Source organism: Yersinia proxima (genome assembly GCF_902170785.1).
Lineage (GTDB): Bacteria > Pseudomonadota > Gammaproteobacteria > Enterobacterales > Enterobacteriaceae > Yersinia > Yersinia proxima.
This window is the reverse complement of the sequence record NZ_CABHYG010000009.1, coordinates 57,672-490,559: the sequence shown is the minus strand read 5'-3', so window position 1 is coordinate 490,559 and position 432,888 is coordinate 57,672. Positions and strand designations below refer to the sequence as shown.

The following is a 432,888-nucleotide window of genomic DNA, read 5'->3' as shown; positions in this document are numbered from 1 at the left end:
GGTCGTTAGCTCAGTTGGTAGAGCAGTTGACTTTTAATCAATTGGTCGCAGGTTCGAATCCCGCACGACCCACCATTCTTTCAAGTATCGAAATATCCCATAGACTCAGAAGCCGCATACTACGCAATAATCGTGTGGGTAAGACCTGCGTTCAGGTTCGAGCCGAGCGAAGCGAGACAGCAACGCGCAGCGTTGACCCGAAGGGCGAGTCCGGAGGACGAGTCATCCCGCACGACCCACCATTCTTTCAAGTATCGAAATATCCCCATAGACTCAGAAGCCGCATACTACACAATAATCGTGTGGGTGAGACCTGCGTTCAGGTTCGAGCCGAGCGAAGCGAGACAGCAACGCGGTAGCGTTGACCCGAAGGGCGAGGCCAGAGGCCGAGTAATCCCGCACGACCCACCATTCTTTCAAGTATCGAAATATCCCCATAGACTCAGAAGCCGCATACTACACAATAATCGTGTGGGTGAGACCTGCGTTCAGGTTCGAGCCGAGCGAAGCGAGACAGCAACGCGGTAGCGTTGACCCGAAGGGCGAGGCCAGAGGCCGAGTAATCCCGCACGACCCACCATTCTTTCAAGTATCGAAATATCCCCATAGACTCAGAAGCCGCATACTACACAATAATCGTGTGGGTGAGACCTGCGTTCAGGTTCGAGCCGAGCGAAGCGAGACAACAACGCGCAGCGTTGACCCGAAGGGCGCGGCCAGAGGCCGAGTCATCCCGCACGACCCACTATTTTCTTATCCTTCTCTCTGTTATATCTTCCAAGCAATATCATTTATACTTCTCATTCCAGAACCTCAAACAGATCTCTATAATCCTCTACTGTCCTTTCTACCACTCAACCCCCCCCCCCCAGATTTAACTCTATTAAACATTTTTGCCATTTTGAGACAATATCTGGCGACTTTTCGCAAAATATTGAGTATTTTGTTTAGGATAAAAAACAAACTAATCTGACTGGCAGCCTGAGAGATATCGTGGCTCCGGAATCACTGGCAATAGAGATGTGAGCGATGAGCGAAACTTTTGATGTAAATGCAGCGATTTATCCTTTCCCTGCGCGGCCTGTCCCGCTGGATGTGGACCAAAAAGCCTTTTATCGTGAGAAAATTAAAACACTGCTGAAGCAACGCGATGCCGTGTTAGTCGCTCACTATTATACTGACCCCGAAATTCAGGCCTTGGCCGAAGAGACTGGCGGTTGTGTTGCTGACTCACTGGAAATGGCGAGATTCGGTAACAACCACCCCGCGTCAACTCTGTTGGTCGCTGGCGTTCGTTTTATGGGGGAAACGGCTAAAATACTCAATCCCGAAAAGCAAGTATTGATGCCAACCCTCAATGCTGAATGTTCGCTGGATTTAGGCTGTCCGGCTGATGAATTTGCCGCATTCTGCGACAGCCATCCTGACCGCACTGTCGTGGTGTATGCCAATACCTCAGCGGCGGTCAAAGCCCGGGCTGATTGGGTGGTAACTTCCAGTATCGCGGTTGAGTTAATCGAACATCTCGATAGCCTGGGCGAGAAAATAATCTGGGCACCGGATAGGCATCTTGGAAACTACGTACAAAAAAGGAGTGGTGCCGATGTGCTGTGCTGGCAGGGGGCTTGTATCGTTCATGACGAGTTTAAAACCCAGGCACTGGCTCAAATGAAAGCATTACATCCCGATGCCGCGGTGTTGGTTCACCCGGAGTCGCCACAAGCTGTTGTCGATATGGCGGATGCGGTAGGTTCAACCAGTCAGTTGATCATGGCGGCAAAAACATTGCCCCAGAAAAAACTGATCGTCGCAACGGATCGTGGCATTTTCTATAAAATGCAGCAGGCTTGTCCGGATAAAGAGTTATTCGAAGCTCCCACTGCTGGCGAAGGTGCAACATGCAGAAGCTGTGCACATTGTCCGTGGATGGCGATGAATGGCCTTAAAGCGATTGCTGAGGGGCTGGAGCAGGGTGGTGTGATGCATGAGATACATGTTGATGAACAATTGCGTCAGCAGGCGCTGATACCGCTAAATCGCATGTTGGAATTTGCTAATCAGTTGAAGTTACAGATCAAAGGCAATGCGTAAACACTTCATACTGACGACAAAGCCAAATGAAGGGGAATCGTGCCGTTCGGGTCGTAGCGACGTTAGTCGCCGGAGTGCCCGTAGGTGCGGTAACCCCTTCACTCCACAAGCTAGAAAACAGATGTATTAACAGCAAAAGGATAGCCAGATGGATTTCTTTAGTACCAGTAACATATTGGTTCATATTCCGCTGGGTACAGGCGGGTATGATCTTTCATGGATTGAAGCAATAGGTACGCTGTTTGGATTGCTGTGTATCTGGTTTGCCAGCAAAGAGAAAATCATCAACTACTTGTTTGGGTTGATAAACGTGACATTGTTCGCGGTGATTTTCTTCCAGATCCAACTCTATGCCAGCTTATTGCTACAGCTGTTCTTCTTTGTAGCCAATATTTATGGTTGGTATGCCTGGAGCAAACAAACGCCTGATAATCAAGCGGAATTAAAAATTCGTTGGTTATCTTTGCCGAAAGCATTGGCTTGGGGCGTGGTTTGTGTCGCGGGTATCGCTTTGATGACGTTGCATATTGATACGGTATTTGCCTGGCTAACCCGTGCGGCAGTTACCGTTATGCAAGGTTTGGGGGCGAATGTCCAAATGCCGGAGTTGCAGCCAGACGCTTTCCCATTCTGGGACTCCACTATGATGGTCTTATCCATCGTGGCGATGATCTTGATGACCCGAAAGTATGTTGAAAACTGGCTGATTTGGGTGGTTATTGATGTCATCAGTGTGGCAATTTTCGCCTACCAGGGTGTTTACGCCATGGCGCTGGAATACGTGATACTGACGCTGATTGCACTCAATGGCTCTTGGCTGTGGATTAAGAGTGCGGCACGAAACCATTCACGGCCACTGTCTACCCAGAATAATTAATATTTCGGTCCAATAGCTGTTGCTGGAAATGTCAGTCAGGCGAGGTGCGCTAAAGCATTCGCCTGACTGATGACATCAATGATGGTGATAATGGTGCTCTCCGGCACTGGCGGTTTGATTAATGCCGCAATCTGGTGCTTTGCAGTGCTGGTACTCCATCTGAATGGTGGCATGACCAATATGGTAATGATGCAGCAGATGGTGCTGAATTCGTTGCAGTAATTCATCATTGTCTTGCGGTGGGATTACCTGCACATGCAGTGTCATCAGCCGTTGGTCACCGACTTGCCATAAGTGGACGTGATGGACGTCCCGCACTTCATAGATGCTAGTGCAGAGATCTTTGCGTAACTTATTGATATCAATCTCCTGCGGTGCGCCCTCCAATAGCTCGTGAAAACTTTCTTTCAGCAGACGCCAGGCACTGCGTAACACCAGTACCGAGACCAATACTGACAAAATTGGATCTATGGGGGTCCAGCCGGTGGTCAGGATCACTACGGCTGCCACGATAGCCCCGACGGAGCCTAATAAGTCACCCATAACATGCAAGGCTGCGGCCCGCACATTGATATTCTTTTCTTCCTCGCCATGATGAAGTATCCAGAAGCAGAAAATATTCGCACATAATCCTGCTGTGGCGATGATTAACATCGGTACACCCATCACCTCATGCGGGGTAAAGAAACGCCGAACCGCCTCCCAAAAAATCAGCACCACAATCAATAATAAAGCTGCGGCGTTAACAAAAGCGGCCAGCGTGGTGAGCCGCAAATAACCAAAGGTATGGCGAGAATCCGGCTTCCTCCGTGAGAAATGTACTGCCATTAGTGCAATAAATAATGCGGCAGAATCGGTCAGCATATGCCCGGCATCAGCCAGCAGTGCCAGCGAGCCAGATAACCAGCCGCCAATCGCCTCTGCCACCATAAACAGAGTCGTCACAGCGAAAGCTATCAGCAGGCGCTTGCTGTTGCCGTCTTGTGGGAAAAACGATGATGCAGACATATTTATCCTTCAATAGTAAAAGCTGAACGTAAAACGAGAATTATCTATCTATGTTAGCCCTGATAGGATTTCATTCAATGATTGATGCATATTATAGATAACAGCGATGTTGTTGTTTATCTGTGCGGCTCTCCTAATGCGATAAAGTAGATTTACAGCATTCAATTCACCAGTTAGATTGGTTCAACTAGATTAATACAGACAGACGTTGTGCGATGATCGTCACAAGACTTAATGGAAGAGCTATGAATTACCTGAATGATGACCTACGGATTAAAGAAATTAAGGAACTCCTGCCCCCAGTCGCCCTGCTAGAGAAGTTTCCGGCCAGCAATAATGCAGCAGAAATCGTCGCCAAGACCCGCGCTGCGATTCACAGCATTTTGCGCTCTCAGGATGATCGCTTGTTGGTGGTGATTGGCCCATGCTCTATTCACGATACTCAGGCGGCCAAAGAGTATGCGGCTCGTTTGCTGACATTGCGTGAAGAGTTGCAAGGCGAGCTTGAAGTGGTGATGCGGGTGTATTTTGAAAAACCGCGTACCACAGTAGGTTGGAAAGGTCTGATTAACGATCCGCATATTGATGGTAGCTACGATATTAATGATGGTCTGCGTATCGCACGTAAGTTGCTATTGGACATTAATGAGAGCGGTTTACCGGCAGCCGGTGAGTTTTTGGATATGATCACCCCGCAGTACCTGGCTGACCTGATGAGCTGGGGAGCGATCGGTGCCCGCACCACGGAATCTCAGGTTCACCGTGAGCTGGCTTCTGGCCTGTCTTGCCCGGTTGGTTTCAAAAATGGTACTGATGGCACTATCAAAGTCGCTATTGATGCTATCAACGCTGCCAGTGCGCCACATTGTTTCCTGTCGGTGACTAAATGGGGACACTCAGCGATTGTCAATACCGCAGGAAACGATGATTGTCATATCATCCTGCGTGGTGGCAAAGAGCCTAATTACAGCAGTTCCCATGTTGCAGCGGTGAAAGAGGGGCTTAGCAAAGCTGGCCTGGAACCACAAATCATGATTGATTTCAGCCATGCTAACAGCTGTAAGCAATTCAAAAAACAAATGGAAGTAGGGACGGATGTTTGTCGTCAGATTGCTCAGGGCGAAAAATCCATTATGGGCGTGATGATTGAAAGTCATCTGGTCGAAGGTAGTCAGAATCTGGAAAGTGGCGAACCCTTAACTTACGGCCAAAGTGTCACCGATGCTTGTATTGGTTGGGAAGATACAGAAGTGTTGCTGCGCCAGTTATCAAATGCAGTCAAAGCTCGCCGCCAGTAGGCTATCGTACTTGTCATTTTGAATTCGGGCGATGCACCTCCTAATCGCTGGTCAACAAAAACCCCCGCCATCTGAGATGTACGGGGGTTTTTTAATGCGACTAATCAGGAATGATTACTTGGCTTTACCCTGATTGGCAACCGCAGCAGCTTTAGCCGCGATTTCATCAGCGTTGCCCAGATAGTAGTGTTTGATTGGTTTGAAGTTTTCGTCAAACTCATACACCAATGGCACACCAGTTGGGATATTCAGCTCAAGAATTTCTTCTTCGTTCAGATTATCCAGATATTTAACCAGTGCACGCAGAGAGTTACCGTGAGCGGCGATGATAACGCGCTCACCACTGGCGATGCGTGGTTTGATCACTTCTTCCCAGTAAGGGATAACGCGATCGATAGTCAGAGCCAGGCTTTCAGTAGTTGGCAGCTCTGCATCAGTTAATTTTGCATAGCGGGGGTCATGGCCAGGGAAGCGCTCATCACTTTTATCCAGTGCTGGAGGGGTGATGGCAAAGCCGCGACGCCACAGTTTAACTTGTTCGTCACCGTATTTAGCCGCAGTTTCAGATTTATCCAGACCTTGCAATGCGCCATAATGACGCTCATTCAGTTTCCAGGTTTTTTCCGTTGGAAGCCAAGCCTGATCCAGTTCGTCCAGGATACTCCACAAGGTATGGATAGCGCGTTTTAATACTGAGGTGTAGGCGAAATCAAAAGTAAAACCTTCATCTTTCAACAGCTTGCCAGCTGCTTTTGCTTCGGTACGGCCTTTTTCAGACAAATCAACGTCATACCAACCCGTAAAGCGGTTTTCGTTGTTCCATTGACTTTCGCCGTGACGTACCAGAACCAGCTTTGTTACTGCCATAGTTCGAACTCCTCAGATGACTAATTTATACCGATTACAACTTCAAGCTGCATACGTATTGACTGTCTTGCTGCAACTCGAATTATTCAGGGTATATTCAATGATAACTATTATCATTATATTGCGTGATGACCGCAGACAGCAATCGATAGTGTTTAACCATAGCCAATTTTTTATCATAAGGTAAGGCCAAGGGTCGAATCGATTTAATCGCACCCAATCGTCTTAGCCAGCGTCCCTTTCTGTGATTTAATTATTTGGGCAACATCAGCGGGCAAGTTTGACCAGATAGTCAATTGGGGATTTGTTTTTGCTTCTATAGTATCAACGGTGACTTGATAATCGCAAAAATTAGCTGATTTGGCCGTATCTTGATCCATTAGGAATGCGGCATACTGGCCTTTATCCGGTGATGTGCCAATAAAAATGATCTTCCAATAGCCACTCGGGATTGCAACAGACGGCTTTGCTGGCAGTGTTCCGATATTGCGTTCAAATAGCGGCCCGGTAACAGAGTAAACAGCAGTAACATCCTGACGGTTAGCCAATGCGCGTTCCTTATCTTCGAGTCTCACCCATGCACCTTGGTTTAAGGCTGCTTTTTGTGGCGTGATATTTGACAAATAATTAAGCGCCTTCGAATCATTATTACCAGCGAGTAAGCTCAACGGAGCCTGATGGCCACGATCAACGGCCAGCTTTTTATTAGCATCAGTATAATCTGCCGGTGCCAATGTATCTGAGGCCGGCAAGTCGGGATCTTGTGCCCATTTACGCGGGTGGTTGCTAGCCTGACTGCTTTTTGTGACTTTATATGCCACCCAATTTGCAAATTTAGTATTACTGTTATTGTTCAGCGTATACACGTCACGGATAACTGTTTGATCACTACCACCGGTCGGGCAGCCGACAAGACAGCTATCAATAGCTGCAGCTGGCAAATTTTGTTCAGTAACGGTAGGCGCCGAGAGTGTGGTTTTGGGGGCGGTGGAGTGATCTGTTGTGGTACATGCAGCCAATAAAAGAACAGGCAAAAGTTTAATCAGATTAAATTTCATTATTTATTCCTCTTGCTAATTTGATTTCAGAGATAACATTAAATGAATCATATATTTAAAATATGAAAATAGTTATAAAAACAATTACGAAACCTATAACTATTTTATGATTATATAAAGGCCAGTAGTGGCGATATTTAAATCTCAATACTCAGCGCTTACTTAAAGAACGCTGTGATATATTTTTTATAAAAACTTACGTGCATTAATTTTACTTTATTCCGGAAAAAACTTTATTTACGGCTTCGTCACTATTTAGCTTAATTAATGATGCGTGGAGTTCACTGCAAATATAAGTAATGTACTCATATTCAATTGTATCTGTTAATGTAGATAAAAGACTCCAATTGATCACGATGGGTTGCAATGTTGGTTGGAAGTCAGTGACAAACTCGCCATTTTTCTCCGTGTTGACTGAAGTTAAAACAGCAGCCTCTACCCCAAAAAACTTGGTCAACTTGTAAAGCGTTTGCCTGGATATCGGTTTTCCACATTCAGCTCTTTTTAGCGTTGCTATTGATACATAGCACTTTAAGCTCAAACTTTGCTCAGAAAGCCGCTCTTGGCTCAATTTTTTTTTAATCTAAGGCGTCTCAGTTCTGAAGCGTTTATTTGTAGACCACGGTTTGACATATCGCTAACCTCAACCAATAAATTTTAATAAAAATAATCTATTCACGTCCCCAGGTAGAGTAGTTTAAATATAATGTTTTAATAAAAACTATAATACTAAAGGGTGCATGAATAGATTAATGTAATAACTTCAGTATGACAATAAAGCTACCAGATAAAATAGCTAACTGTATTGGGTGAAATTCCGTTTTCTTTTACTTTAACCAGAGGTAGTAAAAGTATAAGGTGCACAATTTAATAATTGTGCACCTTAATTATTAACCTAATACACCGGCAAGTGCACCCTGACCGGCTTTTTTCAGAACACTCAGCACTGAGTCCCAAAATGCTGGATTAACACCTGCCATTTTTGCTTCAGCAATACGGTTAGAACGATTAACACTTTGAGCTTGGATTGGAAGTTTCATGTTTATTTCCTTCATATTTTATGTAGTGGTGAATTTAATCACCGGGTTATCGCCGTCGGATGACGACAAATATTTAAATCGAGAGAGCTTTAGACTTAATAGACATACCAACTGCGCAATGTTCCAATTGTTACTGGCATAATATCGCTTACATCGATTGTGTAGCGATATAACTTACGGGCCGTGGTTAATCTTTCTTTAGGATTGAAGAATTCTAATACCACATCCCAACAGTCTGAATCAGGGCGACTTACCGGGCTTACCGCAGCACTTATTGTATTAAGGAATAAAGACTCCTTATAAGCATCGTCAAAAACTTCACGCATTTGGTAGGCATTGGTTGCCGCATAATTAATAGCACGTTCATGGGAGTCATAACCGCGATTACGTAATTCGTAGTAAATGCGATTAATAAAGTTCATCAGTTCATCAGTTTTTGGTGTGCTTAAGGCATCTTTGCCCATGACTAATTCAGCTAAGTCACGAGATTTCCAATTGAACATTCCGCGTAATACCGGGCTAACGGTTGGAATGACTTGCCCATTAAACAGGCGTGTTTCCCCAGTGACGACTCCAGATACTGAAACACGTTCTACTCCCTCTTCCTCTTGATCATTCAAGAAGTTGACTATTCGCGCATATTCCAATACTGCAAACTGTGAATCGGGTTTTATGGCATAGACAGGAATGCCATCAACTTTTAATACCCAAATTAATGCGTCGGATTGTTCAATATTGTCTCCGGCGACCAGATGCTTTGCCATCTGTTGCGGATCAAAAGGATGGCCTTGTCCATTCCCCATAACCTGAGTGAAATAATCTAATCGCGCTTCTGTGCCAAAGTCATAACCGATGGTTCCAATCAGAAAAACTTTCTCCTGATGACGAACATGGCGTGCATCAAAGTCAGCCTGTGGTTTGACTCTATTTATGGGCGCATGAACATAGTTATTGGCTGCCGAATCATTAATTTTGGGTAAAGTTAAACTTGAATTTTGTGGCTGAGAAGATAAGTTTGATGCTTCAAAAATATAATTCTCATTTGCTTCAGTTGCGGGCGTTATTACATTTTCAGGTGCAAGATATAAATCAGTTGATGATGGGGTAATAATGCTATCTTCAGTTGACATAATGGTATTCCTATTTTGTTGGTAGAGTGCTAACTCTTGTTGTACGCGCTGGAGTAACGATGAAATATTAAGACGATGTAACGTAAATATTTGGCGTTCCAAAGCCGGCGACTGTAATTTTGTGGCGGTTTCAAATAACAATCTATTGACCACCTCGGCTGCTTGATTATTTCCATTTAATGATAATGCCCGTATAATTAATGCTGAAAATCCGGTGATAATAGGTGCGGCAAAACTACTACCAGATACCCGAGAGATATTGTTTCCTGTTATGGCTACGGGTATTGATATCCCTGGTGCTAACAACATTTTTCTTCTTAGTTTATGACCAAAGTTATTAAATTTGGCTGGATATCCATTTTTATCACAAGCACCAACTGCTAATACTGAATCTAAAGAGGCTGGTAATGACTCCTGATTAATACCTTCATTTCCTACTGCTGCAATAATGAGTATTCCAGCTTGTTGGCAATGATTTACTGCCTTACGCAAATTATCAGATCCGCGACCATTTACCGACAGCGATGCACCACTGATATTAATAATGTGGCATCCTTGCTTACGAGCCTCATTAATTGCTTTAGCAAGTGTTAACTCAGAGCATCCTTGTAATTCCCCCTGCGAGTCCTCATGGAATACTGGAATATTGTAAATTTCAACATTCTCAGCAATACCTACACCTTTACCTCCTACAATGCTGCATACCGCAGTACCATGTGTGGTTTGTTTTTCTTCATTCACTAATGAACAATGAATATTCATATGGTTTAGAAGAGGATGGTTTCTTTCTATTAAACCATCGATAATTCCTATTTTAATATCCTTTCCTGACTGACCTAAATTCTTAAGAATATTAAGATTAGATTCGTCTGAGGAAATTTCATAATTTGTATTATTTACCCCCATCATTTAAATCCTCGAATGTTTTTCTTTGCGTTGATAATAATCCTAACTTAATATTTAATTTATGTAGTATCAGTTTGGCATCAGTTTAATAATATATAGTTCATTGATATTTAATGATTTTATAATTTGTGGCTGTGTTTTATACATTAGCATTGTTTACTTTTCATAGGTTGATCAGGGGTGGTATCGAGGTTGCAGCCTGTCGTCACTAAAAAACAAGCTACGAAAACGGGGACACTAAAGTGATATATGGAGCACTAAAGGCTCCATATCGATAAATGTATGATTATTACAAGAGTAGATTAAGCGGCTTTTTTCAGGCAGGTACTCATAAAGGTTTTACGCGCGTCACCTTTTAACTCTTTGGTTGCTGCCTCGGCATTACAGCTTTTCATTTTCTGCTGTTGCGGAGTCAGGGCTTTTTCATCAGGATGAACTTGTGCTTTTAGGCACTGACTCATAAATTTCTTCCGATCATCACCTTTCAGGGATTGGGTTGTCGCTTGCTGGTTACAATCGGTCATTTTTTTCTGTTGCGCGGCTTGAGCCGGTGAGGGGGTTTTTGCTGTATCCGCCGCCATCACATTCACACTGAGCAGCAATCCGGCTGAGAGTAATAGGGTAGTTAGACGCATAGAAATTCCTTAGATAATGTTTGGGGGTCTGAAACGGCGAACTACAGATGAACTAACGCCAGACAGATGGAGTTAAGCGTAGATGGTAGTGCTGAATATGGATAGTTATCTTAGATGAATAGAGACTGCCGCCGCAGCGGCAATCCGTTATAACGCGATAAAGTGATAAACGGTGGTTGCGCGGTAGGTTTTCCCCGGTTTTAGCCAGCAATCAGGTTGTGGCCATTCCGGGTGGTTAGGGCTATCAGGTAAGAATTCACTTTCCAGCGCGACGCCAGTGTAGCTGGCATAGGTTCCGCCATTACGCGCAGGTGTTCCGCCGAGGAAATTACCGCTATAGAGCTGTAATGCGGGTGCTGTGGTGTAAACGCTCATTTGCACCTGATTATCAGAGGACCACAGGTGCGCCGCCGGGCTTTCGGTAGCACCACAAGTGCGATGCAGCAGATAAGCATGGTCATAACCCTTAACCCGCTGTTGGCAACGGTCTTGCAGGAAGTCGCGCGCCAGTGTTTTCGCTTGACGGAAATCCATGCCAGTTTTTTCAACACTTTCGAGTCCACCGGTGGGTATCCCATCACTGCCGACCGGCAAATAACGGTCAGCAAACAGCTGTAATCGATGCTCCCGCACATCTCGCCCTTCGCCATCGAGATTAAAGTACGCATGATTGGTCAGGTTTACCGGGCAGGTTTTATCAACCTGAGCCTGATAGTGAATCTCCAGCCGATTATCCTCGGTCAGCAGATACTGCACTTCGGCGGTGAGATTGCCGGGGAACCCCTGATCACCGTCAGGAGAGTGCAATTGATAAGTGACCTGCTTCTCGTCCTGCTTAACCTTTTTCCAGCGCCTGGCATGGAAACCTTCCGGGCCACCATGCAGTTGGTGATTACCTTGATTGGGGATCAGATGAAGTGTTTCGCCCTCCACCGTGATCTGTGCATTAGCAATACGATTGGCATAACGGCCAACCGTCGCGCCGAGATAAGCCGCTTGATGCAGATAGTCTGCCGGAGTTTGACAGCCCAGCAGCAACTCACGGTTTTCGCCCCCTTTTAGCGGCAATATTGCTGATAACCAGGTAGCACCCCAATCCATCAGCGTCACGCTCATACCGGTTTTATTATGTAACTCGGTCAATTCAAAGGGGTGACCATCCGGTGCTAACTGGTCAACACTGCTTGATGATGCAGCGTCGTTTTTCAGCATAAACCCGCTCCTTGTGAAGCCTGACAAACGTAAAAGGTTTCAGTTCTGCCGCCACTGTATGCCGGATATTGCTGCGCTACAGCCGCACGAACTTGCTCGACGAGCGAGTTTGGCATTAGCGCGACAATACAGCCGCCAAAACCACCGCCAGTCATACGAACACCACCTTGCTCCCCTATAACCGATTTCACAATATCCACCAGGCTGTCAATCGGTGGAACTGTGATCTCGAAATCGTCGCGCATTGAAATATGAGACTCGTGCATCAATTGTCCCATCAATTTCAAATTGCCAGCCGCCAATGCATCAGCCGCCGCCAGAGTACGTTCATTTTCGGTAATCACATGGCGAGCACGTTTAGCGACCACAGGATCTAACTCATCCTGAATAGAGAAGAACAGATTAGGGTCAACATCGCGCAGGGCTTTAACCCCAAAGAAACGCGCAGCAGTTTCACATTGCTGGCGACGGGTATTGTATTCGCTATCAACCAGGCCCCGTTTCACATTGGAATTGATTATCACTACCGCCACATTTTCTGGCATGGGGACGGCGCGAGTTTCAAGCGTGCGGCAGTCGATCAGTAGCGCGTGGTCTTGCTGACCGAGTGCTGAAATCAGCTGATCCATGATGCCGCAGTTGCAACCGACAAACTGGTTTTCAGCTTCCTGGCCATTGAGTGCCAGTTCCACACCACTCAGAGGTAACTGATAGAGTGATTGTAGCGCCTGGCCGACGGCGACTTCTAAAGAAGCCGAAGAGCTCAGGCCTGCACCTTGCGGGACATTGCCGCTGATAACCAGCGAGGCACCGCCAAAATCGGCATGACGCAGTTGCAAGTGTTTTACCACACCGCGCACATAGTCAGCCCAACGGTATTGCGCATGAGGGACAATCGGTTCATCCAGAGAGAAGATGTCTTGCTGATTATCATAATCAGCTGCAATAACATGTATCTGGCGATCATTGCGTTTACTGCAACTGATGACGGTTTCATAATCAATGGCGCAGGGCAGCACAAAGCCATCGTTATAATCGGTATGCTCGCCGATAAGATTGACGCGGCCCGGAGCTTTGATCGTGATGTCAGGTTCATGGCTAAATTGTTGGCGGAAAATGGCCTGGGTATGCTGTTTTAAACTCATTATTTGACTCCGGCTTCTCGATAATGGACATCACTTACTGCCCGCAGGTGTTCAGCCGCCTGTTCCGCTGTAAGGTCTCGCTGGGTTTCGGCCAGCATTTCATAACCCACCATAAATTTACGTACCGATGCAGAGCGCAGTAATGGCGGATAGAAATGTGCATGTAACTGCCAGTGTGTATTGTCAGCGGTTTTATCAGCACCATGATCGTTTTTATCAGTGCCATAAATGTTATAAGGCGCGCCGTGCCAACCCATTGAATAAGGGAAAGAACATGAGAACAAATTGTCGTAGCGGCTGGTCAGTTTTTTCAGTGCAATAGCCAGGTCGTGGCGCTGTTCATCCGATAAATCCTCTAAGTGCAGAACATGAGCTTTTGGCAGCAACAAGGTTTCAAACGGCCACGCCGCCCAGTAGGGCACTACAGCCAGCCAGTGCTCAGTTTCAACCACTGTTCTGCTGCCATCACGTTGCTCACGTTTCGCATAATCAAGCAGCATTGGTGATTTATGCTGCTGATAATATTGCTGTTGCAGGCGGTCTTCCCGTGCAGCTTCATTGGGCAGGAAGCTATTCGCCCAAATTTGCCCATGTGGATGGGGGTTCGAGCAGCCCATAGCTGCGCCTTTATTCTCAAACACTTGTACCCAAGGGTATGTTTTACCCAACTCGGCACTTTGTTGTTGCCAGGTCTGGATGACATCTTCCAGTGCTGGCAGTGTTAGCTGTGGCAATGTCTTACTGTGATCCGGTGAGAAGCAAATAACCCTGCTGGTGCCGCGTGCACTTTGGCTGCGCATCAAGGGATCATCACTTTGCGGCGCATCAGGGGTATCCGGCATCAGCGCGGCAAAGTCATTGGTAAACACGTAGGTTGACCGGTAGTCAGGGTTGACGTCACCCGTTACCCGTGTATTGCCCGGGCATAAGAAGCAATCTGGATCGTGCGCCGGTAAACTCTCCGTCGAAGGCGACTCCTGCTGGCCTTGCCATGGGCGCTTGGCCCGATGAGGCGATACCAATACCCATTGATCACTTAATGGGTTATATCTACGGTGTGGATGGTCCACAGGGTTAAAATCAGTCATAAAAATACCTTAATCGGGATAGCCCTGAGGATTTTGTGATTGCCAGCGCCAGGTATCAGCCGCCATTTCTTCCAACGAACGGCTAACTCGCCAGCCCAGCTGTTCCGCTGCTTTGGTGGGGTCCGCCCAATAAGCAGGAAGATCGCCTTCACGACGCGGCGCAAAATGGTAGGCCAGTGGTTTGCCGCAAGCCTTGCTGAATGCTTCGACCACCTGTAAAACACTGTGACCGACACCGGCACCCAGATTAAAAATATGCACGCCAGGCTGATTATGTAATTTTCCCATTGCTGCAACATGGCCATCAGCTAAATCGACCACGTGAATATAGTCTCGAACCCCAGTGCCATCAGGGGTCGGATAGTCATTGCCGAATATCGCCAATGATTCACGGCGGCCTACTGCAACCTGTGCAATAAACGGCATCAAGTTGTTAGGGATACCCTGTGGATCTTCTCCCATCAGCCCAGATGAATGGGCTCCAACCGGATTGAAATAGCGCAGGATAGTCATGTTCCATTGTGGGTCGGCCAGTTGCACATCTTGCAGGATTTGTTCAACCATTAATTTACTGCGGCCATACGGGCTGGAGGGGGAACCGGTCGGGAATTTTTCAACATAAGGAATTTGTGGCTGATCACCATACACGGTGGCAGAAGAGCTGAAGATAAAGTTTTTGACCTGGGCAGTGCGCATCGCTTCCAGTAAGACCAAAGTGCCATAGACATTATTATTATAATATTCCAATGGCTTACTGACTGATTCGCCGACAGCTTTCAAGCCAGCAAAATGAATGACTGCATCAATAGCATGAGCGGCGAATATCTTATCGAGCAGGGCACGGTCACGAATATCCCCCTGATAAAATTTAGGGGTGTAACCCGTTAATTGGTGTATCCGGGCTAGTACACTGGATTTGCTATTACAAAGATTGTCGAGGATCACCGGTGTGTGGCCAGCTTTAATCAATTGCACACAGGTATGACTACCAATGTAACCGCTACCACCTGTTACCAGTACGTACATAAAAGACTCCTCGAATGACTTTTGTCTAAGAAAGATAGCATGCCATTATGTGAGAAAAGGTGATCTGCGCTCAATAATGGAATCGTTTACATTTAATTTTATGCTAGCTTAATCCCTGTGAGGGTATAAATACAGGGGAATGAACAAGGATAGGCCAAAAAACAGAGAAAACTCGGGGATAACAGAGATAACCACAGTGGTAGCGTTCTCATCCATTCATTTAGCAGGAATGTCCTGCTAAATGACGCCATGACCCGATACCGGCGGATAAAATGGCAGGTATCGGGGCTTGTCAGTAAAATCAGTGGGCGGAATAAAGTGGGTAAGTAAAGAACAACAAATGCATTAAATTCAGCCCGAAATGGAATGTCACTGCAACCCATAAACGGCCACTCCATAACCATGCTAAACCATAAATGACTCCCGCCAGAGCAGCGAACACCATTAACAGCGTACCACCTGCAAAATGTGCAGCACCGAATAACAGCGCGGTAAGCAGCAGCGCAGGATAGTTCCCGATACACTGACTTAGGCGTTGCTGCAAATAACCACGGAATAGCGCTTCTTCAGCCAGGCAAACAAAAAATATATTGGCCATAACAAAGGAGCCAAGCCATATCGGAGTGTGCATTTCAATTTTCAAACCGCCTAAAGCGACCGCCAGCAGTAACAATGCAGGGATACTGACAACCAAACCTAACCAGCTGATCCTGCTAACTGATAGATGTTTTTTGGCGACAAACAAGGTGGGTAGGCAAGCGAGCAAAATAAAGGGAACCAGTGCCTTATCGAGGTTGTAATACATGGTGAAGGCGGCGCTCAGTGGCCCTATTTTTACGCGGTCTAACACTTTCAAGTTGTTAAAGCCGGGTATCAGATGCAGGAATAGGGCAATGGCGGCAAGCACCAAAAGCAATTCTAATCCGGCTGCCAACCATTTCTGCTGACGGTATTTTTTTAGTAGCAGCGCAACCGCCAGTATCAGCAACAGAAATGCCGCCGAGGGTAATGTCAAAACACCGTGATAAAGGGCAATTGATAAGGATGAAGCTAACAGAAACAGGGAAAGTACCCGGTTAATTGATAAGAAAAGCAGCGATGCAGCAAGTACGCCCCACATAGGAAGTCCCTTTATTTATCCTGAGATATTCGAGGTTGGATAACTCAAACCAGTATCCACCGCCAGCCTTAATGCGGGCTGACGGTTGGAATAGTAACATAGGCGGTTGGGTATAAACCTCAGGTAAATGAGGTAAATATTTCATTATTTTTAAACAAATAAAGTAATGAAATAGATAATTTTGATGCATTCAATCAGGTAATTTTTCCTGTTGATATTGATAAATATCACCATCCGGAATAAAGGTTAATCGATGGGTAATGCATTGCGGTGCATCTTCTGCGTGGTGAGACACGAACAACAATTGTGTCTCACCTTCGTTGATCATCACGTCAATAAACCGGCGCACTAACAATCGGTTAAGTGGATCTAGTCCTTGCAATGGTTCATCGAGAATCAGTAACGCGGGGTGTTTTACCAGTGCTCTGGCGATCAGAGCCAAGCGCTGTTGCCCCCAGGATAAGCTATGGAAAGGTTGAGCGGCAGTCGTCGCAGAAAAGCCCAGTAATGCCAGCCATTGATCGGCAAGTTGTTGTTGTCTGTCTGATACCGCTTGATAAATACCAATTGAATCGAAAAAACCCGATAAAATCACCGTGCGCAGATTGGTGCTGACACGATAGTCTAAATGCAAGCTACTGCTGACATAACCGATATGGCGCTTAATATCCCAGATGGTTTCCCCACTGCCACGACGGCGGCCAAACAGTGTTAAATCATTACTGTAGCCTTGTGGATGGTCACCTGTGATTAAGCTGAGTAAAGTTGATTTTCCAGCACCATTCTGACCAATAATTTGCCAATGCTCACCAGGGTTTACCTGCCAACTCAGATTATGCAGGATAGGGCGGTCATTGTACTTTACTACTCCATTTTTCAATACAATCAGTGGATTATCTTGCGGTAAGTGGATTTTCTGCTGTGGGCTTTCTGTTTCTGGCAGTAACAATCCCTCCATATTTTCGCTATGTGCCAGTTGAGCGATCAGCGCTTGGGAAAGGATCTGCTGGCGTGGGCCGGTATGAGTCAATTGGCAATCCGCGAGTACGCCGACGTATTGCACAAAATCGGGAATATCATCAAAGCGGTTAAGCACCAAAACCAGTGTGACACCCTGGGCCGCAAGTGTGGACAACATGCTGGCTAACTGCCCACGGGCGGCCACATCCAAACCATCAAACGGCTCATCCAGAATCAGTAGATCGGGTTGTGGCATCAGTGCCCGACATAACAATGTCTTACGGGTTTCACCAGTCGAAAGATACTTAAAGCGGCGGGAGAGCAAGTGACTAATGCCAAATTGTTCCGCCAGCTGCTGGCAGCGCTGCGAATCGCTGAATTCTTCCTGGATGATTTCGGCTGTGGTGCGCCCGGTGTCATCTTCATCGGCGCTGAGTAAATCGGTGTTATTGCGCTGCCACTCTTCGCTGACCAGTTGTTGGAGTTGCTCGAAAGACAAACGCACAATATGGTTGAAATTGCTCTGGCGACTGCCACTAAGCAGGACAAGCTCTCCCGCTAAGGCTTTGGCCAGCGACGATTTGCCACTGCCATTGGCACCAACAAATGCCCAGCTATCGCTTCTGTGCAGCTTATCACCAGAAGAGATACATAACTCTGGCAAGATGAGTGTCCGGGTGTCGCTCAGACGAAAACAACCTTGCGTTATTTGCAATTCAGACATCATCTTTCCCATATTACGCAACACAATAATAGTGTAGGAATAGGTGGGAAGAGGCAAAATGTCAACAGGTAAATGATTACCTACAGTTGATAATTAACGTGAATTCCTCAGCACAACGTGGCGATGATGACCCGATCAGCATTGAACTGAGCAATAACATTACTTCCTACGCGCAAATTCAATTTGTGCAACTCGCTGTTATTCTGTGTCGAGCAGAGACTGGCGCCTCCCGCCAACGTCACGATAACCTCACTGTGTTCATTACCAGGCTCGATACTGCTGACGATGCCTGGCAGAGAGTTATCCGCCGCCCCCGCGAGCGCTTGATCAGTGATCAGTTTTATCCAGGGCGCTTTGATCAGCGCCAACACTTCTTTACCCGCCACAAGTTGTAGCCGATCAGCACTTTGCTGGGTGATTGCCGCAGATAAGCGAGTTTTCCCATCAGATAACAAGATATTGATGTGTTGCTGAACCTGCTGGTGGTCACGCTCTATCACCGTACCGAAGAACTGGTTACGGGCGCTGGTTTGCAGAGAGAAACGAGAAATTGCGGCCAGCAAGCTATCCAGTGGCATCGAGTCGTCTTTTAAAGTATCAAATGCTTTTTGTTGAATCTGCGCCAGCAAATCATAGAGCTGAATTAAACGCTCACCATAGCGAGTCAGAAAAGCGCCGCCGCCACCTTTGCCGCCTGTTGCCCGCTCGACCAAGGTTTCCTCAGCTAAGGTATTCATTTCATTGATGGCATCCCAGGCACTTTTATAGCTAATGCCCGCGAGTTTCGCGCCCTGACTAATTGAACCGGTATTTTGTATTTGTTTCAGTAATGAGATACGTCGTGGATCGGCAAACAGTCGCTGCTGAAGTTTTAAAGTGAGTAGGATTTCGGCCTGCATGATTTTTAGCTCCAGCGGGAAACGCGTATTGTGACTCAACAATCGGTGTATATCCAATGAACATCAAGTGCGTAGCGCTAAAGCCCCAATCGCACGTTTGGCAGGTTACATTCTTTTTGTGTGGGTTAGAATAACTGCATTCATTCATTGCTTATATAATTTACACAGAATGATATCTATTGGTTATTGTGATAACGTGGGTTATCGCTCTATAAAGTAGTTATGAGAGGTTAGTATGTTAGATCTTTTGAAAAGCCTGCTTTTTGCTGTGGTCATGGTGCCCGTAGTGATGGCAGTGATTTTGGGTATGATCTATGGGCTGGGTGAGGTGTTTAACATCATCTCTAAAACGGGTCACACGAAAGAACGCTCTTAAGTAAGATAGCTGCTGTTTCTGACGCGGTTGTATCTATTTCATAAATGCCTGGTGTATTAACGCCGGGCATTTTCGTTTTTATCTTTTGCTCCATTATCTTCACCAACTCAAGATACCTCACATCTAGCCGATAAATTACATGACCTGCCCATGATGTTACGTTATATTTCAGCGTATATAGCGGTATCACTCATGCGGAGAACAAGATGAAGAATCAATACGGTAAAGTGAATAAATGGGTTGCGAGTGCAGTGTTGCTGGCAGCATTTTCCAGTTCTGCTATGGCGGCAGATATTACAGTTTTTGCGGCGGCCTCTTTGACCAATGCGCTGCAAGATATCGCGGCACAGTATAAGAAAGAGAAGCAAGTTGAAGTAGTGGCCTCTTACGCGTCATCCTCTACTCTGGCTCGTCAGATTGAACAGGGTGCCCCGGCGGACTTATTTATCTCTGCTGATCAACAATGGATGGATTATGCCATTGATAAGCAACAAATGGTCGCTAATACCCGCTTTACCCTGTTAGGTAATGAGTTAGTATTGATTGCGCCAAAAGACAGCAAAATTACCAAAGTCGAGATTGATAAAAAAACAGACTGGAAGAAATTGTTAGAGGGTGGCCGTCTGGCGGTTGGCGATCCTGATCATGTTCCTGCAGGGATTTATGCCAAAGAGTCACTGGAGAATTTAGGTGCCTGGACAACTTTAGCCCCAGAAATGGCACGAGCCAATAACGTGCGCAGTGCTATGGCACTGGTCGAACGGGCAGAAGCGCCGCTGGGTATCGTCTATGGCTCAGATGCTGTAGCCAGCGATAAAGTGAAAGTTGTGGGGGTATTCCCGGAAGCGAGTCATAAGCCGGTTGAATACCCAATGGCGATTGTTAAGGGTCATGAAAATCCTACCGTTACTGCTTTTTATGATTACCTGAAAAGCCCGGCAGCGGCTGTTATTTTCGAAAAATATGGATTTACCACACGCTAATGATATTGAGTGAGTATGAGTGGCAGGCCATTATTCTGAGCCTGAAGGTTTCCGGTGTAGCGGTGGTGTGCAGTTTGCCGTTAGGTATTTTGATGGCATGGATTTTAGTACGCTGCCGTTTCCCCGGTAAGTCGTTGTTAGATAGTGTTATTCACTTGCCACTGGTGCTACCACCAGTGGTTATTGGTTATTTGTTGCTAATAAGCATGGGTCGCCGCGGTTTTATTGGCGAGTGGCTTTATAGCTGGTTTGGCATTAATTTCAGTTTCAGTTGGCGCGGTGCGGCATTGGCCTCGGCGGTGGTGGCTTTCCCGTTGATGGTCAGGGCAATTCGTTTGGCGTTAGAAGCCGTCGATACTCGTCTGGAACTGGCTGCGCGTACCCTCGGAGCAAATCCGTGGCGGGTGTTTTTCACTATCACGCTGCCACTTTCTTTACCGGGTGTGATTGCCGGTACGGTGCTTTCTTTTGCCCGTTCTCTGGGAGAGTTTGGTGCCACCATCACTTTTGTTTCCAATATTCCCGGCGAAACTCGCACCATTCCATTGGCCATGTACACCCTAATTGAAACGCCCGGCGCTGAAGCGGCGGCGGCGCGGCTGTGTGTCATTGCCATTATTCTGTCGCTGGTTTCTCTGTTGTTGTCTGAATGGCTGGCCCGTTGGGGTAAAAAGCGCATGGGGGTATCATGCTAGAACTGGATTTCAGCCAACAACTGGGTGATTTGCATTTACAAGTGAGCACTAATTTACCCGCCCAAGGCATTACCGCTATTTTTGGTTTGTCGGGAGCCGGTAAGACGTCGCTGATCAATGTGATTGGTGGTTTGACTCGCCCGCAGCAAGGTAAAGTTGTGCTTAATGGCCGGGTGCTGGTGGATGCAGAACAGAATATTTATCTGCCACCGGAAAAACGGCGTGTAGGTTATGTCTTTCAGGATGCGCGTTTGTTCCCTCATTATCGCGTAATGGGTAACTTGCAATATGGTATGAACCCGTCAATGCGCGGGCAGTTTGATACCATTGTAGGATTACTGGGGATTGAGGCGCTATTAGGGCGCTTCCCGTTAACCCTTTCTGGTGGTGAAAAACAGCGGGTAGCGATTGGCCGTGCCTTGCTGACCGCTCCTGAGCTGTTGTTGATGGATGAGCCTTTAGCCTCACTGGATTTGCCGCGCAAACGGGAGCTGTTGCCGTATCTGGAGCGGTTAGCGCAAGACGTCAATACACCAATATTGTATGTCAGCCACAGTATGGACGAGATTTTGCGTTTGGCGGATCAAGTGGTGGTGATGGATGCGGGTAAAGTGCGTGCTGTTGGTGGCCTGGAAGAGGTGTGGGCCAGTAGTGCATTGCGTCCGTGGCTACAACGGGAGGAGCCGAGCAGCATATTGCGAGTGAGTGTCATTGGTCATCATGACCGTTACGCGATGACAGCACTGGCATTAGGCGACCAGCGGTTATGGGTCGGAAAGCTGGAGGCGCAAGAGGGTGAATCAATGCGCATCCGGATAAATGCGGCCGATGTCTCATTGGTATTACAGCCACCGCAAAACAGCAGTATTCGCAATATTTTGCCGGTCAAAATAGCCGAATGTATTGAAGTTGATGGGCAGGTTGATGTCAAACTGGCTGTTGGCGACCAATGGTTATGGGCAAGAATTACACCATGGGCGCGGGATGAACTGGGGCTGAAATCCGGTCAGTGGGTGTATGCACAGATAAAAAGTGTGTCGTTTAATCGTAAGAATTGAGTGTGTGAAACTCTCTGCGACTAACTTCTGCTAGTCAAGGAGCGACCACTCCAGGGGGCGCTCCGACGGCTTACGCCGTTACGACCCCAACGGAGTGTTTCCCCTTGATTCAGCTTTATGAGTTGTCTGCAGCTGATCTAACAGAGTAATTTTACTCTTTTGGCTAAGCTATCAAGCCAGCACATGCTGGCGGATAACCGCAGCAATACCCGGTTGTTCATTATCGGCAATCACCAGATCAGCCCGTTGTTTGATGGCATCAGCGCTGTTGCCCATCGCCACACCTAAACCGGCACTCTCAAGCATGCTCAGGTCGTTAAAATTGTCACCAAAAGCGACCACGTCTTTCATGCTCAAACCTTGAGATTCAACCCATTGTTGCAGGCGCATCCCTTTGCTATTTCCCGCTTGGGCAATATCCACCTGATCATGCCACGACCATTCACACGCCAGCCCCATTTCATCTTCTACTTTGCTCGCAAATGTTTTTAGCTGGCCGATATCTGCATGGGAAGTGGCGAATTTCCAAATTGCATTGGCGCTGTGGGCGGCATCTAATAAGCTATCGACATGAAGCAGAGTCGGGCGTTGGGCTGCGGGTAGTGATTCGGCCCAATTGAGGGAGCGCACGACATGCCCGCTACTCTGTTGATATAGCATCGCATCGTCGACATACATCAGCCCGTGGATATCATTTTGCTCCAGCAACTGTAATACCTGAACCGCCTGCTGAGGTTTTAATGGATTGGAATCTAAAACTTTTTTGGCTTGGTAATCATATATGTAAGTGCCATTGCAGCAAATCGCTGGAGTGTCGAGCTCAAGCGCCTGATAAAACGGATGAATCGCCACATGATGGCGGCCCGTGACGACCACAACCTTGACTCCTTCAGCGCGGGCTTGCGCTAGTGCAGACAAAGATTCAGGCAAAATACGTTTCTTGCTGTCGAGCAGCGTTCCATCCAAATCCAATGCAATAATACGGTATGTCATAGTGATGCTAATCCCAAGGCGAGAAATAATATGTTTGAATAGTATTTTCTGATGGTACACCGGATAAGCCGTTGATTAAACCTGACTTGGGATGGTCAGCATCATTAGTTTTAAAACGCGCGACGGTAGACCTGCTCAGTCAGGTAAGCTAGGGTATCAATCATGCGTTAATAAAAAATAGTGTTGCCCAACAAGTTCGACTAAGGAGTAAAGATGAAGCAAGTGGTTTACGTGGCAAGCCCAGACAGTCAGCAAATCCATGTCTGGCAATTAGGTTCCACCGGTGAATTAACCTTACTGCAAACGGTGGAAGTACCGGGCCAGGTGCAGCCGATGACAATCAATCCGAACCAGCGTCATCTGTATGTTGGCGTTCGCCCTGATTTTGCCATCATCAGCTATAACATTGCCGATGATGGCACTTTGACTGCCGCTGGTATGGCACCATTGCCAGGTAGCCCGACTCATATTGGTACGGATCTGCAAGGCCGTTTTCTGTTCTCTGCTTCTTACAGTTTCAACTGTGTCAGCATCAGCCCTATTGATGAGCATGGTGTGGTACAAGCGCCTATTCAGCAACTTGATGATCTACCCGCGCCACACTCGGCAAATATTGACCCAACCAATCAAATCCTGCTGGTGCCTTGCCTGAAAGAAGACAAAGTGCGCTTATTTGATTTGAGTGCTGAGGGCAAATTGACGCCACACGCGCAGGCGGCTGTGACTGTTGCCGCCGGTGCAGGCCCGCGTCATATGGCTTTCCACCCTAATCAGCAGGTCGCTTATTGTGTCAATGAGCTGAATAGCTCGGTTGATGTCTACCAAATCAGCGATAACGGCCAAGAATATAAAATCATTCAAACATTAGATGCCATGCCTGCTGACTTTACTGACACCCGTTGGGCAGCTGATATTCACATCACGCCAAATGGTCGCCATTTGTACATTAGCGACCGTACTGCCAGTCTGTTGGGTATTTTTAGTGTTTCTGAAGACGGGCGTGAGATTGCATTGGTTGGGCATCATCAGACTGAAGCCCAGCCGCGCGGTTTTAATATCGATCACAGCGGTCAGTTCCTGATCTCTTCCGGCCAGAAATCTGATCATATCGCAGTGTATCGTATCGATCATGATAGCGGCGAGTTGACAACCCTCAAGCGCTATCCGGTTGGGAAGGGCCCAATGTGGGTCAGCATAGGTACACCCAAAGTATAAATGATTAACTTAACGGCCTGAAAGGGCCGTTTTTATATTAAGTAGTTATGAAAAGCCATGTCCATTTAGCAATCAGGATGATTGCGGTCATACCCCTTAAGGGTATAGGATGATGAAAGGAATTTATGACGGACATTTTTCTCAGTCAAGGTTTTACCTCTTTTATCCGAAAAGAAGGGATTGCGGATCAGGATATAAAAGATGCCGTTTCTGAGATGGATAAAGGTCTGATAGATGTCACTCTGGGAAATGGCCTATACAAGAAACGTATCGCCAGAAAGGGGCAAGGTAAGCGCGGGAGTTATCGGGTTATTGTCGCATTTCGAAGTGGTAAAAACGTATTTCTGCTGTATGGATTTACCAAAAATGAACGGGATAACATAACCATAAAAGAGTTATTGGCGTTCAGAGCATTAGCAAAGGTTTATTTTAATTTTACTGAGGGTGACCTGCAAACACTGGTTGCCAGTAACAAACTACGTAAGGTGTACCGATGAGTAAAATTTTATCTTCAATCCATCAGGAGATACAAAGCCTGCATGAAGCCGGTTTTATCGATACGGTAACAATGCAAGACTTTGATGCCCAATGTATTGATCCAGTAAAAAATTATTCACCTAATGATATTAAAGCCATAAGAGAGCGAGAAAAGGTTAGCCAACCTATTTTCGCGCTCTATCTTAATGTCAGTAAGAAGGCTGTCCAAAAATGGGAGCGGGGTGAAACCATTCCCAGTTCTTCAGCCCTAAAATTATTATCTATCGTTGATAAACGCGGCTTGCAAATATTGGCTTAAAGTACAAGGTTAACTGTGATTTTCTACCGCACCTGCCACCGCATTTGTCAGTCGGGTTAATGCTTCTGATGAGATAATATAAGGTGGCATCAGGTAAATCAGCTTGCCAAAAGGCCTGACCCACACCCCTTGTTCAACAAAACGGCGTTGCAGGCGAGCGACGTTAACCGGTTCTTTCATTTCCACCACACCGATGGCCCCTAATACCCGCACATCAGCTACTGCCTGATGTTTTATCAAGGGTAGCAGTGCTTGTTTCAGTTGAATTTCGATGGCGGCCACTTGCTGCTGCCAGCGATTCTCTGCCAATAAATTTAAACTAGCCGAGGCCACTGCGCAAGCCAGCGGGTTTGCCATAAATGTCGGCCCATGCATAAAGCACCCAGCATCACCGTTACTGATAGTTTCTGCTACTTTGCGGGTAGTCAGTGTGGCGGATAAGGTCAAATAGCCGCCAGTTAGTGCCTTACCCAAACAGAGAATATCCGGCACGATTTGCGCATGTTCACAGGCAAAAAGTTTGCCGGTGCGGCCAAAACCTGTGGCGATTTCATCAGCGATCAACAAAATATCATGTTGATCGCACAAGGCCCTTACCTCTCGCAGATAGGCGGGGTGATAGATACGCATCCCGCCAGCACCTTGCACTATTGGCTCCAAAATTACCGCCGCAATCTCATTGGCGTGTTTTGCTATCATCGCAGCAAAATCGGTGATGTCTTCTGGGTTCCATGCCTCATCAAAGCGGCTTTGTGGCGCGGTGGCGAACAGATTTTCAGCTAAATAACCTTGATACAAACTGTGCATAGAATTCTGCGGATCACACACTGACATCGCGCCGAAGGTATCGCCATGATAGCCGTGGCGCAGGGTCAAAATCCGCTGCCGCCGTTCCCCTTTTGCCTGCCAGTATTGTAATGCCATTTTCAGCGCAACCTCGACCGCCACCGAGCCAGAATCGGCCAGAAACACGCATTCCAGCGTAGGTGGGGTCATGGCGACCAGTTGTTGGCAAAGTTTCACCGCTGGCGGATGGGTAATTCCGCCAAACATCACATGCGACATTTTATCCAACTGTTGATGTGCCGCCTGATTCAGTGCCGGGTGGTTGTATCCGTGAATGGCCGCCCACCATGAAGACATGCCATCAATCAAACGTCGGCCATCGGCCAGTTGCAGCTCAACACCTTCGGCTGCAATTACCGGATAGCAGGGCAGCGGGTCAGTCATTGAAGTGTAGGGATGCCAGATGTGGCGTTGATCAAAAGCCAGGTCAGAAGGTGTCATGAGAATGAGTTGTAAACCAAAATGATTCAAGAATGGTTGACAGTATATCGAGTTTATTTACACTGACGACACTTTTTTCTCTTCTTTGGAGAAGCCGTAATGGCAAATTCTATTCGCTGGACAGTCGGGCAAGCCCAGGCCCTGTTTGAAAAACCTTTGCTGGATTTATTATTTGAAGCTCAGCAGATTCATCGTCAGCATTTTGATCCACGCCAGGTTCAAGTCAGTACTTTATTGTCGATTAAAACCGGTGCTTGCCCGGAGGATTGCAAATATTGTCCACAGAGTTCGCGTTACAAAACCGGGCTGGAAAGTGAGCGGTTAATGCAGGTCGAGCAAGTGCTGGAATCCGCGAAAAAAGCCAAAGCTGCGGGTTCCACCCGTTTTTGTATGGGGGCGGCCTGGAAAAACCCGCATGAGCGCGATATGCCTTATCTGGAAAAAATGGTCGAAGGCGTCAAGGCGATGGGCATGGAAACCTGCATGACCTTGGGGACTTTGGACAAGCAGCAAGCCCACCGTTTGGCAGACGCCGGATTAGATTATTACAATCACAATCTGGATACCTCGCCGGAATTCTACGGCAGCATCATTACCACCCGCAGTTATCAGGAGCGACTTGATACCCTAAGCGAAGTGCGCGATGCCGGGATCAAAGTCTGTTCCGGCGGCATTGTTGGGTTGGGCGAAACTGTTCGTGACCGTGCCGGATTGCTGGTGCAACTGGCGAATTTGCCGAAACCACCGGAAAGCGTGCCGATCAACATGCTGGTCAAAGTGAAAGGCACACCGCTGGAAAATAACGATGATGTGGATGCTTTCGAGTTTATTCGCACCATCGCGGTTGCCCGCATTATGATGCCAACCTCCTATGTGCGACTCTCTGCTGGCCGTGAGCAGATGAATGAACAAACGCAAGCCATGTGCTTTATGGCTGGGGCTAATTCTATTTTCTACGGCTGTAAATTACTTACCACGCCGAATCCGGAAGAAGATAAAGATTTACAGCTATTCCGTAAATTGGGGCTGAACCCGCAGCAAACCGCAACACAGCACGGTGATCGCGAACAGCAACAGGCTTTGACCGAGCAATTATTGCATGGTGATTCCTCACCCGAAGACTCGGTTCAATTTTATAACGCGGCCCACTGATGAGCTGGCAGAACAAAATAGATCTCGGCCTGCAACAGCGGCGTGAGGCGGCGGCGTATCGTCGTCGTCAGGTGAATGACGGCGCGAATGGGCGCTGGTTACAAACTGGTGTACAGCAATATCTCAATTTTTCCAGCAATGACTATTTGGGATTGAGTCAGGATCCTGCGGTGATTGCGGCCTGGCAGCAAGGGGCGCAGCGCTATGGCGTGGGGAGCGGCGGTTCCGGTCATGTTACGGGCTATAGCTTGCCTCATGCCCAATTGGAGCAACAATTAGCTGACTGGTTGGGTTATCCACGTGCCCTGTTGTTTATCTCCGGCTTTGCCGCCAATCAGGCCGTATTAACGGCGTTAACCGCCGCTGATGACCGAATTTTGGCCGATAAACTCAGCCATGCCTCTTTGCTGGAAGCTGCTGCGCACTCTCCGGCGCAACTTCGGCGTTTTGCTCACAATCAACCTGATTCACTGCAAAAACTGCTTAATAAGCCGTGTTCAGGCCAAACTTTGGTGGTGACAGAAGGTGTTTTTAGCATGGATGGCGACAGCGCACCGTTGGCGGCTATACAGCAACATACGGCGGCTGCGGGGGGCTGGTTATTGGTGGACGACGCTCATGGTATCGGCGTGCGAGGGGCTGCGGGGCGGGGAAGTTGTGAGTTGCAAGGAGTGAAACCTGAACTGCTGGTGGTGACTTTTGGTAAGGCGTTTGGCTTGAGTGGTGCGGCGGTGTTGTGTCAGGAACCGGTAGCTGAATACTTGCTGCAATATGCTCGCCACCTGATTTACAGCACCGCAATGCCACCGGCGCAGGCCTGTGCTCTACAAGCCGCGCTACTACGTATTCAGCAAGGTGATGATTTGCGCCAACTCCTCCAGCAACGCATTACACAATTTCGCTGTGGTGCGGCAGATTTGCCGCTGCAATTAGGGGCATCTGAAACGGCCATTCAGCCACTCTTGGTCGGCGACAATCAACAGACAGTGGCATTGGCAGAGCAGCTACGCACTGCGGGATTATGGGTCACCGCCATTCGCCCGCCGACAGTTCCTCCCGGTGGCGCAAGATTGCGTATTACCCTGAGTGCCGCCCATCAGAGTGAAGATATTGATCGTCTGCTGGAGGTGCTATATGGCGTTAGCCGCTGAAAATGTACAGTCAGCAGGGATAAGTAAACCCACGGTAAATCAACCAGTAGTGAATAAACTGGCAATTGCCGCGGCTTTTAGTCGAGCAGCTGGCAGTTACGATACCGCCGCCGATTTGCAACGGAAAACCGGTGAGGTTCTGTTGGCTCTTGGGGGGCAACATCCGGGGATGTCTGTGTTGGATGCAGGCTGTGGTACTGGGCATTTCAGCCGTCTTTGGCGTGAGCGTGGTAAGCAGGTTTTGGCATTGGATCTGGCTGCTGGCATGTTGGAGCACGCCCGTCAGCACAAAGCTGCCGATGACTACCTTCTTGGGGATATTGAGAATATTCCGCTGCCAGATCAATCCGTTGATATCTGTTTTAGCAATTTAGCGGTGCAGTGGTGCACCGATTTATCTGTGGCGCTGGCTGAACTGTATCGAGTCACTCGTCCAGGGGGGATCATCCTGTTTTCCACTCTGGCCGACGGCTCTCTGGATGAATTGGGGCAGGCGTGGCAACAAGTTGATGGTAAGCGGCATGTGAATGATTTCCTCTCATTTCAGCATATCAGCGCAGCTTGTCAGAGATATCGCCATACCCTGACACCGCAGATATATCAGCAACAGTTTCCGAATGTCATCGCCCTTATGCGCTCACTACAGGGCATTGGTGCCACGCATTTACATCAAGGGCGTGAGGCTGGGTTGAATGGTCGTAAGCGCCTCATGGCCTTGCAGCAGGTGTATAGCATGCAATCTGGTTACTACCCGCTGAGTTACCATTTAGTTTATGGGGTTATTTATCGTGATTAAACGTTGGTTTATCACCGGCACAGATACCGATGTCGGTAAGACTGTTGCCAGTTGTGCATTGTTGCAAGCCGCAGCCCTCCAGGGCTTCCGTACCGCCGGTTATAAGCCGGTAGCATCTGGCAGCCAGATGACAGCCGATGGTTTGCGTAACAGTGACGCGCTGGCATTACAGGCGAACAGCACTCAAACATTGTCTTATGCACAGGTGAATCCGCTGACACTGCAGGAGGCGACTTCGCCACATATTGCTAGTGTCAGTGAAGGGCAGGAGATTCATTTGCCGGTCTTATCACAAGGCTTACGCCAACTTGAGCAATCAGCTGACTGGATATTGGTCGAAGGGGCGGGGGGCTGGTTTACGCCACTTTCGTCACAGGTGATGTTTGCCGATTGGGTGCAGCAGGAACAATTGCCAGTGATAATGGTTGTTGGGGTAAAACTGGGCTGTATCAATCATGCTCTGTTGACGGCTTTGGCGATTAAGCAAGCGGGGTTATCTTTAGCAGGCTGGGTGGCAAATGAGGTGATACCGGCAGGACGGCGGCAAACGGAATACCTGGCAACACTGAAACGGATGATAAACGCACCGTTACTAGGGATTGTTCCCCATCTTACGGATTTGGCCACTTCTCCTGTAACAGAGCGACGTGATCTTGGTCGCTATCTGGATCTGAGTTTATTGGCAGTGCACCGCCGCCCAGATTAAAGGTAAATACGGATTTTTAGCCATTTGGTGCCTAAAAGGGCTAATACCTGTTATTAGCCCACTATTTCGTCTGACACAAATCGGGTGCCACCCACAGTAGTATTGAGCCATCTCAACTGGCCAAATGCTCAATAATCATATTTTCATCCAATTGATCTAATGTACCTTGCGCCACATTTCGCCCACCTGCCATCAAGCAAAATCTATCTGCAACATGTTGAATAAACGGTAATCGATGCTCGACTAACAATACCGTCATGCCAAGACTACGGCTAAGTTTTTGCAGGATATTACCGATGTCCTCACTCAGCGGCGGCAACGTACCGTTACCTGGCTCATCAAGAATAAGCAATTCAGGTTCGGCGACCAGCGCGCGGGCAATCGCCAACTGTTGCTGCTGGTAACGGGTAAGTTCTCCACCCCGTTGATGACGTTTGTCATATAACAGGGGAAACAACTCAAAAATCCAGCCTGGAATATGGCGTGATTTATGTCCAGCGAGCACGGCTATCAACATATTCTCCTCAACACTCATTTGGGAGAATATCTGTTGCCCTTGCGGAACATAGCCGATACCCAACGCAGTACGCCCCTCAACAGGTTGCTGTAACAAGTTCTGCGGTGGTTCATGGTTCGGCTGCCAGGTCATAGTGCCACTCATAATAGGCAGATGGCCCATGATGCAATTAATTAATGTGGTTTTCCCTACACCATTTCGCCCAATCAGGCAGGTACATTGGCCGCGGGGAATCTCCAGATTGATATCCCACAGAATATGGTTTTGACCATAGTATTGATTTACAGCGGTTAAACTCAGCATCAGTGCTTCTCCTCAGTCGATCTCAGTTGTTCACAGGTATCCCGGTGTTCTGTAACGGCTAGTGAAGGATTAACCAGCAAATCTGCATACCTGGTAGCGGCAGCACTGCATAAAACACCACATTTCTAGCGAGTGGTTGCAAGTATCAGTATATGAAGCAATTCTTGAGCCAGATTGCGATGAGTGGAGATAAAATTTGTATGTTAACGGGCTGTAAATGTTTTTAGCGCGCGCGAGGAAACTAAAACAATGAAAGCGGCAGGAGGGGCAGTGGTGGTGGGGCATTTATTGCACTCAAGCAGTGCTATAGAGAAAATAATGGTGCAATAAAAGTACCGTACTTACGGCGCAGCTGAGTAGCCTAATAGAAAGAATTAAAAATATAGAATTAGCAAATAGATTTGTTAGCACTAATTGAAATATGCGGTGAAATAAAAATGTAAAAAAAACACTAAAAAAGCCAGTTTGTCACTATTACACCGCGAAGTCCTGCTTTTCGCCAACGCACGGCTCTCGTGGGGTTGAATGAGTTATCCACCATTCCTGTGGATAACCTTGTGCATTAGCCATAGAAAACTGATGGCAGACGAGAGAGGACGCGGCTTTGGCTCCTGTTGTCCGGATTCTCGACTTTTTAATAAAAATGTATTTTTTCAACGAGTTATTTAAAATCAAGTACTCAAAAAACATAGCCAGCATAGATGGATGATCTTTAATCAATTAACTCTCAATAATGTGTTGATGTTAACTGCTGGGGATAAAAATACTTTTAGGGTGCAAATGCTATCCACATCTCACTGTAACCATGCATACCATGTTGTTGTGAAAAAAATTCCGGTAATTGGGTGTTTTAAGCTGGTTTTATATCCAGTATCATAACAGTGGCAAAAATCTATGGGGCTTTCATAATTAGCCTCCTGACAGTTTGTATTTCTCCGGCGGGTAGCAAATTCATGAGTAAATCATTCAAACTACATTCTGAGTTTAAGCCAGCAGGTGATCAGCCTGAGGCGATCCGGAAACTGGAGGAGGGGCTGGAAAATGGTCTGGCTCATCAAACACTGTTGGGGGTAACCGGCTCGGGCAAAACTTTTACAGTAGCCAATGTTATTGCTGACCTGAATCGTCCCACAATGGTATTAGCACCCAACAAAACCCTGGCCGCACAGCTTTATGGCGAGATGAAAGAGTTCTTTCCCGAGAATGCAGTGGAGTATTTCGTCTCGTATTATGACTACTATCAGCCAGAGGCTTATGTACCAAGCTCTGATACTTTTATCGAGAAAGACGCCTCGGTAAACGAGCATATCGAGCAAATGAGGCTATCGGCTACCAAGGCTCTGCTGGAGCGGCGCGATGTGGTGGTGGTGGCCTCGGTCTCTGCCATTTATGGCCTGGGTGATCCGGATTTATACCTGAAAATGATGCTGCATCTGACCAAGGGCATGATCATCGATCAGCGTTCTATTCTGCGGCGATTGTCAGAATTGCAATATAGCCGCAACGACCAGGTGTTTCAGCGTGGCACTTTCCGGGTGCGTGGCGAAGTTATCGACATCTTCCCGGCAGAGTCAGATGAATGGGCACTGCGGGTAGAGTTATTTGATGAGGAAGTGGAACGGTTATCTATATTTGATCCGCTAACCGGCCAGCTACAACATGAAGTTCCACGTTTTACTGTTTACCCTAAAACGCACTACGTTACCCCGAGGGAGCGTATTTTACAGGCGATGGAAGAGATCAAAGTCGAGCTGGCAGAGCGGCGTAAAGTGCTACTAGCTAACAACAAATTGATCGAAGAACAGCGCATTACCCAGCGAACTCAGTTTGATCTCGAAATGATGAATGAGCTGGGTTACTGCTCCGGTATCGAAAACTATTCCCGTTATCTCTCGGGGCGTGGGCCGGGAGAGCCGCCGCCAACACTATTTGATTATCTGCCAGCAGATGGCCTGCTGATTGTGGATGAATCCCACGTCACCATCCCGCAAATTGGCGGCATGTACAAAGGTGACCGCTCACGTAAAGAAACATTGGTGGAATATGGCTTCCGGCTACCCTCGGCGCTGGATAACCGCCCAATGCGTTTTGAAGAGTTTGAAGCGCTGGCACCACAAACTATCTATGTTTCAGCCACGCCGGGCAAATATGAGCTGGAAAAATCCGGTGGCGAAGTTATCGACCAGGTCGTGCGTCCAACCGGCTTGCTCGATCCATTAATTGAGGTACGCCCTGTAGCCACACAGGTGGATGATTTGCTGTCAGAGATCCGTATCCGTGCTGCAATAAACGAGCGGGTACTGGTGACTACGCTGACCAAACGAATGGCAGAGGACTTAACCGAGTATCTGGAAGAGCATGGTGCGCGGGTACGTTATCTGCATTCGGATATTGATACCGTAGAGCGCGTAGAGATTATCCGTGATTTGCGTTTGGGTGAGTTTGATGTGCTGGTGGGGATCAACCTACTGCGAGAAGGGCTGGATATGCCGGAGGTCTCTCTCGTCGCCATCCTTGATGCTGATAAAGAAGGTTTCCTGCGTTCTGAGCGTTCGTTGATCCAGACCATTGGCCGGGCAGCTCGTAACCTGAATGGTAAAGCCATACTTTATGGCGACAGAATTACCGCCTCAATGGAAAAAGCTATTGGTGAAACGGAACGGCGTCGGGCCAAACAACAGGCATACAATGAAGAGCGCGGCATTATTCCACAAGGGCTAAACAAGAAGATTGGCGATATTCTGCAACTGGGCCAACCTTCTAGCCGTGGCAAAGGCAAAGGTCGGGGTGGCAAAGTGGCCGACACCAACAACTACCAATCTCTGCCACCGAAAGCGCTTGATCAGAAAATCCGTGAGTTGGAAGCGAAGATGTACACCCACGCGCAAAATCTTGAGTTTGAGCAGGCGGCAGAATTACGCGATCAAGTGCATCAACTGCGCCAACAGTTCATCGCTATATCTTAATATCTTGCGGCATACCTCGATTCCTCGTAAGGTGTGCCGCTAAAATTAGGGTTACCCGATATAAAAAGGAAAATGATGAGCGACCATGTATCAAAAGATCCGTTACACGGTATTACTCTTGAACAACTGTTGACCAAACTGGTCGCATATTATGGCTGGGAAGAGTTGGCATATCGTATTCGGATCAACTGCTTCATCAGCTCACCGAGTATTAAATCCAGCCTGAAGTTTTTGCGCCGTACACCGTGGGCACGGGCTAAAGTGGAAGAGCTTTACATCCACATGAATGAGACCGCGGCTTTGGAAGAAAAATCGCGCAAGTAACCTTGTTCAGCCACTTATACCGAGCCTGTGCCACCTAATTGTTGCAAGGTGGTTTCCAGTGCCTGGCGCAGTAATTCGCGGTCATGACGATAGGGGATATCTTTGGCTTCCAGGGGCTGTTGGACAATGATTCTGTCCGTAACGCCGCTGATATCAATGCGTGGGCTTACAATTGCCGCATCAATAATTTTTCGGCCTATTTTGCTTTCCATTATTTCCAGCTTTTCGTGCAATGACAGTTCAGCAGCCGCCACACTGAGTTCACGCCCCAGATTACCAATATAAATCATGCTGGCAGAGCTGCGTCGAAGGGCTTGAGTGAGATCATCGAGTAATAACAGCGGCATCAGACTGGTTAAGAAACTACCCGGCCCGATTAAAATGACATCGGCCTGGCCAATAGCCTCAACCGCTTCTTTGGTCGCGTGGACATGGGGGGACAGCAGCAAATCTTTCGGCATATGCGAAAGTTGGTCAATATTCACTTCGCCATAAACCGGGTGCCCTTCATTATCGATAGCCAGTAAATCGACGGGGTGTTCCGACATAGGGATCAACCAGGCATCGACTTTCAGCAAGCTCCGTACCAGGTTAATCGCTTCAATTGGGCGAATGCTGAGATGGTCCAGAGCCTTGAGCATTAAATTACCCAGATTATGACCCGCCAGTTCGCCATTACCGGTAAAGCGGTATTCGAACATCGCAGAAGCGACACTGGGTTCTGTTATCAGTTGATTCAGACAGTTACGCGTATCACCCCAGGCAATCCCCCCCTCTGAACGGCGGATGCGACCAGTCGAACCGCCATTATCGGTGGTGGTAACAATACCGGTCAGGCGTGAGCCTAAAGGGGAAAGGGCTGACATCACTCGTCCCAGCCCATGGCCGCCACCTAAAGCAACCACCCGATCGAGGTCCGCTAATGTGCGATTTCGCATATTTTTCCTGCCTAAATATTGTTGCCTGACTCTAAGAGTAGAGCTAATAGTGAAATTGCTGCATAAGTTAACGGATTTGCCACTAAAACGCGATAAAAGCCATGGTTTTCGTGATTTTAAACAAAGTATCAGCCCCGCAATAAAATAAGCTCAATAACGATAAGTTTTGTTGCATAAGTCGTTGTATATAAAAATATATAACGAAAACAGCAATTGGCTATCTTGCAGTTTTAGCGTTAGAATCTGTAGGAAAAGTGGGGGTTTTAGCGATTAGCCGCTATACCCAAAATGACTTTTTTAACCATGGTTCAGTTAGCTGTCAGCACAGTGACTGAGCACAAACTCCTAGCCTTGGTGTCTACGTTGTCGCGTTTATGGACAATATGATGCTCTGGCCGTGGCTTTAAGCCACCAGGGTGCGAGGTAGAAATGCCTGCATCTCCCGTATTTGGAAAGGTGTTATGGTACAACTTACAGACGCATTTGCGCGCAAGTTCTATTACTTGCGCCTATCGATTACTGATGTGTGTAATTTTCGCTGCACATATTGCCTGCCTGATGGCTACCGCCCGGACGGAGTTAAAAGTTTTCTCAGCCTCGACGAAATAAGCCGCGTCAGCCGGGCATTTTCCCTATTGGGGACAGAAAAAATCCGCTTAACCGGTGGCGAGCCCTCCATGCGTCGCGATTTTACCGACATCATCGCAACAATTCGTCAAAATCCCGCGATCCGCACCTTGGCGGTGACCACCAATGGCTACCGTTTAGCGCGTGATGCTGTCCAGTGGCGTGATGCTGGATTGACGGCAATTAATGTCAGTGTTGATAGCCTCGACCCACGGCAGTTTCATGCCATCACCGGGCAAGATAAATTTCATCAAGTGATGCAAGGCATTGATGCTGCTTTTGATGCAGGTTTCGAGAAAGTCAAAATCAATGCCGTGCTGATGCGGGATGTTAATGACAAGAATCTCGGTGCTTTCCTTAACTGGATAAAATCGCGTCCGATTCAACTGCGATTTATCGAACTGATGGAGACCGGTGAGGGCGGTAATTTGTTTCGCAAACACCATGTTTCCGGCGGCGTCATTCGCCAGCAATTGCTCCAGCAAGGCTGGCAACAGCAGGAGCGTGCGCGCAGCGATGGCCCGGCTCAGGTGTTTCATCATCCGGACTCTCTGGGCGAAGTCGGGCTTATCATGCCGTATGAGAAAGACTTCTGTGCCAGTTGTAACCGCCTGCGTGTTTCAGCGCTGGGAAACCTGCATTTATGCTTATTTGGCGAGCAGGGCATTACGCTGCGTGACCTGTTAGGCAGTGACGACCAGCAAGATGAGTTAATGGCGCGGATTCAAAGTGCATTACAAACCAAGAAACAAACTCATTTCTTGCATCAAGGCAACAGTGGTATCACACAGAATTTATCGTTTATTGGTGGCTGATCGGCTGCGATATCAAGAATAAAGGTTATCTATGACCCAACTGACTCACATTAATGCTGCCGGCGAAGCTCATATGGTGGATGTGTCCGCCAAAATAGAAACCGTACGAGAAGCCCGTGCGGAGGCTTTCGTCGAAATGCACGCCGCGACTTTGGCCATGATTATCAAGGGTAGCCATCATAAAGGCGATGTGTTTGCCACAGCGCGAATTGCTGGCATTCAAGCGGCCAAAAAAACCTGGGAATTAATTCCCCTGTGCCACCCGCTACTGCTGACCAAAGTGGAAGTCCAACTGGAGGCACAACCAGAGCACAATCGCGTTCGCATCGAATCTTGTTGCCGCTTAACCGGTAAAACCGGGGTGGAAATGGAAGCCCTCACCGCGGCGTCGGTTGCTGCGTTGACCATTTATGACATGTGTAAAGCCGTACAAAAAGACATGATAATTGGTCCGGTTCGTCTGCTGGCAAAAAGTGGCGGAAAATCTGGTGATTTTAAGGTGAACTCATGATTCAGATTCTGTTCTTTGCTCAGGTTCGTGAGCTGGTGGGAACTGACAGCTTGCAAGTGGAGGCGGTTTTTCCAACGGTTGAAACTTTGCGTCAATTCCTATGCCAACGGGGTGAACGCTGGCAGTTAGCACTTGAAGAAGGCAAATTGCTTACGGCGGTGAATCAATCGCTGGTCAATATGCAGCACCCTTTGGTCGCGGGAGATGAAGTGGCTTTCTTCCCACCAGTGACGGGAGGTTGATGATGGACAACACCCGTATTCGTGTCGGGCCGGAGGCATTTAATGTCGGCGAGGAGTACACCTGGTTGTCACAGTGTGATGAAGATGGCGCGGTGGTGACCTTTACCGGCAAAGTCCGAAATCATAATTTAGGGGCTAATGTCAGTGCTTTGACGCTCGAGCATTATCCAGGGATGACAGAAAAAGCGCTGGAAGAAATTATTATTCAAGCGCGCAGCCGCTGGCCCTTGCAGCGCGTGTCAGTCATTCACCGAGTGGGGCCGCTGTTTCCCGGCGATGAAATCGTTTTTGTCGGTGTGACCAGTGCTCATCGCAGTATGGCGTTTGAGTCGGCTGAGTTTATTATGGATTATCTGAAAACACGGGCACCATTCTGGAAACGCGAAGCGACCACTGACGGCGAACGTTGGGTCGAATCACGCGACAGCGATCATGCTGCCGCCAGGCGTTGGTAAACTGTACGTAAACCCGTGTAAAGATCGACCCTAAACATCTATTTTTACTCCCTTGTTTGCCCTGTTTCTGTGGTAACCTTAAAGAGTCGGTGGGCTATCAGTTGATAGCCTGTATCATTATTTATATGCATAAGGTAACTACCATGGATCGCTATCCACGCTCTAATGGTTCAATTGTCGAACGTGCCAACTCTGGCATTCAGGCATATATGGCGCAGGTATACGGCTGGATGACCTGTGGTCTGTTATTAACAGCAGTAGTCGCTTGGTACGCAGCGAATACGCCTGCGGTAATGAATTTTATCTTCTCCAGCCAGATCACCTTTTTCGGGCTGATTATTGCTCAGTTGGGTCTGGTATTTGTTATTTCTGGCATGGTTAATCGCTTAAGCGGTTCAATGGCAACCAGCCTGTTTATGCTGTATTCGGCGCTGACGGGGCTGACTCTTTCCAGCATCCTTATCATGTATACCGGCGCTTCTATCGCCAGCACGTTTATTATTTGTGCCGGGATGTTTGGCGCGATGAGTGTGTACGGCTATACCACCAAACGTGATTTAAGTGGTATGGGTAGCATGCTGTTTATGGGTTTGATCGGTATCGTGTTGGCTTCTATCGTTAATATCTGGCTGAAAAGCCCGGCATTGATGTGGGCTGTCACTTATATCGGTGTGTTAGTGTTTGTTGGCTTGACTGCTTACGATACCCAGAAATTGAAAAATATGGGCGCGCAGTTGGATTCTAATGATAGAGATAATTTCCGTAAATATTCTATCGTCGGCGCATTGACTCTGTATCTTGATTTCATCAACTTGTTCCTGATGTTACTGCGGATCTTCGGCAACCGCCGCTAAGCGAGTTGATTAAGGGCTGTGATGCGGCAGATTTACCCGGCGCACACTGCTCAAAATTTGAAAGGACACCAGATTGGTGTCCTTTTTGCTTTTTAGTGAGCGGATATACAGTGCTAACGATTAAATCCGTTACGCAATTTTCCGTCTAAACATTCCATACGCCACACTACCTGTCGTGGCAGTTATCACCAACAGCGGCCACAAGCTGTGCCAGATAATATCGAAACTGGCATCCTTGAGATAAATCTGTTTGGTGATGTCAGTAAAGTGGCGGATAGGATTGATCCACGTGATGTTTTGCAGCCAGATGGGCATGTTCTCCACTGGGGAGACATAACCAGAAAGCAGGATCGCCGGCATCATAAAGACAAATACGCCAATAAATGCTTGCTGCTGAGTGGAACATAGCGATGAAATCAATAAGCCAAAACCGACCAGCGACAGGCCGTAGAGCAACATAGTGCCGTAGAATAGTGCCAGTGACCCTGCAAAAGGAATTTGGTAGAAAAATATCCCGATAAACAACACGATGGTGGCCTGGAATGTGGCCACTATCAGTGCCGGAACCGCTTTGCCGATAAAAATCTGCCAGGTTGTCAGTGGCGAAACCAAAAGTTGCTCCAACGTGCCTTGTTCTCGCTCTCGCGCCACTGACAGCGACGTCACAATCAGTACGCCGATAGTTGTAATCATTGCAATCAATGAAGGCACTACAAACCATTTGTAATCCAAGTTCGGGTTATACCAGTTTCGAATCACTAACTCGCTGTTATTGGGCTTAACTTGCCCCTTAGTCAATTCTAATTGGTACTCTTGCACGATTTGCTGAATGTAATTTGCCGCTATCTGAGCACTGTTGGAATTGCGCCCATCTAGTACGAGTTGTAGCTGAGTCATTTTACCATTGGCCAAATCCGCACTGAACTGCTCAGGAAAGCGAATCAACAGCAGCGCTTTCTGATTATCAATGACGGGCTGAATCTCTTGCGGACTGTGCAGTAGCAAGACGTGAGAAAAGGCTTCGGCTTTAGCAAAGCGCTGAGTGAGTTCGACCGAGGCCTTACCGCTATCCTCGCTGTAAATGGCGATAGTGGCATTGGTCACTTCTAATGTGGCGGCAAATGGGAATAAGATCACCTGCAATATCACTGGCATGATTAATATTGCACGGGTTTGCGGTTCACGTAGCAGCGACTGCAGCTCTTTAATAATCAATGTGTAGAGGCGATGAAACATTGCCAACTCCCTTCTGCTAATCGAGTCGACGACTTAATCTAATCGACGATGAGTTTTCCAAGCTGTCAGGCCAATAAAGACCACGGCTGATGCGATCAGGAACAATAGGTTAATCACCAAAACGGTACCGATATTCCCCGCCAAAAACAGAGTTTGCAGGCTACTGACAAAATAGCGGGCAGGAATGATATAGGTCACGGCGCGGACAACGGCTGGCATACTGTCGATTTGGAAAATAAATCCAGACAGCATAACCGCGGGCAGGAATGCGGCGTTCAATGCCACCATAGCAGCATTAAACTGGTTGCGGGTGATAGTCGAAATCAATAACCCCATGCCCAGTGTGCTGGCTAAGAACAAGCTGGTCATGACAAACAATATCCACAATGAGCCACGATAAGGTACACCGAGGATAAACACCGCGACCACCATACATAGCGTCATAGCGACCATGCCGAGCACGTAATAGGGGATAAGTTTCGACAACAACAATTCACTGCGCGTGACCTGAGTCGACAGTAACGCCTCCATGGTGCCGCGCTCCCATTCGCGGGCGATCACCAAGGATGTCAGGATCGCGCCAATCACTGTCATGATAATAGTGATGGCACCTGGAATGATAAAATGTCGGCTGATGGCAGCAGGGTTAAACCAATAACGCACTTGAATCTCTATTAACGGATCATTCTTTTGCCCCAGATTTTGCGCCTGTTGCTGTTGCCATATTTGCCACACACCTTGAGCATAGCCTTGCACAAAGTTGGCTGTATTTGGCTCACTCCCATCAGTAATCACCTGAATTGGGGCTTTACTCTCAGGCCGTGCAAGTTGCTCGGCAAAGTCATTGGGAATCACAATAAGCCCACGAATTTTACCGGCCTGCATCGCCTGAATCAGTGCCTGACGGTTATCACTAATTTGTGGCGAGATATAGGGCGAACTGGCGAAGGCGTTAGCCAAATCTTGCGCGGGTTGGCTCTGCTGTTCCATCAAAATGCCAATATGCAGCTTGCTCGAATCCAGATTGATGCCGTAGCCAAATATAAACAGCAACAAGAGGGGGATGACAAAAGCAATCAGCCCGCTGCTTGGGTCACGTAGAATTTGCCGGGTTTCTTTATTGCACAGCGCCCGTAAGCGACGCCAGGAGAATCCGGTGTCTTGATAAGTTTCACTCTCATTTACCGGCGATTTATTTACATGGAAATCATGTGGCTCGGTCATGATTGCTGCTCCTTATCGTTTTGCCGGTCATAGCGCAGGACCAGTTCGATAAATGCTTCTTCCATTGATGGATTCGGATTTTCATCAGTAGCGACTTGCTGCTTTAGCTCATCTGGTGTGCCTGCGGCGATGATTTTGCCGCGGTAAACCAGGCCGATGCGATCACAATACTCCGCTTCATCCATAAAATGAGTGGTGACCATGACCGTCACACCCTTGTCGACCATCCCATTGATATGCAACCAAAACTCACGGCGAGTGAGAGGGTCAACACCGGAGGTTGGCTCGTCCAGAAACAGGATGTCTGGTTCATGCATCAGGGCGCATGCCAGCGCCAGACGCTGTTTGAACCCAAGCGGCAGTGAATCGGGTGTTTGTTTGAGAATCGGCGTGAAATTAAATGCTGACGTCATATCGGCAATTTTATCGCGCTGGGTTTTACCCTGTAGGCCATAAACACCTGAGAAAAACTTCAGGTTTTGCTCCACTGTCAGGTTGCCATACAGTGAAAATTTCTGCGCCATATAACCCAAATGTTGGCGTGCTTTACCTGAACTGGTTTTCAGATCCATACCCAGTACCAATGCCTTGCCACTGCTGGGAACCAGCAAACCACACATCATCTTAAATGTGGTCGATTTACCGGCGCCATTCGGCCCGAGTAAGCCAAAGATCTCGCCGCGTTTTACCTGAAAATTCACATGATCGGTGGCGGCGAAATCACCAAATTTCTTGGTTAACTCTTGGGCTTCAATTACTGTTTCGTCATGACTGCCTTCGACTTTGGGCATGATTTTTGCCAAAGCAGACTCACTGGCCGGGCCGCCGCCCAGCAAGTCAATAAAGGCATCTTCAAAGCGCGGTTCGGCCTCCATGATTTTGCCATTAGGTTGATTTAACAGGGATAATACCTGGCCGTGATCCACTTCTGGTTTGAGGATCAATCGCACATATTTTCCCTGAATAACCCCATCACTGACCTGCGGTAACGTCAAGGCGTACTGTAATAATTTGCGGTTAGTTCCAGTTTGGGCGGCGACCAAAATAGTTCGGCCACTCATCCGCTGAGTGAGTTCCTGCGGCGCACCGCTATAAAGCAACTTCCCTTCATTGAGCAGCAAAACTTCGCGGCATTGCTCGGCTTCATCCAGATAGGAGGTACTCCACAGGATAAGCATGCCGTCACTCGCCAACTCATGAACCATACGCCATAACTCGCGGCGTGAGATGGGATCGACTCCCACGCCTGGCTCATCAAGTAACAAGACTTTCGGTTGGCCAACCAAGGTACAAGCCAGCCCCAGTTTTTGCTTCATACCGCCAGAAAGTTTGCCCGCCAGCCGTTCAGTAAAGCGGGTCAAATCGGTAAAAGTCAGCAGACGCTCGAATGTTTGGCGGCGTTGCTCACCGGTAACACCGCGTAAATCGGCATACAGCGTCAGGTTCTCCATCACCGTTAAATCTTCATATAATCCAAATTTTTGTGGCATATAACCGAGGATTGAATGCAACTGGCGATCATTTTCCACCGGGTCGAGACCCACAACTGTCAGTTTGCCATGACTGGGTTTGAGCAACCCTGCTAACATCCGTAGCAGCGTGGTCTTACCGGCACCGTCAGGCCCGACCAAACCGGTGACTGCTCCACTGCGAATTTCAGTGGTCAGGCTGGCAACGGCAGGACTCTCCAGTCCGGGGAAGGATTTTTCGACACCTTCCAAAGTAATAAGATGCTGGATGCCATTCATAGCTCATACCACCTTAAGGTTGTACAAAGCGGACAGTGACCGGCATACCCTGGCGCAGCGACTCATCGGCATCGGTGATGATGATACGTAAGCGATAAACCAGGTCGGTGCGTAAATCCGGCGTTTCCACACTCTTAGGGGTAAATTCGGCGGTCGGTGAAACAAAACCGATTTTGCCGTGATAAGGCTTATTTGGGCGGCCATCGGTAAAGACTTCGACCTCAGTCCCAGGGATCGCTTGGCCCAAATGACGCTCACTGACATAGGCCCGCACCCAAACAGGATCAGTCAGAGAGAGCGTAAAGACGGTGTTGCTGGCAGATAGAATGGTGCCAGGCTCAACTGCACGTGTCAGTACTGTCCCGCCAGAAGGAGAGAGTAGGGTAGTATCTTGCAAGTTGAGCTGGGCTTGTGCCAATTCAGCTTCACTTTGCGCCAGATTTGCTTCGGCTTGCGCAATTTCTTGCGGGCGATTACCGCTTAAATATTGAGCCAGTTTATCTTTCGATGCTTGCAGATTGGCTTGCGCCTGATTACGTGCGGTACGGGCATTTTCCAATTCATTAGCTGAAGTGGCTTTATTGGCCCACAACCCTTGTTGGCGTTTGAGGAAGCTGTCAGCGTAACTGAATGCAGCCTCGCGCTGGGAAACCTCAGACCTGACTTGGGCAATTTCTTCCTCCCGATAGCCCGCTTTGAGTAACGCTAACTGAGCTTGTGCACTTTGTACATTCGCCTGCGCTTGTTTGAGGGCGTTGACATAAGGGCCATCATCCAGTTTTCCTAACACTTCACCCGGCTGAATTTTATCGCCTTCATCCACCGCGAGAGAGGCCAGCCGACCACCGACCCGGAAGCCCAGATTGACGGTACGAATATCGACATTGCCGTATAAGGTCAATGTGGCGTCTTGTTGTTGGCGATAATAACTCCATCCGTAACTTATAGCCGCCAACAGAGCGACAATAACGACGGCCACTATAATCTTCTTGCGATTCATAATGCTCCCTATCTGTTACCGATTTTTATGACAACAAGGTCAGTGATTTCACCCTAATGTTTTAGCCCGCAGCCCATAAAGCAATAGGTCAATATGTTCGATAAGTACTTGATTAATCATCTCACTTTCAGATTCACCGATTTCCAGCCACCCGGCTTGTCTGCGGATAGTTTCTCGCCCCATACGGAAAGCCAGAACTTCACCAATTAATGCATGTGTATGAATAATGGTTTTTGTGGCATTTGCATCGGCATCAATGAATGCCGCCAGCAATAGGTTCAGTTTTTGGTGTAAAGGCGCAATGGCCTGAGCATGAATCAACAGATATGCATCAGTGGGGGAGAGTTGCTCCCGCGCCATGATTTTGCTGAGATTCAGCGTTTCTGGCTGTGTCATTAAGTGACTGAATTCTAATAATCCGCGTCGGATATAATGCAATTGCTGTTCCGGGCTTTGCTCCTGGCTCGGCAGTAGCAGAAACTGGTCAATTTCCTGCGCCAGTGGCGCAAAAGCCTGCTGAATAAAATCTGCAATTTGTTGCGCCACCGCCAGATACAGACCTTCCTTGGAATTGAAGTAGTAAGTAATCGCGGCAATATTCTGGCCGGCCCGCTGAGCAATCTCACGGGTAGTAGCCCCTTTCAAACCCTGTTCACCGAACAACTCGGTCGCCGCTTGTATCAGTTGCTGACGGGCTTGTTCACCCCGAGAGGTGACAGGTATTGCTGGTGTCAGATTGTGAGGTGTGGAATGGGACATAGGCTCCAAACTCAGTACAATTCCCCTGCTGGGGAGAGATGAATAAAATTTGTGCTAATAATAGTAATAGCTAAATAATAAATCAATCATATGATTAACTTTAGGCTGCTGCTGGGAATATGTAAAGTTATGGCCGGAATTAGCTCTGTTTTTGTGAGCATAAGTGAGTTAATCGCCAGAAATTAATCAATTTTCTTGATGTTTGAGTTAATAAAAATCTTAAGAAACGTGTAAATATCCCTTTTCCTGCTAAACATCTGTTATAATCAGCCGCAATGGTGCACTGCAGTTTGTGCCAATCCTCGTGGTAATGCCTCAATTCATGCCTCGTCTGATAATCTTCCCTTGAAACTGCACCTGACGATATCGCCGGGATTGGGAAGATCTGGAGCTTCTCGTAATATGTCATTTGATTCTCTCGGTTTAAACGCCGACATCCTGCGTGCTGTTGAAGAGCAGGGCTACCTTGTGCCGACACCAATTCAACGTCAGGCAATCCCTGTGGTACTGGAAGGCCGTGATTTAATGGCCAGCGCACAAACCGGTACGGGTAAAACCGCTGGTTTCACCTTGCCACTGTTGCAACTGCTAAGTCAGAACCAACAGCCAATTAAAGGCCGTCGCCCGGTGCGCGCGTTGATTTTGACGCCGACTCGCGAATTGGCTGCGCAGATTGACGAAAACGTCCAGAGTTACAGCAAATACCTGAAGCTGCGTTCGCTGGTGGTATTTGGTGGCGTTAGCATTAACCCACAGATGATGAAATTGCGTGGTGGTGTTGATATTTTGGTCGCCACCCCAGGCCGTTTGCTGGATCTGGAACATCAGAACGCTGTTGATTTGTCCAAGATTGAGATTTTGGTGCTGGACGAAGCCGACCGTATGCTGGATATGGGCTTTATTCACGATATCCGCCGTGTTTTGGCAAAACTGCCAGCCAAGCGTCAGAACTTGCTGTTCTCCGCCACCTTCTCTGATGAGATTAAAGGTTTGGCTAGCAAGCTGTTGCATAACCCTGCTTCTGTTGAAGTGGCGCGTCGCAACACCGCTTCTGAACAAATTGCACAAAGCGTTCATTTTGTGGATAAAAACCGCAAGCGCGAGCTGTTATCTCAGATGATTGGCGAAGGTAACTGGCAGCAAGTATTGGTGTTCAACCGCACCAAACATGGCGCTAACCATTTGGCTGAACAATTGAATAAAGACGGCATTACTGCCGCCGCTATTCACGGTAACAAAAGTCAGGGCGCGCGTACTCGTGCATTGGCTGATTTTAAAGACGGCAAAATCCGTGTACTGGTCGCTACTGATATCGCCGCCCGCGGTTTGGATATTGATCAGTTACCTCATGTGGTTAACTATGAACTGCCAAACGTACCGGAAGATTACGTGCACCGCATTGGCCGTACTGGCCGCGCAGAACGTACTGGTGAAGCGATTTCTTTAGTTTGTGTTGATGAACATAAACTGTTGCGTGATATCGAGCGCTTACTGAAACGTGAAATCCCGCGCATTGCGCTGGATGGCTATGAGCCGGACCCAAGCATTAAAGCTGATCCGATTCAAAATGGTCGTCAAGGTCGCGGAGCACAACGTCCTGGTATGGGCCGTGGTAGCAGTACAGGCCGCCCACAAAATGGTGGCGCAGCAGCAGGCCGTGGCGATAGCCGCACCAGCCGCCCACGTAGCCAGGCTGATGGTCAACGTCGCCCGGCAGGCCCATCTTCTCGTGGCCGTAGTCGTAATCCAGGCGAATAAGTTAAACTGTATTCGTTGATAAAACCGCTTCTTTGGAGGCGGTTTTTTTTCATCTGTATCCATGCCATTACAGGGTTATTCCTTGTCTTAACCCCGGCTTGCCCCGTATCATTGCCGGTCTTTTTTACCGTTATACTGTGGTTGAAATAAGGAAGTAGGATAAATGATATGCGGGTAATACTGGCACCAATGGAAGGGGTATTGGACTCACTGGTGCGCGAGCTTCTTAGTGAAGTCAATGATTACGACCTTTGTATCACCGAGTTCTTACGGGTGGTCGATCAGCTATTGCCTACAAAATCATTCTACCGCCTCTGCCCTGAACTTCATCAACAGAGCCGAACCTCGTCTGGCACTCAGGTGCGTATCCAATTGTTAGGCCAATATCCGCAGTGGTTAGCGGAAAATGCAGCTCGAGCAGTTGAACTGGGATCTTACGGTGTGGATCTAAACTGCGGCTGTCCCTCTAAATTGGTTAACGGCAGTGGTGGTGGGGCCACATTGTTAAAAGATCCCGAGCTGATTTATCGAGGCGCGAAAGCGATGCGTGAAGCTGTTCCGGCCCATCTGCCCGTAACGGTAAAGATTCGTTTAGGTTGGGATTCGGGTGATCGCCAGTTTGAAATTGCTGATGCGGTGCAACAAGCAGGTGCAACGGAATTAGCGGTGCATGGCCGCACCAAAGAAGATGGCTACCAGGCAGAACGTATTAACTGGCAGGCAATAGGTGAAATTCGCCAACGCCTGGCCATACCGGTGATTGCTAATGGAGAAATTTGGGATTATCAGAGTGCACAAGAGTGCATGAAAGTCACGGGTTGTGATGCTGTGATGTTAGGCCGTGGTGCACTGAATGTGCCGAATTTGAGCCGTGTAGTGAAGTATAACGAGCCGCGTATGCCGTGGCCGGAAGTGGTCAAACTGCTGCAAAAGTATGTGCAATTAGAGAAGCAGGGCGATACGGGTTTGTATCATGTTGCCCGCATCAAACAGTGGTTAGGTTATTTACGCAAAGAATATGCGGAAGCCACGGATCTATTCAGCGAAATCCGCGCATTAAAAACCTCAAAAGATATTGCATTAGCGATTACTCGTATTCGAGTATAAGTCTGACTAAATACCGTTGCCTATAAACCAGCTAAAGATATTGGCAACGGCGTATTTTCCTGTGAATTTATTGTTTTTTGTCCTGCATCTGTTTAAGGACTTTGCCGAAGCTGATCGTTTTCTTGCCCACTTTTTTCATCCCTTCTTCCGGGAGATAACTGAATTTTACGTAAAGTAGCTTACCATCAGCTTTTTCCTGATGTTTTAGCTTTTTAATAACGTCATACATTTCTTTTATATCTACAGGAATACCTGCGGTATCAGTTACCACCGAGCCAGGTAGAAATATTGATATTTGCTCGACCGATTTACTCAATAAATCATGTAGTGGAAATAAGCCGGTAAATCGCTGCCGTGGCACATAATCGGTAATACCCATATAAATATCAGGCAGTTCTTTAATATGATTTTCAATGCCACGAGTTTGGTTTTTAATCAGAAATTCTGAAACTTCAATAGGGGTGCCAATTAATACTAATGGCTTGGTAGAATTACCTTTTTCGGCAAAGAGATACTCATTATTGCTATCTTTAACAGCCTTCTGTAGTTCACCACGGTCAACAATCAGGCTGTAATATCTTCCCTCTTTTACAATAGGGGCTGGCTCGCGCCATAGGGTAATTTCATTGGCGGATACAGCACTCACTCCTACAGTCGAACATATAAACAATATAGATGTATTAACTAAAGTTTTCATCAATAAGATCCTTCTCATTATGACCATTTTATGCAAATGATTAGTTACGAAATAATAATTACATTCTACCTTTCCCCGTTCACTTTTTCTTTCGGCCGATAAACTTCGCAATGCCCAATAGGAATACTGCGCCAACAAAAATCAGCAAGGCATCCACCCAAAATGTCAGAGATGCCAGATTTTCATCATGAATGTCCGCTAAACCAGCCGCGATTAAAAATACACCGAAAAGAATACCAAAAATTGTCGTTCCCATATAAACACCTGTTAATTAGGTTTATCTGAATATTTCTGTTGGCATTATAGACTAATATTGAAGTTGGCTGTATTTACTTACGTAAATGTTTACCGCTGAGTAGCGATTAGGCAGTTTTAATCTTTGTAACAATCATTTTAAGAATGTGTGGTGCGCAGTGCATTGCTGTAATTTATAATGCGCCAGATCAACCACAATGGCTCCAGATAACCTATTTAAGCTGATGAACATGCATGTGAAAATCCGTTTTGCACTATTAAGTTTCTTGCTTTTAGCTACCAGTATCAGTGTTGTTCCTGCCGCGATAGCGAGTGGTGGAGCCAGTGAAGTTAAAGGTAAAGCCCCTCTTGAGCTGGCCTCGGGGAGCGCTATGGTGGTTGATTTACAAACGAATAAAGTGATTTATGCCAACAATGCAGATGAGGTCGTGCCGATCGCATCCATCACTAAGCTGATGACAGCAATGGTGGTATTAGATGCAAAATTACCGCTTGATGAGATTATTTCAGTCGATATCCATCAAACCAAAGAAATGAAAGGCGTATTTTCACGAGTTAGAGTGAACAGTGAGATTAGCCGCAAAGATATGTTGTTGCTGGCTCTCATGTCGTCAGAAAACCGTGCCGCAGCAAGTCTGGCTCATCATTATCCCGGCGGTTATAACGCATTTATTAAGGCGATGAATGCAAAAGCTAAATCACTAGGAATGACCAAAACGCGCTATGTCGAACCCACTGGTCTTTCGATTAATAATGTTTCGACAGCACGCGACCTCACTAAATTGTTGATAGCGACCAAGCAATATCCACTCATTGGCCAGCTAAGTACCACAACCGAGAAAATGGCAACATTCCGTGAACCAAATTATACGTTGCCTTTCCGTAATACTAACCACTTGGTTTATAACGATAAATGGAATATTCAGTTAACTAAAACTGGTTTTACCAATCAGGCAGGGCACTGTTTGGCAATGCGCACCGTGATTGGCAATCGCCCTGTTGCATTGGTTGTTTTGGACGCTTTTGGTAAATATACCCATTTCGCTGATGCAAACCGCCTGCGCAGTTGGATGGAAACAGGTAAGGCTGCACCTATCCCTGGCGCTGCAAAAAGCTATCGTCAGCAAAAAGATGCTCAAAGCCGATTAGCTCAGGTATCTGAATAAATACAGCGTTGGCAATTGAAAGGCAGAATTTGTAAGCGACTGGCAAATTCTGCCTATATTTTTTGATAAATAGTGCTCATATTACTGATAAAATCAGAAAATTAGTTTAAATACGCCAGTAATGGTCAGTAATCCTACAATAAAAATGATTGCAATAATCCACAGTATTATTTTCATATCTTCTCCCAGCCTCAAGATGAAAAATAGCATTCGCTAGCCATACCAACCTTAGTTGGCATTAGACTATGACTATAGTTTGTCTGGCAGATTTCATGCGGTATGTTGTAGCAATTCGGATAATGCTTAATTCATTTTGATGCATACAAGATCCGTTTCCAGGAAAGTTATTTTGTTTGCCAATATTTAAGTTTCGACGTTTTGCCAATCCCTGGGTTCAAACTGTTGGTTGGGTCTATCTGCTGATAAAAGGCTTTCAATGCAGGTTTAGCGATATAGAGGTGACCGACATTATGCTCGGCTGGATATTCCGCACCCTTGTCATTCAGGATAGCCAACATTTTTTGTTTTAAGGCGTGCGTATCTATTCCTTTCTTCACAATATAATCTTGATGAAAAACATGGCACAAAAAGTGGCCATAATAGAGTTTAGCGACCAGGCATTGATCTATTTCAGGCGGTAGAATTTCAAACCACTGCTCTTCATTACGCGGCAGAGCAATATCCAGCGCTAGAATATCTTCAACTTTATCGGCATGAACTGCATGATAACGAACGGCAGCTCCGGCCGCAGCAAAACGATGCAAGAAGGCTTTTTTACCTTCATCGGCAGTACAGGTAATAAAGTTACCTTCTGCCGTAGCAAAAAATTCCTTTAAAAATTGTTGAGCCTCAGTAATTCCTTCTCCTGACATTTTCAACATCAAGTGATGTTCATATCTATTACGATAACTCTTAATCCGCTTTGGCAAATGGTTGGGAAGTACCTGGCTAAAACCTTGCATGACCCGGTCAGTTAAATGGTCGACCAGGAAAGGAACTTTGCTCAAGCGCGCATCAATTTTGCCTTTTAAGGTGAAGAAACGCGGCATATTGTTAGTACCCATGCTGTTGATCATGATAAAGGTATCTTTGCCATACACCTCTGCAATATCAAAAATGTCACGATGCATGTATTCACCAGCAATAGGTAAATGTTTGAAGTCACGTAAAATAGCACGCCGCAGTGCTGTTAATACTTGAGTCTGGTTGGTGCCGATATAAAAAACTTGCTGCTGTTTTTCATTGGGGAATGTATCCAGACGAACAGCAAACACCGCCAATTTACCCGCGCATCCAGACGCTTCAAATAGGCGTCTTGGGTCAGCATTAAAACGGGATGGAGTGGACGCATCAATATCTCTCACACGCGTAGCGTATTCGTGATCAGATGCTTGCTGTGTCCCTTGATCAATATCACTGGCCTGATATTCTCCCCGTTCTAAACGCTGTAATATCTCCTCAGGTGTATTGCCTAAATTAATTCCTAGATGATTAATTAATTGCAACTTACCTTGTGCATCTATTTGCGCAAATAGTGCCATTTCCGTGTAGGCAGGGCCTCTTTGAACCAATGAGCCGCCTGAGTTATTACAGATGCCGCCGATAACAGAAGCACCGATGCAGGAAGAACCAATGACTGAATGGGGTTCTCGGTCATAAGGTTTCAAGCGTTTTTCCAGTTGATTCAAGGTGCTACCGGGAAAGCCAATAACCTGTTTGCCATTATTGAGTAACTGAATTTGATTGAGACGTAATGTATTCAATATAACAATAGGGCGGTCGTAATCATCTCCGCTGGGCGTCGATCCCTCGGTCAGCCCGGTATTCGCTGCTTGCATGATAACGATAGTGTCTGCAGCTATGCAGACCTGCAATAATTGCCATTGCTGTAACAATGTAGAAGGAAATACGACAGCGAGGGCAGAACCCGCTCCTGATCGAAAACCGGTACGATAACGTTCAGTCTGTCGTTCGCCAGTCAATAAATAGCGCGCGCCAACAATATGCTGTAACTGAGTTAGCAAGGTTTGAGTCTTTTTATCATTAGATTGATTCATACCAGCATATCCCTATCATTGTATTAATTTTGTGAGACTTTCCACGTCATATAGCGATTATATTGTTGTTTGTGCAGCTCGTGGCTTAGCATGGCTAATGTGGGCGCTAATTTGATGAGTATCGCAACAATAATTTTTAACCATCAGACTATGAAGTATAGGATCGAATTTGATTATGACACGGATTAATAAGGCATTTTATGAGTGAGCATTTTGTTGGTAAATATGAAGTTGAGTTGAAGTTCCAGGTATCGGATATCTCTCAATTGCATAAACAGTTAGCTATGCATGAAGCAATAGCATTTACCGTCGATAACCATGAAAAAGATATCTATCTGGAAGTGAATAATGGCGAGTTAGCCGCTAAGAAAATAAGTATGGTTTTACGAGAAATGAATCCATCGGGTATTCGTTTATGGATAGTTAAAGGGCCAGGCACTGAACGTTGCGAAGCAACCAATATTGAAGATATCAATAAAATGCAGAGTATGTTGTCAACGTTAGGGTATCAGCCTGCATTTACCTTGGAAAAACGACGTAGCATCTATTTTGTTGGAAAATTTCATGTCACGGTTGATAACCTGGCGGGATTGGGTGATTTTGCCGAAATAGCTATTATGACTGATGATGCCTCGGTGCTTGATAATCTCAAGGCTGAATGCCGAGATTTAGCTGATGGATTAGGATTATTGGTAGAACAACAAGAAAACCGGTCATACCGACAGCTACTGGGTTTCTAGCGTGTATACGAAGAACCCTCATAATGTCATATTTGGCCGTTCCGGGTGTCACGGCCAAATAACTCTATTTTTTCATCAAAGACTTCAAGTTAGCGAATGGATTGTGGGTGGCAACCCCCTGATCATTCTGTGCATCATCGCCAGCAATTACTGTCGAACCATAGAGATCTGCTTCGGTATATTTGGAGTGTTCATGGTCATGGCAAAAAAGGCATAACATCTCCCAATTGCTACCATCTTCTGGGTTATTACTGTGATCATGGTCGATATGGTGAACTGTCAGTTCGCGCAGGTTGGAATAAACGAATTCACGTGAACATTTGCCGCAAACCCACGGATAAATCTTCAACGCTTTTTCCCTATATCCACTTTCCAGACGCGCGTAGTTCTTCGGTATATATGCCATATCAGCCTTCAATTTTGCGAAAAATAATAGTTCTATTTTAGCGTGAAAGCAGGCGGCAGACTATCTACTATTGGCTATTAATCTTTAGATCATACTCGCTCATTAGAGCCAGTCTCTACAGGAAGATATTGAATCAATTATAAAAATATGTGTCTAGACATTCATGTTGATACTGAAATTTTTTGAGACTTTTGCTGATGATTTAAAGGGATAAGCTGTTTTACACTATCACTATGTTTTTATGTTTACATTATTCAGTATAGAGTTATTAGCATAAGATTATATGTATCTCGCTAATAGACTTATTTTATGGCAGGCAATGCAGCGTGTTTAGCCTGAAATCCTTTGCCGATACAGTTGAGGCGATATGAAAGAATCTGAGGTACTGGCTGAAGTCAGTAATGAAAACCAGACATTAGTAGCCGTAGTACAACAAGACCAGCGGGTAGTGTATTTCTATATTTATCCGCAAGAGGCATTTGAAGAGCGTTTCCCTGTTCGCGCTTGTTGGGTAAGAAATTTGGTTGCAGCGCCAATATCGGCTGATAATGTTGCCCTTGAACAAGGATTAGCGCCTCGATTAGCTGCCGAATTTTGCCGCAATGTCGCTGGTGAGGCTGAACTTGATGCGCAGTTTATTTCAATTATCTGGTCAGAAAGTGATGATGGCGCAGCATTATGGTATCAGGGGCAATTACTGGCGATTATTCCCGGTTGGAGTTTATATATTGATCACTCTGTTTGTTATTCTGCCAGTTGCATTAAAGACAATCCGCTAACATTGCCGCTGGGTTCAGCTTCCACCAATACGCAATATGCTCGTGCTCAAGATACACGCCAATTTTGGCGCACCTGGCAACAGGAAGAAGGGAACCCTTGGCCTGCGTTACAGGCTGAATATATTCAGTGCTATGAACAACATTTCGGCCCCGCGGTGAAATATTATGCTATCGATCAAGGCAAGTGGCCGCCGATGGCTATTTCACAGCATGAAAAAGAGGGAATATATTATTTTCTGACGTTAGGAGTCAGCATTCGGCCCCAACCATGGGTTGAAATATTATTCAATGATGATGCGACTAAATATCGACGTTTCGAAATGGCTATCGCGATTGATAGCCAATTTGTTAATGAGGATAATGCTATTCATATGGCTAGCGCGCTGGCTGGTTTTGCTCATGTACCCTGGGAAAAAATAATCTGGCTGGGGGAAGGGCATACCTTGGAGTCAGAAGTCGCTCCTCAGGGGTATGAAGGTTATATATTATCTTCGTTACTTTATGCTGGAGTGGATAGCCCTATATTATTGCCGCTACAACAGGGTGATCCAGTCAATATATATTGGGCCAGTCCAGTTTTTTCCAGTGAAAGAGAATTTGCCCATAGCGTCTCGAATGGTGGACATGATTTACTGAAAAAACTGCAACAACAGGGAGTTAATCATATTTTTTCACCGCGTGAACCTGTTATTTAATTTCATCTGAATATGGCGGATTTGATTTGCAGATTTTGTTATTCGGGTCTTAACTTAACAATGACGATGGCAGTTTGAGGCTGTAATGTTAAGTTTGCAATGAGTGATATAGGCAAATCTGCTATCAGTGATTTTTAATTTTATGGAGGTGCTTATGGGCATACTATCTTGGATTATTTTTGGCCTTATCGCCGGTATTTTGGCTAAGTGGATTATGCCAGGAGAGGATGGCGGTGGCTTTATTATGACTATAATCCTCGGCGTAGTGGGTGCGTTGGTTGGTGGCTATATCAGCACTTTCTTTGGGATGGGTAAGGTTGATGGTTTTAACATTGGTAGTTTTGTGGTAGCAGTTATCGGCTCTTTGGTTGTGCTATTTGTCTACCGAAAGTTGAGAAGCTAGAAGCTATTTAAATGTTTTTACAGTAATTTTAAATATTATTAGTTGCTGAAATTAGTATATATCAAAAAATATAGACTCTTCAAAATATAGGAAAGGTGGCTAAGTTTTGTCACCTTTCTCTCATAAAACTATCATCAATATGCAATAGAAATATTCGTTAATGGTTCATGACTACAGGTAATCTGAGAGACATAACATGGGCCAGGCGTTACGTAAATTCACTGTGGCTGATTATCCAGTTGCGGTGTCAGAATCGCGTAAAAAGGTACTTACTGTTAAAGGTTTAGTTAAGGCGTATAAGTCACAGCATCGCGTTCTGGATGATATTAATTTTGAGCTTTACGCGGGTGAGTTTGTTGCAATAATTGGCCGTTCTGGTGCCGGTAAATCGACATTGTTGCATGTTTTAAATGGCACTATTCCCAGCAGTGCTGGTGAAATTATTAATTACCATGACAATGGTGAGACACAGAATATTGCAGCCCTAACAACCAAGCAGATGCGAAAATGGCGAGCCAAATGTGGCATGATTTTTCAAGATTTCTGTTTGGTGCCGCGTCTCGATGTTATGACTAATGTTTTATTAGGTCGCCTCAGTTACACCTCCACACTAAAATCATTTTTTAAAATTTTTGCAGACCAAGATCGCGCCAGGGCAATCGAGTTGTTGCAATGGCTTAATATGCTGCCACATGCCTTGCAACGTGCAGAAAACCTCTCGGGTGGACAAATGCAGCGTGTGGCTATTTGTCGTGCCATGATGCAAAACCCCAAAATATTATTGGCTGACGAACCCGTCGCTTCTTTGGACCCAAAAAACACCACTCGCATTATGAATACCTTGCAGAAAATAAGTGAAGACGATATTGCAGTCGTCGTTAACTTACACTCTGTCGATTTAGTAAAAGAGTATTGTACAAGAGTCATTGGCATTGCTCATGGACGAATTATTTTTGACGGGCATCCCTCTGTACTGAATGACTCTATTATTCAGGATATATATAGCGACGAATCAACTGAGCTTTTGCATTAATTCCCACTTATCCCTTTATCAGAATAGGTTATTTTAATGAAAAAAGTACTTTGTCTTACCTCATTATTGGCAAGTATGATGGTATTTAATGCCACGGCAGCGGATGCGCCAAAAGAAATTAATCTGGGTATTTTGGGCGGACAGAATGCGACACAGCAAATTGGCGATAATATGTGTGTCAAAGAATTCTTAGATAAAGAATTAAATGTTAAAACCAATCTACATAATGCTTCTGACTACTCAGGGGTGATTCAAGGTTTACTAGGTGGGAAGATTGACCTGGTATTAAGTATGTCTCCGTCCTCTTTTGCTTCTGTTTATATTAAAGATCCTAAAGCCGTCGATATCGTGGGTATTGCTATTGATGACACTGACAAATCGCGCGGTTATCACTCAGTTGTGGTCGTCAAAGCCGATAGCCCTTATCAGAAAATTGAAGATTTAAAGGGCAAAGCATTTGGTTTCGCTGATCCAGACTCAACTTCAGGTTTCTTGATCCCTAATCAAGTCTTTAAACAGAAATTAGGCGGGACAGCTGATAACAAATATAACAATTTCTTCTCTAGCGTGACATTCTCTGGCGGCCATGAGCAGGATATTCTGGGTGTTATTAACGGTCAATTTGACGGAGCAGTAACATGGGCATCAATGATCGGTGACTACAATACCGGTTATACCAGCGGCGCATTCACCCGCATGATTAGGATGGATCACCCGGATTTAATGAAGCAGATCCGTATCATCTGGGAATCTCCACTTATTCCTAATGGCCCGATTTTAGTCCGTGGTGCATTGCCGCCTGAATTTAAGGCGCAATTAGTAGCTGCGGTTAAAAAATTAGATAAAGAAGATCACGCCTGCTTTATCAAAGCGATGGGCGGTAAACAGCATATTGGTGAGACATCACTTAGCGAGTATCAAACAATTATTGATATGAAGCGTGAGTTAACCAAAGGCGACCGTTAAGTTGACTCTACGGAAATAAATTTATTAGCTCCGGCAAAGCCGGAGCTAATGCTTTTAGGTGGTAGCTAATTTTGAATACAGACTTTAACCATTACTATCAGCGGGTTCGCACTAAACAGAAACGTGAAACATTGCTTTGGTCATTGACGCTGATCATTATCTATCTTGGTGCGGGAAGTATTGCTGAGTTTAATTTGCATACTGTTTTTATTTCTATTCCGCACTTTTTTGATTATCTGGTTGAAACTGTCCCCGTACTCCATTGGCATAAACTATTCGCGGATGGTCATACGGAAGGTTCGTTGGCTTATTGGGGCTATCGTCTGCCGATTCAGTTACCGCTAATCTGGGAAACTCTGCAACTGGCAGTGGCATCGACAATTTTATCGGTAATGGTTGCTATCCTTCTGGCTTTTTTGGCGGCGAATAATACTCAAAGCCCATCATGGTTGAGATTATCTATCCGAACCTTTGTCGCCTTTTTACGCACTATGCCAGAATTGGCATGGGCAGTTATGTTTGTTATGGCTTTTGGAATTGGGGCGATTCCCGGTTTTTTGGCGCTGGCTTTACACACTATTGGCAGCTTAACTAAGTTGTTTTACGAATCATTGGAAACCGCATCGGATAAACCTGTCCGCGGACTCGCTGCTTGTGGCGCCGGTAAATTACAGCGAATGCGTTTTGCACTTTGGCCGCAAGTCAAACCCATATTTCTTTCCTATAGCTTTATGCGGCTGGAAATTAATTTTCGTCAATCGACTATTTTGGGTTTGGTGGGGGCGGGGGGGATTGGCCAGGAGTTAATGACCTCAATCAAACTGGATCGTTATGATCAGGTGAGTATGACACTACTGCTGATTATTATTGTAGTTTCACTATTGGATTACACATCTGGCAAATTACGCAAACGAGTTGTGGAAGGAGTTTCATAATGCTGACAGGCCATTTTAGCGCAGGGCAACTAGCAACACTGAAACAGCAGCATCCGCAGATTTTCTTACAGCAAAAACGGTATATAAAGTGGGTCTCGATAATTGTTGTAGGTATCTTTTTATATTACCTTTTTTTCTTTAAAACTTTTGGCATCCCCTGGCAGACATTTGTTAATGGCAGTCAGCAAATAAGCCGATATTTTTTGCGCATGTTTGTTTGGCATGATTTTGTTAATTGGCCATTTAGATATTACTTTGGTCAGATTTTTATTACCTTAGCTATTGTTTTTGCCGGGACAATTACTGCCACATTGATTGCTTTACCCCTATCATTCCTGGCGGCGCGAAATGTGATGTCGACACCGAGTTTACGCCTTATTTCATTTGTCGTGCGACGTTTCCTGGATATTTTCCGTGGTATTGATATGGCGATCTGGGGGCTGATTTTTGTGCGCGCAGTGGGTATGGGGCCACTTGCTGGGGTGTTGGCGATTATTATGCAAGATATGGGGTTGCTCGGTAAACTTTATGCGGAAGGGCATGAAGCGGTAGATAAATCGCCTAATCGCGGCTTAACTGCAATGGGAGCCAATGCTTTGCAAAAACAGCGTTTTGGTATTTTCACTCAGTCTTTCCCCACTTTTTTAGCTTTAAGTCTTTACCAAATTGAATCGAATACCCGTTCGGCTGCAGTATTAGGTTTTGTCGGGGCTGGAGGGATCGGCTTAGTTTATGCAGAGAACATGCGCTTGTGGAATTGGGATGTCGTGATGTTTATTACTTTAATTATGGTGGTTATTGTCATGATTATGGACAAGATCTCTGCCACTTTGCGGAAGAAGTATATTGTTGGCGAGGAAATTGCACTTTATCAGCCAACCAATAATATTAAATCTAAAGTTTGATCTCTATTCTACGAATTAAGGTAAGTATTTATTTATCTCTTGCCTTAATTTGTTTTTTATTGGAAATAGTTAATTAATAATTGTATATCATGATTATTTTATTTCCTGCTATATGTGTGCTTTTATCATCAACCAGATTTACATTGAGAAAATCGGCGTGGATCTATACAATACTGCCCGCTAGACGTTAAAGAAGATTTTTGTTTTTCTTGCGATATTCGCGCACGTCTAATCTAAATAATAGGAATAGGGCAGTAATATGATCAACAACGATGTGCTCCGTAGTGTTCGCTATATGCTTAACGTAAACGATACCAAGATAACTGAAATCATTAAGCTGGCTGACTTTGAAGTGGACAATGCGGATGTCGTTAATTTTCTTAAAAAAGAAGATGAAGCCGGTTATCAGGATTGCCCTGATCTGGTGATGGCACATTTCCTTAATGGCCTGATTTTCTTTAGACGCGGTAAGGATGACAAGTTCCCGGCACCTGCGGTAGAGCCAGTCATTACTAACAATATCGTGCTAAAAAAACTGCGTGTAGCATTTGAATTGAAAGACACCGATATGCATGACGTTTTCAACGCGGTCGAATTCCCAGTATCCAAACCTGAGTTAAATGCATTGTTCCGTAAAGAAGGCAGCAAAAACTTCCGTCCATGTGGCGATCAGGTGTTGCGTTATTTCCTTAAGGGTTTGACATTACGTATACGTGGCCCTAAAAAATAGAAATAATCATGTTGATATAAAATCGGATGTCGATTATCGGTAAAAGAACAGGAGTAGCAATTTGCTATTCCTGTTTTTCGTTAATTAACGAGATAACCTCACTCTATTTTTAAATTAGCCTATCTCAGTTAGTCTTTTCTTTATATCTCACCCCCTTTCTGTGTTGCACTATATGTGCTCGTTTGTTGCGCAATAATGGTGCAGATAATTAGGCTGTATATCAGGCTATTTGGTCGAAATATTTATAATGTTAAATTAAATCATCAAGATATAAAACTGGCACGGCGATTGCGCAGAGTTATTCAATCTTGTGTGTTTTTACTCAACGACCAGAGGTTAACGCTATGCAACATCGTAACTTAATTAAGGTTTTTGCGCTTTCAGCTTCGGTTATCAGTCTGGGTGTGGCTTTTGGCACACTGGCCGCTGATACTATTAAAGTGGGTATTTTGCACTCGTTGTCCGGCACGATGGCTATTTCTGAAACACCCCTGAAAGATATGGCGTTAATGAGTATTGATGATATCAATGCGCACGGCGGAGTATTAGGTAAACAACTTGAGCCGGTTATTGTTGACCCGGCATCTAACTGGCCGTTATTTGCCGAAAAAGCACGGCAATTATTAACACAAGATAAAGTCGCGGTTGTTTTCGGTGCCTGGACTTCGGTCTCTCGTAAATCAGTTTTACCCGTATTTGAAGAGCTTAATGGTTTACTGTTTTACCCGGTACAGTATGAAGGTGAGGAGATGTCACCGAATGTTTTCTACACCGGCGCGGCACCAAATCAGCAAGCTATCCCCGCAGTGGAATATTTATTGAGTGAAGATGGTGGTGCGGCGAAGCGCTTTATTCTGTTAGGTACTGATTATGTTTATCCGCGAACAACCAATAAAATTTTACGCGCTTTCCTGCACAGTAAAGGTATTCAGGATAAAGATATCGAGGAGGTTTATACACCGTTCGGCTATAGCGATTATCAAACGATCGTGAGTAATATTAAAAAGTTCTCAGCTGATGGCAAAACTGCAGTTATCTCCACCATCAATGGTGATTCGAATGTTCCTTTCTACAAAGAATTAGCCAATCAGGGCATTAAAGCCACTGATGTGCCAGTCATTGCTTTCTCCGTGGGCGAAGAAGAACTGCGCGGTATTGATACTAAACCATTAGTGGGCAATCTCGCGGCGTGGAACTACTTCCAATCGGTAGATAATCCAACTAATAAAAAGTTTGTTGAGCAATGGAAAGCCTATGCCAAAGCTCACAAGTTGCCGAATGCTGATACCGCTGTGACCAATGACCCGATGGAAGCAACCTGGGTTGGCATGCATATGTGGGCGCAGGCGGTGGAGAAAGCCAAATCAACCGATGTGGATAAAGTGCGCGCCGCAATGGCTGGGCAAACCTATCCAGCACCCTCCGGTTTTACCTTAACCATGGATGAGACTAATCACCATCTACATAAACCCGTGATGATTGGCGAAATTGAAGCCGATGGGCAGTTCAATGTGGTGTGGCAGACGGATGCCCCTATCCGCGCTCAGCCGTGGAGCCCATTTATCGCCGGAAATGACAAAAAACCAGACCATCCAGTGAAAAGTACCCAGTAGCGCTGACACCCGGAGTCAGTCAAATGTTGCTGCCTCCGGCTCTTTTTTGCCACATATCCGTGATGAGTGGGCCTATGAAATCGTTAATTCCTGTTTGGAGTAGAACGGCTAATGATTTGCTTAAGGTGATGCTGTTCCTGTTACTCAGCATGTCGACATTTGCGATGGCAGGGACAGTTCATGATTTTGCTGCAGCTAATCGTTCGCAACAGGCCACGATGTTGCAGCAATGGGCGACAGAACCGGATGCGAGCCGTTTAGCATTATTACAAGCGCTGAAACAAGAAACGTTAGTGATAGACAGTGCTGGGCAGGTTTTTGTCCAGAATCATCAGGTTTTCACCCCGCTGGAGGGGCAGTTACAACCGACCGGCGTACCTAAGAAGATTTGGCTCAACAACCGGTTACGTATTTTGATTGCCAATGCTTTGGCGGCTCAACGGCTGGTCAGTGACGACAAATCAGTGCGTTTACAAGCAGCATTAGAATTACAGCAGCAGGCGCAAAGTGATCAACTGCCGCTACTTAATCAGCGTTTGAAATTAGAAACTGACAGCGAAGTCAAAGAAGCACTGAACATTGCGCTGGCAAATTTGCAACTGACCAACAGCAACCCGCAAATACGGTTAAAAGCCGTTCAACTGTTAGGGCAATCGGGCTCACCGCAAACTCAATCACGGCTGCAAAACTTAACTGATAACAAGGCCGAGCCTGATGCACAGGTGCGTGCAGCGGCGGCCAGTAGTTTAAAACAGGTGCAAAACCGATTGATGGTGGGAGATGTGATCGGGCAGGTATTTAGCGGGCTGTCGCTGGGATCTATCTTACTGTTGGCCGCGCTGGGATTAGCAATCACTTACGGCTTATTGGGCGTCATCAATATGGCTCATGGCGAGATGCTGATGCTGGGAGCCTACTCCGCCTATTTAGTGCAATCACTGTTTCAACAATTTGCACCACATTGGCTGGCGCTCTATCCATTAGTCGCTTTACCGGTTGCTTTCTTTATTACCGCCGGAATTGGTATGACTTTAGAGCGAGCCGTGATTCGACATCTGTACGGCCGCCCACTAGAAACCCTGCTGGCAACCTGGGGCATCAGTTTGATGCTTATTCAAGGAGTACGAATGATTTTTGGCGCGCAAAATTTGGAAGTGGCCAATCCAGCCTGGTTATCGGGTGGAGTGCAACTTTTACCTAATCTGGTTCTACCGTGGAATCGGATTGCCGTTATTGCCTTCGTTGTGATTGTTTTGCTGCTCACATGGTTATTGCTGAATAAAACTCGCCTTGGATTGCAGGTACGAGCAGTGACACAAAACCGTGCAATGGCCGCATGTTGCGGGGTAGCAACTGGGAAAGTCGATATGTTGGCTTTTGGATTAGGTTCTGGTATTGCCGGCTTGGGTGGCGTTGCGCTATCGCAGCTTGGGAACGTCGGCCCGGAATTAGGTCAGGGTTATATTATCGACTCTTTCCTGGTGGTGGTGCTTGGCGGGGTCGGGCAATTAGCTGGCAGTGTTGTGGCCGCCTTTGGGCTGGGCATGCTAAATAAAATTCTGGAACCGCAGATCGGTGCAGTGCTGGGCAAGATATTGATTTTAGTGCTGATCATTTTGTTTATTCAAAAACGACCGCAAGGTCTGTTTGCCCTCAAGGGCAGGGTGAGTGACTAATGAATCAACCTTTGGCTATAACCTTGGCGAAGAAAGCCCCAACCCTTAGTCTGTCATTAGCAGGGATAGTCACTATTTTACTGATTATTCTTCCTTTTTTGGCATTACTACCTGCGGATAACCCACTGGCAATCTCGACATATACCTTAACAGTTGTAGGTAAGATTCTGTGTTATGCGGTGGTTGCTATTGCATTGGATCTGGTATGGGGATATGCCGGATTATTATCTCTCGGCCATGGTTTATTCTTTGCCCTAGGGGGGTATGCCATGGGGATGTACCTGATGCGGCAAGCGGCCGGTGATGGTTTGCCCGCATTTATGTCTTTTCTCTCTTGGTCTGAATTGCCGTGGTTTTGGAGTGGTAGCCAATATTTTATTTGGGCGTTGTGCTTGATTGTGGTAGTGCCCGGTTTATTGGCTTTTATTTTTGGTTACTTTGCCTTTCGCTCCAAAATAAAAGGTGTCTACTTTTCCATTATGACTCAGGCATTAACCTATGCCGGTATGCTACTGTTTTTCCGCAATGAAACCGGTTTTGGTGGCAATAACGGTTTCACCGGTTTTACAACTATGTTGGGTTTTTCGGTATCAGCAACCTCCACACGCATAGCCTTATTTCTGGCAACACTCGCACTGCTTATTGCCAGTTTGGCTCTCGGGTTTGCCGTGGCGAGAACCAAATTTGGCCGGATACTGACCGCGGTGCGCGATGCTGAAAACCGCCTGACATTCTGTGGCTATGATCCTAAAGGTTTCAAGCTGTTTATCTGGACGTTATCAGCCGTGCTGTGTGCTCTGGCAGGTGCGCTATATGTGCCGCAGGTGGGTATTATCAATCCCAGTGAAATGTCACCCACTAACTCTATTGAAGCTGCAATTTGGGTTGCGTTAGGTGGGCGTGGCACTTTGATTGGCCCGGTGCTGGGGGCTGGTATTGTCAATGGAGCAAAAAGTTGGTTCACCATGGCTATGCCCGAATATTGGCAATTTTTCCTCGGTTTGATCTTTATTTTGGTGACGTTGTTCTTACCTAAAGGGGTTATTGGCTTGCTGAAACGGGGAAAAGACAAATGAGTCGGTTTCAAATTACAGAACAACTTATTTACCCTGAAATTATTGCTCAGGAGCCCGGTGTAGTACAGCATGCTGCGGATAAGTATCGCCAGCAGCGGGATCCGGTACTGACTTTGGAAGATATCAATGTCAGTTTTGATGGTTTCCATGTGTTGAGAAACCTCTCACTGCAAATCGGCGTCGGTGAACTGCGTTGTATTATCGGCCCAAACGGTGCAGGTAAAACCACGTTGATGGATGTCATTACCGGTAAAACTCGCCCACAGAGCGGCAAGATGATGTACGACCAACACCATGATCTCTCTGTTATGAATACGATTGAAATTGCTCAAGCGGGTATTGGGCGAAAATTCCAAAAACCGACAGTATTTGAAGCGTTGAGCGTGTTTGAAAACCTTGAATTGGCCCAAAAAAATACCAAAACTGTTTGGGCCAGTTTACGCGCTAAGTTAAACAGTGAACAGCGGGATCAAATTGATGAAACGTTAACTATGCTGCGCTTAAATGAGATGCGCCAGCGACCCGCAGGTTTGTTATCTCACGGGCAAAAACAGTTTCTTGAAATCGGCATGTTATTAGTACAAGACCCACATTTACTGCTGTTGGATGAGCCAGCTGCTGGGATGACGGATGCGGAAACGGCCTATACTGCCGAGCTGTTTAATCAATTGGCGGGGAAGCATTCATTGATGGTGGTGGAACACGATATGGGGTTTGTGGAGACCATTGCCGACCATGTCACCGTATTACATCAGGGGCAAGTGTTAGCTGAGGGAACACTGGCCGAGGTGCAGGAAAATGAGCAGGTGATAGAGGTGTATTTAGGGCGCTGAACCGCTCTGACTCTGTGTTTCCTCCTCCTCATTTGGGGTGACCAAACCTCGGGGGTCGCACGTTGATTCACAGTGGTTGCGCCGCTTTCTTCTCATATCTCGTTATTTGGATATTTAAGGGCAAAATATGCTGCAAGTGAATGAACTTGATCAATATTATGGTGGAAGCCATATCTTGCGTGGCCTGTCATTCGAGGCCGCCATAGGTGAGGTAACCTGCTTATTGGGGCGTAATGGTGTGGGTAAAACAACATTACTGAAATGCCTGATGGGGTTAGTGCCTGCCAAGAACGGTACCATTACTTGGGAGGGGAAAGATATTAGCCATCAATCACCCCATCAGCGAGTTAAAGGGGGGATAGCCTATGTGCCACAAGGGCGGGAAATTTTCCCCCGATTAACAGTAGAAGAGAACATCCTGTTAGGTCTTTCCCGCTTCTCCGGTTCACAAAGCCAGGTTGTGCCAGAACATATTTATCAACTCTTTCCCGTTTTACAGGATATGAAGCATCGCCGTGGTGGTGATTTATCGGGTGGGCAGCAGCAGCAATTGGCCATTGGGCGGGCGCTGGCTTGTCAACCTCGTTTACTTATTCTTGATGAACCCACAGAAGGTATTCAGCCCTCGGTGATTAAGGAAATCGGGTTGGTTATCAAGCAGCTGGCCGCCCGTGGGGATATGGCTATTTTGTTGGTTGAGCAATTTTATGATTTTGCCGCAGAACTGGCGGATAGCTATCTGGTGATGTCGCGCGGCAAAATTGTCCAGAGAGGTCACGGCACTGATATGGAGCTTGACGGTGTCCGGAGCCTGGTCGCTATTTAAGTCATTTTATGGCAATTGAGTGCTATCGATTGGGAGCGAATCAGAAGCACCCCATTCAGCCCAAGAACCGTCATACAGTGCTACCGACGGTGCATTGACAGCGGCTAATCCCAGAGCAACCACTGCAGCTGTAACACCTGAGCCGCAGCTGGTAATAATGGGCTTGGTTAAATCCACCCCTTGGGCGGCAAAAATAGCTTCCAGTTCTTGTGGTGATTTCAGGTTGCCATTCTCAACCATACTCCCCCAAGGCACATTAATACTGCCGGGGATGCGACCAAGACGCAATCCAGGACGAGGTTCTGGTTCCAGGGCTTTAAATCTGCCTGCAGGACGAGCATCTAAAATCTGTATTTCATTGTTTCCTAGTACGGCTAAAACCTCATGAATATTTTTGACGGCAGCATCATTGAATGTTGCGTTGAAGGTTTGAGCTGTTGGAAATGTTGGGCCACTTTCTAATGCAAAACCTGCCTGTTGCCACCCGCTGATACCACCGGCCAGTATGTATACATTTTGGGCACCGAAGATACGGAATGTCCACCAAACCCGCGGCGCTGAAAATAGGTTTCCATCATCATAAATGACTAAGGTATGCTGCTCACTGACCCCTAATTGGCCGACCATCTCACTGAATACTTGTGGAGATGGCAACATATGAGGTAAATCGGTGCTGCTATCGGCAATTGCATCAATATCAAAGTAAACAGCTCCGGGAATATGTCCTTGCTCAAACTCGGCCTGAATATCTCTTTTAGGGATTAATCCTGGCGGTGACATTCTGGCATCCAGAATAACGGTGTTGGCATCATCAATATGTTCTGTCAGCCATTGTGGTGTAACCAAAAAAGATGAGTTCATAGCAAGTTACCTGTCGAAATTATAAAGAAGCCGCTTAGTTGAGTGCTTCATCGTGGTGTTCACTATATAACTAAATCATCGTATTGAAACCCAGAGTTGTCAGCAATGCATATTGCTCCGCAAATTTTAAATTTATAATTTCATTCGTTTCATAAAAAGAATAAATAATTCATTTGCTGGTTTTTATGATTTCTTTTTGTGAGCTAAGTGGCTTGGTTTACTACTTGTTAATGCAAAATTTCATCGGACTGAGAAGATTAAATGAGTTGCTTCGCAAAAAAGGTTTTTCATTCCAATTTGATCTTGAGTGTGAAATTTTAATTTCGTATAACCGTTGACAAGTAGAGGTTCCTCGCGGGGCCTTAATCCTAAACAAGCGAGGGGAATAGAATGCAAAAGGTTCGAATTGGCCTTATTGGTACTGGTTATATTGGTCGCTGTCATGCTATTGCTTATGCGCAGGTTGCGACGGTTTTTCCTTTAAAGGGTTTGCCTGTATTAGAAATGCTGGCAGAGGTCACACCTGAATTGGCTCAACAACGAGCTGAAGAATTTGGTTTTTCCCGGTCGACTGCAAACTGGCAAGAATTGGTTTCTGACCCAGCTATTGATGTCGTAGATATTTGTGCACCAAATTTCTTGCACAAAGAAATGGCTCTTGCGGCTATAAGGCATGGTAAGCATGTTTATTCCGAAAAACCGCTGGCTCTTAATGCCGCAGATGCCAAAGAAATGGCCGAGGCAGCACGCGCTAAAGGGGTGAAAACGTTGGTGGGATTCAACTATATGAAGAACCCAACTAGCCAGTTAGCCCGCGAGATCATTGCCAATGGCGAGATTGGCGATATCGTGCATTTTTATGGCACTCATAATGAAGATTATCTGGCAGACCCGCAAACACCGTTGGATTGGCACTGCACTAAGGCGCAGGCGGGGCTAGGAGCATTAGGTGATTTAGCCGCACACATTGTCAATATGGCCCATTATCTGGTGGGTGATATCACTAATGTATGTGGTGATATGCAGACGGTGATTAAGCAGCGGCCTGATCCAAAAAATCCCTCATTGTTACGTGAAGTAGAAAATGAAGATCAGGCCAGTGCGCTAGTTCGTTTTGCCAATGGAGCAATGGGGACTATTGAGACTTCACGTATTGCTTGTGGCCGCAAAATGGGTTTGACCTATGTGGTCACAGGAACCAAAGGTACAATCAGTTATTCACAAGAACGAATGGCTGAATTGCAGCTCTATCGCCACGATGAACCCCAGTCCAGACAAGGGTTTAAAACACTGCTTACAGGGCCATTGCACCCCGACTATGCAGCATTTTGTGTAAGTGCTGGGCATGGTATTGGATTTAACGACCAAAAAACGGTCGAGATCCGTGATTTGATTAACGGAATTGCTGCCGGTGATCGTATGTGGCCGGATTTCGAAGAAGGATGGAAAGTGTCCAGAGTACTCGATGCTATTGCTACTTCAGCAGAGGAACAGTGCTGGGTTAATGTAGTTGAAAATTGATGTGGTTCGTCATCGCTCAACGCTTTTTGAGTTTAGTCAGATCAAAACAGAAGGCGATTATCACATTCTCATATTTACATAGTATTTTAAGTTAGTTAGCAGCAGGGATCATTAAGCTGATACTGGTGAGAATTATGCCAAGTATGAGTCCTCAATATGCCTGCTGCTGATACCAAATCTAATCACCGTGGAGCCGGGGCTGCTTATTATCTTAGCGAGCAACAACGGGCTAGAATAAAACTATTGTCTCGCTCTTGGGTATGGCGGCTGGAATTGCCTACCTGGGTATTGATAGGGGTTATTTATACTGGCTGGTTTGCCTGTGTTATTTATTGGCAGCAATTAGGCACAGTACTGGGAAGCATACTGCTAATATTATTTACCGCGTGGTATACGTCATTACAACATGAGCTGATTCATGGCCATCCAACGCGCTGGCGACGGGTAAATCAGCTGTTAGGTACTTTGCCACTGGCAGTATGGTACCCCTATGGCCTTTATCGTGACTCCCATATTCAACACCATAAAGATGAGGATCTGACTCATCCTGAAAAAGATCCAGAGAGCTATTATTACACTGCAAAGCAATGGCAAAATTTTCCGCAATTATTCAAAGGTATTGTCCGTATTAGCAATACCTTTTCTGGCCGATTAATTTTGGGACCCGCGTTAGATATCATCGCCACCAATCGTAGTGCAATCCGTGCTTTTATTACTGGCGATCGTCCGGCGATTGCAATGTGGTTGGTTCATTTTGGTTTACTTGGCTTATTGTTTTACTGGATGGCTGGTTATGGTATTTCGGCTATTTTTTATATTTTGGTAATTAGCTATCCCGCCCTTAGTTTGACCAAAGTAAGATCCTTTTTTGAGCATCGCGCGGCTGAAAACAGCGCAGCACGTTCAACCCTGAATGAGGCCGCATGGCCATGGCGTCTACTCTTTTTAAACCTCAATTATCATTTGGTTCACCACGATTTACCGGCTTTGCCCTGGTATGGATTGCGCCGGATTTATCTGGAAAGTTGGGTTCAATATCAGCATCGCAGCGAGCAATTTGTGGTGAATGGCTATACTGAATGGTTCGAAGCATTTGTTTTTACAGCTTTGGCGATAGAAATTCATCCTTTTTACGATAGTGAAAATAAAGCTCGGGCTGAGGAAAGGCTGCACACTGTAATTGACAGGGGAGATGGGCATACCGAGTCAGTCTGAAGTGACTTATCAAAGTGAAAATGAAGGCATCAGACCTTCTACAAGATCGGAGGTATTGTTTTCACTTATCTGTATTTTACTGTTGTTATATACAGCTAATTATGTAATCTTAACAGTCATCCTTGTCAGTAACACGTGTTTAAATACTTAGCTATCATACTGTTATCTATAGAAGTGGCAGACCAGTTAACCTAGTCTGACTTGAATAATATATTTAATATCAATTGGTTATTTGGTTTATTTTCGACTAAATCTAATATAGTTGCTGATTTGTTAATGGTTTTTTTTCAGCCTTGCTGAAATTGGCATTTCACCGATATTAATGAATGAACTTTCAATAACCCTTGAGCACATAGAGGTAAAGCATGGCAAAGACCTTAACCCGTAGCCGGATTTTTGCGTTAGCTACAGTAATGTTGGCTGTTTCAGGTGGTGCGTCACAGGCTGCTGATACTGTCCGTGTTGGCTCAAAAATTGATACTGAAGGCTCATTGCTGGGCAATATTATTGTGCAGGTTCTTGATGCTAACGGGATTAAAACCACCAATAAATCCCAGTTGGGCACCACCAAAGTGGTGCGTGGGGCTATCACTGCTGGCGAGATTGATATTTACCCTGAATACACGGGTAATGGTGCCTTTTTCTTCTCTGATGAAAAAGATCCTGCCTGGAAAGATGCGAAAGCAGGTTATGAAAAAGTAAAAGCGCTGGATTATGAGAAAAATAAACTGGTGTGGCTTTCACCTGCGCCAGCGAACAATACCTGGACTATTGCTGTTCGCCAGGATTTAGCTAGCGCTAATAATTTGAAAACACTGGATGATTTAGGTAAATGGATTAATACGGGTGGCAAATTCAAATTGGCGGCTTCAGCTGAGTTTATTGAAAGACCTGATGCCCTGCCTGCTTTCCAACAAGCATATGGTTTCAAATTGAACCAAGACCAACTCTTGTCATTGGCTGGTGGTGACACCGCGGTAACAATTAAAGCAGCCGCTGAGCAGACCTCGGGAGTGAACGCCGCCATGGCGTATGGCACCGATGGCCCGGTAGCGGCACTAGGTCTGCAAACGTTGGAAGATACCAAAGGTGTACAACCTATCTATGCGCCAGCACCAATAATCCGTGAAGCCACACTGAAAGCGCATCCTAATATCCCTGCTTTGCTCGATCCCGTATTTGCCACCCTTGATAGTGCAACCTTACAAAAACTGAATGCTCGTATTTCGGTTGAAGGCCAGGATGCCAAGAAAGTTGCAGCCAATTATCTGAAAGAAAAAGGGTTTGTGAAAGGATAGTCATGTGTATCAGGGAGGGTGCTATAGCTATCAATAGGTAAAGCACTTTCCAATAAACAGATAATTCATTGTTCCAATAAGGATTATTTGTCAGGGAGATGGATTTTTATGGCTGTAAAAAACCGAGTCCTGTTGGCGCTGGTTATTTTGATGATTTTATCAGGGGCCGGGCTTTCTTTTGTCAGTCATGCACCCAATCGTTTGATATCAGGGCAGGGAATTTCATTAATATCGTTAGTAACAGGGCCAGTTTGGTGGTTGTTAGTGCCAATATTGATGCTGGCTAGCTTCGCTTTCTTTAAACCAAGTATTGTGCTGTATTGGGCTACAGTTTTGATAGCCGAACTGCTGTTGTTCGGTTTGCTGCTACTGGCTGGTACAACCGCTACACAACTTGCTGGCGGCGAAGAAAGTCTGGTTCGCACATCCCTTGGCGGTGGGTTCTGGCTGATGAGCGGGATGAGCATTTTGATTGCTATCGATAGCTTGTCTCGTGCGGTTATAAACCCTATCTGGCGTAGTATCGCTAATATTTTACTGATTCTGCCCGTCGTAATATTGTTGGCTACCGGGCAACTCGATCAACTGTCATTGCTGAAAGAATATGTTAATAGGCAAGATGTGTTTAATGATGCATTATGGCAACACCTTCAAATCCTGTTTGCAACGTTAGTGCCCGCTGTACTTCTGGGTATTCCTCTTGGCCTGATCTGCTTCCGCTCTCCTCGCTTTCAAGGTGCTATTTTTTCAACATTAAACATCATTCAAACTATTCCATCTATTGCTTTGTTTGGTCTACTGATTGCACCTTTGGCGGGATTGGCTGCGGCTATTCCCTGGCTGGCAGAGCATGGAGTGAGTGGGATCGGATTAGCGCCAGCGATTGTTGCACTGGTGCTTTATGCCTTATTGCCGCTAGTACGTAATGTAGTTGCCGGGTTAGAAGCTGTGCCTGACAGTGTTGTTGAATCGGCACAAGGAATGGGAATGACCCGCAGTCAGTTGTTTTTTCGAGTGCAGATACCCATTGCTATGCCACTTATTTTATCCGGAGTTCGGATTATTGCAGTGCAAACAGTCGGGCTGGCTGTTGTCGCCGCATTAATTGGTGCGGGTGGCCTGGGCGCGATTGTATTTCAAGGTTTACTCAGTAGTGCATTGGATTTGGTACTGTTGGGTGTAATTCCCGTGATAGTGATGGCGGTAGTAGTTGATTCGCTGTTTAAATTCATCGTTATTTTTATGGATACTTCGCATCGATGATTCATTTCCATCAGGTAAGTAAATATTTTGCCGGTAAACGGGCAGTAGATAACCTAACGTTACAGATAGCGAAGGGGGAATTTACGGTACTGATAGGTACTTCGGGTTCCGGTAAGTCGACCACACTAAAAATGATTAACCGACTTATTGAGCATGATGAAGGGGAAATTCATTTTGCCGGAGAGGAAATTCGTAATTATAAGCCCGAAGATATACGCCGTCGCATGGGTTATGCCATCCAATCAATAGGGCTATTCCCCCATTGGACTGTGGAACGCAATATTGGCACCGTACCACAATTGCTCAAATGGCCTCAGGAGCGTATTCGACAGCGTGTGATTGAATTGCTTGAGTTATTGCATCTGGACCCAGAACAATTTCTTCATCGTTATCCTCATCAATTATCAGGTGGCCAGCAACAAAGGGTAGGTGTAGCTCGAGCTTTGGCTGCAGATCCGGAAGTATTGCTGATGGATGAACCCTTTGGGGCATTAGACCCAGTGACACGTTCGGCATTACAGTTCGAAATTACTCGTATTCATCAATTATCGGGTCGGACTATTGTGCTGGTTACCCATGATATTGATGAAGCATTGGCTTTGGCTGACCGTATCGTGTTGATGGATGGTGGGCGAGTTATCCAACAAGGCACACCTCTGGAAATGTTGACTCAGCCCGCGAATGACTTTGTTCGTGATTTCTTTGGTCGCAGTGATTTAGGTATTAAGTTGTTGTCACTCGGGAGGGCAGAACAACGTGTCAGGCAGGGTGAAGCCATAATAGGGCAACCGATACTGGGTACAACGAGCTTGCGTGAAGCTCTTTCCCTATTTGTATCACGCCAGACTGATAAGTTGTTGGTAGTCGATGAACAGGGGCAACCATTGGGTGTACTTTACTTCGCTGATTTAATTGCGGATGCGGATATGGGAGGAATATGAAACCGACCGCCATAAAGATGGGTAAGGAAAAAAAACACCTGATTAAGAGGGTTAAATCAGGGCTCCGGTGTGGGCTAACTGATCCTCTTTGTTGGGCATTGCTCTTATTGGTCAGCCTGGTTTTTGGTATGACCTCCCTGGGGGGGCTTTTCTCGGCGTTATTCCCTGATCTCGACAGGCCGATATATGCGCAAGATACATTTTGGTCATTGGTCGTCGCTCATGTTTTCCTGGTGCTCATTTCCAGCATTATCGCTGTTTTTATTGGGGTTAGTGCTGGTATTGCCGTGACGCGTCCTGGGGGAAAAGAATTTCGTTCGGTGGTAGAAACTATTGTCGCGATGGGGCAAACATTTCCTCCTGTGGCGGTGCTTGCTATTGCTGTACCAGTGATGGGCTTTAGCGAAAAACCCGCCATTATTGCTTTAGTGTTGTATGGCTTATTGCCTATTTTACAAGGGACTATCACAGGTATTGAGTCTGTTTCCAGAGATATCCGTGAGGTTGCTGAAGGAGTCGGCATGAGCGCCAGGCAGATCTTGTGGCGTGTGGAGTTACCGTTGGCTGCACCGGTTATTGTCGCGGGGATCCGAACGTCAGTCATTATCAATATTGGTACTGCTGCTATTGCTTCCACGGTAGGGACGAAAACCTTGGGATCACCCATTATTATCGGGCTCAGTGGTTTTAATACTGCTTATGTTATCCAGGGCGCGATTGTAGTCGCACTATTAGCGATTATTACCGATATGATGTTTACCCGTTGGAATCGACGTTTATCTCGCTGGCGAGAATTACAATCTCTTTCTGTCGCAAAAGATCACTGATACTTCGGTTTTTACTGTTCTTAAGTAGGTGACAATGCTGATTTCACTGCCGATGTACGGGGTTAGACCACAACAAGACGTACAACCTTTTGGGCAATTATTGTTGCAGCAATTGCACAATCATGACGTCACCACAGTTCCTGAACAGTTATGTTGGCCCTCAGATTTACTGCAACATTGGCGTGATCCTACGCTGCTTTTGAGTCAGGCCTGTGGTTTTCCTCTCGTGACTTTATTACAACAGCAAGTTCAATTGGTTGGCGCATTCAGCTATCAATCACCTTATTGCTCAGGGGAGTATTACCGCAGTTTAGTGGTGGTCCGTGCAAATGAAGAAGGGCAGCAGCTTTCTGACTTTCGCTATCGTGTCGTTGTATTCAACAGCACAGACTCCCAGTCAGGATATAATGCTTTGCGTGCTTTGATTGCGCCACTGGCGATCAATGGGACGTTCTTTTCTCGTGCAGTAGCTTCAGGTGGGCACTATCGTTCTATCGAAATGATTCAACAGCGGCAAGCAGATATTGCCGCGATAGATTGCGTAAGTTTTGCATTATTACAGCGTGATAACCCATCAGCGGTTACCGGATTAAAAGTTATCGCGCAAACCGATATTGCTCCAGGCTTGCCATTGATTACCTCGTTAGCGACATCCCAAAAGCAACTAACCCTGATACGTCAGGCCATAACAGCCACTGTCAACTCTCCCGAGGCAAGCTCTGCTAAGGATAAATTATTGATCAAAGGATTTAGCACGTTGCCGTGGTCGGCCTATGACGTGATTAAGCAGATGGAAAAAAAGGCTGCGGCATTAGGCGTAATAACGCTTTAAAGCAAGGAATATTGAAGCCCTGATTCTTGATGTAGTATGTTGAGGTTCAGGTATAAGACGGCAGTAAAATACCGTCTTAGGCCTGAGATTATGAATAGCTACAGCAGGCCGCCACCTTCAACATCAATCACGCTACCAGTCATGAAGCTATTTTCCAGTAATAAGATATAGGCGCTAGCAATATCAACCGGTTGACCCACTCTGCCCACTGGCAGTGAAGCACTAACTTTGGTAAACATAGCCTGACGTTGTTCACTGTTCATTCCGCTATAGGCTTCTGTTGCTGTTACACCTGGGCTGACAATATTGACCCGGCGCGGTGCCAGTTCTTTGGCTAATTGCTTACCGACTGCTTCTAATGCCGCATTGATGGCTGTTTTAATAAACTGGCCACTGATAAATTTACGTGATAACAAGCCTGATGTCAGTGTTATTGAACCCTGCTCATTGAGATAAGGCAAAGCTGCCTGAATCGCCCGTAGAGCCCCCCACAATTTCACATCAAAATTTTCCTGAGCTTCGGTGAGAGAGGTTTCCGCTAGAGGTTTGGCTTTCACTGCAGGCCCGGCGGTGATGACCAAATGATCAAATGCCCCAGCTTGGTTAAACACCTTTTTCAATGAATCTTCATTGGTCATATCTGCGGACATACGCAGTATGGCGCTATTATCACAGGAAGATATTGCCCCAACTGAACGTCGCGAAACCAATACCACTTTGGCTCCCCGGGCCACTGCAGCATAAGCCACCGCTGCCCCGATCCCGCTGTTTCCACCCAGAATAACTACTTTTTGCTGGTTTAATGAAGAGCTGAATTGATGCTGCGCTAATGTAGTGATGTTCATAATGAGTCCCATACTGGAGTAATGATTTTTAATATTTATCTATACTCAATCATTGAAAGTCATTGAACAACCGACTAAAAAGACAATCACTTATAAAGGAATTTTAATAATGATCTCATTTAGTGATTTGGATATCTTTGTTCGTACGGTTGACTGCGGGAGTCTATCTGAAGCGGCTCGGCGGTTGAATATAACGCCAGCAGCGGCCAGCATTGCAGTAAAACGTCTGGAATCACAATTGGGTGTTCGCTTATTGGTACGCTCAACCCGCAGTTTACGGCTAACAGAGGAAGGTATTAGTTATCTGGATAGTGCGCGTATTGCACTAGGGGCATTAATTGAGGGGGAGCAGGCCATTCAGCGGAAAATGACCGGATTATCTGGGGTTTTGCAACTTTCAGCGCCTTCAGATTTTGGTCGCAATTTATTAGTTAACTGGCTCAATGATTTCAAGCAACAACATCCGCATATTCAATTGCACTTGTTACTTAACGATCGCCATGCCGACCTTTTTAGGGAGCCGGTTGATGTTGCCTTACGTTTTGGCGTGCCGACTGACTCCAGTTTGGTGGCTCTACCCGTTTTGTCTCACCATCGGCGGATGCTCTGCGCCAGCCCAGCCTATCTTGCCCGGAATGGTGTGCCGCAAACGCCAGCACAATTGGTGAATCATCAATCGGTGTTATATCAGCGTAATGGCCGCCTTTATAATCAATGGCGATTAATGCGACAAGACGATATTCAGGAAGTCACTATGTCTGGTGAATACATCAGTGATGATGGTGAAATTGCCCGGCGTTGGGCACTGGCGGGGCTGGGGATCGCCAATAAAGCCGCTATTGATGTGATAGAGGATATTCGTGCAGGGCGTTTGGTTCAGGTACTACCGGACTGGCAGGGTGAAGTTTTACCCTTAAATCTATTATGCCCCCACCGCTCACAGGTGTCAGAACGGGTTAGGGGCTTGCAGACTTTTTTGCAGCAGCGATGCCGCGAATGGATGGGAACTTACGGTGATTCCTGACCGTTATTGGATAAGCCCTCAGGGCCAATATCAGACAATGGACTGGACTGTGTGGTTTCAGTTTCATGTGGGGTGGTTGAACGGGTATAAATGTTCAGCCCAGCCAGAAAAACGCCACCTAATGAACTCAGAGCCATTACCGCGATCAGGATAATGAGTGCTTTTCTCAGCATAATTATTTTCACTTTTTATCTAAACAGCGTGAATTATAGCCCGTTGGCTAAATGAAACAACCATGTTGCATTCTCAGGCAATTAGCGTGGTTTGAACAAAAATTTCCCCAGTGTCACCAAAACCACTGCGGAAACGATGACGGCTAACGCGCACCATTCTGTGGTGGATAGGCTTTCACCGGCAAAACCAATGCCCAACAATACCGCAACGACCGGATTGACATAGGCATAGCTGGTGGCAACAGCGGGACGGACATTTTTCAGCAAGAACATGTAAGCACTGATAGCCAGCATGGAACCAAAAACAATCAAATAGAGTAGTGAGAGAATTCCTCCCATCGAGGGCATTTGATTGAGTTCTTCGCCGCTTAATGCACTGGCAAGCAACAGAACAACGCCAGCAACCAGCATTTGCGCCGCACCAGACATCGCTCCACTGGGCAATGCCAGCCGTGAGCTCCAGACCGAACCGAATGCCCAACTGGCAGACGCCAGTAATATCAGCATCGCACCCAGCGGGTTACCTAATAAGTTGCTGCCGGTATTGAGTAATATAATGCCCACTAGCCCAAGAGCAATACCCGACCATTCCAGCTTAGTATTACGCATTCCCCATAACATACTGAAACACAGAGTGAATAATGGAACGGTCGCGACCATAACGGCAGCAATACCGGAGGGGACATGTTGGTGTTCTGCAATGGTGACCAAGCCATTACCGATAGCCAATAGTAAAATACCAATTGCGCTGGCACCCATCCATTGGCGCAAAGTCGGCAGAGCATGACCGCGAATAGCCAGGAAGCTGAACAGTAAGACCCCGGCAATCAGGTAGCGTAATCCCGCCATCATCAACGGTGGCCAGCTTTCGACCCCGATTCGAATGACCAGATAGGTAGAACCCCAGACGAAGTATAAGGTGAACAGTGAACCGACCAGCAACCACAGATTACGACTATTTTGCTTCAGCATAGTTATTCAATAGGAAAGGAGCAGTAAAACAGAGATGTATCAGTAAACATGAGAATAGTGATGGTTACCAAAGGTTTTTATTATTTTTTTACGTTTTAATTTTTCGTCTAAAATTTTCGTTAAAACAGAGGGTTATTCTTATGGTTAACAACTGCCGGGTTAATAGACAGTGACAAAAGCTACTCTTCTCAAGAAAGCAAAAATTGCTTCAGGCATGATGCATAAAATCAGGTAGCTTAACTGAGCTTATATGACAATTATCAGACAAGGTGAGTGATTTATGGGGCCGATGGGGAGTCAGATTAGAATACGGATTACTAATGTTATACGTGCTTATTCTGGCCTGGCGGTACTGTTGTCACTGTTTATGATGCCAGTAGCCGAGGCGGCACAGAGTGAATATGCTTTTTTATCTCTCAGCGCGTTACAGCATAACCAACGGGCTGTCGCGCAAAATAACGAGAAAGGGCAAGAGCAGAGCCCCGTGGCAACACAGCAGGCTTATCGCCAGTTATTGCAGCAAGCGGACAAAATACTGAAACAACCCAACCCCAGTGTCATGGATAAAACCAGAGTTCCGCCCAGTGGCTCTAAGCATGATTATCTGAGTCTCAGTGCGTATTGGTGGCCAGATAGTCAGAAAAGTGATGGTTTACCTTGGATACGCAAAGACGGGCAGATTAATCCCGCCAGTAAAAATGAAGACAGTGATGCTGTACGTTTGGCTGATTTTACTGCAAAAGTACAGGCATTGACGTTAGCTTGGTATTTTTCCGGTGAACAGAAATATGCGGATAAAGCCATTAGCCTGATTCGAACCTGGTTTATTGACCCGGATACCCGCATGAATCCTAACCTGGATTTCGCTCAGGGAGTGCCGGGAATTGCTGCAGGGCGCGGAACTGGAGTTTTGGATGGGCGTTATTTTGCCACTCGCATTGTCGATTCGTTGATTATGCTACAGCAGAATACAAACTGGACGGTGCAAGATGAAAAGCAGATTCAGCACTGGATGACAGAGTATCTACAGTGGTTACGCTACAGTGCAGCAGGTAAAAAAGAAGCTGCGGCGCAGAATAATCACGGTAATTGGTATGTGGTACAAGTGGCGGGTATCGCCTGGTATTTGCAACAACCAGCGGTCGTGGTTGAGATGGCTGAGTTGCTGAAGACCAAACTGAATACCCAATTAGCAGCAGATGGTTCACAGCCGCTGGAGTTGGCACGAACGCGCTCATTCCATTACAGCTACTTCAGTTTGCAAGCGGCTATACTGATGGCCCAATTGGCGGATAAAGTTCATGTCGATCTGTGGCATTACCGCACTCCGAATGGCAGTGGTTTAATTAAAGCGCTTGATTTTATGGCTCCTTATTCTAACGAGCAAAACAAATGGCCCTACCCTAGTCTTGATCATATTGGTGTACGACTCGTGCCTCTGATGGTTCAGGCAGACAAAGCGTTGGGTGAAAATCGCTATCAACAATGGATACAGCAAGCTGACTTTTCTGCTACAAATAACCAGCGAAAAGGTGCGGCAACTGAAGCCTTGCGTGACCTTGGACTATTATCTGTATCGGTTAACAAATAGTGGATAATAAAAAGCCGGGAGGGATCTCCCGGCAAAATGTGATGACTGCTAATAAAATAAATTCACAAAACACGATGAAGCATTCAAACAATAACGCAATGAGGGTAATGCAAATCAATAACGACTAGAACTGATAGACCAGGCCAACAGCCAGAACGTTATCAGTGTTCAGTTTCAACTTATTATCGTCGTTAAGTTGGTTGATTTTATAATCAACATAGGTAGACATGTTTTTATTGAAGTAATAGTAAGCACCGATATCAACATATTTAACTAAATCGGCATCACCAATCCCTTCGATATCTTTTCCTTTAGACTGAATATAAGCCAAAGAAGGTTTTAATCCGAAATCAAACAGGTATTGCGCAACTAATTCAACGTTTTGTGTTTTATTAGCAAAACCACTGACGCTGGTTGAGACATTATTAATAACGGCAGTGCCGGAAATAGGCGTCATATTACGTGTTTCGGCGTAAGTTGCACCTAAGTAAACACCGTTATCGTCATATTTCAGGCCGGTAGTCCAGGCATCTGCTTTATCGCCTTTACCAAATCGACCTTCTTTCTGTGCGGTGGTGCGGTTAGATGAGGCATAGGCCGCACCGACACTAACACCTGCACCAATTTCATAGCTGGAAGACAAACCGAAGCCGTCGCCATTCTGTTTAGTAGCATCGGCACGGCCATTGGCGCTGTCAGACTCACTGCCATTCTTGCCTTGATATTGCAGTGAGAATTTCAGGCCATCAACCAGACCGAAGAAGTCAGTGTTACGATAAGTGGCAACACCTGTTGTACGGCCAGTCATAAAGTTGTCGGTTCTGGTGTAGCTGTCATTACCGAATTCTGGCAACATATCGGTCCAGGCAGCGATATCATATAATACGCCGTAGTTACGACCATAGTCGATCGAGCCTAATTTCCCATAACGTAAACCGGCAAAGGCTAAACGCGTTTTATTATCTTTTGTTTCCTGACTTTCAGCATAGTTAGCTGCAACGTTATATTCCCACTGACCATAACCTGTCAGTTGGTCGGTAATTTGAGTCGCACCTTTAAAACCAAAGCGGACATAAGACTTGTCGCCATCACTTTTATTATTATCAGAGAAGTAGTGCAGTGCTTTTACTTTTCCGTATAAATCGAGTTTATTGCCGTCTTTATTATAGATTTCTGCTGCATGTGAAGTTGTGGCAACTAATAAGGCTGGTACAAGGATTGCCAGAATATTACGTTTCATATTTTTGCCCTGTTTCTCTTATTTAAAAAGACGCGAGTAGTAGAATTTTTTTGCTGTATTCAATATCTGTCTGAATTCATCCAGCGCAGAATTTTTACCGCATCTGTGTGATATATTTATGACAAAACATAAATAACTGCGACATTGCGTAAATATTGTTCATTTTTATTGGCGCTAAACTGACACTTCATCTGTAGCCTAAATAATTCTAGTTCCAGGAAGACGGCAAGCGAGATAATCCCGATGAGCTTACATAAGTAAGTGATTCGGGTTATTGAGTGTAGCCAACACACCTGCAGCTTGAAGTATGACGGGTATGGTGCTTTCGGGCTGACGTGAGCGTTGCGGTGTGGGACAATAGGGCAACATTCAGTTTAGATAAGATATGCATGGCGTTGTCCCCGGCAGTAAAAGAACAAATAAGTCAGTGGTATAAGGCTCTTTCGCAGCAGATTCCGGATTTTATTTCCCGTACGCCGCAGCGCCAGATGATCGCTGAAGTGGCGAAAACGCTGGCCGGTGATGCTGGCCGACATTTGGCTATCGAGGCACCGACGGGGGTCGGTAAAACCCTGTCTTATCTGATCCCTGGTATTGCTGTCGGCCGGGCAGAAAGCAAACCGCTGGTGGTCAGTACCGCAAATGTGGCGTTACAGGATCAGATTTACAGTAAAGATTTGCCGCTGTTGAAGAAGATTATTCCCGACCTTAAGTTCACCGGTGCCTTTGGGCGTGGGCGCTATGTCTGTCCGCGTAATTTGGCGGCGATGTGCACCGATGTCTCCGGGCAAGGGGATTTATCACTCTTTCTCGGCGATGAGTTGGCACCTGCCAATGGTGAGGAGCAGGCAACCTGTTTAGCGCTGTCCAAATCATTGAACAGCCATGTCTGGGACGGGCTGCGTGACCATCATCAGTTATCACTCAGTGACAGTTTGTGGGCTAAATTAAGTACCGATAAAGTCAATTGCCTGGGGCGTAATTGCCATTATTTTCGTGAATGTCCATTCTTTATTGCCCGCAAGGAAATCGAGAGTGCGGATGTGGTGGTTGCCAATCATGCATTAGTCATGGCGGCACTGGAAACTGAATCCGTATTACCTAATCCTAAAGAGCTGCTGCTGGTGTTGGATGAGGGGCATCATCTGCCCGATGTCGCCCGTGATGCACTCGAGATTGAAGGTGAAATCACCGCTGTTTTTGCCAATATGCAATTGGATATGATTGTTCGGTTGGTAGATCAATGCATGGTGCAATATCGGCCTAAAAACCCCCCCGGTTTAGCTAATCCCGAACGTTTAAAAGACCATTGCGAACAACTGCGTGAGCTGATGCTGAGTGTCGAGCAGCAAGTAAGCCAATTGCTGCCTGCCGATGGCAGTCCGGCAGTATATCGTTTTGAAATGGGCGAACTACCCGGCAGCTTGACGGAAGATTGTGCCAAATTATTCAAGTTAACCGACGCTTTGCGTGGCCTGGCTGAGTTTGTTCTCAATGATTTAAGTGAACAAACCGGCAAGCACGATATCGTGCGGTTACATCGTGCCATTTTGCAAATGAGCCGGACATTGGGTTATCTGGAGGCCATGAGCAAACTTTGGCGCTTGGCGGCGATGGCAAAAGCGTCGAATGCGCCGATTTCCAAGTGGGTTACTCGCGATTATCGCGAGAACCAGACGCACCTCTATTTCCATTGTGTGGGAATCCGCGTCAGCGATCAGTTGGATAAAATGCTGTGGCGTAAAGTGCCACATGTCATTGTCACATCGGCCACTTTACGTTCGCTTAATAGTTTTGCGCGTTTGCAGGAACTTAGCGGATTGAGCGAGAAAGCCGGAGACCGGTTTGAAACCTTGTCATCGCCGTTTAATCATATCGAGCAAGGGAAGTTGATTATTCCCAAAATGCGCTTTGAACCGACAATGGCCCATGAAGCTGAGCATCTGGCAGAAATGGCGCAATTCTTCCGTGCGCAACAAGCCAGTGGGCGACACAAGGGCATGTTGATCCTATTTAGCAGCCATCGGGCGATGCAAACTTTCCTCAGTCATGTCACTGATCTGCGCTTAATGTTGTTAGTTCAGGGCGATCAACCGCGTTATCGGCTGGTTGAAGAGCACCGCAAGCGGGTGAAAAAGGGCACAGCCAGTGTATTGATAGGTTTGCAATCCTTTGCTGAAGGATTGGATTTGAAAGGTGAATTATTAACTCAGGTTCATATCCACAAGATCTCATTTCCTCCTATTGATAGCCCGGTAATTCTGACTGAAGGGGAATGGCTTAAATCGTTGAATCGCTACCCGTTTGAAGTTCAAAGTTTGCCTAGTGCGTCATTTAATTTGATTCAACAAGTTGGACGTTTGATTCGTAGTAACCAATGCCACGGTGAAATTGTTATTTATGACCGGCGTTTATTAACCAAAGGCTATGGCTCACGGTTGCTGGCAGCATTACCTGTTTTTCCCATCGAACAACCGGAGATGCCGGAGGGCAAAGTTGTTACTACTCCCATGGTGAAGACGGCTGCTAAGGCCGCAGGGAAGAAAGCACGAAGAAAACGAACCGCCTTATAGTAGCCGCTTGATAAGCTGGTTTGATTATTGAAACGGAGCGAGTGATTATTCCGATTGATAATCTGCCAGCCTATATTGCGATTTACTGCAATTTCATGGCAAATATCATCCCTCAAATTAATAATTTCTGAAAAAAACCATTTGATCTGAAATCTTTTCTGATAGGCATAAATCCAGTGACTAATATTATATCAACCGCTGGTGAGCTGACTCTGACAAGTTAAGCCTGGCAGTACCTCCGGTGAAAATTGCTGGTTATTGGTTAGCGGCAATGCTAACTGCTATCGACATATTTGGCGGGCAGAGGTAGATCAGAATGAAACAGCTAATGGCAGAGTTTATTGGCACTTTCTGGCTGGTGTTAGGCGGGTGTGGCAGTGCAGTATTGGCGGCAATGTTCCCGGTGGCGGGTATTGGATTTCTCGGTGTGGCGTTGGCATTCGGGCTGACTGTTGTCACGATGGCTTATGCATTAGGGCACGTCTCTGGTGCGCATTTTAATCCTGCGGTATCGCTTGGTTTATGGGTCGGAGGTCGTTTTTCGGGTACGCAATTGATCCCCTATATCATCGCACAAGTGCTGGGGGGGCTAGCGGGAGCGGCGGTTTTGTATTTAATCGCCAGTGGCAAGGCCGGTTTTGATGTCAGCGCTGGTTTTGCCAGTAATGGCTTTGGCGTACGCTCACCGGGGGGTTATAGCTTACAAGCGGTATTGGTCGCCGAAGTGATTCTAACTATGGGGTTCGTGATGGTGATTATGGGGGCGACGGATATACGTTCTCCGGCAGTCGCCGCTCCGCTGGCGATCGGTCTGTGCCTGACACTGATTCACTTAATCAGCATTCCAGTAGATAACACTTCAGTTAATCCAGCCCGTAGCACCGGGGTAGCCATTTTTGCTGGTGGAATTGCATTACAGCAGTTATGGGTATTTTGGTTAGCACCTTTAGTCGGCGGAGCCTTAGGAGGAGCTATCTACCGTGTGTTGTTTAGCCCACCGGAAGAGTTAAATAATAGATAGAGAATATACAGGCCACTGATTCACTCTCCGCAGTGGTCTGTTTCCCCCCGCTAACTTATTGCCATTAGCCCGCCAGAGATATTGCTATCTTCAGTTTTTATCCCCCACTTAACCTGATAACTATTTCGGGCATATCCATCCCTATCGATGATAAAGTTTAAGTAATATATATTTTCGGAACATTGATAGGGGAAATGCCGCACCATGGATTACAGCAAAATTATCAAAGAGATTGGGCGTGGTAAAAATCATGCCCGTGACCTGGATAAGAACACCGCCTACGAATTGTATAAAGCTATGTTGGCAGGGCAAGTACCGGCGCTGGAACTGGGAGGGATTCTGATTGCATTTCGTATCAAAGGTGAGTCAGAGCAGGAAATTCTGGGATTTTATCAGGCGATGCAGGAACAGATGATGGTATTGCGTGCCCCTGCTGGCCACCCATTACCCGTCGTCATTCCGAGCTACAACGGAGCGCGTAAACAAGCCAATCTCACCCCGTTATTAGCATTATTGCTTTCACGCCTTGGATTGCCGGTAGTGGTTCACGGTGTGATAGAAGATAGCAGTCGGGTGACCAGCGCCGAGATTTTCCAACAATTAAACATCCCCTGGTCACACAACTCAGCAGAGGCTCAACAGCGTTTGGATAACGGGCTGCCGGTGTTTATTCCCGTTTCAGCGCTATCCGCTCAATTGGACGAACAATTACAGCAACGCTGGCGTATGGGGGTCAGAAACAGCAGTCACACTTTGGCAAAGTTGGCTACACCCTTTATTCACGATCAAGCACTGCGCCTTGCCAGTGTATCTCATCCAGAATATATGCAAAAAGTTGGCGGCTTTTTCCAGGCGATCAGTGCTCCAGCACTGCTACAACAAGGGACTGAAGGGGAAGTTTATGCAAACCCGTTACGTTGCCCGCCAATTCACTATATCAATAACGGTGAGCAGCAAATTTTACTGGATCGCCAACCAGAACCGGGTGAGCTTGAATTACCTTCGTCGAAAGATGCAGCTATAACCGCACGCTGGATTGAGGATTGTTTGGCTGGTGTTTTACCTATTCCAGATTCTATCCAAAAACAGCTGGCATGCTGTTTAGTTGCCGCGGGGCAGGTGAACACAGTCGAACTTGCACAGCAACAGATTAATGACTTATACGGAATCACCATCACTCGGTAGATGTCATGATGTTATTGTATATTTTATTAAGTTTGGGTTATATGAATAGTTGTAATGGATATTTTTCTATTTAAATGAATCTTACTTTATAAAATATAAAGTTTTTTATTTAAATATAATCGTGGCTTGTTGTCATTTTTGATAGTGATAGACTGAATAAGTCGTTTTGTTTTCCTGCCTTAATAAGGTTTTAACGAATAATTGCTGAAAAGGAACGCTATGCAACAAGCATTGAACTACTTTACTGCTTTGAACAAGGATTATCTGGCTGTTCATCAGGCCAAAGAAGATCTTTTCTGGCAGAACTACATGGGGCTGGGTGGAGATGATATTGCACAGCAGTTTTCCGCGGCTGAGACTGTTTATAAGCGTTTTATTTCACAGAGCCATCGTTTAAAGGAATTACGTGATCTGATTACTCAGTTAGAAAGTGAACCCGCTACCGCGGAGCGTGATGAGTTACTGCACGGCTTGCAGGGGTGGTATCGCTTTTTTGATTGTAATGCCATTGAAGATCCGAGCACACAAGCCTTACTTGATAAGATTATTGCTGCCGAATCATCGTTTTACCAGCGGCGCAAAGCCTTCACCTTGACACATTTAAATACTGCCGGTGAGCGGGTTCCGGCTTCCTTGGGGGAGTTACTGACTAACCAAGGCACCAATGAGAATGCGGAATGTCGATACAGTTCGCATTTGGCATTACGTGAGCTGGAACAATGGCTACTACGCAATGGCTTGCCTGAACTAATTAGTTTACGTAATCGTTTTGCGCGAAAATTAGGTTATCGCAATTATTTTGATTACAAAGTAAATAAAACCGAACAGATGACGCCGGAACAGCTATTTGCCATTTTGGATCGTTTCGAAGAACAGACGCGCGAGGCAAATTTACGTAGTTTGCAGCAATTAGCTGAAGAGAAAGGCCCAGAAACGCTGGAACCATGGAATATCCGCTTCGCCAGTGGGGGTGATGTTACCCGCCAATTAGACCCTTATTTCCCCTTTGCTGAGTCACTCGACCGCTGGATCAAGAGCTTTAAGCGGCTGCATATTGGTTTTCGTGGCGCACAGATGAATTTAGACCTGCTGGTGCGCAAAGGGAAATATGAAAATGGGTTTATGCATGGGCCAGTACCGCCTTTTGTTGATCAGGGGAAATGGATACCGGCGCGGATCAACTTCACGAGTTTGGCTAAACCGGATCAGGTTGGAAGTGGTGCTTCGGGCCTAAATACCTTATTCCACGAAGGTGGTCATGCGGCTCATTTTTCTAATATTGTGCAAAACTCGCCATGTTTCTCACAGGAATTCCCACCAACTTCGATGGCTTATGCCGAAACGCAATCCATGTTCTGTGATAGCCTGCTTGATGATGCTGATTGGTTAAAACGTTATGCTAAAAATAGTGCGGGTGAATCCGTTCCTGATGCATTAATTCAGGACAGTATTCAGGCGCGACAACCTATGCGAGCTTTTAATGATCGCCATATTTTATTGGTGCCCTATTTTGAATGGCAGCTCTATCAGTGGGATGAATCACAATGCACGCCAGAGGCGATGACTCAGCTTGCTCGAGATATTGAGCTAAAAATTCTGGGTGTCAGCGGCAGTCCACGTCCGACATTGGCTATCCCGCATTTGTTATCAATGGAATCCGCTTGCTCCTATCAAGGTTATTTATTGGCATTGATGGCCGTAGAGCAGACCAGGGCATTCTTCCTCAAGCGTGACGGTTATCTGACGGACAACCCGGCTATTGGCCCTGATCTCGCCGAACATTATTGGCGTCCTGGTAATAGTGTCAGTCACGATGAGACATTGCGCAGCTTGACCGGAGAAGGTTTCAATCCAGATTATCTGGCCAAGGTGTGTAATCAAACCGTTGAAGAAGCCTGGTGCGAGGCACAGAAGACAATTGAACTGGCGGCAATACGCCCACAATCGGCAGCAGATTTTGACTTAAATGTCACTTTGCGAGTAGTTGATGGGGATGAACAGCTGGCTGACAATCTGCAAGGTGATGAGGCAATGTGTCGCACATTCGCGAGCGCAATAAATGCACGGCTCAAGTCAGTATAGTGTATTGTTTTTTTTATATAAAAAAAGCCCATCAGGTTTGCTGATGGGCTTTTTCTCTTACGGCAATGACAGGGCTGATAAACTCCAACTACATTGCTGTAATGTATCTAAGGGTAAATTAATTATAAATAACCGCAGTACCGTGCATCAAGTTATTGCCTGTCGCTGAAGTGATAGTGAAGGCTTTAGCACCAGCAGCATCTGCTTTTTCTGCCAGTTGTGCTTTCAAGCTGCTCAGGTCAGTGACGCCACTGACGGAGATTACACCAACTTGCTCTAATTTAGCTGCATCCTGGCTGCTAACGTATTCAGCAGCAAAACTACCGAAAGATAAAGTAGACAGGGCGATAACTGCAACGAAATTTTTGATGCTTTTCATGATGTATTCCTATTCGATTTTAAGATTGAAAGGGCGTTTCCTTTCGATGGAAGCTATATTACGCCCTTGTTGAAATTTTAAAACCGGATAGAATTGAGTTATTCATTCAAAATATTTGACTTATAATTACCGAGGTTTCATCCCCTCTGGCCGTAACAGATCAAACCGCAAATCATCGGTAATCTGGTAATAAGCACTGGGGCCACCGCCACGTAAAATAGGTTGAGCAGCGGCCGTTTGGTAAATCCCCTCGGCATTGAGCAGTCCAGCATGAATGTGCACAGCGATAACTTCACCTAATACCAGCCAGTTATCAATTACTGCACCTTCAGCATTTTTTAACTGAATGCATTGCGTCAATTTACATTCAAAATTAACCGGACTTTCTACCACGCAATCGACATTGACTCGGCGTCCACGTCTGGCTGTCAATCCGGCAAACTGAAACTCATCTTGATCCCGTGGCAGAGAGGCTGAGCTATTATTCATGGCCTCGGCCAGTGGGCGGGTCGCCAGATTCCAGACAAATTCCCCGGTTTCGGTGATATTCGCTACGCTATCTTTCCAACCACTACTGGAAAAACCAATAATTGGTGGGCGGTCACTAAAGCAATTAAAGAAACTATAAGGTGCAAGATTACGTTGCCCAGACCCGCTTACCGAGGAGATCCAACCAATTGGACGCGGGCTAATAATGGATTTCAGTGGATCATGCGGCAGACCGTGGCCTGCTGCTGGTTCGTAGTAATAATAGTTTTCTGCGCTCATACATTCCTACATTGCACCATGGTCAGATAAGGCCAGAAAAGATTAATTCATCCGGTATTCTGGTTTGAGATAAATCGACGGATAGCGAGTAGCCTCTTTTGCTGCTGACCCGTTTCACATGAATTTATGCTATCTTACGCGCCAGAAAATGCCTATCAGAGAGTCAGTACGATGGAAAACAAAAAAGTATTCCCGAAAGAAAAAAGTGGATTGCACCCGCGCAACCGTCATCGCTCACGTTATGACTTTGATGCTCTTTCAGCGAGTTGCCCCGAGCTAATCCCTTTTTTGGCACCGACTGCTTACGGGGATATTTCTATCGACTTCGCCTCCCCACTGGCAGTAAAAATGCTGAATAAAGCATTATTAAAACATTTTTATGGTATTGAATATTGGGATATTCCGGCTGACTTTTTATGTCCACCGATTCCAGGTCGTGCCGATTATGTGCATCATCTCGCTGATTTATTAGCCAGCTGCAATGACGGAGTTATCCCGCAAGGTAAGAATATTACGATACTGGATATTGGTGTGGGAGCGAACTGTATTTATCCTATTATTGGTCAACGGGAATACGGCTGGCGCTTCACCGGGACTGACATTGACCCGCAAGCCTTGAGTGCGGCCAAAATGGTGGTATCCATGAATCCGACACTGAAAAATACCCTGCGACTTAAGCAACAAAAAAATCCGCAAGCGATTTTCGACGGTATCTTGGCGGTGAATGAACGCTACGATGCCACATTGTGTAATCCACCGTTCCACGGCTCAGCAGAAGAAGCAGCAGCAACCACGCGGCGCAAACTGCATAAACTGGGTAAAAGTGAAGTTGCAGCCAAGCCGGTGCAAAACTTTGGTGGCAAAAATAGTGAGCTGTGGTGTGAGGGCGGGGAAGAAGGTTTTGTCAGCCGCATGGTGGCAGAGAGCGCGACCAAGGCACAAAACTGCTTCTGGTTTACTTCACTGATCTCTAAAAAGACAACATTACCTGCTATCTATCATGCTCTGCGTTACGCCAATGCGGTTGAAGTTCGTACCATTGATATGGCCCAAGGGCAGAAAGTCAGCCGCTTTGTTGCATGGACGTTCCTGACGCCGGAGCAACAGGCGGCCTGGAAAGCTGAACGCTGGTCATCCCCTACGTCCTTGACGCTACAGCAGGATTAGCGGGGTGCATTTACCCGAATCACTGACTTGTATCAGTTTAACGTAATAGGTTTACTGGCCGTCTGGTGGCAATATCCACTTATCTGGATATTGCCCTATTTCTTAATATTTTATTTCAATATTGCTTAGTTGGCTGTCAATCTAAATACTTTCGGCTATGCTAATTAAGATAATTCTTAGTTAGGCAATATAGCCGACAAGTGTAGGTTTTATTTTGATTTTTTCTCTATATTTAATTTTATTTACTCAACTATCTCATCGTCCAGGGTGAAGAATAAAACTTAAAGAAAATTCTATTAAGGGTTTTCTGGGTTTTGTTGTGCAAACACGTTAATGGTCACATGACTTATTTGCAGCACGATCTTTCACCATAAGGACTCAACTTATGTTGTTCAATTTCAGCTCATCTCATGTATCAAAGCGCGCCGAACTGACCTCGATTGATAGTGCCGTCCCTATGATTATTTTCAAACCTGATGGCACAGTAAAACACGCTAATACCTTATTTCTACAGGCTATGGGATACCAACGAGAAGAGGTCGTCGGGAAGCATCATAAACTGTTTTGTGACCCGAAATATGTACAAAGTGATGCTTACCGTCGTCACTGGCAATCGCTCAATGAAGGGCGGGCCATTACCGATAATATTAAACGCATTCGCAAAGACGGTACTATTATTTGGCTACAAGGGACATATACGCCGGTGCTCGATAGCCAAGGCCGGGTGGTGGAAATTATTAAACTTGCCAGTGATGTCACTGAGCGAATGTTGCAGTCTCAGGAACATCAGAGTTTATTGGCTGCGCTAAATCGCTCAATGGGAATGATCACCTTCACACCCCAAGGTATTATTTTAGATGCCAATGATAATTTGCTAAATGTTATTGGTTATTCACTGGCTGATATTCGGCATAAGTCTCATCAGATTTTGTGTACTCCAGAGTTCGCTCACTCCGATGAATATCGTCTGCATTGGCAGCGGCTAGCCCGTGGTGAGTTCATTGTTGGGCGCTTTGAGCGCATGAACAGTCGTGGTCAGCGTGTTTGGCTGGAAGCGAGCTATAACCCGATTATGGACAAGGAGGGGCAGGTACTGAAAGTGGTGAAAATCGCGCAGGATATTACGCAATTGATGTTGCAGCAGGAGCAGGAAGAGAATCTGATTCGTGATGTGCACCATTTATCATTAACCACCGACCGGTCAGCGTCGCAAGGGGCTGAGATTGTCCAGCAGGCAGTTCGCGGAATGCAGGAAGTGGAGTCGGTTGCTCGCGAAACTTCAGATGTTATCAGCGAGTTAGGCCGTTGCTCGAACGAGATTGGCACTATTGTTGAAGCCATTCGCAAAATTTCCTCGCAAACTAACTTATTGGCAATCAATGCTTCAATAGAAGCGGCTCATGCCGGTGAACACGGTAAGGGTTTTTCGGTGGTGGCGAGTGAAGTGCGCATATTGGCAGAAAGTTCACGTAAAGCAGCCACTGAAATCGAGCATATGACCAAGACGATTCAGAACGGTGTGATGGCGGCGATTAAGGGCATGGGAGTATGTGTCGAGCAGGCTGGCGGCGGAGTCACGCTGACCCAAGATGCCGGTGAAGTTATCCATCAGGTGAATATTGGGATGCAAGATGTGGTGAAGTTGATGACGGCGTTTTCTCAGGTCAAGAATCAGCAACCCCATGTATGACTGAGTATTAGCACAAAAAAGGCGGTTATCAGTAAAGATGCCCGCCACAGGTCAAATGAAGGGGAATCGTGCCGTTGGGGTCGTAGTCGCGTAAGCGACCGGAGTGCCCCGAGGTGCGGTAAACCCTTCACTTACTAAGTTATCAACAACTTCGCCATTAAGCTCAGGCGGGTATCAGTAAAGATGCCCGCCTTTTCAATTTTAATGTCGTGATTTTATGGCTGTGCTAAATCACATATCAGGACACGTGTTGCAGGAATTCCTGTAAACGTTCACTGGGAGGATTTGAGATTAAACTATCTGGGTCACCATCCTGCGCCACCCGGCCTTTATCGATAAAGATCAGGCGTGATGCCACTTTTTGCGCAAAGCCCACTTCGTGGGTGACGATGACCATAGTCATACCTTCTTCAGCCAAATCTTTCATGACCGTCAAGACTTCATGACGCAATTCCGGATCCAGTGCTGAGGTTGGTTCATCAAACAGCATTAACTTAGGTTTGACCGCCAGAGCACGGGCAATAGCTACGCGCTGCTGTTGCCCACCGGACAGTTCTGCCGGGTAATGATGAGCGCGCTCTTCCAATCCCACCTTGGTCAATAGCTCCATAGCGAGTTTGTTGGCTGCTTCCTTAGAAGCGCCACGCACACGGATGGGGCCAAATGCCACGTTTTCCAACGCAGTCAAATGCGGGAACAGATAAAACTGTTGGAATACCATGCCTGCTTCCTGGCGAATCAGGCGTTCATCAACTTTGGGATCATTGACATCCAGGCCATCGACAATCAACTGACCACTGGTAATGACTTCCAGCTTATTGATACAACGCAGCAGGGTAGATTTACCCGAGCCGGAAGGACCAATAATAACCACCACTTCTCCCTTGGTGATATTCAGATTGATGTCGTGGAGCACCTGGGTTTTACCAAAGTGTTTGGAGACGTTTTTGAATTCAATCATATTATTTTCAGTTTTCTTTCTAACCGGCGCAGAACGAAGCTCAGAGCCAAGGTGATTATCAGGTAGATAACCGCAACCGCACTCCAAATTTCCATGGCGCGGAAGTTACCGGCAATAATTTCCTGACCCTGGCGAGTCAGTTCAGCTACGCCAATCACGATAAACAGTGAGGTGTCTTTGATGCTGACGATCCATTGGTTACCTAATGGTGGCAGCATACGACGCAGAGCTAAAGGTGCAATCACGTAGCGCAAGGTGTCGCGTTTGGACAAGCCCAACGCCAGACCGGCTTCACGGAACCCATTATGAATTGACAGCACCGCACCACGGGTGATTTCCGCGATGTATGCGCCTGAGTTAATCATGATCGTCACCACGGCTGCGGTGAAAGGATCGATGCGCACTGGCATCATCATCGGCAACGCGAAGTAGATGAACATCACCTGCACCACAATTGGCGTGCCACGGATTAGCTCAATAAACACTAATGCGATATTACTGCTCAGCCAACCGCCATAGGCGCGGGCAAAACCTGCTATAACCCCAATAATCAGGCCGCCAAGCAACCCCAGGACCGAAATCCATAGGGTTAACTTGGCGCCTTCAAGCAGGATTGGGATGGCGGGCCAAATAGCGCTCCATTCGAACTGCATGGATATTCTCCTGGTCTACACTCGTCATTCTTCAAGCTGCAGGTGCGTTGGCTACGCTCAATCACCCGAATCACTTACAACACAGTAAGTTCATCGGGATTTTCTCGCTTGCCGCCTTCCTGCAACTCGAATTATTTAGAGTATAAAAAATTTAAAAATGAATTACTTAGGTTCTACGCCAAACCATTTTTTATAAATTGCTGCGTAAGTGCCGTCTTCTTTCAGGGATTTCAGCGCTGCGTTAACTTTTTCACGCAGGTCACTGCCTTGTGGGAATGCGACGCCATACTGTTGGGCTTTAATGGAATCACCCACCGCTTTGAACTGGCCATTACCGGCAGTTTTGATGAAGTAAAGGATGTTGGGGGTGTCATGCAAAACAGCATCAGCATTGCCTGTACCTAGCTCCAAATACGCATTGTCGATATTCGGGAATTGGCGCAGGTCTTTGGTTTTGATGTTGGCTTTAGCATAATCGACAGAGCCGGTGCCGCTTTTCACTGCCAGCACTTTGCCTGCCAGATCAGCTTCGCCTTTGATGTCGTTGTTATTCGCTTTAACCATCACCAGCAAGCCGCTGTTGTAATAGCCATCAGAGAAATCGACTGCTTTTTTACGTTCATCGGTAATGGTGATGCCAGCCAGGGCCAGATCCACATTTTTGGTTTGCAACGCCGGAATGATGCCACTGAAATCCATTGGCTTCAGGGTGTATTTCAGATCCAGTTTCTTCGCGATGGCATCCCATAAGTCGATATCGAAACCGACATATTTATCCCCTTGTTTGAACTCAAAAGGAACGAACGCGGTGTCTGTGGCAACAATCAGTTCTTTTTCTGCGGCGTGGGAGCTAACGGCAAAGGCCAGCGCGAGAGCGGCCAATGAAACTTTGACAAGTGACTTCATAAGTGGGAGTTCCTTTGTGCTTTTGTGGATTACCCGTTGTTGTTGATATTGCGGTCAAACTACAACGCCAACCGCGCGGGGCATGGGGATCCATTTTTATATTTCAGGGTGCAATATGAAAAGATCGTGCCAGAAATGCAAGTTATTTAAAAATAAAGAATTTTCTCAAACTAATTAGCATGCCACTACTTAGCTTGCTTTGATTGCACCAAACTGGATCACCAAAATGGTGCGTTACTATCATTATGGTGCAAACATCCAATTATTTACTTATTATTAACTCTAGAGCCAATGATAATCAATCCATAACTAACATTGATGTAACAATATTGTTAACTGTATCGGATTTTTGTTCGAAAAGGGGGCAACAAGGGGGAGAGGGGGAACTATCTGAGTTGGCTATCTTTACTGCCACGGCGGTTATACCCGGAATGGGTTGTTTGACGCTTATCTAATTCATTTTGGCAGGTCAGGCAATGTTTAACACCGGCCAGCGCTTTGCGCCGCGCTTCTGGAATGATTTGACCACATTCCAGGCAATATATTTCGCTATCGCCTTTGCCCAGCGCAAGGCGGGCACGCTCAATAGCATCTTCAAGAGTGGAGTCAATTTGCTCTTGTACTGCACCGTCACCAGCCCATCCACTTGCCATATGACCTCCGTGAACAGAGCCGGATAGCCGGCCCTGTATTGTCGCAAAGAGTTACCTGTGCTGATTGGTTATTCTATGTTGGCTTCGAGGAACCACAGGAATTTATCAAGGTCGCGCGATGCGGCAGTAAACATGTCTGCGCTATCCTCATCCTTGACTTCTGTTATGGCCTTACGCACGAAGTTTGCGACCACACCATATCTGTCAGCCAGCTCTTTTAGGTGATCTTGCACGGTATGAATGTGGGTTGGATAGCTCTTCAACGGTGTTTTATCAGTGACAAGTTGTGCAGTACCAAGAGCAACGCCGCCGAGTTGTACTGCGCGCTCTGCAAAGGTATCCAGATGATCATTGATGGCAGTGCGGAAGCCATCGAGCATTTCATGGACGGCGATAAAATTGGCACCGCGCATATTCCAGTGCGCCTGTTTGGTGATAAGCGACAGATCAATAAACTGAATAACCATCTCGTTTAATAGTTTAATCGTCAGCGTTTTAGTATGTTCATCAACATCATTACGTGTATAAATGAGTTCGGAAGATTTTGCTTTTACCAGTTTTGCTGTACTCATAATAGGTATCCCTTTATTGAGTTGATTACCAATTTCTTCACCGCAATAAGTATAACAAAGATATTTAATTTTGCAGGACAGATAGTGCCTATCAATTAAATAGCTCATTGCTAAATCTGTTTGAAAATGTAATTTTGTGTTTCATGGCTAAAATATTATCATCCTTATTATTACGTCCAATTGATAATGGCTATTACTATGATTCATATATATTTTTACATTTAAAAATATAAGTGGTTTTATATGTAAACTATTTTAGTGTGTTATATCAGTATCGTATGCCGGTAAATTAATTTAACCGGCATACTCAACAGATTATTTCCGCGCACGAGCAACAATAAATAAGCGAGGAAATGCAAGTAAGCGCCGTCCATCCACTTGTTGTGGATATGCAGCATCAATAATAGTCAGGTAATCTTGCAGAAAATCCAATCGCATAGACTCAGAGAGCGGTTCAAGGAAAGGCCGTAAACCGGTCGCGCGTAGCCAATCGACGATCGCCTGCGCTGACGGCATCGGGTGGTAATAGGTGGTGCGCCAGATATCAACGTGCTCAGCATGGGGGGCCAGTAAGTCATAATATTGATTGGCGGTGAGCACTTTGGCGCGCGCCACTCCTGCCTCTTGCAGTGTCTGCTGCCACGGGCCATTTTCAGCGACTTCTCGCATGGCTCTATGGCTAGGTTCATCCAGATTGTCCGGCATCTGCACGGCAAGTATTCCGTTGGCGGCCAGTTGAGAAAAAAGATAAGGGAAGAGTTGCTGGTGGTCAGTTAGCCACTGTAGCGATGCATTGGCATAAATCAGGTCTTGTGGCTCGGTAGGTTGCCATTGGCTGATATCGGCTTCGAGAAAGGTGCAATCGGGCAAGCGCTGTTGTGCACTGAGCAGCATGGCCCGCGAAGTATCAATACCGACCAGTTGGGCGTCGGGGAAACGCTGACGCAACAGTTGAGTCGAGTTGCCTGGCCCGCAGCCTAAGTCGCTGATACGTTGCGGGATTACTGTCGCTGGAATATGGGCCAGCAGGTCGTGAGCGGGGCGGGTGCGCTCTGCTTCAAATTGGCGGTATAAATCGGGATCCCAGTCTTGCATGTGTGGCCTCCGGTAGAAAAACGTCTTATAGATTTTGTAATGGTCCGCTAAACAAGACTGCCCCGGTAGGTTGGCCAGTAGGCGAGCCACCATGAGGTTCCAAACTGATTGCCAGTATTGAATGACCTGTTAACTGGTTCTCAGCCAATGTCAGTTGTGTCGGCCCTTGTGTATTCAGTAACCCCAATGAATGTGGTTTTTCTCCAGTTGGAATACTCCATAATTCAAGGCTATTCGTATCACTGACAGTCACCGGATTCAGTGGTGTTAACGTCAAACTACGAGTCGATTTCTCCAGACTGACAACCCATTGGCCGTTCTGTTGGCTATTGGACAACACGGCCACCGGTATGGCTGTCGGCGGCTCGACCCATAAACGCGGGATGAGCAATATTGCTGCCAGGCCCGCAGCAACGGCCCAACCAGCATAAGACCATGGGTTACGTTTCATGTGGCGGGCATTGATCGGTGGTAACTGCAACTCCAGCCGTTTCCAAACGCGCTCAGGTGGCGCAAGTGGGTCGAGCTGACTATCTAATTGAGTAAATAGGCTTTGCCAACTGGCAACATCAGCGGCCAGCCGTGGATCGCGGCGGACTTTGCGTTCAAAACGCATCCGTGCCAGCCCGCGTAGGGTGCCCAGCGCATACTCTGCGGCGAGTGCTGAGTCATATTCGCGTCTGTTTTTCATAAGCCTACACAGTCCTTTAGGTGCTCCAGTGCACGACGTATCCAGCTTTTTATCGTACCGAGGGGTTGCTGCAAATGAACAGATATTTCCCCATGAGAAAGCCCTTGATAATAAGCCAGCATAATACTTTGGCGCTGCTCAACGGGCAGATGTGTCAGACAGTCGGCTAGTTGTTTAGCCTCACTGTCTTGTTGCAATTGCGCCAGCGGCGTTAGAGTGTTGTCGGTTAGCGAGTCGGTCTCGTCATCGTCTAATGATTGCAGGTGATTATCACGGCCCCGCATCAGGTCGATAGCCCGGTTGCGAACAATATGAGTTAACCAAGTGAGTGGCGCACTGAGTTGCGCATTGTAATGACCGGCCCGGCTCCAGACCGTGAGAAAACTGTCGTGTAAAACTTCTTCTGCCCTGGCGGGATTACGCAGCATGCGTTGGGCGACTGCGAATAATCGAGGAGATGTGAGACGGTAAAGTTTTTCAAAAGCAGACTGATCGCCTTGAGCAATGGCATCTATCAGCCCGACCTGCTGTTCCACAGAACATTCATTCATGCGCCAATCCCTAAAAAACCGTCAGGTGCAGTGAGACACTGCACCCAGTATAGACGGGTTTTATTTAGGCATCAGGACAGTATCAATAACATCGATCACACCATTTTTCTGTTGTACATCATAGGTACTGATATTCGCGATGTTACCTTTGCCATCTTTAATCTGAATATTATGCGAACCATTATTCATAATCCATAGTGGTTGGCCGTTGACCGTTTTCAGCTCAGCAGTCCCGCCTCCGGCCTTGATTTTATTTTGCAGTTGTTTCATATCGTACTTCCCGGCCACTACGTGATAGGTCAGGATTTGCGTGAGCAAGGCTTTATTTTCTGGTTTGACCAAATTTTCAACCGTACCTGCTGGCAATTTTGCAAAGGCGGCATTGGTGGGTGCAAACACGGTGAAGGGGCCAGCCCCTTGTAGGGTATCCACCAATCCGGCAGCTTTAATCGCGGCAACCAGGGTAGTGTGATCTTTTGAGTTGACTGCATTCTCGATAATATTTTTGCTTGGGAGCATCGACGCGCCCCCCACCATGACAGTGTCAGACATCATGGCGGCCATAGAAACACTGCTGAATACTAAAGAAGCACAGATAGCGGTACGAATGAGCGTTTTCATAATGTTTTCCTGTAGGTTGAGGTGAAGCCTTGCCTCACATCTACCTATACGAATCAGCAGGGTGTTTTGGATGCAAAAAAAGTGAAAAATAATGAATAAAAAAAGCCAACCCGCTTAATGACTGGGCTGGCGTGCTATTAATGAATCTGTCTTTGGCGGGAAACTGCGTGTTCAGCGCTAATTAGGGAGCAGCGCTCGATGCATCACATAGGCATCCACATAACCCAATTGGTTGTGATTAAACGCGCCAGGCAGTGTGGCGATAATCTCAAAGCCGAGTTTTTGCCATAGGGCAACCGCCAGAGTATTGGTGCTGACCACAAAGTTGAATTGTATGGCCCGATAACCAAGAGCGGTTGCCTGCTCGATACAATGCAATCCCAGAGCTTTGCCGATACCCAGCCCACGAGCTTCTCCATCCACCATAAAAGATGCATTGGCGACATGGTTACCGAGGCCGCGCTGGTTATCGATTAATTTGTACATGCCGACAACTCGCCCCTCGTGCAGGGCTACCCAGCAGCGCACACCAGCCCCAAACCAGTAGTCATAGGCGTCTTGTTCGGGAGTGTCTGGTGTGAATACATAGGTGTCGCCACTACTGATCACCGCCCGAAACAGTGGCCAAATTTCAGTAAAATCGTCTGTTGTTGCTATTCTGATTTCCATATTTGGCTCCTGTTTAAGCAATTTCGTCTATCTGTGGTTTAGATTTTATGGTCAGAGTCGCGCCAATGGAGGCGCTGATAATGGATGCCAGAGCCAGCCACTGAATCAGCGTCAGATGTTCATTTAAGAATATCAGCCCCGAAATTGCCGCCAATGCCGGTTCTAAGCTCATTAATGTGCCAAATGTGCGAGTAGGCAGGCGGGTCAATGCGACCATTTCCAGTGAGTAGGGCAAGGCGGTAGACAGAATAGCGACGGCTAAAGCAACCGGTAAAATTGCGGGATCGAACAGCGCCAGACCGTTATAAGCTACCCCAATTGGGCAGAAAACCAACGCAGCAATTAAAGAGCCAATTGCCACCGTCCCTGGCCCATGGTCACCGCCAGCTTTTTGCCCAGAAATAATATAAAGCGCCCAGCAGGCACCCGCACCCAGAGCACAAGCTGCGCCAAATGGATCAATGGTTCCGATGCTGCTTCCCAGAGGTAACAGGAACCAGAGACCCAGAATCGCCAACCCCACCCAGATAAAATCAACCGGACGACGTGAAGATAACATGGCGACTGCCAGCGGGCCGGTGAATTCCAAGGCGACGGCAATACCTAATGGCACCGTTTTTAATGACAGGTAAAAAAGGAAATTCATTCCCCCCAAGGTCACCCCATAAATCAGCAAGGGTAACCGGCTGCCCGCTTCAAACCGCATCCGCCAGGGTTTAAAGATAATAAACAGAATCAGCGTGCCGATGCCAAGTCGTAACGACGTAATCCCTTGTGCGCCGACCAGTGGGAACAGACTTTTCGCCAACGATGCGCCACTTTGTATTGAGATCATGGCGATCACAAGTAAGAAAATAGGGAGTAACGGAAGTGAATGTTTGGATGGAGGAGACAAAGACATCCTTTTGAGCCTCAAAGAAAAATAGTCGGTATCAATCCTTGCCAGTGTAAATGAAATGTCGATTGAGTGTTTAAAAATTACTGATGGACATAACAAAGGGGAAAAAATAAAAAAATAAATAATTTGTTTCTGATCTTGCTGTTTTTTAACGCTGCTTCTGTTGTTTTATTGAGCGATAAAATTAAGAATAGTCTGGAATAGGTTTTGGTGATGAATGTCACAAAAAGGAGTAACATAGCCAAAATTCATAAGTGTATTAGTAGGATAGATGATGCTTGAAACTCTTTGTTACACCAAATAAATGATTAGACAATCATTAGTAAGCAGAGTTTCACGCTACTTTTTGTTATAATTTCATGGTGTTTTAGTTTCATCTAAAAATTTGCGTCTTTCGAGGTGGTTATGAATAAAATTGCATGTCTTTCAGCTGTAGCAGCTTGTGTATTAGCAGTGACCGCAGGTTCAGCCTTTGCAGGTCAAAGCACCGTTTCTGGTGGTTATGCCCAGAGCGATTACTCAGGTGTTGCTAACAAATCTTCAGGTTTCAACCTGAAATACCGTTATGAGTGGAGTGATTCTCAACTGGGTTATATCACCTCTTTCACTCACACTGAAAAAAGCAGCTTCGGCGACAGCGCGTCTGTTTACAACAAAGCACAATACAACGCCATCACAGCTGGCCCAGCTTACCGTATCAACGATTGGGCTAGCGTTTATGGCCTGGTTGGTGTGGGTTATGGCCGTTTCAGCCAGAACTACCCAACATCTCTTAGCGACAAGAACAGCACCAGCGATTACGGTTTCACCTACGGCGCAGGTTTGCAGTTTAACCCAATGCAAAATGTTGCCCTGGACGTTTCTTACGAACAGAGCCGCATCCGTAACGTTGACGTTGGTACTTGGGTTGCTGGCGTTGGTTACACTTTCTAAGCAACAGCTTAGGATGATCAGCATTCATCTTTAAAGGTGAATCCTGTATTTGATAAAAATCCGCTTTCGGGCGGATTTTTTTCGTCTGTTATCGTGGTAGTTTTGGTAAGAAATTAGAGATTATCTGACGGCATTCGCTGCATCAGTAATTAGATCAATAACTTGTTGCGGGTGAGATAGATGAGCTGAGTGGCCAGAAGGCAGTTCAATCACTTTTTGTGCCTTAATTCGTGCGGTAAAGTCGCGTTGTGTTTCAACGGGCAGCATTCTGTCTTCTGTTGAAATCTGATACCAACAGGGTTTGACGCGCCAGGCTGGCTGAGCAGACTTATCCGTAAGAATACGGGCTGCTAAAGGTTTTTGTGCCAAAGCCATCACTAGCGCTTCACTTTCATCAATATCTTGGCACATATTCTCATGGAATTGGTCTGTGTCTATCCATAAAAAACCGTTATCGTCAGGGCGAATGTAAGCCGCACCAACAGGTGGTTTACGTAATGCATAAGTACTGGATAGGCTTTCTCCTGCATCCGGTGCAAAAGCGGCGAGATAAACCATCCCCACGACATTTTGCAAATGTCCGACTTGAGTAATCACCATTCCACCGTAAGAGTGACCGACTAATAATGTTGGGCCATACAACGCAGTTGTTAGCTTGATGGTGCGCTCGACATCATCTGCCAACGATGTTAACGGATTTTGTATTGCAATAACCCTGTGTCCCAAAGCGTGCAGGGCTGGAATAATATGCCGCCATTGCGAACCATCAGCCCACGCGCCATGTACTAATAAAATATTAAGTTTTGTTTCCATATTTCCCCCAGGACGGGTATTAAGCGGTGCATAATATCTTTATGCGGAAACGCTATTCTTGATGAATAACAACTTCTACTCATTTAATATGGCTATTGTTAATTGAATATCTGTTGTTAATTGAAACGTTAGCTTGTCGTTATATGTTATTAAAATTAACAAAATCTGTTGCTGGTTATAAGTATAAAGTGATGATGGTTAATATCTTTAAGATAAAGACGAAAATGGAACGGTAAATAAATCTATTTAAATGTTAATCAGCGCTATAAAATCTCTTCTGATCAAAAACATCTTATTTTATATAAGTAAAAACAAGATATTAACAAGGTTTTTTATTTGGACGTTACAACCTAATTTACTGGTAAAAATGGAATAATATGACACACTATTATTAGCTTTGATTTGCCTTCATTGTCTCTGTCGTGATTTGCACATAAAGCTGAGTGAATAATAATAGGGTTTATAAAACAATAGGTTGGTCTAAAATAGGTTGTAATCATGACAACACTGAGTGAACAGGCAGCACCTATACTGCATGATACTAAACTTGAGCAGCAAATTTTGCGGCGCTCGATTTTTTGTACTTTATTCATTGCCATTATGGGGATTGTTTTCGGCATTATATGTGGATCGATGTCGATAATTTTTGATGGCATGTTCTCTGCTCTGGATGCGGGGATGTGCAGTTTATCTCTCTTAGTATCTCGATTGCTGGGGCAACCCAATAGTCGCCGTTTTCAATATGGTTTCTGGCATGTAGAGCCTCTGGTATTAGCTTTCAATGGCAGTCTACTGGCCTTTCTCTGTCTGTATGCTTTTGTTAATGCGATAAAAGGCATTATTGATGGCGGGCGTGAATTAGAGCTGGGTTGGGCGATTGTGTATGCATTAGTAGTCAGTGTTTTCTGTTTTACTATCTTTTTAAAGCAACGTCGTTTAAATAAACGTGTTAAGTCCGAGTTAATCGCATTGGATACCAAAAGTTGGTTAATGTCGGCGTGTATCAGTTCTGCTTTATTAGTGGCTTTTTTACTTTCCTGGAGTATGGAAGGCACGCGTTATGAACATTTGATTGTTTATACTGACCCTGCAGTACTGGCGCTGTTAACGCTGATATTGATATCTGTTCCAATAAAGACTGTTATCGCTGCTGTCCGTGAAGTATTACAAATGACACCGGATACGCTAGACGCCTCTATGGAAAGTTTGATGGATAAACTGATGGCGAAATATCAATTTATCGATTATTCGCATTACGCTACCCGCATTGGCCGTGGCTTATTTGTTGAGATTCATGTGGTTATTCCACCAGAAATGGAAAACAGCGGCGTGTCTTATTTTGACAAGATACGCGATGAAATTTCTCACGCGATTGGTGAATCAGGGCCACATCGCTGGTTAACCATCTCATTTACGCGCAATCCTAAATGGTTGTAGTGTAAGCAGCTATGGGGCAGTGGTTTATATTAACTAATCGAGGTAATAAAAATGAGCGCTCAACGTCATATTAAACTTAGCCCTATCGATGCACCCCCGAGATTCAATGCTGTCACTAAGGTAGCGATTAGCGATGAAACAATCATTGTTCGAAAAGCTAAAGTTATCGCCAATATGGCTCAGGCTAATATTGATTATTTGCTGGTTTATGCCGATAAGGAACATGGTGGTAACTTTGAGTATCTGACTGGCTTTATCCCCCGATTTGAAGAGGCCGCTTTGGTATTACATGCATCAGGGGAAGTCTTTTTATTGCTAGGCAACGAGAATTTAAAACTGTCTCAATATGCGCGGGTTAGCAATACAGCTATTCATGTTCCCTATTTTTCGCTACCGAATCAACCCATGGAGAACAGCAAAACGTTAGCTGAATTATTGGCGGACACTGGCGTGCAGCAGGCTAAAAAAATCGGCATTGTTGGATGGAAGTTATTTACCAGCAAGTTGGATGATAATAATCAATTATTTGATATTCCACATTTTATTTTATCTGCAATAAAGCAAACAGTTTCATCGTCAACTTTAGTTGTTAACGCAACAAACCTATTTATTGGTAGTGATGCAGCAGCCAGAGTCACTAATAATGCCAATGAGTTAGCTCATTACGAATATGGGGCTAATCTGGCCTCTAATTGTATTCTTAATGCATTAACTGCGGTAGATATCGGCGTAACTGAGAAGCAACTTGGCTCTTATCTGGCAGATGAAGGGCAGCCGAATACTGTTGTGATGATTGCTGCAACCGGCGATCGCTTTGAAAAGGCTAATTTGTATCCTGGTGATAAAATTGTGCAACCTGGTGATAAAATATCATTAACCACCGGGTATAAAGGTGGCCTAAGCAGTAGAACGGGTTATGCTGTACATCACAGCGATGAGCTGCCTTTGGCACAAAGGGATTATCTCGAGAGAGTTGCTATTCCTTATTACGCCGCGGTCGTAACCTGGCTGGAAAATATCCGTATTGGTATGTCCGGCAAAGAGATGTATACAGCAATTGACGCTGTTTTACCGAAGTCGCAATACCATTGGTCATTAAACCCTGGGCATTTGGTCGCGGATGAAGAATGGTTGTGTTCGCCTATTTATAATGGCTCGGAAGAAAGAATTCGCAGTGGAATGTTATTCCAAATCGATATCATTCCTTCGGTACAAGGTTACGCGGGTGCGAGTGCTGAGGACTGTATTGCATTGGCTGATCAACATTTGCGTGATGAACTGGCCGCCCATTACCCCGATGTTTGGCAAAGAATACAAAAACGGCGTGATTACCTCAGTAATATACTCAATATTCATCTCAGCGAAGAGGTGCTACCGATGTCCAATACAGTCGGGTATCTACGGCCTTTCCTATTGGATAAATACAGCGCACTGCAATGTACCAATGACGCTCAAGGCTAATATCTCATCTATTTAATGGGGCTGTTCGACCCCAAATCTTGCTCACTTTCCGCTGCTGCTGAGATTTCATGCAAACTGGAGGCGATACTCTTGCCATCTTGTGGCATAATGCGCGCCGAATCACATTTTCTAGTATTCTTGAATACCCTTATTCAGTAATCCAATCGAGAGCGAGCTCTGTGCTAAGTACTAACAATATCACCATGCAATTCGGCAGCAAGCCGCTGTTTGAGAACATTTCAGTAAAATTCGGTGGCGGTAATCGCTATGGCCTGATCGGTGCTAATGGTTGTGGTAAATCCACATTCATGAAAATCCTTGGTGGTGATCTGATACCAAGTGCCGGTAACGTATTCCTCGACCCTAATGAGCGTCTGGGTAAGTTGCGTCAGGATCAATTCGCCTTTGAAAACAACACAGTGCTGGACACAGTTATTATGGGTCACGGCGAGTTGTGGGAAGTGAAAGAAGAGCGCGATCGCATTTACGCCATGGCTGAAATGAGCGAAGCAGACGGCTATAAAGTGGCTGATCTGGAAGTTGCCTACGGTGAAATGGATGGTTATAGCGCAGAAGCCCGTGCTGGTGAATTGCTGCTGGGTGTCGGTATTCCAGTTGAACAGCATTATGGTTTGATGAGCGAAATTGCGCCTGGCTTTAAATTGCGTGTATTGCTGGCACAGGCTTTGTTCTCAGATCCAGAAATTTTGTTACTCGACGAACCGACCAACAACCTGGATATCGATACTATCCGCTGGTTGGAACAAGTTCTGAACGAACGTAGCAGTACCATGATCATTATTTCCCATGACCGTCACTTCCTGAATATGGTCTGTACCCACATGGCGGATTTGGATTACGGCGAACTGCGTGTTTATCCGGGTAACTATGACGAATACATGACTGCGGCGACACAAGCTCGCGAGCGTCTACTCTCTGATAATGCGAAGAAAAAGGCCCAAATTTCCGAGCTGCAATCTTTCGTCAGCCGCTTTAGTGCCAACGCCTCTAAATCCAAACAGGCAACTTCACGCGCTCGTCAGATTGATAAAATTCAGCTTGATGAAGTGAAAGCGTCTAGCCGCCAAAATCCGTTTATCCGCTTTGATCAGGATAAAAAGTTGTTCCGTAATGCGCTGGAAGTTGAAATGCTGACTAAAGGTTTTGATAACGGTCCACTGTTTAAAAACCTGAATCTGCGCCTGGAAGTGGGTGAAAAAGTCGCTATTCTTGGGCCGAACGGTATTGGTAAATCGACTTTACTCAAAACCCTGGTCGGGGATTATGAAGCAGATGCTGGTACTGTGAAATGGTCTGAAAACAGCAAGATTGGCTATTATGCACAGGACCACGCCAGTGATTTTGAAATTGATCTGACGGTATTTGACTGGATGAGTCAGTGGAAACAGGAAAAGGACGACGAGCAGGCTGTGCGCAGTGTGCTGGGCCGTTTACTGTTCAGCCAGGACGATATCAAGAAGAAAGTACAGGTCTTGTCGGGTGGTGAAAAAGGGCGGATGCTGTTTGGCAAGCTGATGATGCAGCGCCCTAATATTTTGGTAATGGATGAGCCAACCAACCATTTGGATATGGAATCGATTGAAGCCCTTAACATGGCATTGGAAATGTATGAAGGTACGTTAATCTTCGTTTCCCATGACCGTGAGTTTGTCAGTTCACTGGCGACCCGAGTGATTGAAATGACGCCAAGTAAGTTGATCGACTTTACCGGTAACTACGAAGACTATCTGCGTAGCCAAGGTATTCAATCCTGATTATATGACTGCGTGTTGATATGAGAGCTGATGCATTGATGGCATCAGCTCTACTGTCTAAAGGCAGGGTTTCCCCTGCTTTACAGAACTCTACTTATTTCTCATCGGGTTTTGCTGCTGATGTGATCGCCGTGACTTGCTTAATAACATCGTCATTCAGATATTGGTTACTATCGTAACTCTCCAAATATTCCCAATATGTATTGCTGGTTTGATTCGTTGGGAAATACCAATACGAACTCGTTTTTAAACGGAAATAATCACGAGTTCCTGTGTAATGGTTATCGTATAAATAGATAGTGCCTGGGCTGCCTTGATGTGATGCACTATCCCAATGATTAAGGTCACCCTCTAATTTGTAACGCTGCTTAATTAGTTGATCATAAGCCTCGCGGGGAGAAATATTTTCACCTGGCGTTTTCAATTGAATCGAGCTTGCCAGTCTCATTGCGATATTATTGCTATCTGTTACCGTAACAGGAATAGATAGCATGGTATTTTGTAATACATTATGTGGTGCTCGCAGAGTTATTTCTTTACCATTATCCGTAATAACTTCAACACCTTTTGGAATATCCCACTGGTAAGTCAAGGTTGATGTATTACGGTTCGTAACTTCGACAGCTACGGTGAAGATATCCCCCACATTAACTGTATCAGGCAGGCGTACATCTCCGGTGATATTTTGCTGGGTTAACGAATAACTGTAGGCAATATTACTGTCTCTATTCTCCCAAATAGGCTCCCTTAGGTCTGGCAAGTTCATTGCTTTTAATTGGGCGCTGGTTTCTTTTGTCGGTTTTATTCCCCACTTATGGAAAAATGATTTTAGGTTAATGCCAGCAACACGACTGGTTTCCAGCAGAAAACGTTGTTTTTTCTCATCGTCATTTTTTGGCCATTCAGCGGCAGCTAGCGTGCGGTAACGGTCACCAAGGCGTTGGTAGAAGTCTTTACCAAATGCTAAATCCAGTTGCCAAAACATACCTAAACGGACAAACACGTCGCCATCTTCATATTTTTTGCTTCTTTTATTCAGAAAATCAGCAATTTCATCCCAACGTGATTCTGCTTCCATACGCGAAGTTCCGCCTAAAGCACGCTGAACATACAATGAAGTCAGGTTTTCCGTAACTTCTATATCACTATCAAATGTCCATGCTGGCATTTGATAGTGGTGACCCAACTCATGCCATGACCCCCAACCATTATTTTGTAATTTATAGGTATTAATGACTTCCAAAAAGCCAGCAGCATTAGAACCTAGCCAGTAATTGGATGCTGACATATAACCTGATGTGCTATCTGGTTTACCGACAAATTGATATTGGAAAGGTGTAGCTCGATGGGGGAAGGCTTTCTCGGTGCTGAGTCCAAATTGTTCTTCCGCCAGGTCGACAATACGGTCCCACAAGACCAAAACTCCCTCAGGATCAGTCGCTTGTTTACGCATATTTTTAATTGGCATGGTGAGGATCATACGCTTACCCACTAGTTCAGCGAAAGGTGAATCCCCAAACTTCACTAACTGTGCTTGCCAATCTTCAATGGTATTTTCGCCCAGAATAAAGCGTGGCATCGGTTTGCCACCCTCGAGCAGATTAATCTTGATCTCACTGCTACCTTGTTGGTTAGCTGCTACAAAATAAAGTGGGCCGGTATTCTCAACTTCAATTTCATTGATGCCTTGTTGCAGTTTAACTACCTGCCGTTCAAAGTTTTCTTCTTTGCCTTTCTTAACCGGCACAATCCACAGCTCAGGCAATACATCAATATCTTCCCCTTGATGCTGGTATTCAATACGTAGGTTATCACCTTTGTTAGCCCAGAAGCCGCTGGATTGCGTTGGATGAGTAAGGAATTGACGCTTTTGTTGCTCATTCCAATATAGTGGTGAACCATTTTGAACCAAGCGAATTTGCCGTGATGCTTCAGATGTAATATTACTATTTGCAGTTTCAGCTCGCTGAACTGATATATTGCTCGGAACATCTGCAATAGCTGCAGATAACGTAGAGGAAAAGCTCAGTGCCATTAATAGGCTCAGGGCAATAGGCGTATTGCGAAAAGCAGGGCGAAACATAATACTATCTCCGGATAGCATTCAACTCCAATAATATGCAGATGAAGATTGAATTAAGTTAAGAAAGAATTCGTGAGGAAAGTATCTTAGTACATAAATTCTTGACTCAACTATTGGACTAATGCAGAGCACAAGAAAGTCAAAAAAATTCAAAAAAAGTTATGGAAAATAATGGTAAATAAGTCTCCCGGTGTAACTTACGGCCTTATTTCTTAAGAAAGTAAAATAATAGATAGTCCTTAAAATTTCGGAATTCCAAAACTAAGGGAGGCCATGAGCCTCCCTCAGGGTACAGTTCTCTTGATGCTATAAAATAGGTTTGTCAGCCATTTATTCCAACCCGCTGTTGCTACAAACTTCGCAGTTGATGTCTTTTGCCAGTTTTAAACTCCGAAACTCTGCTGTCATGGCGTCATACATCAGTATACGACCTGATATCACCTGTCCATAATCGGCCAGTAACTTTATGGCTTCCATCGCTTGTAGATTGCCAATAATACCCACTAATGGAGCCATGACTCCAGCTTCAACGCAGGTTAGGGCGTTATTACCAAACAACCGGCTCAGGCAGCGATAGCACGGCTGATCCTCTTGATAGGTAAATACACTGACTTGCCCCTCCATACGGATCGCCGCACCTGAAACCAATGGTTTACGCTGTGCATGGCATAAGCGGTTAAGTTGCTCACGACTGGCGACATTATCGGTACAATCTAACACCAATTGATGTTCAGCTATGGCAATGGCAAGTTGTTCATCATCTAACTGGGCATCAATGGTTTTGATTATCAGGTTGGGATTCATCTCAGACAAAGTCAGTGTCGCAGAAGCTACCTTAGCCATGCCGATACGGTTATCACGGTGAAGAACCTGCCTTTGTAGGTTGGAAAGAGAAACCCGGTCAAAATCCAGCAGAGTGAGATGACCCACACCAGCTACCGCCAGATATTGTGCTGCGGCACACCCGAGGCCACCTAATCCAACAATTAATACCTTAGCGGCATTCAGTTTTTCCTGACCGTCAAAATCAAAACCACGTAAGACAATCTGCCGGTTATAACGCAGGGCTTGCGCATCGGAAAGTTCAGGCAACATATCAGGCTCTCAGTAATTTATTACGCCAATAATCAACTAGCGTAATAGTTCATTAAACAACTCTATTTCAACAACTTCACCGACTTCTACCGAACCACGTTCCCGCTCAAGCACGATAAAACAGTTACCTTGGCTGAATGAGCTGAAGATATGTGAACCTTGATGGCCAGTGGTACGTACTTCCAGTTCGCCGCGAGAATTAGTTGAGAAAATGCCACGTTGGAAATCCAAACGGCCTGGTGTTTTTTTCAACTTCGTTATTGTTTTTGCTTTCAAACGTAGCGGTGGCTGCCATTGAGAGTGGCCGGAAAGTTTCGCAATCAGTGGTTGTACCAACTGATAAAATGTCAGCGCCGCAGAGACTGGGTTACCCGGTAGGCCGCAGAACCAGGCATGATCCAATTTACCGAAAGCAAAAGGTTTGCCGGGTTTTATGGCTAACTTCCAGAAACCAATATCACCCAGTTCCTCCAGCATCTGTTTGGTGTAATCGGCTTCACCGACAGAAACGCCACCACTACTAATAACCAAATCGGCGACGGCATCAGCTTGCTCAAATGCTTTGCGTAATGCCTGTTGGTCATCACGGATAACACCCAGATCAATAATTTGGCAACCTAACTGTTGCAACATCAAACGAACCGCAAAGCGGTTGGTATCGTAAATTTGCCCTTCTCCCAAGGGTTGCCCAACTGGCTGCAACTCATCGCCGGTAGAGAAAATAGCCACTTTCAATGTGCGGAAAACAGTCAGTTCAGCAATCCCTAGTGATGCCAGGAGGGGAAGTTGCGCCGCACCGAGTTTGACGCCCGCGGGGAAAACAGCCGCCCCTTGCTGGATATCTTCACCTGCCAGCCGAATGTTCTGCCCAACCTGGGTATTACCACTGAAAGTGACACCTTGTTCACTCACTACGGCTTGTTCTTGCATGATGACAGCATCCGCACCTGCGGGGATAGGAGCGCCAGTCATAATTCGAATACAGCTATTTGCCGGCCATTCATCTCTAAATGGTGCACCGGCGAAGGCTTTGCCTGCCACTGGTAACGGCATTGTGCTGCTAAGCTCTTTACAACGCACAGCATAACCGTCCATGGCTGAGTTAGCGAAAGGGGGTACGGCAATCGGGGATGTGATTGCGCTGGCTGTGATGCGCCCCGCAACATCAGTGAGTGCAATGGTTTCGGTGGTCTGTAATGGCGTGACCTGTGACAGCATTTTGGTCAGAGCGTGTTCCAGAGAGAGTAAATCCGAGGTATTACAGTGATCCATGCGGGACTCCGTGGTCTGATGGCACCGTCGCCAGAAACTATAACGGGTGCGCGGCAATAATCAATTAAGTGCGCCATTATGGCAGAGATTGCTATGCGGGTGAATTGATGGGGGGCAAAGAGGCCACAGTCTGATACTGTCTGAGTTGTATCATTCCTTTTTATTGGTATTTTCTTCGTCAGGTGAAACTGGAGGTAATATGGATTATCAAAAAATTCTGAAATTCTGGTTTAGTGAGATAAACCCTGAGTTGTGGTTCAAAAAAGATGAGGATTTTGACACCCATTTACGTCAGAATTTCGGTGCTATTTGGCAGGCTGCCTCTAAGGGCGAACTGGCGCACTGGCGGCTGAATATTGAGGGACGCTTGGCAGAAATTCTGATATTAGATCAATTTAGCCGAAATCTATTTCGCGATTTACCCACTTCTTTTTCCTGTGATGGTATGGCTTTGGTGCTGGCACAAGAAGCGGTCAGCAGTGGCAAAGCCGGGCAGTTATCAGATACGCAGCGGGGGTTTCTCTATTTACCCTTTATGCATTCAGAATCCGCGCTAATTCATCAGCAAGCATTGAAGCTATATACCGAACTAGGTAATGAGACTCAACTCGATTATGAATTGCGCCATAAAGCAATTATTGATCGCTTCGGCCGCTACCCTCACCGCAATCATATTCTTGGACGAGTTTCCAGTGCCGAGGAGCAGGCTTTTCTACTGCAACCCGGATCAGCTTTTTAGTCTAAATTTCTTCCTAATAAACCCCATATTGTCAGCATTCTGTCTTTTTATTGAAGGCAGAATACTGAGTTATCATGTGGCATGACAATTTAAGTCACTATAATCTGGTTTCGGTCACTACTGACTAAATATTGCTGAATAGTTGCCAGTAATTTCCCCGTTCCGCAGCATGTATCGTTGTATCCTTCGGTATGTCGGCGGTTAATAACGCGGTCATGGGGACAACCCCCGTGGCAAATAGAAAACCACTCACAATTATGCATTTTTTCAGTTGCCGCTTTTTCTTCATTGATGGCTTGTTGATTATGCGATGAATGAGCTAAAAGATCCGCCAGGTCAGTATCTAATAAAGAACCGTAGATGCTACCTTTATCACCTACATATTTGTCACAGGGAGAGATGTCTCCATTGGGTTCTACAGTGATAATTTCTTGCGAGCAATTGCCAGACCAATAACATGCAGCAGGTTTATTTTTAGCATTTTTTAATACACGAATAAAATCATCAAAAACAGCAATATGTATTTTTCCCTGATAACCGTTTACCCAAAGAGTAAACAGTTCTGAGAGAAACTGGATAAATTCAGCATAACTGATAAACCCATCACCGACATACTGGCCTTTAAGGAGTCTATTATCAGGAACTATATTAAGAAACTCAATGTGGGTTAATTCTATTGAGATAAAATAGTCCAACATTTCTTTCATGTCAGTTTGATAAACTTCTCGGTCAACAACAATAAGAGCACCATATGGAATATTATACTCGCGAAGTTTTTTTATTCCTTTTGCTATGCGATCGGATGTCTTTCTGCCTCGATAATCTACCCGCCTCCTATCATTGACAGCCGGTACACCATCAAGACTAATTCCGACATTCATACCAATACCTTTAATAAATATTAACCACTCATCTGAAATATTAACTACATTTGATTGCATGGTGTTGGTTATATATTGCTCTGGCCGTTTAAATTGTTGCTGCAACCAAATGAGTTTTTTAAAAAATGCCGGTTTTAGTAGTGTGATTTCACCGCCATGCCAGACAAACTCAAATCTATTTACATTAGGAATGGCCAGGATCTGCCGTACAGTATGGACAAGTGTATGAAATGACAATGTTTGATTGGGGCCTTCTGCCCAAGAGTGACAATAAGTACAACGAAGATTACATAAACGGGTTGCCTTCAATACAACAACCAATTTTTTTGCTTGAATCTTTTTCACTGAAATACTTTTCTTTATCTCTTCGTTGAATATATCTAACTCATTACTATCCAGTAATTTTTGGGCTGGTATCTTACCAATAAGATAAGATGATAGCATTCTATATTCACATGTGTCGAGTTTTTCCAGTTTTTTTAGATCTATTTCTTTTATCTTAATGCAATCGATATATTTTACCAGAATCATATTATCCATAGTATATTCCTATTTTTTCATGTAAGTTTTCCATCTCTCATGTTTATTATTCTGTTGCCATATGCAGAGGCTTCATCTGAATGTGTAACCATAATGATAGTAGTACCTTTTTGGTTTATATATTTTAATTGCTGTAATACCGCTCGGGCATTTTTACTATCTAAATTGCCAGTAGGTTCATCAGCCAAGAGCAATGTAGGATTAGACACCATTGCCCTGGCAATAGCGACTCGTTGTTGTTGGCCTCCTGAAAGTTGCATTGGTTTGTGATTTTTCCGGTTATCAATGTCGAACAGGTTTAAAATTTGGTTAACTTTTTCGGTACGTTCCTTTTTGCCAATACCTCGGTATTTAAGTGGTAAGGCAATGTTATCAAAAATAGATAAGTGTGAAATGAGGTTGAATGATTGAAATACATAACCTATTAATAATCTCCTTAATATTACTTTCTGTGAGTAGCTCATGCCAATAATGTTTTTTTTCGCCAGTGTAAATGAGCCATTATCAAGAGAGTCAAACAAACCAATGATATTAAGTAATGTGGATTTTCCTGAACCTGATGGCCCCATAATAGAAACAAAATCACCTTTCTCAACGCTGAAATTTAGATGATTAAGAACCTTGGTTTTAATTGTTTTGGTGGTATAACATTTCTCAGCATTTTGTATATTTAGCATGTTATTTAAACTCAATAATATCGTATTCACTATTGTTGGTTTCTGGCGGGATAACAATGATTTCCCCAGTTTTTACTCCAGATATTACTTCTGTTTTCATGGAGCTTCGGCGCTTTATTTCTATTTTAGATCTAATAGCAAGGTCATCTTCTGGCTGATATATGTAGATGAAATAATTTCCATTATTATCAGAGATAATACTCTCAGTAGGCACCATTAACACAGGGGTATTATTTTTTTGCAATGGAATTTGTATTTCAATAGATTGCCCTCTTTTAAGCTGGGAGGTAGTGTCATGTAGTGGGATCAGCTTCGCCTTTAATTTTCCATTTTCAACAATAGTTGATACTGACTCAATCAACAGTGGTGTATCTTTACCATTTATTGTTGCAATGATTCGAGTTTTTGGTTTGATTTTATCAAGATAATATTCACTGAAGTAAACATTAAAATAGTATGATTGCATGTTATCTATTATTGCTATTTTTTCACCAGGTTTTATTTGTTGACCCAACTCTACATCAAGGATAGATAAACTCCCATCAATTGGGGCTGTTATAACTAATTGCTCCATACCATTTTCAATGATATCCATCATTTTCTCCAGTAATAATATAGAATCATCTATACTTTTGAATTGTGAGGGGAATGACTCTTTGTTTTTATTATCGTGTTCTTTTAATATTTCACTTTTTATTTGCCAGTTCTTTAACATACCGACTTGGTTTTCTAACTCAGATTTTGCAATCATTGATTTCATATCGAGGACTTGATGCCTTTCTAAGTCTTTGGAAATAGTCGTTATTTGATGTTGATCCTCTTGTAAATTAAGTTTTGTCTCTCGTTTATCTTGTTCTAATTGTATTTTCATATTGCGAAGATTGTTTATCTGCTCAGTAATATTTACTATTCTGGATGTGGCTTCCAGCATGAAATCGTAATTAGATAAACGGACAATAACATCACCTTTCATGACGGTATCGAAAGCCTGTTTAGCGACTTCAGTGACCTTTCCTCCTCGTTCACTTGATACAATTATGCTTCCTTTAGGAACCGCGATGGCTCGGGTTGTCAGTACATCCTGATATACTTCAGATTGAATAGTATGAAAAACAGTATCCTCCCGAGATATCAGTAAATTTCGCTGAACTCTAGATACATTATAAATATAATAAAGGCTAGCGGTTACTGCCAATAATACGCAAAAAACTATTAACTTAGCCGCTGTGTTTTTGTTTTTTTTCTGCTCAATATCTATATCCATGATGTTACTTCTTCTTCTGATTTTTGAGTGTATTACAATTAAAAATAAGTGTAGTTGTCATGACAATAATTATGCATAAAATAAAAGCAGTAAATAAACCTGTCGCATAAATGTAAGATGATTTTTTAATTAAACTGTATTGTGTTAGCCAATTATGCAATAACAGAAAGCCGATAGGTAATGATATTATTACTGCTATGATGATAGGTATAATATTCTGTTGTATAAAGAAAATAATATGCGTATAAATTGATCCACCAATAGACTCCATGATTGCTAGTGTTTTTTCGAGTCGTTTGGTCTCTGAGGTACTTATTATTACCGTGCTTATTAAGACCAGAATTACTGAAAATAATGTTACTGTATTGATCGTATTATACATAAGTATATTATTACTAAAATATTCTTTGTGTAAGTTGTTGACAGACTTTATGTGTTCAGTATTAACATGATAGCTATTTAATACTTTCTCTACTTTCCCGAAATCTTGAATGTTTTTAAGTTTGACTGCGCCATAGCGTTGGGGGTTGTTTTGAATGAGGATAAGTAAGGGCGGCGGTGTGTCACTTCGATCTGCCAGATAAAAGTCATCTATTACTTTCAGCACCCTAACTGGTTGCTGCACGTTATTCTCATTAATATAAAATTCAGTGCTCAGTATATGGTCATAGGACTGTTGTCCCATTAATTCCATAAATGATTTTGTAACAACAGCATGGTAAATGTTGCTGTTATCGCTGGGTAATAAGGGGGTTTCATCACCAGCCAAAATATTTACCCCCCAAGTGTTAATAAAGTTTTTGTTTACTTTAAGGATGTTAACTGTGGCTAGTTTGTCTTTTTCTTGCTGGTTATTATGGAATACAGAGGTATTATGCCGCGACATGTCAAATGGTCGCCAGTTACTTAAAGAGATATTATTAACACCAGCTATACTCCTTAATTCATCTTGCAGGTTGTTTATTGCGGTTTTCGATTTTAGTTCATCACTTAATATAAATGTTATTACATTCTCTTTTTCGTAACCAAAGTTGTCATTTTTCATGAAATGGATCTGTGTCATTATGCCAGCCCACAGGTATATGATGATTCCTGCAAGAATAATCTGTATGCAGAACATAATACGAGTCATATAGCGTGACTGAGATGATTTCACAGTATAGGTATTATTGGGCAAAGTAAGCGTCAGTAAAAAGAGGCTGTGGGCGAGTAGAATAGCGGCATAAGTTAGCACTGTAGTAATAGGCAACGCGGTTGAGAAGTTATGATTCCCATGCGTAAAGATAAGCTCTTTGACGCTATCTGAATATTGCACGAGTGACATCAAGATAAGTAGAGCTACTAACAACACAAATGCAGTTTGTAATGTTGCAATGAAAAATGCTTCAGTGATTAGCTGGTAGTTTGATGCACCAACGGCCTTTTTAATATAAAAGCTGTTTCTTTTTTTTGTATTTATCACATTGTTAATATTAAAGAAATTCATTGTCGTAGCAAAAAAAACAAACAGACCTGAGGCGTATAAAATATTTAAGTATGAGCTTGAAACGACTATGCTGATTTCATCGGGTAATGCATTGTCATAATGGATATCAGTAATATTACGTGCAGAAAGTTGAATGAATTCTTCGGGGCTAAAAGGGGCACCAGGAAGTTGTGGTGCATGCTGGATAACGTAAGAATTTAGTTGCTCTGGGGTGGGACTCATCCCAGATTTCATCGTGATAAAAGCGTAGGCATGGGTATCATACCAATCATGTCTTTTATCGTGGTAACTATCTAATATTTCAGGAGAGAATGCGATAACGGCAGTCGTTTTAAAACGGCTGGATGGATTAAATTCAACAACATCTTTAATAAGAAATTGGCCTTTATCACCTAATGTTATGACACGCCCTTGAGGGTTATCCAGATGAAGATATTGTCGATTAAACTCAGGGGTAATGATAATTTCATTCTGCGTCAGAGAAAGATTTTTTTGTTGATAAGGATTTAATGTATTAAAAAAATCGTTGCTAACCGCATAGATATCAATATTTGAATACGTCTTATCATTAACGTGTACATGGGTGAAAATACGCACGATGTAATCAACACTTTTGATGTTTCTATCATTTCTTAGTACTGAAATCAGTGGGAAGGGTACTTGTGCTGACTTCACTTCATCGCCGTTAGGTAGATTAAATGATGTTTCTACCCTATATATGTCTTTATGGTTACTATTATGTTTTTCAATATGAGAATCAGTTAAATAAAGAAGTAATACAAAAAATAGTGAGATCGATCCAATAGCTGTTATTAGTATTGCTAACAGACTTGATGCTGGACTTAGCTTCAGATCATTGAAGAATTCACTTGTTAGCATGGGAAATATCTCACTGATTTTAATGAAATAGAGTGATGGTGTTGTTTTTTTCTAAAATTCATCAAACGATAATAATTATTATAATTAAGATGCTACTAATAGCATCTTAATTTGTTTTAATTAAAAGCATCATTGTTTGATTTATTGTTGTGTAAAACTTTTTGACCAATTCCATGCGGTTATTTGGTTGTTGGCGTTGTTGCGTTTTAGGTTTTCTATTTCATGGTCATTTATAGAAAATGAATTATTTTTAAATGATTGTTCTAACGACTCTAACTTAGTCTTTAATGCCATTAAATGAGCGTTATTTATTCTTTCTTTTGATTGATTTGCAGTAAACATATAAATCTCCTTTTAAATTTTTTCCTTTTTTGTGCTGCTCAGCCTCGGTGAGTATTGAGCCCTTTATTTGTAATTCTTTTCTCCGATTTTATCAATGTTTTTTTCATCATGCTTTTTATAATAATTTATTAATTATGTTATTAAACTAAAGGAATATTAGTTATTAGCGTAACGAGAATAAACTATATATCTGCAATAAAATAAAAAGCTCCCGAAGGAGCTTTAAGGTTTCTATTATTGTTGATCGGCTGAGTTATGTCCGTTAGCGATGTAAGTATTCCGCATGGAAACGCAGATGATCTTCAATAAATGTCGCTATGGTGAAATAGCTGTGATCATAGCCCGGCTGAATACGTAGAGTTAGAGGCCAATCACGCTGACGTGCCAATTCAGCTAATTTTGCCGGTTGTAACTGGTCGGCAAGGAATTGATCTCCATCTCCTTGATCGACCAATATTGGCAACTGGGTTTGTGCATGCGTGAGTAAATGGCAGCTATCATATTGTAACCATTGACTTTCATCGGCACCCAAATAAGCACTAAAAGCCTTGCGGCCCCACGGAACCTGACACGGGTTAACTATCGGTGCGAAAGCAGACGCGGATTGATATTGCTGAGGATTACGCAATGCCAACATCAGCGCACCGTGGCCGCCCATTGAGTGACCACAGATAGATTGACGATCACTCACACTGAAATGCTGGCGGATCAACGCAGGTAGCTCCTGGCTGACATAGTCGTACATATGAAAATGCTCAGACCAGGGCGCTTGTGTCGCATTCAGGTAGAACCCAGCCCCTTGGCCTAAATCATAGCCGTCATCATTAGGTACGTCATCGCCACGCGGGCTGGTATCTGGCATCACCAGTACCAACCCGAGCTCAGCCGCGATCCGCTGTGCGCCTGCTTTCAACGTGAAGTTTTCATCATTACAGGTGAGCCCTGATAGCCAGTAAAGTACCGGCGGTGGGTTATCATCCCGTGGTGGTGGCAGATAGATGCTGAAGGTCATATTGCAATTCAGGCTGCTGGCGGCGTGGCGATAGCGTTGCTGCCATCCACCAAACATCCGGTGCTCTTCGAGAAGTTCAAGTGACGTGTTCATGCGTTGTCTGCCTCCCTGCTTTATTTATTTTGTAAAGTATGTTTTTTTGATGACTGATCAAAATGAATCACGGTACGGATAGATTTGCCTTCATGCATCAAATCAAAGGCTTCATTGATTTGATCCAAACCCATGGTATGAGTGATGAAATCATTTAGGGCAAATTTCCCATCCAGATATTGCTGCACGATACCCGGTAATTCTGAGCGACCTTTGACTCCGCCAAAAGCAGAACCACGCCAGACTCGGCCTGTCACTAGTTGGAATGGGCGAGTTGAAATTTCTTCACCTGCACCCGCGACACCAATAATAACTGATTCGCCCCAACCTTTATGGCAGCACTCTAAAGCTGAACGCATGACATTGACGTTACCAATACATTCAAATGAGAAATCGACGCCGCCATCGGTCAGCTCGACAATCACATCCTGAATAGGTTTATCATAATCTTTCGGGTTAATCAGGTCAGTCGCACCCAGTTTGCGGGCCAGCTCGAATTTGCTGGTATTGAGATCGATCCCGATAATCCGGCTGGCACCGGCCATTTGTGCGCCAATAACCGCAGATAAACCAATGCCACCCAAGCCAAAGATAGCCACGGTATCACCCGGTTTCACTTTGGCAGTATTGATAACTGCACCCATGCCAGTGGTCACACCACAACCTAACAAACAAACTTCTTCTAATGGCGCTTCTTTATTGATTTTTGCCAGTGATATTTCTGGTACGACGGTCAATTCAGAAAAAGTTGAAGTGCCCATGTAATGGAAAATAGGCTGGCCATTCTTCGAGAAGCGAGTGGTGCCATCGGGCATCAAGCCTTTACCTTGTGTGCTGCGAATTGCCTGACACAGGTTGGTTTTGCCGGAGCGACAGAATTTACATTCACCGCATTCAGGTGTGTACAGTGGAATCACGTGATCACCCACCGCGACACTGGTCACGCCTTCGCCAATCGCTTCAACAATCCCGCCACCTTCGTGGCCCAGAATTGCCGGGAATACCCCTTCAGGATCTTTGCCCGATAAGGTGTAGGCGTCGGTGTGGCAAACTCCACTGGCGACGATCCGTACCAGTACTTCACCTTTTTGTGGTGGCATCAAATCAACTTCTTCAACGGATAATGGCTGGTTTGGCCCCCATGCGACTGCTGCGCGGGTTTTAATCATCTCCATGGTGTTGCTCCTATAGCTTCTGCGTAATGAGTGTTATATAAATATATTCTTTATGTATCATATATGTTGCGAATGGTTGTTCGCAGTAGTAGCAGATGATACTTGTATGAATTATGGTCGGAAATCGTGGCTCTGCCCGCTCAGTTACTGAGTTTCAATTTGTTCAATGATCAACTCTTTGAGGGCGCGTACGTTGGGGCTAAAGGCATCTTTGCGCCAAATGAGCCAGGTTGCCGTTTCGGCAATATCGGGTGGCAGGTGATGCACTTTTACCCGTTCGTGACCAGGGAGTAGAGCCAATACCGAATGCGGAATTAGCGCCAACCCCGCGCCACTTGCCACACAAGCTAGCATGGCGTGGTAAGACTGGATTTCCAGTATATGCCCAGGTAAACAGCCTGCCTGCCGGAACCAACTTTCCAGTCGTAACCGGTATGAACAACTGGGGCGGAAGGCAAACAGAGTTTCATCTACGGCATCACGCGCTTGATTAATCGGTAGATGATCCAGACAGGAAATGATAACTAACCGCTCCTCAAAAGAGCGGCAGCCGTGCAGTTCATCATGCTGTACCGGGCCATCGACCAATGCCGTCGCCAGTGTTCCGGCTCGGACTTGTTCAATAATTTCGCCGGATGTCCCCGTAGTTAGTGACAAAGAGACTTTGGGATAGCGCTGGTGATAAGCCGCGAGCAGGTTAGGCAGGCGAGTGGCAGCAGTGCTTTCCATTGAACCGAGTGGGAAATTACCAGCAGGTTCACCCGCATGAGTAATGCTCATGGCCTCTTCGCTCAGCGCCAAAATACGGTTGGCATAGCAAAGAAAATTATGGCCCATGGGTGACAGGCGTAGGCGCTGCTTTTCACGAATAAACAGGTCTGCCCCCAACTCGATTTCAAGTTGGCGCAGGCGTGTCGTTAAATTTGAGGGGACGCGGTGCATCTGCTCCGCTGCTCGGGCAACGGAGCCGGTTTCCGCTACGCAACAAAACATACGCAGCTGGGTCAGATCCATGAGTGTTCTCTTTTTGTGATGAACTTAGTGTGTATTATTCATTTTTTGTGATTCTAATGCTCAGGCATGATATTCGCAACTTTCTTTTAACCGACTGTCCGCGTAATGAGCTGGCAGCAATAGATGGATTGGGCAGATGGCATTAAGAATTGCATTAAGTGGTTTTCTGGCATTAGTGGTGGCGATGGGGATTGGTCGCTTTGCTTTCACCCCCCAAGTGCCGCTGATGATTGCCGAGCATCAATTCAGCCTGACCGGGGCAGGGCTGGTTGCGGCGTTTAATTATCTGGGATATCTGTTTGGTGCTTTTGATGCCATGCGGGCCAGCCGCCATGTCGAACGCCGTTTGTGGTTAGGAGTTTGGGGGGCGGTAGTGTTAACTCTGCTATCTGCTGTTGTCGACGGGCCGTGGTGGCATGGTATCTTGCGTTTTGCTATTGGTTGGGCGAGCGGCTGGTCGATGGTGCTGGTTGCGGCCTGGACCAATGAACGATTAGCTCATTTTGGCCGCCCTGCGCTGAGCGCCGCAGTTTTTGCCGGGCCGGGGGCTGGCATATTCATCAGCGGTATGTTGGCTGTGCTTATCCATAGTTATGACTTATCGGCAAGTGAGGCCTGGCTGGTGTACGGTGTATTGGCATTGGTTATTATTGCTGCCATTAGCATCAATTTACCTCGCAGTGGTGAGTTGCACCGTCCCCATATTACAGCGCTACCATTGACTTTAACGCCAGCACTGAAACGGTTGGTGTGGAGCTATAGCCTCGCGGGATTTGGTTATATTTTACCCGCCACATTTTTATCGCAGATGGCGACATCTCGCTTCCCTGAAAGCCTGTTTGCCCAGTTTGTCTGGCCTGTTTTCGGCGGTGCCGCCGTGATTGGCATTACCCTTGGTATTCTGACGCGTCATTGTCTGACATCACAAACCCGGCTGGCATTAACCCTGTGGGTGCAGGCCTTGGGAGTATTGTGTGCCGAAGTGGTGCCGGGGGTAAGCGGGCTGGTATTAGGTGCTTTACTAACCGGCGGCGGGTTCCTGAGTGTCGTCCAGCTTTCTTTGCAACATGGCCGTGAGTTGGCACCAGAACACACCCGTTACATGGCCGGTCTATTGACTACTGGTTATGCCATCGGGCAGTTGGTTGGCCCGATATTATCCGCAATTTCGACCGCATTAACTCACCGGTTGGAGCCTGCATTATATGTTGCGATAGTGGCGCTGATTATTGCCGGCGCTTTGGTGATTAAAACGCCAGCCCGGGCGCGGGAAGCTGCCGTCGAGCCAGATGCAACTGTTTCATCATGATAAAAAGAACCACGGGATATGAATAACAATATTGAATATAAAAACAATCATCGAAGATTAAGAACAATCACTGGATAATCATTTTGCTCTCAACTAAAGTGGGGAGCAAAATCTGAACGTGATCTGCATCATGTTTATTCCGCTCAGATACGCACGCCTGTTGGAGAAAAGAATGTCATCGCTGAGTAAAGAAGCTGAGCTGGTTCATGAAGCACTGCTGGCCCGTGGCCTTGAAACCCCATTGCGCAAACAAGAATTAGATGCCGAAACGCGCAAGATCCGGATTCAGGAACATATGACGCAAGTCATGCAATTGTTGAATCTTGATTTATCTGACGATAGCCTGGCCGACACACCAAGACGTATTGCCAAGATGTATGTTGATGAGATTTTCTCCGGACTGGATTACGAGAATTTCCCCAAAATTACCCTGATCGAAAATAAAATGAAGGTCGATGAAATGGTAACGGTGCGAGATATCACCCTGACCAGTACCTGCGAACATCATTTTGTGACGATTGATGGCAAAGCGACAGTGGCCTATATTCCGAAAGACAGTGTGATTGGTTTATCCAAAATTAACCGTATCGTGCAGTTTTTCGCCCAGCGCCCACAAGTACAAGAGCGCCTCACACAGCAAATTCTGTTGGCGTTGCAGACCTTGTTAGGGACAAATAATGTCGCTGTCTCCATCGATGCAGTACATTATTGTGTGAAAGCTCGCGGGATCCGCGATGCGACCAGTGCCACCACCACTACATCATTGGGCGGGTTGTTCAAATCCAGCCAGAATACTCGCCAGGAGTTCCTGCGCGCTGTTCGTCATAATAGCTAACACCACAACGGCTAATTAGCCTTTTGCCAGAACGGGCACCAATGGGTGCCCCTATACAGGATGTCGGGTATGCGTCAACGCATCGCAACGTTAGACAGCGCGCGAGGTCTGGCCATTCTTGGCATTCTTCTGCTCAATATTAGTGCTTTCGGCCTTCCTAAGGCTGCTTATCTTAATCCTGCTTATCTTGGTCTTCCCTCAGTGTCTGATAGCTGGACATGGGCCATTCTTGATATTGTCGCGCAAGCCAAGTTTCTGTCTATTTTTGCTATCTTATTTGGTGCGGGTCTGGAGCTGTTGCTTAAACGCGGTAAAGGCTGGATACGGGCACGGCTTTCCCTCTTATTATTACTGGGACTGATTCACGGTATTTTCTTCTGGGATGGCGATATTCTCTTTGCCTATGGCTTGATTGGCCTGGTGTGCTGGCGAATGATTCGTGATGCTAAAGATGCCGCCAGCTTATTGCGCACCGGTGGCGTGCTTTATTTACTCGGCGTGGCAGTATTATCGCTGCTGGGATTTGTCACCAGCGGGGAACCGGGCCGTTTCTGGCAACCGGGGCCGGCAGATTTGCAATATGAGCAATTCTGGAAATTACAGGGCGGGGTTGAGGCCTGGAAAAACCGGCTTGATCTGTTGTCATCCAATTTGATTGCTATCGGTGCGCAATATGGTTGGGAACTGGCGGGTTCTATGCTATTTGGTGCCGGGCTGATGCGTTGTGGTTGGTTACGTGGCGAATTCAGTCTGCGTCATTACCGTTTGTTGGCCGCCTGTTTGATACCGCTTTCATTAGTTATCCAAATACCTGGTGTGGCGCTGCAATGGATGGTCGGATGGGATTTCCGCTGGAGCGGTTTTTTGCTACAGGTGCCGCGGGAGCTTGGTGCGCCCTTGCAGGCGATAGGCTATCTCGCCTTACTGTATGGCTTCTGGCCAACATTTTCGAACTGGCGAGTCAGCCATTGGCTGGCACAGGTTGGTCGTATGGCATTGAGCAATTATTTATTGCAGACATTACTATGCACTCTGATCTTCTATCATTTCGGCCTATATCAGCAGCTAGATCGCCTGCAATTGTTAGCAGTCGTTCCATTTGTCTGGCTGTGTAATATTCTGTTCTCCTTGTTATGGTTGCATTATTTTGCCCAAGGGCCGGTTGAATGGCTGTGGCGCAAGTTGACTGCCTATGCTTGTGGACAATCGTTACAACCACGCAACACCCAACCTTAAAGACATTTAAAACAGGGTAATGATTGAGCAGTTGCAAATTTGTATGTAAACGTTTTCTTTCTTGTGACGTATTTCACGTGGCAATCTCAACAAACTGGGTAGGATAGGCCACCTGCCATGACTGGTTGTGCTCAACCTATGCATGGCGACTTATTGATAAAATAAGACACAGGATAAGGTCATGGCCGCTCTGCATTCAGCTGGAAACAGTATAACTATTCGCGATGTGGCCTCACGGGCAGGTGTTTCGTTAGCCACCGTATCAAGAGTGCTAAACAACAGCGCCTCTATCAGACCAGAAACCCGAGCTGCGGTGCTGAAAGCGGTGTCAGAACTGGGCTACCGCCCAAATGCCAATGCGCAGGCATTGGCAACTCAAAGCAGTGATACGGTCGGTGTGGTGGTGATGGATGTCTCCGATCCCTTTTTTGGTGCATTGGTGAAAGCGGTAGACACTGTTGCACAACGACATCAAAAATATTTGTTAATTGGCAATAGTTATCATCAGGCAGATAAAGAGCGGCACGCTATTGAAGTGTTGCTGCGGCAGCGATGTAATGCTTTAGTCGTTCATGCTAAGGCCTTGAGTGACGGTGAGTTAATAGCCTTTTTAGAACAAGTTCCGGGTATGGTTCTGATTAATCGGATTATTCCCGGATTTGAGCATCGTTGCGTCGGATTAGACAATGTTAGCGGTGCGCAAATGGCATGCCGCCTGCTGCTTAAACAAGGCCATCAACGCATTGGTTTCCTTGGTTCCAATCACCCTATAGATGATGTAATGCAGCGCCAGACTGGCTACCTCAATGCACTTGAGGGGGCCGGTATCACTGTACCTGATACCTGGCGAGCCTATGGCTCACCAGACTTGGTTGGAGGGGAGCGGGCCATGATTGACCTGCTGGGGCGCAATTTACAGCTCAGTGCGGTGTTCGCTTATAACGACTCAATGGCAGCTGGAGCACTGGCGGTGCTAAAAGAAAACGGTATCAGTGTCCCTGAGCAGTTTTCACTGGTGGGCTTTGATGATATCCCGATCGCGCGTTATACCAGTCCTAAATTAACCACTGTCCGTTATCCTATTGTTTCTATGGCTACTTTAGCCACAGAGCTGGCACTCGAAGGTGCGACTCGTGCGCCAGACCCCCATGCGACCTATTGTTTTAATCCGACACTGGTGCCTCGGCACTCTGTCGCAATTTGTGGTGTCGCTCACTAGTTCGGTATTTATTCTTGTGTAACCGTTTTCAATCTGTGAGAAAATTCACAGATTCTTAACAACGGCACGTCTATGCTCTAGTTGTTTTCTACCTGAATGTATCAATATGTCATCGGTTACCGGATAAAAAAACACACGGTAGCAGGTTTTAGAATAGCGATTTACAAACACAAGTTCCGCAAACGACGAGTTTGTAAATGACATGGTTTTTGACGACTCAGGCAGCTTTTCGGAGTGGAGTGCGCTCAAGGACGAAAGATATTTGTGTCAGCTGCTTTGAACGATGGGTCTTTCTCACGTTAAGGCGATGGTGTTATCACCCTGTACTACCCTACATAAACCCGGAGATACAAATGAATAAGAAGGTTTTCACATTAGCGACTCTGGTTGCCAGCATGATGTTCGGCGCGGCGGCTCAAGCTGATACCCGTATCGGTGTCACTATTTATAAATATGATGACAACTTTATGTCCGTGGTCCGTAAAGCTATCGAGAAAGATGCTAAAGCATCTCCTGATGTCACCTTACTGATGAATGACTCACAGAATGACCAATCCAAGCAAAACGATCAAATTGACGTGTTGCTGGCCAAAGGCGTAAAAGCGTTGGCAATCAATCTGGTTGACCCAGCGGCAGCGCCAGTGGTTATTGATAAAGCCCGCGCAAATGATGTTCCAATCGTGTTCTATAACAAAGAACCTTCACGCAAAGCGCTTGATAGCTACGACAAAGCCTATTATGTCGGTACTGACTCCAAAGAGTCTGGCGTTATTCAGGGTGAGTTGATCGCTAAACATTGGCAGGCTAATCCAAATTGGGATCTGAACAAAGATGGCAAAATTCAATTTGTGCTGTTGAAAGGCGAGCCGGGCCACCCAGATGCTGAAGCGCGTACCACTTATGTCATCAAGACCCTTAACGAGAAAGGTATTCCAACGCAGCAGTTGCAGCTAGATACTGCAATGTGGGATACCGCACAAGCCAAAGATAAGATGGATGCCTGGTTATCTGGTCCTAATGCTAACAAAATTGAAGTGGTTATCGCTAACAACGATGCGATGGCAATGGGTGCAGTAGAAGCATTGAAAGCGCATAACAAAACCAGTATTCCAGTCTTTGGTGTTGATGCCTTACCAGAAGCTCTGGCTCTGGTGAAATCAGGTCAAATGGCCGGTACAGTTCTGAATGATGCGAATAATCAGGCTAAAGCGACCTTCGATCTGGCCAAAAATCTGGCCGATGGTAAACCAGCAGCTGAAGGCACCAAATGGAAAATCGACAACAAAATTGTACGTATTCCCTATGTAGGTGTTGATAAAGACAACCTGGCTGAATTTACTAAATAACAGTCGATATTTGTTAGATACCCAGCACAGCGGGTAGGAAAGAAATATTAACCTTCTGGCCCCGATACTTTATTGGGCGTCTGGTATCGGGGCTGAAGGTTTTCTGTTGCATTGATCCTTATTTTAGAATGCGCGCTGACAGGTGGGAATTTAATACCCAGCAATTCAGTGGCGATTCTTAGCCAGGTATAACTATGGCCGATATTAATACAGCACAACCTCGCGAGTGGTTGCTGGAAATGAGTAATATTAATAAATCATTTCCGGGCGTAAAGGCGTTAGATAACGTAAATCTTAAAGTGCGGCCAAATTCTATCCATGCGTTAATGGGCGAAAATGGTGCAGGTAAGTCAACGCTATTAAAATGTCTGTTTGGTATCTATAAAAAAGACTCCGGGAGTATTATCTTTCAGGGGCAAGAAATAGAATTTAAAAGCTCTAAAGAAGCATTAGAACATGGTGTTTCGATGGTGCATCAGGAATTAAACCTGGTATTACAACGCACCGTAATGGATAACATGTGGCTGGGGCGTTACCCAACCAAAGGTTTCTTTGTCGATCAAGATAAAATGTACAAAGACACCAAAGCTATCTTCGATGAATTGGATATTGATATTGATCCACGCGATAAAGTTGCCACTTTATCGGTATCCCAAATGCAAATGATCGAGATCGCTAAGGCTTTTTCTTACAATGCAAAAATCGTCATTATGGATGAGCCAACTTCTTCATTAACTGAGAAAGAAGTTAATCATCTATTTACTATTATCCGCAAATTGAAAGAGCGCGGCTGTGGAATCGTTTATATCTCACACAAGATGGAAGAGATATTCCAACTGTGTGATGAAATCACTATTTTGCGTGATGGTCAGTGGATTGCCACTCAGCCGCTGGAAGGGCTGACCATGGATCAAATTATCTCCATGATGGTCGGGCGCTCACTGAGTCAGCGTTTCCCAGACCGCCTCAACAAGCCCGGTGAAGTGATTCTGGAAGTGAAGAATCTAACCTCATTGCGTCAGCCTTCTATCCGTGATGTCTCCTTTGATCTGCATAAAGGTGAGATTCTGGGGATTGCCGGATTGGTGGGCGCTAAGCGCACCGATATTGTGGAAACATTATTTGGTATCCGCGAAAAAGTAGCTGGCACGATTAAATTGCATGGTAAGAGTATTAATAACCACAGCGCCAATGAAGCCATTAATCACGGTTTTGCATTAGTGACGGAAGAGCGTCGCTCAACCGGGATTTATGCTTATCTCGATGTAGGTTTTAATTCCCTGATTTCTAATATTCGTAACTATAAAAACAAATTTGGGCTGCTGGATAATACCCGGATGAAGAGCGATACCCAATGGGTTATCGATGCTATGCGAGTCAAAACGCCGGGTCATCGCACCAGTATTGGTTCTTTATCAGGTGGGAATCAGCAGAAAGTCATTATTGGCCGCTGGCTATTAACTCAACCAGAAATATTAATGTTGGATGAGCCGACTCGGGGAATTGATGTCGGTGCTAAGTTTGAAATCTATCAGTTAATGACTGAACTAGCGAAGAAAGACAAAGGAATTATTATTATTTCCTCTGAAATGCCTGAGCTATTAGGGATCACTGACAGAATTTTGGTAATGAGTAATGGTCAGGTTGCGGGAATTGTTGAAACTAAACAAACTACGCAAAATGAAATATTACGTCTTGCATCCTTGCATCTCTAATCCAGTCGAAGGTTCTTATTATGAATGCGTTAAATAAGAAAAGTATGCTCACTTACCTTAAAGAGAGCGGGATTTACGTCGTATTATTCGTATTACTGGCAATAATTATTGTCAAGGACCCGACATTTTTAAGTCTGATGAACTTAAGTAATATTCTGACCCAATCTTCCGTGCGTATTATTATCGCGCTTGGTGTTGCGGGGCTGATTGTAACTCAAGGTACAGACTTGTCAGCCGGTCGTCAGGTAGGGTTAGCGGCGGTGGTTGCGGCAACGATGCTGCAAGCCATGGATAACGTTAATAAAGTTTTTCCAGATTTACAGACTGTCCCTATCCCAATCGTTATCCTAACCGTGTGTTTGATCGGTGCGATTATCGGTTTGGTTAACGGTATCATCATTGCTTATCTGAATGTGACACCGTTTATTACCACATTGGGCACCATGATTATTGTTTACGGGATTAACTCTCTGTATTACGACTTCGTGGGTGCATCACCGATTGCCGGCTTTGATCCTGCATTCTCAACCTTTGCACAAGGGTTTTTGCGATTTGGTGATTTCAAACTCTCCTATATTACCTTCTACGCATTGATTGCTATCGGCTTTGTTTGGGTGCTGTGGAACAAAACGCGCTTTGGTAAAAATATTTTCGCCATCGGCGGTAACCCAGAAGCTGCAAAAGTTTCTGGTGTCAATGTGCCACTAAACTTAATCATGATTTATGCGCTGTCTGGTGTGTTCTATGCATTCGGCGGGATGTTGGAAGCCGGTCGTATCGGTAGTGCAACCAATAACCTGGGCTTTATGTATGAGTTAGATGCGATCGCCGCTTGTGTGGTGGGCGGGGTATCCTTCAGTGGTGGCGTGGGTACTGTTATCGGTGTTGTGACCGGGGTTATCATTTTTACTGTAATTAACTACGGGCTGACTTATATCGGTGTGAATCCGTACTGGCAGTACATTATTAAAGGTGCGATCATTATCTTTGCGGTAGCTCTGGATTCACTGAAATACGCTAAGAAAAAATAATCAGCTATTGGTGGTAAAAATAGAGAAAAACAGAAGCCAGTTTGGGATTAACCAGACTGGCTTTTTATATTGATGCCAGAGTTCGGGGCTGGAGGTATTGCTATAAATAATAGCAATATGTATTTTATTATATAGCGGTAGTTATATTTCCCTTGAATGAGACGTGATTGCAATAGAGTAATATTCCGCAATTTAGCTGGAATCGTTTATTAATCCAGATCAAACTTGTCGCGAGTTAATATATATTTGTTTATTTCAATACCTTAAAGTAGTTATCAACCATTTTTGGGCTAAATTACTTTGGGTATATATGGATAGCGTAAAAAAACTACCCCGTCCCACATTGGCTCAAGTCTGGCAAGACACATTGTTCAGGGTATCGAAAAAGTTATTATTGCTGCGAGATATAACCGATTTAGTTGACGAACTCAGGAAACTCTCTTTTTCCATCGTTCGTTTTCAGCGGGTTAATTTATTACTGCTTAACCCGCTCTATAACCAAATGACGCTCTACACCCATGATGATGTGTCTGACTCCATTGTAGAGTTGCAAAACATTTTATTTGCCGAAGGTCCTGGTGGACTGGCATGGCAGCAACAGACTCCTTTGCAAACGGATCGTTTCCGTATGCAAAGGGAGTTTTCTGCTGTTGGTGATTTAGCACCGTATCAGGAATTACATTCTGGCTGCCATTTCCCGCTTGGCCATGATAATCACTGGTTGGGCTGTGTTGAGTTTATCAAAACCGATAACAGTGAGTTTGATGAACAAGCTATTGCCTTTCTAGGATTACTGGCAGAGATTGTCGCTATTGCGGTAGACAATATTACTGAGATAAACCGGGCATTCTCCGAGCGCGAACGGTTGCGCTTTGAACGGGATCATTTCCGTATATTAGTGGATGTCACCAATACAGTTATTTCTAAACTGGAGTTGGATGTATTAGCGGCGGAGGTCTCAAAAGAGATACACCGTTTTTTCAATATTGATTACATCAGTTTGGCAATATGCGGCACTCATAATGACCAAAATAAACTGAATGTTTTTTCTACCCGTTACCAGTCGGGTAAAGCGGTACAGCATCAACAAGCCTGGGTTGATATGACGGGTACACTCGCCGGGCAGGTTTTACACCGCCGGGAATTATTGCTCGTTAACTTGGCTGATATTGCTCTTTTGGCTCCGGATGATAAACAACTGGCAAATATGCTGGATGCTGGCTTACAGGTAGTTTGCCTATTGCCACTATTTTTCGGTCATAAGATGCTGGGCGTGTTGAAACTGGCACAGTGCCAGAGTGATATTTTTACCGACAGTAACCTTAAACTGTTACGACAAATAGCCGCGCGAATCGCTATCGCAGTCGATAATGCCTTGGCTTACAACGAAATTACCCGCCTGAAAGATTCATTGGTTAATGAGAATCTCTATTTGACTGACCAGATTATTCATAACGAAGAGTTTGGTGAAATAATTGGTCACAGCGCAGCTATTCAAGCGGTGCTGGAACAGGTTGAAATGGTGGCTTCCAGTGACTGTACAGTATTGATTCTGGGGGAAACTGGCACCGGTAAAGAGTTAATTGCCCGGGCTATCCATAATTTAAGTACCCGTAAGAATAAACGCATGGTGAAAATGAACTGTGCGGCCATTCCCTCCGGTTTAATGGAGAGTGATCTGTTTGGTCATGAGAAGGGGGCTTATACCGGTGCCGCCTCACAGCGTATTGGTCGTTTTGAAATGGCGGATGGCGGTACATTATTTCTCGATGAAGTGGGGGATATTCCTCTCGAATTACAGCCTAAGCTCCTGCGGGTTTTACAAGAGCGAGAAATAGAGCGATTGGGGGGCAGTAAAATTATCCCGGTTGATGTTCGATTGATTGCCGCGACTAACCGAGATTTAAAACTGATGATGGTAAATCGGGAATATCGCAGTGATCTCTATTATCGGCTTAATGTTTTTCCCATTGTGATCCCACCATTGCGTGAACGTCCTGAAGATATCCCTTTGTTAGTAAAGTTTTTCACTCAGAAAATAGCCAAACGCATGAACCGCACTATTGATACCATTCCGGGTGAGACATTGCGTTTACTCAGCCGCCTACCTTGGCCGGGTAATATTCGCGAACTGGAAAATGTTATTGAGCGGGCGGTGATCCTCAGCCGTGGAACCACGCTAAATTTACAGTTACAAGAACTGGAATATCATTTATCGCCATTAGAAGTGGCGAAACCTGTATTGGAGCGAGTGGTTCACAAACCATTATTACCGGAGAGTGAAGAGCCAGAGTTTTCAGAATCTGAACGTGCACGAATTATTCGGGTATTACGCGAAACCAATGGTGTAGTCGCTGGGCCGAAAGGTGCGGCAATTAAGTTGGGGTTGAAACGCACTACACTATTATCCCGCATGCAGCGGTTAGGAATATCAGTAAAAAGTATCGAAGACGAAGATGGTATGGAATAACTCATATAATTATTTTCTTTGTTCAGATTTATATTCTATTTTCGAAGCAGCAGAGTTGAACCAAGGCGTGATAAATCTTTCTACTCGAATGAGGCGTCGCGAGCAAAGCCAGTCTGGGCGCGCCCAGCGCACAGCCACCGGAGTGTACATAAGTACATGACGGTGGCGAGCACTGCGTAAACCCAGAATGGCAAAGCGCAGTAGCCGTTAACAGATCAAATCACTTCGGCTTCCCTACGTAACCGCGCCTTCAACTGGCTATACTCTTGCTGCACGTAATTTTCCGCCCAAGTTTGATCGGCAATGGCCTCCAATTTCACCGCACAATACTTATATTCTGGCGTCTTGGAAATAGGGTCCAGATGGTCCAGTGTCAGCTCATTACATGCGCCGATCCACCACTGATAAGTCATATATACCGCGCCGACATTGATGCGTTCACTGACTGACACCCGCGTAATAACCTTACCGCGCCGCGATGCAACCCACACCAATTGTTGATCCTGCAAGCGCATTTTATCTGCATCCTGCGGGCTGATTTGCACGTAACCCGGTTCATCGGCAAGTGTTTGTAATGCTGAGCAGTTGCCGGTCATGGAGCGGCAGGAGTAGTGGCCGACTTCACGCACGGTACACAGCACCAGCGGGTACTCCTCATCCACCTGTTCCATTGGCGCACGCCATTCGCTGGCAAACAACAGCCCTTTGCCGCCGGGACGGTCAAACTTATTACCCGCATATAACCACGGTGTGCCGGGGCTGTCTTCAGTAGTACAAGGCCACGGAATATAGCCCAAACCGGCCATTTTTTCGTAAGTTGCGCCGTAATACAGCGGACATAGCTCGCGTAGTTCGTCCCAAATCTCTTTAGTATTGTGGTATTTCATCGGATAGCCGAGGGCTGTCGCCATTAGGCTGATAATTTCCCAATCCGGTTTGACGTCACCTTGGGGTTCTACTGCTTTCTCAAACCGTTGGAAACCCCGGTCGGCGGCAGAATAAACGCCTTCATGTTCGCCCCACGACGTTGCTGGGAAAATAACGTCGGCTTCGGCGGCGGTTTTGGTCATAAAGATGTCTTGTACAATCAGTAATTCCAATTCGCTGAATGCTTCGCGCATCATCGAAAGGTCTGGTTCGGTTTGCAGCGGGTCCTCGCCCATCACATAGTTGGCTTTGATTTTGCCTTCTTTGACCTTGTGCGGAACGTCGGTCAGCGAGTAACCAATTTTGCCAGAGAGAGAAGGAACCCCCCAGGCTTTGGCGAACTTCTCCAGTGTCGCAGGGTCAGTCACGGCTTGATAGCCGGGGTACATATTAGGTAATGCCCCCATGTCGCAGGCACCTTGCACGTTATTCTGCCCACGAACTGGGCCGACGCCGACATTTGGGCGGCCTAAATTGCCGGTCAGTAGTGCCAACCCTGACAATCCCTTAACCACATCCACGCCCTGACCCCACTGGGTAACACCCATGCCCCACAAAATGGTGGCAGAAGGTGCGGCAGCATAGATGCGCATCGCTTCACGAATAGTGTGTGCTGGCAGGCCGGTGATGCTTTCGACATACTCCGGCGTGTATTTGGCAACAATTGCGCGATATTCGTCAAAACCTTCGGTATAACGCGAAACATAGTCCTTATCGTAGAGTTCTTCCGTAATAAGCACGTTGGCGAATGCATTCACCAGCGCCATATTGGAGCCATTTTTCAATGGTAGCCACAGGTCAGCAATACGCGCAGTTTCGATATGGCGTGGATCGCAAACAATGACTTTAGCGCCTTTCTCTTTGGCTTTGAGAATGCGGCGGGCCACTATTGGGTGTGAATCAGCTGCGTTATAGCCAAACACCAAAATACACTTGGTATCTTCAATTTCGCAAATAGAGTTACTCATCGCGCCGTTGCCCAGAGTCACCTGCAAACCCGCGACTGACGGGCCGTGACACACGCGAGCACAGCAGTCAATGTTGTTACTGCCAGTGACGGCGCGGGCAAATTTTTGCATCACATAGTTGGTTTCATTGCCCGGCCCACGGGACGAGCCAGTATGCATAATGGCTTCCGGGCCATATTTTTCTTTAATTGCGCGTAATTTACTGCTGGCGAACTCGATAGCTTCGTCCCAGGAGACCGCTTCCAGCTTGCCGCCTTTTTGCCGACGGATCATCGGCTGTTTTAAGCGTGGCGTCAGCAGCTTGGTATCATTGAGAAAATCCCAGCCATAATAGCCTTTCAGACAAAGTTCACCCTGATTGGTGACGCCATTTGCCCCTTCAGCGCCAACAACTTTGCCATTTTCGACCAGTAAATTGATTTTGCAGCCGGAGCCGCAGTAAGGACAGACAGTGAGTGCCTTGTGCATATTAATTATCCTTTGTTCAAAAGTTCATCTCGTTGGCTTCGTCCAGTGCGGCGCGCAGCTGTTTCTTGCGTAGCATGGCTTGCATGGTGTCACGACCAATCAGGTGTAGTGCCTGAGTGGGGCAAACCGAGATGCAGGCTGGCCCGGCGGCACGCCCTTCACATAAATCACACTTTTGTGCTTCAGCTTTCAGGCAAAAGCCCTGCGAGAGGCCGTTGAACATCACTTCAACCTGTTTGGTCACCACGTTCATGGCACCGTAGGGGCAGGCAACGACGCAGGTTTTGCAGCCAATGCATTTTTCCTGCAACACCTGAATACTATCTGCCGCCCGTACAATCGCGCCGTTCGGGCAAACATTGGCACAAGGCGCATCCTCACAGTGACGGCACATAATGGTGGTACTGACATTCATTCCTTTGACCACTTTCAAGCGCGGGGCAAAATTGGCTTTGGTCATGGTATCCAGCTTGCCGCCGTTGTGTGCCAGCACGCAGGCAACCTCACAGGTACGGCAGCCAATACACTTTTTTGGGTCTGCGATTATGAACCGGTTCATTGTTTCCTCTCCTTCCCCTTCATCTTTCAAGTTGCAGATGTGTTGGCTACGCTCAATCACCCGAATCACTGACTTGAGTCAGCACATCGGGATTCACTCCCTTGCCGCCTTCCTGCAACTTGAAAGCTATTGGGCATAAATTGAGTGGTTCTGGCAGATTCACGTTTTGATCAGTCAATCTGGCTCATTACCTTACATACTGCATGGTTTATGCCAATTTGAAGTAGCTAGACTAAAGTTGATTAATATGATTGTTTTATAAGGGAATAATGAGTTGTTCTGAGAAATCTGGCTGAAGGGAAACTGTCGGCAGGTGTGACGTCGGCAAATTTGACGACGCCACACCGTCACTTAATTAGAGGTGGCTAAACCCACCGTCACCGTGCCAATGCGGTAATTGTTGATACAGCGTTTCGACGGCCTGTTTGACAACATCAGTCATCGGGAAGTAGAACGCCACCAGGGTAGGTTGGATGCCGACGAAGATAACTTCGCTGATATCTTCCTTTAACTGATCAATCAGAAAATTGAGCGGTAAATTATGCGTGCTCATGATGAACATCTCGGCAATTTTCTCCGGATCAATAATACGAATCTCTCCCGGAGACAGTTCCATATCAGCGGCATCAACAATAATCAGGCGGGTGGGCTGCAAAGCACGAATGTGATGCACCACATTTTCCGGTGCCGAGCCGCCGTCGATAACTTGCCAGCCAGCTAAGGGTTGCTCGGTCATGCGCTCAGCCAGTAACGGGCCAGCGCCATCATCGCCCATCATGCTATTGCCGACGGTTAACACGACATTGGTGACTGGATATTGATGTTTCATGGGCGGCGCTTCACCATCAAATAAATTGCCGGTTCCTGCTCAATATCGTACAGGGTTTGCAGCAGTTGCTGACTCCAGGGCTGATGCAATGAATCTGCATTCTGTGCCAGTGGCGCAAAGGCTTGGGCCAGCAATTGGGTATGGGTGCTGTCGATGGTGATTTCGCCAAATTTCAGCAAACCCGCCATTTTGCGGCGAGCTTCACCTTCGGATAATTGACTGAACCACTGCTCATACTCAGCCAGTGGACATTCCATAATGGCTTTCAAGCAATCAATGACGCCGACATGGTGGCCGATAGCCAGTGAATAATACATTACTTGCTGCGCCTGCTCGGGCATGTCTTCATCACTGTCGAGGAACTTCTGGTTCAGGGCATAAAAGATCACTTTAGGCATCAACATGCCCTCCCACCAGTTGCATCAGGGTTATCTGTTGCAGGTTGACAAATATCTCATTTAAACGCGGATCATCTTGTTGCTGGAGGTAACTCTGGCAGCGCTGTTCCAGCCCTTGCAACGGTTGATTGACCAGTAATGACAAAAAGCGGTCGGTGATTTCACGCCCGTGACGATACCCGGCCATTCGGCGGGCCTCACGTTCTAATAATACCCGCAGAGTTAACGGGGCATCAGGGTGAATAAGCGCCACGCGTTCATCGGCGGCTTCCTGGTGATCCTCACCTTTTAGCTTCTGTTCCAGCAAGCCCAAAGCGACCGCAAAGCCATAAATGGTCGCTGCCGGAGTGGGAGGGCAGCCGGGGATATAAACATCAATGGGCACAATGGTATCGCTGCCGCCCCAGACACAATACAGGTCGTGGAAGATGCCACCGCCGCAACCACAAGCACCATAAGAGACACAAATTTTGGGGTCAGGAGCGGATTCATAGGCACGTAAGGCCGGTGTGCGCATGGCGCGAGTGACGGCGCCGGTGAACAGTAAAATGTCCGCATGGCGGGGTGAGGCAACCACTTTGATGCCAAATCGTTCGGTGTCGAACAGCGGTGTAATTGAAGAGAAAATCTCAATTTCACAGCCATTGCAACCGCCGCAGTCCACTCGATACACATAGGCCGAGCGTTTGATATCTTTCAGTAATTTGCCTTTTAACTGGGCGATAGAAGAGTCAAGTGCAGCGGGTTGGCTAACGTGATGGCCCCAAGCTGGTTTTAATGAATGTGGTTGGCTCATGAGTTACTCCCCTCATTGCGGTGCTGATTGAGCATCACATTGTGATGACTAACAATATTATGATTACGACCAATATTCTGTTTCCGCTTGCACTCCGGGCAGGTTTCAAAATGAGGCCGTTGCTGTTCGACATCTTCAGCGCTCATCCCGGAATGAATCAACAGTGCCATGACGTAATCTACCTCTTTTTTCGGTGCAAAAGGCTGCTGGCACTGCTGGCAATGGGCGAGAGTAAAGGTAGCGCGCTGATATAAATCGGCTTTATTGAATACCGCCAATTCAAACTCTTGTGACAACACAATGGCGCGGGTCGGGCAGACTTCTTCACAGCGGCCACAAAAAATGCAACGACCCAGGAACAGCTGCCACTGGCGAGTGCCCTTAGCAAGGTCGGTTTCCATCGTCAGTGCATTGGCGGGGCAGGCCATAGTGCAGGCACCGCAGGCAATGCATTGCCCGGCATCATATTGTGGTTTGCCACGGAATCCGTGACTGACCTCAAGTGGCTTAAACGGATATTTCACCGTGGTATCGCCGACTTTCAGGAGGGTTTTAAACAGTTTTAACATTATTCATCCCTCTATTTTAGCGGCGAATGGGTGCGCTCAATGCCATAGCGTTCGATCTCTTTGTACGGCACGGTGACGGATTTCTGCTTGCGTACATCCACCAATGTCACCCGGTCGGTGCAGGAATAGCAGGGATCGAGGCTGCCGATAATCAATGGCGCATCAGAAACCGTATTGCCGCGCAGCATGTAGCGCAGCACAGGCCAATTGGCGTAAGTGGCGGCGCGGCAGCGCCAGCGGAACAGCTTCTGATTGTCGCCGGTCATGCTCCAGTGGACATCTTCGCCACGCGGTGCTTCCGAGAAGCCAAGGGCAAACTTATACGGCTGATAGTGAACTTTCTCCTCCAGCAACGGCCCGCCCGGCATATGGTTTAGCCCGTACTCAATCATGACCAGCGAGTCGAAGAACTCACGCACCCGCACCAACAGGCGCGAATGCACGTCACAGCCATCGAGGCTAAACAGCTCTTTTGGGATATTGGCGTAGTTGGCGTAAGGGTGGTCGTGGCGCATATCGCGTGCATAGCCACTGGCGCGGATCATCGGGCCAACGGGGCTGAAATCACGCGCTATTTTGCGATCCAGCATGCCAACGCCCACGGTGCGCTGCTCGATATTGGCGGTGCTCATCAGCATATCCACCAGTTCGCTAATATCAGCGCGCATCTCTGAGACTAATTGCAGCGTTTTAATACGGTCAGCTTTCAGAATATCGCGCCGCACCCCACCAATGAGATTCAGGCCGTAGGTTTTTCGCGCGCCGGTGAGCATCTCGGCGATAGTCATGGCTTTTTCGCGCACTCGGAAGAACTGCATAAAACCGGTATCAAACCCGACAAAGTGGCAGGACAAACCGATATTGAGCAGATGGCTGTGTAGCCGTTCCACTTCCAGCAAAATGGTGCGGATCATCTGCGCTCGCGGTGGCACAATAATGCCGAGCGCATTCTCAATTGACGAGGTGTAAGCCACACTGTGGGTGAAGCCGCAAATGCCACAGATGCGATCTGAGAGGAAAGTGACGTCGTTATAGCCCATGCGGGTTTCAGCCAGTTTTTCCATGCCGCGATGGACATAAAACAGGCGGTAATCGGCGTCGATAATGTCTTCGCCGTCGACGAACAGCCGAAAGTGACCTGGCTCATCAGAAGTAATATGCATCGGGCCGATGGGCACCACCCGGCTGCTACTGCCCGCTTCGTTTTCAAACTGATAGGTTTCAGTGTTGCTGGTGGGGGTCGGGCGCTGGCGGTAATCCATGGTGTCTTTGCGCAGCGGATAGAGGTCGTCTGGCCAATCATCGGGCAATACTAAACGGCGCTCATCAGGCAAGCCAACAGGTTGCAGACCATACATATCGCGCACTTCGCGCTCACCCCAGACGGCTGCCGGAACCCGTGGTGTCACGGAAGGGAACTCGGGCCGTTCGGGGCTAATCAGCGCTTTGACAATCACCCAGCACTTATCGCCGTACTTTTTACCCGTATCAATGCCGTATTGTTCGCGGCCTTCCATTGACAGCACATAGTAGATGGCAAAATAGCCATTCAAACTGCGCTCATCATTACCAAATAGCACTGATAACCAACCACCTTGCTGATAATAAAGGTGTTCAACCACATCCGGCAGACTGTTCAGTTTGATGGTTATTGTCAGTTGATCAGGGGTTTGCCACTCTTCATCAAGAATTGCTGTTGGAAATTGTTCCCGCAGCCGGGCCACATAGGCGGCTCCCAGTTTTTCACCGCTGTGTGGTAGCCCTGAAACCAAATGAGCTGAAAAAGGCGTTTCGTGAGTCACGTTACATCTCCTGACGAGTCGGGGTGAATGGCAGTGCGGCGTGCGTATCTGCGATGGATGGGGTCAATAGGGCCGGAGAAATGTCTTGTATTGGGCTGGGCAATTGCCACGGCAACATAAAGGGTTGTTGGATAGGGTCGCGGCTGTCGTTATTGAGGACAATTTGCGCCGCATCAGTCAGCAAGCGGGTCACTGGCGTGGGAATATGCACTCCGAGCAACAACATCAGCAGTAATAGAATCGCCATCGGCGCGGTAGTCAGAATACCCAGTTCACCTTTGCTCACCGCCGCCGGTGGCGAGCCCAGTACCGTGCTGGCTATCATGCGTACCAACCCCGCCAGTACCAAAGTGAGTAGCAATAGCAACACAATAACCAAGGTAATATGGCCGGCTTTAATCGCTGCGGCGACCACCATAAATTCACTGATAAACACGTTAAATGGCGGCATTCCCGCCAGCGCCAATGCGCCACCAGCCAGCATCACCGCAGTGAGCGGAGCCACACGGATAATGCCTCTGATAGCACCCATATCCCGCGTGCCATATTTCAGCAGCACATTGCCAGAACCGCAGAATAGTAAGGTTTTTGCCAGGCTGTGATTCATGGTGTGAAACAGTGCGGCTAATACCCCCAGTGGGCCACCAATGCCTAAGGCCACGGCGATTAACCCCATGTTTTCTACACTGGAGTAAGCTAGCAAACGTTTCATATCGCGCTGTGCCAGAATGAAGAATGCGGAGACGGCAACCGACATCATGCCGAAGACCAATAGCAGCATTTGTGGGAAATGTGGCCCGATGGCGGCACTGATAATGATGTAATAGCGAATGATCACCAGCAGGGCGCAGTTGAGTAATACCGCGGATAACAAGGCGCTGGTGGGGCTGGGGGCTTCGCTGTGGGCATCCGGCAGCCAGGAGTGCATGGGGAACAGGCCGGTTTTGGTACCAAAGCCAATCAGGATAAAGACAAATGCCAGATGCATCAGGCTAGGATCCAGCTCTTTGGCATGCTCGGCGACCACCGTCCAGAAGATAGCGCTGCCGGGGTCGGCCAGCACATTGGCAGCATTGGCATACACCAACACCGTGCCATACAGCCCGAACGCCACACCAACGGTACAGATGATAATGTACTTCCACGCCGCCTCCAGCGAGGAGCGCTGGCCGTATAATCCCACCAAAAAGGCCGAACTGAGGGTGGTGGCTTCAATGCCAACCCACATCAGAATCAGGTTATTGCTGGTCACTACCAACAGCATGGTGAACAGGAACAGATGGAAAAAGCCGTAGTAATTACACAAGGTGCTGACAGTAATTTCACCATTATTCACTTCATGGCGCATATAGCCAAGGGAGTAAAGGCCAGTGATAAAGCCGATAACGCCTAAAATAGCGAGGAACAGCGCACTGAGGCTGTCGATATGCAGCCAATGGTGAATCGCCAGAATTTCCCCGCCCACTGCCACCCGGCACACTACCGTCAATGCCACTATCAGCAGTAAACTGATGCCTGCAAAATGTACCCAAGTGGTTGCCATGCGGGCGGCACTCCCCAAGGCACGGCAAGCAAATGCCAGCAGTGAGGCTATCAGAGGTATCGCCAGCAGTAACAGCAGCAGGTCAGTATTGCTCATTTTATTACCCCTTTAGCGCTGTCAGTTGTTTAACATCCAGCGTATGCAGCGTGCGGTAAATTTTGCGCGCCATTAGCGTCATCACAATCACGGCGAAGATGGCATCAGTGGCAATACCTACCTCGACCAACTCCGGCGCGCGGAAAGCCAACAATGCCAACATCAGGTGCGCGCCGTTTTCCATCAGGCAGTAACCGAAGATATTTTTCAGGATATTGCGCTGGGTGACGATACACAGCAGGCCAATCAGGAAGTGCCCAAGTGACACTGCCAATGCCGGTTTCAGCGCACTGACCATCGGCAATTGCACTGGTTCGACCACGAAGTAGCTCAGTAAAATGATGATGGCGGCGATAAATATCAGGCCAGCAGTACCTACCACGCCGCCGTTGGCTTTAGGGTCTTCCATCTGGCGAAATGCGCGATACATGATCCATGGCACCAATATCACCTTGGTGATAAAGGCGGTCAGCGACCACATATACAGCTCGTGGGCGTGCAAGGTTTCAGCTAATACCAGGAAAATCAGCACCAAGACTAGTGACTGCAAAGCATAAAACAGCGCTGATGTGGCGGGTTTTTTCACGATAATCACCAGCAGCGAGGTAATGATTAGCAGGCCAGCCAAATTGTTGACAAGAAGTGTTCCGGTCATTTTTTACTCCCTTATCCGAGCCAGGCGACGGCAATAAAACTTGAACACACCGACATCACCACCAGCACGACCAGCACACCTTGCATGGCTAATGGCAGCGGCTTGGCACTGGCGACTTCTTCTGATGGCTTGCCGGGTACAGTTTGTCCGAACCAGTAGAGGAACCAACCAAAGCTGGCAACCGATTCAATCAAGGCCAGTACCAGCAGCGGTATCAGCAACCAATGTTCATGAGAAAGTGAGAAACCAGCAGCGAAAATGGGGAATTTACTGAAGAAACCGTTAAACGGCGGTACTCCGGTAATGGCCAGTGCAGCCACACAGAATCCGACGCCCAGCAGTGGCATTTTGCCCATAATGCCCTTAAGTTTGGGCAACATACGGGTGCCGCAGCTGTAACTCAGCGCCCCGGCGACCAGGAAGAACAGGCTCTTGGCGAACGCGTGGTTGAAGATGTAGGCAATGCCGCCATCAAAGGCCAGTTTCGAGCCGTAGATAGCCAAAGACAGTGCGAAGAAAATATAAGACAGCTGGGTGATGGTGGAGTAGGCCAGTAGCCGCTTCATATCTTTTTGCGGCAGATACATAAAGAAGCCGTAAATCAAGGTAATAACCGCCATCACCATACCGACAGTACCGATAATCTGCGGTACATCACCGGCGGAGTAGATGGCGCGAGCGAAGATATAGACGCCGACTTTGACCATCGATGCGGCGTGCAGATAGGAACTGACTGGGGTCGGGGCCTCCATCGCATCCGGCAACCAAAGATGTAGTGGTAACTGGGCCGATTTCCCCCAGGCGGCAAACAGGATGCCACCGAACACGATGACTTTAGTGGTGTGGTCCAGTTGCGCCAGTGCCGTTAAAGCAAAGGTGCCGGTATTGACCAGTAGCACTGCTGCCGCCAAATAGAGGCCGATAGCCGCCACATGGGTGACCAGTAAGGCTTTTAGCGCCGAGCGCAGTGACTTTTGGCTCTGGTAGTAACCAATCAAACCCCACGAGCAGCCGCCGGTAATTTCAAAGAAGAACAGCTGTCCCAGCAGAGTGGATGATAAGACCAGTCCTGCCATAGCGCCAATGAATACCAATAGCAGCGCATAGTAGCGGTTGGTGCCTTCGTGAGGGTGCTCGCGATTACCTAATGTCAGATAGCCGGTGGAATAGATACTGACCAGTAAGCCGAGGAATACCACGGCGAAAGCAATTAAGGTGCTGATGCGGTCGATGGTCAGACCGAACAGCGCCATATCACCGTAATGAATTAGATCAAAAGTGATATCCACTTTGCCGCCACTCAGGTAGGCATAAGCCAGCAGAACGGTGCCGAGGGTGGCCAGCAGTGAGAAAAAGGTACAAGACCATTTCGCCCATTGCTGTGGTAAACAGGCAGTGAGAATGGCACCAGCAAACGGAACCAGAATGGTCGCAAGGGCGATATTTATAAGAGCCAGGTTATCCATGATGGGTTTATTAGCTCCTTAAAGGCCGGTGAGATAGAAAACCAGAGACAAGGCAGCGACGCCAAACCCCAGCCAGGTAACACGGGAGGTCAACAGGAAGCGCCCACGGGCAATACTGTTTTCCACGATGGAGGCCAGTACAAACACCACCACCAATTTGATAACGCAGGCCACCAGCGCCCACAGCAAGCCCGGCCCACTCAGTACCGCCAGCTTGCCAAAAGGGATAAATACGCCGAGGAAAAGCTGCGCCACCACCACCTGTTTCAGACTTATGCCCCATTTGACCAAGCCCAGTGACGCACCGGAGTATTCGGTCAGTGGCCCTTCCTGTAGCTCTTGTTCCGCTTCAGCGACATCGAACGGAATTTTGCCCATTTCGATAAATACGGCGAAACCGCAGGCCAACAGCGCCAAAGCCGTTGCGGTCGGTGACTGCCAGTGCCCTTGAGATAAGGTAGTACTGATGGTGCCGATATTGGTTGAGCCAGCAATCAGCCCAACCACCAGCAGTGAAAGGATTAATGTCGGTTCAACCAACACCCCCAGCGTCAACTCGCGACTGGCACCAATACCGGCGAAGATACTGCCGCTATCCAGACCTGCCAGTGAGAAGAAGAAGCGAAACAGCGCGAACAGATACAGCAGAGCTATCAGGTCGCCTGCCACGCCAAAGGGGGAGGCCAGCGTGAAAATGGGTAACGTCATGGCAATCAATAACATGCTGCCCAGCAGTACATAGGGCATCAACCGGAAAATAATCCCGGCATTGGCCGGTGCCACATCCTGACGTTTCAGTAGCTTGGCTAAATCTCGATACTCTTGCAGGATGCCCGGCCCACGGCGCGAGTGCATTCTGGCTCTTACCATGCGCGAAATCCCCGCCATCAGCGGTGCCAGCGCCAGCATCACCAGCGCCTGCCCGATGGCGAAAGCAATCATAGAGAGCGCAGGCATATCAGTAGTTGGCATTGCTCGTCTCCTTAAATAGCCGCAATAATCAGCAGGGTTACCAGCGCGGCGACCACATACAGACAGTAGAGGCGGAAATCACCCTGTTGCAGCCATTGAATGCGTTGGCTGAGCCATTGGATAGAACGGATAAGCGGAGCCACGATTTTGTCATCCCAGACCGGTTCCACTCGGCCCGCACCACTGACGGAATACTCCAGCGCACGCTGCATCATCGGGGCAGGATCGAGTGTTTTACGCAGTCGATAGAGTGGGGCAAACATGGCTCGCAGGGGTTGAGTAAAGCCACCGGCCGAGACAGTCATGGCCTGCTCATAGGCATAACCGCAAGCCCACGGGTCGCCACCATGACGAAATGCCAGACGACTGCCTCTGTAGAAACTGGCGACCAGTAAAATCACCAGCGGCAAAATCAATAAACCAAAGAAGATATATAGGGTGGACAGCATGGCCTGAGAGCTGTGTTGTGGGAATAACATCGCGCCTTGCGCTACCTGTAAAGAAGGCACCGGAGGCGCAGTTATCAAGCTGGAGGCAATGCGGCCAATCACCGGAGCGACATGGGTGGCACCTATTCCCAAAGCCAGGCAAAGCAGCGCCAACAACAGCATGGCGGTGGTCATCGGCCAGGGGACTTCGCGCGCAAGGGCGGCTTTTTCTGTACGCGGCAGACCGCAGAAGCTGATGCCATAAACTTTCACAAAACACATAGCCGCCAATGCACCGGTGATGGCCAGCATCACAATGGCGATTGGCCCGGCGAGGCGAATAATAAAACCGCCGTCTTTGGTCATGGTAAACAGTGATTGGTAGGTGAACCATTCACTGACAAAACCATTGAATGGCGGCAGGGCTGAAATCGCCATACATCCCACCAGAAAGGCCAGTGCGGTATAAGGCATCATTCGGGCCAGCCCGCCCATCTTTTCCATGTCTTTGGTGTGTAAGCGATAAATGACCGCACCGGCCCCGAGGAACAGCAGCCCTTTGAAGGCGGCGTGGTTAAGCAGGTGGTAGAGCGCACCCAGTAAACCCAGCGCCGCGAGTACCGGCTGATGGCTGGCAATACCAATCATACCGACACCGACCCCCATCAGGATGATGCCGATATTCTCAACCGTGTGATACGCCAGTAGCCGTTTGATGTCGTGCTCGGCTAATGCGTACAGCACGCCCAGCACTGAGGACACGGCACCAAAGCCCAACACCACCACGCCCCACCACAGTTGGCTGGCACCGAGCAAATCAATGCCGACTTTGATGATGCCGAAGATGCCTATTTTCACCATCACGCCGGACATCAGGGCAGAAGCATGGGAAGGGGCTGCAGGGTGCGCACGTGGTAACCAGCCATGCAGTGGCAGCATCCCTGCTTTGGCACCAAAACCGAAGAAAGCCAATAAGAAGATAACCGAGGCCATAATGGGTTGCGGATTAGCCTGCCGGAAGGCGGCAAACTCCAGGCTGCCGCTCAGGCGGTACAGCAGGAAGAACGCAATCATAATCAGCACGGAACCGGCGTGGGCAATCAGAAAATAGAGTAAACCCGCGCTGATGGCATCGTCATCCTGATCGGAAATCACCAGGAAGTAAGATGCCAGCGACATCATTTCGAAGAAAATAATAAAGTAGAAGGCATTATCCACCACCACCAACGCCACCATTGAGGCGATGAACAGGTTCATAAACACCCCCATTCCCCACGCCCCGCGCCCTTTGTATTCCTGCACATAGGCCAGTGAATAGAGCGCGGTTATCACCACTAATAGTGAGATGACCATCAGCATAAATGCGGCTAATGGATCAAGACGCAAACTAAATGCGACAAACGGGAATGGCCCCGCGGTGGTGAAGGTGATAATCCCGCCGCCAAGTAGAGTGGGGGCCGCAGCAAACAAGCCCGCAATGCCACCTAACAATGACGCCAATCCGGAGGCATAAATCGCCAGTGTTTCTCGTCGGGCCAGCAGCAGAGAAAGCAGTGCGCCAGCCAGATAAAGCAGTAAGGAGAGCCACAATAGCTCAAGCGAATTCATCATCTTTTCTGCTCCTCGTGAGAGATAGCTGACGAGGTGTCCACGGCCATAAAGGGCAGCTCGTTGGCAAACCCACTGGCGGCGGCCAGGCGGTTGGCGTGATTTGCCTGTTCAATGCTGTGCTCATCCACCAGCATTAAGGCGTTAGTCGGGCAGACCCGCACACATTCCGGCCCCTGAGATTGGAAGCTGCATAAGTCGCATTTCACGGCAACAGTGCGTACTCCGGCATTCCAGGCAAGGAACGGATTCATGTTGGTTGGGCTGAATGGCACATCAGATAGCAGGGTCATCGGAATGTATTCAGGGAAATTTTCTGGCACTGCCAAGGGCTTACTGCCAGCCGGTGTGATTGCGCCAAACGGGCAGGCGATACCGCAGAGCTTGCAGCCGATGCAGGTGGTTTCATCCAATTCGACGGCGTTATTGGTCAGGGTGATGGCATTGACCGGGCAAACCCGCGCGCACCATGCATCTTCACAGTGACGACAGAGAATCGGTGCCGTAACCGTGGCGTTACGCATAACAGTCAATCTGGGATGCTGTTGTAAACCCTTGGCTTTATGCACCTGGCTGCAAGCAGCCATGCAGGTATTGCATCCAATACAAAGCCTCGGTTCCGCAATCACAAAGCGGTTCATGGCCATACCCTCCGGGACAAAAATCTAGTGACAGTCAGGCTGATAGCAATCATTTCCCAGCTCCAAAGCATATTCTGTGCCAGCACGGTGACCGCCAATGCAAAAGAGTCGTGAAGCCGCGCCAGCAGGGCATTAAGGTGATGGCAGACAAAGGGCAGGAATTTAAAAGGCAGTAAAAACAGAGGGATTGCCGCAGCGAAGTGTCGACAATAGTGACGAAATCCTCACTGTCTGATGACACTTCGACAGTGATTATTCATCTCGTGGATTCATATCCAAATAATTATGGAAAATAACAATATTTATCAAAGTATTATGTTGAATGTCGATTCCATGATATGACCGGTATTACTGGCATCGTCTTTGCATTGATTTTGCCAGAGAAATCCATACTGGGAGAACAGTCATGCATGAGATTACCTTGTGCCAAAATGCTATTGCCATGATGGAACAGCAGGCACGGTTGCACGGCGCACAGAGAATTACCGGCGTGTGGCTGGAAACCGGTGCCTTTTCTTGTGTCGAGCCGCAGGCACTGGAGTTCTGTTTTGAGTTAGTGTGTCGTGGCACTTTGGCGGAAGGCTGTGTTTTGCATCTTAGCCAGCAGCAATCACAGGTGTGGTGCCATGACTGCCAGCAAGCGGTTAATTTGCTCAGCAGCAAAGTGACTCGTTGCCCGTTATGTGCGGGCAGCCACTTACGTATTGGAGCGGCTGATGATGGCGTGATAATTAAGCGGTTGGAGGTGGAATGAAGTTGCTTTTTTTATGCCGAGACACTGCGGGAGCCGGATTATGTGTATAGGGATCCCTGGGCAAATTGTCGCGTTGGATGATGTTCAACCAGGCACGGCATGGGTGGATGTCTGTGGCGTGCGCCGCTCGGTCAATATTATGCTGGTGGCTGCGGATGAGCAGGTTAGTACAGCATTAATCGGCCATTGGGTTTTGGTGCATGTGGGGTTCGCTATGAGTCGGCTGGATGAGGATGAAGCGCTGGAAACCTTGCAGTTATTGCAAGAGATGGGGGAGGTTGAAAGTGATGTCGGGGCGTTTTTGGGGCAAAGGGGGTAGTGGGGAGCGCTTTTGATCGTTATTGACGTCAAAACAAAAGCGCATTCAAAATCATGGTGCAGGTGCAGGTGCAGGTGCAGGTGCAGGTTTTTTCGCTTTTTCTTCTGCCAGCCGGTGTTCCAGTTCAACCAGTTGCTCAGGGGATACGGCGGGGTAACCTTGCGCATCATCCGGTATCACGTGTACTGCCGGAATAGGGATTAATGGCCCGAGGAAGCGCGGCTCGCGTTTCATAATATAGAGATCTGACAGCGCACCAAGGCGGGCAAAGATCTCACGTACCCGAACATTGAGCATATCTTTGGGGGACGGCACAGCAAAACACTGCGCTTGAATCCCCATATGCATCGCGATAAACAACGCCCGCTCGCAATGGAAACGCTGAGTAATGATAATAAAATCATTGGTATCAAATACTTTCCGAGTGCGCACAATAGAATCTAGTGTGCGGAAACCGGCATAATCCAACACAATGTCAGAGGCGGGTACGCCAGCGGCAATCAAGTCACGGCGCATGGTCATCGGCTCATTATAACTGTGTAGCGCATTGTCACCACTCAGCAGTAAGTAACTGACTTTGCCACTGTTATAGGCGTTTAGCGCCCCTTGGATGCGGTATTGATAAAACTGATTTATACCACCGGTTTTATAATACTTGGCCGTGCCTAATACCACCCCAACCTGCCGGTGTGGTAAGTCTTGCAGTTCATCGTAGATAAAAGGAGCTGTTTTCCAGCTGATCCAGCGATCGAGCGCAATAGCTGTCACCATCAGCAACCCTGCGATGATAATTAAGCTAATAATCAGGCGTTTCCACATTCTCTGGCCTTTGATGCATTCAATTCACTGGTGATACTGCAAGGCTACTGTACCCACCGATATCATGCCAATAGTTTCTTCTTATTATATTAATGATTGAGGGGGAACTGATGACAAGAGAGTGAGTCTATAACCGGCCTGCGCAGTAGCGCAGGCCGGATAATAACTAGAACGAGGTGCGTTTGTAAGTCCGATACTGTGGCTGCCAATAGTTGTGATCAATGGCTTTAGCTAATGCTTCCTCAGACGTGACAATAGCGACCCCTTGCAACTGTGCGGCCTTACCGACTTGCATGGCGATGGTTTTTGATACCGCCTTAATATCGTCAATATTGGGCAGTAGCGCCCCTTCGCCGTTGAGTGCCAGCGGTGAACACTCTGCCAATGCGCGACTGGCGGCCATCAACATGCCATCGGTGACACGCTTGGCACCGGATGCCAGAACCCCCAAACCAATGCCAGGGAAAATATAAGAGTTATTGCATTGTGCAATCGGATACAGTTTCTCTTTATAACTGACTGGTGAGAAAGGGCTACCTGTTGCGACCAGTGCTGCACCATCTGTCCAGTTAATAATATCTTCTGGCCGTGCTTCAACCCGTGATGTTGGGTTCGACAATGGCATCACTATCGGGCGCGCACAGTGCTTGTGCATCTCGCGGATCAACTCTTCGGTAAATAACCCCGGCTGGCCAGAAACCCCAATCAGCACGGTAGGTTTGGCATTACGCACCACATCCTGCAATGAGATTGAATCACTGGTCAGATTCCAGCTTTGCAATGCATCACTTTTTTGTACCAATTTGCTTTGGAAATCCAACAAATTAGGCAGTTTGTCAGTCAGCAAGCCGAAACGATCGACCATAAAGATACGCGCCCGAGCTTGTTCTTCACTCAGACCTTCTGAAATCATCTGCGCAATGATTTGTTCAGCAATACCACAACCGGCTGAACCTGCACCGAGGAAGGTAACAGTTTGGTCGCGCAACTGGCTACCAGCGGCATGACTTGCCGCAATCAGACTACCCAATGTGACTGCCGCAGTGCCCTGAATATCATCATTGAAACAGCACAACTCATCACGATAGCGGTTGAGTAGCGGCGTCGCGTTGTTCTGAGCAAAATCTTCAAACTGCAATAATACATTTGGCCAGCGGCGTTTGACTGCCTGAATGAATTCATCAACAAAGGCATAATATTCGTCGCCGGAAATACGCGGATGACGCCAGCCCATATACAACGGGTCGTTCAGGCGTTGCGGATTGTTGGTGCCCACATCCAATACCACTGGCAAGGTATACGCTGGGCTAATACCACCGCACGCGGTATACAGTGACAGTTTACCAATGGGAATTCCCATACCGCCGATACCTTGGTCACCAAGGCCGAGAATGCGTTCACCGTCGGTCACAACGATAACTTTCACATTTTGTTTGGTGGCATTTTGCAGCATGTCATCAATGTGTTCTCGGTTTGGGTAAGAGATAAATAACCCGCGCGCGCGGCGATAGATATCAGAGAAGTGTTCACAAGCCTCGCCGACCGTCGGGGTATAAATAATGGGCATCATCTCGCTAAGATGCGCTTCCAGCAGGCGATAAAACAGGGTCTCATTGGTATCTTGAATATTACGTAGATAAATATGCTTATCATCGTCGTTCTTAAAATCCTGATACTGACGATAAGCCCGCTCAGCCTGTTCTTCGATGGTTTCAACTGCTTCCGGCAATAAGCCGTGTAAATTGAAATGGCTTCGCTCATCATTGGTGAAGGCGCTGCCTTTGTTCAATAAAGGGAATTCTAATAGGATCGGGCCAGCGTAGGGGATGTACAGGGGGCGTTTACTTTCGTATTCAAGTTCCATGAGTTTTTACTCTTATGACTTCGGGGCTGGATAGTAATTGTTGCCACCGATCCTAAAAGATAAGAAAAATATGTACAGCTTTTGTTAGTTAAATATGTCGGTTAGCAGTAAAAATGCGAGTTGACTGGCATATTTAGCCGCTGATGGTAGAAATGTATTTTGGCAGGGGGTTAACGATGTAACCCCGTGTTCAGTCTTATCTGTTTAAAATGTCACGTGTTTTACATCGCTACAGCCCAGGGCGGCCAGCGTTGCTTTGGTTGCATCCCATTGAGTCAGCATGGGTTGACTGCCTTCAACCAGCACTGCGCGGCGAATAGCGCCACAATCTTTGCCAGCAAGGTTGGTCATAATCAATGCAGCTTGTAGCGGTGGCAGGCTTGGGTTAAACGCGGCATTTTCAGCATAGCGCCCGGCATAAATAGTGCCGTCGGCGGTTTCCAATGCCACACCGCTGTGAGATTGGCTGTAAGGTGCATGGCTGTGGTTTGCGCCATCAAGTGCTGCCTGAGTCAGGGCATCCGTTTCAGCAATCTTATAGCCGTGATCGACAGGATCCATCAGCAAGGTGGTGATATCCAAATCTTTCGGGCCGAAAGAGTCTGGCAAATATTGTCCCAGAGTTGAAGCAGGGCGGCCTGGTAGATGGATGTGCAGGTCGGTTCCGCTGTTCAGTTCATTCATAAACTGGCGACAATGACCACATGGTGTGTAATTGACGGTAATAGAGACCAGACTGGCCTCATTACGTAACCATGCGTGTGTGACGGCACATTGTTCGGCATGGATGGTTTGTTGCAATGGGGTGCCACTGAACTCCATATTGGCACCGAAATAGAGAGTGCCGCTGATACCGCGAGCAATGGCTCCGACCTTGAAATGAGAGACGGGCGTCAATGCACAAGCAGCAGCTAACGGCAACAAGGCAAATGCCAGTGCGCTATCATCTAACCCACTGATACTCATCACCGTTTTCACTTGTTCTGCTGTCAGCATGGCAGGGAAATCGTTTGCGCTCAAGATAGGTTCAAGTGCGGCTTGCAGTGAAGCGGGCAACTTAGCCCAAGCGTCATGAAAACGTGCTTGCATAGGGTTCTCTCCAATAGTTACGGGAAACTATTTTAGGTAGCTTGGGGTCTTCTTGATGTGACTTAGATCTCGTTATATATGAAATTCATGCAAGTAAAATCTCAAATGAGAGATGTATCTCAAATTTATACTGCACTGTTAGCCAAATAAATGTAGCAGCACCGGAAACAAAAAGGGCGCCAGTAGTGAGGTGATAATCCCACAAATTACCAAGGCCAGTGAGCTGAATGCTCCTTCCTGAAAATCTAACTCAGCACAGCGTGCAGTTCCCAAGGCGTGCGACGCGGTTCCCATTGCCAATCCACGCGAGGCTTTAGTGGTTATCTTTAACAAATTCAACAAGCTGTGACCAAACACCGCACCTAAAATTCCAACAAAAATAACGCACACGGCACTGATGGCGGGTAAGCCATGGATGGATTCGGCCACCGCCATGGCAATCGGTGTGGTAACGGATTTAGGCAGTACCGAAGCGGCAATTTCAGGGGTTGCCCCCATCCACAGGGCCACAGCAGTGCCACTGACCATAGCGGTAATGCTGCCGATAAAACAGATGCTAATGATTGATTTCCAGCGCGCGCGAATTTGATGCAATTGCTCATACAGCGGGAAAGCCAACGCCACTACGGCAGGCTGCAACAGGTCGTTTAATACTTTGCTGCCAGCGAAATAGTTGGCATAAGGCATATGTGTCACTAATAACAATGGAATGATAACAACCATTGATATAAGCAAAGGGTTCAGCAACGGCATTTTCAGCCAGCGAGCCAAACGGCGTGCACTGAAGAACACGATGAGTGTTAGTGGCAGTGACCACCATAAGTTACTGATCATTTGTCCTCCTCGGTGTGAGTGGGAGAACCAATCACCTTGCGCTCACGATGGACATAATGTGAGCTATAAGCCACCACCAACATCACAATCAGGGTACTAACAAAGCAGGAAACCACAATAGGGCCAAATTGCTTGGTGAGTTGGTCATAATATTGCATGACGCCAACACCGATTGGCACAAACAGCAGCGCCATGTAACGAATGAGCAGGTGACAACCGGGCTTTACCCACGTCGAAGGCAAAATTTGTGAGGAAAGCAGGGCAAACAAAATCAGCATTCCGAGAATGCTACCGGGGATGGTTATGGGTAACAGTAAGGCCACGGCCTTACCTGCCCATAAGCACAGATAGATAATGGCGAAAGCTCGCAGATACTGCCAGCAAAGTGAAGTCACATTGCGCATAAAAAGAGTCCTGAGTAACGGAATGCATTCATCATACAATTAACGCTAACACTGTGCTAGTTATCACACTATGAATAATTTTAATGGAATTATGCCAATTACGACTCGTCTTGCAACTGGGAGGGTTGATGGGCTGGCGATTTGGCTAATTGGTAGCCACGATAGAAAAATACCAGCCCCAAAATAGCCGCCACAATCAACATGTAGAACATCATCTCGGGTGCGGTGTAGGCTAACAGGAAACCGCAGAGTACCGGATTCGCAGCACCACCTAACTGACCGAGATTCTGTACCCCATAGTAACTGCCTTTGAGATTCGCGGGGGCAATAAAATCGATAAACAGATATTCGACCGGAATAACAATAATCTCACCCAATGAGAAAATCGCCATCGCTAGCATCCACACAGGGATTGACTGTTGCGCGGCCATAAAGCCGAACAAACCAATAATAAAAAACAGAGTGCCTAGCATTAGCCAGCGCATTAAGTTCTGTTGATTCATACGGCGGCTTAACAGGTATTGTAAGGTAATCACAATAGTTGCATTGACCGTCATCACCGCGCCAATCACCTGATAGGCAAATTTGGCATCAGAAACAGTAATCAGGTATTGAGATAAATAGCCGGAGAACTGACCAAAGACAATGGCACTGAGCATGCTGCCGACGGTGAAATAGATCAGCCGTTTGTCATGGCGCAAAATACGAAACGTTTGGCGGAAATCTGGCACAGACTCCGTCTGTGTATGCTCCGCGACCGACATATCGGTACTGTCGATTCTGAATTTCAGTGTAATAGCAACCAACAACGCTAGTATGCCCGAAATGATAAAGGGGACTTGCGGCCCCATACTGACCACCAAAACTCCCAGCCCTGGGCCGACCGCCCAGCCGACATTGACCAATGTGTAGTTGGCTGAGAAGGCTTTGATTCGCTCGTTGACTGGCAACCAGTCGGCAAAACAGGCTTTAATAGCGATACCATAGACGGAGTATGCTGAATGCAACAATGCCAAAATCAGGATAATCCACGCCGGATGCTCAATCCACGGCAAGGTAAAAAAGGTGGCAGAAAATAGGGTGATCGCCAGTAAAATCAATTGCTTTTTATTGAATTTATCCACCAGATAACCGCCATACAGACTGGTGAAAATCCCCAAGGTCAAACTCGCCCCTAAGACCAGTCCAACCTTGTCTGGCGCTAGTTGAAAGTGTTCGGCCAAATAGATAGTGATAAACGGCAGCGTTACCGCTCGGCCAATGGTTAACACCAGCGAGGCAATCAGCAGGTTAGTGACACGCGATGGAAATCCTTTCATGGTATTTTCTTATTTTTAATTATGGGTAATAAGTTGTTTCTATGCGGATTAATGCCAATAAAAAGAATGACACGCACAGCATTACGACGCGACTCAGCCAATTACAGTAGACTATTGCAGGAGCGAAAGAGAGGGGGTGGAGGAAATTTTTTTTGCAAATAGCAGATCGACCTGAATCGACCTGCCATCAATAGACTATTAACCTAAATATTCGATGATAGACAGCCCGCCATTATAATCGGTGCTGTAGATAATCCCTTGAGCATCAACAAACACATCACATGACTGAATCACTTGTGGGCGACCAGGTCGTTTATCCATCATTTTTTCCGGTGCAGCGGGCACCAGAGAGCCAGTCTCTTTTGGCTGATAGGGGTTGCTGATGTCATAGGCTCGAACCCCCGCATTCTGGTAAGTGGCAAAAATCAGCGATGAACTGATAAAACTACCCGGCCGGTTTTCATGCAGATTATGTGGGCCAAAATGTGCACCTTTTTTCACATAATCCTGTTCATCTGGCACGGGGAAAGTTGAGATACTTATCGGGTTGGTTGGTTCGCGAATATCGAATACCCAAATATGTTTCTCGCCATCCTCTTGGTTATCCAGCACTGCTTCATCCAGCACCACCAGTAAGTCGCGATCTGGCAAAGGAAGCGCAGTATGTGTCCCGCCACCAAAAGGGGGGCTCCAGTTACGATGACTGATCAGTTTTGGCTCAGTGCGGTCGCTGACATCTAATAGTGTCAGTCCACCATCACGCCAGCTACCGTAAGCTGTATCACCACTGACAATGGCATGGTGCAGTGCATAGCGCTTACCTTCAGGCCAGCTTGCTTGTTCGCCCGCAGCAGTATGCATGCCGGGTAAAGCATAACGTCCGGCAACCTGTGGTTTTTGCGGGTCAGCCAAATCAATGGTTAGAAAGATATAATCACTGTAGCCGTCGAGCAGCGCAGAAACATAGGCCCAGCGCCCACCGACATACCAGATACGGTGGATACCGATGCCATCAAGTGGCAGGAAACTTATCTCACGGGGCTTGTCCGGTATCGAAATATCAAAAATACGTAAACCGGCACTCCAACTACGGCCTTCTTGCCGGGTGCTGACCGTTTGGGCCACCGAGCGAGTGTAATACACTTTCTCTTCGGCAAAACTAGCGTCAGCAAACAAGTCACGGGCATTAATCACCAGTAGCAGGTCATCATGAGCTTGTAAGTGTACATTCCACGTATTGGGTGGCGCGGCGATAAAACCAGCCGGACGTGGGTTTTTTGCATCTCGGACATCAATAATCGAAACGCCCTGCGACACCATATGGCCGATATAAGCGAAACCACGATGCACCATCACCTGCACGCCATCGGGTTTTCCACCTTGATCACTATGACCAATCAGCCGCATATTGCGGCTGTATTCAGGTGTTGGCAAGATTCCTTGCGCTGCCATTTATTTCACTCCAAATCAATTTTTTGCATGGGTCTTTAATGACACATTACTGACCATTTTTGGCAGCAAGGGTAGCAAACCAAGGTGAGTTGAAATCATCTGACTGACCCCAGCCAGGGATGATTTTACTCAAACCGGAAACGTTAACTGGGCCAGGTTGACTCGCCAGCAGTGCTTGTGGAATAGAGGCTGCGCGGAATTCGTAACTGGCAGGAGTCTCTTCACCGGCAATTTTCTTGGCAACCAGGCGTAAGTTGACTGTGCCAATGAGCTTAGGATCGACGGCAACGCTGACTTTCCATGGGCTATTCGCTTCGCGCATCAGCTGCAAATCCTGATTCGAGATATCAATGCTATATAACTTGATCTCGGTACGGCCGTTCTCTTGCAAGGCTTTATAAGCGCCTTGAGTAAAGGCATCCCAGGTTCCCCAAATGGCATCGATTTTCCCTTTCGGGTATTTCGCCAAGACTGCTCCCACTTTGTTCGCGGTATCGCCTTGAACATCAGATGACACAGCACCAATAGATTCCAGTTCAGTAATACCCGGATTTTGTTTCAGCAGAGCCTGATAAGCGGCCTGGCGACGTTCCATCGGTGGGAATCCGGCTACCCAGAGCTTGATAATATTCGCTTTACCGTTGAAGTCCTTGACCAACTGACCGAAGGATTCGTTAGTCAGTGAAGCATCATCTTGCTGAGTGACTGTCAGACCGGGGATATCACCCTGAATGGCGGTATCAAATACAGACACGGCAATGCCGTTCGCTGTAATGCGTTTTACCAGTTCAGTCGAGTAGGGGTCACGGCCTTGGGAAAGAATAATCCCGTCGTATTTCTGGCTGATAGCCTGATTAACAAAGTCCTGAAAACGCGCGTCATCGCCATTGCTTAAGAACGTATCGACTTTGAAACCCAGTTTTTTGCCTTCTTTCAATACACCAGATAAGAATTGAGTCGTGTTGTCGTCGGAGCCTAAATTACGGATCACCGCGATTTTAATTTGTCCTTGATGCTTGGCAATGGCATCAGGAATAGGGGTTACCGTGGCGGTGTCTGCAGCGAATACTGGCAGTGCCGTCAGCAGGCTCAGGGCCAGTAATGGGGAAGCAATATTTTTCATCCGGAACTCCGTCATGGTGTTGATAAGTTATGCAATGTATACGGTGCTATCATTCATTGTTATGGCTGTCTTTGTGTCTAGACGTCTATCTGTCTCTGTATAGCATCATAACCATAACTATTTTGATAAGGAATTAACTTTGTTATGAATTTTTGGATCGCGTTATATCTTTTAGTTTGGACTGCTTAAATAAGCAGCAAAGTGCAAGGGGGGACTTTAATGAGAGCAAATGAAGTTAATAACCTTTTTATTTTAGTGGTTTTTTTTCACTGGCGCTTTATAACCTTATTTTTATTGAGACAAATATCCACGATAATATTTTATTTCACTGCTTACTCAGTCCTGATATTCTAAATGGAATTGAGTCATGAAATTAAATAATAGAGGTTAATTACCATAACAAAAATGAATTTTTACCATTTTCAGTTTAATGATATTTAAAGGATTAAAGTCACCATGGTTAAAATTAGCAGCCTATATAAATTAAGACAGGATAGTTCTGATATAGCACAGCTGAATTTGAATTATTGTATTAATAATCCCACATGTCGTTATATGTCCCGCAGTGAGTGTCTGCTTTTATTTGTCCGCTACGTGTTGGCTCTGATGACTATTATGTTTCTGGTTACTATTTTATTTCCAGACTCGATTGATGAAATTCTGGTTTTTTTTGTTTCGTCTTTTTTCGCGGTGCTTTCATTAGTGCTGTTGTTACCTTGTTCGTACCGCTTAGCTAGCCAAAGGTTAAGCCCTTATTTGTTAATATTTCACCTGCTTCCATTCGCTTTCTATCTCTCGCACACTTTATTAGCATTATGTTTATCAGGTTTGTTTTTACTCTATATTCTTGCTATAAATATTTATGATATAAAACCACCAGCATGTGACCGTAGAAAACAGCTGTCTTCAGCCTTACCTAATGAGTATCCATTTGGGTTAGCGTTGATTTGTTTTGGCTTATTATACATAACTTTCTTCCTTATTTTTGAATTGGGTGATGCCATCGTTTCGCTGATGATGTTATCGTGGATTTTCTTTTTACTGGCCAAATGGCATTGGCCAGTTGTGGTATTAAATATAGTGGGTGCTGTCGGTGTATTCTGGTTTTTCTCGTCAGGTTTCGTGGAAATAAAACATCATCAGAATATTATTATCAATGCACTAGTCAAAGTATCCTTACTGGATAATATTTTGTTCCTGATCTTCTCGCTAAGTTTATTTATTAATATGCTGTTTTGGTTAGAAGACTGGCAACGCGAGAGGCAGCCTATAGCCAAAAGTGAGTAAAGATCTGGCTCATTGATAGGCAATAAAAAAAGCCGGTCAGGTTTTGTGACCGGCTTTTTTGCGTGCTAGACCAATATTACTTCACTTGCATACCAGGCTGAGCGCCATTGTCTGGGCTGAGCAGGAAGATATCTTTGCCGCCAGGGCCTGCTGCCATCACCATGCCTTCTGAAATACCGAAGCGCATTTTACGTGGAGCCAGGTTTGCCACCATAACGGTAAGTCGACCTTCCAATACTTTAGGGTCAGGGTAAGCAGAACGGATACCCGAGAAGACCTGACGGGTTTCACCACCAATATCCAACTTAAGTTTCAATAATTTATCTGAACCTTCGACAAAATCTGCTTGTTGAATCAGCGCGATTCGCATGTCTACTTTGGCAAAATCATCAAAACTGATGGTTTCCTGAATCGGGTCATCGGCTAATGGGCCGGTCACAGTGACTGTTGCCGCCATATCTTCTTTAGAAGAGGCAACCATTTCGTTCACCTTATCCAAATCAATGCGGTTAAACAGTGCTTTAAAAGTGTTAATCTGATGGCCTAACAGTGGCTGCTCGATGCTATCCCAGGTTAATTCAGTATTGAGGAAAGCCTCAGTGCGTTCAGTCAGCGCGGGTAGCACCGGCTTGAGATAAGTCATCAGCACGCGGAACAGGTTGATACCCATAGAGCAAATAGCTTGCAAGTCGGCATCACGGCCTTCTTCTTTTGCCACGACCCAAGGTGCCTGTTCATCAACATAACGGTTGGCGACATCGGCCAGCGCCATAATTTCACGAATCGCTTTGCTTGATTCACGATTGTTATAAGCATCGGCAATACTGACTGCGGCATCGGTGAAGGTTTTATATAACGCAGGGTCAGCAAGCTGATCGGCTAACTTGCCCGCAAAACGCTTATTGATAAAACCAGCATTACGCGAGGCCAGATTAACTACTTTGTTGACGATATCGGCATTGACGCGCTGGACGAAATCTTCCAGATTCAAATCAATATCATCAATGCGAGAGGACAGCTTGGCGGCGTAGTAATAGCGCAGACAATCGGCATCCAGATGTTTCAGGTAAGTGCCCGCTTTAATGAATGTGCCACGAGATTTCGACATTTTTGCGCCGTTTACCGTGACATAACCATGAACGAATAGATTGGTTGGCTTACGGAAGTTACTGCCTTCCAACATCGCTGGCCAGAACAGGCTATGGAAGTAAACAATGTCCTTACCAATGAAATGATACAGATCGGCTTCAGAGTCTTTACGCCAGAACTCATCAAAATCTAAATCGCCACGCTTATCGCACAGGTTTTTGAATGCGCCCATATAGCCGATAGGGGCATCAAGCCAGACGTAGAAATATTTACCTGGCGCATCCGGTATTTCGAAACCAAAGTAAGGGGCATCGCGGGAGATATCCCACTGTTGCAGGCCCGATTCAAACCATTCCTGCATTTTATTCGCAACTTGTTCTTGCAGTGCGCCGGAACGTGTCCAGGCTTGCAACATATCGCTAAACGCAGGTAAGTCGAAGAAGAAGTGCTCAGATTCACGCATGACCGGCGTCGCGCCGGAAACCGCAGATTTTGGATCGATAAGTTCAGTTGGGCTGTAGGTTGCGCCACAAACTTCACAGTTATCGCCATATTGATCCGGTGATTTACACTTGGGGCAAGTACCTTTGACAAAGCGATCGGGCAGGAACATTCCTTTCTCAGGATCATAGAGCTGAGAAATCGTCCGATTCTTGATATAACCATTCGCTTTTAGGCGGTTGTATATCAGGCTCGACAGTTCACGGTTTTCATCACTGTGGGTAGAGTGATAGTTATCATAGCTGATAGCGAAACCGGCGAAATCTTGTTGGTGCTCCTGGCTCATCTCGGCAATCATCTGCTCCGGTTCGATACCCAGTTGCTGAGCTTTCAGCATGATTGGGGTGCCGTGGGCATCATCTGCACAGATAAAATGAACCTGGTTGCCGCGCATTCGCTGGAAACGGACCCAGATGTCTGCCTGGATGTGCTCGAGCATGTGACCGAGATGAATAGAACCGTTAGCGTATGGTAGCGCGCACGTCACCAATATTTTTTTCGCGACTTGAGCCATAGTGGGAAATTGCTTTCTTTATGTCGATTAAAGGGTCTTTGATGTTAACCGATATACTGGCTCGTCGCTAGGGTAAGGCGATCCGCGAATGGCCTTAAGTCATAACAATGTTGTTTTAGACTGTTTTCAGCATATTTGGTTATTAACAATTTGGTTATTAACAATTCAGTTATGTGGGCTGAACCCGTTTTCTCTTTATTAGGCTCACACAGGTGTGACGGAGTTCTGGTACACTATTATTGTCTAATAACGATAAGTTCTGTTGGTTAATAACGATAAATTCAAGGAGCCGGGATGAGCCAAAAATCCCCCGAGCAGACCACACCTGACCTGCTGCAATCACAAATTTCAAAGGTTCTTGCTGCCTTTACACACCCAACCTTGCAAAAGAGCCTGACTGAGCTGCGTGCTATCCACCACTGTGCTTTATTGGACAATGTGCTACATATTGAGCTGGTGATGCCTTTTGCCTGGCAGTTCGGTTTTGACATATTAAAAGAGTCCGTCAGCGGAGAATTACTGGCGGTGACGGGTGCCAAAGCCATTGACTGGAAACTGTCTCATAATATCACCACACTGAAACGCGCCAATGATCAACCCGGAGTCAAAGGGGTGCGCAATATTGTGGCGGTCAGCTCCGGTAAAGGCGGGGTAGGGAAATCCAGCACCGCCGTGAACCTGGCACTGGCCTTGGCTGAAGAAGGGGCAAAAGTCGGTATTCTGGATGCTGATATCTATGGTCCTTCCATTCCAAATATGCTGGGTACCACAAATCAGCGGCCAACCTCCCCTGATGGCAAGCATATGGCACCGATCATGGCCCACGGTATTGCTACCAACTCGATTGGTTATTTGGTCACCGACGAGAACGCCATGGTGTGGCGCGGCCCGATGGCTAGCAAGGCCTTGATGCAAATGCTACAAGATACCTTATGGCCTGATTTGGATTATTTAGTCATTGATATGCCGCCGGGAACGGGTGATATCCAATTGACTCTCTCACAGAATATTCCTGTCACTGGTGCGCTGGTGGTAACCACGCCACAGGATATTGCTTTAATTGATGCAATGAAAGGCATCGTGATGTTTGAGAAGGTGCATGTGCCAGTGTTGGGCATTATTGAAAATATGAGCATGCATATTTGCAGTAATTGTGGCCATCTGGAGCCTATTTTTGGCACTGGCGGGGCAGAAAAGCTGGCGCAGAAATACCATTGCAAATTGTTGGGACAAATTCCGTTGCATATTTCACTGCGCGAAGACCTCGATCGCGGCGAGCCAACGGTTGTCAGCCATCCTGACAGTGAATTTGCTGATATCTATCGCCAACTGGCATCCAACGTTGCGGCAGAGATGTATTGGCAGGGTGAAGCCATTCCGACGGAAATATCATTCCGCGCGGTGTAATAACCCCTATACACCCCTGCGGTGTCAAACGCAGAGGATATAACCCAAAGTCATTGGCGTTGCAGGTAGGCAGCAAACGAACGAGTCCCGATGAGCTGACAAAGGTCAGTGATTCGGGTGAGTGAGTGCCGCTAACACCCCTGCGGCGTCAAAGACGCAGGGTATTATACTGGCATCAAACCCGTTAACTCCTTATAATTGGCGCGCTCAAAGCACCTTGTGTGCTTTGTCTCCCTTCACACTTAGTAATCAGGTCTTTAATTTTATGACTGACAAAGCACACCAGTGCGTCATTATCGGGATAGCGGGTGCCTCAGCCTCCGGGAAAAGTCTTATCGCTAGTACGTTGTATCGTGAATTGCGTGAACAGGTGGGTGACCAACATATTGGCGTCATCCCTGAGGATGGTTATTACAAAGACCAGAGTCACCTGTCTATGGAAGAGCGGGTCAAAACTAACTATGACCATCCCAGCGCCATGGATCACAATTTATTGCTAGAACATCTGCAATCGCTGAAAGCGGGCAAGCCAATTGAGCTGCCACTTTACAGTTACACCGAGCACACGCGAAAAAAAGAAACCGTCCATTTAGAACCGAAAAAAGTGATTATTTTGGAAGGGATCTTATTGTTGACGGATATTCGTCTGCGTCAGGAGATGAACTTCTCCATCTTTGTCGACACGCCGCTGGACATCTGTTTGATGCGTCGAATGAAGCGTGATGTCAATGAACGCGGCCGTTCTATGGATTCTGTGATGGCTCAATACCAGAAAACTGTGCGTCCAATGTTCCTGCAATTTATAGAGCCTTCTAAGCAGTATGCTGACATTATCGTTCCACGTGGTGGTAAGAACCGCATTGCGATCGATATTCTTAAAGCAAAAATTAGCCAGTTCTTTGAGTGATGTTCGTCTGGACCTTTGCTTCTTAATATGACAGCTTTCATAAAATGAAAGCTGTAACATACGAATTTTGATGGGGATTTTAGCAATGAGACTGTGCGATCGTGATATAGAAGCCTGGCTGGATAGCGGTAAGCTGGGGATTGATCCTCGCCCGCCAGTAGAACGTATTAATGGTGCCACGGTCGATGTCCGCTTAGGAAATCAATTCCGTGTCTTCAATGGTCACACCGCTGCATTTATTGATTTAAGTGGCCCGAAAGATGAAGTCAGCGCCGCGCTGGAGCGGGTGATGAGTGAGGAGATCAATTTACCGGAAGGGGAGGCATTCTTCCTGCATCCCGGTGAATTGGCACTGGCGGTAACCCTTGAATCGGTGACTATCCCCGATGATCTGGTCGGCTGGCTGGATGGCCGCTCTTCATTGGCCCGCCTTGGTTTGATGGTACACGTGACCGCCCACCGAATCGATCCCGGTTGGCAAGGCAGGATTGTGCTGGAGTTCTATAATTCAGGTAAGTTGCCGTTAGCACTACGCCCTGGCATGCTGATTGGTGCGCTGAGTTTTGAGCCACTTTCTGGCCCGGCAGCTCGTCCTTATAATAGTCGTCAGGATGCCAAGTATCGTGGTCAACAAGGCGCTGTAGCCAGTCGTATTGATAAAGACTAGCCATTTTTCTTGCTGATTTTTTAGCCTGTTTGGACGTTTTAGCCTGATTAGACAAGAGGATGTCATGAGACGATTACTAACGACGTTAATTATCCTGCTAGTGGTATTGGTAGCTGGGATGAGCGCATTGGTATTGCTAGTAAATCCTAATGACTTCCGTGCATACATGGTCAAACAGGTCGAAAGAAAAAGTGGTTATCACCTGCAACTGGAAGGTGATTTACGTTGGCATGTTTGGCCGCAACTGAGCATTATCGCCGGCCGAATGGCCTTAACCGCGCCCGGTGCTGCAGCTCCAGTGGTCAGTGCCGAGAATATGCGTCTTGATGTCAAACTTTGGCCACTGTTGTCACATCAACTAGATGTTAAACAGGTGATGCTAAAAGGGGCGGTTATCCGCTTAACCCCTGACAGCGAAGCACAACGGCAACCAGGAGCACCGGTTGCACCGACGGGTAATGCGCCGGTTGATGAGCACCGCGCCTGGAAACTTGATATTAATAAAGTTCAGGTTGCCGACAGTCTGCTTATTTGGCAACGGACAGATAATGATCAAGTTAATGTTCGCGATATCAATCTCGAGCTGAGTCAGGATGCCCAACGGCAAGTACATATCACCCTTGCCAGCCGCGTTAATCGTAATCAGCGAGATATTACTTTCTCAATGGTTGCGGATGCCGATATGCGTCATTATCCACAGCAGTTCAGCGCGAATATCAGCCAGTTCACCTATAAATTGGAAGGGGCGGATATTCCGGTGGGGGGGGTGAGCGGCGAGGGGTTATTACAAGCCAGTTATCAACATAATATTCAGCAATTACTGCTCAATAAGCTCAGTTTCACGGCAAATAACAACCAATTGGCCGGGAGTGCCAAAGCGACTTTTGGCCCAGTTCCTGAATATGTTATTAATCTGGCGGCTGATAATCTCAACCTGGATACCATTTTCGGTTGGGAGCCCAAAAGTAGCATCAGCACTAAAGACAGCGCTAAACAGCCAGCGGTAACTGCACCGGTTATTGCTATCCAGGCGGATGATGATGTAGGGCAAGACCTACAGGTATTGCGTGATTTTACGGCGCAACTCACTCTCACCGCGAATAATTTGGTTTATCGCGCAATAAAAGTCTCACAGCTAAATCTAGAGGTATCAAACCAGCAGGGGGATGTCCAGATTAGTCGGTTGACTGGCAATGCATTGGGCGGTGATTTTTCGCTGCCTGGTTCGCTGGATGTGACCGGTAAGAAGATGCTCACCGCTATCAACCCAGTGATAAACCATATGGAATTAGGCCCAGTATTGGCAGCCGCTGGCTTACCGCAGATGATGACCGGTAAATTCACCATGAAAGCGCAACTGTCTGGTGATGGAATTAATGTTAAGGCGTTTAACCATCGTTGGAAAGGCAACGCTGAGTTCAGCATGAATGATGCGAAGTTGGAGGGGCTGAACATTCAACAACTTATCCAGCAAGCGGTCACACGTAGTTCCAGCGATGTTAAAGGTCAAGACAGGTATGAACGTTACACTGAGGTTAAGCAACTGCAAGCCAGTCTGGCCCTGAACCGGGGGCAGATGAATGTCAGTAATTTAATTGCAGATTCTACATTGATTTCCATTAAAGGCGGCGGAGAACTTAATTTGCCAGCGCAACAATGTGATATGAATCTATCAGTGCGGGTTATGCAAGGATGGAGTGGGCAAGATAGCCTGGTTAAAATGCTGCAAGACGCTGATATTCCACTGCGTATCTATGGCCCGTGGACTCAACTCAACTATCAACTGAATGTTGAGCAGCTTTTGCGTAATGAGTTGCAACAGCGTGCTAAAAAAGCACTTAGTGACTGGGCTGAACGTAATCAGCAGAGCCGCGGCAGTAAGGATCTTAAAAAACTTATTGATAAACTTTAATGTTGGTATCACCGCCGATCGTGATGATAGCGTTTTCGGCGGTAATGGTTTCTCCTTGTTATTTTCCTGTTGTTGAATTGTTCGCCAAAGTCGCCTGTCTAAATATAAAATCCTCTCACCTGTTCACAAACTAATATTTGTTTCTAAAATCTCTGTGAATTATTGATAGATGTCATAAACTCGCCGGTGGACTTTGGGCAGAGTGCAGAGCTATTTCTGCGTTTTAACAATAATAATGACTGATACCTAAAGTCATCGGCATGCTTCTGGTTGTGATGTTATGCCGAAAGCAAAGGGTATTTAGCAACAAACGAGTATTCGGCGAGAGAGGGTATATGTTAGATCTTTTGATTGGGGTGGTGGTAGCCATCGGTGTCGGCCGTTATATTATTAAAGGCTACTCAGCCACTGGCGTACTGATGGTTGGTGGTTTATTACTATTAATTATCAGCGCGTTAATGGGTAAAAATGTATTGCCTGCCAGTGCAACACCAACCGGCTGGCGAGCGACGGATATTGTTGAGTACGTCAAAATCTTGCTGATGAGCCGTGGCGGCGATCTTGGCATGATGATCATGATGTTATGTGGTTTTGCCGCCTATATGACCCACATTGGTGCGAATGATGTAGTGGTCAAGATTGCATCCAAACCACTACAAATGATCAACTCACCCTACTTATTGATGGTCGCCGCGTATATTGTGGCCTGTTTGATGTCTTTGGCCGTGTCATCGGCAACTGGGTTGGGCGTATTGTTGATGGCGACATTGTTCCCAGTGATGGTTAACGTTGGTATCAGTCGGGGGGCAGCAGCAGCAATCTGCGCATCACCAGCGGCTATCATTTTGGCACCAACCTCTGGTGACGTCGTGTTAGCAGCAAAAGCCTCTGAAATGCCACTGGTCGATTTTGCCTTTAAAACCACATTACCGATCTCCATTGCTGCGATTGTCTGTATGGCCATCGCTCACTTTTTCTGGCAGCGTTATCTTGATAATAAAAGCCAGGAAAAGCATGAAATGATGGATGTTAATGACATCACAACCAATGCTCCGAGCTTTTACGCTATTTTGCCCTTTACACCCATCATCGGTGTGTTGATCTTTGATGGCAAATGGGGGCCGGAACTACACATCATCACGGTATTGGTTATCTGTATGCTGATTGCCGCAGTGATTGAGTTCTTGCGTAGCTTCAATGCGAAGACGGTATTTACCGGTCTTGAGGTGGCTTACCGGGGGATGGCAGATGCATTTGCCACAGTGGTAATGCTGTTAGTTGCTGCTGGAGTATTTGCGCAGGGATTGAGTACTGTTGGTTTTATCAGCGGTCTGATTGGATTAGCGCAATCATTTGGTACTGGTGGCATTATTATGATGTTGGTATTAGTCACCATCACTATGCTGGCAGCAATGACTACTGGTTCAGGTAATGCGCCATTCTATGCGTTTGTTGAATTGATTCCGAAACTGGCGGCACAAATGGGGATTAATCCGGCTTATCTGGTGATCCCAATGCTACAAGCATCAAATCTGGGGCGAACATTATCTCCGGTATCTGGTGTAGTGGTTGCCGTGGCGGGGATGGCAAAAATCTCTCCGTTTGAAGTGGTAAAACGTACCTCAGTCCCCGTTTTAGTTGGGCTGGTAGTCGTCATTGTTGCCACGGAAATCCTGGTTCCTGTGCATTTATAAGGTCTGCAAATAACAATAAAAAGCCGGGCAATAAAAAGTGGCCCGGCTCTATTATTTATCATTCACTCAGCTTCTATATTGCCAGTGCATTACACTTCATAATCAGGGTCTGGCACCTTCAGCGGTGTTATCTTCACCTTTAAGATTCGGTGGCTGCTGACTTCAAGCGGTTCAAACAGATAGTCGCCAATTTTCAGTTGTTCACCGACTTTAGGTATCCGCTGGGTATACTCCATCAACAATCCAGCCAATGTGTGATATTCACGCTTATCATCAATCGGCAGTGGTATATAAAGCACCAAATCTTCCAACGGCATATAGCCATTCGCTATCCAGCAGCCATCATCAGTTTGCTGAATATCATGACGAGCATCCAGCTCTTCACCTGCTACTGGCAAATTACCTGCAATGGTTTCCATCACATCAGTGAGAGTCACGACCCCTTCAATCGAGCCAAATTCATCCACCACAAAGGCAAAATGAGTTTGCGCCTGACGGAATTGCTCTAAGGCCATCAACAGCGAAACCTGTTCCGGGAAAATTAATGGCTGGCGAATCAGGGCCCGCAAATCGAGTTTTTCGTTCGCTAATTGTTGCTTCAGCAAATCAATGACGTGAATGACCCCCAAAGGTTCATCTGTTGAGCTATCTTCAGTGACGACAATTCGGGTATGCAGATTTTTAGTCAGTAACTGAGTTAGTTTTTCTGGCGGATCATTCAAATCAAGATACTCAACATCATGGCGAGACGTCATGATGCTGCTGACTGTCCGTTGCGCCAGCCCCAATACTCGTTCAATCATTCGGCGCTCTTGCTCGTTGAACACCTCTTGGCCCACACTGGTATTATCAGCAATCAAATTGGCGGTATGGTTATCTAATTCCGCTTCTTCATGCTTGCCACTGAGCATACGCAGTACTGCCTCTGCTGTCCTTTCCCGTAAGGGGCGAACGGTTGACAGGAAGCGGCGGCGGTTGAATTGGGCAAACTGATTCAGTGACTCAATAATGACTGAGAAGCCAATGGCAGCATACAGATAACCTTTCGGAATATGATAGCCAAAGCCTTCAGCCACTAAACTAAAGCCGATCATCAGTAAGAAACTCAAGCACAGAATGACAATCGTGGGATGTGCGTTTACAAAGCGAGTTAATGATTTGCTGGCTAACAGCATCAGACCGATAGCGATACAAACAGCCGCCATCATTACCGCGAGGTGATCGACCATACCAACTGCGGTAATCACCGAGTCGAGAGAGAAAATAGCATCCAACACCACAATCTGTGCAACAACCGGCCAGAACCGCGCGCCTTTGCGCTGCTGGTTTTGTTGGTGATCCTTGCCCTCAAGTCGCTCATTAAGCTCCATAGTGGCTTTGAAGAGCAGGAATACCCCGCCGATCAACATGATTAAGTCACGCGCACTGAACGGATGGTTAGAAAGCGTGACTAATGGCGCGGTGAGTGTTGCTAACCATGAGATACTTGCCAATAACACCAAACGCATGATGAGTGCGCACAATAACCCTGTGACTCTGGCTTTATCTCGTAAATGACGTGGTAGTTTCTCCGCCAAAATGGCAATAAATATTAGGTTGTCTATACCTAACACAATTTCGAGCACAACCAGCGTTGCCAGCCCGGCCCAAATAGTAGGATCTGCGATCCATTCCATATATCTAACTTCACCTTTTATTTCTACGGCTTATGCCACTAAAGCGAATAATGAGCCTACCGCATCAAATTTTCAAATTTAAATATAAGAAATTGATGATATTCATGGCAAAAAACACAGAAGTAAAAAAGAAGGATAATTGGGGTGAAAAACTTAATTAACTGTTTTTCATTGCATTTTCTGTTTGAGTAAGGGTAATGGAAACTAACAGACATTTCCTAGTTAAAATTAATACTATATAATAGATAATCAGTAGAAATGATTATGTGGGTATAATTTGCTCAGTAGAATCATGCATCTATAATTAAGTGATATTCATAATATGCTGCAAATATGACCAAATAGCTATTGGTAGCTGTAAAGCCAGGGGCGGTAGCGTTGTTAAATCAATTGATTACACTGATTATTATTCTGATGTGAATAATTTTCATTCTCGTTTAAGCTGAAGTGCTTTTTAGTACACAACTTTATAGTGATAAGGATATGTAATGTTACTTCCGGTTATTATGGCTGGCGGAACAGGTAGTCGTCTGTGGCCGATGTCAAGAGAACTTTATCCTAAGCAATTCTTACGTTTGCATGGGGTAAATTCGATGCTGCAGGAGACTGTAAATCGTCTAGAGGGAATTTCTGTTAGAGAACCCGTTGTCATTTGTAATGAAGAACACCGTTTCCTGGTCGCAGAACAGTTGCGACAAATTAATAAACTGTCCCATAATATAATATTAGAGCCCGTTGGTCGTAATACGGCTCCCGCCATTGCATTAGCTGCACTAAATGCCATCTCTCAAGGTGATGATCCAATAATGTTGGTGTTGGCTGCCGACCATATCATTAATGATTGCGACGCTTTTCATCAAGCAATCAACGACGCTATTCCATTTGCTAAAAAAGATAGTTTGGTGACCTTCGGAATTGTACCAACTGGCCCTGAGACGGGCTATGGCTATATACAGCGCGGTGAATCGACAGTTAATGATATTTCTGAAGCCTTTAAAGTTAAACGCTTTGTTGAAAAGCCTAATTTGGAGACGGCAGAGCAATATATTAATTCAGGCGAATATTATTGGAATAGTGGCATGTTTATGTTCCGTGCCAAACGATATATCCAGGAGTTGGATAAATTCCGACCAGATATTCTTGATGCATGTAAAGCAGCAATGAAAGATTCAGACTCTGACAAAGATTTTATTACGATAGATAAAGATAAATTCAGTGCCTGCCCGGATGAGTCGATAGATTATGCTGTAATGGAGCAAACTAGTAATGCTGTTGTTGTGCCGCTTGATGCAGGTTGGAGCGATGTAGGTTCATGGTCTGCGCTCTGGGATGTAAGTAATAAAGATAAATTAGGTAATGCCGTTACGGGTGATACATTCCTGCACGATACACAAAATTGTTATATTAATACTGATGAAAAACTAGTTGCTGCTGTAGGAGTGGATAATTTAGTTATCGTCAGTACTAAAGATGCTGTATTGGTGGTGGATAAATCTAAAGTGCAAGATGTTAAAAAGATTGTTGAACATCTCAAGCAAACAAAACGCAGCGAATATCGTCGTCACAGAGAAACGTACCGACCTTGGGGCCGTAGCGATATCATCGTTAATGAGCAACGTTTTAACGTCAACCGCATTACAGTTAAGCCTGGTGGGTCGTTTTCTATGCAAATGCATCATCACCGAGCGGAGCATTGGATTGTATTATCAGGCACGGCAAAAGTGACGATCGGTGATAAGACCTTTTTAATCACAGAAAACCAGTCTACTTTTATTCCTATTGGTTCTCTTCATATGCTGGAAAATCCAGGTAAAATTCCACTTGAATTGATTGAGGTTCAATCGGGTTCTTATTTGGGTGATGACGATATTATTAGAGTAAAAGACCACTATGGCCGTTGCTGATTTAGAGGAAACAATGAATACCTTAACTTGTTTTAAAGCGTATGATATCCGTGGTCAATTAGGCTCAGAACTAAATGAAGATATCGCTTATCGTATTGGTCGTGCTTTTGGCGAATATTTAAAACCAAAAACGATTGTTATCGGTGGTGATGTACGTTTAACTAGCGAACCATTAAAAATGGCCCTGGCTGAAGGGCTAATGGACGCTGGCAGTGATGTTTTGGACATCGGTTTAAGTGGTACTGAAGAGATTTATTTCGCCACTTTTCACTTAGGCGTTGATGGTGGAATCGAGGTGACGGCCAGTCATAATCCAATGAACTACAACGGCATGAAGCTCGTTCGGGAAGATGCCAAACCCGTCAGTGGGGATACAGGTTTACGGGATATCCAAAGACTTGCTGAGAATAATGACTTTAAAGTAGTTGATAAGAATAACAGAGGTAGTTACAAAAAGATTTCAGTGCTTAAAGAGTATATTGATCACTTAATGGGCTATGTCGATTTTAAAAATTTCACTCGACCACTAAAACTGGTTATTAATTCTGGCAATGGCGCAGCTGGGCATGTGGTTGACGAAATTGAAAAACGCTTTACTGCTGCTAACCTTCCCATCGAATTTATAAAAGTCCATCACCAACCTGATGGCAATTTCCCAAATGGTATTCCTAATCCGTTATTACCTGAATGCCGAGCTGACACTGCACAAGCTGTTTCCGAGTCCGGTGCTGATATGGGTATAGCATTTGATGGTGATTTTGACCGTTGCTTTTTATTTGATGAAAATGGACAGTTTATCGAGGGCTACTATATTGTTGGTCTGCTGGGAGAGGCTTTCTTGCAGAAAGAAAAAGGAGCTAAGATAATTCATGATCCAAGATTGACCTGGAATACAATTGACATTATTTCTAAAGCAGGCGGTATTCCTGTTATGTCAAAAACAGGTCATGCATTTATCAAAGAAAGAATGCGCAAAGAAGATGCGATATATGGTGGGGAGATGAGTGCTCACCATTATTTTCGAGAGTTCGCCTATTGTGATAGTGGTATGATTCCTTGGTTGCTGGTTGCTGAATTATTATGCATTAAAAACAAGTGCTTAAGTCAATTAGTTGGTGACCGCATGAAAGCATTTCCGGCATCTGGTGAAATTAATCGTAAGCTGGTAAATGCTAACGAGTGTATTGCCAAAATTAGGGCTATTTATGAACCTGATGCTGTTAATGTTGATTTAACTGATGGTATCAGTATTGAGTACAGTGATTGGCGTTTTAATCTGAGAGTTTCAAATACAGAGCCAGTTGTTCGCCTAAATGTCGAATCCATAGAAGATCCTTTATTGATGAGTAATAAAACAAATGAAATTTTAGAATTATTGGTTGAGGAATAACTGTGAAAGAGATGTTATTAGCGATATATCGCTATAGAGGGTTTATAATTGGTTCAGCCAGGCGAGAATTTCAATCACGGTATCAATCAAGTATTCTTGGACCTCTGTGGCTCGTTATACAGCCATTATCATTGATACTTGTTTATACAATAGTTTTCTCTGCTATAATGAAAGCTAAATTACCAGGAAATCCAAGTCACGTTGCATATAGTATTTATTTATGTTCCGGTATAATACTCTGGAATTTATTTTCAGAAGTTATTACAAAAAGTGTAACAGTATTTATACGGCACTCTAATATAATAAAGAAAATAAATTTCCCGAAAATATGCTTGCCTGTAATAATATTGGTTACGAGTGCTATTAATTTTCTTTTGATATTTTCAATATTTTTAGTGTTTCTTGTTTTATCGAATAGCTTACAAGGGTTTTCTATATTATATATAATTCCTATAGTGGCAATAACGCTTCTTTTTTCCATTAGCTTAGGCATGATTATAGCAGTGTTAAATGTTTTCTTTCGCGATGTTGGACAATTTATAATAGTTGCACTACAGTTTTGGTTTTGGTTAACGCCTATAGTGTATCCAGTATCTATTCTACCTATGTGGGTTCAGAATGTTATTCACTATAATCCGTTAACTGGTTTGGTTATTTCAGCGCAAAAAATATTCGTCTCAGGCGAAGTCCCATTATTAAGTAATTTACTTCCATCGATAATAGCCACAGTAATATTTTCCATGCTGGGGCTAAGCCTATTTAGGAAGTATGGCAAAGATATGGTAGATGAATTATGATTAGTTCTGTATCAGTCCAAAATTTAGGTAAAGCCTATAAACAGTATCCAACTAAGTTAAGCAGACTTAAAGAATGGTTTTTCTCAAAGGAACATCATACTCTTAAATGGGTTCTCAGAAATATTGATTTTAAAATTAATCCAGGTGAGTCAGTTGGTATTATCGGTATTAATGGAGCTGGAAAAAGCACTTTATTAAAATTAATTACAGGTACAGCGGCTCCTACTGAGGGTAATGTGACAATCAGAGGGCGAGTAGCTGCGCTCTTAGAGCTTGGTATGGGATTTCATCCAGACTTTACAGGCAGACAGAATGTTTTTATGTCTGGTCAACTTCTTGGATTAAGTGTCCCTGAAATTGAAAATCTAATGCCTGAAATAATAAAGTTTTCTGAAATCGGGGATTATATAGATCAGGCAGTCCGAGTATATTCGAGTGGGATGCAAGTAAGACTTGCTTTTAGTGTTGCCACTGCAGTAAGACCTGATGTGCTTATTATTGATGAAGCTCTCTCTGTGGGAGATGCCTATTTCCAGCATAAAAGTTTTGAGCGTATTAAAGAATTCAAAAGACAAGGAACAACTTTACTTATCGTTTCTCATGATAAACAAGCAATTCAAAATATTTGTGATAAAGTTATTCTACTAGCTAAAGGGCAAAAGGTCATGGAAGGAGAACCTGAAGCCGTTCTTGATTATTACAATGCACTATTATCTGATAATAGCCAGGAAGTAACTGCATCACAGAATATTTCCAATGGTATTGTTCAAACTATTTCAGGTAATGGGGATGCAACTTTTTTAGATGTGAACATCACTGATGTTCATGGTGATAAAATAGAAGTTATTACAGTTGGCCAACGTGTTACTTTAAATATTGTCCTGGATGTGAAGAAAGATTTAAAAGAACTATGTGTAGGGTATTTAATCAAAAATAGATTGGGAGAGGAAATTTTTGGTACTAATACTTATCACTGCTCTAAAATAATAGATCAAGTTCTCGCAGGTGAAGTTATACATTATAAATTTACATTTGACGCAAATATTGGTGAAGGTAATTATTCAATTTCTGTTGCTGCTCACATGGGACATAACCATTTAAGCAAAAATTATGAATGGAAAGATTTAGCATTTGTATTTTCTGTTGTGAACACATCTGAAAATATTTTTGTAGGATCTTCTTGGATACCCCCTACTGTTGAGTATTACAAATAATGGCTGATTTCTATCGCGCATTTGAAGATAAATATAGAGGTTCACAAGCTTCAATTAAAGATAGATTAAGAGTTTATTGCCCTTTAATTGAAAAAATGAAAGAAGATTATGGAAGTATTAACTCTTTAGATCTTGGTTGTGGCCGAGGGGAGTGGATGTCACTTCTTACCGATCTTGGCGTCGAAACATTTGGCATCGATCTTGATGATTCTATGCTTAATGAATGTAGGATAAGAAAATTTTCTGTTGAAAATGCAGATATAATTTCTTTTTTAAAAACGTGCAAAGCAGAAAGTTATTATATTATCACTGCGTTTCATGTCGTTGAACATATAGCATTCGACGATTTATGCACTGTCATTGATAATGCCGTTCGTGCCCTGAAACCTGGTGGTATTCTGATCTTAGAAACACCGAATGCTGAAAATTTAATTGTAGGAACAAATAATTTTTATCTTGACCCTACTCATAATAAACCTATTCCAGCTCTTTTATTGAGCTTTATATGTGAATACTATGGATTGGAGAGTAATTATATCATGAGGCTTCAACATCCAGAAGGGTTACTGGAAAAATCCCCATATGGGTTATATGATGTAATAACTGGTGTTAGCTTTGATTATGCAGTAATAGCGCAAAAGAAAGACATTAATTCTATTGACCTCAATTTTAATGATATTTTGGGTGGCAAAGCTGGATATAATTTGGAACAGTTATCTCGTCGTTATGATAAAGAAATAGAGTCAAAATTTAAAGAGAATGAGAGAAATCAAATAATTCTAAAAGAAAAAATTACCTCTTTGGAATGTAAATTACAAAAATTCGCAACAGATGTTAGTATTCTTGATGAAAGAAGAAAACATGAGTTAGCCATGGCAGAAAAGAAAATAGAGCTTATATATAATAGTAATTCATGGCGGTATACAGCCCCATTAAGGACTATTTCTTCTGTTGTGAAAAAATATAAAAATAGTGTGTTTAATAAACCAAAAAATGAAAAGAAATCTTTTAGCACACGTATTATTTCGTTAAAAGAAAAGAATATCACAACTAAAATATATTATTTTTTAAATAAAATCAGTCCCTTCAGTGCTAATTACTTGAAAAGTAAATACAATGAACTCTTATTTAAATTGGAGTTGGAAAAAGTTCAGGTAATGAAGAATGAAAAATCTAATAATAATGAGTCAAAAGAATTAATTGAAAAATTGAAAAATTGCACTCATTTTGAGTTAGTGTCTAATATTAATCATTTGAATATGCTGTCGACTGACTATTACCTTAATTATAGTAAAAACATCCTCAAAACAGATGGTTTTCAGCATTTAAGTGATAACCTTCCGATAGGTACTAGTGCTTGGATATTAAAAATAAAAGAGACTTTATATAGTGGAGAACCTCTTGAGAGTATTTTCCCAGAAAATATTGAAAATAAAGCCGCGGCAACTGCGCTATATATAGTTTTGTTAAAAAGACTACCTGAAAATGATATAGTCACTAGTAAACCAATAAAACATTTATGTATGGTTATAACGCAAAGCGAAGAATACAAAAAATCATCAGGTGATAATTTAAAGAATTGGTGTGATTTATGATTTATGTCAATATAACAAGTACGTATCAAAGTAAGCGTCGCACTGGTATTCAACGTGTAGTTGTGACCTTGAGTGAGCTTTTTTCAAGTAATGTTAATTATAAATTTATCACTTTTGATAACAAAAGTATGAGTTTCAAAATTATCAGTAATTATACAACTATTAGTCAGGCTATATATGATAATGAGTGTGATTTATTAACATTGAAATTTAGTGATCTAAAAAAAGGCGATGTTTTCTTTGATATTGATGCAGCCTGGAGTGATGGAGTTAATAGAAAAGTCCTTTATGAAAAAATCAAAGGAGTCGGTGTAAGAGTTTATAACTTACATTACGATAGTGTGCCTATAGTTAACTCATCATGGTCTCATGACAATACAGTGATAAGCTACACCGAGGCATTTTATGCTAAAATAGCTTATAGTGATTATATATTCTCTATTTCCAACTTTGTTAAAAATGAAATTGATAACTTTAGTCAAGAATTTATTGGTGTATCAAAAAATGGCTCGGTAATCGACTTGGGACCGTTGCCTATTAATGAAGCAGTCGACTTAAAAGAAACATCTAATTTAGATAAAAAATTTAGTCATATACTGAAAAATGAATTTTTGCTTGCGGTAGGAACTCTAGAGCCTAGAAAAAATTATGACTTATTGCTTTCTTCATTTCTCAAAATAGACAATGGCAATGCAAGTCTAGTTATAGTTGGGCGCAAAGGCTGGAATATAGATAGTTTTATTGAAAAGCTAACCAGTAGTCCTAGATACAATAAAGATATATTTTGGTTAGATGACGTAAGTGATGAAGAATTAGCATTTTTATATAAAAAATGTCGAGCTTATATTACGACATCTCTTTACGAAGGTTATGGGCTTCCTGCGATGGAGGCATTATCATTTGGATCCGCAACAATTGTATCTAATGGTGGGGCTTTACCTGAGGTTGTTGGTTCATCAGCCTTAGTTTTTGACTTAAATAATACGATAGAACTTGAGTCAGCTTTAGATAATGTTATTCATTCAAACGAGTTTTATTCGGATTTAAAAAGTAAAGCGAAAAATTTTAAACATACCCCTTGGGACAAAATTGCTAATTATATTGTTTCCAAAATAAGCGAAATAGAAAATAGCGCGATTAATTATTCTTTTGAAGAAAAGGTGACACAGGCTGTTTACATATCTATTGATATAAATAAATTTAAGTTAAGCATAAAGTCTCTAAAAGAAAACATGAAGTTTATTAATGAGATTGTTGTTTTAACAAAAAAAGAATATGTAAAAGAATTCGAATCAGAAATTTCAAATTTAGGTTTTCTATCACATGTTCTTTGTGATGAAGACATTTTAGCTGGTGCTAATAACGAGTTATTAGACCATCAAGAAAGAAATACTTTCCTGAGAAAAAGTCTTTATGTCAATTCGATTATAAAAGCAAATTTTATTGCTGCCGATGATGACTATATTGCAATTAATAATATAGATGAAAAGTACTTCAGAAATAATAATGTTCACAACTGTTATTATTATTATAATTCACTAGAATCTTGGCTTGGAAGTTACCCTAACCGTAGTAGTTATGATTATGGCCTTTTAAAAACCGCTCAGTTGTTGAAATCCTATGGATTTTATACGAAAGCCTACTCATCACATATGCCCCAAATAATCAATAAAAAGTTAGTGAATGAGATATACGGGAAATATCTAAAAGACAAAAGAAACCAAGGTGTCGATGAGTGGAGTATCTATTTTAATATTGCTAATTTCTATTTCCCTAATAATTTTACATCTAAAGAGTATAGATGTTTTTCTTGGCCGGGAAATCCATCTGACTGGCCATGTGATGTAATTCCATCCGAGTTTGATTTCCAGAATTACTATGATTCGCGGGAGAATGGCATCAATGAAATTGTAAATAATCCCAATAAACTAATTGAATATAAAGAAAATTTGGCAAAAGTAAGAGCAACAGAAATAAAAAACTCAGATGGTTGGGTTATGCCTCTATTTTTACTTATAGATGCGAACGAAATTTATTTTTCAATGCCATCGTTTGAGCTAAAAGCAGAGCCAAAACATCTGCGTCGCATTATTGTGCTCAATAAAACAAATCAGGATTTTGAGATATCAATGGCGGTATTTGACTCAACATTTGCAAAAGTTAGGCACGAATATTATAACAGTAAAGATAGCATTTGGTTTCCTCTATTCCCACCAACAGAATCTGGTGTATATTCCATGGAGTGTAAGCTACTCCAATCTGGTAAAGAGATAAGCTCAGCTTCGGTTAAATTAAATGTTACATCTAATTAGAAATTAAAGGAAAGACTCATGAAAGCGGTAGTAACTGGTATCACAGGCCAAGATGGTGCATATCTCGCTGAATTGTTACTGGAGAAGGGCTATGAAGTTTATGGTACCTACCGTCGTACAAGTTCTGTTAACTTTTGGCGCATTGAAGAATTAGGAATTGATAAACATCCTAATCTGCATCTGATTGAATATGATCTTACCGATCTTTCTGCCAGCATTCGCTTGTTACAAACCACGCAAGCAACTGAAGTGTATAACCTGGCTGCGCAAAGTTTTGTCGGTGTTTCTTTTGACCAACCAGCAACAACGGCGGAAATTACCGGTATTGGTCCACTGAACTTATTAGAAGCTATTCGTATTGTTAATACTAAAATTCGTTTTTACCAGGCTTCTACCTCTGAAATGTTTGGTAAAGTTCAAGCTATACCACAAGTTGAAGACACACCGTTCTATCCACGTAGCCCTTATGGTGTCGCTAAACTGTACGCGCACTGGATGACAATCAATTATCGTGAAAGTTACGGCATCTTTGGTTGCAGCGGCATACTGTTTAATCATGAATCTCCACTGCGCGGCCGCGAATTTGTGACTCGAAAAATTACTGACTCAGTTGCCAAAATTAAATTAGGTAAACTGGATATTCTCGAATTAGGGAATATGGACGCCAAGCGTGACTGGGGTTTTGCCAAAGAATATGTAGAAGGTATGTGGCGTATGCTGCAAGCTGATGTCCCAGATACGTTTGTTTTGGCAACTAACCGCACTGAAACGGTACGTGATTTTGTTTCTATGGCATTCAAGGCTGCTGGTTTTAATTTGCGCTTTGAAGGTAAGGATGAACATGAAGTTGGGATTGATGTTGCTACAGGAAAGACTTTAGTTAAAGTTAATCCTAAGTTCTATCGTCCAGCAGAAGTTGAATTGTTGATTGGTAATCCACAAAAAGCTAAAGATGTGCTGGGCTGGGAACCAAAAACAACCCTGGAAGAACTTTGCCAGATGATGGTTGATGAAGATCTTCGCCGCAATCAACAAGGTTTCTCATTCTGATGGTAATGAATGGCAAACGTGCCCTGATCACCGGTATTCAGGGATTTACGGGCCATTACATGGCAGCGGAGTTATCCGCTGCCGGTTACCGCGTATTTGGTTTAGGCTCACAGCCATCAAATGAGTTAGATTATTTTCAAGTAGATTTACTTGATGCTCAAGGCCTTACTGCTATCGTTGAGCAGGTGAAACCTCATCTTATTGTTCACCTTGCTGCAATTGCATTTGTCGGGCACGGCGATCCTGCCGCCTTTTATGATGTCAATGTTGTTGGTACAAGGAATTTGTTGGCCGCATTGAGTAAGGTTGCCGATAATATAGACGCAGTTTTACTTGCCAGCAGTGCTAATGTATATGGTAACACTCAGGCTGGTATGTTGAGTGAAACAGCTGTGGTAAACCCTGCTAATGATTATGCCGTCAGCAAGTTAGCCATGGAGTATATGGCTAAGTTATGGTCTGAAAAATTACCCATTATCATTGTTCGTCCCTTTAACTACACTGGTGTTGGGCAATCAGATAATTTCTTGCTACCTAAAATAGTTTCTCACTTCAAACGTAAAGCTGATGAAATAGAGTTAGGTAATTTAGACGTATGGCGCGATTTTACGGATGTTAGAGCATTAGTAAAAGCATATTTAGGCTTACTAATAACCAAACCCATTGGTGAAATTGTTAACGTCTGTTCTGGTAGAACCTATTCATTACGTGAAGTAATTAGCCTATGTGAAGAAATAACTTCACATAGGCTATCTATTCATGTTAATCCAGCCTTTGTTCGTGCGAATGAAGTAAAAACGTTATGTGGTGACTCGAGAAAATTACAAAGTATTGTTAATGGCTGGAATACACCTCCATTAGAACAAACACTACGCTGGATGCTGGAAAATAAATAATGAGAGTGGTTTTTTCTACTGACGCTATTAAATACCCACTGACGGGTATTGGTCGCTATACATATGAGTTAGCACGACAGTTGCAAAGCAATGATGATATTTCAGAACTCTTGTTTTTGCAGGGTAGAAAGATATCTCGTGATTTGCCTACTGTTCAAGCTAAACCGAATGCTGCTTCAGGGTTAAAAAACGCGCTTAAAAACAGTGTGATTGTGAATGAGTTGTATCGTCTTTCAGGATCTTGGCTAAAAAGTCTTGCATTAAGACCTTACCAGAGCTGTGTTTACCATAGCCCCAATTTTTTTATACCCCCACGAGTCGATAATACTGTTGCAACTTTCCATGATCTCTCGATATTTAAATGGCCCCAGTGTCATCCGGTAAATCGTGTGCAGTACATGCGAAAAGAGTTATTACTCACCTTAAAAAGGGCGAAAGTCTTAATTACCGATTCTGAGTTTACTCGCACTGAACTTGCTGATTATTTTAATTATCCTATTGAGAAAATAGTGTCAGCCCCGTTAGCTAGCAGTGATGAATTTTATCCGCGCGAATATATATATCTACAAAATTTAATGGCGCGATTGGGACTGGTGGCTGGGCAGTACACATTATTTACCGGTACTATTGAACCTAGAAAGAATATTTCAACCTTGCTTGATGCTTATGAGAGAATACCTTTAGAACTTCGAACTCGATTTCCGTTGGTTATCTGTGGTTTTTCTGGCTGGAATAGTGAGTCCTTGCATCGTCGTTTTGAAAAAGCGGCTCAACAAGGTTGGCTATTATACCTTGGTTATTTAAGTTCAGATGATCTTCCTTTGCTTTTCTCTGGTGCCAGGACGTTTTTATTTCCTTCACTGTATGAGGGGTTTGGCTTGCCGGTTCTTGAGGCTATGGCGTCAGGTGTTCCTGTTGTTTGCTCAAATGCTGCTTCATTACCTGAGGTTTTAGGTGAGTCGGGTTTGATGTGTGATGCTTTGGATGTCGAAGGATTAACTACTGCTATCATTAAAAGCCTGGAAGATGAGGATTGGCGAAATATCGCAATAACAGCAGGCCTCATCAGGGCTAATACTTTCACTTGGAAACGATGCGCTCACGAAACAATTAAAGCCTATAAGCAGGTATTATAATATAATGATAAAAGTATTGCATTTTTATAAAACATATTATCCAGATTCTTTCGGCGGTGTTGAGCAAGTTATTTTTCAATTATGTGAAGGTGGGAAAAGTCGTGGTATTGACTCGACAGTACTTTCTTTAAGTAAACGTGGCAGTATTATAAATAAAAAAATAGGATCACATACGGTATACTGCTCACCAGTTAATTTTGAAGCAGCGTCGACGCCATTTTCATTTCAAGCGCTTAAAGATTTTAAAAAACTGGCTAATCAAGCTGATATCATCCATTACCATTTCCCATTTCCTTTTATGGATATGGTTCACTTTCTATCTGGTATTAATAAACCTACAGTTGTTAGTTATCATTCAGATATTGTTAAGCAAAAAAATATTTTAAAAATATATGCACCGTTAATGAATCTATTTCTTGGTAGTGTTTCTCGGATTGTTGCTGCGTCTCCAAATTATGTTACTACTAGCATAACTTTAAAAAAATTCGCTAGTAAAGTGAGTGTTATTCCTTACGGCCTTGATGAAAAATCTTATCCGACACCAACATTAGAACGCCTTGAATCATGGAAAAATAAATTTGGTTCGCGTTTTTTCCTGTTTGTGGGTGCCTTTCGTTATTATAAAGGCCTGCATATTCTTATCGAAGCAGCGCAAAACTCAACTTACCCAATTGTTATCGTCGGGGCAGGTCCTATTGAGACAGAACTGAAGAAACAAGTAGAAGAGTTAAGAATTGAGAACATCTATTTTCTTGGTGCCGTATCCGATGAAGATAAAGCCGCACTTTTAACCCTCTGTTCTGCCGTGGTTTTTCCATCTCATTTACGTTCTGAGGCTTTTGGCATCACTTTATTAGAAGGCGCGATGTATGGTAAGCCTCTAATTTCGAGTGAGATAGGGACAGGCACAACATTTATAAATGTTGACCAACATACTGGAATAGTTGTTCCTCCATCGGATCCTGCAGCATTGAGAGTTGCCATGGATAAGTTATGGGATAATGTTGAGCTGTCAGAAGAATTTGGCCACAATGCAAGAAATCGTTATTTAGAAAACTTCACCTCTGAAAAAATGGTTTCAAGCTATATTGATTTATATAATGAAATTATTGACAACTAATTGTTAATTTTCGCGCTGATATTATTTTATAAAGTTTATTGTTATTAATAGTCTAATGTTTATTCAATTTCTTATTTATGGCGCCGGATGAAATATTTGCAGATATTTTAATAAGGCAATCAAGAACATTCTGATGTAAACTTCAGCGCAGATAAATGAATAATGAACAAATCAAGATTATTTTTCTTAATCCACAGAATTAATCTAACCAGATTTAACTGTCTAAAGTTGAAGAGGTCATAGCAATGAAGTCTTTGAAAGCAGTCATTCCTGTTGCCGGGCTTGGTACGCGTATGCTGCCAGCGACTAAGGCAATCCCGAAAGAAATGCTGCCAGTAGTTGATAAGCCCCTAATTCAATATATCGTTGATGAATGTGTTGCTGCTGGCGTCAAAGAGATTGTACTGGTGAGCCACTCCTCGAAGAACGCAATAGAAAACCATTTCGACACATCGTTTGAACTGGAAGCGGCCTTGGAGTCTCGGGTTAAACGGCAGTTATTAAAAGAGATTAAGAGTATTTGCCCGCCAGATGTCACGATTATGCAAGTGCGTCAAGGTCATGCCAAAGGGCTAGGGCATGCGGTGCTGTGTGCTCAACCGATGGTGGGGGATAATCCCTTTATTGTGTTGCTGCCAGATGTGTTACTCGATGATTCAACGGCTGATTTGTCGAAAGAGAACCTTGCCAGCATGATTAAGCGCTTTGAGGAGACCGGGCGTAGCCAGATTATGGTGGAACCGGTGCCACAAGCGGATGTTTCCAAGTACGGTATTGCTGATTGCGGCCATGTCGATTTAGCGCCGGGTGAAAGTACTCTGATGACTGCAGTGGTAGAGAAGCCTTCGGTGGCTGATGCGCCGTCTAATCTGGCCGTAGTGGGTCGCTATGTCTTGTCTAAAGATATTTGGCCGTTACTGAAGAAAACTCCGCGCGGTGCTGGTGATGAAATTCAACTGACTGATGCTATCGCGATGTTAATGGAGCAAGAGCCGGTTGAGGCTTTCCATATGACGGGTAAATCTCATGATTGCGGCGACAAATTAGGCTATATGAAAGCCTTTGTGACTTATGGTGTGCGTCATAACACCGAAGGTGAAAAGTTTACAGCCTGGCTGAAGCAGCAAATTAATTAATTCCGCAGTCATCACCGGAATATGAATAGATTTTTATTTCGCTTTATAAAATCAGTAGGTTAATTATGACCAAATTGAAAGCAGTCATTCCAGTAGCAGGATTAGGCATGAGAATGCTACCCGCGACGAAAGCCATCCCCAAAGAAATGCTGCCTATTGTCGATAAGCCATTAATCCAATATGTGGTAAACGAATGTGTTGCTGCTGGGATCAAAGAAATCATTCTGATAACCCATTCCTCAAAAAATGCGGTAGAAAACCATTTTGATACTTCTTATGAGCTGGAAGCTATGTTAGAGGCGCGAGTTAAGCGCCAGCTATTGGATGAAGTGCAATCTATCTGTCCTCCTGGTGTGACTATTATGCATATTCGTCAGGGCCATGCTGAAGGATTGGGTCATGCTGTGCTATGTGCCAAACCCCTGGTGGGAAATGAGCCATTCGCGGTGTTGTTGCCGGACGTATTGATTGATGATGCCAAATCAGATCTGACTCGGGATAATTTAGCTCAATTGGTTAAACGCTTTGATGAAACAGGCGTCAGTCAGGTATTGGTACATTCGGTTGAGCCAGAGGCGTTATCTAACTACTCGGTGATTTCTTGCGAAGAATCCGATTTGGCACCAGGCGAAAGTAGCCGAATTAAAGCTATGGTCGAGAAGCCACAAAGCCCAGTTGACCTACAGTCAAACCTGTCTGCCGTTGGACGCTATGTTCTGTCTGCTGATATTTGGCCACTGTTGGAACAAACTAAGCCAGGTGCCTGGGGGCGAATTCAATTGACAGACGCCATTGATGCGCTGACAGAGAAAGCGCCAGTGGATGCTGTAGCCTTGACCGGGCAATCCTATAACTGTGGTGAGAAACTCGGTTATATGCAGGCATATGTCGCTTATGGTCTGCGCCATCCGCAGCAAGGTGCAGAGTTTAAAGCCTGGCTGAAAGAGTTTATGGCCTAACCAACGGTTAGGTAAGTGAAAAGCAATCCATGTGGTTGCTTTTTTTTTGTATAAATCGGCAGGATAAATAAATCAGGTTGGCTGTTATCTCTGATAAAGCAAACGTGTGCGAACAGCAACTGGTCAGTTGTGCTATCTATCGCACCAATCACTACCCAGCTGACATAATCCTGAGTTAACATGTTTCCCACAGCAAAAACCTGTTGGCTTCAAGGCTGATAACAGGTGTCATCTCTCAGACAGGAGTTTTTTAATGTCCAAACAACAGATTGGCGTTGTCGGTATGGCGGTGATGGGCCGTAACCTGGCGCTCAACATCGAAAGCCGTGGTTATTCCGTTTCTATTTTTAACCGTTCATCAGACAAAACCGACGAAGTCGTTGCCGAGAATCCAGGTAAAAATCTGGTGCCGAGCTATACCGTAGAAGAATTTGTTGATTCACTGGAAAAGCCGCGTCGTATCCTGCTGATGGTGAAAGCGGGTGAAGCAACTGATAAGACCATCGCTTCACTAACGCCACACCTTGATAAAGGTGACATTCTGATTGATGGTGGTAATACTTATTACAAAGACACCATTCGCCGTAACCGCGAACTTTCTGCGCAAGGCTTCAACTTTATCGGTACTGGTGTTTCCGGTGGCGAAGAGGGGGCATTGAAAGGCCCATCCATCATGCCTGGTGGGCAGAAAGAAGCCTACGAGCTGGTTGCTCCCATTCTTGAGAAAATTGCTGCCCGCGCTGATGATGGCGATGCTTGTGTTGCTTATATCGGTGCAGATGGTGCTGGCCATTACGTTAAAATGGTTCACAACGGCATCGAATACGGCGACATGCAGTTGATCGCAGAAGCGTACTCTCTGTTGAAACAGTCTTTGGGCTTGAGCAACGAAGAGCTGGCAAGCACCTTTGCTGAGTGGAATAAAGGCGAGCTGAATAGCTACCTAATTGATATCACTAAAGATATCTTCACCAAAAAAGACGAAGCCGGTAAATATCTGGTTGACGTTATTTTGGATGAAGCTGCGAACAAAGGCACCGGTAAATGGACTAGCCAAAGTTCTCTGGACTTAGGTGAGCCATTAACACTGATCACTGAGTCTGTGTTTGCCCGTTACTTGTCTTCTTTGAAAGATCAACGCGTTGCGGCTTCTAAAGTACTGACTGGCCCTACAGTGAAACCTTTCGTGGGTGATAAAGCTGAGTTTATCGAGAAAATCCGTCGTGCATTGTATTTGGGTAAAATCGTGTCCTATGCGCAAGGTTTCTCTCAGTTGAAAGCCGCTTCTGAAGAAAATAACTGGGATCTGCATTACGGTGAAATTGCTAAGATTTTCCGTGCTGGTTGCATCATTCGCGCTCAGTTCCTGCAAAAAATCACTGATGCCTATGCCGAAAATGCTGATATTGCGAACCTGCTGTTAGCACCTTACTTCAAGCAAATCGCTGATGAATACCAACAAGCATTGCGTGATGTGGTGTCTTACGCTGTTCAAAACGGTATCCCAACACCGACGTTCTCTGCGGCGATTAACTACTACGATAGCTACCGTTCAGCCGTGCTGCCAGCCAACTTGATTCAGGCGCAGCGCGATTATTTTGGTGCGCATACTTACAAACGTACTGATAAAGAAGGTGTGTTCCATACCGAGTGGATGGAGTAATCCATTTAACGGCTACTGCGCTTTGTCTTAATTTTTTTGGCAAAGAGGATTCGATGACTTAAAACAGGTGGAATGCTCAGAAGAGTAAAGCGTCCGCGCCAGGACGGCGCGGCTCGAGCCTCCAGGGATGGATTAATAGCGTCTTTACGATCTGAGTGTTTCTCCTGTCTTACTGCGGGCAACCAAAACTTCAGTATTTGATATTTGCCTTAATAAAAACGCCCCCGATGCTGAGTCGAGGGCGTTTTTTTGCTGATAAGAAAGGCAATCAGGCAATTACTTCTCGTGGCGTTCGCGCAGGCGGCCTATCACTTTACTCAGATCCAAGTCCTGATCCTGCAATAACACCAGCAAGTGATACATCAGATCTGATGCTTCATTTGTTAGCTCTTCGCGGTCATTCACTGTCGCGGCGAGGGCAGTTTCTACCCCTTCTTCGCCCACTTTCTGTGCGATACGTTTAGTCCCGCTGGCATACAGTTTTGCGGTGTAGGAACTGGCTGGATCTGCTGATTTACGTGAGGCTAACAACTGTTCCAGTTGATACAAGAAGCTCCAGTCGCTGGCAGCCGGTGCAAAGCAACTATTATTGCCTAAATGACAAGTTGGGCCGATAGGATTGACCAGAATCAGCAGGGTATCATTGTCGCAGTCTGGGTAGATATTAACGACATTGAGGAAATGGCCAGAGCTTTCGCCTTTGGTCCATAAACGCTGTTTAGTGCGAGAGAAAAAAGTGACTTTGCCGGTTTCTTCTGTCACTGCCAGCGCTTCTTTGTTCATGTACCCCATCATCAGAACTTCGCCAGATACGGCATGCTGAACGATGGCTGGCATCAGATTGTCGACTTTTTCCCAATCCAGTTGGTTAATTTGTTGTTCACTTAACACACTCTTATCTCCACGCCTTGTTCAGACAAATACTTTTTCAATTCGCCGATATTAATGATTTGCTTATGGAATACAGAAGCGGCTAGCGCGCCATCGACATCCGCATCACGGAATGCTTCCAGGAAGTGCTCTGGTGTTCCGGCACCGCCAGAGGCGATAAGCGGAACATGGCAGATAGCCCGCATCTGTTTCAATTGGCGCAAATCATAGCCGTTACGCACGCCATCTTGATTCATCATATTCAGCACAATCTCACCGGCTCCACGTAACTGGACTTCTTTTATCCAATCTTCAGTCTGCCAGGTGGTGGCTTTGGTCCGTTTTTCATCGCCGGTAAATTGATAAACCTGATAGCTGTCACTTTCCGCGTCATACCAGGTATCAATACCCACCACGATGCATTGTACGCCATAGCGATCGGCCAGGCGGGTAATTAACGTCGGATCAGCCAGTGCGGGTGAGTTGATAGAGATTTTGTCTGCACCAAAAGTCAGGATTTGACCGGCATCTTCCACACTCTTAATGCCACCTGCGACGCAAAACGGAATATCAATCACTTCTGCAACTCGTGATACCCAACTTTTATCAACCACACGTCCATCAGAGGAGGCAGTGATATCGTAAAATACCAGCTCATCAGCGCCTTCCTGTGCGTAGCGCTGTGCTAACGGCACGATATCACCGATGATTTCATGATTGCGGAACTGGACGCCTTTCACCACCTGGCCGTCTTTTACATCCAGACAAGGAATTATACGTTTTGCCAGCATGCAATCGCCTCCTTCACGTTAAATTTGCCGTCCAACAGTGCACGGCCGACGATCACGCCTTGCACACCGCTGTTGCGCAAACGGGCAATATCATCCAGACAACCAATACCGCCAGAGGCCTGGAATGCCACTTGCGGATAGCGCTGGCACACTTCCTGATACAGCTCGACATTCGAGCCACTCAAGGTGCCATCGCGGGAGATATCCGTGCATAGCACATGCTTTAGGCCGAAAGGCAGATATTGTTCGACAATTTGCTCCAGTGTGGTGTCGGAGTTTTCCTGCCAGCCACTGATCGCCACTTCTTTGCGGCCCGCATCATTAATGCGCACATCCAGTGCCAATACAATGGCTTCAGCACCGTAGCGTTCAAACCATTGTTGCACCATTTCCGGCTGTTTAACGGCGGTTGAGCCAACGACAACACGTGTTGCGCCAGCTTCCAGCAGTGCGACAACATCTTGCTCATTACGAATACCGCCGCCAACTTGCACCGGGACATCAACACCAGCCAGTAGCTCACGCAGTAGTGGGATCTGGCGGGCAGCGGGATCTTTAGCACCGGTCAAATCGACCAGATGCAATACTTGAGCACCTTGTTGCTGATAATCCTGCAAGCGCGGCAAAGGGTGATTGCCATAGTCGCGCTGTTGGCCGTAATCGCCCTGATGCAAACGCACCACCTTGCCTTCGATCAAATCCAAAGCGGGAATAATCATGGTGCTTACATCTCCAGAAAGTTTTTCAGCAATTGGGCTCCAGCCGCTCCGGAGCGTTCCGGATGAAACTGCACGCCAAAGAAGTTGTCTTTTTCGACTGCGGCGGTAAACGGCTCGCCGTAATTGGCTTGGGCGATGGTATTTGGGCATATTGGCATTGCATATCCGTGCACAAAGTAGAAATAAGTTCCGTCTGGGATACCACGGAACAGATGATTGCCCGCTTGCGCAGTAATCTGATTCCAACCCATATGCGGCAGTGGCAAACCGAAGTCCATCATCTGTTTTACCGGTGTATCGATGATACCGAGCGTTTCAATACCGCCACTCTCTTCACTGCTGGTTGCCAGCAATTGCATCCCGAGGCAGATACCCAGCACTGGCTGGGTGCAACTCTTGATAAGCTCAATAAGATCGCGTTGCTTCAACTGATCCATCGCCGCGTGAGCTGTGCCCACACCGGGTAAAAACAGCTTATCGGCGCGCAGAACGATTTCCGGGTCACGGCTGATAACCGGTGCATAACCTAAACGCTGCACCGCGTAGGTGACAGAGGAGAGGTTGGCGCAACCCGTATCCAGAATCACCACATTCATCAAAGCACCCCTTTAGAACTTGGCAGGGTATTACCCTCAACACGGATGGCCTGTCGTAAGGTTCGGCCAAACACTTTAAACAGACTTTCTACCCGGTGGTGATCGTTGCGGCCTTTGGTTTTCAGGTGCAGGGTACAGGCCATAGCATAGGAGAGGGAGCGGAAGAAGTGCTCGACCATCTCGGTGCTCAGGTCGCCGACTCGCTGATAGTTAAACTCTGCTTTGTATTCCAAATGTGGGCGGCCAGAAATATCCAGTGCACAGCGTGCCAGGCATTCATCCATTGGCAGTACAAAACCAAAACGACCAATGCCGCGTTTGTCGCCCAGGGCGTTGTTAATCGCCTCGCCTAAGGCCAATGCGGTATCTTCCACGGTGTGGTGATCATCAATATAGAGGTCGCCACTGACCTGGATATCCATACGGAAGCCACCGTGAGTGGCGATTTGATCCAGCATATGGTCGAAGAAGCCGACGCCAGTTTTTATCTTGCTACCGCCTTCGCGATCCAGCCAGACATCGACATCAATGGCAGTTTCTTTGGTGACGCGGTTAACGTGAGCATGGCGATCACGCTGGGTCAGTTGCTTGGCAATTTGTGACCAATTCAAGCTATCACGTTGATAGCGCAAGCCACTGATGCCCATATTTTGCGCCAGTTGCAGGTCAGTCTCGCGGTCGCCGATAACATAGCTATTGGCGTTGTTCATCACGCCTTCGGCCAAATAGCTTTCAACTAAGGCGGTTTTAGGCTTACGGCAAGCGCAGTTGTCCGCCGGTAAGTGTGGGCAAATCAAAATCTGCTCAAAATTGATCCCCTGAGAGCTAAAAATCTGCATCATCAGGTTGTGTGGTGGATCAAAGGTTTCTTGCGGGAAACTGGCGGTACCCAAGCCATCCTGATTAGTGATCATGACCAAACGGTAATCCGCTTTTTGCAGCGCTAATAATGCCGGGATAACATCTGGCTCCAACGCCAGTTTATCCAGTCGGTCAACCTGATAGTCTTCCGGCGGCTCGGCAATCAGGGTGCCGTCTCTGTCAATAAAAAGAAATTTCTGGCTCATATCGTTTCCTTGCGGAGGCTGGCGGTATTGGTGTTATTGAGGCTATCAACGCCTGGCAGGGGAACAAGGGCAGTAATCACTCGCTCACATTCCTGACGAGTACCGATTGTGATACGCAGACAGTTGGACAAACTTGGTTGCTTATTCTGATCGCGCAAAATAATGCCCTGATCCCACAGTGTTTTGAATACGCTGCTGGAGGCGGTGAAACGCGCTAATAAATAGTTACTCTCACTGGTAAATACTTGCTCAACACAGGCGCACTTTTGCAGTTCATTTTGCAACCATGCACGATTGGCTATTACTTCGCTAACTCTCTGGCGCATTTGCTCGAGGCCCTGCGGGCTGAGTGCTTGCGCGGCGATATCCGCAACCGGTGTCGATAATGGATAAGGTGCAATCACTTTAAGCAGCAATTGGATGATATCGCTGTTCGCCAGGGTAAAGCCACAACGTAACCCAGCTAATGCAAAGGCTTTCGATAAGGTGCGCAAAATGACTAAATTCGGATAATCTTTTAGCCAACCGCTCACTGAGGCCTGTGGGCAGAACTCAATATAGGCTTCGTCGATAGCCACAATAGCGCGGCCTTGTGCCAACTCCAGCACTTCGCGCAAATCAGCCGGGTTGATCAAATTACCGGTTGGGTTATTCGGGCTGCAAATATAGATAAGTTTCACCCGGTCCAGACTGGCTTTAATCGCCGGTAAATCTAACTGCCAATCTGCTTTCGTTTGCACGGTGCGCAATTCAACACCAAAGGTTTCGGCGCTGACGGCATACATACCATAGGTCGGTGGGCAGAACAGAATGGCATCCTGACCCGGCTCACAGAAGGCGCGGATGAGCAGCTCAATCCCTTCATCAGCCCCACGGCTAACCAGGACTTGATCCGTTGCTAAACCGGCATAAGCCGCATAACGCTCGATAACCAATTTAGGCTGGCATTCAGGGTAGCGGTTGAAGGTCTGCGCCGTTAGCTGATATTCCGTCGCTAATGGATATTCATTGGCATTGAGCCACACATCGCCATTACCGCCCAGACGGCGGGCAGACATATAAGGAGTCAGGGCACGGACGTTGGCGCGGGCCAGCTCAGTGACATTGTTAGATTGGCTCATGCTTGCTCCTTTTGGGCGGCTGTCAGGGCAGCGACGCGTAGGGTAACGGCGTTTTTATGGGCGGTCAGTTGTTCAGCCTGAGCCAGCGTTTCAATGGTTGATGCCAGACCCAGCAAGCCTTGCGGGGTTAATTGCTGCACGGTCATACGCTTAACAAAATCAGCCAGTCCCAGGCTGGAATAGGTTGAGGTGTAACCATAAGTCGGTAATACGTGATTGGTGCCAGAGGCATAGTCACCCGCGGATTCTGGCGACCAGTCGCCCATAAACACTGAGCCAGCATTATCAATCTTATCGATAATATCTTCCGGCTGGCGTATTTGCAGAATCAAGTGCTCTGGCCCGTATTGGTTACTGATATCAATACATTGCTGCAAGTCTTTGGTGATAATCAAACGGCTACTTTCCAGAGCCTGACGGGCAATATCGGCGCGCGACAACTGCTGAAGTTGTTGCTCAACTTCGACTGCAACGGCCTGAGCAATCGCGGCATCTGGTGTTAGTAACACCACTTGTGAGTCTGGGCCGTGCTCGGCCTGAGACAGCAAGTCTGAGGCGATAAACGCTGGTGTCGCGCCACTGTCAGCGATAACCAATACTTCAGATGGGCCCGCCGGCATATCTATTGCGGCACCGTCCAAACGCTGGCTGACCTGACGTTTTGCTTCTGTGACGTAAGCATTGCCCGGCCCAAAGATTTTATTCACTTTCGGCACTGATTCACTGCCAAATGCCATGGCAGCAATCGCCTGCGCTCCGCCAATTTGGAACACTTCCTGAATACCGCACAATTGCGCGGCATACAGAATTTCGTCAGCAATAGGCGGAGGAGAACATAAAATAACGCGCTGGCAACCGGCAATGCGCGCTGGGGTGCCGAGCATCAACACGGTTGACAGGAGCGGAGCAGAACCGCCGGGAATATACAGGCCGACGGAAGCAATCGGGCGGGTGATTTGTTGGCAACGCACGCCCGGTTGAGTTTCAACATCCACCACGGGCATTTTCTGCGCGTTGTGGAAGATTTCAATATTACGTACCGCTTGCGCCATAGCTTGCTTGATGTCGTCATTCAAGCGCCCGGCAGCAGCGGCTATTTCATCGCGACTGATGCGAATATCAGCCACCTGCACGGTATCAAAGCGTTGGCTAAAATCACGCAAGGCGCTGTCGCCCTCGGCTTTCACCCGGTCAAGGATTTCACTGACTGTTGCGGTGATTCGCTCAGAAGCATTAATAGCCGGGCGGCTCAACAGCGCTTTTTGCTGCTCTTCGCTGCATTGCTGCCAGTCGATTAGGGTATTGAAATTCGTCGGCTGCATTTCTTACTCCATCATCTTTTCAATCGGTAATACCAGAATAGAGCTGGCACCCAGCGCCTTCAGTTTTTCCATGGTTTCCCAGAACAGAGTTTCGCTACTCACCATGTGCATCGCTACGCGACTCTTATCACCGGCTAATGGCAGAATGGTGGGGCGCTCGGCACCCGGCAGCAGTGTGATGATTTCGTCCAGACGTTCACTTGGCGCGTGCATCATGATGTATTTGGATTCGCGTGCTTGAATCACCCCCTGAATTCGGGTCATCAGGCGGTCAATCAGCTCTTGCTTCGCGGCTGGCATTTCGCCATCGCGCTGAATCAGGCAGGCTTTAGAGCGATAAATAACTTCGACTTCGCGCAGGCCGTTAGCTTCCAGGGTGGCACCGGTTGATACCAGATCACAGATGACGTCGGCCAAACCGGCACGTGGTGCCACTTCAACTGAACCGTTCAGCAAACAGGATTTAAAAGTTACACCTTGTTTATCAAGGTATTGCTTTAAAATGTGTGGGTAAGAGGTGGCAATACGCTTATTTTGTAAACATTGTGGACCGGTATATTCGGTATCCAGCGACGCAGCCAGTGACAAGCGGCAACCACCGAAATCCAGACGGCGTAAGGTGAAGTAACGCGGGTCTTCGCCTTGAGCACGGCGGCTCAGTAACTCTTCTTCCAGTACATTTTCGCCAATGATCCCTAAATCAACTACTCCATCCATCACCAGCCCTGGGATATCGTCATCACGTACACGCAGGATATCGATTGGCATATTTTCAGCAAAGGCGATCAGGCGTTGTTGTTGTAAATTGATTTTAATCCCGCAGCGAGACAACAGCTCATGGCAATCGTCACTGAGGCGACCTGATTTCTGCATCGCAATGCGTAAACGTGTTTTATCTAGCATGGTAAATCCTCTAATTTAACTTATCCCCTTCGTCCTTGAAGCCACAGGGTTGTTAGCTACGTTCACTCACCCGAATCACTTACTTGAGTAAGCTCATTGGGATTCATTCGCTTGCCGCCTACCTGCAACTTCAATTACTTTGGGTCTATAAAATGGTGAGCAACAAAAAAGCCCTCGGAAGATAATCTTCCGAGGGCTTTCTCTATTGCGTTCTACCGCCACCTGGAAGATTCGTTAACCGTCTTCCAGCACACATCGGCCTGCAAGACTAGTCAGGATGATGGTGATGATGGTGATTAAATTGAACGCGATTCATAGTTGCTTCTCTGTTTGGGCTTCCTGACATAATCAGAATAGCCATATTTGTGACGTGCCATAATTTCTGTCAATCAACGTAAACCATCCTGCAGGTAGCGCGCAACCTTTTTTTCACCTGATGGCTTTATTTCACCGTGGTAAGTTGCGGTTTATCGGCCAGTAATCGTTTTCTTTTCAGCGGTTATCTCTTATTTTTATGTCAGTTTAAGCAGGAAATTGTTACGTATAGTCATTACGCCGACAAATAAAAATACGCGCATAATATCAAGTAATTGTTAGGTGACATTGGTTGGCGTAGGTTATTAGTATGGAGTTTGTCGTTGGTATGAACCGCTCGAGGGTCATTGAGATGAAAAAAGTAGCCATTATTGGGTTGGGCTGGCTGGGCATGCCACTGGCACAATCATTGATTCGTCGTGGCGTGCAGGTTGTCGGAAGTAAAACCACGCCTGATGGCGTTGAAGCTGCCAGAATGAGCGGAATTAATTGCTATCAACTGCAACTGACGCCGGAGCTGATTTGCGACCCGGATGACTTAGAACAGTTAATGACGGTGGATGCACTGGTTATCACTTTGCCAGCCAGCCGTACAGTTGATGGAGGTGAACAGTATTTTCAAGCGGTGCAGATGGTGGTCGACAGTGCGTTAGCGTTCGGTGTGCCGCGCATTATTTTTACCAGTTCTACTTCGGTTTATGGCGAAACCAGTGGCCGCATCAAAGAGAGTTCGCCACTGCAACCGGTGACTACGGCAGGTAAAACGCTGATGGAACTTGAGTTATGGTTACATAAATTACCCAATACCTCGGTAGATATTTTACGTCTGGCGGGGCTGGTGGGGGCGGAGCGCCATCCGGGCCGTTTCCTTGCGGGTAAAACCAATGTAAAAGGTGGTTCGCAGGGCGTGAATTTGGTGCATCAGGAAGATGTCATCTCCGCCATCGAATTACTGCTCAATCTGCCCAGAGGCGGCCATATTTACAACCTGTGCGCGCCAGCCCATCCGCGTAAACGTGATTTTTACCCTGAGTGCGCACGTGCGTTACAACTAACACCACCTGAATTTGCACCAGAAGAAACAGAGGAAGCACCACGCGAGATTGATGGCAGTAAGATTTGCAGTGAGTTGGGGTTCGAGTACCAATACCCAGACCCAAATCGAATGCCTTTGAATTAATTATCTTATCGGCTACTGCGCGTTGTCATACTGAGATTGTGCAGTGCTCGTACTCCTCACGTACTACGTGTACGCTCCGGGTACTGCGCGCTGTACGCACTCAGTCTGACTTAGCTCGCTACACCTTGAATATTCTAAAAAAGCGCAGGCTATCAGCATGAACTCGATCAGAAGCGGTGAGGGCAGGTAGAAGAGTAAAGTGTCCGCGCCAGGGAGGGCGCGGCTCGAGCCCCCAGGGAAGGCTTGTTTTAACAAAAGAAGTGTGGCGTCTTTATGATCTACCTGTTCACTCCGCTGGGTTGCGATCAGGTTAATTTATATATCACCGCTTCTGATGAATATAGGTCAGCGCCAGCGCCATCGCCAGAACCAATCCTTTGATGATATCCATCGCGTAGTAAGGCACTGACAGCATCACCAGCCCGTTTTGCAGCACACCAAGGATAATCGCGCCAATTAAGGTGCCGAAGGCATTGGGTTTGCCGGAACCTGCGAGTGAAAAACCAATATAGGCCGCAGCTACGGCATCCATCAGATAGCCGCCGCCAGCATTGACTTGTGACGAGCCAATCCTCGATGCCAGCAAAATTCCGCCCAGTGCCGCCAGCAGAGATGACAATACATAAGCCAGCACCCGGTAACGCACGGTTCGAATGCCTGCCAAACGTGCCGCTTCCGGATTCCCACCGATGGCATACATCCGACGGCCATGTTTGGTCAGCGACAAATACAACTGCACGACAATCGTTACCGCCAACATAATAAGCACTATCACCGGCACTTGACCCAGCGCTGAAAACATCTCAGGAATGACGCCTTCCGCCATATCGCCGTTGGGTAGCAGCATATTCTGGGTGATAGAGCCGCCATAGCTGTACGTCATGGCTACGCCCTGAATCACAAACAGGCTGGCCAGGGTTGCCAGCATATCGGGGATTTTCAGCACCACAATCAGAAAGGCATTAAACAGCCCCACCAGAGTACAAATAAGCAAGGTCAGGATGATGGCTCCGGTAGTGCCAAACCCGTACCAGACAAACAGTGATACGACGATGGCATTCGCCAGCGACGCGGTGGAACCCACCGATAGGTCAAAGCCGCCAATCGACAGGGAAATCGACACGCCGATGGCAATCACCGTCACAATGGCAATGGATCGTAAAATGTTGATGATATTGTTGGGATCAAGAAAATTGTCTGAGGCTAGCCCAAATAACGCGATTAGCGCCACAACGGTGAGTAACATCCCCCATTTGTAGAGAAAATCAAACAACTGGTGACGCCACGGCTGAGCGTCTGGCAGGGGTATTTCTTTACTCACTGAGGGGTTCCTCCGGTTGAAAATAGTAATAATGTTTCTTCATCGACATCGGCGGCATTCAGTTCAGCCACAATACGTCCATCCCACAACACACAGATACGATCACATAAACCGACTAATTCAGAGAATTCACCGGAAGCATAAATAATCCCTTTTCCTTGCTGCGCTAACCCATCAATCAGATGGAATAGATCCTGTTTGGCTTTGATATCCACCCCTTTGGTTGGCTCATCAAAAATCAGCACTTGGGCATTCCCGCGTAGCCACTTGCCTATCGCCACTTTTTGCTGATTCCCCCCAGATAAGCGAGCCAGTTTTTGTAGCGGCGATGAGGTGCGGACTCCCAGTTGCGCAATCAGCTCTTTGGCCCAACTCAACTCCTGGCGACGGCTAAAAATACTCCAACGGGAAAAACTGTCATCAGCGGCCACACTCAGGTTCATCGGGATACCTTCGTGGATAAAAATGCCTTCTTTACGTCGTTCTTCTGGCACCAAAGCCAACCCCTGCGCGACGGAGCGGTCTGGCGAACGTGGTTTCCACGGTTTACCCTGTAATTCACCCTGATCAACACGGCTCGGCGTGGCGCCAAACAAGGCTTTGCATAATTCGGTTTTACCCGCGCCAGCTAACCCGGCAATCCCTAATATTTCCCCTTCACTCAATGTCAGGGAGATATCGCGTAACTTGTGTTGGTCATGTAACCCCTTAACGGACAATAAGGTTTTGTCACTGAAAGCGGTTCGTCGAGGGGGGTAAATATCATCCAAGGTATGGCCGAGCATTTTTTCGACAATTTGTTCACCACTCAGGTCACCCATAGCATCATGGCTGACCTTGCGGCCATCGCGTAATACGGTCAATTGATCACAAACTTCCCGCAATTCATGAATGCGGTGCGAAATGAAAACGATGGCTATTCCTTCGGATTGCAGGCGGCGAACCACTGTAAACAAACGCGCACTCTCTTCTTGATCCAGTGGCGCGGTGGGCTCATCCAGAATCAGAAAACGGCATTGATGGGAAAGGGCGCGGGCCAACAGCACCTGCTGCTTTTCGGCTAATGTGCAGGATTCCAGGCGCTGGCGCACATTCAATTTGAGATCGAGTTGCCCGAGTAGCGCTTCTGCCTGACGGTACAGTTGCGGCCAGTTAAACAGGTGCCCCTGTTCAGCCAGCGTATCCAGCATAATATTTTCTGCTACCGACAGAGTTGGAACCAGCGCAACATCAACTTCTTGCTGAACTACATGAATACCATGCTGTTTTGCCTGACGGGGCGAGTGAATATCTACCTGCTGACCATCAATGAAGATCTCACCGCGATAGTGATTGTGAGCCCCGGAAAGGATCGCCATCAAGGTCGATTTACCCGCACCATTAGCACCGACTAATGCATGAGTTGAACCACCTTCTAGTGTAAAATCAACTTGTTGCAGGGCATTAAATCCAGAAAACGAGATAGAGATATTTCGCATCTCAAGGCGGGCGGGAGTGATGGTAGACATAATTTCGATGACTGCCCTATAAAAGATTGTAACGAAACAGGCAGTCAATAATGCTGCTGATATCATTCTTTTTTAACACAGTTTCTATTATTCGCAACAAACTAAAATAGTTAAGGTATATCAAAAAATTATTAAACAATGATAAGTATGCCCTTAAGATGGGAAAACGCAGATGACATCACAACTTAAAATAAATAATGATTTAAAAGGAACAGGGGCATGAGCACGAACGCAATCCGAGTGCAGGTGGGGCCTGCCAACTATTTTTCTTTTCCAGGCGCTATCGGCAAACTGAGTGAGTTTTATCCTCAGGTGGCACTGGAAAATGCGCTGTGGATCTATGGAGAGCGCGCTTTAGCCGCGGCCATTGATTATCTGCCAGCAGAATTTAACAGCCCTCAGGCGGTGCGCGCTTCATTTTCGACCCATTGCAGTGAATCTACTGTGGCTGATTTGGTGAGTGCGGCGGGCAGTGATCGCCAGGTCGTGATAGGTATTGGGGGCGGGGCGGTATTAGATACGGCAAAAGTGGTGGCACGTAAACTTGGCTTGCCATTGGTGGCAATCCCCACTATTGCCGCGACCTGTGCGGCCTGGACACCGCTTTCAGTTTGGTATAATGATGCCGGACAAGCACTGAATTTCGAAATTTTCAAAGATGCCAATCACTTAGTATTAGTCGAGCCGCGCATTATTTTACAAGCGCCAGTGGAATATCTGTTGGCTGGGATTGGCGATACCCTGGCGAAATGGTACGAAGCGGTGGTTCTTAGCCCGCAACCAGAAACGCTATCTCTGACAGTTCGTTTGGGGTTACAGGCTGCTTTGGAGATTCGCAATGTGTTGCTCAAACAGAGTGAAGCCGCTTTGCAAGCGGTGAAACAGGGTGAGTTGACACAAGATTTCCTGGATGTGGTCGATGCCATTATTGCCGGTGGTGGCATGGTCGGTGGGCTGGGTGAACGCTATACCCGAGTGGCGGCAGCGCATGCGGTACATAACGGTTTGACACTATTGCCACAAACTGAACATTTCCTGCATGGCACTAAAGTTGCCTATGGGATATTGGTTCAAACTGCCTTATTGGAGCAGGCTGAAGCCTTGCAATCACTGATTGTGGCATTTAACCAATTGGGTTTGCCGACACATCTGGCGGCACTGGATGTTGATATTAATGACCGCGACGCCATTGAGCGGGTGATTAGCCGAATTCTGAAGCCGAGTGAGTCAATTCATTATCTACCTGTTGAGCTGAATTCAGACAAAATATGGGCAGCGATTGAGCGGGTGGAAATTGCCGCTCAGCACTGATAACACGTGGGAATAGCCGTTTAGATCAAACTGCCATAAGAATATTGTTTCAAGCGGTTTAACATCTTGTTTTTTGCTCTCAAGTTAGGGCAAAATACGCGCCATGCAATAACCGACGTTTAAACGCGTCGGTTATTTTTTTGCATTCGTGTTTTCACAAATCAAGAGGCCGGACAACGATCCGGATAGATAAACAGGTCCGCGAGCGATTATTCACATACGAAAATCGCCGTTATGAGGAAAGAAAGATGGGGCAATTATTCACACTGGCACCGGTGCCCACCGGTATGCGCTGCACATGCAGCGATTATGGCGCAACAGGTATGATACATACCCGTTTCACCGCTCTCGTTTCCCCACTTACGTATCCCAGGCAGATACGAAGTTTCCCCGTCACCTCTGACCTGCGAGCGACACTTGCAAATTGGGTTAAAGGTATGGGGAGGCTGAATCATGACGCATAATGCAACCGTTGCAGTCGGCACCAATCAAACTGGCACCAATAACCGCGTTCAACTCAGAAAAACACTGACGTTGGTGCAAGTTGTGATGATGGGTCTGGCTTATTTACAGCCAATGACCATTTTCGATACTTTTGGCATTGTTTCCGGCTTGACCGATGGTCACGTCGCGACTTCTTACGCCATTGCGTTGATAGCGGTGCTGTTCACTGCCATCAGCTATGGCAAATTGGTTAAGCGCTTCCCGTCTGCGGGTTCGGCTTATACCTATGCTCAGAAATCCATTAGCCCAAATGTTGGCTTTATGGTGGGTTGGTCATCATTGCTGGACTATCTGTTCATGCCGATGATTAACATTCTGTTGGCGAAAATTTATCTCGAAGCAATTTTCCCTGGTGTGCCATCGTGGATTTTTGTTGGCGCGCTGGTCAGCCTAATGACGCTGTTCAACCTACGTGGCATCAACGTGGTAGCCAACCTGAACTCGGTTATTGTTGTGGTTCAGGTGGCAATCATGGTGGTCTTCATGGGGCTGCTGATTCATGGTGTTTATCAGGGGGAAGGTGCGGGCACATTGGTGAGCCCACGTCCGTTCTATTCTGAAAATGCCCATTTGGTGCCGATGATAACCGGGGCCACGATACTCTGCTTCTCATTCCTTGGCTTCGATGGCATCAGTTCGCTGTCTGAAGAAACACCGAATGCGGGCAAAGTGATCCCGAAAGCGATTTTCCTGACGGCATTGATTGGCGGCGTGATCTTTATTGTGGTGTCTTATTTCTTGCAACTCTATTTCCCGGACATTTCACGCTTCACAGATCCTGATGCGTCGCAGCCGGAAATCATGTTGTTTGTTGCGGGTAAATTCTTCCAGTCAGTTATTCTGTGCTTCTCCTGTGTCACCGTATTGGCATCAGGTATGGCCGCACACGCCGGTGTTTCGCGTCTACTGTATGTGATGGGACGCGACGGAGTATTCCCGGAGAAAGTGTTTGGTTACGTGCATCCGAAATGGCGTACCCCGGCAATCAACGTACTGCTGGTTGGCGGCGTAGCATTGTCTGCTATCTCGTTTGACTTGGTGACAGCAACGGCATTGATTAACTTCGGCGCGCTGGTGGCCTTTACCTTCGTTAACCTGTCGGTGATTTCACAGTTCTATATCCGTGAACGCCGTAACAAGTCGTTCAGGGATCATTTCAGCTACCTGGTTCTGCCAATGATTGGCGCAGGAACGGTTGGTGTGCTGTGGATGAACCTGGAAAGTAGCTCAATGACGCTGGGCTTGGTGTGGGGTGCCATTGGCCTGCTTTATATGGTCTGGAAAACCCGTGCATTCCGTCAGGCACTGCCACAGTTTAATGGTGAACTGGCACAGTAACTGTGTTGCTATTAAGTGATAGTTGACTAGAACGGAGCCTGAAAATGGCTCCGTTTTTTATTGGCTATTTATTACTGGTGGGGTTAGCTCACCAGATCTCTGGCATAGTCAAACAGGGCTTTCAGCAGTGCCAGCTTCTCTTTATCATCCTCATACTGGTTATATAACGCCTCCAGTTGCAGCACATAGTCTTGCACTTTTTCTGGATTAAGCGCTTCGCGACGATGCTCTAACCAGCGCTGCTGCTCACTGTCAGTCAATGTATTTGGATAATTACGTGCGCGGAAACGGAATAACAATGTTTCCAACCGTGGGTCTTGGAAGGTCAGATCGAGTGCTGGCAGATTTTGCGGTTCAGTTTGTAAAATGATTTTCATGGTAGCGCGGTCAGCATCACTGAAAAAACCGTTATACAGCTGAGCATCCACATCATCAGAAACAGCAAAAGGCTCGGCCTCTGCAAACAGGGCGACCACTTTTTCACGGACTTGCGGGTTTTGCCGTAATAATTGCAAATTTTGCAGGCAGCGTTGGCGATCAATGCCTAAACGGTCGGCATTTTCCGGTAGCAGGGTTTTTGCGGGGGCGAGTACCGGGCATTTATTGATATGCACCAGTTTCAGTGGCACGGCGGCATCTTGGGCACTGAGTTTGTCGCGGCGGGTATAGAGCCGCTCACGCAGTGTATCGCTATCCAACTCTAGCAGGGGCGACATATCACCCGCCAGGTCGCACATAATCACCGCATTTTTGTTCTCAGGATGCCATGCCAATGGCGCAACCCAACTGGTGTTCCCCCGTGCTGCCCCAAACATGCCAGATACATGAACCAGCGGTGTCATATCTGCAATATCAATCAATGCATTGATTTTGTGTTTACTGCGGTGCTGATAGAGGTAATCAAACAGTCGCGGTTGTGCCTGTTTTACTCGCTTTGCCATGGCGATAGTGGCATACACATCAGACATCGCATCATGGGCATGCAAGTGTTCAACGCCGTTGGCTTTGGTCAAATGCTCCAATTTGAAACTGGGTAAACCCTCTTCGTTTTCCGGCCAGACAATACCCTCAGGGCGCAGGGCGTAGCAGGCGCGCATCACATCGAGCAAATCCCAGCGAGAATTTCCCCCTTGCCAGCTATAGGCATAGGGATCATAGAAATTGCGGTAGAAAATATTGCGGCTAACTTCATCATCAAAACGAATATTGTTGTAACCAAGAATACAGGTGCCGGGCACATTAAAAGCCTGATGAATTTGGCGCGCAAACTCGGCTTCATTCACCCCTTTGGCTAAGGCATGTTGTGGGGTGATGCCGGTTATCATCACGGCTTCCGGCTGCGGCAGGTAGTCATCTGCGGGGGCGCAGTAAACTACCAGAGGTTCTTCGATGATATTGAAATCCAAATCGGTACGTACCCCGGCAAATTGTGCCGGGCGGTCTAATGCAGGGCGCTGGCCGAAGGTTTCATAATCATGCACGTAGAATGTTGGTGACTTGTTTTTATCTGACATTATTCGGTTTAGCCCTTAATTCTTATGGTCATGCTGTATAACAGGCCTATCTTGCCCAAAAGGGCGCATCCGTAGCGACCCATGACATAGCCCTAAGAATATCATTTCAGGTCGTCAAAACGTTAATTTTGTCATTAATATCAACTAATCAATCGGTTATGGATACTCGACCATTCACCCTTACTTAGTTTGGTGATATTGGGAGGGGAATGCTTATTCTGTGGCGATGTTCTTGCTACGTTTAGTAACGGTTAACCCGGTGTCAGGGGGGAATAACTCAGCTAGACTTAGATTTTGGTATTTTATTGGAAGTAGGTATGTGTGCGTCTGAATAAAAAAATATCGCCATTGGATAACCTGATCTACACCCATTATCGCATCACTCACGCTTTTCGTATTACGTTGGCGTTTATCTTAACGTTCCTGATTATCCGCTTATTGGCTGTCCCGGAAGGCACCTGGCCATTGATTACATTAGTGGTGGTGATGGGGCCGATATCCTATTGGGGTAATGTACTGTCCAGAGCCATGCAGCGTATTGGCGGTACTGTTTTTGGTGCGATATCTGGCTTAATTGCTCTGTATCTGGAGTCTTATTCCTTAACACTTATGCTGGCCTGGTGTGGGGTTGTGATGTTCCTGTGCGGCTACCTGACGTTAGGCAAACGCCCCTATATGGCTTTGCTTATCGGTATTACCTTGGCGGTGGTGTGCGGGTCAGCACCGGGAGATATGACTACGGCCCTGTGGCGCAGCGGCGATGTTATTTTTGGTTCATTATTGGCATTGGTCTTTACCAGTGTCTATCCACAACGCGCTTTCACCCATTGGCGTATGCAGATGAGTGATAATCTGCGGGCCATTAGCCAAATCTATGCGGCTTATTTATCGCCCAATGTTATCGAGCGTCCACGGTTAGAGCCGAAATTAAAAAACGCACTCAATCAATCGGTCAAAATGCGCACTTTTATTGCACCTGCCAGTAAAGAATCTCATATTAATAAAGACGTTTTTGAGGCTATTCAGACACTGAGCCGCAACCTGATTTGCACACTGGAATTGCTGGTGGATGCTTATTGGTCATCGCGAGAAAGCCATTTTATTATGCTCAATGCAAAAGGGTTGCGCAGTACTCAGTTGATGACCATCCGCACTCTGAATATATTAAGTGACAGTCTGCGCGATGGATCTCCTGCCCGTGAGCGGGAGGTAGCCGCCGAGTTGAGCGAAATCTCAAGCGAGCTGAAATCTTTGATGTTGGCTGTGACGCAAGAGCAGCAGATAGAAACGCCGATTTATGGCTATGTTTGGCTGAGTATGGAGTTAACCAAACAGCTTGAGGAATTGGATGATCTGATTAATATGACCCTAAGCAGGTAATCAGTTGGGCTATAAGGCAGATGATATTTCTGTCTGACGGGTAAAGCAGGTAAGATAAGCCCAGGCAATGAATCTTGTCATCAGGCATAACAAAGCGGTATGGTTCACGTAGCCTGGTCACCAGCAATTGAATTTGTGTAAAACTTAAGTGAAGGTGTGAAAATGGATAATGCAAGTAAGCCAACTTTCCAGGACGTTTTGGAGTTTGTGCGTATGTTCCGTCGCAAAAACAAGTTGCAGCGTGAAATCGTTGATAACGAAAAGAAAATTCGTGATAACCAAAAACGCGTTCTGTTGCTCGATAACCTGAGTGAATACATCAAGCCAGGGATGAGCATCGAAGAGGTTCAAGCCATTATCGCTAACATGCGTGCTGACTACGAAGATCGTGTAGATGATTACATCATCAAAAACGCAGATCTGTCTAAAGAACGTCGTGAATTGTCGAAAAAACTGAAAGCGATGGGCGAAGTTAAGTAACTTTAGCGCAACGTGAAATAGCTTATTTTAGCGCTATTAATAGAAAGGCTGGCATGAATCGCCAGCCTTTTCTTTTGGCTAAATTGTGTTTAGTTTGACGGTTTATTTTGCCGTAAGAAACGAAACGCTGGGATCTTCGCACCTTTGACAAAGATAAATGCCAATAGTAATGAACCCCACAGAGCCATGGTGATATAACTACTCACACCCATGATATTCAGCCCGCTCTCCAGCATTTGTAGCAGGAACAGCGCTAACACAATGCCGAAAATCTTACCAAATCCGCCATCAGGATTAACCCCGCCTAACACCGTCGCCAGAATAGTGATAAGTAACAGTGACTCGCCATAGGAGGCTTTAGCGGAGTTGAGCTTGGACATCATCAATAAGGCCGCAACGGCGCACAGTAATGATGAGATCACGTACACCCAAATCAACGTGCGGCGAGTATTAATCCCGGAGAAGAAAGTGGCTTTTTCATTCGAGCCGGACAGGTATATTTGCCGGCCAAGCGGAGTTTTGGCCAAAATAAGCCAGATAACCAACGCTACCGCAGCAAACAGATAAAGTGGCACTGGAACCCCAAGAAAATAGCTGCGATCCAACGCCAGCACATAGTTAGGGAAATTAGAAATTGCCGAGCCTTTGGAGATAAGCACATTTACGCCTTTGAGCAAGGTCATGATGCCCAGTGTCGCCAGAATAGGGGAGACCCGCACCACCGAGATAAGCACCCCATTGATAAGCCCCACCACCAAAGCGACCGAAGCACCCGCCAGCAACATCAATACCATTGAGCTGAATGTGGGCTCCAGATGGGTACACACCCAGGCCATTACCAGTGCGCTAGCATTCGCAGTAGCAATAATTGACAGGTTGATACCGCCGGTCAGCATGGTAATCGCCATCGCCAGTGTTAATACTCCGGCGACCGGGATTTGTGAAGCGATAGATTGAAAGTTAGCCGTCGACCAGAACACGTAAGGAATAAACAGGCTAAACCCGATAGAAACCAGCACCAGTAAAGCCAGTAACCAGCGCTCGGTATGATCACGTTGAGTTGTTTTCGACATGGTTATATCCCTACCTTATGACGTTGGCCCCAGGCGGTCACACTGATACTGATGACAATCACCAGACCGATAACCACGGTATGCCAGTACGACGAAATACCCAGTAAATTCAAACCATTTTGCAATATTGCCAGCAAAATCACCCCCAGCAGAGTGCCGGTTAGGGTGCCGCGTCCGCCAACAATACTGGTGCCACCCAGCACCACGGCTGCCAGCACGGTGAGTTCATAACCGAGCAATGAGTCGGGCGCTACCGTCAAGACGGTATAGGACTGCACCACACCGGCGATGCCGGATAGAAAGCCCATATAGCCATAAACAAACAGTTGCAGCTTGAGGATGCTGAACCCCATGCGGGAGGCTGCTTCCTGATTACCGCCCAAGGCATAAATTTGCCGACCAATACTGGTGCGTGTCATCAGCAGAGCCGTGACAATAATGGTCGCCAGCAATGTCAATATGGGTAACGAAAGACCATAGTCATAGCCATCGGCGGCGGTGAAAGAAAACAGCATTGGCCCATGTTCGAACCATTCCGGATAGGTATATAGCCAGACACCACGACTGAGATACAGCAGTAATCCGTAGAATATATTCAGCGTAGAAATGGTGATAATGATAGACGGCACACGCAGGCGATTAACCAACAGCGCATTAATTAACCCCAATAATAAGCCGATACCACCGGCTAGTGCGAAAGCCACCGGGAAGTTGCCACCAAACTTCACAATTAATGTCACCATGACATATTGCGAGATAATGGTCATCGCCGGGAATGAAATATCAATACCGCCAGAAATCAATACGATAAATAAGCCACAGGCCAAGATGGTCAACATGGCATAGTTATTTATCAAGTCATAAATATTGGCGAGCGTCAGAAAATCTGGGCTGGTGAAAGCAAGATAAGTCGAAATAATCAATATGGTGAAAGCCAACATCACTTCATGGCGTTTCAGATGTTCTTTATTAAATAGACCTGTTTTACCAACATCAGGTTTATTAAGTGCATGGGGGTTAGCCATTTACTACCTCCGCAATGGCTGCTTCGCTGCTGTTACCTGGCAAGAATTCCTGCACCAGCCGCCCAGACCGCATCACTAAAATACGGTGGCTATTAAAGTAGGCTTCATCAATCTCATCACAAACCATTAATACCGCAATCCCCCGTGCTGCCAGTGCATTGATAATGTTATAAATACCGGCTTTATTGGCGATATCTACCCCAACAGTTGGTGAGTCGAGAATCAATATTTGTGGGTCGGTTGCCAGCCATTTGGCAATGGCAATACGCTGTGCATTACCGCCAGATAAGGTATTGACCGGTAAATCACTATTACCAATTTTGATAGACAGATGCTTAACCATGTCTTCGACCAATGTATCGACTCGCTCAGTACGCATCAGGTGGAAAGTATTTTTAAGCCGGTGTAACACGGTGGCGCTAATATTGTCGCGAATGGATTGCTCCATAATCAGTCCGGTACTCATACGGTCTTCCGAGACATAACCCACGCCAGCGGCAATAGCATCGCGGTTACTGGTAAAATACATCGGCTTATCATTGATACGAATGGTGCCTGACTCCGGTGCGGTTAAACCAAATAGACTGAGGCACAATTCTGTGCGGCCAGAACCCAATAAACCGACCAGTGAGACAATTTCACCGGGATGCAATGTTAGTGAAATATCGTGATATTCATTGCCACGGGAAAGTTCTTCCACTGCCAGCACTGGCGCAAGCGACGCGCTATAGGGTGGCAGCACCTGAAAATCAAACTTCATACCGGTCATCAGCCAGGCCAGCCGTGCATTATCAACTTCAGCGGCAGGGTAAGTTCCGACCCAATGACCATCTTTGAGCACGGTAATACGGTCTGAAATTTCCAGCACTTCGCTCAACCGGTGGCTGACAAATACCACGCAGATATTGCGTGATTTCAGTTCATGCACCACCCGCAGCAAGCCGTTAACCTCTTGCCGGGTCAGAGATGCGGTCGGTTCATCCATCACAATTAGCCGGGCATCCTGCGCCAGTGCACGGCAGATGGCGACTAACTGTTTCTGGGCGATGGGGAGGTCTTCAACCAATTCATCCAGATTAAGATGGGCATCAATGCTCTTGATAACGCGCTCGGCGGTTTCCCGCATCTGGCGTTTGTTCACCCACAGATGATGGTGATAATGGTTCATGGCGATATTCTCAGCCACGGTCAAGTTGGGGAATAATGATAAGTCTTGATAAATCACCTGAATCCCCAGCCGGACAGATTCTATGGGAGTCAGGGTTGAATAGGTTTTGCCATCAATAGTCATCGTGGCGTCGGTGTCGGGTTGATAAACACCGGAGATAATCTTGATCAGTGTGGATTTGCCGCAACCGTTTTGCCCTGCAAGGCAATGTACCTCACCGGGTAACAGGGTCATAGCCACCTTATCCAGCGCTTTGACGCCATAAAAGGTTTTACTGATATTTTCCAGGGTAATAAATGGCTGCATAGATCCTACATCCTCTTGATCCAAGCGGGTATTAATATCAGAACCGGACAGGGCATCCGGCTCTGCAATAACTCAGTGAATCAATACAGCGAATCCACGTTATCTTTGGTAACTCGCAACACATTGTGGAACTGAATCAAGTGTTTAGCTTGATCAACTTCCGCTTTACCTACTCCTGGGATCTCCATGCCTGTTTCGATTTTCTCGCCTTTCAGCACTTTATCAGCTACCGCTGTCATGGCATAACCAGCAGAACCTGGGTCATAAGTCACGCCCATGGCGATATCGCCACTTTTAACCAGCGATGCAGCCTGAGATGGGATCATCATACCGAACACATGGACATTGTTTTTCGCCCGTTTTTCTTTCACTGCACGGCCTGCACCAATTGGGCCTTGTGAACCGAAAGCAACAATACCTTTCAAATCACTATGCGCTTTCATCAAATCCAGTGTGGTACGGCGTGAGTCATCAATGCTCTCAGCGACAGGCATACGGCTGGTCACTTCAAACATTTCCGGGTAATGCTCTTTCTGGTATTTAACAAACAAATCGGCCCACAGGTTATGTTGTGGCACGGTCAGGCTACCCACATAAATCACATAGCCGCCTTTGCCACCCATAGCTTTTGCCATTTCTTCCACGTTATCGGCAGCGAATTTGGCGTTATCAATGATTTCGATATCCCAGTTCGCGCTAGGCTGCCCCGGAGATTCGTTGGTTAATACCACGATGCCAGCATCGCGCGCTTTCTTAAATACCGGTTCCAGCACATCGGCATCGTTTGGGACGATACTGATGGCGCTGACTTTCTTGGCGATTAAATCTTCAATGATTTTCACTTGTTGTGGGGCATCAGTACTGGATGGGCCGACTTGATAGGCTTTGATCCCGAGATCTTTACCGGCGCGTTCCACCCCTTCGCCCATGCGGTTGAACCATGGCATTCCGGCGATTTTCGAAATATTGACGACTTCGACTTCTTGCGCCAGGGCACTGCCCGAGCACACCATCATGCTGAACAGGCTGGCCGCCAATAACGTTTTTACACTCAGTTTTTTCATCTAAGGCTCCCGGAGCTAATGTAGGTTGAGGCTATCGTAGTTAGGTGTTGACGCAATATTCTGTGTATACCCGTCGCCCTTCAAGATGCAGGGGTGTTGGCTGCCCTAGCTCACCCCAGTTACTTAGTTATCTAAGCTCCTGGGGATTTGCACGGTTGCCGCCTACCTGCATCTCGAAGTAACTTGGCTATGACTTAAGTTTTATTTATGTTTTTAAAAAAATGAAGATTTATCAGGAAGCAGATTTTACATCTGCACTACATTTCCTGTAGGTGGACTCTACTGCCTCGATAGCCATTTTCCCCATATCTATAAATGCTATTTACATGGATAAAATAGCTGCTTTCCCTGTTTGTGACTGGCGTCATGATTCTGAGGGGGAGAACAAAGAGAGTTGCATAAAAATGGTAGGCGGAAGGGTAATAACTGCGCTATTTACATGGACATTCTGGTTTGATGAGTTTTCATCTGGCGTGAGTTTATGGTATTCCCCGCCAGTGAACTCTTTTCTCAATTCACAATAGAAAAAATACAAGTGTTATCGAGGCTACCATCGGGATTAATTCTGTCACAGCAAAGCTGCGCTTCAAGCTGAAAGCCACAGCGTATAGCGACATTTTTGCTTTTTGAATGACTACCAGACATCCTGATTTCCAGACGCTTAGCGTGCAATGTTGTGAATGCGAAGGTTTTCAATTGATTGACAGCCTCAGTGGCAAAACCTTTGCCTATTGACGCTGAAGCCAGCCAATAACCAATCTCATAAAAAGGAATTTTGGTGTTGCGGATAAAAAGCCCCGCACAACCAACAAGTGAATCAGTGTGAGTATCGATAATTAAAAAGCGGTATTCCTCTTTATCATTTACATAATTATCAATGGCTTCTTGCATATTGCTATAAACTATTTCCCGGGAGGTTTCATCCTGTGCCCAGGGTAAATATCGGAAATGATTTTTATCACAGGCCGTTAGGGCCAGGTAAAGTTCATCCACCCGCGCCAGTGTAGGGGGAATTAAATGGACAAAAGGGGAATGACTGAGTTCACATGGGGAATAGGTCAGGTTCAAAATAACAATACTCCTGTAGATATAAGAGTTTGGATTTTTTTTCAATGGCGAGACATTTCCACATCTTAGGTAACGCACGAGCAGAAAACAATAAAATCACCCAGAGAAAAACCATAACCATAAGGTAGCAGACTTTAACTAGCGCACCCCGCCGGGCACCATCGTTAATAAGTGTTGGTTCGGGTAGTTTTGCGTGATATTGCGCTGTTGTAATTGCCAATAAAGCTGTTCCACATCATGGCGTTGACGGTCTAATAATAACCCCACCACACTGCCGCTATGTGCCACATTCAGTCCATATAAATCCAGCTCTTCGACTAATTCCAGCAGAGCGCAGAAGTCGGGTTTAACCAGTAGGTGTTGGCTGGCCTGTGCGCTAAGTGTGGTGGACTGGCCTAGCAGGGCGCAATCATGGCGCTTAGCGGCCTGCGTAAACAGTTGCCATGCTTGTTCTAACGACGGGGCGCTTGCCAGTAGGGCTGCCTGGCGATGTCGACGATGATAATCCTCGGTGTTGAGGCATTGTGGGCTTTCCAGCAGCAGAATATCCACGCTGGGTTGCCAATCATAAGCAATCTGTGTGGCGGCGGTTTGATGATCAAACAGGGTCAGCCGTTGAAACAAGGTACTGTCAGTGGGTTCAAGGCTAACACACAAGGCAGCCAGTGCAGCTTCATCCAGTGTTTCCCCCAAGTGACGTGCGGTTGCCAGAGCAGTGGCGGCAATATCTGCGGTGCTGCTGGCTAACCCTTTTGCCACTGGAATGGTGGAATCAAAATTGATATGCAGGCCACGGGCCATCTCTGCTGGTTGGTCAAAATGAGCCAATACTGCCTTCAGCATTTGGCGCATCCGTGGCCGTTCGTGGCTGCCCGGCACACCGTCGGTCACTGATACCGTGCTAAACCAGTTTATCGGGCAAGAAATGAGCTTCTCTCCACCCAGTATCCAGCCCTGAATCAATTCACCACAGGAGGCGGGGCAACAGGCCTCAGCCATGGCTAAAAACCTGTTGTAACGCGGTGACCAGTCGTTGATTGTCCGTTGCACTTTTGATGGCCACACGATAGTGGTCGCGAGTCAGTCCGGGGTAATTGGCGCAATGGCGGATCAGAATATGGTGCTGCAATAATGCCGGTTGTAGCTTTATTTCTGGCCTTAAGCAGCGCAGGAAAAGATAGTTGGCGCAACCTTGCCACACCTGTAATGCGGGAATGGCGCATAATTGCTGATATAGCCAGCGCTGCTGCTGTGCCAACCATTCATGAGTGGCTTGAATATAAGGCTGGTCATCGAGAATAATCTCACCTGCCAGTGCGGCGAAGGCATTGATGGTCCAGGGTTCGCGCTGCTGTTTCATGCGCTCGATGCCCGTCAAATTGCCGCTAAGCAAGTATCCCAACCGCAACCCCGGAATAGCGAAAAACTTGGTCAGTGAGCGCAATACATAAAGGTGCGGGAAATTAGCTAATTGTGGGATAAGTCCCGGCGCATCAGGGAGGAAATCAATAAAGGCTTCATCAACAATTAACGCAATTTGGTATTGATGGCAGCAGCGTACAATAGCTTGCAGCAGGTCAGCATCTGGCATTAATCCGGTCGGGTTATTGGGGGTTGCCAGAAACAGGCAGTCAGGGCGCTGCTGTTCTAATACCGCCAGCAGCCGCTCATCGGGCTGATAGCCATCAGCTTCACTCATCTGATAATCATCAATCTGGCAACCAACCCGTTGCAGGGCGCGACGGTATTCAGCAAAACCCGGTGTCAGCAGCAGGGCAGTGCGAGGTTGCAGATAATGCACTACGGCATAAATCAGTTCGGTGGCACCATTACCTGCCATGATATTTTCTGGCAAACAATGGTGAGCGTGGGCCAGTGCACTGTGCAGTTGGCGATACTCAACATCAGGGTAGTGTTCCGCGCGTGCTAACTGTTCAACAATGGCGGTTTTTAGGGAGTCTGGCATTCCCAACGGATTAATATTGGCACTGAAATCAATAATGTTCTCTGCGTTTGTCCCGATTTTCAGTGCCATTTCCAGCACATTCCCGCCATGTTCGCTCATTGCCGCGTTATTCCCCTATTTAGGTTGTGCATTTAGATTACCATAAGCGAAGGAATTGAGTTTAGCGACAACACTTCCGGTGTGAATGCCAGTAGGTCGCGCAGGCGCACCACATCACCAACAACAATCAGTGCCGGGGCTGATAATCCTTGCGCCGCAGCTTGATCAGCTAACGTGGTCAGAGTGCCACTGGCCACTTGCTGCTGCTGATGGCTGGCATACATCACCACCGCCGCAGGTGTGGTGGGCGCTTTGCCTCCAGCAATCAGTTGCTGACAAATGGTGGCCAGTTGCGTCATGCCCATCAGGATAATCAATGTACCTTCCAGTTTTGCCAGCGTTGCCCAATCCTGTGGCTCATTGCCCTGACGTAGATGGCCGGTAACCACATGAAAACCTGAGGCATAATCACGATGGGTCACCGGGATACCCGCATAGGCCAATCCACCGATGGCGGAGCTTATTCCCGGCACTACTTCAAACGGAATATCCGCCAGAGCCAGTGCTTCGGCTTCTTCTCCGCCACGGCCGAAGACATAAGGGTCGCCGCCTTTTAGTCGCACCACATTCAAGCCGCGTTGAGCACAATCCACCAGAATTTCATTGATTTGCGGTTGTGGCACCAAATGATGGTTGGGTGTTTTGCCCACATTAATCATTTCACAACCGTCTGGTGCTTCAGCTAATAATTCCGCGCAGACTAACCGGTCATAGACCAGCGCTTCAGCGCGACGAATGGCATGCAAGCCTTTTACTGTAATCAGTGCTGCATCCCCCGGCCCCGCACCGACTAGCCAAACTTTTCCACTTTTCATATTGCCTCTCATTGTGTGGCGAGGGCCGGTTGTACCGGCAGGTTCAGTGCCACGCGCAGGACATCACGGGCTATCATTAATTCTTCATTAGTATTGACGATGGCAATTTGTACCGGTGCGGCATCTTGCTGAATAAAGAACTGATTTCTCATGTTCTTTTCTTGATCCAACTCAATCCCCAGGAATGCCAGCTCCCGGCATATCTGCTGGCGGGCGCTACGTGAGTTTTCACCAATGCCCCCGGTAAAGATCAGCGCATCAATCCCCCCCAATTGCACGATATAGCTGCCAATCACGGCGCGGATCCGTTCAGCGAACAGCTCAAGAGCTAATGCTGCACGGCGGTTGCCGTTATCGGCCGCTTGTTCCACATCACGATAATCATGAGAAATACCGGAGATACCCAGCAAACCAGATTGGTTATTGATCAGATGGTTAATTTCAACCGCACTTTTGCCTTCTGTTTGCTGAATAAAAGGCAGGATTGACGGATCAATATCGCCGCTACGGGTGCCCATCATTACCCCTGCCTGGGGGGTAAATCCCATCGAGGTATTGACGGACTTCCCGTGGCCGATAGCGCAAATACTGGAACCATTGCCGAGATGGCAGGAGACAATACGTAACGCTGCCAAGGGCTGTCCCATACGCTCAGCACAGACCGCACTGACATATTTATGACTGGTGCCGTGAAAGCCGTAGCGACGAATTCCCAACTCTTCGTAATAGCGCCACGGTAGCGGGTATAGGTATGAGGTCTGACTCAATGTCTGATGGAATGCGGTATCAAATACTGCCACAGCGCTGGCATGGGGCAGGGCAAGCTGGAACACGCGAATACCTAATGCGTTCACCGGGTTATGCAGCGGCGCTAATGTGCCAAGCTGTTCAATTTTATCCAGTACTTGCGGGGTAATCAGTACCGAATCGGCAAAGGTTTCACCGCCGTGGGCAACACGATGACCGACACCAATGATTTCGTCCAATGAGTCAATAATATTGTGCTCAATCAGCGCCCTAAGCAGGTGTTCCGCGCCTTGACGGCAATCCGCGATGGGTAAGGTTTCTCGCCATTGCACATCACCTACTCGCAGGTTAAATACCGCATCATCCATCCCAATGCGTTCAATTAATCCCTGACATAACACCTGCTCCTGATGTTGGCCGGTCTGTTCATTTAGCATGGAAAACAGCTGAAATTTCAACGAAGAACTGCCGGCGTTAATCGCCATAATCTTACCGGGCATGCGACTCTCCACAATGTTTTAAATAAGTCATAAGGGATTCAAATAAGTCATAAGGTCAGTTAGCCCCTCGCCGGTTTGCGCCGAGGTGATAAAAATATGTTGTGCGCCCGCTTGGGTCAGGCAATCCGCCGCCCAGCCCAGTTGGTCGGTGTGGCTGACGGTATCTGCTTTACTGATGATGCCAATCACCGGTTTGTTGAAAACCTGCGCCAGCATTGGCGCAAACCAGCTCTGTGTAGCATCGGCATTTTGTACCAACCCCACCACATCGGCTTCACAAGCACTGGCTAATAACGCACTGTATAAACAGCGGTTTTCCAGATATTCACCCGGCGTATCTATGGCATTGTCCTGCCAGATAATGGACTGGGTTTTCTGGTAATTCAGTGCCTCGCCGCGTAAGCGCTGAATCAGCGAGGTTTTGCCGCACTGACTGGGGCCAATCAACATGATGCGTTGCATGGCATCAGGTCCGGGTCATCGGGCAGGCAGTGAATTTCATCATGTCGCCCAAGGTGTGAATCACCTGTTTCAATGCGTATTCCACCGCGGAAACATCGCCGGTAAACACCACGGCACCGGTAAATCGATCAATAAAACCAATCTCGACTGCGCCGGATTTGGTGGCGATATCACTGGCAATAATCGAGGCTTCACTGGGGGTAATGGTCAAAATGCCAATGGCGCTGCTGACATCGTTTAGCCCCAGTTTTTTATAAAGCGCCTTGTTAGGGTTAGCTATCAGGTGCGCCAGGGTTATCTGTTTACCGGGAACATATTCCTGGATCACGCGCTCGGGGGTGCTATTTGCTTCCATCATGCCTCCTGAACTAACTGACGCCACAGCGCCTCATGGGGCCGTGGGATAACTGAGCTGTATATCAATAATCCCTTTTCACCAGCACATTGGCTGGCGACCTCGACGGCGGTTTGCACATCGGCAATGTCACCGCTAAGCACCTGATAACATTTGCCACCGATACCAAAAGCCATATGAATACGTACCAGAGTGACATTGGCGGCTTTCACTGCACGGTCGGCGGCGGTAATGCAGGCGACAACACTCCAGGTCTCCACCACACCAGCCGCCTGACGGTTTTCCACCGGGTTCAGGCCGCTGATGGCGGGCAATACTGACGGATGAATATTGGGCAAAACGATGCTGTCGACCAATAAGTGACCACTGTGCCGTTCACCATTTTGTACCGACTGAGTCACCGCCCCAATTTCACCTCCCACCATCAGCAAATACTTGCCGGGGCACAGGGTTTTGCTGACCAACAGATCGACGTTGGCACTTTTTAGCATCAGGTCGCAGACTTCCATCCCTTTGGCAATACTGCTTAATTCAACAATTCCAATGGCTTGTGACATGCCGATTCCTCTTTAAAAAATACCGTCAGCCGCGATTTATGGTGATGGCACTGCCATCGATGGCGGTAACCACGCCGCTGATACTGGCGTGCAGTGGTGCACCCAAGGCGTTATGCGGGATTTGCCCAATTAATTGGCCCTGTTCTACCCGATCACCCACTGCGACGATGGCCTCTGCGGCAGCACCGATATGCTGGCGCAAGGGCAATATCACCTGTTGTGGCTGATAGGGCTCCTCACTAAAGGGTGCAGCCTGATACCAGTCGGTTAAGTCCAGGCGGGCGATCAGCCGTGTTGTTGGCACCATGCGGTATTTCGCCATCGGGTCAGCTTCGCGCAGCTCCCCTTGATAGCGGGCACCCTGCGCACGTAACTGAGTTTTCAGCAGGCGGTTAATGCGCATCGGCGAGATATCCACCGGGCAGGCATAGCTTTCACACAGACTGCATTCCGAGCAGGTCAGGGCGCTGAGTAAAATATCTGGCGTGGCGACTTGCTGGTAGATAATCGCCCGTACCAACAGGTGCGGCGGTAATTCATGGCCGATAAGGTGGCGCGGGCAGAGTTCGGTACACATACGGCACTGTTCGCAGACGGTGCGGGCGATGGCAAGCACATCCTTATCACTACGGGCACGGCGGGTAATTAGCAAATGATCAGCAGGCAGTACCAGCAGGCCGCCAGTGGTTTTGGTGACGGGCTGATCAAGGTCATGCAGGGCATGGCCCATCATCGGGCCACCATTAATATAAGCAGGGTTATGAATGGTCGCGCCACCCGCCAAAGCCAACACTTCCCGCAGTGACGTGCCCAGTGGCACCGTCAAGGTCAATGGCCGGGCTACGGCACCATTCACGGTGAGCGTTCGGCGGGTGACCGGCCACTGCTGTTCAACGGCGCGGGCCACGTTGAGCAGGGTTTGCACGTTATTCACCACCACCCCAATGCTGATGGGCAGCGCCGCAGGTGGAACCCGGCGGCCGGTTGCCAGCCAGATGGTGATCACTTCATCTCCGGCGGGGTAAACATCGGGTAAAATATGCAACCGAATCTGTGGTGGCAGCAGCGGTGTCAGTGCTGTGATGGCCTCCTCATATTTAGCTTTCAGTGCAATGATGCCTTCGCATGCGCCGGTGGCTTTCATGCCATACAGCACGCCGCGTACCAGCCGTGCCGCCTGACGTGGGATCAATTGCTGATCCACTTTCAACATCGGTTCACACTCAGCGGCATTGACCAGGAAAATCTCGGCCTGTGCCTGTAACTTCACCGCTGTGGGGAACCCGGCACCACCGGCTCCGACCACACCAGCGTTACGCACACGCTGTTGGATAGTCTCTGCATCACAGGGTGTCAGTTCGCCATAAGCGGGTGGCGAGTGCAGCACGTTAGCCTCAGATATCTGCATATCACTCATAAAGCGCCTCGATAATCCCACGGATATCCTGGTCGCTGGCTGGTCGCGGGTTGGTGCGCAATGTGATGTCGGCAAGGGCTGCTGCAATCATGTCGGGGAGATGTTGCTGCAATTGGCGCTCATTAACTTTCATTGCCGCCAACGGCTGAGGTAGCCCGCACTGGCGTTTTAGCTGCTCAATTTGGTGAACCAGCTGATTGACTGCACTGCGATCATCGCCATTGGCCGGGCTGAAATGGCACAGCTTCGCCAATCTTGCATAACGCTTACGCGCTCGCGCATCTGCGGCGTTAAAGCGAATCACCGGCACCAGCAACAGGGCATTCGCTAAGCCGTGAGCAATGTGGAATTGCCCCCCCAATTGGTGGGCGATGGCATGATTGATCCCCAGACCCGCCTGACTGAATGCTATGCCGGCCAGCGTCGAGGCATTGTGCATTTTGCCGCGGGTTATCAGGCAGTCACCTTTACGACAGGCGGTTGCCAGATGGCGAAATACCAGTTGCACCGCTTTTTCTGCCAGTGCATCGGTAAAATCACTGGCGCGCGGTGATACATAGGCCTCCAGCGCATGGGTCAACACATCCAATCCGGTATTGGCGGTAATGACGGCGGGCACGCTCGCCACCAGTGCGGCATCCAAAATGGCGATATCAGGATAAATTTCATCGTCAAAGATGGGGTATTTAATGCTTTTCTCTGGATCACTTATCACACAAGCGCTGGTGACCTCAGAGCCGGTCCCGCTGGTGGTCGGGATGGCGATACAGGTTTCTATCTCCAGCCCTTGTTTACGGCTAAACCAGACAATGGCTTTGGCGGCATCCAGTGCCGAACCACCGCCAAAACCGATCACTATGTCGGGGCGCAGCGCTTGCATCTGTTCAATCCCCTTCACCACGGTGGCGATATTCGGATCCGGCGTGATATCGCTGAACAGGGTAATCTGGTTGTCGGTTGGCAAGGCTTGTCTCAGTTTATCCAGCAGCGGAGAGGTGGCTAAAAAGCCATCGCAAACTATCCAGATTTTGCGCTGATGAAAGCGTTGCAGCACCTTGAGGCTGCCTTCCCCGCTATAAATGCGTGTTTGCAGGAAAAAAGTTTTCATACATCCTCGCTCAGCGAATAGAGAAACCATTAGTCAGTACACAGCGGCGTTGACGTGCAAAGGTACGCGCCGAGGTCGTACCCTCACCAGTCGGGGTGGCAATAGTAAAGGTGGTAAAGCCTTCACCGCCGACACCTATCCCGGCATAGGACGGGCCATTTTTGACAAAAATGGAGGTTTGCAACAAACGTGCAGCCAGATTCAAGCGCGAGACATTTTGCGAGTGCATGGTTGCGGTATGATGCAGGCCGCCCTCGACGTGCAATGCCAATGCCAGGGCCGCATCAAAATCCTTTACCCGCACCACCGGTAACAGCGGCATCAATTGTTCGGTGGTGACCAGTGGATCATCACCCGCCACTTCGACCAACAACAGGCGCGGGGCTTTAGCCGGGCAGGTGATGCCAGCGGCTTTCAGCAGTTCAATGGGGCTTTTACCCACCAGATTTTTATTGGCATGACCCTGCGGCGTCAGGCAGGTGTTGCGTAAGCTGTCGACCTCTTGCGGATTGCTTATCAGTAATGCATCGAAGGCCTGCATCTGTTGCAATAAACGGTCGGCAACACTTTCCACCACGATCAGGCTTTTCTCTGCAATGCACGGCAGGTTGTAGTCAAATGAAGCGCCCGCCACGATATCCTGCGCCGCTTTAACTAACTCAGCGGTTTCATCCACTAGACAGGGTGGGTTACCCGCACCGGCACCAATCACTTTCTTGCCGCTTTTCATGCCCATTGCCACAATGGCCGGGCCACCAGTAATAGCGAGCAAGGCAATTTTGTCGTGTGCCATCATCTGTTGGGTGGCTTCGAAACTCGGTTCTTTTACTGTCACCACCAGATTGCGAATGCCGCAACTGTTGAAAATGATCGCTTCAATTTGGGCGATGAGATCCAGTGACACGGCTTTAGCTCCGGGGTGGGGGCTGAAATAGACTGCATTACCCGCTGCCAACATACTGATGCTGTTATTAATAATGGTTTCGGTCGGGTTAGTACTGGGGGCGACTGAACCAATAACGCCGAAGGGTGAATACTCGAATAACACCATGCCGCCATCACCGGTCAGTGCGGTGGTAGATAGGTCTTCAATACCCGGTGTGTTTTCCAGTGCAGCTTTGTTTTTCAGGAGTTTATCTTCTTTATTACCCATGCCGGTTTCACTGGCACCGCGCTCGGACAGAGAGACAAGTTGTGGCTTTAATTGCTCACGGATAGCGCGGATAATGGCGCTGCGAGTTTTCATCGGGCTTTGCTGATAGCGTAAAAACGCGCTGTGAGCAGCATTAATGGCTTCATCCACGCTGGCAAAAATGGCGCTGGAGGCAGGGGCCGTGACCGGCGTCAGTTGCTCGGTGAGGATAGTGCGAATGAGCGATTCAAGGTCATTGGTATTCATTATTCATTCCTCAGATGTAAAGCCGATATGGCCGCTTCTGCTATGTGCATATCTTGTTCGACGCTACCGCCGCTTATCCCTAAACCTCCCACCAATTGGCCGTCACGCCACAGTGGGTAGCCCCCGCCAAAACTCACCACTTTGCCGCCAGTGCTGGCTTCTAGTTGGAACAGATCGGCCCCCGGTTGAATGGCAGCACTGAGTTGGTGGGTAGCGGTTTTCAAGGCGACAGCGGTCCAGGCTTTTTTCGGTGCCAGCTCGCTGCTGACCAGCAAGGTATCGGGCATGCGGTAGGTCATAATCATGTTGCCGTGGCGGTCGGCCAGTGCCACAACTACGGCAATTTGTAATTTCATGGCGGCTGCAACAGCTAACTTAACCAGTTGGTGAACATCAGAAAATCCCAGTCCAGCGCTCGGGGGCTGAGTGGTCGCAACGAGTTTCTCCGTGGTTGCGGCTAAATAGCGTGCCAGCACGGTTTGTGCTGTTTGTTGCAATGTCTGGCGTTGGTCTTCATCGCGGGCCAAGGCATACAAGCAGTCCGATAGCCGGTTGAGATACTGCAATAACACCGGACGCACCGGCACTTGCTCGGCCAGTTCGATTAACCGCCGCTCGCAGCGCCGCGCCAGGGTGCGGGCAAAATGTAAGCGGCTCCCAGCTTCAGTGTTACCGGGCAGGATAAAACCGTGCACCGGTGGCAGTTGCGCCATGCAGCGGTCCACCGCCTGTTCCAGTGCTTGAATATCGGTTTCACTAATACTTTTTCGCCCACTGGGTGGGGGTTCGCTGCCCTCACTGGCCAGTTCGGCGCTGAAATAAAACAGCTGATGTTGTACGGCATCGAGTAACTGAAGGTTTTCTTCACCTTGTGTCACGCGGGCACACAGGCTGAGTGCCGCATTCAGTTCATCCAAGGTGCCGTAGGTTTCCACCCGAGGATGACTTTTTTTGACGCGTTGACCGGTGAACAGGGCGGTAGTGCCCGCATCACCTGTTTTGGTATAGATGCTCATAAAATCACCGCTTAATCAGTAAGAGCATTCATCGACGATGGCGACAATCGCCAGGTCGATGGCATCATTCGGTTCGGCAAAAACGCGCCGAGCACTGGAACCACCGGACAGTAGCACCAGTTCACCTTGACCTGCGCCAACAGAGTCGACCGCCACTTCATCCGGCGTGTTGCTGTCTGGAGGCAGCGAGCCATCACCGGCGACACGGCGCACCAACAGTAGTTTCTTACCGATCAGCGTCGGCGACTTTTGTGTTGAAACCACCGAACCTACCACTCGGGCCAGTTGCATGATTTACTCCTGCCTTAACAGTTGAATGTGACGGGCTGACAATGTTTCCTGCGCCAGCGGTGTAACCAACGTAGAGCTGGCAATCAGCAACCAGCCGGGGTCAAGTGTGGCAATATCGCGATAACTCAATACCTTGCTTGCATGTAGCCGTATCGCCAGACCTTGGTTGTCACTGAAAGTTAGCGGCAACGGGCGCAGTGCCGTCATGGGCAGGGCGGGTAACAGTTGACGGTGCAGGCTGATATGCACTTTCATGCCCCACGACCAGGCCTCGTTCAAGGCCACCACCGCAGGACAGTTGGTATCGAACTGCGCCAGTTGATGGATAAACGCCAAATCCGGCAACATTAAATGCAGCGTGGCATGGTGCAGGAATACCGATGTATCCAGCCCGGCGCGTAGCTGAGGCAATAGCAGGGCGTGAACCCGGCGTTCGCGCTCAGCCAACCGCGTGACAATCTGGCTGACCAGCTGTTCGGTTTGCGCCTGAGTCAGATTCATGGTTGCGTTGTCCGTGTAAGGGGTAGCAACGTCGCAAAAGCCGCCGGGTCATCGGCTCCGGCGGCATTGGCCTCGTCGGTATCAATGTGCATTTCCAGTTTCATTTGGGGTGAAACGCGGATAGCAACATCATCCATGATCAACCGGCGGCCACTGCCGTGGATGGCCACTTGCACCCGATCGCCGTGTTTGACCCGATAGATAAGGGCATCCAGTGGCGACATATGGATATGGCGCAATGCCACAATCACACCCTGTGGCAATTCCAACTCGCCATAGGGGCTGACCAGCCGGATAGCTGGCGTGTCAGCCAGATTGCCCGACATCCGCAGAGGGGCATTGATACCCAGTGTGCGGGCGTCGGTACGAGAGATCTCAACCTGACTGTAGCTGCGCAGTGGCCCCAGAATACGGACATTCTTCAAGCTGCCTTTCGGCCCGACCAAGGTCACCGTCTGAGCAGCGGCGAACTGGCCTGGCTGGAGCAGTGCTTTTTTCTCAATCAGCGGCTGATCGGGGAACAATTGTTGGTAATCCTGCACCGAAAGGTGCAGGTGTCGATTGGAAACCCCAAGCGGGATCGGACGAAGACGCATTTCGTCGAGGATCTTACTGACAACGGGTTCCAGTAACGCTTTTTCCATCAGACTTTTCCTCGTTTACCCAAGTGAATACAGCGAAAGCGAGGCTCACCTTTATGGCGTCGGCAAGCCGGGTCGAGGCAGAGATTGCAGCTCACACGAGGAGCTGGCGGGGCCTCACTTTCTGCACTTTTTATTGCGACATCCAAGTCCATTATTGCCACACCCAAGGCAATTTCTGGTTCATCGTCGGTGGCGGTATCGGCAGATCGTGGGGCTTCAGCTTCATCGCACTCCTCGATGGTAGGGCTTTCCGTCATAACCTCTTCGGCGGCAACCTGTTGCGCAGGTTCGCTTAAGGTGGTGGCTTCAGTGGCGACTGGCTCAATGTGTGGCGCTTGCCAATACGCCATTAGGGGATCTGCCGGACGGGCCAGCACCGCACTTGAGACCAGCCCTTGATGCAGTTGGGCAAAGGCGGCTCCGGTACTGATTGCCGCCTGAACGGAAGCCACATCACCGGTTAGACGGATTAACATCCAGCCGGAGCCGTTGGTTTTTTCTATTCCAATCAGGGTGACGGATGCCGCTTTTGCCATGACATCCGCTGCACCAATCGCCAGCGCCAGACCGCTAACTTCAAGTAAACCCAGTGACGTTTTCACGCGGTGCTCCTCTTCTTACCCTTAGGCAGAGGTCGGTAAAATGGCTTCTACATCGCTGTGTGGGCGTGGGATCACATGGCAAGATTTCACTTCACCCACCGCGCTGGCCGCCGCAGAACCGGCATCAACCGCCGCTTTAACTGCGCCGACATCGCCGCGAACCATGACAGTCACCAAGCCGGAACCGATTTTTTCGTATCCCACGAGCTGTACGTTGGCAGATTTGACCATGGCATCAGCCGCTTCGATGGCAGCGACCAGCCCTTTGGTTTCGATTAATCCCAGTGCGTTGTTCATAGATATGAGTTCCTTGTTAATTTGAGTGTGATTACTTAAACGGTAAGCCTTTGACTAATCGGGCGGCGTTGTTGCCTAGCCGCCGTAATGGGTCTTCGTCTTGTGCCAGTGGCTGCCGGAACAGCGGGCTGGCGGGGGGTAAATGACGAAAATGCACGATAACTTCGTCGGCAGAACACGCCAGCCCTACCAATAGTGGTGAGCGGGTCGCCGCCTGCCAGGCGCGGAGAATGGCATCCGTGTCATCGTCTTGCTGCCACTGCCAGGGAATGCCTTCTTCCTCAATCCCTAGTAACACTTGGTGCCAGACCGCCTCGGGTGTTGGCGAGGTGAGGCTGATAACAATTGCGGGTGCATCTTGGGTAAAGTTCATGCGTGATTCTCCCGTTGCCAGGACAGAATCAATCCGGTGGCAACCGCATTACGCGGGCCTTCGCTGGCGCGGATATTGCCGCGACCGGCCACCAGCTTGTAGTGAGAAAGTGCGTCGGTGACCAATTGCGGGATTTCGAAGTCCAGCGACGAGCCGCCAACCAGCACCACGAAGGGGATATCGCGGATATTGCCGGTCGGACTGACTTGACGTAGCGCGCGAAGCGCATTGGTGACAAACACCCGCTCTTTCGCGCTGCGGCGGATATTGCGTACTTTTTCCAGTGCGTAATCTCCCGGTAGTGGCACCAACCCTTCCGGTTTAACCACCACTAATCGGGCAAAAACTTCGGGTGGTAGCGGTTGTGGGAAGAACTGAACGCTGCCGTCTTCGTGGCGCAGGTGGAACAGACTTTCCACTTTTGCCAAGGGATATTTTTTGATGTCTTCGGCCAAATATCGGTCTTGGAGATCCAGCTCAGAGGCGATTATCATCGTGACCATATCGCCAGCACCCGCCAGATGGGTGGCAACAATTTGACCTTGCGCATTGATGATTGAGGCATCGGTAGATCCTGCCCCTAAATCGAGGATGGCGAGTGGCCGTCGCGTCCCTGGTGTGGTTAGCGCGCCGAGTATCGCCGCTTCGGCTTCCGCCCCCCCGACCTGTACATCAATATTCAGCGTCTTTTCGATTTCACTGGCGATATGGGCCATTTGTAAGCGGTCAGATTTCACCATAGAGGCAATACCCACCGCCTGTTCGAGCGAGAATTCACCCGCCAAGCCACCAATGACGTTGACCGGTACCGCAGTGTCAACTGCCAGCAGATCCTGAATGAAGATCTCATTGGTCGGTTTGTTGGTCAGTTCCGCCATAGTTTGGCGGACGTGTTCGAGCATGCCGCCGATATTAGTGCCCGCTTCACCACTGACATTATCCAGATGTCGGAAGCTGTTGACGGCGGTCATGATGGCTTCAGCACCGGTTGCGACATCCACCCGTACAGTGCGGCCGTTAGCAAATAGCTCCAGATGCCCAGCCGGAATGGCGCGGGCTTTAACATCGCCCTCCGGGGTTTTCACCACCACTGCGGAGCGTGTGCCAATCAAAGCCCGCGCCACCGGAACGATGTTTTTGGTTTCTTCCGCACTCAATCCGAACACCGTGGCAATGCCATAAGGGTTAGAGAGGGTTTCAATCACCTGACCCGGCATGGCAACTTCAACCGCTGCCAACATCCCCATTGGAATACGGTCGATATGCAGCACCTCATCCACGATGGGCAGGGGATGTGTGAGGCGGTTGCTGACCAGAACACCATCATCCCGTTGCAGGATAATCGCGGTAATGCGGTATCCAGCGCCGTTAGCAGCATTGACCACGGCCGCCACATCGGCAAAATCAACTGCAGAGGGCACCACCAGAATGTAAGGCTGGTTAGGGTCTCGCGTGACCAACTCATCAATCGTGATGGTCAGCCCAACGCCTAACCCCAGTCCACCGGGAGTTTTAGGGTTGTGACCGATCATGGTGGATTCAGTGATAATGGTTTCAGTTATGGTTTCCATCGCCACATCACCAATGACCGGGGTCGCCTCGTTGATGCGGATAAGATTGATATCGCTGAGTGCGATACCAGCCTTTTCCACCAACATATTCAGCGCCTTAGTGATGCCAAAAATGTTGCGTTGCGTCCCTTTGATACCCGTGGTTTCGGTTAGGGTACTGGTAACAAAGTGCAACTGACCCTCAGCCGCACATTGTGCCAATGCCACTTCCGTTGATGAGTTGCCGATGTCAATGCCTGCTATATACCGCATATCCGTTCCTAAGATGGCTGACCATTGATTAATCCATACTGCTGACATATCCCGAGGCCTCGATCTGGAGCAGAGAGGATAGGCAGAAGAGTAAAGCGTCCGCGCCAGGACGGCGCGGCTCGAGCCCCCAGGGAAGGGTTTACGGCGTCTTTACGATCTGCCTGTTCTCTCTGCCATGGGCACATTGTGATAACCCTCTGAGAAATTGATTAATCGTCGCCTTTGAGCTTTTTGCGCTGGACATACAACACGGCGGCTTCGCGCACGAAGGCGGCACAAATGGTCGCTTTGTAGGTCTGTTCCAGATCATCAGCAATGGCATTCAACTCTTCTTTACTCGAGCGGAATGGGCGCAAGGCGTTATAGATATCCAGTACCTTGTCATCTGGCACGGCGGTCAGTTCAGCTGCGCGTTCGAAGTTCATTGCCAGCAGCGGGCGGCCCGCGTCTTTGGCAATGGATGCCTGAATACGCAGGATTTCCGGGGTAATACGTAAATCTTGTGAAGTCACACTGCCGTTTAAAACGTTCGCCAGCGTCAGATCATCCAGTGTTTTATTGGTGGCGGTTTTTACCCAGTCAGGGTGTTTATTCGCCAATGGATAATCAGAGACTTTGGCATCACTGCGCGAGCTGGCCGCTGGAGCACAAGCGGTAGTTGGCGTTTGGCCTTGCAAGCTGTTCATCTTGCTCAGCACATCGCGAACCATGGATTCAATAGCTTCGGAATTCATTGTGTTTTCCTTTGTTAAAGCGCCACCCGGAGTTCCTGAGGATTCTTGCCGGTCACCACATATTTGGTTTCTTTAATGTGCAGAATCGCTGATTTGGCCTGATATTTTGGCCGTGCCATTTGGTCATTCAGGGTCGGAACCGGTTGTGGTGATTCCCGTTTGGCGTAGCGAGCGGCGTTTTTACCAATCAAACGATAGGTTTCCAGCGTCAGCAGCGGGGCCTGTGGGAACAGCTCCAGGTTAGAAAGTGGCGGCAGACCTTGCTGATGAATGACCGTGGTACCTTTTGACTGGATGCCAATAGAGATCCCGGAGCCACTCAGGCGGTTGCCCTCGACGGCAACAAAAGCCACATCGGAGGATTTAAAGCAGCGGATAACCCGCGCTTTGATCCCTTCCTCTTCGATACCAGCAATCAGTTCGCGCAAAATATTCTTGTGCGGAATGCCAACGATATTGGCTGTTTGCGACAAGCCAAATGCCGGGCCGACAGCAATAATCACTTCATCCTGATGGGTACCGGGGCGGGCTTCACCCACTTCAGTGAGAAAATCCCCTGACGCCACGGCAGCCGTTGCCGCAGGTTGGGTGTCTTGCTTAAAGGAGACGGTATTGTTGTCTCCTTGCATTTCCTGCAATACGCCTTCAATAATTTGGCGTAACAGTTTTTCGTTAATATCCACCATCTCGTGAACCCCTTAGCCAAGCTCATTCGGATCAAGCGCGTTTGGAATATTTTTAATTTCTTCCCAACGTGCACCTTCCAGCCGGTAACCGGTAGCTGGCCCCGCGTAGTCATTGACGTCATTCACCGCTGACAGCACCTGGTTATCACCTTTGATGATCGCCGAGGTATGCAGGTAGTCGCCGGCAATTTTGGCTTTCTGGATGTTGAGCATGTCCTGCGCCACATCTTCAAAGCCGCCTTGCGCCAAGGCTTTCACCACTTCCAGACCGGTGCGGTTTTTGCTGATAATTTCCTGAGCGAACTTGATGTCTTCAACGATGTTGCGTTCCGGCATATCTTTCGAGCCGTGGGCGTAGGTCGCCGCAATCACTTCTTCGTCGGTAATTGGCGGTAAACCCATCCCGGCGAATACCGCTTGCAGAGCGCGCGCAGCTTTATTGCGAATTGCCACGACGTCGGCTTCCAACACCGGACGCAAGCCGCCATCGACTTTCAGATCGCGCTGCATAACGTTGTAATCGTCAAAGTCTTCGGCATCTTCGTTGGAGCCAGCGAACATGTTGTCGTAGTTCGGCACCGCGGAATAACCAGAGGAGATAAAGTCAGTACCCGGCAGGAACTGCATCAGCAGGCGAGCGGTACGGCGCATATCCGAGTGGGTAAAGGTTTGGTCGTTACTGGATGCACATTCCAAATCCAGCGCTGAGCAAATCAGGTTTTCGGCCAAAATGGCGCGAATGCCCGATGGCACCGCAGACGGCACGCCGACACAACTGACGGAGCCGTTTTGCAGCCCCTGAACCCCGGCGGCTTTGGTGATATAAATACAGCGCGCTTCGAGATACAGCATGGATTTGCCTTCGGCATAGCCCATTTGCACTTCGGAGCCAGAACCGGAGGTGAAGCGCATTTTCAAACCGCGTGATGCATAAGACGAAGCGAGAAAACCTTTCGACCACGGAGTGTCATCACCGTCGGTAAACACCGGTTCAGTACCATAAACCGAGATGGTTTCGGCATAACAGGTGTGGCCCAACATCCCCAGTTTCAGTTCAGTGGCTTCTTCCAGAGAACATTGAGTCAGCACCCCTGGGCGGCCAACTTGCGAACCGACCAACAGTGCAATGGCGTTGAATGGCGCATAACGAGCCACCGCCACCGTAGTTTCTTGCTCATCGAAACCACGGAATGCGCCTTCCGCCGCATCGGCAGCAATTTGCACCGGGTTATCTTTCACGTTGGTGACGTGAGCTTGTTGTGATGGTGTCCGACGAGCGCGCATTTTCTGCATCGACATCATCATTTCCACCACGTTCATGTGCGACACCACCTCGACGATTTTGGCTGGTGTCATGGCGGTCGTCAGCGGAACAATGGTGCGGCGCGACACATTTGGATCACACAACATATTGGCCAGCTTGATGGAATCCATCTTCATCACTTCTTCCGCATGGGCCAGATTGATACCGTAGCGGGCGATAAAGTGGTCGATCAGGTCGAAACTGCTTTGTGGTTTACCGTCGAGTTCAGTCACCACACCATTAACAATCTTGATGGAAGGTTTCGGATCGTTAGGGCTTTCCATGGCAATAAAGCCTTCCTCGATCCACTCTTTGACAAAGCCGTCCTGATTAACCGGGCGTTTCGCCAACGCTTCAAATCTTTTCGATTTCATGAAACAGCCTCACTGTGGCGTCAGATATAAGAAGGGCGGTCGTTTTTCGGTTCAGCACCTAAAGTTGCTAATACCGTTTTGCCGATCTCACGAGCAGAAATCACTGCCTGACGGACTGCGCCAGAATCGCCGGAGATAACCAGAATCACTTCGTTACTAAAGCTGGTGCCCTGTGCGGGAGAGCTGTAAGCCACCACATCAACATTGGCGGATTTCACTGCGGTATCGGCCATCAGAACACCAATGGAAGCCGGTGCGCCGACAATCACGCCGCAAGAACGGCCCAGCGGTGCGCCGAATGCTTTTTCCAGTGCATGGCTGGCACGCGCGCTGTATTGCAATTCGATATGACCCGCTTCATTGGCGTAAACATCACCAAATGTGCGGTCTAACTCTTTCAGCGCCACTTCAACGGCACGTTTCACGTCGGAAACATCATCACCACCGAAGATAATCAGTGAGCCATGACCGGCACCGCCTTTGGTATCGCGTGGTAATTCAATGCTGACCACTTCGGTATTGGTGGCTTTTACTGCTTCATCGGCGGCCATAATGTGCGGGCCAGCACCGGTGCGAGCGCCCAAAATACCAATGGAGCGATAGCGTTTTTCCAGCTTCATTGCGTCCAACAGGGCGCTGTCGACGTTGGCGATCACCAGTCCGACCGTGTCACCGATCGCGGTTCCAACAAATTCCGTTAAACTGCAAGTTTTCTCAGCCATAGCCGTATCTCGTTGTTTATAGGATGGTTGTTTATAAGATGGTTGTGCAGAAGACGCCGGAGCGTGTTCACTGACTTTTGCTATCACCTGCGCCATGATTTGGTCGACCAGGTCATTGCTTTTCATTAGCTATTTCCCTTTGGTAAGTTTCCCTTGGGAAGAAAGGCCTCAACATCGGTATGTGGCCGTGGGATCACATGGGTTGATTTCACTTCACCTACGTTGGCAGCCGCGATAGCGCCTGCATCAGTGGCTGCCTTAACCGCTCCCACATCACCACGGACGATGACAGTGACCAGACCTGAGCCAATTTTTTCGTAGCCTACCAACGTCACATTGGCCGATTTCACCATGGTGTCAGCAGCTTCGATGGCCGCAACCAACCCTTTGGTTTCCACCATTCCTAGTGCTTCTTGTTGCATAAGTACCTCGACAAATAGCATGTTCAAAAAATAATGTTGTTATATTCAGTAATAACGTTGTCAGGTTCGTGCTGGGATTGAATATACAAACAAGCAATGAAAAAGAATGGCTGTATTGAATTTACTGGCGGGAATGGTTAGTGACGAAATAACAAATTATTGTCATGAGTTCATTTAACTGATTATTTTATAAGTCTATTTATTAATGGATAGGTGATAATAATTGGTTTTTGCATATTCATAATTACAATTAAGTCAGTGACAATCCCTATTTTCTTTGCTACTCACGCACGTGAATATAAAGATGGAAGCTGGCTCACATTAAAATAGAAATTGCGAGCTTGCTAACAATAACGGAAAGAATAAATGACAAGAAAGTCACATTATTTAATTAGACAATAAGTTGCTTATTTACAGGGTGTTAAGGGGGTTCTGGGCCAGGTAATAGCAATAATTTGCTATAGGAACTCTATTTTTTGTTTAATTAATGGCTAATCACGACAACACTTTCATTTTCTGTCTCTTTATAGTGATCAGGTCAAGGGCCGTGCAATACCATACCCGTCATACTTCGAGCTGCATATGCGTTGGCTGCTTTCGTTCACCCCAGTCACTTACTGCTATTGATCTTAAAATCAATAAGCTCCTGGGGATTTACTCAATTGCCGCCTTCCTGCAACTCGAATTATTTAGGGTATATAACGTATTAATTTAACCGCAAGCAGGGTAACCCTATGAACGACTCGCTCAAAGCTCAGTGTGTGGCAGAATTTCTTGGCACCGGGCTGTTTTTGTTTTTTGGTATTAGTTGCCTGGCGGCGATGAAAGTGGCTGGTGCCAGTTTTGGTTTGTGGGAAATCTGTATTGTGTGGGGGCTGGGGATTTCACTGGCGGTTTATCTGACCGCGGGTATTTCCGGTGCTCACCTCAATCCCGCGATTACCATTGCTTTATGGTTGTTTGCCTGTTTCCCCGCGCGCAAAGTCATTCCCTATAGCATTGCACAGATTGCCGGTGCTTTTGGTGGTGCGGCGCTGTCTTATATGTTGTATCACAACTTATTTACTGATTTTGAAACTGCCCATCAAATGGTACGTGGTAGTTTAGAAAGTCTGCAACTGGCCAGTATTTTCAGTACGTTCCCTTCACCAGCTATCAGTGTATGGCAAGCTGCATTTGTTGAAATCATTATTACCTCCATTCTGATGGGGCTGATTATGGCGTTGACGGATGATGGTAATGGCGTACCGCGTGGTGCATTAGGGCCGCTATTGATTGGTATTCTGGTGGCGGTGATAGGGGCTTCGACTGGGCCATTAACCGGTTTTGCCATGAACCCGGCGCGTGATTTTGGCCCTAAATTATTTACCTTCTTTGCTGGCTGGGGAAAAATCTCGATGACGGGTGGGCGTGATATCCCTTATTTCATTATCCCGATTGTCGCCCCTATTATTGGTGCTTGCCTCGGTGCGGCGGTTTATCGCTTCTTCATTGGTAAAAACCTACCTTGCAATACCTGCAAATTAGAGGATGAGAAAGCCAGTTTATAAATCAATGTGAGTTTCCTCATCTTGAATCTATGAAACGAGATGAGGAAATTCCGTGATCTATTCTGGTTAATGGACTGATTATAGTCCCCTGTTGATTATGACTCTGGTAAGGTGAATTGTTATTTTCCTTCATTTTGCCAGGGTCTAAACCTTCACAGGGAAATAGGTTTTCCACTTGCTGATAGGAATGTAAATATAACAAATTAGTAACACGTAGTTTATTACAGGGATGATTTATAGCAACAAACGAAACTTAATAACAATAAATTAAAATTAACTGAGAGGTTTTATCATGATTTCTGCCAGTTCTCTAAACTCAGAGCTCATAAATAAAATCGCGCAGGATTTTGCTCAGGCAACTGGGCTGGCAGTCGTTGTGGTGAATATTCACGGCGAAGAGATTTCTGATCTCTTTAACTTTACGCCATTTTGTCAGTTGATGCGTCAGGACCCGGTGAACCATCTCCGTTGCCGAATGAGTGATCGTTGCGGGGGCCTTGAAGCCTCAAAATCCAATGAGCCTTGTATTTATCGCTGCCACGCTGGGTTAACTGATTTCTCTATTCCGTTGGTCATTGCCGGCCATTTAGTCGGTTTTGTGTTATGCGGCCAGGTGCGGTTGCACTCAGATGTTTATCTGATTGATATACTTAATGTCGATAATCACTGGCAGCAGAATCCGGCACTGATGGATGAGTTCCACAATGTGCCGGTTATGGATTTTTCACGGGTGATTGCATCGGCAGATTTATTGAAGTTGATTGTTGAGAATTGCCTCAAAAAACATCTCAATTTTGTAGTAATCAACGACAATATGGGCAGCAAAGAACCAGGCAGAATACGACCGGTTCACCCCCATGACAGCAAAATGAAGAAAGCACTGCGTTATATTGATACGCATTTATCGGAAGAACTACGGCTGGAGGAAGTGGCGGCCAAGGTGTATCTCAGCCCGTACTATTTCAGTAAATTGTTTAAAAAATATCAGGGCATCGGATTTAATGCCTGGGTCAATCAGCAGCGGATGGCCAATGCCCGAGAGATGTTACAACACAGCGATTGGAGCATTGCGAGCATTGCCAAGAATCTGGGTTTTTCCCAGACCAGCTATTTCTGCAAAGTGTTCCGTCAGACCTACAACGTGACACCGCAGGTATTTCGCTCACTTTCTTCTGAACGCAGCGAAATGGAATGACAGTTATTGATCTAATATCAATTGCTCATGCTGTTCATTCAAGTTTGTCTATTTTAATATCCAGCATGATATTAAAAATATAAAATAAATAATGACAATTTTTTGCTATTGACTCAAACGAAATTTATCATATAACTTGTTGTTTTTAAGTGCTTACATTCTCTTTTCATAGCAATTATTTGTTGTAAAGATACAAAAAAATTCCTCGCAAAAAATGAAATTAACCATTTTTTGTGAACAGAAAGGCGTATATTAATTTCATGAAGGCCAACCAGGCTGCTAATTAATAAGCGCTCTGTTATAACAGTGTAAATAAAGAGATAAATTAAATAACGAAATAAGAAATTAAATAACAGAATCTACTGTACTTAAATACTGAAACAGGTATGTCGTGGATAACACGATTGGGAAGGGGGTGTAAATCCCCCGCAGCCCCCGCTGCTGTGATGCTGACGAACCCGCTGAGACCACTGATCCATAGGATTGGGAAGGTAGCGGGGGAGAGTGACGCTAAGCCAGAAGACCAGCCAAATCAGTAAAGAGTTTCAACTCCTTCGGTGGGAAGCGGGTTGTCATCAGATGCGCGCAGCGGTGACGTTGCGCAGATGCACCTTTTTGACACTGCATATCCCGCTTGAAATGGCGGGATTTTTTTATGCAACGCTCAGGCAAACAAGCATTTATCATCGCAGGAACAGGTAGCGGCTGTGGTAAAACGACCGTCACGCTGGGTATTTTGCGGGCGCTGATGGCGCGCGGATTGTCAGTGCAGCCGTTCAAAGTCGGGCCGGACTATCTGGATACTGGCTGGCACACCGCCGTCAGTGGTGTGACGTCACGGAATCTTGATGCTTTTATGTTGCCGCCCGCCACTCTTAATGGGTTGTATAACCAGCATATGCGTCATGCCGATGTCGCGGTGATTGAAGGTGTCATGGGGTTGTATGACGGCTATGGCACCGACCCCGATTATTGCAGCAGTGCAGCGATGGCCAAGCAATTAGGCTGCCCGGTTATCTTGCTGGTGGATGGTAAAGCGGTTTCGACATCGGTTGCCGCAACCGTGCTGGGCTTTAGCCAATTTGATCCCAAGTTGACGATTGCCGGGGTGATTGTTAACCGCGTCAACTCAGAAAATCACTATCAACTTATTCGCCATGCTATCGAACGTTATTGCGGTATTCCGGTTTTGGGCCGTTTGCCGGTCATGGACGATGTTACCCTGCCATCACGCCATTTGGGGCTGATCCCGGCACAAGAGCGTGGCGGTGCACTATCCAAACAACCTGATAACTCACCGCGCTGGCAACAATTGGCCCAGCAGGTCGAAGCCTTTATCGATTTGGACCGCTTGCTGGCCCTAACTTCACGCACCCAACTTCCTGTTGGAACCCCGCCCGTATTACCGCCTCCGGTATTGGCCGACGGCTTGACATTGGCCTTAGCCGCGGATGAAGTTTTCAATTTTTACTACCCCGATAACCTTGACTTGCTGGAGCAAGCTGGCGTGCGTATCCAGCGCTTCAGCCCGCTACATGATCGCCATCTGCCGGCTTGTCAGATGATTTATCTGGGCGGAGGGTATCCGGAGATCCACAGCCGCGCATTAGCAGAGAATACCGCGATGCATGCGGCGTTACAGCAAGCCCACCGCCAGCAAATCCCGATGTATGCCGAATGTGGCGGCTTGATGTATTTGGGGGACGCTCTGACGGATGAAAGCGGGCAACGCCATCAGATGGTAGGAGTTTTGGCCGGAGAAAGCCGGATGGGAAAACGTCTGACTCGCTTTGGTTACTGTCAGGCACAGGCTCGCAGTGACACATTATTAGCCGCGCCCGGCGAAATTCTGCGCGGTCATGAGTTCCATTACTCCGATTTTACCAGCTCACTGACACCGGCTTTTGATAGCAGTAAATGGCGCGATGGCGAAGTTATTCAGCGCTGGCAGAGTGGTTATCAAGTGCAACGTACTCTGGCCAGTTACCTTCATATTCATTTTGCGCAGCGCCCCGGATTATTGGATGGCTGGCTAGCTGCTGCCCGGAGTGTGCTATGACCCTGAGCGCGTGGTTTATTGCTTTCTTACTGGATCATTGGCTCGGCGACCCGCCGCGTTGGCCGCATCCGGTGCGCTGGATGGGTAATCTTATCACGCTGTTGCAGAGAGCCATTCGCGCCGTGTGTCATAGCGAGCGGGCACTCAAATGGGGTGGTGCGGTGCTGTGGTTACTGGTGGTGGGGATTACCTGGCTCGTCAGCTGGGGGTTTTTATGGCTGATGACAGCGATTAATCCGTGGCTCGGCTGGTTAGCACAAGTGTGGATGATTTACACCTTACTGGCCGGCCGCTGCTTGAGTGATGCGGCATTAGCGGTTTTTGATGCGCTGCAACATGGAACCCTCGCGCAAAGCCGCGAAAAGCTGTCATGGATTGTGGGGCGTGATACTTCGCAATTGGAGAAACCACAAATCACCCGGGCGGTGGTCGAGACCGTGGCCGAGAACAGTGTCGATGGCGTGATTGCTCCGCTGTTTTTCCTGATGCTGGGGGGCGCGCCGCTGGCAATGGCTTATAAAGCGGTAAACACCCTTGATTCGATGGTGGGATATAAAACGCCGAAATATCGCGCAATTGGCTATGTCTCTGCCCGTATGGATGATGTCGCCAATTGGCTTCCTGCACGCCTCAGTTGGCTGTTACTCAGTATCGCAGCCTGGTTGATTCAGGCTGATTACCGTCAGGCGTTGCGCATTGGCTGGCGCGACCGTTATCAACACTCCAGCCCGAACTGCGCCTGGTCGGAAGCCACGGTGGCGGGAGCGTTGGGCATACGCTTGGGTGGCCCGAATGATTACTTTGGTGAGCGGGTGGAGAAGCCGTGGATTGGCGATGAGCGGCGTGAAATCGCTCTGAGTGATATTCCACGCAGCATCCATTTAATGATGATGGCGTCGCTATTGGCTCTTTTATTGTTCGCTCTGACCCATCTGCTGTTGGTCGGTATTTAACAAGGATAACCCCATGAACTATATAAAAAACCCGCAGGAAATCGAGAAAAATAGCTTCGTTATCATTGGCGATATTATCGCCGCTGAGCGGCCAGAGACTCGGTTTGCCAGTGCGCTGCATGAAGCGGTTGTCAAGCGGGTTATCCACACCACAGCGGATTTTGACTGGCTGGATATTCTGCATTTTTCACCGGATGTGCTGACCCGTATTGCTGAGGGTTTACGTCGGGGATGCACGCTGTATACCGACACCACTATGGCGATGTCGGGCATTAATAAAACACTGTTAAAGCAGATGGGATGCGAGTGTCGCTGCTATATCAGTGATCCGCGCGTGGTTGAGAGTGCGCCGGTTCAGGGAATTACCCGCTCGATGGCCGCGGTAGATGTGGCGTTGGCGGAGCCGGGCGAAAAACTGTTTGTGTTCGGCAATGCGCCGACGGCGTTATTCCGTTTGCTAGAACGGCAAGCGTCCCCGGTGGCGGTCATCGGCGTGCCGGTGGGGTTTGTTGGTGCGGCGGAATCTAAAGATGCGTTGGTGGCAAGTGGTTTGCCGTGCATTGCCGCGCTGGGGCGCAAAGGGGGCAGTAACGTGGCGGCAGCCATTATCAACGCCATCCTCTATCAGTTACAAAGGACGCAACTACGGGGGGCGCTATGAGCGACGGTCTGGCCAGTGATAGCCCTATAAATGATGATATTGCGCTGCAAAACCAGCAATTAGACAGCATTTGGCACAACGGCAAGCAGTACCGTAAAGGCTATACCACCGGTTCCTGTGCCACGGCGGCGGCCAAAGTGGCGGCGCTGATGGTGTTGCGTCAGCAAGTGATTGATCAAATTTCTATTGTGACGCCTTCCGGCATCACCTTATGTCTGAATGTTGAGCAGCCGTTGATTGAAGGTCAGCAAGCCACCGCCGCAATCCGCAAAGATGGCGGCGATGATGTTGATGCTACCCACGGCATGCTGATTTTTGCCCGCGTGACCCTCACCGAACAGACCGACATTACTTTGCGAGGCGGCGAAGGCGTGGGAACCGTTACCCGAAAAGGGATTGGGTTGCCGGTCGGCAGCAGCGCCATTAACCGCACTCCGCGCCAAACCATCGAAGCCGCAGTGCGTGAAGTCATCGGCCCATTGCGTGGCGCAGAAGTCGAAATCTTTGCACCAGAAGGCGAGGAGCGAGCGAAGAAAACCTACAACGGGCGGCTGGGGATCCTGGGTGGGATTTCCATCATCGGCACCACCGGTATTGTGACGCCAATGTCAGAAGAGAGCTGGAAACGCTCATTGGCGCTGGAGCTGGAAATGAAGCGGGCAGCAGGTGTTGATCGCGTCATTTTGGTGCCGGGTAATCACGGCGAGCGCTTTGTTCGCGACTACCTGGGGCTGGATAGCCAACGGGTGGTCACCATGAGTAATTTTGTCGGCTATATGCTGCAAGAAACCGTGCGCTTGGGATTCCGTCGCGTTCTGTTAGTTGGGCATCCGGGCAAATTGGTCAAAGTGGCCGCCGGTATCTTCCATACCCACAGCCATATTGCTGATGGACGTATGGAGACGTTGGTGGCTAATTTGGCCTTAATGGGTGCGCCCCATGCGCTATTACTTGAAGTTAATCAGTGTGATACCACGGAAGCGGCCATGGAATTAATTGCTGAGCAGGGTTGGCAGGGCGTCTATTCGCGTATAGCAGAGCGTATCTGCGAGCGTATCGCTGAGATGATGCGTTTCTCGGTTAATCCACCACAGTGCGACGCCATTTTATTCTCTTTTGATAATCAGGTGCTGGGTAGCAACCGGCCACTGGATGAGATTGTGGAGGCGTTACGATGATTACAGTGGTGGGGATTGGCCCCGGTGATACTGATTATCTGACACCCGCAGCTCGGCGGGCTATCGAGCGCGCCGAAGTACTGGTTGGCGGTAAGCGCCATCTGGCCGCATTGAGCGGCGATAGTAAAGAGTCGCGCTTGTTGGATGCTGATCTATTAGGGCTATTGGAGTGGCTGGATAGCAATAAGCATCGCGCCATTGTGGTGCTGGCCTCGGGAGATCCTTTGCTGTATGGCATCGGCAAATTGCTGGCAGCGAACTTCAGCGCTGAGGAGTTGCATATCGTTCCCGGCATTAGCGCGATTCAATATTTGTGCGCCAAAGCTGCACTGGATATGAACGACCTCTTTCTTACCAGCAGTCATGGTCGTGAACCCGATTTTGACTGGATCTTCCAGCACGACAAAGTAGCGATGGTGACCGACGGCATTATTGGCCCAAGAGCTATTGCTGATGCGCTACAGCAACGTGGTCTGTCTCGTACCTTGATTATTGGTGAAAACCTCTCGCAACCCAACGAACGAATTTATCGCCTGCCAGCAGAGCAAGTGGCGGCCCGCTATGACATGAATGTGGTGGTGATCCTCAATGAAAGATGAGCTGTTCCTGCGTGGGCAAAAAGTCCCAATGACCAAAGAAGCGGTGCGAGTATTGGCACTGGAACGGCTGAGTTTGTCGGATGCGACTCACTTGATTGATGTGGGGGCGGGTACTGGCAGTGTGGCATTGGAAGCGGCTTTGCGTTTTCCTGATTTACGGGTGACGGCGATTGAACGGAATCCGGTAGCACTTGAGTTAATTAATGAAAACCGCCAGCGGCTAGGGTGTCGCAAGGTAGACATTATTGCCGGAGTCGCTCCTTTACCTTTATCCGATAAAGCTGATGCCATTTTTATTGGTGGCAGCGGCGGTCATCTGACTGACCTTATCGACTGGTCGCTGAGGATGCTCCATCCCGGTGGCCGCCTGGTATTGACCTTTATTTTGCTCAATAACCTCAATGAGGCATTAAGCCATTTACAGACCTGCGTTGTTAGTGAGTTGGATTGTGTGCAACTGCAACTTTCTACTCTGACCCCTCTGGGTAGCGGGCACTATTTTAAACCGAATAATCCTACTTATCTTATTTCCTGCCACAAGGAGGCGAGCAATGTCTGAGCATCCTAATGCCGTATCAGCACCTGTTACACCCACCTCTGCTACACCCAGTCCTGTTACACCAACATGGGATACGCAAAAAGTCTGGTTTGTTGGTGCCGGGCCGGGTGACAAAGAGCTGATCACGCTAAAAGGCTACCGCTTGCTGCAACAGGCACAGGTGGTTATCTATGCCGGATCACTTATCAATACTGAGCTGTTGGAATATTGCTCCGCCGAGGCTGAATGTCACGACAGCGCGGGATTAAATTTGGAACAAATCATCACACTGATGGTGGATGGTGTGCGGGCGGGCAAGCTGGTGGTGCGGTTACAAACCGGTGATCTCTCTTTGTATGGCTCGATTCGTGAACAGGGCGAAGTCTTGGGCGAACACGGCATCGGATTTGTGTCAGTACCCGGTGTCAGTGCTTTCCTGGGGGCGGCTGCGCAACTTGGAGTGGAATACACCGTACCGGAAGTGGCGCAGAGTCTGATTATCACCCGTATCGAGGGGCGCACTCCGATGCCGCCACTGGAGCAACTGGAAGCCTTTGCTGCCCACCAAACCTCCATGGCTATTTTCTTGTCGGTACAGGAAATGGACCGAGTAGCTGATCGCTTAATCGCCGGTGGTTATCCCGCGGATACGCCAGTCGCAGTGGTATACAAAGCGACTTGGGCTGAAAGCCGCACCGTCCGCGGCACACTGGCGGATATCGCCGAGTTGGTTCGCGCGGCAGCCATTCATAAAACTGCTCTGATTTTGGTGGGGGCATTCCTCGGTGATGAATACCACTATTCCAAACTCTATGATGCGGGGTTTAGCCATGAATATCGTCAAGCCTGAATCTATCGCGGTATTTTGCCTGACACCCGGTGGTGTACGGCTGGCGCGACGCTTGCAAACCCACTTGCCGCTGACCTGTTTTACCAGTGACAAATTGCTGGAAGAGGGTTTTTTGCCCTTTAACGGCAGTTTTGGCGACACTCTTCGTGAAGCATTTAAACAGTATTCAGCACTGGTGGTGGTCGGAGCGATTGGCCTAACGGTGCGGGTTATCGCTCCGCTGGTAAACGACAAAATGACCGACCCTGCGGTGGTGGTGATTGATGAGCGCGGGCAACACGTCGTCAGTTTGCTGTCGGGGCATGTGGGAGGGGCGAATACCCTAACCCGTTATCTTGCTGGCATTTTGGGGGCTGACCCGGTGATAACCACCGCCACCGATGTTAACGAGATGGCGGCGCTGGACACACTGGCAACCCAGCTTGATGCTGAAATGCAAGATTTCCGCCACGCGGTCAAAGTGGTCAATCAAATGTTGGTCAGTAACCAGAAAGTCGGGCTGTGGTGGGACACGCCGCTGTTGGCGGAACGTGAGCGCTGCGACACGCGGGGGTTCGTGCCGGTTGATTGTTTGGATCAACTTAGTTTGGAGCAACTCCCACCATTAGACGCCTTAGTGTGCATCACGTTGCGCGACACTCTGCCGCTGCCCGCTGATCAACTGGCGACGTTGCCAGTTTATAAGCTGGTGCCGCGCCGGGTAGTGGCGGGAATTGGTTGCCGCCGTGCCACCTCTCTGCAAACGCTGGTTGAATTGCTGCAACAGCAAATGGCAGAAAATCATTTTGACATCATGGCATTACGAGCGATTGGCAGCGTCACTATCAAAAAAGATGAACCGGCGCTGCATCAATTGGCTAAATGCTGGCGAGTCCCGTTCGAACTGTTCAGCGTCGGCGAACTGAGCCGCCATGAACAACGTTTCCCTGCTTCTGATTTTGTCCGCCAAACGGTGGGTGTCGGTAGCGTTTCACAACCGGTCGCCTGGCTGATGAGCGACGGTAAATTGGTTGGCAATACTCTGCGTCAGCAGGGCGTCACCATCACTCTGGGAGTATCGCATTAATGTTAACCGTGATTGGCATTGGGCCAGGCAGTGAATCAATGATGACGCAGGACGCTATCGCCGCTATTCGCGAAGCAGAAATTATTGTCGGCTACAAAACCTATACCCATCTGGTCAAATCCATGACCCTGGATAAACAGGTGATCAAAACTGGCATGTGTAAAGAGATTGAGCGCTGTCAGGCGGCGATTGACCTGGCACTGGCCGGTCATAACGTGGCGCTTATCAGCAGTGGCGATGCCGGTATTTACGGCATGGCGGGCTTGGTGTTGGAGCTGGTGACACAGCAACAGTTGACGTTAGAAGTCCGGTTGGTAGCCGGTATTACCGCCAGTATCGCAGCGGCCTCACTGCTCGGCGCGCCGCTGATGCATGATTTTTGTCATATTAGCCTGAGTGATTTGATGACGCCGTGGGAAGTGATTGAAAAACGCATTATCGCAGCGGCACAAGCCGATTTTGTTATCTGCTTCTATAACCCGCGCAGCCGTGGCCGCGAAGGGCATTTAGCACGGGCGTTCGAGCTGATGCAGCCGTGGAAGAAAGCCGCAACGCCGGTGGGGGTGGTGAAGGCGGCAGGGCGCAAAAAACAGGAAAAATGGCTAACCACAATAGGTGATATGGATTTTGAACCGGTGGATATGACCAGTTTGGTGATTGTTGGCAATCAGGCCACTTATTGCCGCAATGGACTGATGATCACGCCACGAGGCTATTCATTATGACGGGCTATTCATTATGACCCACGACCATCCGCCGATTCATATTTTTGGCGGCACCAGTGATGCCCGGCTGATTTGCCAACTGCTGGACGAGTTTGGCGAGCGCTACAGCCTGTCGGTCGCTACCGATGCGGGCAAACAACTGGCGGGCGATATTGGCGGCGAGATATTGGTCGGGCGGATGGATGCAGCGCAAATGGCCGATTTTCTTATCACCAGACAGGTGCAGTGGGTGGTTGATGCTTCACACCCCTACGCCGACCTGCTCAGTGACAATGTGGCCGCCGCTTGCGGGCAATCCAACGTGCCACTGACACGTTATCAGCGTCCGAGTGAAATTGAAGCTATTCATCATCCACAGCTCTACAAAGTAGACAGTGCAGCGGCAGCGTGCGCCGTGGCGCAAGGTTTAGGGTCGCGAGTGCTCTTGACCACCGGCAGCAAGCAGTTGGCGGAGTATCAACAGCGGCTGACCGGTAAAACCTTGTTAGCGCGCGTGCTGCCAACGGCTGAAGTGCTGAGCCAATGTGAGGCTCTGGGGTTGGGGGTAGACAATATTATCGCGCTGCGTGGGCCATTCAGCGCGCAATTCAATCACGCGCTGTATGAGTTTTGCCAGCCAGATGTGGTTATCACCAAGGAGTCTGGCGCACAAGGTGGCTATCAAGAGAAAGTGGCTCCCTGTCTGGCACTGAATATTCCCTGCATTGTGGTGCGCCGCCCGGCCGCTGTGGTGTTGGGCAGTCTTGGGCAACAAGTGACTTCATTAGATGAATTTACCCGACATCTGATGCACTGGCAGCAATCTGATCCACTGGCAAGAACAACGAGGACAATAAAATGAAAAAAGCACTGTTGGTGATCAGTTTCGGCACCAGTTATGAACACACCCGCCAAAAGAATATTGAGGCTTGTGAGCAACAGTTATCGGCGGCTTACAGCGATCGCGATGTGTTCCGCGCCTTTACCTCAGAAATGATTATTCGCAAGCTGCGTAAACGCGATGGCTTGTTGATCAATAACCCACGAGAAGCACTGAAACAACTGGCTGAACAGGGTTATCAAGATGTGGCTATCCAATCACTGCATGTGATTAATGGTGATGAATACGAAAAAATCGCTAATGAAGTGCGCAGTTTTAGCGACTGTTTCCACCATTTGGTATTGGGTACACCACTGTTAAGCAGTTTTGCAGATTACCAGCAATTGCTGGCGGCACTGCAAGCACAAATGCCCCCGCTGGCGGCGGATGAGCGAGTGGTCTTTATGGGCCACGGGGCCAGTCACTTCGCCTTTTCTGCTTATGCCTGCCTTGACCATTTAATGACTTCACTCAACTTCCCTGCTTTGGTTGGCGCGGTGGAAAGTTATCCGGAAATCGACCACATCATTAGTCGTTTACAGCAGCAGGGAGTGCGTAAAGTGCATCTGATGCCATTGATGCTGGTGGCCGGTGATCACGCCATCAATGATATGGCTTCTGAAGAGCCGGATTCATGGCGCTCACAACTGGAAGCCGCGGGTATCAGTGCGCAACCATGGCTGCAAGGATTGGGAGAGAACCCGTTGATTCGCCAAATGTTTGTTCAGCATCTGGCGAGTGCCTTGCAGCAAAAACAGCAGGAGGCAGCGTAATGAGCGGCAGACTTTATGCATTGGGTGTTGGCCCTGGAGCCAGCGATTTAATCACCGTGCGGGCGGCACGGCTGATAGCCAAACTGGATGTGCTGTATGCCCCGGCAGGGCGTAAAGGCGGTGACAGTCTGGCACTGTCAATTGTGCGCGAATATTTATCACCTAACACCGAAGTCCGCACCTGCCATTTCCCGATGAGCGCCGATGACAGCGAAAAGCAGGCGGTGTGGGATGAGGTGTCACAACAGCTGCAAGCGGAAGTTGCGCAGGGCCGTCAGGTGGGTTTTATCACCCTCGGCGACGCTATGTTATTTAGCACGTGGGTATTTTTGCTAGAACGTATTGGTCGGCCAGACTGGCTGGAAATTGTCCCCGGTGTCACTTCCTTTGCCGCTATTGCCTCTCGTGCCGCATTGCCCTTGGCGATGGAGCAACAATCGCTGGCGGTTATGTCTTGCACCGCCCCAGAAGCCGAGTTGGAGCGCGCGCTGCAAGACCACGACTGCGTAGTGCTGATGAAAGTGTATGGCCGCTTTGCACAAATTCAGGCGCTATTGGGCCGGTTAAACCTGTTCCCGCACGCGCTATTGATGTCGGAGGCTTCATTACCCGGCGAAGTGTGTTGGCGTCAGTTGGATACCCTGGCTGCTGACCAGCCGTTGCCCTATTTCTCGACCATTTTAGTCAATAAACAGCAACGAGTTATTTAAAAACAGATGCTTATCTAGTTTTCACTTAGATGCTCAACGTTATTGGAGTCACTCATGGAAATGGAAAGACAGTTAAAGAAACTTTCGCTTAGCGGCGCTGCGATGGCAATTCTGCTAACGATTGCCCCGAATGATGTTTTTGCCATGCACATTATGGAAGGTTTTTTGCCGCCGATGTGGGCGCTGGCCTGGTGGATACTGTTCCTGCCGTGTTTGTTTATGGGGCTGGTTCGTTTGAAACAGATTGTCGCTGAAGACAGCAATCAAAAAGTCCTGTTAGCGCTGTGCGGTGCCTTTATTTTCGTGTTATCGGCACTGAAAATCCCATCAGTGACCGGCAGTTGTTCACATCCGACCGGCGTCGGGCTGGCAGTTATTCTGTTTGGGCCGGTAGTGGTGGCGGTGTTGGGGGCCATTGTGTTGTTGTTCCAGGCATTATTACTGGCGCACGGCGGCCTGACAACCTTGGGTGCTAACGGCATGTCAATGGCGGTTATTGGGCCAGTAGTGGGTTATCTGGTGTGGAAGTTGGCCTGTAAAGCGGGATTGCGTCGCGACGTCGGGGTATTTCTTTGCGCCATGCTTGCAGATTTAACCACTTACTTTGTCACCTCGGTACAGCTTGGTCTGGCTTTCCCTGACCCGCAATTTGGTGTCAGCGGTTCGATTATCAAGTTTATGGGGGTGTTCTGCATTACCCAGATCCCGATAGCCATCGCTGAAGGCTTGCTGACAGTGATGATTTACGACCAATTAACCAAACGCCAGTTAATTCACGCAGGGACTCATTAACATGAAAAAGACACTTATTTTGCTGGCGATGGTGATCGCTCTGGTCATAATGCCGTTCTTTATTAATCACGGTGGTGAATATGGTGGCTCAGATGGTGAAGCCGAAACTCTGATTCAGACTACTGCACCTCATTATCAGCCGTGGTTCACGCCGTTATATGAACCCGCTAGTGGTGAAATTGAAAGCCTGCTGTTTACCCTGCAAGGTTCCATTGGGGCGGCGGTGATTTTCTATATCTTGGGCTATTACCGGGGGAAACGCGGTGAGCATGCTGGGGATTGATAAACTAAGTTATCAAAGCCGCTGGCGACAGGCCGATCCAATGGGAAAATTGGTGCTATATGCCGTTTTCCTGTTGGCCGCCATGCTTAGCCCGCCGATGTATCAGGCGCTGCTCTTGGTGTTTATCGCCGCCCTGACATGTTATCTGTTGCGGGTGGGGCCGCGTCGTTATTTACGCTGGCTGGCAATACCGCTCTCTTTCCTGTTGGTGGGGTTGGTCACGATTGTGATATCACTCTCACGCCAACCGGAGAGCCTGTGGTGGGGTATGCAGATAGGCCATTGGTGGCTGGGGTTTGATAAAGTCGGATTAACCACCGCCAATCAAACGCTATGGCGCAGTTTGGCGGCATTGGCAGCCACTTTTTGGTTTGTGCTGAATACGCCATTCCCGCAGCTTATCCAAATATTGAAACGCTGCCATGCCCCCCGATTGCTGACTGAGCAAATCCTGCTGACCTGGCGCTTTATTTTTATTTTGATTGAGGAGGCTGCCGCAATCCATCAGGCGCAGTCTCTGCGATTTGGTTATATCTCTTTGCGTACCGGCTACCATTCGCTGGCAATGTTGGTCGGTATGCTATTTACCCGCGTGATGATTCGCTATCAGCAAATGGTCATCTCGCTGGATATGAAACTCTATCAGGGCGATTTCCACCTGTAAGGCAGGATGTAATGTTAGCCACCAGGCAGTTAGGTTTCAGCTATCAGGAAGAGCAGGTATTGCACGACTTGACACTGGATTTCAGTCAGCATGCGGTCACCGGTGTCTTGGGGGCTAATGGTTGTGGCAAATCCACCTTATTTATGAACCTGACCGGTATTTTGCAACCGCAGCAGGGCGCGGTGTTGTGGCAAGGTGAGCCGCTCAGTTATAAGAAAGCCAACTTACGTGAATTGCGCCAGCGTGTCACTACGGTATTTCAAGATCCGGAACAGCAGATTTTTTATACCGATATTGATAGTGATATCGCCTTCAGCCTGCGCAATTTGGGGATGCCCGAAGAGATTATTGCGCAGCGGGTTGACCGGGCGTTGACTTTGGTCGATGCGCAAGGATTTCGCCATAAATCTATCCAGCACTTGAGTCATGGCCAGAAAAAACGGGTGGCCATTGCCGGTGCGCTGGTGATGGAGGCAGAGTATCTGCTACTGGATGAACCCACTGCCGGATTGGACCCGGCCGGTCGGCAGCACATGATTACTATCATTGAACGTATTGTCGCAGAGGGAAAACGCGTTATTCTCTCCAGCCATGATATTGATTTGATTTATAAGGTCTGTGATTACCTTTATGTCTTATCGCACGGTCACTTGATGATTGCTGGTGAAACAACCGAAGTGTTCCTACAACAGGAAAAACTGCAAGCTGCCGGGCTGGTTCAGCCGTGGTTGGTCAAAATGCACAGTGAGCTGGGTTTGCCGTTGTGCAAAACGGAAGAACAACTCTTCGCGCTGATGCGTCAACGCGAAACGGAGGAGGCGCGATGAGTCGGCCAGTGATGAATTTATCGATAATGGTGCAGGGCACGGCATCTGACGTGGGTAAAAGTGTGTTAGTGGCCGGGCTGTGCCGCATCTTTATGCAAGATGGCTATCGCTGTGCGCCGTTTAAATCGCAGAATATGGCACTCAATTCGGGCATTACTCCGCAGGGGGAAGAGATGGGGCGGGCGCAAATTTTTCAGGCCGAAGCGGCCGGAATTGCCCCAGATGTTCGCATGAATCCAGTTCTGCTCAAACCCACCAGCGACCGTAAGGCGCAAGTAGTCTTAATGGGCAAAGTTGCCTGCAATATGGATGCGGTGGAATACCATCAGTACAAACCGCAATTGCAGCAGCAAATCAGCGAGGTTTACCACAGTTTGGCACGCGAATATGACGTCATGGTGCTGGAAGGTGCGGGCAGCCCGGCGGAAATAAATCTGCGTGACCGCGATATCGTCAATATGGGTATGGCTGAAATGGCAGACGCGCCGGTATTGCTGGTGGCGGACATTGACAGAGGCGGCGTGTTTGCCTCTATCTATGGCACTCTGGCGCTGCTACATCCCCATGAAAAAGCGCGCGTCAAAGGGGTGATAATCAATAAGTTTCGTGGCGATATCGCATTGCTGACCCCTGGCCTGGAACAGATTGAAGCCCTGACCCATGTCCCTGTACTGGGGGTGATGCCGTGGCTGGATATAGATTTAGAAGATGAAGATGGTGTCGCTCTGCAAAATGGCAAATATCAGGATACAGCAGAAAAGGCACTGGATATTGCGGTGATCCGCTTACCTCATATCGCTAACTTTACTGATTTTAATGCGCTGGCCGCGCAACCGGATGTGCGCCTGCGCTATGTATCGCAGTTGTCGGCGTTGGGCCAGCCGGATTTGATTATTTTGCCGGGCAGCAAGAATACGCTGGGTGATTTGCAATGGCTGCACCACTGTGGGCTGGCGGCAGCGTTGCTGAAGCTACATCAACGTAATGTACCGGTGATAGGCATTTGCGGTGGTTATCAAATGCTGGGAAAACGCATTATTGATGGCGTGGAGTCGGGCTTTGAACAGATGGATGGCTTGGGGTTGCTGGATGTGGAAACCGAGTTCGCGCCAGATAAAGTCACCACGCGCGTTAGCGGTTATTGTCAGATTGGCCTGCCAGGCATATTGAAAAACTGTAGTGATCACCCGCTTGAAGGTTATGAAATCCATATGGGTGTCTCCCATTTGGGCTGTGATGCCATACCTTTTGCGCAGCTAACTTTGCGCAATGGGCAAGCCGAGCAGTGGGTGGATGGCGCGGTGAATGGCGATGGCAGCGTATTGGGCAGCTATATCCACGGGCTATTTGACAGCCACCACTTTACCCGTGCGCTATTAGATAGCCTGCGTCAACGCAAAGGGCTGGCTGCTTTTGACGGCGTGACAGTGAATTATGCTGAACATAAACAGCAACAGTTCGATATTCTGGCATCACAGATGCGCGAGCATATTGATATTGATAGGATTTTCAAACTAATGAAACAGTACCAACAGGAGCGCGCACAGTGATTTTGATTACCGGAGGGGCGCGCAGTGGCAAGAGTTCATTGGCCGAACGTTTGGCGGCACAAGCGGCCGAACGGGTATTTTACATTGCGACCTCAGTGGTAACAGATGCGGAAATGGCAGAGCGGGTGGCATTACACCGTGCCAGCCGCCCGGCGCATTGGCGTACCTGGGAAGGCTATCGTGATCTCGGAGTGGTGCTGGAAAAGCACGTCGAACCCGGCGAAGCCGTTATGTTGGAATGCATTACCACACTGATTACCAATTTGCTGTTTGAACTGGCGGGGGATACGCCAGCGGAACAGATGGATTTTACCGCGCTTGAAGAGGGTATTTCGCAGCAAATTACCGAGTTGTTGGCGGCTTGTGCACGTAGTAGTGCGCCTATTTATCTGGTGACCAATGAGCTGGGTATGGGGATCGTACCGGAAAATCGCCTGGCGCGGCATTTTCGTGATATTGCCGGACGAGTCAATCAGCGATTAGCAGCAGCGGCTGATGAGGTGTTTTTAGTGGTTTCGGGTATTGAGGTCAAGATTAAATGAGCCTGCGTCTATTTCTCGCAACATTGCAGTTTATGACCCGTATTCCAGTGCCAGAGCGCTGGACGCAAGGGCTGGCGCTGGATAACTACGAGCGCGGTATTATCGGTTTTCCGTTTATCGGCCTGATTGTTGGGGTGATCGGTGGGGTGGTTTTCACTCTGCTGGCTCCGTGGTGCGGTGTGCCATTGGCGGCGTTGGGATATGTCCTGGCATTGGCACTGGTTACCGGTGCTTTTCATCTCGACGGGCTGGCAGATACCTGTGATGGGGTGTTTTCTGCCCGCAAGCGCGAGCAAATGCTGGAAATCATGCGCGACAGTCGCCTCGGTACTAACGGCGGTTTGGCGCTGATATTTATCGTGGTGGCGAAAGTGCTGGTGGTCAGTGAGTTGGCGCTGCGTGATGCACCGATGCTACTGATGCTCACCGCCGCCTCAGTGGCCGGGCGCACGGTAATTGTGTTGCTAATGTATCGCCAACGCTATGCGCGCGAAGGTAATGGATTAGGCAACATTTACATCGGTAAAGTGACGGGGAAACAAACACTCATCACCCTGGCCGGTGGCGCGATATTAACCCTGCTACTTGGTCAGGGCGCAGCGCTGTTGGCGTTGGTGATGAGCATGGTGGTGGTGGCATTATTGGCAACCTACCTGCGCCGCCGTCTGGGCGGGCAAACCGGTGACACGCTGGGGGCTGCGGCCGAAGTGGGTGAGTTAGTATTCCTGCTGGCGTTGCTGTAACACGATCTGTTTTCGAACACTTTTGATGAGCCATTCTATGCGACTTTTTCTGGTGCGCCATGGGCAAACTGAAGCCAATTTGCGCGGCGTTTTTTGCGGCCTGACCGATTTGGCGTTAACGCCACTCGGCGTCGAGCAGGCCGGTGATGTTGCCGGTTGGCTGGCGGACGTGGCGTTTGCTGATGGTGTCAGTAGCCAGTTGCTACGTGCGCGGCATACTGCCGATATCGTGCTGGCGGGGCATCCCCTAAATGCGGGCATTAATGACCAATTAAATGAAATGAATTTTGGTGAGTGGGAAATGCGCCATCACCATGATTTACAGCGTGAAGACCCTGATGCATGGGCGGCATGGGTGGCAGACTGGCAACAGGCCAGCCCCACTGGCGGGGAGTCTTTTATACAGTTTTCAGACCGAGTCGAAAGCGTCGTTCAGTCACTGCTTTCAATCAACAGTCAGCAAACAAACCGCCACCAAACAAATCGTCATGAAACAAACAATTACGATAACAATCAACTGCTGGTTGCCCATCAGGGAGTATTAAGCCTGATGCTGGCGCGTTTACTGGCGATGCCAGCCGCCGCCATGTGGCATTTTCATTTTGAGCAGGGGGCATACAGCGTGTTGGAGATCCATGATGGGTTTGTCACGTTGCGTGCGTTCAACAGCCGGGCTGCCTGGCAGCCTGCACCACGAGGTTAAATAGATGCAAACACTTTCATCAATTCTGCGCACCATTGCTCCACTGGATAGCAAAGCGATGGCCCGAGCTAAAACACGGCTGGATGGTTTGCTAAAACCACAGGGCAGTCTGGGGCGTTTGGAGCAGTTGGCGGTTCAATTAGCGGGAATGCGCGGGTTATATGGCCATCAGGTTGATCGCAAACAAATCATTGTGATGGCGGCTGACCACGGAGTTTACGACGAAGGCGTGGCTATCTCTCCCCGTGTTGTGACGATGGTTCAGGCATTGAATATGGTCAGGGGTGTGACCGGTGTTTGTGTATTGGCGGCCAATGCCGGTGCTGAAGTCAAAATAGTGGATGTGGGTATCGACAGCGATACGCTGCCCGGCGTAGTGGATATGAAAGTGGCGCGCGGCAGCGGCAATATCGCCCGCGGTGCAGCTATGACCCGCCAACAGGCCGAGGATTTACTGGTTGCCAGCGCGATGTTGACATTACGGCAGGTGGCTGAAGGTGTGAAAGTGTTTGGCGTGGGTGAGTTGGGGATGGCGAATACCACCCCCGCAGCGGCGATGGTCAGTGTATTTACCGACAGCGACCCTGAGTTGGCCGTGGGGATCGGGGCTAATTTCCCTAGCGAGCAATTACATCACAAAGTGGCCGTCGTGCGGCGCGCAATTGAAACCAATCAGCCAGATGCCAGTGATGGCATTGATGTGCTGGCGAAAGTCGGTGGTTTTGATCTGGTGGGTATGACCGGAGTGATGTTAGGCGCTGCCGCTGCGGGCTTGCCGGTGGTGTTGGATGGTTTTCTCTCCTATGCTTCTGCGTTGGCCGCTTGCCGTATCGAACCCAAGGTACGCGATTACCTGATTCCATCTCATCTATCAGCAGAAAAAGGCGCGGTTATCGCACTGAATTATTTGCAGCTGGAACCCTATTTGCAGATGGGTATGCGACTAGGCGAGGGGAGCGGCGCAGCACTTGCCATGCACTTAGTGGATGCGGCCTGTGCGATGTATAACAATATGGGCTCGTTGGCCGAAAGTAATATTGAGTTGCCGACATCAGTGAGTTGATATTGATTTTATGCCAGGTATTGAAGCAGGTTTCGGCTGTGACCTAAACCTGCTTCTCACTACACTACTTATTTGCTCTTATCCTGTAAGCCTCTGGTAGTCAGATTATTATTATCCACCTGTGGCAAACCTACCTCTGCCGAAGCCGATAACAACCCAGTGGTGGCGTAGCTAAAGAGCTTCTTACGTGTATCGGTGATATCCAGATTACGCATAGTCAACTGACCGATACGGTCGTCTGGTGAGAACACGGAATCACCTTTTTCCATCGTCAAACGCTCTGGCTGATAAGTGAGGTTTTCAGAGACAGTATTCAGGATGGAATAATCATTACCGCGACGCAGTTCCAGTGTCACTTCACCGGTGATTTCGCTGGCAACCCAACGCTGTGCCGAGTCACGCAGCATCAGCGCTTGTGGATCGAACCAACGGCCCTGATACAGCAGGCGGCCCAGCACACGACCATTAGCATGATATTGCTCAATGGTATCTTCGTTATGAATACCAGTCAGCAGGCGCTCATAAGCGATGTGCAACAACGCCATCCCAGGGGCTTCGTAAATACCACGGCTTTTAGCTTCAATAATACGGTTTTCAATTTGGTCGCTCATGCCCAAGCCATGACGGCCACCAATACGATTGGCTTCCATCATTAGCTCAACGCTATCGTCAAACACCACACCATTGAGTGCCACCGGGTAACCGCGCTCAAAACGGACAGAGACTTCTTCCGCTTTCACTACCACATTTTCGTCCCAGAACTTCACACCCATAATCGGGTTAACGATTTTGACGCTAGAGTTCAGGAATTCCAGATCTTTGGCTTCGTGAGTCGCGCCCAGCATGTTTGAGTCAGTGGAATAGGCTTTCTCAGTCGACATTTTATAATCGAAGCCGGATTGAATCATAAATTCGGACATTTCATGACGGCCACCGAGTTCATCGATGAAATCGGTATCCAGCCAGGGCTTATAAATTTTCAATTCAGCATTAGTCAACAAGCCGTAACGATAGAAACGTTCGATATCATTACCTTTGTAAGTACTACCATCACCCCAGATATTCACACCATCTTCTTTCATGGCGGCAACCAACATGGTGCCAGTGACCGCCCGACCCAATGGGGTGGTGTTAAAGTAAGTCACACCGGCAGTGGTGTTATGGAAGGCACCACATTGAATCGCGGCGATCCCTTCAGCAACCAGTTGCTTACGGCAATCAATCAGGCGAGCTTTCTCTGCACCGTACTCCATCGCTTTACGCGGAATAGCATCATAATCTTCTTCATCAGGCTGACCCAGGTTAGCCGTGTAGGCATAAGGAATTGCCCCTTTTTTCTGCATCCATAACAGTGCTGCACTGGTGTCTAAACCACCGGAAAAAGCAATACCAACACGTTGATTTATAGGAAGGTGTTTGAGAATAGTTGTCATCAATTAAATCCTGTATAAATGAGGTCTGTCTGGCAAAGGTTTCAATGCCTACATTGATATCGCAAAAGCGGTGTTCGAGTCAAAGATATTTTGCATATTTATGTGTATTTCATTGCATAACTATTTCATTGTTGTTTGTGTGAAATGATGTTTCATTTAAATTAATTTGCCATTCTGTTATGATGTTCGCATCGACTTTTATCGAGTATATACCCTAAATAATTCGAGTATATTAAGTTGAAAATCTTTTGCGAAAATGCATGGTATAAAAAGCGGAAATCCTATCGGGTACTGTTCTGGCGTGAGATAACGCCGCTGGCAATCCCACTGTTTATTGAAGGACTGTGTGTCTTACTAATGGGGGTATTTAGCACTCTGTTGGTCAGTTGGTTGGGCAAAGAAGCCATGGCCTCAGTAGGATTAGCCGACAGCTTCAATATGCTAATTGCTGCTTTTTTTACCTCTGTGGCGCTTGGCACATCAGTGGTAGTGTCATTCAGTTTGGGGCAACGTAAGCGCAAGCAAGCACAAACCGCAGCCCGCGAATCCATCTCTCTACTGGTTCTAATCTCGTTATTATTGGTGTTATTGGTGCATTTTGCTGGTGAAACCATTATTGATCTGATGGCCAGCCAGGCAGATCCCGCAGTGAAATCCATGGCACTGACCTATCTACATTTAACGGTGTGGAATTATCCGGCCATGGCAATAACCTTGGTAGGATGTGGGGCGTTACGTGGTGCGGGTAACACACGGCTGCCGATGTTTATCAATATCGCCATGAATATTCTTAATATCATTATCAGTAGTGTGCTGATTTACGGTGTGTTTAGTTGGCCGGGATTAGGTTTTGTCGGTGCAGGTATTGGTATCACACTTTCCCGTTATTTAGGGGCTTTAGTTGTAGTGTTGGTATTGATTTACGGAGCCAATAATACCCTGCGGATTCCCTTTAAAGCCTATTTTATGCCTTTTACCTCAGCCATCATGTTTGAAGTATTAAGTATTGGTATACCAGCCAGTGTTGAATCGGTGATGTTTAGTATAGGTAAACTGATTACTCAGCGCTTTGTCGCCGGAATGGGGACAGAAGTGATTGCCGGTAACTTTATCGCATTTTCCATTGTTGGGCTGATCAACTTACCGGGTAATGCGCTGGGATACACCTCGACAATTATTATTGGTACTCGTTTGGGGAAAGGGCAGATTTTGCAGCCCACCCGTCAGATTAAGCATATCTTTTGGTTATCAACTATTGGTATCTGTTTTATTGCTTTGCTGTCGATTCCCAGTGCTGGATTTCTGGCATCGCTGTTTACCAATGAACCGGGAGTTATCGAGGTCGTTAAGCACCTGATTTGGATCAATGCGCTCTTTATGCCGATTTGGGCTGCGGCCTGGGTGTTACCATCAGGGCTAAAAGGCGCGAAAGATGCCAGTTATACCATGTGGGTAGCCCTCGCGGGGATGTGGGGTTGCCGTATTGTCGCCGGTTATATTCTGGGCGTGACATTAGGGTTTGGTGTCACCGGTGTCTGGATGGGTATGTTCCTCGACTGGATAGTACGCGGCGTGCTGTTTTATCGTCGTATGGCGAGTGGACGTTGGTTATGGCGTTATCGGCCTGCGGCTTGATAATGATGGCAGTCATGGCGGCTTATTAGCCGCTATCGATTATGTCTGCAATAAGCCACTCTGCATTCTTCTGTTTGATTTCTCCATCTAAGTGATGGTCATCGCAATATTTGAACCCCATCACGAAAACAACAAAACAAAATAAAACAACAAAAAGCCACTTTGTGGTTTTTAATGTTGCACTATCTATTTTTTAAAAAATTTTAGTTTAAATCTAAGGCTATTATATTTCATTAGTGAAGTTAATGACTATTTCGTTAGCGTGGCTAATAGGTATTGCAATGTTGTTTTGTGTTGCTTTGAATTGTTGTTTCTGTGATTGTGAATTGCAGTTAAAAACATAATAACACTTTCTAACATTTCTTATCTTTTGAGGCCCGACATGAAAAATGTAGCAATACTCGGAAGCAGTGGGGGAAATCTGTTCAATCTCGGTGGTGCATACCCCGAAAGACTTTTACAAGAAATCTATACCCAGCTTCACTCTGCGGGGTTAGGTGTCAGTGCGGTGCAATTTATTGCAGCAGAAGAATCGATGGATGTGGCAAAACCGACCACAGCCGCTGCAGTGTATTCAATAATCGCCGAAGAAAAGGATAAACCCCAGATTAGTTTCCAGGGAAAACTGTCAGAGGTGAATGACGCGGTAAAATCCTCGGATGCAGCTATTGCGGCACAAATCCGTGCTGGTGCTATTGATGGCATCATCATCATGAGTGCTGATCCTGACCGCAGTAATAAAGAAGCTATCCTGGCGGCGATCGAAAAGAAAGTTCCTATCGTGGGCACCGGCGGCACCTCAATGGCGATTATCACCTCCAAAGGCGCAAATGTCATTGCCACTTCTGGGACCACCGGCACCAATAGCCGTACCCGGGCTATCTCTTTTACCGCCTCGTTATGCAAATACTGGCAGATAAAATATACCCCGGTCTTGGGTAGTGGCGATGCCACGCTGCCGGGCAGCGATAAGAGTCTGCTAAAAAGAATCAATATTCGCAGCATCATGATCCCAGCCTTACCCGGCTTTATCGCAATGGCCATTGTGTTAGCACTCAGCCATATCCCAGGGCTGCAATCACTGAATGCCATCTTTGAACTGTTGCTCAAAGGGCTGCCGGTGATTGTCGCAGTTATTGCGGCTAAACAGGTTTCCGAGCTGGATGAAGTATCGATTGTGGCGGGGGTAGTTGCTGGTGTGCTATCGGTTGAAGGGGGATTAATCGGCGGTATTTTGGGCGGGATCGGCGCGGGTATTATGGTGCGCTATCTGTTCGGATTGTGTCTGAAATGGCAATTCCCCATGACGACAATCAATATCGTGGCGGGTGGTTTGTCCGGTTTATTTTCTGGTTTAGTGATGTATTACCTGCTCAGCCCATTGGCTTTGGCCGCCGGTGACTATATCAAACTGGCCATCGAAGCCACTCTAGCCTTCAGCCCAATACTGGCCGGATTACTGGCAGGATTGGTGATTTGGCCGGCCATTCTGGGCGGAGTCTATCACGCAGTTATATTGCCATTGGTGTTACTGGAAATGGAAAAGTCCGGCGTCAGTTTCCTCGGTGCTGTCGATATGGTTGGGCTGGTTATGGTGGCGGCAGGTATTAATCTGGCAAACGTGATTGCGCCACGAGAAAAAAGTGAGGCCGCTGTTGCTGCTCCGGGGTTGTTAATTAACTTAGGTTTCGGGACGTTTGTCGAATCAGCTTATCCATTCATGTTCTCTAATAAAGTCGTCTTTGCTGGCGCGATATTCTCAGCCGGTGTCGGTGGAATGTTGTTGGGATTATTAAATATTAAAGGCGTGGCTTATGTCCCTGCTTTCGCTTCACCATTCTTATCAAATAACGCTTTCTATATGGCGATAGTGATGGCGGTAACGTTAGTGTTGACTTGTGTCATCACCCTATTAGCCAACAAATTTGTAGCAATTAAAAAGGCAGTACCCGAATCACCAACACCAGGGATTTCGGCTAAGAGTTAACAATTAAAAAAGCAGTTTTATATAAATCAAGTAGAGGTAAATATGTTCAACGCTGATATGAGTAAGAAACGATCCGTCGCTATGGATAAAGTACGAAACGCAATTACGTTACATGGCGGTCAAACTATTCTGAGTACTGGAATAACCGGAGATGACGCTCGCTTAGCGAAAGCAGTATGCGATTCTGGTGTTAAATTGTTAGAACCGAATCACCCGGCATTGGCATTAGCGCGTGGCCATAATGGTGTGACGAATATGCATGCCGCAGAGCGCATTCGCCATGAGATAACTATCGGGCAAATGGCAGAAGCAGTGCAGGGTGTACGTAATGTGGTGGCGGATGATATTTTTATTACTGTCGGGATTGCCGGAGGCTTTACAGAAACTGTACCCACGCCGGTAACTGAACAGGATATTTTATTGATTGCTCAATCAGGTGCTGACGGTTTGCATACCCATAAATCCAGCTTTGAAGATTTAAAGGAACTGGTCGATTTAGCCCATAAATATGGCCTGACAGTGGATGCTTATATTGGTCACCCAAGCGATTTACACACCTTCGGTATTGCAGCTGAAACTCCAGCTGATGTCGCTGAAGTGGCTAAAAAAATGGAAGAGTTAGGGGTCGATATGATTGGTTTAATGACCGGCATGAGCTACGAAGGGGTTAGCGCTGGCGATATTCCTGAGGTTATTAAACAACGACTTCTGGCCTTGGTCGGTGCAGTTTCAGTGCCCACATTAGCCGAAGGCGGTATTAATCTGGAAAATGCGAAAGCATTTAAAGATACCGGGGTCAATATTCTGGTCGTGGGCACCGCTATTGATAATGTTGTCTGCAATGCAGCTAAGGATGTTGTATCGCGGTTTATTACTCACTGATGGTATGATGTTAGCCTGGAGGGAGAATGTATTAGTAATAATATTTTCTCCCTTTTTATTGGAGCTAAAGTATGTATAAGTTACTGGCCCTTGATCTTGATGGCACTTTACTCAATCAGCAAAACCAAATATCAGCTCAGAATATTAATGCGGTAAAGCGTGTTATTCATCAGCATGGCACAGTTGTTTTATGTTCAGCCCGGCCAGTTATGGCTATTGCAGCTGTTATCCGCAATACTGAATTAGAATATTTAATTCGTTACTTTATTTCGTTTAATGGTGCATGGATATATGATGCTGTTGATAAAAAAGATATTCGTTTTATGCCATTGCATCGACTGGATGTAAAAAATGTGATAAACATGCTTGCTGAAAATGAGTTTCAATATCATTTTTTCACCCGCGATAATATGATATCCAGTTTGAAGAGTATCAGTGATTATACGCGCTATGAGTCTCAACTCTTTGCGATGGAATTGGCCTTTGTTGAACCTAAAGACATTATTCAACGAGATGATATCGTCAAAGTCTCTATTGTTGGTTCGACTGATTTTATTGATAATGTCGCTAATAAAATAGACGAGAGATTTCATCGTCAATACTCACTCAGTAAGACCAGTCGTCATTATTACGAAATAATGAGACAGGGCATTACGAAGGGGGAAGCATTGCATTATTTATCACGGCATTTAAATATTGGCTCTCAATCGGTGGTCAGTATAGGCGATCAGGAAAATGATATCAGTATGTTTCAGTTTTCAGCCGTTGGTGTAGCAATGGGTAATGCCAGTGATTTCGTCAAATCTTGCGCGGACAAAGTGAGTCAGGATAACAATCACCACGGAGTTGCTTTTGCCATTAATCAACTCTGGCCACTGTGACGGAATCGCCTTTTGTTTCATAAAATTATTGCGTAGAATGGCAAGTAAAATAGCCTAATAAAATAGGCTCTAAATGTATCGCACAGCTTCGGGCCGCTATTCTTATGAATCAGATCAAACGTAAACAGTTTATTTTGGAAAAGCTGGATAGCCTTGGTGAGGTTTCTGTTATTGGTCTTTCCGAGGAATTGGGTGTGACATCTGAAACGATCCGCAGAGATCTTTCCTATTTGGAAAAGAGTGGTGAGGTCACCAAAGTCCACGGCGGTGCAATAAAAGTTCAGAATATACAAGAGGGCAGTTTTGCTCAAAGAATGGATTTAAATCGCCAGGAGAAAATGCTGATTGGTCAATATGCGGCTTCACTGGTCACTGAAAATGATAGTTTATTTATTGACTCTTGTACCACTACACTTATTTTTTCTTCATTCTTGCCGTTAGTGAAATTTACTGTTTTCACCAATTCATCTTTAATTGCCGATCAAATAAAAAGTAAAAATAATATGGCAATTGTGCATGTGTTGGGTGGCGAATATAACCATATTTATAAGGCTAATTTAGGTATTCAAACAATTGAACAAATGAATGACATTCACACCGATTTTAGTTTTGTGGGTGTTGGCGGTATAGACAGTGATTTTGGCGTGATGGTGAAAAATCTCGATGAAGGACGTATTGCCAAGAAAATGCTGGCAATGGGCAGGCAGAAAGTAATTTTATGTGATACCAGTAAATTTGGTCAAAGTGGGCTAATGAAAATAAGTGACATCAACGATATCGATATTATCGTCACCGATAAAAAGAAGAATTCCCATAAGCAAGCAATTGAAGCGCTTTATTCAGATAAAATTATTTACGCCAATTAATTTGATTTTAATCCCCCAGCTATTCGCAGGGGGATTTGTACTATTTTGCTATTGTTCCATTCTTTTCGTTTTTATCGGGAAGCATAAATTGCATCGCGCAGATCATTGACGAATTGCCCGGACATTCCCTCATATAAAGTATTAGTCAGTGCGACCACACTTAGCTTCTGTAGTGGGTCGACAAACCAGGAATGCCCATAAACCCCGCCCCAACTCCATGTGCCGATAGATTCTGGTGAAGCCGCTTCAAGCGGATTTCTCAGTACGGAAAACCCTAAACCAAAACCTATACCAGGCGCATCTGGAAGGGGAATGCCGCCCGTTTGATCTCGCCCCATTTCATCAACTAATGCGGCAGGAAGTAGCGGTGCACCACCTTGACGCAGTGTTTCTAATAAACGTAACAGGTCACTGGCGCTACCCACCATACCCGCACCACCTGAAGGGAAAGATTGCGCGTTGAGTACGCGGGCGGGAGAAAACCGCACACCAATTTCCTCGGGCGAAAAAGCAACGCATTCATCTTCTTGTAGCAGTCGCGGTGCTGGGAGGTCATTAACATAGGGCGTGGCTAAACGGCCAATATCTCGGGTGAAAAAATCGGTATCATTCATCTGCAATGGCCCGGTCACTAACGCGCGAATGGCTTGATTCAATGGCTGCCCGCAGACTTGCTCAATAACCGCGCCAATAACATCAATCGCCAGAGAATAACGCCAGGATGTTCCCGGTGCGAAGTGCAGTGGTATCGTCGCTAATCGACGCAAATTCTCATGCAAGGTTATTTCTGATTTATCCATACCATCGGATACCCCGGCGCGGGCATAGGGGCCATCGTCATCGGCTTCAGAAAAGCGATAGCCTAAACCGGCCGTATGGCTGAGTAATTGACGCACCGTAATATCAGCTAATTCCCCCGATGCGAGCCGTGGCTGAAAACCCGGCAGCCAACGACGAATATCGCCATCAAGCTCAAGTTTGCCTTGTGCAACCAATACCATCGCCGCAGTGGAAACAATGGGTTTACTGATAGATGCCAGGCGGAATAGCGTGTCAACCGTCATCGGGCGCGCAGTCTCGCGCTCAGCTAATCCTGCCGCGCGGCAGAAATGTATCTCACCGTTAAGGGCGATAATGACGACCGCGCCCACCAGACGTTGCTCAGCGAGCGCCTGATCAATGGCAGCATTAACTCTTATCGGCAGATGCTCTGGGTGTATTGATACCGGCGAACTCGCGGACATAGTCGTTCCTTAATCTGGATGAATAATAAAATCACTATAGTCAGCAGCCTAACAGGTGATTGGCATCCAATAAATGGTTAAAGAATTATTCTTAAGTCGAATTATTAAGCATTCTCCGCCTGGTGCCGATAATGATAAGGAGATAAGTTCCTCCATTGGAAAAAGGTATCGGGGAAGCATGGATAATTTTCAAAAAGAGATAGAGGAGAGAACAAATCTCACCTCCTCCAACAGATTTGAGCTGTTGCTGTTCCGTTTGGGGGAATCCCAAGAGGAGCAACAATCGGAGCTGTACGGCATTAACGTGTTTAAATTACGTGAAATAGTCCCGATGCCAACTTTAACCAAAGCGGCAGGTATGGCTTCACCGATGATGGGCATGGCGAATATTCGTGGGGAAATCATTCCCGTGATTGATCTTCCGGCGATTGTCGGTTGTGTACCCAAAACCGGATTAAACATTCTGTTGGTGACCGAATATGCCCGCAGTACTCAGGCATTTGCGGTGGAATCTGTTGACGATATTGTCCGTTTGGAATGGAGTCAGGTACTGGCGGCTGATGCGGGTGTCAAGAGCCGTAATATCACCAGTATTGCACGTCTCGACAACGATAAAGCCAGTAACCGCCTGGCGTTGGTCTTGGATGTTGAGCAGATTTTATATGACATTATTCCGGCTAACCGCAATGTTCAAATTGATAGCGAGAAGACCAAAGCCTTTGATTTGAAACCGGGGGCAGTCGCTATTGTGGCAGAAGACTCAAAAGTCGCTCGCTCCATGCTGGAACAAGCCTTGAAGATGATGGATATTCCTGCCGCTATGCATATCACCGGTTTGGAAGCGTGGAATAAAATCAAAAAGATAGCTGATGAGGCAAGAGCGGAAGGCCGTCCGGTTTCGGATAAAATTTCATTTGTATTAACTGATTTAGAAATGCCGGAGATGGATGGCTTTACTCTGACACTGAATATTAAGCGGGATGAATTCCTGAAGAATATTCCGGTGATTATCCACTCCTCATTATCGGGTAGTGCAAACGAAGACCACGTGCGTAAAGTGGGTGCTGACGCCTATGTAGCGAAATTTGAAGCTAACGAATTGGAAGCCGCTATTCACAGTGCGTTGGACTCAAAGAAAGTCTTGAACCCGTAGCCTTGAGCATTATCTTCGGGGAGTAGCCCTTGCCTGTTAGTGAGTAGGAAGGGGCTGCTGCTAATATGTGAGGGTTAAATTATGACTCTTCTCTCAGTAAGGCATTTTTAGCCGCATCAAGAAAATCATCCGATAATTTATTCCCGGCGGTCGCGCGCGCCAGTGTTAATGCACCTGACATCATCGCAAACTGCGCCAGTGCATGCTGTCTGCGCTGTTCGGGATCTTCTATATTAGAGACGGACTCTAATCTCGCCAGCATGGATTTCACCCCGCTAAGATAGACCTCACATACTGGATTATCATTATTCTCACGTGCCACATCACTGGCTAATGCTGTAATGGCACAACCATTTTCGGCATGGTCACGGTGGGGCGGTGAGAGATAAAACTCTACCAGTGTGCGCAGGTTATTCTGGTCTGGCTCGCTGCTGATTTCTTGCCAGCGGGCGCTGGACTCATCGAGTGCTTTGCGGCTGGCAATCGCCGCCAGTTCATCTTTAGAAGCAAAGTGCCCGTAGAATCCGCCATGAGTCAAACCGACCGCAGCCATTAAATCGTTGACACTGACACCATTCAAACCCCGAGCACGGAAGAGTTGCGAAGACGTCTCGACGATTGCCTCGCGATTGAGTGCCATTTGCTGCTTTGATACCCGGGCCATACATTTCTCCTAATTGAACAGGCAGCATCATAGAGTATGCCATGCCAACGCATCAATAGATGTCGCTTCTCATCAATACATAATCTATTCCTGCAAGTGAATCCCCGTTGACACTTAGATGATACCGATCATAATATCAATAATAGATGATGACCGTCATCTATAAATTATCCATAAGAGAGCAAATTTCATGAATACGATCCCCGCGGTTCTTATTACAGGTGCGTCATCCGGTATTGGTGCCACTTATGCTGAACGTTTCGCACGTCGCGGACATGACCTGGTTTTGGTCGCTCGCGATGGTGCGCGATTAGAAACATTGGCCGCCCAACTTCGTCAGGACAATGGCATCACTGTTGACGTCTTACCGGCTGACCTGACGCAGCCCGACGAGCTTGCTGCCGTGGAAACACGGTTACGCGATGATAATCGTATCGGGATCCTCGTGAACAATGCAGGTATGAACATTAGCGGAAGTTTTATTGAGCAGGCCACGGATGATATTGAGCGGATTATTACCCTTAACACTACGGCTCTCGCGCGGCTTGCTAGTGCTGTTGCGCCACGGCTGGCAGCAGCAGGTGAGGGGGCAATCATCAATATTGGTTCGGTCGTCGGCCTGGCGCCAGAGTTTGGTTTGACGGTTTATGGTGCAACCAAAGCATTTGTGCTGTTTCTTTCTCAAGGGCTCAGTCTTGAACTCGCACCTCAAGGTGTTTATGTTCAGGCAGTATTGCCTGCCGCCACACGGACCGAAATTTGGCAGCGTTCGGGCACCGATATCAACACTGTTTCGGCGCTGATGGAGGTAGGGGAATTGGTGGATGCCGCATTAGTGGGCTTTGATCGCCGTGAGCCGGTGACCATTCCTCCGCTGCATGATGTCGCGCAGTGGGAAGATTATCAGGTTACACGGCAAGCAATGTTGCCGAGTTTTGCTCAGGAACATGCTGCGGAGCGTTATCGGATTATCTCTGAATGACATAACGAAAATTAGACGAGTATTTATATCAGGTAAAAGGGAAATTTAATGCAAGGGCGCGGGTTCGTCAGCTTGTCAGCACTCGGAACCCGTACTCGAATTTATAATCCAGCAGCGTAACTGTGCAGTGCCGGATCGATATCTACCTGGTATCCTTTCACTAGCCGGTTGGTTTCATTTGCCATGCCGACTATTGCCAGCAGCTCATTGCGCTGGCCTACTGTCAGCCCAGCTTTGCGCGCGGATGCCAGGTGCGATACTGTGCAGTAATCACAGCCATTGGTGATCGAAACAGCCACGTAAATCAGCTCTTTGGTTAACGCGTCTAACTCCCCGTCGGGGGACATTATCGCTTTCAGGCTCGACCAGGTGCGTTCCAGTGCCGCAGGATCATTAGCCAGCGCCAGCCAAAAATTGTTAATCGTCTCGACCTGTCGTGTCTGTTTAATGTCATCAAAGATCGCTTTAACGCGCGGTTCTGCCTGAGCTTCATCAATATAATTTACTAAGGCCATATTGGCTCTCCCGTTGTTTGGTCGCTTAATGCACTGCGGCATACATGATTTTTGTTTCATCGGCTTGGTCGGCAGCAAACTCTTCAACGATTCGGCCTTGGCGTGACACCAAAATGCGATCAGACAGCGCCAGAATCTCGGGCAGATAAGAAGAGATAACTACCACCGCCAGGCCGTCATCCGCCAACTGGTTAATCAACTGGTGAATTTCGTTGATCGCGCCAACATCTACACCGCGTGTAGGTTCATCAAAAATGATTAAGCGCGGCTGCTGTACCAGACTTTTGCCGATCACCACTTTTTGCTGATTGCCGCCTGACAGCGCTACCACCGGCTCCAGTGGGTTGAGGGCGCGAATGTTAAGTCGCTGTCGCCACTGTTCTGCCAGCGCCGATTGCGCCTTTCGGCTAACCAGCGGTGAATGGTGTAGGTTGGAGGCCAGCAATCCGGCATAGAGATTCTCAGCAACGGTTGCTGTTTCAAAAAATCCGTCTGATTTACGGTCTTCGGTCACATAGACGATGCCATCTTTCATCGCCTGACGTGGTACACGATAGCGTACTGGCTGTCCATTGAGTTCAATCGTGCCGCCGCGCGAGAAGTCTCGTTTATCGATGCCCGCAATAATACGTGCCGTTTCGGTACGTCCCGAACCCACCAGACCAAAAATGCCGGTGATTTGGCCGCAATAAAGAGAAAACGCGTTATTACGCACCACATTGCCACGTGAAAGATCCTGTACGCTGAGGATTTTCTGCCCCGCTGGCCGCGGTGTGCGCGTCGTTACTACTGGGACATTCTCTGTCGTTCTTCCGATCATATGGGCAATAATACTTTCGCGGCTAAAGGCCTGAGCGTCGTCGGTAATAACATGCTTGCCGTCGCGCAGAATAGTGATGCGATCCGCTAGTTGCAGTGCCTCTTCAATAGCATGACTGATAAATACCAGCGTGATGCCTTGTTTCTGTAAGCGGCGAATAAGGGCGAAAAAGTGTCGTTTCTCCTCTGGCGTTAATGTGGCGGTCGGCTCATCGAAAATGATCACTTTGGCTTGCAGGCGCACTGCGCGGGCAATCTCTACCATTTGCCGTTTTGCCGCGCCCAAAGTGGCCACTTGCACTGTAGGGTCAACAGGGAAATTAAGGGTTTGCAGGAATTGCTGTGCAGCAATATAGACACTACGTAGGCGGTTAAAGGTTTTCTCATCACCCAGCCAGATGTTTTGTGCCACGGTCATCGACGGGATTAGACTCGTCTCCTGAAAGACCATGGCAATACCCTGTTTACGCGACTCGGCGGGGGAGGTGAAACTGACGGTGCGACCTTCCCAGCGAAGTTCCCCCTGCTCCGGTGTAACCACCCCCGCCATGATTTTGCTGAGTGTTGATTTCCCCGCACCGTTCTCACCGAGCAGCGCGTGGACTTCACCGGCGCGTAAGCTAAAACTCACATCGTCCAGCGCCTGCGCGCCGTGATAACGCTTACTGATATTATCTAATGTCAGTAGCTCATGCATGGTGTGTCTCCTGGTGCAAATTAATCAGCACATTGCCGCCGCGTGATGCCACCCACAGTGCATCGCCGGTATCGAGTACGCTGTTTACACCGTGTCGTTGTCCATCGGCACGGCTGTGATAACTGGCAATCGGCTGCCCCTGTTTATTCAGCCGTATCACCAGCCCCCACGAGCGGCTAGGTGACCAAGGCTTGTGCACCCCCATAGTTTTGACCGCTCCGCACTGAAGCGGCTCAAGAAAACTGTGGCCGGATGCATAAGCGGGCGCAATCCAGAATTCTGGTGGCACTTCAGCCAGCATCGCCAGCCGATAGGCTTTCTCTTGTAAAACAAACTCGACCAGCCGGTTGCGTGGGGCAAAGCAACTCAGCCAATAGCCGCTGCCGTCGTGGCTGGCGACAATGCGTGAGGGATAAGCAGGCAACTGGTCAAGCACTACGCGGACACTAGGGCGGGTAAGTGTTAGCTCTATCACCCGGTGACGCCAACTTTCCGTCACCAGCAGGGTATTGGCCTGAGAACCATGGGCAATCCCTTGTGGGTAGCCCAGCCCGTCAGCCAGACAGCGCGCTTGTTGGTTGCTGAGATCCCATAGCCACACCGAGCCTTCCTGATGTTTTAGCAGTAGATCGCGCGACCACTCGGTGGTTGGTAGTCGCCCTGAGCCGATGCTCAGCACCAGTTGTTGTCTATCCAGAAACAACATGGCGGTGATACAGCGCACGGCATCATGCGGGCATATTAATGGTTGCGGCGCTCCGTCCTGCCACAGCCATAATGAGTCATCTGCTAATGCCAATGCCAATCCGCCACCAGGGCGTGCGGCGATACTGACAATCGGCTGCGAAAATTGCCACCGCAGAGCTGGTGCGCTGTGCGGCGCCTTAGCTAACTGCAATAACTGGTTGCCGCTGGAGAACAGTACCTGTTCACCGTCGGCGGTTAAATTATCGGGCTGTGACGTTGCCAGCCAGATGGTAGCATCATCCAGTGCGTTGTTTGGTTGCAATGGCCCATCCAGTGGGGGAATAGTCAGTGCTTTACCGCGAAAAAGATCAAGCAATGAAAAACGGCTCATGCGACGCTCCCCCAGTAAGAGTGATAGCCCGTCCAGTTAGGATCAGCGTTGGGCAAACGGTAGCGGCCAATACGGTTATTCAAGATGCCACCAACGTAGAGGTATCCTTTGTGTTCGCGCATTGATGTGACCATCGGATGACTCATGCCGCCCAAGTTACCCAACACATCATGAATCTCGCCTTGCTCACTGAATTTCACTACTCCGCCAGTATTGATGTTGGGGAACAGCCATTCATCTTGTACCAGCCGCCGGGTCATGCGCCGCCGCATCCCCGGATGACGCAATGCTAGATCGAAAGTGGGGGTGCGCATGCCGAGCCATGCCATCCAGTAACGGCCGTCCGATGCGCGATTGATGTTATCGGGATAGCCTGGCATATCGCGGATAACACACTCCAGTTGCCCTTTTTTCGGCCCGTCGAACCAGTAGCGGTGGACGCAGCATGCCCAGGATTCAGCCAAAAATAGTGATAGCCCATCGTGGGCAATACAGACGCCGTTGGTGTAGTGCAGGCCACTGAGCAGTGTTTCAGTTTTACCGCTATCGGGTGAGTAGCAGAGCAGGCGACCGGTTGGGCGGCTTTCGATGCTATCCAGCGCCCATTCGTGCGCGTCATAGCGCGTGGTGGAATCGGTAAAGAATACCCGGCCATCCGGTGCGATATCACAATCGTTGGGGTCACGCAGTCGCGCATCATCCACCACAGACAGCCACGAACGACGGGTTTGAGTGGAAAGTTGCGTTACTGCGCGATCGTTTGCCACAGAATACAGTCCCATTGCGCCGACACAGATTTTTAGCGATTGGTCTTTATCCAGTGCCAAACCTAAGGGAAAACCGCCGATATGGGTGAAAACCTCAGAGCGTTGATAATCGGGCGCGAAGAAACGGATGATCTCGCCGTGACGCGTGCCGCAGTAGAGATTGTCATTGTTATCGAGAATCACATCTTCCGGTCCCTCCAACTCGCCCAGTCCAATAAATTCAGTGTCAGCCAGTTTATCGTTCAGTGACCAGGCCGATTGCGCTGCCGGTTCTGCTGACAGCGTTTTGCCCATGCGGGTATAAATCGGTGCCACATAGACATTCGCCAGTACTTTGTGGCGGTTCTTCAGCCAGCGGATATCAAGAAAGACGGCGGCAATCAGTACCACACCCAGCACCATTTGGGTACTACCGCTGGGCAGCCCGAGGCGGATTAATCCATTAGTTAGCAGCAAAACAATGATAGCGCCGAGTATGCCTTTCATGATTGAGCCACGTCCGCCACCGAGGCTATTGCCGCCGACAACACCTGCAGTCAGCGCCATGATCTCCAGCCCTAATCCGGTTCCTGGGCCTACACCTCCCATACGTGTGGCGAGTAAAAAACCCGCCAACCCGCAGCACATACCGGAGAGCACATAGGTGATAAACACGGTGCGGCGCACGGCAATGCCGGAGTTCCATGCTGAGCGCCGCGAGCCCCCCACTGCCTGAATATGCCAACCGAGGCGCATGCGGCTGAGCAGCAGATGCAGGCCGATGGCCACCAATATTGCCAGCACAAAACTGGCTGGCAGTGGCCCGATACCCTCTTCACCGATAAAATTCCACTGCGGATTGTTCACTGGCGACTGTTGAATTTGTGAGGCGTATTTCACCACTAAGATATCGAACAATGTGCGCAGGAGGATAAAACTGACCAGTGTGGTCAGAAAAGCCCGTAGCCGCAAATAACCAATCAACAGGCCATTAAAGGCGCCGGCCAGTACACCAACCGCCAACGTCAGCAGTAGCGATTGCCACAGCGGTAACCCCAGCAGAGAGTTGGCCGAAACGGCAGTAAAGGCACTGAGGGCAAAGATAGCGCCAACGCTAAGGTCGATACCGCCGCCGAGCATCACAATGCTCATCCCCATCACCACCAGAGCAAATTCACCCCACTGCCGTGAGGTGTCGCTCAGGCTAGAAAGAGTGAAAAAACCAGGTAAAAAATGGCCGAGTACCGGTAGCAGAATCAGTAAAAATAACAGCGGAATTGCATTGTCGATCCAGCGCTTGGTCAGGAGTTCACCGATGAGATAACTGGGAATGATATTGTAGCGGAGTCGTGCCGCCCGTTCGCGCATAGACATGGTGAGTGACCCGATAAATGAAGTGATCAGCCGCGCACGGCTGATCAGGAGTGATTAGGCTGCTGCGTTGGCTTTCAGAGACCAGCAGGTGCCAGGTTTTAAGTCAGCGCGTGTGGTGATGGATTCCGGCGTGTAAATCCAGGTTTTAGCGCTGCCTGCTTGTATTCCGCTTTGCAGCAGATATTTCACCAGCGTACTGATATCGCGCGATTGATTAGGTACATCGGTAGATACCAGCGCATCAATCACGCCATTGCTGAGGCGGTCGCAGTCGGCCTGTTCGCCGCCACCGGTTGTGGCGAGAAAGATTTTGCCGGTTTTACCCGCATCGCGGATGGCCGCACCAGTGCCTTGTGCGGTGGTGGACCAGAAATCAACGATGCCGCATACATCAGGATGCTGTTGGATCAGCGTACTAGTGACGTTACGTGCCGTGGTTTCGTCCCAGTTGGAGTAGGGCGCAGCAACGACTTCAAAGCCCGGATGTTTTTTCAGCTCTTCCTGCAAACCCGCCCATTGATCAAGGCTAGAGGCGTTAACTTGATCGCCCTGAATGACACCGATTTTTTGGGTTGAATTGGACCCACAACCGCTAACGACCGCCTGCGCTTCTAGCTGGCCCACGGTGGCCCAGTTGCTGCCGACAAAAGCATCTGAAGAGAAGTTACTCGGGTTATCCACTTGAATGACATAAATCCCTGCTTGCTGCGCTCGATTATAAAGGCGCGAATAGGATTGTAGATCGGGTGATTGCACGATAACCGCAGCGACCTTGCGGTTAATTGCGTCGGTCAGTGCTTCTGCACCGTCGTCTGGTTTCCAGTTGGGATCACGTGTTTCAAAGTGAATACCTTCTGCTTTTAGCGAGTTGCCGATGTAGTGCGCCCAACCTTGCGACAAGTCCATGCCCATTGCCATTGGGATCAGTACCACCGTCTTATCTTTGAAATGCTCGGCAACGCTGGTGGGGCCGGAATCGTTGCGACCAAACGCACTACCACCCCATACGCTGAGTGCTAAACCCAGCACGACCACTTTCTGCCATTTTTTCATGTTCGCTACCCTGTGGTGAATAAATGATGACTCAGATGTCGCCCTGTTGATCGGTTTGCTCATCACGAGGGTTAATGACCCCGTCGATAATCAGGGCAATTAAAAGGAAACTGGCTTTGATCAAATTTTGATAGAGGTCGGAAATATCGAGAATGGTTAAACCATTTATTAACAGCCCAATAAAGAGAGTGCCATAAATAACATTACGCATGCCGCCTTTTCCACCTGATAAACCTATTCCACCTACGACCACCACTAATATCACGTCATACAGTAGTGTGGAGTGAATAATACGGGTGTTAATGGAGTGCAAACTGGCAACAATCACCAGACCGGCAATAAATGCCACCAGCGCAGAAACGATATATTGCAAGGTAATAAGTGGACGAATTGGAATGCCGATATTGCGTGCCGCCTGTAAATTATCGCCCATTAAATAGAGATAACGACCATACTTAAAAAATCGGAGCAATAAGGCTATCAGCACCGCCAGCACGAAAAACAGCACTATCTCCAATGGAACGGGGCCGAGTGCAGCCTCGCCCAGTTCCACAATGGTATGCTGAGATTTTGGCAAATAGATAACATCCTGGCTTATCAATTGTGACCGACCGATGCCGTAGATCAAAATGCCAGTAGCCAAAGTGGCGAACAGAGCCGGAATCTCCGCGTAGGCAATGAGCAGACCATTCACCATGCCGATAGCAACCACCGCCAGCAGGGTTAATGGCAATGCAACAGCAAGTGAAACCTGCTGATTAAGCATATTCAATAGCCAGGCGGTAGAGATCGCCATAACTGATATTAATGAGAGATCGATGCCGCGACCAATAACAATCATCCCCATTGCCACGGCGAGAATGCCGAGAAGTGTGACGCTTCGAACTAAATTAACCAGATTATCCGTGGATAAAAAACGGGGTAAGAAGAAGACAAAAACGATAAAAATCGCTATCGATAAAGTAAGTACGATAATTCCCTGCCGATCGTGCCGGTAAATTTCACTGAAATTCATTGTTAACTCTTTTTATAATCTCAATAGACAATGAGATAATGTTTTTGTTTTTATATTAGAGCTAACAATTAAAGTCAAAGCAGTAAATTGTCTAGAGTTAGAACAAAAAAAGAAATAGAAATAACATATGTCCTATGACAGTTATTTAAACTTTTTGAGTAGATGCCTTGAATCAAGGCACCCGCGAGATAAGAATTGTCATTGTTAATTGATATTTCACGTTATCAACAGTGGATCTTGCTGACAAAAATCTGCCAGATGCTCAATTAAAGCCCGCACTCTGGCAGGAACATAGCGTTGCTGCGACCATACGGCGTAAATTTCGCGCGAGGCACCTTGCCATTCGGGTAATACCTGTATGAGTTCGCCGCGCCGTAGTGAGTTATGACACAAACTGATTGGACAAAATAGGATACCTAATCCTGCCTGTGCTGCTTGTAGCGCCAGATAAACGCCGTTAACACAAAACTTCCCCTGTGGTTGCCAGCGCGCGGTTTCTCCACTCTGGCGGTGTTGCAGTGCCCAGGTCGATAACGGCGCGCTGACCACCAAATCACATAATCGTAGTTCATCCAAGGATTCAGGTATGCCGTGCTTTGCGAGATAATCAGGCGAGGCGACCAACACTATTTCCTTGCTTTGCCCCAGTTTTCGCATATTGAGTAATGAATCTGGCTGAGCGCCTACGCGGATCGCCACATCAGCGCCGCTACCAATCAAATCTTGTGTGTAATTGTTCAGTTCCAGCTCAAGCTGGACTTGTGGATATCGCGTCAAAAATGACATCCAGGCGGGAGCCAGATTGTCATTAGCTAAATCTGCCGGTGCCAGCACTCGGATCAGGCCGCTGACCTGATGAAGCGTAATATCGAGTTTCGCTGTTGCTTGCTGTAACGAGTGCACCAGCGGGCGACATTGTTCGTAGTATTGCCAGCCTTCACTGGTCGGCGTCATGCGCCGTGCGCTGCGGTGTAGCAGACGGCAACCCAGATGTTGTTCCAGCTTCTGCAAGCGGCGCGTCAGGGTCGACGGTGGAATCGCGGCTTTTTCCGCCGCCGCCCGCAAACTTCCCATTTCTACAATACTTACAAACAGTGCTAATTCATCCAACATGATTTCATATTCGGAATTTAAGATTCAATTTATCAATCTAGTTTCATTAATCGGCCTTGTCTAGAATTTCGTAATCGTTGCTTTGCCGCTCTTTTCTACCGCAAGAGTGACCAGAAAACGGATCGCAATTTACTGTGCCTCCAGCATTACATTTATCACGATAGGAAATACCACTATGCAGAGTTATCGTTTCAAACAATTTGGTCATCTTGACCACTTAGCGCTTTGTCAGGAAGAGATGCCAGAACCTGGGGCACGAGAAGTGTTAGTTCAAATACGCGCTACGTCACTTAATTATCGCGACCTGGCCATTATGAATGGGCAATACACCTTGCCGTCTCACCCTGGGCATATCCCACTATCCGATGCGGCCGGTGAGGTTATCCAAATTGGTCCGCGGGTCGAGCGCTTCAAGGTGGGCGATCGGGTAGTGAATACCTTTATGCCACGCTGGTTTGGTGGCGCTTTTCAGGCTTCAGGGCGTGCTGAACTTTACGGCAGTGATCGCGATGGCTGGCTGACAGAATATAAAGTGGTTAGCGAAGAGTCATTGCTAGCGTTACCTGATTATCTCAGCTTTGAGCAGGGTGCAACGCTTCCCTGTGCCGCAGTCACTGCATGGTCGGCACTTAATGGCGACCGGCCAGTTAAAGCGGGTGAGACCGTGTTAACTCTGGGTTCTGGTGGCGTTTCGCTGTTTGCTATCCAACTGGCAAAAGCCATGGGGGCGCGGGTCATTGCCACGACGTCCAGCGAAACTAAAGCTGCACAGCTGAAAGCGCTGGGTGCCGATGAGGTTATCAGCTATGTTCAACACCCTGAATGGAGCCATGAAGTGCTGCGCCTGACGGCAGGGCTTGGTGTGAATCGAGTGGTCGAAGTTGGCGGGCCGGGCACGCTGAATCAGTCCATTCGCTCTATCTGTATTGGCGGTGAGTTGGCGCTGATCGGATTTGTGGCTCACGATGCAGTGGCAATCGATTTTTTCAGCTTGTTTAACAGTTCAGCCCGTTTTCGGGTGATAAATGTTGGCTCACGTGAGGATTTTGAACAGATGAACCGCGTGCTGGTACAACATCAAATCATGCCAGTCATTGATAGTACCTTCCCGTTCGCCGACGCTAAACAGGCCTGGCGGCACTTTGATTCACGCCAGCATGTGGGGAAAATCGTTATCAGCCATTGACCCATGAGCGCTGACAGGAACATGAGAGATCCGTGTTCATCGTATCTGAAATGCAAAAAGCCCGTTTAGTTGCTTAAGCCGGCTTCTCTAAAAAGAATCGTGTCTTTTTTTCATTGTTTCGGGCAAGTCTCGATTAAAACAACTCCCTAAAATGTGTGTCACATCGGCCATTTGGTGAATTTCCTATCTGGCCGTCTGTTCAATACACGTAATAGCGGAGAAACCGGTATATGGCAAAAATGAAAGCGATCCAGGTTCAGGCAAAGGGTGAACCTATGACCCTCGTTAAAATAGAGATCCCCGAACCGCAAGAAGGGCAGGTATTGATCCGCGTTGAAGCCTGTGGTGAATGTCACGGCGATGCAAAGGTAAGCTAAGGGATGTCACCTTCCTTTATACGAATTCCGGGATATGAAGTGGTCGGCATTGTGGAGAAAAACGACCCAGCCGCATCAACATGGAAAGTGGGGCAACGTGTAGGTGCTGGCTGGCATGGCGGCCACGGTCATACGACTGCACTGACTGTCTACGACCTGCTGGCTCTGACAATCAGGGGCTTTCATCGGGCAAATTGGCGGGAACCGATAACACACAGAATGACACCCAGCGTGATGAAAACCATGAGGGAGCTGACTGTTTCATGTAGCAATGTGGCTGACAAACCCAGCCCCAAAAATGGTTGTAAAAGTTGTAGCTGGCCGACGCTGGCGATACCGCCAATCGCCAGCCCCTTGTACCAGAAAATAAAGCCAATCAGCATACTAAAGAGAGAGACATATCCCAGCGCCACCCAGGCTGAAGTCCCTATGTTACTGAAAGTTGCAGGCATCGTGATGCAGGATGCCACCAACATCAAAGGCAGAGAAATAATCAACGCCCAACTGATAACTTGCCAGCCTCCCAACACGCGGGTCAGTTTTGCGCCTTCGGCGTATCCCAGGCCACAGGCAATGACGGCCACCAGCATCAGCAGATCACCTGTCAGCGAAACTGACGCGTTTTGCGATAGCGCGAAACTCATCACCAGCATGCTGCCTATCACCGAGAAGATCCAAAAGGCCCTCTTTGGACGTTCGCCACCACGGAGAACCCCAAAAATAGCGGTCGTTAGCGGCAGAAGCCCCAGAAAAACGATTGAGTGAGCGGAGGTCACATGTTGCAGAGCCATGGCGGTCAGCAGCGGGAAACCAATGACAACGCCTAATGACACGATGATAAGCGACATGATTTGTGAGACATGCGGGCGTTTTTCGCGAAATACGAAAATAAGCATAATGGCCAGTACCCCGGCAATGGATGCTCTCAGGAATGTCAGGAAAAAAGGGTTCATATCAAGCACTGCCACACGGGTAGCAGGCAACGAACCGCTGAAAATAATGACACCTAGCAAACCATTAAGCCAGCCGGAAATCGAGCTGGAGCCCGCTTTATGTACCACCGAATTAACCACATTGACCTCACGTTATACATTTCGCCACAGGCTTGAGCATTTATCGGGTGGATGGTAGCCTCACCAATCTAATACAATCAAATTATTGTCATGGATACATTTGATGAAAGCGCGCTATAAAACCATTGTTGATAAGATGGCGGATATGATTCGAAACGGAGAAATTTCGTCCGGTACTCGCTTGCCAACTCACAGAGATCTCTCGACGCAGGAGCACATATCTCTGGCTACAGCAACACGGGTATATAGTGAACTCGCGGCCATGGGTCTGGTCAGTGGCGAGACGGGGCGGGGGACATTTGTCAGGGAGATATCACTGCCTCACGGCCATGGGGTTAACCAACATGCTGTGGCCACGGATGTGCTTGACCTTAATTTCAACTATCCCTCTTTACCCGGGCAGGGGGAGTTGTTGCGCGATGTGCTCCGGCAGATATCCACCGTCGGTGATATAGAATCGTATTTGCGCTATCAGCCTCATGCCGGCAGGTTGGCTGAGCGGGAAATTATTGCCGGGCACCTTTCCTGTCAGGGGTTTGAGCCGACAGCAGACCAGGTGATTATTGTTAATGGCGCACAGCACGGACTGGCCATTACGGCAATGGGGCTACTGCGGCCAGGAGATGTCGTGGCCGTGGATGCACTCACCTATCCGGGATTTAAAGCGCTGGCTGAACTGTACCATCTTGAACTTATCGCTATTCCATCTCTGGCTGGTGGCCCGGATTTAATTGCGCTAAGGCAGCTTTGTCAAAAAAGGCATGTTCGCGCAGTGTATGTCATGCCTACACTGCATAATCCACTGGGCTGGGTACTGACTCATAGCCAACGCAAAGAACTGGTAGCCATCGCCAGGACTTATGATCTCTTGATTATTGAAGATGCAGCATACGCCTACCTGATACGCAGGCCGCCACCGCCGATTGCGTTTTATGCGCCAGAACGCACTGTTTATGTCTCCGGGTATTCAAAGAATGTGGCAACCGGGCTTCGGGTGGGAGCCGTTGTCTGTCCTGACGCTTATCGTTTTGCACTGGAAAGGGCGGTGCGAGCAACAACATGGAACACCCCTTCTGTAATGACAGCTCTGGTATGCCACTGGATACAGGATGGAACCGTGGCCCGTCTTGAAACACTTAAAAGGCGTGATGCTCGCCAGCGACAAGCGGTGTTGAGAGAGATGTTAGGCAATATCCCCTGCATAACCAATCCGAGTTCCTACTTTGCCTGGCTTCCCCTTCCCGACGAGTCAAGAGCTGATCGTGTCGTAAAAAACCTGATGGACAACAATATTTCTGTTTCTACAGCAGCGCCTTTCAGCACTTCGCTAACCACGCCTCAAGCCATCAGAATTGCTCTTGGTTCGGTCACTATCGATAATTTACGCAAAGCACTTGCGAAGGTTCGAGAGGCCGTTGAATTGGAACAATGTCGTTAAATAAACAATGTCGTTAAATAAGCAATACCGTTAAATAAGCAATACCGTTAAATAAATGATGATATCAGGTGTAAATTGATCTCCTGACATTGAACCTGATTCAACCAGGCGTCAGGCTGAATCACAATAAGCACAACTTAGTTACCGTTGAGAAGAATGCTGGTGTGCCCGGTGATTATCACCGGCAGGTAGATGATGGGTTAATCTATTCAGGAGAATACAAAATGTCTGACCATCCTACGATTGCTCTTATTGGCCCGGGGGCTATCGGTAGCACTATCGCTGCTGTACTACATGAGGTTGACCGCACACCAGTCCTTTGCGGGCGCACCGCGCATCCACAGTTAATTTTGCGTCACGATGATGGTGAAATTGCAGTGCCGGGGCCGGTATTGATCCATCCGGCGGCCATCAGCCAACCGTTCGATCTGGTGTTTCTGGCAGTGAAAACCACTCAGATCACAGACAGCGCCAACTGGCTGGCCGCGCTGTGTGATGAAAACACGGTGGTATGTGCGCTGCAAAATGGCGTCGAACAGAAAGCGCGGCTGGAACCCTTAGTCAAGGGGGCAAAGGTACTACCTTCGGTCGTGTGGTTTCCGGCACAGCGCGAGCCGGATGCTTCAGTCTGGCTGCGTGCTAAACCACGTCTGACGCTGCCGGATGTACCGCAGGCAAAACGGGTAGCTGATGTGCTCAGCGGTACACGGTGCGCGGTTGAGCTGTCAGCCGATTTTCTCTCCATCGCCTGGCGCAAATTATTGCAGAATGCGGTCGCAGGTCTGATGGTGCTGGCTAATCGTCGTGCCGGGATGTTCTCACGTGTGGATATTACTGAATTGGCACTGGCATATCTGCGTGAGTGTCTGACGGTAGCGCGAGCGGAAGGTGCCGTTTTGAGCGATAACGTTCCGCACGAGATCGTTGACGGCTTTCATCATGCTCCTGCGGATCTGGGCACTTCCATTCTCGCCGATCGTCAGGCCAACCGCCCACTGGAGTGGGATATCCGTAACGGCGTGATACAGCGTTATGGCCGCTTACAGGGTATTCCTACGCCCATCAGCGACGTGGTGGTGCCACTGTTGGCGGCAGGGAGTGACGGGCCGGGTTGAACTCCTTGATGGTAGTCGAACTTAACATGTCACTCAGTTCGCTCTTAGCCTCGCATCAAAAAACAAAAGCAAAAAACCCGCTTAGTTTCCTAAGCGGGTTTCTTTAATATGGCTCCTCTGACTGGACTCGAACCAGTGACATACGGATTAACAGTCCGCCGTTCTACCGACTGAACTACAGAGGAATCGTGTGAACGAGGCGAATAATAGCGAGGGTGGTGGCGTTTGTCAAAGTAGAAAAACACTAAAAATGCGCGTTTGCTGAGAGAATGAGCTTATTGGCTTGTTTTTCAGCAAACTTATCTGTTTTTTCGCTATTTTTATCTGATTTTCATCCAGATTTATCATGTCGTGTTACGGTGTCACTTTAACTAACTGGCTGTTTTTGACCTGATTACCGGCATCATCAAAATAAACATACTCCAAGGTTAGTTTGCCATTGAGTGAGGTGGGGGAATGTTCAAATTGATACTGTCGCTCAGCAAACGGGGTGATCATCATGTTCATCTGTTGCGCGATAAGATGACTTTGTTGCGGGCTTTTGAGCTGGATTTGACCGAATGAAACATGATATGGCGTCGGATTATAAACGGTGAGGACATATTCTTTATTTTGTTTTTGTAGCGTAAAACTGATTTTTTCCATCGCTTCGTCTGGTTTAAGTGCTAATCCATTGGGCCGATAAAAAATTTTCATCTGCGTGTTCATTGCCATTGCCACTTGAGCATAAGCATCTGCGTTGCGCCGTGTTTTAGGCGGAATTTCATAGAGATTAAGCCAATAAACGGACTCTCTATCGGTGGGCAGATTGTCACCTTTATTAATAATACGCAGCGCTTGTGCAGCACCAGGCTGCATTTTAAAAACCGCCGGTAATACCATAAACGGTGCTTTGGCCTGGTCCGGTGTGCTATCCACGTCTCCATCGTCAACCCAAGTTTGTACGACCACTGGGTAATCATTAGTATTCGCGAGCATTAACGTGCGCTCGCGTGACTCGGGTTGGTAAATCATCCGGGTTGAGCTTGCAACAAGGCCCGCATGAGTTGTTTGATTTACGCTAAATATCAGTAAAAACAGGTAAATGTATCTCATTGTATTTTCACCAAAACATAAGCCGTAGAGTCAATTTTACCGGCTGTTGGTGTGCCGTTTGGTAATTTTTTTAATGTGGCGGTGAAGTGGTGCGAATAGTTGTTGAAACCCGCAGCATTGCTGCCATTGGCATTTGCTCCAGTGAGAACCGGATACCAACCTGCACTGCTCGTGGAAATACAGTTGCTGACGCATCCCCCCCAGCCAACAAAATTCATCGCTCTGCCGCTGCTGTCGCTGAGACTGATCCCCACGCCTGTGGCAATACGTTTGTCTGTGCCATAGTGGTCGGAAAGCAAATAACTGACACCGCCCGCAGAATTGACCAATCCTAAGCCTTGAGCAATCAGATAACCGGGTAATGAGGTCTGAATGCCGAGCGCGGTTTGCCCACTATTAATGCCTGACTCAGTGCCAGATTGGCATTCGATATCAACGGTAATATCTGCGCTACGTGTCTGATTATCATTGAGTTCATTCACAGTGATAATGGGAAAAATCACATACGGCGTTACGTTACGCACCACGCAGGTATTTTTGCGCGTCAGGACGGACACTGGTGAGGTATTCATACCAAACGCCATATAACGACCTGTTCCCCATGTCTGATAATTGGTCGCTGAATCATAGCCCGTTTCTGGTACTGGCATACCGGGGCCTTTGAACACCACATATCCATTAGGTTGATTGCAGGTATAACTGCCAGAATAGTTATCTGCTGCTGGCCCCGGGCATCCCCAACTGGAAGGGCCTGGTGTGCGATCCACCGAACCGACCTTTTTTAGCTCGGCACGGATTTGGCTGAAGTGTTTGCCTTTAATCTGAATTTTATTGCCGACTACATCGTATTTTTTCAACGGAACTTGTTGCCAGATTCGGGTGAACTCAATACCGCTATCGACATGAATAAGTTTTAACGCGGTATAAGGGAAAAAGGTTTGAAAATAGTTGTCACCCATATTGGTGTAGCCGCCGACATTGCTATCGCCATTAGTAGCAAAGACTTCAAATAGGCTGTCTTTATCGGCAACATCACATTCATAGATAACAGCCTCGGGATCTGACCAGAAGCGGGCGGGGACCAGGCTGATGATGCTGGAGGCCAGAATTGAATCGACAGGTTGAATGTAATTACTGGTGATATTGACATTGCCTAGTTGCAGTGAAGCACCGTAGTTATCACCACCGATATTCGCGCCTTTCCAAACACATTGGGCATAGCCGGGCAAGGCGATGTTCAATAATACGAGTGAAAAAAACCATCGCCAACGGCGTGATAAAAGAGGTTTGCCTTGGTAGCGGTTGATTGCAAGGCGTGTCATAGGATTCATACTGTCTCTCTGATTCAATGCTGGGTAACGACACACAAGGCATCGAGTTTATACAGCTGTTTATCTTTATTGGGCGTGCCTAAATCGTAATCTAGCTGGCAGCGCTCATTATCAGCATCGCCCCATATCAGCAGCAGCGATCCTCGGGCATGTTCGGCACGTAAATATGCCTGACTGGCCTGGCCAACCATGCCGATTTCTAAATTTGTCTGGTCATCATCGCGACTGTTTTCAGCTTTACTGCCAGTGCTGTAAACCACCGTGCCCATCGGCACTTGGCTGCCATCGGCCAGTTTGATGGTGATTAAGAGCGGGTATCCGTTGAGGGTGCGGAATTTGATTTTCACCGCTGACCCCGCATAGGGGGCAATTTGGCGTTCACCGTCCTGGAGTTCTGTATTGAAATCCATCCCATCGGGATCAAGGGTGATGGTGTTATAGCGATATGGCGTTAGGGTCGGAACCAAGGCATAACCGAAGCGGTCAATTTTTGCCCCTTGTCCATACATAACTTTGGCCCCACTGGCTCCTTTTGCTTCAATCAGCGCGAAGGTATCGCTCAGATATGGCCCGAGCGTCACTCCGCCACGGTGGAAAGCAACAGCTCCGCGTGTGCTGGCTGAACCTTGCCAGTAACCAGGGCTGAATGAGGCACTGCCGCTCAAACTGGTGACCGGTAATCGTTTTTGCAGACTGCCACTGAAGGTATTCTCTTTGGATTGCTCACTGCGGGCGAAGTCCATGCTGTAACTGGCTGACTGATCGTCGCCCATGACACCAGCTAACGAAGTCTGATAGCTGGCACCACTGATTCGACTATTAACAGCACCGGCGGAGACATAAGGGGACTGAGGGCTGCCACCTAACGGGAATGAAAGGGACATTTGCACCACGGTTTCATTGGTAGCGAGAAGATTCGCCCCGTTCGCCGCAGGCATACCACTGCCGGGGTCGACAAAGTAAGTTTCGTTGGCCCCCCCGCCGGTTTTTTGTTGTGAAACGGCAAGGTTAAAACTGGTATTGCGCCATAAAGTATTGGCATAGCCCAATTGCAACTGGGTATCCCGCTTGCGCGAATTGCGATAATCCTGTGAGGATGCGGTCAGATACAGTGAACCGTAACTACTAAGATTCTGATTAAGGGAGATCTCAGCCCGGCTGCGTTGTTGGTAAGTGCCTGAACTCCAAACTTTTCCGTTACTGGCGGCTCGTATGCCCAGCACATCGCTTAAATCACGGTAACCTTCCGTTGAATAACGGTAGCCTGCCACTGATAACGTGGTGTCGGTAGCTTCAAAGGTACGACTGAAAGAAGCGCGTGCCATCCAGCCATTTTGCGATTTATTCTCTGATAAGTTGCTATCGCTCGGAAGGTTGGCATGAGAATAGGTGGCATCCAGCCCTAAGGCTCCGATATAGTGAGTAAAAACGCCACCCAGCATTACGGCCTGATATCCCGAGGCCAGTCGCATTCCGCTATTGGCTGTAATCGCGTTACTGATCCCCTGTTGATAGGTTAACTCCCCGAATACCTCCTGACTGCCCAGATCTCTGACCTGGCCTGCGGCGAAGCTATAGCGGGAATAACCGGGGCGTAATGATTCAGGCACTGAGGAGAACGGCACTTGGAAGGTGCTTAGCGTGCCATCGGCTTCTTGAATTTCAACTGTCAAGTCACTGCCAAAGTTAGTTGCAGTTAAATCATTGAATTCAAAAGCTCCTGGAGAAACAGTGCTTTGATAAATTGGCCTGTTATTCTGATATACCGTGACTTTAGCATTGGTTCTGGCAATCCCTCGAATAACAGGGGCATAGCCACGTTGTGATTCCGGCAGCATGCGGTCATCAGTGCTCATCGCGATACCGCTAAACCCCAGGCTGGAGAAAAACTGGCCGGAACTGAATGTCTCACCCAGGGTCACTTCACTGCCAATGCTGGGCAGAGCACGTTGGCTGTATAAACGGTTAGATGTCCAGTTCGCCCCTCGGGTTGCGTCATAGCGCAAAGAGCCTTGTTGACGAAAACGCCACATCCCGGCATTGATACCATTATTTAGGCTGAGATAGGTCGAATCGGTACTGCGTTTAATCCCATCTTTGTTATACCCCACATGATATTGGTTTAAGTTGTAATTACTAAAACCAATGGTTTCTCCCGCTGTGAGATTGCGAGGGTCAACATAGCCACGGGGGACATTCTTCACATACAGTTGTGGCATCGACAAATCAAAACGCAGTTTGGCATAATCGAAACGATAGTCACTGGCAGGTAGTAGTGTTTTGAAATCCAAACAGTTATCTTCCTGATTGGCGTTTTCCAGTACATCGTCATTCACACCTGCTTGCAGCAGCTGTGACGCTGACAAGCAGGGGACAACTGCATCATCTTTGGTCATAAACATCAGTTCGATACGATCGACAAACTTGTTGTTCATATAGAGATCAACTTGGTATTTGCCTGCTTCATAACTGTCTTTCTTATTAAAGCGGGAGATAGAGCCCAAGCCGAGTGATGAACCGCGCAATAGGGCATCTTCAAACACATATTCGTCTGGTTGGCTCTCCTCTGCCGCTGACACAACATGGCTGACCAATAGACCCTGTGTTAGCAGGTAGGATAACCAGGGAGCAAACCTCACGTTTTTTCCCTGTTGCCCGGCACATTCACGATTCTCATCACGACAACATTACAAATGATAATCGCAAGGGATGTTCGTGCCATAGTCATTGACCACATTCAGCGTGAGCAACTCGCCTTTTTTGGCTTTAACCCCAGCGGGCAAAGCTAAATCAGTGGTCGAATTAGGGGCAAACATCTCGCTGGTGGCAAATGAGATGGTTTTCCCGTTACTGACCAGTTTGGCATCTCGCAGGCTTATGTAATAAGCCGTAGGGTTATGTATCTTGATTTTGTCACCATTCACACTCTCCAGTGTGACGCGGATTTTTTCACCCAAGGTATCGACGTTTTCTTTTAATGCAACAGGGCGATAAAAGACTTTCAGTCGATTATTAACGATTAAAACCAATTTGTTCTCAGGTTGCGTATCTGCTTTTTTTAAGGCAGGAATTTGTAAAAAATTCAGATAAAAAACAGATTCACGATCTTTGGGTAAATTATGCTCAATATAGGACAGGCGAATCACTTGCCCACTTTTAGCTTCCATCCGGAATATTTGGGGCGTCAATGCGAAAGGGACATCACTTTTTGATGGCGAAGACTGGTTATTGCCATCATCCATCCATAATTGGACCAAGTTAGGGTGATCATCTTTATTACTGAGTTGTAGCACCTTCTCCCGAGTACCTTCAGGATAAATGATACGAGTCCCTGTCATGACAACACTGGCTTGCGCCCATAAGGGTACGCCGCTAAGCAATAACAATGTGCAGGCGATAATGTTGTGGGCAGTCAGTGTCATAGCGCTTACTTATCCTTGGTTTTTCTGGTTTGTATCGGCTCCGTTACCGGTTGGCCAGCATATTCATGAAGTCGTTCTAATTTCATGAATAGTCAGGGATAGGTGATCGCATATTGAGCTGAAGCAATAACGCTCCCTGCTGTGGCACGACCTTCTTCTGTAATATATTGCGCAGCCAAATCCTGTGATGCTGATGTCGAACCGGCGACCAGCGTAATTCCAGGTACGGAAACGCTGCCACCAGACATACGTATAGCTGCACCATTAGCATCAAGTAACTGAATTGCTACGTTTTGTGCTGTTCCTACATTACCCAGATTGCCTGCGGATGTGACGTTCATCCCTTGAAAAACAGAGCTGATTTTGGTGTCTTGAATGGCAATATTGCAGCCAGTGAGATTAATCGTGAAATTGGTTTTACCCGCGACAGCATTGACTTGATTCAAGTTACTGGTTGAGACGGTGGGTAACAGAACAACAGGTGTGTTGGCTGTACCATTGATATCAACCATACAAGTCTGTTCGGCAACTTCTCCCTGAAACTTGATTGTGTTATTTGAGGTCGCCGCCAACGCTATACCCGGTAGGGTCAGTAGCGCCAACGTCATTAGTATTTTTCCCATGTTATTTCCAATTAAATTAATATTTCTGTCAACGGAGACCTTCAACATTCAATAAAAAAGTGATCATTTAGCTGAATATGGTATTCCGTTATTTATATTTTCTATCTGTTTTTTCGACCGATGTAGTGTAATGGGAAATCAGAGGAGAAAAAATGAGAGGCGTCCTTGTTTTGTATATGAAACTTCCTACAAAAACTGTAGGAACTTATCTCCTTTAAATTGACGTCAATTATAAAATCTATTTATTACAATGTATTATGTGTTGTTTTTGTGTGTGATGATGGTTGTATCATAAGGTGATAATAATCAGCACATAAAAAAACTCGTCAAAATATCTGACGAGTTTCTGTGCTAACATTAATTCAATCCCTATTTTAGGGCGAAGAACTGCCTATTTTAGGACGAAGAACTACCTATTTCAGTGTATGAATTTATTAATTCCACTAATAATTGGTTCGACTCAGCTAATAGTGCAAGGTAGCCAACGCCATAGGTAATGACGGCATATTTATCCTGCGCGTGCAGTAGGGCTTCAAATTCAATACAACTGTCCAATAGAACCTGGGAATCAATCAATTGCACGCCGCCCTTAATTCGATGAACCAGACTGGACATTTCTTTATAAATTTCATCAGAAATAGCGCTGTCATCATCGACGGTGAGGTGTGAATACAGCTGTGTTAGTGCCGCAGTATCTTGCACATTACTCTCCAGCAATGATTGCAATAATTGCAACTCCACTTCTGTGTTGCCTCCCGAGAGGTTTTTTAGCTTATTCTGCGCTGTAACAAGGGGCGTTGCTGGTTCATTGTTAACAACATTCGGTACACTATCTTGTGCTGTGACATCATCGACAGACACATGAGAGGGCATATTCGCATCACTGCTAATAATATCTTGACGCAGCAGGGTGGTGCGCAGTGTATCGATAGTGACAGGTTTAATCATACAGTCATTCATACCAGCATCACTGCAACGGGCGGTACTCTCTTCCCGCGCATCTGCGGTACAACCAATGATGATCAGATCTTTCATTGCGTCGCTGTTGCGGATATGGGCTGCCAGTTCATAACCATTCATTAATGGCATATTGTAATCGGTGATGACGGCATCAAAACTATAATGCTGCAATATCTGCCATGCTTCCGCGCCATTTTCGGCACTCATCACTTGCTCGATACCGATAAAGGCTAACTGTTGCTGAAGTAACTGACGGTTAGCCGGTAGGTCATCCACCACCAGAATACGCAAATTTTTCAACTGATTTAGTTGCTTTTCATCAGCGATGGCAATGGCTGATTCCTGTGGTAAATCACTGGCACTGGCCACTTCCAGCGGCAAGGTAATAAACAGACTAGTGCCTTTACCGAGCTGGCTTTCTAAGGTAATTTCCCCACCCATCTTATGAATCAACTGATGGCAGATCCACAGTCCTAAACCGGAGCCACCGAAACGTGGTGATTTACCCTCGTTGGCCTGACTGAATGGCTGGAATAATGTGGCCTGCGCTGCAGGAGAAATACCAATACCGGTATCAGTAATATCGATATTCAGTACGCCATGCTTTTCATCAATAACTTCCCAGGTGATATCCACTGAAACACCGCCCTCTTCGGTAAATTTCAGCGCATTACCTAATAGATTGCCCATGACTTGCCGCACCCGGAGCATATCTACCATGACTAAATCAGGAATTTGGTCATCCACCCAACCGGAGAACCGCAGATTACGTTCATCGGCGATAGGCTGATAAATCGTAAACATCCGCTCTATTTCCTGACGAAAATCGACAACAGCGGGGTGAACACTCAGTTGCCCGGCTTCGATTTTGGCAGAGTCGATGATGTCATCAAGCAAAAGCATCAGCGATTGAGCAGACTTGGAAACGGTGACCAAAGTATTTTTATCTACCGGCTGTTCACTGCGTATCTCCAGTTCCAGCAAACCCATAATGGCGTACATTGGCGTGCGCAGCTCATGGCTAATGGTTGCCAGGAAAGTACTCTTGGTGCGGTTGGCACTTTCGGCCTCGACACGGGCGGCTTCCAGTTGCCGTTCGACGGTTTTCCGTTGGCTGATATCCAGCCAGCCACCAAGCAGACTACGTTCAGCATTATCCAACGGAATGATCCACAGGAATATATCGCGCAACTCACCGTTTATCTCAAGTGAAAGGTCCACCATTTGTGGTTTTCGGTCGGTTAAAACCAGGCGGCAATGTTTATCTATTTCGCGATCCAACGGGCTGGTCATTGGCCAATTGGCTGGCTCATTATTGTGATTAAGTAGATCGTTTAGCTTATCCTGATGCGCGTCAGCAAAGTGGTTGTTATAAACAGCCAGCTCTCCAGCGGTAGTGCGAATAAATACCGCGAACGGCAGGGCATTAATAACCGACTCTTGTTGCAGCAAACGAGCATGTAACAATGCAGCCTGACGGCGTTTATTGAACACCAGATAACCAAGGTATAAGCCGAATACTAACAGCAGGCCTGAGCTGATTTTCAGCGTTAACATCAACCATTCGTTGTCTTGTAGACTTTCATCAAAACTGACGGGCTTAGGTTTAAATGTACTCCATTCACTGATGATATTATCCAGTTCTTCCGGTGGGATAGATTCAATGACTTTATCAACGATGGCTTTTAATTCTGGAAGTTTCGGGCTGATGGCAAATGCCATCATCAGCGGTTCCTCTCCTGTGACGGCAACTGTTTTAATATTGGGAGTAAAGTTCTGTGCTGACAGATAGTTAGCGGTCATCATATTTTTGATAATCGCGTCGACTTTCCCTTGTTGCAGCATGCGTACCAACGTCATGGTATCGGGAGCTTCTACAAAGGTGATTTTTTGTGCCAAAAGAGTGTTGTTGATCACGCCACCGGAAGTACTGCCCGACTGTATCCCAACCCGTTTTCCCGCCAGGTCTGCAACGTTATTGATATCGTTACGATCTTCTCGCGTTAAGATACCCCACAATGATTGGGCTACGGGTGAGGAATAAAGGCTATTACCATATTGGCCATTGCGTACCGCGACAATCGGCAGCATATCTATCTTTCCGGCAGCAAAATCACGCACACCTTCGCCGCTGTCCTTGATATAAATCGGCTTAAATTTAATGCCGGTTCGGCGTGAAATAATGTCGATGAGATCAACAGAGAAACCGGCCATCTCACCGGTTTGGCGATCACGGAATATTAATGGAGCCAGATCCAGTGGTGCAGCATAGGTTACCTCTGGATGATGCTGAATCCAATTAAGCTCTTGTTCTGTAAGCAGTAACTTGGCATCAATATTATAATGATGTTTGCTGCCAAACCAGCGTTGTTGAATATCACCGGTGGCGCGGCTGGGTAGCAATTCGAGAATCTGGTTAATGTAATTAATCAGACTCTGGTTTTTTTCCAGTGCCAGGAAGGTGTAAGGGGCTGGGTGATAAGGGGCAAAGTTACGAATTTGCAGTGTCAGCAGCTGTAATTGGTCAATCAAATAGTTAGCCGATGTGGCATTGGCGACAAAAACATCGGCATTACCATAGGCAACGGCCAGTAACCCTTGTAGCTGGTTAGGATAGGCGACGATTTTATCAGCATGATAATTAAATAAAAATTCTGGTGACAGCGGCTCGTTATTAACGATAGCTACCGTTTCCGGATGGGTGCGTTTGGTGGGATCCCAATTCTTACTGCGCACCTCAACATGCCGGTTAGTGAAGAAGGCATGAGAAGCAATGAGACCTGGCTGAGCGGGCATTGGGGTGCCTGCCATTAAGTCAACCTGACCATTTTCCAGGGCATTCAATACTAAGCCGTAATCACAATAACCAATCATCTGGAAAGAGAGTTGGCTGGCATCACTGATGATTTTTAGGTAATCCGCGACGATACCTTCAATGGCGTTGTCATCACGATTCACGACAAAAGGGGTATTGGCATCAATAACCACACCCACTTTTATTGTGCGCCGGCTCGATTGGCGAGCGTCAGTTGCCGGAGGAAGTAATAAGTCTTCACTGTAGCTGTTCGCAATGCTGTGTATGGTCAGCGGTTGACCGGTATCACACCCCTGACGACTAGTCATCAGGGCAGCATGAAGTTGCCCGCTTAGTAACACCAGGCAGCACAGTAAAATGCGTAAAGAAAACCAACGACGTAGAGATAATACTGTACGCGGTAAATCAGACCTAACTGAACTAGACCAAATTATGGGTATGTGCATAATCTGCCAGTTCAATTACAGAACTCAGTCCTAATTTAGTGAGGATACGCGTTTTGTAGGTGCTGACAGTTTTGTTACTGATAAACATCTCGTCGGCAATCTGTTTATTTGACAAGCCATTGACCAGATAACGTAAAACATTAATTTCTCGCTCTGACAACAAGCGAGCCCGATTGACAGGGTCATGGCTTGAAGGTTGCCCGGCTAATTGAGTCAATGTTTCAGATGGAAAGAAAGAATATCCGCGTAATACGTTCTGCGCCGCAAAAAGAATTTCGCTAATATCTTTATTTTTGCTAATGAAACCGTTAGCGCCAGCCTGTAATGCCCGAACAGCAAAAACCTGCTCATTCTTAGCTGACAAAAATAATGATTTACCGGTAAAACCACGTTGTTGTAGTTTTTTCAGTAATGAAAAACCATCAAAATTCGGGAGTTCAATATCAATAATAACCAGATCGACCGGATTGCTTTTTAATGTCTCTAAGGCTTCACTGCCGTCAACTGATTCATAAATAGTTGAAAATTCGTTACTTTGTGATAGTAATGCACGAATGGCAACTCGAATTGCCGGGTGGTCATCAACTATCATCACTGATTTAGTCATGTTATCTCCGTAAACCGTTATATCTTGGGATTCGCAGAGTTAATTCACTGCTCCTCGCTGGCACCGATCGACTTCAAATGATTACCCAAGACGAGATAAACAAGAACCGCTACTGCCGATGCCCAAAGTAATATTTATGTAAGGTACTGTTTCGGTGATTTTAATCTCTAATTATAGATTATCAAGAAAAGATTCTTACTGATGCCTGTATTGCGTGGGGCAATTCATACTATAGAGATTATTCTGTTTAGAGAATTGATTATAAACGAATTAGGAATTTTTTTATTGAAATGCAATTGGGTTGTTCAGTAAAAAAGACAAAAAATAGTTAAAGTTATCATTACAAATGTAAATATATACGATTTTTCATCACATATGTAGGAAAGTTCCATGGTGCATTGCTTAATTTATTCCAGCATAAATATCAGAGAGATAGCCTCTGATATTTATAATATTTCGTCAAGATGAGAATAAAAGGATGGATAATGAGGCTCTAAGAATCTTGCGTATCAATAAATAGTGGCATCAAGGCCAGCATCAAAACAAAGCAAAAAACCCGCTTAGTTTCCTAAGCGGGTTTCTTTAATTTGGCTCCTCTGACTGGACTCGAACCAGTGACATACGGATTAACAGTCCGCCGTTCTACCGACTGAACTACAGAGGAATCGTGTGAACGGGGCGAATAATAGCGGGGTATGAGGAACATGTCAAAGGGGGAAACAGTAAAAGTAGATCGTTTGCTTACAGTTTGTGCAACTTATTGAGATTTTTGGCTTTTCGTTCAATTTTTACCCGTAAAAAGGGTTTGGTAAGTCGGGAAAATAGCGGGCAGCGATGTTGGTACACTGCCCGCCAGGGCGCTTACTGTGGCGCATCCGTTAGGACAAACATGCCATACGGGTGAATTTGCAGATAATAGCTATCGCCAGGTGCGGGTTGTAATTGAGTGGCGTTGACTTGTAATAGCAATGATTGGCCGTGCCAATCGACTAATACTTCATATTGCGGCCCCATATAAGCCACTTTATTGATAGTGCAGCGCTGGCTTGGGTCACCTTGCTGGCTCAACGTAATGGCTTCTGGCCTGACACCGACCGTAGCTTGCTGATATCCATCAGCAAACCCTTGCGGGCGCGGAATGTGATAACCAAAAATTTCAACGCTATCACTGTTGATTCGCGCAGGGAATACGTTGGCATCACCCATAAAACTGGCCATAAAGTGAGAGGCAGGGTGGCGGTATAGCTCCTGTGGCGCGCCGATTTGCATGATTTTGCCTTTATTCATCACCAAAACGGTATCTGAGACGGCAAAAGCCTCGCTTTGGTCGTGCGTAACATACAGCGAAGTAATATTAAACTGCTGCTGCAATTCACGAATTTTATCGCGCATACTGCGGCGTAGGTTAGCATCCAGGTTACTGAGCGGCTCATCAAACAATAGCACCTTAGGTTTTAGGATAAGGGCTCTGGCCAATGCCACTCGTTGCTGTTGACCACCAGAAATCTGATCGACAAAACGATCAGCAAACCCGTCTAAATCCACCAACGCCAGCGCTTCTTTCACCCGCTCGTGAATTTCATCTTTTGGCCGCCCTAGCATTTTCAAGCCATAACCAATGTTCTCGCCCAGTGACATATGTGGGAACAGGGCATAGGACTGAAACACCATACAGATATCTCGCTGCTGGATAGATCTGTCAGTGACATCTTCACCATCGATAAAAATTTGCCCGCCAGTGGGTTTTTCCAGCCCGGCGACTAACCGTAATACGGTGGTTTTACCACAACCAGATGGCCCCAGCAGCGTGACCATTTCGCCTTTGGGTATCGCCAGATTTAAATCATCAATAACGGTATTGGTGCCAAAACGCTTGGTGACGTGCTTGAGTTCGACAAAATGCTTTTTATCAGACCCATGATTTTTATCAGATTCATAGCTTTTGTTAGTCATTATGTTAAGCCTTATCAGTGCGCCGTTATTCAGCATTACTGGCTTTCGAGCGGGCAATACGCGCTTCGCCAACCAGGTAATCAAACAGGAAGATGATGGCAAGCATCACCACTATCAGGATGGAACCATAGGCAATCGCGATACCGTATTCGCCATCTTCTACCCGGTTAAGGATGTAAGAGGTGGCGACTCGGGTGTCCGGCGTTACCAGGAAAACAATGGCACTGACAGTGGTCATTGCCCGCACAAAGCTATAAATCAGCGCCGATAGAATCGCCGGGCGCAGTAATGGCAGCAAAATGTAAATCACGGTACGTAGCGAACCGGCTCGCAAGCTGAGTGAAGCCTCATCCAGCGATTTATCAAGTTGGCCCAGACCGGCAATCCCGGCGCGTATCCCGACAGGCACATTGCGCATCACCATTGAGATAATGACGATAGCCGCCGTACCGGTCAGGTACACCGGTGCACTGTTAAAGGCCAGAATATAGGAGACGCCCGCCACGGTTCCGGGTACGGCGAAACAGAGCATGGTGCTGAATTCAATGGTTTTTTTGCCACGGAATTGCTGACGCACCACGATATAGGCAATCAGCAGACCAAAAGCGGCTGTGATAGGGGCGGCAATACCGGCGTACAACAGCGTATCGAGCAGCGAAGGCCATGCGCCATCACTGAAACCTTGCCCAAATAACTGATTGAAGTTATTGAGTGTCAGGGTGTAATCGACTCCCCAGTTGACGGTGAAACTGCCATAGAAAATGCTGCCGTACAGCAAAACGTTAAAGGCAATCCACACATACAGCATGGCTGTTGTGCCCCAGACTAATGAGACCGGCAAGGGCTGAACATCACCGCGCGAAGATTTGCCGGAGATGGTGACGTAGGATCGTTTGCCTATCCACATATACTGGATACAGAAGATAAACAGCGAGAACATCAGCAGGATGACACCCAGTGTCGAGGCTGCCGGATAGTCAAGTTGTGCACCGGTAATATAGAAGTAGATTTGCGTGGCGAGCACGTCAAAGTTCCCGCCTAATACCAGTGGGTTACTGAAATCAGCCAGTGATTGTACGATGACTATTAAGAATGAGTTCGCCAGAGCCGGCTTCAATAGCGGCAGAAATACCTGCATAAAGGTCTGCCAACGGCTGGCCCGTAAGGTATAAGAGGCTTCTTCCAGCGACGGGTGAATCGTTTTTATCGCGCCATCGAGGATCATAAATGACATCGGCGTAAAGGCCAGTACTTGCGCCAACCAGATACCGGTAAAACCATACAGCCAGTTAGTATTTGTCAGCCCGAACCAGGTGACCATTAATTCGGTCACGTAACCGGAGCGGCCCATCATCAAGGTGACACCCAATCCAACCACAAAAGGCGGGGTGACAATAGGTAAAATCGAGAAAATTCGCCCCAGCAATGCTGAGCGTTTAGCAATTCGCGTGGTGTATATGGCTAACACCATGCCAAAGAAGGTACAGCCGATACCGACCGCAACCGACAGCACAAACGAATTCCAGATAACTTGCAGGATATGAGCCTGCCCAAGGATCGCCATAAATTGCCAGGGCGCAAAAGCCCCACTTTCATCAGTAAAGATGGGAATGAAAATAGCGATACTGGGAAATAGGATAAACACGGTGATCAGGGCAATAATGGTGACCAGCGAACCGAGGACAAAACGATCGCCTCCCAGCCATTCCAGGCGAGCGAGTGCCAGTGTGATGACGGCTCCCAGGGCAATAAACAAGCCAATCGTGGCAAAACCCAGCCCGCGTTGCAGCCAGGCTGAAGTGATGACCACGAACAGAGCGCAGAATAGGGCGAAACCGGCATCAAACAGATGTCGGGTACGGTGTTCGCGTCCTTGTGGGGACAGTGGCCGGAAAAGCAGCACTAATGGCAAGGCAAACCATAATGTGCTGATGTTCAGACTGGACCAGCCATAGGCGGCCAGTAGCTCAGAACGGCTGGCCTCAAGCAGACCATAATCCAGACTGAACGCGGGTAATAAGGCAAAAGCAGCCACGGCAAAGGCCAACCAATAGAAAATGGTATCCCGTGTCTGCGGGAGCCGCAGAGCATGTGAGTGAGTCATGGTGTTCCCCAGATCTAACCTTCGCCCTTGACGCTACAGCGCGGTTTGCTGCCACGCCAAGGGCTTGGTTATAGAAAAGCGATAAGTTATTTTATGGTTCGCTTATTGTGTGGGCTGCTATTTGCCCATCTTGACGTCATTAACCCATTTGGTGATCAGCTTCTTACGCATCTCGGTAGCACCGTAAGTGTCCATGTCGTAATTAATCAGTTTCAGATCATCAAGTTTGAGTGAGTTAGGGGAGGTCGCCGCAGTGGTATTGGTCAGGATTTGATAGGATTGACCTTTCTGCCATGCTAACTCTTGCGCGTCTTTTGACAGCACCCAGTCAACGAATAACTTGGCGTTATCCAGATTACGCGCACCTTTCAGAATGCTGACACCACCAATTTCATAGCCAGAACCTTCGCAAGGCGAAATCAGTTTCAGGGGCGCGCCTTTCTCTTTTTCCAGTGAGTAATCGTGCAGGAAACCAATACCAATGGTCGTTTCGCCGCGTGCGGCGTTACGCGCCGGGGCAATGCCAGATTTGGTGTATTGCGACACGTTGGCATTGAGTTTTTTCAGGTAATCGAACGCAGCATCTTCACCCCATAATTGAGAGAAAGTGGCCAGCGCGGTGTAGGCAGTGCCCGAGCTTTGCGGGTCGGCAATCTGGATTTCACCTTTGTAGATAGGGTTGGTCAGGTCTTTCCAGCATTTAGGCTCTGGCAGACCTTTTTCTTTCAGGCGGTCAGTATTCACGCCCAGCCCTAAAATACCGATATATACCGCAGAGGAGTAGTTACCTTTGCGTTTGGCCGGATCACGGAATTGCGGCATGATTTGCGCCAAATTAGGTGAGGCGTAAGGATAAAGTAAATCCATTTCACCGGCCTGAGATTGCGGGTCCAGAGTGCCGCCATACCAGACATCGGCCTGTGGGTTCTTTTTCTCTGCGTCTACTTTTGCAAGTGTGCTGCCGGAGCCATTGCGAATAAAGCTGGTTTTGACATCGTATTTTTCGCCAAATGCTTTGGCTTCTTCTTCACACATGGCATTGGTTGCGCTGCAATAAATAACTAAACGGCCTTCCGCCTGGACGACGGTGGTAACGGCGCTCAGTGCGAGACCTGCGGCTACCAGTGCTGAGAGAGGTAAGAGTTTCATAATATTATCCTTTTTATCCCTTTTATGCGCCCATTACTGGGGCATAAAGGATTGTTGTTGTAGGTAGAGGTATGACTAACTTTGTTAACGTCCTTTTTTTATTTAACGTACTGCTTTCAATCGATTAATACCGGTCATTAACAGCGGCATTAATAACAACCCAACGCATGCCGATGCCAGGGTTAGCAAAGCAAAAAAACCTTGCCAGCCATAATGTTGCAACACTTGCGCCAGCGGCCATCCCGCCAGCGCCGCACCGAGATAAGCAAATAATCCAAGAAACCCAGTGACCGTACCGGCAGCATCTTTATGGGTATATTCGGTGGCTGCCAGGCCAATGAGCATCTGTGGCCCAAAAACAAAAAAACCAATACTGAAAAATGTCACGGACAGTAGCGGGTAGTTATGTACCGGTGCCAGCCACAGGGCGGTCATCGTCAGAAACAGCCCCAATGCGAATAACAAAATCATCGGTGCGCGCTGACCGCGAAATAACAAATCTGACCCCCAACCGGCAAATAACGCCCCAAATAATCCGCCTAACTCAAATAGCGATAAGGTGGCATTGGCGCTGAGCAAATTGACGCCATGACTCTCCGCTAACCAAATATTGCCCCAGTCATTGAGGGCGATGCGGATCAGATAGACCAGCACATAAGAAACCCCTAATAACCAGATGGTGCGATTACGCAAAATGGCATCGCGAAAAATACGCCCCATCGGCATGGGAGGGCTTTGCTGCTCTTGCCACTGATCCTGCGGATCTCGTCGCCATTGGCCGATGGTCGGTAAACCTTGCTGTTGCGGCTTATCGCATAATTGCCAGCACAACCAAAGACCTAACACGATACCAATAGCCCCAGGCACTAACAGTGCTGCCTGCCAGCCGTAATGCGAGGCCAGAAAGGCCGATAACAGCGGTACTGCCGCGCCGCCAATACTGATGGAGGTATTCCAACATCCCCACCAGGTTCCGCGCTCGTTGCGCGAGTACCAGGTACTCAGCAATTTGGCGCAGGGGGGCCATCCCCACCCTTGAAAGAAACCATTTAACGTCCAGACCACCAACAAGGCGGGCAGGGAGTGGCACAGGGTAAACACCACATTCAGTATCCCGGTCATCATCAAACCGATGCCCATGATCCAGCGTGCCTGGGTGCGGTCGCTGACAATGCCGGATACAAATTTTGAGCCGCCGTAGGCCAAATAGAACAGGGTGCCCAGTAAACCGATATCTCCTTTATCCAACCCTAATTCCAGTTGCATCACCGGCATGGCGTAGTTGACACTTTTACGTGTCAGATAAAAGGCGGCATAGCCCATCACCATGGCGGCCATCAGGCGCGGTCGCCAGTAGCGGTAACGCGCATTCACCTGTTCCGGCGTCAAAGGCTCAGGGGGTAAAGTCTTTGACGACAATGGCGGTGCTGACATGGTTCCTCCGGTAATTGTATTGAGTGTAGGGAAGGAAAAAGTAAAAGAGATGAGACAAGGTTGTAGACGCTTAGGAATAATGCTTAGTTATGAGGGTTTTTGATCCGGTTCTGTGGGCGGGTTCACAGAGTCGTTAGTGCGGATATGAGTTGGCAGGTTAACCATCACGCGGGTTCCTAAGCGGCGTTGCAGTAGCCAGTCACCGCCTAATGCTCGTACCCGCTCTTCAATTCCGCGTAGACCAAATCCCCCACCTTGCGGTTGCACGGGGATCCCCATGCCGTCATCGCGCACTTCCAGGGTGATGATATTGTCGGTCAGGCGCAAACTGACCTGAATATTGCTAGCATTAGCGTGCTTATTAATGTTGTTTAGCAGTTCTTGCACCAGCCGGTACAACGTAAATATCACCACATCCTCGCCGGGTGTCGCGGGCAAGGCATAATCCAATTGGAAATGAATCCCTTGCTCGGCGAAAGCAAACTCTTCCGCCAGATGGTGTAGGGCCTGATCCAGTGGCATTTCATCCAGCACCGGTGGGCGCAATTGGCGTAGCAGTTGGCGGGTGGTTTGATGGATTCGTTGCGATAAACTGCTGATTTGATTAGCCGCAGATTGAGCCGCTGGCGAGGGTGCGCTGCGGTTGACCAGCATGGCCTGAATCTGAATGGCGGTGATATTCTGGCCGATTTCATCGTGCAACTCACGGGCAATTTCTTTGCGCACATCTTCTTCGGTGCGCACTAACCGTTTCATTAATTTACGCCGGGTTTGTAACTCTTGCTCCAATTGATGGCGATAGCGGTGCAGGTGTTGAGCCAACTGTTGTTGGCGGCTGATGGCAATCCCCAGTGTCAGCCCTAACAGTGCCTGAGTGGAGAGGAATAATTCCAGTTCCGCCAAATCATGAAATGCGCCACTGGCCTGGCGGGTCACGGTAATCATCAGGCTACCTAACACTGCTGCCAATACCCCGCCTTGCCAGCCAAATTTATAAGCCATAAAGACATTGGGCAGAAAGACAAAAATCAGCAATAGCCGCTCCATATTGGGAGCAATGGCTATTTGCACACAAACCCCAATGGCAAAAATCAGCGAGCACCAAATCAGCAGTGAGGTGCGCAGCGGTGGGTCTGGCATTTGTTGCGAGAACAAGTTGTGGAGATGCTGCTGTTTTAAATATTCGTAGATGAGATAGGTAAACGGCACTAACAGAATGCCCCCGGTAAAAGTGGCAAGCAGTGTCTGGGTTAATGGCACAGGCAGCCAGAAACCCAGTACCAGCCCATGCAACACACTGTTACCGGTGACGGCGGCGAGTAACAGTAATAACCGCTGCCAGTAAAGGGTGTAATGGTGCCAAAAACGCTGGGTCAGTTCGGCGGGCAATAAACTGAGGAACGGTGACAATATAATCAACACAGCGGGTTGCAACTGTTCACTGTGCAGCCACCACAAGGCTACACACTCGGTCAGCAGTAATACTGACCAATAGCGGCGCGGCAGCAATATCATTAATGCCAGCCGCAGGCCTTGTGGCAGTAATAGAACTGCATGTAAACCATCATCACTCAGATAAAAACTGATAGTCCACAGCGCAAGCCAACTCAGTGAGAAAAAAATAACCAAAAACAGCGATAGCCCCACTGAGCGCAGTTGCCACATGTCAGTTTCCCGCCAGCAACTGATGTTGCAGCGCAAAATGCACCAGCTCAACGGTGGTTTCGCAATTTAGTTTGCCCAGAATATTGGCGCGATGAACATGGACAGTTTTGTGACTGAGAGACAATTGTTCGGCAATGGATTTGACGCTGACCCCATTGATCAATAACTGGAAGACCTCTTTCTCGCGTGGTGTCAAAATTGCCAGTTGTTGCGGCTGCTGTGGCATATGGCGCAGGGCGCGCAAAGCATCAGCGCACAGATAGAGGCCGCCACCATGAACGGTTCTTAGCGCTTGCACCAATTCATCCGGGCCACAGCGCTTAGTCAGGTAGCCACTGGCACCAGCATCCATGGCACTTTGCACAAATGCGGTGGTGTCATAAATACTCAAAATAATGGCGCGGAAATGCGGCATTTTCTGGCGCAGGCGTTTGAGCAGACTTAGCCCGCTTTCGTCCGGCATCGAAATATCCATCACAGCGACCTGCACATGGGTCTCAGGCAGATTGGCCCAAGCCTCTGCCGCTGAACCATATTCGCCAATAATACGAATATCTTTTTCCAGTGATAGCAGCTGGGCGAAACCCGAGCGGACAACAATATGGTCATCTATCAACGCGACATTAATCATGATTTTTCATTATGCGGGATACAATCCTGCATGATGCTGATCAATCATTAGCGTAGCAATAGTTGTTATCAGAAATGTAAGAGGCTTAACAGATGCGGAAAAAACCTGGTGTATAAATCGGCAGTTTTCGGTGAAAAACTCAGCGCCCCACAGGATGGGTGTGGAGCGCGACGGTATGGAGGGAGTGTAACTCAGTGGTAATTACAGCGATTTTTTACTGCGGTATATCCGCTGTGGTCGCCCCACTTTGCCATAAATAATCTCTGCTTGTAGCGTTTGGTTTGTTGCACAAAACTCCAGATAACGGCGGGCGGTAGTGCGGCTCAATCCGAGCATTTGGGCAACGTTCTCTGCCGTATATTCCTTTGCATTATCACTAAATAACGTCTGGATTTTATCCAGTGTCATTTGATCGATACCCAGTGGCAATGTCACTTTTTGCTCGCCACGAGCATAGGTGTTGTACATCTCATCAATCTGGCGTTGATTGACCTTGGTGCCATCTTGTAAGACTTGATGGCGATGGCTGTAGCGGGCCAGAGATTGTTCCAGCCGTTCGTAAGCTACTGGTTTTATCAGATAATCAAAAACCCCATAACGGATAGCTTCAGAAACAGTTTCGCTGTCGCTGGCTGCGGTGACAAAAATAATACCGCCAGCGAATCCCTGTAAAGTCAGTTCACGCAATAATTCTAAACCACTGCCATCGGGTAGATAGTTATCCAGCAGAATTAAATCAGGGTGAAAGCGAGCCACCATGCTGCGGGCTTGCTGCAAATTGCCCGCCAGCCACACTTCATGGCAATGGCTGCTTTGTTTGATAAATTCGGCATGCATTTCTGCCAGCGGTGTTTCATCTTCTACCACTAAAATATTAAGACATTCCATGGGATCTCCCTGTCTTTGAGATCAATGCGTCTTCGGAATAAAGACTGTAAATAAGGTGCCGCGCGGCGGATTCTCTTCTATTGTGATGGTGCCACCACTTTGCTGAACATAGGTGGCCACCAAATACAGCCCAATACCATGTTCATCTGAATTTTTGGAGCTGATACCTCGTTCGAACAGGCTATTTTGCAACTTTGGTTCGATACCGCAGCCATGATCGGCAATTTCTAAAATCACATTTTCACCTTCATCAGACAGGTAAATTTCAATTTGTTTATCGCCGTCAGGATTTTTTAGGCTGGCCTCAAAGGCATTATCGAGCAGGTTTCCCATGATAGCGGCCAGTTCATTTTCGCCGATATTGGCAGGCAACTGAGTTAACTGGCAGCCGGGGACAAAATTCAAATTCAGTCCTAACTCTTTGGCCCGATGGTATTTACCAAATAATAATGCGGCTATCTGCCGGTTATTAAATGCGGTACGCAGCATATCAATCAGCGCCTGATGAGAGGAAGACTCGGTTTTCACCATCTCCAGCGCCCGGTCAAACTCTTTCATTTGCAACAACCCACTTAGAGTTGACATCCAGTTCAGATGCTCATGGCGCACCGTGCGAAGATTCTCGACATACTGCTTGATCTGGCTGAGTTGAGCACTGAGAGTATGAATATCATCCTGACTGCGAAAACTCACCACCCAACCCTGAAACACGCCATCCTCTGACCAAATACCCGCCCGGTTGGCGATGGCATTTAAGCCATTAAAAGTACAGAGTTCGTCCTGGCGATTTTCACCACTTTGATCGAGGAAGAAGTGGTCAGGAGAGACGACCTCACTGACTTTACGACCAATCAGTTGTTGTGGTGTGGCTGAGATATTCAGCATTTTACGCGCATTCTGATTGATTGCAGTGATCCTTCCCTCAGGATCAACCGCTAATAACCCTTCAAATACGGCACCGAACAAGGCTTCTTGTTGGCGCAACACTCGCGCTATTTCTTTGGGTTCCATTCCCATCATCTGGCGGCGGATATGATGAGCAAACAACCATGACAGCAGTAATAATACGCCGAGAACCAGGATAAAAGAGTGGGTCAGTGGCAGCAGATAAATTAGCCGCCAGTGGTCTATTTTACTGATCAGATACCCCAGAGAGACGACGCCAATAATTTTTCCCTGCTCGTCACGGATGGGGGTTTTGGCGCGCATGGCTTCACCCATAGAGCCTTTACCAAAAATAATGTAACTCTCGCCCCTTTCCAGTGCGCCGGGTTTGGTCCATTGCATTGGGTGACCAATCATCTCGGGATTAGGGTGATACAGACGAATGGATTGAGTGTCACCAATGACCAGATAATCAAGGTCGGAAGTGCTCCCGAGTCGGCTGACGATTTGGGCTAATTGTGCCTTATCACGGTGCTTCACAGCATTGACTACGGAATCCATCGACGCAATAATTTTTGCCTGATTCATCGCGGTTTTGCTGACTTGATCCAGTAAGTATTGTTCAAAGTTATGGCTGAGAAAGCGATCCAGCGCGCCGACCAGCAGAATAGAGACGGTCAATAGCAGCAGAAATATCCGCAGTGGGAAAGCCATGTTTTGCAACCGGCTCCATATTCGGCCACGCCATTTTAATTTGCCTGATAGGGAAACATCGGCAGAGGGGATCGACACATTACTCACCTTATTTAACATATGGGCTATGTACTGGCGTTAACATAAGTTAATTTAAGGAATAATTAAATAGCTAAGAGAAATAAAAATATATATTAATAATTAAGAAAATTAAAACCATTAAATAACTTATATTTACTCTCTTATATGTGAAATAGGTCAATTAACCACGCCATTTTTATGTTTAGCATGTGCTCATAAATTAATTCAAATTAAAAATAAACCAAAATGAATTTATTCTATCTTGTTGTTTTTGTGTGAAATTTATATTTAAAAATAGGATTATTATTTATTTTATTGTTGTTAGCTCAACTTGTTCTTTATTTGTTATGTAAACGTTATGGTAGAGAGTGAATTATGGATACGGTATTTAATCGAATTAATCGTTCAGACCATCAGCAGATTGCAGAAATAACACGCTTCTTGCGTGAAAATGATCTGAATATAGATACCACTGTTGAGGTGTTTATTACCGTAAGCCGTAATGAAAAGCTGGTGGCCTGTGGTGGTATTGCGGGCAATATTATCAAATGCGTGGCCATCAGTGAGCGGGTGAGGGGCGAAGGGCTGGCGCTGACTCTGGCCACCGAGCTGGTCAATCTGGCCTATGAGCGTCATCACAGCCATTTATTTATTTATACCAAAACTAAAAACGAGAGCTTATTTAAAGCCTGTGGCTTTTATCCTATAGCGAGTGTCCCTGGTATTGTGGTGTTGATGGAAAATAGCGACTGCCGTTTGCAGCGCTATGCCAAACAATTGAGTCAATTACGTCAGCCAGGGCAGAAGATTGGCAGTATCGTCATGAATGCCAACCCATTTACTCGTGGGCACCAATATTTGGTGCGGCAGGCCGCCGCGCAGTGTGATTGGTTACACCTGTTTTTGGTGAAAGAAGACAATTCACGTTTTCCCTATGAAGACCGGCTGCAATTAGTGCTTGAGGGCACGCAAGATATTACCAATCTTACGGTACATCCCGGCTCGGAATATATGATCTCCCGTGCCACTTTCCCTTGTTATTTTATTAAAGATCAAGGCGTGGCCGATGACTGTTATACCGAAATCGACCTAAAAATATTCCGCCAATATTTGGCTCCGGCACTGGGTGTGACGCACCGCTTTGTCGGGACTGAGCCGTTTTGTACCGTGACCGCTAAATATAACCGCGATATGAGCTTCTGGCTGGAGACGCCGTCATTGCCTTATCCGCCGATTTCGCTGGTGGAAATTGAACGCCTTAAATATCACAACACCGCTATTTCCGCTTCATGGGTGCGCAAACTATTGGCACAGGGGGATAGCGAAACCATTCGTAAATTAGTCCCTCCCGCTACCTGCCATTACCTACAGCGATTGTTGACACAACGTGCGCAAAAAGCGGCCAGCACGGAGAAAAACTCAGCATTAACAAAGAGTTCAGCCCCGCTTTAACTGATTAAAGAGAACTGATTAAAGCAGGGCGCAAAGAAAGATAGGGACTGATACCTAAGTCAGAAACCACGAATTTGAAGACAAGTTAATCAGGTGAAACATGAAAATTATTAGAGAGGCCGTCGCCGGAACGTTGGAATCGAGCGACGTTATGGTGCGCATCGCGCCATTAAATCCACCCGAAATAGATCTGCAAATACACAGCAGTGTGGACAAGCAGTTTGGTGACGCCATTCGCTACAGCGTACTGGCGTTGCTGGAACAGTATCGGGTAACCGGAGTGCAACTGATTATTGACGATAAAGGCGCACTGGATTGCGTGTTACAGGCACGGCTGGAAACCGCATTGCTGAGAGCCTGTGATGAAAAAATTCTGCCATGGAGAGCGCATTGATGAAACCTGAAATGAAAAACAGAATGCGCCGCAGCATGTTATTTGTCCCCGGAGCTAATGCTGCGATGGTCAGTAATGCGTTTATTTATCAATCCGATGCGTTGATGTTTGATCTGGAAGACTCTGTCATTCTGCGCGAAAAAGATGCGGCTCGTCGCCTGGTCTATCACGCCTTGCAGCATCCACTTTATCAGGATGTGGAAACTATCGTTCGGGTCAATGCATTGGACTCGGCTTATGGTCTGGCTGATTTAGAGGCGGTGGTACGTGGTGGCGCGGATATCGTGCGCTTGCCGAAGACCGATAACGCGAAAGATGTTGAAGATATGGCACGTGAAATCAGCCGTATTGAATCGGAATGTGGCCGTGAAGTGGGTAGCACCGGCTTGCTGGCCGCCATCGAATCAGCACAAGGCATCACTCAAGCGCTGGCGATTGCGCAGGCATCACCGCGTTTAATGGGGATTGCACTGGGAGCTGAAGATTATGTCCGCAACTTGCGCACTGAGCGCTCTCCCGAAGGGATTGAGCTGCTGTTTGCTCGCTGTTCAATATTGCAGGCCGCCCGTGCGGTAGGGATTCAGGCTTTTGACACCGTGTATTCCGATGCCAATAACGAAGCGGGTTTTTTGCAGGAAGCTGCGCTTATCAAGCAACTAGGTTTTGATGGCAAGTCATTGATAAACCCACGCCAAATCGAACTGTTACACAACCTCTATGCGCCGACCGAGAAAGAAGTCCGCCATGCCCAGGCAGTGGTTGATGCTGCTGCAGCGGCAGAAGCCGAAGGGCGCGGTGTGGTTTCTCTGAACGGCAAGATGGTGGACAGCCCGGTGATTGAACGGGCGCGGTTGGTTTTGCAACGAGCGGTCAGCGGCCTGCGTGAGGAATAAGAGATGAATAGGCAACAACGAGTAGAAAGTTTAAGCCACAGTCAGGATAACGGCCCGGTATATCGCCCGTATCAGAACACTTCTAAAGCGAATTTACAGGCGCAGAAGCCACGCAATATCAAGATGTGTGATTCATTGGAAAATGTGATTCGCCGTAGCGGGTTGCAAGATGGCATGACCATTTCTTTCCACCATGCTTTCCGTGCCGGAGATTTGACCTTAAATCTGGTGATGAATGCGATTGCCGCGATGGGCTTCAAAAACTTGCGTCTGGCTTCCAGCTCTTTGAGCGACTGCCATTCGCCGCTGGTCGAGCATATCCGCAATGGTGTGGTCAGCGAAATCTACACCTCGGGTCTGCGCGGGCCGTTGGCGGAGGAGATATCGCGCGGATTATTAGCCAAACCGGTACAGATTCATTCCCACGGCGGCCGCGTTAATTTGATTGAGTCCGGCGAGCTGACCATCGATGTTGCTTTTATCGGGGTGCCGGCTTGTGATGAATTCGGTAACACCAATGGTTTTAGCGGTGCTGCCTGTTGTGGCTCATTGGGCTATGCGCGAGTTGATGCTGAATATGCCGGCTGTGTGGTGCTGTTAACGGAAGCTGTGGTGGCTTATCCGCATCATCCGGCGAGTATTGCTCAGGATCAGGTTGATTTGATTGTGCAGGTTGAGCAAGTGGGCGATGCCGACAAGATTGGCGCTGATACCACCAGAATGACTTCCAATCCCCGCGAGTTACTCATTGCCCGCCGTGCTGCCGAAGTGATTGCCGGTTCGGGCTATTTTGTCGATGGTTTCTCTTTGCAGACCGGCACTGGCGGGGCATCGCTGGCGGTAACACGTTTTCTTGAAGACAAAATGTTGCGCCGCAATATCACTGCCGCTTTTGCACTGGGTGGCATCACCTCAACCATGGTGGATTTGCACGAAAAAGGGCTGATTACCAAGCTGCTGGATGTGCAAAGTTTTGACAAACAGGCCGCCTCTTCGCTGGCCCGTAACCCACGTCATATCGAAATCAGTGCTAATCAATACGCTAATTTTAGCTCGAAAGGGGCATCCGTCGATCGGCTGGATGTGGTGGTGCTCAGCGCGCTGGAAATTGACACCGGTTTTAATGTCAACGTGTTGACCGGTTCTGATGGTGTGCTGCGCGGCGCTTCCGGCGGCCATTGCGACACCGCGGTTGCCGCTCGACTGTCAATCATTGTTGCGCCATTAGTCCGTGGCCGTATTCCAACCCTGGTCAAGGAAGTGACCACTTGCGTCACGCCGGGTTCCAGTGTTGACATTTTAGTGACCGATCACGGTATTGCGGTAAACCCGGCACGGCCAGAACTGGCCGAACGTTTGCAGCAAGCGGGTTTGCCGGTAGTCACCATCGACTGGCTCTATCAGCGTGCGCTGATTCTGACCGGTGAACCACAACCGATCAAATTTACTGATCGGGTGGTGGCGGTGGTGCGCTATCGCGATGGTTCCGTGATTGATGTTGTTCATCAGATACAGGAGTAGACGATGAATACACTTTCCCCCGCATTAGCCGCTAACCGGCCAATCAGTTTGCCGGAATTGCTGACCAGTCGTGAGTCGCGTCAGAGCAGACAACAGGCCTGGTTGTCGCGTCATCAAGTCACGTTGATTTCACTGACACTGGTGGCTCCGGGAGCAATCAAAGATAACCCATTGACTCGCAAGCTGTTTGCACTGGCGTGGCAGGCCATTACCACATTGAGCCAACAGCAATATTGGCCGGTGTTGCAGCAAGAGGTGTTTCCGCTGCCGACCGGCTGTGAGGGCTTGATAGCGGTTGATTTGCCCGCCGAACAAGTGAAAGACGCCGCATTGTTGCTGGAGCTGAAGCACCCGCAGGGCAGGTTATGGGATATCGATGTGCTGGATGTTTCAGGGCGAATTTTGTCACGCCGTGATGTGGGCTTAGCGCCACGCCGCTGCTTGTTGTGCCATCGTCCCGCTAATGTGTGCGCCCGGGCACAGACGCACACTATTGACGAATTATTGGCCCAGATGGAGTTGATGCTCAATGCTACCTCTGCAACGCACTGACGAGATGGCGGTTTCATCGACTGCCTTTTGGGCAAGCGATGATTTCAGCAAAAAGTTCGGCGCATTGGCTTATCAGGCGATGTTGGCTGAAGTCAATCTGACCCCCAAACCCGGTCTGGTGGATTGCGTGAACTGTGGCGCGCACCAGGACATGACACTGCAAGATTTTTATCATAGCGCTGATGCTATTGCGCCGTGGCTGCCCCGTTTTATCGAACAGGGTATGCGCCACAGTCATTTGCAGGGTCAGGCAGCGCTTAACAGCTTGCGGCCGCTAGGGTTGGCTTGCGAAAACAGCATGTTTCAGGCGACCAATGGCGTCAATACCCATAAAGGCAGCGTTTTTTCTCTGGGGTTGATTTGCTGCGCACTTGGGCGATTAAGGGCGCGAGCGCAATCAATCAGCGCCGAGGCGGTGTGTCAGGAGGCCGCCAGCTTATGCCGTGGGCTGACTGAGCGCGAACTACGTCAATCGAATCCACAACAAACCGCCGGGCAGCGCCTGTTTTATCAATATGGCCTGACGGGCGCGCGGGGTGAGGCTGAATCCGGCTTTGCCACGGTGTTAACCCATGCTTTACCCGCGTACCGGCGCTTATTAGCCGACGGGGCGCAACCTGATCATGCCTTATTGCACACTTTGCTGATTTTGATGTCCGTCAATCGCGATACCAATGTGGTTTCGCGTGGCGGTATGGCGGGTTTGCAATGGTTACAACAACAGGCAACAGAACTTTTGGCCTCACTCTCGGCGATAGGGATGAATGATCCTCTCAGCCTGTGGCGAGTGCGGATGTTTGATGCCCAATGTATCGCCCGCAACCTTAGCCCTGGCGGCAGCGCTGACCTGCTGATCCTGACCTGGTTTCTGGCGCAATTTCCCCATCATCTCCCTCACAAAAATAATAACGTTGCTATTGAACCAATAACAGCTATTGGGCCAGTAACAGGTATAGGAGTCTCTCTATGTTGAAGTCGCAAGAGAAATTATGGAAAGCGCTCGCGCCTTTTGTGGTGCTGGCCGTTCTGCTGTTGATCCCAACCCCGGAAGGTATGCCACCACAAGCCTGGCGCTATTTTGCGATTTTTGTCGCCATGATTGTCGGTATGATTTTAGAGCCAATTCCTGCCACGGCGATAAGTTTTATCGCGGTGACAATTTGCGTGCTAAGTTCTGACTGGGTGCTATTTAGTGCCGCCGAAGTGGCGGATGCCAGCTTCAATGGCGGTAAAGAGTCATTGAAATGGGGGCTGGCAGGGTTCTCCAGCACCACCGTCTGGCTGGTATTCGGGGCATTTATCTTTGCGCTCGGTTATGAAGCCACTGGCCTTGGCCGACGTATTGCCTTGTTCATGGTGAAATTCATGGGCAGGCGGACACTGACCCTGGGTTATGCCATTGTTATTATTGATATTCTGTTAGCACCTTTTACGCCATCGAATACTGCCCGTACCGGCGGCACCGTATTCCCGGTGGTGAAAAACCTGCCACCGCTGTTTGACTCCTATCCCCATGACCCGTCGTCACGGCGCATCGGTGGTTATCTGATGTGGATGATGGTGATTGGTACTAGCATCAGTTCCTCCATGTTTGTTACCGGCGCGGCACCTAACGTGTTGGGTATTGAGTTTGTCAATAAAATAGCCGGTGTTCATATCGGCTGGATGCAGTGGTTCCTGGCATTCCTGCCGGTTGGGTTGATTTTACTGATTGTCGCGCCGTGGCTCTCTTATGTGCTGTATAAACCCGGTGTTACCAAAAGTGATGAAGTGGCGACCTGGGCACAAACAGCACTGAATGAAATGGGGGGGCTAACTCGCAAAGAGATGATCCTGATTGGCTTGGTGCTACTGAGTCTGTGTTTGTGGGTGTTTGGCAGTAAGTTCATTGATGCCACTGCCGTTGGTTTGCTGGCGGTATCGTTGATGTTGGCGCTACATGTGGTGTCGTGGAAAGATATCACCAAATATTCCAGCGCCTGGAATACGTTGGTGAATCTGGCGACCTTGGTGGTGATGGCAAATGGCCTGACTCGCTCTGGTTTTATTGATTGGTTTGCCAATACCATGAGTACGCATCTTGATGGCTTCTCACCGAATATGACGGTGGTGGCATTGGTGCTGGTGTTCTATTTCTCTCACTATCTGTTCGCGAGTTTGTCCGCTCATACCGCCACCATGCTGCCGGTGATTTTAGCTGTCGGCAAGGGGTTGAGTGGCGTGCCAATGGAGCATTTATCCATGCTGTTGGTATTATCCATCGGGATCATGGGGGTGTTGACGCCGTATGCCACCGGGCCTGGTGTGATTATCTATGGCTGCGGCTATGTGAAATCCAAAGATTACTGGCGTTTGGGTGGGATCATGGGGGTATTCTACATCAGCATGCTGTTGCTGGTGGGGTGGCCAATCATGAGTCTATGGTATTGATTTTTCAGGCCAGTAAGTGAAGGGGCGACCATACCTAGGGGCACTCCGACGGCTCACGCCGTTACGACCCCAAGGGTACGTTTCCCCTTCATTTGGATTAATTATTTCAAAAAACCATCTTGATACTGATGTGTCGGGCCAGTCAGCGGCCCGACTTATTTATGTCAGATGATGAGCTGATTGGTTAGCCGGTATAAACGCCAAAGACTCTGGGTAGCCACAGGGATATTTCTGGAATATAAGTCACCAGCATTAATACCAGAAATAGCGCGCCGTAGAACGGTAGCATCGCTTTTACCACTTGCTCGATTTTCTGTTTACTCACCGCACTGGCCACAAACAGCACTGATCCCACTGGTGGTGTTATCAGACCAATCCCCAGATTGATCAGCATAATCATGCCGAAATGCACCGGATCGATACCCAATGAATTAGTGACCGGCATTAAGACCGGAGTCAATATCAAAATCAGCGGTGCCATATCCATCAAAGTGCCAATCAGTAACAGCATGATATTGATACACATCAGAATGACGTATTTATTATCAGAAACCGAGGTAAAGAACTCAGTGATACGCTCGGGTAATTGCATGTAGGTCATGATCGCGCCAAAACTGGCAGCAAAACCAATTAAAATCATTACGATAGTGACAGTTTTTACCGTGCGATACATCAGCTTGGGTAACTCTGACCATTTGTAATCACGATAGATAAACATAGTGACGAAAAACGACCATAAACAAGCTATTGCGGCGGATTCAGTGGCAGTGAATACCCCGGAAAGTATCCCGCCCATGATGATGACGACGGTCATCAACCCCCATAAGGTATCAACAAAGATTTTCAGCGCCTGACGGAATGGCACTCGCTCCCCTTTGGGATAACCTCGTTTATAAGCAAAGCCCACACACATTAGCATCAGGGTGAAACTGAGCAGCAGGCCCGGTAGTATCCCGGCAATAAACAGTGCAGCAATAGAAACCGTACCGCCGGTTGCCAGCGAATAAATAACCGAGTTATGACTAGGGGGCGTCAATATAGCCTGAACTGAACCACTGGCGGTGACGGCAGCAGCAAAATCACGCGGATAACCTTTTTTATCCATTTCCGGGATCATCACTGAGCCAATAGAAGCCGTGTCTGCCACTGATGACCCTGAAATTGCACCGAAGAAAGTTGAGGCGACGATATTGACCAGTGACAGGCCACCACGGATAAACCCAACGAAAATATAGGCAAAACTCACCAGTCGGCGCGCTATCCCTCCTTCGGCCATAATGGCGCCCGCCAGAATAAAGAACGGAATTGCCAATAATGAGAATTTATTTACGCCGCTGGTAATTTGGATCATGACCGCTTCCAGAGGTAAATCAATCCAAAATGCACCAGCAATCGCACTTAAGCCGACGGCATAAGCCACCGGCACGCCGATAGCCAACAAAATTGCCAGGGTAAAAACTAAAATAAATGCATCCATAAGGCAAAGTTCCCCAAATTATGAGTTGCCAATCATGACTACCGGGCGGTGGGTCTGTGAGCCGAAGAACAGGCGCTCAATAATAAACAGCAGGGTAATAGCGGAGCCGATAGGCAGCGGAATATAGGTCTGCCCGGCCGTCAGTAATGGGAATTCAGCCACCGGTTGTGACCAAAGTTCGCTGCACAAAATATAGCTGTAAACCAGAATAAACAGGCTTATCAAGATCATCAGCAAATCCACCAATATCAGGCAGATTTTTTTACCCATTTCTGAGAGCCGGTCGGTGACCATACTGACGGCTATATGTGAGCCAGAACGGTAACTGGCGGCAGCGCCAACAAAGGTAAATGTCACCATGCATAAAATAGCCACGGGTTCTGGCCAGGATAAGCCATCATTTTGTACATATCGGGCGAATATCCCCATAGGAATAACCGCAACCATAATAATCAAAGCAATACCAGCTACCCAGATTGACAGGCGATATAAAACATCCATCGTTGATAGATAATAGCGAGCCATAGCGGAGACCTCAGATTACCCTTTGCCTTTGACGTTGTAGCGGTGTTAGTCGTCTTTCTACAACGCCAATGGCTCTGGGTATATATCGATGGTATTAAAGTTATTAATACCGCCAAAAGAATATTATTGGACAGCACTTATTTGCTGAATGAGGTCTTGATAATCTTTGCCAAACTCATCACGTACTGGCTGCGTGGCTTGGTAATAAGCGTCATGATTGATTTCATGATATTGCACGCCGCCCGCTTTCATTTTGTCATGAGATTGCTGCACATAGGCTTGCCACAATACACGCTGTTCCGCTTGGGCTTCTTTTGCCAGTTTCAGAATAGTTTGTTGATCCTCGGGAGATAATTTATCCCACTTGGCTTTAGAATAAAGGAACAATTCTGGAATAATAAAATGGCCGCTCAAAGTATAGTTTTTGACTACCGGCAGATAGTTATGAGCAACAAATGTCGGTTCATTATTTTCAGTACCATCAATAACGCCAGTTTGCATGCCGCTGAACACTTCACTGACGCCCATGCTAAGTGAGTTAGCACCCATGGCTTTCAGTGTGGCTAATGCAATCGGGCTACCTTGTACCCGGATTTTCATGCCCTTCAGATCTTCCGGTTTAATAACCGGTTGCTTGGTTATCAGATTACGGGTACCCGCATCCATCCAACCGAGGAAGACTAATTTTGAGTTTTTATTGTTAGTAATTTTATCGCCAATTTCCTGGCCTATTTTCCCATCAAGCACTTTATGTAAGTGATCTTCATCGCGGAACATATAGGGCAGAGTAAAGACACTGATCTCCGGTAAAATAGAGGCAACAGGGGTCATAGAAACACGAATAATATCAATTGCTCCCATTTGGGCCTGTTCTATCATTTGTTTTTCATCACCCAAGACCCCGCCTGGGAATGTTTTAATTTCCAACCGCCCGTCGGTTGCCGCTTTTAGTTTGTCACCCATATTTTTAACCGCAACAACATTAGGGTAATCTTTAGGATGAACATCCGCCGCTTTAATTTGTTGAGCAGTGGCTATTTGGCTAAATAAAATGGCAGAAATAGCCAGGCAGAGTGTTGGTAGTGGCTTAGGAAATTTCATTTAGTGGTCTCCAGAAGTCATTAAAACAATAAATAAAAAGGCGATATTTCTCATAATGGAATAGTTATATTAAGGGCTTTTCCTTTATCCCCAAGGTATTCAACCTAGCTGTTTACATTTGCTTTTAAATTGACCATTGTCACAGAAAAAGAAACGACAGGAACTGCGTTTCAATAATTGTGAAGTTGCATTTCATGATAAAGTGGGCCACACAAAATACATGGTTAAAGGTAGGGGTTATCGAGTTATAAATGTGGCGCAACTTGAAGTGGCTAACGTTTTAGCCCAAATGGCGGGGTTCTGATATTGTGGCAAACGAGGTTAGCTACTACTATACCCGTTATTCTTCAAGCTGCATGTGCGTAGACTGTCTTCCTGCAACTGGAATTATCTAGGGTACAAAACGCTATAAATCAACATGAATAGGATAACGCGTGACCTCGGTATTTATCCGTAATTTTACTTTTGCTGCACTCCCAGCCGCCGGTTTGAATGACCAACCCCTGTTTCATGGGCTTTTGGCTAAATGTGATTTTGATGTGAATGAATATCGGGATGAGCTATTTGCCGTGTATGGCATCGCGTTTCCTGGCAGTTTACAAAAAGCTGTTGCTAAACGGCGAGCTGAATATCTGGCAGGGCGTTTTGTTGCCAGACAGGTATTGAATATGCTGGAAGTACGTGATTACCCATTGGCAAATGGAATAGATCGCGCACCACTGTGGCCGACCGGTTTGATTGGTAGCATCAGCCATAATAACCAACGTGCGTTGTGTACTGCACAAATAATCACACCGGCCGGTGAGCCTACAGATGCCAGTTCCCGTCGGCATGGTCTTGGTCTGGATATCGAAAGCATTATTGCTGATGAAAGAGCTGCTAACTTATGGCCGGGCATTCTCAGTGAAGAAGAGCATCATTGTTTCCAGAATGGCCCATTACCTTTTAACCAATTGCTGACATTGGCTTTTTCCGCGAAAGAGAGTTTATTTAAAGCCGTCTATCCGCAACTTGGGCGTTATTTTGATTTTCTTGAAGCGAAGCTACTGAGTTATTCACTGGATACCGGGCGTTTTGAGTTACAGTTATTACGCAAACTAAGTGAAGACTTCCCCGCAGGCCGTTGTTTTACCGGGTGCTTCATATTAAATGGCAGTGATGTGCAGACATTTATTGCTTACTAATCATAATATTATTACTTTTGTCATTATTTTTAATATTTTTAAGTTGGAAAGTTCAATGAGAATAGACTAGATATTTAGCTATCTAAAATATTTATTGATAGGACATCATGAAATATATAGTGTTATTTATTTTTATCTTATGCGTAGCTTATGTGCATTTTCGCGGAAAGGTTCGTTATAAATTCTGGCGACAACTCTCAGACCATTCGACATTTGTTTCACCAATCAATGCTTTTATGTATTTATTCTCGCGCGTTCCCTCCACACCTTATTTAAAACAGGACTTGTTCCCCGAGTTGGCAGTACTGCGAGATAACTGGTTAAAAATCAAGGAGGAAGGTAAGGCATTAATGGAAATCCAACAAATCAAAGCATCGGATAAATATAATGATGCCGGTTTTAATTCTTTCTTTAAAACGGGTTGGAAGCGTTTTTATTTGAAATGGTATGAAGATAGTCACCCATCGGCAATGACATTATGCCCTTACACCACTACCTTATTGAAAGGGTTACCGTCGGTGAAAGCGGCGATGTTTGCTGAGTTACCGGACGGCAGCCGGTTGCCTCGCCACCGCGACCCTTATGCGGGTTCCCTACGTTATCACCTTGGTTTAATCACACCGAATGATGATCGCTGCTTTATTGATGTAGATGGGACTATTTACAGTTGGCGTGATGGTGAGGGTGTACTGTTTGATGAAACTTATATTCATTATGCTGAAAATCAGAGTGGGCAGGATCGACTGATCCTCTTTTGTGATATTGAACGGCCGATGCGCTATCGTTGGGCGCAATGGGTTAACCATTGGTTGGGGCGCAATTTAATGAGTGCTGCGACGGCACCCAATGAAGAAGGGGATAGGACTGGTGGAGTTAACCGTGCTTTCAAATATATCTATGCGGTACGTAAGATAGGTAAGCGCCTGAAAGCCTGGAATCGCAGAATTTATTATTTGATCAAATGGCTATTATTTGGTGGCATTGCCGCATTGATTTTTTATGTGCTGTAGCTCCAGGTAAGAAAAAAGTGATCAAATAGCAAAAAGCCCGCTTATCTTTCTTCAAGCGGGCTTTTCTCATTAACATCCGAAGGTTCCCACCTTTTAGTTCTCCAATCGTGTTAGTTGGTCCAGATTTAGGCCAAATAGCATGGCAAAATTTCAGTAGTGAGCCGTTAAACTTCAAATGCAAATTTTTATTCCAAAAAGAATTATTTTTGAAATAAAATAGTTAACCAAGTCACAAAATAACCAACTTTCTTTATAGCTCTTTCCCTAAAAACCCATCCGTTACGTCATCTATTTCTTGTTTTTTTTCATTTAATATCAAATGGATATTTTTTATTGTTGTTGTTTAATAGGGTGCTAGTCCTATTTTTACTTATGCCAATCTGGAATTTAATTATCATATTGTGATCGATATAGAATTTTAATTTCAATATGAATGATATGTTATGTCACAGTTAAGTTATTCAGGTGTTGCTGTGAGTTATCTGGTGAACAGGTTAAAAATAGAAAATGTAAAAGGGGGCGTGCTAAACGGAAAAACACATCATAAATAATATAACGTCACACTCTGTAAGAAAGTTTATTTGGCTTCAATAACTGCATTTATCTAATTAATAAATCAGAGTGTCAAAAAGTTTTTTCATTTTCTCTTTTGAAAGTGCGGGGACGTTTTTTTAAAAAAACCTTTTGACATCAAATGGATACTCAAATAAAGGGTAAGGATATGTCGTTAATGATGAATCTCAACGCACAACAGAGAAAACGATTACATCAAATAACATTAGTCGCTACCTTTGGTGGCTTGCTGTTTGGTTACGACACGGGTGTTATTAATGGTGCATTTTCGTCATTGAAAGAAAACATGGCGCTGACACCGACAACAGTCGGCCTGGTAATGAGTGTACTTTTGGTCGGTGCCGCTATTGGTAGTATCTTGGGCGGAAAACTGGCTGACTTCTTTGGCAGAAGAAAATATTTACTCTATCTCTCCTTTGTTTTCTTCTTTGGTGCATTATTATGCGCATTATCCCCTAATATTACCTGCCTGTTAATTGCCCGATTTTTGCTCGGTTACGCAGTCGGTGGTGCATCGGTTACTGCGCCCACATTTATATCCGAAGTTGCGCCAACAGAAATGCGGGGAAAACTGACGGGATTAAATGAAGTGGCCATTGTGTTTGGTCAATTAGCGGCATTTGCTGTGAATGCAGTGATTGGTATTGTTTGGGGACATCTTCCTGAAGTCTGGCGCTATATGTTATTGGTGCAGACAATTCCGGCGATTTGTTTATTGGTTGGAATGTGGCGTTCGCCAGAAAGTCCTCGCTGGCTGGTCAGTAAAAATCGGCGTGAAGAAGCATTAGCCATATTAAAACAGATTCGTCCAGAACAGCGAGCGATTAAAGAGTTTGAAGATATCGTCACGTTGATTGATGTTGAAAAAGAAAAGCACTTATATGCAAAGAAAGATTGGGCAATTATTTTTCATACACCGTGGATCTTAAAATTAATCTTGGTGGGTATTGTTTGGGCAGCATTGCAGCAAACAACCGGGGTTAATGTGATTATGTATTATGGTACTGAAATACTGAAGACTGCCGGGTTCTCTGAAAGAATGTCGTTGATCTGCAACGTGCTAAATGGCGTCTTTTCTGTCGGTGGTATGGTCATTGGGGTGCTTTTCCTGGTTGACCGTTTTAAACGGAAGACATTGATTATTTATGGTTTCGCACTCATGGCAACATTACACTTGATTATCGCTGGTGCAGATTATTATTTGATGGGTGAAATCAAGGCGACGGTTATTTGGCTACTGGGTGCGTTATTTGTCGGTGTTATGCAAGGGACCATGGGCTTTCTTACCTGGGTGGTATTAGCTGAGCTTTTCCCATTGAAAATTCGTGGGTTATCAATGGGGATTTCGGTGTTTTTCATGTGGATCATGAATGCGATAGTTAGTTATCTATTCCCGGTATTGCAAGCGAAGTTGGGCTTAGGCCCGGTATTCCTGATTTTTGCATTGATCAACTATCTGGCGATTATCTTTGTGGTCGCAGCCTTGCCAGAAACAGCTAATAAATCATTAGAGCAACTAGAAGAAGAACTGTCTTCCGGTAATTAATAGATACTGCTTTATATGAGACAAATGAGTCATAGTGCAAAGGGGACAGGTCATGCTAGATAATATTACTGCTGAAAATATCCATTTAGGATGTCATGCAAAAAATAAAGCTGAAGTTTTATCCATGGTAGGGAAAGAGTTTAAAGCTAAAGGGTATATTAACCAGGATTGTGTCGCTTTCCTTAATGAAAGGGAGCAGCAAGTCTCCACCTTTCTGGGTAATGGTATTACCTTACCCCACCTGCCGAAGTCAGCGACCAATATTATCGTTAAAACAGGTGTTGAGATCTTCCAATTCCCGGATGGTGTTATTTGGGATAGAAGTAATGTGATGTTTATTGCCATTGGCGTTATCGCGAAAGAAAAAGAGCATATCGATGTGCTAAAAGATATTGCCTCGATCTTTAGTGATGAAATTATTGCTAATGCACTTTCGCTGATTTCAAGTAAGCAGGATTTTCTGCGTATTCTTAATCGAAAATAGCGGTGAGTTTATATCGGTAATACTCCAGCCGAAGTAAATTATCAGATAGCCCAAAGCCCGTTTAAGTTTCCTTAAGCGGGCAGCGCCATTTGTGACGTCAAATAGTGTTTATCCTTATGGGTCATCGCCTGATATTTTCACCTGGCCGGAGGTAATGCCATTAATTTCAATGCCTGGACAAAAGTGTAATGGTCTAATCCTGAGAGCTGGCCACACCAGCTTCTGATCACTCCTTTCAAAGCCACAAAGTGACCAAGTCTTGCAAGTGGGTACAGCCTCAAAAATAACAGGTATAATCACTCAAATTATTCAACTGACTTAGAAACGAAGATGACGAAACTTACCTTACAAGAGCAGATGCTAAAAGCTGGGTTAGTGACCAGCAAAAAAATGGCTAAAGTCCAAAGAACGGCTAAAAAGTCACGAGTTCAGGCTCGTGAGGCAAGAGAGGCGGTGGAAGAAAATAAAAAAGCTCAACTTGAACGTGATAAACAGCTCAGCGAGCAACAAAAACAAGCTGCTTTATCTAAAGAGTATAAAGCTCAAGTGAAGCAGCTCATTGAAATGAACAGAATCAATATTTCAAAAGGCGATATTGGTTTTAACTTCACAGATAATAATTTAATTAAAAAAATAGTTGTGGATAAGGTGACGCAATCTCAGTTGATTAGTGGTCGTCTCGCTATCGCTCGTGTGGTTGCTGATAACAGTGCCGAAAGTGAATACGCTATTATCCCCGCCAGTGTTGCCGATAAAATTGCGCAGCGAGATGCGAACAGTATTGTCTTAAATAGTGCGCTTAGTCAGGAAGAGCAAGATGAAGAAGATCCGTATGCTGATTTTAAAGTGCCCGATGATTTGATGTGGTAATTAACGTTCTCAGAACGGGCTGGCATGACAGATTTTGAACCACTCCTTGCCAATGGGGTGAACAAAATGCAGTTCACTGGCGTGCAGCATCAGCCGTGGTGTCTGTTCGGTGCCCGGTAGCAAGCGGCCGCCATACAGGTCACAACCCAGAATCGGGTGACCTAACTGCTGGCAGTGGATGCGCAGTTGATGAGTACGCCCGGTTTCTGGGATGAGTTGCACCCGCGTCAATGGCAGTAACCTCCCGTCTTCCAACTCATGATAAAAACGCTCGACGACCCGATAGCCGGAGCGAGCGGGCTTGCCGTGGGTGGCGCAAATCGACATCAATGGGAACAGTGCTGGATCTTTGGCAATAGCTGCGTCTACCACTCCTTCGTTGTTGTCCAGATGTCCGCAAAGCAGTGCACTGTACACTTTGGTCACGGTGCGCTGGCTGAACTGTTGACAGAGGGCAGCATTGATAGCCTTATTGCGCGCAATAACCATCAAGCCGGAAGTACCAAAATCAAGGCGGTGAACCAGGGTGCAGCCAGGGAATACCTGAACCATTCGGTGATGAACCGAATCGAGATTTTGCAGATTTTTTCCTGAAAGGCTGAGCAACCCTGTGGGTTTATTGATAAGCACCAGGTGGTCGTCCTGATAGAGAGTCTCTATCTCGTCATAGCACGGCGGGGCAATAAAGGTATCGATAATCTTAGACATCAGGCTACCCGGGGGGAGAGTGGGAGCGGATGATAACGAATTTTAAGTCGGCTGACGAGTCTGGTTATTGGTCAACCGGCCGTAATCAGGGACTGCATAACGATTTTCTGGCGGCAGGTTGAGCTGATTATTTCTCCCCTAACCCCAAAGGGGCTAGGGCGTGGTACGGTGAAGAGTTTAGCTGTGTAACCGTTAATACGTGACTTCCACATCAGTGAAGGTAAAACGTTTCGTTTGGTCGTTGGCTTGAAAACCGATGCGAATAAAGACTCTCAAGGCCTCAAGATAAGCGTAGTCGCCGCTGGTTTCTCTCCCGTCACCGAGATCCTGCCTACAGATAAACTCAAGATAACGTCCTGGGAATTTAGGATTAAGATCAACGGCGTTACGCCATTCTTTACCGGCAACGCAAGTCTGGCTGAGTAATTTATCTTTTCCAGGGTTACCCCTATTTTCGATCTGGCTGTACGAAGCGTAAATCTCTTGCGGGTGCAAAGGGAGTGTAATTGTGCTATCCAGGGTTTTGCTGATCCATGGCTCGTCAGACATAATTTCCCATTTCTTAACATCCACCATATTGAACAGGCGCTGATATTGCGAATAGAACACAGCATTGCCCATCGTCATCTTTACGATAGTTAGTGTCGTGCCGTCCGGCTGGGCATCAATTCTGGCCATCAGCCCTATTCCGTCTTTTTCCGGGCCGTTTTGGGTATAACGGAGTGAGCGGAAGGCCGGTTTTTTCTGAGGATCGGCGAAGGTTTTATCAATGATATTTGTCACTTCAGCAGGAAGTGCGAAGCGTTGCAAGGCTGTCGGGATGTTGTGCTCAAAATCCGGCCGTGCAGGTGTATCATCGGCAATCTCTTTTTTACGCCAGACGAGCGTTCCGTTACCCGTGTAATGAGCGAAGTCTTTGATCGCGCAAAGCTCTTTTGCCACGCTTACCCTATTGGGCGACAGTGCCGTAAACGTAGCGTCTTTCGCGAAAACGCTGTCGGAGACAAAGCCCTGATTATCCAGTGAGAACGTCGTTAATGCCATGCCTTCAATTTTTTCACAGTTAAGCATAACGTCCTGAATCTTCACTGAATAGGGCGCACCATATTTTTCATCGTGATGGATTTTATTGTAATCCGTCGCCAGCCGCGTTTTCAGCATTGCCCCGTCTCGCAGGCTATTGTTTACATCCACAAACAGTTTTTCGCCGGGTTGATCCCACGAAGAAATACCAGCCCACATCGGCTCAGGAATATTCTGGTTACAAAGGTTCAGTTCCGGCTTTGTCATAAACAGGCTGTCTGCATCCGGTTCGAACAACGTGCCCGGCGTGTAGCGGTCAATAGAGTCCGTGCTGTAAACTCGCAGCCCTTTACCCGGCTGGATGTTCATAAATAGCAGTGTTTTCTCCTGAGTCTGACAGTCAGTGTGGAACCATATTTCACTTGTCTGGGCTGCCTGAGTGGTGACGCGATATGCCGCGTTTATTCCTTGCCCAATTCTGACGGTACTGGCGGGCAACCAGTCAATGCTTTTAATGGGCGCGGGGGAAGGCATTTCAATTGCAAACGCAGGTGCGGCGAGAATCAATCCCAGAGGAAGTGCGGCTATCCGTTTCATTGCTAGTCCGTGGCTGGAGTGCTGAGGGTAATGAAGAACGGTTATGATATCGTAAAAGCGTCGGTGTTATAACATCAGAAATGGGTGCCTTAAGGTGAGGCCGGATTAGTTTGTGGGCTACCGCGCCTGAACCGGACACTTTAATGCCATTTCTGCCTCAAGCATAACGTCAGTTTTCGCCACCCATTTTCAAAATAAAAGCAAAAAGCCCGCTTAAGTTTCCTTAAGCGGGCTTTTCTAATATGGCTCCTCTGACTGGACTCGAACCAGTGACATACGGATTAACAGTCCGCCGTTCTACCGACTGAACTACAGAGGAATCGTCTGAACGGGGCGCATGATATCTAGCATACCCGATACTGTCAACGCTAAATTAGTACATTTGGGTCGACTGCTCAGCATCTGAGCAAAGAAGATGTTTATTGCGGTTAAATAAAGCTAGCCAGGTGTTTTTATCCTTCCTCGCATCTGGTATTACCTAAAGCGGCGCGCCGATAACTAACCCATTGGAGATGAACTTTCAATATTTTGACTCTCGTTTTCCCAGCGTTTTAGTCTGGCCAGTGGATCCTGGCGATAGAAAGTACAGAAATGCCGATACACCGCCGGGAAACGGTTTTCCAATAGCTCAGGCGCGCTGAAAAAATATTCAGATAACACAGCAAAACATTCTGCGGGATCACTGGCGGCGTAGGCATCCATACTGGCAGCGTCGACTCCCACCATATCTATCTCATCTTGAATATTGTCCATCGCCTGGTGTAAGTCATATTCCCATGCTGCAACATCACGCATAGCGATAGGTGGCACGCCGTTTGAGTGCCCGCCGTTGCGCATATCCAGCTTATGTGCGGCTTCATGGATAACCAGATTAAAACCTGATAAATCGAATGAATCCTGAATATCTTGCCAGTTTAGAACAATCGGCCCTTGCTCCCAGCTTTGGCCGGACTGCACGGTTTGCCCAGAGTGAACCAGGCCTGCATCATCTTGCCAGTCGTCGTCAACCACAAAAGGGGAGGGATAAATCAGCACTTCATGAAAGCCATCTAACCATTTTGCGCCCAGTTCCATGACGGGTAGGGCGAATAGCAATGTCAGGCGTGCCTGCATCAGCGGCGTTAATTCTAATCCTTGTAGTGGCACCAGGCGCTTTTGTTGCAACAGGTGACTTGCGACAGAAACCAGCCGCTGTTGTTCCTCCTTATTTAAAGGTGCCAATAGGGGGATGTTCAGCGCTTCACGCCACTGTGCAAGCATCTCCGCTTGCGGTTGGTTTGCTTTCCACAGCCACTTAATCATCAGGTTGCTCACAAAGTGATAATTCAAACGTCTAAAGCAGGGAAGTGTTGTTGTAAACATGCCGCAAAAGTGGGCATGAACGCAACCGTTTCATGGAGAGATACCCGAGCACTTGAAAGGGCCGCCTCGAAAACCAGTGAGAAGCTCATCTTGCGGAGGAGTAAAATTTCTCACGCTCTTTCATTATTCAAGCACTTATAGAAAAAAAATTCAGCGATCCTTATCACAGTAAGTGGGTGAAATCGGGCGATATATCTTCGTCATACGTCAAGCTACAACTGTGTTAGCGGCTTTACTGCAACTCGAATAAGTGGCCTGATACACACTATAACCTTCAGCTCGCTGCGACCACTGTGGGCTATTTAAATATTTCTGGTTAATCGATTGTAAAATACAATCCCGCTTTTTAACTTTCCTTTATCACTTTTGTTATTTCGCTTTATCTGACTGCATTGCTAGCTTCTAGGTGCTTTACCAGGGGATTGCACAAAGAAAAAGTGGCAAATAACAAGTAGTGAATAAAAGGATAATAACAAGATGACAAAGAAGAAAACGCTGAATACCGCGATAGCTGCCGGTCTTTCTGGGCTGGTTTTATTTGCAGGTAGTGTCCAGGCACAAGCTGAAGCACTCTCCCTTCAAGGGAAAACAATCGGTGTGGCGGTGGTTGGCACACAACACTTTTGGGATCGCGAAGCCTTTAAAGGGGCATCCAGTGAGGTTGAAAAACTGGGTGGGAAAGTGGTGGCGGTGGATGGTGGGCGTGATAACCAAGTGCATGCCGATAACCATGATATTTTGCTGGCGCGTAAAGTCGATGCGGTTATCAGTATTTTGGGTGACAGTGCTGTTGAGCCTAAATTTAAAGCATTACAGGCGGCAGGTATCCCGATATTCACCGTCGACCATGTCTCACCTTATTCAATTAATAACACTACTTCCGATAATTACACTATCGGCAGCACCATTGGCCGATATACCGCAGATGCGTTAGGGGGAAAGGGCAATATAGCGGTATTTAATGCCTTCTCTAATTCATTGCGTATTTGTGGTATTCGTTACGATCTATGGAAATATGTATTGCAGGACTATCCCGGCATTAAAATTATTCAGCCGGAATTGGCAGAGCAATATGCTAACTCACCGGAAGATGCCCGTAAAAAGACACTGGAATTATTGAGCCAACATCCGAAAGGTACTTTGGATGCTATCCATGTTGCCTGCTGGGATCAGCCTGCTATTGGTATTGTGCAGGCATTGGAAGAGAGCGGGCGCGCAGGTGATGTTAAAGTGACGGCGATTGATGCCGGGCCAGAAACGCTGGAAATCATGGCAGAAAAGGGCAGCCCGCTGGTCGCCAACGTCGCGCAACAACCTAATCTGATTGGCAAAACTTCTGCGGATAACGTAGCACGCTACTTTGCCGGTGAAAAATTACTGCCACAAACCTTCGTCCCGGTGCTGCCAGTTAACGGGCCAGAAGAGGCGAAGGCAGTCTACAAGCAGCTTGGTTACGGCGATTTGAAATAACACCATGACATATTCTGCTTATTCAGGCACCCACGCCGTGGGGGGCCTTGAAATGAACAATATTAGAAAGTCGTTTCCGGGAACTCTGGCACTGGATGGTGCAGTGCTGCGGGTTCTTCCGGGAGAGATACACGGCCTTATTGGTGAAAATGGCGCTGGCAAATCAACCTTGATTAAGATTCTTGCAGGGGTTTATCAAGCGGATAGCGGCGAAATTATCGTTGATGGTGAACGGCTTAATCCCGTTACGGCTAAAACTGTTCACGCCAGTGGTATCCGCTTTATCCACCAGGAATTGCATTTAATCCCGCACTTTACCGTGACTGAATCCGTTTTTATGGGGCAAGAATTACGCCACCCGTGGCTGGGTTTGGATAAACGTGCGATGCGACAAAAGACAGAGCAATTTTTCAGCCAAATTCTGAATACTGAGATTAATGGCAATACCTTAATCAGCGAACTGAGTATTGCTGAACGCAAACTAGTACAAATTGCCCGGGCGCTGATTGATGGTCAGGCGCGGTTGGTGGTGTTTGACGAACCGACAGCCCCGTTGGAAGCCAGTGAAGCACAGCGGGTGTTTGCCGCAATCAGTGAATTAAAAGTACGTGGTATTGCCATTATTTATATCTCACATTACTTGTCGGAAATAACAGAGTGGTGCGACCGTGTAACAGTATTTCGTAACGGGAAGGATATCGAAACCTTATCTCCGGTAACGCAACAGGATATTGTGCCATTAATCCGTTTGATGATTGGCCGAGACCTTGATGCGCTGTTTGCCCCGCGACGCGCTAAAACGGCATTAAAACCCCGACTTGAAGTTAACCAACTGCGAGTTAATCGTGCATTTTCTTCTCTGAGTTTTCAGGTTGCTGAAGGTGAAGTCGTCGGTATCGCCGGTCTATTGGGGTCAGGGCGAGATGCGCTCATTGACACCCTCTACGGCCTGCAACGGCCAAGTAGTGGGAGCATCACTATCAATGGCAAGTCACAATCCATTCTCTCTCCCGCCCAGGCTATTGCACAGGGTATTGTGCTGGTGCCACGAGATAGACGCCACCAGGGATTGGTGCTGGAGATGCCGGTGACCGATAACATTAATTTGGCGTCATTATCCGATGTGGCCTTGGCCGGCTGGGAACAACGCGGTAAAGCGGCCGCACGCGCCAAGGAGCTGGCAAATCGTCTGCGTATTCGGCCGAATAATCTTCGCCAACCGGTTCGCTTTCTCAGCGGTGGCAATCAACAGAAAGTGATTTTAGCCCGTTGGCTGGCAACCGATGCCAATCTGTTTATTTTGGATGAACCAACATTGGGTGTGGATATGGGGGCCAGAGCTGAGATTTATCAATTGGTTGAATCATTGGTGGCTAGCGGCAAAAGTATATTGGTTTCCTCCAGTGATGCCAGTGAACTTATCGGATTATGTGACCGCATTTTGGTGATGTTACGCGGTGAGTTGGTGGCAGAAGTTTCAACACAAGACTTAACTCAGGAGGCTTTACTGGCATTAACCACCGGCAGCACAGCCTCTACGTCGCCACTGTCAGAACAGGAGGCACAGATATGAGCCAACTCAGTCACGGGCAGGTGAAAAACAAGCCTTTTGTGGGCAAACGTTTCTTGCCGAATCAACAGCAATTTATTGATAACATACCAATATTACTGTTCGCGGCTTTATTACTTTTTCTTTGTGTACAGGCACCTTATTTTCTCGGATGGCAAAATATCACCACCATTCTGCGCCAGACCGTGCCACTGGCTATTCTCTGTTACGGTTTAGTTTGTGTGGTGACCGGCGGTGGAGATGATGTTGTTTCGGGTGGTATCGATATTTCGCTGCCAGCGATTGCCGTTTTGGCTGCGGCCATCATCAGTGATGGGCTGACCAATCAAGGTGCAGGTTATTTGACCATCGCTATCTGGGCGTTGGGTGCCTCATTACTGGCGGGTGCAGTCAATGCCGTGTTGGTGGTTTGGGTCAGATTGCCGCCATTACTGGCGACATTGGCCAGCTCCGTCGCCATTATCGGCATAGCTAACCTAATAACTCAGCAAAGACGTATAAGCGTGACCGATACCGCGATGGTGGCTTTTCGCGACAATCGCTACTGGCAATTGCCGGTTGCCGTTTGGTTTATGTTGATCATATTTGCCGTATTGCTCTTTGTTCTCTACCGAACTCGCTGGGGGTTACATTTGCAGGCGAGTGGCGGCAATCGCGAAGCAGCAGAAATGTCGGGTTTACCGGTTAAACGGCTGGTGGCGCAATCATACATGTTGGCCGCGCTCACCGCCGTGTTGGCCGCATTAGCGCTGGTGGCGCGTGGGTCTGGAAGCTCGCCTGGGACTGAAGAGTCATTATTGCTAGAAATGGTTCTTGCTACGTTTATCGGTTCTGCATTTTCACGTCGACGGATCGTGACGATTGGCGGCGCATTGCTCGGCGCTTTGCTAGTGAATGCGTTATCGAATGGGTTGGCGTTATTGCGCGTCGACATTTTCTGGGTTGGGGCAATAAAAGGTGCGCTGATATTACTGGTATTAGCGACCTCGGCATTGAAGTCTGGCGGGCGTTACTGATGAAAAATGTGAACATTCAAAACCGTCAACGGGTCTTGCCTGCTCTGAAGTACTTACTCATTCAGTATGGGTTTGTTTTAATATTAGCCGCCTTTTTTATTTTTTTCTCATTGAAAACACAGGCCTTTTTCTCGACTGGTAATCTGCAGAATCTATTACAAGGGAATGCCATCCTACTGATTGTAGCGCTGGCGATGACCTTGGTGGTGACGGCTGGCGGGATAGATCTGTCGGTCGGGGTGGCACTGGATTTTGGTGCAGCTTTTGCGCTTATCGCCCTCAAGCAATACCAATTATCCTGGCAAGTGGCGATATTTGCCGCTCTGGCGGGAGGCGCATTAATTGGCTTGCTAAATGCCTTCTTAATTGTTTGGTGTAACGTTAAACCTTTTCTGGCGACATTGGGGACTTATTTCATCGGCAGCAGTGTGGAGCGGATTTATACTGATGGCGGTGGGCCGATCGCTTTCCGGCGTATGGCGCAGGAATATCACAATCTGGCGGTGGGGTCATGGGCCAATATTCCCTTACCGGTGATTTTTGCCGGGGTACTGTTTCTGCTCTATTTTATCTTTTTTGAACGCACCATCTTTGGTAAGCGCATTCATGCACTGGGGCTGAACAGTCAGGCGGCAAATGCAGCTGGTATTCGGGTAAAACGCTATTTGTTCTGGACATTAATTATTACCTCCGTGACCTGTGCATTAGGCGGGGTGATCTTATCCGCAAACTTGCGCCAGTTTACGCCCCTTGCGGGTCAGGCCTATTTGCTGGATGCCATTGCTGCCGTATTTATCGGTACGGCTTTTCATGCTCAGGGGCGACCGAATGTTCCAGGCACTCTCGTCGGCGTACTGTTTCTTGGCATGGTTGCCAATGGTTTAAATCTATTAGGCCTTGATTTTATTGTTAAAGATGCATTGACCGGCATTATTTTGGTCGGTGCGTTGGCACTGTCATTTATCCAGCGCAATCTTAAACGCTCCCAACGTGCAGTAGCATACGAATAAGGAAATGCAGTGAGTAAATTTGATGCGGTATTTGTTGGCCTGACCATTTTAGATATTGCCGGGCGTCCGGTCACCGGTATTCCTGAAAAGGGTGGGGTGCATTTTATCGATCAAATTCGTCTTAACCCGGCGGGGACTGCCAGTGGTGCGGCGATGAATGCCGCCAAGTTGGGTATTCATACCGCGACTTCTGCTTGTCTGGGAGAGGATGAGAAAGCCGATTTTATTCTGAGTGTTTATCATAAGTTGGGGATTGATAGCTCGCTTATCCAGCGCACCACGCAAGCAGAAACCTCAGCCACAATTTTGACTATTCGACCCGATGGTGAGCGCCCTGCATTGCATTGTCGAGGGGCCTCTGACCATTGGTATGTCGACGATACTGATTTTGATAGGGTATGTGATACCCGATTTTTACATCACGGCGGCAGCGGGTTGCTGGCTGCGATGGACAAAGGCCAAAGCGCGCGACTTTTGCATCATGCAAAAAGCAAAGGCGTGGTTACCAGTTTTGATCTCATCGCGCCCAACTCACAAACGCTATCATTATTAAAACCCATGCTTGCTGCTATTGATTATTTTATGCCAGCATTAGAAGAGGCTGCTTTTATCTCTGGTCTGGATAATCCGCAGGATATTGGGCAGTTTTTCCTCGATTTAGGCGTGGGTACCTGTATTTTTAAAGCCGGGGCGCAAGGGTCTTATGTGATAAGTTCGCACCATAATTTCCGTGTGCCCGCCTATCAGGTGGCCGTGTCAGATACGACCGGCTGTGGTGACAGTTACTGCGGTGGATTTATTGCCGGGTTAGCTAATGGTTGGTCACTGGAACAGGCTTGTGAACTCGGTTCAGCAGTCGCGGGATTAGTAGCAACCGGTTTAGGATCGGATGCCGGAGTGGTGAATTGGGCGCATACGCTTGATTTTATGGCACATACCCCCAGATTGAACTGAAAAGCACTGCTCACTAATAGCGATATAATAAAGGTTCATTACGTAGAAAACGTTCAATGTCCTGTGCAATCATGGCGGTATGTTTAACCAGAGTCTCATGAGTAGCACCTGCAATATGTGGCGTGATAACCACATTATCAAACTCATGAATAAAAGGGTGATTGGCGTGGATCGGCTCATGGGCATAGACGTCTAATGCCGCACCGGCTAATTGTTTGTGCCGCAAGGCATCAACTAAATGTTGCTCAACGACCACCGCCGCGCGTGACGTATTGATAAAATAAGCCTCTGGTTTCATTAGTGAAAACAAGCGTGCATCAATTAATCCTTCGGTTTGCGGGGTGACTTTCACATGTAGAGTGACAAAGTCAGACCGACTGAAGAGCAGCTCCAATGTGGTTTTGTGGATGCCTGGCTCGTCCAATTCGACCTCTGAAACATAAGGGTCGGCTACCAACAGCCGCATGCCGAATGCTCGCGCAATACGCCCAACGCGCTGCCCAATACTGCCATAACCGACAATTCCCAAGGTTTTATTGCGTAATTCCACGCCCTTAAACACTTCATAAGGGCTGTCTTTGGTTACATCCCACACCACGTCAGTCTTAAGCCCGGCATTGCCCGGTGTAGTTGCAGTGAATTGTCCCCGTTTTAAAGCGCTATGGGCCTGCGGAATGTGGCGGGCCAGATTCAGCATCAGTGCAATTGTTAATTCTGCCGCTGCATCGGAATTGCGCCCCGGAGTATAAATAACCGGAATTCCCCGCTCTGTTGCCGCATTCACATCGATATTGACCGGATTGGCACGAGTGCAGGCAATGAGCTTCAGCTGCGGGCAGGCTTTAATCACATGGGCAGTAATATCATCATAACTGGTGACCAGAAAATCAGCATCGTGGCCGAGTGCAATCAACTGTTCTTCACCCAGTTTGGGTTCTCCCGCCGCCCAGCCACTGATAACCAGTTCGCCAAGCTGATGGAAATGGTCCAGACTGCCGGCATATTCTGCGGTAAAGAGCGTTTTCATAGATTGTCCTGAAATTGAGGAAGATGTTTAGCAGCATTAAGTTTGCTTAAGGCCTGTTCTCTGGCTTGCCAAACGGGCTGTAGCGCGTCGCGTAGTTGACGGAAAACAGGGTAAAGTGCGTTATAGGTAGGCATTTGTTGTGGGTCGGGAGCGCAAGCCGTGATGTCATCGAGTGAATCTACCAGAGAAGCTGGTTGTCCGATGGCTTGAGCTGCCAGCATGGCGGCGCCACGGGCACCCAACTCTTTTACTTGCTGGGTGATGACCTCGCGGCCGGTGCAATCAGCAATAATTTGCAACCACAGTCTGGAAGCCGCACCACCACCGGCCAAATACAAACGTCCACCCGCAGGATAATCAGCGAGAGAATCCTTAATGGCATATGCCAGACCTTCAAAAACTGCCCGTAACAGGTGGTGGTCAGTGGTGTGTTGACTGATCCCGAAAAAACCGGCGCGCGCTGATGGGCTATAAAATGGTGCCCGTTCGCCATTAATATAGGGTTGATAAAATACCCCGTTACAACCGGCTGGCACGGCTTCAAGTTGGGTGCTGATTTGCGAGAAATCGTTGCTGTCGGTCAGTTGTGACAGCGCCCAATCAATATTGGGGGTGCCGGATTGCAGAGCAAATAGATTGATGTAATTGCCACTTAATGCATGAGGAATAAAGCGGGTTTGTCGATTAATCCGTGTGAGATCATTGCAAACAATGCCGGTACAGCAAGTGGTGCCGAGGATGGTATATACATCGCCATGATTCACTGCCCCTATTCCTAGTGCGGTTGCCGACACATCCAGCGCACCGGCACAAACAGGTATACCCACGTCTAATCCGGTAATTTGCGCGACCTGCGTGGTGATGTGACCTGCAATAGCGGCTGATGGCAACAACGGGGGGAATAATCGGGCAGTATTCGCTATTCCTAATTGCGACAAAACCTCATTTGATAACTCACCGCGCTGCAAATCGAGTAATGAGGTGCCGGTATCACTGACTTCCAGCCAGGATTCTCCGGTTAGTTGATAGCGAATCCAGTCTTTGGCAAAAAAGAAGCGGTCTGCTTGTGCCAATGTTTCAGGTTCATATTGCTGTAACCAACGGAGGATCATGCTGCTATTGCATGGCAATAACGGCGTGCCGCTGATGGCGAACAGTTGCTCTTCCAGACCCGGTTGCTGCTTAAAATACTCAACCAATGCGGCGCTACGTGTGTCACTCCACAAGATAGCATTACGTACCGGTCGCCCCTGTCTATCAACTAACCAGACACCTTCTCCTTGCCCGGTTATGCCAATAGATCGAATTTTATTTCGCCGTAATAAAGGCGAGTCCATCACTGTTTTCAAGGTGGAAATCACCCCAAGCCAAAGGCTTTGCATATCTTGTTCTGCATAGCCGGAATGGGGAGATAAAGTGAGATTATTGACCGATGCAACCAGACACTCATTAAAATGAGCGTCAAATAGTACTGATTTTACTTTTGAGGTTCCTACGTCAATTCCGAGATAATAATCCATCGGGTATTACCATTATAAAAGTCATAATGTTCTGAGTATAAAGGGCTGTGCGCTTAGTAAGATACTGATCCAATATGCTTTTTATTGGATAGCAAAGTTAAAAATTAGCTTAGGGTTACAATAAGGAAAATGACTGAAATATTACGCCATCTCAATATTTAACTTTAATGAAAATGGAAAGGAATATGGTTAATTAAAAATATAATGGCTAAAGCAGATTTTCTATCTTAATCAGTGAATATTGGAATGCTATTTATATGTTCTTACAGATAGTTTAGGCCATGTAATATAAAGATAAGTCTGAATTTAAAATTGAATGGTTGATTTTATTTATTGATTTAATTCGTGTTTTTTTGTTTTTTATAGAAGATGTATTCGGGTTCTTCTCTATTTTTTCTGATTAAACGTAGATTAATGGACTTTATTCACCGGAGTCATGTGGTAGCGTATTGCTACGCGAGATATTTCCCACACTAAGTTTTGCTGGTGGTGTTAAGTTACGGTCCCTGTTACGCACTAATAGTGATGAGTCAGTCGATACGAGAAGCGGCCGATAATGGCCGCTTTTGAAGTCATGAGGGAACGGAAAGGGCTAGTTGTCTTTTTTCTTGCCAAATATTTTCAGTAAGGCTCCAACGGCACAACCAATCACTACACCCAAAATCACCCATTCAGTAAATGACATATTCAGACCCTTTTATTCGTTTGGTCTGATTATATAAATTATTCCCTACTTGTCCATGTCTGCTCGTCCCAACATTGATAACACTCTGGCGTTATAGCTTCGCCAACATCTCTCGGGTGACCAATACAATACCGCTGTCCGAACGATAAAAACGGCGAGCATCTTCATCTGCGTTTTCACCAATGACCATGCCTTCGGGGATAGTACTGGCGCGGTCTACCACACAGCGGTGTAACCGACAAGAGCGTCCCACATTGACGTCGGGGAGTAATACACAAGAATCGATATTGCAAAATGAATTAACCCGCACGCGGGAAAATAGTACCGAGTTGACCACCACTGAACCGGAGATAAAACAGCCGCCGGACACCAATGTATTCATGGTCATGCCATGACTGCCAGAGCGATCCTGAACAAATTTTGCCGGTGGCAATGGCTCGGCATAAGTACGTATTGGCCAATGTGAATCATACATATCCAGCTCTGGTGTAATAGCCGCCTGATCGAGGTTAGCTTGCCAATAGGCATCTAATGTTCCGACATCACGCCAATAATCAGGAGCGTCGGGTGAAGTGGAGACACAAGATAATGAAAACGGATGTGCCCAAACATGACCCTGTTCGGTGATTTTCGGCAGAATATCTTTACCAAAATCATGGCTACTGTTTTCGTCCGCGTGATCACTTTCAAGTAGGCCAAACAGGAACTCCGCATTAAAGACATAAATCCCCATGCTGGCCAGACTGCTATTGGGTTTACCGGGCAGAGTAGGGGGATCTTCGGGTTTTTCCCAAAACATTTTCACCTGTAGCTGTTCGGAAACTTCCATCACACCAAAGGCCGTCGCTTCCGTCTTGGGGACTTCAATGCAAGCTACAGTACAAGCCGCACCACTTTCTACGTGATCGAGCAGCATGCGCGAGTAATCCATCTTATAGATATGATCACCGGCCAGAATTACCACATATTCAGCACGATAACGGCGGATAATATCCAGATTCTGGAAAACAGCATCTGCGGTGCCGGTGTACCAGTGTTCTCGTCCTTGACGTTGTTGCGCGGGCAATAAATCAACAAATTCGTTCATCTCTTCACTGAGAAATGACCAGCCATGCTGGATGTGTTGCACCAAGGTATGAGACTGATACTGAGTTATTACGCCGATACGGCGAATGCCCGAATTAAGGCAATTTGATAGTGCGAAGTCGATAATGCGGTATTTTCCGCCGAAGTGAACTGCGGGTTTTGCTCGGACAGACGTAAGGTCTTTAAGACGTGAACCGCGGCCGCCAGCAAGAATCAGGGCTACGGCTTTATTGGGAAGTTGTCTGGCCGACATAACTCTGTCGATATCGCCTGCTTTCCGCATGTCAGACTCCTTAATAATTTGTATGTATAGCCGCTGGATGACGGGCTATATCCATCAACCCTATTGCGCTAAATACTGTCCGGTTGGTAACCGGATTGATAGTGCGGGGTTATACCTCCTTTAAGTATTAGTGTTGTTAATAACATAATCGGCTAAATATCGTTCTAACAATGAGAAGCGAATCAAGTTTAGGGCGTTCCAGCTTAAAATTTTTCGTCTTTCTATCCCATTTGAAACGGATGTTTGTTGTTTTTCCGCATTGTGAGGCCCGCGATCGTCAACCATACTCGATAGGGCAAAAATATTCGTAGTTTTAATAAGGATATAAAATTATGTCAGTTGCAAAGAAATATCTGCACTTATCCGCACTCACTTTGATAATGGGCTGTTTTACAGCAGGTGCTGCCCCGATTGCGACACCGCCGACCGGCTACACTTTGGAGCGCGTGGTTATTTTGAGTCGCCATGGCGTTCGCTCCCCGACAAAACAAACCCAGTTAATGAATGATGTTACCCCTGATGAATGGCCTCAATGGCCGGTAAAAGCGGGCTATTTGACGCCGCGAGGGGCTGAGTTAGTGACCTTGATGGGGGGGTTTTATGGTGATTATTTCCGCAGCCAAGGGTTATTGTCTGCGGGGTGTCCGGTAGATGGAACCGTCTATGCACAGGCAGATATTGACCAACGAACCCGCTTAACCGGACAGGCATTCTTGGATGGGATCGCACCGGATTGTGGTCTGAAAGTACATTATCAGGCTGATTTGAAGAAAGTTGACCCGCTATTTCATACCGTCGAAGCGGGGGTCTGTAAACTGGACTCAGCGAAAACGCATCAGGCTGTTGCGGAGCGATTGGGCGGGCCATTGAGTGATCTGAGCCAGCGCTATGCCAAACCCTTTGCCCAGATGGGCGAAGTGCTGAATTTTACCGCTTCACCTTATTGTAAGTCACTGCAGCAGAATGGAAAAACTTGTGATTTTGCCACTTTTACGGCAAATGAAATTAAGGTAAACGAAGAAGGCACTAAAGTTTCTCTGAGTGGGCCACTGGCACTATCATCGACATTGGGTGAAATTTTCCTGTTACAAAACTCACAAGCTATGCCGGATGTGGCCTGGCACCGTCTCAGCGGTGAAGATAACTGGGTTTCGTTATTGTCATTGCATAATGTGCAGTTCGATTTAATGGCCAAAACCCCTTATATCGCCCGCCATAAAGGGACTCCGTTGTTGCAACAAATTGATACGGCATTAGTGTTACAACGCGATGCCCAAGGGCAAACACTGCCACTATCGCCACAAACCAAATTGCTGTTCCTCGGGGGGCATGACACCAATATTGCTAATATCGCCGGTATGTTAGGGGCCAATTGGCAATTACCTCAGCAACCAGATAACACCCCGCCTGGGGGGGGATTAGTCTTTGAACTATGGCAGAATCCAGATAATCATCAGCGCTATGTCGCCGTGAAAATGTTTTATCAAACAATGGATCAACTGAGGAATGCTGAAAAATTAGATTTAAAAAATAACCCGGCAAGAATTGTCCCGATCGCCATTGAAGGTTGTGAGAACGAAGGTGATAACAAACTTTGCCAACTAGAGACTTTCCAAAAGAAAGTTGCCCAAGTGATAGAGCCTGCATGCCATATTTAAGTTGAACCTATCCGATGCTCACTAATATCAATCGGGTAAGATAACAGTCCATTTTGTAATAGGATGTTGCACTGTGGACTTATTGTCATATGTTATTATCCTGAGTCTGATAATGGCTGGAATTATATAAATAAAAAAAGCCGGAATTTTCTGGTAAATACAGAAAAACTCCGGCAATAAAGTGACTAACGCACTGAAAGCAATGTTGCAATTAGCGGAAGTACTACAGTTTAAATACTACTACAGTTTAAATACGATTAGCCCAGTCTGACTAAATCGAACGGTACATAGCGTTCACCGGTATGCTGTAACTCTACAACCGGCGCGCGCTCTGCCTGTACGGGTGCCAGACCTTCAGCATGAATAGCTTTTGCTACGTCAATTTCCCCAGTTTGTGCGACCATCACACGTTTGCCAGGAATAATTTGGTTTCTGTTTCTGTCATAGACCTTAACCATATTAACCTCCAATAGTTATCTGATAAGGTTCAATAACTGTCGGGCGTAATGTTCACACCTAAATATATATGGAGTTGGCTTACATTCTGTGGAAAATGATATTTATTTTTTTATCAGGGATCAAGTCGTATAAGCATTTTTTTTCGGGAAATATGTCTACTGAAAATCCGCTTCGTCAGCAGAATTTCAGTAGGGAGTCGGCAACAGAAAGCGAAATGTTATATCAGTGGCTTCTGCGTTAATGATTCCAGAATTTTTAACGGGGATTGTTGGGGGTCTTTCATCCCTTCAACTGGCAGAAGGAACGTTTGTTCTAACATAAATTGTCCTCCCATCGCGGCATGAGGTGTTTGATCTGAAAAACAGATCCAACTGCTGCCTGATGGGAAATCAATAGCTTGTTGCATGCCATTTTTTTGGTAATCGGCATCTGATTTCATTTTGTCATGCAGTTGAAGCATCAGATGGTCGTAATGGCTCCTGCGGCGCTTAGTGATCCCAACTTTATGTTGCAACCAACTGCTGACAGGAGAATAGCTATCGAGCTGCGGCAAATAGCGGCGGGCTAATTGTGTGAAGTTTTCGCCTACACGCCACGAACGGGGTTCGTTATTAGGGTTGATATTGGTAAAAATACGAATGATTCGTTCACCATAATTCGGCCGCGAAGGGAAAGCATCAACATGCAAGCGGCTATCATCTTTTCGCCATGATGTTTTATCGCGCCAGGCGGCAACCGGATGCAAGCGCAGGCTATTGGTCGGGCTGTGCAGTGCAGAGGTATACTCCGGTAATAACTGATTCACCAGACTAAGGCAACTCCGATAATAGCGCTCAAGTAACTGGCGGGTTAATGCCACTTTGCTTTCATCTGTAACACCAGTCAGGCTGCCATCCAATGGTTTGAAGCTGATATTTTTACGCTTAACATCAACCAGTGCCGGGTTAAGCAGTTGCTTTTCCTGTTCACTTAGTTCAAACGCCAGATGGGGTAGAAAAAGCACTTTACCTTGTTCCAGAGCCTCTATAGCACCGGAACTTTGCTCTTCATTTTGGCCCCAATGAGTATGAGGGAGCGTAAGAATCGATGAATCTGACGCATGGCTGTGATTATTGCTCATCAACTATTCGCTTCTATATATTAATTATGTAAAGCATAACTATTTATTATAGATAAAATGAGAGGCAGGGTACAGATTTCAAAATTTACTTTCTTTGGGGAATTGTGCTAATGGGGGTAATCGCCGGAGAACAGGGGATGACTTAACAATTGATGTCTGGATTTTGGCATATTCCGCCCATCGGTCAGTGATAGTGTCCAGTTGCTCCATCGAATGAATATATAGCCGGCTGATAAAACTGTCGTTACCCGCCACCTTGTCACACTCAACACATTGCGGTGTATTCTGAATCATTTCTTCAGTTTTATGCATCATCCCTGGTAAGGGCTTGACGTGCACAATAGCTTGCAAGTGATATCCAAAAGCTCGTTGATCCAAATCCAGTGTGTAACTGCGGATAATATTGCGCTCTTCGAGACGTCGTAGGCGCTCCGATGTACTGGGTGAGGATAGACTGACTTGCTGTGCCAGGTCTTTCAGGGAAATACGTGAATTCTCTGCTAAAATGGCAATCAATTGTTCGTCAATCTTGTCCATGCCGGTATGCCTTTTATTATTAAAAACAATAACATTATTATAGGCATCATTTTAATTTGCTAATGATGTTTTCCTAAGAAATATAATGGGTTTGGTCAATAAAAGTTGAGTTTTGTTGTCAACCGAGATAAAGGTTGTGTGAGCGCCGCCACGGTTTATTCGATGAAAAGTAGGTCAGTTGACGAAGTTCTGTATTCCCTACCGAGTTTCGGCAGGGAGGGGGTCTTCATACCGATAATTAATGTCCGATAGCGGTGGTGCTGGCGAGTGATGCAGTTTGATTGGACTCATTGGTTTGCATAGACTTTTTTTGCAGATAGGCCAGATCATAGACATCGTAAAAGTCTATTTCACCTTTATTACTGATAATATGTTTAAAGCGAATCTTAAAGTCATCACTAATATTTTTACTATTTAATATTTCATCAATTGCTTGCGTCGATAATGCACGACTAAAGAACCATTCACCGTTATAGCAAACACGTAAATCGAGAATGCCAATATCTTCAAATTTAAATACGGGTTTGATTTCCATCATAAGAACAGCAGACATTAAAACAAAGAAAACGGTGAAGGCCACCATATAGCCAGTGCCAAAATATGGGGTTAAGTACATCAAAACTAAAACGAAGAAATATGATACCAACATTGCAAGACAAAGATAGGGATGCTTGTAGACAAAATCGCTGTTAAATTTTAACCGGCCATCTCTTTTTTCTTTCTGGTTTATTCTTGCGATGTCGTCGATTAATATTTTTTTAATTATGTCCATAATGATGACCTTGTGATGAATAACCTATATAAGTTAAACCATAGCGGTTTGTTATAGAATAACATGAGAAGTTAAATTTAAAGCATATCAGTTTGATTAATTAGTTAGCAAAACTGTTATAGTTTGATAGACGAAAATGCGGGATTATTATTAAATCATCAGATGAAAACAAGCACTTATGCTGCAATTTCACCTGATGAGTTTTCATGGTTCGGGTAATTGTTGTTCTGAACCACCTTAAGCGGTCAGGACGATTTTACCAATATGCGTGCTGCTTTCCATCAATTCATGGGCTTTTGCCGCATCTTCCAACGGGAAAGTCTGAAATATTTGTGGTTTCATTTTCCCAGCCCCCAACAATGGCCAAACCAGTTGTTCCAGCTCTTTAGCGATAAGCGCTTTTTCTGCCACAGTACGTGAGCGCAATGTTGAGCCGGTATGAGTTAGGCGTTTTAGCAACATTAACATCAGATTCAGGTCTTTGGCATTCCCGTTCTGGGTGCCAATCTGAACGATACGACCATTCATTGCTGCCGCTTCATAGTTACGCGCGACATAATCACCCGCAATCAAATCCACGATGACATCAGCCCCTTTCCCTGCAGTGGCTCGTTTAGTCTCGGCAACAAAATCTTCCGTGTGATAGTTAATGGCGATATCGGCACCTAATGCCAGACATGCTTGCCGTTTATCTTCGGAGCCCACAGTGACTATCACAGTTTTAGCACCAAATGCCTTACTGAGTAGTATAGCAGTGGTGCCTATTCCGGAAGAGCCACCGTGGATTAATACGGTTTCACCCGCAGTAAAATGACCTCGCTGGAAGAGGTTCGTCCACACAGTAAAGAAAGTTTCTGGTAGTGCAGCCGCTTCGATTTCAGTCAGACTGGGTGGGATGAACAAGGCATTGGTTTCATGGATAACGCAATACTGAGCATAACCGCCGCCTGCGATTAACCCACACACTTTGTCGCCAATTTTAAATCGTGTGACATCAGCAGCGACTGCAACTACAACACCTGCAATTTCTAATCCTGGGATATCGGAGGCCCCTGGCGGTGGAGCATATTGACCTCGGCGTTGCATGACATCAGGGCGGTTAACTCCTGCGGCTGAAACCTTCACTAAAATTTCACCCGCAGCGGGCATCGGTGTAGGGCGCTGAATGGGAGTTAAGACTTCAGGGCCACCAGGCTGAGTAATCTCAATGGCGACCATGTTCGCTGGGAGATGGGTTAACGATGTCATAATATTCCTCTTGTAACATGAATATACTGAGTCAGGAGCTGTGCCGATGACGAAGTGATTATCTTAGCCCCGTAATCTAAATAATTCATGGAGTGAATGTGCTTAAGTTATGACAAGGGCGCAAAGGGGAGAGAGCGGCGAGTGAAAGCAGAAAACAAAAAAAGCGCCCAATAGGGTGAGCGCATAAATTTGCAAAGGAGTAGTACATGTATGACTCGTTGCATTGCAATAAGCGAGACTAAGAGATGTTTAGAACATATTGATACTAGGAATATTTCCTTAAGTTCGATATAGGGATAAATCTGAAACTGGGCGTATTAGAAATTCTGTTGCTATCATCAGATTGAGTCTTTGTATTGCCAACAGACTTGATATTGATAAATCTCATTAGTCAGTAAGTTATCAGCATGGACGCTAGGGCTCCATGAGTCATCACCACCCACCCCCATATGGAAACCATCAATATTCAACCAAGTACCTGCTTCTGGCCTAAGCAAATGTTGATGGCTGGTCATCATGAGTTGCTGTGCGCTGTAGCGACTGATACCAAAATGGAACTGACCGGTTAATTGCCAATTCCCGTAATTCAAAGTATTGGTTTTGCAGCGCAGCCCATTTTCACTGGGGAAAATGTAGGGAGTGTGCATCTGCTCAAGGGGGTGCGACCAATGGCTATATTGTGCTGACAGTTGACGGTCAGGATAATTTTCGTGTGGCCCCAACCCTAACCAGTCGACATTTTCATAAACATCAGATAATTGGCAACACATACCGACCCTTGCTAAAGAGGGGAGTGACGTCGCTACCTGGACTTGAACATCGATGGTCATGCGCCCTTGTTGATCAAAACGGTATAGCCAATGTGTATGTAACAGCTGTTTTTGGGCAAACTCGTAGATATATTCCGCGCTGATTTGTATTGTCTGAGACAATGTATCTGCTTGCAGTGATAAGCAACGTTGCTCCAGTTGATACATTCCAGCTTTTTTCCAGCGTTCAACCCAGGCATTCGGGTCAATGCGTGTTGCCTCACTGATACCAATATCGTTGTCCAGCGGCGCACGAACAAATTGATCGCGTAAAGGGGTAAGTAACCTGTTTTCCCCATCTACATACCATTGCTCAAGTAATCCGGTTTGACGATTAAATTGCCAGTATTGTTGCTGATGGGCTACCGTAATATGCTGCGCATCTTGATGTAACTTGAGGTTATTGGACGTAGCTGAATCAGTTAAAGAGTGATGCAAGACCGATAATGACTGTGGTAAACGCCATTGATGCCAGGCGCTACGGTGACGGCTTGGCGACCATGGGGTTTCTTTTACCTGTCTGACTTCAATGTTCAACCATAAATCACCGGGCTCACTGATAACAGGTAACCGCTCGGTTAGGGTGAAATGCTGTGTGCTCTCAGGTGATAGGTTTAGCGGGAAACTCCCGTCTAAAATTGATTCACCGGCTAACTCAATGCGCCAGTACAGATGTTCATTATCACTGTTTCTGAACAGATATTCACTGGTCACATTGATCACCAGCGGCGAGCTGCTAATGAGCGAGAATTGGAAAAACTGTTGCGCGCATTGCGCCTCATACAAACTGGGGTGCGGGGTGCGGTCTGGGGAAACTAATCCATTCATACAGAATTGACGATCATTGGGGCTGTCGCCAAAGTCTCCGCCATAAGCCCAATAAGGGTGACCATTTTCATCATTACGGGTAAGGCTTTGGTCGACCCAATCCCAAACGAATCCGCCCTGTAGTCGAGGATATTGGCGAAACGCCTGCCAATAGCGGGCAAATCCACCAAAACTGTTCCCCATTGCATGAGCGTATTCACACAAAATCAATGGACGAGATTCATTGGGCAAACCAATCCATTTCTTAATGGCCCACTTAGGCACCGCAGGAAAGGGCTGATCTTCATCCACACGGGCATACATTGGGCAAACAATATCAGTGGCTTGAGTATTTGCACCGCCCCCTTCATATTGCACCGGGCGCGTGGGGTCATTGGTTTTTATCCAACGATAGAGTGCATCGTGTGTGGCACCGTGGCCTGATTCATTGCCCAATGACCAAATAATAATACAAGGATGGTTACGATCACGCTGAACCATTCGGGTAACGCGTTCGCTAAAAGCGGAAAACCATTGTGGATCATCTGCCAATCGCCCCATAGGTTGCATCCCATGAGTTTCAATATTGGCTTCATCGACAACATATAAACCGTAGCGATCGCACAGGCGATACCACAGCGGGTGGTTGGGGTAGTGCGAGCATCGTACGGCATTAAAGTTATGTTGCTTCATCAGAATGATATCTTGCAGCATACTTTTTTCATCAATAGCCTGGCCCGTTTGTGGGTGATGCTCATGACGATTCACTCCACGAATCAATACCGCTTTGCCATTAATTTTTAGCAAGCCTTGATGAATGGCCACTTGACGGAAGCCAACATCATAGGCTTCCGCTTCTATCAATTTTTGCTGATTATTCAGCAGCGAGACGACAACTCTATATAGTGTAGGTTGTTCCGCGCTCCATAATAAGGGATGTTCTACTCGCAGGCTCAGGTAGGTGCGATCGGCATAATGGCCACGTTCGTCAATGGCTTGAGTGCCCAGAGGTTGTTGCAAACTAGCAACCAACGCATTTGCCAACCAAAGCTGTACCTGAATCTGATAGGCTGCCGTCACTTGTGAGTTATTGATATCAAGTGGATGAATGTTAACTGCGGCCATCACCTCTAAATTAGCAGAGCTGAATTCTGGCGATAAATGCGTTGAGATGTGAATATCACGCAAATGTATATCTGGTTTGTGCAACAGGCTAACATCGCGAAAAATACCACTCATCCGCCACATATCCTGATCTTCCAGATAACTACCATCACTCCAGCGTAATACAAGTACGGCGATGCGGTTATTACCCTCCTTCAGATAAGGAGTGAGATCGAACTCGGCAGGTAGACGACTATCTTGGGAATATCCAACCCACTGGCCATTGCACCAGAGGTAGAAAGCGGAGTTCACACCATCAAAGATAATGCGGGTTTGCCCCGATGAAAGCCAATTGGGATCAACGGTAAAGTTAGATGAATAGCAGCCGGTTGGGTTATTTGTTGGCACTCGTGGTGGATCAACGGGAATAGGGTATTGCACATTGGTATAAATCGGGGTGTCATAACCTTGGCGTTGCCAATTGGACGGCACCGGCATAGATACAGCTTCTGGTAAATCGTGATCAACCCATTCATCGGGCACGGATTCTGGTTGGGTAAAATAGCTAAATGACCACACGCCATTGAGTAATTGCCGCTGTGGGGAAGATGTATCGTTTTGTGCTGCATCAAGGTGACGCCAACTGTAAAATGGTGGGTGTGCCTCCAGGCGGTTGTACTGCGTTACCTGCGGATTTTCCCAATCCCGGCGAAGCAAAATCTGCGATAAAGCTGGTGTAGCCTGCTGTTTAATTTCTTGCTGTGCGGTCATCATTTCAGCCTTATCTTTTACGTAAGTTGGCTCGTTTGCGCTCGTATTTTTAAAAATGTTATGCGCTCACAATTACAATGACATCAAGATGAGTTCAGCTGAAAATAAAGTAAATAGTTGTTGGTTAAATAATCGAGAGTGATCTCATTTATTCGTTTTTATGTCGCATGGAGTTAACCGGGGCGGTGGTCTGGCGGATTATCAGTTCAGTTGCTAATGACAATGAGTGGGATGATGGCTCAATGGTATGGAGTAACCTGATAATTAGGCGGGACACACTCTCTTCTCCTAATAACCGGAAATTTTGCCTGATAGTGGTGAGTGGCGGCTGGAAATAAGCGCTGTCTGCTGTGTCATCATAACCGATAACCGAAACCTGCCTTGGCACCGCTATATCATGTTCATGCAGAGCACGCAGGACACCCAGCGCCATTTGGTCATTAGCAACCAAGATGGCACTAAATGGGATATTGCTGGCAATCAACTTCTGTATTGCCTGATAACCACTTTGTGCACTCCATTCTCCATAGTAGACCGCTTGCGGTGCCAGCGAGGCATTATTCAATGTCTGTAACCAGCCCTGAAAACGTAATTGGGCTGAAATCGCGTCCTTGGGCCCGCAGATAAACACTATTTGCTGGTGACCCAATGCAATAATGTGACTGGCACCTTGAATGGCACCTATTTTAGGATCAAAGAGAACACTGAATGCAGCAGACTGTGGGTCTACATCAAGAAAAAGAACCGGAGTGTCGGCACATTGTTCGGTAATTTTCTGGCTGCGTTTTGGTTTCAAAGGAACATTGACTAAAATCCCATCAACACGTTGAGCCAGTAACTCGTTTATAGCTTGCTGGCAGGCGTGTTCGCCGTGGTCATCAACCATGGCGATAACCACGTTATACCCCAATTCGCGGGCTTTTCTTTTTATCGCGGCGGCGATTTGTGAGGGGGCATGCAAAGAAAGATCGGTGGTGGCTAACCCGAGTGTCAGGCTATGTTTACCCGCTAATTGCTGGGCTACCCGGTTCGGAACATAGTTCAGCTCAACCATAGCCAATTCAACTTTATGCCGGGTTTTAAGCGATACATGAGGAGCCTGGTTTAAAACACGCGATACAGTTTGATAGGAAACACCAGCCTGGCGTGCAACATCATCTAAAGTGGCAGACTTGGGCTTCATGTATCTCTCTCAAGGATAGGCGGCCGCTTATAATAGCAAATTCAAAGGATAAATTTTCAGCATCAGGCTGCAAATAGAATTAAAACAGGTTATTGGAGTTTTTTGGCTTTGTTGGTTCTAAAATCAGCAGAAGTATTTGGGAGGATTTACAATATTTTTACTGATTATCCTGCGTAATACCGAGTTGCAAGAGTATAATAAATAGCTTTTTTGGTCTTATTTTAGTCATGCAAACAAGAATCTTCCGTTTGCCTGCTAAAAAGAGTTGCTATTAAAAGCCGGTCATGAGTTAATGCGTCTCGGCCTGTGGTACAGACCTATTTATGCACGACATCTTGAGTAAAGTGGTTCATATTTAAAGCGTTATCGTTGATAGCTCTTCACTGACGAATTTCCTTCATAGTGCCTCCATAAGTAACGACTGATAACCGGCTATAACACGCCCATGGTGGCAAAATTTTTTAATAAAGGAAATACACATGTCTAACATGATGAAAGGTCAAGTAAAGTGGTTCAACGAGTCTAAAGGCTTCGGTTTCATCACTCCAGCTGATGGCAGCAAAGACGTGTTCGTTCACTTCTCTGCAATCCAAGATCAAGGCTTCAAGACCCTGGCTGAAGGCCAGAATGTACAGTTCTCTATCGAGAACGGTGCTAAAGGTCCGTCTGCAGCAAACGTAACTGCAATCTAATTGGCCCTAGGCTGATTATAAAAAAACCCGCTAAGGCGGGTTTTTTACTTTCTGGCGCTAGGCCATCGAATTAACCCGCTCTTCTTTTGTCCCTCATCTGCTTATTTTCCAACAGCTTCTTCGTGCGAATTCATTCTTTTCTGATACTTAAATATATTCATCAAAAGCATAGGCTTGATTACGCGTAAACCTTATCATTCTCACCTGATTCTGTACTACACTAGCAGCATTGATTTAATTGAAGGTAATGTCATGAAAGTAAATGATCGGGTAACAGTAAAAACCGATGGCGGCCCTCGACGCGAAGGGGTTGTTTTAGAGGTGGAACAGTTTAGCGAAGGTGTTATGTATTTGGTTTCGCTGGAAGATTATCCGGCAGGCGTCTGGTTCTTTAATGAAATTGATAGCCATGATGGCACCTTTGTTGAGCCGCTTCACAAGTAAAGTGGCTCAAACACTTATTGGCCGGGCGTCCATTGTGCGGCAATAAAAAACCGGAGGAAGGTGTAAGCCTTGCCTCCGGTTTTGTTATCAGCCTTTGTAATTATCATTCAACTGAATAGCTTCTAGTGATCGCTTAGAAAGTTTCCCAGTTTAGTGAATCATCAGTTGGCTTCTTACTCCCACCAGTTTTATTCTGGCCTGCTGAAGTAGGGGCGGGTGTTTTAAGTGCCGGGGCAGGGTTGCGTCCATTTAAATGGAATACTGCAACTGCTTGAGTCAGTATTTCAGCCTGTTGCTCCAAAGAGGCGGCAGCAGCGGATGCCTCTTGTACTAAAGAGGCGTTTTGCTGTGTCACGTTATCCATTTCAGATACCGCTTGCGCAACCTGGCTGATGCCGCGGCTTTGTTCATCTGATGCCGATGCAATCTCTCCCATAATATCAGTTACATGTGTGACAGCTGTAACAATCTCGTCCATGGCTTTACCCGCATCAGAAACCAGAATCGACCCATCACCAATAAGATCAACTGAGACTTCGATTAGCGATTCTATCTCTTTGGCCGCATCAGCACTGCGCTGTGCCAAATTACGAACTTCACTGGCAACCACGGCAAATCCACGGCCTTGCTCACCGGCTCGGGCGGCTTCTACCGCAGCATTCAATGCCAGGATGTTGGTTTGGAAAGCAATGCTGTTAATGACGTTAGTAATTTCAGCGATCTTCATTGAGCTAAGAGATATTTTATCCATCGTGCTAACAACATCATTCACGATATCACCACCTTGGGCTGCCTTACCGGATGCATTTGCTGCCAATTGGCTGGCATGGTGGGCGTTTTCCGCATTTTGTTTAACGGTGGCGGTCAGTTGCTCCATGCTGGCTGCGGTCTGTTCAAGTGAGGCGGCTTGTTGCTCGGTTCGTGCGGAGAGGTCTGTATTGCCCAGCGCAATTTCACTGGAACCTTGATAGATAGATTCTGCACTGCTACGAACGGCTTCAACCGTGGAGGATAATGAATCCTGCATTTGCTGAATATTATGACCTAATACACCGATTTCATTGCGGCCAAATGGGGCTGGACTTTGTGTTAAATCCCCTTGAGCAATGCGTTGAATTCGTTCTACCAGCCGGTTAATCGGCTTGATAATGACTTTGCTGATCACTAAAAAAGCGATTAATGTCAGCAAAATAGCCAGAATAAAGGCGCCTCCCATCAGCATGTACCCAAGGCGTGCTTCCTGCTGGGCCGACTGATTAATTTCGTTGGCGCGTTCAGTGCGATATTTAACGGCTTTTAGTAAAGGCTCGTTATAGGCATCATCTAACTGATTAAGTTTTTCTGCCTCCAAAGAGATAACTTCTTCGAAATGTCCCTCTTTCGTCGCCTCTAACATGAGTTTCATACCATCGTCGCGATACTGTTCATAGGCCTTTTTGAGGGGGCCGTCCAGAGCGGTGTCCGTTTCAGATTTGATTGGGCGGTTATAGTAGAGGTCAAACATCTGTTGTGACTGAGAAATACGATTTTCTGCATTCTTCAAGCCTTGTTGGTAGCCCGTCGCATCGCCAATACGTGCCGATGATGCAGCCTGAATTAAGATAAGGCGTGCTGTACGCAGATGGTTTGAGCTGTTAGACAGGCCCAGACGGATATCCAGTTCTTGAGTTGCTTCTTCCAGCGATTGGTTACTTTGTTTTAAAAAGTATCCCGACGTACCAATTGCCGCGGCAAATAACAGCAGTATCCCCGCCAAAATGGCGATAAACAAAGTGACCAGACGCATATTATTAACAAAAAACACTTTCGTATCTTTATTATGTTCTGGCGTTATTTTTATATCCAATGGCTTATGCGTACTTCCACGTTTCATTGTCAGTTCCGTTTCTATAGTCGCTCGAGGAAAGGTCCTTGCCCTATCTGCCCTTACATGAAGTTACCTTGTGGTTGGCGGCCGAATGGCAACTTCAATGAGTTTGGGTTAAGGCATCGCTACTTAAAGTTAATCCACCCCTATATCTAAAATAATCTCAACAGTCCTTTAAGAATCTATCGGCAACAGCCCTAAAATAGTTAGGACTATAAATGAGATCGCGATCGCAGTTTGAATTAAAGAGTCATTACATTTCTGTAATTACGTCAAGGACTTGAAAGGTTTTCTCTGGCGCAATACGTCCCACGCCAGTTAGGGAGCGGTCTATTGAAGCCACTGCGCAGTAGCATTACCAAGAGGAGAGGCGGCAAGCCCCCAAGACCATTGGGTTGTTGATAAGGATAGTGGTGCACGCAAACGTAAAGCAGGGCCCCAATAAGTCATTTCGGGTTGCAATTGATAATCTTCAGTTGTTGCACCGCTGGTTTTTAAATTGATGCCATCCGGCTTATAAGGAGTATCAATCAATATATTGGCGGTACGAGCTAAAGATAGGCGGGCGCTGTAACCGGTATTTTGTGTCAGGCGCTGAATCAGTCCTTGTATCGCGGCTGCTGCCATCAAATAACCTGTTGCATGATCTAATGCTTGCACTGGCAGGGGGAATGGGTGCGGCGTGTTTTGCCATTTCATCCCTGCCTCAGCAATGCCACAACTCATTTGTACCAGGCTATCAAAACCACGCCTGCTACGCCAAGGGCCGCTCCAGCCATAGGCATTCAGACAAATATCAACTAATCCGGGGGATAACTGCCGCCGCTGATGTGGCCCATAGCCTAATTCATCTAATGCACCGGCCCGGTAGCCGTGAATAACAATATCTGCCTGACGTAATAATGCTTCAAAGATATGGCGATCATGGTGATTAGTGAGATTCAATCGTGCACAGCGTTTGCCTAGGGTGACTTCTGGCTCAATCGCTGGTTCATTCCAGGAAAAGGGATCGATGCGCAAGACATCAGCCCCTAATCCGGCCAGAAAGCGGGTAGCTATGGGGCCAGCCAGTACACGAGTGAGATCGAGTACTCGAATCCCCGCCAGTGGCTGTGTCATAGGAATTTCCCAGGCGGGGGCGGTTACCTGTGGATGCTCAAAGGCGGCAAAGAGAGTCTCTTGCGCAACACTCTTTCCCTGCATATGTTGTTGCCATTGTTGGAGGGAGTACATTTGTGCAGCACATCCACCAGAGGTGATCACTGCACGCTCCAACTCACTGACTTTCCACTGGCTGACTACATCAGCTACAGCTGCTTTATGTTTATGCGGCCCTAATATATGCTCAACAACCCCACGATGGTGCGGGGCATTAGTGTGCAAACGAATCCAACCATCACTGGCTTGATAATCGCCAGCGATGGCATCCCATGCGGAGGGTAATTGCCAGTTAATCGGTTTCAGCGACCAGGCAAACCACAAGGTAGCCAAATGTTGATCAACAGTCACTTGTGGGTGTAAACCATGTTTTGCTTTGATTAATGCTGCAACCGCTAATCCGGCGGTGGCAATGGATGCACAAGCCAGTGAGGTGACGGGGAATGCTGATGGCAGTTGCCCTTCACCGGTGAACAATAATGAGGTCTCAGGTAAATCGGCATAACCCAGGCTGTTCCATAGTTGGTGAGTCATCGTTGCTGTTTGCGATATTGTCATGGAAAGCTCCAGTGATAACTTTATGCTTGCAGTGTAGCAACAAGGAGGATGCTTTGCCGGAGAAGCCTTATTTTTGACAAATAGATATGTGATGGTTAAATGTTATTAATTTGGGACTTATATACGCACTGTCATTTCTATTATTTAATTAATTCTAATTGGTTTAGGTTTTGTTTAGAAATATAGTCTTTACATAATTATCATTGGAAACTATACTCTTGAAAAATTTCGGTGGAGAAACTAATGGATACGCAAAGTAGTAGTCAAATAAGCAAGGCAAGCTAACTCATCTCCCTACCGATTTGTTGCTTGCCGAGAAATGGCGGGCAGCACCCTCTCTGTATTTCCTGAGCTGTGCATACCCTATAATTTTTTAACTCGATAATGATATTTTGAGTTTATTAGTTTGGGTTTTTATTATGGTATTTAACAACCACGCACTCTTCCCTCCAGGCGCTAGCACCCGTTATTGCTGATTTACCGTTAGGTATATATCAGCACAATAGCCTGTGTGCTAAATAGCACATGATTATACCCGTTATACTTCAAGCTGCATATGTGTTGGCTATGTTCAATAACCCGAATCACTTACTGGTCTTGATCTTAAGAAATAAGTAAGCTCATCGGGATTATCTTACTTGCCGCCTTCCTGCAACTCGAATTATTTAGGGTACATTCTACCAATGATTAATTCATGGAGAGAATCATGGCATTAACTCCTTTTGTTGTGAATTTATTGCTGGCGATGTGTCTGGGCGCGTTAATTGGTGCCGAAAGACAATGGCGTCAGCGTATGGCTGGATTACGGACTAATGCATTAGTTGCGACGGGTGCAGCCGTGTTTATTCTCAGCTCCTATGCCACCTCACCTGATAGCCCAGGGCGTATTGCTGCTCAAGTGGTTTCCGGAATAGGTTTTCTTGGGGCTGGCGTTATCATGCGCGAAGGCATGAATATTCGCGGCCTGAACACGGCGGCAACTTTGTGGTGCTCTGCAGGGATTGGCGTGCTTTGTGGTCTGGGATTGTATTGGAATGCTGTTGCGGCAACAGCAGTTATTCTATGCGCCAATATATTGCTACGTGAGGCTGCGCAACGTATTAATATGCAGCCTCAGCAACAAGCCGTTGATTTAGAAGTTCGTTACCGCATTCAAGTAACGTGTGGCGCGGAAGATGAAATATTGGTCCGTACCCTTATTTTACAGGCTCTCAATGGTGTGGCATTACGGTTGCAATCATTATGTAGTGCCGATATTGCCAAGCCCGGTCAATTAGAAGTCTGTGCTGAAATAATGGCGACACCTGCTGCACAAAAAGAAATTGAAAGTATTGTTTGTCGCGTCAGTTTGGAGCGGAGTGTCAGTGCTATTCATTGGCGCATAGCCTCAGAGTTACCTGTATAAGTCAGAAAATTAATATACTTTTCAAATTAGCAGTCAATAAATAATGCTGCCCCATGTGGTAGTAAGGAGTTGTTATGGACGATCACCCCGGAGTTAACTTAATTAGCAGCTGCTAATTAAATATAAAATTAGCAGCGCAATAATAAATAATTCAGCACATTTGTCTCTCAATAATTGAGCGGATAAACCCTGTGCGCTTAGAATTAAAAGAGAAGCGTTATGACCAAATTTCAAAAGACAGGTACAGGCCGTAGCAATAATAAAAAACCTTTTACTATTGCATTAGAGGCTACAAATAGCCTGGATCAAACATTATCCAGGCTGAATGCTAATTTAAACGGACTAACAGAGGAAGATGCCAAAGAACGGCTAGAGTTATACGGTCTTAATGAAGTTGCACATGAGAAAGCACCTCCGGCACTGATTCAATTATTGGCTGCATTTAATAACCCTTTTATTTTTGTTTTAATGATTCTGGCAGTAATCAGCTTCGTGACTGATTATTGGCTACCTTTACAACGTGGTGAGGAAACCGATCTGGTTGGCGTTGGTATTATTGTCACAATGGTCTTAATCAGTGGGTTATTACGTTTTTGGCAGGAATACCGCACCAACAAAGCAGCAGAAGCACTGAAATCGATGGTACGCACCACGGCGACGGTTCTGCGCCGCAGCAACCATAGTGCTCAACCGGCAAAACAGGAAATTGCCATTAAGCAACTGGTGCCGGGAGATATTATTTTATTATCTGCCGGGGATATGATCCCTGCTGATTTGCGACTGATTAAATCACGAGATTTGTTTATCAGCCAGGCGATTCTGACAGGAGAAGCCATACCCATTGAGAAGTATGACGCCATGGGGGCGATAGCACCAAAATCCGTCGAGGCAGATGCCAGCAGCGAGAGTGAATTACTTGAGTTGTCGAATATTTGTCTGATGGGGACTAACGTTGCCAGCGGAACAGCAATGGCGGTGGTGGTTGCCACTGGAGGGCATACTTATTTCGGGTCGCTTGCTAAGTCTATTGTGGGTAACCGCGCGCAAACCGCGTTTGACCGGGGAGTTAACAGTGTTAGCTGGTTATTGATCCGCTTTATGTTGGTGATGGTGCCAATTGTATTGCTGATTAATGGATTCACAAAAGGCGATTGGAGCGAGGCGGCGCTGTTTGCGTTGGCGGTAGCCGTTGGTTTGACACCTGAAATGTTGCCGATGATTGTCAGTTCTAACCTGGCGAAAGGTGCGATAGCGATGTCGCGGCGCAAAGTGGTGGTTAAGCGGCTGAATGCCATACAAAATTTTGGTGCTATGGATGTGCTCTGTACTGATAAAACCGGGACATTAACGCAAGACCGCATCATTCTTGAACACCATTTAGATGCACGTGGCAGCAATGACAGCCGAATATTACAGCTGGCGTGGCTGAACAGCTTCCACCAAAGTGGCATGCGCAATCTGATGGACCAGGCGGTTATCAAATTTAGCCGTGGCAAGCCAGAAATTGATGCTTTGCGCAGTTTTAATAAAGTGGATGAGTTACCGTTTGATTTCATTCGCCGCCGTCTGTCTATCGTGGTGAAAGACGAACAACAGCATCAGACATTGATCTGTAAAGGTGCGGTGGAGGAGATGCTGAGCATCTGTACTCACGTGCGCGAAGGTGACGCTATTTATCCACTGGATGAAACTCGCCGTACTTCATTGTTGGCACTAGCCACGCAATATAATGAAGATGGTTTTCGCGTCTTGCTATTGGCTACGCGCGAGTTAGGTACAGAGGTGAGTAAATTACCGCTCAATATAGATGACGAACGCGAATTGGTTGTTGAGGGATTACTGACGTTTCTTGATCCACCAAAAGAGAGTGCAGAGGCGGCGATTGCTGCATTGCGGGAAAATGGCGTGGCGATAAAAGTATTAACCGGTGACAACCCGATTATCACAGCCAAAATCTGTCGCGATGTGGGGCTGGAGCCAGGTGAGCCACTAAGTGGCCTTGATATCGAGAACATGGATGATGAAAAGCTGGCGCGAGAAGTGGAGTTGCGTACGGTATTTACCAAATTAACGCCGCTGCAAAAATCACGTGTTTTGAAAATGTTGCAAAGCAACGGTCACACTGTCGGTTTTCTTGGCGATGGTATTAATGATGCCCCGGCATTGCGCGATGCGGATGTGGGGATTTCCGTTGATACTGGCACTGATATCGCCAAAGAGTCTGCCGATATCATTTTGCTGGAAAAGAATTTGATGGTATTGGAAGAGGGCGTAATTAAAGGACGCGAGACTTTTGGTAATATTATTAAATACTTGAATATGACCGCCAGCTCGAACTTCGGTAATGTTTTCTCTGTGTTGGTCGCCAGTGCATTTATTCCATTCTTACCCATGCTTGCCATCCACTTACTGCTGCAAAACCTGATGTATGACATCTCTCAGCTCTCTCTGCCATGGGATAAAATGGACAAAGAGTTTTTACGTAAACCGCGTAAGTGGGATGCTAAAAATATTGGCCGTTTTATGCTGTGGATTGGGCCAACTTCGTCCATCTTTGATATCACCACCTTCGCATTGATGTGGTTTGTTTTTGCAGCCAACAGCGTCGAGCACCAGGCGTTGTTCCAATCAGGTTGGTTTATTGAGGGCTTATTGTCGCAGACATTAGTCGTTCACATGTTGCGCACACAAAAAATTCCGTTCATTCAAAGTACTGCGGCCTTGCCTGTGCTATTAACCACCGGTGTCATTATGGCTATTGGTATTTATATTCCGTTCTCACCATTAGGAACATTGGTTGGGCTACAACCATTACCATGGCAATATTTCCCATGGTTAGCTGGTACTTTAATTAGCTACTGTGTTGTTGCGCAATTGATGAAGCAGTTTTATATCCGCCGCTTCGGCAAGTGGTTCTAACACGTATACTGATATCCAGAAACCCGGGGCCAATCGGCCCCGGAACAATGATGATTATTCATTACTGACACGAATAACCAGCTTGCCAAAATTCTTACCTTCTAATAGTCCGATAAAGGCCTGCGGTGCATTTTCTAAACCATCGACCAAATCTTCACGGAACTTGATTTTCCCTTGTTCCACCCAAGGGGTCATTTGTTGTAAGAAGTCATCGAAATGCGGGGCATAGTCATCAAAAATGATAAATCCTTGCATCCGAATTCGTTTGCGCAAAATGATGCTTTGCAACAGTGGTAAACGATCCGGGCCTTCTGGCAATTGGGTGTCATTATAGCGGGCAATCAATCCGCAAACTGGTATTCTGGCGCGAGGATTCAATAAGGGTAATACCGCGTCAAAAACAGCTCCACCCACATTTTCGTAATAGATGTCGATACCATCCGAACAGGCTTTCTCCAGTTGTTGCGCAAAATCAGTTGCCTTATGGTCAATGCATGCATCGAATCCCAACTCCTCTATTACATAGCGGCACTTTTCTGCTCCGCCAGCAATACCGATAACTTTGCATCCTTTCAATTTACCTATTTGCCCGACAACGGAGCCAACGGCTCCACTGGCTGCCGCCACGACCAATGTTTCACCCGCTTTGGGCTGACCAATATCCAACAATCCCATGTAAGCTGTAAAGCCTGGCATCCCCAAGACACCGAGTGCGCGTGAGGGATGAGAGAGTTGCGGCCCCAAATTACGAATATCAGAGCCATCCGATAATGCATAATCCTGCCAGCCGCTACGAGCTAGTACCCAATCTCCAACCTGAAAGTCCGGATGTTGTGAGGCTTCAACCCGTGAGACAGCACCACCCACCATCACATCACCTACCTCAACTGGAGCGGCATAAGATGGAGCATCGCTCATTCTGCCTCGCATATAAGGGTCGAGAGAGAGGTAGCGAGTGCGCAGTAACACTTGTCCTGCTGTGGGTTGCGGGATGGGTTGAGTGTCTAATATAAAATTTTCCTGAGTTGGCATCCCCTGTGGGCGTGAGGCCAACAGAATGCGGCGATTCTTTATTTTATCTTGAGTCATCAGATTCCCTTATTGCGAGTCGTTTAATGCGGAGCGTAAAAAGAGTGAGTGCTGAAAATCATAGTTGAACTCTTCATAAGGGGTTCAGCTAATAGTGCGCAAGGGTGAGAAAAGCGTTGCCATTGGGCAGGCTAACGCCTTTAGAGAGAAGAAGTCTACTTCGTTAAAGCGGCACTATCAGCACATCCACCGTGCTGGTATTAATCAGGCGAGCCGCTGAGCAGGAAAATTTATTGAGCAACCTTGTACTGTGATTGCCACATATCACCAGGTCAATATGTTGCTGTTGACAGAAATAAGCCATGCTCTCGGCAAACTCACCATGAACAACGGTTCGGTTCTCAATAGGATAATCAGCATTGATAGCCAATTCTTCCATAAATAACAGTGCTTCTTCTTGCAACACTGAACGCAAATCACCCAACATTGGGGCAGCGTAGCTGCTGTACATTTCCGGTTCTGTTGTCAGGGTAATTAATGAGACGCGACCATCATAAGGTCGGACAATAGAAACGGCTTTATTCACCAATTGTTGGCTATCGGGTGAAAGGGCTACTGCAACTAATACATTCCTGTATCCCATTTTAAGCTCCCATAAGCACGGCTATAGCATAAAGGTTAGGGGATCACACTTTTAAGAAATGCGATATGAATCACACTTGGCATCGAACAAGGAAAAAAACCATTTGTAGCATAGGGTTAAATGAAGTTAATGCTCAGAAAGAGATATGTGAAACTTATGTTTCAAACATTATTAATTAATATCACTTACATTTCTCTTACAACTCCCTTGCAAAAATACGGATATAGACCAAAGTTGAAAAAGCGTTCGCTGAAAAGGGAGGTACGCAGTGAAGGTGAAACATGTAGTTACCTCTGCTGCCTTTTATAATACGTGTTATCAATCTTTTTAACGAAAAAAGACAAACAGGTTAATAAATAAACGACGAAAAGCACTTTTTGGCATCGCATAAATATTCGTTAAAACGCAATAGTACCGGAATGTTACTTATGGTATTTCCGAGTTTTAAGTCACGTATTAGACCTTAATGCTGATAATTTGTTGTTAAGGCAGATTTATATTCTGCTATTTTGCTTTAGGTATGCTTTTGTTCGAATTGATCTAAAAACACTAAGAATTGGGCCTATATCCTTAGTTTTTTAGCTCTTTTCTGACTTCTGGCTATTTTTTGAACGCACAAGTGGTCAATAAACACCCAAAAAAAGGTATTGATAATGAATTTATATTTTATTTTTGTGATCTGTGTCACATTACATTTAAAATGAATCACTAGTCACATTGTATGTGCTAACGATTCGGGAGTAGAGTTGGGCCTCTCTAGGATTATTCCTAATATTTTGTAAGAAAAGTTTCATGTCGAAGATACATTATCAGAATCAGAGCAGCATAAAATCAAACTGCCAGATAGACGACATGTCATTTCATACCAAAACGGTATTTTTGCGATGTTGCACCAGCAGGTTTCAATTACTTTTAGTTCTATAGGTTCTAATTAACTGTATAACGGGAAGGATCCCAGGTCTTGGGTGAGGAATACTATCATCCAACTTATGTTTTAAAACATAATCAGTCGGGATGTGTAAAATGAGTACGTCTGAATTACTCAAACATATTTATGATATTAATTTGTCATACTTGCTTTTAGCACAACGGTTAATTAACGATGAGAAAGCCTCAGCGATGTTTCGTCTCGGTATTACAGATACCATGGCAGATGCATTATCGCAGTTAACATTACCGCAGATGGTTAAATTAGCTGAGACTAACCAATTGGTCTGTCATTTCCGTTTCAGTGATCACAATACAATTCATCATCTGACGAAAGAATCTCGTGTGGATGATTTGCAGCAAATCCACACCGGAATTTTATTGTCGAGTCACTTACTCCACGAGCTATCGTTAAAAGACGGTAGTGCGTCCAAGAAAAGAGCATGACCGATGGTTGAGAAAAGTATTGTTCAGGAAGCCAAAGACATTCATTTGGCAATGGAGTTGATAACTTTAGGTGCGCGCTTGCAGATGTTAGAAAGCGAGACGCAACTCAGCCGGGGGCGTTTAATTAAACTCTATAAAGAGCTGAGAGGCAGTCCTCCCCCTAAAGGAATGTTACCGTTTTCCACCGATTGGTTTATGACTTGGGAACAAAATATTCATTCATCGATGTTTTATAACGCTTATAGTTTCTTGCTAAAAAGTGGGCAATGCACCGGTGTTGAGGCCGTTATTAAGGCTTATCGTCTTTATCTCGAACAGTGCCCGGATCAGTCTGGAATACCGCCATTACTGGCGTTAACCCGTGCCTGGACCTTGGTTCGGTTCGTTGATAGTGGTATGTTACAGCTCTCTGGTTGCAGTTGCTGTGGTGGTACTTTTATCACTCATGCGCATCAACCACGCAACAGCTTTGTTTGCAGTCTTTGCCAGCCACCTTCCCGCGCAGTAAAAAAACGTAAACTTTCTCCGCAATCTGCCGATATAACTTCACAACTGCTGGATGAGCAGGTTAGACGCGCAGTTTGAGTTTCTTTGAGTTGTCAGAATTTTGGGTTGCAGCAGCGGTATGGATACCGTTTCTGTCACCCACTAATGGCAACTCATGACCCTCAAAGGGTGCTAACGCCTCACCTTCCACCCACACACTTTGCTAAGGATATCGCGTGTTAGTTATTTTGGGTTATATCGTGGTCTTAGGTGCGGTTTTTGGCGGCTACATCATTGTCGGTGGTCACCTGGGCGCATTATATCAACCAGCTGAATTTTTAATTATCGGTGGTGCGGGTATTGGCGCATTTATTGTGGGCAACAATGGCAAAGCGATAAAAGCCACAATGAAAGCCATGCCAAAACTGATGCGTCGTTCTAAATATAATAAAGTTCTCTATATGGACTTAATGGCGCTGTTGTACCGCTTATTAGCAAAATCCCGTCAACAGGGAATGCTGTCATTAGAGCGGGATATAGAAAGCCCCTTGGAAAGTGAAATTTTCTCTAATTATCCAAGAATTTTGGCCGATAAGATATTAGTGGAATTTATTACCGACTATTTGCGATTAATTGTCAGTGGGAATATGAACGCTTTTGAAATCGAAGCCTTGATGGATGAAGAGATCGAAACTCACGAGCAAGAATGCGAAGTACCTGCCGGTAGCCTGGCGATGGTCGGCGATTCTTTACCTGCATTCGGTATTGTTGCCGCCGTTATGGGGGTGGTGCATGCCTTGGCATCCGCAGATCGGCCCGCCGCAGAACTTGGGGCGTTAATTGCCCACGCGATGGTAGGGACATTCCTCGGTATTTTGTTGGCATATGGATTTATCTCACCGTTAGCGACGTTGTTACGTCAACAGAGTGCAGAAACTACCAAAATGATGCAGTGCATCAAGGTGACTCTGCTTTCCAGTCTGAACGGATATGCGCCGCAAATTGCCGTGGAATTTGGTCGTAAAACGCTCTACACCACAGAACGTCCTTCGTTCATTGAGCTGGAAGAGCATGTGCGCAGAGTGAAAGCTCCAGCACCGCAAGCGACAGAAGAGGACGCATGAAGCATCAGAACCACCCCGTTATTCTGGTCAAAAAGCGCAAAGCCAAACATGGCCAAGCCCACCATGGCGGGTCATGGAAAATTGCTTATGCTGACTTTATGACAGCAATGATGGCCTTCTTTCTGGTGATGTGGTTGCTGTCAGTTTCCAGCCCGCAAGAGCTGACGCAAATTGCTGAGTATTTCCGCACACCATTGAAAGTTGCCCTGTCTAGCGGTGAAAAAAGCAGTGACAGTACCAGCCCAATTCCTGGCGGTGGTGATGATCCCACCCAACAAGTCGGTGAAGTGCGCAAGCAGGTTGATTCTGAAGAGCGCCGCAAAGAAGAATATCGACTGAATAAGTTACGGGAAAAACTGGATCAATTAATTGAATCAGACCCGAGATTACGCGCTTTGCGGCCGCATTTGTTGATTAATATGATGGATGAAGGGCTGAGAATTCAGATTATTGATAGCCAAAACCGGCCAATGTTCAAGATGGGGAGTGCTCAGGTTGAACCGTATATGCGCGATATTTTACGTGCCATAGCGCCAATTCTGAATGACATTCCCAACAAGATAAGTTTGTCTGGCCACACCGATGACTTGCCGTATGCTTCCGGTGAACGGGGTTACAGCAACTGGGAGTTATCGGCAGATCGTGCCAATGCTTCACGTCGTGAGTTATTGGTCGGTGGTTTGGATGAAGGCAAAGTATTACGCGTGGTAGGTATGGCATCGACGATGCGTTTAAAAGAACAGGCATCCGATGACCCGGTTAACCGTCGTATCAGTATTTTGGTTCTGAATAAACAGACTCAACATGATATTGAGCACGAGAATTTAGATAACAAAGCGCTGGATATCGAAAAAGCTGAGAGCTTAAAACAGATTGATTCTACCGGGGCGGCGCCTGCGGTGGCATCACCCGCTACTGTTGCGGTGCCACCAGTGGCCACCGGTGCAGCGATACCCACAGCACAATCTGGCACTAGCGGATCAGCATCAGCACCTGCGGCAGTCTCGACAACATCGGCTTCGACAACAACAGTTTCGACAACAACAGTTTCGACAACAACAGGTTCGCCAGCGACGGCAACTGAGTCGGTGAAAGCGGTGGCACCGCCTGCAGCAACACCACAAACACAACAATCGAGCACGGAGAACATTACTCGAGTGACCAGTGGGCCAACGACATCGTTGCCAGCGGCACCTGCCAGTAATGCACCGGTCTCTCCGACAAGCCGCGACGCACAGTAGAGGTGACACCGTGAGCATGGATATTACCGCGTTTTATCAGACTTTCTTTGATGAAGCAGATGAATTGCTGGCAGATATGGAACAGCACCTGTTATTGCTGGATCCGCTGGCACCTGATAATGAACAACTCAATGCCATTTTCCGTGCTGCTCACTCAATTAAGGGCGGCGCTGCGACATTTGGTTTTTCGGTATTACAAGAGACAACCCATCTGTTGGAAAACCTGTTGGATGGTGCCCGCCGCGACGAGATGCGCTTGAGCACTGATATCATCAACCTGTTTTTGGAAACGAAAGATATTATGCAAGAACAGTTGGACGCCTACAAAACCTCTCAAGAACCTAATGCAGAAAGTTTTGAGTATATCTGCCATGCATTGCGCCAACTGGCACTCGAAGCATTAGAGCAGCAAACCACGAATAGTGTTACATCCCCGGAGCAAACGGCGATCTCAAACACTGAAACCAAGTCAGGCAGTAAGTCTCCTGCGTTGGTTCAGGGGGGAATGCGCATCCGTCTATCGGGTTTGAAAGAGCAAGAAATCCCGCTGATGCTGGAAGAACTGGGCAATTTGGGCGAAGTCAAAGATCCGCACCAAGGTGTAGATAGCCTGGAAGCGACCCTGATTACCTCGGTTAGCGAAGATGACATCAGTGCCGTGCTCTGTTTTGTGCTGGAGCCGGAGCAGATTAGCTTTGTCCAAGCCGAGTCGGCGCAAGAAGTTGAAGTGGCTGTCGTTGCGCCGGTTGCTGAAGTGCCTCAAGTTACCGCTGTTGCTGAAATCAAGAATCCACCTAAGGTTGAGACTGCAGTTGCCCAGCCTGCCAGCGCGGAGCATGTCAAACCAAAAGCAAAAGCCAGTGAATCTACCAGTATTCGCGTGGCGGTTGAGAAAGTCGACCAACTGATTAACTTAGTGGGTGAATTGGTTATCACTCAATCAATGCTGGCTCAGCGTTCCAGTACTTTAGACCCGGTGATTAACGGTGACTTGCTCAATAGTATGGGGCAGTTGGAGCGCAATGCGCGTGACTTGCAAGAGTCGGTGATGTCAATTCGTATGATGCCGATGGAGTATGTATTCAGCCGCTTCCCACGGTTGGTACGCGATTTGGCCAGTAAGCTGAATAAACAGGTTGAACTGACACTGCTTGGCAGTTCGACTGAGCTGGATAAGAGTTTGATTGAACGCATTATCGACCCATTAACCCATCTGGTGCGTAACAGTCTGGACCACGGTATTGAAGATCCCGCAACGCGCATCGCGGCCGGTAAACAACCGGTAGGTAATTTGACACTGTCGGCCGAACATCAAGGTGGCAATATTTGTATTGAAGTCCTTGATGATGGAGCAGGGTTGAATCGGCAGAAAATTCTGGCGAAAGCACAATCGCAGGGTATGGCTGTTAATGAGCATATGAGTGATGAAGATGTTGGCATGCTGATTTTCGCCCCTGGATTCTCCACCGCCGAGCAGGTGACGGATGTTTCTGGTCGCGGTGTCGGGATGGATGTGGTTAAGCGAAATATTCAGGAAATGGGCGGCCATGTGCAAGTCAGTTTCCAGGCCGGTAAAGGCACCTCAATTCGAATCTTGTTGCCATTGACGCTGGCTATTCTTGATGGCATGTCCGTCAAAGTCAGTAATGAAGTGTTCATTTTACCATTGAACGCCGTAATGGAATCACTGCAACCATTGGCTGAGGATTTACATCCACTGGCCGGCGGTGAACGCGTATTGCAAGTGCGTGGTGAGTATCTGCCGCTGGTGGAACTGTTCCGGGTATTTGATGTTGAAAATGCAAAAACAGAAGCCACCCAAGGCATTGTTGTGATTCTACAAAGCGCCGGTCGCCGTTATGCCCTGCTGGTAGACCAATTGATTGGCCAGCATCAGGTGGTGGTGAAAAACCTGGAAAGCAATTATCGCAAGGTTCCAGGCATTTCTGCCGCTACCATTTTGGGTGATGGCAGTGTGGCATTAATTGTGGATGTGTCGGCGTTGCAGGCCTTAAACCGGGAAAAGCGTGTTACGGCTGATGATGTAGTCGTCGCGTAATAAAGCCTGAAAAATAAACATAAATTCAACCTATTGATTGAAGGGTAAAAACATGGCAGGACTAGCAACCGTCACGAAGCTGGCTGGCGAAACGGTAGGACAAGAGTTCCTGATTTTTACGCTGGGCGCTGAAGAATACGGCATTGATATTCTGAAAGTTCAAGAGATCCGGGGTTATGATCAAGTGACCCGTATCGCTAACACCCCGGCTTTCATTAAAGGTGTCACTAACTTACGCGGCGTTATTGTTCCTATTATTGATTTACGGGTTAAATTTGCTCAACAGGGTGTCAGCTATAACGAAAATACAGTGGTCATCGTGCTGAACTTTGGTCAGCGCGTTGTCGGTATTGTTGTGGATGGTGTGTCTGATGTGCTGTCATTGACTGCTGAACAAATCCGCCCAGCCCCTGAGTTTGCCGTGACTTTGGCGACCGAATACCTGACAGGTTTAGGTTCACTGGGTGAGCGGATGCTGATTTTGGTTGATATTGAGAAGTTGCTGAGCAGCGAAGAGATGTCATTGCTCGATTCAGTGGTGAAAGGGTAAAAGGTCGGATTTCAGGTGCTATGCGTTTTATGATCATCTGATCTAAACCTAACTAATCAGGCCGCCAATAAATGTATTGGCGGCCTGTTGAAAAGAGATTAAATTTCGATATAAGCAGTGGATATCAGGTACAGAGATTGCGGTCTTTCCTATGATATTTTGTACTCAATAGTATCCCGTAGTTTTAATGGGGTAAATCCATTTGGCTTTTGGCCATTGTTGGAACTGTTGAAACTGTTGCAATATTTGCTCTGATATAGGGTTCCTGCGCTGTTTAATACTGAACGCATGCTACCTACTACTGCGCCCGAAGATTTTTTGATTTCTGTGTTGTGGTAGGTATGTTTTAAAGTTGGTGCTGTATATATTTTGCCAATCATGCGTTACCTCTATTTTTGTGAATTCCGTTCATGATAATAAAGTTGTTAGCGGACGATCGTTATCAAAAAACGAAACCCAAATTGTTAATCCCTGGTATCTCCCCGGTAAAATAATCTTTCTCCCCGGTAAAGTTCCCCCCTTTGGTGCCGATAACACAGTTAATTAAACGTCTTTTGTTTTGGCGTACACGTATTTTGACGTAATCGTAATAATGAAGGGATAACATGTTCAAGCGTATGAAAGTGGTCACCAGCTTGCTGTTGGTGTTAGTGCTATTTGGTGCCTTACAGCTGGTTTCCGGCGGGCTTTTCTTCAACTCTCTGAAAAATGACAAAGAAAACTTCGCGGTTTTACAGGTTATCCGTCAGCAACAGTCGGTATTGAATGAAAGCTGGGTCAATCTACTGCAAACACGCAATACGTTAAACCGTGCGGGCATTCGCTACATGATGGATGTGAACCACACTGGCAGCGGCCCGACAGTGAATGATCTTTTGGCTTCAGCCAAAGGGACATTAGGTGTGGCGGCTGAGCGTTTTAAAAGCTACGAGCAAATTCCGCTGGATAGTCAGCAAGACCCGGAATCGGCTAAAAAATTAAAACAGACTTATGAGCAATATTTTGGCGCGTTAACTGAACTTATCCAATTGATGGAAGCGGGTAAGATCAATGAATTCTTTGACCAGCCAACCTCCAGTTTCCAAAATGCTTTTGAGCATGACTACAACACTTACCTGACACAAAACGACCGTCTGTACTCCGGTGCAGTGGAAGACAGTAACCGCTCCTTTACTTATGCAATGAGTGTGATTGTCTTTGTACTGATTGCCGTATTGGTGGTGATTGTGGTGGTGTGGCTGGGCATGCAACACATCTTGATTAATCCACTCAAGCACTTGATTGAACATATCAAACATATTGCTAATGGTGATTTGACCCAGAACATTGAGGTGCATAGTCGCAACGAAATGGGCACCCTGGCAGCCAGCCTGAAACATATGCAATCTGAATTGGTGACCACCGTCAGTGATGTCCGTTTAGGCGCTGATGCTATTTATAGTGGCGCCTCAGAAATTGCTGCGGGTAACAATGATTTGTCAGCGCGTACCGAGCAACAAGCCGCATCTTTGGAAGAAACCGCTGCCAGCATGGAGCAGTTAACTGCCACGGTGAAACAGAATGCTGAAAATGCTCGTCAGGCTAGCCAACTGGCATTAAGTGCATCTGAAACCGCGCAAAAAGGCGGAAAAGTGGTCGCGAACGTGGTGCAAACCATGCATGACATTGCCGGTAGTTCGCAGAAAATTGCCGATATCACCAGCGTCATTGATGGCATCGCTTTCCAAACCAATATTCTGGCATTGAATGCTGCAGTTGAAGCCGCTCGTGCCGGTGAGCAAGGCCGTGGTTTTGCCGTTGTCGCCGGTGAGGTGCGCAATCTGGCCCAGCGCAGTGCGCAAGCAGCCAAAGAAATCAAAGGTTTGATCGAAGATTCAGTCAACCGTGTCGATATGGGTTCTGTACTGGTTGAAAGTGCCGGTGAAACCATGGGTGATATCGTGAATGCGGTGACCCGCGTAACTGACATTATGGGCGAAATCGCTTCCGCCTCTGATGAACAAAGCCGTGGTATCGATCAGGTCGGTCAGGCGGTGACTGAAATGGATCGTGTGACCCAACAAAACGCCTCTTTGGTGGAAGAGTCTGCCTCTGCCGCCGCAGCACTGGAAGAACAAGCCAGTATGCTAACCCAATCCATGTCCGTATTTGTTCTGCGTATGGATAACAGTAGTAGCAAAAAAGATGTGAGAAAAACCAAGCAGCCGACACAGGATAAGAGCGGCACTGCTAAAAAAGCACTGGGAAGTGACCTGCAAGAAAATTGGGAAACTTTCTAGTCCCCTACAACCCTTCATACTTGAAATTGCAGGGGTGTTAGCTGCGCTCACGAACCCGAATCACTTACTTGAGTAAGCTCATCGGGATTCGTTTGCTGGCTGCCTACCTGCAACTCCAATTATCTTGGGTAGATAAAAATAGAAGCCGGCCAACGAGCTGGCTGAGAAGAGGTTACGATGTTTGGCCGAATCCGGATTTCTACCAGCTTTTTCCTGTTATTGATGTTGATTTGCTCGATACAGTTGATTTCAAGTGGTCTGTCATTTACTGCATTTCGTTCAGACTATCAAAATTTAAACCGAGTGGATCTCAGCAGCCAGCAACGGGATGCATTAAGCCTCAGTTGGGTATCCTTACTTCAGGCGCGTAATACCTTAAACCGGGCGGCGACTCGTTCGGCTCTCAAAGTCCCTCAGGAGCAAGTCAACGCGCTAATGGGCAATGCGCGTAGCTCACTACAGAAAGCTGATCTCTATTTTAATCAGTTTCTGGCCGTACCTCGTCTGGATGAGAGTGATACCGGTGGTGAGTTGTTAGATGCAACCAAGAACAGTTATCAGAACTTGCGCAGTTCATTACGGGAGTTAATCGATTTCCTGGAAGCCGGTAATTTGCAGAGTTTTATGGATCAACCCACCCAGAAAACTCAAGATCTGTTTGAAGCTGATTTCTTGCAATATTTACAGTATGCCAATGAAGTGATTGCAGAAGCCGGCACTCAGAACCAACAGGCTTACCACCTCGCCATGTGGATCTTTGCCGGTGCAATTCTGATGGTGATTGCAATGGCCATTTCTTCATTGATCTGGCTGCGTACCATGTTTGTCTCGCCATTAAAAACCATGCGCGCCCATTTTGACCGCATTGCTCAAGGTGATTTATCTGCCCAGATTTCGGTGACGGGGCGTAATGAAATCAGTCAGATGTTTGCCAGTTTACGCACCATGCAACAGTCACTCATCACCACGGTTAGCCATGTGCGCGATGGGACAGAATCGATGTTAACGGGTATTCAGGAAATCTCTGCCGGTAACAATGATTTGTCGGCAAGAACCGAGCAGCAGGCGGCTTCATTAGAGCAAACAGCGGCCAGCATGGAGCAACTGACGGCGACGGTGAAACAGAATGCCGATAATGCCCGTCAAGCGACACAACTGGCGCAAGATGCGTCGGGAACTGCGGCTAAAGGCGGCGAGTTAGCCGGAAGTGTCGTCACAACGATGCATGATATCGCCACCAGTTCGCAGAAGATTGGTGCCATTACCAGCGTTATAGATGGCATTGCTTTCCAAACCAATATTCTGGCTCTGAATGCCGCTGTTGAAGCGGCGCGCGCCGGAGAGCAAGGGCGCGGTTTTGCCGTTGTGGCGGGCGAAGTTCGCAATTTAGCCCAACGCAGTGCGCAGGCAGCAAAAGAGATCAAAGGGCTAATCGATGAATCGGTTAGCCGTGTTCGCCAGGGTTCCACTCTGGTTGAAAATGCGGGTACGACCATGGAAGAGATTGTTCGCTCAGTGACTCGGGTTACCGACATTATGGGTGAAATCGCTTCCGCTTCGGATGAGCAAAGCCGAGGTATTGAGCAGGTTTCACTCGCGGTAACACAGATGGATCAGGTCACTCAGCAAAACGCCGCATTAGTGGAAGAGGCAGCGGCTGCGGCTAATGCACTGGAGGAGCAGGCAGGTATGCTCTCTGATGCAGTGTCCGTTTTTCGTCTGGAGCAGGATAGCGACAGCGGGGAGGGGCAGGCAGCAGTTCGCAGTAGTAAGCAACCGGTTGTTAAGGAAACCCCAGATTGTCAAACGGCGTAACGAAGACTGTATTGTGGGGTGAAACCGGATGAAACCATCACCCCAAGAGTTTGGGTCTCCCCTGACCCAGATGATTCAACGGCTGCCGCTGTCGGATGTTCACTTCCGACGCATTTGCCAACTTATTTACCAACGGGCCGGGATTGTGCTGGCCGATCACAAACGGGAAATGGTCTATAACCGCCTGGTGAGGCGGTTGAGGTTGCTGGGGATTAACGATTTTGGTCAATACCTGGCGTTACTGGAGACCGATCCTAACAGTGCAGAGTGGCAGGCATTTGTTAATGCCTTGACCACCAACCTGACGGCATTTTTCCGTGAGGCGCACCACTTTCCGATTCTGGCAGAGCATGCTCGTCAGCGGCCGGGGAGTTATTCGGTCTGGAGTACGGCGGCATCGACCGGTGAAGAACCTTATTCTATCGCCATGACATTGTGTGATGTGTTGGGAAATCGGTCGGGATCTTGCCAGATATTGGCCAGTGATATTGATACACAAGTCCTGGAGAAAGCCACCAGTGGCGTGTATCGACAAGATGAATTGCGCTCATTGTCTACGCAACAAATGCAACGCTACTTTCTGCGTGGCACCGGCCCTCATCAGGGCATGGTAAGAGTGCGGCCGGAACTTGCCAATATGATTCATTTCCAGCAACTGAATCTGTTAGCACCCGAATGGGCATTACCGGGGCAATTTGACGCTATTTTTTGTCGTAACGTGATGATTTATTTTGATAAAGAAACGCAGGAGCGCATTCTGCGTCGCTTTGTCCCTTTGCTAAAACCCGGCGGCTTGATGTTTGCAGGCCATTCGGAGAATTTCAGTCAAATTAGTCGGGAATTCTATTTGCGCGGGCAGACCGTTTATGGACTGACCAAGGAGAGGTGATGAGTAAAATCAGAGTATTGTGCGTTGATGATTCCGCGTTAATGCGCCAGTTAATGACAGAGATTATTAACAGTCACCCAGATATGGAAATGGTTGCAGCAGCACCTGATCCGTTGGTTGCCCGTGATTTGATTAAAAAATTTAATCCGCAGGTATTAACACTTGATGTTGAAATGCCACGGATGGATGGTTTGGATTTTCTTGAGAAATTGATGCGGTTGCGGCCAATGCCGGTGGTGATGGTTTCATCATTAACCGGAAAAAACTCAGAGATAACCATGCGCGCGCTGGAATTGGGGGCTATCGATTTTGTCACCAAACCACAGTTGGGTATTCGTGAAGGGATGCTGGCATACAGTGAGTTGATTGCGGAGAAAATCCGCACAGCCGCGAAAGCTCGTTTACCACAGCGTGGCCCGGAACACGCGCCAGTGATGCTTAGCCACACGCCGTTGCTCAGTAGTGAGAAACTCATTGCGATCGGCGCATCGACGGGGGGGACTGAGGCCATCCGTACCGTGTTACAACCTTTGCCACCGACCAGCCCGGCATTGTTGATAACACAGCATATGCCACCGGGTTTTACCCGTTCATTTGCGGAGCGGCTCAATAAATTGTGCCAAATTACCGTGAAGGAAGCAGAAGACGGTGAGCGGGTATTGCCCGGACACGCCTATATTGCACCCGGTGATCGGCACATGGAATTGGCGCGCAGTGGGGCAAACTATCAGGTGCGTATTCATGACGGGCCTGCGGTTAATCGTCATCGTCCCTCGGTTGATGTGCTGTTCCGTTCAGTGGCGCAGTATGCCGGGCGCAATGCGGTCGGCGTCATTCTAACGGGAATGGGCAATGACGGTGCTGCCGGTTTATTGGAGATGCATCGGGCAGGGGCTTATACCATTGCACAAAACGAAGCCAGTTGTGTGGTCTTCGGGATGCCGCGTGAAGCTATTGGGATGGGCGGCGTTAATGAAATCCTGGATTTGAACCAGATAAGTCAGCGCATGTTGGCACAGATAAGCAGCGGCCAAGCCCTGCGAATCTAGTAGAAATTTTCCGGTGGAAATCGGGCGTTGGTATTTAATCGCTCAGCGGTGAGCAACAAACCTTAGGAGTTGGTATGGCGGATAAGAATCTCAGATTTTTGGTGGTAGACGATTTTTCGACCATGCGTCGTATTGTCAGAAACCTGCTGAAAGAGCTGGGTTTTAACAATGTGGAAGAGGCCGAAGATGGCGTAGACGCATTGAATAAATTACGTACGGGTGGTTTTGATTTTGTGGTTTCTGACTGGAATATGCCGAATATGGATGGCCTGGACCTGTTGAAAACTATCCGTGCTGATGGTGCTCTTGGTACTCTGCCAGTTCTGATGGTAACGGCTGAAGCTAAAAAAGAGAATATCATCGCAGCAGCGCAAGCCGGTGCCAGTGGTTATGTAGTGAAGCCTTTCACTGCCGCTACCTTGGAAGAGAAGCTCAATAAGATTTTTGAAAAGTTGGGTATGTAAGGAGGCGAGATGAGTAACCATCAAATGCCCGCAACAGATGCGGCATCAGCCAGTGATATAATCAGTCGTATTGGTCAACTGACACGAATGTTGCGCGACAGTTTGCGTGAGTTGGGTCTTGATCAGGCAATTGCTCAGGCGGCAGAAGCCATTCCTGATGCCCGTGACCGTCTGGACTATGTGGTTCATATGACAGCGCAGGCAGCGGAAAGAGCCTTGAACTGTGTTGAAGCAGCACAGCCGCGTCAGAATGAGCTTGAGTCATCCGCTAAAGCGCTAAAAGTTCGCTGGGATGAATGGTTTGAAAATCCAATCGAGCTGTCAGATGCCCGTTCTCTGGTCACTGATACCCGTGAGTATCTGGATGTAGTGCCACAACATACCTCATTTACCAATGCGCAATTATTGGAAATCATGATGGCGCAGGATTTCCAAGACCTGACGGGTCAGGTTATCAAGCGCATGATGGATGTGGTGCAAGAAATTGAGAAACAGTTATTAATGGTATTGATGGAGAACATTCCTGATATGCCGTCAAAACCGCAAAAACCGACCGACAGTCTACTCAATGGGCCGCAACTGGATAAAAATGGCGCTGGGGTCATTGCCAGCCAGGATCAAGTTGATGACCTGTTAGATAGTCTGGGCTTCTAAGCCGCGGATAACCTGACCAGGTAGGTGAGAGCTCTCTCTCATCTACCCTCTTTTTTTGCTTCGCCATTCGATAAACGCCGACCAAACCCGCCGAACGCCTTGAACCGATAAATAACCCCCTAATTGCAGCCTTATTCCAGCCATAGGCTAACTAAATGTTTGTCATGCTACGCATATTAATTTTCTCTCAGATGGGAACGCTTACGCTGAACAGGAACATTTACGTTAACGGAAGCCATTGCTGTGGCTGAAGATAGCGATGCGGACAAAAGCGAGGAACCCACAGCCCATAAGCTGGAGAAGGCTCGTGAGAAAGGCCAGATCCCGCGCTCGCGCGAACTGACCTCGATGCTGATGCTCGGGGCCGGTTTGGCTATTCTCTGGGTTTCAGGGGAATCGATGGCGCGACAACTGGCCGCCATGATTTCCCAAGGGTTGCATTTTGATCACGGTCTTATCAGTGATGATAAGCAAATGCTACGTCAAATTGGCATGTTACTCAGACAAACGCTGATAGCGTTGATACCCATTTTTGCCGGGTTGGTCATAGTGGCAATGGCAGTACCGATGCTACTGGGCGGCGTACTGTTTAGCGGCGAATCAATCAAGTTCGATCTCAAGCGAATGAGTCCGATTGCCGGTTTAAAGCGGATGTTTTCCTCACAAGCGTTGGCAGAACTGCTGAAAGCCATCTTGAAAGCGACACTGGTGGGGTGGGTTACCGGCATATTTCTCTGGCATAACTGGCCCGATATGATGCGGTTAATGGCCGCTCCTCCGGTAGCCGCCTTAGGTGACGCGCTCCACCTGATTATTTTCTGTGGGTTAGTGGTGGTTTTAGGTCTGACCCCCATGGTTGGGTTCGATGTATTTTTCCAAATAACCAGCCATATTAAAAAGTTACGTATGACCAAACAGGAAATACGTGATGAGTTCAAGGACCAAGAAGGTGATCCGCATGTGAAAGGGCGCATCCGCCAGCAGCAACGGGCCATGGCCCGGCGGCGAATGATGGCCGATGTACACAAAGCGGATGTGATAGTGACTAACCCGACTCACTATGCTGTTGCGTTGCAATACAACGAAACCAAAATGAGTGCACCTAAAGTTCTGGCGAAAGGGGCGGGGGCCGTGGCACTGCGCATTCGTGAATTGGGTGCTGAAAATCGCATTCCTTTATTAGAAGCTCCGCCACTGGCCAGGGCATTATTCCGGCACAGCGAAGTGGGTCAACATATTCCTGCCACTCTTTATGCGGCGGTCGCGGAAGTCCTTGCCTGGGTGTATCAGCTGAAACGCTGGAAGCGGGAAGGTGGGCTAGTCCCGAAAAAACCTGAACATCTGCCGGTGCCGGAAGGGCTGGATTTTGCAACAGAAGAGAGTGAGACTGACTAATGGCTAATTTGGCCGCCCTGCTTCGTTTACCGGGCAATTTCAAAGATACGCAGTGGCAAATTCTTGCCGGGCCAATCTTAATCCTCATGATCTTGTCGATGATGGTGCTGCCACTGCCGCCTTTCGTCCTTGATTTGCTGTTTACCTTCAATATCGCGCTATCCATCATGGTGTTGTTGGTAGCGATGTTTACTCAGCGTACTTTGGATTTTGCTGCATTCCCGACCATTCTGTTGTTCTCGACTTTATTGCGTTTATCCCTAAACGTGGCTTCTACTCGTATTATTCTGATGGATGGGCATACCGGTGCCGCGGCTGCGGGCCGAGTGGTTGAGGCATTTGGCCATTTCCTGGTGGGCGGTAACTTCGCCATCGGTATCGTGGTCTTTGTGATTTTGGTTATCATCAACTTTATGGTTATCACCAAAGGGGCAGGGCGTATTGCCGAAGTTGGTGCACGTTTTGTTCTTGATGGTATGCCTGGTAAACAGATGGCCATCGACGCCGACTTAAACGCCGGTTTGATTGGTGAAGATGAAGCGAAAAAGCGCCGTTCTGATGTGACACAAGAGGCGGACTTCTACGGTTCAATGGACGGGGCCAGTAAGTTTGTCCGTGGTGATGCGGTTGCCGGATTACTGATCATGGTCATTAACGTGGTCGGCGGTCTGTTAGTCGGGGTACTCCAGCACAACATGGCCGTGGGCCATGCTGCCGAAACCTATACGCTGTTGACTATTGGTGACGGCTTGGTTGCGCAAATCCCGGCACTGGTTATCTCCACCGCTGCGGGTGTTATTGTTACCCGAGTGAGCACTGATCAGGATGTGGGCCAGCAAATGGTCACCCAGTTGTTCAACAACCCGCGGGTGATGGTATTGAGTGCCGCCGTATTGGGATTACTGGGTATGGTGCCCGGTATGCCTAACTTTGTGTTTCTATTATTTACGGCGGCATTGCTGGCATTAGCCTGGCGTTTGCGCGGTAAGCAATCACAGCAGCCTGCGGCGGCTGAAACGCCGGTTGTGCAGGATCAACAGCAAGCGTCTGAGGCTACCTGGTCAGATGTGCAACTGGAAGATCCTCTGGGTATGGAAGTTGGCTATCGTCTGATTCCGATGGTCGATTTCCAGCAAAATGGTGAGTTACTCGGGCGCATTCGCAGTATCCGCAAAAAGTTTGCTCAGGAAATGGGCTATTTGCCGCCGGTAGTTCATATCAGGGATAATCTGGAACTCCCGCCTGCGAGTTATCGGATTCTGATGAAAGGGGTCGAGATTGGCAGTGGCGAAGCCCATCCGGGCCGCTGGTTGGCGATCAATCCAGGTAACGCGGTTGGGACATTGCCCGGCGAAGCGACGCAAGATCCAGCGTTTGGTTTGGCTGCGGTATGGATTGAAAGTGCATTACGTGAACAGGCGCAGATTCAAGGGTTTACCGTGGTTGAGGCCAGTACGGTCGTCGCCACGCATTTAAATCATCTGATCAGTCAATATGCGAGTGAATTGTTCGGTCGTCAGGAAACCCAACAACTGTTGGATAGGGTTTCACAAGAGATGCCGAAACTGACAGAGGACTTCATTCCAGGTGTGGTGACCTTAACCACGCTGCATAAGGTGCTGCAAAACCTATTAATGGAGCGGGTCTCCATTCGTGATATGCGCACCATTATTGAAACACTTGCTGAACATGCACCCAATCAAACTGACCCTTATGAGTTAACCGCGGTGGTACGCGTTGCGCTGGGCCGATCAATTGCCCAGCAGTGGTTCCCCGGTACTGGCGAAATTCAAGTTATTGGACTGGATGCAGCCTTGGAGCGCTTGCTATTACAAGCACTGCAAGGTGGCAGCGGTCTGGAGCCGGGTCTGGCTGACCGCCTACTGGAACAATCCAAGCAAGCACTGCAACGCCAAGAGATGCTGGGTGCCCCGCCGGTGTTGTTGGTTAATCACGCACTGCGCGCATTATTAGCCCGCTTCTTGCGCCGCAGCTTGCCGCAGATGGTGGTGCTGTCTAATCTGGAAATCGGCGACAATCGCCAAATCCGTATGACCTCAACCATAGGAGCAGCCTAATGCTGACTTGTCTTTCCCGAAGAGTTCTGGTGGGCTTGCTTTCAATCGGAATATTACCATTAAATGCAATGGCTTCAGGTTCCTGGGTGGCAGACGATATTGGCATTACTCAGAGTGTACGGGGTGTGGCAATCTCAGCTAAACCGCTGCAATCACCGGTTGCACTGGCGCAAGAGAACGCGCGAATTGTCTCGATAAGTTGGCGCTACCAATTAATGTCAGTAGCACCCGATGGTTTACAAGTTAAGTTATGTACGCCAACCCGCTGTATGCCACTTGAGGGCGGCAGTGGGCTGAGCCGTGGGTTGGCAGGAGAAGCGGCCGCGACTCAACTGACTTTTATTTACTTTATTGCGGGAAAAGGGCGGGTCAACCCACCACTGCAAGTGATTAATAATCAGGTCATCGTCAATTATCGTTGAATCCAAAATGGATAAGTGAAGGCGCAACATATAGGTAGCAGCATCATGCTGCTGAGCTCTTTTGCCTGCGCCGTTGAATGGACTGACATCGCCATCACACCGCAAAAAACCAAACTCAAAAGTACACTCTGTTTTTTCATATTCCCTCCTTTAAACTAAGCCAACGGTTGCTTAGCCCCATCAGATTAATGCCTCGTGAAAAATGAAGAGAGTCTATTTTATGAATCGGAGATAAGTTATTTTGATAATGAAACTCAGGCTCTATATATTTAGCATAAATATACTTAAATGATTAAATTAATAATTTGATATTATCATGTTACCTTATAATTACCTTTCGGTAATTACATTTGTGTTTTTTAATATTTTAATTTGCATTGTGTAAATTCTGCTACTCTATTATTGCTGCTTATTATCGTAACTCTTTAAGTAAATATTGCCGCGTTAGCTCACGCCAAAGGAGTGCATTAATGTATTCATTTTTTAATACGCTAACTGTGACCAAAATTATTGTCCGGTTAATATTATCGGCTGGTTTAATATTTGGTATATTGACCTCTGGCGGCTCACAGCAACATTATTTTAATTCAGAAGAGTTAGATAACCCTGCTAACCACAATGAAACCATCAATCAGATGATCAATACCGGAACCAGTCTGGCGGTGTCGGGTAATGCATCCAGTATCACCAGATCAATGGTAAATGACGCGGCAAATCAGGAAGTAAAGCACTGGTTAAATAGATTTGGGACGGCTCAGGTTAATGTTAACTTTGACAAAAAATTCTCCCTCAAAGAAAGTTCTCTCGACTGGTTATTACCTTGGTATGACTCTGCTTCATATCTATTTTTTAGTCAGCTAGGCATTAGAAATAAAGACAGCCGTAATACTCTTAATATCGGCACTGGGGTGCGTACTTTTCAACAACGTTGGATGTATGGCTTTAACACTTTCTATGACAATGATATGACCGGGCACAATCATCGTCTTGGCGTGGGTACGGAAGCCTGGACTGATTATTTACAGTTATCGGCTAATGGTTATTTTCGTCTCAATGGTTGGCATCAATCTCGTGATTTCGTTGACTATAATGAGCGCCCGGCAAACGGGGGTGATATTCACGCCAAAGCCTATTTACCTGCGCTGCCGCAACTGGGTGGGAAATTAAAGTATGAGCAGTACCGTGGTGAGCGGGTTGCTTTATTTGGTAAAGACAACTTGCAAAGTAATCCTTATGCAGTGACCGCAGGGCTTATTTATACGCCAATCCCTTTTATTACCCTCGGGGTCGATCAACGAATGGGGAAAAGTCGACAGCATGAAACACAATGGAACTTACAACTGGATTATCGGCTGGGTGAAAATTTCCGCTCGCAGTTTAGCCCCTCAGCGGTGGCCGGAACCCGTTTACTGGCTGAGAGCCGTTATAATCTGGTTGAACGCAATCCGAATATTGTTCTGGAATACCAAAAACAGAATACTTTCAAATTAGCATTCTCACCCACCGTTATCTCCGGCCTGCCGGGGCATGTTTATTCCGTTAGCGCACAAATACAGCCTCAAACTACACTACAGCGTATTATCTGGAATGATGCTCAATGGGTTGCTACCGGCGGTAAATTAATACCCGTTAGTGCAACACATTACAATGTGGTATTGCCACCTTATCAACGTGTCGCGGCAGTGAGTCGTGCTGCCACGACAACAACGGGTGTAAACGAACCGGCGGTCAACACCTATACCCTCAGCGCCACGGCCATCGATAACCGCGGCAATAGCTCTAACCCATCGACATTGACCGTTATTGTGCAGCAGCCCCAGTTTAATATCACCTCGGAGGTGATTAATGATGGTGCGCTTGCTGATGGCAACACTCCCATCACGGTGGCATTTACGGTGACTGATAGTGATGGTACGCCGATTGTCGGGCAAGAGGGGATGATAACCACCACTAATGATGCGCTTCCCAGTGAAGTCACGGCAAAAACCAACGCGCAGGGCGTGATAAGCATTGCATTAACTAGCACTACTGTTGGTGTGTCGGTGGTCACGTTGGACATTGAAGGGCAACAGTCTACTGTTGATGTGCAATTTATCATGCAGCCTCTGGATATGACGCCAGATGCCACATACTCAAGTTTTAGCGTTTCCACACCTGATATTGTTGCTGATGGCTCTATGCAGTCGTTACTAACGTTTGTTCTGCGGAATAAAAATAATGAGTTTATCCGTGGGGTAAAAGATCTGGTGTTTATACAAAGTGGTGTTCCGGTAACTATTAGTACGATAACCGAAACCGCTGACAGTTATACCGCCAGTGTGGTGGGGAATACCGCTGGAAATGTCGACATCACGCCGCAGGTGGATGGGGCACCACTAGACTTGTTGCAGAAAAAAATCACCCTGTACCCGGTGCCAGAGATTACCGGTATTACGGTGAACGGTGAGCAATTTGCCACAGATAAAGGTTTCCCGAAAACTATCTTTAGTAACGCCGCGTTCCAGTTGGAGATGAATAATAATGTGACGAATAATACCCAGTATGACTGGACATCATCCTATGCACCCAATGTGGCGGTTGATAGTCAGGGTAAAGTCAAGATTACCTATAAAACTTATGGTATTACCGTTGCTGTGACGGCAAAAAGTAAAAAATTCCCGACTTATACGGCCACCTATCAATTCAAACCTAATTTGTGGGTCTCCTTAGAGAGTAGTTCACCGATGGAAAGTTTAGCGGCGAGTAGAGAGTGCCAGCAGCTTGGTGATTTAGTCACGCTGATTGAGTCGTCGCGCGCCACCAATGGATCGCGATCGCCAGACGGTACTTTATGGGGAGAGTGGGGGAATTTGACTAACTATGATAGTGCTAACTGGCCAACAGGCAATTATTGGACTAAAAAGACCAGCACAGAATTTGTCGCTATGAATATGGCTAGTGGTGCATTACAGGGGACATCGGTATCACCGGCGTATCCCCTCTGTGCACAGTATCAATAGTGCTAAATACCAATCTTGCGACCCAGTAAACTGGCACCTTTGGAGTGACCATCTGGCCCGTAGAGGGATTGGCCGTGACGTGTATTCAAAACCGCCAGCGCTTGAGTGTTATGCTCAATATGCTGTTGCAGCAAAAGTCCGTTATGCAGGTTGCCGTAGCGCAGGCTTTCGGCCAGTTCCAAAATACGTTGCCAGCGCTCTGCCAATGCAGTGACGTTGTTGTAGGGCGCTTGAGTATTGATAGTTTTTTCGGTGGTGAGCCGGGTCTGGTCCAGATAAGCCAAGGTCGCCAAAATTGAACTTTTTTGTTCAGTGACGCCTTGCAGCACGATACCTTGAATCCGACCGGAGCACAGCAATTGCTGCTCTTGTGCTACTACAGTTTTCAGGGATTCAAGCAGTTCCAGTTGCTGGTCCAGATTGGTTTGTAATCTTTCCACCACCACCTATCCTTTTACGGTCAATAATTTTACGGTTAACTATTTTTTATGTTTAGCTATTCTTCAGGTCATCGGCGACATTTTTGAGCAAGGCATCAGCAATTTTACCGGTGTCCATCGTCAGTTGGCCTGAGCGGATCGCCTGTTTTAACGTTTCGACACGTTCTACATTGATGTCCTGGCTGCCCGGTTGCATCAGTTTTGCCTGTGCATCACTCAATTTAACCTCAGTACCACTCACCTGTGTTTTTGATTGAGCGGAAGGTTTACGCGTTTGTTGCGCAATATCACTGGTTTCCCGTGGCTGCACTTGTGTTACCGGTAATAACGGCTGAGTGCGATCAATACTCATGTTCTGTTGCTCCCTCTATAGCGGGATTGACGTTTATCGACCCGCAATACTTTTATCTTTCAGTAAAAGAATGGCGGGATTGTCACTTTTTACCCGCAAATAACTGCATATAAGAGTTATCGGCACAGGTTAAAAAAACTTTAATAACTATAACAGAATACGTACGGTGCCATCGTCGGCCACGATGCCACTGACGATTTGACCTGAGGCCATACGTACCCGAACATTATCTTGAATGGCTGCATTATTCATCGCTTTACCATTACTGTTAACATTAAACCCTTCACCTTGCGCTAAGACTTGTACATCTTGTCCTGCTTTTATTATCCACAGGCGACGCAACATATTGCGTGTCAACGGCTGACCGGCATTGATTTGCCGTAAACTGACCGCACCTTGAGCAAAGTTGGGTTCCAATAATGCGCCGGGCGGCAGGGTATCGAGCCGACCTTTTTTCATATCGATATCTTGCGGTGTAATTTTTGTACCTGCTGCCAGTTGACGAGCAGCCACGGCATAATGACCACTGACTTGTACTTGGGTCTGAATAAAACGCCGCACGCCATCACAACGCACCGACAGACTCATATTGCCCCAAGGACGGGCATTGGCCGGTAGTGTGATTTCCGGCATCTCACATTGTGGCCACTGGTTCTGCGGGGTTTTAATCACCACGTTAACCTGGCTCTCCTTGTCCGGATATTGCTGTTGGAAGAATTGATTTACCTGCGCTGATAAATCTGCCGCCATCGCTTGATGAGTGACGGTCTGACTGAGCAGCAGCCCCCCTAAAGCTAATGTTATGACGCCATTTCTGTTCATTGCCACCCATCTCTTCTCCATCAACACAACCCGATAACACCAGGGTTGGCCCCAGTTGCCCACTAGTGTACCCGTACCTTGGTGAGGTTAAGGGGATAAATAGCGACGCATTTTGCCCTTATTCTGACGATAGGCTTCCTTGTGCGGCGTTTATGCTGTCGGCTCCAAATTCTAACCTTGCGGGGGGACTATGCTCGACAAACTGGACGGTGCTCTGCGTTTTCAACAAGAGGCGCTTAATTTGCGTGCGCAACGACAGGAGATCCTGTCGTCCAATATTGCTAATGCGGATACACCCGGCTTTCAGGCACGTGATATTGATTTCTCCAGTCAACTGAAAAAAGTGATGGAGCAAGGACGTGCCAGCGGTACTGGGGTGTCGCTCAGTTTGACGTCAGCCCGCCATATCCCGGCAAGTACAGTTCAACCACCTGACCTGGACTTATTATTCCGTGTCCCGGATCAGCCATCGATGGATGGCAACACGGTGGATATGGACCGTGAACGTACCAATTTTGCCGATAACAGCCTGAAATATCAGACCGATTTGACCGTTCTTGGCGGTCAGATTAAAGGGATGATGTCAGTGTTACAACAAGGATAAGACGGATGTCTTTACTGAATATTTTTGATATTGCCGGCTCAGCATTATCAGCTCAGTCGCAGCGGATGAACGTGAGCGCCAGTAACATGGCGAACGCCGACAGTGTGACGGGGCCGGATGGACAACCTTACCGCGCCAAACAAGTGGTATTCCAGGTGGCAGCGCAGCCAGGCCAGGAAACCGGCGGCGTGCGTGTGACACAAATCGTCGATGACCCGGCACCCGACCGTTTGGTCTTTCAACCAGGTAACCCATTGGCTGATGCCAAGGGATATGTCCGTATGCCTAATGTTGATGTGACCGGCGAGATGGTGAACACCATTTCCGCCTCACGCAGCTATCAGGCCAACGTTGAAGTGCTGAATACCACCAAATCTCTGATGCTCAAGACGCTGACATTAGGTCAATAACAGGAGCTTGCATAAATGGCCATTACCAATTCCCTGACCGATAGCGATTACGGTATCACCAGCACCACCGGTAACAGTTCTACCACCGGCAGTACCAGTCAGGATCTGCAAAACAGTTTTCTGACCTTACTGGTGGCGCAGTTAAAAAATCAGGACCCAACCAACCCGATGCAAAACAACGAGTTGACCACGCAATTAGCGCAGATCAACACCGTAAGCGGCATTGAAAAGTTGAATACCACGCTGGGTTCTATCTCCGGCCAAATTGATAGCAGCCAGTCTTTGCAAGCGAGCAGCCTGATTGGTCGCGGCGTGATGGTTCCGGGAACTAACGTGTTGGCTGGCAGCAAAGATGGCGTTGTGACGACAACACCGTTTGGTGTTGAGCTGGAGCGTGCCGCAGACAAAGTGACCGCCACTATCAGTGACAGCAATGGCATAGCGGTACGTACCATTGAAATTGGTGGACTAACGGCTGGCGTGCATGCCTTTACCTGGGATGGTTCATTGGATGCAGGTGGCAATGCACCAGATGGCGCATACACAGTTTCGATCACCGCCACGAATGGAGGAGCATCGGTGGTTGCGACACCATTGAGCTATGCCATTGTGAATGGTGTGACCCGCGGTAGTGACGGTTCTAAATTGGATCTCGGTCTGGCAGGGACTATCACCATGGATAAGGTTCGTCAGATTCTATAACGCACTTATTTGACCGAAGCAGTAGCAAAAAACATTACGGTGAACCAATGATTCGAACTGATTCACCATCATTTTTAAAAGTAGCGTTTGATATGTCATCAATGCTTAAGGTCTTTCACGGACCCCGAATCTAACGGAGAAGAAAATGGGCTTTTCTCAAGCAGTCAGCGGTTTGAACGCAGCGTCCAGTAACCTGGATGTGATCGGTAACAACATCGCCAACTCGGCGACGTCAGGTTTTAAAGCCGGCTCAGTTTCTTTTGCCGATATGTTTGCCGGTTCTCAGACCGGGATGGGGGTTAAAGTCGCAGGTATTACTCAAGACTTTAACGACGGTACAACTACCACCACTAACCGCCGTCTGGACTTAGCTATCAGTCAAAGTGGTTTCTTCCGTATGCAAGACAGCAGCGGCGGTGTGTTATATGCCCGTAACGGTCAGTTTAAACTGGATGAGAACCGTAATATCGTCAATATGCAGGGCCTGAGCCTGACCGGCTACCCGGCAACCGGTACTCCTCCGACCGTACAGCAAGGGGCGAACCCGGTAGCACTGTCTGTTCCGCAGGATATGATCCCAGCCAAGGCGACGACCTCAGGCACCATGGTGGCTAACCTGACCTCAACCCATGATGTTATTCCCGTCGCCACCACTTTTGATTCGACCAAACCTGACACCTACAGTTTCGTCAATAACATGACTACCTTCGATAGTTTGGGTAACCGCCATGAAATCAACGTGTTCTACGTTAAACGCTCTGAAAGTACCACGGCGGGTAACACCTGGGATGTATACACCCTCGATAGCAGTGCTAAACCGGCAGAAACGGCGGATAAACGCGGCTCCATGACGTTCGATACCAACGGCGCACTGCAAAGTGTTACCAATGGTACTAATCCAGCCAGTACTACTGACTTCACATTGACTATCCCAATGGGTGTGGTTAACGGTGCACCAGCACAAACTTTCACGCTGAGTGTGGCGGGCAGCAAGCAGCAAAATACCGGTACAGATAGCATTGTGACCCAAAACCAAACTGGCTACGCCGCGGGTGAATTCACCGGCTTCCAGATTAATAACGATGGTTCGGTAGTCGGTACTTATTCCAACTCGCAGACCCAGTTGCTGGGTCAAATCGTGATGGTCAACTTCGCTAACCCTGAAGGTTTGTCATCCGAAGGCGATAACGTATGGAAAGAAACACTTTCATCCGGCAACCCAATCCTTGGGACGGCGGGCAGCGGTGGTTTCGGAACCTTGACCAGCGGCGCACTGGAATCTTCTAACGTGGATTTGAGTAAAGAGCTGGTGAACATGATTGTGGCGCAGCGTAACTATCAATCCAACGCGCAAACTATCAAAACCCAGGATCAGATCTTACAAACTCTGGTTAACCTGCGTTAATCGAACTGACGGGACTCGCTCATGGATCACGCAATATACACCGCTATGGGGGCTGCCCGGCAGTCACTCGAACTGCAAGCGGTTACTGCTAATAACCTGGCTAATGCCTCGACGCCGGGTTTTCGCTCGCAGTTGGCGGCGATGCGGGCTGTGCCTATTGATGGGCCAAGTATGGCCACTCGCACCATGGTCACAGCATCGACCCCCGGCGTAGATATTAGCCAGGGGACGATGAACTACAGCGGTCGCCCGTTGGATGTGGCCTTGCAGCAAGATGGCTATTTGGCGGTTCGACTGCCCGATGGCACTGAGGCTTATACCCGTAACGGGAATATTCAAATCTCGGCTGATGGGCAAATGACGGTACAGGGTTACCCGCTAATGGGTGATAACGGCCCGATTGAAGTGCCTCCGCAGGCGGCTGTCACCATTGCTGCCGATGGCACTATTTCGGCACTGAACGCCGGTGACTCACCGAATACCATTGCTCAGCTTGGTCAGATTAAACGAGTCAGAGCAACGGCGGGTGAAGTGATGCACGGCGATGACGGCTTGTTCCATCTGACTCCTGCGACACAACAGGCGCGTGGTGCTCAGTTGGCGAATGACCCACTTATCAAGATTATGCCGGGCGTGCTGGAGGGCAGCAATGTAAAAGCGGTTGAAGCCATGACCGACATGATTGCCAATGCCCGTAGTTTTGAAATGCAAATGAAAGTCATCCACAGTGTGGATGAGAACGAACAGCGCGCTAATCAACTATTAGCTATGAGCTAAGCGCCTAGGCGCAGAGGAATAAACTGATGATCCGATCACTCTGGATTGCCAAAACCGGTCTGGATGCCCAGCAGACCAATATGGATGTTATCGCCAACAACCTGGCGAACGTCAGCACCAATGGCTTTAAACGCCAGCGAGCGGTGTTTGAAGATTTGTTGTACCAAACCATGCGTCAACCGGGAGCGCAATCTTCCGAGCAGACCACTTTGCCATCAGGTTTACAGATTGGTACTGGTGTTCGTCCAGTTGCCACTGAGCGTTTGCACAGCCAGGGCAATTTGTCCAAAACCGATAATAGCAAAGATATCGCTATCAAAGGTGAGGGGTTCTTTCAGGTACAAATGCCTGATGGCACCAATGCCTATACCCGTGATGGCTCTTTCCAGGTTGACCAAAATGGTCAACTCGTGACATCAGGTGGTTTTCAGGTGCAACCCGCTATCACCATTCCAGCTAATGCGCTGAGTATGACGGTTGGGCGTGACGGTATCGTTAGTGTCACTTTGCAGGGGCAAACAGCCACTCAGCAAGTCGGACAACTGACACTGACGACCTTCATCAATAACAGCGGCCTGGAGAGTGTAGGTGAAAACCTGTATCAGGAAACCGCCAGCTCTGGTGCACCGAATGAAACTACGCCGGGTCTGAACGGCGGGGGCTTGCTGTATCAGGGGTATGTTGAGACCTCTAACGTCAATGTGGCGGAAGAGTTGGTCAACATGATCCAGACGCAACGCGCCTATGAAATCAACAGTAAAGCGGTTTCAACGTCAGATCAGATGTTGCAAAAACTGACACAACTGTAAATCCGCTCTCGGGGGGCAATGATGCCCCCTGATTGCCGCAGAATGGCTGATCTTGCCAGCCGCCAACAGGTTACAGGACAGATAATCAGAGATGGATAGAAAGCCGCTGCGTAAATTAGCTGAGTTGAAATGGGTGGGTGCGCCTTTGATGGCGACGCTGCTACTCAATGGCTGCGCGTATATTCCGCACAAATCACTGGTAGATGGTTCGACCTCTGCCCAGCCTGCTCCTGCCAGTGCGCCACTTCCGAATGGTTCTATTTTCCAGGCTGCCCAGCCGATGAACTATGGTTATCAGCCACTGTTCGAAGACCGTCGCCCACGTAATGTCGGTGACACACTGACGATCACTTTGCAGGAAAATGTCAGTGCCAGCAAAAGCTCTTCAGCCAATGCGAGCCGTAATGGTTCCAGCAAATTTGGTGTTGCGACTGCTCCTCGCTATCTCGAAGGGTTACTGGGTAATGCACGCGCGGATATGGATATTTCTGGTGATAACACCTTTGGTGGCAAGGGGGGGGCTAATGCGAACAACACCTTCAGTGGCACCATCACAGTGACCGTCGATCAAGTGCTGGCTAACGGCAACTTGCATGTGGTGGGTGAGAAACAGATAGCAATTAATCAGGGCACCGAATTCATTCGCTTCTCTGGGGTCGTCAACCCACGCACCATCAGCGGCAGTAATACCGTGACCTCAACTCAGGTGGCTGATGCGCGTATCGAGTATGTGGGTAATGGTTATATCAATGAAGCGCAAACCATGGGCTGGTTGCAGCGGTTCTTCCTTAATGTTTCGCCATACTAAGAGGCCCATTGATGCGTAAACAGTCACTTATCACTCAATTTATTATGCAGCTTGTTGTGCTGTTCACGCTGGTGTCATTACCGGCGTCAGCCGAGCGTATCCGCGATTTGGTGACCGTTCAGGGCGTGCGCGATAACGCATTAATTGGTTACGGTCTGGTGGTGGGGTTAGATGGTTCCGGTGACCAAACCATGCAAACACCGTTTACCACACAAAGTCTGAGCAACATGTTGTCCCAACTGGGGATTACCGTGCCACCGGGCACTAATATGCAGCTCAAAAACGTGGCAGCAGTGATGGTTACTGCTAAGTTGCCGGCGTTTTCCCGTGCAGGGCAAACTATTGATGTGGTGGTGTCCTCAATGGGGAACGCCAAAAGTATTCGTGGTGGTACGCTGCTGATGACCCCGCTAAAAGGGGTCGATAATCAGGTTTATGCCCTGGCGCAAGGTAACGTATTAGTGGGAGGAGCGGGGGCTTCCTCTGGTGGCAGCAGTGTTCAGGTCAACCAATTAACCGGTGGGCGCATCAGTAATGGCGCGACGATTGAGCGCGAACTGCCGACCACCTTTGGCACTGATGGGGTGATTAATCTGCAATTGAATAATGAAGATTTCACCATGGCGCAGCAGGTCAGTGATGCTATCAACCGCCAGCGTGGTTTCGGTTCTGCCTCCGCCATCGACGCCCGAACTATTCAGGTTTTAGTACCGCGCGGTAACAGTTCACAGGTGCGTTTCCTGGCGGATATCCAGAATATTCCAGTCAATGTTGATGCAGGTGATGCCAAGGTCATTATCAACTCCCGTACTGGCTCGGTGGTGATGAACCGCAATGTGGTGTTGGATTCCTGTGCTGTAGCCCAAGGGAACCTGTCGGTGGTGGTGGATAAACAAAATATCGTCAGTCAGCCAGATACGCCGTTCGGTGGTGGCCAGACGGTTGTGACACCGAATACCCAAATTTCCGTTCAGCAACAAGGTGGCGTATTGCAGCGCGTTAATGCCAGCCCGAATCTAAATAATGTGGTACGCGCCTTGAACTCACTGGGTGCCACACCGATCGATTTGATGTCTATCTTGCAGGCGATGCAAAGTGCCGGCTGCTTACGGGCTAAATTGGAAATTATCTAATGAGCGATTTGATGGCAATGCCTGGCAGCGCCAATGAAATGTTCGGGGCGGCTTATGATACCCAATCGCTGAATAGCTTAAAACGCGATGCGGCCAGAGATCCCGATGGCAACCTAAAGAAGGTTGCACAGCAGGTGGAGGGGATGTTTGTGCAGATGATGCTGAAAAGCATGCGTTCTGCTTTGCCGCAAGATGGCGTTATGAACAGTGATCAAACTCGTCTCTATACCTCAATGTATGACCAACAGATCGCTCAGCAAATGTCGGTTAAGGGGTTAGGGCTGGCGGATATGATGGTGGAGCAGCTTTCGGGTACGACTTCACCGAGTGAAGCGGCAGGCACAGTGCCAATGATGCTGGATAACGAAGTTCTGCAAACTCTGCCAGCGCAAGCATTGGAGCAAATGGTGCGTCGGGCAATACCGACACCACCGGCCAACAATTCAGCGTCACTGCCACAAAGCACCGGCAACTTCGTCGCACGTATGTCGATTCCGGCACAAATTGCCAGCCAACAGAGTGGCATTCCGCATCAGCTTATTATGGCGCAGGCCGCGTTGGAATCTGGCTGGGGTCAGCGAGAGATCCCGACGGCTGATGGCAAAAGCAGTTATAACGTCTTTGGTATCAAAGCAGGTAGCAACTGGGATGGCCCGGTCAGTGAAATCACCACCACGGAATATGAGCAAGGTGTGGCGAAGAAAACCAAAGCCCGCTTCCGGGTTTATGGCTCCTACGTCGAGGCTGTCAGTGATTATGTCAAATTGCTGACTCAAAATCCGCGCTACGCCAATGTCGCTGCGGCTCAAAGCCCTGAACAAGGCGCGCATGCTTTGCAACGTGCCGGTTATGCGACTGATCCGCAATATGCTCAAAAATTGGTGAGTGTCATTCAGCAAATGAAGAATGCCGGTGAACAGGCGGTAAAAGCCTACAGTAGCGATCTGAGTCAGTTGTTCTAATCCCCTTCGTACTTGAAGCCGCAGGAGTGTTGGCTTCGCATGAGAACCCGAATCACTTACCTGAGTAAGCTCAGCGGGATTCACATGCTTGCCGCCTACCTGCGACTTCAATTACTTTGGTGATGATCGAGTTTTACACCCATATTTTCACTCAAGTTTTCTAAATTCGGGTCGATAATACCCAAAGTAATTGGAGTTGTAGCACGGCAGCAAACGAGCGAATCCCGCTGAGCTGACATCAGTCAGTGATTCGGGTGAGAGAGAGCAGCTAACATAGCTACGGCTTCAAGTAAGAAGGGTATAGATAGGCTGTGCGGGGGCTTAGGTTTCCTCAGGCAGTATCCCCATATTAATAAATGCAGGTGTGCGATGTGAATCGCCTGCGGTAAAAGGATCTCTTCATGTCCAATAGTTTAATGAATACTGCGATGAGTGGTCTGAGCGCAGCACAATATGCCCTGAGCACCGTCAGTAACAACATCACCAATTTCCAGGTAGCCGGTTATAACCGTCAGAACACTATTTTTGCGCAAAACGGTGGCACCTTAAGCCCTGCGGGTTTTATTGGTAATGGTGTGTCCGTGACCGGTGTTAACCGTGAGTATAACGCCTTTATTACCAACCAATTGCGTGCCTCGCAAACGCAAAGCAGCGGGCTGACAACCTATTATCAACAAATTTCGCAAATTGATAATTTACTGTCCAATACCTCAAATAATATCTCAACCACGATGCAAGACTTCTTTAGTAACTTGCAAAATCTGGTGAGTAACGCGGGCGATGATGCTGCGCGTAAAACAGTATTGGGTAAAGCCGAAGGGTTGGTTAACCAATTCCAAAATGCCGATAAATATCTGCGCGATATGGATACTGGCGTTAATCAAAAGATAACCGACAGTGCGACGCAAATTAATAACTATGCAGAGCAAATCGCCAAACTAAATGACCAGATTACCCGTCTGCGAGGCAGCAGTGGTAGTGAGCCGAATGCCTTACTCGACCAACGTGATCAATTGGTGACCGAGTTAAACCAGATTGTAGCCGTGACGGTAACCCAGCAAGATGGCGATACTTACAATGTGTCGTTTGCCGGTGGCTTGTCTCTGGTGCAAGGGCCGAATGCTTATAAAGTAGAAGCTATTCCATCCAGTGCCGATGCGACTCGCCTCACCCTGGGCTATAACCGTGGCTCTGGCGAGACCATGGAGATCGACCAAAGTCGCCTGACTAGCGGGTCACTGGGTGGAACCTTGAAATTCCGCAGCGAAGCGCTGGATAGCGCTCGTAACCAACTGGGGCAATTAGCGCTGGTGATGGCTGATAGCTTTAACACCCAACATAAAGCTGGCTTTGATGCTAATGGTGATGCGGGCACAGATTTCTTCAGCTTCGCAGACCCTTCTGTGGTGAAAAATAGCAAAAATCAGGGCGATGCCGGTTTAACTGTGGCTTATACCGATACCTCTAAAGTAAAAGCCAGTGATTATACCGTGGAATTTGATGGCACCAATTGGCAGGTCACACGTTTGTCGGATAACACCAAAGTGCCGACTACGGCGGGTACGGATGCCGACGGTAAGCCGACGCTGAATTTTGACGGTGTGGCGGTCAGTATTGATAACGGCACAACCGGCCCACAAGCGAAAGATAAATTCACAGTTAAAACCGTTTCTAACGTCGCGGCTAATTTACAGGTTGCCATTACAGACTCCAGCATGATTGCCGCGGGTGGAACTGCTGATGGTGGTGCAAGTGACAACGTCAATGCGCAAGCACTGCTGGATCTACAAACCAAGAAACTGGTCGATGGTAAAGCAACACTGTCAGGTGCTTATGCCGGGTTGGTCAGTAATGTGGGTAACCAGACAGCCACGGCAAAAACCAATAGCACGGCGCAGGCCAACATCGTTACCCAGTTGACGGCAGAACAGCAGTCAATTTCTGGCGTGAATCTGGACGAAGAGTACGGTGATTTACAGCGTTTCCAGCAATATTATCTGGCGAATGCGCAGGTGATGCAAACCGCTTCAACTTTGTTTAACGCATTGCTGGACTTGCGCGGGTAATTTTGGGTTAGCGGCAGGGCGTTGCTGCCGCTACTTATCTCATTTTAGGTTTAGTCAGTATTGCACTTAACACGGGAAAACTGACTAAGCTGTTGCTAAAAAGGAACTGACATCGTGCGCTTAAGTACCAGCATGCTGTATCAACAAAATATGCAGGGCATCACTAATGCTCAATCCTTGTGGATGCAGTCGGGCCAACAGCTCTCGACGGGTAAGCGGGTGGTCAATCCCTCTGATGATCCGATGGCGGCCTCTCAGGCGGTTATGGTGTCACAGTCCCAGTCAGAAAATAATCAATACACCTTAGCCCGGAGTTATGCTCGCCAAAGCTCCTCGTTGGAAACCACTGTATTGTCACAGGCGACCTCCACCATTCAGTCGATTCAAAGTCTGATCATTGGTGCCGCTAAAGACTCTTTGAGTGATGATGACCGGGCGTCAATGGCAACACAATTGCAGGGTCTAAAAGACCAGCTGTTGAATCAGGCCAACTCCACTGACGGTAATGGCCGCTATATGTTTGGTGGCTTTCAAAGTGATAAAGCGCCTTTCGCGGTGAGCAATACCGGTGAAGTGACTTATGTCGGGGGAGATGTTGCGATTCAACAACGGGTAGACTCGAACCGTACCATGACGGTGGGGCATACCGGTTCCAGCGTATTTATGGCATTAACCAGCAATGCGACACCAGAGCCTAATGATGTGAATGGTGATCCGGTAGCCGCTGAAAGCAATATCTTTAATACCATCGACACCGTGTTGAAGTCATTGAAGACCCCACTGCAAGGCGCAACGGATGATGTGAAACAGCAGGCTTCTGATGAGATGGATAAAGGCATCCGCGGCATGGCTAACTCACTGAACAACGTGCTGTCAGTACAGGCTGAGATTGGTACGCAATTACAGGAATTAGACAGTCTTGACAGCCTGGGTTCTGATCGTAAGTTAATCAACGAACAGCGTTTGAGTGACTTACAAGATGTGGACTGGAACGCTGCTATTTCGTCCTATGTCATGCAACAAGCCGCATTACAGGCGTCATACACCACATTCACCAATATGCAGGGCTTGTCTCTGTTCCAACTGAATAAGTAATCCGTCTTCGACCTGTGGGCCAGCCCGCAGGTTCCCTCTTAAGTGTACTTAAACCGGGTACACTTTTTGGTATGTCACCTTTTCCCACTAAGGTTTGGGGTGACATACCTTCTTTTCTATCCGTCATCTTTCAAGTTGCAGCAGTGTTGACTGCACTCGCTTACCCGTATCACTTACTGATGTAAGCTCATCGGGATAATCTCGTTTGCCGCCTTGCTGCAACATGAAATCTATTGGATAGAGGTATGTCGTCATCTTTCAAGTTGCAGCAGTGTTGACTGCACTCGCTTACCCGAATCACTTACTGATGTAAGCTCATCGGGATAATCTCGTTTACTGGCTTACTACAATCTTAAGACTTAACCTGCCAGACCACTTAATACACCCGCCAGGCGGTCAAAGAACTCGCCAAACAGATGTTCGGTAAAAGGTGCTAATAGTGGCATGATTAATCCCAGCGAGATAATACCGACCGTCAATGTCAGCGGGAAACCAATAACGAAAACAGAAAGTTGTGGCGTCATACGGTTCAGCATCCCTAACGCCATGTTTAGGGTAAGCAGCAGAGTAATGAGCGGTAATGCCAGCATCAGACCATTCATAAAGATCAAAGAACCGGCCTGAGTTAATGCCAGAAAACCATTACCATTAAGTGGCTCGAACTGGATAGGCAAGGTATGAAAACTGTCGGCTAATAAAGAAATTAGCCACAAATGACCATCGAAGGAGAGAAATAACAGCATCGCCAGTAAGTTTAACAACCGGGCGAGGACCGGCATATTCGGCCCACCGGAGGGGTCAAAGAAGGTGGCGAAAGACAAACCCATTTGTAAACCAATTACCTCACCGGCCAATCGGATAGCGGCAAAAGCAAACTGCATAGTCAAGCCGATAGCGACGCCAATCAATACCTGCTGGCCAGCGACCCAGAAAGCTCCGCTGGAGACTAAAGGAATATTTACCGCTGGCAGGGAGGGAGCAATCAAAAAGGTAATTAATACCGCCAGACCAACTTTCACTTTACGGTTAATCTGCTTTTCACTTAATACTGGCGCAGTAGTGATCAGTGCCAAGATGCGGATCAGTGGCCAGAAATACTGGCTGACCCAGACGCTAAGTTGAGTGGTATCAAGAGACAGCATGCTTAGCCAATCAACGTTGGCAGGCTGGTGAATAAATTACGCATATAGTCAAGGATCAGGCTGAGCATCCACGGGCCAGCAATAACCATGGTAGCGAACACTGCCAGTATTTTGGGGATAAATGACAGTGTCATTTCGTTGATCTGTGTTGCGGCTTGCAGCAGGCTGACAATTAAGCCGCTGATTAATGCCGCCAGCAATAATGGTGCAGCCAGTGCAAGGGCTATCTTCATTGCCTCAACGCCGAGGGCCATTACCGATTCTGGTGTCATGACGTATTTACCCCTTGCACAACCGTTATGAATGAGACGTAAAAATACTTATTTATAACCCTAAATAGTTCGCGTTACAGGAAGTCGGCAATAGAGTAAATCCCCAGGAGCTTACATCAGTAAGTGACTGGGGTGAACGAAAGCAGCCAACGCACATGTAGCGTGAAATATGATGGGTTAATCAGCTATAAAAACTCTGCGCTAACGAGCCGAGTAGCAACTGCCAACCATCAACCAACACAAACAGCATCAGTTTGAAGGGCAACGAGATACTGGCGGGCGGAACCATCATCATCCCCAGAGCCATCAGCACACTGGCCACCACCAGGTCGATAATCAAAAACGGAATAAATACGGTAAAACCAATTTGGAAAGCGGTTTTCAGTTCGCTGGTCACATACGCCGGTAACAGAATGCGCAAAGGTACGACTTCAGGCCCTTCCAGTGGCGGCAGATTAGCTAAACGGGCATACAGCGCCAGGTCAGATTCGCGGGTCTGGCGTAACATAAACTCGCGCAACGGTTGCGAGCCTTTATCCATCGCGACTTCCATACTTATTTTGTCCTGGCTGAAGGGCAGATAAGCATCTTGATAGACCTTGTCAAACACCGGCGACATGATGAAAAAAGTCAGGAACAGCGCCAAACCCAGCATCACCTGATTCGGTGGTGCTGAGGGAGTACCCAATGCGTTACGCAGCAACCCAAGCACAATAATGATGCGAGTAAAGCTGGTCATCATCAGTAATGCAGCAGGCAGGAAGCTCAGGGTGGTAATAAAGACCAGCGTCTGTACCGGTAAAGACCAGCTTTGCCCGCCATTGGCCAACGGCTGGCTGATAATACCCGGCAGTTGCGCCATTGCTGCTGGAGAACACAGTAGTGCAAATAGCAGTAGGGGGGCTTTATTGATGAGTGGACGCAGGGACATCATGCCGATTTTTCCGGAGGTTTTGACTTCTTGTTTAATAGCGAATTCTTGTTTGACAGCGATTTTTTGTTTAATAGATAGGTGTTCAGTATCTGGCGAAAATCGGCCGGTTTTCCACTATCAGCCGACAGCGCGGTGTCGGTTTCGTCAACCGATGGGCGTGGCAGAGTATGAAGCTGTGTCACATTTTGTGCAGTAACACCCAATACCAGCCAGGTGTTGTCCACTTCGACAATAACAACGCGTTCGCGCTGACCAACCTGACAACTGGCTCGCACATTTAACAACTTATTGTTGCGGGCCTGTGGTGCAAAACCTAAGCGGCGCACCAGCCAGGCGGCACATAAAATCAGCAGTAAAATACCGCCCAGCACCGAGCCAACTTGCGTCAACACTGAGCCTGCGGGTATCGCTGGGGCAGCTTGTTGCGAGGCGATACCCGGATGACTGGCCGCAAACCCGGTAACAGGGGTTTGTGGTATTGTCACCTGAGTATTTCCTAACACCGGCATATCGGCAGCCGGTGCGGAATCAGAAGATGTTGAGTCAGTGGTTATTGTCGCCACTGTTTGCGCTGCGGTCATTAGCGACTCAGACGACGCATACGTTCTGACGGGGTAATAATGTCAGTAATGCGAACGCCGTATTTATCCGCAACCACCACCACTTCACCCTGCGCAATCAGATAGCCGTTGATCAGAATATCCAAAGGTTCACCTGCCAGGCCATCCAGAGAAACAACTGAACCTTGGGACAGACGCAGCAGCTCTTTGATAGTCATTTTGGTGCGACCCAATTCAACGGTCAGTTTCACCGGGATATCAAGAATCAAATCGATATCTTGCAGGTTACCCAGTGCGTCTGCCGCTTCCAGTGATTTAAATACACCATCAGTAGTGGCCGCTGGTTTCTCCGCTGTCTGCTGCTCATTAAACGCATCAGCCCACAGATCGTCCACGGATTCCTTTCCATCATCAGACGGAAACTTAGGGTCACTCATTGGGCTGTTCCTCATTCAGAGCATTCAAAATAGGGTTAATCAAATGTTCAACACGTAGGGCATATTGCCCGTTTAATGTTCCGTACTGACTGGTCAGCACTGGTACGCCGTCGACATGAGCAATCAGTCGATCCGGTTTATCTATCGGTAACACATCCCCCGGTTGTAGCTTGAGTATCTGCGACAATCTCAGTGGGATATCGACAAAATTAGCCACCAGTTCCAGCTCGGAATGCTGAACTTGCTTGACCAAAGTCTCACGCCAATGACTGTCTTCCTGACGGGAATTTTCTAGGGGTGGATTGGTCAGCAGCTCGCGTAATGGCTCAATCATGGCGAATGGAATACAAATATTAAACTCACCACTTAACGCACCGATCTCCACATGGAAAGGGGTTGTGACCACAATATCGTTAGGAGAAGTAGTGATGTTGGTGAATTTCACCTGTATTTCAGAGCGGACATATTCCACATCTATCTTATAGATGGGAGCCCAGGCGTCGCGATAAGCGTCTAATGCTAAACGTAACATCCGGTTAATGACGCGTTGTTCTGTATGCGTAAACTCGCGGCCTTCCACTTTGGTCGGGAAGCGGCCATCACCGCCAAACAGGTTATCAACGGCAATAAATACCAAACTCGGAGCGAAAACAAACAGTGCTGTTCCGCGCAACGGTTTCAAATGTATTAAGTTGAGGTTAGTTGGCACGGGCAAATTACGGGCAAAATCATGATATGGCTGAATTTTTATCGGGCCAACCGTGATATCTGGGCTGCGGCGTAACAGGTTAAACAGCCCCATACGGAACTGACGGGCAAACCGCTCATTGATTATCTCCAGCGCATGGAGACGCTCACGCACCACACGTCGCTGGGTCGTCGGATCATAAGGCTTGACGTCTGTCTCGTTGCCAGTGACAGCTTCGGGTTCATCACCTCCGCTGTCGCCGTTCAACAGTGCGTCAATCTCTGCTTGTGAAAGAATGCTATCGCCCATAATGATTATCGCAATATAAATGCGGTAAACAGCACATCGCTGACTACCTGATTAGGTTGACCTTTAACCATTGGCGGGCTAAGAACGTTTTTAATTTCACCAACTAACCGCTGTTTGCCTTCTTCGTTCGCCAGGCTATCAGCGGACTGACGGGAGAGCAGTAGCAGCAGACGGCTGCGCACTTCCGGCAGATAGTCATTAAGTCTTGTGCGAGTGCCATCGTCGGGAAGTCTTAACGTTAATCCGATATAAAGCACACGATCCAGATTATTATCTGGCGTGATCAGATTGACCGTGAAGGTCTCCAGTGGCATGAATACCGGGATTACTGGGGCCACTTTCGCTGTGGCGGGTTTACTCTGATTGAGTATCCACCAGCTATAACCGCCACCCGCAGTGGCTGCTACGGCAATCAGCACCAGCAGGATCACCCAGATCGAACTCTTACGCTTGGCCGGGAAGGTATTTTGAGACATGGAGAAGGCAAATTCCTGTTTTGGTATCAAACCGGTGGTTCACGGTAATAGCCAGGAGCAACTGACACCCGGCTATCCAAATTATTACTAATGATTATCCCGCGTATCTTTAATCCCAATAGGCAGAATAGGTGGCGAAAAACGGCCTAACTTGCTCGTTTGTCACCTTTTGGCGCAATTAACATCCCCGCTAGGCGAAAATATCAACGCCGCCGTTACCATTTGCCAGCGCTTGCAGTGAGGCTGGTGTGACCAATTGCGTGCTGCTCAGCACTCCGTCCGTGGCGATTTCACCGTATCCAGGTTGACCGCGTGAGGCAAAGTCTTGCTGATTCTGCTGGCTTTGTTGTTGTGCTTGTTGCCATTGACCTTCGCTGCCGACACTGCTTTGGCCTAACTGAATACCACTTTCAGCCAGAGCGGTGCGCAAACTTGGCATAGCAGCTTCAATTGCGGCCCGAACCTGGCTGTGTGCTGAAGCAAAGTGTAACTGCGCCTGGTTATCGTCGATTTTCAGACTAATTTGCAACGCCCCCAATTCTTGCGGATTGAGGCGCAACTCGGCATTTTGTTGCCCATTGCGGCTGAACATAATCACTTGTTGCCCCAGCGATTGTTGCCATTCCTGGCTGCCCAACTGTGCGCTTAAATAACCACTTGCAGGAGCCGCGATATGGGTGCTGGCGGTAGTCGATAACACGGGGCTGGACACCGGAGGGAGGGACGGGGTCACGGCAGCCGAGCTGACCAGAGTTCTATCTGTGGCGGCGGTCACTGTGGTATCAACTTGTGCGGCCAGCGGTGCAACTTTGGCATTAAGAGTATCGGTATCTTTCGCACTTAACTGAGCCTGCTTATCTTGAGCGGCGGTAGTTTTGGTTTTAGTGGTTGCGCCTGGCAAGGTATCGCCACTGTTCGCAGCTTTATCACTCTTCACACTGCCTACGGTGCCACCGATCAGCGCAGCTAACCCTTTATCTTGCGATGTCAGGCTGGTTAGAGTGGCAATATCTTGCTGGACGGTAGTTTTGCTGTCCGTCAAGCCTTTACCATCAGTCAGTGTGGCCTTTTGCCCATTGTTCGCAGTGCCCAACGTGTTAGCGACCTGATGCGGCAACATTGCCAGTAACGTCTGCAATGCAGTGGGATCAGTTTTATCACTGGCACTGTCGAGCTTACTGTCATCACTGGTTGCGGTTTTCTTACTACCGGCTGCTTCGCCAGTCTGTCCGGCATGAGTCAAACCCGCCGGTAGCGTGGCACTGATATCACCTAATGCCGCCAATAATTGGTTCAACTTGCTGCTACCGCCAGCTGACTTACCACTGTCAACATCAGCGGTGAGGTCAGTTGTTGCAGCGAGAGATGATTTCAGGGTCGAAGCATCCAGAGCGGTGAGTTCTTTTCCCAATTGATCGCCTAACAGTTTGGCGAAATCAGCCGGCAACCCTGCGTCGGTAAAGAGTGCTGCAATGGATGATGAGGATGATGCCCCCTCGGCTTCACCAGCAGTTGTAACAGCAGGCAATAAAGACAGATTCATGAATTTAGACTCCTTTGTGAGGCGCGCTGAGCGAACTCATCCATCAATTTTTGATCCAATCGGTTTTCTTGCAAGCGCGCGCTGGTTTCAGCCCGCTCATTCAGTGTTTCAAATGCATTTAACCGCTGTTGCTTTTCTTGCCAATGCTTGACTGCTTGTTCAACTTTGGTATTCCACTGGGCCAATTGATGACGATGTTGTTCAATGGCTTGCTCCAGTGTTTGAATAAATTGCTGATAATTTTGCCAACTGGAAGAGGCCATGCCGTTACTCAGCGTGTCATTCAACCGCACCCGGTATTCATCCTGATAGGACAGCAACATACTGAGTTGCTGCTCAGCATTCTGATAGGACAGGCGTGCCTGCCCTAATTGAGTACTTGCCTGCTCGACTGCCTTTTGAGCCAGGTCGCGCAGGGTGACGAGAGGTGACTGATTTTTCATCGTATTCCTCAAATACCCTTCGTATTTGACGCCGCAGGGTTGTTAGCTACGTTCATGCACCCGAATCACTGACTTGAGTCAGCTCATCGGGATTTATTCACTTGCCGCCTACCTGCAACGCCAACTACTTTGGGTATACGACAGGGGCTGTGGCTTGGGTCACTGGCTATTAACCCGGAAACAGGCTTTTCAGATGCTGGCAGGCATCTTCGTAACTGCTGCGTTCGAACATGCCTTGCTGCAAGAAGATTTCCATTTGCGGATACAAAGCAATGGCCTTATCCAGTAATGGGTCACTGCCGGCGGCATAGGCTCCAACGCTGACCAAATCGCGGTTACGCTGAAAACTTGCAAGCAATTGTTTAAATTGACGAACTTTGCTGTAATGATTCTCATCTATCAGTGAGGTCATGGCACGGCTGATAGAGGCTTCAACATCAATAGCGGGGTAGTGACCTGATTCAGCCAGGCGGCGCGATAGCACCACATGCCCATCAAGAATGGCGCGAGCTGAGTCGGCGATCGGGTCTTGCTGATCGTCGCCCTCGGTCAATACCGTATAAAATGCGGTGATCGATCCACCACCGGACACCCCGTTACCGGCACGCTCAACCAGCGCCGGTAATTTGGCGAATACCGACGGCGGATAACCTTTGGTCGCCGGAGGCTCGCCGATAGCCAGCGCGATTTCACGTTGTGCCATGGCATAGCGCGTCAGGGAGTCCATGATAAGCAGGACATGCTGACCACGATCACGAAAATCTTCTGCAATACGAGTGGCATAAGCCGCACCTTGCATGCGCAGTAACGGCGATACGTCAGCCGGTGCCGCGATGACGACTGAGCGCGCACGCCCTTCGGGGCCTAAAATATTCTCAATAAAATCTTTTACTTCTCGGCCACGTTCGCCGATCAAGCCAACCACAATCACATCCGCTTGGGTGTAGCGAGCCATCATGCCTAACAGCACACTTTTCCCCACCCCAGAGCCAGCGAACAGCCCCATACGCTGCCCACGACCGACGGTCAGCAGGGCATTAATGGTACGTACGCCAACATCCAATACCTGTTCAATTGCGGTACGTTGTAATGGGTTGATCGGGGGAGTGATGAGCGGGGCGCGATAGCCGGTTTCAGGAGCGGGTAAACCATCCAGTGGCTTGGCACTGCCATCTAATACGCGCCCCAGTAGTTCTGGGCCGAGTGGCAACTGTTTACTGGCAGAAGCCCCACCGGTGGTGATGCGCGCATAAACACGGGCGCCGGGCACAATCCCTTCCACTTCTTCCAGTGGCATCAGGAACAGGTGTTGGCCGTTAAAGCCGACCACTTCGCTCTCAACTTCTTGTACTTCACCGTTATCATGGCGCTCGATTAGACAGGTGGCCCCCAGTGGCAGTTGCAAACCAGTGGCTTCCAGCACCAGACCGGTGGCACGCGTTAACCGCCCGTAACGGCGAATGGTAGTTGATTGGCTAATACGCTCTTCGAATTTATCCATCGAAGCCAGCCAGCGACCGAGGCGCGCAGTCATCATAATTCTCCCGGCGCTGCCAGACGGCATAATTCATGCCAGCGCGTCGCCAGACTGGCATCCAAATCACCTTCTTCAGCGCTGACTTTGCAGCCACCTGGGTGAATTTGGCTATCGCCCAACAAACGCCAGCCATGCAGACTCAAGGTCGAGCCTAAGCGCTGCTCAACCACGGCGAGATCATTAGGATTGACACGCAATTGCGGTTTACCGGCAAACATGGGTTCTTGCTGAATCATTTGCTGAATTTGTGCCAGCAACGCGGTGCCATCACAAATCGCCGGTTGACCCAGAATCTGTTTGGCTGCCGCCAATGCCATTTGCATTAGCCGTGAGGCAATGACACTGTCCAGCGCATCAAGGGTATTCTGGAAGTCGCTGACCAAGGTTTGCCAGTGTGCGGTGATAGGGGCCAATTGTTTCTCAGCATCGGCCAGCGCTTGCTGATGCCCCTCTTCCAGACCGGTTTGGTAACCTTTATCCAGGCCCTCTTGTAACCCTTTGGCAAATCCTTGCTGGCGACCCTGCTTCTCGGCTTCGAGTTGCAGGTTCATCAATATCTGCTGTTCATCACCTTCTGCTGGTTCGCCGTCCTCTCTGGGCTCATCAGTAAACAGCATGCTGATATCCGGCGGCGCAGCGGCCGCGGTAGGCTCAGGTTGGCTGGCAAAGTCATTCAATGACCAGGGTTGCCAGGGCAGGGTATTAATCCTATCAGACATAGATATCCTCGCCGCCGCCGATGACTATCTCGCCGCTTTCCGCCAAACGACGGACGATAAGCAAGATGGCCTTCTGTTCGTTTTCGACCAGAGACATACGTACCGGCCCACGGGTGGCCAAATCGTCGCGCAGAATTTCTGCTGCCCGCAGCGACATGTTGCTGAGGAAGCGCTCGCGCAGTGCCTGATCGGCACCTTTCAAGGCTATCAGTAGCGACTCGTTGTCGATCTCTTGCAGTAAACGCTGGATGCTGCGGTCGTCGACACTGACCAAATTCTCGAACAAGAACATCTCGTCGATAATTTTCTGAGCCAATTCACCGTCGTATTCGCGTACCGCGTCCATAACCGTCTCTTCCTGCTGAGTCTTCATCAGGTTGATAATCTCAGCCGCAGTGCGGATACCGCCCATTTTGCTGCGTTTGAGATTCTGACCATCGAGCAGGTTGTTCAGCACTTCGGTCAATTCAGCCAATGCCGCCGGTTGAACGCCGCCGAAGGTGGCGATACGCAACATGACATCGTTACGCAGGCGTTCGTCGAACAGTGCCAGAATATCGGCCGCTTGAGCGCGTTTCAGATGAACCAAAATAGTGGCGATAATCTGCGGATGCTCGTCGCGGATCAGATCGGCCGCCATCTGCGGCTCCATAAAGTTGAGGGTTTCCATGCCGCTGGTGGTTTCGCGTGATTCCAGAATGTCTTCCAACAGACTGGAGGCGCGTTCTTCCCCCAATGCTTTTATCAGCACGGTGCGCAGGTAATCGCTGGCATTCACACTCAGTGCGGCATATTGCTCTGCATCGTCTTCAAACTCAGCCAATACATCAACCAACTGTTGGTGAGAAACCTGACGCATACTCGCCATGGTGGTACTGAGCTGTTGGACTTCACGCGAGGAGAGGTGTTTAAACACCTCGGCGGCATGGTCTTCACCCAGAGTCATCAGCATGATGGCGCTTTTTTCAGTTCCGGTCAGGCTCATTGGTCATTACTCATCCATTGACGGATAACCAGCGCGACAACACGTGGGTCTTTATCCGCTAGTTCGCGTATACGCTGGGCCTGAACTTCAGCACTGACTCGTTGCTGATTTTTCTTACGCAGGGCCAGCTCTTCTTTAGTTTGTTTCGCTGTTTCAGTGGTTTGTGCAGCCTGAACAATGTTATTGACTGATGCTGCTGCTTTATCCGCCACTTGCTTCTTAGCTATCAGTGGGCGCACCAGTTTGCGCCACAAGATCCACGCCACCAGTAAGATGAGCAAGTAGCGACCAATATTCAGCAACTGATCAAAGAACGACTGTTGTTGCCAGAATGGCAAGTTACTGCCGCCAGCATCGTCAGTGGCATTAAACGGTGTGTTCACCACATTTAATGTGTCGCCGCGTACCGTGGAGAAACCCATGGCCTCGCGCGTTAGCGATTCCACCTGCGCTAATTGATCTTTGCTCAGCGCGATAGGTTTACCCGCTTTATCGCTGCCGTAATTAACCACCACGGCAACAGAGAGGCGCTGCACCATGCCGGCTTGTTGCTGGGTATGGCGGATAGTACGGTCAACTTCGAAGTTGGTGGTTTGGTCATGACGGCTATTGCTGGACGTCGCGGTTTGTCTGGCTGCGGTTGCCGGGCGATTCGCTGCGTTAGCGGTATTTGCTGCAGCACCTGCCGCAGGGGTTGCCTGAGGCACTTCAATCGGTGCGACCGGTGTGGCTGAAGGCTGGTTGGATAATGCCCCTGGAACACCCCCGACATTGCTCCCACCGAGTTGTTCACTGGTACTGACTTGCTGAGAGCGCACAGCCCCTTGGTTAGCAGCCTGATTCGGTTTGTACTCTTCGTCAGTCTGCTCGCGGCTGGCAAAATCAACTTGTGCGGTGACTTGTGCATGAACATTACCGCTGCCCACCATCGGTGCGAGGATAGTTTCAATGCGGCGCTGGAAGCGGTTTTCAACTTCATTGGTAAATTTGAGTTGCGCTGCATTTAAATCACGACCGGCGCTATCCGATTGTGTCAACAGACGTCCGGTTTGATCGACAACGGTGACGTTAGCTGGCGGTAAACCTGCCACACTGCTGGAAACCATATAGACAATGGCGTTGATTTGACCATCATCAAGAGCACGACCTGGTTGTAGGGCGAGTGTGACAGAGGCTGTTGGTGATTTTTGCTCACGGACGAACAGTGACGGTTTCGGCATGGCTAAGTGCACCCGCACATTTAAGACCGGGCCGAGTGTGCCAATCGTTCGTGCCAGTTCGCCTTCCAACGCACGCTGGTAGTTGACTTGTTCGCTGAATTGGCTGATGCCAAATTTTTCCTGATCCAGTAGTTCAAAGCCTACTGCACCACCTTTAGGTAAACCTTGTTGAGCCAGACGCAGACGGGTCTCATGTACTTTATCTGCCGGGATCAACAATGCTCCGCCATTATCAGCGAAGCGATAGGGAATATTCAGTTGCGTCAACTGCGTGACGATATCACCACCGTCACGATCATTCAGGTTGCTATAAAGGACGCGATAATCCGGGCTTTTAGCCCATAACATCAGCGCGACAATAATAGCGACCGCCGCAGCCGCAGCAATCAGCAGTGGGATTTTTGGATTCGCGCGTAGGCGTGCCAGTGTCGTCGTAAAGGTGTTCTCACGATTTTCACCGCCAGTTATCGAGGCATTCATACACGTCCTTGGCCAAGCTGAATAACGTTTGAGTTAGTATTTTTTATGTAACTAATGTGTTGGAACAAAACAGACTCCCAAATGCTGTGAGCGATAACGCATCAATAGCTGATATCCCCTTTTATCGGCATGCCATTATTTGCTGTAAGTGGAAATTCGATGGCTCAATAAGCCGGTATTTTTACGTCTATTTAGCCGCTTTAGCGCAAAAATGATGTGTTAGGGTGTCATCCTGAAAAAAGTGATAGCTGTTTGAATGGTGAACAACCGCTTTTGCGAGCGAATTTGTCACGCAGTTATTAACCTACTGACGCACTCTGGGGATGAACATGTCTGTTCAAGGTATCGAAGGGGTTTTACAGCAATTACAGGTCACGGCATTGCAAGCATCTGGTTCAGCGAAAACACTGCCCGCTGAGGCCGGTTTCGCCAGCGAATTAAAAGCCGCTATTGGTAAAATCAGTGAAAATCAGCAGACCGCCCGTACATTGGCGCAAAATTTTGAATTAGGTGTGCCCGGCGTCGGCCTAAATGACGTGATGGTGAATATGCAGAAGTCGTCTGTATCTTTACAACTCGGTATTCAAGTACGTAATAAACTGGTAGCAGCTTATCAAGATGTCATGAATATGGGTGTCTGAGTGAGTAATGCCATTGAATTATATAGTAAAAACTACTATCCAATTTTCTTATGGGGCATGAGTGGGGCATTTTGAGAAAATTTAGCATTGATTAATGCCATTTGTTCATCATTATTGTCTGGATCCACTCACCATAAACAGAGAAAACCATCGGTGCTGATGCGTGACCCATCTGTGATGCAATGAATGATGGGTTTGCTGGGTTTGCTGGAGTTGCAATCACCCCATCAACAACTACGGCCCCACAAATTAACGCTGTAAACTTTATCGGAACTGCAATTCTTGCAGAAGGTGAATATATTACAGTTACTGGAAATTTAATAGTTGGTTTCAACATGATCTTATTTCCTCTGGTTTTTCACTGCAAAGAGTTTTATGCAACGGGCTAGATGGGCAAAGTGTTATATATATCAAGGGGTGGATACTCATAAAATAATGAACAATCACTTTTGGCCTTATGGGGCGGTACCGACTTAACTGGTGCTTGACCTCCTGTGTTAGGGTTTAGCGGAATACAGCTTGAGGGCACTACAAGCAATGCAACTTTTCACAGAAATGTTGCAGTCTACTTAGAGTACGGTTGATATATAAATCCATCTGTAAATTCTAGTAGAAACACAGTAACAAATCAGGTGTGTAAAAACGTTAAAAATCATGATGTATATGCCGTTAGAGGTAATGCTACCATCCAAGCTAATGTTGAGAATATATTGCCTACAGCATCCGGAATACAGACTGGTGCTTTGTCTAGAAAAGTTGCTATAGGTGAAAGCTGATTGTTTAATTGCGCAATAGGGGCTCAAGCTAACGGAATCGGGCACCGTATTGGTAAAAACATATTTGTTGGCAATATAAAGGATGCGTTTGAAACTGATTAACAGTATACGATTGCAGTAATTCCGACTAACTTACCTATAATAAGTGATATGGATTACTATTATGCCACTTGGTCAGTATCTAATATGTCTAGTTTTAAAAATACCTTTAATGGGTATGTTATTACGCCTACTTTTGCGTCAGTTTGCACCATTGTTACCGGTGGTAACTTAGGGCTTAGCTCTGCATCTGTTGGGGTCGACTCTGCCAGAAAGATACAGTTTATTTGTTTGGGGCATCAGGATCAATAACATGGAGTCAATTAGGCGCTCCTATCTGATAATTCCCCCTGCTGAAAATGTAGGGGAGTTATTAGCTTACATGTCTAACAAATGGTGGCAGTCCATTTCTGTCCGTAACCACTACAGCGCTGTATATAGAAAATACAATACTAAGAATAAGCACTATGTAGGTAACTTTTTCTTTGCTAATCGCGGAATATATCAAATACATGCCTATGACTAGCGATGATGCCTTAACGAACCCGACAGGTTCCCATAGCTGAGTAGCTCCGAGGCACATATATACCGCAGACAATGTTATGGTGCATAGTAAAACACCTAATGAAATTGGATTTAGAATAAAGTTATTACTATTGGTAACTACTCTGTGAATGGATATTGAAAATACCGTTATTAACATTATCGAGAAAATTGATACTCCGATAGATATCCTATATGAAGGGAAATTTTTTCTAATTTCACCAAGATAGCTAAGTGTTTCACCATTAATACCAGCCATTATGTAATGAATCATATCTTTAAATGGTAGGTTCAGCATTCCTGAGCTAGATTTATCAAAAAGGTGATTTGTATTTAAATGTAAGTGAAGATATAAAATCCAAGATAACAATATAATTGGTGGAATACAGTTAGGTAGTGTACTTTTTATTGTCTGTGATAATTTAAATGAATGCCTGGTGAATATAAATCTATGTGTGTGTGAAATAAATTGTGAAAAAGCAAGGATTACGGGAATTAGAACATAAGACTCTTTGGATAGGACAGCTAAAGACATTGCAAGAATGTATAGTTTTAAATTTTTATTTGCATACAGTATCAGCGAGATTATTATCAATGCATCAGCGCTGCCATCTATAAAGCCAAATCCAACGGTATATAATGTTGACCCTCCTACAGCCCAAACGAGTGCATACCAGGCCGAATATCCACGACTAATGAGGAATGTTGCCAGCATATAAGCAGCTATAAGCTGCAATCCAACCGTAACAGTAAAGTAGAATTTTGGTGATACCCAGTCTTGACCTGTTAGTCTTGATAAAACATATGTTATTGCAGGAATGCCTACTCGCTGCGCTCTATATGCAGGCATATCTATGTGCTCTACCGTATCCTTTAATAGCAGCGGGTCATCAGAATGATAGTAGTAAAATTGACCATCCCACCCAGCTGATTTCTCGTAAAATACTCTGTTATCAAATCCATGTGTGGCGATATTTGCAGGTGCAGCGTACTTACCCGGAACCAGGTACTGATCAAAGTCCCCATTAAGCGAACCGCGCAGCCCCACAATCACAATTGCTGCATAAACGATTACAGTAACAGCCAGTACCATAGCGACTTGCAGCTTTGATTTTACAGAAGTCATTCTTATTTCCATTTATCGGCATCCAACATAAATTGCCGGTTCTGTTGATGGCGAGAAGTTTAACATCTGAGCGGCAGTTGATCATCTTTAGTGGGGATCTGTTGTGATAGGCGGTATGAGAGCCATAGTGAATAGGGCAAAAATGGGCAAAAAATTACCAAAAACTAACTCGAACTATGCCAACGATTGGCAAGACACTTTGCGGTAAGATACGCCATACCTGATGTTTCAAGAATTAATCCGAACTTAAATTGAACCATCACACATTATGAATATGGGTGTTTAAACTTCATGGGACAACGCCCATAAATATAGAGATGCGGTTGTGCCATAAGGGGTGTAGCGGCGGCGATAGCGTTCAAAACGTTCGCGCGGTAGCGTTTTGTGGCGATATAAATTCATCATGCCACGGCGAATGGCCAAATCACCCCAACTGAGGACATCAGGGCGAGAAAGTGACGAAATAAGCAGCATTTCTGCCGTCCAGATACCGACACCATTCAAGTTCGAAAGCTGTGTAATGACCTCATTATCCGGTAACTGAGCAATAGCCGATAAATCTAATGATCCATCAAGTGCTGCATCGGCAGCACCTTTAATGTATCCGGCTTTACGCATAGTCATCCCGCACCCCTGAATAACGTCTATCGGGGTTGCGGCAATAGTTATCGGTGTTACCGTGCCGACTAATGCCATAAGACGTGCATTAACGGTGAGTGCCGCTTTAACGGAAATTTGCTGGTCAACAATATTTCTGATGAGTGCAGCAAATAAATCTGGTGATAATGGACGGGCAATCATTCCTAATCGTTCGATAGCTGCCGCCATCTTTTTATCCCGTCGCTTAAGATGACTAATCTCTGTTTCACCGTAACTGTAGAACACGTATTTGCTCCCGACATTGTCGACTATAAAATGATTTGGTTCAGCATAACCTTAACGCCTCCCTATCACTCTCTGTTTTTTGCTTGCTAAGCGCTCTGTGCCAGTACGATATTTTGATGGCCAATTTTTTGCAGTATTACCGAAATATCAACATTATCGATTTTGTCTGCCTTCAAGTGAGCAATAGCATATTCATGCCAGATTCCAGACTCGAGGAACAGAATAAACAGCTCTCTATCCAGATGATTTTCATTCACCATATTCAACATAATATTGAGCGCTTCAGATAATAGTTTTCCTTGCTTATAAGGGCGATCTGCAGCTGTCAGTGCTTCAAATACATCGGCAATAGCCATCATTCGAACAGGAATACTCATCTGTTTATAAGTGAGCTGATACGGATAACCTTTACCGTCCATACGCTCATGATGTCCCCCGGCAATAGTCGGAACATTTGCCATTGTGCGCGGGAAGGGGAGTTTCTTGAGCATCACAATGGTCTGCATAATGTGCTCATTTATTTTATAACGATCCTCTTCGGTCAATGTACCACGCCGAATACTGAGGTTGTAAATTTCACCACGGTTATAAAGCAAAGTCGGTTCTGGTAATTTGAAATCATAATATTCTGGGCGTTTATTTTTATTATCACGGTAGATGAAATGTTCTTTTTTGTCCGCCAGCATCGGTTCTTGCACCGGCAGGGAAACTGTTGGCTGTCGCGCTTTGCGCTCGCGTTCTTCCTGAGCAACACCGGCATTGTCATCTAATGTTCTAGTCCAACGATACTCGGCAATTTGCTGAATACGCGCTATTGCTTCATCCGACATAAATTCGCCACCTATATTACAGTGGGCAATAAAATAAAAATCATCGTCCAATTGACGTAATTCCTCGGCCAGTGCTTGTTGATCTGTTTCATTAGCACTAACGGTGGCATGACGACGTAAGAAGGCAATTTCTTTCTCGCGTTTTAACACTTCAAATCTCATGCGTATTTCATGGATACGGTCATAAATTAATTCCAGTTTTGTCGATTTATCCACAACAAATTCGGGCGTTGTTATTTTACCGCAATCGTGTAACCAGCATGCTGTATGCAGTTCTTCCCACTCATTTTCAGATAAACTAAAGTTGGCGAAAGGCCCTTCTTTGATATTTACAGCGGCCCTGGCGAGCATTTTAGTGATTTCAGGAACTCGCTGGCAGTGGCCGCCGGTATAAGCACTTTTGGCATCGATGGCCCCCGCAATAAGTTCAATAAATGCATTGAGTAGGTTTTTTTGCTCCTGTAATAACTGCTGAGTCTCAACAGAAACAGATAAACTGCCAACCAGTGCGTTAACCAACTGAATTTTAGAGCGTTCGCGATCTGCATTTAATTGATAAGGATTGAACAACAACAAGAAACCTAAAAGTTGCTGGTCATGTGTTTTCATTGGGACGGCAACAAAGCGTAATGGTAAATACGGCTGCAGAAATTCTTGCAGTTGATTGAATATATTCTCTTTATTTAATGTTCCAGCAATAGTTGTGCCTTCAAGTACTGGCTGAAAAGCGGTGAAGTTATCTTCTTTAATGCTCAATGAAGACATTTCAGCTACTGGGATATTTTCGCCATTCCAGCGAAATGCAGTTGGCGTGAAAGTTCCTTCATTTTTATCTGCCAAAAATATAATGCCACCAGTCATCGCTGCTATTTCGGTAGTTTCACTTAATAGCCCCTGCATTTGACGGAAGAAGTTGTTTTCAGCTGTCAACATATTACCCATTGAAATAAACTGCTTTAGAGTTGATTTCATTTTTGACATTGATTTGTGTAGTTCATCGACTTCTTCAATCATGGAGTGCTCAGATTCACGTTCCTCGAAATGTAAGTTACTTATGGAGTCGGCATCCTGGCGAAGACGAATAAGTGGATTCGATATCTTCCGTGAGAAATACCAAACAAGTGGCAGGCTGAGCATTAGCAGAATAAAAGCAATAAAGGTCGAGTGATTGCGAATCGAATTCGCATCAGCGGTGAGATAGCTTGCTGGAGTAGCGATAACCAACTGATATTCATTGCCACCATTATCAATATCGACGATTGAGCCGTACCAATGCTTTCCTTGTGCTTCAAACATGATGCTACTGTCATTGTTATTAGTACCTCCGGAGCTATTTTCTCGGGTATTTAGCAGTGTTTGTAATACCGGAATTTGTTTATCTGAATGAGTACTGTTTACCGAGGTCTCTTTAGATTTAGGTAAACTCGCGATGATCTCCCCGCGTGAGTTGATAATAATGGCCTGGCTATCAGGTGGCAGATTCTGTCTTATTAAAAATTCGGATAACGAGGCCAATGATACATCTAATCCAATGACGGATTGGTTATTTTCAGAACGACGACTATAGGTAAAACCCGCTTCACCGGTTCCCTTGAAAATATAAATAGGGGATGTAATAAGGCCAGGGCTGGCTGAAGCTAAAATAAACCAATCTCGCTTTCTGGGATCATAGTTATCATTGTCTCTAGGCATAACTGCAATGACTTGCTGCTTTTCATTCAGATAAATAAACCGTTTTTCCGGTAAGCTATCGAGGAAACGATTGCTTTGAATCATCCACTCGGCTCCCTCTGGGGCATGAAATAATTTACGGTTAGCTTCAGTCAGACGCCGCAACATAAATAAGTCACCATTAGGATAGGCACTATATACGGCACTGGCGTAGTCATTTTGTTTAAGTATTTCAATAAATTTACCGACAAAACCCATGCGCTGTTCAAGTGTTGATAACTCTGTAATTTGCATACTGGAAAGAATGTTGACAGACATCATCATGGGGCGTGTTACAGCGTCCAATTCTGCCGCGATTGCCTCGCCCGTTTTTTGATACTGTCTGTTGGTGCTGATTTCAGTCAATTTAGTCAGCTGGCTATGACCAAAAATGATAATGACAGTACCGATTGAGACAATCAGTAGCGTAAAGAGAGCCGCAATCTGGATATGTAAAGGATAGCGGCTTTTTAGTCCGAACAGGTTATTGGGCATCATAGCCATCCTGAGAGATTATTATTTAATCAATTTTAATCATAGAATGTACTCACATAACTAACATATTCCTCTTTTTTTCAGTGAGTTATGATTAATCATATGATTGTAAAGACTTTTGTTGATTTTAAACGATGACTTATGGAGGAAAATACTACTGTTGGTACTAAAAATAATGTTTTAACGCGCAAAATATCTAAAAGCAGCAGTTAGCAGCCAGGATGATTATCTATAAAAAGAGTGAGATAGCTGCATAAGGATACAACTGTATGAATTGAGAGAAGTAAGTAAACTATATCGAAAGTAGCCAAAAAAAGGGACTGAGCAGGTTAATGCCAACTTTAAATCAGATTTAAATAACGGTGATAGTTTACCTGCGGTGGATCATTATCGGGAGGTTGTAATCGGTGATGTCCACGTATCGCAGTAGGCGCAAATCCAAAACGTTTGCGAAAACGCTCAGCAAAACGTGAGGAGCTTTCATAGCCTACCTGGCTGGCAATTAATGAAATGGGCCAATCAGTCCCTTGCAATAAACGTAAGGCACTGGTCATGCGGACATCTATCATCAAGTCACGTAAGAGTATATTTTCGGCCGCTAATTTTCGCCGTAATACCACTTCACTCATTGCCATATGATCAGCAACTTCAGCGGCAGACCATATTTTATGTGGGTCAATTGACAGGCAACGGCGTACTTTTTCACTTAATGAATGACCATCATTTAGTTTAAATTTAACACCACGCTGAGCTAACCAAAGTAATAATTCAAGCATACGGTGCCTGACGATAGTAGGGGGGATATCACCCACATCGGATATTGCTTTAAATGTATTGCCGAAAGTATTAATAAATTCAGGTGCCAAATCACGCACAGGCATAACGCCAGGTATAACCCCGAGGCCAGCAGAGGCAGGATGATTGGCGAAGGTGGCTATCAAACGAGGATCACAACGGAGCTGATGGCTGAAAAATAACCCATCATCAGATAATCCATTAATTACATCAACTGTTTGCCCGCTGCTGACGGCAACTATTTCACCCGTTCGGACAATACACTCTTGATTAGCCCAGCGAATGACTTTATGCCCACGGTTAACCATAATGAGCAAAGGATGCTCAATATAGACTGATGTAAGGAGTAGCTCTGTATGTTGAATAACATGTGCCGAGCTACCCACCCCGGGACAAAATTTAATTGTACGTTCCATCGATATTCATTTCACAATTTTGGCCTGAGAATATCTTTACGCTTTGAATGGCAGACTAGCAACTTATTTTAATAGAAAATTCACTATCACTGACTATTTTAGCGAAAAGCTGTGGAGTGAGAATAATAGTCAATCAGACATGGAAAGTTGTTACCATCAATAAATTTATTTGTTAAAAACCATAACAATTAAAATTGATTGCTATTTCAATAATTGCAGTTGCAAGCGATAGTTCAGTTACAAATACTATTTTATGGCCATACTAGCTGTAGATTACTGTGTTTCGCCTAATAGCAAAGCATGATCAGGGAATTGGCCGTATGTATTATTTACCGCCTGTTGTTTTGTTGATTGTCCAACTAACTCACTTAATGCATCAAGGCGTAGTTGCAATAAACGTTTAATCTCAATTTCATTATCCAAAATAGCTCTTAGCTTCTCCCGTAATAATTCTTGTAGCATTAACGATGAGCATGAAGAAATAGTGATATTAGCGGTGCTTTCAACAGCTTTAAGGTAAGTCATTTCTAGATCAACCAGCGCATCCCAATTGCCCTCGGTCGCCAGCACTAACATTTGCTCGCTGAGGGTCAGGATTTGTTGATATTCAGACAAAAGGTGCTGGTGACGTTCCATTAAATGGGGTCCTAATCAGGTTGATAATTGGGGCCAATCTGCCGCCAGGCATCCGCAATATTTTCGAGCAAAGCGAGCACTTCAGTAATTGCCTGTTCGTCATTATGCAAGTTGGCATGCAGCAAGCGCCGCGACATATAGTCATATAAAGCCGACAAATTCTGTGCCAGCTCACCGCCTTTTTCCATATCAAGACCTGCACTTAACCCATTATTTATAATGTTAATGGCTTTAGAAAGTGCAGCACCTTTGGCAGGAATATCTCCCTGATTCATCAAGATGCGGGCGCGAACCAGGGCGCTCTGCGCCCCGTCGAATAGCATCACGATCAATTGATGTGGGCTGGCGCTCATTACCCCACTTTCCAGGCCTACCGTAGCATACGCCTGGCTCCCTGATCGGTTGTACATATCCTATCCCTTATGAAGAAAATTGTTGCGTTAAGAAACTGACAGTACTGTTCATTGATGTCATCATTTTATCCAATTGAGTAAATTGTGTTTTATAACGCTCAATGGTTAATGCAATGCTGGCTGTGGTTGCCGTGACTTGAGTATCCAGATTTTTTAATGATTTATTGATACCGTCAGTGGCGCTTTTCAGTGTGCCCTTAGTGGTATCGAGTACCGTATTGAGCAAATTATCAGTCTGGGTAGCAAATCCAGTCTCTTTGCCATCACCCACAAAGAATGTCACTACACCGTTTGGTTTCTCGGTTAACGCTTTATCCAGTTTGGTTGAGTCTATGGTCAGTTTGCCTTTTACATCTTGTGTGATGCCCAGGCTGGCTAAGGTCTTCACATCACCTGACTGAGCCGAAGCCAATTGGCTTTTTAACTGTGTCTGAATACTGCGCAATGTACCATCGCCGACCAGTGCACCATTATTGGTTGACTGATCTTTTCCTTGCTCCACTGCGGTGTACTGAGTGAGTGAGCCGAAAGTGGTTTGCAATGAATTATAGGCGTCAACCCAGGTTTGAATCGCTGCTTTCATCGCGGTGCTGTCGCGCGTAATGTTAAGAGTTTCAGGCTCATTGGCCTTGGTTTTGGCTTTCAGTGTTAAGGTAACGCCTTGTGGAGCATCAGTAATAGTGTTGCTTTGGCGTGTAATCGCCACACCATTGACTGTCAGCGCTGCATCTTCTGCTGCCACTTTTTGCGTCATACCACCGCTACCACCGGTGCTACTTGGTGTGTAATTAAGAAAGTCATTTAAAGTATCATCACCGGTGACACTGATAGTCATTTCTGACTGGGTGCCGGTATCTTTAGACGTCAACGCCAGATAATAGGTATTATCATCCGCTTTCATAATGCTGGCGCTAACACCACCTTCTTGTTTATTGATGGCATCGCGGATACCTGTCAGCGACGTTTGCTCGCTGGTTAGGGTGACTTCCAACGGATCTTTTTTGCCAGGCTGGGTGATAGTGATAGTCCGTGAGGCATTATCATTACCTAATTTATTGGTCGCATTGGGTACTTCTGCTGACAATAAAGATTGTGCTTTCGCCAGATTGCTGACTTCGATAGTGTAACTACCGGCACTGGCCGCACTATCAGTTACCGCACTGAATGCTGTGTTAGTGCTACTTACAGCAGTAGAGGTCAGTGTGTCAGCTTTTTTCAACGCAGCTGAGGCGGTTTCTACTTTAGCCAGTGCACTTTGCAAAATACCATAAGCGGTAAGTTTACTTTTATAACTGGTCTGTTGGGTTGTCAGCGGTGTTAATCGCGCTTGCTCCGCATTTGATAAACTCGTCAACAGAGAACTTAAATCCATGCCTGACCCTACACCTAGCGAACTGATACTTGCCATGTCTAATCCTTAATATTCAAGTGTCGTTACCGGGTTATCGGCCAGGGGATGGAAAAGTTTACACATAAAATAGAATTTATGATGGGCAGAATAGCAGGGGATAACAGAGTGCTATTTGCGGCATTGAATCACCTATTTAGTGGCGATATTCCAAAATAGTTAATTAAAGGTTTGGTCAAATCCGCCGATACAAGCTGTAACGGTGATAAAACCGTGGGCGATAAGCCAGAACCATAATCTAACAGAATTTAAGGAATACCTACTATGGCGGTCATTAACACTAACAGCTTGTCTCTGCTGACTCAGAACAACCTGAACAAATCCCAGTCTTCTTTAGGCACCGCCATTGAGCGTTTGTCTTCCGGTCTGCGTATCAACAGCGCAAAAGATGATGCAGCGGGTCAGGCGATTGCCAACCGTTTCACTTCTAACATCAACGGTTTGACTGTAGCGGCACGTAATGCCAACGACGGTATTTCACTGTCTCAGACCGCTGAAGGTGCGTTGGGCGAAATCAACAACAACTTGCAACGTATCCGTGACCTGACCGTTCAGGCGCAAAACAGCTCTAACTCAGCATCTGATATCGACTCAATTCAGTCTGAAGTTAACCAGCGCATGGAAGAAATCAACCGTGTAACCAAGCAAACTGATTTCAACGGCATCAAAGTATTGGATAACCGTACTGCAACGGATTCAAGCTATGATTTCCAGGTGGGTTCTAAAGATAACGAACAAATCAGCATTGCTATCGGTAAAAGCTCAGGCTGGAACCTGGCGGCAGCTAATACAGATGGTACTTCAGGCGATACCATTAATACTTATAAGTTCACGACAACGACTGCTTTGGATACTGCAAAAACAGCAGTTACAACTAAAACAACGGATCTTGCAACAGCAGAGAAAGCCTATCAAAAAGCCGTTGCTGATGATGCCGCTAACGGTACAACTTTAGCTGATGCTACCGCCAGAGATGCAGCAAAAACTGCGTTGACTACAGCGAATGGTACTTACACTACAGCACTGAAGGCCTCTACTGATGCAGGTGAAGCGGTAAATGGCAACGCCCGTACTGTTGCAGCCGAAGGCTTTGATGTACTGAAAGGTCAGGTTGCTGCTGATGGTACTGCTGCGGGTACTACACCGCTGGCCGATATCGATAAAGCACTGAAAGCGGTTGATACTCAGCGCAGCGTGTTAGGTGCGTCTCAGAACCGTTTTGAGTCAACCATCACCAACCTGAACAACACAGTAAACAACCTGACTTCAGCTCGTAGCCGTATTCAAGATGCGGATTACTCAACTGAAGTATCCAACATGAGCCGTGCACAGATTCTGCAACAAGCGGGTACTTCTGTTCTGGCTCAGGCTAACCAGGTTCCACAAACAGTATTGTCTCTGCTGCGTTAATTTAGGCTGAAATAATAATTTCACCCTAGGAATGCACTATAAAGGCGGCCTGTATTGCCGCCTTTTATTCTAGGTTAATTTTTTTCCGGTAAAGAAATTACCCTAGATTAAAACATGGGATAAATACGGATGGCAGAGGAGTATTAAGTGAAAGAGCTTATGGTAGTTCAACCTGATTATGTTACTAATTTCAGCTGCGTGGGTGCAGCTTGTCGTGATCACTGCTGTAAGCGCTGGAGTATTACTCTCGATAAACAAACATACCGTAAATATACAAAAAGCCAAAACGCTGAGATTAGACGTATTGCTATAACAGATATTTCAGTCAGTAGAGCCAGCTTTTCAAATTGGGCTGAAATTAAGCTCAATGAACAAGGCAATTGCCCTTATTTGGATCAAGACCAACTGTGCAAAGTACATAAGCGTTTAGGGGCGGATGCCTTAAGTGAAACTTGCTCATCCTATCCACGACTGGAACATGTTTATCGTCATGAAAAGCGCAATAGTTTAAATATCTCTTGTCCAGAAGCTGCGCGGCAAGTGCTGTTTAACCCGACTGCTTTGAATATGCAGTCTATACCTATTCAGAAAAATGGTTATTTCAGAGCACCTGAACTCAATATTGAAGGGCAATTAATTAATTTATTTTGTGCTAATTTTTTGATGTCTCCTCAACCCCGTATTGAAGAAAACTTATATAGCATTGCCTCTTTCTTACTTTATTGTCAAAAATTAGAAGGCACGATAGACAGTAAATTACCGGCGATGGAAGCGTATTTTGAAGCTCTACTTGGGAAGCTGCAAGGCGGCTCTGTTGCAGGGCATTTGCAAAATATCCCATTCAATCAAAACCTTCAATGGCAGTTGCTTATCCGTATTCAGCAATGCTGTATTGACTCGCCAAATTCAAGAGGAAGGGAAACCTTATATAGTTACCTCGGAAAGCTGATTGAGCATCTGGTCGTTGAGTTCGACAATGAACAACTTGAAGAAAGAATGAAATTATTGAGTGCAGCTTGGAATGACAAGGCATTGCCTTTTTTTTCCAACCATCCTCATGTGTTACGTAATTATTTCCTTTATCGATTGCACCACAACCAATTTGCCATTCGTGGTGGTCAACCGCTATTAAAAGAGCTCTATTTATTAATGGTCGATTTCTTCTTTATTCGCTCGTTGATTAGTGCCCACATACTTAAAGTCGGGATGATTACGGAAGACGATGTTATTGATATTTTCTATTCCTATCATGCCTTTAGGCAGCACAGCGCTAAGGTTGAAGCCGACTTTAGAACAGAAATCGACAAAGTGAAGATTAATGATGATCTCTCATTATTACAACTTTTGGTATAGCGCCAGTGATCGGTTTTTCATCACTCAGATAAAAATTAATGGCGTTATTGAAATCCTTTAAAGCGAGACAGATAGCATACATAAGTGGGCATAAGTCAAATAGCCGCCTTTTTATAGGCCTATTCAGGCGATTGTCTGACTGACCGGACAGGATAATGGTACGACTCTCTTACCCTTAGGTGCCTGTCTAGTGAGCGATCTGTATACCGCCGAAGGCGTGATGGACAAGAATTCCCTCTGGCAACGCTATGTTCCTCTGGTTCGACATGAGGCATTGCGTTTGCAGGTGCGCCTGCCGGCCAGTGTGGAATTGGATGATTTGTTGCAGGCTGGGGGGATTGGTCTGCTGAATGCTGTTGAGCGTTATGACGCTTTACAAGGAACCGCATTTACCACTTATGCGGTACAGCGTATACGTGGCGCGATGTTGGATGAACTGCGCAGCCGAGATTGGGCGCCACGAAGTGTACGGCGCAATGCACGCGAAGTGGCCAGTGCGATGCAAAAGGTTGAACAGCGGCTCGGACGTCCGGCGACTGAGCAGGAAGTCGCACAAAATCTTGATATTGATTTGACTGAGTACCGCCAGATCTTGTTGGACACCAACAACAGCCAGCTTTTTTCCTATGACGAGTGGCGGGAAGAGCATGGCGAAAGCGTCGAACCCATGCTGGAAGGGCATGAAGATGCCAATCCGCTACAGCATTTATTGGAAGGAAATCTGCGTCAACGTGTTATTGAAGCGATCGAGGCTTTGCCGGAACGTGAAAAAATGGTGTTGACGCTGTATTACCAGGAAGAGCTGAACCTGAAAGAAATCGGCGCCGTGCTGGAAGTGGGGGAATCCCGCGTCAGCCAGCTTCATAGCCAGGCGATAAAACGCTTACGCGCTCGCCTGAATAACGACTCATAATTCATTTTCGCTCAGTGATATCACAGTGTTTAACTTTATTAATGCAGGTCTTCTTATGCCAGGACTTCAGTTAAAAAAGCGGCCGCTGAGCCGTTATTTAAAAGATTATAAGCACAGCCAAACTCATTGTTCACATTGTCATAAACAACTTGATCGTATGGCGTTGGTTTTCCGCGGACAAATTATCAATAAAGAAGCGATTGCCGGCATGGATCAGCCCATTGATGATCAGGTCTGGTTAAAGCTCCAGCATGAATTAACCGCATTGTGCCGTTTTTGCAGTGAGATATATTGCAATAGTACGCCGGGTTATTTCGATATCATGGCGTTCAAACAGTATTTATTTGAACAAACTGAGATGAGTCATAGTACGGTTCGCGAATATGTTGTGCGGTTGCGTCGGTTGGATGAAATGCTGGTTGCGACCAATTACCCAGCAGATAAATTTGCCAGCGAAACCATGCATCAGCGTATTATTGATGAACTGCCAAATGCCGCGCATAACAATTACCGCATTGCTTTGCGTAAGTATGATCAATATTTGGCATGGCAAAAGAATTACTAAGGTTATGACGGAGTGTTTTCATTTGAGAAAACTCTGTGTTTTTCATTGAAAGTGCTTCAAATATAAATCAAAACGATTACGTCATTATCTTCAGTGATTCCCCGCCCGGCAAGGTTCTCCTTGACCGGGCTTTTTATTATCCCATACATTCCTCTGCGCGATTGCTTACCTACATCTATAATAAAATCAGTGATTATTAGCGTTGTTTCTGATAAATCTATGTTTTCCCTCCGCACTTGAGCAGGGGTGTTAACAACATTTACTTACCCAGGCCACTGCCTGGAGTCAGTCTGTCGGGGATTGGCTTGCTTCTGCCTATCTGTAACTCGAATTACTTAGAGTAATAGTTGCAGTAACTCATTAATTTCTTGGAGGGCCCGTGACGCTTAAACAAAAATTGGAAAATTTCCCGCGCCTGGATTTAGTCGGCAATCCCACGCCATTAGAAAAGCTATCTCGCCTCTCTGACTATGTAGGACGTGAGATCTATATTAAACGTGATGATGTCACACCACTGGCACTTGGCGGTAATAAGCTGCGTAAGTTGGAGTTTTTGGCGGCTGATGCGTTGAGACTGGGAGCGGATACATTAGTGACTGCAGGAGCTATCCAGTCTAATCATGTGCGCCAAACAGCGGCTGTCGCCGCAAAATTGGGGTTGCATTGTGTTGCGTTACTTGAGAATCCTATCGAGACCTCACAGGAAAACTATCTGACCAATGGCAATCGGTTGCTGTTGGATTTGTTTAATGTTGAAGTGGTGATGTGTGATGGCCTATATGACCCAAACCAGCAATTGGCTGAGTTGGCAACTCGTATTGAGGCGCAAGGTTTTCGTCCCTATGTAGTACCGGTTGGGGGTTCTAATGCCTTGGGCGCATTGGGATATGTGCAATGTGCATTGGAAATTGCAGATCAATCGGTCGGGAACGTCGCTTTTAGCTCGGTGGTTGTCGCATCAGGCAGTGCGGGCACCCATGCGGGGTTGGCAGTGGGTCTGCAGCAGTTGCTACCACATGTGGAACTGATTGGTGTCACGGTATCGCGCAAAGCAGAAGAACAACACCCTAAAGTTACTCAGATTCAACAAGAATTGGCGGCATCGCTTGGAATGAGTGGTGAACTGGCGGCTATCACCTTATGGGATGATTATTTCGCGCCTCAATATGGTATGCCGAATGCAGAAGGGCTGGCGGCGATCTCGCTTTTGGCAAGACTCGAGGGGATGTTGCTGGACCCGGTTTATACCGGCAAAGCGATGGCTGGTTTACTTGATGGTATTAAGCAACACAAATTTCGCGGTAATGGGCCCATTTTGTTCATCCATACCGGCGGTGCACCTGCATTGTTTGCTTATCATCCGCAGGTGTAATCTTTGGTTATTGCTTATTCCATTTATAGCTATCGTTATTAGTTTATATTTCTTTATTCTATTAACAACACTGATAAAGTGTTGAATATCAAAAATAAACATCACAGCTGGGGTATTTATGGGCTTTTCAATTGTACGTCGTCGGGTTGTTCTGGGCATGATGGCGGTTGCACTGGCAACTGGCCTGAATGTGAAGTCTTATGCTGCGGGTGATCTGTTAGATCAGGTTAAAGAACGAGGAACCCTGATTGTCGGGTTGGAAGGAACTTATCCACCGTTCAGTTTCCAGGGTGAAGATGGCAAGCTCACCGGCTTCGAAGTGGATTTCGCCAATGCATTGGCGGAGCATATGGGCGTTAAGGCAAAAATCACGCCAACGAAGTGGGATGGTATGCTGGCCTCACTGGAATCTAAGCGTATTGATGTGGCGATTAACCAGGTTACGATTTCAGATGAACGTAAGAAAAAATATGATTTCTCAACACCTTATACAGTATCGGGCATTCAGGTTCTGACCAAGAAAGGCAATGAAAGTAAGTTCACCAAACCTGAAGATTTGGTAGGTAAGAAAGTGGGGGTGGGTTTGGGCAGTAACTATGAACAATGGTTACGCGAAAACCTGAAAGATGTTGATATTCGCACCTATGATGATGACCCAACTAAGTATCAAGATCTTCGTGTTGGTCGTACAGATGCCATTCTGGTTGACCGCTTAGCGGCTCTGGATTTGGTGAAGAAAACCAACAATACCCTGGCCGCTGCTGGCCCGGCATTTGCCCGTCAGGAGTCAGGTGTGGCATTGCGTAAAAATAATCCGGAGCTGTTGGCTGCTATCAATCAAGCTATTGCTGAAATGCAAAAAGATGGCACCTTGGCCAAAATTTCAGAAAAATATTTTGGTGCGGACGTAACTAAATAATGCAAGAAAGTATTCAACTGGTGCTGGATTCAGCACCATTTTTATTGAAAGGTGCCTGGTTTACCCTCCAGCTTAGTCTGGGGGGGATGTTTTTTGGTCTGGCATTAGGTTTTATGTTAGCCATGATGCGGTTATCCCGATTCTTGCCTCTTTCACTCCTCTCTCGTTTTTACGTTTCTATTTTTCGGGGTACTCCACTAATTGCTCAACTGTTTATGATTTATTACGGTTTGCCGCAATTTGGGATTGAGCTGGATCCTATGCCAGCAGCGCTAATTGGCTTATCACTGAATACGGCCGCTTATACCTCAGAAACATTGCGTGCTGCGATTTCATCCATTGAGAAAGGGCAGTGGGAAGCCGCCGCCAGTATCGGCATGACGCGTTGGCAAACTCTCTACCGAGTGATATTGCCGCAAGCAGGTCGTACTGCACTTCCTCCGTTGGGCAATAGTTTTATCGGTTTGGTCAAAGATACCTCGTTGGCCGCGACCATCCAGGTTCCCGAACTTTTCCGCCAGGCGCAATTGGTGACTTCTCGCACTTTGGAAGTTTTCACTATGTATCTGGCGGCCTCACTGATTTATTGGATCATGGCGACCCTGTTATCAGCATTGCAAAATCGTCTGGAAGCCCATGTTAATCGTCAGGATCAGGAGTAACCATGAGTACCATCGACATTAAAGAGTTGACCAAACAGTTTAAAGGTCAACAGGTACTGCACGGTATCTCACTTGAAGTGAACAGCGGCGAAGTGGTGGCGATAATTGGACCAAGTGGTTCAGGCAAAACAACGTTGTTACGTAGTATCAATCTGCTTGAGACACCTGACTCTGGGATTATTCGGGTTGGTGATATAGAGATTGATGGCAGCATCCCTATAAATAAGCAGCAACGACAAGTTCGTGCATTACGGCAAAAAGTCGGTTTCGTGTTCCAGAGCTTCAATTTATTTCCCCATCGCTCGGTGTTGGAAAATATCATTGAAGGGCCGGTGATTGTTAAGGGTGAAAAACGGTCAGAGGCGGTAAAACGTGCGCGTGAGCTGTTGGCGAAAGTTGGATTAAGTGGCAAGGAAGATGCTTATCCTCGTCGTTTATCCGGTGGACAACAACAGCGAGTGGCTATTGCTCGGGCACTCGCTATGCAGCCTCAGGTCATTCTATTTGATGAGCCGACATCCGCATTAGACCCAGAACTGGTGGGTGAGGTGTTAAATACCATTCGCGCACTGGCCGAAGAAAAACGGACGATGGTTATCGTCACTCATGAAATGAGTTTTGCCCGTGATGTGGCTGATCGGGCTATTTTTATGGATCACGGAAGGATAGTGGAACAAGGCCCGGCGAAAGAATTGTTTGCTGATCCGCAGCATGAAAGAACTCGCCAATTTCTGGATAAGTTTTTAAATAATCACTGATCAAGCTGTTCCAGTGAGCTATGTAAAATCATTGTGGGGGGCAATCATGTTGCCCCCATGTTGTCTTTATAATTACTCACGATGGAAAGGGAATAACTGCTAAATTTTATGCGGATGATTATAATTATGCAAATGGAGGCTCTTTTCTTAAAATTTTATCAATGATATTTAATACACCTGAGTCATTATTCGAATCGGCCTGATATTTCGCTATTTTTTTAATACGTTCTGGCGCATTCGCCATAGCAAATCCAAAACCGGCATATTGCAACATCTCGACATCATTGCCACCATCACCAAAAGTCACAACTTCTTTGTCTTTCACACCCCATATATTTTGGAGTAATTTAATACCATTGGCTTTATGTACACCGGGAATGATCAGGTCAACGGAACCATGTCCACTGGACACAGGTGCTACGATATCGCCTAATTCAGTTTCGATGAACGTCATAAAGTCCGCCAATTTTTCATCGGGCAAACTGATGGCGAACTTGAAAGCAGGCTCATCCACTTGATTAAAATTATCGATTATTTTGAGACGGTGATAATATTTACTCATGGTGGTAAAGAACGCGTTATCTGATGAATGGAGCATATATGCTCCATTCTTTCCGCAAACAATAATATCAAGGTAGGGTATCGGTAATAGTGTTTTTAGAACTTTATCACAATCATCATTGGATATTTCTCCACAAAAAATCTCCGCATTCTTATTGCTAACATAGGCACCATTTTCAGCAACAAATGCAATTTCATGGGCAATGTCTGGAAAGAATGAAATTAGCTGATAATATTGGTTGCCACTGGCAACGACGAACTTTATCCCATTATCTTTTAATTGCGCATATTGTTCGCTAAATCGTTTCCTATCAAAGTTCATTTGGTCGTTAAGAAAGGTTCCATCCATATCAACGGCAACGATTTTAATACTCATTTTGTTTCCCTCTTTAACATATTGAAGATAGTCGTTTGATAGAGAATATCTTAGCGTTATTTCTCTAAAAAAAAGCTAGCAACAATCTGCTAGCTGGTAAAATTACCATACTCAGTCACACTTTTCTCGTTAGAGATTTTTTTAACAAATAGGTACTCTTTATGTTTTTTCAGGACAAAGGTTAGTTGCTGGTATATTTTAGTTTAAATGAGCCGAGTGTAATGATCAGGAAAGTCAGTGCAACAACCGAGAATGCAGTATAAAGATCTGTTAAATGAGCAATAAAACCAATCAGTGCTGGTCCACCGAGAACACCGAAATAACCCAATGTGGCAACCATAGCAACAGACATATTTACCGGCATAACTTTCTCTTGACCAGCCAGTGTGATAAGCACGGGAACAATATTGGCAGCGCCAATTCCTACCAGCGCAAAACCAAACAGTGTAAATTTCCAGTCAGGTATAATGACCGCAATTGCATAACCGATCATGGCGATGATACTGCTGAAAATCAGCACGCGTTTACGCCCCAAAAGGCTGACAACTTTATCGCCAGTGAAACGCATGATTGACATCGTTCCACCAAAAATTGCGAATCCCCAGCCTGCATGTGTTATATCAAGGCCCCGATCATTAGTGAGAAAAACACCGCTCCAATCTAATACTGCACCTTCCGCCATAAAACAAATCATGCACATTAATGCCATTAACACGAGTCGGAAATTGGGCTTTGGTTTTGTTATTGCTTGCTCAGTAGGTTCTTTATGATCACCAAAGGGGATTAATTCATTGAAAACTGTAGCGGTAATAATGGCGATTACTGTAATGGCAATGAATGTCACAGAGAGAGGCATCAAACCAAGCGTAAATAATATCGCACCGCCACCAGCACCGGCAATTGAACCAACACTGAAGAGGCAGTGGAAGCCAGACATCAGGGGCTTATTAGATGACTGCTCCACTAATGAACCTTGAACATTAATTGCAACATCTGTCAGGCCAATACCTGCGCCAAAAAAGAATAGGCATAACGCCATAAAAAGAAAATGATCAATGATTGCCAGCGTTGGTAGAAATATGCAGGTGAGTGAGATACCCAATAACATGATATTTCTGCACCCAAATTGGCCGATGAGTTTTCCTGAGAAAAGCATGGCTAATAGTGAACCAGTCCCTAAACAAAGTAATAATAACCCTAATGCCCCCGCATCGAAATGCAGTCGACTTTGTGCATAAGGCACCAGCGACGCCCAAAGTCCCATAGCAAACCCGGCAACAAAGAAAATGGCACGCGTAGATGCTCGTTTAGCATAAGTATCCAGGGGGGAATCGAGAGTATAGCTAGACATTCAGTGTGGCCTTTAGGTGGTTATTCGTGTTGAAACCAGCTGCGGAATCAAGATAAAAACACTTAATAAAAGACTTATATTAAGTCATAAAATATAGTGATAGCACCTGAGGTGTCAAGAACATTCTGCCGTGGTGCGTGTTTGTTCGAGGCGATTAATGAGGGATATAACGGTGGTCACAGATATGAGATTTTTAGTGTTATAGCAGGGCTTTCAACATCATTGGAGTCGGTCAGGATTAGCAGTCAAAGACCCTAAAATTATTGTAGGCATCAAGGGTATATTCTGATATGCCTTTATGGTAATCAGATTTTATAGAATCGCGATAAACAAAATGTGGAATATGCTTGCTGTCAAATTTCTTTAATAACTCAATCGTTAGCGCATCAATACATGCCTGATTGATGTTATTCCCTGATATTGCTACTGTGACTGGATTAATAATAACAATTAAAGATGAAGTGATATGGAGGAGCTTTTCAAACTCGGGGATATGATGAGGATTAGTATTCTCCGCGGTGGTTAAATTATCATAGTAGGGTAGTTTTGATACCTCACCCGCAAATTGACTTGCCCCACGTAGCATCTTTCCAGAAATAACGATGCCACAACCTGCGCAATGTCGTGGAGGCATGAAAATGTAAGCGATAGGGTCATTTATATTGCGACAATCATTTCGATAGAAGCCAAATGCTGTGTAATTCATATCATTGCCCACTTGGACGAAAATATCAAATCGACTATTTAACCGCTCAGCAATATCCAGTCCTTCTAAGTGAGTAATATCACAAGTCAGGACTTTCCCATCGACTACGACGCCAGGGAGACCAAGGCCTAATGCCTTGATATTAGGATGTTTTTCTATAATTTCTTGAATATGATTAATTAACATATCTACAGTCAGATTATTATAGACTTCATTATATTCTTGAATTTTTTTGCCATCGGCAGAGGTGAGATAAGACGAAATGATGCCACTGTCATTGGTGCCTTCAGCATAAACACTTAATATACTAAAGTAATCGGCGTTATATATATAACGTTTTGCTGGTCGGCCTCCGCGTGATTCATCGAGAGACACTTCAATGACCTCTCCTTCAGCACATAACTCATTCAGGATAGTACCGCAGGTTGCCAGACTTAACCCTGTTTGCGTGGATATATCGCCTTTGGTTGCGGATACTAATGATTTTAATGTGCTAGTCACCAGCATGATATTTTTCTTTTTCATCTGTCTGGTTGTATTAATCAGCACTGTGGTCATTTTTTTTCACCAATAATTCAATTGGAAGAAATATAACATGTTCGTATTTATGAATAAATAATTATCATGGCCTTTGCCGGATGTTACAGTGTTTAGAATGAGTGACAGACCTCTTATGCTTGTCGAGAGATATTTGTAGCATTAGAGTTAAGATAACTGTGTTGGAGGAGAATAATATATGACGAGTAAAAGAAGAGGGATAGGCTACATCGCCATTGTGGTTGACGATTACGATAAAGCGATTGAGTATTACACTGAAAAATTGGGTTTCTTTTTGAGGGAAGATGAGCCGCAGCCAGGGAAACGCTGGGTATCGGTTTCACCAACAGAAGATAGCGAGTGTCGCTTATTGCTGGCTCGTGCCTCTAATGATAATCAAGCGGCTTTTATTGGTAATCAATGTGGCGGACGGGTATTCCTTTTTCTTGAGACCGAAGACTTCTGGCGTGATTATCAATTAATGAAGTCTAAAGGGGTGACGTTTTGTGAGGAACCGCGTGAAGAAGCCTATGGTATGGTCGTGGTGTTTGAAGATATTTATGGTAACCGCTGGGATCTCTACCAAAAATAGAATTCTCACTGCCGATTAGAAAATAAAGCCGACATTAGATGGGTTGTAAACCAGTCACTGATTTAATTGGAGTGCTGAAAAGAGCGAAAGGAGATTGCTGTGAGTATAAATAAGATTACATTACAGCGGGTCTATGATGTTGAACCACCTTATCAGGCCCATACTTTCTTGGTTGACCGTTTATGGCCGCGTGGCATCAGTAAAGCACGCCTGGAGGGGGTCGTATGGTTAAAAGAGGTTGCACCAGATAACGCTTTGCGGCAATGGTTTCACCAACATTTGGATTGGCCGGAATTTGTCATACGCTATCAGGCCCAGCTCAATAACTCTACTGCCTGGGAACCTTTGCTGGCTGTTTTGAAACACCAGCCGATCACGTTGTTATATGGCAGCCGTGATGCGAAAAATAATCAGGCAGTAGTTTTGCGTGATTTTCTGCTCGGTAAACTAAATCCGTAGGTTTATTTACCAACCTACGGACTGCATATTTTATTTAGCCTACTGATTTTTGTTCATATAACTCAGCTGGTTGTGTTATTTGCACTTCATTTTCTTTGGTTGAAGTACTCATTGGGTCTACGGCGACCTCATGGGCGCGTTTACGCAAACAAAACCAACCAATAACCAGCAATATGGCGATCACAGGTAACGTTGCAATGGTCCAAGTACCGTTTGGATAGTCGAACGCCATCATCACTAATACACCCGCCAGGAAGAACAGTGTCAGCCAGGATGTTATCGGGGCTCCGGGCATTTTGAAAGAGACAGGTTTCGCTGTCCCTCTCTTTATTGCCTGACGCAACTTCATCTGACAAACAATGATGAAAGCCCATGAACTAATAATTCCTAATGATGCAATATTTAATACAATTTCAAATACTTGTGATGGTACAAGATAATTTAATACTACACCCAAGATATAGACGCAAACTGTCACCAGTATCCCTGTATAGGGAACAGATTGAGGACTCATTTTCGACATAAATTTCGGAGCAGAGCCGCCCATTGATAACGAACGTAATATACGTCCGGTAGAATATAGACCTGAGTTTAGGCTAGAAAGTGCAGCAGATAAAACCACAATGTTCATGACAGTCCCGATGTAAGGGACACCTAAGTTACTGAAGAATGTTACGAAAGGACTTTGGCCTGCTTGATAGGCATTCCAGGGTAGCAAACATACCAGCAGAACCACAGAGCCGACATAAAACAGTCCAATACGTATAATCACGCTATTAATAGCCTTAGGAAGCATTTTTTCCGGGTCTTTACATTCTCCGGCAGCGGTGCCAATTAGCTCAATACCTGCAAAAGCAAATATGACCCCCTGAACTAATACCAATGCAGGAAGCAAACCATGCGGAAAGAATCCGCCATTATCCGTTATCAAATGTATGCCAGATGGATGGCCAGCAACGCTTTGCCCCGTACCGAGGAAGATCACGCCAACGACTAAAAACAGCGAAATAGCAGCAACTTTGATCAATGCAAACCAGAACTCCATTTCTGCAAACCATTTCACTCCAATCATATTCATGGTGGCGACAATTGATAGCGCACCTAAAGCAAACAACCACTGAGGAACATCTGAGAAAGTACCCCAGTAATGCATATAGAGGGCAACAGCAGTGATATCGACAATGCCGGTCATTGCCCAATTGAGGAAATACATCCAGCCGGCCACATAAGATGCTTTTTCGCCGAGAAACTCACGAGCATATGAAACAAAGCTACCACTGGAAGGGCGATGTAAAATCAGTTCACCTAGGGCTCTGAGGATGAAAAACGAGAAAATCCCGCAAACTAAATAGACCAAAGCTAATGCTGGGCCTGCCATTTGTAACCGGGCACCTGTACCCAAAAACAAGCCAGTACCAATAGAACCGCCGATCGCTATCATCTGTATATGACGTCGGCCCATACTTTTGTGATAGCCAGTATCATGAGAATCCAACCAACGCTTTCTCGCCGCGTGAGGAGGAGCTTCCGTTGAGTGCTTTCCTGATATTATTGACATTCCCTATTTTCCCGTCTGTTGTGCAATCATTGTGAATGTATTACTGCAACTGATTGCTAAAGGTTAATGCATAAATAGCGTCTTAGCGCCTTCACTTGTTATGGTGTTTAGCACGACTATTGAATTATGGGAGGGCATGCTATCGTTTATGTCGTTATGAGGCAAAAAAATATTCACTTATAAATTATTTTTTTTTGCTGTATTACAGGAATCAGTAATTAGATAAGGAGATTAATTTATAATCACGATAGATGCTTCTGTGTTTATGTATTTATTTTGGTTATTTGTTAAATTGTAATTGTTGATGTAACTGGTTGTTATTGCTGGAATATTGTTTTTTGTTTCAAACACAAAAAATAACTATCCGCGTTGATAATGTTTAAATTTTTATATGTCATCTAATATAATGACTTAATCTGTAATTGTATGTTGTTTTAATTGAATGAGTAGATAATACAGTGTTGATGTAATTTTATAAAATCAGGGTTTATTTTTATTTAGAATAAAACTCATTGTAGGTAATAGTATTTATTTTTTGATTAAATAACCTACAATAAAGTGAGCGGTTAATAAATACCATTCAGATACCGATGCTGCGCTGTCGTTAGATTGGGTAATGTAAATAAATGTTGCAGTCATAATATAACAGACGGTATTTCCTATCGTGTACCGTCTGTTATTAAGTGCTGAGTTCAGCTTGATGGTGATGTTATTGGCAGTATTGTTTTAATAGCTCTTGTTTGCCAAGCAAAAGTTTATACAGATAAACTGGGCGTCCAGTTGCGCCATATAAAACCTTAGTATTCAAAACCTCAGTATCAGAAAGATAAATCAAATACTTACGGCAAGAAACGCGTGAAATACCAATAGCATTTGCCATTTGTTCGGTTGAAAACTCACTCTCTTGCACTTCTTGAATCCATTCACAAACAGTTCGTAGTGTTTGCGCTGTCAGGCCCTTGGGTAATTTTTTTCGTTCGGTAGATATGATCGCATTACTGCGGCGTAACAATGAATCGACATCTTCTTGCGCGCAATATTCACGTTGCCCCAATAAGTTCTGCTTTTCGCGATAAGTAGAAAGCGCTTCTTCAAAACGCGAAAATTGAAATGGTTTAATTAAGTAATCCACCACACCGTATTGCAGTGCTTTTTTAATAGTATTTACATCCGTGGCAGATGAAATAACAATCACATCAGTATGTTCACTGAATTCGCGTAGGACAGGTAGTAAGTCCAATCCATTGTCTTGGCGCATAAATACATCTAACAAGACCAAGTCAGTGGGCTGTGATGCGGCCATAAAATGCTCACGGGCTTGCTGTAAGCTGGAGACTGAACCGCAACAGTTGAAACCTGCCACCTGGCTCAGATAACACTTGTTCAACTCCGCTACCATTGCATCATCATCTACTATCAATACATTAATCATGATTTACCGCGCTGATATTGTTTGAAAAATTATCACTATAAGCCATGTTATTTGAGGTTATATTGTAGGGAATACTGATAAAGAACTGTGTAAAAACCCCGGCCTCAGAATCGAATTCAATATTGCCGCCAATACTTTCTAAACTTTGGCGAACCAGGCTCAAACCAATGCCGTGTTCATCCCCTTTTGTCGAGAAGCCATTGTCAAAAATACAGTCTTGTAACTCAGCTTTAATACCAGGCCCATCATCACTTACGACACAATGTACCCGGCCATTTTGATAATGGAAACTGACACTTATTTCTCGTTGAGATTGGCTACCAATAGCTTCCATGGCATTTTCTATCAGATTACCTAATACCGTAATTAAGGTGGTCGTCACTTGCTCATCATCAGTATCTGGCAATAAACTATCGTCGCTGATGGAAAGAACGATCCCTAATTCGCGCGCACGGTTCATTTTACCCAACATAAAACCTGCAATGACAGGGGATTTTACCTTGCGTAGTAACGAGCCAATTTCCGCCTGATAATTATTTGATGTTTTAACAATATAATCTTCAAGCTGCTGGTAATGCTTCATATGTAATAAACCCAGAATCACATGGAGTTTATTCATAAATTCGTGTGATTGTGCACGCAATGCATCGGCATAATGCGCCATGCCAGTCAGACGTTGCATTAACTGACTGATTTCAGTTTTATCTCGAAAAGTGGCGATTGCGCCGATAATATCGCCTTTCACCATCACCGGAACAGTGTTGGTCAGTAATATGCTGCCGTTAAAGCTGATCTCTTCATCACGGCGGGCAATGCCGGTTTCTAAAACCTGCTGCAAATACAAACGCACGGGCCAATATTTAATGGCATTGCTGAGTAATAAATTCTCCATCGGCTCACTTTGCTTAAATAAACGCTTTGCTTCATGATTGACCACAGTAATGCGCGAGCCAGCATCAACAGCGATGACACCTTCTTTAATTGATTGCAGCATGGCGTTACGCTGTTCAAATAGGTTAGATATTTCGTAGGGTTCGAAGCCCAGCATGATTCTTTTCAGCGCCTTAACTAGAAACCATGTACCGAGTGAGCCAATCAGTGCACCAAATAATATGATCCAGGGGATAGTCCAACGGGTTTCACTGACAACTGTATCAATGCTGGTCAGAGAAATTCCAATCGCGACGACTCCAATTTGCTGGCTATGAGGCCCATAGACAGGAATAAAAATACGTAATGCTCTTTCCAGTACCCCTTGGTTTATTGCGCTATTCTCTTTGCCTTGCAGTGCCGGTTGTAAATCATCGCCGATAAAATGCTGACCGATCATCTCAGGGTTAGGATGTGAATAACGAAGACCTTTCATATCAGTTACAACAATAAACAGCAGGTCATTCGCTTTCTGAACTTCACTGGTGTAAGCCTGAATCTGTCGTTCGGATTCTGGATCTGTTAGCCCGTGAATAATCGTCGGTGAAAAAGATAAGGCTCGCGCGACGGCAACGGCTTTATCGCGCAAGCCATCTTGTGCCATCTGACTAAGTTGCATGAAGAAGAATGTGTGAACCACCAATAGCACTGAGACGATTACCGCAGAGACCATCAGGGTTATTGATGTACTCAGTCGTAATGGCACTTTTTGCTTTCCAGCCGTTGTTGCGTTGTTCATGTCAGTCTCCAGAGACACCGGCTGCGTGTTGTTCAGGCGTCCAGCTTGTTGATCCGAGTGCCATATAAATAGCTGCAAACATTATTACCCTACAGTTTACGCTGTTTACTTATTAGGTGGTTGAGACGTAGGGTCACTTTAGTGACATCACGATTCTTATCGTTATCAATTTTACCCCTGTGCGGGTCTCTTTGATGTAAGGGGGGCTTTATGCTTTTATGTGTCGGTGGGTGAAGACTGTAGCGCTATTGGGGGGGAAGAGATGTTCCGCTTGATGTTGTTTTGGCGCTGGAATATGTGTACCAATGCGTAACATTTATTTAAATGGCTCGTTATAGATAATAATTAATTATTATGTCGGATTAATGCTGACTTACATGTTTATCTGCTGTTTGTTATTAAATAACCGCGAGCAAAAATCACATCCTTTATCGCTATTACTATGACATTACAATGTTTTTTTATGTTTTCTTTTGAAAAATACATAATCCAGTAATTCAAAACAACTGATATACAGTTTCCATAACCTGAGATATCTTACTCTGAGAATTTTATGATCTTTTGATAACGCAGGACTCAGAGAAACTAAAAATTACTATTATCGTTTTATATAAATTAAAACGTAGCTGTATTTCTGGCGATTAAAATAAGCCATAGAGCCAAAAGAAAGAAAGAAAAATAAACAGAAGGCAAACGGGAGATAACTATATGCCTACAGATGATAGCAAAAATGGAATTATCGACTATGTATCTACCGGACATCTGCCAGATCCAGATACGGTGGTTAAATTGGTGCAAGAAGCCCACAAACGGTTTAGTACTGACAATGAAGGTGTTGTTTCGACGGTTTATCCTGCATTAGAACGCATTCCTCCTAATCTATTTGGCGTCTGCATGGTCGGCACTAACGGTAAAGTGCATTCAGCTGGTGATGTAGATTATGAATTTACCATCATGAGCGTCTCCAAACCTTTTGTTTTTGCACTGGTCTGCCAGGCTATCGGGGCGAAAGTTGCCCGTGAAAAACTGGGCGTCAACAGCACAGGTATGGCATTTAACTCAGTGACGGCCATTGAGCGGGCACCTGATGGGCGCACTAATCCTATGGTGAACTCCGGTGCTATTGCCACCACCAGCCTGGTTCCAGGGGCGACCAGTGACGAGCAGTGGAAATTCATTTATGACGGTTTGTGTCGCTTTGCTGGCCGAGAACTGACCCTTAATGAAGAAGTGTATCAATCTGCTTGTGAAACCAATTTCCGCAATCGTGGCATAGCCAATGTATTGGAAGGTTATGGACGTCTGGGGTGCGATCCCCTTATCGCCACCGATCTCTATACGCGCCAATGTTCGTTGAATGTCAGTGCTAAGGACTTAGCTGTCATGGGTGCGACACTGGCGGACGGTGGGGTTAATCCACTGACTCGTGAGCGGGTGGTCGATAATGATGTTTGCCATTACGCATTGGCGGTAATGGTAACGGCAGGGTTGTACGAAACATCTGGGGACTGGCTTTATGATATCGGCCTTCCTGGGAAAAGCGGTATTGGTGGCGGTATTGTGACAGTGTCACCGGGTAAGGGTGGGTTGGGGACTTTTGCACCGTTACTGGATAGCGCTGGTAATAGTGTTAAAGGTCAACTGGCCGCTCGGTTCTTATCACGTAGTCTTGGGATGGACATGTTTGTTTCTGAGCCTTACACCGAAAAGAGTTGAGCCGTGAGAGTCAGGTAAAACTCAAAAAACCGGTCATGTGGCGACAAACGCGCTTTGTAAAACCGGGTTGAGTTTAAAACAATATTGTTTTTCAAAAGGATAGAGATATTTATGGCGAATCAATCAACTCACCGCGCAGGTGCAGAAATTAAAGAGTCTTGGGTGCCGATGATCACCATCGCATTGGCCCAGATTCTGATGTCATTTAACGTGGCCTCCCTGCCGGTAGCGTTAGGTGGAATGGTCAAGAGCTTTAATGTGCCACCAACGACGATTGCAACGGCGATCGTGATGTACTCACTGTCTGTTGCTGGTTTCGTGATGTTGGGTGCCAAACTCAACCAACGTTTCGGGCCGCTGGTGGTATTCCGCAGTACCGTTCTGTTGTTTGGTGTCGCGCAGGTCATGATGACATTCAGCCCAAATGTCACCGTGATGATCAGTGCTCAGGCATTAAGTGGTCTGGCGGGTGCCGCGTTGGTTCCTGCTCTGGTGGCCTTGATTGCTGAAAACTACCGCGGTACGCAACAGGCAACAGCACTGGGTGCTTTAGGCTCAGCGCGTGCCGGTGCCGGTGTGGCAGCATTCCTGATTGGTGGTGTTCTGGGAACATATATCGGCTGGCGTCCAGCGTTCGGCATCTTGATTGTGTTGTCTGCCATCATCTTTGTGTTGAGCTTCCGTTTGAAGTCTGACCAGGGCCGCCCGGAAGTTGGCATTGATGTGTTCGGTGTCATTTTGGCTGCGTCGGCGATTATCCTGCTGTCATTTGGCTTTAACAACCTCAATCGCTGGGGCTTCGGTCTGGTTCGTGATGGTGCGCCATTCGATCTGCTGGGCTTCTCTCCTGCACCTTTCATGATTGTATTGGGTATTGTGCTGGGTCAGGCGTTTGTCGTCTGGACTCGCCGTCGTCAAGAACAAGGTAAAACACCTTTATTGGCGCTGGAAGTGCTTAGCTCACCGACTGAAAAAGCCGCTGTATTTGCTATGTTTGCAGTGGTTGCACTGGAAGCTATGCTGAACTTCTCGGTTCCGTTGTATATCCAGATAGTGCAGGGCAGTACCCCGATGGCGACGGCGATTGCCATGATGCCATTTAACTTATCGGTGTTCTTCTCAGCGATGTTGATTGTTCGTTTCTATAAGAAGCTGACACCACGCAAAATTGGCCGTTATGGTTTCATCACTTGTACCATTGCTCTGTTGTGGCTGGCATTTGTGGTGCGCAATAACTGGAGTGAATTCGCGGTACTGTTTGGTTTAGTGGTATTTGGTTTGGCTCAGGGGGCGTTGGTAACTTTACTGTTCAACGTGTTGGTCAGTGCCTCACCGAAAGAACTGGCCGGAGATGTCGGCTCATTACGTGGTACGACTAATAACCTGGCAAATGCTATCGGTACTGCTGTTGCCGGTGCGCTGCTGGTCGGTTTGCTCAGTGCCAACGTGATCCGTGGTGTGGCTGAAACGCCAATTCTGACACCAGAAATTCAGGCGCAAGTAAATATGGATAGCATCAACTTCGTCAGTAATGACCGTCTGCAAGGCGTGTTGGCGCAAACCACTGCGACACCAGAGCAGGTCGCGGAAGCGGTGCGAGTCAATGAAGAAGCCCGTCTTCGCTCACTGAAATTTGGTTTATTGATTATGGCATTGTTATCACTACTGGCTATTTTCCCGGCCGGTCGTTTACCTAATTATCTGCCGGGGGAATTACCTGCGGATAATCTGGTTAAAAAAACCGGTAAGTAAGCCGAATCATCATCGGCAGTAAAAAGAAACTGACCATTAATTATGAACTGACTATTAATTATGAACTGACAGTGAGCCGCGAATACGGCCCTGTCAGTTTTTTTAGCCAAAACACTCACTCAACCATGTCGTTTTTATCTCAGCACTGTAATGGCAGAAAACTGCAAATGATGCATAAATTCGCGTAAAATCAGCAAACGTGCAGCAAATTCATTATCTGCGGGAATTCCTTCCGATGCAGCTGGCCTACCCATCATGACGGCTGCCAGCCGGTCAAACATTCGCTCAACAGACTCCAGCGACATAACGGTTTTCGCTTGCGTGGGTAAGCCCGCAAGATGTGCAATCTCGGCAATATAATCATCGGTGGTAATCAGTTGTGAGGTTTTATTCACCGCAGGGCTGATGCGAATAACCTCATCTTCCACCACCATAATGGCGGTTTCCATCTCATCTGGCGTGGGGGGGTTATGTTTGAAATAACGCAAAGCAACATTATTAGATCCAACAGTAAGCCACTGTTCAGCGAAAACCATGCCAGAGCTACCCGCGACCACCGTTGTCGATTCATGGCCGATAGATAGCAGAGTTATTAAAGAATTATCACCGATAATTGCGCGAACCTGTTCATATTCCGTTTGAATGTGACTCATCACCAAACCGCCTTATTCATTGCTGTTACTCGCCCTAATCTTGCGAGGTATTCCGCATTTTTAAACAAAAATTCAAAAGACTAAATATATTTTGATACGGATCAAGACACATTTCTGTTGTTTAGTGTTAATGTTAATAAATCTCATTATCAACTTCATGTGCGTCACTCATTATGCGAACTTGGCACAAACTCTTCCTGCTTTGCTGTTGTTGGTGGCTATCCAGCTCTTTAGCCTGGGCGACTCAAGACTATCAGCAGTGGGTCAATGATATCCAATCCCGTCTCGATAAAACCTCTCAGTTGTACCAACAGCAGAAAAATGATGAAGCCCGCACCACGGTACAAATGGCTTATTTTGAAGTATTTGAGAACCTGGAAGGGCCGATTCGCATCAATATTTCGGCGCAGAAAAGTTATCAAATGGAAGCCGCCTTTGGTGAAATCCGGCGCATGATCGGCGAGGGGAAACCCCAGGCTGAGGTTGATAAAAAAATTAATTGGCTTAAAGGTGAGTTGGCTGGCGTACTGCCCGTTTTAACTGACGGCCATAAACTTACTGCTGAACAGCAACATGCAACCTATGAAAACAGCGACATTGCTGTTTACTGGCAGCAAAGTTTCAAGATTATTGATGACTTATTGGCGCAGGCTATTAGTGAATATCAAGAAGGTAAATTCGCAGCCGCCAGCCAAAGTGTGCAACAAGCGCACTATCTGGGGTTTAAAAACTCTGAAATGGAGATGTCGGTGCGTGGCAATCGCTCTGCACAACAAGCCGCGGCGATAAACCAACAATTTACTGCTCTCATCGATTTAACCAGTAAACCCGACCAACTAACCGAAGTTGCCTATCGTGTCACGGGCTTACTTCAAACCATCGAAGATACATTGCCGGGCTTACCGACTACCCGTGAGCAGCAGCAAGTTACCGCTGATCAACCCGCCTCAGGACAACCTTCTGACTCAAATGCCAATTCTGATGGGCAGGCTAATGCCGATTGGGCAGCTGTTTCCAGCAAAATAAATCAGGCTATTAGCGAAGCCATCAGCCAGTACCAGAACGGGCAAACCACGCCAGCAATGATGGCCGTCCAGGATACTTATTTTGATTTATTCGAAGCCAGCGGTATGGAGAATAAAGTTGGCTCGCGTGATGCTGCGTTCAAATCAACATTAGAGGGCCATTTCACCCGCTTAGTCAGTTTGATGAAAGCCGGTCAGCCAGTAGAACAGCTACAAACGGAAGCCGTGGCCTTGCAAAAAGATCTGGCCAGCGCGGTTGAGATGCTCGGTGGCGGGGATGAAACGGATTGGAGTCTGTTCATCTACAGCTTGCTGATCATTGTGCGCGAAGGGTTGGAAGCCTTGCTGATTGTGGCGGCTATCGTCGCTTATCTGGTGAAAAACAATCATCAGGACAAATTGCCACTGATTCGCCAATCCGTGGTGGTGGCCTTAATTGCCAGTGTGTTAACGGCCTTTGTCTTCCAGTGGCTATTTGCAAATTCAGGGCAAAGTCGAGAGTTATTAGAAGGTTTCACCATGATGATTGCGGTGGTGATGCTGTTCTCCATGAGTTATTGGTTGCTATCAAAAACGGAAGCACGCCAATGGAAAGCCTATCTGGAGGGGAAATTCTCCAAGTCACTCAGTAGTGGCTCAATGATAGGGCTATGGCTAACCAGTTTCCTGGCGGTGTACCGCGAAGGGGCTGAAACCGTTCTGTTCTATCTCGCACTGATGGGTGACGCCAGTACAACGAGCGGTCACCTGTCTATCTTGGCCGGTTTTGGTGTCGGTTGTGTCATCTTGCTGGTGGCTTATCTGGTCATGCGCTTTACCGTCGTCAAATTGCCGCTCAAACCCTTCTTTATGTTTACCGGTGGTTTTATGTACCTGATGGCATTTGTGTTTGCCGGTAAGAGTGTTCTTGAGTTGATTGAAGGCAAATTGTTTGAGCCAACACTGCTGCCTGGCGTACCTGAAATTAGTTGGTTAGGGATCTATCCGTATCTGGAAACATTGATTCCTCAAGGAATATTGCTGATTGCTGCGCTGGTTGCCTTGTGGGTAATGCAGCGGCGGGGGCGCGCTATTCCGGCTCAGTAATATCTCAGTATGATGGCCCGGCATGATGCCGGTGTGAATAACAAACTGTACTTATCATTTGATACCTGAGGGTGTGTTACATGACTATGAAGAAAACGATTATTGCCAGCAGCATCATTGCAAGTATTTTTGCAGCACCTGCTGCTTTTGCCTTTAAAGAGTATCCTGCGGGCGAACCTATCAAAATTAATGATATGGAAATTGCTGCGGTTTATTTGCAACCGATTGATATGGAGCCTCGTGGCATGGGCTTGCCTGCCGCGAAAGCCGATATCCATCTGGAAGCGGATATTCATGCTACTGAAGGTAATAAAAATGGTTTCGGTGCCGGTGAATGGATGCCATACCTGACCATCGCTTATACCTTGGTGAATACAGACACGGGTGCTAAGCAAGAAGGTACATTTATGCCAATGGTTGCCAGTGATGGCCCACATTATGGCGCGAATATCAAAATGATGGGCGTAGGTAATTACAAAGTTACCTACCATATCAGCGAGCCATCCAAAGCGGGTCTGCATCGCCATACCGATAGCGAAACCGGTGTTGGTCGCTGGTGGAAACCTTTTGATGTGAGTTATGACTTTAAATATACCGGCCTGAATTGATAACACTGGCCGCGATGGCAGCATCGTTGTCGCGGCTTTTCTTTATGATAAATGGTCAGATAATGGGTGTTATCAGTTTCCTGTAAGGTCAGCAGTGATAACTGGCAGGTGTTGTGATCCCTCCAAGGTGTGCTAATGAGTTACTTTTTTGTTTCCGTACTACAAGCCTTTTTACCTGTCGCGTTATTACTGGGGCTGAGTTGGGCTGTTAGGCCTGCGCCTGCATTAAATCGCGTCGTATGGATAACAATACTTATGGTGGTGGCAGGGATGTGGGCCGGTGCTCATTATCCAAAATCGCAGCAATTGCAGTTAGCTCTGGCGGGGATTCAACTCCTTGCATTGATATTATTTTTATTCAGTCAATTTATCCTTGGCCGCGCAGTAGGCTATGGTTGGCAGGCATTGTTGGTATTGGGGGCTGCATTTAATTGGGGGAATAACCCCAATCTGGGCGCGTTTACCAATACTCATGTGATCAATACTGATTTACTACTTAACCTGGCTGCCATTGTGGTGGCATTTGCTTGGGTTGTCTTCAGTGCAGTATTGCTGTTGATGATGGTAAGGCAGTTGCGGTATATCCGTTGGCCACTGCTGGTCCTGTTAACGCTATTGCTGATTTTGCCGCTGAGTGGCGATGCAATCTTGTTATTGATGAAGCTACAGGTCTTGCCGTTAACCAAATCACTGCTCAGTTATGTTGCTTTAGTCACCAATGGTCATGCCTGGTTAAGCTATGTTTGCGCACTGTTGTTGGCGATAACGACCCTGTGTTATCTAATACCGTTGCACCACTCCAGTAAGGTGGTTACTGAACATTCGGAGCCAATTGCGCACCGCAAAGCCTTAGCTGATTACCGTAATGTACGTAGAATCTTTATTTTCTCCTTGCTGGCTTGGGTCGTGGTGGCTGGAGCCCAGCTTTACTGGGATAAAGTCGCCTCTCAACCCCCTCAATTATCGGAGGCTTTACCCGTCGAGTTAGCCGCCGATGGCTTAGTTCATATCCCCGTTGAGCAAGTGCGAGATGGTAAATTACACCGTTTTGTCTGGGTGGCTGATGATGGTAAAGCTGTGCGCTTCTTTATTATCAACCGCTATCCCGATCGCTTGCGCCTGAGTGTGGTCTTTGACGCTTGCCTATTGTGCGGTGATCAGGGTTATGTGATGGAGGGTAATCAGGTGATCTGTGTTGCTTGTGCGGTGCATATCTTTATTCCGTCTATCGGCAAAGCTGGGGGATGTAATCCAATCCCACTGGAAGATTGGAAAAGTGATGATAAAGAGTTAGTTATTCCCAAAGCATCTCTTGAGGCGGGCGTGAATTACTTCACGACGGTTGTTACCTTGGATGTCATTGATCCAGTTGATAAAACTCACCTGACGAACCAAAAGGCTGAGTATAAATATAGTTATGGCGATAAAACCTACTTCTTCTCATCCGAGGCTAATTACAACCGTTTCCGCGAACATCCAGAGCAATTTGTTACCCCGGTTCTCAGTGATGAAGACAATGACTCACAGGAGAACCCGTAATTATGCTGTGGCGCATGCTCAAGCAGTCTTGGTTCCGAAATGTCCGTCGTAAATCACTGGCCGTATTTACGGTATTTTTGGCCGCCGGACTCATTTCTTCATTATTGGCGGTGTCGATAGATATTGGCGATAAAATGTCCCGCGAACTGAAGTCTTATGGTGCCAATATCCTGATTGAGCCCGCCGGTCAGGTGGCATTGCCATCCCTGTTTGGTGAGAAAAGTAACCCACTTACGGGCCAGGATTTTCTGGATCAAGCTGAATTACCCAACATCAAAGATATTTTTTGGCGTAACAATATTGTGGGTTTTGCCCCATTGTTGAGTGGGGAAACTGAGGTTAACGGTCAGGATATCCCACTATTAGGCACCTATTTTAATCAGCCCGTTGATGTGCCTGATGAAGAGGATTATCACACCGGTCAGCAAATTATTAGCCCTTATTGGCAAGTCAATGGTAACTGGCCGCAAGAGCCGGTCAAACCTGATGCCACAGAAGTAGAGGCTTTATTAGGTAAGCAACTGGCACAACAGACCGGTTGGAAAATCGGTGATGAACTGAACCTTAACGGAGCTTCTGGCCCGCTGAAAGTGAAGATAAGTGGCGTGCTCAGCAGTGGTGGCGAAGAGGAAAGTCGCCTGGTGTTGCCACTGGCCGCAGTGCAATCGCTGCTTGGCCTTCCGGGGAAAGTTCAGGCAATCCGAGTCTCGGCTCTGACGGTGCCGGAGAATGAACTGTCGCGTAAAGCACGCGAAAATCTGGAAGCTCTCAACGCCGAAGAATATGACTTGTGGTACTGCACTGCTTACGTTTCTTCCATTGCTCACCAATTAGAAGAGGCAATATCCGGTTCAGTGGTGCGGCCTATCTGGCAAGTCGCCGCATCAGAAGGAGTGGTGATTGAAAAGATACAGCTATTGTTGGCGGTGGTGACACTGGCCGCATTGATTGCAGCAGCGATGGGGATCGCGTCGCTGATGACCAGCACGATTATGGAGCGGGCGAAAGAGATTGGTTTAATGAAAGCCTTGGGCGCGCGGCAGTGGCAAATTTTGATGCTGTTCTATCTTGAAGCGGCAATCAGCGGTTTGATCGGCGGACTGGCAGGTTGCCTGGCGGGGTGGGGGTTGGCAAAAACCATCGGCCTGATGCTGTTTGGTGCACCGCTGAGCTTTGCCTGGATGGTGGTGCCTTGTGTGCTGGTGATTTCTGTTTTAATTGCAGTGATTGGAACATGGTTCCCCGCCCGTCGCATCGCTCGTCTTTATCCGGTGGAGGTGCTCTATGGCCGTTAATCATCGGGCAATTCAGCATAAAGGGTTGGATGGCATGTTCTGGCGATTAGTGCTGCGTGCACTGCGCTTGCGCTTGCAACGAGTCAGTGTTGTCTTTGCGGCATTGACAGTTGGCGCGGCGATTGTCACGGCAATGTCAGCAGTGTATTTCGATATTAATGCCAAAATGAGTCAGGAATTACGCACTTTTGGCGCTAATTTTTACATTGGCCCAGGGCACGGCAACACATTTGAACAAGGGCGCTTCCAGCCAATTATTGATGCTGCGCCCAAAGGACTGATCAATGCTTCAAGCCCCTATATTTATGGGATGGCGCGCACTGAGCTGGAAAAAGTAGTGCTGATGGGGGTGTGGTTTGAGTCATTGCAACAGTTAGTCCCTTATTGGCAAGTGACCGGTAACTGGATTGGCGTTAGTTTTGATGACCGCAATGCCATGATTGGCGTCAAACTAGCCGAACGTTTGCATGTCAAGGTGGGTGACACTCTCACTTTGGTCAATGGTAGTGAACGCCAACGTTTGCAAGTTAAAGGTATTGTTGAGGCTGGCGACGCCACAGATAACATGTTGATCGTCAATCTTGAGTTGGCGCAAAAATGGCTCAATCAGCCGGGGCATATCAGTAATGCATTGTTGAGTGTCAGTAATGACGTAGGTCAGGTTGAGACCTTTGCCAGCCATCTTCGTGAGCAATATCCGGATCTTGAGATTAGGCCGATTCGTAAGGTTTCAGCTTCCGAAGGGCAGGTTCTCGACAAGATAAAAGGGCTGATGGGGTTGGTCTCTGTGGTTATCCTCATTTTGTCATCTCTATGCGTCAACACCACCTTAATGGCGATAGTGGGCGAGCGCTCAAAAGAGTTTGCTCTGCAAAAAGCACTGGGAGCCAGTGATGCTGACATCATCCGCCAGATGTTAACCGAAACATTGATTATCTCCCTGGCTGCTGCCGTCTGCGGCGCATTGTTAGGCTATATATTGGCACAAGTCTTGGGGCAAACAGTATTCAGCGCAGCAATTGCTTTACGTGCGCCGGTATTGCCGCTGACACTGGTGTTGTCATTGTTAGTGGCCGCTGTGGCGGCAATTGTTCCCACCCGCCGGGCAATTCATATTGAACCCGCGAAAGTCCTGAAAGGAGAGTAGCAAATGACCTCGTCACTATTACGGGTGCAACCTGAACACGACACCGATGCGGTTATTGAAACTCGGCATTTATACAAACGTTTTGGGCAAGTGACGGCGCTGGAAGATATCAATATCCGCATTAATCGTGGTGAGTTTGTGGCGATTATGGGGGCATCTGGCTCAGGTAAGACTACGTTGATGAATATTCTAACCTGCCTGGATACCGTCACTGAAGGGCAGGTATTGCTCGATGGGGTTGATGCTGCTGGCTTGGATGAAGAAGGGCGCAGGAAATTCCGGGCAGACAAGATTGGGTTGGTATTCCAGCAATTTCACCTTATTCCTTATTTGACTGCGCTGGAGAACATTATGTTGGCGCAGCATTATCACAGTGTGGTGGATGAAGACGCGGCTCGACAAGTCTTGGAGCAGGTCGGTATGACACCACGTATGAGCCATTTGCCGAGCCAACTCTCTGGTGGTGAGCAGCAGCGGGTATGCATTGCGCGGGCGCTGGTCAATCAGCCACCCATTATTTTTGCTGATGAACCAACGGGTAACCTTGACGAAGAAAATGAGCAGCGGGTGTTGGATTTGTTAAACCATATCCATCGTCAGGGTAGAACCATTGTGATGGTGACCCACAACCCGG

At 47.0% G+C, this 432,888-nt stretch carries 390 protein-coding genes, 3 tRNA genes, 4 other RNA genes, 1 pseudogene, 2 riboswitches and 1 other annotated feature (1 of these 401 cut by a window edge); of the genes and pseudogenes, 197 read left to right on the top strand and 201 right to left on the bottom strand.

The window, feature by feature from the left end:
- Positions 1–118 precede the first annotated feature (118 nt).
- The 6 genes from FTB31_RS08880 to pnuC all read left to right on the top strand — a co-directional run bounded on the left by FTB31_RS08880 (position 119) and on the right by pnuC (position 2,968).
- Positions 119–242, top strand: a non-coding RNA gene (locus FTB31_RS08880) — RtT sRNA.
- 44 nt (positions 243–286) lie between these two features.
- Positions 287–411, top strand: a non-coding RNA gene (locus FTB31_RS08875) — RtT sRNA.
- Positions 412–455: 44 nt separating this feature from the next.
- Positions 456–580, top strand: a non-coding RNA gene (locus FTB31_RS08870) — RtT sRNA.
- A gap of 44 nt (positions 581–624) precedes the next feature.
- Positions 625–748: non-coding RNA, RtT sRNA (locus FTB31_RS08865), on the top strand.
- Positions 749–1,029: 281 nt separating this feature from the next.
- Positions 1,030–2,091: a quinolinate synthase NadA gene (gene nadA, locus FTB31_RS08860; RefSeq protein ID WP_019081134.1), complete on the top strand. Its 1,062-nt coding sequence runs from the start codon at positions 1,030–1,032 to the stop codon at positions 2,089–2,091.
- A 148-nt stretch (positions 2,092–2,239) separates the two neighbouring features.
- On the top strand, positions 2,240–2,968 hold the full coding sequence (gene pnuC / locus FTB31_RS08855; RefSeq protein WP_077174785.1) for a nicotinamide riboside transporter PnuC: 729 nt from the start codon (positions 2,240–2,242) through the stop codon (positions 2,966–2,968).
- Positions 2,969–3,043: 75 nt separating this feature from the next.
- Here the strand turns inward: pnuC and zitB are convergent, their stop codons facing one another.
- Positions 3,044–3,976 (bottom strand): CDF family zinc transporter ZitB, encoded by a 933-nt coding sequence (gene zitB, locus FTB31_RS08850; RefSeq protein ID WP_227731291.1) that lies wholly within the window; start codon positions 3,974–3,976, stop codon positions 3,044–3,046.
- Between the two features lie 245 nt (positions 3,977–4,221).
- On the opposite strand from zitB, the gene aroG reads away from it, so the two are divergent.
- The gene (gene aroG / locus FTB31_RS08845) at positions 4,222–5,274 is read left to right on the top strand and encodes a 3-deoxy-7-phosphoheptulonate synthase AroG (RefSeq protein WP_227731290.1); all 1,053 of its coding nucleotides are present in this window, start codon (positions 4,222–4,224) and stop codon (positions 5,272–5,274) included.
- A gap of 114 nt (positions 5,275–5,388) precedes the next feature.
- Here aroG and gpmA read toward each other — a convergent pair whose 3' ends face one another.
- The 12 genes from gpmA to modE all read right to left on the bottom strand — a co-directional run bounded on the left by gpmA (position 5,389) and on the right by modE (position 19,084).
- Positions 5,389–6,141 carry a 2,3-diphosphoglycerate-dependent phosphoglycerate mutase gene (gene gpmA, locus FTB31_RS08840; RefSeq protein WP_005159006.1) on the bottom strand — a complete coding sequence of 251 codons (753 nt, stop codon included), beginning with the start codon at positions 6,139–6,141 and terminating at the stop codon, positions 5,389–5,391.
- A 206-nt stretch (positions 6,142–6,347) separates the two neighbouring features.
- Positions 6,348–7,199: a DNA/RNA non-specific endonuclease gene (locus tag FTB31_RS08835; protein WP_050075075.1), complete on the bottom strand. Its 852-nt coding sequence runs from the start codon at positions 7,197–7,199 to the stop codon at positions 6,348–6,350.
- Positions 7,200–8,089: 890 nt separating this feature from the next.
- Complete coding sequence (locus FTB31_RS08830) at positions 8,090–8,239, bottom strand: hypothetical protein (RefSeq protein WP_004708955.1); 150 nt, start codon at positions 8,237–8,239, stop codon at positions 8,090–8,092.
- A 95-nt stretch (positions 8,240–8,334) separates the two neighbouring features.
- Positions 8,335–10,275 (bottom strand): PatA/PatG family cyanobactin maturation protease, encoded by a 1,941-nt coding sequence (locus tag FTB31_RS08825; protein ID WP_227731293.1) that lies wholly within the window; start codon positions 10,273–10,275, stop codon positions 8,335–8,337.
- A 302-nt stretch (positions 10,276–10,577) separates the two neighbouring features.
- Positions 10,578–10,910 carry a PsiF family protein gene (locus FTB31_RS08820; RefSeq protein ID WP_050075077.1) on the bottom strand — a complete coding sequence of 111 codons (333 nt, stop codon included), beginning with the start codon at positions 10,908–10,910 and terminating at the stop codon, positions 10,578–10,580.
- Positions 10,911–11,057: 147 nt separating this feature from the next.
- Entirely contained in the window at positions 11,058–12,122 is a 1,065-nt protein-coding gene (gene galM, locus FTB31_RS08815; RefSeq protein ID WP_077293640.1) for a galactose-1-epimerase, read from the bottom strand.
- The gene (gene galK, locus FTB31_RS08810; RefSeq protein ID WP_050075079.1) at positions 12,116–13,267 is read right to left on the bottom strand and encodes a galactokinase; all 1,152 of its coding nucleotides are present in this window, start codon (positions 13,265–13,267) and stop codon (positions 12,116–12,118) included. The genes galM and galK overlap by 7 nt, the downstream gene beginning before the upstream one ends.
- Positions 13,267–14,355 (bottom strand): galactose-1-phosphate uridylyltransferase, encoded by a 1,089-nt coding sequence (gene galT / locus FTB31_RS08805; RefSeq protein WP_077174788.1) that lies wholly within the window; start codon positions 14,353–14,355, stop codon positions 13,267–13,269. The genes galK and galT overlap by 1 nt, the downstream gene beginning before the upstream one ends.
- Positions 14,356–14,364: 9 nt before the next feature.
- A complete protein-coding gene (gene galE / locus FTB31_RS08800; protein ID WP_077174789.1) occupies positions 14,365–15,381 on the bottom strand; it encodes a UDP-glucose 4-epimerase GalE in 1,017 nt (338 codons plus the stop codon).
- 301 nt (positions 15,382–15,682) lie between these two features.
- Positions 15,683–16,501, bottom strand: a complete 819-nt coding sequence (locus tag FTB31_RS08795; RefSeq protein ID WP_050075082.1) for a CPBP family intramembrane glutamic endopeptidase — start codon at positions 16,499–16,501, stop codon at positions 15,683–15,685.
- 190 nt (positions 16,502–16,691) lie between these two features.
- Complete coding sequence (gene modF / locus FTB31_RS08790; RefSeq protein WP_077174791.1) at positions 16,692–18,185, bottom strand: molybdate ABC transporter ATP-binding protein ModF; 1,494 nt, start codon at positions 18,183–18,185, stop codon at positions 16,692–16,694.
- A gap of 107 nt (positions 18,186–18,292) precedes the next feature.
- Positions 18,293–19,084 carry a molybdenum-dependent transcriptional regulator gene (gene modE / locus FTB31_RS08785; RefSeq protein ID WP_050075084.1) on the bottom strand — a complete coding sequence of 264 codons (792 nt, stop codon included), beginning with the start codon at positions 19,082–19,084 and terminating at the stop codon, positions 18,293–18,295.
- Between the two features lie 235 nt (positions 19,085–19,319).
- Here modE and FTB31_RS08780 point away from each other — a divergent pair, with 235 nt between their 5' ends.
- The 4 genes from FTB31_RS08780 to modC all read left to right on the top strand — a co-directional run bounded on the left by FTB31_RS08780 (position 19,320) and on the right by modC (position 22,196).
- A complete protein-coding gene (locus FTB31_RS08780) occupies positions 19,320–19,460 on the top strand; it encodes an AcrZ family multidrug efflux pump-associated protein (protein WP_005158974.1) in 141 nt (46 codons plus the stop codon).
- 206 nt (positions 19,461–19,666) lie between these two features.
- A complete protein-coding gene (modA, locus tag FTB31_RS08775) occupies positions 19,667–20,443 on the top strand; it encodes a molybdate ABC transporter substrate-binding protein (RefSeq protein WP_077174792.1) in 777 nt (258 codons plus the stop codon).
- Positions 20,443–21,138, top strand: coding sequence for a molybdate ABC transporter permease subunit (modB, locus tag FTB31_RS08770; protein WP_077174793.1), 696 nt, complete (start codon positions 20,443–20,445; stop codon positions 21,136–21,138). The genes modA and modB overlap by 1 nt, the downstream gene beginning before the upstream one ends.
- Positions 21,132–22,196: a molybdenum ABC transporter ATP-binding protein ModC gene (gene modC, locus FTB31_RS08765; protein ID WP_227731289.1), complete on the top strand. Its 1,065-nt coding sequence runs from the start codon at positions 21,132–21,134 to the stop codon at positions 22,194–22,196. Before modB ends, modC begins: the two co-directional genes overlap by 7 nt.
- 171 nt (positions 22,197–22,367) lie before the next feature.
- Here the strand turns inward: modC and FTB31_RS08760 are convergent, their stop codons facing one another.
- On the bottom strand, positions 22,368–23,189 hold the full coding sequence (locus tag FTB31_RS08760) for a pyridoxal phosphatase (protein WP_227721777.1): 822 nt from the start codon (positions 23,187–23,189) through the stop codon (positions 22,368–22,370).
- A 213-nt stretch (positions 23,190–23,402) separates the two neighbouring features.
- On the opposite strand from FTB31_RS08760, the gene pgl reads away from it, so the two are divergent.
- From pgl to FTB31_RS08745, 3 genes are all read left to right on the top strand, one after another.
- Positions 23,403–24,404, top strand: coding sequence for a 6-phosphogluconolactonase (pgl, locus tag FTB31_RS08755; protein WP_227729353.1), 1,002 nt, complete (start codon positions 23,403–23,405; stop codon positions 24,402–24,404).
- Between the two features lie 125 nt (positions 24,405–24,529).
- Complete coding sequence (locus tag FTB31_RS08750) at positions 24,530–24,901, top strand: type II toxin-antitoxin system RelE/ParE family toxin (RefSeq protein ID WP_227731288.1); 372 nt, start codon at positions 24,530–24,532, stop codon at positions 24,899–24,901.
- Positions 24,898–25,200 carry a helix-turn-helix domain-containing protein gene (locus FTB31_RS08745; RefSeq protein ID WP_050075119.1) on the top strand — a complete coding sequence of 101 codons (303 nt, stop codon included), beginning with the start codon at positions 24,898–24,900 and terminating at the stop codon, positions 25,198–25,200. Before FTB31_RS08750 ends, FTB31_RS08745 begins: the two co-directional genes overlap by 4 nt.
- A 9-nt stretch (positions 25,201–25,209) precedes the next feature.
- Here the strand turns inward: FTB31_RS08745 and bioA are convergent, their stop codons facing one another.
- On the bottom strand, positions 25,210–26,487 hold the full coding sequence (gene bioA / locus FTB31_RS08740; RefSeq protein ID WP_050075120.1) for an adenosylmethionine--8-amino-7-oxononanoate transaminase: 1,278 nt from the start codon (positions 26,485–26,487) through the stop codon (positions 25,210–25,212).
- Positions 26,488–26,586: 99 nt separating this feature from the next.
- Between bioA and bioB the strand changes: the two genes are divergently transcribed.
- Genes bioB through bioD form a run of 4 tightly spaced genes read left to right on the top strand, consistent with a single transcriptional unit; the run spans position 26,587 to position 30,292 of the window.
- Positions 26,587–27,639 carry a biotin synthase BioB gene (gene bioB, locus FTB31_RS08735; protein WP_077174796.1) on the top strand — a complete coding sequence of 351 codons (1,053 nt, stop codon included), beginning with the start codon at positions 26,587–26,589 and terminating at the stop codon, positions 27,637–27,639.
- Positions 27,639–28,790, top strand: a complete 1,152-nt coding sequence (gene bioF, locus FTB31_RS08730; protein ID WP_227731287.1) for an 8-amino-7-oxononanoate synthase — start codon at positions 27,639–27,641, stop codon at positions 28,788–28,790. The genes bioB and bioF overlap by 1 nt, the downstream gene beginning before the upstream one ends.
- On the top strand, positions 28,774–29,586 hold the full coding sequence (bioC, locus tag FTB31_RS08725) for a malonyl-ACP O-methyltransferase BioC (RefSeq protein ID WP_050075123.1): 813 nt from the start codon (positions 28,774–28,776) through the stop codon (positions 29,584–29,586). Before bioF ends, bioC begins: the two co-directional genes overlap by 17 nt.
- Positions 29,579–30,292, top strand: coding sequence for a dethiobiotin synthase (gene bioD / locus FTB31_RS08720; RefSeq protein WP_050075124.1), 714 nt, complete (start codon positions 29,579–29,581; stop codon positions 30,290–30,292). Before bioC ends, bioD begins: the two co-directional genes overlap by 8 nt.
- Positions 30,293–30,404: 112 nt before the next feature.
- Here the strand turns inward: bioD and FTB31_RS08715 are convergent, their stop codons facing one another.
- Positions 30,405–31,112 carry a branched-chain amino acid ABC transporter ATP-binding protein gene (locus tag FTB31_RS08715; RefSeq protein WP_050075125.1) on the bottom strand — a complete coding sequence of 236 codons (708 nt, stop codon included), beginning with the start codon at positions 31,110–31,112 and terminating at the stop codon, positions 30,405–30,407.
- Positions 31,113–32,065: 953 nt separating this feature from the next.
- Between FTB31_RS08715 and uvrB the strand changes: the two genes are divergently transcribed.
- Entirely contained in the window at positions 32,066–34,078 is a 2,013-nt protein-coding gene (gene uvrB, locus FTB31_RS08710; protein WP_077174799.1) for an excinuclease ABC subunit UvrB, read from the top strand.
- A 75-nt stretch (positions 34,079–34,153) separates the two neighbouring features.
- Positions 34,154–34,402: a VF530 family protein gene (locus FTB31_RS08705; protein ID WP_050075127.1), complete on the top strand. Its 249-nt coding sequence runs from the start codon at positions 34,154–34,156 to the stop codon at positions 34,400–34,402.
- Positions 34,403–34,416: 14 nt separating this feature from the next.
- Here the strand turns inward: FTB31_RS08705 and yvcK are convergent, their stop codons facing one another.
- A complete protein-coding gene (yvcK, locus tag FTB31_RS08700) occupies positions 34,417–35,340 on the bottom strand; it encodes a uridine diphosphate-N-acetylglucosamine-binding protein YvcK (protein ID WP_050075128.1) in 924 nt (307 codons plus the stop codon).
- A gap of 330 nt (positions 35,341–35,670) precedes the next feature.
- Positions 35,671–35,815: riboswitch (molybdenum cofactor riboswitch) on the top strand.
- On the opposite strand from yvcK, the gene moaA reads away from it, so the two are divergent.
- The 5 genes from moaA to FTB31_RS08675 all read left to right on the top strand — a co-directional run bounded on the left by moaA (position 35,802) and on the right by FTB31_RS08675 (position 38,844).
- On the top strand, positions 35,802–36,782 hold the full coding sequence (gene moaA / locus FTB31_RS08695) for a GTP 3',8-cyclase MoaA (protein WP_050075129.1): 981 nt from the start codon (positions 35,802–35,804) through the stop codon (positions 36,780–36,782). Its footprint overlaps the riboswitch before it by 14 nt.
- Before the next feature lie 31 nt (positions 36,783–36,813).
- Complete coding sequence (moaC, locus tag FTB31_RS08690) at positions 36,814–37,293, top strand: cyclic pyranopterin monophosphate synthase MoaC (RefSeq protein WP_227731286.1); 480 nt, start codon at positions 36,814–36,816, stop codon at positions 37,291–37,293.
- On the top strand, positions 37,290–37,535 hold the full coding sequence (gene moaD / locus FTB31_RS08685; protein WP_077174801.1) for a molybdopterin synthase sulfur carrier subunit: 246 nt from the start codon (positions 37,290–37,292) through the stop codon (positions 37,533–37,535). The genes moaC and moaD overlap by 4 nt, the downstream gene beginning before the upstream one ends.
- A gap of 2 nt (positions 37,536–37,537) precedes the next feature.
- Positions 37,538–37,990, top strand: coding sequence for a molybdopterin synthase catalytic subunit MoaE (moaE, locus tag FTB31_RS08680; RefSeq protein ID WP_050075601.1), 453 nt, complete (start codon positions 37,538–37,540; stop codon positions 37,988–37,990).
- A 143-nt stretch (positions 37,991–38,133) separates the two neighbouring features.
- A complete protein-coding gene (locus FTB31_RS08675; RefSeq protein WP_077293646.1) occupies positions 38,134–38,844 on the top strand; it encodes a Bax inhibitor-1/YccA family protein in 711 nt (236 codons plus the stop codon).
- Positions 38,845–38,973: 129 nt separating this feature from the next.
- On the opposite strand, the gene FTB31_RS08670 is transcribed toward FTB31_RS08675, so the two are convergent.
- From FTB31_RS08670 to cecR, 5 genes are read right to left on the bottom strand one after another with little or no spacing between them, the layout of a single operon-like run.
- Complete coding sequence (locus tag FTB31_RS08670; protein WP_005168094.1) at positions 38,974–40,080, bottom strand: ABC transporter permease; 1,107 nt, start codon at positions 40,078–40,080, stop codon at positions 38,974–38,976.
- A 33-nt stretch (positions 40,081–40,113) separates the two neighbouring features.
- The gene (locus FTB31_RS08665) at positions 40,114–41,304 is read right to left on the bottom strand and encodes an ABC transporter permease (protein ID WP_005168097.1); all 1,191 of its coding nucleotides are present in this window, start codon (positions 41,302–41,304) and stop codon (positions 40,114–40,116) included.
- Positions 41,301–43,052, bottom strand: a complete 1,752-nt coding sequence (locus FTB31_RS08660) for an ATP-binding cassette domain-containing protein (RefSeq protein ID WP_227731285.1) — start codon at positions 43,050–43,052, stop codon at positions 41,301–41,303. Before FTB31_RS08660 ends, FTB31_RS08665 begins: the two co-directional genes overlap by 4 nt.
- Positions 43,053–43,065: 13 nt before the next feature.
- Positions 43,066–44,052 carry a secretion protein HlyD gene (hlyD, locus tag FTB31_RS08655; protein WP_050075135.1) on the bottom strand — a complete coding sequence of 329 codons (987 nt, stop codon included), beginning with the start codon at positions 44,050–44,052 and terminating at the stop codon, positions 43,066–43,068.
- A 48-nt stretch (positions 44,053–44,100) separates the two neighbouring features.
- Positions 44,101–44,811, bottom strand: coding sequence for a transcriptional regulator CecR (gene cecR / locus FTB31_RS08650; protein ID WP_050075136.1), 711 nt, complete (start codon positions 44,809–44,811; stop codon positions 44,101–44,103).
- Between the two features lie 402 nt (positions 44,812–45,213).
- Between cecR and rhlE the strand changes: the two genes are divergently transcribed.
- Both rhlE and dusC read left to right on the top strand, forming a co-directional pair.
- Complete coding sequence (rhlE, locus tag FTB31_RS08645; protein WP_050075137.1) at positions 45,214–46,569, top strand: ATP-dependent RNA helicase RhlE; 1,356 nt, start codon at positions 45,214–45,216, stop codon at positions 46,567–46,569.
- Between the two features lie 168 nt (positions 46,570–46,737).
- Positions 46,738–47,676 carry a tRNA dihydrouridine(16) synthase DusC gene (gene dusC, locus FTB31_RS08640; RefSeq protein WP_077174805.1) on the top strand — a complete coding sequence of 313 codons (939 nt, stop codon included), beginning with the start codon at positions 46,738–46,740 and terminating at the stop codon, positions 47,674–47,676.
- 67 nt (positions 47,677–47,743) lie between these two features.
- On the opposite strand, the gene FTB31_RS08635 is transcribed toward dusC, so the two are convergent.
- Both FTB31_RS08635 and FTB31_RS08630 read right to left on the bottom strand, forming a co-directional pair.
- Entirely contained in the window at positions 47,744–48,373 is a 630-nt protein-coding gene (locus tag FTB31_RS08635; protein WP_175631681.1) for a hypothetical protein, read from the bottom strand.
- A gap of 79 nt (positions 48,374–48,452) precedes the next feature.
- Positions 48,453–48,629: a hypothetical protein gene (locus FTB31_RS08630; RefSeq protein WP_004391528.1), complete on the bottom strand. Its 177-nt coding sequence runs from the start codon at positions 48,627–48,629 to the stop codon at positions 48,453–48,455.
- Between the two features lie 229 nt (positions 48,630–48,858).
- Between FTB31_RS08630 and pbpG the strand changes: the two genes are divergently transcribed.
- Complete coding sequence (gene pbpG / locus FTB31_RS08625; RefSeq protein ID WP_077293650.1) at positions 48,859–49,794, top strand: D-alanyl-D-alanine endopeptidase; 936 nt, start codon at positions 48,859–48,861, stop codon at positions 49,792–49,794.
- Between the two features lie 93 nt (positions 49,795–49,887).
- Here the strand turns inward: pbpG and FTB31_RS21630 are convergent, their stop codons facing one another.
- Together FTB31_RS21630 and dld are read right to left on the bottom strand one after the other, a co-directional pair.
- Positions 49,888–49,971: a small membrane protein YohP gene (locus FTB31_RS21630; RefSeq protein ID WP_017346848.1), complete on the bottom strand. Its 84-nt coding sequence runs from the start codon at positions 49,969–49,971 to the stop codon at positions 49,888–49,890.
- A gap of 167 nt (positions 49,972–50,138) precedes the next feature.
- The gene (gene dld, locus FTB31_RS08620; RefSeq protein WP_077174808.1) at positions 50,139–51,851 is read right to left on the bottom strand and encodes a D-lactate dehydrogenase; all 1,713 of its coding nucleotides are present in this window, start codon (positions 51,849–51,851) and stop codon (positions 50,139–50,141) included.
- 200 nt (positions 51,852–52,051) lie between these two features.
- Here dld and cyaB point away from each other — a divergent pair, with 200 nt between their 5' ends.
- Complete coding sequence (gene cyaB, locus FTB31_RS08615; RefSeq protein ID WP_077174809.1) at positions 52,052–52,591, top strand: class IV adenylate cyclase; 540 nt, start codon at positions 52,052–52,054, stop codon at positions 52,589–52,591.
- A gap of 64 nt (positions 52,592–52,655) precedes the next feature.
- Here cyaB and yajD read toward each other — a convergent pair whose 3' ends face one another.
- The gene (gene yajD, locus FTB31_RS08610) at positions 52,656–52,997 is read right to left on the bottom strand and encodes an HNH nuclease YajD (RefSeq protein ID WP_025377708.1); all 342 of its coding nucleotides are present in this window, start codon (positions 52,995–52,997) and stop codon (positions 52,656–52,658) included.
- A 367-nt stretch (positions 52,998–53,364) separates the two neighbouring features.
- On the opposite strand from yajD, the gene FTB31_RS08605 reads away from it, so the two are divergent.
- The 12 genes from FTB31_RS08605 (at position 53,365) to urtE (ending at position 65,467) form a co-directional block, all read left to right on the top strand.
- Complete coding sequence (locus FTB31_RS08605) at positions 53,365–54,471, top strand: suppressor of fused domain protein (RefSeq protein ID WP_050075142.1); 1,107 nt, start codon at positions 53,365–53,367, stop codon at positions 54,469–54,471.
- A 154-nt stretch (positions 54,472–54,625) separates the two neighbouring features.
- Positions 54,626–54,874 carry a GlsB/YeaQ/YmgE family stress response membrane protein gene (locus tag FTB31_RS08600; RefSeq protein ID WP_004709035.1) on the top strand — a complete coding sequence of 83 codons (249 nt, stop codon included), beginning with the start codon at positions 54,626–54,628 and terminating at the stop codon, positions 54,872–54,874.
- A 196-nt stretch (positions 54,875–55,070) separates the two neighbouring features.
- The gene (gene phnC / locus FTB31_RS08595; protein WP_050075143.1) at positions 55,071–55,907 is read left to right on the top strand and encodes a phosphonate ABC transporter ATP-binding protein; all 837 of its coding nucleotides are present in this window, start codon (positions 55,071–55,073) and stop codon (positions 55,905–55,907) included.
- A gap of 36 nt (positions 55,908–55,943) precedes the next feature.
- On the top strand, positions 55,944–56,873 hold the full coding sequence (phnD, locus tag FTB31_RS08590; RefSeq protein ID WP_005158874.1) for a phosphonate ABC transporter substrate-binding protein: 930 nt from the start codon (positions 55,944–55,946) through the stop codon (positions 56,871–56,873).
- A gap of 71 nt (positions 56,874–56,944) precedes the next feature.
- Positions 56,945–57,808 carry a phosphonate ABC transporter, permease protein PhnE gene (gene phnE / locus FTB31_RS08585; RefSeq protein ID WP_175631682.1) on the top strand — a complete coding sequence of 288 codons (864 nt, stop codon included), beginning with the start codon at positions 56,945–56,947 and terminating at the stop codon, positions 57,806–57,808.
- Positions 57,808–58,713, top strand: a complete 906-nt coding sequence (gene phnE / locus FTB31_RS08580; protein WP_050075145.1) for a phosphonate ABC transporter, permease protein PhnE — start codon at positions 57,808–57,810, stop codon at positions 58,711–58,713. The genes phnE (FTB31_RS08585) and phnE (FTB31_RS08580) overlap by 1 nt, the downstream gene beginning before the upstream one ends.
- Positions 58,714–58,972: 259 nt before the next feature.
- The gene (locus FTB31_RS08575; protein ID WP_005168133.1) at positions 58,973–59,443 is read left to right on the top strand and encodes a YehS family protein; all 471 of its coding nucleotides are present in this window, start codon (positions 58,973–58,975) and stop codon (positions 59,441–59,443) included.
- Between the two features lie 344 nt (positions 59,444–59,787).
- The gene (gene urtA, locus FTB31_RS08570) at positions 59,788–61,056 is read left to right on the top strand and encodes an urea ABC transporter substrate-binding protein (protein WP_227731284.1); all 1,269 of its coding nucleotides are present in this window, start codon (positions 59,788–59,790) and stop codon (positions 61,054–61,056) included.
- 74 nt (positions 61,057–61,130) lie between these two features.
- Entirely contained in the window at positions 61,131–62,732 is a 1,602-nt protein-coding gene (gene urtB / locus FTB31_RS08565) for an urea ABC transporter permease subunit UrtB (RefSeq protein WP_050075603.1), read from the top strand.
- Entirely contained in the window at positions 62,732–63,808 is a 1,077-nt protein-coding gene (gene urtC, locus FTB31_RS08560; RefSeq protein ID WP_077174812.1) for an urea ABC transporter permease subunit UrtC, read from the top strand. The genes urtB and urtC overlap by 1 nt, the downstream gene beginning before the upstream one ends.
- On the top strand, positions 63,805–64,641 hold the full coding sequence (gene urtD / locus FTB31_RS08555; RefSeq protein WP_050075148.1) for an urea ABC transporter ATP-binding protein UrtD: 837 nt from the start codon (positions 63,805–63,807) through the stop codon (positions 64,639–64,641). The genes urtC and urtD overlap by 4 nt, the downstream gene beginning before the upstream one ends.
- A gap of 127 nt (positions 64,642–64,768) precedes the next feature.
- Positions 64,769–65,467, top strand: a complete 699-nt coding sequence (gene urtE, locus FTB31_RS08550; RefSeq protein ID WP_077174813.1) for an urea ABC transporter ATP-binding subunit UrtE — start codon at positions 64,769–64,771, stop codon at positions 65,465–65,467.
- 6 nt (positions 65,468–65,473) lie between these two features.
- Here the strand turns inward: urtE and sseA are convergent, their stop codons facing one another.
- A complete protein-coding gene (sseA, locus tag FTB31_RS08545; protein ID WP_227731283.1) occupies positions 65,474–66,328 on the bottom strand; it encodes a 3-mercaptopyruvate sulfurtransferase in 855 nt (284 codons plus the stop codon).
- Between the two features lie 390 nt (positions 66,329–66,718).
- On the opposite strand from sseA, the gene FTB31_RS08540 reads away from it, so the two are divergent.
- From FTB31_RS08540 to FTB31_RS08510, 7 genes are all read left to right on the top strand, one after another.
- A complete protein-coding gene (locus FTB31_RS08540) occupies positions 66,719–67,849 on the top strand; it encodes a Gfo/Idh/MocA family protein (RefSeq protein WP_227720058.1) in 1,131 nt (376 codons plus the stop codon).
- A 156-nt stretch (positions 67,850–68,005) separates the two neighbouring features.
- Complete coding sequence (locus FTB31_RS08535; RefSeq protein WP_050075152.1) at positions 68,006–69,064, top strand: fatty acid desaturase; 1,059 nt, start codon at positions 68,006–68,008, stop codon at positions 69,062–69,064.
- 365 nt (positions 69,065–69,429) lie between these two features.
- Positions 69,430–70,362 (top strand): glycine betaine ABC transporter substrate-binding protein OsmF, encoded by a 933-nt coding sequence (gene osmF / locus FTB31_RS08530; RefSeq protein ID WP_227731282.1) that lies wholly within the window; start codon positions 69,430–69,432, stop codon positions 70,360–70,362.
- Positions 70,363–70,470: 108 nt separating this feature from the next.
- On the top strand, positions 70,471–71,625 hold the full coding sequence (locus FTB31_RS08525) for an ABC transporter permease (protein ID WP_227731281.1): 1,155 nt from the start codon (positions 70,471–70,473) through the stop codon (positions 71,623–71,625).
- Positions 71,622–72,566, top strand: coding sequence for an ABC transporter ATP-binding protein (locus FTB31_RS08520; RefSeq protein ID WP_050075155.1), 945 nt, complete (start codon positions 71,622–71,624; stop codon positions 72,564–72,566). Before FTB31_RS08525 ends, FTB31_RS08520 begins: the two co-directional genes overlap by 4 nt.
- 128 nt (positions 72,567–72,694) lie before the next feature.
- Positions 72,695–73,393, top strand: coding sequence for an ABC transporter permease (locus tag FTB31_RS08515; protein WP_227724871.1), 699 nt, complete (start codon positions 72,695–72,697; stop codon positions 73,391–73,393).
- A gap of 52 nt (positions 73,394–73,445) precedes the next feature.
- Positions 73,446–74,225 (top strand): phosphate/phosphite/phosphonate ABC transporter substrate-binding protein, encoded by a 780-nt coding sequence (locus tag FTB31_RS08510; RefSeq protein WP_227724876.1) that lies wholly within the window; start codon positions 73,446–73,448, stop codon positions 74,223–74,225.
- Positions 74,226–74,323: 98 nt separating this feature from the next.
- Here the strand turns inward: FTB31_RS08510 and FTB31_RS08505 are convergent, their stop codons facing one another.
- Positions 74,324–75,070: an SDR family oxidoreductase gene (locus FTB31_RS08505; protein ID WP_050075157.1), complete on the bottom strand. Its 747-nt coding sequence runs from the start codon at positions 75,068–75,070 to the stop codon at positions 74,324–74,326.
- Positions 75,071–75,179: 109 nt separating this feature from the next.
- Here FTB31_RS08505 and FTB31_RS08500 point away from each other — a divergent pair, with 109 nt between their 5' ends.
- Complete coding sequence (locus tag FTB31_RS08500; protein WP_077293661.1) at positions 75,180–76,094, top strand: LysR family transcriptional regulator; 915 nt, start codon at positions 75,180–75,182, stop codon at positions 76,092–76,094.
- On the opposite strand, the gene FTB31_RS08495 is transcribed toward FTB31_RS08500, so the two are convergent.
- Both FTB31_RS08495 and yedA read right to left on the bottom strand, forming a co-directional pair.
- On the bottom strand, positions 76,079–76,267 hold the full coding sequence (locus tag FTB31_RS08495) for a hypothetical protein (RefSeq protein WP_050075158.1): 189 nt from the start codon (positions 76,265–76,267) through the stop codon (positions 76,079–76,081). The two genes, FTB31_RS08500 and FTB31_RS08495, sit on opposite strands and share 16 nt — an antisense overlap.
- Before the next feature lie 81 nt (positions 76,268–76,348).
- Entirely contained in the window at positions 76,349–77,239 is an 891-nt protein-coding gene (yedA, locus tag FTB31_RS08490; protein WP_050075159.1) for a drug/metabolite exporter YedA, read from the bottom strand.
- A 280-nt stretch (positions 77,240–77,519) separates the two neighbouring features.
- Here yedA and FTB31_RS08485 point away from each other — a divergent pair, with 280 nt between their 5' ends.
- Positions 77,520–78,830, top strand: coding sequence for an alginate lyase family protein (locus FTB31_RS08485; RefSeq protein ID WP_227731280.1), 1,311 nt, complete (start codon positions 77,520–77,522; stop codon positions 78,828–78,830).
- A gap of 124 nt (positions 78,831–78,954) precedes the next feature.
- Here FTB31_RS08485 and ompF2 read toward each other — a convergent pair whose 3' ends face one another.
- Complete coding sequence (gene ompF2, locus FTB31_RS08480) at positions 78,955–80,070, bottom strand: porin OmpF2 (RefSeq protein WP_077293664.1); 1,116 nt, start codon at positions 80,068–80,070, stop codon at positions 78,955–78,957.
- A 389-nt stretch (positions 80,071–80,459) separates the two neighbouring features.
- Between ompF2 and dinG the strand changes: the two genes are divergently transcribed.
- From dinG to FTB31_RS08460, 4 genes are all read left to right on the top strand, one after another.
- A complete protein-coding gene (gene dinG / locus FTB31_RS08475; RefSeq protein ID WP_227731279.1) occupies positions 80,460–82,643 on the top strand; it encodes an ATP-dependent DNA helicase DinG in 2,184 nt (727 codons plus the stop codon).
- A 316-nt stretch (positions 82,644–82,959) separates the two neighbouring features.
- Positions 82,960–83,664, top strand: a complete 705-nt coding sequence (gene aqpZ / locus FTB31_RS08470; protein WP_050075163.1) for an aquaporin Z — start codon at positions 82,960–82,962, stop codon at positions 83,662–83,664.
- 204 nt (positions 83,665–83,868) lie between these two features.
- A complete protein-coding gene (ybiB, locus tag FTB31_RS08465) occupies positions 83,869–84,849 on the top strand; it encodes a DNA-binding protein YbiB (protein ID WP_050075164.1) in 981 nt (326 codons plus the stop codon).
- Between the two features lie 219 nt (positions 84,850–85,068).
- A complete protein-coding gene (locus FTB31_RS08460; RefSeq protein ID WP_077174823.1) occupies positions 85,069–86,931 on the top strand; it encodes a M3 family metallopeptidase in 1,863 nt (620 codons plus the stop codon).
- Positions 86,932–87,049: 118 nt separating this feature from the next.
- On the opposite strand, the gene bhsA is transcribed toward FTB31_RS08460, so the two are convergent.
- Positions 87,050–87,310 carry a multiple stress resistance protein BhsA gene (bhsA, locus tag FTB31_RS08455; protein WP_077174824.1) on the bottom strand — a complete coding sequence of 87 codons (261 nt, stop codon included), beginning with the start codon at positions 87,308–87,310 and terminating at the stop codon, positions 87,050–87,052.
- A gap of 126 nt (positions 87,311–87,436) precedes the next feature.
- Entirely contained in the window at positions 87,437–88,078 is a 642-nt protein-coding gene (locus tag FTB31_RS08450) for a flavin reductase family protein (protein ID WP_050075166.1), read from the bottom strand.
- Positions 88,079–88,249: 171 nt separating this feature from the next.
- Here FTB31_RS08450 and rlmF point away from each other — a divergent pair, with 171 nt between their 5' ends.
- Together rlmF and FTB31_RS08440 are read left to right on the top strand one after the other, a co-directional pair.
- Positions 88,250–89,245: a 23S rRNA (adenine(1618)-N(6))-methyltransferase RlmF gene (rlmF, locus tag FTB31_RS08445; RefSeq protein ID WP_227721762.1), complete on the top strand. Its 996-nt coding sequence runs from the start codon at positions 88,250–88,252 to the stop codon at positions 89,243–89,245.
- Between the two features lie 385 nt (positions 89,246–89,630).
- Positions 89,631–90,935: a methyl-accepting chemotaxis protein gene (locus FTB31_RS08440; RefSeq protein WP_175628058.1), complete on the top strand. Its 1,305-nt coding sequence runs from the start codon at positions 89,631–89,633 to the stop codon at positions 90,933–90,935.
- A 238-nt stretch (positions 90,936–91,173) separates the two neighbouring features.
- Here the strand turns inward: FTB31_RS08440 and glnQ are convergent, their stop codons facing one another.
- From glnQ to rhtA, 11 genes are all read right to left on the bottom strand, one after another.
- Entirely contained in the window at positions 91,174–91,896 is a 723-nt protein-coding gene (gene glnQ, locus FTB31_RS08435; protein WP_005168188.1) for a glutamine ABC transporter ATP-binding protein GlnQ, read from the bottom strand.
- Entirely contained in the window at positions 91,893–92,549 is a 657-nt protein-coding gene (gene glnP, locus FTB31_RS08430) for a glutamine ABC transporter permease GlnP (RefSeq protein ID WP_050075169.1), read from the bottom strand. Before glnP ends, glnQ begins: the two co-directional genes overlap by 4 nt.
- 162 nt (positions 92,550–92,711) lie before the next feature.
- Entirely contained in the window at positions 92,712–93,455 is a 744-nt protein-coding gene (glnH, locus tag FTB31_RS08425; RefSeq protein WP_004388693.1) for a glutamine ABC transporter substrate-binding protein GlnH, read from the bottom strand.
- 386 nt (positions 93,456–93,841) lie between these two features.
- Positions 93,842–94,108: a DksA/TraR family C4-type zinc finger protein gene (locus tag FTB31_RS08420; RefSeq protein WP_077174826.1), complete on the bottom strand. Its 267-nt coding sequence runs from the start codon at positions 94,106–94,108 to the stop codon at positions 93,842–93,844.
- 68 nt (positions 94,109–94,176) lie between these two features.
- On the bottom strand, positions 94,177–94,680 hold the full coding sequence (dps, locus tag FTB31_RS08415; protein ID WP_050075171.1) for a DNA starvation/stationary phase protection protein Dps: 504 nt from the start codon (positions 94,678–94,680) through the stop codon (positions 94,177–94,179).
- 315 nt (positions 94,681–94,995) lie between these two features.
- Positions 94,996–95,775, bottom strand: coding sequence for a trans-aconitate 2-methyltransferase (gene tam, locus FTB31_RS08410; RefSeq protein ID WP_227731278.1), 780 nt, complete (start codon positions 95,773–95,775; stop codon positions 94,996–94,998).
- 25 nt (positions 95,776–95,800) lie between these two features.
- Positions 95,801–96,466, bottom strand: coding sequence for an anti-sigma factor (locus tag FTB31_RS08405; RefSeq protein ID WP_227720311.1), 666 nt, complete (start codon positions 96,464–96,466; stop codon positions 95,801–95,803).
- Positions 96,463–97,017, bottom strand: a complete 555-nt coding sequence (locus tag FTB31_RS08400; RefSeq protein WP_227731277.1) for a sigma-70 family RNA polymerase sigma factor — start codon at positions 97,015–97,017, stop codon at positions 96,463–96,465. Before FTB31_RS08400 ends, FTB31_RS08405 begins: the two co-directional genes overlap by 4 nt.
- Positions 97,018–97,077: 60 nt before the next feature.
- Positions 97,078–97,638, bottom strand: a complete 561-nt coding sequence (locus FTB31_RS08395) for a fasciclin domain-containing protein (protein ID WP_077174830.1) — start codon at positions 97,636–97,638, stop codon at positions 97,078–97,080.
- 177 nt (positions 97,639–97,815) lie between these two features.
- Positions 97,816–98,307, bottom strand: coding sequence for a GNAT family N-acetyltransferase (locus tag FTB31_RS08390; RefSeq protein ID WP_077293670.1), 492 nt, complete (start codon positions 98,305–98,307; stop codon positions 97,816–97,818).
- 13 nt (positions 98,308–98,320) lie between these two features.
- The gene (gene rhtA, locus FTB31_RS08385; protein ID WP_050075177.1) at positions 98,321–99,208 is read right to left on the bottom strand and encodes a threonine/homoserine exporter RhtA; all 888 of its coding nucleotides are present in this window, start codon (positions 99,206–99,208) and stop codon (positions 98,321–98,323) included.
- A gap of 402 nt (positions 99,209–99,610) precedes the next feature.
- Between rhtA and ompX the strand changes: the two genes are divergently transcribed.
- Positions 99,611–100,138: an outer membrane protein OmpX gene (ompX, locus tag FTB31_RS08380; RefSeq protein WP_050075178.1), complete on the top strand. Its 528-nt coding sequence runs from the start codon at positions 99,611–99,613 to the stop codon at positions 100,136–100,138.
- A 120-nt stretch (positions 100,139–100,258) separates the two neighbouring features.
- Here ompX and FTB31_RS08375 read toward each other — a convergent pair whose 3' ends face one another.
- The gene (locus FTB31_RS08375; RefSeq protein ID WP_050075179.1) at positions 100,259–100,951 is read right to left on the bottom strand and encodes an alpha/beta fold hydrolase; all 693 of its coding nucleotides are present in this window, start codon (positions 100,949–100,951) and stop codon (positions 100,259–100,261) included.
- A gap of 498 nt (positions 100,952–101,449) precedes the next feature.
- On the opposite strand from FTB31_RS08375, the gene FTB31_RS08370 reads away from it, so the two are divergent.
- The 3 genes from FTB31_RS08370 to FTB31_RS08360 all read left to right on the top strand — a co-directional run bounded on the left by FTB31_RS08370 (position 101,450) and on the right by FTB31_RS08360 (position 105,624).
- Positions 101,450–102,388, top strand: coding sequence for a cation diffusion facilitator family transporter (locus FTB31_RS08370; RefSeq protein ID WP_050075180.1), 939 nt, complete (start codon positions 101,450–101,452; stop codon positions 102,386–102,388).
- Between the two features lie 51 nt (positions 102,389–102,439).
- Positions 102,440–103,849, top strand: coding sequence for a M24 family metallopeptidase (locus FTB31_RS08365; protein WP_050075181.1), 1,410 nt, complete (start codon positions 102,440–102,442; stop codon positions 103,847–103,849).
- A gap of 179 nt (positions 103,850–104,028) precedes the next feature.
- Entirely contained in the window at positions 104,029–105,624 is a 1,596-nt protein-coding gene (locus tag FTB31_RS08360; protein WP_077174835.1) for an ABC-F family ATPase, read from the top strand.
- 94 nt (positions 105,625–105,718) lie between these two features.
- Here the strand turns inward: FTB31_RS08360 and FTB31_RS08355 are convergent, their stop codons facing one another.
- The 3 genes from FTB31_RS08355 to moeA form a co-directional block, all read right to left on the bottom strand.
- Positions 105,719–107,707 carry a M60 family metallopeptidase gene (locus FTB31_RS08355; RefSeq protein ID WP_080991534.1) on the bottom strand — a complete coding sequence of 663 codons (1,989 nt, stop codon included), beginning with the start codon at positions 107,705–107,707 and terminating at the stop codon, positions 105,719–105,721.
- 330 nt (positions 107,708–108,037) lie between these two features.
- A complete protein-coding gene (gene moeB / locus FTB31_RS08350) occupies positions 108,038–108,802 on the bottom strand; it encodes a molybdopterin-synthase adenylyltransferase MoeB (protein WP_050075183.1) in 765 nt (254 codons plus the stop codon).
- Between the two features lie 36 nt (positions 108,803–108,838).
- Positions 108,839–110,074: a molybdopterin molybdotransferase MoeA gene (gene moeA, locus FTB31_RS08345; protein WP_077174837.1), complete on the bottom strand. Its 1,236-nt coding sequence runs from the start codon at positions 110,072–110,074 to the stop codon at positions 108,839–108,841.
- Between the two features lie 199 nt (positions 110,075–110,273).
- Here moeA and FTB31_RS08340 point away from each other — a divergent pair, with 199 nt between their 5' ends.
- The gene (locus FTB31_RS08340) at positions 110,274–110,813 is read left to right on the top strand and encodes a DUF924 family protein (RefSeq protein ID WP_077174838.1); all 540 of its coding nucleotides are present in this window, start codon (positions 110,274–110,276) and stop codon (positions 110,811–110,813) included.
- An 89-nt stretch (positions 110,814–110,902) separates the two neighbouring features.
- Here the strand turns inward: FTB31_RS08340 and darE are convergent, their stop codons facing one another.
- From darE to ptrR, 8 genes are all read right to left on the bottom strand, one after another.
- The gene (gene darE / locus FTB31_RS08335; protein ID WP_077174839.1) at positions 110,903–112,234 is read right to left on the bottom strand and encodes a darobactin maturation radical SAM/SPASM protein DarE; all 1,332 of its coding nucleotides are present in this window, start codon (positions 112,232–112,234) and stop codon (positions 110,903–110,905) included.
- A 17-nt stretch (positions 112,235–112,251) separates the two neighbouring features.
- Positions 112,252–112,911 (bottom strand): darobactin export ABC transporter ATP-binding protein, encoded by a 660-nt coding sequence (gene darD / locus FTB31_RS08330; RefSeq protein WP_077174840.1) that lies wholly within the window; start codon positions 112,909–112,911, stop codon positions 112,252–112,254.
- A 1-nt stretch (position 112,912) separates the two neighbouring features.
- Positions 112,913–114,175, bottom strand: coding sequence for a darobactin export ABC transporter periplasmic adaptor subunit (gene darC, locus FTB31_RS08325; protein WP_227731276.1), 1,263 nt, complete (start codon positions 114,173–114,175; stop codon positions 112,913–112,915).
- Between the two features lie 4 nt (positions 114,176–114,179).
- Positions 114,180–116,540, bottom strand: coding sequence for a darobactin export ABC transporter permease subunit (darB, locus tag FTB31_RS08320; protein WP_077174841.1), 2,361 nt, complete (start codon positions 116,538–116,540; stop codon positions 114,180–114,182).
- A 141-nt stretch (positions 116,541–116,681) separates the two neighbouring features.
- On the bottom strand, positions 116,682–116,882 hold the full coding sequence (gene darA, locus FTB31_RS08315; protein WP_227731275.1) for a darobactin family peptide antibiotic: 201 nt from the start codon (positions 116,880–116,882) through the stop codon (positions 116,682–116,684).
- Between the two features lie 262 nt (positions 116,883–117,144).
- Positions 117,145–117,987 (bottom strand): S-formylglutathione hydrolase, encoded by an 843-nt coding sequence (gene fghA, locus FTB31_RS08310; RefSeq protein WP_050075190.1) that lies wholly within the window; start codon positions 117,985–117,987, stop codon positions 117,145–117,147.
- Positions 117,988–118,007: 20 nt separating this feature from the next.
- Positions 118,008–119,162 carry an S-(hydroxymethyl)glutathione dehydrogenase/class III alcohol dehydrogenase gene (locus FTB31_RS08305; RefSeq protein WP_005162256.1) on the bottom strand — a complete coding sequence of 385 codons (1,155 nt, stop codon included), beginning with the start codon at positions 119,160–119,162 and terminating at the stop codon, positions 118,008–118,010.
- A 144-nt stretch (positions 119,163–119,306) separates the two neighbouring features.
- On the bottom strand, positions 119,307–120,176 hold the full coding sequence (ptrR, locus tag FTB31_RS08300) for a putrescine utilization regulator PtrR (RefSeq protein WP_050075192.1): 870 nt from the start codon (positions 120,174–120,176) through the stop codon (positions 119,307–119,309).
- 136 nt (positions 120,177–120,312) lie between these two features.
- On the opposite strand from ptrR, the gene FTB31_RS08295 reads away from it, so the two are divergent.
- The 8 genes from FTB31_RS08295 to flhA (FTB31_RS08260) all read left to right on the top strand — a co-directional run bounded on the left by FTB31_RS08295 (position 120,313) and on the right by flhA (FTB31_RS08260) (position 131,337).
- Positions 120,313–121,485, top strand: coding sequence for a YbfB/YjiJ family MFS transporter (locus FTB31_RS08295; protein ID WP_050075193.1), 1,173 nt, complete (start codon positions 120,313–120,315; stop codon positions 121,483–121,485).
- Positions 121,486–121,657: 172 nt separating this feature from the next.
- Positions 121,658–122,320: a GTP cyclohydrolase I FolE gene (gene folE / locus FTB31_RS08290; RefSeq protein WP_050075194.1), complete on the top strand. Its 663-nt coding sequence runs from the start codon at positions 121,658–121,660 to the stop codon at positions 122,318–122,320.
- 69 nt (positions 122,321–122,389) lie between these two features.
- Entirely contained in the window at positions 122,390–123,556 is a 1,167-nt protein-coding gene (yeiB, locus tag FTB31_RS08285; protein WP_227731274.1) for a DUF418 domain-containing protein YeiB, read from the top strand.
- 181 nt (positions 123,557–123,737) lie between these two features.
- Positions 123,738–124,775 (top strand): HTH-type transcriptional regulator GalS, encoded by a 1,038-nt coding sequence (galS, locus tag FTB31_RS08280; RefSeq protein ID WP_050075196.1) that lies wholly within the window; start codon positions 123,738–123,740, stop codon positions 124,773–124,775.
- Between the two features lie 353 nt (positions 124,776–125,128).
- A complete protein-coding gene (gene mglB, locus FTB31_RS08275) occupies positions 125,129–126,121 on the top strand; it encodes a galactose/glucose ABC transporter substrate-binding protein MglB (RefSeq protein WP_050075197.1) in 993 nt (330 codons plus the stop codon).
- A gap of 194 nt (positions 126,122–126,315) precedes the next feature.
- The gene (mglA, locus tag FTB31_RS08270; protein ID WP_050075198.1) at positions 126,316–127,836 is read left to right on the top strand and encodes a galactose/methyl galactoside ABC transporter ATP-binding protein MglA; all 1,521 of its coding nucleotides are present in this window, start codon (positions 126,316–126,318) and stop codon (positions 127,834–127,836) included.
- A gap of 20 nt (positions 127,837–127,856) precedes the next feature.
- Positions 127,857–128,867: a galactose/methyl galactoside ABC transporter permease MglC gene (gene mglC, locus FTB31_RS08265; RefSeq protein WP_004388732.1), complete on the top strand. Its 1,011-nt coding sequence runs from the start codon at positions 127,857–127,859 to the stop codon at positions 128,865–128,867.
- 310 nt (positions 128,868–129,177) lie between these two features.
- Positions 129,178–131,337 (top strand): formate hydrogenlyase transcriptional activator FlhA, encoded by a 2,160-nt coding sequence (gene flhA / locus FTB31_RS08260; RefSeq protein WP_050075199.1) that lies wholly within the window; start codon positions 129,178–129,180, stop codon positions 131,335–131,337.
- A gap of 215 nt (positions 131,338–131,552) precedes the next feature.
- On the opposite strand, the gene fdhF is transcribed toward flhA (FTB31_RS08260), so the two are convergent.
- The 14 genes from fdhF to FTB31_RS08195 all read right to left on the bottom strand — a co-directional run bounded on the left by fdhF (position 131,553) and on the right by FTB31_RS08195 (position 146,062).
- Positions 131,553–133,700, bottom strand: a complete 2,148-nt coding sequence (gene fdhF / locus FTB31_RS08255) for a formate dehydrogenase subunit alpha (protein ID WP_227731273.1) — start codon at positions 133,698–133,700, stop codon at positions 131,553–131,555.
- Positions 133,701–133,716: 16 nt separating this feature from the next.
- Positions 133,717–134,259, bottom strand: coding sequence for a 4Fe-4S binding protein (locus FTB31_RS08250; protein ID WP_019081040.1), 543 nt, complete (start codon positions 134,257–134,259; stop codon positions 133,717–133,719).
- Between the two features lie 52 nt (positions 134,260–134,311).
- On the bottom strand, positions 134,312–134,437 hold the full coding sequence (locus FTB31_RS21480) for a hypothetical protein (RefSeq protein ID WP_004699429.1): 126 nt from the start codon (positions 134,435–134,437) through the stop codon (positions 134,312–134,314).
- A 177-nt stretch (positions 134,438–134,614) separates the two neighbouring features.
- Positions 134,615–135,088, bottom strand: coding sequence for a hydrogenase maturation peptidase HycI (hycI, locus tag FTB31_RS08245; protein WP_227720409.1), 474 nt, complete (start codon positions 135,086–135,088; stop codon positions 134,615–134,617).
- On the bottom strand, positions 135,085–135,486 hold the full coding sequence (locus FTB31_RS08240; protein ID WP_050075605.1) for a formate hydrogenlyase maturation HycH family protein: 402 nt from the start codon (positions 135,484–135,486) through the stop codon (positions 135,085–135,087). Before FTB31_RS08240 ends, hycI begins: the two co-directional genes overlap by 4 nt.
- Entirely contained in the window at positions 135,479–136,282 is an 804-nt protein-coding gene (gene nuoB, locus FTB31_RS08235) for an NADH-quinone oxidoreductase subunit B family protein (protein WP_050075202.1), read from the bottom strand. Before nuoB ends, FTB31_RS08240 begins: the two co-directional genes overlap by 8 nt.
- Entirely contained in the window at positions 136,279–136,851 is a 573-nt protein-coding gene (gene hyfH, locus FTB31_RS08230; protein ID WP_050075203.1) for a hydrogenase 4 subunit H, read from the bottom strand. The genes nuoB and hyfH overlap by 4 nt, the downstream gene beginning before the upstream one ends.
- 11 nt (positions 136,852–136,862) lie before the next feature.
- On the bottom strand, positions 136,863–138,653 hold the full coding sequence (locus tag FTB31_RS08225) for a hydrogenase large subunit (protein WP_050075204.1): 1,791 nt from the start codon (positions 138,651–138,653) through the stop codon (positions 136,863–136,865).
- 1 nt (position 138,654) lies between these two features.
- Positions 138,655–140,292 carry a hydrogenase 4 subunit F gene (locus tag FTB31_RS08220; protein WP_227731272.1) on the bottom strand — a complete coding sequence of 546 codons (1,638 nt, stop codon included), beginning with the start codon at positions 140,290–140,292 and terminating at the stop codon, positions 138,655–138,657.
- A gap of 4 nt (positions 140,293–140,296) precedes the next feature.
- The gene (gene hyfE, locus FTB31_RS08215; protein WP_019081033.1) at positions 140,297–140,947 is read right to left on the bottom strand and encodes a hydrogenase 4 membrane subunit; all 651 of its coding nucleotides are present in this window, start codon (positions 140,945–140,947) and stop codon (positions 140,297–140,299) included.
- Between the two features lie 11 nt (positions 140,948–140,958).
- Positions 140,959–142,413, bottom strand: a complete 1,455-nt coding sequence (locus tag FTB31_RS08210) for a hydrogenase 4 subunit D (protein ID WP_077293686.1) — start codon at positions 142,411–142,413, stop codon at positions 140,959–140,961.
- A gap of 18 nt (positions 142,414–142,431) precedes the next feature.
- Positions 142,432–143,385, bottom strand: a complete 954-nt coding sequence (locus tag FTB31_RS08205; protein WP_005168282.1) for a respiratory chain complex I subunit 1 family protein — start codon at positions 143,383–143,385, stop codon at positions 142,432–142,434.
- An 11-nt stretch (positions 143,386–143,396) separates the two neighbouring features.
- Positions 143,397–145,424 carry a hydrogenase 4 subunit B gene (hyfB, locus tag FTB31_RS08200; RefSeq protein ID WP_227731271.1) on the bottom strand — a complete coding sequence of 676 codons (2,028 nt, stop codon included), beginning with the start codon at positions 145,422–145,424 and terminating at the stop codon, positions 143,397–143,399.
- Positions 145,421–146,062 carry a 4Fe-4S dicluster domain-containing protein gene (locus FTB31_RS08195; RefSeq protein WP_227731270.1) on the bottom strand — a complete coding sequence of 214 codons (642 nt, stop codon included), beginning with the start codon at positions 146,060–146,062 and terminating at the stop codon, positions 145,421–145,423. The genes hyfB and FTB31_RS08195 overlap by 4 nt, the downstream gene beginning before the upstream one ends.
- 406 nt (positions 146,063–146,468) lie before the next feature.
- Between FTB31_RS08195 and hypA the strand changes: the two genes are divergently transcribed.
- On the top strand, positions 146,469–146,816 hold the full coding sequence (gene hypA / locus FTB31_RS08190; protein ID WP_004699418.1) for a hydrogenase maturation nickel metallochaperone HypA: 348 nt from the start codon (positions 146,469–146,471) through the stop codon (positions 146,814–146,816).
- A 40-nt stretch (positions 146,817–146,856) separates the two neighbouring features.
- Positions 146,857–147,135: a HypC/HybG/HupF family hydrogenase formation chaperone gene (locus FTB31_RS08185; RefSeq protein ID WP_050075210.1), complete on the top strand. Its 279-nt coding sequence runs from the start codon at positions 146,857–146,859 to the stop codon at positions 147,133–147,135.
- A gap of 51 nt (positions 147,136–147,186) precedes the next feature.
- Here FTB31_RS08185 and sanA read toward each other — a convergent pair whose 3' ends face one another.
- The 8 genes from sanA to FTB31_RS08145 form a co-directional block, all read right to left on the bottom strand.
- A complete protein-coding gene (gene sanA, locus FTB31_RS08180) occupies positions 147,187–147,954 on the bottom strand; it encodes an outer membrane permeability protein SanA (protein WP_227720403.1) in 768 nt (255 codons plus the stop codon).
- Between the two features lie 166 nt (positions 147,955–148,120).
- Entirely contained in the window at positions 148,121–149,818 is a 1,698-nt protein-coding gene (locus tag FTB31_RS08175; protein WP_050075212.1) for an NAD-dependent malic enzyme, read from the bottom strand.
- Positions 149,819–150,022: 204 nt separating this feature from the next.
- The gene (cdd, locus tag FTB31_RS08170) at positions 150,023–150,907 is read right to left on the bottom strand and encodes a cytidine deaminase (protein ID WP_077174853.1); all 885 of its coding nucleotides are present in this window, start codon (positions 150,905–150,907) and stop codon (positions 150,023–150,025) included.
- Between the two features lie 138 nt (positions 150,908–151,045).
- Positions 151,046–151,741 carry a CidB/LrgB family autolysis modulator gene (locus FTB31_RS08165; RefSeq protein ID WP_005162334.1) on the bottom strand — a complete coding sequence of 232 codons (696 nt, stop codon included), beginning with the start codon at positions 151,739–151,741 and terminating at the stop codon, positions 151,046–151,048.
- Positions 151,738–152,145: a CidA/LrgA family protein gene (locus FTB31_RS08160; RefSeq protein ID WP_050075214.1), complete on the bottom strand. Its 408-nt coding sequence runs from the start codon at positions 152,143–152,145 to the stop codon at positions 151,738–151,740. Before FTB31_RS08160 ends, FTB31_RS08165 begins: the two co-directional genes overlap by 4 nt.
- Positions 152,146–152,243: 98 nt before the next feature.
- Positions 152,244–153,464, bottom strand: a complete 1,221-nt coding sequence (locus FTB31_RS08155; RefSeq protein ID WP_050075215.1) for an MFS transporter — start codon at positions 153,462–153,464, stop codon at positions 152,244–152,246.
- Between the two features lie 198 nt (positions 153,465–153,662).
- On the bottom strand, positions 153,663–154,916 hold the full coding sequence (locus FTB31_RS08150) for an LVIVD repeat-containing protein (protein WP_227731269.1): 1,254 nt from the start codon (positions 154,914–154,916) through the stop codon (positions 153,663–153,665).
- Between the two features lie 46 nt (positions 154,917–154,962).
- Positions 154,963–156,039, bottom strand: a complete 1,077-nt coding sequence (locus FTB31_RS08145) for a sugar ABC transporter substrate-binding protein (RefSeq protein WP_050075217.1) — start codon at positions 156,037–156,039, stop codon at positions 154,963–154,965.
- A 456-nt stretch (positions 156,040–156,495) separates the two neighbouring features.
- Here FTB31_RS08145 and FTB31_RS08140 point away from each other — a divergent pair, with 456 nt between their 5' ends.
- The gene (locus tag FTB31_RS08140) at positions 156,496–157,326 is read left to right on the top strand and encodes a hypothetical protein (RefSeq protein ID WP_077174854.1); all 831 of its coding nucleotides are present in this window, start codon (positions 156,496–156,498) and stop codon (positions 157,324–157,326) included.
- A gap of 76 nt (positions 157,327–157,402) precedes the next feature.
- Here the strand turns inward: FTB31_RS08140 and metG are convergent, their stop codons facing one another.
- On the bottom strand, positions 157,403–159,430 hold the full coding sequence (gene metG / locus FTB31_RS08135; RefSeq protein WP_050075218.1) for a methionine--tRNA ligase: 2,028 nt from the start codon (positions 159,428–159,430) through the stop codon (positions 157,403–157,405).
- 294 nt (positions 159,431–159,724) lie between these two features.
- On the opposite strand from metG, the gene apbC reads away from it, so the two are divergent.
- From apbC to dcuC, 5 genes are all read left to right on the top strand, one after another.
- Positions 159,725–160,837 carry an iron-sulfur cluster carrier protein ApbC gene (gene apbC / locus FTB31_RS08130; protein WP_050075219.1) on the top strand — a complete coding sequence of 371 codons (1,113 nt, stop codon included), beginning with the start codon at positions 159,725–159,727 and terminating at the stop codon, positions 160,835–160,837.
- A 265-nt stretch (positions 160,838–161,102) separates the two neighbouring features.
- On the top strand, positions 161,103–161,744 hold the full coding sequence (gene udk, locus FTB31_RS08125) for a uridine kinase (protein WP_005162352.1): 642 nt from the start codon (positions 161,103–161,105) through the stop codon (positions 161,742–161,744).
- Between the two features lie 85 nt (positions 161,745–161,829).
- A complete protein-coding gene (dcd, locus tag FTB31_RS08120) occupies positions 161,830–162,411 on the top strand; it encodes a dCTP deaminase (protein WP_005162354.1) in 582 nt (193 codons plus the stop codon).
- Positions 162,412–162,475: 64 nt separating this feature from the next.
- Positions 162,476–164,323, top strand: a complete 1,848-nt coding sequence (gene asmA, locus FTB31_RS08115) for an outer membrane assembly protein AsmA (RefSeq protein WP_227731268.1) — start codon at positions 162,476–162,478, stop codon at positions 164,321–164,323.
- A 335-nt stretch (positions 164,324–164,658) separates the two neighbouring features.
- On the top strand, positions 164,659–166,017 hold the full coding sequence (gene dcuC / locus FTB31_RS08110) for an anaerobic C4-dicarboxylate transporter DcuC (protein ID WP_032819001.1): 1,359 nt from the start codon (positions 164,659–164,661) through the stop codon (positions 166,015–166,017).
- An 89-nt stretch (positions 166,018–166,106) separates the two neighbouring features.
- Here the strand turns inward: dcuC and FTB31_RS08105 are convergent, their stop codons facing one another.
- Positions 166,107–167,693 carry a TerC family protein gene (locus FTB31_RS08105; RefSeq protein ID WP_050075221.1) on the bottom strand — a complete coding sequence of 529 codons (1,587 nt, stop codon included), beginning with the start codon at positions 167,691–167,693 and terminating at the stop codon, positions 166,107–166,109.
- A gap of 488 nt (positions 167,694–168,181) precedes the next feature.
- Between FTB31_RS08105 and FTB31_RS08100 the strand changes: the two genes are divergently transcribed.
- From FTB31_RS08100 to gndA, 13 genes are all read left to right on the top strand, one after another.
- Positions 168,182–169,597, top strand: a complete 1,416-nt coding sequence (locus tag FTB31_RS08100; protein ID WP_050075222.1) for a mannose-1-phosphate guanylyltransferase/mannose-6-phosphate isomerase — start codon at positions 168,182–168,184, stop codon at positions 169,595–169,597.
- 13 nt (positions 169,598–169,610) lie between these two features.
- Positions 169,611–170,987: a phosphomannomutase CpsG gene (gene cpsG, locus FTB31_RS08095; RefSeq protein WP_050075607.1), complete on the top strand. Its 1,377-nt coding sequence runs from the start codon at positions 169,611–169,613 to the stop codon at positions 170,985–170,987.
- Between the two features lie 11 nt (positions 170,988–170,998).
- Positions 170,999–171,784, top strand: coding sequence for an ABC transporter permease (locus FTB31_RS08090; protein WP_050075608.1), 786 nt, complete (start codon positions 170,999–171,001; stop codon positions 171,782–171,784).
- Positions 171,784–172,998 carry an ABC transporter ATP-binding protein gene (locus FTB31_RS08085; RefSeq protein ID WP_050075609.1) on the top strand — a complete coding sequence of 405 codons (1,215 nt, stop codon included), beginning with the start codon at positions 171,784–171,786 and terminating at the stop codon, positions 172,996–172,998. Before FTB31_RS08090 ends, FTB31_RS08085 begins: the two co-directional genes overlap by 1 nt.
- The gene (locus FTB31_RS08080; protein WP_077293694.1) at positions 172,998–174,593 is read left to right on the top strand and encodes a class I SAM-dependent methyltransferase; all 1,596 of its coding nucleotides are present in this window, start codon (positions 172,998–173,000) and stop codon (positions 174,591–174,593) included. Before FTB31_RS08085 ends, FTB31_RS08080 begins: the two co-directional genes overlap by 1 nt.
- Complete coding sequence (locus tag FTB31_RS08075; protein ID WP_227731267.1) at positions 174,590–176,905, top strand: glycosyltransferase family 4 protein; 2,316 nt, start codon at positions 174,590–174,592, stop codon at positions 176,903–176,905. The genes FTB31_RS08080 and FTB31_RS08075 overlap by 4 nt, the downstream gene beginning before the upstream one ends.
- A gap of 18 nt (positions 176,906–176,923) precedes the next feature.
- Positions 176,924–177,955, top strand: coding sequence for a GDP-mannose 4,6-dehydratase (gmd, locus tag FTB31_RS08070; RefSeq protein WP_050075225.1), 1,032 nt, complete (start codon positions 176,924–176,926; stop codon positions 177,953–177,955).
- Positions 177,955–178,851: a GDP-mannose 4,6-dehydratase gene (locus tag FTB31_RS08065; RefSeq protein ID WP_227731266.1), complete on the top strand. Its 897-nt coding sequence runs from the start codon at positions 177,955–177,957 to the stop codon at positions 178,849–178,851. Before gmd ends, FTB31_RS08065 begins: the two co-directional genes overlap by 1 nt.
- Positions 178,851–179,987: a glycosyltransferase family 4 protein gene (locus FTB31_RS08060; protein WP_050075227.1), complete on the top strand. Its 1,137-nt coding sequence runs from the start codon at positions 178,851–178,853 to the stop codon at positions 179,985–179,987. The genes FTB31_RS08065 and FTB31_RS08060 overlap by 1 nt, the downstream gene beginning before the upstream one ends.
- A 4-nt stretch (positions 179,988–179,991) precedes the next feature.
- Positions 179,992–181,107: a glycosyltransferase family 4 protein gene (locus FTB31_RS08055; protein ID WP_320407161.1), complete on the top strand. Its 1,116-nt coding sequence runs from the start codon at positions 179,992–179,994 to the stop codon at positions 181,105–181,107.
- Between the two features lie 245 nt (positions 181,108–181,352).
- Entirely contained in the window at positions 181,353–182,243 is an 891-nt protein-coding gene (galU, locus tag FTB31_RS08050; RefSeq protein WP_050075229.1) for a UTP--glucose-1-phosphate uridylyltransferase GalU, read from the top strand.
- 65 nt (positions 182,244–182,308) lie between these two features.
- Positions 182,309–183,202 (top strand): UTP--glucose-1-phosphate uridylyltransferase GalU, encoded by an 894-nt coding sequence (gene galU / locus FTB31_RS08045; protein ID WP_050075230.1) that lies wholly within the window; start codon positions 182,309–182,311, stop codon positions 183,200–183,202.
- Between the two features lie 253 nt (positions 183,203–183,455).
- Positions 183,456–184,865, top strand: a complete 1,410-nt coding sequence (gene gndA, locus FTB31_RS08040) for an NADP-dependent phosphogluconate dehydrogenase (protein ID WP_050075232.1) — start codon at positions 183,456–183,458, stop codon at positions 184,863–184,865.
- A 276-nt stretch (positions 184,866–185,141) separates the two neighbouring features.
- Here the strand turns inward: gndA and hisIE are convergent, their stop codons facing one another.
- From hisIE to hisL, 9 genes are all read right to left on the bottom strand, one after another.
- A complete protein-coding gene (gene hisIE, locus FTB31_RS08035; RefSeq protein WP_077293700.1) occupies positions 185,142–185,756 on the bottom strand; it encodes a bifunctional phosphoribosyl-AMP cyclohydrolase/phosphoribosyl-ATP diphosphatase HisIE in 615 nt (204 codons plus the stop codon).
- The gene (gene hisF / locus FTB31_RS08030) at positions 185,750–186,526 is read right to left on the bottom strand and encodes an imidazole glycerol phosphate synthase subunit HisF (protein ID WP_050084502.1); all 777 of its coding nucleotides are present in this window, start codon (positions 186,524–186,526) and stop codon (positions 185,750–185,752) included. Before hisF ends, hisIE begins: the two co-directional genes overlap by 7 nt.
- A complete protein-coding gene (gene hisA / locus FTB31_RS08025; protein ID WP_050075235.1) occupies positions 186,508–187,245 on the bottom strand; it encodes a 1-(5-phosphoribosyl)-5-[(5-phosphoribosylamino)methylideneamino]imidazole-4-carboxamide isomerase in 738 nt (245 codons plus the stop codon). The genes hisF and hisA overlap by 19 nt, the downstream gene beginning before the upstream one ends.
- 5 nt (positions 187,246–187,250) lie before the next feature.
- A complete protein-coding gene (gene hisH / locus FTB31_RS08020) occupies positions 187,251–187,841 on the bottom strand; it encodes an imidazole glycerol phosphate synthase subunit HisH (protein WP_050075236.1) in 591 nt (196 codons plus the stop codon).
- On the bottom strand, positions 187,841–188,908 hold the full coding sequence (gene hisB, locus FTB31_RS08015) for a bifunctional histidinol-phosphatase/imidazoleglycerol-phosphate dehydratase HisB (RefSeq protein ID WP_050075237.1): 1,068 nt from the start codon (positions 188,906–188,908) through the stop codon (positions 187,841–187,843). Before hisB ends, hisH begins: the two co-directional genes overlap by 1 nt.
- Positions 188,905–190,029 carry a histidinol-phosphate transaminase gene (hisC, locus tag FTB31_RS08010; protein ID WP_050075238.1) on the bottom strand — a complete coding sequence of 375 codons (1,125 nt, stop codon included), beginning with the start codon at positions 190,027–190,029 and terminating at the stop codon, positions 188,905–188,907. The genes hisB and hisC overlap by 4 nt, the downstream gene beginning before the upstream one ends.
- Positions 190,026–191,351: a histidinol dehydrogenase gene (hisD, locus tag FTB31_RS08005; RefSeq protein ID WP_077174865.1), complete on the bottom strand. Its 1,326-nt coding sequence runs from the start codon at positions 191,349–191,351 to the stop codon at positions 190,026–190,028. Before hisD ends, hisC begins: the two co-directional genes overlap by 4 nt.
- A 3-nt stretch (positions 191,352–191,354) precedes the next feature.
- A complete protein-coding gene (gene hisG, locus FTB31_RS08000) occupies positions 191,355–192,254 on the bottom strand; it encodes an ATP phosphoribosyltransferase (protein WP_050075240.1) in 900 nt (299 codons plus the stop codon).
- A gap of 162 nt (positions 192,255–192,416) precedes the next feature.
- Positions 192,417–192,547: a sequence feature (His leader region), on the bottom strand.
- Positions 192,523–192,570, bottom strand: coding sequence for a his operon leader peptide (gene hisL, locus FTB31_RS07995; RefSeq protein ID WP_002231208.1), 48 nt, complete (start codon positions 192,568–192,570; stop codon positions 192,523–192,525). (Overlaps the previous feature by 25 nt.)
- Positions 192,571–192,921: 351 nt before the next feature.
- On the opposite strand from hisL, the gene FTB31_RS07990 reads away from it, so the two are divergent.
- Positions 192,922–193,749 carry an SDR family oxidoreductase gene (locus FTB31_RS07990; RefSeq protein WP_050075241.1) on the top strand — a complete coding sequence of 276 codons (828 nt, stop codon included), beginning with the start codon at positions 192,922–192,924 and terminating at the stop codon, positions 193,747–193,749.
- Between the two features lie 322 nt (positions 193,750–194,071).
- On the opposite strand, the gene FTB31_RS07985 is transcribed toward FTB31_RS07990, so the two are convergent.
- Positions 194,072–195,070: an ABC transporter permease gene (locus tag FTB31_RS07985; protein WP_227724211.1), complete on the bottom strand. Its 999-nt coding sequence runs from the start codon at positions 195,068–195,070 to the stop codon at positions 194,072–194,074.
- Positions 195,067–196,578: a sugar ABC transporter ATP-binding protein gene (locus tag FTB31_RS07980; protein WP_227719543.1), complete on the bottom strand. Its 1,512-nt coding sequence runs from the start codon at positions 196,576–196,578 to the stop codon at positions 195,067–195,069. The genes FTB31_RS07985 and FTB31_RS07980 overlap by 4 nt, the downstream gene beginning before the upstream one ends.
- Positions 196,579–196,797: 219 nt before the next feature.
- Here FTB31_RS07980 and FTB31_RS07975 point away from each other — a divergent pair, with 219 nt between their 5' ends.
- Together FTB31_RS07975 and FTB31_RS07970 are read left to right on the top strand one after the other, a co-directional pair.
- Positions 196,798–197,889, top strand: coding sequence for an oxidoreductase (locus FTB31_RS07975; RefSeq protein WP_077293706.1), 1,092 nt, complete (start codon positions 196,798–196,800; stop codon positions 197,887–197,889).
- A 453-nt stretch (positions 197,890–198,342) separates the two neighbouring features.
- The gene (locus FTB31_RS07970) at positions 198,343–199,731 is read left to right on the top strand and encodes an APC family permease (RefSeq protein ID WP_019081005.1); all 1,389 of its coding nucleotides are present in this window, start codon (positions 198,343–198,345) and stop codon (positions 199,729–199,731) included.
- Positions 199,732–199,814: 83 nt separating this feature from the next.
- On the opposite strand, the gene sbcB is transcribed toward FTB31_RS07970, so the two are convergent.
- Complete coding sequence (gene sbcB, locus FTB31_RS07965; RefSeq protein WP_077293708.1) at positions 199,815–201,245, bottom strand: exodeoxyribonuclease I; 1,431 nt, start codon at positions 201,243–201,245, stop codon at positions 199,815–199,817.
- A 321-nt stretch (positions 201,246–201,566) separates the two neighbouring features.
- Here sbcB and FTB31_RS07960 point away from each other — a divergent pair, with 321 nt between their 5' ends.
- Positions 201,567–202,625, top strand: coding sequence for an FUSC family protein (locus FTB31_RS07960; protein WP_050075246.1), 1,059 nt, complete (start codon positions 201,567–201,569; stop codon positions 202,623–202,625).
- Positions 202,626–202,787: 162 nt separating this feature from the next.
- Positions 202,788–203,105, top strand: a complete 318-nt coding sequence (tmaR, locus tag FTB31_RS07955; protein ID WP_050075247.1) for a PTS system regulator TmaR — start codon at positions 202,788–202,790, stop codon at positions 203,103–203,105.
- 89 nt (positions 203,106–203,194) lie between these two features.
- On the opposite strand, the gene FTB31_RS07950 is transcribed toward tmaR, so the two are convergent.
- The 28 genes from FTB31_RS07950 to pduA all read right to left on the bottom strand — a co-directional run bounded on the left by FTB31_RS07950 (position 203,195) and on the right by pduA (position 228,022).
- A complete protein-coding gene (locus tag FTB31_RS07950; protein WP_050075248.1) occupies positions 203,195–204,178 on the bottom strand; it encodes an ABC transporter permease in 984 nt (327 codons plus the stop codon).
- A 2-nt stretch (positions 204,179–204,180) separates the two neighbouring features.
- Complete coding sequence (locus FTB31_RS07945) at positions 204,181–205,119, bottom strand: ABC transporter permease (protein WP_026018016.1); 939 nt, start codon at positions 205,117–205,119, stop codon at positions 204,181–204,183.
- A 76-nt stretch (positions 205,120–205,195) separates the two neighbouring features.
- Complete coding sequence (locus tag FTB31_RS07940) at positions 205,196–206,677, bottom strand: sugar ABC transporter ATP-binding protein (protein WP_175628061.1); 1,482 nt, start codon at positions 206,675–206,677, stop codon at positions 205,196–205,198.
- An 80-nt stretch (positions 206,678–206,757) separates the two neighbouring features.
- On the bottom strand, positions 206,758–207,693 hold the full coding sequence (locus tag FTB31_RS07935) for an autoinducer 2 ABC transporter substrate-binding protein (RefSeq protein ID WP_223300574.1): 936 nt from the start codon (positions 207,691–207,693) through the stop codon (positions 206,758–206,760).
- A gap of 558 nt (positions 207,694–208,251) precedes the next feature.
- A complete protein-coding gene (locus tag FTB31_RS07930) occupies positions 208,252–208,809 on the bottom strand; it encodes a GNAT family N-acetyltransferase (RefSeq protein WP_072081599.1) in 558 nt (185 codons plus the stop codon).
- Between the two features lie 138 nt (positions 208,810–208,947).
- Positions 208,948–209,808, bottom strand: coding sequence for a GHMP family kinase ATP-binding protein (locus FTB31_RS07925; RefSeq protein ID WP_227719540.1), 861 nt, complete (start codon positions 209,806–209,808; stop codon positions 208,948–208,950).
- Positions 209,801–210,874, bottom strand: coding sequence for a threonine-phosphate decarboxylase CobD (cobD, locus tag FTB31_RS07920; RefSeq protein ID WP_227728876.1), 1,074 nt, complete (start codon positions 210,872–210,874; stop codon positions 209,801–209,803). The genes FTB31_RS07925 and cobD overlap by 8 nt, the downstream gene beginning before the upstream one ends.
- A 32-nt stretch (positions 210,875–210,906) precedes the next feature.
- Positions 210,907–211,689, bottom strand: coding sequence for a uroporphyrinogen-III C-methyltransferase (gene cobA, locus FTB31_RS07915; protein ID WP_050075253.1), 783 nt, complete (start codon positions 211,687–211,689; stop codon positions 210,907–210,909).
- A gap of 8 nt (positions 211,690–211,697) precedes the next feature.
- Positions 211,698–212,936 carry an acetate/propionate family kinase gene (locus tag FTB31_RS07910; RefSeq protein WP_077174875.1) on the bottom strand — a complete coding sequence of 413 codons (1,239 nt, stop codon included), beginning with the start codon at positions 212,934–212,936 and terminating at the stop codon, positions 211,698–211,700.
- 27 nt (positions 212,937–212,963) lie between these two features.
- On the bottom strand, positions 212,964–213,398 hold the full coding sequence (locus FTB31_RS07905; protein ID WP_004699368.1) for a EutP/PduV family microcompartment system protein: 435 nt from the start codon (positions 213,396–213,398) through the stop codon (positions 212,964–212,966).
- 4 nt (positions 213,399–213,402) lie between these two features.
- Positions 213,403–213,753: a propanediol utilization microcompartment protein PduU gene (pduU, locus tag FTB31_RS07900; protein ID WP_005157716.1), complete on the bottom strand. Its 351-nt coding sequence runs from the start codon at positions 213,751–213,753 to the stop codon at positions 213,403–213,405.
- Positions 213,753–214,310 carry a BMC domain-containing protein gene (locus FTB31_RS07895; protein ID WP_227731265.1) on the bottom strand — a complete coding sequence of 186 codons (558 nt, stop codon included), beginning with the start codon at positions 214,308–214,310 and terminating at the stop codon, positions 213,753–213,755. Before FTB31_RS07895 ends, pduU begins: the two co-directional genes overlap by 1 nt.
- 25 nt (positions 214,311–214,335) lie before the next feature.
- A complete protein-coding gene (locus FTB31_RS07890) occupies positions 214,336–215,727 on the bottom strand; it encodes a 4Fe-4S dicluster domain-containing protein (RefSeq protein ID WP_227731264.1) in 1,392 nt (463 codons plus the stop codon).
- Positions 215,720–216,835 carry a 1-propanol dehydrogenase PduQ gene (locus FTB31_RS07885; RefSeq protein WP_227719536.1) on the bottom strand — a complete coding sequence of 372 codons (1,116 nt, stop codon included), beginning with the start codon at positions 216,833–216,835 and terminating at the stop codon, positions 215,720–215,722. The genes FTB31_RS07890 and FTB31_RS07885 overlap by 8 nt, the downstream gene beginning before the upstream one ends.
- Before the next feature lie 10 nt (positions 216,836–216,845).
- Positions 216,846–218,234 carry an aldehyde dehydrogenase family protein gene (locus FTB31_RS07880; RefSeq protein ID WP_077293722.1) on the bottom strand — a complete coding sequence of 463 codons (1,389 nt, stop codon included), beginning with the start codon at positions 218,232–218,234 and terminating at the stop codon, positions 216,846–216,848.
- Positions 218,234–219,250, bottom strand: a complete 1,017-nt coding sequence (locus tag FTB31_RS07875) for a cob(I)yrinic acid a,c-diamide adenosyltransferase (protein ID WP_227719535.1) — start codon at positions 219,248–219,250, stop codon at positions 218,234–218,236. Before FTB31_RS07875 ends, FTB31_RS07880 begins: the two co-directional genes overlap by 1 nt.
- Before the next feature lie 15 nt (positions 219,251–219,265).
- Positions 219,266–219,541 carry a EutN/CcmL family microcompartment protein gene (locus tag FTB31_RS07870; protein ID WP_004699362.1) on the bottom strand — a complete coding sequence of 92 codons (276 nt, stop codon included), beginning with the start codon at positions 219,539–219,541 and terminating at the stop codon, positions 219,266–219,268.
- 3 nt (positions 219,542–219,544) lie between these two features.
- On the bottom strand, positions 219,545–220,042 hold the full coding sequence (gene pduM, locus FTB31_RS07865) for a microcompartment protein PduM (protein ID WP_046051242.1): 498 nt from the start codon (positions 220,040–220,042) through the stop codon (positions 219,545–219,547).
- Positions 220,039–220,686 (bottom strand): phosphate propanoyltransferase, encoded by a 648-nt coding sequence (locus FTB31_RS07860; protein WP_227719534.1) that lies wholly within the window; start codon positions 220,684–220,686, stop codon positions 220,039–220,041. The genes pduM and FTB31_RS07860 overlap by 4 nt, the downstream gene beginning before the upstream one ends.
- On the bottom strand, positions 220,686–221,288 hold the full coding sequence (locus tag FTB31_RS07855) for a BMC domain-containing protein (RefSeq protein ID WP_227719533.1): 603 nt from the start codon (positions 221,286–221,288) through the stop codon (positions 220,686–220,688). The genes FTB31_RS07860 and FTB31_RS07855 overlap by 1 nt, the downstream gene beginning before the upstream one ends.
- Before the next feature lie 21 nt (positions 221,289–221,309).
- Positions 221,310–221,585, bottom strand: coding sequence for a propanediol utilization microcompartment protein PduJ (gene pduJ / locus FTB31_RS07850; RefSeq protein ID WP_004388818.1), 276 nt, complete (start codon positions 221,583–221,585; stop codon positions 221,310–221,312).
- A gap of 31 nt (positions 221,586–221,616) precedes the next feature.
- A complete protein-coding gene (locus FTB31_RS07845) occupies positions 221,617–221,958 on the bottom strand; it encodes a glycerol dehydratase reactivase beta/small subunit family protein (protein WP_019080989.1) in 342 nt (113 codons plus the stop codon).
- Positions 221,955–223,781, bottom strand: a complete 1,827-nt coding sequence (locus FTB31_RS07840; protein WP_227731263.1) for a diol dehydratase reactivase subunit alpha — start codon at positions 223,779–223,781, stop codon at positions 221,955–221,957. The genes FTB31_RS07845 and FTB31_RS07840 overlap by 4 nt, the downstream gene beginning before the upstream one ends.
- A gap of 209 nt (positions 223,782–223,990) precedes the next feature.
- Positions 223,991–224,515: a propanediol dehydratase small subunit PduE gene (gene pduE, locus FTB31_RS07835; RefSeq protein WP_011816692.1), complete on the bottom strand. Its 525-nt coding sequence runs from the start codon at positions 224,513–224,515 to the stop codon at positions 223,991–223,993.
- A 14-nt stretch (positions 224,516–224,529) separates the two neighbouring features.
- On the bottom strand, positions 224,530–225,198 hold the full coding sequence (locus tag FTB31_RS07830) for a propanediol/glycerol family dehydratase medium subunit (RefSeq protein ID WP_227719549.1): 669 nt from the start codon (positions 225,196–225,198) through the stop codon (positions 224,530–224,532).
- A gap of 15 nt (positions 225,199–225,213) precedes the next feature.
- The gene (gene pduC / locus FTB31_RS07825) at positions 225,214–226,878 is read right to left on the bottom strand and encodes a propanediol dehydratase large subunit PduC (RefSeq protein ID WP_005168448.1); all 1,665 of its coding nucleotides are present in this window, start codon (positions 226,876–226,878) and stop codon (positions 225,214–225,216) included.
- 20 nt (positions 226,879–226,898) lie between these two features.
- On the bottom strand, positions 226,899–227,726 hold the full coding sequence (gene pduB, locus FTB31_RS07820; protein WP_019080985.1) for a propanediol utilization microcompartment protein PduB: 828 nt from the start codon (positions 227,724–227,726) through the stop codon (positions 226,899–226,901).
- The gene (gene pduA / locus FTB31_RS07815; protein ID WP_005157689.1) at positions 227,726–228,022 is read right to left on the bottom strand and encodes a propanediol utilization microcompartment protein PduA; all 297 of its coding nucleotides are present in this window, start codon (positions 228,020–228,022) and stop codon (positions 227,726–227,728) included. The genes pduB and pduA overlap by 1 nt, the downstream gene beginning before the upstream one ends.
- 734 nt (positions 228,023–228,756) lie before the next feature.
- Between pduA and pduF the strand changes: the two genes are divergently transcribed.
- The 23 genes from pduF to cobT all read left to right on the top strand — a co-directional run bounded on the left by pduF (position 228,757) and on the right by cobT (position 248,905).
- Positions 228,757–229,572 (top strand): propanediol diffusion facilitator PduF, encoded by an 816-nt coding sequence (gene pduF / locus FTB31_RS07810; protein ID WP_004699353.1) that lies wholly within the window; start codon positions 228,757–228,759, stop codon positions 229,570–229,572.
- A 292-nt stretch (positions 229,573–229,864) separates the two neighbouring features.
- Complete coding sequence (pocR, locus tag FTB31_RS07805) at positions 229,865–230,767, top strand: transcriptional regulator PocR (RefSeq protein ID WP_005168458.1); 903 nt, start codon at positions 229,865–229,867, stop codon at positions 230,765–230,767.
- 365 nt (positions 230,768–231,132) lie between these two features.
- Positions 231,133–231,313, top strand: a riboswitch (cobalamin riboswitch).
- A gap of 109 nt (positions 231,314–231,422) precedes the next feature.
- Positions 231,423–232,826 carry a cobyrinate a,c-diamide synthase gene (locus FTB31_RS07800; RefSeq protein ID WP_077293730.1) on the top strand — a complete coding sequence of 468 codons (1,404 nt, stop codon included), beginning with the start codon at positions 231,423–231,425 and terminating at the stop codon, positions 232,824–232,826.
- The gene (gene cbiB / locus FTB31_RS07795) at positions 232,823–233,779 is read left to right on the top strand and encodes an adenosylcobinamide-phosphate synthase CbiB (protein WP_077293732.1); all 957 of its coding nucleotides are present in this window, start codon (positions 232,823–232,825) and stop codon (positions 233,777–233,779) included. The genes FTB31_RS07800 and cbiB overlap by 4 nt, the downstream gene beginning before the upstream one ends.
- A gap of 13 nt (positions 233,780–233,792) precedes the next feature.
- Positions 233,793–234,440 carry a cobalt-precorrin-8 methylmutase gene (locus FTB31_RS07790; RefSeq protein WP_050075270.1) on the top strand — a complete coding sequence of 216 codons (648 nt, stop codon included), beginning with the start codon at positions 233,793–233,795 and terminating at the stop codon, positions 234,438–234,440.
- Entirely contained in the window at positions 234,437–235,618 is a 1,182-nt protein-coding gene (cbiD, locus tag FTB31_RS07785; RefSeq protein ID WP_227731262.1) for a cobalt-precorrin-5B (C(1))-methyltransferase CbiD, read from the top strand. The genes FTB31_RS07790 and cbiD overlap by 4 nt, the downstream gene beginning before the upstream one ends.
- The gene (locus tag FTB31_RS07780) at positions 235,615–236,217 is read left to right on the top strand and encodes a cobalt-precorrin-7 (C(5))-methyltransferase (protein ID WP_227731261.1); all 603 of its coding nucleotides are present in this window, start codon (positions 235,615–235,617) and stop codon (positions 236,215–236,217) included. The genes cbiD and FTB31_RS07780 overlap by 4 nt, the downstream gene beginning before the upstream one ends.
- A complete protein-coding gene (locus FTB31_RS07775; RefSeq protein WP_050075273.1) occupies positions 236,207–236,776 on the top strand; it encodes a decarboxylating cobalt-precorrin-6B (C(15))-methyltransferase in 570 nt (189 codons plus the stop codon). The genes FTB31_RS07780 and FTB31_RS07775 overlap by 11 nt, the downstream gene beginning before the upstream one ends.
- On the top strand, positions 236,769–237,605 hold the full coding sequence (locus tag FTB31_RS07770) for a cobalt-precorrin-4 methyltransferase (protein ID WP_077293737.1): 837 nt from the start codon (positions 236,769–236,771) through the stop codon (positions 237,603–237,605). The genes FTB31_RS07775 and FTB31_RS07770 overlap by 8 nt, the downstream gene beginning before the upstream one ends.
- On the top strand, positions 237,586–238,671 hold the full coding sequence (gene cbiG, locus FTB31_RS07765) for a cobalt-precorrin 5A hydrolase (RefSeq protein WP_077174885.1): 1,086 nt from the start codon (positions 237,586–237,588) through the stop codon (positions 238,669–238,671). The genes FTB31_RS07770 and cbiG overlap by 20 nt, the downstream gene beginning before the upstream one ends.
- Positions 238,671–239,396, top strand: coding sequence for a precorrin-3B C(17)-methyltransferase (locus FTB31_RS07760; RefSeq protein ID WP_050075276.1), 726 nt, complete (start codon positions 238,671–238,673; stop codon positions 239,394–239,396). Before cbiG ends, FTB31_RS07760 begins: the two co-directional genes overlap by 1 nt.
- Positions 239,397–239,409: 13 nt before the next feature.
- Positions 239,410–240,237, top strand: coding sequence for a cobalt-precorrin-6A reductase (locus tag FTB31_RS07755; RefSeq protein WP_050075277.1), 828 nt, complete (start codon positions 239,410–239,412; stop codon positions 240,235–240,237).
- Entirely contained in the window at positions 240,234–241,028 is a 795-nt protein-coding gene (gene cbiK / locus FTB31_RS07750; RefSeq protein ID WP_077174888.1) for a sirohydrochlorin cobaltochelatase, read from the top strand. Before FTB31_RS07755 ends, cbiK begins: the two co-directional genes overlap by 4 nt.
- Positions 241,028–241,738 (top strand): cobalt-factor II C(20)-methyltransferase, encoded by a 711-nt coding sequence (locus tag FTB31_RS07745; RefSeq protein ID WP_227731260.1) that lies wholly within the window; start codon positions 241,028–241,030, stop codon positions 241,736–241,738. The genes cbiK and FTB31_RS07745 overlap by 1 nt, the downstream gene beginning before the upstream one ends.
- Before the next feature lie 54 nt (positions 241,739–241,792).
- Positions 241,793–242,530, top strand: coding sequence for a cobalt ECF transporter S component CbiM (gene cbiM, locus FTB31_RS07740; RefSeq protein WP_227731259.1), 738 nt, complete (start codon positions 241,793–241,795; stop codon positions 242,528–242,530).
- Between the two features lies 1 nt (position 242,531).
- A complete protein-coding gene (locus FTB31_RS07735; protein ID WP_004699340.1) occupies positions 242,532–242,813 on the top strand; it encodes an energy-coupling factor ABC transporter substrate-binding protein in 282 nt (93 codons plus the stop codon).
- The gene (locus tag FTB31_RS07730; protein WP_005157634.1) at positions 242,800–243,477 is read left to right on the top strand and encodes an energy-coupling factor ABC transporter transmembrane protein; all 678 of its coding nucleotides are present in this window, start codon (positions 242,800–242,802) and stop codon (positions 243,475–243,477) included. Before FTB31_RS07735 ends, FTB31_RS07730 begins: the two co-directional genes overlap by 14 nt.
- Positions 243,478–243,488: 11 nt before the next feature.
- Positions 243,489–244,304: an ATP-binding cassette domain-containing protein gene (locus FTB31_RS07725; RefSeq protein WP_004699338.1), complete on the top strand. Its 816-nt coding sequence runs from the start codon at positions 243,489–243,491 to the stop codon at positions 244,302–244,304.
- Between the two features lie 11 nt (positions 244,305–244,315).
- On the top strand, positions 244,316–245,854 hold the full coding sequence (locus FTB31_RS07720) for a cobyric acid synthase (protein ID WP_077174951.1): 1,539 nt from the start codon (positions 244,316–244,318) through the stop codon (positions 245,852–245,854).
- Positions 245,851–246,396, top strand: coding sequence for a bifunctional adenosylcobinamide kinase/adenosylcobinamide-phosphate guanylyltransferase (gene cobU, locus FTB31_RS07715; RefSeq protein WP_046051231.1), 546 nt, complete (start codon positions 245,851–245,853; stop codon positions 246,394–246,396). The genes FTB31_RS07720 and cobU overlap by 4 nt, the downstream gene beginning before the upstream one ends.
- A complete protein-coding gene (gene cobS, locus FTB31_RS07710; protein ID WP_077174889.1) occupies positions 246,393–247,139 on the top strand; it encodes an adenosylcobinamide-GDP ribazoletransferase in 747 nt (248 codons plus the stop codon). The genes cobU and cobS overlap by 4 nt, the downstream gene beginning before the upstream one ends.
- Positions 247,140–247,176: 37 nt before the next feature.
- Positions 247,177–247,842, top strand: coding sequence for an adenosylcobalamin/alpha-ribazole phosphatase (locus tag FTB31_RS07705; protein WP_050075611.1), 666 nt, complete (start codon positions 247,177–247,179; stop codon positions 247,840–247,842).
- Between the two features lie 4 nt (positions 247,843–247,846).
- Entirely contained in the window at positions 247,847–248,905 is a 1,059-nt protein-coding gene (cobT, locus tag FTB31_RS07700) for a nicotinate-nucleotide--dimethylbenzimidazole phosphoribosyltransferase (protein ID WP_227725932.1), read from the top strand.
- 68 nt (positions 248,906–248,973) lie between these two features.
- Here cobT and argG read toward each other — a convergent pair whose 3' ends face one another.
- Positions 248,974–250,338, bottom strand: coding sequence for an argininosuccinate synthase (gene argG / locus FTB31_RS07695; protein WP_050075282.1), 1,365 nt, complete (start codon positions 250,336–250,338; stop codon positions 248,974–248,976).
- A gap of 237 nt (positions 250,339–250,575) precedes the next feature.
- On the opposite strand from argG, the gene FTB31_RS07690 reads away from it, so the two are divergent.
- The 5 genes from FTB31_RS07690 (at position 250,576) to FTB31_RS07670 (ending at position 256,589) form a co-directional block, all read left to right on the top strand.
- Positions 250,576–251,973: an EmmdR/YeeO family multidrug/toxin efflux MATE transporter gene (locus FTB31_RS07690; protein ID WP_077293749.1), complete on the top strand. Its 1,398-nt coding sequence runs from the start codon at positions 250,576–250,578 to the stop codon at positions 251,971–251,973.
- Between the two features lie 382 nt (positions 251,974–252,355).
- On the top strand, positions 252,356–253,960 hold the full coding sequence (locus tag FTB31_RS07685) for a PTS sugar transporter (RefSeq protein ID WP_227731258.1): 1,605 nt from the start codon (positions 252,356–252,358) through the stop codon (positions 253,958–253,960).
- Positions 253,961–254,002: 42 nt separating this feature from the next.
- Positions 254,003–254,842: a histidine biosynthesis protein gene (locus tag FTB31_RS07680; RefSeq protein WP_050075285.1), complete on the top strand. Its 840-nt coding sequence runs from the start codon at positions 254,003–254,005 to the stop codon at positions 254,840–254,842.
- 71 nt (positions 254,843–254,913) lie between these two features.
- The gene (locus FTB31_RS07675) at positions 254,914–255,723 is read left to right on the top strand and encodes a Cof-type HAD-IIB family hydrolase (protein ID WP_227719524.1); all 810 of its coding nucleotides are present in this window, start codon (positions 254,914–254,916) and stop codon (positions 255,721–255,723) included.
- Between the two features lie 104 nt (positions 255,724–255,827).
- Positions 255,828–256,589 (top strand): DeoR/GlpR family DNA-binding transcription regulator, encoded by a 762-nt coding sequence (locus FTB31_RS07670; protein ID WP_227731257.1) that lies wholly within the window; start codon positions 255,828–255,830, stop codon positions 256,587–256,589.
- A gap of 71 nt (positions 256,590–256,660) precedes the next feature.
- Here FTB31_RS07670 and FTB31_RS07665 read toward each other — a convergent pair whose 3' ends face one another.
- Positions 256,661–257,833, bottom strand: a complete 1,173-nt coding sequence (locus FTB31_RS07665) for a serine hydrolase domain-containing protein (RefSeq protein ID WP_227731256.1) — start codon at positions 257,831–257,833, stop codon at positions 256,661–256,663.
- 178 nt (positions 257,834–258,011) lie between these two features.
- On the opposite strand from FTB31_RS07665, the gene FTB31_RS07660 reads away from it, so the two are divergent.
- Complete coding sequence (locus tag FTB31_RS07660) at positions 258,012–258,986, top strand: chemotaxis protein (RefSeq protein WP_050075289.1); 975 nt, start codon at positions 258,012–258,014, stop codon at positions 258,984–258,986.
- A gap of 79 nt (positions 258,987–259,065) precedes the next feature.
- On the opposite strand, the gene FTB31_RS07655 is transcribed toward FTB31_RS07660, so the two are convergent.
- Positions 259,066–259,650 (bottom strand): TetR/AcrR family transcriptional regulator, encoded by a 585-nt coding sequence (locus FTB31_RS07655; RefSeq protein ID WP_227721697.1) that lies wholly within the window; start codon positions 259,648–259,650, stop codon positions 259,066–259,068.
- Positions 259,651–259,840: 190 nt separating this feature from the next.
- Between FTB31_RS07655 and FTB31_RS07650 the strand changes: the two genes are divergently transcribed.
- Positions 259,841–260,632: an SDR family NAD(P)-dependent oxidoreductase gene (locus FTB31_RS07650; RefSeq protein WP_227719523.1), complete on the top strand. Its 792-nt coding sequence runs from the start codon at positions 259,841–259,843 to the stop codon at positions 260,630–260,632.
- Between the two features lie 101 nt (positions 260,633–260,733).
- On the opposite strand, the gene FTB31_RS07645 is transcribed toward FTB31_RS07650, so the two are convergent.
- The 7 genes from FTB31_RS07645 to FTB31_RS07615 all read right to left on the bottom strand — a co-directional run bounded on the left by FTB31_RS07645 (position 260,734) and on the right by FTB31_RS07615 (position 269,042).
- The gene (locus FTB31_RS07645) at positions 260,734–261,147 is read right to left on the bottom strand and encodes a carboxymuconolactone decarboxylase family protein (RefSeq protein WP_077174894.1); all 414 of its coding nucleotides are present in this window, start codon (positions 261,145–261,147) and stop codon (positions 260,734–260,736) included.
- A 25-nt stretch (positions 261,148–261,172) separates the two neighbouring features.
- The gene (locus FTB31_RS07640; RefSeq protein WP_227721699.1) at positions 261,173–262,663 is read right to left on the bottom strand and encodes a sugar ABC transporter ATP-binding protein; all 1,491 of its coding nucleotides are present in this window, start codon (positions 262,661–262,663) and stop codon (positions 261,173–261,175) included.
- Positions 262,656–263,741 (bottom strand): SMP-30/gluconolactonase/LRE family protein, encoded by a 1,086-nt coding sequence (locus tag FTB31_RS07635; protein WP_077174895.1) that lies wholly within the window; start codon positions 263,739–263,741, stop codon positions 262,656–262,658. Before FTB31_RS07635 ends, FTB31_RS07640 begins: the two co-directional genes overlap by 8 nt.
- Entirely contained in the window at positions 263,738–265,861 is a 2,124-nt protein-coding gene (locus tag FTB31_RS07630; protein ID WP_077174896.1) for an ABC transporter permease, read from the bottom strand. Before FTB31_RS07630 ends, FTB31_RS07635 begins: the two co-directional genes overlap by 4 nt.
- A gap of 54 nt (positions 265,862–265,915) precedes the next feature.
- Positions 265,916–266,914: a sugar ABC transporter substrate-binding protein gene (locus FTB31_RS07625; RefSeq protein ID WP_077174897.1), complete on the bottom strand. Its 999-nt coding sequence runs from the start codon at positions 266,912–266,914 to the stop codon at positions 265,916–265,918.
- A gap of 31 nt (positions 266,915–266,945) precedes the next feature.
- Positions 266,946–267,929, bottom strand: a complete 984-nt coding sequence (locus FTB31_RS07620; protein ID WP_077174898.1) for an ABC transporter permease — start codon at positions 267,927–267,929, stop codon at positions 266,946–266,948.
- Between the two features lie 216 nt (positions 267,930–268,145).
- A complete protein-coding gene (locus FTB31_RS07615) occupies positions 268,146–269,042 on the bottom strand; it encodes a LysR family transcriptional regulator (protein WP_077174899.1) in 897 nt (298 codons plus the stop codon).
- Between the two features lie 175 nt (positions 269,043–269,217).
- Between FTB31_RS07615 and FTB31_RS07610 the strand changes: the two genes are divergently transcribed.
- Together FTB31_RS07610 and FTB31_RS07605 are read left to right on the top strand one after the other, a co-directional pair.
- Positions 269,218–270,228 carry a zinc-dependent alcohol dehydrogenase family protein gene (locus FTB31_RS07610; protein ID WP_077293761.1) on the top strand — a complete coding sequence of 337 codons (1,011 nt, stop codon included), beginning with the start codon at positions 269,218–269,220 and terminating at the stop codon, positions 270,226–270,228.
- A 230-nt stretch (positions 270,229–270,458) separates the two neighbouring features.
- Positions 270,459–270,605, top strand: a complete 147-nt coding sequence (locus FTB31_RS07605) for a hypothetical protein (RefSeq protein WP_227725937.1) — start codon at positions 270,459–270,461, stop codon at positions 270,603–270,605.
- Between the two features lie 182 nt (positions 270,606–270,787).
- On the opposite strand, the gene FTB31_RS07600 is transcribed toward FTB31_RS07605, so the two are convergent.
- A complete protein-coding gene (locus FTB31_RS07600) occupies positions 270,788–271,678 on the bottom strand; it encodes a DMT family transporter (RefSeq protein WP_050075299.1) in 891 nt (296 codons plus the stop codon).
- Between the two features lie 103 nt (positions 271,679–271,781).
- Between FTB31_RS07600 and FTB31_RS07595 the strand changes: the two genes are divergently transcribed.
- Positions 271,782–273,116, top strand: coding sequence for an aminotransferase-like domain-containing protein (locus tag FTB31_RS07595; protein ID WP_227719520.1), 1,335 nt, complete (start codon positions 271,782–271,784; stop codon positions 273,114–273,116).
- Positions 273,117–273,340: 224 nt separating this feature from the next.
- A complete protein-coding gene (locus FTB31_RS07590; protein ID WP_050075301.1) occupies positions 273,341–274,231 on the top strand; it encodes an oxidoreductase in 891 nt (296 codons plus the stop codon).
- A gap of 109 nt (positions 274,232–274,340) precedes the next feature.
- Here FTB31_RS07590 and FTB31_RS07585 read toward each other — a convergent pair.
- From FTB31_RS07585 to dpiB, 17 genes are all read right to left on the bottom strand, one after another.
- A tRNA-Asn gene (locus tag FTB31_RS07585) sits at positions 274,341–274,416 on the bottom strand.
- Between the two features lie 169 nt (positions 274,417–274,585).
- Positions 274,586–275,326 carry a fimbrial biogenesis chaperone gene (locus FTB31_RS07580; RefSeq protein WP_077174903.1) on the bottom strand — a complete coding sequence of 247 codons (741 nt, stop codon included), beginning with the start codon at positions 275,324–275,326 and terminating at the stop codon, positions 274,586–274,588.
- A complete protein-coding gene (locus FTB31_RS07575) occupies positions 275,323–276,657 on the bottom strand; it encodes a fimbrial protein (protein WP_050075303.1) in 1,335 nt (444 codons plus the stop codon). Before FTB31_RS07575 ends, FTB31_RS07580 begins: the two co-directional genes overlap by 4 nt.
- 14 nt (positions 276,658–276,671) lie before the next feature.
- Positions 276,672–279,296 (bottom strand): fimbria/pilus outer membrane usher protein, encoded by a 2,625-nt coding sequence (locus FTB31_RS07570; protein ID WP_050075304.1) that lies wholly within the window; start codon positions 279,294–279,296, stop codon positions 276,672–276,674.
- A 48-nt stretch (positions 279,297–279,344) separates the two neighbouring features.
- The gene (locus FTB31_RS07565; protein WP_050075305.1) at positions 279,345–280,079 is read right to left on the bottom strand and encodes a fimbrial biogenesis chaperone; all 735 of its coding nucleotides are present in this window, start codon (positions 280,077–280,079) and stop codon (positions 279,345–279,347) included.
- Positions 280,080–280,171: 92 nt separating this feature from the next.
- Positions 280,172–280,702 carry a fimbrial protein gene (locus tag FTB31_RS07560; RefSeq protein ID WP_050075306.1) on the bottom strand — a complete coding sequence of 177 codons (531 nt, stop codon included), beginning with the start codon at positions 280,700–280,702 and terminating at the stop codon, positions 280,172–280,174.
- Positions 280,703–281,098: 396 nt separating this feature from the next.
- A complete protein-coding gene (locus FTB31_RS07555; RefSeq protein WP_050075307.1) occupies positions 281,099–284,818 on the bottom strand; it encodes an ATP-binding protein in 3,720 nt (1,239 codons plus the stop codon).
- A gap of 79 nt (positions 284,819–284,897) precedes the next feature.
- Positions 284,898–285,530: a response regulator transcription factor gene (locus tag FTB31_RS07550; RefSeq protein WP_050075308.1), complete on the bottom strand. Its 633-nt coding sequence runs from the start codon at positions 285,528–285,530 to the stop codon at positions 284,898–284,900.
- A 588-nt stretch (positions 285,531–286,118) separates the two neighbouring features.
- Positions 286,119–286,194: transfer RNA gene (locus FTB31_RS07545), tRNA-Asn, on the bottom strand.
- A gap of 197 nt (positions 286,195–286,391) precedes the next feature.
- Positions 286,392–287,483: a ferric ABC transporter ATP-binding protein gene (fbpC, locus tag FTB31_RS07540; protein WP_050075309.1), complete on the bottom strand. Its 1,092-nt coding sequence runs from the start codon at positions 287,481–287,483 to the stop codon at positions 286,392–286,394.
- A gap of 25 nt (positions 287,484–287,508) precedes the next feature.
- The gene (locus FTB31_RS07535; protein ID WP_005168575.1) at positions 287,509–289,587 is read right to left on the bottom strand and encodes an ABC transporter permease; all 2,079 of its coding nucleotides are present in this window, start codon (positions 289,585–289,587) and stop codon (positions 287,509–287,511) included.
- Positions 289,588–289,704: 117 nt separating this feature from the next.
- Positions 289,705–290,736 (bottom strand): ABC transporter substrate-binding protein, encoded by a 1,032-nt coding sequence (locus FTB31_RS07530; protein WP_005168576.1) that lies wholly within the window; start codon positions 290,734–290,736, stop codon positions 289,705–289,707.
- Between the two features lie 102 nt (positions 290,737–290,838).
- Positions 290,839–292,170: an MFS transporter family glucose-6-phosphate receptor UhpC gene (gene uhpC, locus FTB31_RS07525; RefSeq protein WP_077174906.1), complete on the bottom strand. Its 1,332-nt coding sequence runs from the start codon at positions 292,168–292,170 to the stop codon at positions 290,839–290,841.
- 87 nt (positions 292,171–292,257) lie between these two features.
- Entirely contained in the window at positions 292,258–293,835 is a 1,578-nt protein-coding gene (locus tag FTB31_RS07520) for an MASE1 domain-containing sensor histidine kinase (protein WP_227731255.1), read from the bottom strand.
- Between the two features lies 1 nt (position 293,836).
- Positions 293,837–294,466, bottom strand: a complete 630-nt coding sequence (locus FTB31_RS07515) for a response regulator transcription factor (protein ID WP_050075313.1) — start codon at positions 294,464–294,466, stop codon at positions 293,837–293,839.
- Between the two features lie 201 nt (positions 294,467–294,667).
- Positions 294,668–295,354 (bottom strand): two-component response regulator DpiA, encoded by a 687-nt coding sequence (gene dpiA / locus FTB31_RS07510; RefSeq protein WP_227719519.1) that lies wholly within the window; start codon positions 295,352–295,354, stop codon positions 294,668–294,670.
- A gap of 21 nt (positions 295,355–295,375) precedes the next feature.
- Positions 295,376–297,052 carry a sensor histidine kinase DpiB gene (gene dpiB / locus FTB31_RS07505; protein ID WP_227724178.1) on the bottom strand — a complete coding sequence of 559 codons (1,677 nt, stop codon included), beginning with the start codon at positions 297,050–297,052 and terminating at the stop codon, positions 295,376–295,378.
- Between the two features lie 336 nt (positions 297,053–297,388).
- Between dpiB and citC the strand changes: the two genes are divergently transcribed.
- The 7 genes from citC (at position 297,389) to FTB31_RS07470 (ending at position 304,255) form a co-directional block, all read left to right on the top strand.
- Positions 297,389–298,465 (top strand): [citrate (pro-3S)-lyase] ligase, encoded by a 1,077-nt coding sequence (gene citC, locus FTB31_RS07500; protein WP_227731254.1) that lies wholly within the window; start codon positions 297,389–297,391, stop codon positions 298,463–298,465.
- Positions 298,466–298,565: 100 nt separating this feature from the next.
- Positions 298,566–298,859: a citrate lyase acyl carrier protein gene (citD, locus tag FTB31_RS07495; RefSeq protein WP_019080909.1), complete on the top strand. Its 294-nt coding sequence runs from the start codon at positions 298,566–298,568 to the stop codon at positions 298,857–298,859.
- A complete protein-coding gene (locus FTB31_RS07490) occupies positions 298,859–299,752 on the top strand; it encodes an aldolase/citrate lyase family protein (RefSeq protein ID WP_050075316.1) in 894 nt (297 codons plus the stop codon). Before citD ends, FTB31_RS07490 begins: the two co-directional genes overlap by 1 nt.
- A 3-nt stretch (positions 299,753–299,755) precedes the next feature.
- Positions 299,756–301,273, top strand: coding sequence for a citrate lyase subunit alpha (gene citF, locus FTB31_RS07485; RefSeq protein WP_077174910.1), 1,518 nt, complete (start codon positions 299,756–299,758; stop codon positions 301,271–301,273).
- A gap of 3 nt (positions 301,274–301,276) precedes the next feature.
- Positions 301,277–301,825, top strand: coding sequence for a citrate lyase holo-[acyl-carrier protein] synthase (gene citX, locus FTB31_RS07480; RefSeq protein ID WP_050075318.1), 549 nt, complete (start codon positions 301,277–301,279; stop codon positions 301,823–301,825).
- Positions 301,803–302,798, top strand: coding sequence for a triphosphoribosyl-dephospho-CoA synthase CitG (gene citG, locus FTB31_RS07475; protein ID WP_227728864.1), 996 nt, complete (start codon positions 301,803–301,805; stop codon positions 302,796–302,798). The genes citX and citG overlap by 23 nt, the downstream gene beginning before the upstream one ends.
- Entirely contained in the window at positions 302,792–304,255 is a 1,464-nt protein-coding gene (locus FTB31_RS07470; protein ID WP_013649676.1) for an anion permease, read from the top strand. Before citG ends, FTB31_RS07470 begins: the two co-directional genes overlap by 7 nt.
- Before the next feature lie 184 nt (positions 304,256–304,439).
- On the opposite strand, the gene FTB31_RS07465 is transcribed toward FTB31_RS07470, so the two are convergent.
- The 3 genes from FTB31_RS07465 to FTB31_RS07455 form a co-directional block, all read right to left on the bottom strand.
- Positions 304,440–305,732, bottom strand: coding sequence for a TRAP transporter large permease (locus FTB31_RS07465; protein ID WP_019080904.1), 1,293 nt, complete (start codon positions 305,730–305,732; stop codon positions 304,440–304,442).
- An 18-nt stretch (positions 305,733–305,750) separates the two neighbouring features.
- Entirely contained in the window at positions 305,751–306,257 is a 507-nt protein-coding gene (locus FTB31_RS07460) for a TRAP transporter small permease (protein WP_005168610.1), read from the bottom strand.
- A gap of 123 nt (positions 306,258–306,380) precedes the next feature.
- Positions 306,381–307,358, bottom strand: a complete 978-nt coding sequence (locus tag FTB31_RS07455) for a TRAP transporter substrate-binding protein (RefSeq protein WP_139343670.1) — start codon at positions 307,356–307,358, stop codon at positions 306,381–306,383.
- Between the two features lie 434 nt (positions 307,359–307,792).
- Between FTB31_RS07455 and FTB31_RS07450 the strand changes: the two genes are divergently transcribed.
- The 5 genes from FTB31_RS07450 to FTB31_RS07430 all read left to right on the top strand — a co-directional run bounded on the left by FTB31_RS07450 (position 307,793) and on the right by FTB31_RS07430 (position 313,025).
- A complete protein-coding gene (locus FTB31_RS07450) occupies positions 307,793–308,542 on the top strand; it encodes a 4'-phosphopantetheinyl transferase family protein (RefSeq protein WP_050075322.1) in 750 nt (249 codons plus the stop codon).
- A 107-nt stretch (positions 308,543–308,649) separates the two neighbouring features.
- The gene (lpxO, locus tag FTB31_RS07445; RefSeq protein WP_050075323.1) at positions 308,650–309,552 is read left to right on the top strand and encodes a lipid A hydroxylase LpxO; all 903 of its coding nucleotides are present in this window, start codon (positions 308,650–308,652) and stop codon (positions 309,550–309,552) included.
- 721 nt (positions 309,553–310,273) lie between these two features.
- On the top strand, positions 310,274–311,671 hold the full coding sequence (locus FTB31_RS07440) for a sugar porter family MFS transporter (protein ID WP_011816648.1): 1,398 nt from the start codon (positions 310,274–310,276) through the stop codon (positions 311,669–311,671).
- A gap of 52 nt (positions 311,672–311,723) precedes the next feature.
- On the top strand, positions 311,724–312,155 hold the full coding sequence (locus tag FTB31_RS07435; RefSeq protein ID WP_050075324.1) for a PTS sugar transporter subunit IIA: 432 nt from the start codon (positions 311,724–311,726) through the stop codon (positions 312,153–312,155).
- Positions 312,156–312,485: 330 nt separating this feature from the next.
- Positions 312,486–313,025 carry a DUF2058 domain-containing protein gene (locus FTB31_RS07430; protein ID WP_050075326.1) on the top strand — a complete coding sequence of 180 codons (540 nt, stop codon included), beginning with the start codon at positions 312,486–312,488 and terminating at the stop codon, positions 313,023–313,025.
- 9 nt (positions 313,026–313,034) lie between these two features.
- Here FTB31_RS07430 and FTB31_RS07425 read toward each other — a convergent pair whose 3' ends face one another.
- From FTB31_RS07425 to mtfA, 4 genes are all read right to left on the bottom strand, one after another.
- On the bottom strand, positions 313,035–313,733 hold the full coding sequence (locus FTB31_RS07425) for an RluA family pseudouridine synthase (protein ID WP_227721708.1): 699 nt from the start codon (positions 313,731–313,733) through the stop codon (positions 313,035–313,037).
- 192 nt (positions 313,734–313,925) lie between these two features.
- A complete protein-coding gene (locus tag FTB31_RS07420; RefSeq protein WP_077293771.1) occupies positions 313,926–315,353 on the bottom strand; it encodes a hypothetical protein in 1,428 nt (475 codons plus the stop codon).
- A 243-nt stretch (positions 315,354–315,596) separates the two neighbouring features.
- Positions 315,597–315,672, bottom strand: a tRNA-Asn gene (locus FTB31_RS07415).
- 179 nt (positions 315,673–315,851) lie between these two features.
- A complete protein-coding gene (gene mtfA, locus FTB31_RS07410; RefSeq protein WP_227731253.1) occupies positions 315,852–316,655 on the bottom strand; it encodes a DgsA anti-repressor MtfA in 804 nt (267 codons plus the stop codon).
- Between the two features lie 537 nt (positions 316,656–317,192).
- Between mtfA and FTB31_RS07405 the strand changes: the two genes are divergently transcribed.
- From FTB31_RS07405 to FTB31_RS07385, 5 genes are read left to right on the top strand one after another with little or no spacing between them, the layout of a single operon-like run.
- The gene (locus FTB31_RS07405) at positions 317,193–318,185 is read left to right on the top strand and encodes a sugar ABC transporter substrate-binding protein (protein ID WP_050075330.1); all 993 of its coding nucleotides are present in this window, start codon (positions 317,193–317,195) and stop codon (positions 318,183–318,185) included.
- A gap of 4 nt (positions 318,186–318,189) precedes the next feature.
- On the top strand, positions 318,190–319,758 hold the full coding sequence (locus FTB31_RS07400; protein WP_050075331.1) for a sugar ABC transporter ATP-binding protein: 1,569 nt from the start codon (positions 318,190–318,192) through the stop codon (positions 319,756–319,758).
- Positions 319,755–320,771, top strand: coding sequence for an ABC transporter permease (locus FTB31_RS07395; RefSeq protein ID WP_227731252.1), 1,017 nt, complete (start codon positions 319,755–319,757; stop codon positions 320,769–320,771). The genes FTB31_RS07400 and FTB31_RS07395 overlap by 4 nt, the downstream gene beginning before the upstream one ends.
- Positions 320,771–321,781 carry an ABC transporter permease gene (locus FTB31_RS07390; protein WP_175631687.1) on the top strand — a complete coding sequence of 337 codons (1,011 nt, stop codon included), beginning with the start codon at positions 320,771–320,773 and terminating at the stop codon, positions 321,779–321,781. Before FTB31_RS07395 ends, FTB31_RS07390 begins: the two co-directional genes overlap by 1 nt.
- 9 nt (positions 321,782–321,790) lie before the next feature.
- Positions 321,791–322,735 carry a carbohydrate kinase family protein gene (locus tag FTB31_RS07385; protein ID WP_227719566.1) on the top strand — a complete coding sequence of 315 codons (945 nt, stop codon included), beginning with the start codon at positions 321,791–321,793 and terminating at the stop codon, positions 322,733–322,735.
- A 13-nt stretch (positions 322,736–322,748) separates the two neighbouring features.
- Here the strand turns inward: FTB31_RS07385 and FTB31_RS07380 are convergent, their stop codons facing one another.
- The 3 genes from FTB31_RS07380 to glgC all read right to left on the bottom strand — a co-directional run bounded on the left by FTB31_RS07380 (position 322,749) and on the right by glgC (position 327,336).
- The gene (locus tag FTB31_RS07380) at positions 322,749–323,762 is read right to left on the bottom strand and encodes a 2-hydroxyacid dehydrogenase (protein WP_077174917.1); all 1,014 of its coding nucleotides are present in this window, start codon (positions 323,760–323,762) and stop codon (positions 322,749–322,751) included.
- Entirely contained in the window at positions 323,759–325,282 is a 1,524-nt protein-coding gene (locus FTB31_RS07375) for an FGGY-family carbohydrate kinase (protein ID WP_077174918.1), read from the bottom strand. Before FTB31_RS07375 ends, FTB31_RS07380 begins: the two co-directional genes overlap by 4 nt.
- A 776-nt stretch (positions 325,283–326,058) precedes the next feature.
- On the bottom strand, positions 326,059–327,336 hold the full coding sequence (glgC, locus tag FTB31_RS07370) for a glucose-1-phosphate adenylyltransferase (protein WP_050075337.1): 1,278 nt from the start codon (positions 327,334–327,336) through the stop codon (positions 326,059–326,061).
- Between the two features lie 332 nt (positions 327,337–327,668).
- On the opposite strand from glgC, the gene FTB31_RS07365 reads away from it, so the two are divergent.
- Complete coding sequence (locus tag FTB31_RS07365) at positions 327,669–328,994, top strand: AppA family phytase/histidine-type acid phosphatase (protein WP_227728857.1); 1,326 nt, start codon at positions 327,669–327,671, stop codon at positions 328,992–328,994.
- A 257-nt stretch (positions 328,995–329,251) separates the two neighbouring features.
- Here the strand turns inward: FTB31_RS07365 and ydfZ are convergent, their stop codons facing one another.
- From ydfZ to FTB31_RS07330, 7 genes are all read right to left on the bottom strand, one after another.
- Complete coding sequence (gene ydfZ / locus FTB31_RS07360) at positions 329,252–329,452, bottom strand: putative selenium delivery protein YdfZ (RefSeq protein ID WP_050075339.1); 201 nt, start codon at positions 329,450–329,452, stop codon at positions 329,252–329,254.
- 218 nt (positions 329,453–329,670) lie between these two features.
- Entirely contained in the window at positions 329,671–330,573 is a 903-nt protein-coding gene (locus FTB31_RS07355) for a Kdo hydroxylase family protein (RefSeq protein ID WP_050075340.1), read from the bottom strand.
- 78 nt (positions 330,574–330,651) lie between these two features.
- On the bottom strand, positions 330,652–331,110 hold the full coding sequence (locus FTB31_RS07350; protein ID WP_050075341.1) for an Lrp/AsnC family transcriptional regulator: 459 nt from the start codon (positions 331,108–331,110) through the stop codon (positions 330,652–330,654).
- Positions 331,111–331,348: 238 nt separating this feature from the next.
- Positions 331,349–331,882: a YlaC family protein gene (locus tag FTB31_RS07345; RefSeq protein ID WP_077174921.1), complete on the bottom strand. Its 534-nt coding sequence runs from the start codon at positions 331,880–331,882 to the stop codon at positions 331,349–331,351.
- Positions 331,883–332,119: 237 nt separating this feature from the next.
- Positions 332,120–333,130, bottom strand: coding sequence for an NAD(P)H-quinone oxidoreductase (locus FTB31_RS07340; RefSeq protein WP_050075343.1), 1,011 nt, complete (start codon positions 333,128–333,130; stop codon positions 332,120–332,122).
- A 338-nt stretch (positions 333,131–333,468) separates the two neighbouring features.
- On the bottom strand, positions 333,469–336,621 hold the full coding sequence (locus FTB31_RS07335; protein WP_227731251.1) for a beta-galactosidase: 3,153 nt from the start codon (positions 336,619–336,621) through the stop codon (positions 333,469–333,471).
- 148 nt (positions 336,622–336,769) lie between these two features.
- Entirely contained in the window at positions 336,770–337,804 is a 1,035-nt protein-coding gene (locus FTB31_RS07330) for a LacI family DNA-binding transcriptional regulator (protein WP_050075345.1), read from the bottom strand.
- A 479-nt stretch (positions 337,805–338,283) separates the two neighbouring features.
- Here FTB31_RS07330 and cspE point away from each other — a divergent pair, with 479 nt between their 5' ends.
- Positions 338,284–338,496 (top strand): transcription antiterminator/RNA stability regulator CspE, encoded by a 213-nt coding sequence (cspE, locus tag FTB31_RS07325; RefSeq protein ID WP_002210893.1) that lies wholly within the window; start codon positions 338,284–338,286, stop codon positions 338,494–338,496.
- Between the two features lie 252 nt (positions 338,497–338,748).
- Positions 338,749–338,940, top strand: a complete 192-nt coding sequence (dsrB, locus tag FTB31_RS07320) for a protein DsrB (RefSeq protein ID WP_004701013.1) — start codon at positions 338,749–338,751, stop codon at positions 338,938–338,940.
- 133 nt (positions 338,941–339,073) lie between these two features.
- On the opposite strand, the gene FTB31_RS07315 is transcribed toward dsrB, so the two are convergent.
- On the bottom strand, positions 339,074–340,813 hold the full coding sequence (locus tag FTB31_RS07315; protein WP_050075346.1) for a methyl-accepting chemotaxis protein: 1,740 nt from the start codon (positions 340,811–340,813) through the stop codon (positions 339,074–339,076).
- 324 nt (positions 340,814–341,137) lie between these two features.
- Positions 341,138–342,523, bottom strand: coding sequence for a CoA transferase (locus FTB31_RS07310; protein WP_227721625.1), 1,386 nt, complete (start codon positions 342,521–342,523; stop codon positions 341,138–341,140).
- Between the two features lie 706 nt (positions 342,524–343,229).
- Between FTB31_RS07310 and FTB31_RS07305 the strand changes: the two genes are divergently transcribed.
- Both FTB31_RS07305 and mgtA read left to right on the top strand, forming a co-directional pair.
- Positions 343,230–343,928 carry an MgtC family protein gene (locus tag FTB31_RS07305; protein ID WP_050075347.1) on the top strand — a complete coding sequence of 233 codons (699 nt, stop codon included), beginning with the start codon at positions 343,230–343,232 and terminating at the stop codon, positions 343,926–343,928.
- 219 nt (positions 343,929–344,147) lie between these two features.
- Positions 344,148–346,847: a magnesium-translocating P-type ATPase gene (gene mgtA, locus FTB31_RS07300; protein WP_227731250.1), complete on the top strand. Its 2,700-nt coding sequence runs from the start codon at positions 344,148–344,150 to the stop codon at positions 346,845–346,847.
- A 54-nt stretch (positions 346,848–346,901) separates the two neighbouring features.
- On the opposite strand, the gene FTB31_RS07295 is transcribed toward mgtA, so the two are convergent.
- Both FTB31_RS07295 and uspC read right to left on the bottom strand, forming a co-directional pair.
- Complete coding sequence (locus FTB31_RS07295) at positions 346,902–347,936, bottom strand: NADP-dependent oxidoreductase (protein WP_227731249.1); 1,035 nt, start codon at positions 347,934–347,936, stop codon at positions 346,902–346,904.
- 163 nt (positions 347,937–348,099) lie between these two features.
- Complete coding sequence (gene uspC, locus FTB31_RS07290; protein ID WP_050075350.1) at positions 348,100–348,519, bottom strand: universal stress protein UspC; 420 nt, start codon at positions 348,517–348,519, stop codon at positions 348,100–348,102.
- Positions 348,520–349,542: 1,023 nt separating this feature from the next.
- Here uspC and flhD point away from each other — a divergent pair.
- From flhD to inv, 16 genes are all read left to right on the top strand, one after another.
- The gene (gene flhD, locus FTB31_RS07285) at positions 349,543–349,893 is read left to right on the top strand and encodes a flagellar transcriptional regulator FlhD (protein WP_005164498.1); all 351 of its coding nucleotides are present in this window, start codon (positions 349,543–349,545) and stop codon (positions 349,891–349,893) included.
- Positions 349,894–349,896: 3 nt separating this feature from the next.
- A complete protein-coding gene (flhC, locus tag FTB31_RS07280) occupies positions 349,897–350,478 on the top strand; it encodes a flagellar transcriptional regulator FlhC (protein WP_050075351.1) in 582 nt (193 codons plus the stop codon).
- Between the two features lie 137 nt (positions 350,479–350,615).
- Positions 350,616–351,503, top strand: coding sequence for a flagellar motor stator protein MotA (gene motA / locus FTB31_RS07275; RefSeq protein ID WP_050075352.1), 888 nt, complete (start codon positions 350,616–350,618; stop codon positions 351,501–351,503).
- Positions 351,500–352,744 (top strand): flagellar motor protein MotB, encoded by a 1,245-nt coding sequence (motB, locus tag FTB31_RS07270; protein ID WP_227731248.1) that lies wholly within the window; start codon positions 351,500–351,502, stop codon positions 352,742–352,744. The genes motA and motB overlap by 4 nt, the downstream gene beginning before the upstream one ends.
- A 16-nt stretch (positions 352,745–352,760) precedes the next feature.
- Entirely contained in the window at positions 352,761–354,803 is a 2,043-nt protein-coding gene (cheA, locus tag FTB31_RS07265; RefSeq protein WP_050075354.1) for a chemotaxis protein CheA, read from the top strand.
- Between the two features lie 52 nt (positions 354,804–354,855).
- Positions 354,856–355,353 carry a chemotaxis protein CheW gene (gene cheW / locus FTB31_RS07260; protein ID WP_005164488.1) on the top strand — a complete coding sequence of 166 codons (498 nt, stop codon included), beginning with the start codon at positions 354,856–354,858 and terminating at the stop codon, positions 355,351–355,353.
- Between the two features lie 605 nt (positions 355,354–355,958).
- A complete protein-coding gene (locus FTB31_RS07255) occupies positions 355,959–357,632 on the top strand; it encodes a methyl-accepting chemotaxis protein (RefSeq protein WP_050075355.1) in 1,674 nt (557 codons plus the stop codon).
- Between the two features lie 177 nt (positions 357,633–357,809).
- Positions 357,810–359,447, top strand: a complete 1,638-nt coding sequence (locus tag FTB31_RS07250) for a methyl-accepting chemotaxis protein (RefSeq protein ID WP_050075356.1) — start codon at positions 357,810–357,812, stop codon at positions 359,445–359,447.
- Positions 359,448–359,475: 28 nt separating this feature from the next.
- Positions 359,476–360,336, top strand: a complete 861-nt coding sequence (gene cheR, locus FTB31_RS07245; protein WP_227725966.1) for a protein-glutamate O-methyltransferase CheR — start codon at positions 359,476–359,478, stop codon at positions 360,334–360,336.
- Positions 360,336–361,385 carry a protein-glutamate methylesterase/protein-glutamine glutaminase gene (locus FTB31_RS07240; protein WP_050075358.1) on the top strand — a complete coding sequence of 350 codons (1,050 nt, stop codon included), beginning with the start codon at positions 360,336–360,338 and terminating at the stop codon, positions 361,383–361,385. The genes cheR and FTB31_RS07240 overlap by 1 nt, the downstream gene beginning before the upstream one ends.
- 74 nt (positions 361,386–361,459) lie before the next feature.
- Positions 361,460–361,849, top strand: a complete 390-nt coding sequence (cheY, locus tag FTB31_RS07235; protein ID WP_005164479.1) for a chemotaxis response regulator CheY — start codon at positions 361,460–361,462, stop codon at positions 361,847–361,849.
- Between the two features lie 9 nt (positions 361,850–361,858).
- Positions 361,859–362,503, top strand: a complete 645-nt coding sequence (gene cheZ, locus FTB31_RS07230) for a protein phosphatase CheZ (RefSeq protein ID WP_005164477.1) — start codon at positions 361,859–361,861, stop codon at positions 362,501–362,503.
- A 243-nt stretch (positions 362,504–362,746) separates the two neighbouring features.
- Positions 362,747–363,898: a flagellar biosynthesis protein FlhB gene (gene flhB, locus FTB31_RS07225; protein WP_050075359.1), complete on the top strand. Its 1,152-nt coding sequence runs from the start codon at positions 362,747–362,749 to the stop codon at positions 363,896–363,898.
- Positions 363,898–365,976 (top strand): flagellar biosynthesis protein FlhA, encoded by a 2,079-nt coding sequence (gene flhA / locus FTB31_RS07220; protein WP_050075360.1) that lies wholly within the window; start codon positions 363,898–363,900, stop codon positions 365,974–365,976. Before flhB ends, flhA (FTB31_RS07220) begins: the two co-directional genes overlap by 1 nt.
- Complete coding sequence (locus tag FTB31_RS07215; RefSeq protein WP_227721622.1) at positions 365,976–366,398, top strand: flagellar protein FlhE; 423 nt, start codon at positions 365,976–365,978, stop codon at positions 366,396–366,398. The genes flhA (FTB31_RS07220) and FTB31_RS07215 overlap by 1 nt, the downstream gene beginning before the upstream one ends.
- A 470-nt stretch (positions 366,399–366,868) precedes the next feature.
- A complete protein-coding gene (gene inv, locus FTB31_RS07210; protein ID WP_227721621.1) occupies positions 366,869–369,397 on the top strand; it encodes an inverse autotransporter invasin Inv in 2,529 nt (842 codons plus the stop codon).
- A gap of 2 nt (positions 369,398–369,399) precedes the next feature.
- Here the strand turns inward: inv and FTB31_RS07205 are convergent, their stop codons facing one another.
- The 3 genes from FTB31_RS07205 to flgA all read right to left on the bottom strand — a co-directional run bounded on the left by FTB31_RS07205 (position 369,400) and on the right by flgA (position 371,011).
- On the bottom strand, positions 369,400–369,840 hold the full coding sequence (locus FTB31_RS07205) for a flagella synthesis protein FlgN (protein WP_050075363.1): 441 nt from the start codon (positions 369,838–369,840) through the stop codon (positions 369,400–369,402).
- Positions 369,841–369,889: 49 nt separating this feature from the next.
- Positions 369,890–370,189: a flagellar biosynthesis anti-sigma factor FlgM gene (gene flgM, locus FTB31_RS07200; protein ID WP_050075364.1), complete on the bottom strand. Its 300-nt coding sequence runs from the start codon at positions 370,187–370,189 to the stop codon at positions 369,890–369,892.
- A gap of 147 nt (positions 370,190–370,336) precedes the next feature.
- Positions 370,337–371,011 (bottom strand): flagellar basal body P-ring formation chaperone FlgA, encoded by a 675-nt coding sequence (flgA, locus tag FTB31_RS07195; RefSeq protein ID WP_050075365.1) that lies wholly within the window; start codon positions 371,009–371,011, stop codon positions 370,337–370,339.
- A gap of 190 nt (positions 371,012–371,201) precedes the next feature.
- Here flgA and flgB point away from each other — a divergent pair, with 190 nt between their 5' ends.
- From flgB to flgL, 11 genes are all read left to right on the top strand, one after another.
- Positions 371,202–371,615, top strand: coding sequence for a flagellar basal body rod protein FlgB (gene flgB / locus FTB31_RS07190; protein ID WP_005160463.1), 414 nt, complete (start codon positions 371,202–371,204; stop codon positions 371,613–371,615).
- 5 nt (positions 371,616–371,620) lie between these two features.
- Positions 371,621–372,025 carry a flagellar basal body rod protein FlgC gene (flgC, locus tag FTB31_RS07185; protein ID WP_050075366.1) on the top strand — a complete coding sequence of 135 codons (405 nt, stop codon included), beginning with the start codon at positions 371,621–371,623 and terminating at the stop codon, positions 372,023–372,025.
- Between the two features lie 15 nt (positions 372,026–372,040).
- Positions 372,041–372,727, top strand: a complete 687-nt coding sequence (gene flgD, locus FTB31_RS07180) for a flagellar hook assembly protein FlgD (protein WP_050075367.1) — start codon at positions 372,041–372,043, stop codon at positions 372,725–372,727.
- 145 nt (positions 372,728–372,872) lie between these two features.
- A complete protein-coding gene (gene flgE / locus FTB31_RS07175; protein WP_050075368.1) occupies positions 372,873–374,132 on the top strand; it encodes a flagellar hook protein FlgE in 1,260 nt (419 codons plus the stop codon).
- A 21-nt stretch (positions 374,133–374,153) separates the two neighbouring features.
- Positions 374,154–374,909, top strand: coding sequence for a flagellar basal body rod protein FlgF (locus FTB31_RS07170; protein ID WP_050075369.1), 756 nt, complete (start codon positions 374,154–374,156; stop codon positions 374,907–374,909).
- A gap of 26 nt (positions 374,910–374,935) precedes the next feature.
- Complete coding sequence (gene flgG, locus FTB31_RS07165; RefSeq protein ID WP_049610826.1) at positions 374,936–375,718, top strand: flagellar basal-body rod protein FlgG; 783 nt, start codon at positions 374,936–374,938, stop codon at positions 375,716–375,718.
- A gap of 91 nt (positions 375,719–375,809) precedes the next feature.
- The gene (gene flgH, locus FTB31_RS07160; RefSeq protein WP_050075370.1) at positions 375,810–376,526 is read left to right on the top strand and encodes a flagellar basal body L-ring protein FlgH; all 717 of its coding nucleotides are present in this window, start codon (positions 375,810–375,812) and stop codon (positions 376,524–376,526) included.
- Between the two features lie 11 nt (positions 376,527–376,537).
- Positions 376,538–377,659: a flagellar basal body P-ring protein FlgI gene (locus tag FTB31_RS07155; RefSeq protein ID WP_050075371.1), complete on the top strand. Its 1,122-nt coding sequence runs from the start codon at positions 376,538–376,540 to the stop codon at positions 377,657–377,659.
- Complete coding sequence (gene flgJ, locus FTB31_RS07150; RefSeq protein WP_175631688.1) at positions 377,659–378,621, top strand: flagellar assembly peptidoglycan hydrolase FlgJ; 963 nt, start codon at positions 377,659–377,661, stop codon at positions 378,619–378,621. Before FTB31_RS07155 ends, flgJ begins: the two co-directional genes overlap by 1 nt.
- A 401-nt stretch (positions 378,622–379,022) precedes the next feature.
- Entirely contained in the window at positions 379,023–380,687 is a 1,665-nt protein-coding gene (gene flgK / locus FTB31_RS07145; RefSeq protein ID WP_050075373.1) for a flagellar hook-associated protein FlgK, read from the top strand.
- Between the two features lie 114 nt (positions 380,688–380,801).
- Positions 380,802–381,782: a flagellar hook-associated protein FlgL gene (flgL, locus tag FTB31_RS07140; RefSeq protein WP_050075374.1), complete on the top strand. Its 981-nt coding sequence runs from the start codon at positions 380,802–380,804 to the stop codon at positions 381,780–381,782.
- A 359-nt stretch (positions 381,783–382,141) separates the two neighbouring features.
- Here flgL and fliR read toward each other — a convergent pair whose 3' ends face one another.
- From fliR to fliF, 13 genes are all read right to left on the bottom strand, one after another.
- Positions 382,142–382,924 carry a flagellar biosynthetic protein FliR gene (fliR, locus tag FTB31_RS07135; protein WP_077174930.1) on the bottom strand — a complete coding sequence of 261 codons (783 nt, stop codon included), beginning with the start codon at positions 382,922–382,924 and terminating at the stop codon, positions 382,142–382,144.
- A 2-nt stretch (positions 382,925–382,926) separates the two neighbouring features.
- Positions 382,927–383,196, bottom strand: coding sequence for a flagellar biosynthesis protein FliQ (gene fliQ, locus FTB31_RS07130; protein ID WP_050075376.1), 270 nt, complete (start codon positions 383,194–383,196; stop codon positions 382,927–382,929).
- Between the two features lie 181 nt (positions 383,197–383,377).
- Positions 383,378–384,130 (bottom strand): flagellar type III secretion system pore protein FliP, encoded by a 753-nt coding sequence (gene fliP, locus FTB31_RS07125; protein WP_050075377.1) that lies wholly within the window; start codon positions 384,128–384,130, stop codon positions 383,378–383,380.
- Positions 384,127–384,711 carry a flagellar biosynthetic protein FliO gene (fliO, locus tag FTB31_RS07120; protein ID WP_077174931.1) on the bottom strand — a complete coding sequence of 195 codons (585 nt, stop codon included), beginning with the start codon at positions 384,709–384,711 and terminating at the stop codon, positions 384,127–384,129. The genes fliP and fliO overlap by 4 nt, the downstream gene beginning before the upstream one ends.
- The gene (gene fliN / locus FTB31_RS07115) at positions 384,711–385,127 is read right to left on the bottom strand and encodes a flagellar motor switch protein FliN (RefSeq protein WP_077174932.1); all 417 of its coding nucleotides are present in this window, start codon (positions 385,125–385,127) and stop codon (positions 384,711–384,713) included. The genes fliO and fliN overlap by 1 nt, the downstream gene beginning before the upstream one ends.
- Positions 385,120–386,124, bottom strand: a complete 1,005-nt coding sequence (fliM, locus tag FTB31_RS07110) for a flagellar motor switch protein FliM (RefSeq protein ID WP_025377919.1) — start codon at positions 386,122–386,124, stop codon at positions 385,120–385,122. Before fliM ends, fliN begins: the two co-directional genes overlap by 8 nt.
- A 5-nt stretch (positions 386,125–386,129) precedes the next feature.
- Complete coding sequence (gene fliL, locus FTB31_RS07105; RefSeq protein WP_050075380.1) at positions 386,130–386,600, bottom strand: flagellar basal body-associated protein FliL; 471 nt, start codon at positions 386,598–386,600, stop codon at positions 386,130–386,132.
- A gap of 190 nt (positions 386,601–386,790) precedes the next feature.
- A complete protein-coding gene (locus FTB31_RS07100) occupies positions 386,791–388,143 on the bottom strand; it encodes a flagellar hook-length control protein FliK (RefSeq protein WP_227731247.1) in 1,353 nt (450 codons plus the stop codon).
- A complete protein-coding gene (gene fliJ / locus FTB31_RS07095; RefSeq protein ID WP_050075382.1) occupies positions 388,140–388,586 on the bottom strand; it encodes a flagellar export protein FliJ in 447 nt (148 codons plus the stop codon). Before fliJ ends, FTB31_RS07100 begins: the two co-directional genes overlap by 4 nt.
- 169 nt (positions 388,587–388,755) lie before the next feature.
- Complete coding sequence (fliI, locus tag FTB31_RS07090; RefSeq protein ID WP_050075614.1) at positions 388,756–390,120, bottom strand: flagellar protein export ATPase FliI; 1,365 nt, start codon at positions 390,118–390,120, stop codon at positions 388,756–388,758.
- Positions 390,120–390,842, bottom strand: coding sequence for a flagellar assembly protein FliH (fliH, locus tag FTB31_RS07085; protein ID WP_050075383.1), 723 nt, complete (start codon positions 390,840–390,842; stop codon positions 390,120–390,122). Before fliH ends, fliI begins: the two co-directional genes overlap by 1 nt.
- Positions 390,835–391,827, bottom strand: a complete 993-nt coding sequence (gene fliG / locus FTB31_RS07080; RefSeq protein ID WP_025377924.1) for a flagellar motor switch protein FliG — start codon at positions 391,825–391,827, stop codon at positions 390,835–390,837. Before fliG ends, fliH begins: the two co-directional genes overlap by 8 nt.
- Positions 391,824–393,527 (bottom strand): flagellar basal-body MS-ring/collar protein FliF, encoded by a 1,704-nt coding sequence (gene fliF, locus FTB31_RS07075; RefSeq protein WP_050075384.1) that lies wholly within the window; start codon positions 393,525–393,527, stop codon positions 391,824–391,826. Before fliF ends, fliG begins: the two co-directional genes overlap by 4 nt.
- A gap of 329 nt (positions 393,528–393,856) precedes the next feature.
- On the opposite strand from fliF, the gene fliE reads away from it, so the two are divergent.
- The gene (fliE, locus tag FTB31_RS07070; RefSeq protein WP_050075385.1) at positions 393,857–394,168 is read left to right on the top strand and encodes a flagellar hook-basal body complex protein FliE; all 312 of its coding nucleotides are present in this window, start codon (positions 393,857–393,859) and stop codon (positions 394,166–394,168) included.
- A 35-nt stretch (positions 394,169–394,203) separates the two neighbouring features.
- Here fliE and FTB31_RS07065 read toward each other — a convergent pair.
- The 8 genes and pseudogenes from FTB31_RS07065 to fliD form a co-directional block, all read right to left on the bottom strand.
- Positions 394,204–394,367: pseudogene (locus FTB31_RS07065) on the bottom strand (tyrosine-type recombinase/integrase); the annotation flags it as partial.
- 989 nt (positions 394,368–395,356) lie between these two features.
- Positions 395,357–396,652, bottom strand: a complete 1,296-nt coding sequence (locus FTB31_RS07060) for a hypothetical protein (protein WP_227725972.1) — start codon at positions 396,650–396,652, stop codon at positions 395,357–395,359.
- Between the two features lie 282 nt (positions 396,653–396,934).
- Positions 396,935–397,537 (bottom strand): DNA-3-methyladenine glycosylase family protein, encoded by a 603-nt coding sequence (locus FTB31_RS07055; protein ID WP_227731246.1) that lies wholly within the window; start codon positions 397,535–397,537, stop codon positions 396,935–396,937.
- Positions 397,538–397,623: 86 nt separating this feature from the next.
- Positions 397,624–400,572, bottom strand: coding sequence for an HD domain-containing phosphohydrolase (locus tag FTB31_RS07050; protein WP_227719937.1), 2,949 nt, complete (start codon positions 400,570–400,572; stop codon positions 397,624–397,626).
- Between the two features lie 341 nt (positions 400,573–400,913).
- Positions 400,914–401,783 (bottom strand): helix-turn-helix transcriptional regulator, encoded by an 870-nt coding sequence (locus FTB31_RS07045; RefSeq protein WP_050075388.1) that lies wholly within the window; start codon positions 401,781–401,783, stop codon positions 400,914–400,916.
- Between the two features lie 273 nt (positions 401,784–402,056).
- Positions 402,057–402,419 carry a flagella biosynthesis regulatory protein FliT gene (gene fliT, locus FTB31_RS07040; protein ID WP_077174937.1) on the bottom strand — a complete coding sequence of 121 codons (363 nt, stop codon included), beginning with the start codon at positions 402,417–402,419 and terminating at the stop codon, positions 402,057–402,059.
- A gap of 11 nt (positions 402,420–402,430) precedes the next feature.
- Complete coding sequence (gene fliS / locus FTB31_RS07035) at positions 402,431–402,829, bottom strand: flagellar export chaperone FliS (protein ID WP_077174938.1); 399 nt, start codon at positions 402,827–402,829, stop codon at positions 402,431–402,433.
- A gap of 10 nt (positions 402,830–402,839) precedes the next feature.
- A complete protein-coding gene (gene fliD, locus FTB31_RS07030; protein ID WP_077174939.1) occupies positions 402,840–404,240 on the bottom strand; it encodes a flagellar filament capping protein FliD in 1,401 nt (466 codons plus the stop codon).
- A 264-nt stretch (positions 404,241–404,504) separates the two neighbouring features.
- On the opposite strand from fliD, the gene FTB31_RS07025 reads away from it, so the two are divergent.
- The 8 genes from FTB31_RS07025 to tcyN all read left to right on the top strand — a co-directional run bounded on the left by FTB31_RS07025 (position 404,505) and on the right by tcyN (position 412,192).
- Positions 404,505–405,650 (top strand): FliC/FljB family flagellin, encoded by a 1,146-nt coding sequence (locus FTB31_RS07025; RefSeq protein WP_227719928.1) that lies wholly within the window; start codon positions 404,505–404,507, stop codon positions 405,648–405,650.
- Positions 405,651–405,797: 147 nt separating this feature from the next.
- On the top strand, positions 405,798–407,003 hold the full coding sequence (gene fliB / locus FTB31_RS07020) for a flagellin lysine-N-methylase (protein ID WP_227725976.1): 1,206 nt from the start codon (positions 405,798–405,800) through the stop codon (positions 407,001–407,003).
- A 190-nt stretch (positions 407,004–407,193) separates the two neighbouring features.
- On the top strand, positions 407,194–407,916 hold the full coding sequence (locus FTB31_RS07015) for an RNA polymerase sigma factor FliA (protein ID WP_005160341.1): 723 nt from the start codon (positions 407,194–407,196) through the stop codon (positions 407,914–407,916).
- Between the two features lie 55 nt (positions 407,917–407,971).
- Positions 407,972–408,481: a flagella biosynthesis regulatory protein FliZ gene (fliZ, locus tag FTB31_RS07010; protein ID WP_050075395.1), complete on the top strand. Its 510-nt coding sequence runs from the start codon at positions 407,972–407,974 to the stop codon at positions 408,479–408,481.
- 379 nt (positions 408,482–408,860) lie between these two features.
- Entirely contained in the window at positions 408,861–409,853 is a 993-nt protein-coding gene (locus FTB31_RS07005; RefSeq protein ID WP_077175447.1) for a D-cysteine desulfhydrase, read from the top strand.
- A 118-nt stretch (positions 409,854–409,971) separates the two neighbouring features.
- Positions 409,972–410,772 carry a cystine ABC transporter substrate-binding protein gene (gene tcyJ, locus FTB31_RS07000; RefSeq protein ID WP_050075397.1) on the top strand — a complete coding sequence of 267 codons (801 nt, stop codon included), beginning with the start codon at positions 409,972–409,974 and terminating at the stop codon, positions 410,770–410,772.
- Positions 410,772–411,434, top strand: coding sequence for a cystine ABC transporter permease (gene tcyL, locus FTB31_RS06995; protein ID WP_005160319.1), 663 nt, complete (start codon positions 410,772–410,774; stop codon positions 411,432–411,434). Before tcyJ ends, tcyL begins: the two co-directional genes overlap by 1 nt.
- A gap of 2 nt (positions 411,435–411,436) precedes the next feature.
- On the top strand, positions 411,437–412,192 hold the full coding sequence (gene tcyN / locus FTB31_RS06990) for an L-cystine ABC transporter ATP-binding protein TcyN (RefSeq protein ID WP_077175446.1): 756 nt from the start codon (positions 411,437–411,439) through the stop codon (positions 412,190–412,192).
- Between the two features lie 124 nt (positions 412,193–412,316).
- Here tcyN and FTB31_RS06985 read toward each other — a convergent pair whose 3' ends face one another.
- The 3 genes from FTB31_RS06985 to FTB31_RS06975 form a co-directional block, all read right to left on the bottom strand.
- Positions 412,317–413,129 (bottom strand): Cof-type HAD-IIB family hydrolase, encoded by an 813-nt coding sequence (locus tag FTB31_RS06985; protein WP_227731245.1) that lies wholly within the window; start codon positions 413,127–413,129, stop codon positions 412,317–412,319.
- Positions 413,130–413,310: 181 nt separating this feature from the next.
- The gene (locus tag FTB31_RS06980; RefSeq protein ID WP_077175444.1) at positions 413,311–414,480 is read right to left on the bottom strand and encodes an MFS transporter; all 1,170 of its coding nucleotides are present in this window, start codon (positions 414,478–414,480) and stop codon (positions 413,311–413,313) included.
- A 238-nt stretch (positions 414,481–414,718) separates the two neighbouring features.
- Positions 414,719–415,744, bottom strand: coding sequence for an ROK family protein (locus FTB31_RS06975; RefSeq protein ID WP_050075400.1), 1,026 nt, complete (start codon positions 415,742–415,744; stop codon positions 414,719–414,721).
- Between the two features lie 178 nt (positions 415,745–415,922).
- On the opposite strand from FTB31_RS06975, the gene FTB31_RS06970 reads away from it, so the two are divergent.
- Together FTB31_RS06970 and FTB31_RS06965 are read left to right on the top strand one after the other, a co-directional pair.
- On the top strand, positions 415,923–416,315 hold the full coding sequence (locus tag FTB31_RS06970) for a VOC family protein (protein ID WP_050075401.1): 393 nt from the start codon (positions 415,923–415,925) through the stop codon (positions 416,313–416,315).
- 99 nt (positions 416,316–416,414) lie between these two features.
- Positions 416,415–416,774, top strand: coding sequence for a DUF488 domain-containing protein (locus FTB31_RS06965; protein ID WP_077175443.1), 360 nt, complete (start codon positions 416,415–416,417; stop codon positions 416,772–416,774).
- Positions 416,775–416,808: 34 nt separating this feature from the next.
- Here the strand turns inward: FTB31_RS06965 and ansP are convergent, their stop codons facing one another.
- The 3 genes from ansP to FTB31_RS06950 all read right to left on the bottom strand — a co-directional run bounded on the left by ansP (position 416,809) and on the right by FTB31_RS06950 (position 421,433).
- Entirely contained in the window at positions 416,809–418,332 is a 1,524-nt protein-coding gene (gene ansP / locus FTB31_RS06960; protein ID WP_050075403.1) for an L-asparagine permease, read from the bottom strand.
- 709 nt (positions 418,333–419,041) lie between these two features.
- Positions 419,042–419,764 (bottom strand): two-component system response regulator DcuR, encoded by a 723-nt coding sequence (gene dcuR, locus FTB31_RS06955; RefSeq protein ID WP_050075404.1) that lies wholly within the window; start codon positions 419,762–419,764, stop codon positions 419,042–419,044.
- Complete coding sequence (locus FTB31_RS06950) at positions 419,757–421,433, bottom strand: sensor histidine kinase (RefSeq protein WP_227731244.1); 1,677 nt, start codon at positions 421,431–421,433, stop codon at positions 419,757–419,759. Before FTB31_RS06950 ends, dcuR begins: the two co-directional genes overlap by 8 nt.
- 708 nt (positions 421,434–422,141) lie before the next feature.
- On the opposite strand from FTB31_RS06950, the gene glsA reads away from it, so the two are divergent.
- Positions 422,142–423,149 (top strand): glutaminase A, encoded by a 1,008-nt coding sequence (gene glsA / locus FTB31_RS06945; protein ID WP_050075406.1) that lies wholly within the window; start codon positions 422,142–422,144, stop codon positions 423,147–423,149.
- Between the two features lie 111 nt (positions 423,150–423,260).
- Complete coding sequence (locus FTB31_RS06940; RefSeq protein WP_050075407.1) at positions 423,261–424,901, top strand: MFS transporter; 1,641 nt, start codon at positions 423,261–423,263, stop codon at positions 424,899–424,901.
- A 134-nt stretch (positions 424,902–425,035) separates the two neighbouring features.
- Here the strand turns inward: FTB31_RS06940 and FTB31_RS06935 are convergent, their stop codons facing one another.
- Positions 425,036–425,554 carry a hypothetical protein gene (locus FTB31_RS06935; RefSeq protein ID WP_050075408.1) on the bottom strand — a complete coding sequence of 173 codons (519 nt, stop codon included), beginning with the start codon at positions 425,552–425,554 and terminating at the stop codon, positions 425,036–425,038.
- A gap of 173 nt (positions 425,555–425,727) precedes the next feature.
- Here FTB31_RS06935 and FTB31_RS06930 point away from each other — a divergent pair, with 173 nt between their 5' ends.
- From FTB31_RS06930 to FTB31_RS06905, 6 genes are all read left to right on the top strand, one after another.
- Complete coding sequence (locus tag FTB31_RS06930; RefSeq protein WP_077295248.1) at positions 425,728–427,665, top strand: FTR1 family protein; 1,938 nt, start codon at positions 425,728–425,730, stop codon at positions 427,663–427,665.
- 80 nt (positions 427,666–427,745) lie between these two features.
- Complete coding sequence (locus FTB31_RS06925; RefSeq protein WP_004390794.1) at positions 427,746–428,273, top strand: iron transporter; 528 nt, start codon at positions 427,746–427,748, stop codon at positions 428,271–428,273.
- A gap of 135 nt (positions 428,274–428,408) precedes the next feature.
- The gene (locus FTB31_RS06920) at positions 428,409–429,812 is read left to right on the top strand and encodes a Fe-S-containing protein (RefSeq protein ID WP_227725978.1); all 1,404 of its coding nucleotides are present in this window, start codon (positions 428,409–428,411) and stop codon (positions 429,810–429,812) included.
- 2 nt (positions 429,813–429,814) lie between these two features.
- Positions 429,815–431,107: an ABC transporter permease gene (locus FTB31_RS06915; RefSeq protein ID WP_077175438.1), complete on the top strand. Its 1,293-nt coding sequence runs from the start codon at positions 429,815–429,817 to the stop codon at positions 431,105–431,107.
- Positions 431,108–431,141: 34 nt separating this feature from the next.
- On the top strand, positions 431,142–432,254 hold the full coding sequence (locus FTB31_RS06910; protein WP_175631739.1) for an ABC transporter permease: 1,113 nt from the start codon (positions 431,142–431,144) through the stop codon (positions 432,252–432,254).
- Positions 432,255–432,257: 3 nt separating this feature from the next.
- A protein-coding gene (locus FTB31_RS06905; RefSeq protein ID WP_005168971.1) for an ABC transporter ATP-binding protein crosses the window boundary here: on the top strand, positions 432,258–432,888 show its 5' portion. 83 nt of this gene lie beyond the right edge of the window; only the first 631 of its 714 coding nucleotides appear in the window; its start codon is at positions 432,258–432,260; its stop codon lies off the right edge, out of view.

Excerpts from the sequence above, each read along its gene's own strand:
- urtB (WP_050075603.1), top strand. The coding sequence starts at position 61,131 with ATGAAATCGTTAATTCCTGTTTGGAGTAGAACGGCTAATGATTTGCTT.
- FTB31_RS07790 (WP_050075270.1), top strand. The coding sequence starts at position 233,793 with ATGAACTATATAAAAAACCCGCAGGAAATCGAGAAAAATAGCTTCGTT.
- FTB31_RS07340 (WP_050075343.1), bottom strand. The coding sequence starts at position 333,130 with ATGACATCGTTAACCCATCTCCCAGCGAACATGGTCGCCATTGAGATT.
- cecR (WP_050075136.1), bottom strand. The coding sequence starts at position 44,811 with ATGTCCCATTCCACACCTCACAATCTGACACCAGCAATACCTGTCACC.
- yvcK (WP_050075128.1), bottom strand. The coding sequence starts at position 35,340 with ATGCGAAATCGCACATTAGCGGACCTCGATCGGGTGGTTGCTTTAGGT.
- FTB31_RS06950 (WP_227731244.1), bottom strand. The coding sequence starts at position 421,433 with ATGAACAACGCAACAACGGCTGGAAAGCAAAAAGTGCCATTACGACTG.
- bhsA (WP_077174824.1), bottom strand. The coding sequence starts at position 87,310 with ATGAAAAGCATCAAAAATTTCGTTGCAGTTATCGCCCTGTCTACTTTA.
- FTB31_RS07635 (WP_077174895.1), bottom strand. The coding sequence starts at position 263,741 with ATGAGCCGTTTTTCATTGCTTGATCTTTTTCGCGGTAAAGCACTGACT.
- FTB31_RS07705 (WP_050075611.1), top strand. The coding sequence starts at position 247,177 with ATGCGACTTTTTCTGGTGCGCCATGGGCAAACTGAAGCCAATTTGCGC.
- FTB31_RS07935 (WP_223300574.1), bottom strand. The coding sequence starts at position 207,693 with ATGATGGTGTGCTCGGGCAGTGCCCTGGCGCAAGAAGTCGAAGTCGTC.
- FTB31_RS07435 (WP_050075324.1), top strand. The coding sequence starts at position 311,724 with ATGCTAGATAATATTACTGCTGAAAATATCCATTTAGGATGTCATGCA.
- FTB31_RS08075 (WP_227731267.1), top strand. The coding sequence starts at position 174,590 with ATGATTTATGTCAATATAACAAGTACGTATCAAAGTAAGCGTCGCACT.
- FTB31_RS07870 (WP_004699362.1), bottom strand. The coding sequence starts at position 219,541 with ATGCAACTGGCCCGAGTGGTAGGTTCGGTGGTTTCAACACAAAAGTCG.
- flhA (WP_050075360.1), top strand. The coding sequence starts at position 363,898 with ATGGCTAATTTGGCCGCCCTGCTTCGTTTACCGGGCAATTTCAAAGAT.
- FTB31_RS07430 (WP_050075326.1), top strand. The coding sequence starts at position 312,486 with ATGACGAAACTTACCTTACAAGAGCAGATGCTAAAAGCTGGGTTAGTG.
- dps (WP_050075171.1), bottom strand. The coding sequence starts at position 94,680 with ATGAGTACAGCAAAACTGGTAAAAGCAAAATCTTCCGAACTCATTTAT.
- fliH (WP_050075383.1), bottom strand. The coding sequence starts at position 390,842 with ATGTCTGATAGGATTAATACCCTGCCCTGGCAACCCTGGTCATTGAAT.
- pduA (WP_005157689.1), bottom strand. The coding sequence starts at position 228,022 with ATGCAACAAGAAGCACTAGGAATGGTGGAAACCAAAGGGTTGGTTGCG.
- FTB31_RS07345 (WP_077174921.1), bottom strand. The coding sequence starts at position 331,882 with ATGGACATAATTAAAAAAATATTAATCGACGACATCGCAAGAATAAAC.
- FTB31_RS08065 (WP_227731266.1), top strand. The coding sequence starts at position 177,955 with ATGGTAATGAATGGCAAACGTGCCCTGATCACCGGTATTCAGGGATTT.
- ydfZ (WP_050075339.1), bottom strand. The coding sequence starts at position 329,452 with ATGGTTAAGGTCTATGACAGAAACAGAAACCAAATTATTCCTGGCAAA.
- cpsG (WP_050075607.1), top strand. The coding sequence starts at position 169,611 with ATGAATACCTTAACTTGTTTTAAAGCGTATGATATCCGTGGTCAATTA.
- FTB31_RS08405 (WP_227720311.1), bottom strand. The coding sequence starts at position 96,466 with ATGAAAAACAGACGCGAATATGACTCAGCACTCGCCGCAGAGTATGCG.
- FTB31_RS08510 (WP_227724876.1), top strand. The coding sequence starts at position 73,446 with ATGTACGGGGTTAGACCACAACAAGACGTACAACCTTTTGGGCAATTA.
- pnuC (WP_077174785.1), top strand. The coding sequence starts at position 2,240 with ATGGATTTCTTTAGTACCAGTAACATATTGGTTCATATTCCGCTGGGT.
- ptrR (WP_050075192.1), bottom strand. The coding sequence starts at position 120,176 with ATGGATCTGACCCAGCTGCGTATGTTTTGTTGCGTAGCGGAAACCGGC.
- dcd (WP_005162354.1), top strand. The coding sequence starts at position 161,830 with ATGAGACTGTGCGATCGTGATATAGAAGCCTGGCTGGATAGCGGTAAG.
- citG (WP_227728864.1), top strand. The coding sequence starts at position 301,803 with ATGCTACCTCTGCAACGCACTGACGAGATGGCGGTTTCATCGACTGCC.
- tcyL (WP_005160319.1), top strand. The coding sequence starts at position 410,772 with ATGCAAGAAAGTATTCAACTGGTGCTGGATTCAGCACCATTTTTATTG.
- hypA (WP_004699418.1), top strand. The coding sequence starts at position 146,469 with ATGCATGAGATTACCTTGTGCCAAAATGCTATTGCCATGATGGAACAG.
- FTB31_RS08370 (WP_050075180.1), top strand. The coding sequence starts at position 101,450 with ATGACAACACTGAGTGAACAGGCAGCACCTATACTGCATGATACTAAA.
- FTB31_RS08145 (WP_050075217.1), bottom strand. The coding sequence starts at position 156,039 with ATGAAAAATATTGCTTCCCCATTACTGGCCCTGAGCCTGCTGACGGCA.
- pduF (WP_004699353.1), top strand. The coding sequence starts at position 228,757 with ATGAACGACTCGCTCAAAGCTCAGTGTGTGGCAGAATTTCTTGGCACC.
- yedA (WP_050075159.1), bottom strand. The coding sequence starts at position 77,239 with ATGCTGAAGCAAAATAGTCGTAATCTGTGGTTGCTGGTCGGTTCACTG.
- asmA (WP_227731268.1), top strand. The coding sequence starts at position 162,476 with ATGAGACGATTACTAACGACGTTAATTATCCTGCTAGTGGTATTGGTA.
- fliS (WP_077174938.1), bottom strand. The coding sequence starts at position 402,829 with ATGTACAACCGATCAGGGAGCCAGGCGTATGCTACGGTAGGCCTGGAA.
- FTB31_RS07755 (WP_050075277.1), top strand. The coding sequence starts at position 239,410 with ATGACCCACGACCATCCGCCGATTCATATTTTTGGCGGCACCAGTGAT.
- dcuR (WP_050075404.1), bottom strand. The coding sequence starts at position 419,764 with ATGATTAATGTATTGATAGTAGATGATGATGCAATGGTAGCGGAGTTG.
- FTB31_RS08525 (WP_227731281.1), top strand. The coding sequence starts at position 70,471 with ATGGCTGTAAAAAACCGAGTCCTGTTGGCGCTGGTTATTTTGATGATT.
- FTB31_RS07860 (WP_227719534.1), bottom strand. The coding sequence starts at position 220,686 with ATGGAAAAAGCGTTACTGGAACCCGTTGTCAGTAAGATCCTCGACGAA.
- FTB31_RS08150 (WP_227731269.1), bottom strand. The coding sequence starts at position 154,916 with ATGGCAGCGCAAGGAATCTTGCCAACACCTGAATACAGCCGCAATATG.
- FTB31_RS08375 (WP_050075179.1), bottom strand. The coding sequence starts at position 100,951 with ATGGAAACAAAACTTAATATTTTATTAGTACATGGCGCGTGGGCTGAT.
- glnH (WP_004388693.1), bottom strand. The coding sequence starts at position 93,455 with ATGAAGTCACTTGTCAAAGTTTCATTGGCCGCTCTCGCGCTGGCCTTT.
- FTB31_RS08485 (WP_227731280.1), top strand. The coding sequence starts at position 77,520 with ATGGGGCCGATGGGGAGTCAGATTAGAATACGGATTACTAATGTTATA.
- fliI (WP_050075614.1), bottom strand. The coding sequence starts at position 390,120 with ATGACTGCGCGCCTCGGTCGCTGGCTGGCTTCGATGGATAAATTCGAA.
- gmd (WP_050075225.1), top strand. The coding sequence starts at position 176,924 with ATGAAAGCGGTAGTAACTGGTATCACAGGCCAAGATGGTGCATATCTC.
- FTB31_RS08340 (WP_077174838.1), top strand. The coding sequence starts at position 110,274 with ATGGATTATCAAAAAATTCTGAAATTCTGGTTTAGTGAGATAAACCCT.
- darA (WP_227731275.1), bottom strand. The coding sequence starts at position 116,882 with ATGTTTACTGCAAATCAATCAAAAGAAAGAATAAATAACGCTCATTTA.
- fliD (WP_077174939.1), bottom strand. The coding sequence starts at position 404,240 with ATGGCAAGTATCAGTTCGCTAGGTGTAGGGTCAGGCATGGATTTAAGT.
- FTB31_RS08495 (WP_050075158.1), bottom strand. The coding sequence starts at position 76,267 with ATGCTGAGAAAAGCACTCATTATCCTGATCGCGGTAATGGCTCTGAGT.
- glgC (WP_050075337.1), bottom strand. The coding sequence starts at position 327,336 with ATGCGGAAAGCAGGCGATATCGACAGAGTTATGTCGGCCAGACAACTT.
- FTB31_RS08090 (WP_050075608.1), top strand. The coding sequence starts at position 170,999 with ATGTTATTAGCGATATATCGCTATAGAGGGTTTATAATTGGTTCAGCC.
- galT (WP_077174788.1), bottom strand. The coding sequence starts at position 14,355 with ATGACTGATTTTAACCCTGTGGACCATCCACACCGTAGATATAACCCA.
- FTB31_RS07405 (WP_050075330.1), top strand. The coding sequence starts at position 317,193 with ATGACAAAGAAGAAAACGCTGAATACCGCGATAGCTGCCGGTCTTTCT.
- cobT (WP_227725932.1), top strand. The coding sequence starts at position 247,847 with ATGCAAACACTTTCATCAATTCTGCGCACCATTGCTCCACTGGATAGC.
- flgK (WP_050075373.1), top strand. The coding sequence starts at position 379,023 with ATGTCCAATAGTTTAATGAATACTGCGATGAGTGGTCTGAGCGCAGCA.
- FTB31_RS08165 (WP_005162334.1), bottom strand. The coding sequence starts at position 151,741 with ATGATCAGTAACTTATGGTGGTCACTGCCACTAACACTCATCGTGTTC.
- FTB31_RS08520 (WP_050075155.1), top strand. The coding sequence starts at position 71,622 with ATGATTCATTTCCATCAGGTAAGTAAATATTTTGCCGGTAAACGGGCA.
- FTB31_RS07890 (WP_227731264.1), bottom strand. The coding sequence starts at position 215,727 with ATGAGTGATATGCAGATATCTGAGGCTAACGTGCTGCACTCGCCACCC.
- FTB31_RS08450 (WP_050075166.1), bottom strand. The coding sequence starts at position 88,078 with ATGAGCGCAGAAAACTATTATTACTACGAACCAGCAGCAGGCCACGGT.
- FTB31_RS08080 (WP_077293694.1), top strand. The coding sequence starts at position 172,998 with ATGGCTGATTTCTATCGCGCATTTGAAGATAAATATAGAGGTTCACAA.
- urtC (WP_077174812.1), top strand. The coding sequence starts at position 62,732 with ATGAATCAACCTTTGGCTATAACCTTGGCGAAGAAAGCCCCAACCCTT.
- cheR (WP_227725966.1), top strand. The coding sequence starts at position 359,476 with ATGAAACCATCACCCCAAGAGTTTGGGTCTCCCCTGACCCAGATGATT.
- ompX (WP_050075178.1), top strand. The coding sequence starts at position 99,611 with ATGAATAAAATTGCATGTCTTTCAGCTGTAGCAGCTTGTGTATTAGCA.
- FTB31_RS07910 (WP_077174875.1), bottom strand. The coding sequence starts at position 212,936 with ATGCCCGGTAAGATTATGGCGATTAACGCCGGCAGTTCTTCGTTGAAA.
- FTB31_RS08635 (WP_175631681.1), bottom strand. The coding sequence starts at position 48,373 with ATGAAAACTTTAGTTAATACATCTATATTGTTTATATGTTCGACTGTA.
- FTB31_RS07100 (WP_227731247.1), bottom strand. The coding sequence starts at position 388,143 with ATGAATCTGTCTTTATTGCCTGCTGTTACAACTGCTGGTGAAGCCGAG.
- hyfE (WP_019081033.1), bottom strand. The coding sequence starts at position 140,947 with ATGACCGGAACACTTCTTGTCAACAATTTGGCTGGCCTGCTAATCATT.
- FTB31_RS08745 (WP_050075119.1), top strand. The coding sequence starts at position 24,898 with ATGAGTAAAATTTTATCTTCAATCCATCAGGAGATACAAAGCCTGCAT.
- FTB31_RS06930 (WP_077295248.1), top strand. The coding sequence starts at position 425,728 with ATGCGAACTTGGCACAAACTCTTCCTGCTTTGCTGTTGTTGGTGGCTA.
- urtA (WP_227731284.1), top strand. The coding sequence starts at position 59,788 with ATGCAACATCGTAACTTAATTAAGGTTTTTGCGCTTTCAGCTTCGGTT.
- FTB31_RS08400 (WP_227731277.1), bottom strand. The coding sequence starts at position 97,017 with ATGAATGAATGTTCTGTGGAACAGCAGGTCGGGCTGATAGATGCCATT.
- bioA (WP_050075120.1), bottom strand. The coding sequence starts at position 26,487 with ATGACACCTTCTGACCTGGCTTTTGATCAACGCCACATCTGGCATCCC.
- moaA (WP_050075129.1), top strand. The coding sequence starts at position 35,802 with ATGGTACAACTTACAGACGCATTTGCGCGCAAGTTCTATTACTTGCGC.
- flgM (WP_050075364.1), bottom strand. The coding sequence starts at position 370,189 with ATGAGTATTGATCGCACTCAGCCGTTATTACCGGTAACACAAGTGCAG.
- tcyJ (WP_050075397.1), top strand. The coding sequence starts at position 409,972 with ATGGGCTTTTCAATTGTACGTCGTCGGGTTGTTCTGGGCATGATGGCG.
- FTB31_RS07665 (WP_227731256.1), bottom strand. The coding sequence starts at position 257,833 with ATGTCCGCGAGTTCGCCGGTATCAATACACCCAGAGCATCTGCCGATA.
- FTB31_RS07365 (WP_227728857.1), top strand. The coding sequence starts at position 327,669 with ATGTCAGTTGCAAAGAAATATCTGCACTTATCCGCACTCACTTTGATA.
- FTB31_RS07310 (WP_227721625.1), bottom strand. The coding sequence starts at position 342,523 with ATGACAATATCGCAAACAGCAACGATGACTCACCAACTATGGAACAGC.
- FTB31_RS07580 (WP_077174903.1), bottom strand. The coding sequence starts at position 275,326 with ATGAGATACATTTACCTGTTTTTACTGATATTTAGCGTAAATCAAACA.
- FTB31_RS08630 (WP_004391528.1), bottom strand. The coding sequence starts at position 48,629 with ATGGGAACGACAATTTTTGGTATTCTTTTCGGTGTATTTTTAATCGCG.
- FTB31_RS07735 (WP_004699340.1), top strand. The coding sequence starts at position 242,532 with ATGAAAAAGACACTTATTTTGCTGGCGATGGTGATCGCTCTGGTCATA.
- cheY (WP_005164479.1), top strand. The coding sequence starts at position 361,460 with ATGGCGGATAAGAATCTCAGATTTTTGGTGGTAGACGATTTTTCGACC.
- FTB31_RS08500 (WP_077293661.1), top strand. The coding sequence starts at position 75,180 with ATGATCTCATTTAGTGATTTGGATATCTTTGTTCGTACGGTTGACTGC.
- flgB (WP_005160463.1), top strand. The coding sequence starts at position 371,202 with ATGCTCGACAAACTGGACGGTGCTCTGCGTTTTCAACAAGAGGCGCTT.
- FTB31_RS08825 (WP_227731293.1), bottom strand. The coding sequence starts at position 10,275 with ATGGGGGTAAATAATACAAATTATGAAATTTCCTCAGACGAATCTAAT.
- FTB31_RS07840 (WP_227731263.1), bottom strand. The coding sequence starts at position 223,781 with ATGCGGTATATAGCAGGCATTGACATCGGCAACTCATCAACGGAAGTG.
- lpxO (WP_050075323.1), top strand. The coding sequence starts at position 308,650 with ATGAAATATATAGTGTTATTTATTTTTATCTTATGCGTAGCTTATGTG.
- cobD (WP_227728876.1), bottom strand. The coding sequence starts at position 210,874 with ATGAGCGAACATGGCGGGAATGTGCTGGAAATGGCACTGAAAATCGGG.
- FTB31_RS08365 (WP_050075181.1), top strand. The coding sequence starts at position 102,440 with ATGAGCGCTCAACGTCATATTAAACTTAGCCCTATCGATGCACCCCCG.
- FTB31_RS07535 (WP_005168575.1), bottom strand. The coding sequence starts at position 289,587 with ATGACTCACTCACATGCTCTGCGGCTCCCGCAGACACGGGATACCATT.
- rlmF (WP_227721762.1), top strand. The coding sequence starts at position 88,250 with ATGGAAAACAAAAAAGTATTCCCGAAAGAAAAAAGTGGATTGCACCCG.
- FTB31_RS08175 (WP_050075212.1), bottom strand. The coding sequence starts at position 149,818 with ATGGAACTTGAATACGAAAGTAAACGCCCCCTGTACATCCCCTACGCT.
- cheW (WP_005164488.1), top strand. The coding sequence starts at position 354,856 with ATGGCAGGACTAGCAACCGTCACGAAGCTGGCTGGCGAAACGGTAGGA.
- flgC (WP_050075366.1), top strand. The coding sequence starts at position 371,621 with ATGTCTTTACTGAATATTTTTGATATTGCCGGCTCAGCATTATCAGCT.
- FTB31_RS08670 (WP_005168094.1), bottom strand. The coding sequence starts at position 40,080 with ATGTTTCATCGCCTCTACACATTGATTATTAAAGAGCTGCAGTCGCTG.
- hisH (WP_050075236.1), bottom strand. The coding sequence starts at position 187,841 with ATGAATGTGGTGATTCTGGATACGGGTTGCGCCAACCTCTCCTCTGTC.
- FTB31_RS07845 (WP_019080989.1), bottom strand. The coding sequence starts at position 221,958 with ATGAACTTTACCCAAGATGCACCCGCAATTGTTATCAGCCTCACCTCG.
- FTB31_RS07950 (WP_050075248.1), bottom strand. The coding sequence starts at position 204,178 with ATGTCGAAAACAACTCAACGTGATCATACCGAGCGCTGGTTACTGGCT.
- fliL (WP_050075380.1), bottom strand. The coding sequence starts at position 386,600 with ATGTCTCAAAATACCTTCCCGGCCAAGCGTAAGAGTTCGATCTGGGTG.
- sanA (WP_227720403.1), bottom strand. The coding sequence starts at position 147,954 with ATGTGGAAACGCCTGATTATTAGCTTAATTATCATCGCAGGGTTGCTG.
- flhC (WP_050075351.1), top strand. The coding sequence starts at position 349,897 with ATGGTTGAGAAAAGTATTGTTCAGGAAGCCAAAGACATTCATTTGGCA.
- FTB31_RS07380 (WP_077174917.1), bottom strand. The coding sequence starts at position 323,762 with ATGAAAACGCTCTTTACCGCAGAATATGCCGGCAGTCTGGACCATTTC.
- FTB31_RS07655 (WP_227721697.1), bottom strand. The coding sequence starts at position 259,650 with ATGGCCCGGGTATCAAAGCAGCAAATGGCACTCAATCGCGAGGCAATC.
- ybiB (WP_050075164.1), top strand. The coding sequence starts at position 83,869 with ATGGATTACAGCAAAATTATCAAAGAGATTGGGCGTGGTAAAAATCAT.
- modC (WP_227731289.1), top strand. The coding sequence starts at position 21,132 with ATGCTAGAACTGGATTTCAGCCAACAACTGGGTGATTTGCATTTACAA.
- FTB31_RS07025 (WP_227719928.1), top strand. The coding sequence starts at position 404,505 with ATGGCGGTCATTAACACTAACAGCTTGTCTCTGCTGACTCAGAACAAC.
- FTB31_RS07720 (WP_077174951.1), top strand. The coding sequence starts at position 244,316 with ATGAATTTATCGATAATGGTGCAGGGCACGGCATCTGACGTGGGTAAA.
- FTB31_RS07515 (WP_050075313.1), bottom strand. The coding sequence starts at position 294,466 with ATGATTAATGTCGCGTTGATAGATGACCATATTGTTGTCCGCTCGGGT.
- FTB31_RS08665 (WP_005168097.1), bottom strand. The coding sequence starts at position 41,304 with ATGACCGAGCCACATGATTTCCATGTAAATAAATCGCCGGTAAATGAG.
- FTB31_RS07460 (WP_005168610.1), bottom strand. The coding sequence starts at position 306,257 with ATGGCTCGCTATTATCTATCAACGATGGATGTTTTATATCGCCTGTCA.
- FTB31_RS07895 (WP_227731265.1), bottom strand. The coding sequence starts at position 214,310 with ATGTCACAAGCCATTGGAATTGTTGAATTAAGCAGTATTGCCAAAGGG.
- fliT (WP_077174937.1), bottom strand. The coding sequence starts at position 402,419 with ATGGAACGTCACCAGCACCTTTTGTCTGAATATCAACAAATCCTGACC.
- FTB31_RS06915 (WP_077175438.1), top strand. The coding sequence starts at position 429,815 with ATGCTGTGGCGCATGCTCAAGCAGTCTTGGTTCCGAAATGTCCGTCGT.
- FTB31_RS07670 (WP_227731257.1), top strand. The coding sequence starts at position 255,828 with ATGAATCAGATCAAACGTAAACAGTTTATTTTGGAAAAGCTGGATAGC.
- FTB31_RS07645 (WP_077174894.1), bottom strand. The coding sequence starts at position 261,147 with ATGGCCTTAGTAAATTATATTGATGAAGCTCAGGCAGAACCGCGCGTT.
- FTB31_RS07250 (WP_050075356.1), top strand. The coding sequence starts at position 357,810 with ATGTTTGGCCGAATCCGGATTTCTACCAGCTTTTTCCTGTTATTGATG.
- fdhF (WP_227731273.1), bottom strand. The coding sequence starts at position 133,700 with ATGCACAAGGCACTCACTGTCTGTCCTTACTGCGGCTCCGGCTGCAAA.
- dcuC (WP_032819001.1), top strand. The coding sequence starts at position 164,659 with ATGTTAGATCTTTTGATTGGGGTGGTGGTAGCCATCGGTGTCGGCCGT.
- udk (WP_005162352.1), top strand. The coding sequence starts at position 161,103 with ATGACTGACAAAGCACACCAGTGCGTCATTATCGGGATAGCGGGTGCC.
- FTB31_RS07215 (WP_227721622.1), top strand. The coding sequence starts at position 365,976 with ATGCTGACTTGTCTTTCCCGAAGAGTTCTGGTGGGCTTGCTTTCAATC.
- moeB (WP_050075183.1), bottom strand. The coding sequence starts at position 108,802 with ATGTTGCCTGAACTTTCCGATGCGCAAGCCCTGCGTTATAACCGGCAG.
- FTB31_RS07605 (WP_227725937.1), top strand. The coding sequence starts at position 270,459 with ATGGCAAAAATGAAAGCGATCCAGGTTCAGGCAAAGGGTGAACCTATG.
- uspC (WP_050075350.1), bottom strand. The coding sequence starts at position 348,519 with ATGGGATACAGGAATGTATTAGTTGCAGTAGCCCTTTCACCCGATAGC.
- cheZ (WP_005164477.1), top strand. The coding sequence starts at position 361,859 with ATGAGTAACCATCAAATGCCCGCAACAGATGCGGCATCAGCCAGTGAT.
- FTB31_RS08055 (WP_320407161.1), top strand. The coding sequence starts at position 179,992 with ATGATAAAAGTATTGCATTTTTATAAAACATATTATCCAGATTCTTTC.
- FTB31_RS07990 (WP_050075241.1), top strand. The coding sequence starts at position 192,922 with ATGAAAAAAGTAGCCATTATTGGGTTGGGCTGGCTGGGCATGCCACTG.
- FTB31_RS08210 (WP_077293686.1), bottom strand. The coding sequence starts at position 142,413 with ATGGATAACCTGGCTCTTATAAATATCGCCCTTGCGACCATTCTGGTT.
- flhA (WP_050075199.1), top strand. The coding sequence starts at position 129,178 with ATGGATAGCGTAAAAAAACTACCCCGTCCCACATTGGCTCAAGTCTGG.
- FTB31_RS07575 (WP_050075303.1), bottom strand. The coding sequence starts at position 276,657 with ATGAATCCTATGACACGCCTTGCAATCAACCGCTACCAAGGCAAACCT.
- pduU (WP_005157716.1), bottom strand. The coding sequence starts at position 213,753 with ATGGAAGCAAATAGCACCCCCGAGCGCGTGATCCAGGAATATGTTCCC.
- yajD (WP_025377708.1), bottom strand. The coding sequence starts at position 52,997 with ATGGCATATATACCGAAGAACTACGCGCGTCTGGAAAGTGGATATAGG.
- fliE (WP_050075385.1), top strand. The coding sequence starts at position 393,857 with ATGTCTGTTCAAGGTATCGAAGGGGTTTTACAGCAATTACAGGTCACG.
- FTB31_RS08305 (WP_005162256.1), bottom strand. The coding sequence starts at position 119,162 with ATGGAGATGATTAAAACCCGCGCAGCAGTCGCATGGGGGCCAAACCAG.
- modE (WP_050075084.1), bottom strand. The coding sequence starts at position 19,084 with ATGCAGGCCGAAATCCTACTCACTTTAAAACTTCAGCAGCGACTGTTT.
- fbpC (WP_050075309.1), bottom strand. The coding sequence starts at position 287,483 with ATGACTAACAAAAGCTATGAATCTGATAAAAATCATGGGTCTGATAAA.
- FTB31_RS08155 (WP_050075215.1), bottom strand. The coding sequence starts at position 153,464 with ATGAAAGGATTTCCATCGCGTGTCACTAACCTGCTGATTGCCTCGCTG.
- FTB31_RS07425 (WP_227721708.1), bottom strand. The coding sequence starts at position 313,733 with ATGTCTAAGATTATCGATACCTTTATTGCCCCGCCGTGCTATGACGAG.
- FTB31_RS08205 (WP_005168282.1), bottom strand. The coding sequence starts at position 143,385 with ATGCCAACTACTGATATGCCTGCGCTCTCTATGATTGCTTTCGCCATC.
- FTB31_RS08575 (WP_005168133.1), top strand. The coding sequence starts at position 58,973 with ATGATCAACAACGATGTGCTCCGTAGTGTTCGCTATATGCTTAACGTA.
- FTB31_RS07590 (WP_050075301.1), top strand. The coding sequence starts at position 273,341 with ATGTCTGACCATCCTACGATTGCTCTTATTGGCCCGGGGGCTATCGGT.
- FTB31_RS08185 (WP_050075210.1), top strand. The coding sequence starts at position 146,857 with ATGTGTATAGGGATCCCTGGGCAAATTGTCGCGTTGGATGATGTTCAA.
- cspE (WP_002210893.1), top strand. The coding sequence starts at position 338,284 with ATGTCTAACATGATGAAAGGTCAAGTAAAGTGGTTCAACGAGTCTAAA.
- FTB31_RS07335 (WP_227731251.1), bottom strand. The coding sequence starts at position 336,621 with ATGACCGCACAGCAAGAAATTAAACAGCAGGCTACACCAGCTTTATCG.
- tam (WP_227731278.1), bottom strand. The coding sequence starts at position 95,775 with ATGCAAGACTGGGATCCCGATTTATACCGCCAATTTGAAGCAGAGCGC.
- FTB31_RS07255 (WP_050075355.1), top strand. The coding sequence starts at position 355,959 with ATGTTCAAGCGTATGAAAGTGGTCACCAGCTTGCTGTTGGTGTTAGTG.
- FTB31_RS06910 (WP_175631739.1), top strand. The coding sequence starts at position 431,142 with ATGTTCTGGCGATTAGTGCTGCGTGCACTGCGCTTGCGCTTGCAACGA.
- gndA (WP_050075232.1), top strand. The coding sequence starts at position 183,456 with ATGTCCAAACAACAGATTGGCGTTGTCGGTATGGCGGTGATGGGCCGT.
- cbiG (WP_077174885.1), top strand. The coding sequence starts at position 237,586 with ATGAATATCGTCAAGCCTGAATCTATCGCGGTATTTTGCCTGACACCC.
- fliF (WP_050075384.1), bottom strand. The coding sequence starts at position 393,527 with ATGAATGCCTCGATAACTGGCGGTGAAAATCGTGAGAACACCTTTACG.
- apbC (WP_050075219.1), top strand. The coding sequence starts at position 159,725 with ATGAGCCAAAAATCCCCCGAGCAGACCACACCTGACCTGCTGCAATCA.
- fghA (WP_050075190.1), bottom strand. The coding sequence starts at position 117,987 with ATGAACACGTCACTTGAACTTCTCGAAGAGCACCGGATGTTTGGTGGA.
- metG (WP_050075218.1), bottom strand. The coding sequence starts at position 159,430 with ATGGCTCAAGTCGCGAAAAAAATATTGGTGACGTGCGCGCTACCATAC.
- FTB31_RS07745 (WP_227731260.1), top strand. The coding sequence starts at position 241,028 with ATGAGCGGCAGACTTTATGCATTGGGTGTTGGCCCTGGAGCCAGCGAT.
- sseA (WP_227731283.1), bottom strand. The coding sequence starts at position 66,328 with ATGAACTCATCTTTTTTGGTTACACCACAATGGCTGACAGAACATATT.
- FTB31_RS07520 (WP_227731255.1), bottom strand. The coding sequence starts at position 293,835 with ATGTGGCAACTGCGCTCAGTGGGGCTATCGCTGTTTTTGGTTATTTTT.
- FTB31_RS08780 (WP_005158974.1), top strand. The coding sequence starts at position 19,320 with ATGTTAGATCTTTTGAAAAGCCTGCTTTTTGCTGTGGTCATGGTGCCC.
- cbiB (WP_077293732.1), top strand. The coding sequence starts at position 232,823 with ATGACCCTGAGCGCGTGGTTTATTGCTTTCTTACTGGATCATTGGCTC.
- FTB31_RS07925 (WP_227719540.1), bottom strand. The coding sequence starts at position 209,808 with ATGGCTGAGGCCTGTTGCCCCGCCTCCTGTGGTGAATTGATTCAGGGC.
- FTB31_RS08100 (WP_050075222.1), top strand. The coding sequence starts at position 168,182 with ATGTTACTTCCGGTTATTATGGCTGGCGGAACAGGTAGTCGTCTGTGG.
- FTB31_RS07760 (WP_050075276.1), top strand. The coding sequence starts at position 238,671 with ATGTTAACCGTGATTGGCATTGGGCCAGGCAGTGAATCAATGATGACG.
- FTB31_RS07675 (WP_227719524.1), top strand. The coding sequence starts at position 254,914 with ATGTATAAGTTACTGGCCCTTGATCTTGATGGCACTTTACTCAATCAG.
- moaE (WP_050075601.1), top strand. The coding sequence starts at position 37,538 with ATGGACAACACCCGTATTCGTGTCGGGCCGGAGGCATTTAATGTCGGC.
- FTB31_RS07880 (WP_077293722.1), bottom strand. The coding sequence starts at position 218,234 with ATGAATACCAATGACCTTGAATCGCTCATTCGCACTATCCTCACCGAG.
- nadA (WP_019081134.1), top strand. The coding sequence starts at position 1,030 with ATGAGCGAAACTTTTGATGTAAATGCAGCGATTTATCCTTTCCCTGCG.
- FTB31_RS07295 (WP_227731249.1), bottom strand. The coding sequence starts at position 347,936 with ATGACTCAAGATAAAATAAAGAATCGCCGCATTCTGTTGGCCTCACGC.
- FTB31_RS08795 (WP_050075082.1), bottom strand. The coding sequence starts at position 16,501 with ATGTGGGGCGTACTTGCTGCATCGCTGCTTTTCTTATCAATTAACCGG.
- dusC (WP_077174805.1), top strand. The coding sequence starts at position 46,738 with ATGCGGGTAATACTGGCACCAATGGAAGGGGTATTGGACTCACTGGTG.
- FTB31_RS07685 (WP_227731258.1), top strand. The coding sequence starts at position 252,356 with ATGAAAAATGTAGCAATACTCGGAAGCAGTGGGGGAAATCTGTTCAAT.
- flgA (WP_050075365.1), bottom strand. The coding sequence starts at position 371,011 with ATGAACAGAAATGGCGTCATAACATTAGCTTTAGGGGGGCTGCTGCTC.
- yeiB (WP_227731274.1), top strand. The coding sequence starts at position 122,390 with ATGCGTCAACGCATCGCAACGTTAGACAGCGCGCGAGGTCTGGCCATT.
- FTB31_RS08195 (WP_227731270.1), bottom strand. The coding sequence starts at position 146,062 with ATGAACCGCTTTGTGATTGCGGAACCGAGGCTTTGTATTGGATGCAAT.
- FTB31_RS08420 (WP_077174826.1), bottom strand. The coding sequence starts at position 94,108 with ATGGCAAGTGGATGGGCTGGTGACGGTGCAGTACAAGAGCAAATTGAC.
- FTB31_RS07240 (WP_050075358.1), top strand. The coding sequence starts at position 360,336 with ATGAGTAAAATCAGAGTATTGTGCGTTGATGATTCCGCGTTAATGCGC.
- cobA (WP_050075253.1), bottom strand. The coding sequence starts at position 211,689 with ATGAAAAGTGGAAAAGTTTGGCTAGTCGGTGCGGGGCCGGGGGATGCA.
- fliQ (WP_050075376.1), bottom strand. The coding sequence starts at position 383,196 with ATGACACCAGAATCGGTAATGGCCCTCGGCGTTGAGGCAATGAAGATA.
- FTB31_RS07455 (WP_139343670.1), bottom strand. The coding sequence starts at position 307,358 with ATGAAATTTCCTAAGCCACTACCAACACTCTGCCTGGCTATTTCTGCC.
- galS (WP_050075196.1), top strand. The coding sequence starts at position 123,738 with ATGGCCGCTCTGCATTCAGCTGGAAACAGTATAACTATTCGCGATGTG.
- fliJ (WP_050075382.1), bottom strand. The coding sequence starts at position 388,586 with ATGAAAAATCAGTCACCTCTCGTCACCCTGCGCGACCTGGCTCAAAAG.
- glnP (WP_050075169.1), bottom strand. The coding sequence starts at position 92,549 with ATGCAGTTCGAATGGAGCGCTATTTGGCCCGCCATCCCAATCCTGCTT.
- FTB31_RS07650 (WP_227719523.1), top strand. The coding sequence starts at position 259,841 with ATGAATACGATCCCCGCGGTTCTTATTACAGGTGCGTCATCCGGTATT.
- FTB31_RS07045 (WP_050075388.1), bottom strand. The coding sequence starts at position 401,783 with ATGGAACGTACAATTAAATTTTGTCCCGGGGTGGGTAGCTCGGCACAT.
- cheA (WP_050075354.1), top strand. The coding sequence starts at position 352,761 with ATGGATATTACCGCGTTTTATCAGACTTTCTTTGATGAAGCAGATGAA.
- FTB31_RS07050 (WP_227719937.1), bottom strand. The coding sequence starts at position 400,572 with ATGCCCAATAACCTGTTCGGACTAAAAAGCCGCTATCCTTTACATATC.
- ompF2 (WP_077293664.1), bottom strand. The coding sequence starts at position 80,070 with ATGAAACGTAATATTCTGGCAATCCTTGTACCAGCCTTATTAGTTGCC.
- cbiD (WP_227731262.1), top strand. The coding sequence starts at position 234,437 with ATGAGCGACGGTCTGGCCAGTGATAGCCCTATAAATGATGATATTGCG.
- FTB31_RS07490 (WP_050075316.1), top strand. The coding sequence starts at position 298,859 with ATGAAACCTGAAATGAAAAACAGAATGCGCCGCAGCATGTTATTTGTC.
- fliR (WP_077174930.1), bottom strand. The coding sequence starts at position 382,924 with ATGCTGTCTCTTGATACCACTCAACTTAGCGTCTGGGTCAGCCAGTAT.
- galE (WP_077174789.1), bottom strand. The coding sequence starts at position 15,381 with ATGTACGTACTGGTAACAGGTGGTAGCGGTTACATTGGTAGTCATACC.
- FTB31_RS07560 (WP_050075306.1), bottom strand. The coding sequence starts at position 280,702 with ATGGGAAAAATACTAATGACGTTGGCGCTACTGACCCTACCGGGTATA.
- darC (WP_227731276.1), bottom strand. The coding sequence starts at position 114,175 with ATGGATATAGATATTGAGCAGAAAAAAAACAAAAACACAGCGGCTAAG.
- hisG (WP_050075240.1), bottom strand. The coding sequence starts at position 192,254 with ATGCTAGATAAAACACGTTTACGCATTGCGATGCAGAAATCAGGTCGC.
- FTB31_RS08605 (WP_050075142.1), top strand. The coding sequence starts at position 53,365 with ATGAAAGAATCTGAGGTACTGGCTGAAGTCAGTAATGAAAACCAGACA.
- FTB31_RS07775 (WP_050075273.1), top strand. The coding sequence starts at position 236,207 with ATGAAAGATGAGCTGTTCCTGCGTGGGCAAAAAGTCCCAATGACCAAA.
- FTB31_RS07725 (WP_004699338.1), top strand. The coding sequence starts at position 243,489 with ATGTTAGCCACCAGGCAGTTAGGTTTCAGCTATCAGGAAGAGCAGGTA.
- FTB31_RS07620 (WP_077174898.1), bottom strand. The coding sequence starts at position 267,929 with ATGAATTTCAGTGAAATTTACCGGCACGATCGGCAGGGAATTATCGTA.
- FTB31_RS08220 (WP_227731272.1), bottom strand. The coding sequence starts at position 140,292 with ATGAGCAATACTGACCTGCTGCTGTTACTGCTGGCGATACCTCTGATA.
- phnE (WP_050075145.1), top strand. The coding sequence starts at position 57,808 with ATGCTGACAGGCCATTTTAGCGCAGGGCAACTAGCAACACTGAAACAG.
- nuoB (WP_050075202.1), bottom strand. The coding sequence starts at position 136,282 with ATGAGCCAACCACATTCATTAAAACCAGCTTGGGGCCATCACGTTAGC.
- FTB31_RS08395 (WP_077174830.1), bottom strand. The coding sequence starts at position 97,638 with ATGAAAACGCTCATTCGTACCGCTATCTGTGCTTCTTTAGTATTCAGC.
- phnC (WP_050075143.1), top strand. The coding sequence starts at position 55,071 with ATGGGCCAGGCGTTACGTAAATTCACTGTGGCTGATTATCCAGTTGCG.
- FTB31_RS08835 (WP_050075075.1), bottom strand. The coding sequence starts at position 7,199 with ATGAAATTTAATCTGATTAAACTTTTGCCTGTTCTTTTATTGGCTGCA.
- hisC (WP_050075238.1), bottom strand. The coding sequence starts at position 190,029 with ATGAGCCAATCTAACAATGTCACTGAGCTGGCCCGCGCCAACGTCCGT.
- FTB31_RS08160 (WP_050075214.1), bottom strand. The coding sequence starts at position 152,145 with ATGCGCAATGTGACTTCACTTTGCTGGCAGTATCTGCGAGCTTTCGCC.
- FTB31_RS08535 (WP_050075152.1), top strand. The coding sequence starts at position 68,006 with ATGCCTGCTGCTGATACCAAATCTAATCACCGTGGAGCCGGGGCTGCT.
- FTB31_RS07680 (WP_050075285.1), top strand. The coding sequence starts at position 254,003 with ATGTTCAACGCTGATATGAGTAAGAAACGATCCGTCGCTATGGATAAA.
- FTB31_RS07470 (WP_013649676.1), top strand. The coding sequence starts at position 302,792 with ATGTTGAAGTCGCAAGAGAAATTATGGAAAGCGCTCGCGCCTTTTGTG.
- FTB31_RS07615 (WP_077174899.1), bottom strand. The coding sequence starts at position 269,042 with ATGTTGGATGAATTAGCACTGTTTGTAAGTATTGTAGAAATGGGAAGT.
- hisB (WP_050075237.1), bottom strand. The coding sequence starts at position 188,908 with ATGAGCCAGAAATTTCTTTTTATTGACAGAGACGGCACCCTGATTGCC.
- FTB31_RS08105 (WP_050075221.1), bottom strand. The coding sequence starts at position 167,693 with ATGGAATGGATCGCAGATCCTACTATTTGGGCCGGGCTGGCAACGCTG.
- FTB31_RS08355 (WP_080991534.1), bottom strand. The coding sequence starts at position 107,707 with ATGTTTCGCCCTGCTTTTCGCAATACGCCTATTGCCCTGAGCCTATTA.
- citX (WP_050075318.1), top strand. The coding sequence starts at position 301,277 with ATGAATACACTTTCCCCCGCATTAGCCGCTAACCGGCCAATCAGTTTG.
- moeA (WP_077174837.1), bottom strand. The coding sequence starts at position 110,074 with ATGGATCACTGTAATACCTCGGATTTACTCTCTCTGGAACACGCTCTG.
- uhpC (WP_077174906.1), bottom strand. The coding sequence starts at position 292,170 with ATGTCAGCACCGCCATTGTCGTCAAAGACTTTACCCCCTGAGCCTTTG.
- fliO (WP_077174931.1), bottom strand. The coding sequence starts at position 384,711 with ATGACCGCAGCGCAAACAGTGGCGACAATAACCACTGACTCAACATCT.
- citD (WP_019080909.1), top strand. The coding sequence starts at position 298,566 with ATGAAAATTATTAGAGAGGCCGTCGCCGGAACGTTGGAATCGAGCGAC.
- darE (WP_077174839.1), bottom strand. The coding sequence starts at position 112,234 with ATGGATAATATGATTCTGGTAAAATATATCGATTGCATTAAGATAAAA.
- bioB (WP_077174796.1), top strand. The coding sequence starts at position 26,587 with ATGGCAAATTCTATTCGCTGGACAGTCGGGCAAGCCCAGGCCCTGTTT.
- FTB31_RS08460 (WP_077174823.1), top strand. The coding sequence starts at position 85,069 with ATGCAACAAGCATTGAACTACTTTACTGCTTTGAACAAGGATTATCTG.
- glnQ (WP_005168188.1), bottom strand. The coding sequence starts at position 91,896 with ATGATTGAATTCAAAAACGTCTCCAAACACTTTGGTAAAACCCAGGTG.
- FTB31_RS08750 (WP_227731288.1), top strand. The coding sequence starts at position 24,530 with ATGACGGACATTTTTCTCAGTCAAGGTTTTACCTCTTTTATCCGAAAA.
- FTB31_RS08820 (WP_050075077.1), bottom strand. The coding sequence starts at position 10,910 with ATGCGTCTAACTACCCTATTACTCTCAGCCGGATTGCTGCTCAGTGTG.
- fliG (WP_025377924.1), bottom strand. The coding sequence starts at position 391,827 with ATGAGCCTGACCGGAACTGAAAAAAGCGCCATCATGCTGATGACTCTG.
- hlyD (WP_050075135.1), bottom strand. The coding sequence starts at position 44,052 with ATGAATCGCAAGAAGATTATAGTGGCCGTCGTTATTGTCGCTCTGTTG.
- osmF (WP_227731282.1), top strand. The coding sequence starts at position 69,430 with ATGGCAAAGACCTTAACCCGTAGCCGGATTTTTGCGTTAGCTACAGTA.
- dinG (WP_227731279.1), top strand. The coding sequence starts at position 80,460 with ATGGCGTTGTCCCCGGCAGTAAAAGAACAAATAAGTCAGTGGTATAAG.
- FTB31_RS06925 (WP_004390794.1), top strand. The coding sequence starts at position 427,746 with ATGACTATGAAGAAAACGATTATTGCCAGCAGCATCATTGCAAGTATT.
- argG (WP_050075282.1), bottom strand. The coding sequence starts at position 250,338 with ATGACAACTATTCTCAAACACCTTCCTATAAATCAACGTGTTGGTATT.
- FTB31_RS08760 (WP_227721777.1), bottom strand. The coding sequence starts at position 23,189 with ATGACATACCGTATTATTGCATTGGATTTGGATGGAACGCTGCTCGAC.
- phnD (WP_005158874.1), top strand. The coding sequence starts at position 55,944 with ATGAAAAAAGTACTTTGTCTTACCTCATTATTGGCAAGTATGATGGTA.
- FTB31_RS08250 (WP_019081040.1), bottom strand. The coding sequence starts at position 134,259 with ATGAACCGGTTCATAATCGCAGACCCAAAAAAGTGTATTGGCTGCCGT.
- gpmA (WP_005159006.1), bottom strand. The coding sequence starts at position 6,141 with ATGGCAGTAACAAAGCTGGTTCTGGTACGTCACGGCGAAAGTCAATGG.
- pduJ (WP_004388818.1), bottom strand. The coding sequence starts at position 221,585 with ATGAACAACGCACTGGGATTAATCGAAACCAAAGGGCTGGTCGCTGCC.
- sbcB (WP_077293708.1), bottom strand. The coding sequence starts at position 201,245 with ATGTCAGATAAAAACAAGTCACCAACATTCTACGTGCATGATTATGAA.
- motB (WP_227731248.1), top strand. The coding sequence starts at position 351,500 with ATGAAGCATCAGAACCACCCCGTTATTCTGGTCAAAAAGCGCAAAGCC.
- FTB31_RS08600 (WP_004709035.1), top strand. The coding sequence starts at position 54,626 with ATGGGCATACTATCTTGGATTATTTTTGGCCTTATCGCCGGTATTTTG.
- flgE (WP_050075368.1), top strand. The coding sequence starts at position 372,873 with ATGGGCTTTTCTCAAGCAGTCAGCGGTTTGAACGCAGCGTCCAGTAAC.
- modF (WP_077174791.1), bottom strand. The coding sequence starts at position 18,185 with ATGTCTGAATTGCAAATAACGCAAGGTTGTTTTCGTCTGAGCGACACC.
- FTB31_RS06920 (WP_227725978.1), top strand. The coding sequence starts at position 428,409 with ATGAGTTACTTTTTTGTTTCCGTACTACAAGCCTTTTTACCTGTCGCG.
- FTB31_RS07875 (WP_227719535.1), bottom strand. The coding sequence starts at position 219,250 with ATGAGCATCTATACCAAAACAGGTGATGCGGGCACTACCGCCCTGTTC.
- galU (WP_050075229.1), top strand. The coding sequence starts at position 181,353 with ATGAAGTCTTTGAAAGCAGTCATTCCTGTTGCCGGGCTTGGTACGCGT.
- FTB31_RS07060 (WP_227725972.1), bottom strand. The coding sequence starts at position 396,652 with ATGACTTCTGTAAAATCAAAGCTGCAAGTCGCTATGGTACTGGCTGTT.
- FTB31_RS08440 (WP_175628058.1), top strand. The coding sequence starts at position 89,631 with ATGTTGTTCAATTTCAGCTCATCTCATGTATCAAAGCGCGCCGAACTG.
- urtD (WP_050075148.1), top strand. The coding sequence starts at position 63,805 with ATGAGTCGGTTTCAAATTACAGAACAACTTATTTACCCTGAAATTATT.
- hisD (WP_077174865.1), bottom strand. The coding sequence starts at position 191,351 with ATGCAGCCGACGAATTTCAATACCCTAATCGACTGGCAGCAATGCAGC.
- FTB31_RS07170 (WP_050075369.1), top strand. The coding sequence starts at position 374,154 with ATGGATCACGCAATATACACCGCTATGGGGGCTGCCCGGCAGTCACTC.
- modA (WP_077174792.1), top strand. The coding sequence starts at position 19,667 with ATGAAGAATCAATACGGTAAAGTGAATAAATGGGTTGCGAGTGCAGTG.
- FTB31_RS07625 (WP_077174897.1), bottom strand. The coding sequence starts at position 266,914 with ATGAAAAAATGGCAGAAAGTGGTCGTGCTGGGTTTAGCACTCAGCGTA.
- hyfB (WP_227731271.1), bottom strand. The coding sequence starts at position 145,424 with ATGATGAATTCGCTTGAGCTATTGTGGCTCTCCTTACTGCTTTATCTG.
- FTB31_RS07350 (WP_050075341.1), bottom strand. The coding sequence starts at position 331,110 with ATGGACAAGATTGACGAACAATTGATTGCCATTTTAGCAGAGAATTCA.
- hisA (WP_050075235.1), bottom strand. The coding sequence starts at position 187,245 with ATGATTATTCCCGCTTTGGATTTGATCGAAGGCAAGGTGGTGCGTTTG.
- moaD (WP_077174801.1), top strand. The coding sequence starts at position 37,290 with ATGATTCAGATTCTGTTCTTTGCTCAGGTTCGTGAGCTGGTGGGAACT.
- FTB31_RS07305 (WP_050075347.1), top strand. The coding sequence starts at position 343,230 with ATGGCATTAACTCCTTTTGTTGTGAATTTATTGCTGGCGATGTGTCTG.
- FTB31_RS07420 (WP_077293771.1), bottom strand. The coding sequence starts at position 315,353 with ATGAAACGGATAGCCGCACTTCCTCTGGGATTGATTCTCGCCGCACCT.
- FTB31_RS08515 (WP_227724871.1), top strand. The coding sequence starts at position 72,695 with ATGACCTCCCTGGGGGGGCTTTTCTCGGCGTTATTCCCTGATCTCGAC.
- FTB31_RS08140 (WP_077174854.1), top strand. The coding sequence starts at position 156,496 with ATGGTTAAAATTAGCAGCCTATATAAATTAAGACAGGATAGTTCTGAT.
- citC (WP_227731254.1), top strand. The coding sequence starts at position 297,389 with ATGGATACGGTATTTAATCGAATTAATCGTTCAGACCATCAGCAGATT.
- FTB31_RS07395 (WP_227731252.1), top strand. The coding sequence starts at position 319,755 with ATGAGCCAACTCAGTCACGGGCAGGTGAAAAACAAGCCTTTTGTGGGC.
- darB (WP_077174841.1), bottom strand. The coding sequence starts at position 116,540 with ATGCTAACAAGTGAATTCTTCAATGATCTGAAGCTAAGTCCAGCATCA.
- FTB31_RS08660 (WP_227731285.1), bottom strand. The coding sequence starts at position 43,052 with ATGAATGGCATCCAGCATCTTATTACTTTGGAAGGTGTCGAAAAATCC.
- FTB31_RS07770 (WP_077293737.1), top strand. The coding sequence starts at position 236,769 with ATGTCTGAGCATCCTAATGCCGTATCAGCACCTGTTACACCCACCTCT.
- flhD (WP_005164498.1), top strand. The coding sequence starts at position 349,543 with ATGAGTACGTCTGAATTACTCAAACATATTTATGATATTAATTTGTCA.
- FTB31_RS07400 (WP_050075331.1), top strand. The coding sequence starts at position 318,190 with ATGACATATTCTGCTTATTCAGGCACCCACGCCGTGGGGGGCCTTGAA.
- FTB31_RS07375 (WP_077174918.1), bottom strand. The coding sequence starts at position 325,282 with ATGGATTATTATCTCGGAATTGACGTAGGAACCTCAAAAGTAAAATCA.
- FTB31_RS07945 (WP_026018016.1), bottom strand. The coding sequence starts at position 205,119 with ATGTTGGCTTTCACCATATTGATTATTTCGACTTATCTTGCTTTCACC.
- pduE (WP_011816692.1), bottom strand. The coding sequence starts at position 224,515 with ATGAATTCCGAAGCTATTGAATCCATGGTTCGCGATGTGCTGAGCAAG.
- aqpZ (WP_050075163.1), top strand. The coding sequence starts at position 82,960 with ATGAAACAGCTAATGGCAGAGTTTATTGGCACTTTCTGGCTGGTGTTA.
- flgD (WP_050075367.1), top strand. The coding sequence starts at position 372,041 with ATGGCCATTACCAATTCCCTGACCGATAGCGATTACGGTATCACCAGC.
- FTB31_RS07155 (WP_050075371.1), top strand. The coding sequence starts at position 376,538 with ATGCGTAAACAGTCACTTATCACTCAATTTATTATGCAGCTTGTTGTG.
- galK (WP_050075079.1), bottom strand. The coding sequence starts at position 13,267 with ATGAGTTTAAAACAGCATACCCAGGCCATTTTCCGCCAACAATTTAGC.
- mtfA (WP_227731253.1), bottom strand. The coding sequence starts at position 316,655 with ATGATTAAGTGGCTGTGGAAAGCAAACCAACCGCAAGCGGAGATGCTT.
- mgtA (WP_227731250.1), top strand. The coding sequence starts at position 344,148 with ATGACCAAATTTCAAAAGACAGGTACAGGCCGTAGCAATAATAAAAAA.
- aroG (WP_227731290.1), top strand. The coding sequence starts at position 4,222 with ATGAATTACCTGAATGATGACCTACGGATTAAAGAAATTAAGGAACTC.
- moaC (WP_227731286.1), top strand. The coding sequence starts at position 36,814 with ATGACCCAACTGACTCACATTAATGCTGCCGGCGAAGCTCATATGGTG.
- FTB31_RS06985 (WP_227731245.1), bottom strand. The coding sequence starts at position 413,129 with ATGAGTATTAAAATCGTTGCCGTTGATATGGATGGAACCTTTCTTAAC.
- fliP (WP_050075377.1), bottom strand. The coding sequence starts at position 384,130 with ATGATGTCCCTGCGTCCACTCATCAATAAAGCCCCCCTACTGCTATTT.
- pgl (WP_227729353.1), top strand. The coding sequence starts at position 23,403 with ATGAAGCAAGTGGTTTACGTGGCAAGCCCAGACAGTCAGCAAATCCAT.
- FTB31_RS08295 (WP_050075193.1), top strand. The coding sequence starts at position 120,313 with ATGGCATTAAGAATTGCATTAAGTGGTTTTCTGGCATTAGTGGTGGCG.
- hyfH (WP_050075203.1), bottom strand. The coding sequence starts at position 136,851 with ATGTTAAAACTGTTTAAAACCCTCCTGAAAGTCGGCGATACCACGGTG.
- FTB31_RS07640 (WP_227721699.1), bottom strand. The coding sequence starts at position 262,663 with ATGCATGAGCTACTGACATTAGATAATATCAGTAAGCGTTATCACGGC.
- FTB31_RS06980 (WP_077175444.1), bottom strand. The coding sequence starts at position 414,480 with ATGTCTAGCTATACTCTCGATTCCCCCCTGGATACTTATGCTAAACGA.
- FTB31_RS07885 (WP_227719536.1), bottom strand. The coding sequence starts at position 216,835 with ATGAAAACTTTTTTCCTGCAAACACGCATTTATAGCGGGGAAGGCAGC.
- dsrB (WP_004701013.1), top strand. The coding sequence starts at position 338,749 with ATGAAAGTAAATGATCGGGTAACAGTAAAAACCGATGGCGGCCCTCGA.
- FTB31_RS08390 (WP_077293670.1), bottom strand. The coding sequence starts at position 98,307 with ATGGAAATCAGAATAGCAACAACAGACGATTTTACTGAAATTTGGCCA.
- FTB31_RS06970 (WP_050075401.1), top strand. The coding sequence starts at position 415,923 with ATGACGAGTAAAAGAAGAGGGATAGGCTACATCGCCATTGTGGTTGAC.
- hycI (WP_227720409.1), bottom strand. The coding sequence starts at position 135,088 with ATGAAACATCAATATCCAGTCACCAATGTCGTGTTAACCGTCGGCAAT.
- FTB31_RS08060 (WP_050075227.1), top strand. The coding sequence starts at position 178,851 with ATGAGAGTGGTTTTTTCTACTGACGCTATTAAATACCCACTGACGGGT.
- FTB31_RS08240 (WP_050075605.1), bottom strand. The coding sequence starts at position 135,486 with ATGCCTAAAGTGATCTTTTATGCCCTGAACCAGAAGTTCCTCGACAGT.
- tcyN (WP_077175446.1), top strand. The coding sequence starts at position 411,437 with ATGAGTACCATCGACATTAAAGAGTTGACCAAACAGTTTAAAGGTCAA.
- modB (WP_077174793.1), top strand. The coding sequence starts at position 20,443 with ATGATATTGAGTGAGTATGAGTGGCAGGCCATTATTCTGAGCCTGAAG.
- mglB (WP_050075197.1), top strand. The coding sequence starts at position 125,129 with ATGAATAAGAAGGTTTTCACATTAGCGACTCTGGTTGCCAGCATGATG.
- hisF (WP_050084502.1), bottom strand. The coding sequence starts at position 186,526 with ATGCTGGCAAAACGTATAATTCCTTGTCTGGATGTAAAAGACGGCCAG.
- citF (WP_077174910.1), top strand. The coding sequence starts at position 299,756 with ATGAATAGGCAACAACGAGTAGAAAGTTTAAGCCACAGTCAGGATAAC.
- FTB31_RS07530 (WP_005168576.1), bottom strand. The coding sequence starts at position 290,736 with ATGAAACTCTTACCTCTCTCAGCACTGGTAGCCGCAGGTCTCGCACTG.
- dpiA (WP_227719519.1), bottom strand. The coding sequence starts at position 295,354 with ATGGAATGTCTTAATATTTTAGTGGTAGAAGATGAAACACCGCTGGCA.
- rhlE (WP_050075137.1), top strand. The coding sequence starts at position 45,214 with ATGTCATTTGATTCTCTCGGTTTAAACGCCGACATCCTGCGTGCTGTT.
- FTB31_RS07630 (WP_077174896.1), bottom strand. The coding sequence starts at position 265,861 with ATGTCTATGCGCGAACGGGCGGCACGACTCCGCTACAATATCATTCCC.
- bioC (WP_050075123.1), top strand. The coding sequence starts at position 28,774 with ATGGCGTTAGCCGCTGAAAATGTACAGTCAGCAGGGATAAGTAAACCC.
- cyaB (WP_077174809.1), top strand. The coding sequence starts at position 52,052 with ATGAGTGAGCATTTTGTTGGTAAATATGAAGTTGAGTTGAAGTTCCAG.
- mglA (WP_050075198.1), top strand. The coding sequence starts at position 126,316 with ATGGCCGATATTAATACAGCACAACCTCGCGAGTGGTTGCTGGAAATG.
- FTB31_RS21630 (WP_017346848.1), bottom strand. The coding sequence starts at position 49,971 with ATGAAAATAATACTGTGGATTATTGCAATCATTTTTATTGTAGGATTA.
- cdd (WP_077174853.1), bottom strand. The coding sequence starts at position 150,907 with ATGCAAGCACGTTTTCATGACGCTTGGGCTAAGTTGCCCGCTTCACTG.
- FTB31_RS07730 (WP_005157634.1), top strand. The coding sequence starts at position 242,800 with ATGCTGGGGATTGATAAACTAAGTTATCAAAGCCGCTGGCGACAGGCC.
- bioF (WP_227731287.1), top strand. The coding sequence starts at position 27,639 with ATGAGCTGGCAGAACAAAATAGATCTCGGCCTGCAACAGCGGCGTGAG.
- cbiM (WP_227731259.1), top strand. The coding sequence starts at position 241,793 with ATGGAAATGGAAAGACAGTTAAAGAAACTTTCGCTTAGCGGCGCTGCG.
- mglC (WP_004388732.1), top strand. The coding sequence starts at position 127,857 with ATGAATGCGTTAAATAAGAAAAGTATGCTCACTTACCTTAAAGAGAGC.
- FTB31_RS08540 (WP_227720058.1), top strand. The coding sequence starts at position 66,719 with ATGCAAAAGGTTCGAATTGGCCTTATTGGTACTGGTTATATTGGTCGC.
- FTB31_RS07390 (WP_175631687.1), top strand. The coding sequence starts at position 320,771 with ATGAAAAATGTGAACATTCAAAACCGTCAACGGGTCTTGCCTGCTCTG.
- pduB (WP_019080985.1), bottom strand. The coding sequence starts at position 227,726 with ATGAAAAGCAATGACCTGGTCGACCAAATCATGGCGCAGGTGATAGCA.
- rhtA (WP_050075177.1), bottom strand. The coding sequence starts at position 99,208 with ATGTCTTTGTCTCCTCCATCCAAACATTCACTTCCGTTACTCCCTATT.
- FTB31_RS08830 (WP_004708955.1), bottom strand. The coding sequence starts at position 8,239 with ATGAAACTTCCAATCCAAGCTCAAAGTGTTAATCGTTCTAACCGTATT.
- cbiK (WP_077174888.1), top strand. The coding sequence starts at position 240,234 with ATGAAAAAAGCACTGTTGGTGATCAGTTTCGGCACCAGTTATGAACAC.
- FTB31_RS07800 (WP_077293730.1), top strand. The coding sequence starts at position 231,423 with ATGCAACGCTCAGGCAAACAAGCATTTATCATCGCAGGAACAGGTAGC.
- FTB31_RS07970 (WP_019081005.1), top strand. The coding sequence starts at position 198,343 with ATGACGCATAATGCAACCGTTGCAGTCGGCACCAATCAAACTGGCACC.
- FTB31_RS07315 (WP_050075346.1), bottom strand. The coding sequence starts at position 340,813 with ATGAAACGTGGAAGTACGCATAAGCCATTGGATATAAAAATAACGCCA.
- fliM (WP_025377919.1), bottom strand. The coding sequence starts at position 386,124 with ATGGGCGATAGCATTCTTTCACAAGCAGAGATTGACGCACTGTTGAAC.
- fliZ (WP_050075395.1), top strand. The coding sequence starts at position 407,972 with ATGCCAGGACTTCAGTTAAAAAAGCGGCCGCTGAGCCGTTATTTAAAA.
- zitB (WP_227731291.1), bottom strand. The coding sequence starts at position 3,976 with ATGTCTGCATCATCGTTTTTCCCACAAGACGGCAACAGCAAGCGCCTG.
- pocR (WP_005168458.1), top strand. The coding sequence starts at position 229,865 with ATGATTTCTGCCAGTTCTCTAAACTCAGAGCTCATAAATAAAATCGCG.
- cobS (WP_077174889.1), top strand. The coding sequence starts at position 246,393 with ATGAGCCTGCGTCTATTTCTCGCAACATTGCAGTTTATGACCCGTATT.
- FTB31_RS06940 (WP_050075407.1), top strand. The coding sequence starts at position 423,261 with ATGGCGAATCAATCAACTCACCGCGCAGGTGCAGAAATTAAAGAGTCT.
- inv (WP_227721621.1), top strand. The coding sequence starts at position 366,869 with ATGTATTCATTTTTTAATACGCTAACTGTGACCAAAATTATTGTCCGG.
- FTB31_RS07330 (WP_050075345.1), bottom strand. The coding sequence starts at position 337,804 with ATGAAGCCCAAGTCTGCCACTTTAGATGATGTTGCACGCCAGGCTGGT.
- flgH (WP_050075370.1), top strand. The coding sequence starts at position 375,810 with ATGGATAGAAAGCCGCTGCGTAAATTAGCTGAGTTGAAATGGGTGGGT.
- FTB31_RS07565 (WP_050075305.1), bottom strand. The coding sequence starts at position 280,079 with ATGACACTGACTGCCCACAACATTATCGCCTGCACATTGTTATTGCTT.
- tmaR (WP_050075247.1), top strand. The coding sequence starts at position 202,788 with ATGGATAATGCAAGTAAGCCAACTTTCCAGGACGTTTTGGAGTTTGTG.
- FTB31_RS06975 (WP_050075400.1), bottom strand. The coding sequence starts at position 415,744 with ATGACCACAGTGCTGATTAATACAACCAGACAGATGAAAAAGAAAAAT.
- pduC (WP_005168448.1), bottom strand. The coding sequence starts at position 226,878 with ATGAAATCGAAAAGATTTGAAGCGTTGGCGAAACGCCCGGTTAATCAG.
- FTB31_RS07465 (WP_019080904.1), bottom strand. The coding sequence starts at position 305,732 with ATGGATGCATTTATTTTAGTTTTTACCCTGGCAATTTTGTTGGCTATC.
- galU (WP_050075230.1), top strand. The coding sequence starts at position 182,309 with ATGACCAAATTGAAAGCAGTCATTCCAGTAGCAGGATTAGGCATGAGA.
- FTB31_RS07660 (WP_050075289.1), top strand. The coding sequence starts at position 258,012 with ATGGATAATTTTCAAAAAGAGATAGAGGAGAGAACAAATCTCACCTCC.
- glsA (WP_050075406.1), top strand. The coding sequence starts at position 422,142 with ATGCCTACAGATGATAGCAAAAATGGAATTATCGACTATGTATCTACC.
- ansP (WP_050075403.1), bottom strand. The coding sequence starts at position 418,332 with ATGTCAATAATATCAGGAAAGCACTCAACGGAAGCTCCTCCTCACGCG.
- FTB31_RS07780 (WP_227731261.1), top strand. The coding sequence starts at position 235,615 with ATGATTACAGTGGTGGGGATTGGCCCCGGTGATACTGATTATCTGACA.
- FTB31_RS08675 (WP_077293646.1), top strand. The coding sequence starts at position 38,134 with ATGGATCGCTATCCACGCTCTAATGGTTCAATTGTCGAACGTGCCAAC.
- FTB31_RS08705 (WP_050075127.1), top strand. The coding sequence starts at position 34,154 with ATGAGCGACCATGTATCAAAAGATCCGTTACACGGTATTACTCTTGAA.
- FTB31_RS07550 (WP_050075308.1), bottom strand. The coding sequence starts at position 285,530 with ATGACTAAATCAGTGATGATAGTTGATGACCACCCGGCAATTCGAGTT.
- FTB31_RS07975 (WP_077293706.1), top strand. The coding sequence starts at position 196,798 with ATGAGCACGAACGCAATCCGAGTGCAGGTGGGGCCTGCCAACTATTTT.
- dpiB (WP_227724178.1), bottom strand. The coding sequence starts at position 297,052 with ATGTTAAATAAGGTGAGTAATGTGTCGATCCCCTCTGCCGATGTTTCC.
- galM (WP_077293640.1), bottom strand. The coding sequence starts at position 12,122 with ATGCTGAAAAACGACGCTGCATCATCAAGCAGTGTTGACCAGTTAGCA.
- FTB31_RS07595 (WP_227719520.1), top strand. The coding sequence starts at position 271,782 with ATGAAAGCGCGCTATAAAACCATTGTTGATAAGATGGCGGATATGATT.
- fliN (WP_077174932.1), bottom strand. The coding sequence starts at position 385,127 with ATGAGTGACCCTAAGTTTCCGTCTGATGATGGAAAGGAATCCGTGGAC.
- flgG (WP_049610826.1), top strand. The coding sequence starts at position 374,936 with ATGATCCGATCACTCTGGATTGCCAAAACCGGTCTGGATGCCCAGCAG.
- FTB31_RS07980 (WP_227719543.1), bottom strand. The coding sequence starts at position 196,578 with ATGTCTACCATCACTCCCGCCCGCCTTGAGATGCGAAATATCTCTATC.
- FTB31_RS08715 (WP_050075125.1), bottom strand. The coding sequence starts at position 31,112 with ATGCTGAGTTTAACCGCTGTAAATCAATACTATGGTCAAAACCATATT.
- FTB31_RS07610 (WP_077293761.1), top strand. The coding sequence starts at position 269,218 with ATGCAGAGTTATCGTTTCAAACAATTTGGTCATCTTGACCACTTAGCG.
- FTB31_RS06935 (WP_050075408.1), bottom strand. The coding sequence starts at position 425,554 with ATGAGTCACATTCAAACGGAATATGAACAGGTTCGCGCAATTATCGGT.
- pbpG (WP_077293650.1), top strand. The coding sequence starts at position 48,859 with ATGCATGTGAAAATCCGTTTTGCACTATTAAGTTTCTTGCTTTTAGCT.
- folE (WP_050075194.1), top strand. The coding sequence starts at position 121,658 with ATGTCATCGCTGAGTAAAGAAGCTGAGCTGGTTCATGAAGCACTGCTG.
- FTB31_RS07905 (WP_004699368.1), bottom strand. The coding sequence starts at position 213,398 with ATGCAACGCATCATGTTGATTGGCCCCAGTCAGTGCGGCAAAACCTCG.
- FTB31_RS07940 (WP_175628061.1), bottom strand. The coding sequence starts at position 206,677 with ATGCAGCCATTTATTACCCTGGAAAATATCAGTAAAACCTTTTATGGC.
- uvrB (WP_077174799.1), top strand. The coding sequence starts at position 32,066 with ATGAGTAAATCATTCAAACTACATTCTGAGTTTAAGCCAGCAGGTGAT.
- urtE (WP_077174813.1), top strand. The coding sequence starts at position 64,769 with ATGCTGCAAGTGAATGAACTTGATCAATATTATGGTGGAAGCCATATC.
- pduM (WP_046051242.1), bottom strand. The coding sequence starts at position 220,042 with ATGAATCTGACTCAGGCGCAAACCGAACAGCTGGTCAGCCAGATTGTC.
- dld (WP_077174808.1), bottom strand. The coding sequence starts at position 51,851 with ATGAATCAATCTAATGATAAAAAGACTCAAACCTTGCTAACTCAGTTA.
- FTB31_RS08505 (WP_050075157.1), bottom strand. The coding sequence starts at position 75,070 with ATGAACATCACTACATTAGCGCAGCATCAATTCAGCTCTTCATTAAAC.
- FTB31_RS07440 (WP_011816648.1), top strand. The coding sequence starts at position 310,274 with ATGTCGTTAATGATGAATCTCAACGCACAACAGAGAAAACGATTACAT.
- darD (WP_077174840.1), bottom strand. The coding sequence starts at position 112,911 with ATGCTAAATATACAAAATGCTGAGAAATGTTATACCACCAAAACAATT.
- FTB31_RS07355 (WP_050075340.1), bottom strand. The coding sequence starts at position 330,573 with ATGAGCAATAATCACAGCCATGCGTCAGATTCATCGATTCTTACGCTC.
- flgJ (WP_175631688.1), top strand. The coding sequence starts at position 377,659 with ATGAGCGATTTGATGGCAATGCCTGGCAGCGCCAATGAAATGTTCGGG.